At 37.4% G+C, this 461,373-nt stretch carries 394 protein-coding genes, 9 tRNA genes, 3 rRNA genes, 1 pseudogene and 1 riboswitch (2 of these 408 cut by a window edge); of the genes and pseudogenes, 179 read left to right on the top strand and 228 right to left on the bottom strand.

Annotated features, from left to right (window positions below; all coding sequences use genetic code 11):
• Both L2B55_RS07375 and L2B55_RS07370 read right to left on the bottom strand, forming a co-directional pair.
• A protein-coding gene (locus L2B55_RS07375; RefSeq protein ID WP_237849910.1) for a YitT family protein crosses the window boundary here: on the bottom strand, window positions 1-365 show its 5' end (the start). 478 nt of this gene lie to the left of the window's left edge; only the first 365 of its 843 coding nucleotides appear in the window; its start codon is at window positions 363-365; the stop codon falls past the left edge of the window.
• Between the two features lie 527 nt (window positions 366-892).
• A complete protein-coding gene (locus L2B55_RS07370) occupies window positions 893-1,360 on the bottom strand; it encodes a hypothetical protein (protein ID WP_237849909.1) in 468 nt (155 codons plus the stop codon).
• 98 nt (window positions 1,361-1,458) lie between these two features.
• Here L2B55_RS07370 and L2B55_RS07365 point away from each other — a divergent pair, with 98 nt between their 5' ends.
• Window positions 1,459-2,481 (top strand): threonine aldolase family protein, encoded by a 1,023-nt coding sequence (locus tag L2B55_RS07365; RefSeq protein ID WP_237849908.1) that lies wholly within the window; start codon window positions 1,459-1,461, stop codon window positions 2,479-2,481.
• Window positions 2,482-2,532: 51 nt separating this feature from the next.
• On the top strand, window positions 2,533-2,778 hold the full coding sequence (locus L2B55_RS07360; RefSeq protein WP_237849907.1) for a Type 1 glutamine amidotransferase-like domain-containing protein: 246 nt from the start codon (window positions 2,533-2,535) through the stop codon (window positions 2,776-2,778).
• A 102-nt stretch (window positions 2,779-2,880) separates the two neighbouring features.
• Here L2B55_RS07360 and L2B55_RS07355 read toward each other — a convergent pair whose 3' ends face one another.
• From L2B55_RS07355 to L2B55_RS07345, 3 genes are all read right to left on the bottom strand, one after another.
• Entirely contained in the window at window positions 2,881-3,459 is a 579-nt protein-coding gene (locus L2B55_RS07355) for a hypothetical protein (RefSeq protein ID WP_237849906.1), read from the bottom strand.
• A 20-nt stretch (window positions 3,460-3,479) separates the two neighbouring features.
• Entirely contained in the window at window positions 3,480-4,970 is a 1,491-nt protein-coding gene (locus L2B55_RS07350) for an IS1634 family transposase (protein ID WP_237846619.1), read from the bottom strand.
• Between the two features lie 73 nt (window positions 4,971-5,043).
• Complete coding sequence (locus tag L2B55_RS07345; RefSeq protein ID WP_237849905.1) at window positions 5,044-5,847, bottom strand: transposase; 804 nt, start codon at window positions 5,845-5,847, stop codon at window positions 5,044-5,046.
• Window positions 5,848-5,902: 55 nt separating this feature from the next.
• Between L2B55_RS07345 and pepE the strand changes: the two genes are divergently transcribed.
• On the top strand, window positions 5,903-6,565 hold the full coding sequence (gene pepE, locus L2B55_RS07340; protein ID WP_255696568.1) for a dipeptidase PepE: 663 nt from the start codon (window positions 5,903-5,905) through the stop codon (window positions 6,563-6,565).
• A gap of 58 nt (window positions 6,566-6,623) precedes the next feature.
• Here pepE and L2B55_RS07335 read toward each other — a convergent pair whose 3' ends face one another.
• From L2B55_RS07335 to L2B55_RS07325, 3 genes are all read right to left on the bottom strand, one after another.
• Complete coding sequence (locus L2B55_RS07335; RefSeq protein ID WP_237849903.1) at window positions 6,624-10,397, bottom strand: tetratricopeptide repeat protein; 3,774 nt, start codon at window positions 10,395-10,397, stop codon at window positions 6,624-6,626.
• Window positions 10,398-10,570: 173 nt separating this feature from the next.
• Window positions 10,571-10,903: a gliding motility protein GldC gene (gldC, locus tag L2B55_RS07330; protein WP_237849902.1), complete on the bottom strand. Its 333-nt coding sequence runs from the start codon at window positions 10,901-10,903 to the stop codon at window positions 10,571-10,573.
• 79 nt (window positions 10,904-10,982) lie between these two features.
• Window positions 10,983-12,341, bottom strand: coding sequence for a DEAD/DEAH box helicase (locus L2B55_RS07325; RefSeq protein WP_237849901.1), 1,359 nt, complete (start codon window positions 12,339-12,341; stop codon window positions 10,983-10,985).
• 77 nt (window positions 12,342-12,418) lie between these two features.
• Here L2B55_RS07325 and L2B55_RS07320 point away from each other — a divergent pair, with 77 nt between their 5' ends.
• Window positions 12,419-13,759, top strand: coding sequence for a dihydroorotase (locus tag L2B55_RS07320; protein WP_237849900.1), 1,341 nt, complete (start codon window positions 12,419-12,421; stop codon window positions 13,757-13,759).
• 48 nt (window positions 13,760-13,807) lie between these two features.
• Here L2B55_RS07320 and L2B55_RS07315 read toward each other — a convergent pair whose 3' ends face one another.
• The 5 genes from L2B55_RS07315 to L2B55_RS07295 form a co-directional block, all read right to left on the bottom strand.
• Window positions 13,808-14,464 (bottom strand): NAD-dependent epimerase/dehydratase family protein, encoded by a 657-nt coding sequence (locus tag L2B55_RS07315; protein WP_237849899.1) that lies wholly within the window; start codon window positions 14,462-14,464, stop codon window positions 13,808-13,810.
• 120 nt (window positions 14,465-14,584) lie between these two features.
• On the bottom strand, window positions 14,585-14,911 hold the full coding sequence (locus L2B55_RS07310; RefSeq protein ID WP_237849898.1) for a hypothetical protein: 327 nt from the start codon (window positions 14,909-14,911) through the stop codon (window positions 14,585-14,587).
• A gap of 89 nt (window positions 14,912-15,000) precedes the next feature.
• Window positions 15,001-15,675, bottom strand: a complete 675-nt coding sequence (locus L2B55_RS07305; RefSeq protein ID WP_237849897.1) for an MBL fold metallo-hydrolase — start codon at window positions 15,673-15,675, stop codon at window positions 15,001-15,003.
• A 61-nt stretch (window positions 15,676-15,736) separates the two neighbouring features.
• Window positions 15,737-16,348 carry a Crp/Fnr family transcriptional regulator gene (locus L2B55_RS07300; protein ID WP_237849896.1) on the bottom strand — a complete coding sequence of 204 codons (612 nt, stop codon included), beginning with the start codon at window positions 16,346-16,348 and terminating at the stop codon, window positions 15,737-15,739.
• A 129-nt stretch (window positions 16,349-16,477) separates the two neighbouring features.
• Complete coding sequence (locus L2B55_RS07295; protein WP_237849895.1) at window positions 16,478-17,086, bottom strand: hypothetical protein; 609 nt, start codon at window positions 17,084-17,086, stop codon at window positions 16,478-16,480.
• 255 nt (window positions 17,087-17,341) lie between these two features.
• On the opposite strand from L2B55_RS07295, the gene L2B55_RS07290 reads away from it, so the two are divergent.
• Window positions 17,342-18,397 carry a PLP-dependent cysteine synthase family protein gene (locus L2B55_RS07290; RefSeq protein ID WP_237849894.1) on the top strand — a complete coding sequence of 352 codons (1,056 nt, stop codon included), beginning with the start codon at window positions 17,342-17,344 and terminating at the stop codon, window positions 18,395-18,397.
• Window positions 18,398-18,506: 109 nt separating this feature from the next.
• On the opposite strand, the gene L2B55_RS07285 is transcribed toward L2B55_RS07290, so the two are convergent.
• Window positions 18,507-19,670, bottom strand: a complete 1,164-nt coding sequence (locus L2B55_RS07285; protein WP_237849893.1) for a beta-ketoacyl synthase N-terminal-like domain-containing protein — start codon at window positions 19,668-19,670, stop codon at window positions 18,507-18,509.
• A 260-nt stretch (window positions 19,671-19,930) separates the two neighbouring features.
• On the opposite strand from L2B55_RS07285, the gene hscA reads away from it, so the two are divergent.
• Window positions 19,931-21,790 (top strand): Fe-S protein assembly chaperone HscA, encoded by a 1,860-nt coding sequence (hscA, locus tag L2B55_RS07280; protein WP_237849892.1) that lies wholly within the window; start codon window positions 19,931-19,933, stop codon window positions 21,788-21,790.
• A 60-nt stretch (window positions 21,791-21,850) separates the two neighbouring features.
• Here the strand turns inward: hscA and L2B55_RS07275 are convergent, their stop codons facing one another.
• Window positions 21,851-22,429 (bottom strand): TMEM175 family protein, encoded by a 579-nt coding sequence (locus tag L2B55_RS07275; RefSeq protein WP_237849891.1) that lies wholly within the window; start codon window positions 22,427-22,429, stop codon window positions 21,851-21,853.
• Window positions 22,430-22,614: 185 nt separating this feature from the next.
• On the opposite strand from L2B55_RS07275, the gene L2B55_RS07270 reads away from it, so the two are divergent.
• On the top strand, window positions 22,615-23,415 hold the full coding sequence (locus tag L2B55_RS07270) for a carboxylesterase family protein (protein ID WP_237849890.1): 801 nt from the start codon (window positions 22,615-22,617) through the stop codon (window positions 23,413-23,415).
• Window positions 23,416-23,594: 179 nt separating this feature from the next.
• A complete protein-coding gene (locus tag L2B55_RS07265; RefSeq protein ID WP_237849889.1) occupies window positions 23,595-24,044 on the top strand; it encodes an NUDIX domain-containing protein in 450 nt (149 codons plus the stop codon).
• A gap of 60 nt (window positions 24,045-24,104) precedes the next feature.
• Here the strand turns inward: L2B55_RS07265 and L2B55_RS07260 are convergent, their stop codons facing one another.
• From L2B55_RS07260 to accC, 3 genes are all read right to left on the bottom strand, one after another.
• Window positions 24,105-25,325, bottom strand: coding sequence for a serine hydrolase domain-containing protein (locus tag L2B55_RS07260; RefSeq protein ID WP_237849888.1), 1,221 nt, complete (start codon window positions 25,323-25,325; stop codon window positions 24,105-24,107).
• Window positions 25,326-25,468: 143 nt separating this feature from the next.
• A complete protein-coding gene (locus L2B55_RS07255; RefSeq protein ID WP_237849887.1) occupies window positions 25,469-26,053 on the bottom strand; it encodes a riboflavin synthase in 585 nt (194 codons plus the stop codon).
• Between the two features lie 52 nt (window positions 26,054-26,105).
• Window positions 26,106-27,590: an acetyl-CoA carboxylase biotin carboxylase subunit gene (accC, locus tag L2B55_RS07250; protein WP_237849886.1), complete on the bottom strand. Its 1,485-nt coding sequence runs from the start codon at window positions 27,588-27,590 to the stop codon at window positions 26,106-26,108.
• Window positions 27,591-27,826: 236 nt separating this feature from the next.
• On the opposite strand from accC, the gene L2B55_RS07245 reads away from it, so the two are divergent.
• Window positions 27,827-28,333, top strand: a complete 507-nt coding sequence (locus tag L2B55_RS07245; protein WP_237849885.1) for a hypothetical protein — start codon at window positions 27,827-27,829, stop codon at window positions 28,331-28,333.
• Window positions 28,334-28,443: 110 nt separating this feature from the next.
• Window positions 28,444-28,830 carry a DUF5684 domain-containing protein gene (locus L2B55_RS07240; protein ID WP_237849884.1) on the top strand — a complete coding sequence of 129 codons (387 nt, stop codon included), beginning with the start codon at window positions 28,444-28,446 and terminating at the stop codon, window positions 28,828-28,830.
• A gap of 59 nt (window positions 28,831-28,889) precedes the next feature.
• On the opposite strand, the gene arfB is transcribed toward L2B55_RS07240, so the two are convergent.
• Window positions 28,890-29,300: an alternative ribosome rescue aminoacyl-tRNA hydrolase ArfB gene (gene arfB / locus L2B55_RS07235; protein ID WP_237849883.1), complete on the bottom strand. Its 411-nt coding sequence runs from the start codon at window positions 29,298-29,300 to the stop codon at window positions 28,890-28,892.
• A 132-nt stretch (window positions 29,301-29,432) separates the two neighbouring features.
• On the opposite strand from arfB, the gene L2B55_RS07230 reads away from it, so the two are divergent.
• From L2B55_RS07230 to L2B55_RS07175, 12 genes are all read left to right on the top strand, one after another.
• On the top strand, window positions 29,433-29,951 hold the full coding sequence (locus L2B55_RS07230; protein WP_237849882.1) for an RDD family protein: 519 nt from the start codon (window positions 29,433-29,435) through the stop codon (window positions 29,949-29,951).
• Between the two features lie 168 nt (window positions 29,952-30,119).
• Window positions 30,120-30,800 (top strand): (d)CMP kinase, encoded by a 681-nt coding sequence (gene cmk, locus L2B55_RS07225; protein WP_237849881.1) that lies wholly within the window; start codon window positions 30,120-30,122, stop codon window positions 30,798-30,800.
• 151 nt (window positions 30,801-30,951) lie between these two features.
• Window positions 30,952-32,880 carry a 30S ribosomal protein S1 gene (rpsA, locus tag L2B55_RS07220; protein ID WP_237849880.1) on the top strand — a complete coding sequence of 643 codons (1,929 nt, stop codon included), beginning with the start codon at window positions 30,952-30,954 and terminating at the stop codon, window positions 32,878-32,880.
• Between the two features lie 149 nt (window positions 32,881-33,029).
• A complete protein-coding gene (gene pyrR / locus L2B55_RS07215; RefSeq protein ID WP_237849879.1) occupies window positions 33,030-33,572 on the top strand; it encodes a bifunctional pyr operon transcriptional regulator/uracil phosphoribosyltransferase PyrR in 543 nt (180 codons plus the stop codon).
• A gap of 116 nt (window positions 33,573-33,688) precedes the next feature.
• Entirely contained in the window at window positions 33,689-34,621 is a 933-nt protein-coding gene (locus L2B55_RS07210; RefSeq protein WP_237849878.1) for an aspartate carbamoyltransferase catalytic subunit, read from the top strand.
• A gap of 372 nt (window positions 34,622-34,993) precedes the next feature.
• Window positions 34,994-38,029 (top strand): tetratricopeptide repeat protein, encoded by a 3,036-nt coding sequence (locus L2B55_RS07205; RefSeq protein WP_237849877.1) that lies wholly within the window; start codon window positions 34,994-34,996, stop codon window positions 38,027-38,029.
• A gap of 9 nt (window positions 38,030-38,038) precedes the next feature.
• Window positions 38,039-39,694, top strand: a complete 1,656-nt coding sequence (locus L2B55_RS07200) for a porin family protein (RefSeq protein ID WP_237849876.1) — start codon at window positions 38,039-38,041, stop codon at window positions 39,692-39,694.
• Window positions 39,695-39,697: 3 nt separating this feature from the next.
• Window positions 39,698-40,282 (top strand): HU domain-containing protein, encoded by a 585-nt coding sequence (locus L2B55_RS07195; protein WP_237849875.1) that lies wholly within the window; start codon window positions 39,698-39,700, stop codon window positions 40,280-40,282.
• 65 nt (window positions 40,283-40,347) lie between these two features.
• Window positions 40,348-41,052: a MotA/TolQ/ExbB proton channel family protein gene (locus L2B55_RS07190; protein ID WP_237849874.1), complete on the top strand. Its 705-nt coding sequence runs from the start codon at window positions 40,348-40,350 to the stop codon at window positions 41,050-41,052.
• Complete coding sequence (locus L2B55_RS07185) at window positions 41,049-41,447, top strand: ExbD/TolR family protein (protein ID WP_237849873.1); 399 nt, start codon at window positions 41,049-41,051, stop codon at window positions 41,445-41,447. Before L2B55_RS07190 ends, L2B55_RS07185 begins: the two co-directional genes overlap by 4 nt.
• A 6-nt stretch (window positions 41,448-41,453) precedes the next feature.
• Window positions 41,454-42,314 carry an energy transducer TonB gene (locus L2B55_RS07180; RefSeq protein WP_237849872.1) on the top strand — a complete coding sequence of 287 codons (861 nt, stop codon included), beginning with the start codon at window positions 41,454-41,456 and terminating at the stop codon, window positions 42,312-42,314.
• Between the two features lie 84 nt (window positions 42,315-42,398).
• The gene (locus L2B55_RS07175) at window positions 42,399-43,640 is read left to right on the top strand and encodes a bifunctional folylpolyglutamate synthase/dihydrofolate synthase (protein WP_237849871.1); all 1,242 of its coding nucleotides are present in this window, start codon (window positions 42,399-42,401) and stop codon (window positions 43,638-43,640) included.
• Window positions 43,641-43,703: 63 nt separating this feature from the next.
• On the opposite strand, the gene L2B55_RS07170 is transcribed toward L2B55_RS07175, so the two are convergent.
• Both L2B55_RS07170 and L2B55_RS07165 read right to left on the bottom strand, forming a co-directional pair.
• Complete coding sequence (locus tag L2B55_RS07170) at window positions 43,704-43,892, bottom strand: cold-shock protein (RefSeq protein WP_103790263.1); 189 nt, start codon at window positions 43,890-43,892, stop codon at window positions 43,704-43,706.
• Between the two features lie 242 nt (window positions 43,893-44,134).
• The gene (locus tag L2B55_RS07165) at window positions 44,135-45,634 is read right to left on the bottom strand and encodes an APC family permease (protein ID WP_237849870.1); all 1,500 of its coding nucleotides are present in this window, start codon (window positions 45,632-45,634) and stop codon (window positions 44,135-44,137) included.
• Window positions 45,635-45,856: 222 nt separating this feature from the next.
• On the opposite strand from L2B55_RS07165, the gene L2B55_RS07160 reads away from it, so the two are divergent.
• The 20 genes from L2B55_RS07160 (at window position 45,857) to L2B55_RS07065 (ending at window position 65,209) form a co-directional block, all read left to right on the top strand.
• Window positions 45,857-48,097 (top strand): sodium-translocating pyrophosphatase, encoded by a 2,241-nt coding sequence (locus tag L2B55_RS07160; RefSeq protein ID WP_237849869.1) that lies wholly within the window; start codon window positions 45,857-45,859, stop codon window positions 48,095-48,097.
• 266 nt (window positions 48,098-48,363) lie between these two features.
• Window positions 48,364-50,064, top strand: a complete 1,701-nt coding sequence (locus L2B55_RS07155) for an amino acid permease (protein WP_237849868.1) — start codon at window positions 48,364-48,366, stop codon at window positions 50,062-50,064.
• A gap of 136 nt (window positions 50,065-50,200) precedes the next feature.
• A complete protein-coding gene (locus L2B55_RS07150; RefSeq protein ID WP_237849867.1) occupies window positions 50,201-50,350 on the top strand; it encodes a hypothetical protein in 150 nt (49 codons plus the stop codon).
• 196 nt (window positions 50,351-50,546) lie between these two features.
• Window positions 50,547-51,113 (top strand): MarC family protein, encoded by a 567-nt coding sequence (locus L2B55_RS07145; protein ID WP_237849866.1) that lies wholly within the window; start codon window positions 50,547-50,549, stop codon window positions 51,111-51,113.
• A 106-nt stretch (window positions 51,114-51,219) separates the two neighbouring features.
• Window positions 51,220-51,942: a YebC/PmpR family DNA-binding transcriptional regulator gene (locus tag L2B55_RS07140; protein WP_237849865.1), complete on the top strand. Its 723-nt coding sequence runs from the start codon at window positions 51,220-51,222 to the stop codon at window positions 51,940-51,942.
• Between the two features lie 70 nt (window positions 51,943-52,012).
• A complete protein-coding gene (locus L2B55_RS07135; protein WP_237849864.1) occupies window positions 52,013-52,705 on the top strand; it encodes a DUF2490 domain-containing protein in 693 nt (230 codons plus the stop codon).
• Between the two features lie 140 nt (window positions 52,706-52,845).
• The gene (locus L2B55_RS07130; protein ID WP_237849863.1) at window positions 52,846-53,589 is read left to right on the top strand and encodes a tetratricopeptide repeat protein; all 744 of its coding nucleotides are present in this window, start codon (window positions 52,846-52,848) and stop codon (window positions 53,587-53,589) included.
• A gap of 10 nt (window positions 53,590-53,599) precedes the next feature.
• The gene (locus tag L2B55_RS07125) at window positions 53,600-54,805 is read left to right on the top strand and encodes a hypothetical protein (RefSeq protein WP_237849862.1); all 1,206 of its coding nucleotides are present in this window, start codon (window positions 53,600-53,602) and stop codon (window positions 54,803-54,805) included.
• A 72-nt stretch (window positions 54,806-54,877) separates the two neighbouring features.
• On the top strand, window positions 54,878-55,876 hold the full coding sequence (gene ric / locus L2B55_RS07120) for an iron-sulfur cluster repair di-iron protein (protein ID WP_237849861.1): 999 nt from the start codon (window positions 54,878-54,880) through the stop codon (window positions 55,874-55,876).
• A 5-nt stretch (window positions 55,877-55,881) separates the two neighbouring features.
• On the top strand, window positions 55,882-56,412 hold the full coding sequence (locus tag L2B55_RS07115; protein WP_237849860.1) for a DUF2249 domain-containing protein: 531 nt from the start codon (window positions 55,882-55,884) through the stop codon (window positions 56,410-56,412).
• 16 nt (window positions 56,413-56,428) lie between these two features.
• Window positions 56,429-57,694 carry a hypothetical protein gene (locus tag L2B55_RS07110; RefSeq protein WP_237849859.1) on the top strand — a complete coding sequence of 422 codons (1,266 nt, stop codon included), beginning with the start codon at window positions 56,429-56,431 and terminating at the stop codon, window positions 57,692-57,694.
• An 8-nt stretch (window positions 57,695-57,702) separates the two neighbouring features.
• On the top strand, window positions 57,703-58,035 hold the full coding sequence (locus L2B55_RS07105; RefSeq protein ID WP_237849858.1) for a metal-sulfur cluster assembly factor: 333 nt from the start codon (window positions 57,703-57,705) through the stop codon (window positions 58,033-58,035).
• A 5-nt stretch (window positions 58,036-58,040) separates the two neighbouring features.
• Entirely contained in the window at window positions 58,041-58,484 is a 444-nt protein-coding gene (locus L2B55_RS07100) for an RrF2 family transcriptional regulator (RefSeq protein WP_237849857.1), read from the top strand.
• Window positions 58,485-58,639: 155 nt separating this feature from the next.
• On the top strand, window positions 58,640-59,038 hold the full coding sequence (locus L2B55_RS07095; protein WP_237849856.1) for a c-type cytochrome: 399 nt from the start codon (window positions 58,640-58,642) through the stop codon (window positions 59,036-59,038).
• A 61-nt stretch (window positions 59,039-59,099) separates the two neighbouring features.
• Complete coding sequence (gene nosZ / locus L2B55_RS07090) at window positions 59,100-61,094, top strand: Sec-dependent nitrous-oxide reductase (protein ID WP_237849855.1); 1,995 nt, start codon at window positions 59,100-59,102, stop codon at window positions 61,092-61,094.
• Between the two features lie 230 nt (window positions 61,095-61,324).
• Complete coding sequence (locus tag L2B55_RS07085; RefSeq protein WP_237849854.1) at window positions 61,325-61,948, top strand: hypothetical protein; 624 nt, start codon at window positions 61,325-61,327, stop codon at window positions 61,946-61,948.
• Window positions 61,896-62,324: a nitrous oxide reductase accessory protein NosL gene (locus tag L2B55_RS07080; RefSeq protein WP_237849853.1), complete on the top strand. Its 429-nt coding sequence runs from the start codon at window positions 61,896-61,898 to the stop codon at window positions 62,322-62,324. The genes L2B55_RS07085 and L2B55_RS07080 overlap by 53 nt, the downstream gene beginning before the upstream one ends.
• Window positions 62,325-62,503: 179 nt before the next feature.
• The gene (locus tag L2B55_RS07075; protein WP_237849852.1) at window positions 62,504-63,742 is read left to right on the top strand and encodes a nitrous oxide reductase family maturation protein NosD; all 1,239 of its coding nucleotides are present in this window, start codon (window positions 62,504-62,506) and stop codon (window positions 63,740-63,742) included.
• Window positions 63,739-64,458 carry an ABC transporter ATP-binding protein gene (locus L2B55_RS07070; protein ID WP_237849851.1) on the top strand — a complete coding sequence of 240 codons (720 nt, stop codon included), beginning with the start codon at window positions 63,739-63,741 and terminating at the stop codon, window positions 64,456-64,458. Before L2B55_RS07075 ends, L2B55_RS07070 begins: the two co-directional genes overlap by 4 nt.
• A complete protein-coding gene (locus L2B55_RS07065; RefSeq protein WP_237849850.1) occupies window positions 64,442-65,209 on the top strand; it encodes an ABC transporter permease in 768 nt (255 codons plus the stop codon). Before L2B55_RS07070 ends, L2B55_RS07065 begins: the two co-directional genes overlap by 17 nt.
• Window positions 65,210-65,375: 166 nt before the next feature.
• Here the strand turns inward: L2B55_RS07065 and L2B55_RS07060 are convergent, their stop codons facing one another.
• The 7 genes from L2B55_RS07060 to L2B55_RS07030 form a co-directional block, all read right to left on the bottom strand.
• Window positions 65,376-66,278: a metallophosphoesterase family protein gene (locus L2B55_RS07060; protein WP_237849849.1), complete on the bottom strand. Its 903-nt coding sequence runs from the start codon at window positions 66,276-66,278 to the stop codon at window positions 65,376-65,378.
• A gap of 17 nt (window positions 66,279-66,295) precedes the next feature.
• On the bottom strand, window positions 66,296-67,396 hold the full coding sequence (locus L2B55_RS07055) for an alkaline phosphatase family protein (RefSeq protein ID WP_237849848.1): 1,101 nt from the start codon (window positions 67,394-67,396) through the stop codon (window positions 66,296-66,298).
• Window positions 67,397-67,453: 57 nt separating this feature from the next.
• The gene (locus L2B55_RS07050; protein ID WP_237849847.1) at window positions 67,454-69,586 is read right to left on the bottom strand and encodes an alpha-N-acetylglucosaminidase; all 2,133 of its coding nucleotides are present in this window, start codon (window positions 69,584-69,586) and stop codon (window positions 67,454-67,456) included.
• 218 nt (window positions 69,587-69,804) lie between these two features.
• The gene (locus tag L2B55_RS07045) at window positions 69,805-70,977 is read right to left on the bottom strand and encodes an RsmB/NOP family class I SAM-dependent RNA methyltransferase (RefSeq protein ID WP_237849846.1); all 1,173 of its coding nucleotides are present in this window, start codon (window positions 70,975-70,977) and stop codon (window positions 69,805-69,807) included.
• The gene (locus L2B55_RS07040) at window positions 70,977-72,242 is read right to left on the bottom strand and encodes an ABC transporter substrate-binding protein (protein WP_237849845.1); all 1,266 of its coding nucleotides are present in this window, start codon (window positions 72,240-72,242) and stop codon (window positions 70,977-70,979) included. Before L2B55_RS07040 ends, L2B55_RS07045 begins: the two co-directional genes overlap by 1 nt.
• Window positions 72,199-73,728 carry a glutamine-hydrolyzing GMP synthase gene (guaA, locus tag L2B55_RS07035; protein ID WP_237849844.1) on the bottom strand — a complete coding sequence of 510 codons (1,530 nt, stop codon included), beginning with the start codon at window positions 73,726-73,728 and terminating at the stop codon, window positions 72,199-72,201. Before guaA ends, L2B55_RS07040 begins: the two co-directional genes overlap by 44 nt.
• A gap of 134 nt (window positions 73,729-73,862) precedes the next feature.
• Complete coding sequence (locus L2B55_RS07030; protein WP_237850273.1) at window positions 73,863-74,357, bottom strand: deoxycytidylate deaminase; 495 nt, start codon at window positions 74,355-74,357, stop codon at window positions 73,863-73,865.
• Window positions 74,358-74,454: 97 nt separating this feature from the next.
• Between L2B55_RS07030 and L2B55_RS07025 the strand changes: the two genes are divergently transcribed.
• Both L2B55_RS07025 and L2B55_RS07020 read left to right on the top strand, forming a co-directional pair.
• On the top strand, window positions 74,455-75,069 hold the full coding sequence (locus L2B55_RS07025; RefSeq protein WP_237849843.1) for a LysE family translocator: 615 nt from the start codon (window positions 74,455-74,457) through the stop codon (window positions 75,067-75,069).
• Between the two features lie 90 nt (window positions 75,070-75,159).
• Window positions 75,160-75,531 carry a VOC family protein gene (locus tag L2B55_RS07020; RefSeq protein WP_237849842.1) on the top strand — a complete coding sequence of 124 codons (372 nt, stop codon included), beginning with the start codon at window positions 75,160-75,162 and terminating at the stop codon, window positions 75,529-75,531.
• Window positions 75,532-75,613: 82 nt separating this feature from the next.
• Here L2B55_RS07020 and L2B55_RS07015 read toward each other — a convergent pair whose 3' ends face one another.
• The 4 genes from L2B55_RS07015 to L2B55_RS07000 all read right to left on the bottom strand — a co-directional run bounded on the left by L2B55_RS07015 (window position 75,614) and on the right by L2B55_RS07000 (window position 80,905).
• Complete coding sequence (locus L2B55_RS07015; RefSeq protein WP_237849841.1) at window positions 75,614-77,515, bottom strand: amidophosphoribosyltransferase; 1,902 nt, start codon at window positions 77,513-77,515, stop codon at window positions 75,614-75,616.
• Between the two features lie 184 nt (window positions 77,516-77,699).
• A complete protein-coding gene (locus L2B55_RS07010) occupies window positions 77,700-78,713 on the bottom strand; it encodes a bile acid:sodium symporter family protein (protein WP_237849840.1) in 1,014 nt (337 codons plus the stop codon).
• A gap of 101 nt (window positions 78,714-78,814) precedes the next feature.
• Entirely contained in the window at window positions 78,815-79,861 is a 1,047-nt protein-coding gene (locus tag L2B55_RS07005) for an agmatine deiminase family protein (protein ID WP_237849839.1), read from the bottom strand.
• Window positions 79,862-80,008: 147 nt separating this feature from the next.
• Window positions 80,009-80,905, bottom strand: a complete 897-nt coding sequence (locus tag L2B55_RS07000) for a carbon-nitrogen hydrolase (protein ID WP_255696566.1) — start codon at window positions 80,903-80,905, stop codon at window positions 80,009-80,011.
• A gap of 327 nt (window positions 80,906-81,232) precedes the next feature.
• Between L2B55_RS07000 and L2B55_RS06995 the strand changes: the two genes are divergently transcribed.
• Window positions 81,233-81,511 carry a hypothetical protein gene (locus L2B55_RS06995; protein ID WP_237849838.1) on the top strand — a complete coding sequence of 93 codons (279 nt, stop codon included), beginning with the start codon at window positions 81,233-81,235 and terminating at the stop codon, window positions 81,509-81,511.
• Between the two features lie 48 nt (window positions 81,512-81,559).
• Here L2B55_RS06995 and L2B55_RS06990 read toward each other — a convergent pair whose 3' ends face one another.
• From L2B55_RS06990 to L2B55_RS06840, 31 genes are all read right to left on the bottom strand, one after another.
• A complete protein-coding gene (locus L2B55_RS06990; protein ID WP_237849837.1) occupies window positions 81,560-82,702 on the bottom strand; it encodes an NAD(P)/FAD-dependent oxidoreductase in 1,143 nt (380 codons plus the stop codon).
• 79 nt (window positions 82,703-82,781) lie between these two features.
• Entirely contained in the window at window positions 82,782-83,207 is a 426-nt protein-coding gene (locus L2B55_RS06985; protein ID WP_237849836.1) for an SRPBCC family protein, read from the bottom strand.
• A gap of 331 nt (window positions 83,208-83,538) precedes the next feature.
• Window positions 83,539-84,945, bottom strand: a complete 1,407-nt coding sequence (gene ltrA / locus L2B55_RS06980; protein ID WP_237849835.1) for a group II intron reverse transcriptase/maturase — start codon at window positions 84,943-84,945, stop codon at window positions 83,539-83,541.
• 723 nt (window positions 84,946-85,668) lie between these two features.
• Window positions 85,669-86,748 (bottom strand): IS110 family RNA-guided transposase, encoded by a 1,080-nt coding sequence (locus L2B55_RS06975; RefSeq protein ID WP_237845150.1) that lies wholly within the window; start codon window positions 86,746-86,748, stop codon window positions 85,669-85,671.
• 276 nt (window positions 86,749-87,024) lie between these two features.
• Window positions 87,025-89,070, bottom strand: a complete 2,046-nt coding sequence (locus L2B55_RS06970; protein ID WP_237849834.1) for a hypothetical protein — start codon at window positions 89,068-89,070, stop codon at window positions 87,025-87,027.
• A gap of 36 nt (window positions 89,071-89,106) precedes the next feature.
• Window positions 89,107-90,246, bottom strand: a complete 1,140-nt coding sequence (locus L2B55_RS06965) for a glycoside hydrolase family 27 protein (protein WP_237849833.1) — start codon at window positions 90,244-90,246, stop codon at window positions 89,107-89,109.
• Window positions 90,247-90,370: 124 nt separating this feature from the next.
• On the bottom strand, window positions 90,371-91,387 hold the full coding sequence (locus L2B55_RS06960; protein WP_237849832.1) for a GntR family transcriptional regulator: 1,017 nt from the start codon (window positions 91,385-91,387) through the stop codon (window positions 90,371-90,373).
• A gap of 148 nt (window positions 91,388-91,535) precedes the next feature.
• Window positions 91,536-93,167, bottom strand: coding sequence for a RagB/SusD family nutrient uptake outer membrane protein (locus L2B55_RS06955; protein ID WP_237849831.1), 1,632 nt, complete (start codon window positions 93,165-93,167; stop codon window positions 91,536-91,538).
• 24 nt (window positions 93,168-93,191) lie between these two features.
• Window positions 93,192-96,263, bottom strand: coding sequence for a SusC/RagA family TonB-linked outer membrane protein (locus L2B55_RS06950; RefSeq protein WP_237849830.1), 3,072 nt, complete (start codon window positions 96,261-96,263; stop codon window positions 93,192-93,194).
• A 253-nt stretch (window positions 96,264-96,516) separates the two neighbouring features.
• The gene (locus L2B55_RS06945) at window positions 96,517-97,119 is read right to left on the bottom strand and encodes a DUF922 domain-containing protein (RefSeq protein WP_237849829.1); all 603 of its coding nucleotides are present in this window, start codon (window positions 97,117-97,119) and stop codon (window positions 96,517-96,519) included.
• Window positions 97,120-97,125: 6 nt separating this feature from the next.
• Window positions 97,126-98,640 (bottom strand): NADH-quinone oxidoreductase subunit N, encoded by a 1,515-nt coding sequence (locus tag L2B55_RS06940; RefSeq protein WP_237849828.1) that lies wholly within the window; start codon window positions 98,638-98,640, stop codon window positions 97,126-97,128.
• A gap of 2 nt (window positions 98,641-98,642) precedes the next feature.
• Entirely contained in the window at window positions 98,643-100,277 is a 1,635-nt protein-coding gene (locus tag L2B55_RS06935; protein WP_237849827.1) for a complex I subunit 4 family protein, read from the bottom strand.
• Window positions 100,278-100,280: 3 nt separating this feature from the next.
• Window positions 100,281-102,302, bottom strand: coding sequence for an NADH-quinone oxidoreductase subunit L (nuoL, locus tag L2B55_RS06930; RefSeq protein WP_237849826.1), 2,022 nt, complete (start codon window positions 102,300-102,302; stop codon window positions 100,281-100,283).
• A 60-nt stretch (window positions 102,303-102,362) separates the two neighbouring features.
• On the bottom strand, window positions 102,363-102,677 hold the full coding sequence (nuoK, locus tag L2B55_RS06925) for an NADH-quinone oxidoreductase subunit NuoK (protein ID WP_237849825.1): 315 nt from the start codon (window positions 102,675-102,677) through the stop codon (window positions 102,363-102,365).
• Complete coding sequence (locus tag L2B55_RS06920; RefSeq protein WP_237849824.1) at window positions 102,677-103,225, bottom strand: NADH-quinone oxidoreductase subunit J family protein; 549 nt, start codon at window positions 103,223-103,225, stop codon at window positions 102,677-102,679. Before L2B55_RS06920 ends, nuoK begins: the two co-directional genes overlap by 1 nt.
• Before the next feature lie 30 nt (window positions 103,226-103,255).
• A complete protein-coding gene (locus tag L2B55_RS06915; protein WP_237849823.1) occupies window positions 103,256-103,840 on the bottom strand; it encodes a 4Fe-4S binding protein in 585 nt (194 codons plus the stop codon).
• Between the two features lie 82 nt (window positions 103,841-103,922).
• Window positions 103,923-104,978: a complex I subunit 1/NuoH family protein gene (locus L2B55_RS06910; protein ID WP_237849822.1), complete on the bottom strand. Its 1,056-nt coding sequence runs from the start codon at window positions 104,976-104,978 to the stop codon at window positions 103,923-103,925.
• 548 nt (window positions 104,979-105,526) lie between these two features.
• A complete protein-coding gene (locus L2B55_RS06905; protein ID WP_237849821.1) occupies window positions 105,527-106,963 on the bottom strand; it encodes an aminopeptidase P family protein in 1,437 nt (478 codons plus the stop codon).
• 190 nt (window positions 106,964-107,153) lie between these two features.
• Window positions 107,154-107,265 (bottom strand): 5S ribosomal RNA (rrf, locus tag L2B55_RS06900).
• Window positions 107,266-107,338: 73 nt separating this feature from the next.
• Window positions 107,339-110,215 (bottom strand): 23S ribosomal RNA (locus L2B55_RS06895).
• 123 nt (window positions 110,216-110,338) lie between these two features.
• A tRNA-Ala gene (locus tag L2B55_RS06890) sits at window positions 110,339-110,412 on the bottom strand.
• 42 nt (window positions 110,413-110,454) lie between these two features.
• Window positions 110,455-110,532 (bottom strand) — tRNA-Ile (locus tag L2B55_RS06885).
• A 133-nt stretch (window positions 110,533-110,665) separates the two neighbouring features.
• Window positions 110,666-112,185: ribosomal RNA gene (locus L2B55_RS06880) — 16S ribosomal RNA — on the bottom strand.
• The 16S, 23S and 5S rRNA genes sit together here with 2 tRNA genes alongside, the layout of an rRNA operon.
• Before the next feature lie 154 nt (window positions 112,186-112,339).
• Window positions 112,340-112,549, bottom strand: a complete 210-nt coding sequence (locus L2B55_RS06875; protein ID WP_237849156.1) for a hypothetical protein — start codon at window positions 112,547-112,549, stop codon at window positions 112,340-112,342.
• Between the two features lie 431 nt (window positions 112,550-112,980).
• Window positions 112,981-113,682: a twin-arginine translocation signal domain-containing protein gene (locus L2B55_RS06870; protein ID WP_237849820.1), complete on the bottom strand. Its 702-nt coding sequence runs from the start codon at window positions 113,680-113,682 to the stop codon at window positions 112,981-112,983.
• An 18-nt stretch (window positions 113,683-113,700) separates the two neighbouring features.
• Entirely contained in the window at window positions 113,701-114,699 is a 999-nt protein-coding gene (locus L2B55_RS06865; RefSeq protein ID WP_237849819.1) for a c-type cytochrome, read from the bottom strand.
• 257 nt (window positions 114,700-114,956) lie between these two features.
• Entirely contained in the window at window positions 114,957-116,063 is a 1,107-nt protein-coding gene (locus L2B55_RS06860) for a glycoside hydrolase family 18 protein (RefSeq protein WP_237849818.1), read from the bottom strand.
• Window positions 116,064-116,213: 150 nt separating this feature from the next.
• Window positions 116,214-117,323: a DNA polymerase IV gene (dinB, locus tag L2B55_RS06855; protein WP_237849817.1), complete on the bottom strand. Its 1,110-nt coding sequence runs from the start codon at window positions 117,321-117,323 to the stop codon at window positions 116,214-116,216.
• A 139-nt stretch (window positions 117,324-117,462) separates the two neighbouring features.
• Window positions 117,463-117,741, bottom strand: a complete 279-nt coding sequence (locus L2B55_RS06850; RefSeq protein WP_237849816.1) for a hypothetical protein — start codon at window positions 117,739-117,741, stop codon at window positions 117,463-117,465.
• Between the two features lie 22 nt (window positions 117,742-117,763).
• A complete protein-coding gene (locus L2B55_RS06845; RefSeq protein WP_237849815.1) occupies window positions 117,764-118,243 on the bottom strand; it encodes a reverse transcriptase domain-containing protein in 480 nt (159 codons plus the stop codon).
• Between the two features lie 623 nt (window positions 118,244-118,866).
• Window positions 118,867-119,364 carry a DinB family protein gene (locus L2B55_RS06840; RefSeq protein ID WP_237849814.1) on the bottom strand — a complete coding sequence of 166 codons (498 nt, stop codon included), beginning with the start codon at window positions 119,362-119,364 and terminating at the stop codon, window positions 118,867-118,869.
• 198 nt (window positions 119,365-119,562) lie between these two features.
• Here L2B55_RS06840 and L2B55_RS06835 point away from each other — a divergent pair, with 198 nt between their 5' ends.
• Together L2B55_RS06835 and L2B55_RS06830 are read left to right on the top strand one after the other, a co-directional pair.
• On the top strand, window positions 119,563-119,895 hold the full coding sequence (locus tag L2B55_RS06835; protein WP_237849813.1) for an ArsR/SmtB family transcription factor: 333 nt from the start codon (window positions 119,563-119,565) through the stop codon (window positions 119,893-119,895).
• Between the two features lie 6 nt (window positions 119,896-119,901).
• Window positions 119,902-120,354: an SRPBCC family protein gene (locus L2B55_RS06830; RefSeq protein WP_237849812.1), complete on the top strand. Its 453-nt coding sequence runs from the start codon at window positions 119,902-119,904 to the stop codon at window positions 120,352-120,354.
• 158 nt (window positions 120,355-120,512) lie between these two features.
• Here L2B55_RS06830 and L2B55_RS06825 read toward each other — a convergent pair whose 3' ends face one another.
• The 8 genes from L2B55_RS06825 to L2B55_RS06790 form a co-directional block, all read right to left on the bottom strand.
• Window positions 120,513-121,025, bottom strand: a complete 513-nt coding sequence (locus L2B55_RS06825) for a DinB family protein (protein ID WP_237849811.1) — start codon at window positions 121,023-121,025, stop codon at window positions 120,513-120,515.
• Window positions 121,026-121,135: 110 nt separating this feature from the next.
• Window positions 121,136-122,917: an aminopeptidase P family protein gene (locus L2B55_RS06820; protein WP_237849810.1), complete on the bottom strand. Its 1,782-nt coding sequence runs from the start codon at window positions 122,915-122,917 to the stop codon at window positions 121,136-121,138.
• A 99-nt stretch (window positions 122,918-123,016) separates the two neighbouring features.
• Window positions 123,017-123,466, bottom strand: coding sequence for a DUF1569 domain-containing protein (locus L2B55_RS06815; protein ID WP_237849809.1), 450 nt, complete (start codon window positions 123,464-123,466; stop codon window positions 123,017-123,019).
• Window positions 123,467-123,484: 18 nt separating this feature from the next.
• Entirely contained in the window at window positions 123,485-124,033 is a 549-nt protein-coding gene (locus tag L2B55_RS06810) for a hypothetical protein (protein ID WP_237849808.1), read from the bottom strand.
• Between the two features lie 16 nt (window positions 124,034-124,049).
• The gene (locus L2B55_RS06805) at window positions 124,050-124,547 is read right to left on the bottom strand and encodes an RNA polymerase sigma factor (RefSeq protein WP_237849807.1); all 498 of its coding nucleotides are present in this window, start codon (window positions 124,545-124,547) and stop codon (window positions 124,050-124,052) included.
• 12 nt (window positions 124,548-124,559) lie between these two features.
• Window positions 124,560-125,399: an alpha/beta fold hydrolase gene (locus tag L2B55_RS06800; RefSeq protein ID WP_237849806.1), complete on the bottom strand. Its 840-nt coding sequence runs from the start codon at window positions 125,397-125,399 to the stop codon at window positions 124,560-124,562.
• 97 nt (window positions 125,400-125,496) lie between these two features.
• Window positions 125,497-126,354 (bottom strand): class A beta-lactamase, subclass A2, encoded by an 858-nt coding sequence (bla, locus tag L2B55_RS06795; protein ID WP_420854519.1) that lies wholly within the window; start codon window positions 126,352-126,354, stop codon window positions 125,497-125,499.
• Between the two features lie 71 nt (window positions 126,355-126,425).
• Complete coding sequence (locus tag L2B55_RS06790; protein WP_237849804.1) at window positions 126,426-127,097, bottom strand: MCP four helix bundle domain-containing protein; 672 nt, start codon at window positions 127,095-127,097, stop codon at window positions 126,426-126,428.
• Window positions 127,098-127,312: 215 nt separating this feature from the next.
• On the opposite strand from L2B55_RS06790, the gene cfa reads away from it, so the two are divergent.
• Window positions 127,313-128,455: a cyclopropane fatty acyl phospholipid synthase gene (gene cfa / locus L2B55_RS06785; RefSeq protein ID WP_237849803.1), complete on the top strand. Its 1,143-nt coding sequence runs from the start codon at window positions 127,313-127,315 to the stop codon at window positions 128,453-128,455.
• Between the two features lie 60 nt (window positions 128,456-128,515).
• On the opposite strand, the gene L2B55_RS06780 is transcribed toward cfa, so the two are convergent.
• The 12 genes from L2B55_RS06780 to ubiE all read right to left on the bottom strand — a co-directional run bounded on the left by L2B55_RS06780 (window position 128,516) and on the right by ubiE (window position 139,363).
• Window positions 128,516-129,025, bottom strand: a complete 510-nt coding sequence (locus L2B55_RS06780; RefSeq protein WP_237849802.1) for an OmpH/Skp family outer membrane protein — start codon at window positions 129,023-129,025, stop codon at window positions 128,516-128,518.
• 45 nt (window positions 129,026-129,070) lie between these two features.
• Window positions 129,071-129,598 carry an OmpH/Skp family outer membrane protein gene (locus tag L2B55_RS06775; RefSeq protein ID WP_237849801.1) on the bottom strand — a complete coding sequence of 176 codons (528 nt, stop codon included), beginning with the start codon at window positions 129,596-129,598 and terminating at the stop codon, window positions 129,071-129,073.
• Window positions 129,599-129,622: 24 nt separating this feature from the next.
• Window positions 129,623-132,163 carry an outer membrane protein assembly factor BamA gene (bamA, locus tag L2B55_RS06770; RefSeq protein ID WP_237849800.1) on the bottom strand — a complete coding sequence of 847 codons (2,541 nt, stop codon included), beginning with the start codon at window positions 132,161-132,163 and terminating at the stop codon, window positions 129,623-129,625.
• Between the two features lie 22 nt (window positions 132,164-132,185).
• On the bottom strand, window positions 132,186-132,926 hold the full coding sequence (locus tag L2B55_RS06765) for an isoprenyl transferase (RefSeq protein WP_237849799.1): 741 nt from the start codon (window positions 132,924-132,926) through the stop codon (window positions 132,186-132,188).
• 15 nt (window positions 132,927-132,941) lie between these two features.
• The gene (porG, locus tag L2B55_RS06760; RefSeq protein ID WP_237849798.1) at window positions 132,942-133,742 is read right to left on the bottom strand and encodes a type IX secretion system protein PorG; all 801 of its coding nucleotides are present in this window, start codon (window positions 133,740-133,742) and stop codon (window positions 132,942-132,944) included.
• Window positions 133,743-133,758: 16 nt separating this feature from the next.
• A complete protein-coding gene (locus L2B55_RS06755) occupies window positions 133,759-134,640 on the bottom strand; it encodes an NAD kinase (protein ID WP_237849797.1) in 882 nt (293 codons plus the stop codon).
• An 86-nt stretch (window positions 134,641-134,726) separates the two neighbouring features.
• Window positions 134,727-135,389 (bottom strand): CBS domain-containing protein, encoded by a 663-nt coding sequence (locus L2B55_RS06750; RefSeq protein ID WP_237849796.1) that lies wholly within the window; start codon window positions 135,387-135,389, stop codon window positions 134,727-134,729.
• A 165-nt stretch (window positions 135,390-135,554) separates the two neighbouring features.
• Window positions 135,555-136,331: an alpha/beta fold hydrolase gene (locus L2B55_RS06745; RefSeq protein WP_237849795.1), complete on the bottom strand. Its 777-nt coding sequence runs from the start codon at window positions 136,329-136,331 to the stop codon at window positions 135,555-135,557.
• 127 nt (window positions 136,332-136,458) lie between these two features.
• Window positions 136,459-136,908 carry a GatB/YqeY domain-containing protein gene (locus L2B55_RS06740; RefSeq protein WP_237849794.1) on the bottom strand — a complete coding sequence of 150 codons (450 nt, stop codon included), beginning with the start codon at window positions 136,906-136,908 and terminating at the stop codon, window positions 136,459-136,461.
• Window positions 136,909-137,000: 92 nt separating this feature from the next.
• Entirely contained in the window at window positions 137,001-137,765 is a 765-nt protein-coding gene (locus L2B55_RS06735) for an SDR family oxidoreductase (RefSeq protein ID WP_237849793.1), read from the bottom strand.
• Between the two features lie 63 nt (window positions 137,766-137,828).
• Entirely contained in the window at window positions 137,829-138,566 is a 738-nt protein-coding gene (gene porT, locus L2B55_RS06730; protein WP_237849792.1) for a type IX secretion/gliding motility protein PorT/SprT, read from the bottom strand.
• 56 nt (window positions 138,567-138,622) lie between these two features.
• On the bottom strand, window positions 138,623-139,363 hold the full coding sequence (ubiE, locus tag L2B55_RS06725; protein WP_237849791.1) for a bifunctional demethylmenaquinone methyltransferase/2-methoxy-6-polyprenyl-1,4-benzoquinol methylase UbiE: 741 nt from the start codon (window positions 139,361-139,363) through the stop codon (window positions 138,623-138,625).
• 137 nt (window positions 139,364-139,500) lie between these two features.
• On the opposite strand from ubiE, the gene yihA reads away from it, so the two are divergent.
• From yihA to L2B55_RS06705, 4 genes are all read left to right on the top strand, one after another.
• The gene (gene yihA / locus L2B55_RS06720; RefSeq protein ID WP_237849790.1) at window positions 139,501-140,121 is read left to right on the top strand and encodes a ribosome biogenesis GTP-binding protein YihA/YsxC; all 621 of its coding nucleotides are present in this window, start codon (window positions 139,501-139,503) and stop codon (window positions 140,119-140,121) included.
• Between the two features lie 55 nt (window positions 140,122-140,176).
• Window positions 140,177-141,031 carry a UbiA-like polyprenyltransferase gene (locus L2B55_RS06715; RefSeq protein ID WP_237849789.1) on the top strand — a complete coding sequence of 285 codons (855 nt, stop codon included), beginning with the start codon at window positions 140,177-140,179 and terminating at the stop codon, window positions 141,029-141,031.
• 89 nt (window positions 141,032-141,120) lie between these two features.
• Window positions 141,121-142,818, top strand: coding sequence for a M3 family oligoendopeptidase (locus tag L2B55_RS06710; protein ID WP_237849788.1), 1,698 nt, complete (start codon window positions 141,121-141,123; stop codon window positions 142,816-142,818).
• Window positions 142,819-143,462: 644 nt separating this feature from the next.
• Window positions 143,463-144,449, top strand: coding sequence for a zinc metalloprotease (locus L2B55_RS06705; RefSeq protein ID WP_237849787.1), 987 nt, complete (start codon window positions 143,463-143,465; stop codon window positions 144,447-144,449).
• A 44-nt stretch (window positions 144,450-144,493) separates the two neighbouring features.
• Here the strand turns inward: L2B55_RS06705 and L2B55_RS06700 are convergent, their stop codons facing one another.
• Window positions 144,494-144,826 carry a hypothetical protein gene (locus tag L2B55_RS06700; RefSeq protein ID WP_237849786.1) on the bottom strand — a complete coding sequence of 111 codons (333 nt, stop codon included), beginning with the start codon at window positions 144,824-144,826 and terminating at the stop codon, window positions 144,494-144,496.
• Between the two features lie 237 nt (window positions 144,827-145,063).
• On the opposite strand from L2B55_RS06700, the gene L2B55_RS06695 reads away from it, so the two are divergent.
• Window positions 145,064-147,025, top strand: coding sequence for an amino acid permease (locus L2B55_RS06695; RefSeq protein ID WP_237849785.1), 1,962 nt, complete (start codon window positions 145,064-145,066; stop codon window positions 147,023-147,025).
• A gap of 126 nt (window positions 147,026-147,151) precedes the next feature.
• Here the strand turns inward: L2B55_RS06695 and L2B55_RS06690 are convergent, their stop codons facing one another.
• Window positions 147,152-149,158, bottom strand: a complete 2,007-nt coding sequence (locus tag L2B55_RS06690; protein WP_237849784.1) for a KUP/HAK/KT family potassium transporter — start codon at window positions 149,156-149,158, stop codon at window positions 147,152-147,154.
• 209 nt (window positions 149,159-149,367) lie between these two features.
• On the opposite strand from L2B55_RS06690, the gene L2B55_RS06685 reads away from it, so the two are divergent.
• The 12 genes from L2B55_RS06685 to L2B55_RS06630 all read left to right on the top strand — a co-directional run bounded on the left by L2B55_RS06685 (window position 149,368) and on the right by L2B55_RS06630 (window position 159,923).
• Window positions 149,368-149,937, top strand: coding sequence for a T9SS type A sorting domain-containing protein (locus tag L2B55_RS06685; RefSeq protein WP_237849783.1), 570 nt, complete (start codon window positions 149,368-149,370; stop codon window positions 149,935-149,937).
• 200 nt (window positions 149,938-150,137) lie between these two features.
• Window positions 150,138-150,749, top strand: coding sequence for a fumarylacetoacetate hydrolase family protein (locus L2B55_RS06680; RefSeq protein WP_237849782.1), 612 nt, complete (start codon window positions 150,138-150,140; stop codon window positions 150,747-150,749).
• Between the two features lie 11 nt (window positions 150,750-150,760).
• The gene (locus L2B55_RS06675; RefSeq protein ID WP_237849781.1) at window positions 150,761-152,518 is read left to right on the top strand and encodes a M23 family metallopeptidase; all 1,758 of its coding nucleotides are present in this window, start codon (window positions 150,761-150,763) and stop codon (window positions 152,516-152,518) included.
• Window positions 152,519-152,543: 25 nt separating this feature from the next.
• Entirely contained in the window at window positions 152,544-153,005 is a 462-nt protein-coding gene (gene bcp, locus L2B55_RS06670) for a thioredoxin-dependent thiol peroxidase (protein ID WP_237849780.1), read from the top strand.
• A 151-nt stretch (window positions 153,006-153,156) separates the two neighbouring features.
• The gene (locus L2B55_RS06665) at window positions 153,157-154,551 is read left to right on the top strand and encodes an aldehyde dehydrogenase (protein WP_237849779.1); all 1,395 of its coding nucleotides are present in this window, start codon (window positions 153,157-153,159) and stop codon (window positions 154,549-154,551) included.
• Between the two features lie 2 nt (window positions 154,552-154,553).
• Window positions 154,554-155,168, top strand: a complete 615-nt coding sequence (locus L2B55_RS06660; RefSeq protein WP_237849778.1) for an HD domain-containing protein — start codon at window positions 154,554-154,556, stop codon at window positions 155,166-155,168.
• A gap of 87 nt (window positions 155,169-155,255) precedes the next feature.
• Window positions 155,256-155,900, top strand: a complete 645-nt coding sequence (gene trhA, locus L2B55_RS06655) for a PAQR family membrane homeostasis protein TrhA (RefSeq protein WP_237849777.1) — start codon at window positions 155,256-155,258, stop codon at window positions 155,898-155,900.
• A 243-nt stretch (window positions 155,901-156,143) separates the two neighbouring features.
• Complete coding sequence (locus L2B55_RS06650) at window positions 156,144-157,001, top strand: transketolase (RefSeq protein ID WP_237849776.1); 858 nt, start codon at window positions 156,144-156,146, stop codon at window positions 156,999-157,001.
• A 95-nt stretch (window positions 157,002-157,096) separates the two neighbouring features.
• Window positions 157,097-158,050, top strand: a complete 954-nt coding sequence (locus L2B55_RS06645; RefSeq protein WP_237849775.1) for a transketolase family protein — start codon at window positions 157,097-157,099, stop codon at window positions 158,048-158,050.
• Between the two features lie 90 nt (window positions 158,051-158,140).
• Complete coding sequence (locus tag L2B55_RS06640; protein WP_237849774.1) at window positions 158,141-158,695, top strand: RNA polymerase sigma factor; 555 nt, start codon at window positions 158,141-158,143, stop codon at window positions 158,693-158,695.
• An 81-nt stretch (window positions 158,696-158,776) separates the two neighbouring features.
• Window positions 158,777-159,454, top strand: coding sequence for a hypothetical protein (locus L2B55_RS06635; RefSeq protein ID WP_237849773.1), 678 nt, complete (start codon window positions 158,777-158,779; stop codon window positions 159,452-159,454).
• A 4-nt stretch (window positions 159,455-159,458) separates the two neighbouring features.
• On the top strand, window positions 159,459-159,923 hold the full coding sequence (locus L2B55_RS06630) for a hypothetical protein (RefSeq protein ID WP_237849772.1): 465 nt from the start codon (window positions 159,459-159,461) through the stop codon (window positions 159,921-159,923).
• Here the strand turns inward: L2B55_RS06630 and L2B55_RS06625 are convergent.
• On the bottom strand, window positions 159,920-160,819 hold the full coding sequence (locus L2B55_RS06625) for a magnesium transporter CorA family protein (protein ID WP_237849771.1): 900 nt from the start codon (window positions 160,817-160,819) through the stop codon (window positions 159,920-159,922). The genes L2B55_RS06630 and L2B55_RS06625 overlap by 4 nt on opposite strands.
• Before the next feature lie 174 nt (window positions 160,820-160,993).
• Between L2B55_RS06625 and L2B55_RS06620 the strand changes: the two genes are divergently transcribed.
• The 5 genes from L2B55_RS06620 (at window position 160,994) to L2B55_RS06600 (ending at window position 166,692) form a co-directional block, all read left to right on the top strand.
• Window positions 160,994-162,898, top strand: coding sequence for an SPFH domain-containing protein (locus L2B55_RS06620; RefSeq protein WP_237849770.1), 1,905 nt, complete (start codon window positions 160,994-160,996; stop codon window positions 162,896-162,898).
• Between the two features lie 133 nt (window positions 162,899-163,031).
• Window positions 163,032-164,219, top strand: a complete 1,188-nt coding sequence (locus tag L2B55_RS06615; protein WP_237849769.1) for an aspartate aminotransferase family protein — start codon at window positions 163,032-163,034, stop codon at window positions 164,217-164,219.
• A gap of 73 nt (window positions 164,220-164,292) precedes the next feature.
• Window positions 164,293-164,970 carry a response regulator transcription factor gene (locus tag L2B55_RS06610; protein WP_237849768.1) on the top strand — a complete coding sequence of 226 codons (678 nt, stop codon included), beginning with the start codon at window positions 164,293-164,295 and terminating at the stop codon, window positions 164,968-164,970.
• Between the two features lie 37 nt (window positions 164,971-165,007).
• Complete coding sequence (locus L2B55_RS06605) at window positions 165,008-166,330, top strand: sensor histidine kinase (protein WP_237849767.1); 1,323 nt, start codon at window positions 165,008-165,010, stop codon at window positions 166,328-166,330.
• Window positions 166,331-166,419: 89 nt separating this feature from the next.
• Window positions 166,420-166,692, top strand: a complete 273-nt coding sequence (locus tag L2B55_RS06600) for a hypothetical protein (protein ID WP_237849766.1) — start codon at window positions 166,420-166,422, stop codon at window positions 166,690-166,692.
• 47 nt (window positions 166,693-166,739) lie between these two features.
• On the opposite strand, the gene L2B55_RS06595 is transcribed toward L2B55_RS06600, so the two are convergent.
• From L2B55_RS06595 to L2B55_RS06560, 8 genes are all read right to left on the bottom strand, one after another.
• Window positions 166,740-167,642 carry a DUF58 domain-containing protein gene (locus tag L2B55_RS06595; RefSeq protein ID WP_237849765.1) on the bottom strand — a complete coding sequence of 301 codons (903 nt, stop codon included), beginning with the start codon at window positions 167,640-167,642 and terminating at the stop codon, window positions 166,740-166,742.
• Window positions 167,643-167,783: 141 nt separating this feature from the next.
• Window positions 167,784-168,104 (bottom strand): thioredoxin, encoded by a 321-nt coding sequence (trxA, locus tag L2B55_RS06590; protein WP_103787890.1) that lies wholly within the window; start codon window positions 168,102-168,104, stop codon window positions 167,784-167,786.
• A 171-nt stretch (window positions 168,105-168,275) separates the two neighbouring features.
• Complete coding sequence (locus L2B55_RS06585; protein WP_237849764.1) at window positions 168,276-170,645, bottom strand: glycoside hydrolase family 3 N-terminal domain-containing protein; 2,370 nt, start codon at window positions 170,643-170,645, stop codon at window positions 168,276-168,278.
• Between the two features lie 11 nt (window positions 170,646-170,656).
• Complete coding sequence (locus L2B55_RS06580; RefSeq protein ID WP_237849763.1) at window positions 170,657-173,308, bottom strand: glycoside hydrolase family 2 protein; 2,652 nt, start codon at window positions 173,306-173,308, stop codon at window positions 170,657-170,659.
• Between the two features lie 238 nt (window positions 173,309-173,546).
• Window positions 173,547-173,720, bottom strand: a complete 174-nt coding sequence (locus tag L2B55_RS06575; RefSeq protein WP_237849762.1) for a hypothetical protein — start codon at window positions 173,718-173,720, stop codon at window positions 173,547-173,549.
• A 201-nt stretch (window positions 173,721-173,921) separates the two neighbouring features.
• Entirely contained in the window at window positions 173,922-174,584 is a 663-nt protein-coding gene (locus tag L2B55_RS06570) for an autotransporter outer membrane beta-barrel domain-containing protein (protein ID WP_237849761.1), read from the bottom strand.
• Between the two features lie 146 nt (window positions 174,585-174,730).
• Window positions 174,731-178,288, bottom strand: a complete 3,558-nt coding sequence (dnaE, locus tag L2B55_RS06565; protein WP_237849760.1) for a DNA polymerase III subunit alpha — start codon at window positions 178,286-178,288, stop codon at window positions 174,731-174,733.
• Window positions 178,289-178,474: 186 nt separating this feature from the next.
• Entirely contained in the window at window positions 178,475-178,753 is a 279-nt protein-coding gene (locus L2B55_RS06560) for a hypothetical protein (RefSeq protein WP_237849759.1), read from the bottom strand.
• Window positions 178,754-179,117: 364 nt separating this feature from the next.
• Here L2B55_RS06560 and L2B55_RS06555 point away from each other — a divergent pair, with 364 nt between their 5' ends.
• Window positions 179,118-180,614, top strand: coding sequence for a TlpA family protein disulfide reductase (locus L2B55_RS06555; protein ID WP_237849758.1), 1,497 nt, complete (start codon window positions 179,118-179,120; stop codon window positions 180,612-180,614).
• Between the two features lie 254 nt (window positions 180,615-180,868).
• Here L2B55_RS06555 and L2B55_RS06550 read toward each other — a convergent pair whose 3' ends face one another.
• The 9 genes from L2B55_RS06550 to L2B55_RS06510 form a co-directional block, all read right to left on the bottom strand.
• Entirely contained in the window at window positions 180,869-182,260 is a 1,392-nt protein-coding gene (locus L2B55_RS06550) for a TlpA family protein disulfide reductase (protein ID WP_237849757.1), read from the bottom strand.
• A gap of 327 nt (window positions 182,261-182,587) precedes the next feature.
• A complete protein-coding gene (locus L2B55_RS06545) occupies window positions 182,588-183,409 on the bottom strand; it encodes a hypothetical protein (protein ID WP_237849756.1) in 822 nt (273 codons plus the stop codon).
• The gene (locus L2B55_RS06540) at window positions 183,409-184,590 is read right to left on the bottom strand and encodes a CHASE2 domain-containing protein (RefSeq protein WP_237849755.1); all 1,182 of its coding nucleotides are present in this window, start codon (window positions 184,588-184,590) and stop codon (window positions 183,409-183,411) included. The genes L2B55_RS06545 and L2B55_RS06540 overlap by 1 nt, the downstream gene beginning before the upstream one ends.
• Entirely contained in the window at window positions 184,587-186,674 is a 2,088-nt protein-coding gene (locus L2B55_RS06535) for a caspase family protein (protein ID WP_237849754.1), read from the bottom strand. Before L2B55_RS06535 ends, L2B55_RS06540 begins: the two co-directional genes overlap by 4 nt.
• A 12-nt stretch (window positions 186,675-186,686) precedes the next feature.
• Entirely contained in the window at window positions 186,687-188,783 is a 2,097-nt protein-coding gene (locus L2B55_RS06530) for a caspase family protein (RefSeq protein ID WP_237849753.1), read from the bottom strand.
• Between the two features lie 12 nt (window positions 188,784-188,795).
• Window positions 188,796-190,871, bottom strand: a complete 2,076-nt coding sequence (locus L2B55_RS06525) for a caspase family protein (RefSeq protein WP_237849752.1) — start codon at window positions 190,869-190,871, stop codon at window positions 188,796-188,798.
• Between the two features lie 10 nt (window positions 190,872-190,881).
• Complete coding sequence (locus tag L2B55_RS06520; RefSeq protein ID WP_237849751.1) at window positions 190,882-193,035, bottom strand: caspase family protein; 2,154 nt, start codon at window positions 193,033-193,035, stop codon at window positions 190,882-190,884.
• A 22-nt stretch (window positions 193,036-193,057) separates the two neighbouring features.
• Window positions 193,058-194,497, bottom strand: coding sequence for a C1 family peptidase (locus L2B55_RS06515; RefSeq protein ID WP_237849750.1), 1,440 nt, complete (start codon window positions 194,495-194,497; stop codon window positions 193,058-193,060).
• Between the two features lie 224 nt (window positions 194,498-194,721).
• Entirely contained in the window at window positions 194,722-195,174 is a 453-nt protein-coding gene (locus L2B55_RS06510; protein ID WP_237849749.1) for a GNAT family N-acetyltransferase, read from the bottom strand.
• 192 nt (window positions 195,175-195,366) lie between these two features.
• Between L2B55_RS06510 and L2B55_RS06505 the strand changes: the two genes are divergently transcribed.
• The 3 genes from L2B55_RS06505 to L2B55_RS06495 all read left to right on the top strand — a co-directional run bounded on the left by L2B55_RS06505 (window position 195,367) and on the right by L2B55_RS06495 (window position 200,195).
• The gene (locus L2B55_RS06505) at window positions 195,367-196,908 is read left to right on the top strand and encodes a B12-binding domain-containing radical SAM protein (protein WP_237849748.1); all 1,542 of its coding nucleotides are present in this window, start codon (window positions 195,367-195,369) and stop codon (window positions 196,906-196,908) included.
• A 309-nt stretch (window positions 196,909-197,217) separates the two neighbouring features.
• A complete protein-coding gene (locus tag L2B55_RS06500) occupies window positions 197,218-199,881 on the top strand; it encodes a DUF5916 domain-containing protein (protein WP_237849747.1) in 2,664 nt (887 codons plus the stop codon).
• 152 nt (window positions 199,882-200,033) lie between these two features.
• Window positions 200,034-200,195 (top strand): hypothetical protein, encoded by a 162-nt coding sequence (locus L2B55_RS06495; protein ID WP_237849746.1) that lies wholly within the window; start codon window positions 200,034-200,036, stop codon window positions 200,193-200,195.
• 101 nt (window positions 200,196-200,296) lie between these two features.
• On the opposite strand, the gene L2B55_RS06490 is transcribed toward L2B55_RS06495, so the two are convergent.
• From L2B55_RS06490 to purT, 3 genes are all read right to left on the bottom strand, one after another.
• Window positions 200,297-200,731: a carboxymuconolactone decarboxylase family protein gene (locus tag L2B55_RS06490; protein WP_237849745.1), complete on the bottom strand. Its 435-nt coding sequence runs from the start codon at window positions 200,729-200,731 to the stop codon at window positions 200,297-200,299.
• A gap of 79 nt (window positions 200,732-200,810) precedes the next feature.
• Window positions 200,811-201,416 (bottom strand): Crp/Fnr family transcriptional regulator, encoded by a 606-nt coding sequence (locus L2B55_RS06485; protein WP_237849744.1) that lies wholly within the window; start codon window positions 201,414-201,416, stop codon window positions 200,811-200,813.
• A 77-nt stretch (window positions 201,417-201,493) separates the two neighbouring features.
• Window positions 201,494-202,681 carry a formate-dependent phosphoribosylglycinamide formyltransferase gene (gene purT, locus L2B55_RS06480; RefSeq protein ID WP_237849743.1) on the bottom strand — a complete coding sequence of 396 codons (1,188 nt, stop codon included), beginning with the start codon at window positions 202,679-202,681 and terminating at the stop codon, window positions 201,494-201,496.
• Between the two features lie 95 nt (window positions 202,682-202,776).
• Here purT and L2B55_RS06475 point away from each other — a divergent pair, with 95 nt between their 5' ends.
• From L2B55_RS06475 to L2B55_RS06465, 3 genes are all read left to right on the top strand, one after another.
• Window positions 202,777-203,142, top strand: a complete 366-nt coding sequence (locus L2B55_RS06475) for a nuclear transport factor 2 family protein (protein ID WP_237849742.1) — start codon at window positions 202,777-202,779, stop codon at window positions 203,140-203,142.
• A gap of 300 nt (window positions 203,143-203,442) precedes the next feature.
• On the top strand, window positions 203,443-204,291 hold the full coding sequence (locus tag L2B55_RS06470) for an OmpA family protein (RefSeq protein ID WP_237849741.1): 849 nt from the start codon (window positions 203,443-203,445) through the stop codon (window positions 204,289-204,291).
• Window positions 204,292-204,691: 400 nt separating this feature from the next.
• Complete coding sequence (locus tag L2B55_RS06465; RefSeq protein ID WP_237849740.1) at window positions 204,692-205,150, top strand: hypothetical protein; 459 nt, start codon at window positions 204,692-204,694, stop codon at window positions 205,148-205,150.
• Here L2B55_RS06465 and L2B55_RS06460 read toward each other — a convergent pair.
• Window positions 205,147-205,920 carry a M90 family metallopeptidase gene (locus L2B55_RS06460; RefSeq protein ID WP_237849739.1) on the bottom strand — a complete coding sequence of 258 codons (774 nt, stop codon included), beginning with the start codon at window positions 205,918-205,920 and terminating at the stop codon, window positions 205,147-205,149. The two genes, L2B55_RS06465 and L2B55_RS06460, sit on opposite strands and share 4 nt — an antisense overlap.
• 102 nt (window positions 205,921-206,022) lie before the next feature.
• Between L2B55_RS06460 and L2B55_RS06455 the strand changes: the two genes are divergently transcribed.
• The 6 genes from L2B55_RS06455 (at window position 206,023) to L2B55_RS06430 (ending at window position 214,905) form a co-directional block, all read left to right on the top strand.
• Window positions 206,023-206,241: a hypothetical protein gene (locus L2B55_RS06455; protein ID WP_237849738.1), complete on the top strand. Its 219-nt coding sequence runs from the start codon at window positions 206,023-206,025 to the stop codon at window positions 206,239-206,241.
• A 127-nt stretch (window positions 206,242-206,368) separates the two neighbouring features.
• Window positions 206,369-208,978, top strand: a complete 2,610-nt coding sequence (locus L2B55_RS06450; RefSeq protein WP_237849737.1) for an AsmA-like C-terminal region-containing protein — start codon at window positions 206,369-206,371, stop codon at window positions 208,976-208,978.
• A 265-nt stretch (window positions 208,979-209,243) separates the two neighbouring features.
• Window positions 209,244-211,334, top strand: coding sequence for a carboxy terminal-processing peptidase (locus tag L2B55_RS06445; protein ID WP_237849736.1), 2,091 nt, complete (start codon window positions 209,244-209,246; stop codon window positions 211,332-211,334).
• A 335-nt stretch (window positions 211,335-211,669) separates the two neighbouring features.
• On the top strand, window positions 211,670-213,223 hold the full coding sequence (locus L2B55_RS06440) for a DUF6600 domain-containing protein (RefSeq protein ID WP_237849735.1): 1,554 nt from the start codon (window positions 211,670-211,672) through the stop codon (window positions 213,221-213,223).
• A gap of 115 nt (window positions 213,224-213,338) precedes the next feature.
• Window positions 213,339-213,986 carry an NUDIX hydrolase gene (locus tag L2B55_RS06435; protein WP_237849734.1) on the top strand — a complete coding sequence of 216 codons (648 nt, stop codon included), beginning with the start codon at window positions 213,339-213,341 and terminating at the stop codon, window positions 213,984-213,986.
• Between the two features lie 370 nt (window positions 213,987-214,356).
• Complete coding sequence (locus L2B55_RS06430; protein WP_237849733.1) at window positions 214,357-214,905, top strand: hypothetical protein; 549 nt, start codon at window positions 214,357-214,359, stop codon at window positions 214,903-214,905.
• 26 nt (window positions 214,906-214,931) lie between these two features.
• Here the strand turns inward: L2B55_RS06430 and L2B55_RS06425 are convergent, their stop codons facing one another.
• The 3 genes from L2B55_RS06425 to L2B55_RS06415 form a co-directional block, all read right to left on the bottom strand.
• On the bottom strand, window positions 214,932-216,422 hold the full coding sequence (locus L2B55_RS06425) for an IS1634 family transposase (RefSeq protein WP_237845796.1): 1,491 nt from the start codon (window positions 216,420-216,422) through the stop codon (window positions 214,932-214,934).
• 254 nt (window positions 216,423-216,676) lie between these two features.
• Window positions 216,677-217,630, bottom strand: a complete 954-nt coding sequence (gene miaA / locus L2B55_RS06420) for a tRNA (adenosine(37)-N6)-dimethylallyltransferase MiaA (RefSeq protein WP_237849732.1) — start codon at window positions 217,628-217,630, stop codon at window positions 216,677-216,679.
• Between the two features lie 13 nt (window positions 217,631-217,643).
• Window positions 217,644-218,309 (bottom strand): plasmid pRiA4b ORF-3 family protein, encoded by a 666-nt coding sequence (locus L2B55_RS06415; protein ID WP_237849731.1) that lies wholly within the window; start codon window positions 218,307-218,309, stop codon window positions 217,644-217,646.
• 210 nt (window positions 218,310-218,519) lie between these two features.
• Between L2B55_RS06415 and L2B55_RS06410 the strand changes: the two genes are divergently transcribed.
• The 3 genes from L2B55_RS06410 to creD are packed head-to-tail and all read left to right on the top strand — an operon-like array spanning window position 218,520 to window position 220,972.
• Window positions 218,520-219,173: a hypothetical protein gene (locus tag L2B55_RS06410; RefSeq protein WP_237849730.1), complete on the top strand. Its 654-nt coding sequence runs from the start codon at window positions 218,520-218,522 to the stop codon at window positions 219,171-219,173.
• A gap of 18 nt (window positions 219,174-219,191) precedes the next feature.
• Entirely contained in the window at window positions 219,192-219,494 is a 303-nt protein-coding gene (locus L2B55_RS06405) for a winged helix-turn-helix domain-containing protein (RefSeq protein WP_237849729.1), read from the top strand.
• Between the two features lie 53 nt (window positions 219,495-219,547).
• On the top strand, window positions 219,548-220,972 hold the full coding sequence (creD, locus tag L2B55_RS06400; protein ID WP_237849728.1) for a cell envelope integrity protein CreD: 1,425 nt from the start codon (window positions 219,548-219,550) through the stop codon (window positions 220,970-220,972).
• A 59-nt stretch (window positions 220,973-221,031) separates the two neighbouring features.
• On the opposite strand, the gene L2B55_RS06395 is transcribed toward creD, so the two are convergent.
• The 3 genes from L2B55_RS06395 to L2B55_RS06385 all read right to left on the bottom strand — a co-directional run bounded on the left by L2B55_RS06395 (window position 221,032) and on the right by L2B55_RS06385 (window position 224,090).
• Window positions 221,032-222,486, bottom strand: a complete 1,455-nt coding sequence (locus L2B55_RS06395) for a CCA tRNA nucleotidyltransferase (protein WP_237849727.1) — start codon at window positions 222,484-222,486, stop codon at window positions 221,032-221,034.
• A gap of 95 nt (window positions 222,487-222,581) precedes the next feature.
• On the bottom strand, window positions 222,582-223,139 hold the full coding sequence (locus tag L2B55_RS06390) for an L-threonylcarbamoyladenylate synthase (protein WP_237849726.1): 558 nt from the start codon (window positions 223,137-223,139) through the stop codon (window positions 222,582-222,584).
• Window positions 223,140-223,268: 129 nt separating this feature from the next.
• A complete protein-coding gene (locus tag L2B55_RS06385) occupies window positions 223,269-224,090 on the bottom strand; it encodes a 2,3,4,5-tetrahydropyridine-2,6-dicarboxylate N-succinyltransferase (protein WP_237849725.1) in 822 nt (273 codons plus the stop codon).
• A 174-nt stretch (window positions 224,091-224,264) separates the two neighbouring features.
• Here L2B55_RS06385 and L2B55_RS06380 point away from each other — a divergent pair, with 174 nt between their 5' ends.
• Window positions 224,265-224,654: an RNA-binding S4 domain-containing protein gene (locus tag L2B55_RS06380; protein WP_237849724.1), complete on the top strand. Its 390-nt coding sequence runs from the start codon at window positions 224,265-224,267 to the stop codon at window positions 224,652-224,654.
• A gap of 79 nt (window positions 224,655-224,733) precedes the next feature.
• Here L2B55_RS06380 and L2B55_RS06375 read toward each other — a convergent pair whose 3' ends face one another.
• A complete protein-coding gene (locus tag L2B55_RS06375; RefSeq protein WP_237849723.1) occupies window positions 224,734-225,342 on the bottom strand; it encodes an OmpH/Skp family outer membrane protein in 609 nt (202 codons plus the stop codon).
• 119 nt (window positions 225,343-225,461) lie between these two features.
• Window positions 225,462-225,911: a QcrA and Rieske domain-containing protein gene (locus L2B55_RS06370; RefSeq protein WP_237849722.1), complete on the bottom strand. Its 450-nt coding sequence runs from the start codon at window positions 225,909-225,911 to the stop codon at window positions 225,462-225,464.
• A 343-nt stretch (window positions 225,912-226,254) separates the two neighbouring features.
• Here L2B55_RS06370 and gyrB point away from each other — a divergent pair, with 343 nt between their 5' ends.
• Window positions 226,255-228,216 (top strand): DNA topoisomerase (ATP-hydrolyzing) subunit B, encoded by a 1,962-nt coding sequence (gene gyrB / locus L2B55_RS06365; protein ID WP_237849721.1) that lies wholly within the window; start codon window positions 226,255-226,257, stop codon window positions 228,214-228,216.
• A 60-nt stretch (window positions 228,217-228,276) separates the two neighbouring features.
• On the opposite strand, the gene L2B55_RS06360 is transcribed toward gyrB, so the two are convergent.
• On the bottom strand, window positions 228,277-228,735 hold the full coding sequence (locus L2B55_RS06360; RefSeq protein WP_237849720.1) for an aspartyl protease family protein: 459 nt from the start codon (window positions 228,733-228,735) through the stop codon (window positions 228,277-228,279).
• A 145-nt stretch (window positions 228,736-228,880) separates the two neighbouring features.
• Complete coding sequence (gene mdh / locus L2B55_RS06355) at window positions 228,881-229,819, bottom strand: malate dehydrogenase (RefSeq protein WP_237849719.1); 939 nt, start codon at window positions 229,817-229,819, stop codon at window positions 228,881-228,883.
• 164 nt (window positions 229,820-229,983) lie between these two features.
• Here mdh and L2B55_RS06350 point away from each other — a divergent pair, with 164 nt between their 5' ends.
• Entirely contained in the window at window positions 229,984-230,502 is a 519-nt protein-coding gene (locus L2B55_RS06350; protein ID WP_237849718.1) for a lipocalin family protein, read from the top strand.
• A gap of 44 nt (window positions 230,503-230,546) precedes the next feature.
• Here the strand turns inward: L2B55_RS06350 and L2B55_RS06345 are convergent, their stop codons facing one another.
• From L2B55_RS06345 to L2B55_RS06330, 4 genes are all read right to left on the bottom strand, one after another.
• Window positions 230,547-232,067 (bottom strand): PepSY-associated TM helix domain-containing protein, encoded by a 1,521-nt coding sequence (locus L2B55_RS06345; protein ID WP_237849717.1) that lies wholly within the window; start codon window positions 232,065-232,067, stop codon window positions 230,547-230,549.
• An 80-nt stretch (window positions 232,068-232,147) separates the two neighbouring features.
• On the bottom strand, window positions 232,148-234,481 hold the full coding sequence (locus tag L2B55_RS06340; protein ID WP_237849716.1) for a TonB-dependent receptor: 2,334 nt from the start codon (window positions 234,479-234,481) through the stop codon (window positions 232,148-232,150).
• 175 nt (window positions 234,482-234,656) lie between these two features.
• Complete coding sequence (locus L2B55_RS06335) at window positions 234,657-235,028, bottom strand: hypothetical protein (protein ID WP_237849715.1); 372 nt, start codon at window positions 235,026-235,028, stop codon at window positions 234,657-234,659.
• A 120-nt stretch (window positions 235,029-235,148) separates the two neighbouring features.
• A complete protein-coding gene (locus L2B55_RS06330) occupies window positions 235,149-236,324 on the bottom strand; it encodes an alpha/beta hydrolase (protein WP_237849714.1) in 1,176 nt (391 codons plus the stop codon).
• A 447-nt stretch (window positions 236,325-236,771) separates the two neighbouring features.
• On the opposite strand from L2B55_RS06330, the gene L2B55_RS06325 reads away from it, so the two are divergent.
• A complete protein-coding gene (locus tag L2B55_RS06325; RefSeq protein ID WP_237849713.1) occupies window positions 236,772-237,635 on the top strand; it encodes an N-acetylglucosamine kinase in 864 nt (287 codons plus the stop codon).
• Window positions 237,636-237,739: 104 nt separating this feature from the next.
• Here the strand turns inward: L2B55_RS06325 and L2B55_RS06320 are convergent, their stop codons facing one another.
• The gene (locus tag L2B55_RS06320) at window positions 237,740-238,435 is read right to left on the bottom strand and encodes an NUDIX hydrolase (RefSeq protein ID WP_237849712.1); all 696 of its coding nucleotides are present in this window, start codon (window positions 238,433-238,435) and stop codon (window positions 237,740-237,742) included.
• A gap of 142 nt (window positions 238,436-238,577) precedes the next feature.
• Between L2B55_RS06320 and pfkA the strand changes: the two genes are divergently transcribed.
• Window positions 238,578-239,558, top strand: a complete 981-nt coding sequence (gene pfkA, locus L2B55_RS06315; protein WP_237849711.1) for a 6-phosphofructokinase — start codon at window positions 238,578-238,580, stop codon at window positions 239,556-239,558.
• A 38-nt stretch (window positions 239,559-239,596) separates the two neighbouring features.
• Entirely contained in the window at window positions 239,597-240,610 is a 1,014-nt protein-coding gene (gap, locus tag L2B55_RS06310; protein WP_237849710.1) for a type I glyceraldehyde-3-phosphate dehydrogenase, read from the top strand.
• Between the two features lie 284 nt (window positions 240,611-240,894).
• Here gap and L2B55_RS06305 read toward each other — a convergent pair whose 3' ends face one another.
• Both L2B55_RS06305 and L2B55_RS06300 read right to left on the bottom strand, forming a co-directional pair.
• Window positions 240,895-241,521, bottom strand: a complete 627-nt coding sequence (locus L2B55_RS06305) for a DinB family protein (RefSeq protein ID WP_237849709.1) — start codon at window positions 241,519-241,521, stop codon at window positions 240,895-240,897.
• A 261-nt stretch (window positions 241,522-241,782) separates the two neighbouring features.
• Complete coding sequence (locus L2B55_RS06300; protein WP_237849708.1) at window positions 241,783-241,947, bottom strand: hypothetical protein; 165 nt, start codon at window positions 241,945-241,947, stop codon at window positions 241,783-241,785.
• A gap of 553 nt (window positions 241,948-242,500) precedes the next feature.
• Here L2B55_RS06300 and L2B55_RS06295 point away from each other — a divergent pair.
• Entirely contained in the window at window positions 242,501-242,875 is a 375-nt protein-coding gene (locus L2B55_RS06295) for a GreA/GreB family elongation factor (protein ID WP_237849707.1), read from the top strand.
• A 271-nt stretch (window positions 242,876-243,146) separates the two neighbouring features.
• On the opposite strand, the gene L2B55_RS06290 is transcribed toward L2B55_RS06295, so the two are convergent.
• The 15 genes from L2B55_RS06290 to L2B55_RS06220 form a co-directional block, all read right to left on the bottom strand.
• Entirely contained in the window at window positions 243,147-243,494 is a 348-nt protein-coding gene (locus L2B55_RS06290; protein ID WP_237849706.1) for a hypothetical protein, read from the bottom strand.
• A gap of 142 nt (window positions 243,495-243,636) precedes the next feature.
• Window positions 243,637-244,044 (bottom strand): transcriptional regulator, encoded by a 408-nt coding sequence (locus L2B55_RS06285; protein WP_237849705.1) that lies wholly within the window; start codon window positions 244,042-244,044, stop codon window positions 243,637-243,639.
• Between the two features lie 147 nt (window positions 244,045-244,191).
• Complete coding sequence (locus L2B55_RS06280; RefSeq protein WP_237849704.1) at window positions 244,192-244,365, bottom strand: hypothetical protein; 174 nt, start codon at window positions 244,363-244,365, stop codon at window positions 244,192-244,194.
• A gap of 193 nt (window positions 244,366-244,558) precedes the next feature.
• Complete coding sequence (locus L2B55_RS06275; protein ID WP_237849703.1) at window positions 244,559-245,446, bottom strand: dienelactone hydrolase family protein; 888 nt, start codon at window positions 245,444-245,446, stop codon at window positions 244,559-244,561.
• 84 nt (window positions 245,447-245,530) lie between these two features.
• A complete protein-coding gene (locus L2B55_RS06270) occupies window positions 245,531-245,929 on the bottom strand; it encodes a cupin domain-containing protein (RefSeq protein WP_237849702.1) in 399 nt (132 codons plus the stop codon).
• A 34-nt stretch (window positions 245,930-245,963) separates the two neighbouring features.
• Window positions 245,964-246,542, bottom strand: a complete 579-nt coding sequence (locus tag L2B55_RS06265) for a Crp/Fnr family transcriptional regulator (protein ID WP_237849701.1) — start codon at window positions 246,540-246,542, stop codon at window positions 245,964-245,966.
• A 141-nt stretch (window positions 246,543-246,683) separates the two neighbouring features.
• Window positions 246,684-247,280 (bottom strand): hypothetical protein, encoded by a 597-nt coding sequence (locus L2B55_RS06260; protein WP_237849700.1) that lies wholly within the window; start codon window positions 247,278-247,280, stop codon window positions 246,684-246,686.
• 55 nt (window positions 247,281-247,335) lie between these two features.
• The gene (locus L2B55_RS06255; protein WP_237849699.1) at window positions 247,336-247,626 is read right to left on the bottom strand and encodes a hypothetical protein; all 291 of its coding nucleotides are present in this window, start codon (window positions 247,624-247,626) and stop codon (window positions 247,336-247,338) included.
• A gap of 137 nt (window positions 247,627-247,763) precedes the next feature.
• The gene (rlmF, locus tag L2B55_RS06250; RefSeq protein ID WP_237849698.1) at window positions 247,764-248,726 is read right to left on the bottom strand and encodes a 23S rRNA (adenine(1618)-N(6))-methyltransferase RlmF; all 963 of its coding nucleotides are present in this window, start codon (window positions 248,724-248,726) and stop codon (window positions 247,764-247,766) included.
• Window positions 248,727-248,768: 42 nt separating this feature from the next.
• Window positions 248,769-249,260, bottom strand: a complete 492-nt coding sequence (locus L2B55_RS06245) for a nuclear transport factor 2 family protein (RefSeq protein WP_237849697.1) — start codon at window positions 249,258-249,260, stop codon at window positions 248,769-248,771.
• A 2-nt stretch (window positions 249,261-249,262) separates the two neighbouring features.
• Window positions 249,263-251,299, bottom strand: coding sequence for a 1,4-alpha-glucan branching protein GlgB (glgB, locus tag L2B55_RS06240; protein ID WP_237849696.1), 2,037 nt, complete (start codon window positions 251,297-251,299; stop codon window positions 249,263-249,265).
• A gap of 197 nt (window positions 251,300-251,496) precedes the next feature.
• Complete coding sequence (locus L2B55_RS06235) at window positions 251,497-253,467, bottom strand: heavy metal translocating P-type ATPase (protein ID WP_237849695.1); 1,971 nt, start codon at window positions 253,465-253,467, stop codon at window positions 251,497-251,499.
• 193 nt (window positions 253,468-253,660) lie between these two features.
• A complete protein-coding gene (locus tag L2B55_RS06230; protein WP_237849694.1) occupies window positions 253,661-254,872 on the bottom strand; it encodes an efflux RND transporter periplasmic adaptor subunit in 1,212 nt (403 codons plus the stop codon).
• A gap of 3 nt (window positions 254,873-254,875) precedes the next feature.
• Window positions 254,876-259,231, bottom strand: coding sequence for a CusA/CzcA family heavy metal efflux RND transporter (locus tag L2B55_RS06225; RefSeq protein WP_237849693.1), 4,356 nt, complete (start codon window positions 259,229-259,231; stop codon window positions 254,876-254,878).
• A gap of 184 nt (window positions 259,232-259,415) precedes the next feature.
• Window positions 259,416-259,796: a hypothetical protein gene (locus L2B55_RS06220; RefSeq protein ID WP_237849692.1), complete on the bottom strand. Its 381-nt coding sequence runs from the start codon at window positions 259,794-259,796 to the stop codon at window positions 259,416-259,418.
• Between the two features lie 203 nt (window positions 259,797-259,999).
• Between L2B55_RS06220 and L2B55_RS06215 the strand changes: the two genes are divergently transcribed.
• From L2B55_RS06215 to L2B55_RS06205, 3 genes are all read left to right on the top strand, one after another.
• Window positions 260,000-260,317 (top strand): hypothetical protein, encoded by a 318-nt coding sequence (locus L2B55_RS06215; protein ID WP_237849691.1) that lies wholly within the window; start codon window positions 260,000-260,002, stop codon window positions 260,315-260,317.
• A gap of 28 nt (window positions 260,318-260,345) precedes the next feature.
• Window positions 260,346-260,864 carry a flavodoxin family protein gene (locus tag L2B55_RS06210; RefSeq protein WP_237849690.1) on the top strand — a complete coding sequence of 173 codons (519 nt, stop codon included), beginning with the start codon at window positions 260,346-260,348 and terminating at the stop codon, window positions 260,862-260,864.
• 393 nt (window positions 260,865-261,257) lie between these two features.
• Complete coding sequence (locus L2B55_RS06205; RefSeq protein WP_237849689.1) at window positions 261,258-261,509, top strand: VOC family protein; 252 nt, start codon at window positions 261,258-261,260, stop codon at window positions 261,507-261,509.
• 63 nt (window positions 261,510-261,572) lie between these two features.
• Here L2B55_RS06205 and L2B55_RS06200 read toward each other — a convergent pair whose 3' ends face one another.
• From L2B55_RS06200 to L2B55_RS06190, 3 genes are all read right to left on the bottom strand, one after another.
• A complete protein-coding gene (locus L2B55_RS06200; protein WP_237850271.1) occupies window positions 261,573-264,044 on the bottom strand; it encodes a glycoside hydrolase family 31 protein in 2,472 nt (823 codons plus the stop codon).
• Between the two features lie 112 nt (window positions 264,045-264,156).
• Complete coding sequence (pgmB, locus tag L2B55_RS06195; RefSeq protein ID WP_237849688.1) at window positions 264,157-264,819, bottom strand: beta-phosphoglucomutase; 663 nt, start codon at window positions 264,817-264,819, stop codon at window positions 264,157-264,159.
• Between the two features lie 140 nt (window positions 264,820-264,959).
• Window positions 264,960-267,866, bottom strand: coding sequence for a TonB-dependent receptor (locus L2B55_RS06190; RefSeq protein ID WP_237849687.1), 2,907 nt, complete (start codon window positions 267,864-267,866; stop codon window positions 264,960-264,962).
• A gap of 186 nt (window positions 267,867-268,052) precedes the next feature.
• On the opposite strand from L2B55_RS06190, the gene L2B55_RS06185 reads away from it, so the two are divergent.
• From L2B55_RS06185 to L2B55_RS06175, 3 genes are all read left to right on the top strand, one after another.
• Window positions 268,053-270,479, top strand: coding sequence for a penicillin acylase family protein (locus tag L2B55_RS06185; protein WP_237849686.1), 2,427 nt, complete (start codon window positions 268,053-268,055; stop codon window positions 270,477-270,479).
• 4 nt (window positions 270,480-270,483) lie between these two features.
• Window positions 270,484-270,843 (top strand): hypothetical protein, encoded by a 360-nt coding sequence (locus L2B55_RS06180; protein ID WP_237849685.1) that lies wholly within the window; start codon window positions 270,484-270,486, stop codon window positions 270,841-270,843.
• Window positions 270,844-270,928: 85 nt separating this feature from the next.
• On the top strand, window positions 270,929-271,915 hold the full coding sequence (locus tag L2B55_RS06175) for a LuxE/PaaK family acyltransferase (protein WP_237849684.1): 987 nt from the start codon (window positions 270,929-270,931) through the stop codon (window positions 271,913-271,915).
• 569 nt (window positions 271,916-272,484) lie between these two features.
• Here L2B55_RS06175 and L2B55_RS06170 read toward each other — a convergent pair.
• The 23 genes from L2B55_RS06170 to L2B55_RS06060 all read right to left on the bottom strand — a co-directional run bounded on the left by L2B55_RS06170 (window position 272,485) and on the right by L2B55_RS06060 (window position 292,466).
• The gene (locus tag L2B55_RS06170) at window positions 272,485-273,102 is read right to left on the bottom strand and encodes a thioredoxin family protein (protein ID WP_237849683.1); all 618 of its coding nucleotides are present in this window, start codon (window positions 273,100-273,102) and stop codon (window positions 272,485-272,487) included.
• 107 nt (window positions 273,103-273,209) lie between these two features.
• The gene (locus tag L2B55_RS06165; protein WP_237849682.1) at window positions 273,210-273,521 is read right to left on the bottom strand and encodes a DUF3467 domain-containing protein; all 312 of its coding nucleotides are present in this window, start codon (window positions 273,519-273,521) and stop codon (window positions 273,210-273,212) included.
• A 63-nt stretch (window positions 273,522-273,584) separates the two neighbouring features.
• Window positions 273,585-274,538 carry a Smr/MutS family protein gene (locus L2B55_RS06160; protein WP_237849681.1) on the bottom strand — a complete coding sequence of 318 codons (954 nt, stop codon included), beginning with the start codon at window positions 274,536-274,538 and terminating at the stop codon, window positions 273,585-273,587.
• A gap of 97 nt (window positions 274,539-274,635) precedes the next feature.
• Window positions 274,636-278,910 (bottom strand): DNA-directed RNA polymerase subunit beta', encoded by a 4,275-nt coding sequence (rpoC, locus tag L2B55_RS06155; protein ID WP_237849680.1) that lies wholly within the window; start codon window positions 278,908-278,910, stop codon window positions 274,636-274,638.
• 83 nt (window positions 278,911-278,993) lie between these two features.
• Window positions 278,994-282,800 (bottom strand): DNA-directed RNA polymerase subunit beta, encoded by a 3,807-nt coding sequence (gene rpoB / locus L2B55_RS06150; RefSeq protein WP_237849679.1) that lies wholly within the window; start codon window positions 282,798-282,800, stop codon window positions 278,994-278,996.
• Between the two features lie 168 nt (window positions 282,801-282,968).
• Complete coding sequence (gene rplL, locus L2B55_RS06145) at window positions 282,969-283,346, bottom strand: 50S ribosomal protein L7/L12 (protein ID WP_237849678.1); 378 nt, start codon at window positions 283,344-283,346, stop codon at window positions 282,969-282,971.
• Window positions 283,347-283,410: 64 nt separating this feature from the next.
• On the bottom strand, window positions 283,411-283,938 hold the full coding sequence (rplJ, locus tag L2B55_RS06140; RefSeq protein WP_237849677.1) for a 50S ribosomal protein L10: 528 nt from the start codon (window positions 283,936-283,938) through the stop codon (window positions 283,411-283,413).
• Window positions 283,939-283,941: 3 nt separating this feature from the next.
• The gene (rplA, locus tag L2B55_RS06135; protein ID WP_237849676.1) at window positions 283,942-284,640 is read right to left on the bottom strand and encodes a 50S ribosomal protein L1; all 699 of its coding nucleotides are present in this window, start codon (window positions 284,638-284,640) and stop codon (window positions 283,942-283,944) included.
• Window positions 284,641-284,670: 30 nt separating this feature from the next.
• Window positions 284,671-285,108 (bottom strand): 50S ribosomal protein L11, encoded by a 438-nt coding sequence (gene rplK / locus L2B55_RS06130; RefSeq protein ID WP_237849675.1) that lies wholly within the window; start codon window positions 285,106-285,108, stop codon window positions 284,671-284,673.
• A gap of 128 nt (window positions 285,109-285,236) precedes the next feature.
• Window positions 285,237-285,779 carry a transcription termination/antitermination protein NusG gene (gene nusG, locus L2B55_RS06125; RefSeq protein WP_237849674.1) on the bottom strand — a complete coding sequence of 181 codons (543 nt, stop codon included), beginning with the start codon at window positions 285,777-285,779 and terminating at the stop codon, window positions 285,237-285,239.
• Between the two features lie 14 nt (window positions 285,780-285,793).
• Window positions 285,794-285,991, bottom strand: coding sequence for a preprotein translocase subunit SecE (gene secE, locus L2B55_RS06120; RefSeq protein WP_237849673.1), 198 nt, complete (start codon window positions 285,989-285,991; stop codon window positions 285,794-285,796).
• A 103-nt stretch (window positions 285,992-286,094) separates the two neighbouring features.
• Window positions 286,095-286,165: transfer RNA gene (locus L2B55_RS06115), tRNA-Trp, on the bottom strand.
• A gap of 56 nt (window positions 286,166-286,221) precedes the next feature.
• A complete protein-coding gene (gene tuf, locus L2B55_RS06110; RefSeq protein ID WP_103787696.1) occupies window positions 286,222-287,409 on the bottom strand; it encodes an elongation factor Tu in 1,188 nt (395 codons plus the stop codon).
• Window positions 287,410-287,467: 58 nt separating this feature from the next.
• Window positions 287,468-287,539 (bottom strand) — tRNA-Thr (locus L2B55_RS06105).
• A gap of 83 nt (window positions 287,540-287,622) precedes the next feature.
• Window positions 287,623-287,698: transfer RNA gene (locus L2B55_RS06100), tRNA-Gly, on the bottom strand.
• Between the two features lie 70 nt (window positions 287,699-287,768).
• Window positions 287,769-287,849 (bottom strand) — tRNA-Tyr (locus L2B55_RS06095).
• 26 nt (window positions 287,850-287,875) lie between these two features.
• Window positions 287,876-287,948: transfer RNA gene (locus L2B55_RS06090), tRNA-Thr, on the bottom strand.
• Window positions 287,949-288,385: 437 nt separating this feature from the next.
• On the bottom strand, window positions 288,386-288,727 hold the full coding sequence (hpf, locus tag L2B55_RS06085) for a ribosome hibernation-promoting factor, HPF/YfiA family (protein WP_237849672.1): 342 nt from the start codon (window positions 288,725-288,727) through the stop codon (window positions 288,386-288,388).
• A gap of 18 nt (window positions 288,728-288,745) precedes the next feature.
• On the bottom strand, window positions 288,746-289,627 hold the full coding sequence (locus L2B55_RS06080; RefSeq protein WP_237849671.1) for a tyrosine-type recombinase/integrase: 882 nt from the start codon (window positions 289,625-289,627) through the stop codon (window positions 288,746-288,748).
• 63 nt (window positions 289,628-289,690) lie between these two features.
• Window positions 289,691-289,882 (bottom strand): 30S ribosomal protein S21, encoded by a 192-nt coding sequence (rpsU, locus tag L2B55_RS06075; protein ID WP_237849670.1) that lies wholly within the window; start codon window positions 289,880-289,882, stop codon window positions 289,691-289,693.
• A 68-nt stretch (window positions 289,883-289,950) separates the two neighbouring features.
• A complete protein-coding gene (locus L2B55_RS06070) occupies window positions 289,951-290,667 on the bottom strand; it encodes a lysoplasmalogenase (RefSeq protein ID WP_237849669.1) in 717 nt (238 codons plus the stop codon).
• A 77-nt stretch (window positions 290,668-290,744) separates the two neighbouring features.
• Window positions 290,745-291,914, bottom strand: coding sequence for an acyl-CoA dehydrogenase family protein (locus L2B55_RS06065; RefSeq protein ID WP_420854515.1), 1,170 nt, complete (start codon window positions 291,912-291,914; stop codon window positions 290,745-290,747).
• 18 nt (window positions 291,915-291,932) lie between these two features.
• On the bottom strand, window positions 291,933-292,466 hold the full coding sequence (locus L2B55_RS06060) for an adenine phosphoribosyltransferase (protein WP_237849668.1): 534 nt from the start codon (window positions 292,464-292,466) through the stop codon (window positions 291,933-291,935).
• 594 nt (window positions 292,467-293,060) lie between these two features.
• Here L2B55_RS06060 and L2B55_RS06055 point away from each other — a divergent pair.
• Complete coding sequence (locus L2B55_RS06055; RefSeq protein ID WP_237849667.1) at window positions 293,061-294,815, top strand: lysophospholipid acyltransferase family protein; 1,755 nt, start codon at window positions 293,061-293,063, stop codon at window positions 294,813-294,815.
• Between the two features lie 202 nt (window positions 294,816-295,017).
• Window positions 295,018-296,349, top strand: a complete 1,332-nt coding sequence (locus L2B55_RS06050) for a transposase (RefSeq protein ID WP_237849666.1) — start codon at window positions 295,018-295,020, stop codon at window positions 296,347-296,349.
• A 373-nt stretch (window positions 296,350-296,722) separates the two neighbouring features.
• Here L2B55_RS06050 and L2B55_RS06045 read toward each other — a convergent pair whose 3' ends face one another.
• The 8 genes from L2B55_RS06045 to pheT all read right to left on the bottom strand — a co-directional run bounded on the left by L2B55_RS06045 (window position 296,723) and on the right by pheT (window position 308,151).
• Window positions 296,723-297,871 (bottom strand): M57 family metalloprotease, encoded by a 1,149-nt coding sequence (locus tag L2B55_RS06045; RefSeq protein ID WP_237849665.1) that lies wholly within the window; start codon window positions 297,869-297,871, stop codon window positions 296,723-296,725.
• Between the two features lie 231 nt (window positions 297,872-298,102).
• Entirely contained in the window at window positions 298,103-299,485 is a 1,383-nt protein-coding gene (locus tag L2B55_RS06040; RefSeq protein ID WP_237849664.1) for a hypothetical protein, read from the bottom strand.
• 81 nt (window positions 299,486-299,566) lie between these two features.
• Window positions 299,567-302,365, bottom strand: a complete 2,799-nt coding sequence (locus L2B55_RS06035; RefSeq protein WP_237849662.1) for a TonB-dependent receptor — start codon at window positions 302,363-302,365, stop codon at window positions 299,567-299,569.
• 338 nt (window positions 302,366-302,703) lie between these two features.
• Window positions 302,704-303,204 (bottom strand): Mpo1 family 2-hydroxy fatty acid dioxygenase, encoded by a 501-nt coding sequence (locus L2B55_RS06030; protein ID WP_237849661.1) that lies wholly within the window; start codon window positions 303,202-303,204, stop codon window positions 302,704-302,706.
• A gap of 112 nt (window positions 303,205-303,316) precedes the next feature.
• The gene (gene rny, locus L2B55_RS06025) at window positions 303,317-304,870 is read right to left on the bottom strand and encodes a ribonuclease Y (RefSeq protein ID WP_237849659.1); all 1,554 of its coding nucleotides are present in this window, start codon (window positions 304,868-304,870) and stop codon (window positions 303,317-303,319) included.
• A gap of 138 nt (window positions 304,871-305,008) precedes the next feature.
• The gene (locus L2B55_RS06020) at window positions 305,009-305,302 is read right to left on the bottom strand and encodes a cell division protein ZapA (protein WP_237849657.1); all 294 of its coding nucleotides are present in this window, start codon (window positions 305,300-305,302) and stop codon (window positions 305,009-305,011) included.
• Window positions 305,303-305,323: 21 nt separating this feature from the next.
• The gene (locus tag L2B55_RS06015) at window positions 305,324-305,614 is read right to left on the bottom strand and encodes a hypothetical protein (RefSeq protein ID WP_237849655.1); all 291 of its coding nucleotides are present in this window, start codon (window positions 305,612-305,614) and stop codon (window positions 305,324-305,326) included.
• 125 nt (window positions 305,615-305,739) lie between these two features.
• A complete protein-coding gene (gene pheT, locus L2B55_RS06010) occupies window positions 305,740-308,151 on the bottom strand; it encodes a phenylalanine--tRNA ligase subunit beta (RefSeq protein ID WP_237849653.1) in 2,412 nt (803 codons plus the stop codon).
• A 246-nt stretch (window positions 308,152-308,397) separates the two neighbouring features.
• Between pheT and L2B55_RS06005 the strand changes: the two genes are divergently transcribed.
• Entirely contained in the window at window positions 308,398-310,848 is a 2,451-nt protein-coding gene (locus L2B55_RS06005) for a TonB-dependent receptor (RefSeq protein WP_237849651.1), read from the top strand.
• Window positions 310,849-310,912: 64 nt separating this feature from the next.
• Entirely contained in the window at window positions 310,913-312,148 is a 1,236-nt protein-coding gene (locus L2B55_RS06000; protein ID WP_237849649.1) for a PepSY-associated TM helix domain-containing protein, read from the top strand.
• 72 nt (window positions 312,149-312,220) lie between these two features.
• On the opposite strand, the gene radC is transcribed toward L2B55_RS06000, so the two are convergent.
• From radC to L2B55_RS05980, 4 genes are all read right to left on the bottom strand, one after another.
• Window positions 312,221-312,922, bottom strand: coding sequence for a RadC family protein (radC, locus tag L2B55_RS05995; protein ID WP_237849647.1), 702 nt, complete (start codon window positions 312,920-312,922; stop codon window positions 312,221-312,223).
• 92 nt (window positions 312,923-313,014) lie between these two features.
• Entirely contained in the window at window positions 313,015-313,314 is a 300-nt protein-coding gene (locus L2B55_RS05990) for a hypothetical protein (protein WP_237849645.1), read from the bottom strand.
• 151 nt (window positions 313,315-313,465) lie between these two features.
• On the bottom strand, window positions 313,466-314,170 hold the full coding sequence (locus L2B55_RS05985) for an SDR family NAD(P)-dependent oxidoreductase (protein WP_237849644.1): 705 nt from the start codon (window positions 314,168-314,170) through the stop codon (window positions 313,466-313,468).
• 108 nt (window positions 314,171-314,278) lie between these two features.
• Window positions 314,279-316,048: an aromatic amino acid hydroxylase gene (locus L2B55_RS05980; RefSeq protein ID WP_237849642.1), complete on the bottom strand. Its 1,770-nt coding sequence runs from the start codon at window positions 316,046-316,048 to the stop codon at window positions 314,279-314,281.
• Window positions 316,049-316,251: 203 nt separating this feature from the next.
• Between L2B55_RS05980 and L2B55_RS05975 the strand changes: the two genes are divergently transcribed.
• From L2B55_RS05975 to L2B55_RS05960, 4 genes are all read left to right on the top strand, one after another.
• Window positions 316,252-317,157: a DUF4349 domain-containing protein gene (locus L2B55_RS05975; RefSeq protein WP_237849641.1), complete on the top strand. Its 906-nt coding sequence runs from the start codon at window positions 316,252-316,254 to the stop codon at window positions 317,155-317,157.
• A 29-nt stretch (window positions 317,158-317,186) separates the two neighbouring features.
• On the top strand, window positions 317,187-317,762 hold the full coding sequence (locus tag L2B55_RS05970; protein ID WP_237849640.1) for a hypothetical protein: 576 nt from the start codon (window positions 317,187-317,189) through the stop codon (window positions 317,760-317,762).
• 183 nt (window positions 317,763-317,945) lie between these two features.
• Window positions 317,946-318,323 (top strand): BlaI/MecI/CopY family transcriptional regulator, encoded by a 378-nt coding sequence (locus L2B55_RS05965; RefSeq protein WP_237849638.1) that lies wholly within the window; start codon window positions 317,946-317,948, stop codon window positions 318,321-318,323.
• Window positions 318,324-318,325: 2 nt separating this feature from the next.
• Window positions 318,326-320,290 (top strand): M56 family metallopeptidase, encoded by a 1,965-nt coding sequence (locus L2B55_RS05960; RefSeq protein ID WP_237849636.1) that lies wholly within the window; start codon window positions 318,326-318,328, stop codon window positions 320,288-320,290.
• A 121-nt stretch (window positions 320,291-320,411) separates the two neighbouring features.
• On the opposite strand, the gene L2B55_RS05955 is transcribed toward L2B55_RS05960, so the two are convergent.
• Window positions 320,412-323,024, bottom strand: a complete 2,613-nt coding sequence (locus tag L2B55_RS05955; protein ID WP_237849634.1) for a PAS domain-containing sensor histidine kinase — start codon at window positions 323,022-323,024, stop codon at window positions 320,412-320,414.
• 402 nt (window positions 323,025-323,426) lie between these two features.
• A complete protein-coding gene (locus L2B55_RS05950; protein ID WP_237849632.1) occupies window positions 323,427-324,905 on the bottom strand; it encodes a glycine--tRNA ligase in 1,479 nt (492 codons plus the stop codon).
• 198 nt (window positions 324,906-325,103) lie between these two features.
• On the opposite strand from L2B55_RS05950, the gene gldA reads away from it, so the two are divergent.
• The 3 genes from gldA to gldG are packed head-to-tail and all read left to right on the top strand — an operon-like array spanning window position 325,104 to window position 328,483.
• Entirely contained in the window at window positions 325,104-326,018 is a 915-nt protein-coding gene (gldA, locus tag L2B55_RS05945; protein WP_237849630.1) for a gliding motility-associated ABC transporter ATP-binding subunit GldA, read from the top strand.
• Between the two features lie 14 nt (window positions 326,019-326,032).
• The gene (gene gldF, locus L2B55_RS05940) at window positions 326,033-326,761 is read left to right on the top strand and encodes a gliding motility-associated ABC transporter permease subunit GldF (protein ID WP_237849628.1); all 729 of its coding nucleotides are present in this window, start codon (window positions 326,033-326,035) and stop codon (window positions 326,759-326,761) included.
• Window positions 326,762-326,794: 33 nt separating this feature from the next.
• Window positions 326,795-328,483: a gliding motility-associated ABC transporter substrate-binding protein GldG gene (gldG, locus tag L2B55_RS05935; RefSeq protein WP_237849626.1), complete on the top strand. Its 1,689-nt coding sequence runs from the start codon at window positions 326,795-326,797 to the stop codon at window positions 328,481-328,483.
• Window positions 328,484-328,961: 478 nt separating this feature from the next.
• Here the strand turns inward: gldG and L2B55_RS05930 are convergent, their stop codons facing one another.
• The 5 genes from L2B55_RS05930 to L2B55_RS05910 form a co-directional block, all read right to left on the bottom strand.
• Window positions 328,962-330,341 (bottom strand): alpha/beta fold hydrolase, encoded by a 1,380-nt coding sequence (locus L2B55_RS05930; protein ID WP_237849624.1) that lies wholly within the window; start codon window positions 330,339-330,341, stop codon window positions 328,962-328,964.
• A 296-nt stretch (window positions 330,342-330,637) separates the two neighbouring features.
• Window positions 330,638-331,693 (bottom strand): medium chain dehydrogenase/reductase family protein, encoded by a 1,056-nt coding sequence (locus L2B55_RS05925; RefSeq protein WP_237849623.1) that lies wholly within the window; start codon window positions 331,691-331,693, stop codon window positions 330,638-330,640.
• 500 nt (window positions 331,694-332,193) lie between these two features.
• Window positions 332,194-332,709 (bottom strand): hypothetical protein, encoded by a 516-nt coding sequence (locus L2B55_RS05920; RefSeq protein WP_237849621.1) that lies wholly within the window; start codon window positions 332,707-332,709, stop codon window positions 332,194-332,196.
• Window positions 332,710-332,906: 197 nt separating this feature from the next.
• Window positions 332,907-333,866, bottom strand: a complete 960-nt coding sequence (locus L2B55_RS05915; RefSeq protein WP_237849619.1) for a CapA family protein — start codon at window positions 333,864-333,866, stop codon at window positions 332,907-332,909.
• Between the two features lie 60 nt (window positions 333,867-333,926).
• A complete protein-coding gene (locus L2B55_RS05910) occupies window positions 333,927-334,382 on the bottom strand; it encodes a YbhB/YbcL family Raf kinase inhibitor-like protein (protein ID WP_237849617.1) in 456 nt (151 codons plus the stop codon).
• Between the two features lie 231 nt (window positions 334,383-334,613).
• Between L2B55_RS05910 and L2B55_RS05905 the strand changes: the two genes are divergently transcribed.
• The 7 genes from L2B55_RS05905 (at window position 334,614) to L2B55_RS05875 (ending at window position 342,847) form a co-directional block, all read left to right on the top strand.
• Entirely contained in the window at window positions 334,614-335,078 is a 465-nt protein-coding gene (locus tag L2B55_RS05905; protein WP_237849615.1) for a hypothetical protein, read from the top strand.
• 225 nt (window positions 335,079-335,303) lie between these two features.
• Window positions 335,304-336,428: a DNA polymerase III subunit beta gene (gene dnaN / locus L2B55_RS05900; protein ID WP_237849614.1), complete on the top strand. Its 1,125-nt coding sequence runs from the start codon at window positions 335,304-335,306 to the stop codon at window positions 336,426-336,428.
• 165 nt (window positions 336,429-336,593) lie between these two features.
• Window positions 336,594-336,692, top strand: a riboswitch (SAM riboswitch).
• 315 nt (window positions 336,693-337,007) lie between these two features.
• Window positions 337,008-338,033, top strand: a complete 1,026-nt coding sequence (locus tag L2B55_RS05895; protein WP_237849612.1) for a homoserine O-acetyltransferase family protein — start codon at window positions 337,008-337,010, stop codon at window positions 338,031-338,033.
• A 254-nt stretch (window positions 338,034-338,287) separates the two neighbouring features.
• Complete coding sequence (gene rpsT / locus L2B55_RS05890) at window positions 338,288-338,542, top strand: 30S ribosomal protein S20 (RefSeq protein ID WP_237849610.1); 255 nt, start codon at window positions 338,288-338,290, stop codon at window positions 338,540-338,542.
• A gap of 219 nt (window positions 338,543-338,761) precedes the next feature.
• Window positions 338,762-340,081: a M16 family metallopeptidase gene (locus tag L2B55_RS05885; RefSeq protein WP_237849608.1), complete on the top strand. Its 1,320-nt coding sequence runs from the start codon at window positions 338,762-338,764 to the stop codon at window positions 340,079-340,081.
• A 21-nt stretch (window positions 340,082-340,102) separates the two neighbouring features.
• Window positions 340,103-342,175 (top strand): insulinase family protein, encoded by a 2,073-nt coding sequence (locus L2B55_RS05880; RefSeq protein ID WP_237849606.1) that lies wholly within the window; start codon window positions 340,103-340,105, stop codon window positions 342,173-342,175.
• Window positions 342,176-342,604: 429 nt separating this feature from the next.
• A complete protein-coding gene (locus L2B55_RS05875) occupies window positions 342,605-342,847 on the top strand; it encodes an SdpI family protein (protein ID WP_237849604.1) in 243 nt (80 codons plus the stop codon).
• A gap of 161 nt (window positions 342,848-343,008) precedes the next feature.
• On the opposite strand, the gene L2B55_RS05870 is transcribed toward L2B55_RS05875, so the two are convergent.
• Window positions 343,009-343,905: a flavin reductase family protein gene (locus L2B55_RS05870; RefSeq protein WP_237849601.1), complete on the bottom strand. Its 897-nt coding sequence runs from the start codon at window positions 343,903-343,905 to the stop codon at window positions 343,009-343,011.
• A 117-nt stretch (window positions 343,906-344,022) separates the two neighbouring features.
• Window positions 344,023-345,021, bottom strand: a complete 999-nt coding sequence (locus L2B55_RS05865) for a fumarylacetoacetate hydrolase family protein (protein ID WP_237849598.1) — start codon at window positions 345,019-345,021, stop codon at window positions 344,023-344,025.
• A gap of 315 nt (window positions 345,022-345,336) precedes the next feature.
• Between L2B55_RS05865 and L2B55_RS05860 the strand changes: the two genes are divergently transcribed.
• Together L2B55_RS05860 and hppD are read left to right on the top strand one after the other, a co-directional pair.
• Window positions 345,337-346,503: a homogentisate 1,2-dioxygenase gene (locus L2B55_RS05860; protein WP_237849595.1), complete on the top strand. Its 1,167-nt coding sequence runs from the start codon at window positions 345,337-345,339 to the stop codon at window positions 346,501-346,503.
• A 158-nt stretch (window positions 346,504-346,661) separates the two neighbouring features.
• Window positions 346,662-347,813, top strand: a complete 1,152-nt coding sequence (hppD, locus tag L2B55_RS05855; RefSeq protein WP_237849592.1) for a 4-hydroxyphenylpyruvate dioxygenase — start codon at window positions 346,662-346,664, stop codon at window positions 347,811-347,813.
• Window positions 347,814-348,067: 254 nt separating this feature from the next.
• Here the strand turns inward: hppD and L2B55_RS05850 are convergent, their stop codons facing one another.
• Complete coding sequence (locus tag L2B55_RS05850) at window positions 348,068-349,684, bottom strand: IS1634 family transposase (RefSeq protein WP_237849589.1); 1,617 nt, start codon at window positions 349,682-349,684, stop codon at window positions 348,068-348,070.
• A gap of 362 nt (window positions 349,685-350,046) precedes the next feature.
• Window positions 350,047-350,976 carry a hypothetical protein gene (locus L2B55_RS05845; protein WP_237849586.1) on the bottom strand — a complete coding sequence of 310 codons (930 nt, stop codon included), beginning with the start codon at window positions 350,974-350,976 and terminating at the stop codon, window positions 350,047-350,049.
• Window positions 350,977-351,376: 400 nt separating this feature from the next.
• On the opposite strand from L2B55_RS05845, the gene L2B55_RS05840 reads away from it, so the two are divergent.
• The 10 genes from L2B55_RS05840 (at window position 351,377) to rodA (ending at window position 363,143) form a co-directional block, all read left to right on the top strand.
• A complete protein-coding gene (locus L2B55_RS05840; protein WP_237849583.1) occupies window positions 351,377-352,021 on the top strand; it encodes a trimeric intracellular cation channel family protein in 645 nt (214 codons plus the stop codon).
• 155 nt (window positions 352,022-352,176) lie between these two features.
• A complete protein-coding gene (locus L2B55_RS05835) occupies window positions 352,177-352,860 on the top strand; it encodes a GntR family transcriptional regulator (protein WP_237849580.1) in 684 nt (227 codons plus the stop codon).
• A 256-nt stretch (window positions 352,861-353,116) separates the two neighbouring features.
• Window positions 353,117-354,946: a BamA/TamA family outer membrane protein gene (locus tag L2B55_RS05830; RefSeq protein WP_237849576.1), complete on the top strand. Its 1,830-nt coding sequence runs from the start codon at window positions 353,117-353,119 to the stop codon at window positions 354,944-354,946.
• 211 nt (window positions 354,947-355,157) lie between these two features.
• On the top strand, window positions 355,158-355,736 hold the full coding sequence (gene purN / locus L2B55_RS05825; protein WP_237849573.1) for a phosphoribosylglycinamide formyltransferase: 579 nt from the start codon (window positions 355,158-355,160) through the stop codon (window positions 355,734-355,736).
• 60 nt (window positions 355,737-355,796) lie between these two features.
• On the top strand, window positions 355,797-357,323 hold the full coding sequence (gene purH / locus L2B55_RS05820) for a bifunctional phosphoribosylaminoimidazolecarboxamide formyltransferase/IMP cyclohydrolase (RefSeq protein ID WP_237849570.1): 1,527 nt from the start codon (window positions 355,797-355,799) through the stop codon (window positions 357,321-357,323).
• A 92-nt stretch (window positions 357,324-357,415) separates the two neighbouring features.
• Entirely contained in the window at window positions 357,416-358,438 is a 1,023-nt protein-coding gene (locus L2B55_RS05815; RefSeq protein WP_237849568.1) for a rod shape-determining protein, read from the top strand.
• 98 nt (window positions 358,439-358,536) lie between these two features.
• Window positions 358,537-359,379 (top strand): rod shape-determining protein MreC, encoded by an 843-nt coding sequence (gene mreC / locus L2B55_RS05810; protein ID WP_237849565.1) that lies wholly within the window; start codon window positions 358,537-358,539, stop codon window positions 359,377-359,379.
• Entirely contained in the window at window positions 359,372-359,881 is a 510-nt protein-coding gene (locus L2B55_RS05805) for a rod shape-determining protein MreD (RefSeq protein WP_237849563.1), read from the top strand. The genes mreC and L2B55_RS05805 overlap by 8 nt, the downstream gene beginning before the upstream one ends.
• Complete coding sequence (gene mrdA, locus L2B55_RS05800; protein WP_237849560.1) at window positions 359,881-361,872, top strand: penicillin-binding protein 2; 1,992 nt, start codon at window positions 359,881-359,883, stop codon at window positions 361,870-361,872. The genes L2B55_RS05805 and mrdA overlap by 1 nt, the downstream gene beginning before the upstream one ends.
• A gap of 2 nt (window positions 361,873-361,874) precedes the next feature.
• Window positions 361,875-363,143, top strand: a complete 1,269-nt coding sequence (gene rodA, locus L2B55_RS05795; protein ID WP_237849557.1) for a rod shape-determining protein RodA — start codon at window positions 361,875-361,877, stop codon at window positions 363,141-363,143.
• Here the strand turns inward: rodA and L2B55_RS05790 are convergent.
• On the bottom strand, window positions 363,133-363,969 hold the full coding sequence (locus L2B55_RS05790) for a hypothetical protein (protein ID WP_237849554.1): 837 nt from the start codon (window positions 363,967-363,969) through the stop codon (window positions 363,133-363,135). The two genes, rodA and L2B55_RS05790, sit on opposite strands and share 11 nt — an antisense overlap.
• Before the next feature lie 189 nt (window positions 363,970-364,158).
• On the opposite strand from L2B55_RS05790, the gene L2B55_RS05785 reads away from it, so the two are divergent.
• Both L2B55_RS05785 and L2B55_RS05780 read left to right on the top strand, forming a co-directional pair.
• Window positions 364,159-364,734 carry a thymidine kinase gene (locus L2B55_RS05785; protein WP_237849551.1) on the top strand — a complete coding sequence of 192 codons (576 nt, stop codon included), beginning with the start codon at window positions 364,159-364,161 and terminating at the stop codon, window positions 364,732-364,734.
• 95 nt (window positions 364,735-364,829) lie between these two features.
• A complete protein-coding gene (locus L2B55_RS05780; RefSeq protein ID WP_237849549.1) occupies window positions 364,830-365,039 on the top strand; it encodes a hypothetical protein in 210 nt (69 codons plus the stop codon).
• 69 nt (window positions 365,040-365,108) lie between these two features.
• Here the strand turns inward: L2B55_RS05780 and L2B55_RS05775 are convergent.
• Window positions 365,109-365,181, bottom strand: a tRNA-Phe gene (locus tag L2B55_RS05775).
• A 13-nt stretch (window positions 365,182-365,194) separates the two neighbouring features.
• Window positions 365,195-365,267, bottom strand: a tRNA-Phe gene (locus L2B55_RS05770).
• Between the two features lie 318 nt (window positions 365,268-365,585).
• On the opposite strand from L2B55_RS05770, the gene L2B55_RS05765 reads away from it, so the two are divergent.
• Window positions 365,586-366,881 (top strand): 4Fe-4S dicluster domain-containing protein, encoded by a 1,296-nt coding sequence (locus L2B55_RS05765; protein WP_237849546.1) that lies wholly within the window; start codon window positions 365,586-365,588, stop codon window positions 366,879-366,881.
• Between the two features lie 76 nt (window positions 366,882-366,957).
• Window positions 366,958-367,752 (top strand): (Fe-S)-binding protein, encoded by a 795-nt coding sequence (locus L2B55_RS05760; RefSeq protein ID WP_237849544.1) that lies wholly within the window; start codon window positions 366,958-366,960, stop codon window positions 367,750-367,752.
• 292 nt (window positions 367,753-368,044) lie between these two features.
• On the opposite strand, the gene L2B55_RS05755 is transcribed toward L2B55_RS05760, so the two are convergent.
• A complete protein-coding gene (locus L2B55_RS05755; RefSeq protein ID WP_237849541.1) occupies window positions 368,045-369,412 on the bottom strand; it encodes a methyltransferase RsmF C-terminal domain-like protein in 1,368 nt (455 codons plus the stop codon).
• Between the two features lie 144 nt (window positions 369,413-369,556).
• Here L2B55_RS05755 and L2B55_RS05750 point away from each other — a divergent pair, with 144 nt between their 5' ends.
• Entirely contained in the window at window positions 369,557-370,045 is a 489-nt protein-coding gene (locus L2B55_RS05750; RefSeq protein ID WP_237849538.1) for an ABC transporter ATPase, read from the top strand.
• A gap of 244 nt (window positions 370,046-370,289) precedes the next feature.
• Here L2B55_RS05750 and mtgA read toward each other — a convergent pair whose 3' ends face one another.
• The 5 genes from mtgA to rpsF all read right to left on the bottom strand — a co-directional run bounded on the left by mtgA (window position 370,290) and on the right by rpsF (window position 374,495).
• Window positions 370,290-370,976 carry a monofunctional biosynthetic peptidoglycan transglycosylase gene (gene mtgA, locus L2B55_RS05745; protein WP_237849535.1) on the bottom strand — a complete coding sequence of 229 codons (687 nt, stop codon included), beginning with the start codon at window positions 370,974-370,976 and terminating at the stop codon, window positions 370,290-370,292.
• Between the two features lie 59 nt (window positions 370,977-371,035).
• Window positions 371,036-373,282, bottom strand: a complete 2,247-nt coding sequence (locus L2B55_RS05740) for an FUSC family protein (protein ID WP_237849532.1) — start codon at window positions 373,280-373,282, stop codon at window positions 371,036-371,038.
• A gap of 128 nt (window positions 373,283-373,410) precedes the next feature.
• Window positions 373,411-373,854, bottom strand: coding sequence for a 50S ribosomal protein L9 (rplI, locus tag L2B55_RS05735; RefSeq protein WP_237849529.1), 444 nt, complete (start codon window positions 373,852-373,854; stop codon window positions 373,411-373,413).
• Between the two features lie 12 nt (window positions 373,855-373,866).
• Window positions 373,867-374,130 (bottom strand): 30S ribosomal protein S18, encoded by a 264-nt coding sequence (gene rpsR / locus L2B55_RS05730; protein ID WP_237849526.1) that lies wholly within the window; start codon window positions 374,128-374,130, stop codon window positions 373,867-373,869.
• On the bottom strand, window positions 374,130-374,495 hold the full coding sequence (gene rpsF / locus L2B55_RS05725) for a 30S ribosomal protein S6 (RefSeq protein ID WP_237849523.1): 366 nt from the start codon (window positions 374,493-374,495) through the stop codon (window positions 374,130-374,132). Before rpsF ends, rpsR begins: the two co-directional genes overlap by 1 nt.
• A 649-nt stretch (window positions 374,496-375,144) precedes the next feature.
• Between rpsF and L2B55_RS05720 the strand changes: the two genes are divergently transcribed.
• The 3 genes from L2B55_RS05720 (at window position 375,145) to L2B55_RS05710 (ending at window position 379,123) form a co-directional block, all read left to right on the top strand.
• Complete coding sequence (locus tag L2B55_RS05720) at window positions 375,145-375,849, top strand: hypothetical protein (RefSeq protein ID WP_237849520.1); 705 nt, start codon at window positions 375,145-375,147, stop codon at window positions 375,847-375,849.
• Window positions 375,850-376,169: 320 nt separating this feature from the next.
• Window positions 376,170-377,141 (top strand): TrkA C-terminal domain-containing protein, encoded by a 972-nt coding sequence (locus L2B55_RS05715; protein ID WP_237849517.1) that lies wholly within the window; start codon window positions 376,170-376,172, stop codon window positions 377,139-377,141.
• A 179-nt stretch (window positions 377,142-377,320) separates the two neighbouring features.
• A complete protein-coding gene (locus L2B55_RS05710; RefSeq protein ID WP_237849514.1) occupies window positions 377,321-379,123 on the top strand; it encodes a DNA polymerase III subunit gamma/tau in 1,803 nt (600 codons plus the stop codon).
• Window positions 379,124-379,196: 73 nt separating this feature from the next.
• Here the strand turns inward: L2B55_RS05710 and L2B55_RS05705 are convergent, their stop codons facing one another.
• On the bottom strand, window positions 379,197-379,730 hold the full coding sequence (locus L2B55_RS05705; RefSeq protein WP_237849511.1) for a hypothetical protein: 534 nt from the start codon (window positions 379,728-379,730) through the stop codon (window positions 379,197-379,199).
• Window positions 379,731-379,850: 120 nt separating this feature from the next.
• Between L2B55_RS05705 and L2B55_RS05700 the strand changes: the two genes are divergently transcribed.
• On the top strand, window positions 379,851-381,197 hold the full coding sequence (locus tag L2B55_RS05700) for an IS1380 family transposase (RefSeq protein WP_237849508.1): 1,347 nt from the start codon (window positions 379,851-379,853) through the stop codon (window positions 381,195-381,197).
• A gap of 109 nt (window positions 381,198-381,306) precedes the next feature.
• Here the strand turns inward: L2B55_RS05700 and L2B55_RS05695 are convergent, their stop codons facing one another.
• Together L2B55_RS05695 and L2B55_RS05690 are read right to left on the bottom strand one after the other, a co-directional pair.
• A complete protein-coding gene (locus L2B55_RS05695) occupies window positions 381,307-384,447 on the bottom strand; it encodes an AsmA family protein (protein WP_237849505.1) in 3,141 nt (1,046 codons plus the stop codon).
• Window positions 384,448-384,583: 136 nt separating this feature from the next.
• The gene (locus tag L2B55_RS05690; RefSeq protein ID WP_237849503.1) at window positions 384,584-385,777 is read right to left on the bottom strand and encodes an MFS transporter; all 1,194 of its coding nucleotides are present in this window, start codon (window positions 385,775-385,777) and stop codon (window positions 384,584-384,586) included.
• A 191-nt stretch (window positions 385,778-385,968) separates the two neighbouring features.
• Here L2B55_RS05690 and L2B55_RS05685 point away from each other — a divergent pair, with 191 nt between their 5' ends.
• Together L2B55_RS05685 and L2B55_RS05680 are read left to right on the top strand one after the other, a co-directional pair.
• Window positions 385,969-386,679 (top strand): head GIN domain-containing protein, encoded by a 711-nt coding sequence (locus L2B55_RS05685; RefSeq protein WP_237849500.1) that lies wholly within the window; start codon window positions 385,969-385,971, stop codon window positions 386,677-386,679.
• Window positions 386,680-386,758: 79 nt separating this feature from the next.
• A complete protein-coding gene (locus L2B55_RS05680; protein WP_237849497.1) occupies window positions 386,759-387,973 on the top strand; it encodes an IS110 family RNA-guided transposase in 1,215 nt (404 codons plus the stop codon).
• A 290-nt stretch (window positions 387,974-388,263) separates the two neighbouring features.
• On the opposite strand, the gene L2B55_RS05675 is transcribed toward L2B55_RS05680, so the two are convergent.
• Window positions 388,264-389,934: a beta-N-acetylhexosaminidase gene (locus L2B55_RS05675; protein ID WP_237849494.1), complete on the bottom strand. Its 1,671-nt coding sequence runs from the start codon at window positions 389,932-389,934 to the stop codon at window positions 388,264-388,266.
• A gap of 354 nt (window positions 389,935-390,288) precedes the next feature.
• Entirely contained in the window at window positions 390,289-391,713 is a 1,425-nt protein-coding gene (locus L2B55_RS05670; RefSeq protein ID WP_237849491.1) for a S41 family peptidase, read from the bottom strand.
• 250 nt (window positions 391,714-391,963) lie between these two features.
• On the opposite strand from L2B55_RS05670, the gene L2B55_RS05665 reads away from it, so the two are divergent.
• The 4 genes from L2B55_RS05665 (at window position 391,964) to tnpC (ending at window position 395,632) form a co-directional block, all read left to right on the top strand.
• Window positions 391,964-393,205 carry an NADP-dependent isocitrate dehydrogenase gene (locus L2B55_RS05665; protein WP_237849488.1) on the top strand — a complete coding sequence of 414 codons (1,242 nt, stop codon included), beginning with the start codon at window positions 391,964-391,966 and terminating at the stop codon, window positions 393,203-393,205.
• A gap of 247 nt (window positions 393,206-393,452) precedes the next feature.
• Window positions 393,453-393,710 carry an IS66 family insertion sequence element accessory protein TnpA gene (gene tnpA / locus L2B55_RS05660; RefSeq protein ID WP_237849485.1) on the top strand — a complete coding sequence of 86 codons (258 nt, stop codon included), beginning with the start codon at window positions 393,453-393,455 and terminating at the stop codon, window positions 393,708-393,710.
• Window positions 393,710-394,039: an IS66 family insertion sequence element accessory protein TnpB gene (tnpB, locus tag L2B55_RS05655; RefSeq protein WP_255696433.1), complete on the top strand. Its 330-nt coding sequence runs from the start codon at window positions 393,710-393,712 to the stop codon at window positions 394,037-394,039. Before tnpA ends, tnpB begins: the two co-directional genes overlap by 1 nt.
• A gap of 51 nt (window positions 394,040-394,090) precedes the next feature.
• Complete coding sequence (tnpC, locus tag L2B55_RS05650; RefSeq protein WP_237848581.1) at window positions 394,091-395,632, top strand: IS66 family transposase; 1,542 nt, start codon at window positions 394,091-394,093, stop codon at window positions 395,630-395,632.
• Here the strand turns inward: tnpC and L2B55_RS05645 are convergent.
• From L2B55_RS05645 to L2B55_RS05635, 3 genes are all read right to left on the bottom strand, one after another.
• Window positions 395,610-396,089 (bottom strand): PKD domain-containing protein, encoded by a 480-nt coding sequence (locus tag L2B55_RS05645; RefSeq protein ID WP_237849482.1) that lies wholly within the window; start codon window positions 396,087-396,089, stop codon window positions 395,610-395,612. The two genes, tnpC and L2B55_RS05645, sit on opposite strands and share 23 nt — an antisense overlap.
• Window positions 396,090-396,211: 122 nt before the next feature.
• Window positions 396,212-396,931 carry a PKD domain-containing protein gene (locus tag L2B55_RS05640; RefSeq protein WP_237849480.1) on the bottom strand — a complete coding sequence of 240 codons (720 nt, stop codon included), beginning with the start codon at window positions 396,929-396,931 and terminating at the stop codon, window positions 396,212-396,214.
• A 174-nt stretch (window positions 396,932-397,105) separates the two neighbouring features.
• On the bottom strand, window positions 397,106-398,275 hold the full coding sequence (locus tag L2B55_RS05635; RefSeq protein ID WP_237849477.1) for an aminotransferase class V-fold PLP-dependent enzyme: 1,170 nt from the start codon (window positions 398,273-398,275) through the stop codon (window positions 397,106-397,108).
• Window positions 398,276-398,503: 228 nt separating this feature from the next.
• Here L2B55_RS05635 and L2B55_RS05630 point away from each other — a divergent pair, with 228 nt between their 5' ends.
• The 3 genes from L2B55_RS05630 (at window position 398,504) to L2B55_RS05620 (ending at window position 400,361) form a co-directional block, all read left to right on the top strand.
• On the top strand, window positions 398,504-398,812 hold the full coding sequence (locus tag L2B55_RS05630; protein ID WP_237849475.1) for an FtsB family cell division protein: 309 nt from the start codon (window positions 398,504-398,506) through the stop codon (window positions 398,810-398,812).
• Window positions 398,813-399,051: 239 nt separating this feature from the next.
• Window positions 399,052-399,861, top strand: a complete 810-nt coding sequence (locus L2B55_RS05625; protein WP_237849472.1) for a universal stress protein — start codon at window positions 399,052-399,054, stop codon at window positions 399,859-399,861.
• 146 nt (window positions 399,862-400,007) lie between these two features.
• The gene (locus L2B55_RS05620; protein WP_237849469.1) at window positions 400,008-400,361 is read left to right on the top strand and encodes an arsenate reductase family protein; all 354 of its coding nucleotides are present in this window, start codon (window positions 400,008-400,010) and stop codon (window positions 400,359-400,361) included.
• 118 nt (window positions 400,362-400,479) lie between these two features.
• On the opposite strand, the gene carA is transcribed toward L2B55_RS05620, so the two are convergent.
• Entirely contained in the window at window positions 400,480-401,577 is a 1,098-nt protein-coding gene (gene carA / locus L2B55_RS05615; RefSeq protein WP_237849467.1) for a glutamine-hydrolyzing carbamoyl-phosphate synthase small subunit, read from the bottom strand.
• A gap of 62 nt (window positions 401,578-401,639) precedes the next feature.
• Between carA and panB the strand changes: the two genes are divergently transcribed.
• Together panB and L2B55_RS05605 are read left to right on the top strand one after the other, a co-directional pair.
• Window positions 401,640-402,455 (top strand): 3-methyl-2-oxobutanoate hydroxymethyltransferase, encoded by an 816-nt coding sequence (panB, locus tag L2B55_RS05610; protein ID WP_237849464.1) that lies wholly within the window; start codon window positions 401,640-401,642, stop codon window positions 402,453-402,455.
• A 183-nt stretch (window positions 402,456-402,638) separates the two neighbouring features.
• Window positions 402,639-403,355 (top strand): RluA family pseudouridine synthase, encoded by a 717-nt coding sequence (locus L2B55_RS05605; RefSeq protein ID WP_237849462.1) that lies wholly within the window; start codon window positions 402,639-402,641, stop codon window positions 403,353-403,355.
• A 43-nt stretch (window positions 403,356-403,398) separates the two neighbouring features.
• Here L2B55_RS05605 and L2B55_RS05600 read toward each other — a convergent pair whose 3' ends face one another.
• Window positions 403,399-403,566 carry a hypothetical protein gene (locus L2B55_RS05600; RefSeq protein WP_237849459.1) on the bottom strand — a complete coding sequence of 56 codons (168 nt, stop codon included), beginning with the start codon at window positions 403,564-403,566 and terminating at the stop codon, window positions 403,399-403,401.
• Window positions 403,567-403,754: 188 nt separating this feature from the next.
• Between L2B55_RS05600 and L2B55_RS05595 the strand changes: the two genes are divergently transcribed.
• Window positions 403,755-405,050, top strand: coding sequence for an NCS2 family permease (locus L2B55_RS05595; protein ID WP_237849457.1), 1,296 nt, complete (start codon window positions 403,755-403,757; stop codon window positions 405,048-405,050).
• A gap of 4 nt (window positions 405,051-405,054) precedes the next feature.
• Here the strand turns inward: L2B55_RS05595 and L2B55_RS05590 are convergent, their stop codons facing one another.
• The 5 genes from L2B55_RS05590 to L2B55_RS05570 all read right to left on the bottom strand — a co-directional run bounded on the left by L2B55_RS05590 (window position 405,055) and on the right by L2B55_RS05570 (window position 413,822).
• On the bottom strand, window positions 405,055-407,073 hold the full coding sequence (locus L2B55_RS05590) for a DUF3857 domain-containing protein (protein WP_237849454.1): 2,019 nt from the start codon (window positions 407,071-407,073) through the stop codon (window positions 405,055-405,057).
• A gap of 195 nt (window positions 407,074-407,268) precedes the next feature.
• Window positions 407,269-408,564 carry a phosphopyruvate hydratase gene (gene eno / locus L2B55_RS05585; RefSeq protein ID WP_237849452.1) on the bottom strand — a complete coding sequence of 432 codons (1,296 nt, stop codon included), beginning with the start codon at window positions 408,562-408,564 and terminating at the stop codon, window positions 407,269-407,271.
• Window positions 408,565-408,785: 221 nt separating this feature from the next.
• Window positions 408,786-410,726, bottom strand: a complete 1,941-nt coding sequence (locus L2B55_RS05580) for a glycosyltransferase family 2 protein (protein ID WP_237849449.1) — start codon at window positions 410,724-410,726, stop codon at window positions 408,786-408,788.
• Window positions 410,727-411,037: 311 nt separating this feature from the next.
• Window positions 411,038-411,655, bottom strand: a complete 618-nt coding sequence (locus L2B55_RS05575) for a trimeric intracellular cation channel family protein (RefSeq protein WP_237849447.1) — start codon at window positions 411,653-411,655, stop codon at window positions 411,038-411,040.
• Window positions 411,656-411,740: 85 nt separating this feature from the next.
• Entirely contained in the window at window positions 411,741-413,822 is a 2,082-nt protein-coding gene (locus tag L2B55_RS05570; protein ID WP_237849444.1) for a hypothetical protein, read from the bottom strand.
• A 459-nt stretch (window positions 413,823-414,281) separates the two neighbouring features.
• Here L2B55_RS05570 and L2B55_RS05565 point away from each other — a divergent pair, with 459 nt between their 5' ends.
• Window positions 414,282-415,457 carry a BamA/TamA family outer membrane protein gene (locus L2B55_RS05565; protein WP_237849441.1) on the top strand — a complete coding sequence of 392 codons (1,176 nt, stop codon included), beginning with the start codon at window positions 414,282-414,284 and terminating at the stop codon, window positions 415,455-415,457.
• Window positions 415,458-415,661: 204 nt separating this feature from the next.
• Window positions 415,662-416,093, top strand: a complete 432-nt coding sequence (locus L2B55_RS05560; protein ID WP_237849438.1) for a nuclear transport factor 2 family protein — start codon at window positions 415,662-415,664, stop codon at window positions 416,091-416,093.
• Window positions 416,094-416,194: 101 nt separating this feature from the next.
• On the opposite strand, the gene fabG is transcribed toward L2B55_RS05560, so the two are convergent.
• The 5 genes from fabG to truA all read right to left on the bottom strand — a co-directional run bounded on the left by fabG (window position 416,195) and on the right by truA (window position 421,671).
• Entirely contained in the window at window positions 416,195-416,941 is a 747-nt protein-coding gene (fabG, locus tag L2B55_RS05555) for a 3-oxoacyl-[acyl-carrier-protein] reductase (RefSeq protein ID WP_237849435.1), read from the bottom strand.
• Window positions 416,942-417,099: 158 nt separating this feature from the next.
• Window positions 417,100-417,984 (bottom strand): succinate--CoA ligase subunit alpha, encoded by an 885-nt coding sequence (sucD, locus tag L2B55_RS05550; protein ID WP_237849432.1) that lies wholly within the window; start codon window positions 417,982-417,984, stop codon window positions 417,100-417,102.
• Window positions 417,985-418,263: 279 nt separating this feature from the next.
• Window positions 418,264-418,848 carry a DUF1579 domain-containing protein gene (locus tag L2B55_RS05545; protein ID WP_237849429.1) on the bottom strand — a complete coding sequence of 195 codons (585 nt, stop codon included), beginning with the start codon at window positions 418,846-418,848 and terminating at the stop codon, window positions 418,264-418,266.
• A 148-nt stretch (window positions 418,849-418,996) separates the two neighbouring features.
• Window positions 418,997-420,757: an ABC transporter ATP-binding protein gene (locus L2B55_RS05540; RefSeq protein WP_237849426.1), complete on the bottom strand. Its 1,761-nt coding sequence runs from the start codon at window positions 420,755-420,757 to the stop codon at window positions 418,997-418,999.
• 80 nt (window positions 420,758-420,837) lie between these two features.
• On the bottom strand, window positions 420,838-421,671 hold the full coding sequence (truA, locus tag L2B55_RS05535; protein ID WP_237849423.1) for a tRNA pseudouridine(38-40) synthase TruA: 834 nt from the start codon (window positions 421,669-421,671) through the stop codon (window positions 420,838-420,840).
• Between the two features lie 110 nt (window positions 421,672-421,781).
• Between truA and L2B55_RS05530 the strand changes: the two genes are divergently transcribed.
• Entirely contained in the window at window positions 421,782-422,267 is a 486-nt protein-coding gene (locus L2B55_RS05530; RefSeq protein ID WP_237849420.1) for a DUF4293 domain-containing protein, read from the top strand.
• Between the two features lie 349 nt (window positions 422,268-422,616).
• A complete protein-coding gene (locus L2B55_RS05525; RefSeq protein ID WP_237849417.1) occupies window positions 422,617-424,455 on the top strand; it encodes a DEAD/DEAH box helicase in 1,839 nt (612 codons plus the stop codon).
• Between the two features lie 132 nt (window positions 424,456-424,587).
• On the opposite strand, the gene L2B55_RS05520 is transcribed toward L2B55_RS05525, so the two are convergent.
• From L2B55_RS05520 to L2B55_RS05510, 3 genes are all read right to left on the bottom strand, one after another.
• Window positions 424,588-425,595 (bottom strand): NAD(P)H-dependent glycerol-3-phosphate dehydrogenase, encoded by a 1,008-nt coding sequence (locus L2B55_RS05520; RefSeq protein ID WP_237849414.1) that lies wholly within the window; start codon window positions 425,593-425,595, stop codon window positions 424,588-424,590.
• Window positions 425,596-425,832: 237 nt separating this feature from the next.
• Window positions 425,833-427,197: an efflux RND transporter periplasmic adaptor subunit gene (locus L2B55_RS05515; RefSeq protein WP_237849411.1), complete on the bottom strand. Its 1,365-nt coding sequence runs from the start codon at window positions 427,195-427,197 to the stop codon at window positions 425,833-425,835.
• Window positions 427,198-427,235: 38 nt separating this feature from the next.
• Entirely contained in the window at window positions 427,236-428,600 is a 1,365-nt protein-coding gene (locus tag L2B55_RS05510) for a TolC family protein (protein ID WP_237849408.1), read from the bottom strand.
• 238 nt (window positions 428,601-428,838) lie between these two features.
• On the opposite strand from L2B55_RS05510, the pseudogene L2B55_RS19030 reads away from it, so the two are divergent.
• Window positions 428,839-429,105, top strand: a pseudogene (locus tag L2B55_RS19030) (ATP-binding protein); the annotation flags it as partial.
• Window positions 429,106-429,130: 25 nt separating this feature from the next.
• Window positions 429,131-429,739 carry a polysaccharide deacetylase family protein gene (locus tag L2B55_RS05505; RefSeq protein ID WP_237849405.1) on the top strand — a complete coding sequence of 203 codons (609 nt, stop codon included), beginning with the start codon at window positions 429,131-429,133 and terminating at the stop codon, window positions 429,737-429,739.
• On the opposite strand, the gene L2B55_RS05500 is transcribed toward L2B55_RS05505, so the two are convergent.
• Window positions 429,740-430,480, bottom strand: a complete 741-nt coding sequence (locus tag L2B55_RS05500) for a carboxypeptidase-like regulatory domain-containing protein (protein ID WP_237849402.1) — start codon at window positions 430,478-430,480, stop codon at window positions 429,740-429,742. It abuts the gene before it with no gap.
• 202 nt (window positions 430,481-430,682) lie between these two features.
• Here L2B55_RS05500 and L2B55_RS05495 point away from each other — a divergent pair, with 202 nt between their 5' ends.
• From L2B55_RS05495 to L2B55_RS05475, 5 genes are all read left to right on the top strand, one after another.
• Window positions 430,683-431,339 carry a DUF4136 domain-containing protein gene (locus L2B55_RS05495; RefSeq protein WP_237849400.1) on the top strand — a complete coding sequence of 219 codons (657 nt, stop codon included), beginning with the start codon at window positions 430,683-430,685 and terminating at the stop codon, window positions 431,337-431,339.
• A gap of 17 nt (window positions 431,340-431,356) precedes the next feature.
• The gene (locus L2B55_RS05490; protein ID WP_237849397.1) at window positions 431,357-431,968 is read left to right on the top strand and encodes an outer membrane beta-barrel protein; all 612 of its coding nucleotides are present in this window, start codon (window positions 431,357-431,359) and stop codon (window positions 431,966-431,968) included.
• Window positions 431,969-432,039: 71 nt separating this feature from the next.
• A complete protein-coding gene (locus tag L2B55_RS05485; RefSeq protein ID WP_237849394.1) occupies window positions 432,040-432,369 on the top strand; it encodes a tRNA-binding protein in 330 nt (109 codons plus the stop codon).
• Window positions 432,370-432,535: 166 nt separating this feature from the next.
• The gene (locus L2B55_RS05480; protein WP_237849391.1) at window positions 432,536-433,189 is read left to right on the top strand and encodes a hypothetical protein; all 654 of its coding nucleotides are present in this window, start codon (window positions 432,536-432,538) and stop codon (window positions 433,187-433,189) included.
• A gap of 141 nt (window positions 433,190-433,330) precedes the next feature.
• Window positions 433,331-433,963, top strand: coding sequence for a peroxiredoxin (locus tag L2B55_RS05475; RefSeq protein WP_237849388.1), 633 nt, complete (start codon window positions 433,331-433,333; stop codon window positions 433,961-433,963).
• 75 nt (window positions 433,964-434,038) lie between these two features.
• Here L2B55_RS05475 and L2B55_RS05470 read toward each other — a convergent pair whose 3' ends face one another.
• Both L2B55_RS05470 and L2B55_RS05465 read right to left on the bottom strand, forming a co-directional pair.
• Window positions 434,039-434,281 (bottom strand): DUF6952 family protein, encoded by a 243-nt coding sequence (locus L2B55_RS05470; protein WP_237849385.1) that lies wholly within the window; start codon window positions 434,279-434,281, stop codon window positions 434,039-434,041.
• Window positions 434,281-434,604: a thioredoxin family protein gene (locus L2B55_RS05465; protein WP_237849382.1), complete on the bottom strand. Its 324-nt coding sequence runs from the start codon at window positions 434,602-434,604 to the stop codon at window positions 434,281-434,283. Before L2B55_RS05465 ends, L2B55_RS05470 begins: the two co-directional genes overlap by 1 nt.
• Before the next feature lie 183 nt (window positions 434,605-434,787).
• Between L2B55_RS05465 and L2B55_RS05460 the strand changes: the two genes are divergently transcribed.
• Window positions 434,788-435,198, top strand: coding sequence for a hypothetical protein (locus L2B55_RS05460; protein ID WP_237849380.1), 411 nt, complete (start codon window positions 434,788-434,790; stop codon window positions 435,196-435,198).
• A 30-nt stretch (window positions 435,199-435,228) separates the two neighbouring features.
• On the top strand, window positions 435,229-435,678 hold the full coding sequence (locus tag L2B55_RS05455; protein WP_237849377.1) for a hypothetical protein: 450 nt from the start codon (window positions 435,229-435,231) through the stop codon (window positions 435,676-435,678).
• Window positions 435,679-435,788: 110 nt separating this feature from the next.
• Here the strand turns inward: L2B55_RS05455 and L2B55_RS05450 are convergent, their stop codons facing one another.
• From L2B55_RS05450 to L2B55_RS05440, 3 genes are all read right to left on the bottom strand, one after another.
• Window positions 435,789-437,282 carry a calcineurin-like phosphoesterase C-terminal domain-containing protein gene (locus L2B55_RS05450; protein WP_237849374.1) on the bottom strand — a complete coding sequence of 498 codons (1,494 nt, stop codon included), beginning with the start codon at window positions 437,280-437,282 and terminating at the stop codon, window positions 435,789-435,791.
• Between the two features lie 97 nt (window positions 437,283-437,379).
• Window positions 437,380-438,855, bottom strand: a complete 1,476-nt coding sequence (locus L2B55_RS05445; protein WP_237849371.1) for a SusD/RagB family nutrient-binding outer membrane lipoprotein — start codon at window positions 438,853-438,855, stop codon at window positions 437,380-437,382.
• An 18-nt stretch (window positions 438,856-438,873) separates the two neighbouring features.
• Window positions 438,874-442,026 (bottom strand): SusC/RagA family TonB-linked outer membrane protein, encoded by a 3,153-nt coding sequence (locus L2B55_RS05440; protein WP_237849368.1) that lies wholly within the window; start codon window positions 442,024-442,026, stop codon window positions 438,874-438,876.
• 378 nt (window positions 442,027-442,404) lie between these two features.
• Between L2B55_RS05440 and L2B55_RS05435 the strand changes: the two genes are divergently transcribed.
• Window positions 442,405-442,629, top strand: a complete 225-nt coding sequence (locus L2B55_RS05435; RefSeq protein WP_237849365.1) for a hypothetical protein — start codon at window positions 442,405-442,407, stop codon at window positions 442,627-442,629.
• 80 nt (window positions 442,630-442,709) lie between these two features.
• Here L2B55_RS05435 and ppk2 read toward each other — a convergent pair whose 3' ends face one another.
• Complete coding sequence (ppk2, locus tag L2B55_RS05430; protein ID WP_237849362.1) at window positions 442,710-443,543, bottom strand: polyphosphate kinase 2; 834 nt, start codon at window positions 443,541-443,543, stop codon at window positions 442,710-442,712.
• 47 nt (window positions 443,544-443,590) lie between these two features.
• Entirely contained in the window at window positions 443,591-445,270 is a 1,680-nt protein-coding gene (locus tag L2B55_RS05425; protein WP_237849359.1) for a SulP family inorganic anion transporter, read from the bottom strand.
• A 183-nt stretch (window positions 445,271-445,453) separates the two neighbouring features.
• On the opposite strand from L2B55_RS05425, the gene nth reads away from it, so the two are divergent.
• The 15 genes from nth to L2B55_RS05350 all read left to right on the top strand — a co-directional run.
• Complete coding sequence (gene nth, locus L2B55_RS05420) at window positions 445,454-446,131, top strand: endonuclease III (protein WP_237849357.1); 678 nt, start codon at window positions 445,454-445,456, stop codon at window positions 446,129-446,131.
• 75 nt (window positions 446,132-446,206) lie between these two features.
• Entirely contained in the window at window positions 446,207-447,226 is a 1,020-nt protein-coding gene (recA, locus tag L2B55_RS05415; RefSeq protein WP_237849354.1) for a recombinase RecA, read from the top strand.
• A gap of 191 nt (window positions 447,227-447,417) precedes the next feature.
• Complete coding sequence (locus L2B55_RS05410) at window positions 447,418-450,054, top strand: outer membrane beta-barrel protein (protein ID WP_237849352.1); 2,637 nt, start codon at window positions 447,418-447,420, stop codon at window positions 450,052-450,054.
• A gap of 113 nt (window positions 450,055-450,167) precedes the next feature.
• Window positions 450,168-450,917, top strand: coding sequence for a LytR/AlgR family response regulator transcription factor (locus tag L2B55_RS05405; RefSeq protein ID WP_237849349.1), 750 nt, complete (start codon window positions 450,168-450,170; stop codon window positions 450,915-450,917).
• Window positions 450,917-452,845, top strand: a complete 1,929-nt coding sequence (locus L2B55_RS05400) for a histidine kinase (RefSeq protein ID WP_237849346.1) — start codon at window positions 450,917-450,919, stop codon at window positions 452,843-452,845. Before L2B55_RS05405 ends, L2B55_RS05400 begins: the two co-directional genes overlap by 1 nt.
• Window positions 452,846-452,971: 126 nt before the next feature.
• Complete coding sequence (locus tag L2B55_RS05395) at window positions 452,972-453,733, top strand: hypothetical protein (RefSeq protein ID WP_237849344.1); 762 nt, start codon at window positions 452,972-452,974, stop codon at window positions 453,731-453,733.
• Window positions 453,734-453,751: 18 nt separating this feature from the next.
• Window positions 453,752-454,729, top strand: a complete 978-nt coding sequence (locus tag L2B55_RS05390) for a hypothetical protein (protein WP_237849341.1) — start codon at window positions 453,752-453,754, stop codon at window positions 454,727-454,729.
• Window positions 454,686-455,435 (top strand): WG repeat-containing protein, encoded by a 750-nt coding sequence (locus L2B55_RS05385; protein ID WP_237849338.1) that lies wholly within the window; start codon window positions 454,686-454,688, stop codon window positions 455,433-455,435. The genes L2B55_RS05390 and L2B55_RS05385 overlap by 44 nt, the downstream gene beginning before the upstream one ends.
• 53 nt (window positions 455,436-455,488) lie before the next feature.
• Window positions 455,489-456,712, top strand: a complete 1,224-nt coding sequence (locus tag L2B55_RS05380; protein ID WP_237849335.1) for a hypothetical protein — start codon at window positions 455,489-455,491, stop codon at window positions 456,710-456,712.
• 15 nt (window positions 456,713-456,727) lie between these two features.
• Complete coding sequence (locus L2B55_RS05375) at window positions 456,728-456,892, top strand: hypothetical protein (protein WP_237849331.1); 165 nt, start codon at window positions 456,728-456,730, stop codon at window positions 456,890-456,892.
• A 108-nt stretch (window positions 456,893-457,000) separates the two neighbouring features.
• Window positions 457,001-457,756: an ankyrin repeat domain-containing protein gene (locus tag L2B55_RS05370; RefSeq protein ID WP_237849329.1), complete on the top strand. Its 756-nt coding sequence runs from the start codon at window positions 457,001-457,003 to the stop codon at window positions 457,754-457,756.
• Window positions 457,757-457,760: 4 nt separating this feature from the next.
• Complete coding sequence (locus tag L2B55_RS05365) at window positions 457,761-458,630, top strand: hypothetical protein (RefSeq protein ID WP_237849326.1); 870 nt, start codon at window positions 457,761-457,763, stop codon at window positions 458,628-458,630.
• A 52-nt stretch (window positions 458,631-458,682) separates the two neighbouring features.
• Window positions 458,683-459,660 (top strand): hypothetical protein, encoded by a 978-nt coding sequence (locus tag L2B55_RS05360; RefSeq protein WP_237849323.1) that lies wholly within the window; start codon window positions 458,683-458,685, stop codon window positions 459,658-459,660.
• Between the two features lie 39 nt (window positions 459,661-459,699).
• Window positions 459,700-461,133, top strand: coding sequence for a tetratricopeptide repeat protein (locus L2B55_RS05355; RefSeq protein WP_237849320.1), 1,434 nt, complete (start codon window positions 459,700-459,702; stop codon window positions 461,131-461,133).
• A gap of 19 nt (window positions 461,134-461,152) precedes the next feature.
• Window positions 461,153-461,373, top strand: the 5' portion of a protein-coding gene (locus L2B55_RS05350) for a hypothetical protein (RefSeq protein ID WP_237849317.1). 337 nt of this gene lie beyond the right edge of the window; the window shows 221 of its 558 coding nt (coding positions 1-221); its start codon is at window positions 461,153-461,155; its stop codon lies beyond the right edge, outside the window.

Genomic DNA, 461,373 nt, shown 5'->3' with positions numbered 1-461,373 from the left:
AAAACCAAACCTAAACCAATACCAACCAAAAGGCCGGCAAAAATGGCAATCAGCAAAGTGTCATCAGAAAACTTGTGCGTTATATTTTGGGTTAGAAATAAAAATATGGAAGCGCTAATGATTCCAAAGATGGTATAAACTATGGTTCGTTTATCGAGCAATTTGTATCCGGCCACCATTAAAGCCAGATTTATAAGAAAATTAGTTATCCCTGGCGACCAACCAAAATAATAATACAATAAAATAGTTATACCTATTACTCCTCCTTCAGAAAGCTCAGCAGGCAAGGCGAAAAGGTTGATTCCAAGAGCAAAAATAAACCCACCAACAAGAATAAGTGCTAAATTTTGAACGTGTTTACTCATTTATAAGAAATAGATACGCAAGGTACTGGCATTAAATTAAATTAACATCTTAAAATGTTAATCAAAAAAGCCATAAAAAATTGGAAAGGTAGTCGATTTAAAATCTCAAAGGAAAAAGAACAAAGCGCACCGTGTATCAACGATAGTTAAAGCTAAACCAAATACATTTTTTGCAACCTACACAGTTGGCGCAAATGTTCTTTATTTTAACACTTTGGTAAGGCTGTATAAAAAAACAATCCACGTTAAACCAAACAACCGGACTTACCTCATGTTTTTAGCAGGGCTAATCTTAAAAATCACTCAACAAAAACATCGCCTGCTAACAATTACAATCTCACAACCAAACTACAACTAAAACTAACCACTTTGCTCTGCCTAACCGCTACTTGATTGTAATTGAACACTGCAAATATCCAAGTAAGTGCGCATATAAAAATTGATTTTCATCAATTTTTATTGAAAAAATATTTCATAAAAGACTGATTTAAAGATAGGTGACAAAAAAAATAAATTCAGTAATTAACCTAGTAAAACAACCCCCAATTGTCTCTAATATCATTACTCTTATCAAATCCATTTACCCATTCAATAAACAACATCCTGAATTGATTGATTTCATCCCTTAGCAGCTGCAGATAATGCTCATCAGCCAATTCATCTATTTTGCACAACGAGGTTTGTGCCAGCAGCTCCCGAGCATGAATTTTAATTATCACAGCATTTTCCATACGAAGAGTATATAAATCTCCTCCTTCTGCACCGGCAACTTTTGCACTTAGCATATAAGCATTCGATAACATTGCATCTCTCATTTCCAACTGATCTTTTTCAGGATCAATGGAATCACAAATCGCTTTAGTTATTTCTGCTAATTCAACCGCTTTCTTGAAAACAGGCAAACTGTGAATTCGTGCCTGCTCCCGATTATATGCCTCTGGATCGAAGCTACCATCATCAAATCCGAAATCATCCTCATTATCAAACATCTGCATTGTAAATTGGTGGTATACAATGATAACCAACTTAAACTAAAATTGAGCATTGCTTAAATGAATTTATTTGAAGTATTTTGAAATCGATATCTTTCATTATGATTATTGACTTACGAAGCGATACCTTAACTAAACCAACACCGCAAATGCTTGAGGCCATGATGAGTGCCCAAGTTGGTGATGATGTTTATGGTGAAGACCCTACTGTTAAAGCATTGGAAGCAAAAGCAGCCGCACTTTTTGACAAAGAAGCAGCCTTATTTTGCACGTCGGGCACCATGACTAATCAAATTGCCATAAAATGTTTTACCAATCCCCTGGAAGAAGTTATTTGTGATGAAGGTGCTCATGTTTACTATTATGAAGGAGGAGGCATTGCTTTTAACTCGGCAGCATCAACACGTACTATTCAAGGGGAAAGAGGAATTTTCACTGCAAAACAAGTACTGGCAAACATCAATAAGACAGATATTCATCAACCCAAAAGTAGCCTGGTGGTCATTGAAAATACGGCCAACCGTGGTGGTGGAAAATGTTGGGAGCTTAGCGAAATGCAAACAATTGCCGAGGTATGTAAGGAAAAAGGATTGCATTTGCACTTAGATGGAGCCAGGGTTTTTAATGCGATAGTTGCCAAAGGATATTCAGCAAAAGATATAGGTAGTTGTTTCGATGGAATTTCAATTTGCCTATCCAAAGGACTTGGAGCGCCCGTTGGTTCTGTTTTATTAGGCACACAATCTTTCATCGAGAAAGCAAGGCGTATACGCAAAGTAATGGGCGGTGGCTGGCGACAAGCAGGGTATCTGGCTGCAGCAGGAATTTATGCCTTAGACAACCATATTGAACGCATTGCGGAAGACCATCGCAGGGCCAAGGAACTTGAAAAATACTTAACCGGTTGTGATTTTGTTCAATCGGTAATGCCTGTTGAAACCAATATTGTCATTTTTGAATTAAAGCATGAAATTTCAGAGACTACTTTTATTGAAAAGATGAAAGAAAACGGCATTTTATGTGCATCAACAGGCAAACAACACATTCGCTTTGTAACACATTTAGATTTTACCGAAGCCATGCTTCAAAAGCTGGAATACACGCTTAACTTTCTTGATGTGTAGCTCAAAGGATTGGAAAAAACCAAGCTTAAAACATTTTAAAACCCTAATACAATGAATCTTCTCCTACTTAGCAACTCAACCAATGCCGGAGAGAAATACTTAGAATACCCGAAGCAATATATTTCTTCTTTTTTACAGAAGCATAATGTAAGCGAGGTTCTTTTCATTCCTTTTGCTGCCGTTACATTGGGACTCTTGGGAAATTCCGAAGAAAGCGGCAATCCAAATAAAATTTGGGTTGCCGCTTTCTTTCTTTGTGGCAGTTTGAGTAGGCCAGCACGACCAACTTGTGGATAACTGGGCAGGATTTGTGGAAAAGGGTCGAAATTTTGAAAAAAACGATGCAACAGGGCACACTTTGCCCTTGCGGGATTGCTTGGGCAGCTGTGGCAGGAGGTTTTAGGCGGCTAAATCGGGAGCTTGGGCCTTCTCCCGCTTAGTGACCATGCGCACGGCGTTGGCGGTCATCACCCCAAAGAACATCCAAAGGGTTTCATTAGCCTGGTTACGTGCCTTGATGCGCCGCAGATCGTAGTGATTCTTTTCCGTTCCAAAGCTACCCTCCAGCCGGGTGGAACGTTCTTTATTCAACAGGGCTCTCAGGGTTTTCTTTTCCGGCGTATCGCCTCTGCCTTTTTGCACAAAGCCGGTAGCAATCTTCCGCTCGCTCAGGTATTTTCGATTGGCATTGGTGGCATAAATCCGGTCGCCTGCAAATTGATGACAGGTACCGAACAGGCGCCCATGTAGGGCTAGCGAAGCTTCTACTCGCTTACATTCATTATAAGCCGCATAGCTGTAATGTTCAATGATATTGATCCCATCCACCTGCAGCATGTGCACTTTGGCCCCAAATTCACAGGGTTTGTTTTCCTTGCCCCGTACAATGGAACGCACAAAAGGCTTGTACAGGGACAATACCCTGTCGGGTAGTTTCTTACCGGGATTTTCCAACAAGAACCGCTGCTCCTTTAACACTTGCTCCTGACTTGTTCAAATTAGGTCAGCAAATTTAGTTTCTCAATTAGTGTTATAATTTTGGAGTTTGAATTAGCTCTCATCGTGATTTCCTTTCCTGTAATTTTGTTCTTTAACCGAGCGTCCGTTATCTTTTTACATTCGTGAATAAAGCTTTTAATAGATGTTTCAGTTTTTAGTTCAATATTTTTCGATATGATCAAAGCCATGAAGCATATTAATAAATGAAGCTTTATCGGCTCCTCCTTATAATGGAATATTGGCCTTGTCTGCAAGTCGCTTTTAGATATCCTAAAAGCCTGCTCAATCCTGTAAAGCTCGTGATATCGATCTATGATGTTTTGATTATTAGCCGCTGATTCTGGAAGATTCGTATAATAACCTTTAATTCCCAGCAGTTTATGGGTTTTATCGATAAGCTTCTGGTTGAGCTCCATTTTTTGTCCTAATGATTTGGTAAACTTGAGCTTCTTGTTTTTAGATGGGTTATCAATCAAATATTTTGCCTTTTCCATCTGTTTCTCCATTTCATATTTATCTTTTCGATAGCGCAAGGATGAATAGCTGCAGATTAGATCCCCGTTAGACGTTTTTATCCGGATATTTTGTCCATCTTTTCTAGTGATGTTGCCATTAATTTCAGCCAGTAAATCACTAGATATATTTCCCAACCGCGCACCTACAATATAGTTGATGCCATTTTCGTTTAAAGCCATACTGTTTTCAGTACTTATCATTGCAGCATCCGCAACCACGGTAAGGATTTCTACATTGTGTTTCTTGATAAAGCTTTGTATTACCGGAATAAAGGTATGGCCTTCGAAAGTATTGCCTGGAAATACTTCATACCCGATAGGTAATCCTTCCTTGCTTACCATCAATGCGATGAGAATCTGTGGCTGTTGTGATTTGTTATCTTTAGAAAACCCATTTTTACGCAGATCATCTGACTCAAAGGTCTCAAAGTAAAGTGTGGTTACATCATAAAAAACAAGGTTATAGTCAAAGTTATAGTGTTCCTGAGCAAACTTAACAGCAATGTTCTCGGCCTTTGTTTTTAGGTCCAACCATTGTGGAGCAGAGTCATAATACTTTTGCCTACGATGTTTTATGCCAAAATATTCTTCCAACAAACCAATAGAACGAAGTTTTGATCCAGGTTCAATCATTCTCATAATTACCAGATCCAGAAGAAAGTTGTTTTTCAACTTATCAAATCCAATGTAAATAATCAGCTTGGAGATCAATTCATGAAAGAATGAATAATATACGCCTATAAACTCGGTCTGTTTGATGTTTATAATATTGTCAGACTGAGCGTCATTGAATAGGAATAGTTGCTTAGTAACTGTTTTGATATAATCGTTAGCAAGTGTGAGTAAACCTGCAAGTTCATCGGGAGAGCGAGCAGTGCCTATATGCCTTAAAATAACTCTTTTACGATTTTCAATCTTATAAATTTGAACTGAAGTCGATCCTGCTGCGTACTGGATTTGCCTAATTTTATACACTTTTTAACTTTAGGTCAGCAAAACGCCAAAATAATGAAAATAAACACAACAATATCAAGTACTTATATTTTAATCATAAGTACCCCGGACAAGTCAGGAAGAACCGCTGCTCCTTTAACACTTGCTCCACCAAGTCAAAGCGTTCCCGGAGCCGCCCGGCCAGTTGCAGCCTGTCGCCCATTAAGCGAAAAACATCCTTAATCAGGCCATTCAAGCGGGTGAGTAACTTGATTAACTGCTGGCAGCGACGACGTGACTTGCGCTGGCTTTTCTTACGGAGTAAATTGAAAGTCGATTGTTTGAGTTGTTGTTCATTAAAAGCGTTTTTAGCCCGCTTTAGCTTACAGGATTTCAACAAATCTTCGTATAACTCATGACTGAACAGGCAGCAATCCCACAGCAGTTTCACGCTGGTAGGGTATTTCATGTCGCTTTCATACACGGTGGCATCGCAGAGCAAAACCTGCGTTTCCTTCAGCTGCGGCTTCCAAGAACGAATCAGTTCTTCCTGAAACAGCTGCAGATCCAGGTGTTTGGCCACATAACTGCGGATTCTGGAGACCAGGGTGACATCCTTGATTTGTTCATTATCGGCCAGGCGCATGCCGCAAAACAACTGCATTTGCCAATTCCCGTTCAGGTGTTCAATCAACTGCTCATCACTCAGACCAGTATAGGACTTCAAAAACAACAAGGCCAACATGCCCTCTGGAGCCAGCCAGGCTTTAGCGCCACGTGCACTGCCCTTAGCCGGTAAGAGGGCTGCCAAGCGGTCCAGTGGAAGTACCTGGCGGAGTTTGCCCAAGCTGGTCGTCTGAAAAATAATTTCGCGGGGACTTTGCAGTTCGTTGACAGGAAATAAGTAGTTTTGCAGCATATTATTTTGTTGTTTCGCAAAACCAAAATAATGAAAAACCCCGATTTGGCCTCATTTGAGACTTTTTCGGGGTTATTTTTTTGAATTCAACACAATTAATAGCTGTGTTTCAGGGAATTGTAATTTTCAAAGACTCCCTACATTTTCATATGATGAATACCGGGAAAAAGTGCAGGAAGCCTTTTCTGAATTTGACGTGCAGGTAAACTCCATCCATACTTTTAAAGATCCTATAAAAGCGATCCATGATGCATCATCCATTGTTGTTGGAGGTGGAAATACGTTTCACCTATTAAAAAGTATGCAAGAATTAGATCTCATTGAAGCAATAAAGCAAAAAGTAACCAATGGTACTCCTTATATTGGATGGAGCGCCGGAACAAATGTAACCTGTCCGACCATTTGCACCACTAATGATATGCCGATTGTACAACCTCGGTCATTTAATGCTTTAAACTTAATTCCTTTTCAAATTAATCCTCACTATTTGGATAGCCACCCCGATAATCATGCCGGCGAAACCAGAGAACAGCGAATCCTAGAATATGTTACGGCTAATCCGAACAGATTTGTAGCGGGATTAAGAGAAGGATGCATGTTTTTCATTGAAAACAATACAATTCGCCTGGAAGGGAAAAAATCGGTTCGCATTTTCAAAAACGCCGAACCAATCAAAGAGATTGGCAAACAAGACGACTTATCATTCTTACTTTACTAAGTAGTAAAAAATTAATAAAAAATGCCAGCAGAAAATATCCTACTGGCATTTTTATAGCTTAAGCGCCTGGCTTAATTTTTATGGCGAGTTGCTTATTATCTGAAGCAATTACTTTCCTGTAAAATTCATTGAATGTTGCTATGTCTGCAAGTGGAATTACTTGTTGCTTCAATTTAAACATTCGGGTACAAACAAGCTTGTTGCCTGCCAACTTATAGCTCATTGAATACTCACCAACACTACCTGTCAAACTAACAGAGGCTGGCACATCTACAATAGTCTTTTTATCAGGGATGGTCAATGTAATTGTTTCGGTGTCAATATCTGCATAAAACACTTCGCTTACATCTATTGGATACTTACGATCTTGAGTAAACACAAAATCTTTAGCTGCTGTTTTAGATGACCATGGAAGGGTAAAAATTGACATTCCACCAACCTCATTCATCACATCATTAAGACTGTAAGATAAACTACATTTTGTGGTATCAGCTCCTGTTTCCAAGCCTTGGAACTTAACGGAATTTACAAGAACATTTGGATATGAATGACTAATTGCCTGAGTAATTAGTTTCTTTTGCTCCTGTTCGCTTTTTTCACCATAGTAGCTTTTTATATAAGCGCCAGGGCCACCGGTTTGACAAGTATTCTCCTGTATATTTAGTGAATTATCAACTAGTAAAACATTCGTTTTACGATTAATTACGTTTAACAACCTTGTTGCCGGATTTAAATTTGACAGGGCTGCAGTTTTCCCCGGTTGGGTAATATCCAAAATTTGTGAATTTACTGAATTTGAGTAATTAGCCCCAAAAGGTAAAAAGTTTGAGGTGAGTTCAAAATAGTATTCCTTACCTCCAAATGAAGCCTTTGCAATGCAATGATTAAAATCAATCGATGGTAATACCAATCCATTCAGTCCATTATCCCGGGTATTCACCAACACCAGGTTGGCAGCTACTCCAACCTCTTTACATAAGGTAACAAACAATGTTGATACATCTTTACAATCACCTATGCGAGTATTGATTACTGTGGCCGGGCGTTGAGGAATCAATCCGCTTTGGCGAAAACTTACTGAACTGTAAGTAATATTCTTAATAATATAATTATAGATTATTTTTACTTTTTGTTGATCGGTAAGGTTTCTCTTATCTTTAAATAAATCATTGACAACCTCTTTCACTTCATAATCTGCTTTCGCTTTATAAGAAGCAAGGTCATTATACCACTTTGAAACAAAGTCCCAATCAGGAATTGAAGAAACAAACAACATGGTTCCCACATCAGCCAATACCGGCATTTTATCTTCATATCGAATAGCTGGCTGCTCACTTATTTCCCATTCATACAGTGTAAATTCATCTTTAGGGGTAACATTTGGCGCTACCTTGCCATTGACCACCTGATGCTGAAACTTAATATCATTAGCTACCAGCAATGAGTACTTTAAACGCAATGATGGGAATGAACGACTAAAATAAAACTTATCCCAAAAATAGCCTCTCAATTTTCCGGGGTTATGATTTTCTACTTTATAAATAAACTGTATTGCATCACCTACTTCCAAATTGGTAAATACAATGGTTGATTCATCTGACTCTGCCTGTACTTTAGTTCCATTGGCCTTAATCACCTCCGCCTTTTCAAGGGTTGAGTTTTGATCTCCGTATACGGCAATACTGACTTTCTTCCAATACTCAAGACCTTCATTAGTAAGAATTTTAGCTACGACAATATTCTTTTCTTCTGATGCTCCGCCTGGATAAACGACCTTCTGTTTCTCCATATTTACAATAATGCTGTTATCGTCAGGGTATTTAGCAGCAGCACCCGCTTTACGAATCATATCATAGTTATCAGTATCTACGAAATAAGAAAATACATCCTTTTTGTCTTCGAGTTTTCGAAGGTCATGAATAGCTGAGAAATTTGCTGAGTTAAAAGAAATTGCCTTTTTATAAGCATCAACCGCTTTCTGGTTTTGACCAAGTTGACGATAAACTAGCCCCAGGTCACTCCAACTATCACTTGATTGAGGGGACACAGCAAGGGCTTTCTTAATCATTTCCTCAGTTTTAGCGTAATTCTGATTTTTATAATAAATCCTCGCCTGCTTGTTATAAAGGTCTACGCCTATTGGATCTGCCTTTGCATCCTGCTCATATAATTGAATGGCTTTTTCCGCAGAACCTTGATCAATATAGAAATCAGCCAATGTCTTTAAAGCAGTATAATGATCGTTATTTTTAATAAAAGTAAGCAAGACAGCCTCAGCACTTTTATTATTATTTTTTATATTTTTTTCGACAGCAAATTTAGCAGCAACAAAATCATAGTTATTGGGATATAGCTTATAGGCATTCTCTGCAGTTGCCACTAACTCTTCCATTCTTTTGTTAGCTGCTAAAAGCTCCATGTTTTTAGCGATCACATTAGGATCATTATCACCAAAAATAATTTTCAGCTTAGTTAATAATCGCTCACATTCTTTGTAATCCTCTTTCCCATAAGCTTCACTATAAAAAAGATTAATAGAAATTGGATTTTCAGGATCCTGTTCCTTTAAATGTTCTTGCTCAGCCGTTAACCAGGTTCTATTATCACTTTTTGAGTACAGTTCGATAAGCTGACTTGTTACATAACTACAATTAGGAACTTTCTTCTGAACGTCTGTCAATATCTTTTGAGCTTCAAAAGTTCTATCATTTCGTAAATACAGATTAGCCAGCATCAGATGGTTCACCAAATAATCAGGATGATTTTTGATTTGATCTTTGAAATATTTTTCAGCAAACAAGCTTACAATTTGCGCTTTAAATACTGTTTCTTTCTGATAAGGTTGCACGTTCTTTAAATAACTCAGACCTTTTATTGGAGTTCCATTCTCATCTGTAAAACGTAGCAAGAAATTCAGCCTGTCAGCGTAACTCTCCCCCACCTGAACTAATAAACGATTGTAACCTTTATTTAATTTTACTTTCGTAATGTACGAGTCAATATCATTATTCCTTTCTTCTGATTCAGAAACAACAGGACTATCATTTATCCATATCTTCAAAGAGCCCGAAACTCCCGAACGAAGATACACCTCCTGATCCGCGGGACTATTTACAAAATTTTGTGCATAGGTTACTGAATTATGATTATCCCAGAAATAATAAGTCATATCAATCCAACGATCTCTACGAATTGCAGGAATATCAAACCATTTAACACTTGCACCGTTTTTGTTAATGAATGTTTTATCCTCAGAAACAACCGTTACTGGCTCATAAACTTTATCAAATCCACTAGTGGAAATATTTTCGAACTCACCGACTAATTTCCAGCTATCTATTGAACCTATCCGATCACTAACCTCTTTCTCTCCAGGCTGTTTAGTTTGTACTAAATGCTTTGCAATAGCTGCATTCGAAAGGGCCACCACCGAGCCGTCAATATTAGTTGAAGCAGCGATTTTTTTGAAGAAAGCAAGTTCAGCTTCCGTTTTACGATTAAGTCCTGAATTTACCAGTTCTGTACTCCACGATGCATATAAAAACGGCGCAGGGTTAGGGTGTTTATCATAAAATTTTACAAAGTTGGCAAATGCTACCGATTGTGGTTTATCAATACTGGCAAGCATAGCAAGGCCTAAATATGCTTCGGCAGCAGAGGTGGGATCCACACTTGCTTCATTAAACAATGCATAAGCCTCTGTACGTTTGTTTTCATAAAACAACGTCCAAGCTTTAGTTAAAGAAGCTGATTGGGCAAATGTTAAATTAATTGAAGAAAACCAAAGAATAGTAATTAACGCAGATAATCGTCGATCTTTTAAAAATAACATAGAACTTAGAGATGTGTCAAAATATGAGGATGCAAAGTACCAATACTTTAATTATGACACAATAAGAGTTATAAACAGCTTGTTTATTATTTACTTATAAAACTTAAAAAGGCTTCTCAATCAAAGATTTAACTCTGATTAAAAAGCCTTTTATTATACAAGATTTGCACTTGTTATTTCTGAGTAATTTCCATTTTCTCAGCGAAATGAGCGCAGTAGTCTCTTAAATCTTCAACAATCGCTGTTTCACCGGTAGCACGTTGAAATGTATCTCCCATGGTCATTAACGTTTCATAGAAGAAACGCTTCATTTCATCAATAGGCATTTCTTTAGTCCATAAATCAATTTTTAAGGTATTTTGATAATTATGATCCCAAATAGCTAACATAAAAGCTTTTGCCGGAACAGCCTCTTTATTTGCAGAATCAGTAGATTCCCAAGTTATATTGTCAGGGATATTTTGATCGTCTAATTCAATTTTTAATTTAATTTCTGCCTTTTTCATTATTTATGATTGCGCTTTTTTTTGAGAAATTAACCAATTCGTGAATGGCTGTACTCTCTTCTATTTATTTATTTTCTAATTATCGTTTCTTTCTGGCTTTGGTTTTAGGTCCAAATCGGGCTTCTTTACTTTTAGGATCTACATAATTACGTTTTTGATCCTTTTTTGTTTTTTCAACTTTCTTAGCAAATGGATTTTTTTTCTCATGGAAAGCTCCTTTAAAATCTGGGTCGGCTTTTCGCTTTTGTTCATCAATTTCACGAGCCATGGCCTGATGCTCCTCATAAGCGGTTTCTTCCACAAAAACTCCAGCAGGAATCTCACACACCGGAATTTGCTGCCTAATCAGTTTTTGAATTTTTTCAATATGATACCTTTCAGCCTCATTACAAAAAGTTATGGCATCACCGGTTTTATTGGCCCTGCCCGTGCGTCCAATTCGATGCACGTAGTCTTCATAAATGAGTGGAACATCAAAATTAATAACATGGCTCACGTCAGAAACATCCAACCCGCGTGCAGCTACATCTGTAGCAACTAGAATCCGTATGTCATCATTCTTAAATTGATTGATGGCGTTGATCCTTGAATTTTGCCCCTTATTAGCATGTATTACCCGTACCTGATCCTCCCCAAACTGCCGAGTCAAATACTTGGAAATATTATCAGCAGTAGTTTTGGTTTTGGTAAAAATAATCAGCTTACGAACATCCTCCTGATTTTTCAACAAATGCATCATCAGGTTAATTTTTGAGCGCAAGTTAGGGACATAATACAAGGCCTGCGAAACGGTTTCGGCAGGTGTAGCCTGTTGAGTAACCTCAACCTTAACCGGAAATTTCAAGAAATCACCGGCTAAACTCTCAATCCTTGCGTGCATGGTTGCTGAGAAAAGTAAATTCTGTCTCTTACGAGGTATTACTTCCAAAATTTTATGAATTTGAGGCAAAAAGCCCATATCCATCATTTTGTCTGCCTCATCAATCACAAAATAGTTCAGCTGCTTTACAAGCAAATCGCCTTTCAGATAGATTTCCATAAATCGACCCGGAGTTGCAATAATCACATCAACGCCGGCTTTTATAGTTTCTATTTGTGTTTTTGGCCCTATCCCGCCAAAAATTGCTGTAATACGCAAGTCAGTATATTTCGATAAAGCTTGTGTGGCATCCAACACTTGCAAAGCAAGCTCCCGGGTAGGCACCAGAATTAATGCACGCGGATTTTGCCCTTGTGCATATTTAAGCTTCATCACCATTGGTAACACATATGCAGCCGTTTTTCCGGTTCCTGTTTGTGCAATACCCATTAAATCATTACCTGATAAAATAGGAGTAATGGCTTTTTGCTGAATTAAAGTTGGGGTTGTATATCCCGCCTCTTCTATTGCGTTTAGAATTTGGCGGTTGAACTGAAAATCCTCAAATGTTTTGGACATGGGGCAAAATTAGCATTAATTTAATAATTGCTGGTTACAAGTTAGCTGGTTACGTATTTTCAAATTACTTTTGCACCATGAGCACCATCCTAATCAAAAACGCCACAGTTGTAAATGAAGGCAAACAATTCAATGCAGATATTTTTATAAAGAATGGTTTTATTGAAAAAATAGGACCAGGTATAAATATTGCCGCTAACATAGAAATTAATGCAGAAGGAAAACACCTATTACCAGGCTGTATTGATGATCAGGTACATTTCCGCGAACCAGGATTAACCCACAAAGCAAACATTGCTTCAGAATCAGCTGCAGCTGTTGCCGGTGGCATTACATCCTATATGGAAATGCCCAATACAGTTCCCAATACGTTAACACAACAACTTCTGGAAGAAAAGTACCAGATTGGAGCACGTAATTCATTTGCCAATTATTCATTTTTTATGGGTGCGGGAAATGATAATCTGGAAGAAGTACTTAAAACAGATACTAAAAAAGTATGCGGCGTAAAAGTGTTTATGGGCTCATCAACCGGAAATATGCTGGTTGATAACGAAAAAACACTGGAAGGTATTTTTTCAAAGGTACCAATGCTTATTGCAACTCACTGTGAAGACGAAGCAACAATTCGTCATAACCTTGAGGTTTTTAAAGAAAAATATGGAGAAGATGGACTGAAACCAGAAATGCACCCAATTATCCGAAGTGCTGAGGCTTGCTATCTTTCGTCGAGCAAAGCAGTTGAACTGGCTAAGAAATTCGATACCCGCTTGCATATTCTGCATATTTCCACAGGTATTGAAACCAAATTGTTCGACAACTCTGTTTCTTTAAAAGATAAAAAAATTACAGCTGAAGCCTGTGTACATCATTTATGGTTCAGTGATGCGGATTATGCAACCAAAGGTAACTTCATAAAATGGAACCCGGCCGTAAAAACTGCAACTGATCGTTCTCAAATTTTTGATGCCGTTTTGAATGATCATATTGATGTAATTGCTACCGACCATGCTCCTCATACCATTGAAGAAAAAGAACTGCCTTACAGCAAGGCTCCATCAGGCGGACCATTGGTGCAGCATGCATTAACTGCCATGCTTGAGTTTTATCATCAGGGTAAAATTTCTCTCGAAAAAATAGTTGAAAAGATGGCACATAACGTAGCCGTTTGTTTTCAGATAGAAAAAAGAGGTTTTATTAGAGAAGGTTACTGGGCCGATTTGGTTTTAGTGGATTTAAATTCAGACTGGACCGTTTCTAAAGAAAATATTTTGTACAAATGTGGTTGGTCACCATTTGAAGGTCAAGAATTTAAGTCAAAAGTTACCCACACAATTGTAAGCGGCAACTTAGTTTATAACGAAGGAGTTCTTGATCATCATCAAAAAGGCCAGCGCTTATTGTTCGATAGAAATTAAATATAACAACCTCACTCTTGTGCACAACGTGCCCAGAGTGAGGTCTTTTTATCTATGGGCCAGTTCTTTAATATCTACAATTTCTAAGATGGATTTATCATATCCTTCAGTTGTAACATAAATCATCGCACGGCCTACTTCCTGCATAGTTAAAATGCTCTTTGGAGTAAAAACTTTGATCACTTTAACGATTGCTTTATAAATCGATTTCCAATTTTTCTGCCCATTAAAAGGAAACATTGCTCCAGGCCTGAAATTATAAACGCCCTTGAACGGAAGTTTCATCAAATCGTTTTCCGTTTTTCCTTTTACACGTGCCCACATGCTATTTCCTTTTTCAGAACTATCTGTATGCATGCCCGACACGTACGTAAAAACCATATTATGATTCACCTCTGATAAAACCTTTGCAAAAGCCAATGTAGTATCGTACGTAAGATAAGTATACTTATCTTCTTTCATACCTACAGAACTGACTCCAGCACAAAAAAAGCAGGCATCATAGCCTCTTAACAGGTCAATATGATTTGTTAGCTGAAAGAAGTCCGGAACAATTAATTCTTTGAATTTGGGATGCTTTAATTCATAAGATCTCCGGGAAACACTTAATATTTCTGCAACTGCAGGATTTTCCAGACATTCAAATAAAACACCTTCGCCAACCATCCCTGTAGTGCCTGTAATTATTACTTTTATCTTATTCATTAAATGATCAACTAATGATTTAACATTAGTGGTTAATTTAAAGAACTATTTTGTTTTTAAGACAGAACAGGCAGAATAGGCTTATTTAAGTTTTTATTAGACGAAACAAAGTTAAAAACGTTAATCTTCAAACTTATCAAGACGATCACGCGCCATTCCCGAAGTCCGTAACTGTCTCACAAAGTCATCACTCCAATAAATATCCAAATCCCTTTTAAGTGAAAGCCAGTTCAATAATTCTGCGGGAGAATTAATTACGGCTGTATGCCTGGATGCCATGGCATCTTCCAACGATTTGTAGGCCCATAATTTGGCAGCATGCTCTTTCACCGATAATTCAGTTTCATGAACAAATCCTTTAGGATATTCATAGTCAAAAGCGAATGCCGAATACCCTAACTCTTTTAACAGCTCAAGCTGTATGGCGTTAACACGAGCAGAATCCATAAATCAACTTTTTATTGATTGAAGTTACGGAAATTACTTCTAATCAAACTAATTAACAACTGAATATCAGACAATTAATTCAAAGATAATTAACAACCCATCCTTTCCACTAACTTCTCCAGCTGCCCTTTGTCATTATGTAAAACCGGACCATGACCGAAGCAAATAACTGAAGGATTGAGTTTATTTAACTTGCATACAGATTCTTTCATTTGATATGTATCCGTTGTAAACAGAGCTGGTGGCGTATTTAAACCAACCAGGGTTGTCAACAAATTCATGTTCACCAGTGCATCACCCGCAATCAGCACTCTATCCGATTCGCGAAAGAAGGAAATATGCCCAATAGAGTGACCGGGGGTTTCAATAACCGTAAAACTTCCTACTTCATCACCTTCCTTTAATGTTTGTGAAACTTTAACACCTTTGCCTGCCCAGTTTAATTGCTGAAAGCGAGCCACAAAATGCCTGGGATTAGGGTAATCGTCAACCACCCTCCCCGACTCTGCATTGTTTTTTTCCTTTTCGGATGTCCATAATGGAATACTTAATCGCTCGCAGATCAATGAACTGCTACCCTGATGATCGGCATGAGCATGAGTTAACAGATGTGCATTAATTTTATGCGATTTTATGGATTTAAGAATCTTACTAGCAGAAGCCCTTATGCCGGCGTCAATCAGCAAATCATCAACAACATAGCAGTTAATGCTGTTTCTGGGCAGTAACGGTAATTGGTAAACGTTTTTTGCAATTTCGATCATTTGTTAAATATTTAATTTCTGCAAAATTTCGAAATTGAATCCTTCTTCCCTTTGACAAATGTTAAGAATTACCATTTCGGATTCGGCTCAACGACTCGGGAGTAATTCCCAAATAAGATGCAATATGAATCAAGGGAGTCCGTTGAACAATTTTTAAAGGAGTAGTTACCAGAAAATTTGCATATTTTTCTTTGGCAGGTATGCCTTGTAGTTTCAGCACTCGATCAGCTATGCATATATAGTTGTATTCAGCCAATAACCTGCCTATGATTTGCCAGTTAGGAACAGCCTTATAAAGCTCTTGCATGTTTTTGTATGAAATAGAAAGAACTTCCGTTTGCTCAATTGCCTGCATCATTTCAACTGATGCCGATTGCGTAATAAAACTAGTATAAGCAGAAATAAACTGGTCATCACAAGCCAAATAAGTGGTTACTTCTTTACCATCTCTAACATAATAGGTTCGTACCAACCCTTTCGTAACAAAATAAATGGCAGTGCAAATCTTATCCTGCGGCAATAAAAACTCTTTACCCTTAAAGGTATTTGATGTGAATTTGGAAAGTATCAATTTCAATTCTTCATCGCTAAAGCTAGAATAAGAAAGTATCTTTTGTTTGAGGCTTTCGTAAGGCATTTGTTTAAAAATAGAAGTAAAGCGTTTGATTTGCATCAAACTTAGTTAAAGCTAAAAATTCTTTTTATTTATAAGCTTAGCTCTTCAAAACTTCGCTTATCACGGTAGACTCTGCTAACAGCTCTCCCAATAAGGCATTTTCATAAAACGTTCAGCACAAGCAAATTAATATTTAGCCAACCTAATACCCACTGTAAACAAATAACCTTTGGTTGAAGCATAAGAATTAAAATTCATATAGGATCCGACCTTAAAATAAACAGGCGCCTTTGCATGAGGCCGAAATAGTAATGAAGCATTTATTGTTCCATTAAAGTAGCTATCCTTAAACGCATCGGGGTCATCTTCACCACCATCTTTATCAAAAATATAATAAGTATCTAAAAACAAATTAGCAACATTGGTATTCATAATTGATACGCCCACCCCCAAATCAGCAGAAAGCATCGATACTATGGGTATTTCTTTACCACCATGTAATCCTAAGAACCACTGTTCAATTTGTTCATTACTATTTAAATTATTTACAGGAGGAACTGGAGTATATTCGTTTCCCTGAAAGTGAAGGCCAGCATAAATGCCGGATGCATCCATATAAGTAATTGCATAATTTGTTGAGACACCTGTTAAATTACCCTTTTTATACCCAACACTAGAACCCGGGCCTAAACCAAATTCCATATATAATGCATTGTGAAATGGGGACCTGCGTTGAGCCTGAACGGCGGATGATAAGCCTGCCAATATCAATAATAAGTAGAATGCCTTTTGCATAAAATAGTATGGTAATTTATTTAACAGACGTGTTCTTAAACCTGCAGGTTGCTTTGTAATTTTTTTAGTGCAAAACTTTTTTTTCTAAAGGCATTAATTGAATAAATGTGTGTTTTCAACTTCATTTTGCAGCAATTAGCAATCAAGTCACCTCAACATATCTCACTAACAAACAATTCATTACATTATAAAACTTGTAAATAAATGATTATCATTGCGATTCAAAATAAAATTTGCCTCTAATTGAACTTGATTATGATTGCTGAAGAAACTGAATCTATCTTTCCCTTTAGCTTGGAAAAAAAATTCCGTGAGCTATGGCGAATGATTGGTAATACTCCAATGCTTGAAATTGCTTATTCCTACAAAGGGGAAACAAGGAAGCTGTATGTTAAATGTGAGCATTATAACTTAACCGGAAGTATAAAAGACCGTATGTCTCTTTATATTTTGGAACAAGCTTATCGCTCAGGAAACATTAAAAAAGGTGACCGTATTGTAGAGGCGACCAGCGGAAATACTGGCATTGCATTTTCTGCAGTAGGGAAAGCTCTAGGCCATGATGTAACCATTATTATGCCTAACTGGCTGAGTAAAGAACGAATGGATATCATTCGCAGTTTAGGCGCCGATATAAAATTAATTAGTAAAGAAGAAGGTGGCTTTTTAGGAAGTATTTCGGTATCAGAACAAATGGCCGCCATCGATCCTAATATTTTCCTTCCTTGCCAATTCACAAATGAAGGAAATTCTCTGGCACACGAAAAAACAACTGGAGTTGAAATATGGAATCAATTAAAAAACATTGGTATTACTCCAGATGCTTTTGTTGCAGGTGTGGGAACAGGAGGAACTGTAATGGGCGTAGGTAATTACCTCCGTAAAATGAACCCAAACATTAAAATTCACCCATTGGAACCTGCTGAATCTCCTACTCTAACAACGGGTTACAAGGTGGGAGCGCATCGTATTCAGGGTATTTCAGATGAATTTATACCGGCTATTGTAAAGTTGGATGAATTAGATGAAGTTGTTCAGGCAGCCGATGGTGATTCAATTTTAATGGCACAAAAGCTGGCTAAGCAGTTAGGGTTGGCTGTTGGTATTTCTTCGGGAGCCAATATAATCGGAGCTATTAAACTTCAAAACCAAATGGGTGTTAATGCCAGTGTGGTAACCGTATTTGCCGACAGTAATAAAAAATACCTAAGTACCGACTTAATGAAAGAAGAGCCTGTAAAAGAAGGTTACCTTTCGCCTGAGGTTAAATTCATTGACTATCAACCAATAGATCGTTGCAACTGCATTTAATTATTATCATTCATAAATTATGCTTCCGCCTTTTCTTAATTGTAAAGGCGGTTTTTTTTCTGTCATTGACCTACCCCCCAAGCATCTCTGCAGTATTTCGAATAAATGATTAGATACTTTCAATTAAAATACTGACAGCATTTCCCCCAAAACCCACCGCGTTAATCAAGATTTTTCTCAAAGGTTTCCCGACCTCTTGATATGGCAAATAAGGCGTTTGGATAAATTGATTATGCTGAAGCATTAAAAGAGCCATCTCTAAACTTAAAGCCCCTGAAGCCCCAAAAGTATGACCGATCTTCCATTTATTGGAAGTAAGTAAAGGCATATACGTTCCAAAAACCGCTTTTATGGCATTCATTTCAGATTTATCACCTTTTATTGTACCCGGCGAATGCAATACAATTGCATCGATAGATTCAGGATCATGCCCCTTAATGGCCATCCGCATTGCCTGTTGTTGGCAAACAGCTTCATCAGAAATAGATGCTCCATGTTTAATTTGTTCTGTACCATAACCAATGCCGGATATATAGGCAAGAGCTTTATCCAAATTTCTTTCCAGACTAAATACGGCAGCTCCTTCTCCTAAAATCATTGTATTTCGCTTTTTATTCAAATTCATTGACTGGCACGGGTAGTTATCAGTCGAGTTTGAATACACCTTTAATGCTTTCATTTGAGCCAAGGTAAAAGGCGTGAGCGGAACCTCTGAACCGCCGGCTAAAAACTTATCTGAAAGCCCCGATTTAAGCCAGGCAACAGCATTTAAAATTGCATGCAAAGCCGTTGAACAAGTAATGGAGTGGGAAATATGAGGACCATGAACACCTAAATCAACTCCTACCCAACTTGCAATATTGCCTAAAGTGGTAGTCGGTGAGGATAAAATATCTGTATTCTGAAATCCCGAGTTTAGAAATTGTGAATGGAATTTTTCGAATGCCACAGTGGCGCCACGTGATGACCCTATATTCACACCAACTTCAACACCATTTTGCCAGCCGGCTTGTTCCCATGCGATGCGTGAAGCAGCAATGGCAAACCAAGCTGTTGGATCCAGCTGCTGATATTTTAAATTTTCATTCGAAATTTTTGCAACTAATTCCGCGGACTCTTCTTCAAGTACCGAAACCCATTCAGTACCCATTGGAAAGTCCTTATGGGTAAAACAGTGTTTACTTTTTAAATAATTTTCCCAGATACCTTGTTTATTCGTGCCCAGAGCAGAAATTGAGCCCCACCCAACTATAGCAATCTTAATATGATCCATCTTACTTAACAGGCCGCTAAATTACTAAAACCTGTATGGATTACTGATAAACAATTTTGACAAGACTATATCAACAGCTATGAAATACCGCTTTCAAGCTTGTTTTAAGGAAAACAAGCTTGAATCAATAAGGAAAGAAAACTAATCCTTATCTTTGCGGTTCTTTTAAAAGTAATAAGTTATTGGCAATTCGTTATTAACTACTCAAAGAGAGTAATCTCCTCAATAATTATTGACCAACAACTAATAACCAAGAAAAAATGGCTAAAATTTCCATCAACCTGGCAACAGGTTCATTGCAGAAAGAAGATATAATTGTAGGTATTGATTTAGGAACCACAAACTCACTGGTAGCATTCATTAACCCAGAAAACCACCCCCAAGTAATAAATGATGCGGGTAAAGGTGTTTTGGTACCTTCTATTATCCACCTTAATCCTCAAAACGGTGAATCCATTGTTGGAAATGATGCCAAAGCTCATTTAATTGAAGACCCTGAACATACAATTTTTTCTGTAAAGCGACTTTTAGGCCGTTCGTATAAGGACATTGAACATTACCAAAATTTCTTTTCATACAAGATTGTTGACGACGATAATGAGACATTGGTAAAAGTTAAGATAGAAGATAAATATTACTCGCCGATTGAGCTTTCAGCTATGATTTTAAAGGAGTTGAAAGCACGGGCAGAACATGCGTTAAAAACTCCTGTAAATCGTGCCGTAATTACTGTTCCAGCTTATTTTAATGATTCGCAACGTCAAGCAACACGTGATGCAGGTAAATTGGCCGGATTGGATGTGCTTCGAATTGTTAACGAACCTACTTCAGCCAGTTTGGCATATGGTATCGGCTTAAATCCTGAAGAAGAAAGAACCATTGCAGTGTATGATTTGGGTGGAGGAACATTCGATATTTCGATTTTAAAAATACAAAATGGCATTTTCGAAGTATTAGCCACCAACGGTGATACCTTTTTGGGTGGGGATGATTTTGACCGAGCCATTATTGAATTCTGGATCAAACGTAGCGGATTAACGGCTGAAGAACTGAAACAATACAAAGAAATTCGTCAAGTATTAAGATTAAAAGCTGAGGAAGCAAAAAAACACCTGAGCTTTAACGAACAATATAATAATGATGTTCAGGGAATTGATTGCAGTATTGACAAATCAACCTTTGAAGAACTGATTAAACCTAAAGTTGATCAAACGCTTTCGTGTTGTAAAAATGCCTTGGCAGATGCAGGTTTAAAACCAGAAAATATTGACTCTATAATTATGGTAGGCGGATCGACTCGCACGCCACTAGTTAAAAATTCAGTTTCAACCTTCTTTGGCAAATCTGTAAATGACTCTTTGAACCCTGATGAGGTTGTCGCTCTTGGTGCTGCCATTCAGGCCGATATTTTAGCCGGTAACCGTAAAGACATATTACTACTGGATGTCACACCGCTTTCATTAGGTGTTGAAACCATGGGTGGATTAATGGATGTGATTATTCCTCGAAATTCAAAGGTACCAACCAAAGCGGGTCGCCAATACACCACAGCTGTCGATGGACAGGTAAATATGAAAATTTCTGTTTATCAGGGCGAACGCGATTTAGTAAAAGATAACCGTAAGCTAGCCGAATTTGACCTAAAAGGTATTCCGGCTATGCCTGCTGGCTTACCCAAAGTAGATATTAACTTTTTATTGAATGCTGATGGAATCTTAACCGTTCAAGCGGTAGAGCTACGCTCTGGAGTTAAACAACAAGTTGAAGTAAAACCAACTTATGGGTTAACAGATGCCGAGGTTGAGCAAATGCTGTTGGATTCTGTTTCTCATGCGAAAGATGATGTAGCACAGCGTATGGTTATTGAAGCACGTACTGAAGGAGAGCAAATGCTTTATACTGCTGAACGCTTCATCAAAAATAACGCTCAGTTTTTGTCAGAAGAAGAACAGATCCATACAATAAAATTAATGGAAGAACTTAAATCCATTCTGCCTGAAGGCTCGAAAGATGAAATACTTTCTAAAATTGACGCATTGAACGAGTATACCCGTCCATTTGCTGAGCGTGTAATGGATGTGGCCATTTCAAAAGCGATGAAAGGTAAATCAATAGAATAAAAAATATTGATGATGAATTGTTGGCTATTCAACAATTCATCATCTGTGTAGGTTTAGTACTTAATCTTTATCGACCAATCTTTCTATCCTAGTGTCGGGTATTAACCACATTATAGCTACTCCAATATATATCAGCCCTGAAAACCACTCAACATATAATGCAATAATAATGGCTGACAAATAAAGCCCTATCGAGAGTTTTCCTTTCAGATCATACCCCACGGCCTTTGAAAGTAATGAATCCCTGCCATTGTGCGCTATTATCAAATTTTGCAATATTGAATAGGCAAAACCTGCCATTAAAAGCACAACACCATAAAACAACATTGGTATACTGGCAAAGTGATTTTCACCTATCCAACTTGTAACAAATGGAACAAGAGACAACCAAAACAATAAATGCAAATTGGCCCATAATATTTTTCCATTTATTTTTCCGGCTGTATGAAGTAAGTGATGATGATTATTCCAATAGATTCCTATATAAATAAAACTCAGAACATAGCTTAAAAAAACAGGTATAAGAGGTCTCAACCCCGAAAGATCAGCTGTATGAGGCACTTTCAATTCCAGTACCATAATTGTGATTATTATTGCCAATACTCCATCGCTAAACGCTTCTAAACGTCCTTTTGTCATGTTTACTATAAAAAGTTTTTTTTGAAGTTAACGACTTAGAAACTCAAAATCAAAGTTTGAAAGATGGTTATATGTCAACAATTTAGTAAGTATCTGAAATAATTAATTTTATACAGAAATTTTATGAATTTGAAATACTATTTCATTCACCTACATTAGAGTTAAACCCGAAAACATACCATTATATGACTAGAAAAAACTTATTACTTAGTATATTAAACTTAGCTCTCTTCATATTTCCGTCTATTCCCTTGCAAGCACAAAACTTGGATTTATTCCTCAAAAAGGAATTCATCCTAAAAAATGACACCTTAAAATACCGGATTTTATTACCTGAAAATTTTGATGCAGCAAAAAAATACCCTTTGATTTTGTTTTTACACGGAGCCGGCGAGCGTGGCAGCGACAACGAAAAACAATTGGTGCATGGCTCCAAACTTTTTTTGAGCGACAGTATCAGGAAACAATTTCCAGCTATTGTTATTTTCCCACAATGCCCAGAGAATCAATTTTGGTCAAACGTAAAAATCAAAATAACACCTGATCATCGAGAATTTACATTTCAAGCTAACGGAGAACCAACCACACCACTGGCACTGGTTCAGAAGTTTATGAAAAACTTCATTGCACAGGGTAATGTTGACAACAAGCGAATTTACATTATGGGACTTTCGATGGGAGGCATGGGTACTTTTGAGTTATTATGGCGTAATCCGAAATTATTTGCCGCCGCCATACCTATTTGCGGCGGAGCACATCCGGCGACCGTAAAACAATATGCGAAGCATACTGCTGTTTGGATTTTTCACGGAGCCGACGACCCGGTTGTTCCTGTTGATTTTTCAAGGCAAATGTTCGAAGCACTGAAACAAGCGAAAGCTGAAGCAAAATACACCGAATATCCAGGGATTGGACACAACAGCTGGGATAATACTTTTGCTGAGCCGCAATTACTATCGTGGTTATTTACACAATCGCATAAATAATGATGTTGATCTATAAATATCTCTGCTCTGCTTTACACATATTGCCCGCCATGGCCTTGGTTCAGCACTCATAGCATGTAAGTTTATAGTTTCAAATTAGGTTGCATGACCAATAGATTTTATCTTTACCATTTGCAGTTTGAATAATCATCTAATCAAACCAAAACAAATTACACTAAATGAAACATAAAATCCGACCGTCGGTGGTCCTGCTAAACAATGATTCAGTATTATTGATGAAATACATTTACGGAGGAACCGAGGTTTATGGCCTTCCAGGGGGGAATCCGGAAATTGGAGAAAGCTTACAAGAAGCTGTTATTAGAGAATTGAAAGAAGAGCTAGGCTTAACAATCGATATTGAGGAACTGTTATTTGTTGCCGAAACACATCGTACTGAAATACAGGAAGTAGTTGTTCACACAATTTTTTCGGGAAAAATTATTGAAGGCACCCCTGAATTAAATAACGATCATACTTCTGCCTTATCAGTAGAGTGGATTAATGTTGAAGATATTGACGGGAAAAACCTATATCCAAATATTGGCGCTGAAATTAAATTATTATTTGGCATAGGCTCAACCGACCGCACAACATATTTAGGAAATATTAACCAGCAATGGTTTTAGATCCAATTAAAAAAGTAAGAAGTTTGTAAAACTTCTTACTTTTTTAATTGGATGATTTAACTACTCTGTCGTTAAATCATCATCCAACATACCGGCTTCAGCATCTTCTTCCATAATTTGCAATATGCTTTTAACCCGGTAAACAGTTCCATTTTTGCGATTTCCAAGGATGACAACAACATAGTCTTCTTTAGGATTGAACCAAAATAAAGTACTGTATCCTTTCCACCAACCATTATGATATACATATTTAGGCTTCTTACTGTCTACGTCCTTTAACATCATTCTGAATCCGAAGCCATAATTTTTTATACCTTTTCTTTCGAAACTACGTGGCTCCCATGCTTCCTTTACAGTTTTTTTACTTAAGAAACAATCCGAATTTAGAGCCCTATACCATTTATACAAGTCATCGACAGTAGAATAGATTCCTTTATCTCCTACCACTTTGTCATAATAATCGGTTAAAACTTTCCGATGACCTTCATAACCATAAGTTCTGTTTATATTGATTGAATCATTAGATGTTGTGGCCAAAAATGTATTCTTCATCCCCAATGGATCGAATATATTTTTCTTCAAATATTGATCAAATGGCAAACGTGTCACTCGTTCAACAATGGAAGCCAGCACCATATAATTACTATTATTATAGGCAAACGAGCGGTTGGGATAGTTATATGGCTTAGGTCTTGATTGAGCAAACCATTTCAAAATCTGATTATTATCCGGAGGTATTCTTACTTTTCTTACACTATCATCAAAAGCGTAGGCATAATAAGGTAAGCCACTACGGTGAGATAAAAGCATTTTAACGTCTATACCGTGATACGGAAAATCGGGAATGAACTTTTGAACGCTGTCATCTAACTTCAACTTTCCTTCCTCATATAACTTTAATACAGCCATAGCCGTAAAAGTTTTAGACATGGATGCTAATTGAAATTTAGAATCAAAATGCAGGCTATCCTTCATTTTACGATCAAATGAAGCCATACCAAATACCTTGCGGTAAATAACCACTCCTTTTTGGGCGACAAGTACGTTCCCGTTAAAACCTTCCCGCTTTACTTTCTTTTGAAAAACAGTATCCAATTGCCAAGCCTTTTGATCAGCATGGATCTTTTCCCTGATTTTAGTAATGTCTTTAGCATCCGGTTCAAGCTTCTCAAAACAGGAGCGAGTATCAGCAACTGTTTTAGGCTTAGATGGTTTGGAAGTGCATGCAATAAGGCTTCCTAATGATATAAATGCAATGGTTTGGTAAATCGTTCCCCTCATTTATCGGTCTAATAAATTTAATTGTGGTGATGCAAAAATGACAAATTCTATCACATTGAAAAATGTTATTTCGCCTTAAAATAAAAAAAATTGGCTACCCGACAAATGCAAGTAGCCAATTCATTTTAATTATTTCTTTATTACTATTTATTCATTAAGCGAGCTACATACTTTCCAATGATATCAAACTCAAGGTTTACTGTTGTGCCTACCTGAATTTGATGAAAATTAGTCTGCTCATAGGTATACGGGATAATTGCAACTGAGAACTCATCATTTTTTGAATCAACAACTGTTAAACTGGTGCCATTAATTGTAATTGAACCTTTTTCAACAGTTACATTGCCTTGAGCACCATCGTATTTAAAAGTAAATTCCCAACTACCGTCCTTGGATTCAGCTTTTGTACAAACTGCCGTTTGATCAACGTGACCTTGAACAATATGCCCATCAAGACGACCGTTCATTTGCATGCAACGTTCAATATTTACTTTAGAGCCTACCTCCCATTCTCCTAAATTGGTCTTTTTTAATGTTTCCTCAATGGCAGTTACGGTATGTGTATTATCGGCCAATGCTACTACCGTTAAACAAACACCATTATGCGCTACACTTTGATCAATTTTTAACTCATTAGAAAGTGATGATTCAATAGTAAAATGAATATTAGAGCCGTCTTTCTCTCTATTTTTTACAACGCCGAGCGTTTCAATAATTCCAGTAAACACAATATAATTTTAGAAATGTGATAATTTGAAAATGCCTACATTGGTGAAGCATCTACAGCCTACTTCTCATTCTCCAGCTGCTATACCCCGATTGGCCAACAACTTTATGTTCTATTTGTTTTTTATTTTTTTCAATTGCAGAAATTGCCAAAAGTGCCGCAACCTCTGCTTCCTCTTCTACAAACTCTTCTTCAACTTTTCCGTTAAAGTATTTTTTCACAAAATGCGTATCAAAATTGCCCGACGTAAAAGCTTCATGTTGCATAACAAACCGGCCAAATCCAAGAGTAGTTTCAATACCCAAAATGTGGTAATCTTTTATAGCTCTAATCATTTTGTCAATGGCTTCCTTACGGTTTTCGCCATGAGTAATCAACTTGGCAATCATTGGGTCATAAAAGATTGGAATATCCATACCCTCTTCAAAACCGTCATCCACCCTTACACCTGTTCCTTGAGGAATTTTATACTTTTTCAGCTTACCAATGTCAGGCAAGAAATCATTATTCGGATCTTCAGCATAAACACGCAATTCAATCGCATGACCACTAATGCTTAAATCTTCTTGCTTAAAGCTTAAAGCCTCCCCCTTAGCTACCTTAATTTGTTCTTTTACAAGGTCAATTCCTGTAACCATTTCAGTAACAGGATGTTCAACCTGCAAGCGAGTGTTCATTTCCAAGAAATAGAAGTTCAGCTTTTCATCAAGAATGAACTCTACAGTCCCGGCTCCGATATAATTGCAGGCCTTAGCCACATCAACGGCACATTGACCCATTTTTGCTCGTATTTCAGGCGTTAAAACAGCTGAAGGAGCTTCTTCTATTACTTTTTGATGGCGACGCTGCACTGAACATTCACGCTCAAACAAGTGAACAATATTGCCGTGAGTATCTCCTAAAATCTGAAACTCAATGTGACGTGGAGATGCAACATAACGCTCAATGAATACCGAACCATCTCCAAAGGCCGATTTTGCCTCACTGATAGCTCTGTGCATTTGTTCTTCCAAATCCTCGGCTTTCTCCACCACACGCATTCCTTTACCACCACCACCTGCCGAAGCTTTTATTAATATTGGGAAACCAATTTCCTGAGCAATACGTTTTGCCTCCTGTTCGTCAGCAATAGCGCCCTCACTTCCAGGCACCAATGGAATGTTATATTTTTTAGCAGCAGCTTTTGCAGAAAGCTTATCCCCCATTATCTCCATTGATTCAGGAGAAGGACCGATTAATTTAATACCAGCTTGTTTTACCTTTCGTGCAAAGTCGGCGTTTTCAGATAAAAAGCCATAACCGGGGTGTATTGCATCAGCACCAGTTTTTACAGCCGCATTTATTATTTTCTCAATAACTAGGTATGATTGGTTGGATGCCGACGGACCAATATGTACTGCTTCATCTGCATACCGGACATGTAAGGCCTGACGATCTGCATCTGAATAAACAGCGACAGTTTTTATACCCATTTCGCGGGCTGACCGCATAATACGCAGCGCAATTTCTCCCCTATTTGCAATTAATATTTTGTTCATCAACAACTTCGATTTTGATTGGCAGGATAATATATTTTCTTTCCAAAACTTAGCGTTATTACTTAGAGGCATAGCTTTGGCAGTACTTTTTGAACGGCTAAAATTAAACTATTTTTTTTATGGAAGTTTATCTGTTTTTAAATGTCCATAAATGAACCACGACCTTATATAATTTTATATTACCTGAACAGGCATTTAATTGTGCTGTTCTATTGTTTCATATAAATTCGGATATCATGTTAAAACATATTAGCACACTAATTATACTATTAGTTACTGGCCCAACTTTATTTGGACAAACACTAGAGCACGCACAGGAAAATCTAAACACACTCATTGAGGAACGTAGTTCACTATTTCAGGAATGGAAACGTAACAGCGAAGAACGAAATGCTTTCTTTGGCGGTCAATCTAAAAGTGACCTTAAGCAAGTTATAGCCACTCAACAAAAAATAATTGAGGTTGACAATCGTATAATGGATGCCATAGAAAAACTCAATATGGCCAGAAATACTCGTGTAACTGAGAAAAAGGACTCATTATCAGCTCAAACATTTCGATTTGATAGTGAACAACAAAGACTTGGCAATCTTATTAAACAAAAAGAGTCTAAAATTAAAGTGCTTAATGATGAGGTGAAGTACCATGAACGCAATGGACTAATTCTTAAAATTGCGTTTGTGGTAAGTTTAGCCGGCCTAATAGGCTTAGGACTGTTGTTATGGTCAAAAAGAACTGCTTAACCAATAAGCCCGACTACAAGATACAACAATTTGATTTTAAAATATTTAAACACTTTAATAGTATATTTACTTAATCAACTGATTAATTAACAACTACTTATCTTTTGTTTATGGAAAATCAATTTGCAGTTACTGAGGATTACACTCTTAGCCCGAGTGTAATTTTGATCTACCTGGCAGTAATAGCCGTTACTATTCTAATCTATTGGAAAATTTTCACCAAAGCCGGAAAGCCCGGTTGGGCAGCCTTAATTCCAATTTATAACCTGATTGTTTTGCTAGAAATTATTGGACGCCCAGCTTGGTGGGTTATTTTATTACTAATTCCTTTTGTGAATTTTATTATTCTGATTATTGTTTCCATTGACTTGGCAAAGAGTTTCGGAAAGTCGACATTATTTGGAATAGGGTTAGCTTTTTTTACCATTATTTTCGGAGCTATCCTTGCCTTTGGAGATGCTGCTTATCAAGGCCCCTCTGTACTTGCCAATAATTGATTTATTTATCAATGACACTTGAGTTCCAATTAAGACTATTTCAATAATTGGAACTCATTTTAATACCAGTTTTTACGGTCTCTGTTTATTTTCTTTAAAGATTTTCTCAGCTTATCATTCAGTCTTTTTTCAATTGATGCCTTACTTGGTTTTGTTGCCTTGCGAGGCTTTTCAATCTTAAGTGCATTTTCTAGCAACCGAGCCATTTTTTCGATAACCCGCTGTTTATTCAACAGCTGACTTCGTTCTTCCTCCGAGCTAGTTTTTAGCAATCCTTCCTTGGTTATTCTATGGATTAATTTACTATACAATTGCTGTTTTTCCTCATCAGTAAACAAATTAGAATCCATAATAGAAAACCCAACCTCGACTTTTGTTGAAACTTTATTTACATTTTGCCCACCTTTACCGCTGCTCCGCGACATTTGGTATTGAAGCTCTCCCGCAAGCGCATTCCTATCTAGATTCATCTTGTTAATTTTTTAAGCAAAAAACTTAAGGCTAAATTTTCATCAAAGATCTATAATTAAAAAATTATCATTTCATTTATTAAATAAAAATATAATTTAGGCACACTAACAATCAACTAAAAACTAACTTTTATGGAAACAGGATCAGCAACAAATTATCAAACTTTCACAGAAGCACAATTAAAAACCTCTTCGTATGCTGGCTTTGGCAGCAGATTAGTAGCATGCATAATCGACGGATTTATTTTGGCTATTTTAACCGGAACTTTATTCACATTTATGGTTTTTTTCGGAATAGTTAGTTTTTCGCTTGCTGATATTGGTACTGCAGAAGATAACCCTGCAGCTGCATTTGCGATTATAGGAGCTGTATTCTCATTATTTTTAATTATGATCGCCGGTTCATGGCTATATCATTCATTATTAACGTCATCTGAAAAACAGGGAACCATCGGCAAGCAAGTTATGGGTATTAAAGTAACAGATTTGAACGGTAATAGATTATCTTTCGGTAGAGCTACCGGAAGATATTTTTCAACTATCATAACTGGCATGATACCACTGTTTATTGGATACCTATTGGCTGCCATCACTGAAAAAAAGCAAGCCTTGCATGATATGATTGCAAGCACTATTGTTTTAAACAAATAAATTTCATTACTTAGCAATCCACTCTAATCCAATATCTAAGAAGAAACAGGCGATTGTCAAAGATCGCCTTGTTTATTTTTATAGGTTTTCAACCTGTCGCAGTCTTTAACAAGCACTCAAAATCTCAATTGGTTTTTCATAGATTTGCGCGGATCTTAACTAATCAGCATGCCCAAAAATTTTATTATTGCCATTGACGGTTATTCATCTTGTGGAAAAAGTACAATAGCGAAAGCATTAGCCAAGCATTTAAACTTTATTTATGTTGATTCAGGTGCAATGTACCGGGCTGCTACCTTATATTTTCTTCGCAATAATATTGACTGGCATGACCATGATGTTGTTATTGAGGCTTTAAAAGATATTCATGTAGAATTACATTTAGAGAACGACTATACCCAAGTGTTACTTAATGATGAAGATGTTTCTGAAGAAATCAGAAAAATGCCGGTCTCGAATAATGTAAGTAAGGTAAGTACGATAAAAGAAATTCGTAAGGCAATGGTAAAGCTGCAGCAAAAGATGGGAAAAACAAAAAACATTGTAATGGATGGCAGAGACATTGGTACAACGGTATTTCCTGATGCACAATTAAAAGTGTTTATGACCGCTCAACCTCTTATTAGAGCCGAACGACGTTACAAAGAACTGAAAGCCAAAGGAGAAGAATTAACAGTACGAGAAGTTTTAGATAATCTTAAAGAACGTGATCACGAAGACACTACTCGTGAAGAGAGCCCGCTACGCAAAGCAGATGATGCTATTATACTGGATAATTCGCACATGACCCCCGATCAGCAATTAGAATTTGTGGTCAATCTATACAAAAACCTACAGGATAGAAATTGATGATTAAACAATTAGCATTTTAACTAGATCAAAAAGCACCTCCAAACATTACAACCCTCATTTTCAGGCAAATAATTTTTCATTTATTTCAAGGATTATGTGTACTTTTGCGTTCCGCCAAAGGGCGGAAAAAGGAGACATGAAAAAATAAATGGCAAAAAAAGACAAAGAACAAGACGTTCTAGCAGCTGAATTAAAGACTGCAAATGTTGAGGGTGTAGAGAAAACTTCTCACCGCGAACAAGTTGAATCTGAAGCAGATTCATTGTCTATTGAACAGATCAAATCATCAAGCCTGACCCAAAACACAGGTGATTTTGACTGGGATGGAAACAAAAAAGGTTTTGGAAACTACTCTAAAGCTGAACGTGAAAAATTAGAGGCTCTTTACGAAGGTACTTTAAGTTCAGTTACCAAAGGTGAGATCGTTACCGGTAAAGTGGTATTGATCAACAACAAAGACGTGGTATTAAACATCGGTTTTAAATCTGATGGTTTAGTATCATTATCAGAATTCCGTGATACTCCTGATTTAAAAGTTGGAGACGAAGTTGATGTATTCGTTGAAAGCCAGGAAGACTCAAACGGACAATTAATCCTTTCTCGCAAACGCGCTAAAACCCAAAAATCTTGGGAAACTATCAATAAAGCGCTCGAAAACGACGAAATCATTAATGGTTTTGTTAAGAGCCGCACTAAGGGTGGTTTGATCGTAGATATCCAAGGTGTAGAAGCTTTCTTACCTGGTTCTCAAATCGATATCAAACCTATCCGCGACTACGATGTGTACGTTGGTAAAACAATGGAATTCAAAGTTGTTAAAATTAACCACGAATTCAAGAACGTTGTTGTATCTCACAAAGTACTTATCGAAGACGATCTTGAAAATCAAAAAATCGACATCATCTCTAAACTTGAAAAAGGTCAGGTACTTGAAGGTACTGTTAAAAACATCACTGCATTCGGTGTGTTCATCGACCTTGGCGGCGTAGATGGTCTATTACACATTACCGATATTTCATGGGGTCGTATCGATCACCCAGAAGAGGTATTGAAATTAGATCAGAAAATCAACGTTGTAGTACTTGATTTCGATGATGATAAGAAACGTATCGCTTTAGGCTTAAAACAATTACAAGCTCATCCTTGGGAATCTTTAGCTACTGACATCCAAGTTGGTTCTAAAGTAAAAGGTAAGATCGTTACTGTAGCTGACTACGGAGCGTTCTTAGAAATCATCCCAGGTGTTGAAGGCTTGATTCACGTTTCAGAAATGTCATGGTCACAACACTTACGCAATCCTCAAGAATTCATGAAAGTGAGTGATGAGGTTGAAGCAGTTGTATTGACTTTAGACCGCGAAGAACGCAAAATGTCATTAGGTGTTAAACAACTTACTCCAGATCCTTGGGTAGGTGTTGCTGAGAAATACCCTGTTGGCAGCAAGCACAAAGCTACCGTTAAAAACATGACTAACTTCGGCGTATTCGTTGAGTTAGAAGACGGTATCGACGGTTTAGTTCACATTTCTGACCTTTCATGGTCTAAGAAAATCAACCACCCTCACGAATTCACTAAAGTTGGTGAAACTTTAGAAGTTGTAGTATTAGAGGTTGATGCAGAAAACCGCAAATTAAGCTTAGGTCACAAGCAATTAGAAGAAAACCCTTGGGATACTTTCGAAACTATCTTCACGTTAGATTCAGTTCACCAAGGTACTATCATCAAAATGGCCGATAAAGGTGCTATCGTAGCTTTACCTTACGGTGTTGAAGGCTTCGCTCCTACTAAACACTTGGTTAAAGAAGACGGTAAATCTTTAGGTACTGATGATACTGCAGACTTCATCGTTATTGAGTTCAACAAAGACTCTAAACGTATTTTAGTTTCTCACTCACGTATTTGGGAAGAAGAAAAAGCTCAAGAACGTGCTACTGAAAGAGATTCTAAGAAAAAAGAAGCTGGTGCTCAAGCTAAAGCTGTGAAAAAAGTAAAAGAATCAGTTGAGAAAACCACTTTAGGTGATCTTGATGTTCTTGCTGCTTTGAAAGAGCAAATGGAAAACGAAAAGAAAAAGTAATCTTTAACTTTTCTGTTTAACATATTGAAAGCCCTCCGTTTCTGGAGGGCTTTTCTTTTTAATAATAATATTGAATCCCCCTCCTATTCGATATTTAACATACAACCTTCCCTCTTTTTTTTTATCTTTGTCAAATTTTAAATCATTCAATGCTACACAAACCGTTGCTTAGCAGTACGAAATTTGACCTTACTATAAAACGTCTTTGCTATCAATTGATAGAAAATCACAATAATTTTTCAAATACAGTTATCATTGGCCTGCAACCAAGAGGTACCTTTTTAGCCAATCGTATTAAAGAAGAATTATCAAAGATTTTACCTAAAACAAATATTGATTGCGGCAATCTTGATATTACTTTTTTCAGAGATGATTTTCGTCGTCGTGAATCACCGTTGGTTCCCAACACTACCAATATCAATTTTATTATTGAGGGCAAAAAAGTGATTTTAATTGATGATGTTTTATTCACTGGCCGAACCATCAGAGCCGGAATGGACGCTATGTTAGCTTACGGAAGACCTAAAAAAGTGGAATTATTGGTATTGGTTGACCGTCGATTCTCTAGAGAAATTCCAATTGAACCGGATTATATCGGCATTCAGGTTGACTCCATTGCTTCACAAAATGTACGTGTATCGTGGAAGGAAACTGACGGAGCTGATATTGTGGAATTAATTAGCGGAAAGTAACTGATATGATTTCTGAGCCTTTAAATTATCGCAGAGACGCGAAGGCCCAGAAAAATTAAGCGTCTCTGCATTATTGCGGTAAAATTTTCAAACGCCATTCAATAGTTAATACAAACATGCAACAGCTCAGCACCCGACACTTACTTGGAATTAAAGACTTAACCGAAAATGATATCCAATTAATTCTCGAGACTGCCGACAATTTCAAAGAAGTAATTAATCGTCCAATTAAAAAGGTTCCATCGTTACGAGATGTAACCATAGCGAATATTTTCTTTGAAAACTCCACCCGTACAAAGCTATCTTTTGAACTGGCCCAAAAACGTCTCTCAGCCGATATTATTAACTTTGCGGCCTCGTCATCGTCGGTAAGTAAAGGCGAAACGTTAATTGATACGGTAAATAATATTTTGGCGATGAAGGTTGATATGATTGTTATGCGCCATCCTTACGCCGGAGCTGGAATTTTCCTTTCAAAACATATAAACGCCCAAATCGTAAATGCCGGAGACGGAGCTCATGAGCACCCAACGCAAGCCTTACTCGATGCCTTTTCAATTCGCCAAAAATACGGTGATGTTGCAGGTAAAAAAGTAGTAATTGTTGGTGATATTTTGCATTCACGTGTTGCATTATCAAACATACTTTGCTTACAAAAACTAGGCGCTGAAGTAATGGTTTGCGGCCCTACAACACTTATGCCTCGTTACATCAAAGATTTAGGAGTAAAAGTTGAACACAATCTAATAAAAGCTCTTAACTGGTGTGATGTGGCCAACATGCTCCGAATTCAATTGGAACGTTTTGATATCAAATATTTCCCATCAATTAGAGAGTATTCAATGATGTATGGACTAAACAAACAAATCCTCGATTCATTGGATAAAGAAATCATCGTGATGCACCCGGGGCCAATCAACCGCGGTGTGGAAATCACCTCAGACGTTGCCGATTCAAAACAATCGATCATACTTGAGCAGGTGGAAAATGGAGTTGCTGTTCGTATGGCCGTTATGTACCTGCTTGCAAGTCAAAATCCGTTGGCATAGGTTATTCCTGCTATCTATTCTTAATTGTTGTATTAATACCTGCATTTGGGGACCTGAATGCTCATTTTTATTGCTAGCTGATCTTAACATGTTTGGGTTTGGCGCAGGCAACGAAAATACAGCTAAAACCATGTGTAACAATGCACTTACACACTATCAATTTATCCACACCTGTGAATAATTCGAAAAGGTTTTAAGTCTTAATTACAATAATTTTAGATTTTGAATAGTTTAAGTAAAAACTATTCGTTTCAAAACGGTTTATATGGATATTTTATATCTGCTATAAGCCGACAAAACGCATGATAATATGCAGGGCAACAATTTCCCTGCAGCAACAAATCTAAACTTTTACAAAAAGTTCAATTGAAAATGATTAAAAAGTCAGCATTATTTACGCTATTTTCTTTATTACTTTATTCCGTTTCGTTGCAAGCACAGGTTACTGCCGAATATACTGTAAATGAAACCTATCGTAAGGCCCTTGAATTGTTTGACAGTCAGAAATACGCTGCAGCCAATGAACTTTTCCGTCAAGTTTATAGTGAACAAAACTCAACTACAAACAGCAATTACGATCCGAGTGTAAATACTACCACAAAAGTAAATGCGGAATATTATGCTGCAATTTGTGCACTCGAGTTAAATAATAAAAATGCTGAAAGCGAACTTTTATCATTCATTAAGTCGTACCCAAGCAACCCTAAATCAAAAACTGCCAAATTTCAAATCGGTAAAGTATATTTCAAAAACGAAAATTATAAAGAAGCATTAAAATGGTTTTCAGAAGTTGAAGAAATTGATTTAAATGCAACCGATCAGGTCGAGTACAACTTTAAAACGGCATATTGCTACTTTGCAACGAAAGATTACACTAAAGCAAAAGCCAATTTTGCCAAGGTAAAAGATGGAAATAATCGTTTTAGTGAAGATGCCACTTACTATTATGCGCATATAGCATACATTAACAAAGATTATACAACGGCTTTATCTCACTTAAACAAAGTAAAGAACTCGTCCAAATACGCTGAAATTTATCAGTTCTATACAGCTCAGATCTTTTTAATCAATGGTAAATATGATGATGTAATTGCTTTTACAGAACCAATCCTCAATAAAGGTAACTCTAAATATAAAGCACAATTACACAAAATATTAGGATCGGCTTATTTCAATAAGAAAAACTATCCAATGGCTCAGCGTCAATTTGATAGTTACCTTGAGAGTAAATCCGCAGCTGCAGACCAGACCAGCCAGGACACCTATCAAATTGGATATACTTTCTATCAGAACAAAGAATATGATAAAGCCATCTCTCAGTTAGAACGATTAATAGACGTTGACGATGTGTATGCTCAATACGCTATGCAGACTTTGGGAAATAGCTTTTTAGCTAAGCAAAACAAACTTAACGCACGTGCCGCTTTCCAAAGAGGTTCAAAACTAACTTATGATGAAGGAGTAAGAGAGGATTGCTTATTGAACTACGCTAAGCTGGCTTACGAAACTAACTTTTCACAACAAGGTTTGCTTGCGACCAAAGAATTTGTTAGCAAATATCCTCGTTCAAAAAACATTGATGAAGCCAAAACTCTTTTGGGAGAAATTTTGCTGTCATCAAAAAACTATAAGGAAGCACTAGAAACCCTTGAAAGTGTTAAAAAACGTAAAGAGAACACTGATTTATTATACCAAAAAGTAGCTTACTACCGCGGTGTTGAGGTTTTCAATGCGCGTGATTTTTCATACGCCGAAGAGCTGTTTGAGAAATCATTAAACAATCCGATAAATGGCAAAATTGAAATGCAGGCCTTGTTCTGGAAAGCCGAATCATTATTCGAGCTTCAACGTTATGACGAGGCTATCAATACTTACGATGACTTTTTAAGCTATCCGGGTGTAGCAGGGTTGCCTGTATATAAATTTGCTAACTATAATATGGGGTATGCATATTTCCAACGTGAAAACTACCCCAAATCTGCCGAATATTTTGAACGCTATATTAATAGCAATGGAGCTGACAAAAAAATGGTGATGGACGCCACCTTACGTGTGGGAGACTGCTTTTTTGTTGCCAAAAACTACGAAAAAGCCTTAACGCAATATAACAAAGTAATTATTGCAGGCGCTACCGGTGCTGATTATGCAATTTTCCAAAAAGCAATGATACAAGGCGTGCAAAACAAAATGAATGATAAGATTTATTCATTGAAATCATTGCAGGAATTATATCCAAACTCATCATACATTGATGATGGATTATACGAAATGGCTTATGGTTACTTTATGATGAACAATTTTGAACAAGCTAAAAGTGGTTTTAACGAACTCATTAAAAGATTCCCTAACAGCAGCTATGTTCCTAAAGCAATTTTAAATCTTGGCTTGGTTTATTATAATACTGAAGATGATCAAAACGCATTACAAGCTTACAAGTTAGTGGTGAACAAGTATCCGGGAACTCCGGAAGCAAAAGAAGCAGTATTGGCTATTAAAAATATTTATGTAGATAAGGGTAATGCAAGTGAGTTTTTGAATTATGCAAAAAATACTCCTGGAGCAGCAATCAGTGCCAGTGCGCAAGATTCGATCAGCTTTGAGGCAGCCAATAATTTGTACCTGAAAGGAAAATGCGATGAAAGTATACCTGCTTTAACAACTTATATTGAAGAGTTTGGTAATGGTTATTTTATTAACGATGCTCGTTTTTACCGTGCTGAGTGTTTGACTAAACAAAAACGTACTAATGAAGCATTAGCCGATTATCAGTTTATTGCATCACGAACCAACAATAAATACACCGAAAAAGCACTATTCAATACTTCAAAAATCTATTTAGATAATGGAGATTTAGAATTAGCGAAACCCTATTTGAAACGTTTGGAAAGTGCTGATTTCAGGGCTAATTACGGTTATGCAATTGTTGGGCTAATGAAGATTAGTAATGCAGAAGAGAACAATGACTCAACTTTATATTACGCTAATAAAGTAATTGGGTTTGATAAAATGCCTGCTGATGAAATAAGTGCAGCTCATTTATTTTCAGCTAAAGCATACATGGCTAAAACCGATACGATTACAGCCGTTAAATCTTTAGGCAATGTATCGGCAGCAACAAAATCAGTTTATGCAGCCGAAGCAAAATACCTTACAGCTTTAATTCAATACAATAAAGGACAATTTAAACAATCACAGAAAAATTGCTTTGAGGTAATTGACAACTTGGCTAACCATGATTATTGGGTTGCAAAGAGCTTTTTATTATTGGCCGATAATTACTTTGCACAAGGCGATACTTTCCAAGCAAAAAGTACGCTTCAAAGTATAATTGACAATTATGAAGGCAGTGATGATATTCTCCCTTCGGCAAAAGAAAAACTAGCTAAAATTAATCGTGTAGGTAAATAATTGAAACTAATGAAACTCAAACATAACATATATTTTTTACTGGCCGCTTCTTTTTTACTAGCATCACAAAGCAGTTTTGCACAGAAAAAACTGGAAGAAGAAATTGATGTAGTACGACCATACAAGCCTGTTTTGGGTGATGCAATTAAGATTCGTCGTAACCCTGACTTTAATGATGACAATACTGCCAAACCAGTTCTGCAATACACGCAATTCGACAGGCAGTTTACCCAAAACGGCAATGTTTCTAAAGTAAATCCACAACAATTACCTGCCGAAGGAAAGGCCGTTCTTCCGTTGTTTCATGCCAAGCTTGGAGGAGGAAACCTTTCTGGTGCTTTGGGAGAGTTCTTTTTTAACAGTGCCCAATCTCCAACTGAACAGTACGGGTTTTACTATCAAGCCTACTCTGCTAAAGGTGATATTCAAAATCAAAATTATTCCAAAAACAATGTTGGTCTATTTGGAAAATTCATAAACCAATCAATCACAACAACCGCAAGCTTAAACTACAGGCAGAACAATAACTATTTCTACGGATACGATCACTCTCTGATTCAGTTAGACAAGAAGGATATTCTGCACAAACTGAATAATTTCAACGGAGAAGTAGAACTGGCTAGCAATATCGATCCTAATAAGACACTTTCTTATGCAGTGAAACTTGGTGGCTATGCTTTTTCAGACAATTATTCTGCAAAAGAAAGTAATGTGTTTTTAAATACTTTTCTGGGAAATGAGTTTGATACATTTGGAGGTCATTTAGCTTTAAATCTTGATCTAAACAATTATAAAGACGTCATTCAACAGAAAAATCACTTCTTCCGATTGAACCCTTATGTTACTTTGGGAAAAGAGCGCTTACAAAGTAGACTTGGATTAAACATAGTTACCAACTTTGGTGATAGAAGTTCTTTTAAAATCTATCCTAATGTGTCCACCGAATTTCAAGCTATTGACAAATACTTAACCTTCTTTGGAGGGTTAACCGGTGACATTCAAAAAAATACCCTGCGCGACCTTTCAACCCGAAATCCATTCATGGACGCGAACATTGCATTGCAAAACTCCAATGAGCGAATGAAGGTTTATGCAGGATTAAAAGGCACAATTGTTACCGGTTTAGGCTTTAAATTACAGTTTTCGCATAGCTCTATTGACAGCCTGCCATTTTATGTTAACAATTATCCCAACCCTGCAAATGGGCCTGATATTTCTTCAAATAAATATTATGTTGTTTATTCAGGTAAAAAAAGCCAACGTTCATCAATTTCCGGCAATTTAGAATATGCCGCTTCAGAACGTCTAAGATTAGGTTTTGAAGCCGTTTACAATAACTTTGATTTAAACGACATAGCTCAGCCATGGTTAACTCCAAAGTACAGGATTAATATTTCCGGAACTTATCATCCAATCAACAATCTTACGTTTACAGCTGATTTGTTTAATGTGGGAGAACAAAACGCCTTGGTTGATGCGCAAACAAACGAATACAAAACATTGTCAGGATATACCGATTTAAACATCGGATTTAACTATCGATTCCATAAAAATTTTGGTGCATTTGCCAATGCTAATAACATTTTGGGTAAAAAGTACGATCAGTTTCTTAATTATCAGAGTTTCGGATTTAACTTTATAGCCGGAATTAGCGTAACGTTTTAATAAATGATAGACGTAAACAAATATATTATTAAGCTTCTCGAACGAAATAACGAGGTTACTTTACCTGGCGTTGGGGGGTTATATCTGAGTCGTACCCAAACGAAACTTCATCACGATAATGATACCCTTTACCCTGCTACCGTTTCTGTAACTTTTAATCCATTTCGTTTGTCGGACGATGGTGAACTAAGAGATGAAATTGCACGCGAAGAAGATTTGGTTAAGCATTTAGCTGAATACGAAGTTCAAAAGTTCATTATCAGAATAAAACAAGGTTTAAGCAGATATCAGCAATTTGAACTTCCGGGTATTGGAGTACTGATGAGCGACTCAATGTCTAATATCCGTTTTAAAACTGCCTCGGATTTTATCCTTAATAAAGCCAATTTCGGTTTAGCCGAATTAATTGCCAAGCCAAGCGAGCCTCATAAGGACTCTCTAGCGCAAGAGAAGAAAATAATTTACCGAGAGTCAGAAAAAGGTGAAAAAAGCGTTTGGAAATGGTTGTTAGTTTCATTGTTCATTATTATAATTATTTCGCTATTAATTTTACTTGGAGTACAGTATTTTTTACAAAAAGTACAATAACCATATAAGGGGTTTTCAACAGATAGATCATTTACAACAATTTGACAATAAAAATATTTTAAGACATGTTTTTTCTACAAACCGGAGATACAGTACAAAGAGTAGCCGACTCATTAAGCAACTTACCAATAAATACCAAGGCACCACAGGAAAGCTTAAACTTAATCGACCTTATGTATAAAGGTGGATGGGTAATGATTCCATTGGCAATTTTGTTCTTTTTAGCGTTATTCATCTTTTTTGAGCGCTATTTTACTATCAGAAAAGCAAATCAATCTGAATCATCTTTGATGATGCAAATCAGACAGTATATCATTACCGGTAATCTCGATTCTGCAGTTAGTGTTAGTCGTAACAGCAACACCCCAATTGGTCGAATGTTGCAGAAAGGACTAGCCCGTATCGGTAAACCGATTAAAGAAATTGAAGGCGCTATTGAAAACGTCGGAAAATTGGAAGTATCAAAACTTGAAAAGAACATCAATATCCTTGGAATTATTGCTGGTATTGCTCCAATGTTAGGGTTTGTGGGAACTATATCAGGTGTTATACGTATTTTCTATAACATTTCGCTCGCCGGTGAAATTAATATCGGATTAGTTTCGGGAGGCTTATATGAGAAGATGATCACTTCGGCTACCGGCTTGATTATTGGTATTTTTGCCTATATCGGCCATCATATTTTGACAATGATGGTTGACCGTGTTATCCTTAAAATGGAAACTGATGCAATTGACTTTATTGACTTGTTAGAAGAACCAACACGATGAATTTAAGACGAAGACATAAGATAGGAGCAGAAGTGAACACCTCATCGTTAAACGATATCATGTTCTTTCTTCTTCTTTTCTTTTTGATTGCCTCAACGCTAGTGGCCCCTCATGTAATAAAAGTTACTTTACCAAAAGCTGCTACAGGGCAAACTGTTCCCAAAAAGAACCTCAATGTTTCTGTTACGAAAGAAGGGCAATACTTTGTAGATAAAAACCCTGTAAATGAAACTCAATTAGAAGAGGTGCTAAAAAGTTACGGAGCAAACAAGTCTGAAGAGGTAACTGTTATTATCAGCGCAGATTCAGCTGCTCAAGTGCAACCTTTTGTAAATGTTATGGACATTGCCAGTCGCTATAAACTTAAGTTGGTAGTAGCTGCACAGAAGAAATAATTTGAAATGGCGTACGCTCAGCATAAAGAAGAAAACAATTCCGGTAAAGCCTTTATGGTTACTACAACTATTTATGTAGTACTGGTTGGCATTTGTTTTTGGGTTCATATTACAAATCCTTACACTCCTTTACAGGAGCAGGGTGAAGGCGGAATAGTAGTAAACTATGGCACTTCAGATGTTGGAATGGGCACTGACTACACCAGCATGGAGGAACCTTCAATTTCGCCTAATGCCAATAATAAAATACCGGAAGAAAAGGTTGAAAATATAGCTCCAACCAAACCTAGTGAGGCCACTAAGCAGGAAGATGCTTTAATAACTCAGGATAACGAAGATGCTCCGGCAATAAAAACGGCACCTGATAAAGTTGTTAAAACTGAACCCAAGCAACCGGTTACAACAACTAAAACTTCAACTGAAACAGCTAAGGAACAATTACCCAAGGTAAACCCCAATGCCTTATATAAAGGTAAAAAGACCCAAAGTGGAATTGGCGGAGGAGATGGAACAGGCAATGAACCTGGCAACCAGGGTAAAATTACCGGTGATCCTAATTCAACTAATTATAATGGTACCGGTACAGGAAACGGTGGTGTGGCCCTTACCCTTGAAGGAAGGAAGTTTTTAAGCCGTCCGAGCATTGAAGACGATGGGCAACAGGCAGGCAAGGTCGCGGTAAAAATTACGGTTGACCGTGATGGTAATATTACCGCTGCTAATGCGGGTGCCCGTGGAACCACTATTTCAAACACCGCTCTTTGGAAAAAGTGCGAGCGCGCAGTTTTGCAATGCAAGCTAAACCCTATTAACTCTGGACCAGAAACACAAATTGGAATGGTGGTAATTACTTTCAGAGTTGAATAAGTAGTATCACCTTAAAATCATCCGTTATTATTCGTGTCTGCAACATATCAACAAACATTAGACTATCTGTTTAGCCATTTACCCATGTTTCACCGAATTGGTGAAAAAGCGTTTAAGGCAGATTTACATAACATTAAAGCTTTATCTGAAAACTTAGGAAATCCACATAACCAACTAACCTGTATTCATATTGCAGGTACAAATGGTAAAGGATCTACCTCACACATGCTGGCGGCAATTTTGCAACAAGCCGGTTATAAAACAGGATTGTACACCTCCCCTCACCTGAAAGATTTCAGAGAGCGTATCAGAATCAATGGAGAAATGATTCCGAAACAGGAAGTTATTGATTTTGTAGAGCAAAATAAGTCCGTTTTTAAAGAGATAGAACCTTCATTCTTTGAAATGGGTGTGGCAATGGCATTTAATTTCTTTGCCAAAGAAAAGGTTGATATTGCTGTAATTGAAACCGGCTTAGGTGGCCGTTTAGATTCAACTAATATTATTACTCCTATTCTTTCAGTTATTACCAACATTAGCTTTGATCATACAGCCATTCTGGGCAATACTATCGAATCAATCGCTACTGAGAAAGCTGGAATTATTAAGCCAAATGTACCTGTTGTTATTGGCCAGTTTCAACAAGGAGCGGCTGAAGTGTTTTTGAACAAAGCAACAGAAAATGCCTCTCCAATTTATTTTGCATCCGAAGAGTGGACCATAAATGCTAAAAGCAGAACAGCTTCACTGTGGACGCTCGATTTAAAAAACAATCTTGGTAAAGCATTCCCTCATCTTCAATTAGATTTAACAGGGAATTATCAGTTAAAAAACATTAAAACCGTTTTAGAAGCAGCTGAACAACTCAAATTACAAGGATTTAAAATCGATGACGCTCATATTTACGATGCATTAAAAGAGGTAAAAAAACTAACCGGACTACTGGGCCGCTGGCATACATTAAGCGAGAATCCACTTATCATTTGTGACACTGGCCATAATGTTGATGGAATAACCCAGGTAGTGGAACAAATAAATGAAACTCCATACGAAAATCTTCATGTTGTATTTGGCATGGTGAAAGACAAGGACATTACCCAGGTACTTGAACTAATGCCTAAAGAAGCTCTATATTATTTTTGTAAGGCTGACATCCCGCGAGGGATGGATGCAGGAGAACTTCAACAACTCGCTTCAGAATATCACTTAAATGGAGCTGTTTACAATTCCGTTAATGAGGCTTTAACTACGGCAAAAACAAATGCTCGTTTTAACGATTTAATTTTTGTAGGCGGAAGCACATTTGTTGTGGCCGAAGTGGTTTAATGCTTTTGATATGAACAAAAAAGCCGGCATATAACCGGCTTTTTCAAAAAGTATTAAAATATCTTAAGCAATCTTTACATTCACTGCATTTAATCCTTTTTTACCTTGAGCAACTTCGAAGGTTACGTTATCATTCTCACGTACTTTATCGATAAGACCAGTAACGTGAACGAAGATTTCTTGACCTTCATTTGTTTTAATGAATCCAAAGCCTTTTGACTCATTAAAAAATTTAACTTTTCCTGTTTTCATTATAATTATTAAAAAATTGAGCATTCAAAAGAATGAGAGAAAAGACATTAATCTTAATCGGTCATTCAAAGAAACCTAAGTTAAGCTTATTTTTCAATTGAGCAAAACTAATTATCACATAGTTCTGTCAATTTACTCCTATCCTTATTTATAGAGAATCAGAGTTATCAAAAGCCTCTCTGAAAGGTTCCTATATTGTGTTATTGTATCAATTAACCCAGTGCTAAGAAATATAAAAAATTCTACGCTGTGAGGTTTTTCTTATTTAAAATATAGTAAACAGGGATACCCAGTAATACTATGCCTAAGCCAATTATACTCGGGCCGGTTTTTACAATTAACAAGTCAATACAAATGGTCGCTGCTAATACTATGTACAAAGCTGGTATGAATGGATATCCAAAAGCTTTATAAGGACGTTCAGCGTTAGGATCCTTCTTACGCAAAATGAAAATACCGCCGATAGTTAATGAATAGAAAATTAGTACTGCAAAAATTACATAGTCCAACAATTCATTATATTTCCCTGAAAAACATAGAATTGAGGCCCATATACCTTGAATTATCAATCCGAATGCAGGTACACCTTTATTGTTAAGGTTTTCGGCTTTTTTCAGAAACAATCCATCTTTTGCCATCGCATAGTACAAGCGAGCTCCTGCCATAATTAAACCATTATTACAACCGAAAGTAGAAACCATGATAAGCACAGCCATTATCAAAACGGCAACACTTCCAAAAATTATTTCAGCACCTGCGGTAGCCACACGGTCATTGCTTGCAAACATAATTCCACGAGACAAAACATCAGCACCAGTAGGACTTCCATTTACCGGTAATAATGATAAGTAAGCAACATTGGCCAATATGTACAGTATTGTTACTATCAATGTACCAAAAAATAAGCTTAATGGAATATTGCGTTTCGGATCTTTCACCTCTCCTGCTGTATATGTTATATTGTTCCAGGCATCAGAAGAAAACAAAGAGCCAACCAACGCGCCTCCAATAGCTCCTATTAACGACAATCCTGAAAGTTTTACAACATCTAAAGCATTGGTCTTGGCATCAGCAACTGTTTTAAAAGGTTCTGCAAAGAAATTGGAAAAATTCTGATGAAAAGCATCAGAGTTCATTCCAAAGTAAATTCCCAGTACAATTAAACCCAAAAGTGAAATAATTTTGGCTACGGTAAATACGCCTTGAATAATTTTGGCATTTTTTACTCCGTACAGATTTATGATTGTTAACAGCGCAATTAAAGCTACACCCAAGAACTGTTGACTTGAGAACGCCAATGGCCCAATACTAAATAGCGAGGTGGTATTGATAAATTCAGGTAATAAAACACCTGTGTATTTAGCAAAAGCAATAGCTACAGCGGCTATGGTCCCTGTTTGAATCACCATAAAGGTTGTCCAGCCGAATAGAAATCCTGTAAATTTATTATAAGCTTCACGCAGATACACGTACTGCCCTCCTGCTTTCGGCATCATACCAGCTAATTCGCCATAACTTAATGCTGCCATAAGGGTAATGGCTCCGGTAAGAAGCCAAACAAACAGTATCCAAAATGGCGAGCCCAACAAACGGGCAATATCGCTGGTTACAATAAATATACCCGAACCAATCATTGACCCTACTACAATCATAGTTGAATCAAAGAGACCCAGTTCTCGTTTAAGCTCAGTATGTTCCGTATTCAAGTCGTTTTTGTTTTGTTGAATAATTGTTTGATCCATTCTGTTTTGATTTAAGTTGATTGTTAAGGTAGTTTTTTCCTTTGAATTATAAAATGTTTAAAGGGTTGTAAATCTTTTCAAAATATTGCCTTGTAACGTTTATTTCTGTTGCGAATAAATAATTTTTTATTCTAAAAACATTGCAATTCGTAAAATTTTATTTGACTATTCAATTTCACAAAAGTATTTTAGGCAAACCGAATAACTCTAACCTAATTATTTATGACCTTTTTACAAGAAAATCTTATTTACATTATCCCTTTATTTGGGGTGGTAGCCCTGTTAGTTACCGCTATAAAGGCTGCCTGGGTAACCAAGCAAGATGCCGGCGAAAAGAACATGGTGGAACTTGCCGGCTATATAGCTGATGGTGCCATGGCATTCTTAAAAGCAGAATGGCGGGTTTTAAGCTACTACGTAATCATTGCGGCCTTGTTATTAGGCTGGTCGGGGACATTGCCCAATGTGCACTCTCATTGGTTAATTGCCGTAGCATTTATTATTGGTGCGGTATTTTCGGCAACAGCAGGTTTCATCGGTATGCGTATAGCAACTAAGGCTAATGTTCGGACCACCCAAGCCGCACGGAGCAGCTTAGCTGGCGCTTTAAAAGTGTCATTTACTGGAGGAAGCGTTATGGGGCTTGGCGTTACCGGTTTGGCAGTTTTAGGTTTAGGAAGCTTATTTATCATATTCTATAAAACTTTTGTTCCAGCCGGCGCTTCTATCACTGGTTTGGAAATGCGAACTGTCATTGAAGTGCTAACAGGGTTCTCATTAGGTTCTGAGTCAATCGCATTATTTGCTCGTGTAGGAGGTGGAATTTACACTAAAGCAGCCGATGTGGGTGCTGACCTGGTAGGTAAAGTTGAAGCTGGTATTCCGGAGGACGATGTTCGTAACCCTGCTACTATTGCCGATAACGTGGGAGATAACGTTGGTGACGTTGCAGGTATGGGTGCTGACTTGTTTGGATCATTTGTAGCTACAATCCTTGCCACCATGGTATTGGGACAGGAAATAGATTCGAAAGACAATTTTAACGGCTTGGCCCCAATCCTATTACCGATGTTAATTGCTGGTATAGGAATCATATTTTCAATCATCAGTATGAAATTTGTTCGTATTAAAGATGAGCATCAAAGCGTGCAGGGTGCTTTAAATATGGGCAACTGGTCATCAATAATTCTAACGGCCGTCGCGTCTTTCTTTGCTGTCAAATATTTATTACCCGAAACCATGTCGCTTCGCGGTATAGAATTCACAGCTACGAATGTCTATATGGCCATTGTAGTAGGTTTGATTGTAGGGGCACTAATGAGTCTCATTACCGAATATTATACAGCTATGGGTCGCCGACCTGTAAATACCATTGTTCAGCAATCGTCAACAGGTCATGCCACAAACATTATTGGCGGTTTAGCCGTAGGAATGCAATCTACTTTATTACCAATTTTAGTTTTGGCATCCGGAATATTCGGTTCGTACCATTTTGCGGGATTATATGGTGTAGCCATTGCTGCCGCGGGGATGATGGCCACCACTGCCATGCAACTAGCTATTGATGCATTCGGACCAATTGCTGATAACGCTGGTGGGATTGCCGAAATGAGTGGGTTGCCCAAAGAAGTTCGTGAGCGTACTGATATTTTAGACGCAGTGGGCAATACTACAGCGGCTACAGGTAAGGGGTTTGCCATAGCATCGGCTGCGTTAACGTCCTTAGCATTATTTGCAGCTTTTGTGGGTGTAGCAGGCATCAGTAGTATTGATATTTATAAGGCTGATGTATTAGCCGGATTATTTATTGGCGGAATGATACCGTTTGTTTTCTCTTCACTGGCCATTTCGGCAGTAGGACGCGCAGCCATGTCGATGGTACAGGAAGTGCGTCGTCAGTTTAGAGAAATTCCAGGCATTATGGAATATAAAGCCAAACCCGAATATGAAAAATGTGTAGCTATTTCTACTCAAGCCTCCATTCGTGAAATGATTTTACCAGGAGCAATCGCTTTAATTGTTCCTTTAATTATAGGCTTTGCATTCGGCCCTGAAGTGTTGGGTGGAACCTTAGCAGGTGTAACCGTTTCAGGTGTATTGATGGGTATGTTCCAATCAAATGCAGGAGGAGCTTGGGATAATGCCAAAAAATCGTTTGAAAAAGGAGTAAATATTAATGGAGAAATGTTCTACAAAGGTTCAGAGCCACACAAAGCATCTGTAACGGGTGATACCGTAGGTGATCCATTTAAAGATACTTCTGGACCATCAATGAACATTCTTATCAAATTGATGTCTATTGTTTCTTTAGTAATTGCTCCACACATTGCACAAAAATTGCATGATCACACAGGTGCAGTAAATCATGAAAAAAAGCAATGCTGCATGGAGCAGGGCAAAACAGCACAAGCCGGAGCTACTGCGACATCAGTTGAAATGAAGGCCTGCTGCAAAAAGAATTAACAAATTAACTATCAATTAAATAAAAAAGAGCAGAAAAATAAATTCTGCTCTTTTTATTTATAATCAACACTTCTTAGATCTATCTATTAACATTACTATAAGTCATCCGCCTGCTTTAAATTAAGTTAACAAATAAAAATTGGCAATGAATTAATACTGCATATATTTAAAACACATTCACATTATTTAATAAAATTTAATTAGGTTTGACCAAATTAACCTAAGAATAGTTTATATAGAGAATCTTATACGGACACAATTTAATCATGAATTTCAGAAAACCATTAGAGTCACTCATTAAAGAATCTGAAGCGGTTGGAGAACACTCACTTAAGAGAACTTTAACAAGCTATCATCTTGTTGCTTTGGGAATTGGAGCCATTATTGGAGCAGGCTTATTTTCAATTACAGGAGGAGCTGCAGCTAATAATGCAGGTCCGGCAATTACTATTTCGTTCATTATTGCTGCAGTTGGTTGTGCATTTGCTGGCTTGTGCTATGCTGAATTTGCTTCCATGATTCCGGTTGCAGGTAGTGCCTATACTTATTCATATGCCACTTTAGGCGAGTTTATTGCTTGGGTTATCGGCTGGGATTTGGTATTAGAGTATGCTGTTGGGGCCGCTACCGTATCTATCAGCTGGAGCAGATACCTGGTAAAATTCCTCGATTATTATAACATTCATTTACCGGCACAAATGACCATGTCACCATTTGATACAGCAACATTGGCTGATGGGTCAGTAATTTCAGGGGTTGTAAACTTACCGGCAGTATTCATCATTGTGTTAATGTCGTTGGTGTTAATTAAAGGAACAAAAGAATCTGCTTTTGTTAACGGTATTATCGTTGCCTTAAAAGTGGCGGTAGTTTTAATTTTTATAGCTTTAGGTTGGGCTTACATCAGAACCGAAAACTATGTTCCTTATGTTCCTCAAAATACAGGAACTTTTGGAGCCTTTGGTTTTAGCGGTATCGTTCGCGCTGCAGCTATTGTATTCTTTGCTTACATTGGTTTTGACGCGGTTTCAACTGCTGCCCAGGAAGCTAAAAATCCAAGAAAGGATATGCCTATTGGTATCCTGGTTTCGTTATTAATCTGTACCGTTCTTTATATTTTATTTGCACATGTTATGACTGGGGTAACCAATTTTACCTCATTTAAAGGACAGGATGGAATTGCCCCGGTAGCAGTTGCTATTGACCATATGGGTACAGCAGGTCCGGATGGAACTATTTCTCCGGCTTTCCCTTGGTTAAATAAAGCCATTATCGTTGCTATTCTTGCAGGATATGCTTCTGTAATTCTAGTAATGTTAATGGGACAGTCTCGTGTATTCTTCTCAATGAGTAAAGACGGTTTATTACCAAAAGTATTTTCTGAAGTAAATACCAAATTCCGAACTCCTGCAAAAAGTAATTTACTGTTTATGTTGTTTGTAAGTTTATTTGCAGCTTTTGTTCCAGCACGTGTAGTAGGTGAAATGACCAGTATCGGAACTTTATTCGCATTCATACTTGTATGTATTGGTATTATTGTAATGCGTGTTAAAATGCCTGATGCTCCAAGAGCATTTAAAACACCATTGGTTCCTTTAGTTCCAATTTTAGGTGTTGCCACCTGCTTGTTTATGATGGTGTTCCTTCCATTAGATACCTGGATCCGTTTAATTGTGTGGATGATTATTGGTTTTACAGTTTATCTGACATATGGAATGAAAAACAGCTTGTTATCAGACAATAAAAAAGAAACGTTATTTAACAGTAATAAAACTATTTCTCTAATAGGAATTGTTTTATGTATTCTTTTAATTATAGTAGCGGTTGCTCATCACTTAACTGCCGAAACTCCTGATACAGTAATCTATATGTTTTCGCTGATCTTTGCAGCAGTCAACATTTTATTCTATTTGTACAGGGCGTTCAGTTTTAAACCAACTCCTAAGCAAATTGAAGTACATTCATAGTGAGTGATACATATAAACATAAAATTTAAAGGCCTCTCCGAGGCCTTTTTTAATTTAAAATCGAAGCGTTAATTTTCCTGGTCGGGACCTTCCGATCTAAATTTTATAATTTTGTATTTTAATCCAATAAAGTGTAATGGCAATAACTATCAAATCAATTCCGGTCTTAAAAGATAAAGCAGCTGCTTCTTTTACCAAAAAGATAGAGTTAAATACTGCCAATAAATATTCTGTGAATTTTTCTCAGCAGACATCTATCTCTGCTATGGCTAAAGCAAAAATTTAGACTTTGATTATATACTTGACAAGTGTACTTTACAAGTATATAATCAAGCTTTTGTTAATTCATGTCTCCAGTCATCACCTCATTAATCAGAACGCACTTGCGGACCGAATGATTAGTATGATTCACCTAGTTTAGGTTGTTGAATTAATCAGAACCAGTATTCACCTTATCTAATTTTTTTATCTTTGCCGACTGTATGCACTTATCTTTCAACGAAATTATTTCAGTAACAATGATCCTGTTTGCGATCATTGATATTTTAGGTTCAATTCCTATAGTACTTGAATTACGAAACCGAGTTGGTCATATTCAATCTGAAAAGGCCACCTTGGTAGCTATGATACTAATGATTCTCTTTTTATTTGTGGGAGAAAAACTATTAAGTATAATTGGAATCGATGTAAAATCATTTGCCATTGCAGGTTCGTTGGTGATCTTCTTTGTTGCCATGGAAATGGTTTTAGGTATTCATTTTTTTCGCGATCAGATGCCTGAAACTGCATCAATTGTACCCTTAGCTTTTCCATTAATTGCAGGAGCGGGAACTATGACCACATTGCTATCATTAAAAGCAGAATACCAAACCATCAACATCGTTTTAGGTATTATTATCAACTTACTTTTTGTTTATTTTGTACTGAAAAATGTAAGTATGCTTGAGCGCTTACTTGGGAAATCGGGAGTTGAAATTTTACGTAAGGCTTTTGGAGTGATCTTATTGGCCATTGCGATTAAATTGTTTAGAAACAATACTGGCCTTTAGAATTAAGTATAAAAGATTATTAAATATATAACAATACAAATGACAGGTTGGACTATAGCTTGTTGATAAAAACACTATAAACATTCAGCCAAGAACTATTAATAACATGGGAAGAGCATTTGAAGCTAGAAAGCAGAGTAAAATGAAACGCTGGGGTAAAATGGCTAAGCTGTTTACCCGTATCGGTAAAGATATTGTAATTGCAGTAAAAGCAGGTGGTCCTAACCCTGAATCGAATGCACGCTTACGCGTAATTATGCAAAACGCCAAAGGTGCTAACATGCCTAAAGACCGGATTGAAGCTGCTATTAAGCGCGCAACCGATAAGGATACCTCTAGCTACGAAGAAATTGTTTATGAAGGTTATGGCCCTTATAAGGTAGCTATTCTGGTGGAAACCTCTACCGATAACATAAACCGTACCGTAGGCAATGTACGTAGCTATATTACTCGCTCGGGTGGAACTTTAGGTACTTCAGGATTATTGAACTTCATTTTTGAACGCAAAGCTGTTTTCCGTGTAGCCGCAGAGGGTGTAAACGTCGAGGAGTTGGAGTTTGATTTAATTGACTTTGGAGCTGAAGAAGTTTTCCAGGATGAAAACGAAATTACCATTACCACCGAATTTGAAGACTTTGGAAGAATGCAAAAAGCCCTGGAAGATAAAGGATTAAATATCATCAGCTCTGAATTTGAACGTTTCTGTACTACTTACAAAGAAGTTTCAGCCGAACAGGAAGCTGAGGTTCAAAAACTAATTGACAAACTGGAAGAAGATGATGACGTGAATGCTGTGTATCACAACATGGCTCCGCGTGAAGAAGCATAAATAATTAACTGAGCAACAGTCTTCTAATTGGAAGACTGTTGCTTTTTATAACGAACGCTGCCCTACATACTTGAAACTGCTGAAACTCATTTTAACCGCTTTAGCTTTCATTCTTTATACTAATAGCTCATCAGCTCAACAAAAACAAATCTGGACCGATGGAAACATACAGTATAAATTCAATAAAAATTGGATCTTATTTTCTGACTTTAGCTCGAGGATAACCGTTGAAGGCTATAAGCAGAATATCTTTACATTAAGGAGTTCGATAGGCTATAAACTAGCTCCGAAATTAGTTGCATCGGCAGGTTTGGCTTGGTTTTATACGGATGAACCAGGCTCTGTCAATACCAATGAGATAAGAATTTTTGAGGGTATCCGAAATGAATTTACGGTCCTAAAACGTGTTTCTCTAAGCCAGTTTTTACGTTTGGAGCAACGCTTTTTCAATGGATTGGTAGATCAATATAGTTTACGTTTACGTTTACAATTGGGTGCATTAGTCCCATTAAATCATCCACAGTTACAAGCCAAAACTTGGTTCCTTAATTTTATGGCTGAACCCTTTACTAACCTAAAAGGCACATCAAGCAATTTATTCGTTAACAGATACCGGTTTACTGCTGGTACAGGCTATCAATTCACTTCCAGCTTAAGATCTGAGTTTAGTTACAATTCACAACCGTTTAGAACCGCGAACAATCCTGAACTAAGGACGGGTGAGCAATTTGTTAGGCTCCGTTTTTTTTATAATTTCAATTAGTTAATTGGCCGCAACAGGAACTTACTGGAAAGTAGCTATTACTAAAAAACTTCTTCCTAACAAGTCCTAAAAAACATAGGACCGAATTAAGAAAATGTTTTCGAATAATATAATTTCGAAATGCATTAAATTAGTCGCTTATGAAAAAATTAGTCCTTACCATAGCAATGGTTATAGTTTCTACTTGCGCTATGCTAGCCCAAACCATTTCAAAAGCGGACAGTCTTTATCAAATTGCTTTAAAACATTATGATAATAAAGAAGCTGAAAAGGCCATTAAGGGATTTGAAGAAGTTCTGCAAATAAATCCTAAACACATTGATGCCCTATTTAACCTGGCGGCTTTACAATACGAAGCAGGAAACAAACAGAAAGCAATAGACCTTTTTCAGCGTTCAGCAGCTTTAGGAGACAGCCAATCAAAAGAAATTTTGAAAAAGCAATTAAACGTTCGTTTAAATTATGCTGACACTATGGATGTTGCTGATGTTGACCAATTTCCTGTGCTTTTGATTGGGGATAAACCTGAAGATTTGTTTTTCAACAATAACATTAACACCAAATTATTAAAGACTATTGGTGAAAAAGTGATACAATCCGCTGAAATAAAAAAACGCATTTTTGAGGTGGAAGCGGCTAATAAAAATATTCAGGTTGCTGAAATTTCTCAAGTGAAATTGACAGCCGGATTGTTGTTTGGAAAAGATGGTAGTATTACTGTTATTCCTGCAGATGAAAACTTTGCAGATCGAAAACTAATTATTGATCTTATGACCGTTTCCGGACAATTGGGTAAGGTAAAACCAGCACAATATGATGGAAAACCGGTTTGTGCACGTTATTATTCTATTCCATTGATGTTCTATAAAGAAGAGAAAAAATAACTGCTAAAAAATGCCATTGCTCAATCTTAAAAAGTATTTCCGTTTAGCACTTTTCAACTTCTTTATTCTTTCAATAGTTGGATTGTTGTTGCGATGGCTCATGATTAACCCGATTAATGGGTTGAACTATCAATATATTTTACATGCTCACAGCCATTTTGCCTTTAGTGGTTGGGCATTTATGGCTTTAGTATTGATACTTAGCCACAGCTTCCTTCCATCCGAATTATTCGAAAAAAGGAGTTTTAAAAACCTCATTCGTCTTACTGCTTTTACCGCGTATGGAATGTTGCTTTCCTTTCCATTTAAAGGTTATTTCGTAGTTTCCATAGCATTCTCAACGTTATTTATTGGGGTGAATATCTGGTTTATTGTATTGTTTTTCAAAGCAACACATTATAGCCACAAAGTGCTTTCACTTAAAACAGCTCGCTTGGCGCTAATCTTTTTAGGATTATCATGCTTAGGGCCGTTTGCCTTAGGACCCATTATAGCAACCGGCTTATCGGGTACGCCAGTTTATTATAATACCATTTATTTTTATCTACATTTTCAATACAATGGCTGGTTATGCCTGGGTATTTTATCGTTACTAATAAATCTAAGCGAAAAACAAGGCTTTACTTCTTCCCTAATCAATTCAAAACTTATTTACTCCCTTTTGCTCATTTCGGTTTTGCTAACCTACTCCCTTTCGCTTCTGTGGAACAAACCGCCAACAGTGTTTTATTTTCTTGGAGGAGTTGGAGCCATTCTGCAATGCCTTGCTTTATTACTCCTGTTCAAAAAATTAAATTGGAGGACATTGCTTTCCTTACCACGACTTCAAAAAACGCTGTTATTTTTAAGTGTATTGGCTTTTGGGTTAAAAGCCGGCATGCAACTACTCTCGGCACTTCCCTATTCTGCCAACCTTGTATATCAAATACGTCATCTGATTATCGGTTATCTGCACATGGTATTTTTGGGATGCTTTAGTTGTTTCGTTTTGTTTTACAGTATTCATACAGGGCTACTTACCATTTCCAAACAACTTTCTATTTCAGCTTACTTGTTTATTGCAGGCATTGTTACTACTGAACTATTGCTTTTCGGTGAAAGCTTATTTATGATTAATAAAGCTTCTATTCCTCATTTTCAGAATGTTTTAACACTTGCCACAGCGGGCTTACCTCCTGTCCTTTTTGGTCTTTGGTTGTTCTCAAAAAAAGAATAAAAAATAAAAAGACCTTTTTATCTTTTATTTAAAATATCTTTTTATCTTTGATTCATAAAACGAAGATAAAATATGAACAACATGGAAATATTGGACGTAACCGTTCTGGAACCTAAACAAAAGCACCCCACAATTTTTAACCTATTTGATAAATTACAACCAGGAGAAGGCTTTATTATTCATAATGATCATGATCCAAAGCCACTTTATTATCAGTTATTAGCCGAACGAGGGGCTATATTCAGCTGGGAATATTTATTGGAAGGTCCTGAATGGTGGAAAGTTCGAATAAGTAAAAATGCAGTTGGTGAAAATGACAGAACTGTAGGAGAATTAGTGGCAAAAGATTTCCGCAAGGCTGAAGTATTTAAAAAATTCGGAATTGACTTTTGCTGTGGTGGTAAAAAGTCGGTAAAGCAGGTATGTGCTGAAAAAGGCGTAAACTATGACGAATTGGAAACTGCACTGAATGCTACAGCAAACCTAGATACAAAAGCTGAAAACTATGATCAATGGTCAGTAGAGTTTTTAGTTGATTATATTGTAAATAAACATCACACCTATGTAAAAGAATCGTTGCCGATAATGCTTGAGTTTGCACAAAAGGTAGCGCGGGTTCATGGTGATAATCATCCTGAAAACATTGAAATCGCTGAAAAAGTTCATGCGCTAGCAGCCGAACTCAACATGCACCTGATGAAAGAAGAGCGGGTACTTTTCCCTTATATTCAACAACTTGGTAAACTAAAAAGAGAAAACAAATCTGCGGGTACTCCAACTTTCGGAACAGTGAAAAACCCTGTGAATATGATGGAAATGGAGCATGATTCGGCTGGAGAGCTGATGCAAGCCATTAGCAAACTATCTAATAATTATACTCCCCCTGCCGATGCATGTACCACCTACAGGGTACTGTATGCCAAGCTACAAGAGTTTGAAAACGATTTACACAATCATATTCATTTAGAGAACAATATTTTGTTCCCCAAAGCTATTGAACTTGAAACAGAGCTGATGGGTAAAGATGAGCCGCTTGAATCGGCTGAAAATTCATGTTCAGTAAAACCTTAGTAACCATGGAAACAGAAAATATGGTACTGCTGGATGTAAGGCCCCTTCTCGCGCAAAAGCAGGACCCATTTAAGCAAATTATGGAGATGGTAAACACACTCCAATCTAGCTGGGGCCTACTCTTGATTACTCCGTTTGAACCTGTTCCACTTTACACAGTGATGCAGTCAAAAGGTTTTGTTTACCGGACAGAGCGTAAAAGTAATAACGAGATACATTCCTACTTTGAACCCGATCCGTTATCAGTGAAAAACCTGGCAAAAGAACCGGAATGCAATTTCAACTATAACGATGAAACATTTGTAAGCCTGCTGAATACCTTTAAGGGCAAACTGCATGAAGTTGATGTAAGAGAACTGGAAATGCCGCAGCCCATGCTTACTATTTTGGAAGCGCTTGAGCATTTACCAGAGGAGCATGCCCTACTGGTTCACCATAAAAAAATACCACTTTTTCTGCTTCCCGAATTAAAGGCACGCAATTTTGAATACCTGATTTATAACAAAGAAAAGGTAGAGATTCTCATCTTCAGATAAATTTAATTTTACAACCATGAGCCACGCTATATCAATTAAAACTGTTTCTGCCAAAATGATTTCTGCGCATTATATGGCCGGAAGCATCGCTTATTTGATAGTGTGTGTGCTGATGTTAATGTCCGGCAATGCATTTGCCGGACATTTTTTCCATCCTCAATTGCTTGCCATGGTACATTTAGCTGCTTTAGGATGGATCAGCATGATCATCATAGGTACAACCTACCTTTTGGTTCCGGTTATTCTCGATGTTGATTTGTACAGCAACAAATTAGCCCATTTCAGCTTTTTCAGCCTGATAGCAGGCGTAAGCGGTCTGGCATGTTCGTTTTACCACTTCAAAACAGGCCCTTTAATGCAGGTTGCAGCATTGGTGCTGTTATCAAGTATTAGCTCATATTGTTTTAATCTTTGGAGAACTACAACGAAACATAAAACGGAAAATATTCATGCTGATTTTATTCAAACGGCCTTACTCTGGCTGCTGGCAACTGCAACTTTAGGAACACTACTGGTTTTCAATTTAAGCTACGCCTTTTTACCCGAGGACCATTTGCACTACCTCAAGTTGCATGCACATTTAGGCTTTGCAGGGTGGTTTTTACTACTGGTTATGGGTGTGCTTTCAAAATTGATGCCCATGTTTTTACTCAGCAAAACAACCAATAATAAACAACTAAAGCTGAGCTGGTATTTGGTAAATGCAGCTATTTGTGGCTTTCTTATCGATATGTGTTTCAATCAGGGACGGTTAAACATAGTTTGCTGGCTGTTGGCCGCCGCTGGCATAGGCTGCTACGCCAAATTTCTTCACTCTGTTTGGAAATACAGGATGAAGCGTAAAGTTGACTTGCCTATGAATGCAACTTACAAATCGTTGCCTGTCGGTCTTGCTTCAGTTATCATCGCTGCTATATTATTGTTTTTGAATAACAACGAAATTGTACTGCAATTGGCCAAAACGTATGGTGTACTGTTTTTAGGTGGATTTCTCACGGGCTTGATTTTAGCCCAAACATTTAAAATTTTACCTTACATCGTTTGGCTCGAAAAATTTAAAGAAATGGCAGGTGCCGACAGTATTCCTCAACCAGCAGATATGTACAATAAAAAATGGCTCAGCTTGCAGTTTATATTTTATATACCGGGATTAGTCCTGGTAATAGCAGGCATCGCAATAAAAAGCACAGTGGTAATTACATTTGGAGCATTGTTAATGCTTATCAGTGCAATTTTCTATACCACCAACATAATTAAACTCATCAGAATGAACGTTAATTGAATAATGTCATGGAAATCGATATTCTGAAAAATAAACCTTTTTTTATCGCAGAATTATATGAAAATTTACGCAGTGTTATCGACCCGGAACTGGGTATAAACATTGTTGACCTTGGTTTAGTTTATAACATTGAGGTATGGGAACATTCGAAAGAAATCAATGTCACCATGACACTCTCAACCAAAGGCTGTCCCGCCGGTGAATTCATCATAAACTGTATCTGGGAACGACTGAAACAACGGCATCCGGATTGGCAGGTTGAGGTGCAACTTGTATGGGAACCAGAATGGACGGTAGATAACATTAGTGAAGAAGGTAAAACTCAACTTGGATTAAATTAACGAATATGCTTTCGAAAACCTGTGAATATGCAATCAGAGCTCTTGTTTATATTGTTTATAAGAGTGGAAACGGCAATAAGCTGGGAATAAAGGATATTGCCAAAGAAATTGGTTCGCCTGAGCATTTTACAGCCAAAATACTGCAAACACTTTCGCGGCAAGGGATAATTTCTTCTACCAAGGGCCCTAACGGTGGTTTTTATATTGAAAAAGACAGCAATCCGATACCCATCATCAATGTAATAAAAGCCATTGACGGCTCCAAACCGCTTGGAACCTGTGTGCTTGGGTTAAAGGAATGCAACGATCTGCAACCCTGCCCGCTACATGACAATTACAAGCTTATCAAGCTTTCATTAATAACCCTTTTCACTACCAAAACCATTCAGGATTTAGCTGCCGATGTGGCTAAAGGAAAGGTATTAAACATCGTTTTAGAAACTAAATAATAATACTTTTAAAATTATATATTATGAAAACCAATGTTTTATTTAAAAAAAGGATAAAAAGATCCTTATTTCCCTTTTTAGCAATTACTATCGTATCTTTATTTTTAACCTCATGCGGGGGCAATTCTTCACAAACTTCCGAAACATCAGAAACAATGGCTTCATCTGATGAAAGTCAGCAAACTGAAGCCACCGCCACAATAGACACAAAAGTGCACAGCGACAGCAAAGGTATAGGAAAATTTACCGATGTAAAAGTTGATGGACTTAACGCCGACCACGCCACTAAAGGAAAAACCGTTTTCGATTCGAAATGTTCAGCCTGTCATAGAGTGGATGAGACTAAAGTTGTTGGCCCTGGCTTAAAAGGTGTCACCAAACGACGTACACCTGAGTGGATTATGAACATGATCACCAACCCAGCTGAAATGACCCAAAAAGACCCGGTGGCCAAAGCACTACTGGCAGAACACCTTACCCAAATGACCTTCCAAAACGTATCTGACGATGAAACCAGACAAATTTTGGAGTTCTTACGTAAAAATGACCTGTAAATTAATTTTACACTAAAACAAGATTAAAAGATCTTATTTTCTTAATAAAACCAAAAATACAATGAGTTTATCAACTCCATATTCAAAACTGGTGTTGGCCACAGCAGTGGCTGCTGTAACCTTCACTACCGCTTGTAAACCTAAAAAAGCAGAAACAGTGATTTCGGGTGATGCTGCACAGAAAGTGTACGTTGCTCCCGGCAAATTAGACGAGGTGTATCTGTTCGCTTCAGGCGGCTTTAGTGGCCAGGTTGCCGCATATGGCTTACCTTCGGGCCGACTACTTAAAGTGATTCCGGTATTTTCGCAAAACCCTGAAAACGGATGGGGTTATTCTGAAGAAACCAAGGCCATGCTTAATACCTCACACGGCTTTATTCCTTGGGATGATGCCCACCACCCTCAGATTTCCAAAACCGATGGTTCTGACGACGGGCGTTGGTTGTTTATCAACGGAAATAATACACCCCGTATAGCACGCATTAACCTCGCAACATTTAAAACCGAGGAAATTCTTGAGATTCCCAATTCTGGCGGTAACCACTCTTCGCCTTACTGTACCGAAAACACCGAATACGTAGTGGCTGGTACTCGGTTTAGTGTTCCAATTGAAGGCAACACTGATGTTCCTATCAATACGTATAAAGAAAACTTCCGCGGGGCCCTTTCTTTCGTAAAAGTAGACCCGAAAGAAGGTCACATGAATATTGCCTTCCAGCTTTTGGTTCCGGGCGTAAACTATGACTTGGCCCGAAGTGGCAAAGGAGCTTCACATGGCTGGATGTTCTTCACTTGCTATAACTCTGAACAGGCCAACACTTTGTTGGAAGTAAATGCCAGTCAGCGCGACAAGGACTTTATTATGGCCGTAAACTGGAAAAAAGCAGAAGAGTATTTGAAACAGGGAAAAGGCAAAAAAACACCAACCACCTATTATCACAACAATTACGATGAGCGAACACATTCAGCAAGTTCTAAAGTTGAAAAAGAGGTGTTAACACTCGATACACGGGTACTAAAGGACATTGTTTACTTTATCCCTTGTCCTAAGTCGCCACACGGTGCCGATGTAAGTCCGGATGGAGAAAGCATAGTTGCCAGCGGTAAATTGGCAGCCGTTATTCCGGTGTTTTCATTTAAAAAGATGACTGATGCCATTGCCAAAAAAACGTTCGAAAGCGAGTTTGACAAAGTACCAGTTATTAAATATGAAGCCGCTTTAGCCGGTGAGGTACAAAAACCTGGTTTAGGCCCTCTGCATACCGAATTTGATGACAAAGGTTATGCTTATACTTCAATGTTCGTATCATCAGAAATTGTAAAATGGAAAGTGGATACCCGCGAAGTAGTTGACCGTATTCCTACCTATTACTCAATCGGCCACTTATGTGTAGTAGGGGGCGATAACAAAAAACCATATGGTAAATATGCAATTGCACTGAATAAAATTACTAAAGATCGCTACCTGCCTACAGGACCTGAGTTAACTCAATCGGCGCAGTTGTTTGATATTACGGGAGAGAAGATGAATCTCTTGTTAGACTTCCCTACCATTGGAGAGCCTCACTATGCCCAAGCCTGCCCTGCCGATGTAATCTTGAAGAATCAGAAAAAGATTTTCGAACTAAGCAAAAATGAACACCCTTATGCTGTTAAGAATGAAAAAGAAACCAAAATAGTTCGTAACGGTAAACGGGTGGATGTATGGATGACTGCCATTCGCTCACACCTTGCACCTGATAATATTGAAGGTATAAAATTGGGCGATGAAGTATATTTCCACATAACTAACTTAGAACAAGATTGGGACGTACCGCATGGTTTTGCAGTAAAAGGCGCCGAAAACGCTGAGTTACTAATTATGCCGGGAGAAACTCAAACCATAAAATGGACACCTAAATCAACTGGGATATTTCCATTCTATTGTACTGACTTCTGCTCGGCCCTGCATCAGGAAATGCAAGGATATGCTCGCGTTTCTCCAGCTAATTCAACCGTTGCTTTAAAATCCGGAATCGGTGAAACAGCTCCTAAAAACGAACTTGCTAAAAATTAAAAACGAGAACTGAAAAATTAATTTATAACCGAAACCAAGTGCAGGGCAGCAACGCACTGCCAGGTTTCGGTTATTTCCTTATACATCATAATACAGCTGTCAAAGTAATTACAATACTTTAGGCCCCTACTCTGACAATAAAATGTTAGTCCAGGAGATATGATTAACTATTCAATATGTTGATCAAAATTAATTCACAGCACTTAGACAGCCTTTTAAAACGCAAACAGATGAAAAAGTCTTCCCGAATACTTGTAATTGTTAGTGCAGTGTTAATGCTCGGTGCTTACTTCTTCCCTATCTGGAAAATTTCATTAGAAGCCCCTCAATATCCTGAGGGGTTGGAAATGAATATCTTAATAAACAACATTACCGGTGATGTAGCTAAAATTAACGGACTGAACCATTACATCGGCATGAAACACATTCATGCTGAAGATTTTATTGAACTAAAACTACTCCCCTATGCTGTTGGCCTGTTAGCAGCTTTTGGTTTGCTTACCTATTGGCGCAACAATCAAAAACTGCTTTACACCTGGGCTGTACTATTAATCATTTTCGGGGTGGTCGGTGCAGTTGATTTTTATCTGTGGGAATACGATTACGGCCACGACCTCGATCCGATGGCGGCCATAAAAGTTCCTGGCATGTCGTACCAGCCTCCACTGTTTGGCTACAAACAACTGCTTAATTTTTTGGCAGGTTCGTTCCCTGCACTTGGCGGTTGGATGGTAATAGGGGCAATTAGTACCGTTATAGGAATTTCGATAATTGAGTTACGGACTAAGAAAAATAATAAACATGAAAAATCAAATGTTAATACTATTGGCCATAGTAATGTTGGCCTGCAATAAAAAAGGTGCTGTTCCTATTCAGTATGGAACCGATGCCTGTGACATGTGCAAAATGAATATAATGGACGATAAGTTTGGGGCAGAAATTGTAAATAAAAACGGCAAGGTATTCAAGTTTGACTCGGCAGAATGCATGATCGACTATCTACACACCGGAGGAGAGCAGCAAGAACAGTTTTTTGTCACCAACCATTCGCAACCCGGCATATTGATTAATGCCCAAGAAGCCGTTTTTCTTTACGGAGAAAATATAAAAAGTCCGATGGGAGGCAATCTTGCAGCTTTTAATTCTGAAAAGGATGCTATGAAAATGAAACAGGAATTAAGTGGTGAAACTTTAACTTGGGAGCAGGTAAAAAAAGTGAGAGGACATTAAAGAGTTGATTTTCGGTTCATAACAAAGGAGGGTAGTCGGATAATGATTACCCTCCTTTGTTACTCAAAAACTAAAATGTGCCGGATTTATTATAATAGAGGTGAAAAGTAAAAAATAAAAGATAAAAAGGTCTTTTATTAATTTATTTAGACTTATCTTTGTTCTATAAGAATTACACCATGATTAGACACCTTATACTTTTATTAACCCTCATTTGTTGTCACCATCTGGCCTTTGCTCAAAAAAAGCTATTCGTAGGCCCCAATGAGCAGTTTAAACGTATTGAATCAGCGTTGGCCACCGCCCAAAATGGCGACGAGATTGTGGTTAAAAAATCAATTTACCCAGCTAAGAACATCATCATCAGTAAAAGCATAAAACTTACCGGACAAAATTACCCTGTGCTCGATGGTCAGGGGAAAGATGAAATACTGACCATTTTAGCTAATAACGTTACCGTTAACGGTTTTGAGATAAAAAACACTAACAGTGGTTCAGCAAAAGATTATGCAGGCATTCGTGTATTTAAAGCTAGCAATATTAAGCTGGTAAACAACCGGCTGCGAAACACATTTTTTGGAATTTATCTATCTGATGCATTGAACGTTACCGTAAAAAACAATGACCTAAACGGTACAGGCCACCCTACCCGCTCAGGAAACGGCATACACCTATGGCAATGCAAATACATTCACATAGAAAACAACAAAATCAGCCGGCATCGCGATGGTATTTACTTTGAATTTGCCAAACACAGCCTCATAAAAAACAACAGAAGCGAACAAAACATTCGTTACGGTTTACATTTTATGTTTTCTGATGATGATGCATACATTGGCAACACATTTACCAATAACGGCTCGGGCGTAGCAGTAATGTACACTAAACGCATAAAGATGCTGAACAATGTGTTCGAAAATAATCGTGGTTCTTCCTCATACGGACTATTGCTGAAAGATATTAGTGACAGCCGAATTGAGAACAATCGTTTCATTAACAACACAATAGGCATCTATCTGGAAGGCTCGAGCCGTATCAAAATTTTAAGCAATGATTTTTCTCAAAACGGTTGGGCAGTGCGTCTGCTGGCCAATTGCGAGAACGATCATTTTGAGAATAACAACTTTATCGCAAACACCTTCGATTTGGCCACCAACGGCACGCATTTTCAAAATTCCTTCAAAAAAAATTACTGGGATAAATACGATGGATATGACATGGATAAAAACAAAGCAGGCGATGTGCCTTACCGGCCGGTGAGTCTTTACTCGCAAATAATGGAGAAAATGCCATACTCGGTAATGCTGATGCGAAGTTTCATCGTCAATCTTTTAGATAAAGCCGAAAAAGCAATCCCTTCTATTACTCCTGAAACTATTAAAGACGAACAACCACTCATGCAATCTATAACACGATGATAGAAATTAAGCACTTAAAAAAATCCTTCGGTAAGCTGGACGTGCTGAAAGGCATCTCTACAACTTTTGAATCAGGACAGATCATTTCTGTATTAGGACCCAATGCATCAGGAAAAACCACGCTGATTAAATCAATTTTAGGAATGGTGATTCCTGACTCGGGAGCCATTTTGTTTGAAGGAAAAAACATCACTTCCGACCCCTATTACAAAAAGCAAATCGGTTACATGCCGCAAATTGGTCGTTATCCTGATAATATGAAAATAGGCCATCTATTTGAAATGATGAAAGATATACGCAACGAAAAGGCTGTTGACGAAGAATTGTTATTCCAGTTTGATCTGCCTTCAATGTTTCATAAACCGATGCGATCCCTCTCGGGCGGAACACGACAAAAGGTGAGTGCAGCACTGGCCTGCCTGTTTAATCCTTTGGTATTAATTTTAGACGAACCCACTGCCGGCCTCGATCCCTTTGCTGCCGAGATCTTAAAGGCCAAAATTCAAAAAGAAAAGAAAAAGGGCAAGCTTATTCTCATCTCTTCTCACATTATGAGCGAAGTGGATGAACTGTCAGACCGAATTTTTTACCTGATGGAAGGCCATGTTAAATTCGATTATTCAGTTGACGATTTGAAATCTATAACCGGCGAATACAAACTCGGAAAAGCAATTATGAATTACCTTAAAATTGATAGCTATGCTGAAAGTTACTAAATATGTTTTACACGATATTATCCGGAACAAAGTACTTATAGGTTATACCGCATTCCTGTTAATCCTCTCCTGCTGCATGTTTTACCTGGAAGAAAACCCAGATAAAGCTGTGAGCAGTTTGTTAACCGTTGTCAACATCATTATACCATTGATGTCCATGATTTTTACAACAACCTATTTCTATAATTCATATGAGTTTATTGAATTGCTGGTTGCACAACCCATTAAACGAAATCGAATTTTATTGGGTGAATATATAGGTATTGCAGGTTCTTTGTCAGCCGCCCTACTGATAGGTTTAGGCATCCCGATAGGCATATACGCTTTTTCTTCGCTTGGCCTAATGTTATTTTTCACAGGTTTCATGCTGTCCTTAATCTTTGCGTCATTGGCGTTTCTATGCTCGGTAATAACACGTGATAAGGCCAAAGGAATTGGCTTGTCCCTATTAATCTGGTTTTTCTTTTCCGTTATTTATGATGGGTTGCTGCTTGGTATTATGTATAGTTTCAGCGACTATCCGCTTGAGAAAACCATTCTGATGTTAACTGCACTAAACCCTATTGATCTGGGACGGATAATCGTAATGCTAAAAATGGATGTTTCAGCATTAATGGGTTACACAGGAGCCTTGTACAAATCCATATTGGGCAGCAACCAAGGAATGGTCATTTCATTCATCACGATGTTGGTGTGGTTTATAGTTCCGCTATTAGTTTCGGTAAAAATTTTCAGGAAGAAAAATTTGTAAACAATTTCAATATAAGATGAAAAGTAAAAGGCCCTACAATATAAAACTGTGGGGCCTAACAAACTATATTAATTATTCAAATTAAGATTGTTCCTCAATTCGTTTTGCGGAATGGCAAACAGGTAATATTCGCTAATTTTTGTTTTGCAAACCCTACTTCTTTCACCTAATAGCTATGAGCAATGTATTGATTACTAACTGTTCCGTCGTCAAACAAATCAATAATGGCATATCCAGGCGGAGTCTGCTTATAGAATGATTTTCCTGCCGAATCCTTATCTCCTTCCTCCCACCAAAAACCACTTAAAGCACCATTGCAAAAAAATTGAACCCCATTATATTCTGCTTCATCTTGCAAATGAATGTGACCACTCAAACAAGTAATCCTTTTATCCTTATGCTTATAAAACAGGTCGGTAATATATTTCGAGTCAGTATGATTACCTCCATCCAAAATAGTGCAAACTGCCAAAATTGGATAATGACTTAAGCACATTATGGGTGTTCCATTTGTCAATTTGGCCAAGTCCTCTTCCAGCCACCTACACTGTTCATCATCCAGCGAGCCTGCATTTTTATTATTACTATCAAGAATAATGAAATGCCATCCATTTTTGTCAAAGCTATAATAACGATTGGGAATACCCAATTGCTTAACTACGTGATCCTTCCCGTGCATTGGATCATGCTTATCTGGGCTGGCCCACCACATATCATGATTACCCAAACAACTATGCATTTCGTAAGAACTAAGCTCATTACGTAATTCATTCCAAATCGTCCATTGCTCATTTACTCGCTCACGCGTTATATGATTGTAATCGGCGGCATAAATAGTGTCACCTCCGTTTAAGAAAAAATCAATTTTATGCTTCTTAATCTCTTCCATACACTTTCGAAAGCGGTTAGGGGCATCATACTCCGGACGAATGTGCACGTCGGTTATATGTGCTATACGCAACACTCGCTTTCTTTTTAACTTTGGTTCTCCGGCAATGGCCACCCCACCGCTAAGCGCTATACTACCTGCAGCAAGTCCAATATTTTTTAAAAGTTCTCTTCTTTTCATTGTATTTAAAGAGTTTTTTATTTCCCAATAACCGTTTTAATTGATTCGCCAACCGGATGATTGGCTGTAAAGTGAAAGCCCAGTAAATTGGCAATTGTTTGAGCAAACTGATTCTGATAGATTTGACCAGTAGTCTTTACTTCTCCTAATGGTTTCGAATCAGGACCAATAACCATTAAATATGTTTCATTTGAATGTGGAGCACTGGAACCATGATCGGTCCATTTGCTTCCGTAGCCTCGCCCATGGTCTGTACAAACAAATAGCGTGGTTTGATCTTTATAAAATGGGTCGTTTTGCAAAGACTCCCACAGATCTTTGAACATCCGATCCGTTTTATGAGCAGCATCTAAATATTGATCATAGTCACCTTCATGCGCATAACAATCCAGATCACCAAAGTCCATATAAAATAAACGTGGATGCTGGGCCATCAAATAAGCTTTAGACATAGCATAGGTACTAACATCTAACCGCTCTCCTTCTCCCCAAGTATCGGGCATCATATGCTGAAATGCATTAGCTTCCTTTTGCATTTTTGTAAGATTTGCCCCTTTTACATCTTCGCTCCAAATATTCACAAACATACCATTGCGATTACGGTTCAGTATCCATGCTACCACATCCCACGAAGCAAACGCAGCCACTTTGCCTTCAAAGCCCTTTTGTCTATTGATGAACTCCATCACGTTTTCATTAGGGTTATCAATTTTATTATTAGAATTAATTGCTTTGTCAAAGTAACCAGTCCATGTTTCACTCCTCCCCGGATATGAAAACCAATATGTATTTTTTAAGTCGACGTTGTTTCCAAGAGAACGGTTGCCATAAATCTGACCTTTTCTAGAGATAAAACTCCAAGTGAAAGGCATTAATTTTTCTCGACGTTCTGTTGGTGTAGACGCCCAATATTTTTTCACTGTCCAAGCCGAATCACCCGTGTATTTTTTATTGAATAGTAAAGCTGAATCAGCGCCTTGAAAAAGCTCTTTCCAACGATAGCCATCTAATGATATAACAATTACATTTTTTGTCTTTCCAGCAACCTTGGTACCTTGTTGTGCAAATGCATTACATGCAATAAAGAGTAATAAATAAAATATCCTCTTAGCTTTCATTGGTTTTGTATTTAGTTTAGAATTTGATTTTACTTTTAAAATCACCACGATTTTGTCTTAATTCAGAGCAACTTTAACAATTGACATTATATCTCCACTTTCTGTTTTTTTTGGTGAAAAGGGTTGCTCAGTCCATTCCTTTTCCCATGCATAAAAATCTACAGGCTGAGGATTCTCACCTTTCAAATCCTTCTCCAAATAATCAAAATACAATTTCCAACGAGGGAGGTAAAAAGAAGCCAACATACCGGCCCATTCCTTATGGGCATACTCATGTAAATCTGTTTCAGGATTATCAGGGCCCCAATAAGTAATTTGTTGCTTGGCATTAAGAACAAACAGGGCTCTATCTGCCGAAGTTTGCCCCATGTTATAGGCTTGCTGAAGCCACCATTCTAAATTAAAATGATCATTAGTACCCAGTAAGGCTTCTTGAGTTGTAATCAACTGAAGAAATTCAGCGGTAGCCTGCTTAAAATTTTCGATATTTTTGGATTGATAGGCAATAATTATTCTCTTGTAAACTGTGTCGCCTTGATTGGCAAGCACCTGACGAACAAAGTCGATTAAATCAGTTTGATAAGTTTCGCTGTTTTTAAAATCAGGAGCAGCTTTTGCAAACTCTTTAACAGCTAGTTTAAACCTGTTAACATCATAATTACGCTTACGTGTTCCCCAGGATGATACCGTTTTTACATTCAAAGATGGCCGCGCACAAAAGATAGATTCACTCGGACCTTCCTGATAAATGGAAAAGCTACTATAAACAGTTTGAAGTAACTCCTGCCACGCCGTTGATATATGACTATTCTGTTTGCCATAGCGTGAATAAGTAAAACCTTTAATCCACTCCGATACATCTACTTTATCCTTTTGCCAGCCCAGATTTAACATAAGTTCATACACTACAGGGTTATTATGAATTCCTTCGGGCATAATTCCAATGCCTTTCATCAACTGACGGTATGAGCTGTTTTCGGCTCTGTGCACTTCATTGGCAAAACGTTGCAATTTGCCATACAGTCCCACTTTTTCGCCGAAATTATTTACTGAGCACCAAATAAAAGGTGTCATCTCATAGCCCGTCCGAGTTTCCCAGTTATTAGTATTTTCTCCAAATAACTCTTGAACCATTACGTGCTTTTTATCCAACCTAGAAAGCAATTCTTTTTTAGGGTTAACCTGCCAACCTTGCAAAACCCATGTAGAATTGGGAAAATACTGTAGCATTTGCTGCTGAATAGTTGTTGCCGATTGAGAAACATCTATTCCATTGGTCTTTCCCCCTTCGTGAAAAGGATCTCCACCAAAAAACTTGATATCCTTTCCATATAATTTTTGCATTTCTTCATAATAGGTCCCCGCAATCTTAGCAAAGGATGGGTCTGTCGTGACAAGAAAATCAGGGCGCTGAAAACCTCCGGCCCATTTCCCTTGCTCCAAAACATTTATCTTCATTATATTTTTCAATGAAGTGGGAATCATTCCATAGAACCCCTGCATAACAGGCTTAATTCCTAAAACCTTCATGCGTTGCAAAATTTGCAGCTGTAACTTTGATTGTTGATCTATATAGGTTTGAGATACTGGCCCACCCCATCCTTCCAGATTTCCCATTAACCACCATGCATTAAAGCCTGGCCCTGGAATAAAATCCAAAATCTCCTTTTCGTTAAAGTTCAACCGACGTAATGTATTTTGCCATACCGCTTCAGTTCCGGTAATAGCCAACATCATGTTCACCCCATTCAAGGCCATCCAATCAAGCTCCCGTTCCCATTCTTTCCATGTGTAAAAGCTCATGGTGTAGTTATGAGTACAATAATTCAAGGCATAGCGATACTCAAATGGAGATTCCACTTTAACAGGAATCTTAACTAATGGTAATGGGTTAACTGGAGTTAAGTTGTCTCCCATGTGCGACATTGAACGATGACAAAAATCAGCCAAGTATCTATTTAACCCAACTGCAGCACTATTAGCATTTGACGCTTTGATCAGTACTTTGTTATTAGATGAACTAATCTCGTAAACATCTTTCTCAGCTTTTATTTTCTCAAAAACAATATGGGAAGACAGCCATTTAACACGACGATTCACCAAAGCTTCAACACCTGGAAAATCGCCTGCTAAAACGATTGAGGGAATCAATAAACAAAATAATAGTACACGTACCATTGCCTTAAACATTGTTTATAATTATTAAACAACAAAACAAACATATTAAACTGATTAATCAAGCAAAAAAAAATAACTGTAGATGAAAACCTCTTTTAAAAGCCCACACACACGTTTGCGTAAATCAAAGATTTAATGCTAGAAAGCTGTCAAAAAAACTTCAACAGCTTAACGAAGAAATTTCAGTAGAATTTGAAAGGATGCCTATAAACAGGGAAATGAGAGAGAGATTATTTCTTTTTTATTAATCTGGCAACGAACATAGTATCAGCAGCATTTTCGTAACCTTTTAACACTTCGAAACGCTCACATTCAAAGCCTAATTCAGTGCAAATAAAGTTCATAACCTCTTCGTTCTCTTTTTGAAAAGCTGAACAAGTTATATAAATAAGAGGTTTGCCTGGTTTAAGCCATTTCACAACATTTGTTGCAATGCGTTTTTGCAAAGAGCTGAACCATTCAATTTTATTTGGATCAAAGGTCGAAATCATTTCAGGCGTACGACCCCAGGTTCCAGAACCACTGCAAGGAGCATCCAGGATAATCCCATCAAATTCCCTGTTCAGTAAATATGGATCAAGGTTTTTAGTTAAATCAAGTTCTTTTTTATGATAACCCCTAATACCTGCAGCTGTAAATCGTTCATCAAGGTTAGCTAGAATACTCTCCCTGATATCAGAAACCAAAAGTTTAACACCAGGCTCCTGCTCATGAAGCATTAAGGATTTCCCTCCGGATGCGGCACAACAATCCCACCAGTTTTCCCCATTTAATGGCTTAAAGTAAACCGCAGTATGTTGGGAGCTGTAATCTTGTATTTCAAATGGACGGGGAATTACTCCTTCAAACAGATGGTCGAGCTTAGTAGTATTTTTAAATGAAAGACAAGTTTCAGAAAGTGGTTCAAAAGAAATTTCAAGTTCCTGCAATTTACTTTTCACCATTTCACTTTTTCCCTCCCTAACACGAATGAACAACCTGGGTTGATTAAGGTGAGAAAGGCAAAATTCCTCTTTATTAATCCTTTCTGACAATTTATCTTGAAATGGAAAAATCAGATTCGCATTAAACTCAGGATAAAGCTCTTTTAAATATTCAAACTTCTCGTTTAACGAAAGTTCAATTTTTTGGTTGAATACTGGCTGTAGTTGATCGAGTAATGGGGTAAACGACGACTTGCAAAGAAATTGAGCTACCAAAATCCGCTCGTCAATAGAACGGTTAGCCAATGATTGTCCTAATCTGAAATATGAATAAACAAGGTCAGAGGCCATTTTACGGTCTTTGGAACCCATTTGTTTATTCTTGCGAAAAAAATTTGCTAAAAAACGAGAAAGCGGCATCTCAAAAGCATATTCTTCTATGATTGATGCCGCAATACGTAACTGGTTGTCGAACCTCATTATTTCTGTTCTACAAACTTCGAGTTTTCAACCTTTAATACCTTCAGGCTTTCGTTCAAAAAGCCATTTTCGGTTTTAACAAATTGAAAATTGTTATGAATTCCGTTATAAAACTTGTTGATGTATTTATCGTAATCAGTAATATGCGATGAAAGCAGCTTTGCAAAGAAAAAGCCTATATCGAATCCTTTAATAGCATACTCGCTAGGTTCAACCGCATATGCTTGCTTATACCGTGTAAAAAAAGCGGCAGTTCCTGGTTCATTACGATCAATATGGTATGAAGATGTAAAATATAGATTGTACTTCTCCAAATTTTTCAACCCCAATGAAGTTGCCAAACGTTCAGAACCCGGATAAGCAAACACAGTGAAACTGTATTCCTTAGAATTTTTATCCAGAAACTTTAATAAAGCTTGCCAAAATGCTTTATTAGCTGATGAAACCAACAGGATATTGTTCTGCCCTTTTACCAGCTTACTCACCATCGGATCAAACGTATTAGAAGTAGTTCGATACTCACTTATTGCTGTTCCAATACTTTGTTCTTCAAATGCAGCCTTAAATGGCTTAACAAAGTTCTCTTCGTCAGAGTCAGGTCCTTTTAAAATCATTAGTCGGTTTGTTTCAAACTTTTTGATGATAAACTCTGCAGCCTTGCGGGCATGAATCTCCATCGGACAAACCGGAACAATGAAATATGGATTGCCTTTTACAACCACACGCGGCGACAAAGGAGACACAAAGTACTGCTGATTTTGAACAGCAATAGGATTAAACGAGCGGATTTCTGACGGATACAATGGGCCGATCACTAAATTACTATTGATGATAGCTTGCTTTCGAGCAAGGTTACGCACCTCAACGGTATCGTCTTTACTATCAAAAACCATTAATTTAATTTTCTTGCCATTTTGAGTAGCCGAATCCAAACCCAAGCGGAAGCCTTGATAAAAATCAAGGGCCACAGCAGAAGGTTCAAGATCTTTTTTGGTACTTGCTGTCGATAAATCAATTTTATCAACATTGAATGGCAACACCAATGAAATTACCGGCTCTTTATTGGCATTTCTTGAAAATACGGCAGGTTCCTTAGCTCTTTTATCATCATCTTTAACCGTTTTCTCAGCCGACGGACCGGTTGGCATTTGAGGTTGTATTGTTTTCGTTGAACAAGAAGCAACTGTAAATGCCGCCGCTAAAATCAGCGCACTGAAAAAATTATTCCCACTCAATAGTTGCAGGCGGTTTAGAACTGATGTCATATACAACGCGGTTAATTCCTTTTACGTTATTGATGATTTCGTTTGAAATTTTTGCTAATAACTCATATGGTAAATGACACCAATCGGCGGTCATACCATCAACTGATTCAACTGCACGTAAAGCGATTACGTTTTCATAGGTACGCTCATCGCCCATCACACCCACTGATTGCACTGGTAAAAAGATTGCACCAGCCTGCCACACCTTATCATACAAACCTGATGAACGAAGGTTATCGATATAAATAGCATCAGCTTGTTGCAATATATGTACTTTCTCTGGTGTAATATCCCCTAAAATACGAATTGCTAAACCTGGCCCAGGGAAAGGATGACGTCCCAATAACTCATCTGCAATTCCTAAGTTTTTTCCAACCCTGCGCACCTCATCTTTAAATAATGAACGTAATGGTTCTACCACCTTTAGTTTCATAAAATCAGGCAAACCACCTACGTTATGATGTGATTTAATGGTAGCTGAAGGTCCTTTCACTGAAACTGATTCGATAACATCAGGATAAATGGTACCCTGACCTAGCCATTTAACATTTTCAATTTGATGAGCTTCATCATCAAATACTTCAATAAATACACGACCAATAGCTTTACGTTTAGCCTCCGGATCTTTTAAGCCTGCTAAAGCATCATAAAAACGTTGTTTAGCATCAACCCCCTTCACGTTTAAGCCCATTCCTTCGTATTGTTTTAATACGCTTTCAAACTCATTTTTACGCAACAGGCCGTTATCAACAAAAATACAATACAGGTTTTTACCAATTGCTTTGTTCAATAATACAGCTGCTACAGTTGAGTCCACTCCCCCTGAAAGACCTAATACTACTTTATCATCACCTAACTTATTTTGTAAATCTGAAATAGTAGTTTCAATGAATGAGTTAGGAGTCCAGTTTTGAGATAATCCACAAACCTGTACCAAGAAATTATCTAATAACAATTTCCCTTCCAAAGAGTGTGTAACCTCTGGATGAAACTGAATTCCGTAGGTTTGAGTATTTTTAATATGATAGGCAGCAACTCGAACTGAATCCGTGCTTGCAATAACTTCAAAATTTTCCGGTACTTCAGAAATAGTATCACCGTGCGACATCCATACCTGGGAATTGTCGGTTAATCCCTTTAAAAGCTCATGATCATTGTTGATGGTGCTCAAATTTGCACGACCATATTCGCGAATTTTTGAGGGTAATACATTCCCGCCCATACTTTGTGCTATAAACTGTGCACCGTAACAAACTCCTAACACGGGATATTTATTATGGAATAGCGACAAATCAACACTAGGGGCATTTTCTTCTCGAACTGAGTGTGGAGAACCTGAAAAGATTATACCTTTAACACTTTCGTCAAATTCAGGAAGGTGGTTATAAGGATGAATTTCACAGTAAACATTGAGTTCTCTAACTCTACGGGCAATTAATTGAGTAAACTGAGAACCGAAATCAAGAATGATAATTTTTTCCAGCATGCGCAAAGATAGGCTTTTGAATTTAGATTTCAGAAGCAGATTTTGAATTAGAGAAAATGATTAGCCTTTCCAAATTCACTATGCCACAAAGGTGATGATGCTATTTTAAGGGACTTCCCCCAATTGCCCTTAATTTAAACAGTAACGGCGGATGGAATCAACTCTTTTTCATCCACAGATAAGTATTTGGATACTTCAACCCCAAACCGTCGTAAAAAATCAACTCCTTCATCACTAGGCAGGCCTTTATACTCGGCATATGATTTTAAGAAGATAACTTTTTTAATACCCGATGTAAAAATTAAACGTGCACAAGGTAAGCAAGGTGATAACGTAACGTACAGGGTAGAGCCTTCCAGCGAAGCTCCATTTTTTACGGCGTATAAGATGGCATTTTCTTCAGCATGTAATGCCAGGGAACAACTTCCTTTTGAATCACGAGGGCAACCGTGTTCAGGCCAATCTTCATCACAATTATGAGTCCCGGCAGGAGGGCCATTATAACCGATAGAAATAATACGGGTATCTTTTGTCAACACTGCTCCAACATGGGCTTTTACACAATGTGAACGGCCTGCCAACTCCGTGGCCAAATTCATAAATATATCATCAAATTCCGGACGCTTCATTCCTGCTAAGTTCAATTCGGTGCCAAAATAAACACAAATAATTTGGGTTTTTATCTTATAAGTGAGATTTTTACCGAAACCTTTTGGAAACCCACGAATGCTATTGGCCATTTTTTCAGGAATTATTGTCGGATTAGTGCTTTCATTGCTTACTGGCCCTACATTCTTTTCATTACTAAAAATAAGTATCAGCAGAGGCTTTAAATCAGGCGTTTACTTTTCTGCTGGTGTATTTTTAAGTGATGTTATTTATATAGTTTTAGCTGTAGTTTTCAGCTTACTTATCGGTTTTGAAGAGCAATACCGGCAAATAATCTACATTATTGGAGGCACGTTTTTAGTGGGCATAGGAAGCTATTATATTTTCAAAAAGGTAAAAATTTCCAATGAACCTACTAAAGCATTAAAAAATACAGCCTACTTTTTCAAGGGTTTTTTAATGTGTATGTTAAACCCAATGATGCTCTTTTATTGGATTACCATTTCAACCAAATTTACTGAGTCATACACCCACCCTGAACTTCTTGGTTTCTTAGCTGCCACATCTCTAACAATTCTGAGTTCTGATATTGGGAAATCATATTTTGTAAGCAAATACCGCAGTTATATCAATACACGACATATCATGTGGCTCAATAAAACTGCTGGAGTGGTGATAGTTGGGTATGCTGTATTCAGATTGCTGATCCCTGTGATCTTAAAACATGTTTAAATAGTTAGACAAAATTCACCTCTCCTAAATTTCCCCACACTCCTATTAACTAATTTTAAGTAAATTAGTGTCTGTCTAAATTACTACGCTATGTCTAAACACGCCATTAATTGGTTCGAAATTCCGGTGGAGGATTTTGAACGTGCTAAAAAGTTCTACTCGCACATACTCAATTTTGAAATGGTTGAAATGCTTATGGGATCAGATCGGATGGGCTTTTTCCCAAGTGAAGCAGGAAGTGTAAGCGGAGCCATCGTTTCAGGAAAAAATCACCACCCTGGAGATACTGGCGTTTATATTTATCTTAATTGCGGCGATAATATGATGGAAGTTCTCAATAAAGTACAGGAAGTTGGAGGTTCTATTTTAGTACCCAAAACCATCATTAGTCCCGAATACGGATATTTTGCTTTTATTAAAGACACTGAAGGAAACAAAATAGGTTTACATTCACATCACTAGAAGCTTTTACAAAAATGAAATATAAAAAAAGGACGTATACACAACCGTATACGTCCTTTTTTATAACTATTTATTAAAAGCCTTATGCGTATGCACGCTGATTGCGGCCTTCCATAAAGTTGATAAATGCCCTATTCACTACTTTATTCCCCCCTGGTGTCGGATAGTTTCCTGAGAAATACCAATCTCCCAAGTCGTTTGGACAAGCTATATGCAAGTTATCCAATGATTGGAAAATCACCTCTACTTCAGCATTTATGCCTTCAGGAGTAACAATGCGTGAAACTTCAGCCGAGATTTCTTCATCGGTAAACGGCGCATAAATTTCTTTCACGTAATTTTTAACATCTTCTTTAGGCAGGCCCTCCTGAGCTTTACATTTTTCGTAAACTTCTTTAATAAGCTGCTCTTTACCTGACTTTTTCAGTAAGGAAATTGCAGCCTGGAATGCCACAAACTCACCCATTCGACTCATATCAATACCATAACAATCTGGATAGCGAATTTGAGGAGCGGATGAAACAATTACGATTTTTTTAGGCCCCAAACGATCCAGAATACGGATAATACTTTGTTTTAAAGTAGTACCACGTACTATTGAATCATCAATGGCCACCAAATTGTCCACGCCTTTTTTGACAACCCCATACGTTACGTCATACACATGATTAACCAAATCATTACGATCTGAATCTTGGGTAATGAAAGTGCGTAACTTAGCATCTTTAATAGCCAATTTTTCAACGCGAGGTTTCAAGTTCAAAATTTGATCAATTCGCTCGTCGGTAAGATTATCGCTTTCTTTTAGCAAGTCTTTCTGACGGCAGCGAATGTGCTCATGTACACCTTCAACCATTCCATAAAATGCAACCTCGGCGGTATTCGGAATAAATGAAAATACTGTATTTTGAATATCGTGATTTATGGAATTAACAATTGCAGGCACCAATAGTTTACCTAATTTTTTGCGCTCTTGGTAAATACTGGTATCACTTCCTCTTGAAAAATAAATACGCTCGAACGAACATGATTTACGTTCCAACGGATCGCGGAACATTTCTTCAGAAATACTGCCATCCTTTTTAATAATTAAAGCATGACCTGGCTGTACTTCAGAAATAGCTTCAACAGGGATATTAAAAGCAGTTTGAATTGCAGGGCGCTCTGATGCAACCACAACAACTTCATCATCGATATATTTAAATGCCGGACGAATACCTGAAGGGTCACGCATAACAAAAGCATCTCCGTGCCCCATTAATCCACAAATGGCATATCCCCCATCCCAGGTTTTAGCTGAGCGAGTTAAAATTTTATTAACATCTATGTGCGAAGCAATTAGTTTAGAGATCTCGACATTTGAATATCCTTGCTTCTTAAACTTATCGAACAATTTTTGATTCTCGTCATCCAAGAAATGACCAATTTTTTCCAACACTGTTACCGTATCAGCTTTTTCTTTAGGATGCTGGCCTAATTCATATAATTGAGCCAAAAGTTCATCCACATTGGTCATGTTAAAATTACCGGCTACCACCAAATTGCGGGTTTGCCAGTTATTTTGACGCAAAAATGGGTGACAGTTTTCAATGCTGTTTTGCCCATGAGTACCATAACGCAAGTGGCCAAGTAACACTTCGCCCATAAAAGGCACATGCTCCTTTAACCATTGTACATCATTAAGTAGTTCAGGATTTTTACGTTGAAGATCGGCATATTTGCCTAAAACGTATTCGAAGATTTCGGTTACAGCTCTAGAAGAAGTTGAGCGCTGACGGCTTATATATCGATTTCCGGGTTCGATATCTAACTTGATGGTTGCAATTCCGGCACCGTCTTGTCCACGGTTAACCTGTTTTTCCATCATTAAGTACAGTTTGTTTAAACCGTACAATGCCGTTCCGTACTTCTCGTGATAATAACTTAAAGGCTTACGTAATCGGATTAGTGCTATTCCGCACTCGTGTTTAATCGCGTCACTCATGAAATTATTCTATCCCTCTGGAAAGCTCCAAAATTAAGGTCGCAAAAATACTAATTATTTATTGAAGAAACACGAGTTATGCTGATTAGTTTTTGAGAAAATACAGTGCTATTGTAAAATAATTAATTCAAATCAACTAACTGACTATCAATAGTTAACATTATTAAACTCTATTCAAAACTTATTAGTGCTTTTCGCGCATCATCTTTTGAGCAATAAAGCTGCAAATAACCAACTGCATGGCGTGGTAAATCATTAAAGGCAACAAAATTACTCCCAGCGATCCGCCGTTTGAAAAAATTACTTTCGACATAACTGTTCCGTGCACTAGCGATTTCTTCGAACCACAAAAAACTGCTGTTATTCTATCAGCCCTGTTAAACTTCAACAGATTAGCACTGGCAGAAATCAGATAAAAACCTACAAAAAACAGGGCTATCATCAAGCCACCTAACATCATCAACTCCAATATTGAATAGCCATCAAAAACACGGCTGGCAAATGACTCACTAAATGAAGTATAAACAATGAGTAAAATGACCGATTGATCAAAATAACGCAATTGCATTCTGTATTTATCAGCTAATTTACCCAGGTGAGGATTCAACCACAAACCCAACATCACTGGAATCAATACCTGAAAAATCAGTTTTAAAACAACATCTGTAAAATCAAAAGTACCGGATGATGCGGAAAGAAATATTTCCATCCAGAAAGGCGTTAAAAAAACACCCACTAAACTTGAAATACTAGCATTAAAAATTGCAGCAGGTATGTTTCCACCTGCAATAGACACCATAACCACTGATGATGATACTGTAGATGGTATGGCCGATAAAAACAATGCCCCTGTCCAGAGCAAAGAAGTACTGTTTATGCCAAAAAATTTAAATGCAGTGAAAACTACAAGTGGAAATATCAAATAAGTAGAAAGCTGCACCATCAAATGCAATCGCCAGTTACTTAAGCCATTAATCAGTTTTTCTCTATTGAGCTTTAACCCATAAAAGAAAAAGATTAATGAAGCTCCATAAGTAGCAAAAGATTTTAAAGAAAATACACCTTCATACACTCCCGGTCCTGGCAATAATTTTCCTAATAGAATTACCAAAATAATCCCGAGTATAAATCCGTCTAACCCAAACTGTGCTAATCGGGTTAAAATACGTTGTATAAGTGTTGGTTCTTTATGTAGCATTAATCATTAAAGTCCATGATCCATAGTCTACAGACCATAGCAATTTTTGAATAACAATTATTTAAACTATGATCCATAGACTATCAACTATGGACTTTAATTTACACTGATGGTTCCTGCTGGCTTAAACAGTGAAAACTGCCCAGTCCCCAAATTATATCAGTAGAATCCAGACCGATAACTTTTCTATCAGGAAAACATTGAGTCAAAATATCTAAAGCAGCCTGGTCTTGCTTACAACGATAGGTTGGCACCACCACTGCGGCATTTGAAATATAGAAGTTAGCATATGATGCCGGCAAACGTGTATCTTCATAAATCACGGCATCTGGCATAGGTAACTCCACTATATTAAGTTGTTTACCATTAAGTAAACGCATTTTCTTCAATTCATCCAAATTCTCTTTTAAAGGCTGGTAGTTTTCGTCGTTCTTATTCTGTTCAACAACTGTAACTACTGTATCCTCATTTACGAATCGGGTAATGTCATCTATGTGTCCGTCAGTATCATCCCCAACAATACCATCGCCAAGCCATAATATTTGTTCTGCACCATAGTATTTGTGCAGGTATTCTTCTATTTGCCCCTGATTTAAATGTGGGTTACGGTTTTGATTTAACAAACAAGCTGTTGTTGTTAAAATTGTTCCTGCGCCATTAAAATCTACTGAGCCCCCTTCCATTACAATACCAGGATAGAAAACCGGAATATCGTAATGTTTTGCTATACGGGTAGGGATTACGTCATCCAGATCATAAGGAGGATACTTCTCACCCCAAGCATTGTACCCCCAATCAACAATGATTTTTTTCTTTTCAACAGGATTAATCAAAAACGCAGGACCATGATCACGACACCAGGCATCATTGGTAGGATGAATGAAAAACGAAACTTTTGACAAATCAACACCCTGTATTTCTAGCTGGGTAATGGCAAATGATTTCATTTGCTCATCGTTTACATTAATGCAAACCTGCTCGCCTTCGGCAACAGCTTTAATAAACTGCGCATAGATGGGATAAATAGTATCAATTTTACCAGGCCATGATGCCTCTTTATGAGGCCAGCTAAGCCATGTTGCTGTATGTTTAGCCCATTCGGCAGGAAAATGATAGCCTGAAGGGATAGAAGTATTTATATTTTGCATATGAATTAGTTCATGTTGCATTTAGTTAGACAAAGGTATTTATATAAACTTGTCATCCTGACTAAGGATACTTCTGCAACAGAAGCTTCACTCTTCAGCATGACAAGCTTATCTTTTCTATTTCAAATATGAATTTCTAGCTCTTAACTATTCCTCATCAATAAACCGCTTGGTAATTGGCTGATAACTTTCAATTCGTCGATCACGAAGGAATGGCCAATGAGTACGATAACTGTCACTTTTTTTAAGATCAACTTCAACCACTGCAACTTCTTCTTCCTCATGAGACGCTTTGTAAAGTAGTGAGCCAAATGGATTACTTACAAAAGATCCTCCCCAGAATTTCATTAAACCCTCTTGTTCAAATCCTACACGGTTTACACTTACTACGTGCACTCCATTTGCAACTGCATGGGAGCGTTGAATGGTTTGCCAAGCATTATATTGTTCTGTATTGGTAGCTTCATCCTGAGAAGTTGCCCATCCAATAGCAGTTGGATAAAACAAAATCTCAGCCCCCATTAATGAAGTAATACGGGCCGCTTCTGGGTACCATTGATCCCAGCAAATTAATACTCCAAGAGTAGCAAACTTCGTTTTAAATGTTTTATAACCTAAGTCGCCTGGAGTAAAATAAAACTTCTCATAATATGCAGGATCATCAGGAATGTGCATTTTACGGTATTTACCCAAATAGGCCCCATCTGCATCAATTACAGCAGTAGTATTATGATATAATCCTTGTGCGCGCTTTTCAAACAGCGAAGCAATAATAACAACTCCTAATTCAGCCGCGATCTTTTGCAAAGCATCTGTAGAAGGGCCAGGAATTGGTTCGGCTAGTTTAAAGTTTTCGTAGTCTTCAACATCGCAAAAATACAATGAAGTAAAAAGCTCTTGCAAACAAACAATTTGAGCCCCCTTTGCTGCGGCCTCGCGAATTTTAGCAATTGCTTTTTCGAGGTTTATTGCCGGCTCTTTAGCGCACGACATTTGAACTAATCCTACTTTTACCACTTTTTTAAAGTTTAAATTTTCGCGCAAAAGTACGAAATTTTAATTTGACAGGGTACGACAACTGTAATCCCCTTCTATGCACTTAGCCGCTAGGCTGTAATAAACAGTAGTTCTTCAACTAAAACCTTTTCTCGTGCATTTTGTTCACCTAAAATTAAAAAACAATGAAAGCAATTTGTTTCAATCATTTCGGCGAACCAGATTGTACTATGGCAATTTCCTGACCCAATTTATTCATAACACTTTTGGCTTTCCAATGACGAAAGGCTTATTAAACTATAATACAACTCTTACAACTACTTTGGCTCTATGAAAAATTAAAGCATCTTTGTACTCTATTCTATAAAATGAACAATGGAAGAAGTAATAGAAAATATAGAAATTGTATTTAAGCTTTGCCGAAAAACAGATGCTGAGTTAATTGCTGAACGTGAAAACATCTTATTGTTTCAATATGATGGCAAAAAAACTGCGCGATTTGTATTAAATGAGCGTAAAAAGGATTATTTAATTGAAATTTCATGTCTTAAAGCCGAAACTCCATTTTTTGCCAACGAGTTTGTGCCTAAATGGAAAAGCATAATTGACAGCGACCTGCAAATAGGAAATGTTTACGGAAACTTGGATTCATAAAAATATAAAAGCCGACTCGTTCGGCTTTTTTTGTGAACAATGGCACCTTTATACTAATAACAAGTCGGTTAAGCGTTCGGCAACCTTGCTTCCCAATGCTACACCCATGCCGTTAAATCGAAATCCTGCGACAATACGATCGCTGGCTTTTTTCACTTCAGGCGTAATTTCTTTTCCAAAAGCCATGATTCCACTCCACCGGTAGTCAATGGTAAATTTTTTTTCAGGTAGAATCATTTCACGCAGGTAATATTCAAGTTGCTGTTGAATAATTTCCGTTAAAGCAAATTCCTCGGTAGTTTCCCGATCGTAATCAATATTACGGGCACCACCAAATAAGATTCGATTATTAATGTTACGGAAATAATAATACCCTTCGGTAAAATTAAAAGTTCCTTTAATTTTGAGATTTGGGATTTCTGAGGTACAAACAACTTGTCCTCGTCCAGGCTCTAAATCAGCATCAGGAAAAAAGCGTTTACTAAATGCGTTGGTGCAAATAGCTACTTTTTCAGCTTTAAAGTTAATTACTTCTTTTTCTCCCAATACTTGATTTTTAACCATTACTTCAACCGATTGTGAAGTTTCGTTGATTTCAAGTACTTCGGCTCCTGATATCACTTTCACTCCCAAATGATGAGTATATTGAAGTAATGAACTCATCATTTTTCCTGTATCAAGTTGCCCCTCCAATGAGTTAAAGATCATTGTTTTCACCAGATTCTTATTGAACCCAAATCGTTCACACCCTTGCTTATCTTCAGCAAAAACATCCGTTTTAAAATACGGCTTAAAAAGGCTATTTACTTGTTTAATGCCTGCAAGGTAATCGTATGTATCAGTGTGAAGAATTAATTCATATCCGCCATTTTGCTGAAAATCAATCATTTTATCCCCTAGGCGCTTGCGTAACAAGCCCAATCCTTCCCAACGATCAATTGAAAGCTTTAACAACTTTTCTTCCGTTAGATGTCGCAAGTCATCAGTAATTTCACCAACATTTCCAAAACAAGCAAAACCGGCATTTTTGGTACTGGCTCCGGTAGGAAATATTCCTCTTTCTAATACTAAAACTGAAGCACTGGGTTTACGCTCTTTAAGACAACAAGCGGTTGACAAACCCGCAATACCACTTCCAACTACAATAAAATCATAATGAATAAATGAAGTATGTTCCCAATAACTCAACATGCTTAAAAATAGGAATTATTGGAAGAGAAAGAAATTAAAATACGTCCCCCCTTTTCAAGAGAAGACGTATTTGAGGTATCTACAAAGACTCTGTATACCTTTTAAAGTTGTCTATAATAGCCTGCCAACCAGCTTGTTGTAACTCTGGAGAATTCTCAGTTTCTGCATCAAATGTTTCGGTAACAGTTGTAACACCTTCATCGCTCTTGAAGGCAATCTTTACTTTACGGCCATCACCCATTACATATTCAATCAGCTCGTTAGTTTTTACATTTTCATAAGTTCCTTCAAAGTCGAAGCCCATACTTCCATCTTTAGCTTCCATGCGCGAAACAAATTTTCCACCTACTCTTAAATCATTTGTAGCTGACGGAGTATGCCAATCATCATTTGCACTATTCCATTTAGTTATATGTTCAGGAGAAGTCCAAACTGACCACACTTTTTCTACAGGAGCATTTACTGTTGACTGAACGGTAATTGTTGTTTTTGCTGATGTTTCCATATTTATTTTTCAGAAATAATGAGTGAATAGATATTTTATTGTTATGACAAACCTACGCTAAAATATTTACCAAAAACAGGTTCAAAACGACATTTAAATGGGCTCGATACGACAAAATATTTTAGGTTAGTGAGTATTCAAAACCATATAAACAATTTATCTTCAATAAATTAATATTGTTTAATTAACTTGTTATTATATTGTTAATTCTCCCTAATCAGAATCCTTCTTTAGTCAAATCGAGTAGGAGGAAAATAAAATAGGTTTTCCTCCTATTTCATTTTCCGACCTCTCACACCACCGTACGTACCGTTCGGTATACGGCGGTTTCTTAATTTACACAACGCAATTTTTGATAGTAGTCAGTAAAGAACAGGTAACCCGACTGCTTAAGGCGTTCATTGGTGATACTTCTGCTAAGGATTGGACTATTAGCTATGTGCCAGTAGCTTTTCCTTGTGTTGCCGTATTCCTTTGCCTTGTTTTTCGGGATATCCAGTTTTATCAGATTCCTAATTCGGGTTTTGATACTTTTCCATTGTTTCCATATCAATGACCTGATTCTTCTTCGATACCATTCATCTATGCGTTCCAACAATCCTTTCATGTCTGCCAGCTGAAAATAGTTAAGCCAGCCTGTGATGTACTGTCTTATTGCTTCCTTTCGGCGTTCATTGCCCCATCCGTTGCTCCGTGAGGTCAGTTCTCGGATTTTCTCTTTCATCTTTTCAACACTTTTCTTATGGGCGCGCATTTTGCAACCATTTTTGTTGAAGTAAAATCCATACCCCAAGAACTTAACGTCCTTGATGTGTGCAACTGTGGTTTTCTCTCTATTTACTTTCAGATAAAGCTTTTGTTCGATGTAGTTGGTAAGGCTGACAAGCACCCTCTGGGCGGCTCGGCGGCTTTTACAGAATACCATACAGTCGTCAGCGTATCTGACAAAACGATGTCCTCTTTCCTTTAGTTCCTTGTCCAGTTCGTTGAGCATTACATTGCTCAACAGCGGACTTAGGTTTCCTCCTTGCGGAACTCCCATCGATGTCTCTTGAAATTTTCCCTGTACCATTACGCCTGCTTTTAGGTATTTATGTATCAATGATACTACCCTGCCATCTTCAATGGTTCGGGATAAAATCTCTATCAGCCTGCTTTGGTTAACAATATCAAAGAATTTCTCCAAATCCATGTCCACAACGTAACGATAACCTTCGTTTGCGTTGGTTTGGCACTGCTTTATGGCCTGATGAGCACTGCGTTTTGGACGAAAACCGTAACTGTTGGACGAGAACTGTTTTTCGTAAATAGGTGTTAATTGTTGGGTGATTGCCTGCTGAATGACTCTATCCACTACCGTAGGGATGCCTAAAGCTCGCTTTTTGTCGTTCTCTTTGGGTATTTCAACCCGGCGAACAGCTTGAGGCTTGTACCTCCCATTTTGTAGTGAATGAAGCAATACTTCTCGATGGGATTGTAAGTAGGGTAAGAGCTTTTCCACACTCATCCCATCAACCCCGCCTGATCCATCGTTACGCTTAACTTGTTTGTAGGCCGCATTAAGGTTGGATGGTGAGAGTATATACTCCAAAAGTTGGGCTTGTTGCCCTTGCGTTGTGTTGGTGTTTCCTTTTTCAGTCATCCATAGATATGTCTGCCCTCCAGAGCTTGATTCGGTTGCCGACCTAGTTCCGCTCTGCCAGGTGTCTTGCTCCGTTTTCTGCTTTCTACCATTCATACAGTAACCTTCATTTGATGCTCACCTCTTAAGATTCGACCCTTCCCCTGCTAGCTCGTAGCAGCGTACTTTGATCTCTGCTGACTTCTGACAGCAATTGTTAGCCGTGTTTCATACTGCTTGTTTCCGCACGTCTGTCAGACCTCCCGTGGTAAACCTATACACTTTCTCCCCATGTAACCGCCTTATTTACACTCCAGTATCCGGGTAGTTATTGGACTTCGATTTGTGTTGCAATCTCATCCTGCTGGATATGCCTGATAGGGTTCGTGTGCCTCGGTTCAGGGATTTGCCTCAAGCTTCCTTCTATGTTGTAAAGCAAGAGATCTGGAAGTTTTTTTAATGATTACCTTTGTGATATAAATCCGAAGAGGAAGTGGGCGCTGCTGGAGAGCAACTCACCAGCAATAGGATTTATGACGGTGAATATAGCTTTGAAGCCCCACAATGACAGGGGCTTTTTTGCTGTATTCATTGTCCTAAATGGCTAAAGAAAACTCTCTTGCCCTGAATCTTCAGACACACCTGTCTTTTCAATGAACTAAAAGCCTATAAAAACATCCTTCTATTAGCAGAACCGGTAAATCGGGCTGCAATGCCGTGTTTAATTTTTTATAGATAGTGAGCTGTAGCCTTCAGATAGCAGATACAGAATGACCAGCACTGCAGGAAGCGTGTTATCAGTCTCAGATTAAAAGGATGTTTTTATATGGCGTTTTAGTTTTATTTAACCACTGCACACTCATATTCTTGTTTGTTTATTAATACATACCTGATTCTGTTGAGTAATTTCCGGGCTATTCTTACGATGGCCTTATTCGGTTCCATTCGCCGGCAATACTCATGAAAACTTTTAGTCAGTGCCGGATCCAGGCGTGCGGCTACCCATGCACTTTCAATCAGGGCGCTGCGCAGCACGCTATGCCCCCGTCGGGTGATAGTACCGGCTAGTTCTTTTTCCCCACTTGAATGCGTCGAGGGGATGAGTCCTATAAAACTGCAGAGTTGATCCGTGTTTTTAAACCGGTTAATCGTCTCCAGCTCGGTTAATAAGGTCATGGCCGTTAATAATCCGATGCCAGGGATACTTCGCAGTAAAGCGATGGCTTCCTGGTAAGTACCTGTTTTTGATAGCTCTAGTAAATGCCGGGTGAGTTGCAATACAGAGGCTCTCAAATGTTTCGCTTCTAAAATCATGGCCTGCAGGGCCGTTTTACTACTCTGCTCAGCCATAGCGATGCTTTCCAGCCAATCAACAAAAGGTTTCGACCAGTGGGACTGTTTTTTGGTGAAGGGCGCAGGTAGTTCAATGCCATGAAAGTACAGGAACGATTTTACCCGGTTTTTATACCGGGCAAGGTCCTTGGTCAGTATGGACCGGGTGCGAACTAAACAACGGTCCTCTAGGGTTTTACTGGAAGGAACATAAATCGGGATTAAGGCGCCACTTCTTAATGAGTGTGCGATTTTACGGCTATCCCTGGAATCCTCTTTTTGCACTTTTTCTTTATCGGTGGTGGGAATATCGGCAGGATTGACCACGATGGAGTGAATGCCCAGAGCCTCCAAGCGGTTATGGATCCAGTAGCCGCAGAAGCCTGCTTCGTAGGCGGAATGATAGGTGCCGCCGGGGAAATTCTGCCGGAGATACTGGTGTAATACTTCGGGTTTAGGTGGCTGCGAAAAGGTTTTATGGGTGAGCAGTTCAGTCATAACGGTAACCTGCCAGCTTTTTAAGTGCACGTCAAAACCAACATAAATGTTTTGACCGCTAAAATCTAATTGATTAACTTGTGGTTGCATAAGTTCCAGTGTTATAAAATTTTAGGGGTTCTTTCTTAAATTTACATAACTTCCTGGAACTTATTCCTTTACAAACATACGGCCTTCAGATTCCGCTTCGCAACGGACACCCTTGCTCTTGGCTAATGGTTGGTAACTACCGACCCCCATAGAGGACTTGCACCTCCTAGTTTATAGATATGCACGGCACACAACAAAAAACAGTGCAGTAAAATACTACACCGTTTTTCTGATTTGTTAACAAGATAATTAAACAAAATATAAGGTCAATTACTTTTAAAGATTAATTGTTATACCCTCACCTTCTTTTAATGAATAACTTTTTTCCCTGCCCTTTTGTACTACCACCACAATATTCCTATCCTTTTCACGCTTAACTGTTAAGTCAAATACGGTATTAAATGCATGGATATTTTTCAATGTCATATATGGCCAATTCGATGGTAATCGAGGAGTCATTTCAAACTGCCTTAAACCGGTTGCACGAATTCCAAACAAACCTTCGGTGTAAATTCTACAATATAACCCACTCTCCGCTGAAAGATGTCGCTGGTTTCCTTCCGGGAACGCTTCAACCGGGTAAGGCACATGCTCACCTAATAAACGACGTTGAGAGTAATACTTTAAATAAGCCATTGATTTTTCTATTTCTCCTGCGGCTAGCATGCCCCGCAAGGCATAAAGTGTAGATCGGTCCCAAAAGGTTTTGTCTCCAGCCTGAGTTGCCAGCCCGTCTTCCGTCCATAATCTTTCAGACAGCAACGCTTCAATTGTACCTTTCTTTCTATCATAAATAGTAACCGTTAATGGTATACATATCCACGAGCGTAACACATCATTTTCTTTGAAATACCGGTAGGTTTCAAACCCTTCAACTGTAGCTCCAAAATATTTTTCAATAGCAGCGCATAGTGCCTTTGCCTTAGTTTGATAATCAATGGCAATATTTTTATCCATCTGCAAAGATGCGCTCAACAATGCCGCAGACCGCAATGCATCATAATATAAAGCACTGGTACATAAATTAGCTTTTCCTGCAGGAAATCTCCCTTCTAGTTCATCGCTATCAGAAGTGATTACTCCCTCAGCGTTTTTCTTTCGATCGCAATAAGTCAGACACCACTCAATTAAAGGCCATAACTGTTTTGCCGTTTCTGATTTGCCATAAGCTAAAGCAAAGCGTACTGCGCCATAAGCAATCATTGCCTGATCTCCCCTATCACCTGCCCCATTCCAAAAACCATCGCCTTCGGCAATAATTGAACTTGGTATTGGTTTATACTCTGGGTTGATGTAACTGGCAAACAACTTATAAGCATTTATTGCAGATCCACATGCTATAGAATCACCAAGAAAAGCAAAAAACGGGTTCACATATTCAGCTTGGTCATTTGCCCAAATTGCTGCATAATATGATAGTCCTCCGGGAGCATGCATGAGCCCTCCTTTGGTAGCAAAAATACTTTCCGCTGCTCTAAACTTGGCAAAAGAAAAAGCTGTATTCAGTAGTTCATCCGGTGTTTGCAATTGTAATAGACTTGCCACGCTTTTTACCCTTGCTTCTCTGGCTAATTTTTCTGCCTGGGGAACTACTTTTAGTTCTTTCATTCCATTTTTTACAGCCTGATAACCTACTGAAAAAGTTACAGAATCGCCTGGTTGAACCCATTCAACCCCATTATTTAATGTTTTACTGATTAGTGAATGAGGGCCATTGATACTTCGTGAAGTATCTGTCTTCAATTCTCGAAATGCATATTCCATCTCCAGTTTCACTGGTTTACTATCATTATTAATAAAAACGAAAGTTTCGATAACAAGAGGTTTATCCACAGAAGGGTATAAATACCTTTTTAGCTGCAACGTTCCGTCCCTTTTCAGCTTACTATCCACCTGCATGATTCCATTATGATGAATACCTGTAATTTTTTGCGGAAAAGAGTTATAACGGCGTCCGTTTATTATGTCATCTGTTAATGGTTTGTTATCAATAAAAAAACGAGGTAAATCGCTATCATTAAAAGAATACATAAAACTGGCATGGGTATCATTCGGTTTCATTCTGAATGATGGAAATACCAAAGTACGGGTTAGCTTTAATTGCTGAGCTGTATCCACTGTGTAATTTAACCATAATGAAACCTGCTGCCCGCTCATTTCGATATGATCGGTATGTGGCAATGATGAACCCGCAATTTTCCAATAAATACTTCCATCCGGCTCTATTTGCCAGCGATTAACATTTGTTTGAGCATAGCCAACTGAAAAACAACAGATGTAAAATGAGATGAAAAACAGGGCATTTCTGAGAATTTGAAGCATTTTGTAAATGATTATTTTACCATAAATTTAAGATCGTTACTTCTTAGTTAACTTTAACATAAGTACATCATGTGCAGGAATAATACCCGTGATATTCTCTTTGGTTGTTCCGATATCCTTATGTTTCCAAAGATCTCTCACCACATATGAATCATCAACTTTTAATTTCTTGATAGTGGTTTTTAAGTCTTGGTTGATGGCTATAGATTGGTTACTTCTGTTTATTAAACAAAATGCGTAATTATTATCACTTAAGGGTTTAAACCATATTTCTAAATCCCCATATTTCATCCATCGTGTAGCCGAAATTCCCAGTATATCTTGATCAATATCCAGTACTTCTTTATTGGTTAGTAATTTAAGTGTTTCGGCCGAAATATTCCTGATATCATTTCCTGCCATCAAAGGGGCTGAAAACATTGCCCACATGCTTAAATGCAGTCGTTCTTCGGCAGGGGTTAAAACACCATTCCCAATTTCGAGCATATCAGGATCGTTCCAGTGATCAGGACCTGAATAGTCGCCAATCTCAGTATGAAGATCAATAATTTGTAATACACCAAGGCCTCCCCAGTTATTCTTACAATCAAAGCAGTTGATGATATCTTCAGTGGTTCTCCATAGATGACCTACACTTTTCCCCCATTCCCAAGGTTTGGTAGTGCCCCATTCGCAAATGCTTAAAACCATAGGTCTGCCGGCCTTATATAGGGCATCTCTCATTATGGAATACGAAGCTTCTGAATTTTGTTTACCATGGAAACACCAATCATACTTCAGGTAATCCACCTCCCATTTCGCATAGGCCCTTGCATCCTGAAATTCGTAGCCTCTACTCCCAGGCCTTCCTTGGCATGTTGCCGTTCCGGCATCTGAATAAATGCCAAATTTTAATCCTTTCGAGTGGACATAATCTACCAGACTTTTCATCCCTGAGGGAAAACGTTCAGGATCTGCCACAATATTTCCTACACTGTCCCTGCCTATTTGCCAACAGTCATCAACAACGATATACTCGTAACCGGCAGCCTTCATTCCATTACTAGCCATTGCATCTGCAACTTCTTTTATAATCTTTTCATTGATCTGGCATCCGAACTTATTCCAACTATTCCAGCCCATTGGAGGTTTAGGAGCCAAGCCCTCAAATTTCTGAGCCTTTATAGTCAAAACCATTAGGCTGAGCGTTAATGCCAATATTATTTTTTTATTCAGATTTAACATATTCTATTATATTCTATTCTATATTATTAAAACACAAAGCTATTTTTTTTATTTTTCTACTATTATTCCCCTCTCCTTAAAGAGAATTCCGACGAATTAATATGGTAGGAATTACATCCCTAACTTTTTCTTGAGTTAATACAAAACGGGCAGCTTTTTGAGCCATCAACGAAAAATCTGTTGAATACGTAGTAATGCCATCGCAAATGAGCTCTTTAATAGGGTCATCATCTTGCGAAAGAACGCCAACGTCTTTACCTAAAACAAGATTCTGTTTTTTGCAATCTTTTAACAGCATCCATGTTTGAGTATCGTTTGTTAAGAAATAGACTTTACCCTTTTCAACACTTCCTGACAGGTATTTTGATTTTATTGAGTGATTTACCTGCATACCAGTAACATATTTTTTAAACGAGGCTAATATTTCTTTTGGAGCATCAGAATCAGGCCGAGAAAAGAAAACAAACTCATCAAATTGCTTTATGGTATCGTTCAGTTTGATCAGTGCATTGTAGGTAGATTGCTCAAACTCCTGAACAACATAAGAAAAATCACCTTCCATTTGTTCAAAACGGTCAATCATCAAGAACTTATTTATCGGTAATACTTTAAGTATTTCAGCAGTTTTCGGATTGGGAAGAGGAGCAACAACATACATTCCATAACGCCCGGCAACTTTATTTACCAATGTTTCAAATATTTCAATGTTATTGTTGTGAAAATAGATATCGATATGAACATCAGCCCCTAGCGCAGCTCTAAAAGTATTATAAAAAGTTTCCTGAACTGAATCAAATGCATACAGAATGAGGGCAATTGTAAGTTTTTGATTTGTATTTTCGTTAGCAACAAAATAGCCCATTCTGTTTTTGGCTTCAACAATCCCCCTTTCAATTAGTTCTTTATATCCTTTTACAATGGTTTCACGAGCAAAACCGGTTTCCTTAATCATGTTATTAACAGAAGGAAGCATATCCCCTTGTCGCAACAATTTCTCATCAATTGCATTAATAAAGCCCTGCACAAGGCGCTCATGCTTAGAAAAACCAGGTATTTCTTCTAAAGACTGAATCTTATCAAACACTTTTTGCATAAGTGAATACTATTCTATTTTATACTACGTCAGTTTCACAAACTTAGAAACATTTTACCAGCTCCAAAGAAACGTATCAGAAAACTCAATAAAAACATAATTGTAAAAAGCAGGATGGTATTAATTCATCCTGCTTTAATGAACTCAATTAATACAACGGATTTTGTGTTAACAATTTATTTTTCTCTCGCTCATATTGTGGTATTGGAAACAAGTAGTTAGCCTCCTTAAACTTACGTTCCTGTAAAGTATAGTAAGTATAATTAAAGGATCCATCAAGGTTCTTCGTAATATTAACAGCTCTTAATGGTTTATTTTCTGTTTGCGAAGCCGTTTTCCACCTTCTTACATCAAAGAAACGGTGACCTTCAAAACAGAGCTCAATTTTTCGTTCCAATTGAATTGCGTTTTTCAGTAATTCACCAGAGGTAACAACAGCTGGCATCTTTACGCTATTTCTACTGCGAACTAAATTAAGATACTGAAGGGCTGTGGCTTCATTTCCCAATTCAAATTGGGCTTCGGCATAATTAAGATATATTTCGGCTAGACGAAAGATAATCCAGTTCTGTGTACTGCCGTTTGTATTCAAATCATTTGACTCATCAGCATATTTTCTCCAATTGTAACCTGTAAGTGTGGCATTCCAGTTTTCCACAGGACTCTGAGGGCTGTCCATTCCACCATCAAAATATTCAACAGTCCTCCCTTTAAAGGTAGCACCGTTATAAAGAATACTTGCATAAAAACGAGGATCTCTATTTTCATACGGTTTGGTAGAATTATAACCCGAAGCAGGATCAGTAATGGACTTGCCGTTAGCCATTTGAAAAGCATCAACCAGGTTTTGCGAAGGAGCATAAACTGACCAACCATGATAACTATTAGGACTAATGAAAATATCTAACAATGATTCCCAATTGATGCCATTCATACCGTAAGACAAAATGATCTCGGAATTAAACTTTTGAAGGAAAATCTGCTTGTAATCAGCTCCCTGATATAATGAATATTGGCCCTGATTAGCAAAATCAATAACTGCTTTAGCGGCATCGGACGCAGCCTGCCACTTGTTTTTATCATTTGAAGGATTGTTTAAAGGACTGGCCGCATATAACAAAGCTCGGGATTTAAGTGCCATTGCTGCTCCTTTTGAAATTCTACCAAGATCAGAGCTATTATAATTGGCGGGTAATAAATTAACAGCATCATCAAGCTCTGCACTTATAAAATTCATACACTCAGCATAGGTGTTCCTCTTAACCATAAATGCCGTATCCGATAAGGTGTAAGCTTTAGTAATAAGGGGTACTCCTCCATAGCGTGAAATCAAATCAAAATAACACCAGGCCCTAATCACCTTCATCTCACCTTTTAGACGTTTCTTTAAACTTTCTTCACCTCTTACTCCATCTATCTTCTCAAAAAATATATTACAGTCTCTGATATATCCGTAGTCGGTACTCCAACTATCCATCGAAAGATTATCAGCGGTAATACTTCCGTCATTCCAACGAAATACACTTTCGTAATTGAATTTGGAATACCCTTCGTCAGACGCTGCCGACAAACCTGTTCCACTTGCCACATCCCAATTGTACACATGGGGCAAGGCTCTATATTTAGAATTAACATAGGTTTGCACCAAATTTAAATCTGTCCACACATCCAACTCGGAGTACGTGTCTAATGGCTTTCTGTCAAGAAAATCCTTTTCGCAGGCACTTAAACCGGTTAATAGACCAAAAGCTAAAGTAATTATGTATAATTTATTTTTCATTTTTATCAGATTTTGAGCTTACAACTAGAGTGAAATATTTACGCCTGCACTTATAATTCGAGTTTGAGGGTAATAACTGCCGGTTACATTATTCAATTCTGGGTCGTAATCTTTAATATCACTAAATGTTAACAGGTTAAACCCATTTACGAATACACGGGCATTTTGCAAATGCAATGATTGGGTTAGACTTTTAGGAAGTGTGTAAGAAAGCTCAACATTTTTTAAACGTATGAATGCTGCGTTACGCAACCAAAAATCAGAGTAACGATTATTAACAGCATCATTCCGGTCAAAAGAGGCAGGATATGAACCGTTTGGATTACTTGTCGTCCATCTGTCTTCAAACAACCATTTGGGCGGAGTGATAGCATTTCCTTGTTGAGGCAAAATCAATTGCTGAGCATTTGTCTGCCCTTGCCATAACATGTTCAAACCAATACCCTTATAATTTAGACCCAAGGTTATGCCATAAATACCTCTTGGAGTAGGGCCTTCGTAAACTCGTATTCTGTCATTAGAAGTAATTTGCTTATCACCGTTTATGTCAACATAACGCAAATCACCCAAACGGGTATTTGGTAAATGCACAGAATTATCAATCTCGGCTTGTGTACGATAAATGCCATCTGTTTTATAGACCAACCACGAATCCATAGGAAATCCTTGTCTCTTTTGCCATTCCGGAACGTTAGCTGGTTCATCCATAAACTTCACCTCATTTTTGGTATACGTGTAGTTGGCTCCAATGTTATAGGAGAAGTTTTCGTTGATAGCTCGTTGGTGAGAAATTTCTAACTCAATGCCACTGTTGTTTACCCGACCAATATTTTCGGCAGGTAACTTACCGTTTAAACCCGTACTGCTTGGTACTGAAGCGTTGCGAGCAACTAAAATATTATTACGGTTGGAAATGAAATAATCAGCATTTAAGGTTAACAAACCATTCCAAAAAGTTGATTCAAATCCGAAATTGCTTGTTCTTGCAACTTCCCAGGTAATATTAGGGTTTGGAGTAACTCCAGCCGACAATCCTTGTACAAGAGCGCCTTCAGATCCAAAATAATAGCCTCCGTCCAAGTAGTATTGCTGAATATTTTGATATGGCAACACTTTATCATTTCCTAATTCAGCCCATGATGCTTTTAGCTTAAACTGATCAACGAAATGTACATTATTTTTGAAAAATGCTTCTTCTGAAACTCGCCAGGCGGCAGAAACACCAGGAAATGTCCCCCAACGTTTATCTTTAGGGAAGATGTAAGACCCATCATGGCGCAAAACTAAATCGATCAGATATTTTTGCTTATAACCATAGCTTAAACGTCCAAATAGGTTTTGCCTTGCTGTTTGCGCAGCATTTCCACCGTTGTCCTTATCCTTGTCTGCACCAATGAAAATCTGGTCAATTTTATTACTTAAATAGCCTGTTCTATAGGCAAAAATGCCTTCATTATAACTGTCACTTTGCTCATAAGCTACAAAAGCACCTATGTCATGATTACCTACAACCCGGTTATAACCTAACTTAATGTTATAGGTTTTCATTTGATAATTTCTGTAATCAGATCTTAAATTGATAGGGCCAATAGAATTGCGTAGATTTTCATATTCATTAGTATTCCTATTATAGCGATATGCATCCCAGTTGTCCTTGAAAATCTTTTCATTTCTGAATCTAAAATCATATGCAGCCAATCCAGCAACATACAACCCTTCGGTGATGAATGGAAGTTTAATATCAAATGATAAGTCTGACAACAGGTTATAATCATTGGTGTAGTTATATCCTGTAGCTCCAGAAGCCATTAACACAGGGTTTCTCCCTCCTGACAATCCAGGTCCGGGCAGTCCATTGGGATAATAAGCTGGCAAAGTTGGATAAGCAGATAATACTTCCGCGAAAATATTATTACTTGAGTAATTGGAATAGTCCCTGTCTTCCAAACGGCCAGAAAGATTAAACGCCACTTTTAAAATTGGCAAAATCTGAGTATTTACATTGGTACGCAGGTTGTATTGCTTATAATCGGTTGACGAGTTTCGGTAAATACCATCCTGGTTTAAATATTCTCCGGAAAGAAAGAAATCTGTTTTTTCATTTCCCCCTGAGACAGATAATGCATGACGACTTTGCAGCGAATTGTCTTTAATTACCGCATCGTACCAGTTAGTATTGGGGTAATTTACAGGGTCACTGCCATTGTAATACTTTTGAATATCTGCCTCGGTATACTGGTGAGGTTTACCATAACGATCATTTACCTCGTTTATATAGGTTGCATACTGACCCGCGTTTACAGAATTAGGCAATTGAGTTGGTTGTGTTGTGCCATAGCTTCCACTGTAGGCAATTACAGGTTTACCCGATTTTCCTTTTTTTGTTGTAACCAAAATAACTCCGTTTGCTGCTTGAGCTCCATAGATGGCTGCTGATGCATCTTTTAGCACTGATATACTTTCTACATCATCAGGATTTAAGCGTTCAAAAGAGCCTCTGTTGGCTACACCATCAATTACAATTAATGGGCTGTTATCATTCAAAGTTCCTTTTCCACGTATCAATAGCGTAGAAAAATCATTGCCTGGCTCCCCAGATCGGTTGGAGGCAATAACCCCGGGAGCTCTACCTGCCAATGAATTTGAAATATTTGCAGAAGGGCTTTGCTTAATGTCACCCCCCTTAACGGTAGCAACAGATCCTGTTACCGTTACTTTTTTCTTTGTTCCATAGCCAACAACGACTATTTCTTCCAATGCTTTTGAGTCAGATTTTAGTTGTACATTAATTACAGCATTATTACCAATCGTTACTTCACGGGTAACAAAACCAGTAAATGAAAAGCTCAAAGTGTTGCCTGCTGAAGCAGCAATAGTATAGCTTCCGGAAACATCAGTGGTAGTACCTTTGCTTGTTCCTTTAATTAATACTGTAGCGCCGGGTAATTCCTCACCCTTTTCATCGGTAACCTTTCCTTTTACTGTCAGCTCAGTTTGCTTTACTGATTGGCCGTATAACTGATTTATCGAACCAATCTGGACTCCACAAACAGACACCAACAGTACTAGCAGTTTTAGTGTAGTTTTTGTTCTCATATAAATTAAATTGGGTTTATTCTATTCTATACTATACCACTAACATAAAGTAAACTTTTTGATTTTCAAAATCATAACCACTTGAATTTTATAAGAAGAAATTTTTAGACAGGGGAAAAGAAATCACTTTTCAGGATAAAAGAAGTATACTAATAGTATTCATTGGACAAATAAGCGTCACTATTCTCAGTTAATGAGCCTAAGAAAGAAGCTGGCAAATAAACATATGTAGTTAAAATAAGCGAAGTATTGGTTAAAATTTGATTAACTCAAGATCCTTCTTTACCTTTTCGTTCCATATCAATTGTTCAGGTTTTCTCAAACCATGATTAGTTTGTTCATCGTATTGATTTTGAGCGATCAAAAGCTTATTGTAATGGCGCTTATAAAGTTGACGTATGGTTTGTGTAAAATTACCATCCACTTTAAGATTGTTTAATTCCTTAATAAAACCGTTGGCAATTTGTCTGGTAATGTCAAAATGAAGTTGCTCATGAGCCAGTTCGTAAGCAGTTTTAGCCTCTTGCTTTACCCATGATTTGCTCTTAATAAAATAAACTGAGGTATAAATTGTAATCGTTGTAGAACTATCATCGGAAACGGAAGACCATTGGTACCCAAATCCACTGTTTGTCATGGCAACAAAAGGCAATGTACCGTTCGGCGTTGCTGTGAAATCATTCCAAGTCAGTTTATAATCTGAGGAGTGGTAAATTGTATCACGATTAGAACTGTATGGCTTGTAGATTTCCTTTACAACTATCTTATACTGATATGTATTAGGAGATTGAACTTTTATCAAACCAAAGCCTAAAAACCATAATATTGATAAGCAACTGTAATATATTTTCAGCATGATAACTTACCAATTCATCATCCCCATAAGCTTATTTGGGAATATACCTAAGAATACTGTCAAAACTGCAAGCATAATGATTAAAACAGAGTAAAACAGATTTCCCTTATCTAATGAAATTTCGGTTTTAGATTTACGTAGATATAAATTTAGAGGTATTTTCAGGTAATAAAATAATGCAACAACTGTATTTACCACTCCGAAAATTACCATTATAAGGAGTAGCTTATTGCCACCTAAAAGATAAGCTTCTACTGCGGCGGAAAAAATAAAGAACTTACCCACAAAGCCTGCAGTTGGAGGTAATCCGGTTAAACTTATCAAAAAAACAACCATTGCCGCAGACACCAGCGGATACTTTATCCCCATTCCTTTATAATCATCCAATTCTTCTGAATGAAAAACGTTCGAAAAATATCCTATAGATAAAAAAGCTCCAATATTAGCTATCGCATAAACAAACAGGAAAAACAAAATAGCCTTTTGACCGGTCATGGAATAAGCTGCTACACCCATTAAAATAAAACCGGAGTGTCCAATCGCTGAGTAAGCCATTAGTCTTTTTACATTATTTTGCCACAAAGCCGAAAAATTACCAAGCGACATGGTGATGATTGCTATAACGGCTAAAAAGTTCTCCGCTGAAAGGTGGAATATCGAACCTGATGCAGGACTACTGTTGAGTGATATCACAAAAGTAATTAATAGAGCTATTCCTGCTACTTTAGGAGCCACTGATAAAAATGCAGTAACAGGTGTAGGCGCACCTTCATACACATCCGGAACCCAAACTTGCATTGGATAAGCAGAAATTTTAAAAAATAAACCTGCTACCGTTAGGAGAATTGCTATTAATGCACTAGCAAAATGAACAGAAGACAAGCCTGAATAAAATGAGGAGTCATAAATGCTTAATGTTCCTGTAAAGCCGTACAACAATGACATTCCATATAGCATAATAGCTGAAGCTACAGCCCCAAACAAGGCATACTTCATCCCTGCTTCTTCTGAACGTTTGTTTCCCGTTAAATATGCAGCAAGTACATATGAACAAACTGAAACAAATTCAACGGAGAGGTAAATCATCAACAGGTTTTGGGCCATAACCATGAAGTTAAGCCCAAGGGTAACCACCAGCATTAAACTAAAGTATTCGCTACCGCCTTTTTCAGTATTTCTCAACTGAAAATCACGTAGTGAAAATAACATTAATAAAAGACCGGAAAGTTGAATCAACAGTTTATACCAAATAGCTGCAGGATCAAGCTTTATCATACCTGAGAACAACTGAACAGGAAAAGACCTAATGAGTAAAAACTGGTCAAGAGTTTCCAATATGACAATGGAAAGCCCAGAAATAGCTACAATTGCCACGATGTTCTTGGTCTTTTTTGACCAAAACAAATCCACAAAAATCATGATAATGAAAACTAAGGCCAACGAAATTTCCGGCAAAAGAAATATCCAGCTGCCCATAATATCATTAACTGAAGCCTGAATAATATCAACGAAGTTTTTCATCCCTAGTTTAATAATTTACTCAAGGTTTCTAATTGTTGATTTCCACTTTTCAATGTAATATTCACTAATTCAAGCATAGCGGAATTACTCATATCAAAAAACAAGAAAGGCAAAATCCCGAGAACTAAGGCTGTTACAGCCATCGGACTCAGCGCAACTACTTCTCTAAAATTAAGATCGGTTAATTGTTTGCTCCATTCTTCTCCGCCTTTAAAGCGAGCCTTACCGAAAAACATTCTTTGCAAAGTCCATAGAAAATACGAGGCTCCCAATAATATACCTATCGCACCGACAACAGCCATCCAACGTGGCAGCAATTGATTGATAGAAGCTGAATTAAACGCTCCAATCAATGAAAATGCTTCGGCAATAAATGCAGAAAATCCAGGTAAACCCAAAGAGGCAAAAAAAGCTATGAATACAAATACAGAGAAAACAGGCATCTGGTTATATAACCCGCGGAAGTTAGCAATTTCTCGATCATGAACCCGATTATAAATAACACCCACTAAAAAGAATAGCATACTTGAAAGTACACCATGACTGATCATTTGGAACATTGCACCGCTCAAACCCTCAACGGTCATTGATGCAATACCTAATAAAACAAACCCCATGTGCGACACTGAAGAGTAAGCAATCAATCTTTTCAGATCTGTTGCAGCTAATGCGCTCATTGCACCATAAATTATTGATACAATGCCTATCAGGCCTATTATCCAACTGAAATAAATGGCACCATCAGGGAAAATTCCAATACAAACCCGAAAAATTCCATATCCACCTATTTTCAATAAAACCCCTGCCAGGATGATTGAAATTGGAGTTGGAGCCTCAACGTGGGCATCAGGTAACCATGTATGTAATGGTACAATCGGCACCTTAATGGCAAAGGCAATAAATAAAACGGCAAAAGCAATTAAGCGTGGTGAAAAACCAAACAATAATGTTTTACTATTAATATCAAAAATTGAACCCGGAACATAATTAGCAGGATTCATCATTGAAAGCATATTAAAACTATGTGCTCCTGTTGATGGATCCTTTACCGAAAAATACAATCCGATTATCACCAGCAGCATAAATACTGAGCCCAATAAGGTATAAAGGAAAAACTTAATGGAGGCATATTCTCTTCTTGTTCCACCCCAAATTCCAATCAGGAAATAAAGTGGCAACAGCATCAATTCATAAAATATATAGAAAAGGAAGAAATCAAGGGCACAGAACACTCCCATTATAGCTGCATTTAATAACAAAAACAGACAGAAGTAGCCTTTTTCATTTGATTTTATTTCCCATGATGCTAGTGCGGCTATAGCCATTACAAAAGCTGATAGTATTAACAATCCCACACTAACGCCGTCAATTCCTAGAAAATACTGAATTTGAAGTTTTCCAAGTGAGCCTAGGTTAAGATTTATCCATGAATACTTCTCAACAAACTGAAATGTTTTTTCATTAAACACACCGGCCAGTGACTGATCATAATGTAAATACAAGAAACCGGCAATAATCAATTGAATAATTGAAACACCAAGAGTTATGTATTTAAAAGTATGTTTTAGTGATGATGGCAAAACAACCACCAAAATCATAAATACAATAGGAAGAAAAATGAGTATACTAAGGGTCATCTATCAAAAAATATAACTCAAAACAACAATCAAAATTAAACCCAGAACCCCAAGGGCCATATAATTCTGAACCCTTCCGGTTTGGAAACCTCTAAAGAAATTACCGATTTTACCTACCAACAATGCCAATCCATTAACAAAACCATCGATGATATTTCTATCTATCCAATCAATGATAGCAGAAAAACCTAGTACTAAATTTGCAGCTCCATTAACAATTCCATCAACCACCTTAACATCAAACCATTTCACAAATCCGGCAAAACGCATCAACGGTTGGACAAACAGCACTGCATATAGCTGGTCGAAATACCATGCATTAAAAGAGAATTTATAGAAAAAATTATGCTCAGAAAGAAAAGTTGCTTTTTGTTGAACATATGCCCTAAAGGCAAGGTAAATCATCGCTAATGAAAAAAGTACAGTTGTAATCGGAACCCACAATTCTGCTGTTTCTAAAGCAACACTTGGCGAATTTAAGGGATTCACCGGTGTTTTTAATCCTTCAATCACCCAGGAATGGGTACCATGCATTGGATTAAATGAAAAGATTATGAAGGTTGAACATACAGCCAAAACTATCATTGTTCCTGTCATTAGGCTTCCTGATTCATGCGGTTTTACATTTAAATCCGGGTATAGGCCGGCCAATTTATTTTCACTCCAAAAGACTTTGAAAATCAATCTGAAAATATAAAACGATGTAAATACCGTTGTAAGGGTTAAGAGCACCGGCACTAAAATTAGCTTAGACGACCAAGCCTCTATTAGAATTAAGTCCTTTGAAAGGTACCCTGAAAACAATGGCAATCCTGATAGTGCTAAACCAGCAACCAAAAACACAGCATAAGTAATTGGCATATCTTTTTTCAATCCTCCCATTAACCGCATGTCTTGAGGGTCGAAATCGAGATGATGCTTATGCTGTACATGATGCAACTGGTGGATAACTGAGCCGGCCCCTAAGAACAATAAACATTTAAAGAATGCATGTGTTACCAAATGAAACAAAGCCATAGGCCACGCCCCAATACCCATAGCCGCCATCATTATTCCCAACTGTGAAATGGTTGAATAAGCTAAAACCTTTTTAAGGTCATTTTGAGTTAAGGCAATGCTAGCTGCCATAAAAGACGTTAATGCTCCGATAATGGCTATTACATTTAAGGCCTCCGGACTAAACAACGGAAACACCCGTGCGGTTAAATATACACCAGCAGCAACCATGGTAGCAGCATGAATTAGTGAAGAAACCGAGGTAGGTCCTTCCATGGCGTCCGGTAACCAAACATGTAATGGAAATTGAGCTGATTTTGCTACAGCTCCAGCAAATATGCACAAGCCGGCAATTGTGTTGATATGGGTGCTTGAATGTTGTACAATTCCACCGCTGCCTTCAACACCAAACAAAATGTTCAGATCAAGAGTTCTGAACTGGGTTAATAAAATCATTATACCAACAAAAAAAGCAATGTCACCAATACGGTTAACAATAAAAGCCTTTTTATTAGCTGCTGCTGCAGTATCTCTATCAAACCAGAATCCAATTAAAAGATAGGATGAAAAGCCTACCAATTCCCAAAATATATAGATAAGCAATAATGAATCTGCCAGTACAACCCCCAACATGGAGAATAAAAAAAGACTCAGGTGTGAAAAGTAGCGATGATAATAACGCTCCCCTTTCATATATTCCATTGAATAAATAAGGACTAATGTGGTAATAAAAGTAACCAACACTAACATCAACGCCGCCAGATTATCAATTGAAATGCCAGCACTTAACTTGATGATTCCCGTATTAAGCCAATTGATTGAGAAATGATGAACCTTTTGATTCCAGGTATTGATAAAACAATAGGACGATGCAACAAAACTGATAAAAGTAAATGACACAGCAATCCAATCTCCTTTACGAGGAAGTTGGTTACCCCAAAAACCAATAATCAAAAACGATAATAAAGGAAGCACAAGTGCCAATAAAGCAGCTCCGGTTATCATTGTTAGTTGTACTGTTTCAATCAAATTTTTAATAATTAAATGATTACTAGCCCAATTTAGCCTTTCTTAAAACTCGAAATTAATTTAGTATTTCATCTCTTCAATTTTAGATGGATCAATAGTTTTGAACTGGCGATACACATTTAAAATAATTGCGAGCGAAACTGCAACACCAGCAGCTGCCAATACTATTGCAAAAAGAGCAAAAACTTGTCCTTCATTTTTATGCTTATCAAATGCGCCAAAAGTCACCAAATTTAAAATAGCTGCATTTAGCATCATCTCAATACCAATAAGTACCATTATGGCATTTTTCTTAGTTAACACAGCAAATAAACCTGCACAAAAGAGTACTGCGCTTATAATTACAAAATGTTCAAGAGGTATATCGTTCAACATTATCTTACACGTTTTCTGCGCGCCAAATAGGCAGCGCCAATTAATACAGCCAATAAATACACCGAAATTGTTTCGAATGGCAACAAGTAGGATGTCATAAAGTTAACACCTAAACTGTTAGCAGAATTTTCATCACCCTGATAGGCTATATTGGATGCTATGTTGCTTTTTATCCAAGCAAGCTCACCTAGGTTACTAAGCCATATTATATTTAATAGTCCGGCAAATACTAAAAGTGATAAAGCTATCCCTCCTAAAACACTTATTGGAAATAGCTTGGTTTCAGCTTTGGTTTCGGTTAAAACTTCAAACAGTTTTCGGTTTGAAAGCATAATACCAAACAACATCAGAATCACAATACCTCCAACATATACCATTATTTGTGTAATCGCGACAAAGTCGGCAAAGGCAAAAACATAAATACCGGCCAAGCAAAAAAGAGTAGCAAAAAAAACAAATACAGCCCTTGCCAAATTGCGGCAGGTTACTGTATAAATTGCAGATGCAACGGTAATAAAACTTAGAATGTAAAAAACTGTCTTTAGCAATTGTTTAATGTTCTTGTTAAACCTTGGTCCTTATCCTTTTTTCAAAGCTGCAGCTTTAGCAGCAGCTCGCTCAGTATTGTATTTATCGAGCATCATTTTCTTTTCGTCAGCTTCAGTTTCAGTCATCACGGAAAACTTGCGATCCATTTCTTTTATATCGAAAACACTGACATCATATTCACTGGTCATTGTTATGCATTCAGTAGGACAAACCGTTGTACATAATCCGCAGTACATGCATTTAGCGTGATCTATAAAAAATTTCGATGCGTGTAAGCGTTTGGTTGTACCATCTGAAGTCTTACCTATGTCTTCAACTGCTTTAATAGATTCAATGGTAATACAATCAACAGGACAAATTTTTGCACAAAGATCACATACTACACAATCATCGATTTCAACATGCAATTGATAACGACCTACTTCTGGAACAGGAATTTGCTGATGAGGATACTGAATGGTAACCACCCCTTCCTGCTGCTCAAAATACTTATCGTTAGCAATACCGCCATGTTTTCGGCCATTTCGGGCCGCCCAAATGTGCTGTATTGTTAAGGACATCCCCTTCAGCACCGACCTTATTCCACTTATGATATTTGAACTGTTCTTTTTCAATTTCAATACCTTAAAATTCTCTAAAGGTTTTCCTTTAATTCGATATAAAGTTTATCAGCTATAATGAACTCAATAGTTTACTTTAAGGGTTCATTACCACCAATCTCCAAATTCCAGAAATAAATAAGCATGCAAAAGCTAATGGAGTTAACAATTTCCAATTAAAGCTCATCAGCTTATCTACACGGAAACGAGGAAGGGTCCACCGAATCCACATTTGCACCATCACTAACAATATCGACTTACTTATAACCCAAAATATACCCCAAAAAGTCCCAGTAGTCCAGTTGGCCAATTTAAGTGGGCCAATATTTGGTAAAATCGAATTCCAACCTCCCAAAAACAATACCACTGCCACCATTGAAACCAATAGCATCATTCCATATTCAGCTAGAAACACTAAAGCAAAACGGATACCTGTATATTCTATATGAAAACCGGCAACCAGTTCTGATTCTGCCTCCGGAATATCGAAAGGAGTCCTATTGGATTCAGCCAAGGAAGCAATAAAATAAATACCAAAGGCAATCAATAAATGAGGTGCTTGAAAAATATTCCATGCCAAAATACCACCAATATCATTTACTTGCCATATACCCAAAAATTTAATTGACTCTGCAGCTAAAATGCCTTGATTGATTGTGATAGCCTGCAAACTCAAACTTTGGGTAAGCATAACTGCAGAAATAACTGCAATACCAGCAGGAATTTCGTATGATACAATTTGGGCAACTGATCGTGTGGCTCCATAAAGAGCATACTTATTGTTAGACCCCCAGCCTACCATTAGAAAACCAACTACCTCTACTGAAATGATTGCCAGAACATAAAAAACACCCAAATTTGAATCGCTTCCAATAATATCAGGAGCGACAGGAATAGTGGCAAAACCCATATAAACAGAAACGAAAATAATAACCGGAGCAATTACAAATAACCATTTATCAGCAGCTTTAGGAATAATACTTTCTTTCTGAAGCATTTTCATTATATCTGCAATTGTTTGCAGCCAGCCAAACTTTCCAGTTTCCATAGGCCCCAACCTGTCTTGAATAAAGGCGGAAACTTTCCGTTCGGCCCAAACAGCACCTAACGTATAAAAAACTACAAATAAAAGTATACTGATTGCAATTATCATCCAGCTTTGCTATTGGCTCTAGCTACAAAGAAACTAAATTATTTGCTGTATTAAGGAATTATTTGGAAAAAGTCTACAAACTCTGTAGTCTATCATAAAACCTATCAGTTTCTTCATATTAAGTAAAATAGAATAACATTTAATCAAAAATCTGAAGTTCAGTTTATTATACTACTAAATTCCCTGCCTAACAAGAACAGCTGAGATACGCGAACTGATTTAATAAGGAAATATAAACCCGAATACTAACATTGGGAAGCGGCTAAAAAACCGTAATACCATACCCTCTCCCAAAAACAGCCAAAATATGCCGAAGAACTCGGCAGATACATTGTTCGACATTTTCATATAGTAGATAAATTCAGAATTCGAAGTATTTGATCATTTAAAGCATAAAATAAGCCATGATTTACTTAACAATTATGACCACTTATATTCCTAATATAATAGTTAAAATCCACATTAAAAAACTTTAAAGAGGGGTATCCATGAATCAAAAAAGCCGAAAGTTTTATCCTCCGGCTTAAATCCAAATTGATTACAAAAGGCTAATTAAGAATTTTCTTCGAGGCTAAAATACTATCCAAACTCTCACCTGCCTTATATCGCTCTATATCCTCAGTTGTTTTTGGCACAAATCCACCAAATACTCTATATCCATCCTCTGTAATTAATACATCGTCTTCATTTCTAAGTCCGCCAAAACCTATATATTCTTCAACTTTGTCATAATTAATAAACTCGATGAACCGCTTTTCTTCTTTCCACATTTTTATCAACTCAGGTATAAAATAAATACCTGGCTCAATTGTAACGACCATTCCCGGCTTTAATACTTTTCCCAACCGTAAAGATTTCAATCCAAACAATAATAACTCTTTAGGTTCTTCAGCGGTATAACCAACAAACTGCTCACCTAAATCTTCCATATCATGGGTATCAAGTCCCATCATATGTCCTGTTCCACATTGGAAGAATAAAGCATGAGCACCAGCTTCGACAGCAGCCTTTATATCACCTTTCATTAAACCAATCTGCTTAAGCCCCTCTGCTATAGAGGTAGCTGCAGTAAAATGCACATCTTTGAATTTAACACCAGGGCCGCATTTTTGTAAAGCAGCCTCATGCGCAGTAAGACAAATATCATAGATGATTTTTTGTTGTGCCGTAAACGTTCCACTTACAGGAGTAGTTCGAGACATATCCCCGGCATAGTGCATTTTACTTTCGGCCCCAGCATCAAGTAAAAACAATTGTCCCTCTTTAAGAATATTTTTATGATGATGATTATGCAAAACTTCACCCCTAATAGTGGCAATAATTGGGAAGGCAATATTACAATCAGCAGCTAAAGGAATTTGATGCACTGCCGCAGCAATTTCTGCTTCAGTAATACCTGGTTTTGCCATTTTCATCGCGGTCAAATGCATTTGATTGGTGATTCCTACAGCCTTTTCAATTTCAATAATTTCTTCTTCAGATTTAATTTCTCGCTGCTCAATAATTGCTTTAATCAAATTAACCGAAATTATATCCTTAATTTCATCGAGCTTCACATCCAATAGTTCAACCAACTTTATCTTATTCTCAGGTCTATATGGAGGCAAGAAATGAACACGTCGCTTTTTTTCTTTAATAGTACTTATATACTTATTTAATTCAGCCTTTGTGTGAAAATTTTTTATACCTGAATAATTTAATGCTTGTTGTTGCAAAGTATCCTGAGGCCCCATCCAAACTATGTCATCTATTGATAATTCAGTACCATAAATTGCTTCGAAGTCGTTTTCTATATCAATAATAGCAGCCAGTCCAGGAATATCTAACCCAAAAAAATAAAGAAAAGAACTGTCTTGCCTAAAATGATACGTATTATCAGCATAATTCATACTGCTTTCGTCATTACCTAAAAGCAATATAACACCAGAAGATACTTGTTCTTTTAGTTTATTACGTCTTTTGATATAAGTTTCTTTATTAAACATGTTATGAGTAACTAGGTAAATGCTCAAATCTAGATTAAATTAATGACCTATACTATTTAAATATAGCTTTCGTCAAATAGCGACCAAGTATTGTTAATTTAGTATTAGCTGGTGGTAACCGGAAAAGCAGGCAGAATAAAAAGGCTATAAACAAGCAAAGGGAACCTTTTTGGGGTTCCCTTCGTATAAAAATCGGCACCGACCTACTCTCCCACCTGTTACGGCAGTACCATCGGCTCTGGCGGGCTTAACTTCTCTGTTCGGAATGGGAAGAGGTGGACACCGCCGATATAGGCACCTGAATATCTTTTCAGTTCTGTTTCGACATATTGTTGAAAGAAGTTACTGCTGCTTTTTGGTAAACGAGGCTTTCTTTTCAGAAAGTTTTGGAGAATTAGTACTACTCGACTGTGATGTTACCACCTTTACATCTGTAGCCTATCAACGTGGTCATCTTCCACGATCCTGTATGGATATCTCATCTTGTGGTGAGTTTCGCACTTAGATGCTTTCAGCGCTTATCTCGACCGAACGTAGCTACTCAGCAGTACAGCTGGCGCCATAACTGATTCACTAGCGGTTCGTCCAACCCGGTCCTCTCGTACTAAGGTCAGGTCCACTCAAATATCCTACGCCCACAACAGATAGGGACCGAACTGTCTCGCGACGTTCTGAACCCAGCTCGCGTGCCACTTTAATCGGCGAACAGCCGAACCCTTGGGACCTTCTCCAGCCCCAGGATGTGACGAGCCGACATCGAGGTGCCAAACCTCCCCGTCGATATGAGCTCTTGGGGGAGATCAGCCTGTTATCCCCAGCGTACCTTTTATCCTTTGAGCGATGGCCCTTCCATGCAGAACCACCGGATCACTATATCCTACTTTCGTACCTGATCGGCTTGTCGGCCTCACAGTCAAGCATGCTTTTGCTATTGCACTCCACGTACGGTTACCAAGCGTACTGAGCATACCTTTGAAAGCCTCCGTTACTCTTTTGGAGGCGACCACCCCAGTCAAACTACCCACCACACAATGTCCCCCACGTCCGCGGGGTTAGACACCGAATACAGAAAGGGTGGTATTTCAACGTTGACTCCACGAATCCTAGCGAACCCGCTTCATAGTCTCCCACCTATCCTACACATCCTGTACCCAATGTCAATGTGAAGTTGTAGTGAAGGTGCATGGGGTCTTTCCGTCCCGTTGCGGGTAACCGGCGTCTTCACCGATACCACAATTTCACCGAGCTCATGGCTGAGACAGCGTCCAGATCGTTACACCATTCGTGCAGGTCGGAACTTACCCGACAAGGAATTTCGCTACCTTAGGACCGTTATAGTTACGGCCGCCGTTTACTGGGGCTTCGATTCAATGCTTCGCCCTTTCGGACTAACATCCCCTCTTAACCTTCCAGCACCGGGCAGGTGTCAGGCCTTATACCTCATCTTTCGATTTTGCAAAGCCATGTGTTTTTGTTAAACAGTCGCCTGGACCTTTTCACTGCGGCCCCCGTTAAGGGGCGCCCCTTCTCCCGAAGTTACAGGGCCATTTTGCCGAGTTCCTTAGCCATGATTCACTCGAGCACCTTAGGATTCTCTCCTCGACTACCTGTGTCGGTTTGCGGTACGGGTATCTATAATCTGAAGTTTAGAGGATTTTCTCGGCAGCCTTTAGGATCACTATCCGCGCCCCCGTAGGTTTGCGGTACTTTCAGCTTTCTCCATCACTCACGGATTTGCCTATGAATGATATAGGTACGGCCTTTAACGAACTATTCCGTCAGTTCGCGGATCTTTCACCACTGCGTCTCCCCGTCACAATTATAGATAGTATGGGAATATTAACCCATTGTCCATCGGCTTCGCCCTTCGGCTACACCTTAGGCCCCGACTAACCCTGATCCGATTAGCGTTGATCAGGAAACCTTAGTCTTTCGGTGTGCAGGTTTCTCGCCTGCATTATCGTTACTTATGCCTACATTTGCTTTTCTAACCGCTCCAGCATTTCTGACGAAATACCTTCACCGCTGTTAGAATGCTCTCCTACCATAATACAGAGTATTATCCATAGCTTCGGTAATATACTTGATGCCCGATTATTATCCATGCCCGATCGCTCGACTAGTGAGCTGTTACGCACTCTTTAAATGAATGGCTGCTTCCAAGCCAACATCCTAGCTGTCTATGCAATCGGACCCCGTTAGTTCAACTTAGTATATATTTGGGGACCTTAGCTGATGGTCTGGGTTCTTTCCCTCTCGGCCTTGGACCTTAGCACCCAAAGCCTCACTCCAGCGTATATGTGTCTAGCATTCGGAGTTTATCTGGATTTGGTAGGATTTGACTCCCCCGCATCCAATTAGTAGCTCTACCTCTAGCACACTCAACCGCCAGGCTGTTCCTAAAAACATTTCGGAGAGTACGAGCTATTTCCCAGTTTGATTAGCCTTTCACCCCTACCCTCAAGTCATCCGAATACTTTTCAACGTAAACCGGTTCGGACCTCCATTACATGTTACTGCAACTTCATCCTGCTCAAGGGTAGATCACAAGGTTTCGCGTCTACTCCCACTGACTATGCGCCCTATTCAGACTCGCTTTCGCTTCGGCTCCGGATCTGAAATCCTTAACCTTGCCAGTGAGAAGTAACTCGTAGGCTCATTATGCAAAAGGCACGCCGTCACAGCTTTCGCTGCTCCGACCGCTTGTAAGCGCACGGTTTCAGGTTCTATTGCACTCCCCTGTTCGGGGTTCTTTTCACCTTTCCTTCACAGTACTTGTTCACTATCGGTCTCTCAGTAGTATTTAGCCTTACCAGATGGTGCTGGCAGATTCCCACAAGGCGTCTCCGACCTCGCGGTACTCAGGATACAGTTAGGTATAACAATCTTACCAATACACGGCTGTCACGTTCTATGGCTGCTCTTCCCAAAGCATTCTTGTTCTTTTGTTAAGTCCACGGCACTGTCCTACAACCCCCATATTGCCGTAACAATATAGGTTTGGGCTCTTTCGCGTTCGCTCGCCACTACTTACGAAATCACTATTGTTTTCTCTTCCTCTGCTTACTTAGATGTTTCAGTTCGGCAGGTTAGCGTATTTATACAATCAGTCTTCAACTGATTAGGTTTCCCCATTCGGAAATCATCGGATCAATTCGTATTTGCCAATCCCCGATGCTTATCGCAGCTTATCACGTCCTTCATCGCCTCTGAGAGCCAAGGCATCCCCCGTGCGCCCTTAGTAACTTTCTTTTATTACTAAGACTTGCGTCTTAATGCTTACATTATAGAAATTAATCTATCTGTTGCTCGTTTACCTTTTCAGGTAACTTCTTTCAATATGTCAAAGAACTTCATGAACCCTTTGGTTCAGTGTGGAGAATAACGGATTCGAACCGTTGACCCCCTGCGTGCAAGGCAGGTGCTCTAGCCAGCTGAGCTAATTCCCCAAGTTAAGTGCGCTTGTTTCCGCTTTATCGTTTCCTGCGCTTTGGTAGTCCCGAGCAGACTTGAACTGCTGACCCCTACATTATCAGTGTAGTGCTCTAACCAAACTGAGCTACGGGACTTTGGATTGTTCCTGCAGGCAGTAGGCTTGTTCATTCATCTACCCTTCCTACCGGTACTTGGGTTTTCTCTTGTTGAAGTCTGAAATGAGATTGTATAGCGCAGCAGCTAGTGATAACTGCTATCCTTCTCTAGAAAGGAGGTATTCCAGCCGCACCTTCCGGTACGGCTACCTTGTTACGACTTAGCCCTAATTACCAGTTTTGCCCTAAACCGCTCCTTGCGGCTACAGTCTTTAGGCACCCCCAGCTTTCATGGCTTGACGGGCGGTGTGTACAAGGCCCGGGAACGTATTCACCGCGTCATTGCTGATACGCGATTACTAGCGAATCCAACTTCATGAGGTCGAGTTGCAGACCTCAATCCGAACTGTGAATGGCTTTTTGAGATTGGCTTCATATTGCTATGTCGCAGCCCTCTGTACCATCCATTGTAGCACGTGTGTAGCCCCGGACGTAAGGGCCATGATGACTTGACGTCGTCCCCTCCTTCCTCTCTACTTGCGTAGGCAGTCTGTTTAGAGTCCCCATCTTAATGCTGGCAACTAAACATAGGGGTTGCGCTCGTTGCGGGACTTAACCCAACACCTCACGGCACGAGCTGACGACAGCCATGCAGCACCTAGTTTCGTGTGATTGCTCACTAATCTATTTCTAGATTATTCACTAACTTTCAAGCCCGGGTAAGGTTCCTCGCGTATCATCGAATTAAACCACATGCTCCTCCGCTTGTGCGGGCCCCCGTCAATTCCTTTGAGTTTCAATCTTGCGACCGTACTCCCCAGGTGGATTACTTAACGCTTTCGCTTAGCCGCCGACTGTATATCGCCGACAGCGAGTAATCATCGTTTAGGGCGTGGACTACCAGGGTATCTAATCCTGTTTGATCCCCACGCTTTCGTGCCTCAGCGTCAGTTACACTTTAGTGAGCTGCCTTCGCAATCGGTGTTCTGTGACATATCTATGCATTTCACCGCTACTTGTCACATTCCGCCCACTTCATCTGTACTCAAGCGAACCAGTATCAAAGGCAGTTCTACAGTTGAGCTGCAGGCTTTCACCTCTGACTTAATTCGCCGCCTACGCACCCTTTAAACCCAATAAATCCGGATAACGCTTGGATCCTCCGTATTACCGCGGCTGCTGGCACGGAGTTAGCCGATCCTTATTCTTCGGGTACCTTCAACTCACTACACGTAATGAGGTTTATTCCCCGACAAAAGCAGTTTACAACCCGTAGGGCCGTCATCCTGCACGCGGCATGGCTGGTTCAGACTTGCGTCCATTGACCAATATTCCTTACTGCTGCCTCCCGTAGGAGTCTGGTCCGTGTCTCAGTACCAGTGTGGGGGACCATCCTCTCAGATCCCCTATGCATCGTAGCCTTGGTAAGCCGTTACCTTACCAACTAGCTAATGCAACGCATGCCCATCTCTAATCACCTTAGTTTTAACAGTTAAATGATGCCATTCTGCTGTTTTATGCGGTATTAATCTCCCTTTCGGAAGGCTATCCCCCAATTAGAGGTAGGTTGCATACGTGTTACGCACCCGTGCGCCACTTTCATAGGGACCGAAGCCCCTAATCTCGTTCGACTTGCATGTATTAGGCCTGCCGCTAGCGTTCATCCTGAGCCAGGATCAAACTCTCCGTTGTATACTTTAAGTTTGTTCCTTGTATCCTTGCGGATACAGGTGGTTCCGAAGAACCATTGTCTCTTGGATTGACAGTTATTGTATGCTAGCTTATTGTATTGCTACAATTTGCTGCGCTATTCTCATCTCTTCAAAGAACGTTCGGTTAACCGCTGTTAACCTGTCGTGGATAGTACCGGAGTCGAACCGATTCGTCTTGCAACTTCCCTGTATCCTTCGTCGTTTTTTCTTTCTTCTTTTTCGCTGCCGACCTTCCGTCTCAGCGGGGCTGCAAAGGTAAGCATCTTTTTGACTTCTGCAAGAACTTTTTTAACTTTTTTTTCTCGCTTTTCTGCTTTCGATTCCTCTTCAGGCCAGTTTTTCAATTTCTTCCGCTGTTGACTTCCTCATCAGCGTCCCCGTCGTTTCGGGAGTGCAAAGGTGAAACTTTTTTTCTCTTCTGCCAAATTTATTTTAAAATAATTTTGACCGCTTTTTTCGTTTCGCGCAACCTACAAAAAGACCCCTTCGATCTTCTTTTTACTTGCTCCTTTTCAGCTTTTCAACCTGCCGCCTTCCTTCCGATTGCGGAGCGCAAAAGTACGACTCTTTTCCGTTCCTCCAAATCCTTTTCCTCCCTTTTTCCTCCACCCGAACCTAACCCACTGGAGCTCTGCAAGAAAAATTTGAAAAAGAATTTATAATTCGTTTTTCATCTTCCTTTCTTCAGCAATTGATAAGAAATTTATGACGCACAACTCCCCTCACAACCTTCCGATTTGTCTTAATCATCACTATTTACAGTCAACAGTTAAACTTATCCCGCGAAACAATAACCACAACCACGCTCCTGAGCTCGTCCCACTGCCCAAACACCTGATGGAACGATCTGAATACCTGGCAATACCCCAGCAACCCATTCTTTTTTCACATCAGCCGGTGCCATGTTCATTTTTTGTGCAACAACAGCACTATAAACAGTTAATGCCATATCACAAACGCAAAACATAACCCCACTGGCTTGTAGTTCATTTATGCCTATATTCACATTGCCAATTCCCGGAACTTGAAAATCGCCTTCTTTAGGTTGCCAGAAAGGATTACGAACAGATGCTGCATTAGTTTTAGGATCGTCAGCGTGAAATACTTCACCAAATTTGTATTTTAGCCACAAGTCATCCTTCATCGCATATGGAATGGCTTCATGGCGAAGTACAACAACTGCATTACATTCTTTAGCAGGAGTCCCGGTTTTTTCGTTTGTCAATAAAAATATCTTAGGCCACGCAAAAGGGAAAACACCATTGGGTTCTGTAACATCAAATACAATTTTATGCTTTCCTTTAATTTGGTTAAACCAGGTGTCGGCATCATTGATCATGGCCTCGTCAATCGTAATGCCTGCCTGAGCCTGAAATGGATTAAATAGAGATCCAACTCCGGCTGTGGCTGCACCAATAGCCAGATTACCTAAAAACTTCCTCCTAGAGGTAGGTTGATTTAAATTAAGCGTATCCATAATTATTGGTTTTAGATTTTACTTACGTGTTCCTGATGAATTTTTTGTTTTATTTTCGTCTTGAATAGGTTGAAATGGGCCGTATTTATGCTGACGCTCGGTAAAATTATCATGATACGGACCAAAGGGATGATCAAATGGCTTTAAAGAACTGTCGGGCCAATCATGAGGATAACTTTTTATAGGACGCTGCTTACTGTTTACAAATGCGGCAATATCCCAAGCTTCCTCATCTGTTAAATTAGGGTTATTGGAATTCGTATCATATGGCATATTAGCTTTAACAAATCCTGCAAACCGACTTAAACGATATAATCCGGCCCCAATATTATAACTATTAGATCCCCAAAGTGGAGGATACAAATACCCTTTCTTGTCTGTTGAACGCCATCCCTCTCCATTATTGCCATGACACTTTGCGCACTTACTTATATAAACCAACTGTCCTTTCGCAGAATCTGCCGGACGATTTAAAAATGGAACATCAATCAATCCCGCACCTAAAGGAGTCTTTCCTTTTTCAACACCTTGACCCAACCATTTCATATAAGCAACAATTGCTCTCATTTCTGTACTGGAACTATCCAGTGACTTCCCATTTAAACTACGCTCAAGGCAATCATTTATCCTTTTTTCAATAGATTCAATTGTTCCGGAACGAGCTCTAAACTTCGGAAAGGTTGATGCTACGGCACTATAATTATTTCCAAAGGGTTTTGTTCCAGCATTTAAATGACAGTTCTGGCAGTTCATCCCATTTGAAATCTGCATTACAGAGCCATTAGGCCCTAGATACTTAGAAGTATAGCGAATTAAATCACGGCCATAACTAATTAGCCTTCCAGAATCGTTTTGTGGGATAAGTGTTGTATCTGGGGCATTCCAAATACTTGACTTATCTATATGGCTTGAACTTTCGGAAGGATTCTTTGTTTTATCTGATTTAGCTTGTTTGGAGTTACAGGAATAAAATAAGCATATCGGAATGTAGATACAATATAAAACGAACGTATTCATTTTATAAAAAACCGGTGAAGCTTTTACAGAAGAATGATAGCTACAAGAAACATTGAGATCCACTCCTAATTGGTTTAAATAGACTGCGACCAACCTGTAAGCGGCATAAATTTACGGAAAATTACCCATTACACATTTACGACAAACTGATTTAAAGATATTTAAACCATATCAACTACCTGACTTATTTTAATTTAAACGCAAAAAGCGAGAGTTACTGTTAATAACCCTCGCTTTTGTACAACTTACACTTAATTTTATTTTGAAGCCTTTCTCTTTACGTCATCAATCTTATCAAGTAGGCCATCCGTTTTAGCATCATTACAAATTTCCCAAAACATTATTCCACCCAACTTTTTATCCATTACATACTTAGTTTTTAATTCAATCGATTTTTTATCATCGTAAGTCAAGAACAACTTTTTATCTGCGCTATAGTAGAAAGGAGCCTTGGCAATCTCATCCCAATAGTATACAAAGTCTGTTTGTTTTGGTATTTCCTCGACAATTTTACCATAATCTAAACCATACTTGAATTTACCCGATTGATACAAGCCATTGTTTACATTTGGAACGTTTTCCCAAACACGGCCATAAAACGCTGCGCCTATAACAATTTGAGAAGAAGGAACTCCTTGTTTCAGCAAGTATGAAACAGCATTATCAGTTGACTCTTTTTGACTTTGTGTTGAGTACAAGGCTGTATGGTGACCTGTTACAAACGAATCCCCATTTACCAAATCATAGCTCATCAAATTAATATAATCGACCTTTGATATAACTCCTTTCCAGTCAATTGATTCTTCAAGGCACTTTTGAAAACCTCCAGTGGCAAAAGTGATAAGTTGCTTTTTACCTAATTTTTTACGGAGTTCTGCAACTAAGGCCGTAAAATTAGCTTTATCTTCCGGTTTATATTTATGCCCAGGATATCCTTCAATTGCCGGATATTCCCAATCCAAATCAATACCATCCGTTTTAAAATAATCGTTCAGATGTTTTACCGATTTTGCAAACTCACCTCTACCTTCATTAGTTGAAAACACATTAGAACAAGTTTCGCATCCTCCCCAGCCGCCAAGCGAAAGCAGCACTTTTAATTTAGGATTTATTTTTTTCAAAGCCACCAATTGTTGAATTGTAGCTGTATCAGCAGCTTTATCTACATTTAGCTTGTTTCCTTTCAAATGACAAAAACTAAAAATCACATGAGTTAGCTTATTTGCCGGAACTGTTTTGGCTTGCTCTGTTCCACCAAAAAAATAAGCAATCACCTGAAATTTGTTTGCCTGGGCATTTACCTTAAATGTTAATGCCGTTAACACAGTTATTAAAACTATTGATTTAAATTTAAACAATGACATAGATTCAACAGATAATATTTTATCAATTAAACATCACAAACATTGTAAATATAATTGTTTAGACATCTTTTATCGATGTCCATTTGTAACAAAAACACAGCTTACTTTTTAACTTAACACAATTGATCCCGATCCATCATTCTTCTCTTATCAAAACAACTCCAACTGCGATGGATTAAATAATTTTGTCATAGAAGCTTGTGTCTCATAGAAATTTGAGAGAGAAATGCCCAACAGTCTAATTTTATGCTCTTGAGGTGCAGTTTTTAATAACAACTCCTTTGCTGTTAATGCAATGGTAGCCCAATCGTTAATACCTTGAGCAAAAGAATGATTTCGAGTTATTTGTTTGAAGTCGTGATATTTGATTTTGAGAGTAACAGTCCGACACTTTAATTGATAACGTTGTAAACGATTATAAACTACCTGCGCTATTTTATCCAACTCTGCGTTCATTTCATCAATATCAGTCAGGTCATATGCAAAAGTATCCTCAGCACCGACTGATTTTGTTTCTCTATTGGGCTGAACCGGGCGATCATCAATTCCCCTAACAATTTTATAAAAAAAACGGCCTATCTTTCCAAAATGGAGAGTTAACTGTTCTTCGCTAAGCTTTTTTAAATCGGCTCCAGTAAAAATATTCATCCGCTTCATTTTATCGGCCGTCACTTTACCTACTCCAAAGAATTTTTCCACCGGCAGTTTTTCCATAAAACTCTCAACTGTCGAAGGACCAACAAACGTTAAACCATCAGGTTTATTGAAGTCTGAAGCTATTTTGGCTACAAATTTATTTATTGATACACCCGCCGATGCCGTTAAATCTAATTCATCTTTTATTGCTTTACGTATCAACTTGGCAATTTCAATTGCCGAACCGATACCTTCCTTATCATATGTAACGTCTAAAAAAGCTTCATCTAACGAGAGAGGCTCTATCAAATCAGTATACCTTTCAAAAATTTCACGAATCTTAGCAGAAACCTCTTTGTAAACTGCAAAGCGGGGACGAATAAAAATAGCTTCCGGGCATAAATGCAAGGCTCTTTTAGAGGACATTGCCGACCGAATTCCAAACTTCCGGGCTTCATAGCTAGCAGTAGCAACTACCCCTCCCCTACCTTCTGGCAAACCACCCACAACTAACGGCTTTCCTCTGTAATCAGGATTATCCCGTTGTTCAACTGACGCATAAAATGCATCCATATCAATATGAATAATCTTACGCAGGTAATTCGATGAATGCTCTTCTGCCATGATTTTACAAATTTAAACCTTCTATCATACTTAAATAATGAGAGAGAGTTCATTGTTCTATCGAGTAGGAAGATAGGGATTATTTCCCTATCTGTCCTCTCACACCACCGTACGTACGGTTCTCGTATACGGCGGTTTGTTAAAATAACGACGGTTGCCCATCGGCTTGCCATTGACAATAATAATGCTGAAAACCCCAATAGCCTTTCTTTTTCCAGTAGCTGATATTCAGCGTTCTAAGTAAAATGGGGCTGTGTGCAACTCTGGCTGCACCTTTACTTGTGTTGCCCCACTGATAGGCCAATGATTTTCCTACTTCGAGTTTTATTAGGTTGGAGACTTTGGTTCGTATCCGTTTCCATCTCCTCCAGGTGTTGATTCGCAATCGGGTTCTTAACCATTCATCAAGTTTCTCCATTTTACTTCTCGCATTGGCGATTTTAAAGTAGTTTACCCAGCCTCTGATGACCCAGTAGTTGCTGGTGGTTTACCTTGTCGAAGAATTTCTCCAAATCCAGCTCTATTATCCATTCCCGGCCTGTGTTAAGGTACTTTTGGGCAGTCATTACTGCCTTATGGGCATTCTTACCAGGCCTGAAACCAAAGCTGTTTTCGTTAAATTCCTGTTCGTACTGTGGAATTAGCCATTGGGAGACCGCTTGTTGCAGCATCCTGTCCACTACACAAGGAATTCCTAGCATCCTTTTGCCGCCCTGTGGTTTGCGTATTTCTACTTTCCGCACGGGTTGTGGCTCATAAGTGCCTTGGAGTATACTTTTCAGTAGGGCTTGATAGTGGGCATTTACATAGGGGCGAAGTTCATCGCTCTGCAGATGGTCAATACCCGCTGCCCCTTGGTTGCGTTCTACGGCAACAAGGGCTCTTTCAAGGTTCCTTCTGTCGAATATTCTCTCTAGCATTACTTTAACCGATAGCGCATTCGGGCAATTCCGTCAGTTTCTTTCATTTTCTGCTAAGCTCCTTCTGCAGTCTACTTTCGGTTTCCGACCTTTCCTCATGCAGACAGTTCTCTTACGTGTTTCGGCTTTTTTTTTTTTCGCTTCAAATGATTTAGCTGTTTCCTTGCCAATTTTAACATTCAGCCCTTTTCCCAACATTACTTGGAATACTATGGCTTCTGCTGACTTCTGATAACACCAGTGCTTGCATCCCTGCAAGCTGTTTCCGCTTTAGGTTGCGCTTCTCCCGCTGCCAGATTGTTATCAGATCTCTCAGGGTAAGTCTAATCGCTTTCCTCTCATGTAGCCTCTGCATATACATTCATGGCATCTGTGTAGTGTGGGACTTTGATTTCTTTAGCAATCTTATCCTGCCATGACTGCCTCTTATACAGTTTCTGTTCGTAGGCTCGAGAGTTTGCCTTGGGCTTCCTTCAGATTCCTTCTCGCGAAGGACACCCTTGCCGTCGGCTAACACTTCCCACTACAAAGCGAGTTCGGGACTTGCACCCTAGAGCTATTAAACATGCCTGACGCACTAATATTAATCCCCTTTAAGATTTTAAAGGGGATTAAAAAAGATGTTAAAAACTCATATCATCAGCACTCGGGCCATAACTACCAGGAATTGGAATATTTAACAATCTCAGATAAACTCCCAATTGAGCACGGTGATGTACAATTTGACAAAATGTCATTCTGATAACTTCTTCCTTACTTGAAGTTGAATAAATCTCCTCGCCATTGCGTAATGTCCAGTTTTGCTCTAGCAAAGCCTCATTAGCCTTTTCCAAATGCTCCTTACCATTTGTTAATGATTTTTCAAAATAAGCTAGTAAATCAGTGGTTTTGGTAATGTTTTCAGGTTGATATGGGTTCGCTGCAAAATCAAGTTCATCAGTTGTCAATGTCATGGTTACCCACAATGGTAGTTCAGCAATGTGGGTAGCAAGTTGCTTAATGGTCATGCTTTTTTCATGAGGTTTCCAATCGTATTTGTCATCAGGAACTCTGCTTAACATCTTACGAGTAGTTTGAGCTTCCTGTTCCATTTCTTTCAATAACTTTTGAATAGTGTTCATAGTGGTATATTTTTTATATGTTGATTCAAAATAACCAAGGGCAAATGACAACCCTATGTCAGCAGGAATAACTGAAAAATAAAATAGTTATCAATTTGCATGCCTCCATCGATTACATATATTATTACAGTATTCATTTGCGTAACCAATCGGTTTTATTTAATCTTGAAACCATTCGGTTACTCAAATAGTAATACAATGAGAAGAAATGTATTTCAGGCTATTTCTGATCCAACACGTAGAGAAATTATCAGTCTGGTATCAAAGCAACCATTGAACCTTAATGCCGTAGCCGAAAACTTTTCGGTGAGCCGACCTGCAATTTCAAAGCATATAAAAATTCTAGCACAATGCGGCTTGCTTACTGTAAAGCAACAAGGTCGAGAGCGCTTTTGCAAAGCCAATTTACAGCCACTTAGTGAGGTCGCCGATTGGATTGAACAATACCGCAAATTCTGGACAGATAAACTTGATGCTTTAAATGATTTTTTAAAATCAGATCAATCAACAAATAACACCTCCTTAAAATAAGTAGTTATGAAAAATGAACCTTTTGTTATTGAACGAAGCTTTAACGTACCCGTTCAACGTGTTTGGGATGCGATAACCAACAAGAAAAAAATGATGCAATGGTACTTTGACATACCTGATTTTGAACCAATTGTTGGATGTAAATTTAGTTTTACCGGAGAAAGCGAAGGAACCATTTATGTTCATCTTTGCGAAGTAAAAGAAGTTGAATTCCCCAAAAAGTTGACTTATAGCTGGCGTTATGAAGGATTTGAAGGTGACTCATTAGTAACTTTTGAATTGTTTGAAGAAGGTGCCTCTACCAAACTCAAACTTACCCATGCAGGACTTGAAACCTTCCCAGCAAACAATCCGCATTTTGCAAAAGGAAACTTTGTAGAAGGTTGGACTTATATTATTGGAACCAGCTTGGCTGATTATGTTAAACGAAATGAATCAATTTCAGAAAAAGTAGATTAGCATTTTAAAAACATAAACTTTATTCACTAACCCGGGTGAGGGTTAGAACATAAGAAGTCAGGAAAAGACATTCACTGGTTTCTTATTTTATACCGAATCCAAAGTTTAGATTGGAGCCGTGATTAAAAACATTTACGCACCTAATAGTTATGAAGTAATTATAATAAGCGATTTAGTTCTGTGATTTTTGCCAGGTGATGATCATCGTGCTCCGCCACAAATAAAAACAAATCCATCACTCTCATCGGTGTTTTTAATCGCGGATGGAGTGATGATTTATAGATTTCATTCTCGTCAAGAGGTTCAATCATTTTTAATGTTTGCTCGCGCAACTGAGCAAATTCACCTATCAATTCAGTGTAGCTTTTGTTATTGTGAGGCGCTTGCTCTGTTTTTGTATTCTGAAGATCAGCCGCAGTCATAAATTCCTTTCCTGCCAAAATCTCTTGAAGGCGAATTTGCCATAAGGGTTCTAAATCAGACAAATGACCAATGTGCTCCAATATTGACCACTCATTATCGAGTTTTATTGTTTGCTTAGCTAATGGAATTTTCGACAATTTATCCTCCAATCTAAGCGTCGTTCCTAATAAACGTTCAACAATAGAAGGAAAGATATTTTCCTCATAATTAAAATCAAATTTCCGATCAAACCATCTTACTTGTTTCATAGCGCGTCTAATTTTTTATTCAAACTAACAATACAAGCATATCAAAAGTAAATAAAAACGACCTTTAAAATACATTAAAGGTCGTTTAAATAATAGGGTTATAGCTTTTATTATAAAGCAGCTGTTTTTTCTTTTAGCCAGCTTTGCTCTTCTGCAGTTAAATGTGGTGAAAGTTTATCAAACACAAACAGATGATAATTATTCAACCAACTCAATTGCGTGTCACTTAACAGTTCTTTTTGAATCAATGATTTATCAATCGGACAAATAGTAACTGTTTCGAAATTCAAAAACTGACCAAATTCAGTTTTCACATCTTCCTGACAAATAACTAAATTTTCTATACGAATACCATGTTTTTCAGGACGATAAATACCCGGTTCATTTGAGTTTAGCATACCCGGTTGAAATGCCACATTAATTCCACCAGCAATGCTAATGCTCTGAGGGCCTTCGTGTACATTTAAAAAGAAACCAACTCCATGTCCAGTACCATGTCCGAAGTTGTATCCTTCTTTCCATAACCACTGACGCGAGAACGCATCCATTTGATAACCTTTAGTACCTTCAGGAAAACGAATCATGCTCAAATCAATCATTCCTTTTAATACCAGGGTATAATCTTTCTTCTCTTCAAATGAAGGATTACCCAAAGATATGGTACGAGTTATATCGGTGGTACCTGTATGATATTGCCCCCCCGAATCAATTAAATAAATACCCTCCGGTTTCAACTCCACATTACTTTCAGGAGTAGATTTGTAGTGTGGCAATGCTGCATGACCTTTATAGGCCGAGATTGCTCCAAAGCTTTCTCCCACAAATCCGACTTGTTCTGCGCGAAACCCGAGTAATTTTTCAGCAGCTGAAATCTCGTCAATTTTAATTTTTCCTATATTTTCTTCTAGCCATTTCAAAAACTTTACCATAGCCACACCGTCTTTCACCATAGTATGACGAATGTGTTCTTGCTCGACAGAGTTTTTAATTGCCTTGAATAAAGTAGTTGGATTTGTTCCCTCTATAATATTCACACCTACAGGAATTGACTCGTAAGCTCGCTGGCAAAGTTTTTTAGGGTCAATCAATACAGCTTTACCAGCAGGTATCTGTGCAATGTCAGCAGTGAAAGCCTCATATGGTTTAATTGAAACCCCAGCATTAGCTAAAGTAGTTTTGTCGAACGATTCAATACGGCTGTCATTTACAAACCAAACCACCTCTTGTGCCGAAACCATTATATGACTTAATACTAATGGATTGCATTCTACATCGCTACCACGAACATTTAATAACCAGGCAATATCATCCATCGATGAAATCAAATGAAAATCAACCTGATTTTTATGCATTGCACTTCTTAATCGGGCGATTTTACTTTCTGTAGATTCACCGGTGGTTGACTCAGGCAGTAGAAACGTTGGATTATTTAAAAAAGCTGGACGATTTTCCCAAATTGGCGAAAGAAAATCTGCATCGCTTTTCAGTTTAAAATTAAATCGGTTAAAACCTGAGCGCATAACTTTTACTAACTCAGCCGAAGCCAGCCATCCGTCAAATGCAACGGTTGCTCCTTTCAAAAGTTGTTCAGTTAACCATTCGATATATTCAGGCGTATGTTGAATTTTTAGTTTAACAAGCTCAAATCCAGAATCTTTCAATTGATCATCTGCCTGAACAAAATAACGGGCATCAGTCCATAGGCCTGCAAAGTTTTGAGTTATTACCAATGTACCTGCAGAACCTGTAAAGCCTGAGGTCCATTCTAAACATTTATAATGATCAGGTAAATATTCGCTAATATGCGGATCGGAAGAAGGAATTATATAGGCATCAACACCATTCTGCTGCATTTGCATCCGAATAGCACTTAGTTTTTCAGTATACTTCATCTGTGTAAAAATATTTTTCGGCGTAAATATACCTTATCTGTTTGTGAGGAAGAATTGATTTTCTGTTTTTATCACACTCGTTACGCTTCAAGTAATTTATTATACACCAAACTGCTGCAAATGATGATCGAGATGCTTCCAGAGAAGCATCCCCCATTCGTCAGCTGTCATGTTACCAAAAAATGGATGTACTGACTGTATTATCGAGGATGACCCTTGATCGGCAAAACTTGTAAGCATTTCAATGATCTTTGCTTTTTCTTTAGTAAAATCTCGTTCATCGGCGACAATAAATGTTTTATCAGTAGGCAAATTCTTTCTAAAAGGTTTATCACCTAAAAATTGCCTTTTGGCCCAACCGCCTAACAAAAACCCTACAAAACTTTGTTTAACAGACTTGGTTTCTAGGGCCACGCGCATAGGTGCCTGACAATGTGCTAGCATTTGAGCCACATTCATTATTCCCCAAAGTGGTTTAGTTACTGCTGTTAATTGATTTATTCTCTCTATAATTTCGTTATTATCGGCCTTGTTTAAAACAGTTTTCATTTTCAATTCAGTTAAAAATTAAGCTCCTTCAATAAGCTGACTACTCACCCGCTCTAATTGAATTATCATTTCGTTGACCTTCTCTTGTTGTTTCTTAATTTGCCTTGGACGAAAATAAAACCAATTAACAGCAATCCATGCAAAAGTTATAGAATAAACTAATAAAGCATATGCCCATTGCATCCTAACTGTATATTCAATCATATAAAGGCCAATACCTAAAGATAAAAGTGCAAAATAAATACTCATGGTTTGGCGCTGAAAATTGGCCAGCCTATTCCGGTATAAAATAAGATTCTGAAGATACTGCTGACTACTTTCTTCAGAAGAATTAAATTTAAATAACATTTTTATCATTTTGTTTTGCCCGGTAATAACCATAACCATAGCTATAACTGCAAGTAGAACCCCGATTTTTGTGGTTAAATATTCAGGTTTAAAATAAATTAAAATACCCAAAACTACAGCTATCGTAATAGACAATACTATATTTAGCCTTAATACCGAAAACCTTGCTTTTGCATTAAAACTTCGAGCTTTTTCGATAATCTCTTTTACATCAGGCAAATCAACGGGTGGCTGCTTATGCCAAAGTTGTTTTATATCGTTGAAGCTGTTCATGTTGTTGAAATTTTTTAAGGATTTTTTCTTTAATACGATGAATTTTCACTCTAATATTCCCTTCTGAAATGCCTATAATTTCAGCGATTTGAGCCTGAGGTAACTCCTCCAATTCAAGGGAAATGATTAAACGATCGGTTTCCTCCAATTCAGCAATAAACTTAAACAAAAGTTTTTCCTGTACATTTGAACCTTCCTGAATTACGTCTTCTAATTCTGTCGGCAATTCTGCTTTCATTACCCACTTCTCTTTTTCCAATTGCCGTAAACAGTTATTTGCAGCAATTCTAAAAATCCAAGTACCTATAGCTGAATCATTCCTGAACTTAGATAAATTTTGCCAAACCGATATAAACGATTCTTGGGTAAGATCTTTGGCTAAATCACTATCGTTAACGTACCCCATGCATAACCTGTACACTTTCGGTGAATAGGCTTGATAGATTTCTTCAAAGGTCATTAAAAATAGTTTTTAGTTGAGAAAATTAGCCAATTGGTTTAAATACCATTCTTTATCATCATACATAATAAAATGTAAGGCTTTATCAGAGTAAGCGATTTTTGATCCGTTCAGTTTTGCAAATTGAACCTTCATAACAGAGTCAAATTGTTTAAAAGGAGCTTCAAGCAAAATCAACGATGGACAACTAATTGAAGCGATACGGTCACGCAAATCAACATTTGATAGATCGCATAACAACTTACCATAAGTTTTGCGGTCAGTATCAATACCCCATTTCGTAATTAAGTTATATTTTGAAGTATCAGCAACCAAGCGCTTAATGCCTGCCAATTGATTTTGGGCAAACTTAGCATCATCCATTTGAGTATAGGTAGTTATCATTTGAGAACAATCAGGATTTTCTGTGCACTTAAATGTAGGATTAAACATAGCTGGAAGGCAAGGAATAGCATCAACAACCACTATTTTACCAACTTTATCCGGGTAATCGGAAGCTAACATCATTGCTAAAGTTCCACCCATGCTATGACCGATAACAATTGGCTTTACAAGCTTTTGTTCGTCAATAAATTTGGCGATATCCTCCTCCCAATTTTTTAAAGCTGGATTCTCTTGTGCCTTTGAACCTGCGAAACCAGCCATTGTTAGTTTATAGCATTTAAACTTTTGTTTTAAATGAACAATGGTTTCATTCCAAACATCTCCGGAGCAAGTAAAACCAGGAATAAGGATAACGGTCTGTTTTCCATCTCCGGCAATTTCCACATTAAATGATTTTTCAGTAGCAAACACGTTTATGCATAAAAGGACAAAGCCTAAAAGAATCAGTAGAAATTTTATCTTTTTCATTTTTAGTATGTTTTAAAATTTGTCATTTAGATACGACAAGCTTTAAAATGTTACAGGTCGAAAAAGATTTTTCAAAAAATAATTTTACTTGGACAATCTATTTTTTTGCAAGTTCCGAATCCCAAACCGCCTTTGCAATATTTGCTATTACTTCTTCTTGAACCTTATCATTGGCTAAAGAATTAGAAATAAAAACTACGATTGCCAAATGTTGTCCGTTAGGCAGCACAATTATACCGGCATCGTTTATGGCTCCAGTTATTCCATCCTTTGCCCCCGATGTACCTGTTTTGTGAGCTACAACAGTTTTATCAGGCAACTGCCCTCTCAGACGTTGCATGCCAGTAGGACTTTTGGCCATTTCGTCCCAAAGAAATTTAGTGCTTGAATCCGATAAAACTTTACTATTATAAAATAATTTGAATAATTGCAGCATTGCAGTTGGTTTACTCCAATTGGTATACTGAACATCCCAGGCCTGATGCATTTCTTCTTCAGTAGCAACTATCGCAATTTCTTTAACTCCCAGTGCATGCACATATTCCTCAACTTTTTTAGGTCCACCCATCAATCTGAATAAAATATCACAACCGTTATTATCACTTAAAGAAACTGTATAATGTAATAGTTCTTTAATTGTAACATTCACATTTGCTGCAGGATATTTATCTCTTAATGGGCTCCAAGTATTGGGCAAAAGATCTCTTTTGGTTAAATAGATTTTCTGGCTTAGGTTTAACACTCCTTTGTCTACGGCATGTAAAACTGCCATGGCTAATGGAAACTTATAGACACTCTGCATAGGAAAATGATAATTTCCATTAAATGTTATTGAGTCTCCGCTTTCAAGGTTCAGAACTGCTATTCCAACATTGCCTCTGGCCTTTTGTGAAATTTGTTCAATTTGATTACGTAACGATTGGGCGTACACAGCAGTAAATGACATAAAAGTCATAAATGCTAAACTTAAAAAATGTTTCAAAGTAGAAATAGGTTTTATGATAAATACTTAAAATATCCTGAAAATCAATTCAGGCTTGGATGACGAGGAGGCTGTTTAGCAACTATTTCTCCAGAGGTAAAAATAAGAACTTGTATAATTAACCCAATGATAATTAATATGCCAAGTTCCAATTGAGTTAAAATTTTAGAACCTGAAACAATCTTTTTAGAATCATCATTCAACAATTTGCCTTCTGTAATCTGAATTTGCGAAAGTTGGTTCAACTTGAGCAATGCTAAATTCAACTGTTTATTCATCTGATTAACAGCTACAGCCGTTTCACCTGGGCGCAAAGAACTATTCAGATAAGTTTCTTCATTTCTTTTTAGTTCAGTTACTGCTTTTTTAAACTCATTATAATAAACAGCTTCATTCTTGGTTAATGTAGTTTTATCATAAAATGCAGTAATGCTATCAATACTTCTATTATGAAAAGCTATTTTATCTTTTAAACCCTGACTCACTGTTGTAATCTCATTGTTTTTAAACATTAATTTTTTCTGATATAGATGTTCTGCAAAGTGATAAATGTAACTTTCAGCCAGCAATCTATCTTCATAAACTACAGAAAAGGATTCTCCTAACTCCAAAACATTATTACGATCTATAATATTCTTAGCCAAGACAATAACAAATACAAGGACAAGCAACGAGGCTGCTTTAATCTTTTGCTTAATAGTAAATGCCCATTTCATCATTATTTATTAATTGGTCGTCAAAACTTTAAGTAATCAGGTTTAATTGTTGTTTAATCTCCCAAGGTAATTATTATCCTATAGAAATAAAATAACATAACATGTAACAGTCTCCAAGGTTTATCCTATAAAATTCCCACGAATTTCATTGAGTTTTGCTCATAATTTGGTAAATTTTATCAATTACATAACTACTATTTAAAACTTACGCTTATATGAAATCAATTGCATTGGCAACACCGGCAACCTCATTTTATGAAAGAAAAGTTAAAGCTATAATTGAACGAACCGGGATAATCGTTAATGGTACAAATACATTCGATATAGTAGTAAATAATCCACATTTTTACCAAAGAGTATTGGCTAATGGCTCTCTAGGTTTGGGGGATTCTTATGTTGATGGTTGGTGGGACTGTACCAGAATTGATGAGTTTTTCACTAAGCTACTTGAGAGTGGAGTGGAACAAAAAGCAAAACTTGACTGGAGTACCCGGCTTGCTGGTTTAGAAGCAAAAGTGTTAAACTTTCAGAACATAAGGGAAGCAGCACGAAATGCATCATTTCATTACAATTTAGGAAATGAGTTATTTACCCAAATGCTGGATAAGCGCCTTACTTACACCTGTGCCTACTGGAAATCTGCAACAACATTGGATGATGCTCAAGAAGCTAAACTTGAGTTGACCTGTAAAAAATTACATCTACAACCAGGCATGCATGTTTTAGATATTGGATGTGGCTGGGGAAGTTTTGCCAAATACGCTGCTGAAAAATATCAAGTTAAGGTAACCGGAATAAATGTATCAACCGAGCAGCTGGCACTGGGAAGGAAACTTTGTAAGGGTCTGCCTATAGAACTAATTCAAACCGATTACCGTAAAGTAAATAAGCAATTTGATCGAATTGTTTCACTGGGGATGTTTGAGCATGTAGGATTAAAGAATTACAGAACTTATTTTGAACTAATAAACCGATGCTTGAAGCCTGATGGTCTTTCCCTTTTACATACTATTGGAGCCAATTTCTCTGCCATACACTCAGACCCATGGATCTCTAAATATATTTTCCCAAATTGTTTAATCCCCAGCTTAAAGCAAATTAGCCAAGCACTTGAAAACTTAATGGTAATAGAAGATGTCCATAATTTTGGCCCTGATTATGATAAAACATTAATGGCATGGCATAAAAATTTCGTTACCAATTGGCCTAAGTTGAAAGATAAGTATGATGAACGATTTTATCGTATGTGGACGTACTATTTACTGTGTTGTGCAGGTTCGTTTAGAGCAAGGTACACACAATTATGGCAATTAGTTCTTTCAAAAGGAAACCAAAGTGTATATGAATCTATAAGATAGAACTGAGCATAAAAAAAGCGAACCGTTTTTCGATTCGCTTTTTTTCATTCAACATTTTGATTATTGAATACCTAATTTCTTTTTAACCAATGGTAAAATGTTATCTCCTTCAGGGAATTGAATTAACACACCTTTGCTCGAATCGAAAACATAGGCAATGTTGTTTTCTTTTGCAACGGTTTTAATAGCTTCTTCAGCCTTTTTTAATACCGGTGCATAAACCTCTTCTTGTTTCTTACCCAACTGCTGTCTGGCATTTTCTTGAAACTCTCCAATTCTTTTCTCTAGATCCTGAATCTCTTTAATCTTAGTTTCTTTAATGGCTTCTGTCATAGTTTTCTCTTTTGACTGGAAGTCAGCAACCTTAGTCTGATATTCAGTACCCATGGTTTTCAACTGTGAATCTAAAGTAGCGCCAAAATCCTGAACAGCTTTATCAGCAACTTTAATGTCAGGCATTGCAGCAATCAGCTCATTTACGTTAATGTGGCCAAATTTGGCTTGCGCATTAGCATTACCGGCAAAAATCAACAGCACTACTGCCGCAACTAAAACTTTAATTGTTTTCATTTTTAATCTTCAGTTTTCTTAAAATTTTCTCTTGGTTAATATTTTTTACTTGGCAAATTCTCCTGGCTTTAACCCTAGTTTGGCAAGCACATCGTTACTTTTATCATAACGCGGGCTCGAATATAGCATTCCATTTGACTTATCAAAAATAATAGCATACATTCCGTCTTCAGCAATTTGTTCAATTACCTTATAAACTTTATCCTGAATGGGTTTAACCAATGATTTTTGCTTTGCAAATAACTCACCTTCAGGACCAAACTTTTGCTTTTGAAAATCTTTGGCTTCTTTTTCTTTTTTTACAATTTCTTCTTCACGCTTTTTACGCATAGCATCTGTTAAAAGCATTTGCTCAGATTGATATGCTTTATAAAGAGCATCTACCTCATTAAACTTCTGGTCAACTTCTTTTTGCCATTGTTCTGACAATGCATTGATTTGTTTTTGAGCAGATGTATATTCAGGCATGTGCTTTAACACATATTCCGTATCAACGTAACCAATTTTCTGAGCTTTTAAAGCCAAAGTTCCAAAAGAGGTAATAAGCATTAATGTTAAAAGAATTCTTTTCATTTGAATTATTTTAAAGCTATTTAATTAGAACCCTGCTCCTAACTGTTGTGCAATAGAGAAGTGGAACTGGCCTTTATTTGCTTTTCCACCACCTGGAATTGGTGCTACACTATCAAAGCCGTAACCGTAATCTAAACCTAACATACCAAAAATTGGCAAAAAGATACGAACGCCTGCACCTACTGAGCGCTTAACATTAAACGGTTGAAACGTATAGAAATTATTCCAAGTGTTACCTGCCTCAGCAAAAGCCAATGCAAAGATAGTTGCCTGTTGATTAAGTGTAATTGGATGGCGTAGCTCAAACAAATAACGTGCATAAATAGGACTACCTGAATAATAGTTCTGAGGATATCCCTCCGGAACAATTGAGTTATCGGCATAACCGCGCAAAGGAATGATCTCAACACCTTGAATATAATCATACCCTTGCAAACCGCTACCTCCTACTTTCCAACGATCAAACTGGGTTGTACCAATATCTTTATTATAGTATCCTAAGAAACCTAAGTGCATTCCCATGTGAAATACAAACTTGCTTGATGAAGCAGCCTTAGTATACCATCCGGCATCAAATTTCCAACGGTGAAACTCTGTAAATTTATACTTGGTTTGAGGAGCCAAATTTGGATCAGAGTAATCACGTCCGTTAATTAATGAATACGGAGGAGTCAACTCAACACTAAGCTGTACGTTTGAACCTGAAGTTGGATAAATAGGCGCATCAATTGAGTTGCGGCCAAGTGTCTCTGTCAAACTTAACGTATACGAAGTACCTGTAGGGAATTGATAAAAGCCCTGGTAGTTTGTGAAATTATACCTATTAAATGCAGCAGATGTATTTAGTGTAAAATAGTCATCAGGCCATTTCAAGCGTTGTCCTAAACCTAAAGAAACACCTGTTAACTGTAAGCCAGAATAGTTCGGATTAGAACGATCATAACCATAAAGATTTTGATTAGTATGGGTAAAGCTAACTGTAAAATAGCGAGGCTTATCTCCTCCTAACCAAGGCTCTGAGAAAGAAAAACTATAGGCCTGATAATACTTACCATTTGATTGTACACGTAACGAAAGCTTTTGTCCATCACCTGCTGGTAAGATCCCCCCCCAGTCTTTGGTAAACAACTTACGTAGTGAGAAGTTATTGAATGTTAAACCAAGTGTACCAATGATACGTCCTCCGCCGAAACCTCCTGAAAGCTCTAATTGATCTGAAGGCTTTTCAGTTACATTGTAGGCTAGATCAACCGTGCCATCTTGTTGGTTAGGTTTTACATCTGGACTTGTTTTTTGCTCGTCAAAATAACCAAGTTGATTTAATTCACGTACGGTACGAATTAATAAGGACTTATTGAACTTATCACCTGGTTTAGTTCTTATTTCGCGCAATACGACTTTATCATTAGTACGATCATTACCATTTACTAAAACCTTGTTAATAGTAGCCTGCTCACCTTCGAAAATTTGCATTTCAAGGTTAATCGTATCGTTCTTAACGCTGGTTTGTACAGGGTTAACATTAAAAAATAAATAACCGTTATTTAAATACATTGATGATACATCATCTTCCGAAGGGCTGTTGCGCAAACGTTTTTCAAGCTTTTCTTCGTCATATACATCGCCTTTCTTTATAGCCAATAGTTTTTCTAAAACATCAGCTTTATAAATAGCGTTGCCAACCCACTTAATATCACCAAAATAATATTTACGGCCTTCTGAAATTTTAACATTAATGTCGACCGAAGCCATATCATGACTATAAACAGTATCCATCACAATAGCTGCATCACGAAAACCACGTTGGTTGTATTTTTTAATAACCTCTTTCTTATCCTCTTCGTACTTGGCTTCAAGGTATTTTTTGGATCCAAAGATTTTATATGCTTTACGCTCTTTGGTGTTCTTCATGTACTTTTTAAGCTTTGCGTTTGAAAGCGCAGTATTACCTTCAAAAGTAATCGTGTTTACTTTTACTTTGGTGTGCTTATCAACAGTTAATACCAATGCGGTTCGTCCGGATAGTGAGTCAGGACGTTGCGTGGCCATAACCTCAGTATTATAATATCCCTTATCAACAAAGTAATTTTTAACAATAAGAGTTGTGGTTTGAACAAGATTTTCATTTACTACCTTACCAGTAATATCTTTCAGTTTTTTCTCATTTAAATCATCAACCTCTGATTTTTTTAATCCTCTAAAAATTACTTTTGATAAACGTGGCCGTTCCAATAAGTATAATTCAAGGAAAATTGAATCTTGACGGATATCAGTAATATTAATTTGAACATCGTCAAACAGTCCCTGAGCCCAAAGGTCTTTAATAGAATTAGCTATTTTTTCTCCGGGAACTTTTATACGTTCACCAACTTTTAATTTTGAGATAGTAATCAGGACATCATTATCTAATGACTGTGTACCACTTACGGTGATACCGCCAATAATGTATTCCTTAGGTGAGTTAGGGTCAACTTGAGGCCTGGCTTGTGGCTTATAAATAATTTGGGCATGGGTTAAGTTGAACAGCAATAAAGTTAAAAGCGCTGTTAAAAGGGTCCTCTTCATTAAGTCAGTTCGAATCGATATATTAGATAACTTGTTCACTTGTTTTGCCGAAACGTCGTTCACGGCCTTGATAATTTGCAATAGCTTCATACAGTTGCTCCCGCCTGAAATCAGGCCAAAAGATATCTGTAAAATATAACTCAGAATATGCAATTTGCCACAACAAGAAATTGCTGACACGATACTCTCCACTAGTACGAATCAACAATTCAGGATCAGGCATACCTGCTGTACACAATAACGAAGAAACAACGTCTTCTGATATGTCGGTAGATGCTAATTCTTTATTTTCTACCTGTTGAGCCAGCTTTTGTGCCATTTGGATCAATTCCCAACGCGCACTGTAGCTTAGCGCCAAGTTTAATGTTAAACCTTTATTGTTACGGGTTTTGTCTATTGCCTCCATTAATTCTTTATAACATTTTGAAGGCAATGATTTCAAATCACCAAAAGCATTAAGACGGACATTGTTTTCCATCAATGTTTTGGTTTCTTTATTAATGGTGGCAACCAATAGCTCCATAAGTGCAGTCACCTCTAAAGCAGGCCGATTCCAATTCTCGGTTGAAAAAGCATACAAAGTAAGATATTCAACTCCAAGTTCGGCAGCGGCTTCAACTGTATCTCTAACAGCTTTTACTCCGTTTTGATGCCCGAAAACCCGTAATTTCCCTTTCTCTTTCGCCCATCGGCCGTTACCATCCATAATGACGGCAATGTGACGTGGCAAACGATTTATATCAATCTTTTCCTTAAAACTCATTATTTCCCTGCTATACTAAAAAGTTGGACAGCGCGAAGATACAAAACTAAAAGCAATGCCAACAACGGCAAACATGTATGTATCATTTTTCCGCAAATCCCCTCGCTGATTACCTGGTATGTTAGCAGGATAACCTGCTTCAGGCGAACGATCAGCATATAATTTTGTTAATGTTGACGGAGCAGAATTCAAATTGACATAATACCCGCTAACATCATCAATATAATCTGTAAATGTAAATCGATAGCCTAATTCACTAAACAAGTTCCAACGATCATTCATTCTAAATTTCAATCCAAATCCTAACGGAACAGCAAACTCGGTCAAATGATAAGGAGATGGATTTCCATTAAGTCCCTGTCCTTCCGTGCCTAATGGTTGCAATGCTTGTCCATCTTCTGCTTTCGGATCAAAGTTAAACACCGAAATACCCGCAGTCAAATATGGGGAAAAACGTTCGTCTTCTTTATATGGGTTTAAACTAAAGAAATTAAATTCATACTGAACAGTTAACTCATTAATTATGGATTCAAAGCGAAGATTTCTATAAATCTGATCAGGAATATCCGAAGTTGCATCGTTCGCCTGTACTTTCCCATGGGTTAAAGCAACTTTTAATGTATTACGCGGATTAAAGTTCTTCCGAAACATTAAACCAAACGCAGGATCCGTAAACCGGAAGTAATTAAACTGACTTAAATCCCCTTTGTACCCAGCAGCACCTGCAAACAAACCCAACTCGTATTTTTGAGCACTGGCATTTGTGGTAATAACTGAAAATAAAACAGTAAATACGGCAACTATCTTTTTTAACATTTATTTCAGTATCTGATTAATTTCTTGAATCCAGTCCCCACATTAACTTGTTTCTTAACGTGGTTAAATAACTTTCATTGTAGAGGCGTATCAGATTTATTGAGAAATTTTCTTTCTTGGCAGTTAATACAACATTCTTTTCCACTGTTTCAGTTCTTGAGTCCAAGGTAACTAAAAACTGGGTAGCTCTTGCTTCTATTTTAAATGTAAGCACACTACTATCGGATATAACGATTGGACGAACACTTAAATTATGCGGACAAATTGGTGTTATTACAAAATTCCCTGATTGAGGAAAAACGATAGGGCCGCCGCAACTTAAAGAATATGCTGTGGAACCAGTTGGCGTAGAGATAATCAATCCATCGGCCCAGTAAGAGTTCAAAAATTCACCATTAATATAGGTATGAATAATGATCATTGGTGATGCATCTTTCTTATGAATGGTGATTTCGTTTAATGCATAATTCACCTCTCCAAATATATCAGCATCTGAGGATTCCAGATTTATCAACACACGTGTATCAAGCGTGTACTCCCCCTTTACTACGCTATCAATGGCTGTTTTGATCTCTGTTTTATTGATACTGGCCAGAAATCCTAACCGCCCCAAATTTATACCAAGTACCGGCAAGCCTGAATCACGGATAAGGGATAGGGTATCTAACAATGTTCCATCTCCCCCTAAGCTTAGCATACACTTTACATGACCAGTTAGCTGAGAATAATGATTAAAGCTTTCAGCCTGGTATGTATTAATTTTTTTTGTTTCAAGAAAGTTTTTAAAATCTTCATAGATCAAAACTTCTACCTCATGACCAACCAGGTTATCAATAATTTCTTGAACAAAGGGCAGGGAATTGTTGCTAAACTGTCGTCCGTAAAGGGCAATTTTCATTTATTTTATGCTTGCTTAAAGCCAGTTATAATTTAACCGGAATTGTTTTCAGGGTTGAAAGATATAAATTTTCTGCAAACCTATTACTACATATTTAGGTAATTCATAAAGGAATCGAACCGATCCATTGTGTCGTCTGAACGGGAAACTTGAGAAAATGATGCTTTAATATGATAATTAAACCGTTGAAAAGAAGCCAAAATTGCGGTTAAATCCGTCTTATTTACTTTAACGGTAAGTTCAAGCTTAGTTGAATCATTAAAGGTTTTTACATATGAGCTCAAAATCATTGCTCCTTCCGATTCAATTATCCGGGCAATTTCAGAAAGTGAAAAATCACGGATTCCCAATTCGAGAATAATGATTCCCCCCGGACTTTCGATAGCAGTAATTACAGCAAAATACTCTGCAAGCGTGGTGAGGGTAATAAGACCAAGGTAATTATTCTTATTATCTATAACCGGAACCACAGTAAGCTGTTGCTCGTGAATAAGACGAATTACATCAAACAAGTGTTGATCTTCATTTACGGTTTGATAGATAGTTGACAGGCCTGAACTGCCGATAGGTTCGTTTAAGTCTGTAAGTTCAGCAATATCGCGGTCAGAAATTAATCCTAAAAACTCTTTTTCATTTACTATAGGCAAATGACTCACGCGAAATTCAGCCATCCGATCAAGGGCCTTCTGGGCTGAATCAGATGTTCTCAAGGGAGGAATATAATCGCTGGATAATTGTGAGGCTATCATAGTACTATGATTATTTACCTTAATGTAAAAAATAAGCCTGAGAATTCAAATTTTATAAGCAGAGATTTAACTTACTTCAGACTTGTAGGGAGGAAATATGACAAAATAAAAATATCGGTTTCAGATTTACTTATATTAAATCTGAAACCGATGAGTATTTATTACTTAAACAACCTTACCGTTCGAATAAACTTTTCTCAAAAATAAATCAAGATGTTGATTGAACTCTTCAGGCTGTTCCATCATTGGAGCATGTCCACATTTATCAATCCAATTCAATTCTGAATCAGGTAACAAACGATGAAACTCTTCAGCAACATCAGGAGGTGTGATTTTATCATTTTTACCCCATATCAAAGACACAGGAACACTGATCTTATCCAAGTCCTTTTCCATATTATGACGAATCGCTGATTTAGCCATTGCCAAAATACGAATTACTCGATTTCGATCATTTACTGTTGCAAAAACCTCGTCAACAAGCTCCTTAGTAGCCATGGCAGGATCATAAAAAGTGTACGCCACTTTCTCCTTAATGTAATCATAACTTTCGCGACGAGGGAAAGATGCTCCCATTGCATTTTCATACAGCCCCGAACTTCCCGTTAATACTAAAGATTTAATGTGCTCAGGATGATTTAAAGCATAAATCAATGCAACGTGTCCACCCAATGAATTACCCATCAGCGTAAATCTGTTTAACTTCAAGTGCTCAACAAACTTGTGCAAAAACTTCGAAAGGGTTTTCACCCCTGTTGTTAGCAGAGGCATTTCATAAAGTGGTAATACCGGAATAATTACACGATAGTTACCTGAAAAACGGTTAACTACAGGCTCCCAATTGCTTAATGCACCCATTAATCCATGCAATAAAACCAATACTTCTCCCGTACCTTCATCAATGTATCTGTATCCGTCTTCTTCTCGTAACTGATAACTCATAATTATTCTAAATATCGACCAAATATATAGCTAAAATTAAAAACGGTCGACTAAAATCAAAAAATTAACCGTGTTAAATTCATTAAAATTTATGTCAGTTAAAATTAAGTAACTCTGTTTAAAAATGTTAAGCCAACAATTTTTTCACCAATGCTGATACGATTTTACCGTCAGCCTGTCCAGCCAATTGCTTTGTGGCAGCTCCCATAACTTTACCCATATCTTTCATCCCAGAGGCACCTGTTTCGGCAATAAGTTGCTTAATGATACCCTCTACCTCTTCTTCTGACAACTGCTTAGGAAGGTAGCTTTCGATAACAGCAAGCTCTTCCTGCTCAATTTGCGCTAAATCAGGACGATTTTGTGCCAAATAAATATCTGCAGACTCTTTACGCTGTTTGGCTTGTTTTTGCAATACCTTTATTTCAGTATCTTCTGATAAAGTTTCGGCAGCTCCTTTCTCTGTTTTGGCAAGCAACAATGCTGATTTTATAGACCTTAAACCACGCAAAGTCGCCTCTTCTTTGGCCAACATTGCCTTTTTTATATCCTGATCAATTTTTTCTAATAACGACATGTATTTAATTATTATGTGGAACAATTGGAATCGATAAATTCCAACTAGAAATTACGATTTTAATTGATTTTTAGCCTCATTTCTCTGTTAGGTTACGAATTTGACTTATTCCAATAAACGGTATTAGCCTGAGCTGTTGGCATAATGGTTAAATCATTGATATTAACATGAGGAGGCAATGATGCGACATAGTAAATTGTGTCAGCAATGTCTTGAGCTGTTAACGGATCAAAACCTTTATAAACATTTTTGGCTCGCTCTTCATCACCTTTAAATCGTACAATGGAAAACTCCGTTTCAACTGCACCAGGATTAATTGCTGTAACCTTAATATTATGAGGCAGCAAATCGATACGCATAGCTTTGCTTAGTGAATCAACAGCATGTTTGGTTGCACAATAGACGTTTCCGTTGGCATATGTCTCTTTCCCTGCAATCGAGCCCAAGTTAATAATATGACCTTTCTTATGCTTAATCATTAGTGGAGAAACCAAACGAGTTACATAAAGCAGTCCTTTAATATTAGTATCTATCATGACGTCCCAATCAGCAAAAGATCCCTCCTGAATAGGCTCTAATCCAGCAGATAATCCTGCATTATTCACAAGAATATCTATTGCCTGCCAGTTTTCATCCAAACCCTCAATAGCTTTTTGTACTTCGTATAGTTTTCGTACATCAAAAACTAATGGTAGCACATTAATAGAATAAGTGGCCTTTAAATTATCGGCAAGTTGGGTCAACCGGTCTTCTCGCCTACCGGTAATTATCAGGTCAAAATTATTCTTTGCAAAGATATGTGCTGATGCTTCTCCAATACCGGCAGTAGCTCCGGTAATCAAGGCAATTTTATTCATACTATAAAAACTGATTGATCTGAATCAAAGAGTAAAATACAACTTAAATTATTGAGTTAAGTGTTACTCAAAATACATGGTAAAGTGTAGAGCCTCCGCAAATAAGCCTGCAAGCGGACGAGTTACAATGTTATCATCTCCTTTCTGCATCACATTGTTAATACTATGTGACAATTTAAATTCAGGAGAGAATTTGAAATATTCCAAGTAAATATCGGCTCCTATCCCTGCTTCTAAAGCCATAAAGCTATTATCAATCTTAACTAGTTTACGGTCATCATCAGGGTTAAATTCCGCATCGTCGGCTTTTTTCTTTTTAGAACGTATATCGGTCACAAACTTAAAGCCGCCAATAACATATAAACGAACATCTTTCTGTCGGTCTGACTTAAATTTCAACAATAACGGCAACTCTAAAAATGTTGACTCAATTTGTTTTAGCAAAATTTTATTGTCAGACTGCTTATTATACTGATACTCCAATTGTCGATCAACGAAGGAAAATTTGGGAGTAAAACGCAAATCAAAATTTTTATCGAGTTTAAGATTTGCCAATAACCCTAAACTAAAGCCCATATTTCCCATTGGTCGAATGGCTTGTAATGTATCCGATGTATATGGATTTGACCCAGGAATACTGTAATTCTTTTGCTTGGCTACAGTGAAAGAAGCTTTATCAACTCCTAACAAAAAGCCAAAATTCCACCGTTCATGATCTATATCACCTGCCGTATTCAAGAACTGAGCGTTGGCTGATAATCCTAAGAACGAAAAGAGAACGAACAGTAAAAAGTTTTTCATTTATCTTATAGTTTGCTAATGTTTTACCCAACAAAGTCCTATTCTCTTATCACTACTTATCTCGCGGGCTTAATTCCTGTATAAATAGAACTAATACCTAACGTTAATTTCTTAATTTTAGTTTCTTTAAAACCGGAACGCTGTAAAATATCGGTAAATTTTTCTCCATCCGGAAACGCATGAACCGATTCTGGCAAATAAGTATACGCACTATTATCCTTTGAGAACATCTTACCAATAAACGGCAATAAATTGAAAAAGTAGAAATTATACAACTGTTTAAAAGGAAACATTGTAGGTTTAGAAAATTCAAGCACAACTGCCTTACCACCGGGCTTTAAAACTCGTTGAATATTTACCAATCCTTTTTCCAGATTTTCGAAGTTCCGCACTCCAAAACTTACAATAACTGCATCAAATGTGTTATCTTCAAAGGGAAGATTTTCTGAGTCACCAACATTAACAGAAAACACGTTTTGTAAGTTACGCTCTGCAATTTTCTTTTCAGCAAAAGACAACATACCTTCAGAAATATCAACTCCAATCACCTTTTCCGGTTTTAAGGTTTCAATTGCCTGAAACGCCAAATCCCCCGTTCCGGTAGCAACGTCCAAAATATACTTTGGATTAATTGATTTTAGCTCGGCAATGGCTTTTTTTCTCCACCATATATCAATTCCCAATGAAAGAAAATGATTGAGAAAATCATACTTGCCTGCAATTTTATCGAACATTTGAGCAACTTGCTCTTTTTTGGTTGAATCGAGTTCTTTGTAAGGTTTTATTGTTTCTGCCATGTCGGGGGCAAATATAGTTAGATTGAGCTGAAATTGAATCGAAAAATTCTGGTTATGAGTATTGGTTACGATTTTGCAAATTAATCCTTACCAGGTAAAACGCAATCAATAAATCAATATTTCCTACCTTTGCCAACATGATAATAAAATCAGCAGAATTTGTTTGCAGCAATACCCAGATAAGCAAGTTACCGGATCCTACTTTACCCGAATACGCATTCATCGGCCGGTCGAACGTAGGTAAATCGTCATTAATTAACATGCTGACAGGCATAAAGGGTTTGGCTAAAACATCTCAAACACCTGGCAAAACTCAATTAATTAATCATTTTGTGATTAATAACAATTGGTTTTTGGTTGATTTACCTGGTTATGGCTTTGCTCGCGTTTCTAAAACACTGGCTGAAAAATGGGAGAAATTTATTCGCCAATATTTGTCCAAGCGTGAAAATTTGCAATGTGTTATGGTATTGGTTGACTCAAGACTGGAGCCGCAAAAATTAGATCTTCAATTCATTGACTCTTTAGGCGAGATGGGATTGCCGTTTGTTATTGTATTTACTAAATCAGACAAGCAATCTAAGGGTAAAACCGCACAAAACGTACAGTTATTTAAGAATGAACTTTTAAAAACTTGGGAAGAAATTCCTCAAATATTTGTTACTTCATCAGAAGATAAAAGCGGAAGAGAAGAGCTGTTAGAGTTCATTAATGGAGTAAATCAAAGTTTCCGTTTAGAAGATATACAAAAAGACTAATCAATTCATCACATTAAGCCTTCCGCTAGTAAGCCAATTACTATTAACCAATAGAATGAAGAATTATTTATCACTTATAAAATTCAGCCACACCATATTTGCCATGCCATTTGCCGTTATTGGGTTTGTATTGGCAGTTTCATCTACCGGTGCCGCATTTGAATTAAAGAAATTTATACTAATGATTGCCTGCATGGTATTTGCACGGAGTGCCGCTATGGCATTTAACCGCTTTATTGACAGGGAATTTGATGCTAAAAACCCTAGAACCAAAGTACGTGAGATCCCGGCAGGAATAATAAGCCCTCAAAAGGCAATGCTATTTACACTATTTAACTGTGCAGCATTCATCACTACCACATATTTTATTAATAGCATTTGTTTCTACTTATCACCAATTGCTCTTCTAGTTGTTTTAGGGTACAGTTATACCAAGCGTTTTACTTCATTTTGTCATTTGGTATTGGGGTTAGGCTTATCTTTAGCACCAATTGGTGCTTATTTGGTGGTTACAGGTGAATTTGCTCTATTACCCATTTTATTTTCACTAGCTGTTATTACTTGGGTCAGTGGTTTTGATATTATTTATGCCTTACAAGATGAAGATTTTGACCGTTCTCAGCAACTTCATTCTATCCCTGAATGGTTAGGAACCCGAAAAGCACTAAACTTTTCATCAATTCTACATTTATTATCAGCCTTGTTTGTAATTGCTGCGGGCTGGCTGGGCCTATTTGGTTTATTTTATTGGATTGGCGTGGCTGGATACATTGGAATGCTCATCTATCAGCATTCTATTGTAAAACCAAATGACCTAAGCCGTGTTAATTTAGCATTTATGACCGCCAATGGCATTGCAAGCGTTTGCTTTGCAGTATTTTTTTTGGCAGACACTTACATTAAATTTTAATAAAAAAACCTCGTCCGAAAGCAGGAAATATAAACATCTTTCCTTAGAATAATTTAACGCTTGCTAATGGATGAAAACATCAATAAAAAATGTTAAAAAACAGAACTTTCCTTCCTCAATCCTTCGAAATCACATTCGAAAGTATTGAACCTTTTTATAAACAACTGTTAGAACGTTCAATTCAATCCAAAGAAGAACTTGAACAATGGTTACGTGACCGCAGCGAACTTGAAGCAACTTTAGAAGAGGATTTTGCATGGCGATATATAAAAATGACCTGTGACACAACTGATGAAAAGCTGCTGGCGGATTTCCAGTATTTCGCTACTGAAATTGAACCCAAAATTGCTCCGTATACCAATGATCTAAACAAAAAGTTCATCGCTTCACCTTATTTATCCAAACTTGATCAACAAAAATACTTTGTATTAATAAGAGGCATAAAAAAACAACTGGAACTGTTTCGGGATGAAAACATTCCTTTAATGAGCCAATTACAAGTTGAACAACAAAAATTCGGAGCCATTTCCGGTGCAATGAGTGTTACCATTAACGACAAAGAATATACACTTGAGCAAGCTTCTAATTTTTTAAAAGATGTTGACAGAGAGGTTCGGGAAAAAGCCTACGAAAAAATAAGCACTCGTCGTTTACAGGATAAAAATCCATTGAATGATCTATACACAACCTTAATTGGCCTACGTCAACAAGTAGCCCATAATGCAGGCTTTGAAAATTTTAGGGATTACGCTTTTGCTGCATTAGGTCGTTTTGATTATACTGTACAGGATTGCTTTGCATTTCATGAGGCAATAGAGAAAGAAGTTGTTCCAATATTAAAGACCCAAGCCGAAAAACGGAAGGCCGTCTTAAATTTGGCTACTTTAAAACCCTGGGACACGGAAGTTGACGTAACCGGCAAACCAATGCTAAAGCCTTTCAACAACGGCCAAGAACTTATTGATAAGTCCATTGCCTGTTTTGAAAAACTTGACCCCTATTTGGGTAAATGCTTAGGCACAATGAAAACCGAAGGACTATTCGATGTTGAATCACGTAAGGGTAAAGCCCCTGGCGGTTATAACTACCCTTTGGCTGAAACGGGTATGCCTTTTATTTTCATGAATTCAGCTAACTCAATGCGCGATTTAAGTACTATGGTGCACGAAGGAGGTCATGCGGTTCATACTTTTATTTCGGCTGATTTGGAACTGAATGATTTCAAACACCTTACTTCAGAAATTGCAGAACTGGCTTCAATGTCCATGGAATTGATTTCTATGGATCACTGGGATGATTTTTTTGATAACGAAGAAGATTTAATTCGTGCTAAAAAAGATCAGCTTAAAGACGTTTTAAAAACATTGCCTTGGGTAGCTGTAATTGATGCTTTTCAACATTGGATTTATACACATCCTAACCATACAGTTGAAGAAAGAACCAAGGCGTGGATTGAAATTTACGATCGGTTTGGGGCAGGTTTTGTTGATTGGACCGGGCTTGACCAAGCCAAAGCCAATTTATGGCAAAAACAATTGCACCTATTTGAAGTTCCTTTTTACTACATAGAATATGCTATTGCCCAATTAGGAGCCATTGCAGTTTGGAGAAACTACAAACAAAATCCAGAAAAAGGTTTAAAAAATTATTTAAATGCATTAAAACTGGGATATACCAAGCCAATTGGGAAAATTTATGAAACCGCAGGCATTGAATTCAATTTTTCAAAAGAATATGTACATGAATTAATGCAGTTCGTAAAAAATGAATTAGAAAAATTAGATTAAAGAAAAAAATATACCTAAAAAGAGGAGTTGGAATAATAACCAACTCCTCTTTTTTATTTTAATCCATTGGCTACAGTAAGAAAAAACCAAATAATAACCATGAAAAAACAAAGTATTTAAAATTTTATTTCATAATTATCATTTTTACAAATAATTTAAGCTTAAAACCAAAATAAATTAATGGTTAAAAAATTTCTACCTCAATTTTAACAAGCTCGCATTTTTAACTAAAAAGCATTAACTATTTAATAATCAAAAAAATAGTCAAAACCCACCTTTTCACTAGAACTACTTGTTTAAACATTATTAATTCAATTTTATTGCCGTATCATTGCCGTTACAATAAACCAGCATAAATGTAACAGACCAATTACATAAACTTAATTTTAAACGGATTCATCAATAAGAGTAACTAATTTGAACACTATATAGATTGACAATTTGTAATGGAATCAATAATTACCCAATCTCTTTTATTTACAACCTTCTCTGCTAGTGACTTATTAATTGTCGGCAATAATGCTGACAAATAAGCTCCTTTCTCTCAATTGTTTTTTCATCAGATCCAGTCTTCTCTGCTTTTGCATAAAGCATTAAAACTATTCGAATAACAATAACAATAAATAAATTTTAATTTAAAAACTATGAAGAAGGAAAACTTAAAAATTGGCTTATTAATAGCCGCAGCATTTATGACATTTAGCTGTACCAAAATGGATTCAGCTAAAAATGAGCGCATCGATGTTGAAGAAAATGCAGTACTTAAACGTGAATGTGGATCAATGGAGGTATTAAATCAGCAACTTAGTCAAGACCCTAGCTTGCAACAGCGCATGAATGCCATTGAAGCCTTTACACAGCGTTTGGCTTCAAACGAAAAAGAGTTGAACTCTTTGTTGCCGGATGGAACCATTGAAATTCCGGTTGTAGTAAACGTATTGTACAGAACAACCGATGAAAACATTTCTGATGCACAAATCCAATCTCAAATTGATGTTTTAAATGAAGACTTTAGCGGAACTAATGCAGATTACGGAAATGTTCCAGCTTTGTTTTCGGATTCAAAAGCAGCAATTGGTGTTAAATTCAAACTGGTTAATATATTTCGTAAATCTACTAAAAAAAGAAGCTGGGGTACGGATGATGCTATGAAGAGCACTGCTCGTGGCGGTATTGATCCTACCAATCCAACCACCACTTTAAACTTATGGTCTTGCACTTTAGGCAACAGCTTATTAGGCTATGCCCAGTTCCCTGGAGGTGCACCAGCAACTGATGGAGTGGTAATTTTAAACACCGCTTTCGGTAGAGTAGGAACTGCCAGAGCTCCATTTAATAAAGGAAGAACTGCTACACACGAAGTGGGCCACTGGATGAATCTTCGCCATATCTGGGGTGATGCTACATGCGGAAACGATCAAGTTAACGATACTCCTCAGCATAATGCAGCCAACTACGGTTGTCCTTCATACCCTCATTTAAGTACTTGCACAGGCACTCCTGTTGAAATGACCATGAACTATATGGATTATACTGATGATGCTTGTATGTATATGTTTACTGCAGGTCAAAAAGCAAGAGCTTTAGCTGTATTTGCAGCAGGAGGCCCTCGCGCTGCATTTGCAAATTAATTTTTCCATTTTTAAAAGTAAGGGCTGAGTGATTATTCAGCCCTTTATTTTTCTACTTTCTTGATACTCTTTATGTCGATATAATTAACCTTGAAATCTGGCAAAGGAGCATCTGTCGGGGAAGTCTTATACACAATGCCTTTTTTGCTTAACACTACATAGGAAATCTCAATTTTCAATCCCTCCTCCTTATATTCATCGCTAAGGGATTTGGGCAGATACAAATGTTCACCTATTTTTATCAGGTACTGATAGCTTCCTCTTGAGATAACATTCATTTTAATTTCTGCTGACTCCATTTTGGGTGATATCTGGGCCGAAGCACAACTTAAGCTAAGAAATGCAACAACTATAAGAATAAACTTTAAATATTTCATTGTAAGTCGATATCTGTTAATGTAGATTATATCAAAACAAGATCAAGATAAATATAATAATTCAACCATGTTATAATCAAACCTATTCAATCGTAATTATGGTAAAAGCGCCCTAAGTAAAAACGAGAATAAGCCACTAAAACAGCAATAATAGTTTTATTAAGCATTAATTTTATAAGATGATATACAATAAACTTTATATCTTTCAAGCTAAAATAATTATTCAACCGAAAACGTATGTGGAAAGATCTTTTTAGAAAGAAATCTGTTGACACCATTTTAAAAGAAGCCAATATGGGCATGAGTGATAGTACGCATGATAGCGAGCATTCACTACAGCGAACCCTAAGTGTTAGAGACTTAACATCTTTTGGTATTGCAGCAATCATCGGCGCAGGGATTTTCAGTACTATTGGAAAAGCCTCATTTGATGGAGGACCGGCGGTAATTTTCTTATTTGTATTTACTGCTATAGCCTGCAGCTTTGCCGCCTTTGCTTATGCCGAATTTGCCTCAATGGTTCCTGTTTCCGGCAGTGCCTACACCTACTCTTATGTAGCCTTTGGTGAACTTACGGCCTGGATTATAGGATGGGCATTGATTATGGAATACGCCATAGGAAACATTACTGTAGCGATTTCATGGTCTGATTATTTCACCGGTTTCTTAGAGCATATCCATATCAAAGCTCTAAACATCAATGGTATCCATATACCCGATTGGATGTCAACTGATTATTTGACAATATCCAAAGGACACAAAGATGCTGTAGCGCTTATGCAAAGCGGCAAAACCTTCGAAAATCTAGACCCTCATTTACAGATGGCCTTCAACGCCTGGAATGCCGCTCCGCAACTTGGTGGGTTACATTTAATACTGGATATTCCAGCCCTGATAATTATTATTTTAATCACATGGTTGGTATATAGAGGAATGAAAGAATCAAGAAACGCGGGAAATGCCATGGTAATAGTCAAACTAGCTGTTATACTACTCGTATTATCAGTGGGCATTTTTTATATTGATACAAACAATTGGAACCCTTTTTCGCCAAATGGGATCTCAGGTGTTCTTAAGGGTGTTTCTGCAGTATTCTTTGCCTATATTGGATTTGATGCGATTTCAACTACAGCTGAAGAATGCAAGAATCCACAGCGTGATTTGCCAAGAGGCATGATGTGGGCAATCATTATTTGTACCATTTTATATGTTGCCATAGCCTTAGTATTAACCGGAATGGTGTCTTATAAATCCTTAAATGTTGGGGATCCGTTAGCATTTGTTTTTGGCAAACTTGACTTACAATGGCTATCTGTTATAATAGCAATAAGCGCTGTTATTGCTATGGCCAGTGTTTTATTGGTATTTCAAATGGGGCAACCACGCATTTGGATGAGCATGAGTCGTGATGGATTAATGCCAAAGAAATTTTCAACCATTCATCCTAAATACAAAACTCCAAGTTTTGCAACAATTGTAACTGGTTTTGTTGTATCTATTCCTGCACTCTTCATGAACTTAACCATCGTAACTGATTTGTGCAGTATTGGAACTTTATTTGCCTTTGTATTGGTTTGCGCCGGAGTTTTAAAATTACAGAATACCCCTAATGCTCCACAAGGTAAGTTTAAAACACCATACATTAACGCAAAATATGTTTTACCAGTGTTGTTAATCATAGGCTTAATAGTTGCATTGACAGTCAATAAGCAAAAAACTATGTCTTTTGTAAACAATACACCTCAAATGTACACGCCTGCAGATTTTGTAACTTCATTAAACAATAATGAGCTTAGTACAGTAAAACAATTTGCAACAACTAAAGGACATGCTCATGATGACACAGAGGCTTTTTTAAGTGGATTAAGTGAAGAAAAATACAAGGCGTTTATTGAGGAGGTGAATGTACCGTATGAACGCAAATACGAAAGTGGTTGGGCTTTATTCAAGCACAAAATACCTATGTGGATTTTCGTGCTTATTACCTTATACACAACATTTTTGTGCGTTAAGAAGAATTTGTCATTAATACCCGTTTTAGGTTTTCTATCATGTTTGTATATGATGAGCGAGCTTGGGATTACTAACTGGATTGGTTTTGGAATTTGGTTATTGGTGGGTTTAATTATCTACTTTGCTTACGGACAGAAAAATAGCAAACTAGCTAATACTGCTTCTACAGAAGTTTCAATAAGCTAAACGCTTTTAATCCTAAAAAAAAGGTACTGTTTTAATACACAAGTAAAAGACAAAAAAGCGCGATTGGAGTCCAATCGCGCTTTTTTTAACCTCATTGTATTTTGAGATGATATCATTTCAAAAGAATTAACTTACACTAGTATGCTGGTGTGGATTTGCATGAAAATGATGATCAATGCCATTACCTGAGTCGTAACTTACTCTGTTTATTTCAACATTTTCAGTAGTTGCCAAAACCAAAGGCACCTTTTCTACAGCTACAGAACTTAAATCCAATCCAAACCCTTTTTCTTCAGAAAGACTTAGTTTTTTCAGTACAAAGTAATAATACATTACAATTCGTTCAATGAATGACAAAGCACGCGGATCTGAAAGAATTTTTTCAAGCACAACAAATCGAAAATCGCCTACCAAATTATGCTTACGTAATGATTTATATTGACTAGTAATGTTAACTTCTTTACTTTTCACCATTTCCTCTACCACTTTTCTGAATAAAATATTGATGCGTTGTCCTTCTCTGAATCCTAAGCGGAAATCAACACGGTAAAGAATTCCTGGAACCATCTCCATTACTCGATATTCCTTTTTATAAGGTTCATCCAGTACATCTACGTGAACAAGCCAGTACACATCGGCTCGTTTTGGCTGTTTTTGCAGTATAGAATAAATAATCTTCGACTCAATCTCAGAATCGAAATTGGCACTGGTTAAATAAACCAATTGCGAAGAATATTTTGAAACAGTTTCGTCTTTGCTTAAATCTTCAATAATTTCAAAATAGTCTTCTATCTCAACAAACTTAACATAACGATTCTTGATTTTACGAGCTCTGAACCAAGTCCACATTACCGAAAAGATCAATCCACCCAAAATAACGGTAAAATAACCTCCATGCATAAACTTCGACAGATTACCTAATAAAAATGCTCCTTCAACAAAAACATATATACCCACAAAAACCAGCACCACAGGTAGCACAACCTTTTTGGCTGCAAGGTAAATACACATCAACACAGTGGTCATCAACATGGCAATGGTAATTGACAACCCGTAGGCAGCTTCCATTTGGCCTGATTCTTCAAAATGGATAACCACGAAACAGCATCCAAACCACAATAACCAGTTTACACTTGGAACATACAATTGTCCTTTTGATTCTGAAGGATAGTTGATTCTTACCTTAGGCCACAAATTCATTCTTACGGCCTCACTGATCAGGGTAAACGACCCACTGATAAGAGCCTGACTGGCAACAACTGCAGCCGCAGTCGCCATTGCAATACCAAATAATCGAAAATCATTTGGCATCATTCCATAAAATGGATTATCAGATATTTTCTGTCCCACAAAATTGTTCAGCAACCATGCTCCTTGACCTAAATAATTAAGCACCAACATGGTTTTAACAAACATCCAACTAACTCTTATGTTATGCTTTCCACAGTGCCCCAAATCAGAATACAATGCTTCAGCACCTGTAGTACACAGGAACACTGCTCCTAAAATCAGAAACCCTTCAGGATTTTCAAACAAAATTTTATATGCCCAATATGGATTTAATGCTTTTAATACCTTTGGATTATGCACTAATTGCATGATCCCTAAAACTCCAAGCATTGAGAACCATAAAAGCATAATAGGGCCAAATGCCTTACCTACAATGTTAGTTCCGAATTGTTGAATGAAAAACAACACTGAAATAATGACAAGAACAACCGGAATAACTGGCACATGTTCTAAACTTGGCACCAATTTTAAACCCTCAATGGCAGAAGTTACAGTAATCGGGGGAGTAATTATACCATCAGCTAAAAGGGCACAACCACCAATCATAGCCGGAATCACCAACCATTTTGCTTTCCTTCTAACCAGGGAAAAAAGTGAGAAAATTCCACCCTCCCCTTTGTTGTCTGCTTGTAGTGTTATTACCACATACTTCAAAGTAGTTTGCAGGGTTAATGTCCAAAAGACGCAAGAAATGCCGCCCAAAACCAATCCTTCATTAACTATTCTATCAGCGATAATCGCCTTAAAAACGTAAAGTGGCGATGTTCCTATATCGCCATAAATAATACCTAAACTGATTAATAAACCAGCGGCACTCAACCGAGTAAGTTTGTGACTGCTCAAAATAAATGTAAAAGAAATGTGTGCAAATATACTTTTTGACTAAATATCACCCAATTAAAAACATTTCATTTTTTTGGACTAATAATTGTATTAAAGTTTTTATTAAATTTTCAATTAAACCTTTTAAGATTTTAGAAGTATAATTAGTAAATTTAGATAATCTACTTGCTCTCAAAAAGATTTTATGTTATATATTTGTAGCAGATACGATGAAATACTTTTACAATAAACATACCTTACTCCTGTTGATAGCCTTATCCGCTTCAATAGCTGCCATTGCGCACGGCTTTGAAGAGTTGCGTCCGGGCTTCTACCCAGACGGAGGCTTAGCGGATACCTTAAGCTCATTCAGCAAATCTGTTTTATCTGAAAAACGTAATAACTACGTGTTAAAAAACACAGCACCAAAACCGTATTCTGTTTCAAAGCTGTTATATAACGCCAAAAACATTTTAACACCGGCAACTGCTGCTCCAAGCCGTTCAATTATGTTTGCTGATGCAAGTGAAGAAAAGTTGATTAGCGATGTTAAGGTTTATCCTAACCCTGTTAATGACGAATTTACTATCAGTTATAATCTGAAAAGAGATAATACGGTAACCATTAAATTGATGGATTTACTTGGCAATGAAATATCTACGCTGGTGTCGCAGCAACGTGCCACTGCAGGAACACAAGAGATAAAATTCAATGTTAGAAACTCATTGCAAAAAGGCTTTTACTTTGTAAGGGTAACAGTAGGAAATGAATCTGTTTCCAAACGTATTTCAATTCTATAAAACTACTCACGTTTGATAACAAAAACAGCTTTGCAAAATTTGCAAAGCTGTTTTTGTTTTATTAGGACAAAACTTTACGAAACAAAACTTTTTCAGATAAAAATTGCCTAAACCGCTTTTTTCAGGGATATTCGCAGTATAAGCTTTGGGCTTTATTTCGACTTATAATCCCACTTCACTTAATAAAATCATAATTTACTATGAAGATTATTGCAATAGGCAGAAACTACATTGCTCACGCAAAAGAATTGAACAACCCGGTTCCTGGCTCGCCGGTTATTTTCATGAAACCTGACACTGCTTTGCTTAAGCATAATCAACCATTTTACCATCCAGATTTTTCCACTGACATCCATCACGAAATTGAGATCGTGCTAAAAATTGCCAAAGAAGGAAAGCATATCGACCAAAAATTTGCAGGAAACTATTTTGAAGAAATTGGGTTGGGAGTTGACTTTACAGCAAGAGATATTCAACAAAACTTGAAAGAAAAAGGATTGCCATGGGAATTGGCTAAAGGCTTCGATAACTCTGCTCCTGTAAGTGAATTTATTGCTAAAACCGAATTTTCTGATTTAAAGAATATCAACTTCAATTTGCAAATTAACAATAGAGAGGTTCAAAGGGGGAACACTAAAGACATGATTTTCCCATTCGAGAGCCTTATCAGCTATATTTCAAAGTTTATAACCCTAAAAAAAGGTGACTTGATTTTCACCGGAACTCCTGAAGGTGTTGGTAAAGTAAATCTCGGAGATCGACTAATCGGTTATATTGAAGGTAAGAAGTTATTAGATTTTGAAATAAAGTAATCGTGTCAAGTATGGGTTTATTTAAAGGGATTCTGTTCACTACCGCAAGTATTACAGCATTTTTAAGTTATCTTCTTGCCAAACCAGAAATAGCGTCAGTTAAAGACACATCCACTTTACAGGAAAAAATTTATCCTGAAGGTTATTTTCGCTTGCCCATGGATATCCCTGTTGTCATTTCAGGAACATTTGGAGAGCTTAGGCCCAATCACTTTCATACTGGACTAGATTTTAAAACTCAGCAACGGGAGGGCTACCCTATTTATGCCGTTGCAGATGGCCATATATCTCGTATAAGAGTTCAAGTATGGGGATTTGGCAACGCAGCATACATTGATCACCCTAATGGCTATACCTCTGTTTATGCACATTTACAGCGTTATGCTCCAAGACTAGAAAGGGTGTTACGTAACACCCAATCACATCTTCAGTCATTTGAGGTTGACTTCAATTTACTTCCGATCGAAATTCCTGTAAAAAAAGGTGAACTTATTGGTTACTCAGGTAATACTGGGAGTTCAGGTGGACCTCATTTACATTTCGAAATAAGAGATACTAAAACGGAAGAGCCAATTAACCCTTTGCTTTTTGGCCTGCCTGTTAGCGATAGTAAAAAGCCTTTCATTAAAGGTTTATATGTGTATCCGATGAATGAGAACAGCTCCGTAAATGGGAATAATGTTCGTTCAGGGTTTCCAATTGTATCACAAGGCAGTGGCAATTATGTGGTGGGGAAAGCATCCAAAATTAACGTAAACGGGCAAATCGGCTTTGGCATAATAACCGACGACATGCAAGACGGTGCAGGAAACCAAAACGGCATTTATTCTATTGAGTTAAAACGAAATGACGAAACAATATATAAAGCAGTGTTTGATCACTTAGACTTTAGCTTGCAACGTTCCATTAATTCATACATTGATTTTAACTCATTTCTGCTGAACCATAATTTCATACAAAGGTCATTTATTGATCCAGGCAACAAACTTCCTATTTACAAAACTGCTCCAAATGGCGGAATCCAAAGCTTTGAAGGTGATGAAGAATACCAAATGGAATACATTGTAAAGGATGTTGTGGGTAATACTTCAACCCTAAGTTTTAAAGTAACTGGAACAAGTGAAGGTAAAACGTTTAATCGCCCAATAAAACCAGGAACAGTGCCATTTGAATGGAATAAACAAAATCAATATACTAATCAAAATATAATTGCGACCTTTCCAATTGGCTGCTTTTTTAACAACTTCAACTTTGAGTATCACCTAGGAGGAAAGATTTATGGAGCATATTCTAACCTGCACACCATTCACAATAAGTACATTCCGTTAAGTCAACCTTATATATTGCAAATAAAACCGGACGAACAGCTTACAAAACCACTGAAAGCTATTATTGTAAATGAAAATAAAGTTTATCAAGGTGGAGAGTTTGAAAATGGTTACGTAAAAGCACAAATAAAAAACTTTGGTACATATTATATTACGGTTGATACTGTTGCCCCTCGTATTACGCCAATCAATATAATAAATGAAAAAAATATGGCCGGGATTCCATCAATCACATTCCGCATAAGCGACTCATTATCGGGGATTAAAGAATGGAAAGGGTTGATAGACGGCGATTGGGTTCTTTTTGAGCTCGATGGGAAAAGCAGTTTACTTAAACATACATTTACTGACCAAACGACTTCTGGCAAACATACATTACAATTAGTTGTTACTGATATGAAAAACAATTCTACTCTGTACGAAGCTGATTTCTATAAATAACCAAGTTAAACAGTACGAATTCACTATGGCAAAATTAAAAGTTGGAGATAAAGCACCTGGCTTTTCAGGATCAGACCGAAATGGCAAACCTGTTGTACTAGAAGACTATAAAGGAAAAACTATTGTCTTATATTTTTATCCCAAAGATAGCACTCCCGGCTGTACAGCAGAGTCATGCAACTTTAGAGATAACTATGCTACATTGACAAACAAGGGGTTTGAAGTAATTGGAGTAAGTGTTGACAGTGAAAAGTCACATGACAAATTTGCAGATAAGTATAACCTCCCCTTTACCCTTATTGCTGATACCCACAAGAAAATGGTTGAAGACTATGGTGTTTGGACTGAAAAAAGTATGTTTGGTAAGGCATATATGGGAATTGCCAGAACTACATTTATAATTGACGGCAATGGCATGATTACACATATTATTGATAAAGTTGATACCAAAAACTCCACCCAACAAGTATTGGATGTAATAGGATAGATTTTGAAGGTTTTAACAACGCCCTGAATACCAATGTTCAGGGCGTTGTTTTTGCTTTTGCAAGCAACTATAATGCTTGCATAGTTTTTATTGAAACATTTATAGTTCTCTGGTTATTTTTTGCTTAATTTACCTAATTCAATAAACTGTTATGATTGCGGAGATCGAAAGTTCGTCATTATCAACCTTAATAAGCAGTCAACGTGGCTTTTATAATTCTAAAGCAACATTAACTTATAGATTTAGAATTGAACAACTAAAAAAACTTAAGCAAGTTATCAGGATCCACGAGAAAGCCATTTTTGATGCATTGGAGAAGGATTTAAACAAGCATGAGTTTGAAGCTTATGGCACTGAAGTTGGGATTGTGTACGAAGAACTTAATCTGGCTATTAAAAGTTTAAAAAAATGGATGAAGCCGGAAAGAGTAAGCTCACCAATAGCCCTATTTCCCTCAAGAAGCTACATTCACAAGGACCCATTAGGTTGCGTATTAATTGTAGGTCCCTGGAATTACCCTTTTCAACTGGTTATTAATCCACTAATTGGTGCAATTGCAGGAGGAAATTGTGCTATTATAAAACCTTCAGAGCTGGCTCCAGCAACAGCTCAAATAATCGAAAAAATCATTAAGGAAACATTTCAGCCAGAATACATTGTTGCTGTAACGGGTGATGGAGCTCAGCTAATTCCTGAAATGATGAACAAAAATCGCTTCGACTTAGTGTTTTTTACAGGCAGCATTCCAGTTGGCTACGCTATTGCCGAAATGGCTGCAAAAAAACTCACCCCTGTAATTTTAGAGCTCGGAGGAAAAAGTCCTTGTGTGGTAGATAAAGATGTCGATCTTCACCATGCAGCCAAACGTATTGTTTGGGGTAAATTTACCAATGCCGGTCAAACCTGTGTTGCCCCTGATTACTTATTGGTTCACAATTCGAGAAAAGATGAATTACTATCCTTAATTAAAAAATATATTCTTCAATTCTATTCCGAGCACCCCATTAAGGCTGATTATGGACGAATTATAAACAAACGTCGTCATGAAACATTGAAAAAATATTTGAGTCAGGGAGACATTCTGCTGGGAGGTCGCACTGATGACGATGAATTATTCATTGAGCCTACCTTAATGATAAACGTCCCATTAAGTGCACCCTTGATGCATGATGAAATCTTCGGCCCAATACTTCCAGTATTTGGATTCGATAACTATGAAGAAACCTTCGCTATCATCAACCGAAATCCAAATCCGCTTTCGTTTTATTTATTTACGAAGAATAATGAGGTTGAACAACTCTACATTCAAAACCTTGCATTTGGGGGCGGTTGCATAAACAACACACTGGTCCATTTGGGAAATCCTTGTATACCGTTTGGGGGAGTTGGGAATAGCGGATTAGGACATTATCACGGTAAATACAGCTTTGATTCCTTTACGCGTTTAAAATCGATGGTAAAAACAGGAACTTGGTTTGACAGTGACCTTTACTATGCACCATTTAAAAATAAAATTAAAATGGCCCGCATGTTTTTGAGATTCTAATTATGCACCAACTCATTAATGATTTGCAGGTTAACGGTCGACTTGCTCAACAACTTAACTTTATCCTCGAGACCGACAAACTTAAACAAGTAATCCGTAGAAACTTTATTGCAGATGGTAGCCGAAGAGAAAATACTGCCGAACACTCGTGGCAAATTATTCTAATCACCCTACTTTTTGCTGATTATGCTAAGGAACGAGACATTGATTTACTTAAAGTTATCAAAATGCTTACCCTACATGATCTTGTAGAAATTTATTCTGGCGATGTCTTTCTTTTTGATGAAAAAGCTAACATAGGCAAATTTGAAAACGAAAAGATTTCAGCAGAACAATTATTCGGGCTATTACCTTCAGAACAAAAGGAAGAATTTAGTGCTCTATGGCTTGAATTTGAGGCTGGGAATACCAAAGAATCGGTTTTTGCCAATACAATTGATCGCATCACACCATTCCTGCTAAATTCAGTAAACGGTGGCCAAAGCTGGACAGAAGCCGGAGTGAAAGCTGAGCAGGCAATGCGCAAATTAAACATCATTGAGCAAGGATCAACAGAACTTTGGGACCTTTTTTTACAGTTGGTTGAACGTGCCAAAAACAATCAATTATTGCGATAAAAACTTAGGCTAAATCAATTAAAAATAGATTAACCACTTTTTCTTATGGCCTGTTTTTTGTAAATTAAACTAACAAAAACGCGGCTTATGAATCTTTTTACCTACCCCTCTTACGAAGAAAGACATGAGCGATTAAATACGCTCACACATGTTTATGGTGCCATTTTTTTTGCAATTGGAGGAATCTATTTGCTATGGGAATGTAAGTTCTTAAAGGCACATCTGTTTATGCCAATTAGCTTTTATGTAATGGCGCTCATTACAATGTTTATCGTTTCAAGCATTTATCATGCTACACGACAGCCTGAAAGAAAGCGTATTTGGCAAATTGTGGACCATTGTTGCATCTTTTTATTAATTGGCGGCACCTATGTTCCTGTAATTATGCGATACATAAAAAACGACACAGGTAGTGTGTTTCTAACCTCAATGTGGACAATCATTATTACAGGCATTTTTCTTAAAATATTCTTTACGGGTAAGTACACTCTCCTATCCACAATAGTTTATGTTTGCTTGGGATGGATGGGATTATTCATTATTCAACCTTTGATTGAAACTGTTCCAAACCCTACTCTATCCTTATTTGGCTTAGGAGGAGTCTTGTATACCATCGGTGTTTATTTCTACCGAAACGAAAAAATAACCTATAATCATACCATTTGGCACTTTTTTGTATTGGGAGGAGCCGCAGCTCATTATGGAGCCATGTTACAACTCATTAGTTATTAAGAACGCATTATTCAACATTAATGGCATTTATATTTATAATTGAAGAGGACTTCTTTTGCCTTAGAAAAAGCTGTTAACATCGCCTCACTCAGAATTTCTATTCAGGAAAAGAAATAAACGCCAAATAAGGGTTCATAATTCGATTATTTACTTTTCATCATTTTAAAGCCCAGATAATTATTTAATTTTGCGCCTTTAAATAATTCGTTCATATTCTTCAATATAACTATTAAAACCCAAGAAATGCCAACTACAGAAAAGTTAAAAAAGGTTGCTTTGCAAGTGCGAAGAGACATTGTACGTATGGTTCACGCCGTAAACTCCGGACACCCTGGAGGTTCATTAGGTTGTACAGATTACCTTGTTGCTTTATACTTCGAAGTAATGAACCATAACCCTGAATTTAACATGGATGCTATTGGCGAAGATGTGTTTTTCCTTTCAAACGGACACATTTCTCCAGTATTCTACAGTGTTTTAGCACGTTCGGGATACTTTCCTGTAAAAGAGCTGAGCACGTTCCGTAAATTGAACAGCCGCTTACAAGGTCACCCTACAACACATGAAGGCTTGCCAGGTGTACGCATGGCTTCAGGATCCTTAGGTCAAGGACTTTCGGTTGCTCTGGGAGCTGCTCAAACAAAAAAACTAAACAACGATAAAAGCTTAGTATTTAGTTTGCACGGTGATGGGGAGTTACAAGAAGGCCAAATTTGGGAAGCGGCCATGTATGCATCTCACAACAAAGTAGATAACATTATTGCAACTATTGATGTCAACGGTCAGCAAATTGACGGTTCTACTGATCAGGTTCTTTCATTGGGCAACTTGCGTGCTAAATGGGAAGCATTTGGCTGGGAAGTAATTGACATGGATGGCAACAAAATGGACGAGGTTATTAAAACCTTAAACTACGCTAAAACTCAAACCGGAAAAGGTAAGCCAGTGGTAATTTTGATGAAAACAGAAATGGGCTTTGGCGTTGATTTCATGATGGGTTCACATAAATGGCATGGAGTTGCTCCTAACGATGAACAGTTAGCTCAAGCTTTATCGCAATTAGAAGAGCCTATTGGTTACAATTATTGCGGCGACTATTAAGATTGGAGAATTTTATAATTTGAAGATTTGAAAAATGATGCTTGCAAAAACAACTGTGTAAAGGTAAAGCATCAACTAAAATTAAGACCCAACTAATGAAAAAATACACTTTCACTGAAAAAAAAGATACTCGCTCAGGTTTTGGTGCCGGTTTGGCCGAACTTGGTAAAATTAACCCTAATGTTGTTGCCCTTTGTGCTGATTTGATCGGCTCATTGAAAATGGATGCGTTCAAAAAAGAATTCCCTGAGCGTTTCTTCCAGGTTGGCATTGCAGAAGCTAATATGATCGGTTTAGCTGCGGGTATGACTGTAGGGGGCAAAATTCCTTTCACCGGAACTTTTGCAAATTTCTCAACTGGTCGTGTTTATGATCAAATCCGTCAGTCTGTAGCTTATTCTGATAAAAATGTTAAAATCTGTGCTTCACACGCAGGCTTAACTTTAGGTGAAGATGGTGCTACTCACCAGATTTTAGAAGATATCGGTTTGATGAAAATGTTACCGGGTATGACTGTCATCAACCCTTGTGACTATAACCAAACCAAAGCAGCCACAATTGCAATTGCTGACCATCACGGTCCGGTTTATTTGCGTTTTGGCCGTCCAACTGTCCCTAACTTCACTCCAGCTGACCAAAAATTTGAGATTGGTAAGGCTATTATGTTAAACGAAGGTACGGATGTAACCATCTTTGCAACAGGACACTTGGTATGGCCGGCTATTGAAGCTGGCGAAATGTTGGCAGAGATGGGTATCAATGCTGAAATTATAAATATCCACACCATTAAACCTTTAGACGATGCAGCAATCTTAGCATCAGTAGCCAAAACCGGCTGCGTAGTAAGTTGCGAAGAGCATAATCGTTTAGGTGGATTAGGGGACAGCATTGCTCAACTCTTGGTTAAAAACAAACCAGTTCCAATGGAGTACATCGCTGTGAACGATTCATTTGGCGAAAGTGGTACTCCTGATCAGTTAATGACAAAATACGGATTGGATAAAAACAACATTGTTGAAGCTGTAAAAAGAGCTATCAGCCGTAAATAATTTTGCTTTTAAATCAAGTTTCGAAACGCTGGCTTACTACGTAAATTTTATTATTTTAGGCAGGGCACAAGCAAACGACTCTTGAACTTCATGAAAGAAGAAATAAGTGACAAAGACTTATTAACAAGGTTTCGCAGTGAATCCACGCGAAACCTTGCTTTTAGTCTGCTAATTGAAAAATATCAAAAACGCCTGTATTGGCATATCCGTCGATTGGTAATTGATCATGATGATGCCGATGATGTTATTCAGGAAGTCTTTATAAAGGTTTGGAAAAATCTCGACAACTTTAGAGAAGATTCACTGCTTTATACCTGGCTGTACCGCATTGCTACCAACGAATCTATCACCTTTTTAAACCGACAAAAGATGAGAGCCTCAGAAAACTTTGAGGACCATGCCGGTTATTTGGTTGACAAACTTACCGATAGCATCTATGTAGATGGCAATCATATCCAGATGAAACTGCAAAGGGCAATTTTAACCCTACCTGAAAAACAACGCATTGTTTTCAATATAAAATATTTTGATGAAATGAAATATGAGGACATGTCGGAAATTTTAGGCACGAGTGTTGGTGCTCTAAAAGCTTCGTACCATCATGCTGTAAAAAAAATTGAAGAATACTTTAAGCAAAATGAATAACACAATCATTATTAAGTTTTTTTAATTTAAATATTAAACCTTTTACTACTTAATCATTCTATCATATTAAAAGGATTTGAGGTGGAGAATAACGATCTAGAAAATATTATCCCTAAACCAGAGCAGTCATCGCCATATACAGTACCAGAGAATTACTTTAATTCTTTACAAGGACGTATTATGGAAAGAATTCGGCTTGAGGAAGAACCCTCACTTTCAATTCCGGGTCTTGATAATAAAAACCCTTTTATAACACCTGATAACTACTTCAGTTCTCTTTCTAAAAAAATACATACTCAATTAGGAGCAGAAGAAGATTCAATAGATTTATCCATCCCTTCTCCAAATAATCATCTTCCATTTACTATTCCAGAAGGGTACTTTGATACATTATCTACTACAGTAGAAGAAAAAATCTTCTCCGATATTGCACTTAATGAACTCAAAAATGCAAACAACACGTTTATTAAGCGATTTTATCGTTTAACCATGGCAGCTTGCTTTGCATTATTATGTACCTGGTTTGGATATAACGTTTATCAAACCAGCCGCATTGACAGGCAAATGAATAGCTCTGTCAATGTTGTAAAAATTGACAATCATAACTTCGATCTAAACTATTTTGACGAATCAATGCTGATTGAAGAAGTGATAAACAAGCCTAAACCGAATGAAGTTTCCGAACCTGAAAAAACGGGTAAACTCGAAAACTATATTTTAAATAATATTGACGAAGAACTTTTATTGCAAGAATTATAATCAGATGAAGAAAACTTTTGGTGTATCTATTTTATCTCTCGTTTTTTTACTTTCTATACCTTCGATATTAAGAGCACAAAACTTTAACCAACGCAAAGCTGATATTGAAGCGCTTAAGGTTTCCATAATTACTACAAAAGTGGGGTTAACAGTGGAAGAGGGCAAGCTTTTTTGGCCGGTTTACAACGAATATGATGCAGAAAAGCAAAGACTTTTAAAAGAGCGTCGTCAAAAAATGGTTGTTGCTCGCATGCAAGCTGAAACTCTTTCCGACAAAGAAATTGAGGACTTAATTCTCAATGATTTTTCCATTAAACAGAAAGAACTTGATGTTGAACGAAAATATTACGATCGCTTTAAGAAAGTTATTCCGTTAAAAAAAGTCGCACTTTTATATATGGCTCAAGAGCAATTTAAACGTGAATTACTAAAACGATTACGTAGTGAGCAAACACCTGGTCAAGACTAAAGCCACCGCTTTCGTTTAAACCAAAAGAAAACGACTATGGATACCGCTATCATTACCAACCAAATTAAAAGGTAACCATATCGTGCTTTAAGCTCAGGCATAAACTCGAAATTCATACCATATACACCTACAATAAAGGTAAGCGGCATAAAAAACACTGAAAAAATAGTTAACACACGCATAACCTCATTTGTGCGTTGAGAAGATAACGAGATGTAAACGTTCATTAAATTGTTGGCTGAATCAATCTGCTGATCGAGATTAGTTTCTATTTCAACATAAGTATCCTTTAAATCCTGCATAATTGGCCCTTTAAGGTTCTCTGAAAGTTTATAAAGAATATCTTTGGACAAAAAAATAGTTCGTTTTAAGACATTTGCTTTTCGTTTTAACTGATAAAAGTGCTGCAAGAGTTTAGGCAACTTGGTTTTCAAGAACATTCTCTCCTCATAAAAATCCATTAATTCACCAATTCTCCTAATTGGACTTTCATATGATAGGAGGACTTCATCCATAATCAGGGCAAGCAATTGAAATCTTCCGGGGGCCTTTTTCATCTTAATACATTTCTTTTGCAAACTAATTAAAAATGGCTGTGGAGAACGATGTATGGTAATAACAAGACCATCAGCTGAGAAAATGGCCACCTTACGAGTTAACCAATTAATACTCAATTCATTATCATTTGCATTGTCATCAAAAACCCTAGCAATAATAAATACTACCTCGTCAATCTGCTCATACTTTGGCAAATGTTCAGGATCAAGGCAATCTTGTACGGAACTAGAATGTAAATTATATTTTAAGGCTATATCGTTTAATTCTTCGGCAGTTGGGTTTTCTACATCGATCCAAGTAAATCCAGCTGTTTCTTTCTCTTGTAAAGTAGTAATCATATTGCAAAATAATCAATTGAAAAATGGCCCTCAATTCCTAACACAATGTTAACAAATTTCAATTGCCATTATTGTTCAATTGCTTAAAATTGCTCAGAAATTATTGCAATCGAAAATGTAGTCAACTACCTCCTCATCACCTCAATTTTAACTTAATCATCTTATACTTTAAACATGAGCAATTTATTAAGCTTTTGGTGGGTGCTTATTCCCATCGTTATGATCGTTTTTTATAAAATGATCTTCAGAGTTTTCTTCGGAATTGTATTTGTTCCGGAAGACAAAATTGGATTAGTAACTAAGAAATTTGTTCTTTTCGGACCAAATAAAAATTTACCAGAAGGAAGAATTATAGCCACAAAAGGTGAAGCTGGATTCCAGGCTAAACCTTTACCGCCGGGAATTCATTTCGGCTACTGGCTATGGCAATATGAAATAAAACTTGAAGGCCTTACCGTAATTCCTCAGGGAAAAATCGGGCTGATCAATGCTAAGGACGGTGCCGAACTTGAAAGCGGTCGTATCCTTGGACGAAAAGTGGACTGTGATTCCTTTCAGGATGCAGAGAAGTTCCTTGTCAATGGTGGAAGAAAAGGCCGTCAATCACAATTCATTACAACAGGTATTTATCGTATAAACACCAACCTCTTCGAAATTCAGTTTACAGACATGACGGTTATCAACGAAAACATGGTTGGTATTGTAACTACACTAGATGGTGAATCATTAACTCCGGGAAATATAGCCGGTAAAGAAATTAATGGGCATAACATGTTCCAAAATGCTGATGCATTTTTAGAAGCTGGGGGAAATAAAGGCTTACAGCCTCAGGTAATGTTGGCGGGTTCTTATTATTTGAATCCATGGTTTGCACAAGTCGAAGAAACTAAAATGACCGAAATCCCGATCGGACATGTAGGTGTAGTTATTTCTTATGTGGGACAAGATGGAGAAGATTTAAGCGGAAGCGAGTTTAAACATGGAAACATTGTTGCAAAAGGCTATAAAGGGGTTTGGGCCGAAGCTTACGGACCAGGAAAATATCCGATTAATAATTACATCATGCGTGTTGAATTGGTACCTACTACCAACCTTGTATTAAATTGGGCAAGTGCAAGAAGCGAATCGCACCAATTAGATAAAAACCTGTCAACCATAACGGTTCGTTCAAAAGATGGCTTCCCTTTCAATTTGGACGTTTCACAAATCATCCATATCCCAACAAACGAAGCACCAAAAGTAATTGCACGATTTGGTAACATGACTAACCTTGTTAGTCAGGTTTTAGAACCTACAATTGGTAACTATTTCCGTAATTCGGCACAAGATTCAGATGTAATTGCTTTTCTGGGGACTCGTAAAGAGCGTCAGCAATCAGCGAAAGAACACATCAGGCAAGTTTTGGATCAATATAACGTAAACGGTGTTGATACATTGATCGGTGATATTGTTCCTCCAGAATCATTAATGAAAACCTTAACCGATCGTAAAATTGCTGAAGAACAAAAAGTAACTTTTGAAACACAGAAACAAGCGCAAGAAACTCGCCAGCTTTTGGAGAAAGAAACTGCATTGGCAGAGATTCAAAAGGACATTGTGAAGGCAGATCAAGGTGTATTGATTGCAAAACGCGTCGCTGATGCTTCTGTTGAAAAAGCAACTGGCGAGGCAGCAAGTGTAAAACTACAATCTACCGCTGAGGCAGAACGGGTAAAAGTGTTGGCAAGTGCTGAAGCGGAAAAAACAAAGATGCTTGCATCCGCCGAAGCGGAAAAGATCTCAAAAACCGGTAATGCAGAGGCAGAGAAAATTTTGGCAATCGGCAAGTCATCAGCCGAATCATACAAACTGGCTGTAAGCGCAATGGGTGGCGATAACTTTACACAATATAAGATCGCTGAAACAATTGGCAAAGACCGCATCAAAATTATTCCTGATATATTGATTTCTGGAGGTGTTGATAATACTAATAGTTCAATTAGTGGATTATTGGGATTGAAACTAATGGATGAATTGGCCCGAAAAGGAGGTAGTGAGGCTAAGCCTGAAATAAAGTTTAAAACAGATAAGCGTGATTAACTCATAATACTTTATCGAGCCGGGACTAAAATCCAGGCTCGTTTTTTTTGAATTATGAATTCAATTCATTCGTTTTTATTTAATATTACATAAACCAAGTGCGTGGCTGTAAAAAATTCCCCAATTTTGCAACATGATTCCATTACGACAGTTATTTCTTCAATATAACGCACAAACTACCAATTTCCCCTTAATGCTAGAATTTACGCGAGCAGAAGGGATTTACCTATACGATAAGGATAATAAACCTTCAATCGATTTAATCTCCGGCATTGGAGTTAGCAATATTGGACATTGTCATCCTGAAGTAGTTGAGGCCATTAAAAAACAAGCCGAAACATACATGCATCAAATGGTATATGGTGAGTATATTCAAGCCCCACAAACATTGTTTGCTGAAAAACTTGCAACTCACCTACCCGAGCAATTACAATCAGTTTATTTTGTTAACTCAGGCGCTGAAGCGACCGAAGGTGCATTAAAACTGGCCAAACGCTTTACGGGCCGCACTGAAATTATTGCCTGTAAAAATTCTTACCATGGTAGTACCAACGGAGCATTGAGTGTAATGGGCAATGAAGACTATAAGTATGCGTTCAGACCATTATTGCCGGACATTCGCTTCGTTAACTTCAACCACTTACCCGACTTAGCTTTAATCACTCCAAAAACAGCATGTGTAATAATTGAAACTATTCAGGGAGAAGCCGGTGTGCGTGTTCCTTCTAAAGAATATATGCTAGCTTTACGAAAACGCTGTACCGAAACGGGCACGTTACTTATTTTAGACGAGATACAAGCCGGAATGGGTCGAACGGGCAAACTGTTTGCCTTTGAACATTTTGGAATTATTCCTGATGTATTGTTATTGGCCAAAGCTTTAGGAGCAGGAATGCCAATTGGGGCTTTTGTTTCATCATCAGAGATTATGTCGAGCTTAAAAACTGATCCAATCCTTGGCCATGTTACAACTTTTGGCGGGCATCCGGTAAGCTGTGCCGCTGGCTTAGCCGGTTTTGAAGCTTTATTAAAAAGCGAATTGATTGAACAAGTGGAAGCCAAACATCAGTTATTTAAAAGTCTTCTAAAGCATCCTGCAATCCTAGACTTCAGAGGGATGGGTTTAATGTTTACCATTGAATTTGAAAACTTCGAAATCAACAAAAAAATAATTGATAAATGTATTGAGAATGGGGTACTTACCGACTGGTTTTTACATTGCAGCAACTCAATGCGCATAGCCCCTCCCCTTATCATAACTGAAGAACAAATTAAGGAGGCTTGCCGCATTATTTTGGAAAGTATAGAATTTTCGATCTAACAACAAACACTGCAAAAACCTTAAAGATAAAATCATTTAGTACTTATTACTTCAAAATCTTAATTTGGTTCTTATGAATGTTTTGATTCTTGAAGACCGTTATAGCTTATCAGATGAAATAGCCAAATTTCTGAAGCAAGAAGGCTTTTTGTGCGATTTGGCATATACTAAAAAAGAGGCAGTTCAAAAGTTGTTTGTTAACACTTATGACTTTATTTTACTCGATTTGGGACTGCCTGATGGAGACGGTTTGGAACTATTAAAAGAATTCCGACAATTACCTAATCGCGAAGACGCGGTGATTGTGTTAACTGCCAGAGGGGCAACTGAAGATAAAATAAAAGGCCTTGACTTAGGTGCAGATGATTACCTAAGTAAACCGTTTGACCTTTCAGAGTTACATTCTCGTATGTATGCCATCCTACGACGCAAACATCGGCTTGTGAAAAACGAGGTGGATTTGCACGGTTTCGTCATTGATATTCAAAACAGAGAAGTAAGCTTTAATAATATAAAACTAAACCTTACCAAAAAAGAATTTGACATTCTTAATTTCCTAATGCTGAACAAAAACAGAGTAATTTCTCGCTTACAGCTTACCGAACATGTTTGGGGTGATATTTTGGAAATCAACAGCGATTCGAACTTCGTGGATGTACATGTTAAAAACCTTAGAAAGAAATTACAAGCGCATTCACCTATAGATTGGTTCGAAACTGTAAGAAGTATAGGATATAAAATCAAGCAATAAAATTGGCAAGTCATTACTTTAAAATCTACCCTTAAAAATGCGATTACAAGCCAAATTTGCGCTCTATAATGTATTGACTAAAATAGCCATTATACTTTCATTGGCTTTATTATTTAATTTCAGTACAGAACAGGTTGCTTATAGTCACTTAGATGCCCGAATACTGCAGAAAAAAGAGCAGTTCATTAAAAACTTATCAGGAAAGGAAATCTCCGAATATATTTCGGAGCAAGACACCGACTTTACCAGCTATAATATTTTTAAAGAAGAATATATTTTATTAAAAACAATTTCTTCTGGAAATCAAAAAGACGGAACAGGAATATTTTCTACGGAGTCACGCATTATCGAAAACCAAACTAACGACTACAGAATATTAACTTACAATTTCGACTTTGAAAGGCGTCATTATCAATTAGAAATTGGCGAGAGCCTTGCAAGCATTAAACAATTTAAGCAAACCCTCCGTACTTATACACTTGTGGTATTATTAGTTGCTATTTTACTTACCCTGATTACCGATTTTTTATTTACCGGTTTTCTGCTTAAACCGCTTGCTGCAATAATAAACAAACGATTACAAGATGTTAATGATCCTTCTCATTTCAATTTCGAACCAATAGCTACTTCAACCTCCGACTTTAAACATCTTGACAAGCAGCTTAAAGAAATGCTTACAAGTATTTCACAGTCGTTTCATACGCAAAAAGAATTTATCGGCAATGTATCACATGAATTATTAACACCAATTTCAATACTTAAAAGTCGCTTTGAAAATTTATTAAATGAGAACAGTATAAGCGATGAAGTTCAAAACAAGATTTACGCCTCTTTAAATACATTATACCAATTAAAAAACATTGTTAACAGCCTGTTGCTTATTTCAAAAATTGAGAATGAACAATTTAAGCCTAATGAAAGTATCGTTGTTAATAAATTAATTCAGGAAATAAGTGAAGAATTAAAAGATCGATTGGATGACAAATCATTACACTTCAACGCAGATCTAAAGTATAACTACCATTTCATCGGCAGCAAGTCACTTATCAGAACGATGCTATTCAACGTAATAACTAATGCAATTAAATACAATGCTGAACAGGGAACAATTACTATATCGGATAGTATTGTGGATGAAAAATATCAGTTAAGCATTGCAGATACAGGCAAGGGTATTGATGAGGAAAGGTTACCTTATATATTCGACCGGTTTGAAAAACTTAATACAAACGAAGAAGAAAGCCATGGACTAGGACTCGCTATAGTAAAAAGCATAGCCAACTTTCATAAAATAGACATCAACGTTTATTCGCAAATTAACAAGGGAACAAGGATCACCTTCACCTTTCCAAGGCTTTAAAACAATTAAATCAATTTAAAAAACCTTAGTTTCTTCATTAAATCTTCATTTGGTAAATGGATCTTGAATCCACTAAAACAATAAAGAAAATGAAAAAATTAATGTTAATGGTTGCAATTGCAGCCTTCTCAACCGGAGTATTTGCTCAAACCGCTCCTGTAAAATCAGAAAAAGCAACGACTTCTAAAGAAAAAGTAGCAGCTCCAAAACCTCACAGTGAGAAAAAAGAAGTAAAAAAAGCAAAGTCAGCTGAAACTAAGAAACCTGACGCAACTCAGAATAAGAAATCTGACGCAACTCAGACTAAGAAATCTGACGCAACTCAGAATAAAAAAACTGACGCAACTCAGAAAAAACAATAAATTTTTGGTAGACGGTTAAAGTCAAAAATCCTGGAAAGTCAGGATTTTTACATCATTCTGTTTCGCTTAACCAAATAAGCATTTAGTACAGGATAAAATCCTTCGTTAATATCAGCATCTATATAATCTATCCGATATTGCGCACATTTGAGCATCAAGGTCTGTTTAAAATCAGCCATAGCTTTTAGATAGGATTCTTTTACCTGGCTAGGCTGCACCTTTACTTCCTCTCCACTTTCTGTATCAACAAAAACATAAGGTCGGTTATCAAATTTAAACTCCTGTTCGAGGCGTTTATCTGTTACATTAAATAAAATCACTTCATGCTTATTATGTTTCAAGTGTTGTAAAGCAGAGAAAACAGCATCTTCATTTTCTGCGCTTTCCATCATATCACTAAATATTACCACCATGGAACGTTTGTGAATATTTTCAGCAATTTCATGAAGTGCATTTACTAACGCCGTAGTTTTTTTTACAGGTTTGGCATTCAACAATTTTTCTAATTCGAAATAAATAAAGCGTTGATGAGGTGTGGTAGATTTTGCCTGGGTTGACAATAGTACCTGTTCAGCAAAAACACTTAATCCGAATGCATCGCGCTGACGCTTTAACAAATTGATTAATGAGGCTGCACAATAAACAGAGAATTGAAGCTTATTAACTGAACCATCCGGATAGTACATCGATGAGGAGGCATCTATTACTAACTGACAGCGCAAATTGGTTTCTTCTTCAAATCGCTTGGTAAATAACCGATCAGTGCGACCGAATAACTTCCAATCAATATTTTTAACCGATTCACCTTTATTGTATAAGCGATGCTCGGCAAACTCAACTGAAAAGCCATGAAACGGACTCTTGTGCAAACCGGTAATAAATCCTTCTACCACCTGATTAGCTAATAATTCAAGATTGAGTTGCTGTAATTCTTCTTTATTTTCGAGCATAACTATGAATCTGAGATTTAAAAATTGAGAGATTTTCAGACTACCTCATCAAATCAAATATACTTTTATCAACTTATTATCTAAAAATAAAAATGGCCTAGGAAATTCCAAGGCCATTTTGAAACTATTGTATTAATATGCTTATCCTAATTGTGCTTCCAATTTACCGGCTAAGACTGATTTTGGAACGGCACCAATTTGTTTATCAACGATTTCACCGTTTTTAAAGAACAATAAAGCTGGGATATTACGAATACCAAATTTCATTGATACTTCAGGATTGTTATCAACATCTACTTTTCCGATAACAGCTTTGCCTTCGTATTCGCTAGCCAGTTCTTCAACAACAGGACCCACCATGCGGCATGGACCACACCACTCAGCCCAGAAATCAACTAATACAGGTTTATCTGATTTCAATACAACTTCTTCGAAGTTTGCGTCGGTTATTACTAAAGCCATATTTTAAAAATTTACGTTTGCAAATATAACAGATTGAGTCAATAATTGTTCCAACTCCAACTTTATGATTTTATTCTGACAGAATTACTTGTCGGTTTATACTACTTAAGTTACTGACAATTCAAAAATCAACTGACAAACTGCCAAATCTTCATTCCTTTCCAAATTTATTTACCAGGCAATTTCTTTGGAAACAGTAATTACTTCCTGGAGCTTAATATCTTTTGATGAAGAACCCACCATTAGTGTGAACTGGCCTGGCTCTACGACTTTTCTCATTGTTTGATCAAAAAGAGCTAAATCCTCACCTACTAGGGATAACTTCACCACTTTTTCTTCTCCAGCTTTTAAGTGAACTCGTTTAAATCTCTTCAATTGTTTAACAGCTGTAACTACAGAGCTTACATTATCTCTTATGTACAACTGAACCACCTCGTCTCCATCAAATTTACCCGTATTGGTAAGCTTAAATTCTGTCTCAACATTTATATCAGACCCCGTTTCCGAAACTTTAACCTTCAAGTCCTGATAAGCAAATGAAGTATAACTCAAACCAAACCCAAAAGGATACAATGGTTTCTCATCTATTTCGACATAGCCATGAGGAGAAGGTTTCTTATGATTGTAATACACTGGGAGCTGTCCTACCGATTTCGGCACCGAAACAGTCAAGCGACCTGCTGGGTTAAAATCACCAAATAATACATCTGCGATAGCATTTCCACCTTCTTGCCCAGGGTACCATGCATCTACTATAGCCGGAACATTTGCCGCAGGCCAGTTAAGATTAAGAGGACGGCCTTTAATAAGTACCAACACCACAGGTGTCCCGGTTTTTACCACTTCTTGTAAAAGTTTCAACTGATATCCCATCAAATCAAGTGTTGAGCGATCAAACCCTTCCCCACTTTCCATATCACTAATGGTTTTCTCAGAAACAAGAGCAGCTCCGGTATTTTGATACTCTGTTTTAAAATCGCGCGCGCTTGACCCTCCTAGCACTAATATGGCTACTTCTGATTTTTTGGCCACCTCTACGGCTTGAGCAATTGATTGTTCTGTTGTATCACGAATATTGCACCCCTTTATGTAATTAACCTCCATACCTTTCCCTACCTTATTCTTTATTCCTTCAAGAACAGTAACGATTCGTTCATCTGGTTGAGGAGCCGTATAATCGCCTAACTGATTGTAAATATTATCAGCATTAGGACCAATAACTGCTATTTTCTTTAGGTTTTTGCTAAGGGGCAAAAGTTGTTTTTCATTCTTAAGTAAGATAATCGATTTCTTAGCTACCAGGTTAGCCAACTGGGTATTTTGAGTTGACCCTACCAATTTTGAAGCATTGTTTTGATCAACAAATGGTTGTTCAAATAAACCCATTTCAAATTTCAGTCGAAGGACCCGGGAAACAGCCGAATCAAGTACGACCTGAGACACTTTTCCTTGTTTAAATGCTTTAAGTAAAGCCTCACCATATCCGTAACCACCCAAATCCGAATCCAAACCTGAGTTTATTGCCAGTGTTGCGGCATCTTCTTTTGAGGCTACCACAGCATGATTGCTATAAAGACCTGATATGCTACCAAGATCCGAAACCGTAAAACCTTTAAACCCCCAATGATCTCGAAGAATTGATTTAAGCAGATATGCATCTCCTGTACATGGTATTCCATCCACAGAATTATATGCCGTCATAACCGACCTAGCTCCTGTCTTAACTGCAGCCTCAAAAGGAGGTAAATAAAACTGAAACAGTTCACGCTGCCCTACTGCGTTGCTACCTCCATTATGGCCACCATCCGGATTGCCATAGGCAACAAAATGCTTAAGTGTCGAGGCAATATTTTTCCCACTCTTAAGATTATTTCCCTGAAACCCTTTTACCATTGCTTTGCCCATTACTGAATTCAGGTAAGTATCTTCCCCATAAGTCTCTTCCAATCTTGACCAACGAGGCTCCCTCGCAAGATCCAAAATAGGCCCATACCCTATGTGTGCACCTTGAGACCTTGCTTCGGAAGCAATAACAGCGGCCATTTGTTCAATTAATTCAGGGTCCCAAGTACTTGCCTGACCAATAGCCGTTGGAAAAACTGTTGTTCCTATGGCCATATGCCCATGCGGGCACTCTTCAGCAAGTAACAATGGAATTCCTAACCGGGTATTATTGATCACGTACCGTTGTAATTCACTAGTAGCCCTGGCCGCCAGTGTAGGATTCAATCCTGATAACAATGTTTTCTTCGTCCAAGGATCGGCCCTTAATGTAGCCCAAAGCATTCCGATATGTTGTTCGGCTACAGATTTCTTAAACAAATCACTGACTACAACCTGTTTCCCATTTTTTAAATACATATCCCAACCTAACAACGTTGATAATTGCCCCACCTTTTCTTCGGTAGTCATTCTACCAAGTAGGTCGCTTATCCGGCTATTAATCGGAGCGCTGGCATCTTTATACAAAGGATTCTGAGCATAGGTCAGAGTGGCAAAACACAAAACCAACAGTAAAAGAAAAGTACTTCTAAAATTCATATAAAGTCTTATTACTCAATTGCAACATTTTTTTCTGCAACATTCCATCCTTGCAGTTTAATTAGAGGAGCCGCTTGATTTGGGTTCGGTTCAAATTCTATAACCACTTTCTTTTCAGCACCCGGCAAAACCGACAGGTAGTTATCTGAGTAAAACACAGGAAGGATTCTTTTTGATGTTTGTTTATCAACTACAGACAATCTGTTAAAGAATGCTATCCTTCCCCCTTCTGGATTCTTCAAAGTTACCTCCACTGTACCCGGAGATAATTTCCGAACTTTTAATTGAAGATCTGCACTTTTCATTTCTTGCAAACCCGAATACTTCCCTTGAGAATCAGGCAGCCAGTAAAAATTATCACTCAGTACTTTTTTATTTTCATCAAGTAACCTTAATGATAAAAATGCTCCTTTATCTTTTGCTACCACATCAACTTCTTTTTTTATTGAAAGATATTTCTTTACACTTGATGCATCAATATTTGAAAACACCTGCGTAAGAAGCTTCTCTTTTCCCTCCATGTCAATTACCTTAACCTCTAGCATCAGATTCCGCTGTGCTTCGACACCATTATTAACCACCATCACCATTCCATCCACCGGATTACACATGATGTGCAAAAGCTCACTTCCTGACCTTAAACCGTATAAACAGGCATTGGGATCAAGATAATAATCGTACATCTGCCCTCTCATGGCAGTCCATGGATTTTGGGTTTTCCAAATAATAACTCCGGTATACCAATCCCACATCTTTGAACTAAAGCCTTCAATTAACCCCCTATACTGATCATAATTTACCAGTTGTGCTTTTAGGGCAAAATCTTCAATGTCTTTCGGCTTACCATAGGGCTCTATAAATTGGCCGTACCCCACCCCTGAATATTTATGATAAGTCCATACAGAATCTGTCAATTCAGCTGGTTTCATTCCTGGCTGTAAAAAAGGCACAATCATATTTTCCTTGGGAATAAATCGTTCAAGAGATTCGTAATCACCTATTCCCACTGACCCAACTTCACTATTGAAAGGATAAGTTTGCTGCTCCCAAAAAGTACTGATCTTTTGAATTCCATACGGGCCATCGCCATTTCCGCCTATTGAATTGTACGACATCTCATCGGCATTGGAATATTCAACAAACCATCGGGTACCATCCAAAGCCGGCAAAATAGAGTCCCTTAACGCAACTAAGATATCTTCGGGTGGAGTCATTTCATTTCCTCCACACCACATGGCAAGCGATGGATGATTGCGCACCATTTTAATCATATCAGCAGCTGACTCAAGAAACAACTTATGATCGTCCGGATATTTCCTTCGTGTCCACTGATCCTCCAATTTCATAGGGTCTATCCATCTTCCGTTACAATCTCCTGAAATCCAGAAATCCTGAAATACCAGCAACCCGTATTTATCACAAGCTTCGTAGAACTCCGGTCGTTCCACCAGTGCTCCTCCCCATATCCTGATCAGGTTTAAATTCATGTCTCTGTGAAAACGCACTTCAGCATCATACCGTTCTTTAGAAAATCTCAGCATTGCGTCAGATATAATCCAGTTTCCACCTTTAATAAATATCTTCTGTCCATTAACCAATACCTGCTTACTTCTAGTTCTTTCATTCCATTCAGTCTGTATTTCCCTAATCCCAAACGAAACAGTTTCTGCATCTGTAACAACAGTTCCATTTTCCACAAATTCAAGGTTAATTTTGTAAAGAGGTTGATCTCCATAACCTGCTGGCCACCATAAACGAGGAGTATTGATTGTCAGCACTGGTAAATTTACCGTTAAAACAGAATTGGCCTTTAGTAATACTGCTTTAGATATAGTCTTACCGTCAAAATTATAGCGTAAAACACCCTGTATTGCTTTATTAGTGGCATTGTGTAAATCAGCCGATACTTTAAGCTGTGCAGGAGCCTGCCTCCCGGTGGTTTTTCTTTTTCCAGGAACCAATGTTACCACATGCGGATCATTGACATTAACAGCTCCAGTTTGTTCGATATAAACCTTATCCCAAATACCTGTATTTCGATCGCGTATAGGTTGTATCCAGTCCCAGCCGGCAACATATTGATGAGATACATTTCGGGCTATGGTCCCATCCCCACCCTGTCCACCATTGGGATTACCTACTGGATCAGGAGGATACACAATTACCACCAAACGGTTATTTCCGGATTTTGATAAGAGAGAAGTAATATTAAAGGACTTTCTGAGGAACATTCCCGCAAAAGGTGAAGCATTTACTTTTTTCCCATTTAAGAAAATATCACAGCTGTAGTTAATACCTCTAAATGTAAGCCATACTTGACTATTTCCTGATGGAATAATTTCCTTGAAATCTTTAGCGAACCAATATGTGTAATAATCTCTTCCAGTTTGATAAATATCAGGTATCTTCTTATTATTCATCCCCCAAAAAGGATCTGGGATTTCTTTGTTTGCCAGCATTGTGGTTAAAACGGTACCTGGAACAACTGCAGGTTTCCATGATTGTAAGGAATATGGAAGCGATGAAATAACCGTCCCGGCATCCTTAACTAAAGTCTTTGGTGCGCAAACCCAACCCGAATTCAGTTCGTACCTATTTTGAGCTGTTAACCTGGGAGTAATGGAGAGTAAAACTACAATTAATAAGCCTAATCTTTTCTTCATGTTTATGCTTGTAAAAGGTTTGGACGAATAATTATGTTGTACCATTAAGTTCATTACAATTATTCGTAAACCATTATAGATTTTACGCTAAAAATACAATTTTACTAAAACGATTTAGCAAGTATTGTAAATATTACAACAATACATTCAATCTAATAACATTCTCCCGGGTTAAAATACCAAAAATAAAGGCTACCCCTTTATGAGACAGCCTTCGATAAATTAATCAATTTGTTAATTATTTCTTTACCCCACCAAAATGAAAACCAACACCAATACTGAATTTATCCAGGAAATTAGAATTAAATCCTCTACCATAAGAAGATAGGTTACCATTAACAATTTCAGTTGCTTGAGAGATCTTGTACTCTACCGGCTTTATATAAGAATAACCTACATCAAATAAATTCAAACGAATCTTAAAGCGGCTTGTTGGAAAAAAACCAGATTTCCAGCTATTTTGGCTGCAAATACATTACTCTTTGATGTTGTATTAGTTGTTATTGTTGAATAAATACGGGAGTAATTAAGCATTCCTTCTGCAGTAGCTAGTTCAAACTAAAGTTTACGTTTTAAACTTTAAGCAATAACTGAAGAAATTTAATTAACATAATTACTTCTTGAAACCAAAGTGGTATCGAAGGGTAAACATTATATTATCAAGTGATTTTGCAAAAGAGAAATCAAATAAAGAAACTGAACTGTCAGAATCTAACTCATCATTTGAATTAAAAGATTTATTTTTTGAATATCCTATATTTACAGCCCCAATTCCGGCCTCACAGCTTAATCGTTTAAATGGAAAGAATGCTATACCACCTTGCAAACCAAGACCAACATTAAAATATTTATAATTACTTAGGAGCAGTGATGCATTAGCATCGTAATTATGACTTTTAGCAATCGTTGTTGATAAGTTTGCGGCCCCAAATGCACCAAATTTATTTCCGAACATAAAGTATTGCTTACCAAAGACACCTGCGGTATAATTCTTACTATTTTGATCGGTGCCATTACTTGAATTATCGTACCTAGCATCATTCTTACCAAAACCTGCAAATAGTCCCAATGAAACCTTATCTTTTATAAAATAAGCATAGTCAATGTTAACTGAAAAATTACTTTGATCACTCGTGTATACATTAACTCCACTTACAGTGTAATTACTATTCCTAGAACTAAAACTAAGCCCAATCGATTGATTCCCTTTATTAATTTGTGCATTAGCCGCAATAGATGTTGCAACTAGGACAACAATAGCAAATAGATGTTTCATTTTTGATTACGTTATTTAATAATTAATTATCAAATATTCATTTAAGTAATTAATTCAAAGTAAAGATTTAGTAACAAAAAAGATGTAAACATCAAAAAAGCCTCAATATTTTAATACTGAGGCCATTATTTTTAAAATTCAAAAGACTAATTCAAACTAAAGTTTACATTCTTAAACTTTCCAATCTCACTCATGAAATTGTTATTTGGATCTACTTTTATCGATTTTGAAGGAAGATCTAACACAATCCGTTCAAGTGCATCAATCACATTCAACTTTAGTTTACAATTACCCGGATTAGCTTTACATAATGCTTCCAGATTATCAATAAATTCTAACGTAAGTTCATGCAGTGGAAACGATAGAGTAACATTCTTTGCCATTTTCTCCCGTATTTCCGACAGTAATTGTATGCTTTCCACCTTGAACTCTAAATTATCAGCCTGACCGAAACGAGGTTTAAACGAGCCTCGAACAAATACCAATAGTCCCGACTGGAAGAAGTGTTTATTTTTTAGATAATCCTCTGAAAACATAATCATCCGATGACTACCCGAATAATCTTCGAAAGTGAATCCGCCAAATGGTTTTCCATGTTTGGTTAAACGCTCTTCAGCCGAAGTAATAATACCTGCCACTACCAATGTTCCTGGTTTTGGAGTTGCTAAATCAATTATCTGAGAATTACAGAAATTCTCAATTTCCAGCTTATAATCATCCAAAGGATGGCCGGAAATGTACATTCCAACAACCTCTTTCTCGAAACTCAACTTCTGCAACAAACTCCACTCTTCCGAATCCGGAAGTGGTGGTTCCGGCACATGGGCATCCGCCGTCCCTCCAAACAATGAGTTCTGAGCGCTGTTTTGGTTGGCAACGAAATCGTTTCCGTATTTCACCAGGCGTTCAATACCATTTAATCGATCCGAAATGTTTACACCAAAGTATTGTGCACGATGGTACTCTCCATAGCAATCGAAAGCTCCTGAATACACTAAATTCTCCCATGATTTCTTATTAACCGCACGTAAATTCACTCTTCTGGCAAAATCATAAACCGATTCATAAGGACCATTCTCTTTACGTTCGGTCACCAAACTCTCAATGGCCGCTTCACCCAAACCTTTAATACCCGACAAACCGAAACGAATCTGCCCTTTCTTAGTTGCAGTAAAGTGAAGCGCACTTTCATTCACATCAGGACCCAAAACTGGCACACCGATACGTTTACACTCTTCCATGAAGAAAGTGATCTTATCAATCTGTCCTTTGGTATGAGTTAATACCGAAGCCATATATTCAGCCGGATAATGCGCTTTTAAGTAAGCAGTTTGATAGGCAACGAATGCATAGCAGGTGGAGTGCGATTTATTGAACGCGTAAGATGCAAAGGCCTCCCAGTCAGTCCAAACTTTTTCTAACACTTTGGCATCATGCCCTTTTTCTTTGGCATTATCAATAAACTGCGGTTTCAGTTTATCCAACGTTTTACGGTCTTTTTTACCCATCGCTTTACGCAGCACGTCGGCATCACCTTTGGTAAAGTTGGCAAGTTTCTGCGAAAGCAACATCACCTGCTCCTGATAAACGGTAATCCCATAGGTATCGAAGAGGTATTCCTCCATGTCGGCCAAGTCATATTCTACCGCTTTACGTCCATGTTTACGCTCAATAAAGTCGGGAATGTACTCGATCGGTCCCGGACGATACAGGGCGTTCATGGCAATCAAGTCTTCGAACTTATCGGGCACCAGATCTTTCAGGTATTTCTGCATACCCGGACTCTCAAACTGGAACGTACCATTGGTTTCGCCACGTTGGTAAAGCTCAAAGGTCTTCTGATCATCCAACGGGATATAATCAATATCGAATTCTACTCCATGATTTTCCTTGATCATACGCAACGCATCACGGATAATGGTAAGGGTCTTCAAACCCAAAAAGTCCATCTTGATTACGCCGGCATCTTCAATTACCTTTCCCTCGTACTGCGTAACCAACAGATCAGAATCTTTGGCTACTGCTACGGGAACGATATTCGTTAAATCTTCTGGGGCAATGATGATACCCGCTGCGTGGATACCTGTTCCGCGGATAGAACCCTCCAAAATCAGGGCTTCCTTAATTACTTTAGAACGAAGATCAGATCCTTCACGAATTTCGCGAAGCTGCTTCACGTTCTCTATATCTTCAGGACCAAGTCCCTCTTTATCTTTCAGTGATTTATCCCCATCGATAGGGGCGTTCATCACCCTATCCAAAGAAATACCAGGCTTATCAGGTACGAGTTTGGCCATGGCATTCGAATCGGGCAAAGGTAAATCCAAGGCACGAGCCACGTCTTTGATACTCATCTTGGCGGCCATGGAGCCGTAGGTAATGATTTGTGCTACCTGTGTCTTGCCATATTTATCAACCACATAATCAATCACGCGCTGACGGCCCTCGTCGTCGAAGTCCGTATCAATATCGGGCATTGACTTACGATCGGGATTCAGGAAACGCTCAAACAGGAGATTGTATTTAATCGGGTCAATATTGGTGATACCGATACAATAAGCCACGGCTGAACCCGCAGCTGAACCACGGCCCGGACCAATGAATACGCCCATATCGCGTCCGGCCTTAATGAAATCGGATACGATAAGGAAGTAACCGGCAAATCCCATTGTACGAATGGTATGCAGCTCAAAATTGATACGTTCTTCCTTATCCGGTGTCAGGTCATCTCCATACCGTGCCCTTGCTCCTTCCCAGGTAATATGCTCCAGATATTGCATCTGATCGACAAAGCCCGGTGGAATTGGGAAGTTCGGAAGCAAAATGTCTTGCTTTAGTTTCAGCAGGTCAACCTTATCGACAATCTCATTGGTATTATCAATTGCTTCCGGAATGTCATGAAACAAGGCATTCATCTCTGCCTGAGTTTTGAAGAAGAACTGGTCGTTAGGGAAACCAAAACGATAACCTTTACCACCTTCCTCATCCGTTGCAATTGGAGTCGACTGAATATCACCGGTGTTAATACACAGCAAAATATCATGGGCATTGGCATCTGCCTGATCCACATAGTGCGAATCATTGGATGCAATCACCTTTACATTGTATTTTTTAGCAAAGCGAAGAAGCACTTCGTTCACTTTTACTTGTTCGGGCAGATTATGGCGCTGCAGTTCGATATAATAATCTTCACCGAAAATATCCAACCACCATTTAAATTCCTTTTCTGCTGCTTCTTCGCCCTCATTTAAAATGGCCTGCGGAACCGAAGCCCCAATACAACAGGTAGTAGCAATAAGGTCTTCATGATATTTTAAAATCAATTCCTTATCAATACGAGGCCACTTACTGTATAACCCCTCCATGTATCCATACGAACAAAGCTTGGTAAGATTCTTATAGCCATTGGCGTTTTTGGCAAGGAACAACTGGTGATAGCGCTTATCTTTTTTCTCTTTGGAAAACTTCTTTTCATGACGATCGGCCACTACATAGAACTCACAACCAACAATCGGTTTTACCTTGTTATCATGCTTACCGGCTTCGGCAACGAACTTGAACACGCCGAACATGTTACCATGGTCGGTAATGGCAAGAGCGCGCATGCCGTCATTGGCCGCCTTTTTAAAAAGCTTGGAGATATCCGCAGCTCCATCGAGCAGGGAAAACTGAGTATGTACGTGCAGGTGACTGAATTCAGGCATTTCTTTGAGAGTCCTTGATCAATAATTAAAAGCCTAAAACCTAGACTATCAACCTATTGAAAATTAACAATATCTAAAATAAAGGAATTTCAAAGGTAATGAAAAGCCGGAATTGTTAAGAGGTTGTTGAAAACCTGTTTCAGTTAGCGGGCATCAACCGCTCGCCCATATGTTATCCGTTCCTTCTTATTTGCCTTCCGACTTAGGAGTTGTAGGATGATATTCAATTTCAAACCTGTTTCGTTTCATTTCGAACTCGATTTGAACTTCCGTTATATGATCAACCAAGTTTGCGGCTTCTGTATGCACATCGATTAACTTGTCGTCAAGCTCTTTGTCGCTCAAAGTCATATTATCGATATCCATCTTCGCAATTTTTTGAACCACGGCCGCCTCACTATTTTTCAAATCCTCCATTTCCCGAAGGATTTTATCCATCAGTTCTAATTTTTGAATCGCTTCCATAATCCTCGTTTTTAGTGTTTATCCAGATTTCAGGGATAAGGACTGACTTTCATTACCAACAAACCTGTGCGAGTAATTGTTTCTTAGGCCGGACAAAGAGTTGAAGTCATAAATCTGTATTTTAACTAATTATTATTAATTATTACTTAAATAATTTTGCATTTAACCTGTGGTTAATTATATTCATTCCACATCAATTTCAAAAGGAAAACATTTTTTAACATCTAATCTCAATCGTATGAATAAATAACGAAAATTTCTTATAGATAGAGGAAAAAATTAGCGCTTCAATAAATACCAAACATCTTTATTTTCTGATACTTACAATTTACAGGATACATTTATTTATAACCTAATATTTTTTATGAGACAACTCCTACTGAGTTTTATATTGTTTACCTGTGCGTATACAGTAGCACATGCGCAAATCGCAACAATTGAATTGAATGTCAGAAATGCTAAAAACGATGATGTAACTATAAGCATACCTATTAATCATAATTATTTTGCGGGCAACGAAAGACATGCAAAAATCTCAAATTCGGGAACCTTATCAATTCCACTTAAAGAAGATGAAACCGGCCCGATAACAATAAAGGTATTGGACAAAAAAGCCTTCTTGTATGTACAAAAAGGCAACTCAATAAAAATAAGTTTGGATACCGCTAATAAAACCAATCCTTGGCAATTCGAAGGCAGTAACGCCACCGGACAACATTTTTTAACAGAGAACTTCTTGCCTAAAGGAAGGTACGTATCTCCCATAATGTATGAAGGCTATCAATACTTGACTGATAGCGCTGCTGTTGATGTGGAAGAAAAAATCAATCGCAGACGTTTAAGCACCTTTGCTGAGGAAGAAAAACTATTTAATCAATTTCAAATAGATACCACTTTTTTTAACTATTTAAAAATATCAACTAATTATTACTTTGCTGGGATTACCGCTTATGCAATAGTACATCAATTTAGAAAACAGGAATTACCTAAAAACCATAAGCTTTATCAAAGTTCCTTACCTTCTGATTTTGAAGCTTTGTGGCACAAAACCTATCAACTATACCCACCAAACAGCTTTAGCGCCACTCAAATGCTTTGGGTGTTTGATTATTATTATACCTATCTGGTAAAATATAAGCATTATCTAATTAAAAAATCAGGTCAGAACCCGCCTAGTGAACGTGAAAATGACGATTTAAAAAGAATCGGAAACACTATTAATTCTGAATTTAAAGACCACGCTGCAGAGTATGCTCTAGCCAATATAATTTATTCAGATGCCAATAGCAAACTTTACCAATCGGCATTAATTGAATTATTTAACGATTTCAAAAGACAATTCCCCTACAGCAAATACGCTCCTTTAATTCAACCATTAATAGAGGATGTTATTGCTTTTCAAATCAAAGCAAAAGCCAAATATGCAAGCGGCGAGAAAATTGGATCAAAGTATAGCCAAATAAACACACTAAAAGAGCTTACTGATCAATTTAAAGGCAAAACTATTTTAATTGACACCTGGGCCACATGGTGTGGACCATGCAAAGCTGAATTCCAATACACTAAAGAATTGAAGAAATTCCTGAATGAAAAGGATGTTACCATGCTGTATATTTCCATTGATGAAGACAAATACGATACGCGATGGAAAGAAATGATTAAATACTATGAGTTAGAGGGCACTCATGTTAGAGCGAATAAAGAGTTACAAAATGATATCAATAAGCTTATTTGGGATGGCAATGGTTACAGTGTACCCACTTATATAATTATAGATAAACAAGGGAATATTGCCGAAAAAAAAGCCTATCGACCTAGCCAAAAAGAATTATTGTTTGAACAAATTTCAAAGCATTTATAACATTCATTCCACTACTAGTTTGAAGTCTCATCTCAGTGAGGCGTCAAACTATAAATTAATTCAGGCCTCCAACCGGCATATTATACTAAACCTTACAAATTCACAACTCACCCACCTCCTGCTCGAGCGGAGCTCAGACTCTGGAAAAGGTGCATAAACAAACAGTCCTTGCCAATAATTAACAAGGACTGTTTTTAGTGTTGAAAAACTATCAACTTATTTTAGGACGCCTCAAATAAAAATCTACCAAAAATTTAATTCTTAAGGGCTTTATCTATCATCGTCGTCAACTGCTCTTCAGAGCTTGGGCGAGGTGCTTCATTTGAGATAATCTCTCCGCCTTTTCCAATCAAATAGTACCGGGGTATACCATTCACCATGTATTTCTTAGGAACATCACTGAAAAATCCATTGCTAATTAAATGAACGCCCTCAATCTTATTTTCCTCAATACCTTTTTTCCAAGCATCTTCCTTTTCATCTATAGAAACATAAAGAAATACAACATCCTTATTGTCCTTATATTTTTCTTTGATTCTTTTAGCATAAGGCATTTCCCCTCTGCATGGCCCACACCAGCTTGCCCAAAAATCAAGGTATATAACTTTATCTTTAAAATCGCTTAATGAAACTTCCTTGCCATTCAAGTTTTTCAAAATAAATGCTGGTGCATTTTTGCCGGGAGCAAGGTTGAACAACAATTTTTTTGTTTCGGCAATTTTTTCATCAAATGATTTTTGATTATCAGATGCTGGGAATCGTTGACTTAAATCCTTGATAAGTTTGTCAGCAATTAGGAAATCTCCATTTTCAATTAGTCGATTAATTACACTAACAGATTCCTTTTCTGCTAATACAGGTGGAAGCACTTTATTAATAACATTATACTGCCTAACATTATAATCTTCTTGCTCCAATGCAAATCTCAAATGTAATCCATTGTTATAAAGAAGGTAAAATCCAAAGTTATTAAGTTTGGCATCTTTAAAGGGAAGGTCCTTAATGAACTCAACAACATATTCTGGAGCCTTTCCGCTATAAATCTGGTTAATATTTTCCCTGTCTTTTGTTATTAATTGCAACTTGGTGAGATAAGTAAAATAATAAAGCTCTTCTTTCAAATGAGTAATGGCGGCAGAAGAAAGCACTTTTGAATACTTAGTATTTAATCCTTCCTGGGCTTGTTTTCCCAATTCGTCGATTTTTGTAAAAGCTTTACTAAAATCTTTGGATTTACTTATGGTAGTATCAGAATAAAAAATAGCTTCTAAAAATTGGCAACCTACTGCTCCTCTACCATTAATTTTGTATAATTTGTCCTTATCTTTAGATTTTGAATCAAATGACATTGTTGCATTAGCGCCTGGCTCTAACAGTAAAGTATTACCCCAATCTCCATATTCAAATTGCACAAATACTAGTTCGGAAAGGTTTTCTTCAATTTTAAAATTTCCTTTCTCATCTACTTTGTAAATTTTCGCATCCGCATTCTTCCGAAAATTTCGAAAATCATAAAGGTATTTGAATTTTATTTCAGAAATCCCAGCTTGTGGGTTGGTAATTTTCCCTGTAATAACAGATTTTTGCTGACCCAGGGATGCAAAACTAATAAGCACAAAAAAGGTTAAAAAGATGTTTTTTTTCATTGATATTTATTTTATAGATAAGTGTTAAATTTACACTAATTACCAATAAGTAATAAAATAAAATATAAAGAATTAATCATAATAATCTGTATTGTTTTATATTTTCTGGCAACTTCAGTGCTAGGTACCCCTATTATAAAAAGTGCATAGCTTGTTATTATAAGGGCTTCGGCAATTTTTAGCCTTCCTCCCGATACACATGCCTGGCACGCTATAAAAGACAAAAGGATTTGTAATTCAAATCCTTTTGTTGCTATTGCAAATTTTTATATGCATTCTCCACCCTAATCTGCATCATTTATTGGTTTCAATCCAAAGGCAGAATAATTATTTACTGTGCATCAAATCTTCAAATAAATTTTGATTTATTGTACCATAATTTGCAGCAAGATGAGCATATAGCTCCGTCTTTACTGCTTTTTCATTATTAGGATAAAGGTTTTGTAAATTATTACGAAGCACTGCTAATTCAGCGAGTATTTCAGCTTTATCAACTATAACAGGGATAAACTTTGCTACAGTTTTTGACTTAGGGACTCCGTTGGTGCTCTCTTGAAAACAAAGCATAGTGTTAACGTAATTATCGGAATTTAATATACCCCCACTTTCATCAACAAAAAGACTCTTGTTAAAAGCAATAGCATTCTCTTGTTTTGGTAATTTCTTCAATACAGTTTTTCCATTGATTGTATATTGAAGAAAGAAAAAATTCCCACCCTTAGTTGAGTATATATCATTTACAGGAATCCACTCGTTTTCGACAATTAAAAAACGATCATCAGTACCGGTTTTAAAATAGGCTTCCGGATCCACATTCTGATCGGATAAAGAGCGTGTACTTAAATGATAGGTTCCGGTGGCTGGAATAAGGCTTGAGCGTAAAACAGCTAATAACTCTCCTTTGCTGCCTGCCTTAGCAGATAGAGCACTAATATCAAATCTACCTTTTGATGGGCTTATGCAAGAAATCTTTGCGTTTTTATCACTAAACACAAGCTTATCTTCTGGTTCTAGCGCATCTCCAATTTTAACCTGTTTTTTTGTGCGCTCTAAAAGAACAGTCCCCTTTATAAACGTGACATAATATTTTTCAGCTGGCAAAAAAGCCATTAAAATCCATAATAAAATTGCAAGTAAGTTTCCCATCATTATTTAAAATTAAAATAAGTTTCACGTAGAGCTAATGCCCATTCTTTTAACTGATCCTTACTCCACTCAACTTGATTAAGTCGAATGATGTATCGGAGAAGAGTAATATATAAAGTTAATATCAAGACTTGAAGATGAATATTAAACATTAAATAAGAGGCTACAGAAAGAACAGAAAGATAAGTTGCGCTTCCTAAAAGTGGGCCGATCCAGTTTATTTTTTTGATTTTTTCTGAATCATTTTCGGGAAAAAGCATTAATCTTGAGAAAATGGTATATGCCATAAGCATAAAAACAACCCACCAGTAAGTTACAAAGTGATATCCCGCCTTAAGTGTCAAATAAACATTGAGAAGTATGAGCGTGCCCGGTGTAGAACCAAAAATTGTTTCATGTACATCATTGTTAAAATCTCCAATCAATACAATTCGGTTCTTTAAAAATTCATTCACAATTACATCTTCCGGAAGCATAAGAAGTTCTGAAAGGTTAACCACCGGATATTCACCTTGCTCAAATAGTTCATGACTGCGTATTTGATAATCAATTATAGTAGAATTTAAACTCAATTTTCCGTTGTCGAAATAGAGTCCGTTTTGATGATCAATTTTACGGCCTTTGGTTTTTTCATATAAATAAACCGGAATGGTGGAAAGATTATCGTCCTGAAAAAGCTTGAATTTCAGGAATCCTCCGCTTGCCATTCTATAATCAGCAATAGCATGAGGAACATTCAAATCAAGTTCTTCAGGCTTTCCATCCTCGCCGTGATGCGTTGGAAAAACAATATTCTTGATTCCAGAAATACTACTTTGAAGCAAGCTATCACTTTCTGATTTTCCTTTAAGAAATACATCACAGACTGTAAATTTAACCGACTTCTGATTCCGTTTAAGAATTTCAAAAAACTGTGCAAGCTTTACCCTGTCAGTAATTACTTCATTCCCCAGTCCTTCTTCTCTTGGAATTAATGCCTTTTCATAAGCCAAATTGATAAATAAATAATCTTCTTTAGGAGGGTCTTCATCTATATTGAAGACCACTCGTTTAAGAATAGATGACCATTTTACAAGTAATTGCTCATCGCCATAACTAAAGTCTGTATTTAGCCAAAAAGCAGTAAGTACAAGCAAGACAATTGCATGCCCAAAACTAATCAGCCATTTTATCCAATTTCTCATTTCTTCGTAAAAATAAAATCTCCACCCACATGTCCGGCAGCTTCAAGCGTTCCATAACGAGGTTCTGTTTTCGTTTCGGTCATGACCGCTTCAATAATTTGAGTGATGAACATTTTCTGCGCGGTGAGGTATTTATCTTTATTTTCAGACAAGGCTTTAACCAGGTATTTCATGAATACTGATTGATCAGGCACCTCCGTATCATTACCCGAGGTAATGGCAACACGACTGATCCTTTGGCTCATTTCCCGCACAGCTGCTGGTGCATCGGCTCCAATGCTCCGTGTTTTGAATACTGAACCAGAGAAACATGCATCGGTAATCAACAATGTATGGCGTGAAGGAAGTCCGGCAATCATATTTAAAACCTCCTTGTTAGGTAGCCACGTATTTACATCATTTCGAGTGGCGTCTGTCAACAACCAATATCCTTTCTTTTCTTTATCTACCCAAATACCATGACCGGCATAGAAAATGATCAGGTTGTCTTCAGGCTGAATGATCTCAGATAGCAGTAAAAACTGTTTCTTAAAGTCAGAGCGGCCCGGATTAAACAGGGTGATGATATTCTCGTCAATAAAATTATAACTGTTTTTGAGGATCAATTTCAATTTTACAGCATCAGCAATAGGGTTTTCCAAAGATGGAATTGAACTGTCGTCATAATTTTGACTGGCAATTAAAACCGCGAAATTTCTTCCTTCTTTTTCTTTTACAGGGACAATATCATTAACCGCTACCGGAGTTATTGGCTTTTCAATATCAAAAGTATAATCAGCTGTATTGCCGGCCATATCCGTTGCAGCAATCACGATTTTGGAAGATCCTTCTTTTAAAGCAACATTCCCCCAAAAATTTCCAGCTTCCTGTGAATACGCAGCTTGTCCGTTAATGGTTACCGCTTTTAAACCCGAAGGATCTATAGCGGTACCCTTTACCATGATATCATTTCCGGAAGCAGTCACTTTTAATCCTCGGTTTACAGAAGGTTCAGTCACTGTAATTACGGGAGGATTTTTATCTGCTTTACGATCTTGCACCATCCTTCCTTCTAATTTTGCAATTCCATTTAAAGCAGGCTCGTAATCCGGATTATACGTTAATGCAGCTTCATAGTCCTTTCTTGCCTGGATTAAATCACCAAGCCCTTCATAAGCTTCTGCTCTTTTAGTATAGTGCTTATATTTCCCCACTGGTTCGACTCTTAAATACAGAACCATATAACCTTTAATAGCTTTGTTAAACCGATCGATCGCTTCTTGGTATTTTTTTTGATTTAAGGCAATTAACCCATAATGATAATTATAGTAGTCCTCACCAACTAAAACACTTGACGTTGATTGTTTTATTGCTTCCAGCGCTTTTTCATTTTCTCCCATTTGAGTATAAACAACTGGCAATAAACTTTTTGCCACCATTTTAGAGAACATAAACCCACCACCTTTTTCTAAAACGTTCTCGATTTTTTCAAGTGCCTTTGTATAGTCTTTTCGAACCAAGTTCAAATAAACAAAGCTTAAGAACTCACCATATTCTCCGTTTTTTACTCCCGAAGCTTTCTCATGTAATTTTACCAGAGCTTTTTCATCATCAAGGGCAAATGCTGTCTCACAAGCATTATAATAAATACTCTGAAAGTATGTTCGTTCAGATTCCGTAACCTTTTCACCCATAGACTCAACAAACTCCAAAGCAGTTGATAATCCGACCTCCGGATTACCCTTTTTAAAGTTGTTATCTATTTTCTCATAATAGTATAGATTTAAAGTCGTTCTGGAAAATTGGGGTTTCCCTTTAACGTATTCAGTTTGATCTTTAATGAGGATATCATAAACCGAATTGGCCCCCTTTACATCACCGATTTCGAATTTCTTTTTTGCTAATGTCCATAAATACGACACGTTTCCGGTATTTGAATAAGCCTTTCTATAATGCTTTTCAGCTTCAACATAATCTCCATTTTTCCAAAGTTTTTCAGCTTGATTATAGGTTTGGGTATCAAAACCAGGATTTGAGAAAATCGACTGTGAATAGACAATCGAAACAGATATTGAAAGTATTAGAGTTAGTAGTATTTTTCTCATAATTATTGCAGTTTACTTCTTTGTAAAAATAAAATCTCCGCCCACATGTCCGGCTGCCTCTAAAGTGCCATAACGAGGTTCGGTTTTCGTTTCGGTCATGACTGCTTCAATAATTTGAGTAATGAACATTTTCTGCGCGGTGAGGTATTTATCTTTATTTTCAGACAAGGCTTTAACCAGGTATTTCATGAATACTGATTGATCAGGCACTTCCGTATCATTACCCGAAGTAATGGCAACACGGCTAATCCTTTGGCTCATTTCCCTTACAGCTGCAGGTGCATCGGCTCCAATGCTCCGTGTTTTGAATACTGAGCCAGAAAAACATGCATCGGTAATCAACAATGTATGGCGTGAGGGAAGGCCGGCAATCATATTTAAAACCTCCTTGTTAGGTAGCCACGTATTTACATCACTTCGCTGTGCGTCCGTCAATAACCAATATCCTTTCTTTTCTTTATCCACCCAAATACCGTGACCGGCATAGAAAATGATCAAATTGTCTTCAGGCTGAATGATTTCAGATAGCAGTAAAAACTGTTTCTTAAAGTCAGCTCGGCCCGGATTAAACAGGGTGATGATATTCTCGTCAATAAAATTATAACTGTTTTTGAGGATCAATTTCAATTTTACAGCATCAGCAATAGGGTTTTCCAAAGATGGAATTGAACTGTCGTCATAATTTTGACTGGCAATTAAAACCGCGAAATTTCTTCCTTCTTTTTCTTTTACGGGGACAATGTCATTAACCGCTACCGGAGATATTGGCTTTTCGATATCAAAAGTATACTCTGCTGTATTGCCGGCCATATCCGTTGCAGCAATCACGATTTTGGATGATCCTTCTTTTAAAGCAACATTCCCCCAAAAATTTCCAGCTTCTTGTGAATATGCAGCTTGTCCGTTAATGGTTACCGCTTTTAAACCCGAAGGATCTATAGCGGTACCCTTTACCATGATATCATTTCCGGAAGCGGTCACTTTTAATCCTCGGTTTACAGAAGGTTCAGTCACTGTAATTACAGGAGGATTTTTATCTGCTTTACGATCTTGCACCATCCTTCCTTCTAATTTTGCAATTCCATTTAAAGCCGGTTCGTAATCCGGATTATACGTTAATGCAGCTTCATAGTCCTTTCTTGCTTGTATCAAATCACCAAGCCCTTCATAAGCTTCTGCTCTTTTAGTATAATGTTTAAATTTTCCTGCAGGCTCTATCCTGTGAACTAAAAACATGCGACCTTTTATCGCCTTTGTGAATCGATCAATCGCTTCCTTATAATCTTTTTTATTGAGCGCGATTAACCCATAAACATAGTGAAAGTAATCTTCTCCTAATAGTATACTTTCTTTCGCTCTGTCTATGGCAGCCAAAGCCTTCTCATTTTCTCCCATATGAGCATAAAGAGTTGGCAATAAGCTTCTGGCAACTAATTTAGAGTTCGTAAAACCGCCACCATTCGTTTGTACGTCTTCAATTCTTTTGAGAACCTTTTCGTAATCTTTATTCAATATATTGAGATATACAAAACTTAAAAATTCACCGTATTCGCCATTTTTTACACTTGCAGCTTTCTCATGCAATTTTTTGAGGGCTTCTTTATTATCCAGAGCAAAGGCAGTCTCAGTTGCCGAGGTATATACAACTACAAAGAAATTACTTTCAGTAAATCCAATCCTATCCCCCATTGTTTCAACAAACTCAAGAGACGAGGCCAAACCCACCTCCGGATCACCTTTTTTAAAGTTGTTATCTATCTTTTCAAAATAAAACGGATTTAAATGATTCGTTCGGAAAATTTGAGGCTTCCCCTTTACGTATTCAGTTTTATCTTTAATGATGATGTCATAAACCGAATTGCCACCCTTTACATCACCGATTTCGAATTTATTTTTTGCTAATGTCCATAAGTACGAAACATTCCCACTATTGGTATAAGCTTTTTTATAAAACTTTTCAGCTTCAACATAATCTCCATTTTTCCAGAGTTTTTGGGCTTGACTATATGATTTATAATCCTGATTAGTTGAGTAAGGTGAGAGAATCGACTGTGAATAGACAATCGAAACTGAAATTAAAAGTAATAGAGTAAGCAGTATTTTTCTCATAATTATTACAGTTTACCTCTTCATAAAAATAAAATCTCCACCAACATGGCCGGCTGCTTCAAGCGTTCCATAACGAGGTTCTGTTTTGGTTTCGGTCATCACCGCTTCAATGATTTGAGTGATGAACATTTTCTGCGCAGTGAGGTATTTATCTTTATTTTCAGACAAAGCTTTAACCAGGTATTTCATAAATACCGATTCATCTGGCACTTCTGTATCATTGCCCGAAGTAATGGCCACACGGCTGATCTTTTGACTCATTTCCTTTACTGCTGCAGGCGCATCGGCTCCAATACTCCGTGTTTTGAATACTGATCCCGAGAAACATGCATCGGTAATCAATAATGTATGGCGGGAAGAGAGTCCGGAAATCATATTTAAAACCTCCTTGTTCGGCAGCCATGTGTTTACATCATTTCGTTTGGCATCTGTCAGCAACCAATACCCCTTCTTCTCTTTATCCACCCAAATACCGTGGCCGGCATAAAAAATGATCAGGTTATCTTCCGGTTGAATCATCTCCGTTAAGTGCAAAAACTGTTTTTTAAAATCAGATCGTTCAGGGTTAAATAGAGTGATGATATTCTCGTCAGTAAAATTATAACTGTTTTTAAGGATCAGTTTCAATTTCACCGCATCCGAAATAGGGTTTTCCAAAGATGGAATTGAACTGTCGTCATAATTTTGACTAGCAATTAAAACAGCGAAATTTCTGCCTTCTTTTTCTGCTATAGGTACAATGTCATTAACTGCAACTGGATTTATTGGTTTTTCGATATCAAAAGTAAACTCAGCTGTATTGCCAGCCATATCAGTCGCGGCAATCACAATTTTGGATGCACCAGCTTTTAAAGCAGCATTGCCCCAAAAACTTCCAGCCTCCTGTGAATACACTGCTTGCCCGTTAATGGTTACCGCTTTTAAACCTGAAGGATCCATAGCGGTTCCTTTTACCATGATATCATTTCCGGAAGCAGTCACCTTTAACCCTCTATTTACCGAAGGCTCAGTAACAGCAATAACAGGAGGTGTTTTATCTGCTTTACGATCCTGCACCATTCTTCCTTCTAATTTTGCAATTCCATTTAAAGCAGGTTCATAATCGGGGTTGTATACCAATGCAGCCTCATAATCTTTTCTTGCTTGAATAAAATCACCGAGGCCAAGATAGGCTTCGGCTCTTTTGCTATAATGCTTGTATTTTCCTACAGGCTCTATGCGAACTATAAACGTATAACCCTTTATGGCCTTAGAGAAACGATCAATCGCTTCCTTATAATCTTTTTTATTAAGCGCTATTAATCCATAAACATAATGAAAGTAATCCTCTCCTATTAGAATACTTCCTTTCGCCCTGTCAATAGCTGCCAGCGCCTTCTCATTTTCTCCCATATGGGCAAAAACAGTTGGCAATAAACTATTAGCAACCGTTTTTGAGGACATAAAACCGCCGTTCACTTGTACATCTTCAACCCTTTTAAGTACCTTTTCATAGTCCTTATTCAACAGATTGAGATATACGAAACTTAAAAACTCGCCGTAATCAGCATTTTTTATACTTGCAGCCTTATCATGAAGCTTTATGAGGGCTTCTTTATTTTCAAGGGCAAAGGCAGTTTCAGCAGCCGAAGTATATATAGGTAGAAAAAGATTACGTTCTGATAGTCCGATCTTATCGCCCAACGATTCCATAAACTCAAGAGTCGAAGCTAGCCCAACCTCCGGATCTCCTTTTTTAAAGTTGTTATCTATCTTTTCATAATAGTACAAATTCAAAGTCGTTCGAAAAATTTGAGATTTCTCTTTCTCAGCTTTAATGATAATATCATAAACTGAATTGGCACCCTTTGCATCTCCAATTTCAAATTTCTTTTTTCCTAATTCAGCTAAATAGCTAGTATTACCACTATTTGTATAAGCTTTTCTATAAAACTTTTCAGCTTCAACATAATCTCCATTTTTCCAGAGTTTTTTAGCTTGATTATAGGATTTATAATCCTGATTAGTTGCGTAAGGTGCGAGAATCGACTGTGAATAGACAGTCAAAAAGGAAATTAAAAAAAATAGAGTAAGTAGTATTTTTCTCATAATTTGCAGTTTACTTCTTCATAAAAATATAATCCCCACCCACATGGCCGGCTGCTTCTAAGGTACCGTAACGAGGCTCAGTTTTTGTTTCAGTCATCACCGCTTCAATGATCTGATTAATGAACATTTTCTGAGCTGTTAAATACTTTTCTTTATTTTCAGAAAGTGCCTTAACCAAGTATTTCATAAACACAGATTGATCCGGCACTTCGGTGTCATTGCCCGAAGTGATCGCCACACGGCTGATCTTTTCGCTCATTTCCCGAATCGCAGCAGGTGCACCAGCTCCTATGCTTCGGGTTTTGAACACAGAGCCCGAAAAACAGGCATCTGTAATTAAAAGCGTGTGACGTGAAGGGATTTTGGAGATCATCTCCAACACCAGTTTATTGGAAAGCCATGTGTTAATATCATTTCGTTTAGCATCGGTAAGCAACCAATATCCCTTTTTCTCCTTCTCTACCCAAATGCCATGGCCTGCATAGAATATAATAAGGTTATCATCCGGCCGGATAACTTCCAGCATCTCGGCAAATTTTTTCTTAAAATCATTCACCCCTGGATTAAAAAGCGTATAAATGTTATCATCGGCAAAACTGTAATTGTTCTTAATGATTAGTTTTAGTTTTATGGCATCCGAAACCGGATTTTCGAGTGAAGGAATAGATGAATCTTCGTAATTCTGTGCAGCAATGATTAGAGCATAATTTTTTGCTTCAACCGTTGCAACTGGCAAAATTTCATCATTAACTGCAACCGGTGTATTTTGCTTTTCAATTTCAAAAATCTGTTCGGCAATATTGCCTGCAATATCAATGGCTTTCACTGTTACCTTGTTAATTCCATCTTTTAAGGAGACACTACCCCAAAAATCTCCCTGCTCTTTTGAAAATACCGGTTGACCATTAATGCTTACACTTTTTATGCCTGATAAATCGCTAGCAACGCCTTTTACCATCATATCATTACTTGATGCAGTGATTTTCAGACCGCGAGCATTAGAAGGTTCGGTCAGTTTTATAGTAGGAGGAGTTTTATCAGTTTTACGAACTGCAATAGCACGTCCCTCCAAATTAGCCAAACCTAATATGGCCGGTTCATAGCTAGGATGATATAACAAAGCTGTTTCATAATCACTTTTTGCCTTTATGTAGTCTTTCAGACCGATGTGTGCTTCTGCTCTTCGAGTATAAAATCTATGCTTTCCCCAAGCGCCTTTATGATTGATCTCTTTAGTAAATGCATCCGCTGCTTTTACATAATCCTTTGCTAACAAAGCTACAAGGCCAGTAGTGTATTGAACATTAACGGTATTTTTTCCAAATACAGGATGTTTCAAAGCATGTTCAAGAGCTTTTTGAGCATTTTCCAAATCACCTAAACCTGCGTATGCTTCGGCTTTCATCATTCGGGCAAACCCTTTCCAGGTTGTATTGAGCCCCTTATCTTCATTATCTAGCCGCTCGGCCAAAGGAAGCGCTTTAGCGTACTCCCCCATAGCAAGTAATAAAAATGCTTCAGTATAAACGGGCTGCAACTGGGCATCCATTAACTTTCTTTTACCGTTGGCGTAAACCTTTTTTAAAGTATCAACACTTCTTCTTGCTGTTTCAAAATCACCGGCTTGTGTTGCATAAACTGCCAAAAAGTTATAATTCTCTGTATTTAAGCCAATGGAGCTCTCTACAGTTAAATAATCCTTTACTGTTTGGTTGATATCGCCATGAGTGGCATTGGCGTAGGCCCTGTCCAAGTAAATTGATTTTATCTTTTCAGAACTGGGAACGTAATCATAATCCGAACCTTTAGCAATATTAAAGGTTGAAAATAAAGGAGGATTATATACTAATATTTGATCGTGTTTTTTATAAATCGCAATAGCCTTTTCCCACAAGAGGTTTGCTCCTTTTATATCTCCAATGTTCACTTTAGCATTTATAAAGTCATCGTAAACAATAGCCCAAACAGGATAAATGTCCAACGATTGCAAAAACAGTTTCTCTGCCAGAATAAAATCTTTATCCACTACGGCTTTCTCCATGGGTTTTGCGGATATTAAAGCACTTTTATAAGATGCTAAATCTTTTAACTTTTTAGATTGGGCATAAAGAACACTTGTTGAACAAGTGTAAAGAATAAGCATTAGGAGAAATAACTTTTTCATTTTACTTGAATAATTTTTAGAATTATTTATGTTCCAATTCAACCATCATGGCAACAACACTTTTCCCTTTACTAAAACCCTGAAATGCTATCTTTTCCTTGGAAAATTGTATATTTTTAGGATCCACCATTTTATCTCCCATCACTTTAAAGATTTTTTCACTAAAACTTCCTTGCTGAGTGCCTATCTTCTGAATCAAATCATTAATATTCAACTCTACCCTACTGTACAAAACGCATAAAAAATCAGTCCCAGGCCGATTGTCAAATTCAATAAAATGATCTTCATCAGGGATGGCCACGTCATTGCGTTTGTCGGTTAATGCTGCGCTAATATTATCCTCATAAGGAAAAATTTTGGTTATTTCATTGCTTAGATCAGTACTGAAAGCGTATACAAATGCGGGCTCATTGTTGGATATGAAAATTCTGAAACGGGTACCAGAAATATATGATTCTGAAGTGCGATAAAGCGTTAACGGCCCAGCTGCAGGTTTTGCAGGCACAACGGTTAAGCCCCGGGTAGATATATGAAGATTTGCAGGCATTTCCTGGCCCGATGCCAAGACAAATTTTATATTTCCGGAAAGATCAGCAACCTCCGGCTTTGGCTCAGGCAAATCCACCAATTCATAAGCATATTTGGTGTATTTAGCGAAGTCTTGATATTTGATCCATATATAGCCTTCATTAGCCCAGGTTTTACCCCAGCTGTTTTGAACTTCTACCGCGCCACCAAACTTTTCATCGTCATAACCTACTACACACATTGCATGGCCACCATATTTAGTCCAATCCACCTCTTCTGTTGGATTCCATACTTCGCTTCCATAGTGAAACGAAGGAGGGCAAAGCATTCCGATTATTACGGGCTTCTTTTCAGTGATTGATTTTTTTACAGCCTGAATTTTTTGTTGCTCAGTAGCATTCACATCAAATAATGTTAAATAGTCATTTATTCTTGTGTGAAATGCAGTTGTTAATTGACTTTCGGTAACAGCAGGGACACAGTCTGCTGAAATCTCACTATATGGCACTGTACCTTTTTCTTTCAATAGTAATAAAGCATTGGAAAGATTTGCACCACCTTTACATTGATCATCTTCCGGTTTCAACAATCGAAATAAAAAGGCAGGAGAAAAGGCATGACTGGTGATTTCTTCCTTTTGTGTCCAGTTGTTTTTTATGGCTTCTACAATTGTTTTAGCACAATAGGCCGATGCCCATGCCGCGCAGGTTCCATAGCTACCCTGATGACCTGGGTAAGGCGAATAGATTTTAAGGGATGCCGAAGAAGGCACAACCTCCAGACCACGAGTTAACTTAGCTTTCCGGGGAGTTTTAGAATAAGAAACGTCATCAAAATCCAATCCTGTCGGAAAGTTGTTCTGCGAAAATGCCTTTAAATGAATAAGAGAAATAATTAACAGGAAAAAAATAAAACGCAAACGGAATCTGGACATACTTTTTTGGGTAAATATATCCCAACCTTATTGAGAAAACAATACCCACAATTAGGTAATTTTATACATAGTAAATATTTAACGAAAAACTTATCCATTAGTATAAATATTTAAAAAATAGCAACTTATACTATTTATGAATTTTAAGAATAATATTCGGAAGTAAATTCAAACTCACTAATCTTCATTAATCAGTTCTTATAATGTTTCTTTTCCGAAAAAAATTACAGTAAATTCTTATATGCATTTATAACCCTAATCTGCATATACTTGTCTGCATCATTTAACGGTTCGAAGCCAAATTGCGAGTACAAGCCTTGCGCATCACGGGTTACCAGCACCACTCTGCGTAATCCCTGCAAATCGGGGTGAGCCATAATGGATTGCATTAACCATTTCGATAATCCTTTACCTCGATACTGCTCGTCAACAAACACATCCGCCAAATAGGCAAAAGTAGCACCATCAGTTACCATGCGAGCAAAACCAATTTGCTTGGCCTCGTCAAACACACCAAAACATAAAGACCCTTCTATCGATTTTTGTACTGTTTCAAACGGTATATTTTGGGCCCAATACGATTCGACACTTAAATAATGATGAATGTAGTTGACATCTAACTTTTGTTTATCTGTAGATATCATAAAATCACCTTGCTTAACTTCTTGTAACTGCATATCCAAATATATGAAATGGTATTTTCCAGCTCAGCTAACTTTCACAATTAGCAAAATTCACTCTATAATAATCCATTAAAAAATATTATCTTAAGTTTATCATTCTTATCAACTAAAGCAGTACCCTTTTTATATCTTTTACTCACATTCTAATCAAGCAATCTTTTGAAAACCAACTCTTAATCTACAAAAATGCAAAAGCTTAAAATTGGAGTTATTGATTTGGTTAGTAAAGGGCCAACATTTACGGTGTGGGCCAAAATTATGCATGCAAATATGGCGAGCATAATGCCACAGGTAGTGGCAACATGGTGCGAGAAGGATGGACATGATGTAAAACTGATTTGTTATACCGGTGTGGAGGATTTACGCAAAGAACTACCTGAGGGGATGAACCTCGTGTTTATCTGTGCTTTTACTCAGTCGGCAATGCTGGCTTATGCACTCAGCAACTATCTTCGCAGTCAAAATATTGTAACGGTACTGGGTGGGCCACATGCCCGTTGTTACCCCGATGATTCCGTTAAGTACTTCGACTATGTGGTGGGTTTCACTCATCAATCAACCATTGCTCAAATTACAAACAACTGCACACCGCAACGCCCAATAGGCAAACACCTAGCGGAGGCAGCACAGCCGCCAAATTTACCGGGTGTCGTTGAGCGCTGGCGGTTTATTGAAGAAACGTTAAAAAAGGCTCCTTTTCTTAAAATAGTTCCGATGATTGGCAGTGTGGGCTGCCCTTACACATGTCCTTTCTGCATTGATGCCACTGTCCCGTATCAGGCATTAGATTTTGAGACGATGAAGAACGATTTACGATTCCTTCTTACCAAATTTAAAAAACCATTAATTGTTTGGCACGACCCTAATTTCGGTGTACGATTTGAACATTACATGGATGCTATAGCAATAGTGGCACCGCCCAAAAGCTTTCAATTTATTGCGGAAAGTAGTTTGTCAATTCTAACTGAAGATCATCTTAAAGTTTTTCAGAAAAATGGCTTTATTGCCATGCTACCAGGTATTGAATCTTGGTACGAGCTGGGTAATAAATCACGCACTTCGCATAATACAGGCCTAGAGAAATTAAAGAAGGTATCAGAGCATGTGAATATGGTGTTCAAGTACATCCCTTACCTTCAAGCCAACTTTGTACTAGGGCTGGATACCGATGAAGGAGATGAACCGTTTGAACTGACCAAACGATTCGTAGATCTTTCGCCGGGAGCTTTTCCTGGTTATTCATTACTTTCTGCATTTGGAGAAGCTGCACCCCTCAATCTTGAATATCAAAAAGATAACAGGGTGCTACCATTTCCTTTTCACTTCCTCAACAATCACCTGGCCATGAATGTAAAACCCAAAAATTATGACTGGGTAGACTTTTATGACAAGGTGATCGACCTTACAGAATACTCCTTTTCACAAAGAGCCATTTACAGGCGCTTTGCTGCAACAACAACATTCACTTCTAAATGGATGAACCTCATGAGAGCTATTTCATCTGAGGGCTGGGGACGTCTGAGTTTTTACCGCCAGGTACGCAAAAAACTGATTGAGGATAAAGCTTTTAGACAATATTTCGAAGGAGAAACAAGGCAACTACCTCCGTTCTACCTCAACATTATCAAAAGAGATTTAGGAAAATGGTGGCAGTGGCTTCCCCAAGGAGCCATTGAGCATGACCCTAATGTTTATTTGCATAAAACTTCTCAAAAAATTCTGAGTTGATTAGGGTTTATTAGAAACAATAACCTCCTTCCCCCTCTAAGGTAATCTAATGAAAGCTGAATATTATTTATCTCAGAATCCCCACCTTTTAAATTACCTGCTCTTCACTGATCTATAATTTTAAAGGCCTCACTCATAAGCATGATTGCGTTCCGAAAATTTATTCAACCATAAATGCAACATTAAAAAATAACATGTTGTCTTTAAGCGGAATTCAATGTGTTAAAATAGTATTGACTAACATCAATTAATCATCACTTTGTTACAAGCCGAAACTATAGGAATATTGAACAATTATTAAATTGACGCATGAAGAAAGCTTTGTTACCACTATTCTCTTTACTCCTCTCTTTTCTAAATACTTATAGCCAATCTGCTGACCCAGAGATTACCAAAAAGAAATATTTCACCACGCAACTAAATGGCAATATACTCCTAGATGGCATTCCAAATGAGGAAGCATGGAATAGTGTTGACTGGGGAGGCAATTTTACGCAGTGGCAGCCACATGAAGGAAAATCTCCTTCGCAACAAACCAACTTTAAAATCCTTTACGATAATCAATTTCTTTATATAGCCTATCGCTGTCATGATGTAGCACCCGATTCCATTATTAAGTTTATGGGCCGCAGGGATGAATTTCCAGGCGATTGGGTAGAAATCAATATTGATAGTTATCACGATTTGCGTTCGGCATTTTCTTTTACTTTGTCCGTTTCAGGAGTGCGTAACGATGAGTTTATTTCTGACAACGGAAATAACTGGGACCCCAGCTGGAATCCGATTTGGTTTGCAAAGACCAATGTGGATGATAAGGGTTGGACTGCCGAAATAAAAATCCCACTTAGTCAGTTGCGTTACGGCAATGAGCCAAACAAAGTTTGGGGCATACAAGTTATGCGTCGTCTATTCAGACAAGAAGAACGTTCAACATGGCAGTACATTCCGCAAAATTCGGGAGTATGGGTAAGTAGTTTTGGAGAGTTGCATGGCTTAAATAATATCCCGACCCATAAACAGATAGAAATTGCACCATATGTTGTAGCCCAAACAGAAAAATATCCAAGTCAGCCCAATAATCCGTTTGCCACTGGTACTACCTCGAAATTAACTGCGGGATTAGACGGCAAATATGCTGTAACAAATGATCTTATACTCGACTTCACCATCAACCCTGATTTTGGTCAAGTAGAAGCTGATCCATCCCAAGTACGTATTGATGGATTTCAGAACTTCTTCGAGGAAAGAAGACCATTTTTTATTGAAAGCAGAAACATTTTCAATTATCAGTTAACTGGCTCAGAAGCCGGGGGGGATTATGATTCCGATCTTCTTTTTTACTCAAGACGTATTGGTTCCTCTCCACATGGCTACCCAACTCTAACCAGCAATGAATTTGCCGATGCACCATTAAACACTTCCATTATCGGAGCTGCCAAATTCAGTGGAAAAACCAAAAAAGGATGGAGCATTGGTATTTTGGAAAGCTTAACCCAACGAGAAATGGCAACCATTGATAACGTTGGGGTACAGCGTAGTGAAATGGTGGAACCACTCACCAATTATTTTGTTGGAAGGTTACAGAAAGACGTTAATGGTGGTAATACTGTTTTAGGGGGAATTTTTACAGGAGTGATGCGTGAAAACGGGTTAAAAACACTTTTGCATCAAAATGCATTTTCTGGAGGATTAGATTACCTTCATTTCTGGAATAATCGCACCTGGTACATAAAAGGCAATATGGTATTTAGCCATGTAAATGGCAGTAAAGAAGCTGTTTTAGTAACACAAACAGCATTTGAGCACCTTTTTCAACGGGCTAATGCAGCAGAAGTATCTGTTGACAGTAATCGAACCTCACTTACAGGTTTGGGAGGAACTTTCCGTTTAGGAAAAACGGGCGGCCGTTCAGGTAAAAATGGTGAAGTATTTAAATTTGAAACCGGAGTAACGTTCCGCTCACCAGAACTTGAATTGAATGATATTGGCTTTCTGTTAACCGCCAATGAAATTAACCACTTTACTTGGGCTGGGCTGCATTTTCAGAAATCATTCTCAATTTTCCGTTCGGCACGATTAAATTATAATCATTGGTCAAGATGGGATTATAGTGGGCGCTTCATTTATCAAGCTTTCAATTTTAATTCGCACGCCACTTTCAACAACAACTGGCAGGCGGGAATGGGTCTCACCTGGAATCCATACGACATTTCAAACAACGCGCTACGAGGTGCTTCATCAATTCGTCGTCCGGCTGGCATCGGTCAGAACCTATACATCAACAGCGATCAAAGAAAAAAGGTATTCTCAAGATTTTACACCTCAAACTTCTGGGGATTTGACAATACATTAATAGGAAACGACCTCGGGATTGCATTTATCTTTCAACCACTGAATGCTTTAAAAATTAGCACGGGAATAGATTACTCTTATTATTGGCGCCGACAGGACCAGTTTGTAAGCAATGTTGATTATAATAATGTAACCAGAACCATTGTTGGAGAAGTTGATCAAAACACATTACGTTTTACCGGAAGGTTGAATTTTAATATCACTCCAGACTTAACACTTCAATACTACGGGCAACCATTTATAACGAGACCGCTGTACAATAACTTCGCTTATGTTTCAAACCCACTTGCCAAAAACTATGATGATCGTTTTACACCATACAATGTTAGTCAAATAAAACTGGAGGGAGGAAGGTATAACATTGATGAAAATGGTGATGGAACCACAGACTACAGTTTTGGAAAACCAGACTTTAATTTCGTGCAGTTTCGTTCAAACCTAGTAGCGAGATGGGAGTATCGTCCGGGTTCTGAACTCTACCTTGTATGGTCACAAGGTAACACTTCAAACTCAACCTATGAACTGGATAGCCCAATTATTAACAACTTATTTGACTATGCTTTTGCCAACCAATCTAGAAATATCTTTTTAATTAAATGGACCTATAGGTTTACGCGGTAATGTGATATCCATCGATAAACCATGCACTAATTTGGCAAGGTCAATAAACTTTTGCATAATAAAGACGTGCTTTATTTTAAAGAAAAAGGTTATATGATTTATGATTTTGGAACTTACCTGGATGAAGAAAAGTTCCACTGCATTACAAAGACATGCTGTACTTTAAAGAGAAAGACTTCGACATTTATGATTTTGGAACTTATATGGATGGGGCTGAATTTCAAGGATTGAATAAATTCGAACTATCCTTTGGAGGAGAAAAACTCAGGTCCTCTAATTACTTTAGTCCAACATGCATGCATTATATTCCGTAAGATTGCCAGCATTTTGAGAAAAGGGTCTAGTAAACATAAATACACTTGAACTAAAAATTTCAAGGCCGTAATCAAGAAAACAGCCTTGATATAATCTAAAATTATTCCGGCATCAACCCTGTTGTAACACCGATTCGGTTCCAGGCATTAATAATAATAATGGCCATTAGCACCTGTGCCAACTTCTTTTCACCTAGTACACGTGTCGCTTTTGTATAAGTTTCATCAGAAACATGCTGATGAATTAACGTTACTTCTTCCGTTAAAGCCAGAATGGCTTGCTCTTCCTCTGAAAAGAAAGGAGTTTCTCTCCAGGCACTAATTGTATAAATACGCTGTTCTGTTTCACCAAACTGACGGGCGTCTTTAGCATGCATATCCAAACAATATGAACAACCATTTATTTGTGATGCTCTAATTTTGATTAGTTCGCCATGAATGGGATTGATATCGGTTGTCTTTAAATAGCTATCAAATGATAACATGGCCTTATATGCTGCCGGCTCTACCTGATTAATTTTAATTCTGTTACTCATGACTTATATTTTATTACTACAATCCAAAAGTCGCGAGTACATTACTTAAAAAAATTAATCTAGTTTAAGAAAATGAAAACTATTGCTTTTTGGCTCTTATTTTACTCAAAAACTCTGGAGTAATACCTAAATAAGAGGCTAACATATACTGCGGAACCCGCTGAACAAATGCAGGAAACGATTCCACAAAGTTTCGATAGCGCTGTTCGGATGAAATAGTATTAATCCATAAAAGTCGACGTTGTGCTGCAATAAGATTCTTTTGTAAAATAATTCGAAAATAACGTTCAACCTTAGGAACAAGATTAAAAAGCTCTTCAAGAGAATTTTTATCAATCACAATTATTTCAGAATCTTCTGTTGCCTGAATAAAAAACTGTGATGGACTCTGATTTTCAAAACTGTCGTAATCAGTAACCCACCAGTTTTCAATTGCAAATTGAGTTATTTGCTCCAAGCCAGACTCTGTGATGAGGTAAACTCTTAAACAGCCCCTAATAACAAAGTAAATACAAGTGCATAATTGCCCTTCTGTTAACAGGTATTCTTTTTTCTTAACTATCTTAAAACTAACAGACGAAAGAATTTGATCTTTTTCTGTTTCCTCAACCGCAACAAAACGCTGCAAATGTTCAATAAGCTCTATACGTTTTTCGAAAGGTACTTCATGGAATTGATGGTTCATTTAAACAGATTTTCTGAAAGCAAACCTTGGATTTATTGCACTTAAAAAACGGAGATAGTCTCTCCGTTTTATTTTATTTAAACACTTGGAGATACCTCCCCATTTACTGTAATTTTTGAGGCAACTTCTTTCGCTTTAGCCCTTACTTGATCTGTAGAACCGTTTTTATTGGTATAGGCTAATGCAACAGCCATTCGACGATATTGCTTTGTATATGGTTTACCAAATATTTTGAAATCAGTTTCAGGAAAAGAAGCAGCCTCTCTCAATCCTTCATAAATCGGCTGAGCGGAATTTTCGCTAGCTGCAAGAATTACATAGCTTGCTCCTGCACGCTCAAGGGTTATTTCAGGAATTGGCAATCCTAAAACCGCACGTGCATGCAACTCGAACTCTGAAAAATTTTGCGTCCCGGCTAAAGTAACCATACCTGTATCATGTGGACGAGGCGATAACTCAGAGAAATAAACACCTGTATCGGTTAAAAAGAACTCAACACCCCAAATCCCTGCCCCGGTTAATGCTTCGGTGATCTTTGCAGCCATTCCTTGGGCAGCATTCACATCCTCATTGCTAATCTGAGCTGGCTGCCAGCTTTCCATGTAATCACCACGCTCTTGTCTGTGACCAATTGATGGGCAAAATAGCGTTGGGCCATTTTGCTGGGTAACAGTTAACAATGTAATTTCTGAATTAAATCGGATAAACTCTTCAATAATTACTTCCTGCACTTTACCTCGCCCTTGGGTCATTGCTGCATCCCATGCTTTTTGAATATCATCTTCCGTGCGAACAATCGATTGGCCTTTTCCAGATGAGGACATAATTGGCTTTACAACACAAGGTAATCCAATTGTATTTACAGCCGATTTAAATTCTTCAAACGTTGTTGCATATAAATAATTTGCTGTACGCAAGCCTAACTCTTTAGCTGCCAAATCCCGAATCTGTTTTCTGTTCATGGTGAAATTAGCCGCTTTAGCACTTGGCACTATCTGAATTCCTTCCTGTTCATAGTCATAAAAGCGTTCTGTACGTATGGCTTCAATTTCAGGAATAACAATATCAGGTTGATGCTTTGCAATAATTCTATCCAATTCAGCACCATCCAGCATATTTACTATTTCACACTCATCAGCCACCTGCATGGCCGGTGCATTTTTATAAGAATCTACGGCAATAACATATTGGCCAAGGCGTTTTAAAGCAATTACAAGTTCTTTACCTAATTCACCTGAACCCAGTAAAACTATTTTTTTGTACATGATTGGTAATTTATAGAAGTTCAAAGATAGTTGAATAAGCAAAATGCTGTGTAAATTGCAAGGCATTATTACCAATTAATTTAACTATAAACCGAATGATGAAACACGAACAAAATGAAGCTATCGCCATAGAATGGTTTGCTGCTTTTAATGAACATGATTTAGAAAAACTTTTGTCACTTTATGATGAAAATGCTGCCCATTTTAGTCCGAAGTTAAAAATAAGACAGCCAGAAACCAATGGACTTGTAAAGGGAAAAGCTGCATTACGAGCCTGGTGGCAGGATGCTTTTGATCGTTTACCCACACTTCATTACCAGGTAACAACTTTAACGACTAACAATGATCGTGTATTTATGGAATATGTAAGATCGGTTGCCAATGAGGCCGACATGCTAGTTGCTGAAGTTTTGGAGATTAAAAATGGCAAAATTGTAGCCTCAAGGGTGTATCATGGGTAACTAACTATTTTCAATAAGGTTAACAACAAAATATCAAACCTAAACAGCCTTTTAATTCTTGTCAAAAACAAACTGCTTACAATTTTAAATCTATATCTAACGTTAATACCCTAATACCTTTTACCCCAACCAAACTGGTATTAAGGTTGATCTCATTTAACATGCTTTTACAAAGCTGTTTCTTCTGAAGGCATTTTTGTTTTTTCGGTTATTACCCCATTATTATGGAAAATGTAGATTTACATTCATTGCCGATTATAAACATCTGCTTAGGGAGTTTGATTATCAAATTGATTAGTTATGAAAAAGTTAACTTTAATCACTGCAGTAGTCTGCACCACATTCTTAATTTCATGTGTAAGCAACAAAAAATTAAAGTTTGTTAAAGCAGAAAAGGATGATCTTGCGGCCTCTTATCAGCAATTGCAGGTAAAACAACAAGACTGTGAAGGCCAATTAACTAAGGCACAAACCCAAATTGAAAATTTGAATCAACAGGTAGCTTTTCTAAAAGAAAATAATACAGCAGCTTTAAAGCAATTGCAGGATATGTCGGTAATTTCTGCTTCGCAGGCAGAGAGCATTAAAAAATCAATGGAGAACATTGGGGCCAAAGATGCTTACATTCAGGATTTACAAAAATCAATTGCTCGAAAAGACTCATTGAACATGGCCCTGGTTATGAATTTAAAAAGTGCCATTGGAGATTTAAATGACAAAGACATTAACATCAAAGTAGATAAAGGTGTTGTTTACATTGATATTTCAGATAAACTCCTATTCCAAAGTGGTAGTTATAATATTACAAACCAGGCAAGAGTGGTTTTAGGAAAAGTTGCCAAAGTATTACTCAATCAACCCAATATTGAATTTATGGTTGAGGGGCATACAGACACAAACCCAATTAAAAATAATTGCATAGAAGACAACTGGGATTTAAGCGTAAAACGAGCAACTTCTGTTGTAAGAGTATTACAAAAAGATTATGGAATACCTCCTGAACGCATGGCTGCAGCAGGCCGAGGAGAATACATTCCGATTGAAGACAACTCAACCATAAATGGAAGAGCAATTAATAGAAGAACCCGTATCGTAATCCTTCCTCAGCTTGATCAGTTCTTTAAATTATTGGAAACACCAAAAAAATAAGCTAAAACAAAGTAGAGTGTATAATAACTACTGCTGTGTTTTTTATTGTTATAACATTCAACTAAATTATTTTTAAGCTCTAATAAACATGAAATCAACTTCTTAAAATTATTTTTCACATTAAAATCTTTTACGCTACAGATTTTAAAAGTAATATTTTCATTTCTTTCAAAAAGCTTAAAACTAACAGCTGTAATTTTGCGTAAATTAAATCTAAATACAATCTCGAACCATTATGGCCTTATAGTTGCACAATCCTTTAGTGCAGGATTCAGCTATCAATACACATAAGCACTATAGAATAATAGGGAAAGTTTATTTTCTCAAACAATTATATCGCTTTGCCTGTTTTAAATTGCTAAAAGGTATAAGGAGCCATTAAATCCTACGTAAGTTAAATATGATTACAGAGAATGATATTCAACGCCGTAACAAACGGGTTGTGGATTTTTTTACACGTTCAGGTTTCTCAATTAAACTATTAGGCGATCCAAATTGCCCAGCCATTATATACAATGATCTTTTTTGTCTTTCATGTTATGTAAAAAACTTCGACTTGATATTTACAGATAAACCTAAAGCCGGAAGTGAAATTTTCAGGATCAAACTTGAATCAGAAAGCCGTATGGAACGACCAGAGTTGATGGATGTTTTAGACAGAGCTGAGCACAGACGAGTGTTTAAAGTAAAGATTTCAAATGCCGAACTTTTCCTTTCTGGATATAATTTTCTTGATAAAGGTCGCCCCGAAACACGTTACCCTGTTTTTGCTAAACACGGAGCCAAAATTTATTTCGACGAAGAATACGCTAAACAAATTTGCTATGATTATAATGAATATAATCTGGTTGTTGTTTAAGGACGACTTTCAATATTAAATACCATTTGCATCATCTCATAAAGTTGAGGATGCCGCTCCTGAAAACGTTGTGGCTGTTCAAAGAAATATTCGGCAGCCACAGCGAAAAACTCGCCTTCATTTGTTGCCCCATACGGATCAATATCCGAACCGCCGTGTTTAATTTCTTTAATTTCCTGATGCATCAGTTTTAACCATGGAATTGTGTACCGGTGGTTAAGTAAATTTTCGGGAATTCCATCGACTTCCCCATCTGATTTATCCAGCAAGTGCACAAACTCATGAATGCCCGTATTTGAATCGTCTTTATAATTCTTAAATCCTTGTCGTAATTCTCGTTGAGATAAGATCATTTGGCCGTTCATAAACCCTGTACCCACCATACCACCGATATTCCTACATCCACCTTCAAACTGAAATTGTTCGTTAAATGAATTGGGGTACAATAAGACATTGGTTAGGTTCTTATATCTCCAATTATCAAAATAAAAAACCGGAATTACCGCGCTGGAAGCTATCAACACCCTGTCAAGATCTGTAATCTGTACCCCTACCCCTTCAATTGAAACTGAGGAAAGGAACTGGACTATTTTTTGTTCAAACACAATACGCTTTTCAGGTGATAATCGTTGATAGAATACGACCTCATCTTCAAGAATTGTTTTTAAATTTACAATAGCAGGATTTATTGTTCTTTTATTCAGTCCAAGATAATTCCGAACAAGCCATATTAACACCGCAACTGCAAGAAACCCTATAATTACACCCATAACTCAGCAATAATTCCTCTATATTAAAAGATTAACGTTTTATTCAAACAAATTAGTTTGGTAAAAATGATGAATATACTTTAATCATTAAACTTTAATAAAATGAGATCATTAGGTTTAACATTGCTAACCCTTGGCGTGGCCATATTAGCATTTAGTTCATTCAGCATGATATTTAGGGAAAAAGCCATAAAGATTGGCAAAGTAGAAATGGCAGACCCAAATTATAAAGAGGTAAGCTGGATACCAATAATAGGTGGAGTGATTTTTATAGCCGGAACTGTTATTACATTGGTTTACAGAAATCAGGAAAAAGTATAAACTAATTTACCTGAATATTAAAAACAAAATATTGCCTATAAATTATTCATTTTTATAACTCTTCTGGTTTTTATTCGTTTAAACACAAAAACATTAATCTCATTAAACAAAAACCATATTACCAAACATGCTAAAAAAAGTTTTTATTACCCTCGCAATACTCATTGCAGTTTTGCTGGGCGTGGCTTTATGCGTTCCGCTATTATTTAAAGACAAAATTGTTTCTACGGTAAAAACCTCTGTTAACGAAAGTGTAAATGCCAAAATTGATTTTAAAGAAATTGACCTGACTCTTATCAGTTCATTTCCTAATTTGGGCATTGAACTTCAAGATCTTACTGTAATTGGAGTTGATAGCTTTGCAACCGATACACTCGCCAACATCAAAGAACTTCAAATTGATGTTAACCTGATGAGCGTTATTAATGGTGGAACTTATGAAATCCGTTCAATTTCATTAGACAACCCATCTATTTATGCCAAAAAACTTAAAAGTGGTAAAACCAATTGGGATATTGCCAAACCTGACACTTCAGCCCCTTCCACCTCTGAACCAACTGCTTTTAAAGCAGCATTGAAAAAGTACAGCATCAATAATGCTAAAATTATTTATGATGATGCCTCATTAGGATTTTTCATGGAGTTGGATAACTTTAATCACAGCGGTAAAGGCGATTTCACACAAGACTTATTTGTCCTCGAAACTCAATCTGACATTGAAAAGCTGACCGTTAAATATGGAGGTATTCCTTACTTAAATCAGGTGAACCTTGCTGCAACTTTACCCATTGAAATGGACATGAAGCAAATGAAATTCACCTTGAAAGAAAATGAAATAAAGTTGAATGAACTTTTGCTTTCATTTGTTGGTAGCTTAGGTATGCCTGCAAATGGAGACATGGTTTTAGACTTTAAGTTTGATGCTCAAAAATCAGATTTAAAGAACTTCCTTTCATTAATACCAGCCATTTATGCAGCTAACTTTAAAGACCTGCAAGCCTCAGGAAAATTTGGAATGAGTGGTTGGACCAGAGGTGTTTATAATGAAAAAACATTACCTGCTTTCAACATTAACTTATTGGTTGAAAACGGTAAGATTAAGTATCCTGCTTTGCCTTCGGCAATTAATAATATACAGGTAAAAACCATTATAAGCAATCCGGATGGTGTTATTGACCACACTGAAGTAAATGTCCCGGCATTTCACCTCGAATTTGGCAATGCTCCCATCGACGGACGTTTGTTAGTAAGAACCCCTGTTTCTGATCCTTTTGTTGATCTGGCCTTAAAGGGCAAACTTGACCTAAAACAGATGACCACTATCTTCCCGATGAAAGATATGAACTTAAGCGGCATTTTAAATGCTGATGTTAAAGCCTCGGGACGTAAATCGTCAATCGATAAAGGACGTTATAATGAGTTTAAAGCGGCAGGACAAATGGTTGTTTCAGCCTTTAACTATTCAGGCGCTAATGTGCCTAAGCCAGTTAATATTTCATCGGCCAGCATGACCTTTAACCCTAAAAACATTTCACTAAGTAATTTATCAGCACAGGTTGGAGCAAGTGATTTTCAGGCAAACGGAACTATCAACAATTATTTAGCTTACGTATTCAAAAAAGGGCAGCCATTACAAGGGACTTTCAATGTTTCATCAAAACTTGTTAATGTAAATGAGTTGATGGGCCCCGCAAAAGTGGAAACCAAGAACGATACATCTAAGTTGACCGTTATTGAAGTTCCGGCTAACATTGATTTTACCATGACAGCTAAAGCTGGTAGAGTACTATATGACAACATGGACATTCAAAACGCTCGCGGTGCATTGCTTATTAAAAATCAAACCATCTACTTCAAAGACATGTCGTTAAACATGCTGGATGGAAACGTGACCATGAATGGTTCGTATGCTACTACTGATCCTAAAAAACCAAAAGTTGATATTGACTTTGGTATCGATAAAATGAATATTCAAAAGGCATTTGAAACATTTAATACCGTTAAATTGCTTGCCCCAATTGCCAAGTACACCAACGGTTCATTTTCCACCAATCTTAAATTCAACACTGACCTTAATCAAAACATGATGCCGGTTTATTCTTCAATTAATGCCGAAGGATTTACTAATATCATTCAGGCAATAGTGCAAGGATTTGAGCCGATGAACAAACTATCAATGGCTCTTAATACCGATAAGTTAAAAAAACTGGAAGTTAGTAATCTACTGGCAAAATTCCGTATTGAGGAAGGACGCTTGAAAGTCTCTCCTTTTGATATTAAAAAAGGTGATTTCTCTATGAACGTACAAGGATCAAATGGTTTAGATCAATCAATGGACTACAAACTTGCCTTAAACGTACCACGCAGCATGTTAGGGTCTCAGGCCAATGCAACCGTAAACTCTTTAATCTCACAGTTTAATAGTAAAACCGGCACAAACGTCTCTGTTGGCGAGACTGTAAAAGTAAATGCTTTATTAGGTGGAAGCATTCTGAAACCAACCGTTAAACTTCAATTGGCTAATGATAATAAAGCCGCAGCGCAATCAGTTTTAGCGCAAGCTGTTGATCAAAAGAAAGCCGAAGTTGAAACCAGAGCTAAAGAAGAGGTTACTAAATTAAAAGAGCAAGCTACTGAACAGGTAAAACAAAAAGTTGATACAGTTAAAAAACAGGCCACCGAAAAGGTTAAAAGCGAATTAAAAAATAAATTGAAAGGCTTCCTTGGCGGCAGGTAAATCTCACACCACACTAAAGAAAAAGTGTCATCCTCAAACTTCAAGGATGACACTTTTATTTAACAACCTTCTCCATTTTTCAAAAAGTTTTTGCCGTTAAAAACACTCCCAAAAGAAGATAACATCACTGATTCACTGACAATTATACACCTACTTGTTATATTTTAACCTAAAATATTTACCTTTAGGGCCTTTCGTAAGAGGGAGTCTATTTAGATCTTGATTTCGACCCTTTACGTTGTTAGTTATAAACCTAAACCAAGTTATGAATTTTAAATTTAGTCGTGTTTTGCTTGGCATTGGCCTCGCAGGAAGCTTGATGGCCTTTGATACGCCCGAAAAAAATGAATTCCCCCAAAATGATAAACTGATTGTCTCTCTGTTGACCAGAATGATAAAATTTATGCATTATGATCCTCAGAAGATTAATGATGATTTTTCCAAAAAATTATTTTGGAGCTATATTGAAAAATTGGATGTTGAAAAGAAATATTTTTTGCAACAGGATATCAATTACTTGAAAAAATATGAACTTCAGCTCGATGACGAGATCAATAATGAACAGTCGCTAAGCTTTCTGAAAGCTTCAGACTCATTGTTAGATCTCAGGATTGCTCAAGTGTCAAAATTTTATCCAACAATCTTTGATAAACCCTTCACTTTTTCGGAAAATGAAACCATGCAGCTCGATTACAGTAAATTGAATTATGCTGCCAATGTTGCTGAACTTGAAAAATACTGGACCAAGTCTGCTAAGTACAGTACACTGATGAAGGTGACAGAGAACATCAATTCAGATGCTGAACCTTCGGCAGAGTTGGAAGCAGAAGCCAGGGCAAAAGTGAAAAAGCGTTATGACAAATTGTTTAATAACCTTAGCAATACCTCAAATAAAATGACACGCTTTGAGGTATATGCAAATGCTATTGCTGCCACTATGGATCCGCATTCTGCTTACATGTCGCCAATGGGCCAACGAGGTTGGAACGAAAGGTTAACAGGATCCTATTATGGAATAGGTGTAGTTTTACGCGAGCAGGATGACTATGTAAAGATTGAAAACATAATTACTGGTGGGCCAGCATGGAAGCAAGGTGATTTGAAGGCGGGTGATTTAATTTTGAAAGTGGGCGAAGCTGGTAAGGAGATGGTAGACGTGTCTGGGTATTCCATCAATGAAATAAGAAAATATACCAGAGGTGCTAAAGGAACGGCTGTGACCTTGATGGTCAAACAACTTGACAATTCAATCAAAACAGTCACCGTTGTACGGGATGAAATGAAGCAGGACAATATTTTTGCTCGCTCTTTTGTAGTGAATGGCAATCATAAAATCGGATTCATTGTGTTGCCTGAATTTTATTTGAATCCAAAAGATCCTCAAGGTCCTGGAAGCAGTGCTTATGATATGGCCAAAGAGATTCAAAAATTAAAAGAAGAAAAGGTAGAGGGCATTATAATAGACCTGCGTTCTAACGGGGGGGGCTCCATGAGTGATGTGATTAATATTGCCGGACTGTTTATTCCACAGGGTCCAATTGTACAGGTTCGCTCACGAGATGGTATAGCTAAGAATCTTGTTGATAACAATCCTGAAGTGGCTTATGACGGTCCTCTTGCTATTATGGTTAATGAACAGAGTGCATCAGCTTCTGAGATTTTAGCGGGCTGTATGCAAGACTATAAACGAGCCGTGATTATTGGCAGTCCTAACACCTTTGGTAAAGGCACCGTTCAAAGAGTATTCGATTTAAAAGGTGCACTTCCTCCTCAGAATACACAAGAAAATTCCAGTGATTTGGGGGCAGCAAAATTAACCATACAGAAGTTTTATCGGGTTAATGGAAGCTCCACTCAACAGAGAGGGGTAACTCCTGATATCATTTTAAAAGACCAGTATTTTGATTCTGCCGAGAAAAACCAACCTTGTGTAATGAATTGGGATGAGATACCCTCTACGACTTATTCTACATGGAGTAATCCGGTTAATTTAGAACTGTTGAAAGAAAAAAGTAAAAGAAGAGTAGAGGCAAACCCTGCATTCAGTATTATCGAACGTAATATTGATATGCTTAAGAAAAGGAACAAGGATAAAACAATTCCGTTAAATCTTAAATCTTATTTAGCGATGAAAAAGGCCAGTGGAGCAGAAATGGATAAGCTAAATAAATTAAAAGACCTAAATCTTTCGTTAAATATTGTAAACCCGAAAACAGACCTTTCTGCAATGCAAAATAATACAGTCTGGTCAGACACCAATAAAGGCATGTTGAAAGTGTATAAAGGTGATTATTACCTTTCAGAAACAATTAATGTGCTTTATGATATGATTGATGCGCAGAATCAAAAGCACTAAAGTCAATAATTTACATTATTTAAGCACTTACAGATTGTTATGGCTCTGTAAGTGCTTATTATTTTAAACTAACTCAAGATTGAAGGTCTAAATTTAAAGGAGGAATCAATTAAGAATACTCTTGCTGCTCTTAACCCTATGATATGTAACGTTTTCACTACCTAAACACTAACACAACCTCACAAAACACTGAAATAAAACACGTTACATAATAAGTAATTTATCTTTTAAAAATTCTTTAATTTTTCATCTTCTTTTCAGACAACTATCATTCCTTTATATCGTCATAGTATTAAAGACACTGCCCTCGGGCTTAAATAAAGAAAGGAAAGATTATGCAAACGATAAAATGTACACTGGTAGCTGCGTTAGTGATGATGGGGTTTACTGCGTGCGCAAGCACAAATAATGCGTCAGTAAATGGTTTCGAAAAGCAGCAGTATTATGATGATGATCGAGATGTCAGCTACCAAACTTTTTACGATGAACTCAGTCCTTACGGCGATTGGATTTACGATAATCAATATGGTTATGTTTGGCGTCCTAACCTCGGCCCTGATTTTATGCCCTACCGTTCCAACGGAAGATGGATTACAACTGAATTAGGCTGGACCTGGGCATCAGACTATCGTTGGGGATGGGCTCCATTCCATTACGGACGCTGGCAGTTCGATTCGTATTTAGGATGGTATTGGGTGCCTGGTTATGAGTGGGCTCCGGCTTGGGTTGTTTGGAGTTCAAATAATGATTATTACGGTTGGGCCCCAATGGCTCCTGGATGGAATGTTAACGTTTCTATAAATATTGGCAATATTCCAAGCAATTATTGGGTATTTGCTCCCCCTCGCTACCTAACCAATGTCCGAATGTATGATTATTGTGTTCCGGCTTATCATAATGTAACCATTGTACGAAATGTAACTGTAATTGATAATTACAACTATTACAATCGTACGCGTTACGTATACGGCCCGCGTGTTTATGATTACAACCGTCATCCAGGCTGTAATACTCGACCGGTTCCTATCAGAGAGTGTAATACGCCTCGTTTAGGAAGATATGATAATCATTCTGTGTATGTTTACCGCCCACGTGTAACCGAAAGAGTAAGCTCTCGTCCGCAGGTGATCAGAAGCAGGGAATATTATACCGACAGAGGAGACAATCGTCAATGGAATCGTCACGATGATAACCGTTGGGAACGTGACAGAGATAATCGCAATCACGGCGATGATGATAATCGTCAGCGTCCGCATAATTCCTATCCTGGTAATGATAATAGAAGACCCAACGAAGGTTGGAACAATGACCGTAACCGTCCTTCAAATCCTAATCAGGACAATGATAACAGAAGGCCGAATGATGGTTGGAACAATGACCGTAACCGCCCTTCAAATCCTAATCAGGACAATGATAACAGAAGGCCGAATGATGGTTGGAACAATGGCCGTAACCGTCCTTCAAATCCTAATCAGGACAATGATAACAGAAGGCCGAATGATGGTTGGAGCAATGATCGTAACCGTCCATCCAATCCTAATCAAAACTCTGATAACCGAGGTCCAAGTGAAGGCTGGAACAACGGGCGAAACCGTCCATCCAATCCTAATCAAAATAATGACAACAGAAGGCCTGACAACAACTCGAATCAAGAACGTCAACGCCCACAAAGAGATTATAACATAGTAAGGCAAGAGCAACAGGAACGAAATCAACAGCAAGTAAGTCGTCCTGAAAAACAACAGCCTCAATATCGTCAGGTGGCAGAACAACGTCAGCCGGAAAGACGTGAAAGAAATGATGCACAGGTGTCTCACTCACGTAACGAACGTGCAGGAGGTAGTGAAGGGAGAGGTGAAGGGGGAAGACCGAGAAGCTCAAGAGATTAGCGTTCAAACAATATCTGGTTTAGTTTGTAATGGCCCGGGGGCGTGTGTCCTCGGGCTTTTTTTCTTAAAAAACACGCTATGGATTAAACAATATTCTATCTTTAAGCATTTAGTCATGAATGTTCCTTTCGACTCATTTATATCGCAATTAACCGAACAACTTAAGCAACCACTGCCGGGCAAAGAAGCCCATTTGCCAATGATTGCCCCTGCCCGCTTGGCGACTTATGAGAGGGGGTATAATTTGGAGGAGGCACGGCACAGCAGCGTTTTACTCTTACTTTATCCATCGGCTGCTTCAGTCCTTATTCCATTTATACAACGCCCCGTTTACGATGGAACTCATAGTGGGCAAATAAGTTTACCCGGCGGTAAGATGGAACCCGAAGACCGTTCACCAGAAGAAACCGCATTAAGGGAAGCCAATGAAGAAATTGGGATTTATCCTGCTGATGTTAAACTCATTGGCAAACTGAGTCAGGTTTATATACCTCCTAGTAAGTTTCTAGTAAACGTGATGATAGGCTATCAACTTCAAGCTCCTCAATTAAAAAGAGACGAAAAAGAAGTAGATGAGATCATTCAGGTGAGTATTGATGATCTGTTAAAGGAAACAAATGTTACTTCTATTGCTGTAACCAATTCACAAGGATTACAATTTGATGCCCCTTGCTTTTTCCTTGAAAACAAAGTTATATGGGGAGCAACGGCAATGATGCTCAATGAATTTAAATGGATATTAAGGGAAATGATGAATAATTAAATTGTTTCTTTAAAGTTCTTACAATTGTTTCTTTTCATTCTTTTATCAACTGTATACAAAGTGTATTGCATCACCAAGTATACACCTATGACTAAAATCACAACATATCTGGGTGCCAAATACTTAACATTTGTTTAAGGTTTTGAAGTGGTTCAATTTTTGAAATTGAACTTCCACTAACCTTTCAACATCTGTTATGAAGAAGAATCTAATTTTTATGCACTCTATTGCATTACTTACAATAATTTCACTGAGCTGTAATAAAGAACTTGACTCTACACCTGAATACTTATTGGAAAAAGTCACAGTAATATCAGATAGTAATCTTTATACGTATAATTTTTCCTATGATAATAAACGTAGACTTACCATGATTAAGGGTAAGGATTCTCGAATAGAACTGTACTACGATGATCAGGATAGATTGATAAGAGATGTTTTTTACAATAAAAGTGGTCTGAAAGAATTTACACGTACATATATAGGAAATACCATTCAAACAAGAGATAGAATTTATTTCCTAAACGATAAAAAACAAGTTATCGATATTAAGTCCGCAAATAATACTTATTTAAGTAAAATTGCTTTTGAATCAAATGGAAACATTGTTTCATATCGTGAGTATTATTTAGGTAAATTAAAGAGTTCTACAGATTACTCATACGATAACAAAAACCATCCAATGCTAAATGTTTTAGGCAGGGAATATTTATTCTTTGTGATGGAGGATAGCGGCTATAATCTTGGATACATATTGGATTGTAATACATTAGTAAATAATGTAGTAGAGCAGCAGGATGATAAGGGAACTAAACAACAATGGATTACAAAATTGAATTATCGATACAATGAATCTAGTTTTCCTACCTATAGGACAGATGAATTGGAAGAAATCCACTATTCGTATATTCAAAAGTAGTTTATGGGGCTCCTGACTTGTCCCTTTTAGTGCGGCAGTTTTAGATTTTGCACCAATTTTTCGATTAACGGCGTTATTTTGGCCCTAATGCGTATTTCCTTCCCTGTAATTCCATTCACCATCCTGGCGTCCGTGATCTTTTTCAATTCGGTTACGAACTTTTTTATAGATACTTCGGTTGACAATTCAATATGTTTGGATACTACTAGCGACATGAAGCAGACCAATAAGTGAAGGTTTATAGGCTCTTCTTTGTAATGGAAAATTGGTCTGGTCTGAAGATCGCTTTTAGATATCCTAAAAGCCTGTTCAATCCTGTACAGTTCGTGATAATGCCCTATTATCGTATTGTTGTCAGCAACACTTTCTTCCAGATTAGTGTAATACCCTTTTATTCCCAACAATTTTTTCGTTTTTTGGATCAGCGTACGGTTGAGTTCTAATACTTCGCCTCTCGATTTGGTAAACTTTGTCTTCTTACCCTTTGAGGGAGTCTGGATAATCGTTTCTGCTTTCTGTATCTGCTTTTCCATTTCGTACTTATCTTTTTTGTATCGTACTGCCGAATAACTGCATATCAGATATCCATTATCGGTTTTTATCCTGATGCTATGGCCGTCTTCTCTCTTGAGAGAGCGATCGATTTGTTCGATCAAGGGACTCGAAAGATTCCCCAGTCTTGCACCTACGATATAATTGATATTACTTTCGACCAATGCCTGGACATTGACCGAACTTATCATGGCCGCATCTGCGACGATGGTAAAATTGGCAACGCCATGCTTGCGGATGAACTTCTGTACGACGGGAAGGATCGTGTGCCCCTCAAATGTGCTGCCGGAGAACACCTCATAGGATACAGGGAAGCCTTCTTTGGTCACCATCAAAGCAACCAATATCTGGGGTTGTTGTGATTTATTGTCTTTAGAGAAGCCATTCTCCCTGAGCTCGTCTTCCTCAAAAGTCTCGAAATACAAGGTGGTTACATCATAGAACAACAGCTCGAAATTGAACGCGTAGCTGCTCTTTGCGAAGGCAACAACGATCTGTTCGACATCCTGCTTCAGCTCCAGCCAATCCCTGGCTGACTTATAAAAGCTCTGCCTTCGATGACGAATGCCAAAATAGGTATCCATCAGCTCTATAGATCGCAATTTTGAAGCAGGCTCTAAGATCCGCATAATGACAAGATCCAACAATAGTGGTTTCTTGATATAGGATAGACCGACCTTGTTGACGACTTTCGAAAGTACTTCATATAAAAAGGTATAATGTACACCTAAAAACTGCGCTCTGTCCAGGAAAATCAAATTGTCAAACTTTGTTTCCTCCTTGAACGGCAAGCTCGGTGTGTAATTGTCGATGAAATCCTGCGCGACCAACATAAGAGATTCGACTTCCGCCTCTGACCTTCCTGAACCGATATGCTTGTAGACTACCCTTTTTCGCTTATAATAATAAATTACCTGAACAGCCTTTGCTCCTGAGGCAGTCGTAACAGTTCGAATTCGTAGCATAATTTAAGCTTAGTGCGACAAATTACGGTTTTCAAAACTGTAAAATACTGATATTCAAAAGTGAATTAGTTTTAGTGCGACAAGGGAGGACAAGTCAGGAATAATGTAGTAGAGCAGCAGGATGATAAGGGAACTAAACAACAATGGATTACAAAATTGAATTATCGATACAATGAATCTAGTTTTCCTACCTATAGGACAGATGAATTGGAAGAAATCCACTATTCGTATATTCAAAAGTAGTTTATGGGGCTTTAACTTGTAACCGAATTAACCACCTTCACTATCTTATCTACCTCATCAGGTTTGAACCAATAGGTATTTTTATCCCTATTAAACCAGGTAATCTGACGTTTGGCAAATCTACGGGTATTTTGTTTTATTAATTCAATGGCTCTATCTAATGAATGTTTACCTTCAAAATAATCGAACAATTCGGTATAACCAACTGTTTGTAGTGCGTAAATGTCCTTATGTTCATGCATTTCACGAGCCTCTTCAACTAATCCGTTAGTAATCATTAAATCCACACGATGATTAATTCGTTGATAGAGTTCTTCACGAGGCAAATTCAGCCCTATTTTTATTACCTCAAACGGACGTTGCTTCCCTTCTTTTTTCCTAAACGATGAGAATGGCAAACCAGTCATCAGGCACACTTCTAACGCACGCATCAATCGCTGCGGATTGTTTTGGTCTACCTGTCCAAAATACACAGGATCTAAACGTTCTACTTCTGTTTGCAGGTAAATAATCCCCTCTGATTCGTATCGTTCTACAATACTTCTGCGTAATTCTTCATTGGCAAGAGGTAACTCATCCAAACCTTCCACCAGCGCATTAATATAGAGACCTGAACCGCCAACCATTATCAATTTATCATGTTGTTGAAATAACTCTTCCAACAGTTCCAGTGCTTCTGCTTCAAACCGACCGGCATTTATTTCATCAAAAATTGAATGGGAGTTAATAAAATAATGTTTGACTTCGGCTAATTCTGCTCCATCAGGTTTGGCTGTACCTATGCTTATTTCTTTAAAAAACTGACGGGAATCAGCTGAAAGCACCTCGGTACCATAATGTTTGGCCAGCTCGATGGCTAAACGGGTTTTGCCAACTGCAGTTGGGCCAACAATAACGATTAATATTTTGGGGGGGGTCAACACTTTCAATATAAATAAGTCTATGGTCCATAGTCCATGGACCATGGACTTATTTTATCTAGTAATCATCACGATTATCGTAGTCATCAGAGCCACTTCCATAGCCAAGTTCGCCGAACTCATCGTCTTCTTCACCCTCTTCCGACTCACTATGTTCTTCATCTTCTTCACCTTCAGATTTTGTATTTGATGAAGAGAAATCTTCTACATCAATACCAAATTCGTCGAGTTCCTCAGGTTCTTCAATATCAAATTCATCCTCTAAGGATTCAAGCGGATCTTTATTGGTTGCAGCAGCAGCAGCAGCCGAAACTCGAAACTGTTTTGGAGAATCACCCGATGATTTCACACAAACTGGATACTCCACACCGTCTTCAGGCTCTAAAAAGATCTTTACAAGCTCAATGTGAAAGTCAAATGGACGATCAAAATTTGATATATAGTAGAATTTCTGATGAGGATCATCAATAAACTTACTCAATTTAAAATCCTTCATTAGCTTAACACCCTGAGATACTTTACGTTCATTGGGTAAATAAGCCAACTCCTCTCCTTTTATCCATTGATCATTACTTACATAGAATGATGATGGATGCTGAGGATCATAATTTATTGCCTTATGAATGGCATGGTGAAAATCTTCGAAAGTCTGATTCGATTTAATGTCGATTTCTCTAACCGCGTCGTAATCTTCAAAAGCAACTCTGAACCGATAAATAGCCATTGGGGTTATTTTTTGACAAAAATAGGAAACTCAAGGCAATCAGTAAAACAACAAACGCAAAAAAGCACTATTCAATTGATGTTCAACAGGTTTAATCAACAGGACCCAATTATCAACTGCAATTTTGTATTACCTTATGAATTCAAATTACACTTGTTATTTGTTTTTTTCAATTCCATTTTTAACTTTGCATTACAAAGTTCTTTTTAAATGGACACAAATATCAACAAGCATCTCGAATCGCTGACTGAGATCCGAAGCTTAATGGAGAAATCTTCAAAATTCATTTCGCTAAGTGGTCTTTCAGGTATTTTTGCTGGCATATATGCATTAATTGGAGCAGCAGCAGCTTTTTGGGCTAATGCTCACTTTAACACTAATCATACACCTATTAATCAATACTCACCTGATTTTTCATGGCAAGACAAACTGTTGTTATTTTGTTTGCTTGATGCTGCTTTAGTTCTAATCTTTTCAATTCTTACAGCTTTATTATTATCAAAACAAAAAGCAAAAAAATCTAACCAGCTACTTTGGGACAAATCCTCTCAGCGATTATTAGCTAACCTCGCTATACCGTTGGCCACAGGTGGTGTATTTGCCTTTGCTCTTTTACTCGATGGAAATTATAAGTTGATAGCACCAAGCATGCTTATTTTTTACGGGTTAGCACTAATCAATGCAAGTAAATACACCATTGGAGATATTCGCTATTTAGGTTTAATTGAAGTAGCCTTGGGTCTGATAAACCTTTTTGTTGTTGGATACGGTTTTTGGCTTTGGTGCCTTGGATTTGGAGTAATGCATATTATTTACGGTGCATTAATGTATCGCAAGTATGATATGGTGTCATCAAAAGTTTAAAGCAAAAGCGTTAAGTCGATGGTAGCAAATCTTTTCCAAAATTTCAATAAAGCCTTCGAGAGTAAGGTACGATTAGGCATTATGTCGGTTTTGATGGTAAACGAAACTATCGACTTTACTACTTTAAAGGAATTACTTCAAGTTACCGACGGTAACTTGGCTAGCCATTCAAAAGCATTGGAGGAACTACAGTATATTGAAATAACTAAACAATTTATTGGAAAAAAGCCCAACACAACCTATGCGGCCACACATCATGGCAAAAAAGCTTTTATTGATCATTTAAACAGTCTGGAGCAATTACTAAAATCGAATAAATAATTTTTTTTGACCAAAAACTTTGAAACACAAAGTACTTTTAAAAATAAAAAAACATGGAAACGATTGATTCAACAACCTATTCAGAACCAACTTTTTGGGAACGCAATGCAATTTTATTTAAACTGATAACTGTAGGGTTTTTAACCCTGCTATTGCTTATCCCATCCAGTATGATTCAAGACCTGATTCAGGAACGTTCTTCAACACGGAACCTGGCCGTGAAAGACATTTATTCGAAGTGGGGAAACTCACAAACGCTGGCCGGTCCAATTTTGAACATCCCCTACCGTACTGTAAAAAAGAACACGGATGGAAAAGATGAAATAAGTGTTGACTATCTTCACTTTCTACCGGATGTGTTAAAAATCAATGGAAATGTAAAGCCGGAAGTACGAAAAAGAGGAATCTACGAAGCCATACTTTACAACGGAAAACTTTCGTTTAGTGGTTCATTTGCCGCTCCGGACCTTAGCAGCCTAAAGGTTGTACCAGAAAGCATTTTATGGAATGAGGCGTTTATTACAATTGGCATAAGTGATTTAAGAGGAATTAAGGAAACCATAGTTTTAAATATCAATAACCAAAATGTTAGGGTAAATCCCGGGATTGAGCGAGGAGGAGTATTTAATTCGGGCTTAAGTGCACCATTATCATTTGAAGCATTAAATCAAACCGCTTTAAAATTTAATTTCAACATTGATTTAAACGGAAGTAGCCAACTTAGTTTCTGGCCATTAGGCAAAGAAACGCAGGTTTCACTCCAATCACCATGGACTGCCCCAAGCTTTTCAGGAGCCTTTTTACCAGAATCAAGAACGGTAAATAACCAAGGATTTACCGCCACCTGGAAAGTGTTAGAGCTTAACCGAAATTTTCCACAGCAATGGGCAGGAGATCGTTATAACTTCGCTGATGAACCTAATGATGCAGAGCAACTCGGGAATGAAGCTGCAAAAGCCTCTGATAAGGCAGAACCAACAACCGACAACTTCGCTTTCGGCGTTGATCTATTAATGCCTGTTGATTTCTATTTAAAAGTGTACCGCTCGGCCAAATATGCACTTATGTTTATTGGCCTCACTTTCACCACTTTCTTTTTTATTGAATTAGTTAACAAAAAACGTATACATCCGATACAATATATCCTGGTTGGTATGGCTTTAACTATCTTTTATACGTTACTGTTATCGTTCACAGAACATATGCCATTTGGTTGGGCCTATTTATTAGCATCGTCTGCCACAGTTTTACTAATTACCTGGTTCTCAAGCAGTGTATTAAAAAGTCGTGGGTTATCAATTCTGATGAGTTCATTATTGTCGGCGCTATATCTATTCTTATTCATTTTATTGCAAATGGAAGATTACGCACTTATGATTGGCAGCATTGGTTTATTTGTAATTCTAGGTTTGGTAATGTATATCTCAAGAAAAGTAGACTGGTACGATTTTAGAAAAGTTGAAATTAAAACTAACTAAAACCTGCATATACGTCATTAAAAAGGCGCAATTTCATTAAAATTGCGCCTTTTGTGGCGTTAAGCCTCCTTTTTATTTTCTTCATCAACAGGTGCAGGAGCCCTGTCGTAAACAATAAACCCCATTTCTACACCTTTTTGAACGATAAAATTAAGCGCCTCTTCCCGGTCATTTTTAATTTCTCCTTCTAAAATTGCCTCTCTCACCAAATTCTTTAATATACCCACTTCCCTACCTGCAGGTAATTGAAACATGGTCATAATATCCGTTCCGGTAACAGGGGGTTGCCAGTTTCGCATTTTATCACGCTCTTCAACATCTTTCAGCTTTTGTTGAACCAATTCAAAATTCCGTTTGTATTTCTTGATTTTGAACTCATTTTTAGTGGTAACATCGGCATGGCAAAGCTTCATCAAAGAGTCAATATCTTCTCCCGCATCAAACAACAGGCGTCGAACTGCAGAATCGGTTACAATTTCTTGTGCAATAACAATAGGTCGTAAATGCAATAACACCATCTTTTCCACAAACTTCATTTTTTCATTTAAAGGAAGTTTTAATTGGCGGAAAATTTTGGGCACCATGCGCGCACCTTTGTCTTCATGACCATGAAACGTCCAGCCGTGTTGCTGATCATAACGTTTGGTTGCAGGCTTTGCAATATCATGTAAAATTGCAGCCCAACGTAACCATAAATCATCAGTTGACCTGCAAATATTATCCAGCACCTCCAGCGTATGATAGAAATTATCTTTATGGGATCTACCATTAATTGTTTCAACTCCTTGCAGTGCTACCATTTGTGGAAATATTAATTCTAACAAACCGGTATCAAACAACAAATTAAAGCCAATAGAAGGCTTTTTTGAAAGTATGATTTTATTCAACTCATCCGTAATGCGTTCAGATGAAACGATTTTGATTCGCTCCTTATTCTGAATGATGGCATTAAGCGATTTTTCCTCTATAGTGAAGTTTAACTGTGTAGCAAATCGTATGGCCCGCATCATTCGCAGGGGATCATCCGAATACGTAATATCGGGATCAAGCGGAGTCCGAATAGTTTTGTATTCAAGGTCGATAATACCATTAAACGGATCAACCAATTCTCCAAAGGTACTGCCGTCGTTCAGACGAATAGCCATAGCATTGATGGTAAAATCGCGACGATTTTGATCATCCTGCAAAGTCCCTTCTTCTACAATCGGTTTTCGGGAATTAGAACGGTATGATTCTTTACGGGCCCCTACAAACTCCACCTCCAAATCGTCGAGTTTAAGCATCGCTGTTCCAAAGTTTTTGAAAACAGCCAATCTTTTCTCCAAGCCGACACGCTTAGCTACAGCAGTGGCAAAATCAACTCCATTGCCCAGTACTAAAATATCAACATCCTTAGAAGGGCGTTTTAAAAAAATATCACGAACAAATCCTCCAATCACAAAAGACTCAATGTTCAACTTTTGCGCTTCTTCAGATATCGTTTTAAATATTGGATGATTGAGATGTTTTTTCATTTAAAGCCCCTCCAACTCACCCATGGAAAGGGAGAGTAATATCTTTCTGATTAAATTACAATGAATCACAAAACCTAATTTTCGTGATTTAAGAACTACTTCCTAAGTACTTTTACAACACCGCCACTACTTAGTTTTATAATTGAAGAGGGCGAAGCTGACTTTTTGCTTCGCTCATAATCAACCACATAGTCAACGCCTTGTTTAATTTCTTCTGCAACCTCCTCATAACACATCGCTGATGGTTGACCACTAATATTTGCTGAGGTAGATACAATCGGCTTCCTGAACTTCTTAATCAATTGCTCACAAAAAGGATGTTTTACAATCCGAATGCCGACACTACCATCTTCATTTAAAACATTGGGGGCTAATCCTTTACCAGCCTCAAACACAACTGTCAACGGTTTATCTGCCAATTCAATTAAATCATATGCAATTTCAGGTACATCCTTTACATATCGAAATAAATCATTAAGGTTATCCAGCAATACAATAAAGCTTTTGCCTTCACGTTTTTTCAGCTGAATAATTTTCTCAACCGCCTCAGCATTTGTGGCATCACACCCCAACCCCCAAATGGTATCGGTAGGGTATAAAATGATTCCGCCAGCCTTTAAAACCTCCAATGATTTTTCAATTTCTTTTTGCATTAGTTTTTTTAGATTTCAGAAATAACTACAAAACTAACCATTTAAGGTTAAATGCCCGTTTAATCCTTATTTTAAAATAAAAAAGGTATGCTGACAACAACATACCTTTTTTGGAAGATTATATATCAGTTAAACTGCCACGTTATAATCCCGTAAAGCATTGTTTAACGACGTTTTCAAATCAGTACTTTCTTTACGCTTACCAATAATTAGAGCACAAGGAACTTGATAATTTCCGGCAGCAAATTCTTTGGTGTAACTACCCGGAATAACTACTGAACGTGAAGGCACAACACCTTTGTATTCTTTAGGTTTTAAGCCTGTTACATCAATAATTTTAGTAGAAGCAGTTAACACCACATTGGCTCCTAAAACGGCTTCTTTTTCAACACGTACACCTTCAACAACAATAGCACGTGAACCGAGGAAGCAACCATCCTCGATAATTACTGGAGCAGCCTGAACAGGCTCTAATACGCCACCAATTCCAACACCACCACTTAAATGCACGTCTTTACCAATTTGAGCACACGAACCAACTGTTGCCCACGTATCAACCATAGTACCTGAATCAACATAAGCACCAATGTTTACGTATGAAGGCATCATAATCACACCTTTAGCTAGGAATGATCCGTAACGAGCCAAACCATGAGGAACAACGCGAACGCCAGACTCTTTAAAATCAGTTTTTAGCTTAATTTTATCATGGAATACAAACGGCCCTGCCTTAATTTCTTCCATTTCGCGAGTAGGGAAATACAAAATTACTGCTTTCTTAACCCACTCATTTACATGCCAACCACCCATAACTGGCTCAGCAACACGTAACTTACCTTTATCTAATAATTCGATAACTTCTTCAATAGCTAAAATTATGTCGCTGTAATTTAGCAGGGAGCGGTCTTCCCAGGCTTTTTCAACTTTGTCTTTTAGTGCACTTAAAGGCATTTGTAAAGGAATTTTAAAGATGAACTATTTAGTTTGAATATATATTGGATTTAAGGTTAAATCCATTGCAAATAACGCAATTTTTCACCAAAAACATGAACAGCAATGTCATTTAACTGTTAATTCTATACGAGGTTACACCATAAATTTGTACGTTAATTGTTAATTTGCATTATGAACGAGAGTGAAAAATTAAGAATTGATAAATATCTGTGGGCCATTCGTATCTATAAAACGCGCAGTCTTGCTACCGAAGCCTGTAAAGGTGGGAAAGTAAAACTTGAAGGCAACAATCTTAAACCGGCACATGTGGTTAAAGTTGATGAAGTTTATCATATTCAAAAAGGCATTGAAAAGAAAATTATAAAAGTGACGGGTTTGCTCGAAAACCGGGTAGAGGCAAAAAAAGCTGTATTATACTACGAAGACTTAAGTCCTATCAATACAGAACCTCGTCACATGTCGGTATTTACAGCTCCTGTCTTTACACGCGACCGAGGTACAGGTCGCCCAACCAAACGCGAAAGAAGAGACCTTGACGAGCTTCTGGAAAGTTTTGATTAGTATTTATAAGTCCATAAAATAAACGAAACGCGTCGGAGAATTCCGACGCGTTTCGTTTACAAAGCCTATGGCTCAAAAATTATTTTTTGGAAACCTGATATTCTTCGTTCAAACCTTTCAATACATCACCGGTAACATCTAAACTTTCATCAGCATATAAGATTGCACTATTACCTTTTGAATACGAAATCACCATTTTATATCCGTGATCCTGAGCATACTTCTTCAAGTAATCAGTTATTTTGGAATATAATTTCTCTGTTTCTTCTTGCTCTTCTTTTGCAGCTTGTCCGGCTAGGTTTTGTTGCAACATACCTAAGTCTTGCTGTTTTTTCTGCAAGCTTAAGCTTAATTGCTGTTGCTGCTCTTGAGTCATTCCTTGAGCTGCACGCTGAGCATTAGCCACTTCATTCTGAAAAGCTTTGCCTTTGCTTTCAAACTGCTGCTGACGGAATGTATTCTTTTCGTCAAGTTTCTTTTTTACATCAACAAAGTATTGATAGTGTTTTTGTAACGAATCAGAGTTTATGTAAACAATAACTTCAGATTTGGCTACATCAACTTTAGTTGCGGTTGAATCAGCTTTTTTTATTGATTTATTGCCGGCATTATCAGAACATGCCGCCATAATCCCTACCAGGGCAATACCACAAATTGGTAAAAGAGCAAATGATTTATTAAAGTTCATATTCAAAAATGAGTTTGCGGCAAATATAATTATTCAATCCATTTACAAAATTTTTTAATAAATAGATTTTCAATTGCCGCAAACTACCAAGCACACTGACACCAAAAAAGTTTTAGTTTTTACGAAGTAATGGTTAACGTATTCTCAGTTAAAGTGATATTATACAAATGCAATGCCCTAGTAGATCCACTTGCCCCAACCGGACCATTAATTACTGAGCCACTTAACGAATAACGACTGCTGTGTAAACTGCATTCGAGTCTATTATTAGTTTGATCATAAAATATTGTGCCGTGTTCATGAGGGCAAACAGCTTCAAGAGCCACAAATGAACTTGCCGCTAATGCGGTTGCAGTTCTAACTACAATAATACCTTGCCTAGTTTTGGAGCTGCCAACATTTGGCAGGTCGGCATCAACATTTAGATTAAAATTTACTGCCGAGGTATTCCCTCCGCCTGATGACGGAGCAGGATCATCACCACCGCCACCACAAGCCTCCATTAAGCTCCCGGTACAAACCAAAGCCGCTCCAATACCTAACTTTGCTAAAAATTCATTTCTTTTCATTTGTATAGATAATTAGTTTTATAGACAATGGAACATGACGAAAAAAACACATTCATTCTTCAGGTCGCATTTCATTTGTAAACTGGTTTAACAAATAGAATTACGCAACAGCTATTATCAAGGTTGCCTCCGGATAAATCTTTATTTTCTACACTATGTTTTTTGTTTCTCCTTGGTTTCTTCTAATCAAAACTTTAACAGATTAAAAATGTTAAAAAATAAGCAACCAGAACACTTTAATTATCGTCAATAAATTACTAATATCGAGCTATTAGGAGACGTTTTCCATTTCGGGAAGCGGCCTAAAAATCGTATATTTGAACTTTTGTAACAAAAGGATAACATGAGCGAAACAGCAGAAACTAAAACTGCGAATTATTCAGCGGATAATATTCAGGTTCTTGAAGGATTAGAAGCCGTACGTAAACGCCCGGCCATGTATATTGGAGATGTGGGCGTTAAGGGTCTACATCACTTGGTTTATGAAGTTGTTGACAACTCAATTGACGAAGCCTTAGCCGGCTTTTGTAATGATATTTACGTTACAATTCACAACGACAATTCAATTACTGTAAAAGATAACGGCCGTGGTATTCCTACCGGAATGCACACCAAAGAGAAAAAATCAGCTTTAGAGGTGGTTATGACGGTTTTACACGCAGGCGGTAAGTTCGACAAAGACACTTATAAAGTTTCTGGTGGTTTGCATGGTGTGGGGGTTTCCTGTGTTAACGCTTTATCAACCCACTTGAAAGCCGAGGTTCATCGTGAAGGAAAAATCTGGGTTCAGGAATATGAACGAGGGAAACCGCAATACGATGTTAAAACAGTAGGTGATACTAACATTACCGGTACTGTTGTTACCTTCTCTCCAGATTCGGAGATCTTCACCTTAACTACAGTATATAACTACGACACCTTAGCGGCACGTTTACGTGAATTATCGTATTTAAATAAAGGAATTCGCCTTACTTTAACTGATGAGCGCGAAACCAACGATGATGGATCATTTGTTTCTGACAGCTATTATTCTGAAGGTGGCTTAAAGGAATTTGTAACTTACCTTGACGGTAATCGTGAACCTTTAATTCCTGAACCAATTTACATTGACGGCAACAAAGGTGGAGTACCAGTGGAACTTGCCTTGCAGTACAACAGTACTTATACTGAAAACGTGCACTCTTATGTAAACAATATTAACACTATTGAAGGTGGTACGCACGTAGCAGGTTTCCGCAGAGGTTTAACCCGTACACTAAAAAGCTATGCTGATAAAAGCGGGTTGTTAAAAAATCTAAAGGTTGAAATCACCGGAGATGACTTCCGAGAAGGTCTAACTGCTGTTATTTCCGTAAAAGTTGCAGAACCGCAGTTCGAAGGTCAAACTAAGACCAAACTGGGCAATAACGAAGTAATCGGAGCAGTTGATCAAGCAGTGGGTGAAATTTTAAGTATTTACTTAGAAGAACATCCCAAAGAAGCCAAATTGATTGTTCAGAAAGTAGTTTTGGCAGCTACCGCACGTGCTGCAGCTCGTAAGGCACGCGAAATGGTACAGCGCAAAACAGTTATGACCGGTTCAGGTTTGCCTGGCAAGCTTTCTGATTGCTCAAATAACGATCCTGAAGTATGTGAATTGTATCTTGTGGAGGGTGATTCGGCAGGTGGAACAGCCAAACAAGGCCGGAATCGTAACTTCCAGGCAATTCTTCCTCTTAAGGGTAAAATCCTTAACGTAGAAAAAGCCATGGAGCACAAAATTTACGAAAACGATGAGATTAAGAATATTTTCACTGCAATGGGAGTCAGCATTGGCACTCCTGAAGATGACAAAGCACTTAACCTCACTAAACTTCGCTATCACAAGATTATCATCATGACGGATGCCGACGTGGACGGGTCGCACATTACAACGCTTATTCTAACCTTCTTCTTCCGTTACATGAAAGAGTTAATTGAGTTTGGTTATGTTTACATTGCCACTCCTCCATTATACATGGTTAAAAAAGGTAAGGATTTTGAGTACGCGTGGACTGAAGAACAACGTCTGGCAGCTATTGAACGATTAAAAGGGACAGGCAAGGAAGACAGTGTAAATACTCAACGTTACAAAGGTTTGGGAGAAATGAACGCTGAGCAGCTTTGGGAAACTACAATGAACCCGGATACCCGTACTTTACGCCAGGTGACCATTGAAAACGCTGCAGAATGCGACCATACATTTTCTGTATTAATGGGTGATGAAGTTGCACCTCGCAGAGAATTCATTGAGCGCCATGCCAAATACGCTAAAATTGATGCATAATAGCAGAATTGCAAAACGAATAAACTAAATAAAACGGTTATCGGTAACGATAGCCGTTTTTTATGCTTTTAAGGTAAGCAGTTTAGTATTATAGTCAATAATTGCTTTATACTTTACCAATACATCGCTCCCTAGGACTCCTATTACCTTTTCAAAACCCAGTTTTTCGTAAGCAATATTGATATGAGAAAGATCAAGTACGGCTGCATCATATGACTTAATAATTAAATTACCTAAGCCCATGTCAATTGTTGCCTTGTAGCATTGCATTGAATTGGTTCCCAATCCAGTTGATAATTTTTCATCCAAATGAAACACCTGATCACCGGCAATTTCCTGCAATAAGTCATGATCAAAAGCAGTTTTTGAAGCGCCAGTATCTAAAATAACTTTCTTTTTTACCCCATTAATGGTTATTTCAATTTTAGGATGATAACCCTCTCCATCCAAACTAAATACATCCATAGGTAAGGTATAAGTTTTGAGCCCGAATATTAATGTTGAAAGATTGAAATACATTTTATAGAGTTTACAGAAAACCAATCGAATAAAGTAATAAAATTAACAACGTCAAATCAACGGAATCGTTTTACCCAATCAGTTATAAAACAATAAAGCCTGCCGTTAATAATCAGCAGGCCTTGTAGTCGATTAAACCGGTTAATTAAACCAGTTTCATGTCGCTGAGTACATTGTTCATTGCACGTACAGCGTCAGCGCTTTTTGCAAAGGCTGTTTTTTCTTCTTCGTTCAGTTCAAAATCAATGATTTTTTCCCATCCGTTTCTACCAACAACAACAGGAACACCTAAACAAATATCAGATTGACCATATTCACCTTCTAAATAAATTGAAGAAGCGAACACACGTTTTTCATCACGAACAATAGCCTCAACCATAGCAGCACCAGCAGCTCCAGGAGCATACCATGCTGAAGTTCCTAACAAACCTGTTAATGTAGCTCCGCCAACCATGGTATCAGCTGCTACTTTTTTCAATGTTTCTGCTTCTAAAAACTTAGAAACAGGTACACCATTATAGGTAGCCAAACGAGTTAATGGAATCATGGTAGTATCTCCATGACCACCAATTACAGTACCATGAATTTCGTTTGATGAGCAATTCATAGCCTGACCTAAATAGTATTTAAAGCGAGATGAATCTAATGCACCACCCATACCAATCACACGGTTTTTAGGTAACCCTAAAGCCTTATAGGTAAGATAGGTCATTGTATCCATTGGGTTTGAAATAATAAGGAAGATGGCATTTGGGGAATGTTTTAAGATGTTTTCAGCAACACCTTTAACAATACCTGCATTGATACCAATTAACTCTTCACGAGTCATTCCTGGTTTACGAGGCAAACCTGACGTAATTACAACTACATCAGAACCTGCAGTTTTGGCATAGTCGTTAGTTGAACCAACAATCTTGGTATCAAAACCTAACAGCATAGCCGTTTGCATCATATCCATGGCTTTACCTTCGGCAAAACCTTCTTTGATGTCTAATAAAACTAGTTCAGAAGCAAGCTCTTTACGAGCGATGTTGTCGGCACAGGTTGCACCAACGGCACCAGCACCTACTACAGTTATTTTCATATTAAAAGTATTTATTGGGTTATAAAAGTGCCACGAATATAGGACTTTCGGGATGAATTTTTCATGAATTAACGCAACAAATGCATGGAAAATCTTCGTAAATTTCAGTGTAACTCAATCCTTTTGTTACTTATCATTCCAATCAATACCTGTAAGGCTTTCTCATGGAACAGCAACAAAATTTCTATCATCCATCGACGAGCAGTAAGAACAGCATACCGGCTAAAATGGCTTTATTTGAGGGCAAATGGTATGTTATTGCCTGCATTGATAAATCATTGAGAAAAAACCAAATAGAACTAACTAAAACTTTCAAAATCAAGTCAAACAATTTCATTGAAATACAAACTGGATTTAGAATATCAAACTCACCCATCTTTCAAATTAAAAATACAGTCGGAAGGATTATTACCAATGCCCCACTAACGTGGAAAGAACACTCCATTTGGCCATTCAAAATCACATATACTTTTGAAAATGTTACTCATGACAACTGCGCCATAATTAGTGATGCTAAAAAGAAAAGACTATTTATTATCGCCAGGGATTCATTTATAAAGACGAATATTTATGAGGATATATTAAAATACTCCCAAACGAAAGGCTACAACACAGGCCTACTGCAACTACAGGAACATACGGCCTCCAATTCCCATCAGATGATTGACCCAACTTTATCATAATCAAAATACGGTTCCTTTTTACATAGGAACTGTACATTTTTATATTATGCCTTTACTCTAGAGACCTTTTCTTTCTTTCTTTTATACCAAATCAACAGCAGAATAATCCCCGCTAAAGCGGCCATTAAATTACCTAATGCTGCAATAACAGTAAGCACATCTCGCGTGGTTTTACCTATGCCATCGGCAAAGTGGAATTTATGGAGCATTGAAAAGCTTAGCCCCTCACGCAAATCCATATCATTGATTTTAGCAGCCATTTTTCCGGATGAAGTTTCTACATACCAACGTTCATTATAGTTAGTGGCAAACTGAACCTTATAAACAGGCAGCCTTTTATTTACAAATCCATATTCCCCTTTAAACTCGTTTATAGAGGTTGCTGATACAATCTTTTCATCAGAATTTTTACTAAATGTTGTCGCCATAAAGCGGGCATATTGCTCTTCACCATTGGGCAACTCTTTTAAATCAGGAATACTTAAATACCGAATCTCCTCAGAATCTGCCTTTCCCTTCTCCCCAAATTTTGCAGCAGCCATATTCATTTTCTCACAGCATTCACCTTTATTCGTCACTGAGGATGAGCAGGTTAATCTTACATAGGAAGTATTATTCATTTGAACAAGTGAGACATTTTTCACCTGATATTTAGTGGCAATAGAGTCGAAGCACAAGCCTAAATTCTTGGCTTTAAATTCATATTCAACAAAATAGTTTTGGCGGTTATCGGGCTCAAACTTTTTAAATGCATGATAAGCTCCGCTAAATGTAAACATAAGCGTAGTTACAGAAACGACAATTGCAATTTGGCGATGTACGCGACGATACCTTACCGTTCCACTTCTTTTTTTTGATTTACTGATAAAAGCGATATAAATCCCCATTACAGCAGTGATAAAGGCTAAACCAGACAGAACTACCAGCACTGCCGTTTGAAATGAACCTAACGATTTTAAGAATTCCCAACTATGAAAATTTCTAAAAAAAGAAGTAAAGGCGGCTCTATTATCATCCATAGCCAAACCTAAACGATCACTAACAGGGTCAACATAGAGGCGTACGCCATCCTTTCGATCAAAATTCACCTTATAAACCGGCAATAGTCTGTTAATTTCCAAGTATTCATCATCAAAACTTTTCACCAATGATATACTCGTAATTCTTGTGGTAGAATCACCCAAAAATTGCAAGGCAAGTTTTTGTGCATATTGTACAGGAGCATCAGCATTTACCTGACCTGTCGAGGCATCAATAAAGATGAGCTGGTTATTACTTTTCTGACTGATTTGATAATATAACTTATCCTTTAGCTCAATAACCCTGAAATTGGAAATTGAGGTTATATTATTTTTCAGCAAAGCTGAATCCAGTGTAATCTTAATCCGTGATAAATCAATAGTATTCGTTTTCAAAAACTGATTTTTCACTTTCGGCTTGAAAGACGTCATAATTGGATGCATTATTCCACTCAACGTCCACATAATTACCGGAATGGCAATAAGAATGCTTGACAAACGATGCCATTTATAGATATTGCGCTTGATGTATGAAAATAGATTCATGGGATTTTAATTTTTCATGCAAAGACACGAATACACATAATCAAACCTTTCAGTTCCGTTGCCCTTGCCTGTCATAACCATTATTTTTTAGCCAATTGATATGTTATCCCAAACACCCAGGTTCGAGGTGCCGCAGCAGTATAAGTTGTACGATCGGTAATGTTATTACCCCTTGATGCGTTGCTTGCATATAATTCATCAGTAAGATTCATCAAATTAGAGTATACTTCAATTCCTCTCCATTGGTAACCCACTCTGGCATTTAGCAAATCATATCCAGAATAACTAACCATATTGATTTGATTTTGATACCAGCCCGAAACATGCTGCCACTCCATTGAAGTACGGAAGTTTTTAAACCATTGAGGATAATAGCTCAATTCCGCATTCCAAACCCATCGCGGTGATGAAGGCATGTCATAGCCGTTCAGATTTTTAAGCTGATCAGTTGATTTATTACTCACCTGAAAATCTTCAAATCGATGGATAGCACAGGTTCCTCCCAAGCGGAAATTCAGTTCTTTTACAGGTTTTATCGTTGCGCTAAATTCAATCCCTTTATGCAGGGTTTTTCCGGCTGACTGGTAATCATAAGAATTATCAGGTTGACGAATATTCAGTAATTCATTACGACCATCCATTCGATATAAAGCCACATCAATATAAATTTTATTTTGAAGGAAGGCCGCCCAGGCGCCTACTTCATAATTTTGAAACAGAGCCGATTTTAGGTTATAGTAAAACTCTGCAGGATTAGTATTGTTTTTTTTGCGAAAAATAGCTGTTAGTGCCGGCGGAGCAAACCCTTGAGAATAGTTGGCATAGAAACCTTTGTCATGACCCAAATCATACGTCAAACCAACTTTAGGCGTAATGTGCTTATATTCTTTACTGCCTGATGAGGCATCCAAATAATTATCATACGTAAACGACATCAAATCGTATCGTAAGCCTGTTGAAAAACGCAAATTCTTCAATGGCTCAAAGTCATATTGTAAATAAGCTGCAGCATTTCTGATTTTAGCTGCATAATCCGACAGTTTAATATCCAGACGTTCCTTGATAATAGTGTATTTTTCTACCGACTTACCATCAGGACGTAATTGAGCATTTAAATCGATTTGATATGCAGAATAAACATTTGGTGAATAATCAAACAGACCACCAGCAATAAGTTTTGAATTTAAAAAATCAAAACGCTGGCTGTGTTGCCCAACTATACCATAACTGGTAAAATCATTTGAATTGATTTCGCCGGTTGCAGTTGTTTGTCCTGATTTCCATTTAATACTATAAGAAGGATTTTGTCCATGCTCGTTAAAACGATTAAACAGTGTAACAAAACTCTTCGAACCGTTGGACCAATCGTGTTCTAATGTAATACGTGAGCGACTAGCCTTTGATTTTCGATAGGTAAAATCATTAGTGCTTGTATAGTTTCTATTAAAAAAAGCAATACTATCAACACTGCCACTGGTTTGCGAGTAATAGTCGCCGTACATAAATGTACCTACTAATCTGGTTTTAGCAGTCAACTGATATTCTAAGCGAGTATTCACTGAAGCTTTGTCGTAATCGGAATACGACATCCAAGAGTTTTTTTGCTGACTGCTCAACCCTCCAACATATACTCCGAACTTTCCTATTTGCGCACCGGCACCAAATTGCAAACGCTTATAGCCCCATTGATCAAACTGAATACCTACACGGGCCGATGGGACGGCCGTTGGCCGCTGAGTGATAAAATTAACAGCTCCTCCTACCGCTTCAGGACCATAAATTGATGACACGGGTCCTTTTACCACTTCTATCGAACTAATGGCATATTGGTTAACTTCCAGCAAAGCATTATGATTAAAAACACCCATTGGCCTGATACCGATACCGTCTTCCATATAAAGATAATAACCCGAAGTAGTCATCGGCTGGCGAATTGACATGCTATGTTGCTCATTGTTCAAATTCACCATCAGCACACCTGATACTTTGTTCATCACTTCATAAACAGCCGTAGGCTTGGTTTCTTCTAACAACTTGGCCGAAACCTTACTAATGGCAATTGGTGCCTGACTGCGTAACTGCGTTTCGCGGCTAGCTGTTACAACTACCTCTTGCATATTGGACGCTACCGGACTCAATGCAATAGATAATTCTTTATCACCCACTTCCATAATTCGGGTTTCGTAACCCAAAAACGAAACTGTGATCTTAATAACTTTTTCTCCTGTAGAAAATTTAAAAATGCCTTGGGCATTTGTTTGGGCCCCTATGGTTGTATTCGGAGCAAATACGCTCACTCCTGATAAAGGTTCGTGCGTTACAGCATCATACACCTTTCCTTTAATAATTTGTTGGGCAAAGGCATTAATATATGCCAATGCCAAAAGAATAGTAAAAATTACTTTCAATTTCATGGTTTATTAATAGTACTGATAAGCAAGGCCTACCCGATAGTTAATATTGAGTATATTAATTCTGGAAGAAGAATGATCACAATCTTAAAGACACGTAAAGCCATGAACAGCAAAAAACTGCTCCATTAGCGCAATAAAGATTCTATCATCATCTATAAGAAAATGAAATTGAAGTTTAAACTTGGGGAGGGTGGAAAATAGGAAAGGAAGTACTGTAAGGTTCTTTCTGCAAAAAGAAATGAATATGTTTTAATTCTATATAGCTATTATCGATAAAATTATCTTGAACAATCTGAATGAATTGATTCATTTCAAATTTTTCACGAAGCGAATTATTGGCCTGTTGTTCCTCCTCTTGCGCAGCTTTTTTTAGCTTTTTCATCAGGTAACACTGCCCGTTACAATGTAGCTTGGGTTTGTCTTTGTTTTCGCAAAGGTAGGTTGAGATGAAACCTTTATTTACTTCATAGCTGGAAACAATTACCAAATTGCTGAATGTTTGCAGCAAAATGGCCATCATTAATACTATCGATAAAAGTTTCTTCATTCTTTCACACAAATAACGGCTTAATTCACCGATATTTAGATACAGGCAAAGGTAGAAAAGAAAAACGAATCATATATGAGCAATGTCATCTATATATTGAAATGAATTAATATTTAATTTTTACCATTTACCAAGCAATTTTCTAACAATTGTTATGTTTTGTGGCTCGGGAAATAACCAATTGATGGCATCAGAAAATTCACGTCGCCAAAACCACTCAGCATGCCGTCCGTCAGGCTTAATAGCCACTTTAAGTTCCTCATCATTTAATCCTTTATTGTGCATGATAGTTTCCATCCGTTTAACTTCTGCCACTAATGAATCACTTTCATTTTCTCCGGCCAATATGTAAAAACGCTGCTTGCGTTCAGGTTTCCATTTTTTAGCGTAATCATAAATTAACGATTGAAACCAAAACGATGGCGAAAACACTCCAATTTTTCCAAACACTTTATCATATCGCAACCCTCCGTAAAAAGAAATCAGCCCCCCCATTGAGCTTCCCATCATTCCGGTATTTTGTTCATCCTTAAGCGTTCTGTAATGCGAGTTTATATACGGACGAAGGGTATTGACAATAAAAGCAAGGTATCTATTACCTTTTCCACCACCATATTTTAAGTTCGGATAAGGGGAATAATCATTTAGTCGTTCCATTCCACCATGATCCACTGCTACAATGATGAGCTCTTTCCCCAGGCTGTCTAATGTTTCATCTACATTCCACTCCCCATAAGGGGCAAAATAATCATCAAATAGATTTTGACCGTCCTGCATATACAAAACCGGGTATTTCTTTTTTCGTTCTGATTTTTCATAATAATTTTTAGGCAGGTAGATCCAAACCCGACGATGTGTTTCTAACTGTGGAATATAAAAAACCGAGTCAATCAAATAAACATTCGATGATGCCGTATGCACCATTTGTTTTTTGTAAGTGTCGGACCAGCCGTCAATATCAATATTAATTATATCATCAGTTTTGATTTCTATCCTTCGATTTTCAATTTGATTACCCGAACTGTCGACTTCGACCTTTTCCCAACTACCTCTGGTAACTTTAAATTCATAAGCTCCAAAATCCAACATTGTAATTAATGAATAGGAACCATTTGCAGAACGTTTAAATGTAAAGTTTTCATCTGCAGGGTTCCAGTTATTAAAGCTTCCGGCTAAGTAAAGCTTTTCAACCGATGAGGTATTTATCGGAACAGAATGAATACGAAAGACAACCTGAGCGTTGCAAAAAACGCCAAAAAACAGCAATAGAGTCAAGAAAATCCATCTTTTCGGCATACTCTAAAATAAAAAACGGAAAGCGCTTTTCAAGCTTTCATATATCATTTTATCTATTTTGCAACTACACCCCCATTTACAAAACGATTATTCCTATTTACCAGCAGATAAGATTTTACAGGTTATGTATCTTTAAGGTATTTTGTAAATAAGTCCTAGTTCAAAATTTGACTAGTTTCAACTCTAAATCTATCGAGCGAAGCAACACAAAGCTTAGTGTACAGGTTACAAAAAGATTTTTTTGAAAACCTCCGAAAATCATTCTAAATCAGCGCATTACATCAATTTCATTTAAATTTAATTTTAGAGCACAAAACACCGGTACTAGATGCTTGCATTTTTTCTCATAATGACATCAAAAAATTGATTTTTTTGCTATTTTTGAAAAAATTCTAATGAATCGTTAGACAAAATATAGATAGGGATTAAAATTAACGACCAAACATTATGATAATTATTGCCGATGGCGGTTCTACAAAAACTAACTGGTGCCTGTTAAACAAAGAGAACAAAAAGGTTTATTTCAACACAGAAGGATATAATCCTTATTTTATTGACTCGCCTGGAATTATCCAGTCTTTGAAAACCAACCTTCCCGACAACCTTGACATTAACAGCATTGAACATGTTAGTTTTTATGGTGCTGGATGTTCTAACGAAGAGAAGAATGAAGTGGTTGCATCGGCCTTACGCACGGTGTTTACCAAAGCTAAAGTTTTTGTAAGCCATGACTTACTAGCTGCTGCTAGGGCTTTATTGGGCAACCAACCAGGCTTTGCAGCTATTTTGGGAACTGGCACCAATACCTGCTATTATAATGGCAAAGAAATTACACTTAATATAGATTCATTAGGATACATGTTGGGTGATGAAGGCAGTGGTTCATACATCGGTCGTAGGTTACTACGTGATTATATGCGTGGTGCAATGCCCCAGGAACTAATGAATGCTTTCGATCGTGCTTACGGTTATTCTCACGATGAGATTTTAGATCGTATTTACAAGAAACCTTTACCTAACCGTTTCTTAGCAAGCTTCAGTAAGTTTTTATACGACAATAATAATGTACAGCCATATTCTCGTACTGTTATTAAAGAATCATTCACTGCATTTTTCCGTGATTTGGTAAGCCATTACCCTGATTATCAAAAACACACCTTTAACTGCATTGGTTCAGTAAGCTACAACTTCCGTGATGTGCTAACTGAGGTTTGTAATGAGTTTGGAATGCAAGTAGGCAAAATTGTTCGCTCCCCTATTGATGATTTGGTTCAATACCATATCAATGAATTAAAATTATCTTCAGTTTAGATTTTTATATTTCAATCTGAAACACCAAATAAAATAGTTTTAAAAAAATAATAAAAAAGCGGGCTACAAACACCCGCTTTTTTATTAAAAAGCCAACTTTAATTTTATAATTCAAAAGAAAAACCCATTTTCTTTAAATTATTATAACGGGATTTATTGAATTTATACAGTTTAGCCGCACGGTGCGAAACGTTTTTCTGTTTTTCGTCCAGTTCAATTAACAATCCAAAGCTTAAAATTTTCTTACGAAAGTTCCGTTTATCAATTGGCTTCTCCAAAATCACTTCATACAATTGCTGCAACTGGCTTAGTGTAAACTTCTCCGGTAATAATTCAAATCCAATTGGTTGGTAACGAATACCGCTTTGCAAACGCTTATAGGCCTTATCCAAAATTTTACTATGATCGAACGCTAATTTTGGGATATCAGAAATTGAAACCCATTGGGCTTTGCGTGCGTATGATGATAAAGGATTCAGTGTTTGTTTTTTAATCTTAATTAATGAAAAATAAGCTACTGTAATAACCCTGCCTTGTGGATGTCGGTTTACATCTCCAAAGGTGTAGAGCTGCTCCATATACACATCATGCAGACCTGTTAACTCGCTTAATACTCGATCGGCTGCCTGATCAATATCCTCATTATCATTCACTAAATTACCAGGCAATGCCAGATAGTCTTTAAAGGGCTCCTCGGCACGCTCAATTAATATTATTTTAAGCTCTCCCTTATCAAAACCAAAAACCACACAGTCGACCGAAAAATCAGAATGTAATTTAGGTAAGTTGTTAGTTTCCATTAATAGCAAGATATTGTATAAATAACACTAAGCTTATAAAACTCAGCGGCAATATTACTATTTTTGTGTTAGACACAAAAACCACATCCAGATATTAAAATTACTTAATGTTTTGGATTAATTTTTGTAATTTTATCGCTTTATGACTAAAAAGATTGAAAGAATTGCAGTATTAACCTCTGGTGGTGATGCCCCAGGCATGAATGCTTGTATACGTGCAGTAGTAAGAACAGGCATTTATCATGGTGTTCAAATGTTTGGAGTTTTACAGGGCTACCAGGGACTTATAAGCAATGATATCATTCCCCTGAACTCAAAATCTGTCAGCAATATTGTACAACGTGGCGGCACTATTTTGAAAACAGCCCGTTGTTTAGAATTTAAGACTTCTGAAGGAAGAAAAGCCGCGTATGAAAACTTGGTTAAACACAACATTGATGGCTTAGTAGTTATTGGTGGTGATGGAAGTTTCACCGGTGCAGAAATTCTTTCAAGAGAATATGATATTAAAGTAATTGGTGTACCAGGAACAATTGACAACGACCTATTTGGCACTGATTATACTATTGGCTTTGATACAGCAAACAATACTGTCATTGATGCCATTGACAAAATAAGAGACACTGCAGCCTCCCATGATCGTTTGTTTTTTGTTGAAGTAATGGGTCGTGATGCAGGGTACATTGCATTATGGTCTGCAATTGGTGGTGGAGCTGAAGCTGTATTAATTCCTGAAAAAGAAACCTCTGTTGACGACTTAGTTGACAAATTAATGATTGACTTGGGCAATCAAAAAACCTCTAGCATTGTTGTAGTAGCAGAAGGTGAGCATGGCGGTGGTGCAATGGCCATTGCCGAAAAAGTTAAAGAACGCTTTAACTACGACACCAAAGTGAGTATTCTAGGCCATTTCCAACGTGGCGGAAGCCCGACCAGCTTCGATCGTGTGCTTGCTAGCCGTTTAGGACAAGCAGCTGTTGAAGCCCTGCTAAAAGGTTATAACCGCAAAATGACCGGTATGATTAGTAACAAAGTAGCTCTTACCAGTATCGATTTAGCTATTAAAAATAAAACAGAAATGGATGAATCACTCATTGAATTGGTAAACATTTTAGCCATTTAAAACAAACGCAAATTCACAAACTATAATAAAAATTGATTATGAAAATTGGAATTAATGGATTCGGCCGTATCGGAAGGTTAGCTTTCCGCGCAGCCATTAACAGACCAGGAGTTGAAGTAGTTGGTATCAACGATTTGATCGAAGTTGACTACATGGCCTATATGCTTAAATATGACTCTACACATGGTCGTTTTGACGGCACTGTTGAGGTTAAAGATGGGCACTTAATTGTTAATGGCAAAACCATTCGCGTTAGTGCTGAAAAAGATCCAGCTAACCTAAAATGGGATGAAATTGGAGCTGAATACATTATCGAATCTACTGGTTTATTCCTTACTCAAGAAACTGCAGTTAAGCATATTCAGGCAGGTGCCAAAAAAGTAGTTATGTCGGCCCCTGCTAAAGATGATACTCCCACTTTCGTAATGGGTGTAAATCACAAAACTATGACAGCAGAACAGAATATAGTATCAAACGCTTCATGTACCACTAACTGTTTGGCTCCTATTGCTAAAGTCTTAAATGACAACTTTGGAATTCTTGAGGGTTTAATGTCAACTGTACACGCTGCAACTGCCACTCAGAAAACAGTTGATGGACCATCGGCAAAAGATTGGAGAGGCGGCCGTGGTGCATACCAAAATATCATCCCTTCATCAACCGGCGCTGCTAAAGCCGTAGGATTGGTAATTCCTGAGGTTAAAGGTAAATTAACTGGTATGGCATTCCGTGTACCTACTGCGGATGTTTCTGTTGTTGACCTTACTGTTCGTTTAGAAAAATCTGCAACTTACGATCAAATTAAAAAGGCAATGAAAGATGCATCTGAAGGTGAATTGAAAGGCATCTTAGGTTACACTGAAGACGAAGTTGTTTCCACCGATTTCATTGGCGATGCCCGTACTTCTATTTTTGATGCTAAAGCAGGTATTGCACTAAATGACAACTTTGTTAAAGTAGTTTCTTGGTATGATAACGAGTGGGGCTATTCAAACAAAATTGTTGACCTTGTTCAACACATGGCAACAATCAAAGAACCTGTTATTGCTTAATTTGAATCATTAAAAAACACTCATAAAAATGCCCCCAATAAGTGTCTAACTTTTTGGGGGCATTCTAATTTTGTGCAAGGCGTTTTTTATTCTCTATGAATAAACAAGTACGCTAAAACATGAAACAATAAAAAAGGCGACTCAATGCCGAAGTCGACACTATATTTCCAATCGTATGTAAGAACGAACTGACCTTTGCTAATGCAAAGCAACAGTAGCATTGTTTTCAATTTGATTATCACAAACCGATAAATTTCCCATACCCCCTTACACTACTATACACTTTATTTCTTAGGATAACCAGCGGTCATTTCAACCTCCATTATTTGTTTGGTATGCCGAGCGCTATGAGCCGTTAGAAAAACTAACCATTGATAAGCGTCCATCATGCCAAAAGGCGCAGCTCCAACATGACCATGCATATCAGCATCGGTATGCTTAACAAAATCAATAGTTTTCTGACGAGCAGCATCAAAAGCTTTAATAGCATCGTCAGGAGTAGAGTAAGCATTAGTTGGCATTAACATTTCCGAAGTCTTAAACTTTTTAGAGCGATCCTCAATCATTTTGGCAATATCTTCGGTCTTAACTTTTATTTCAGCTTTATTTGCAGGATCAACCGGTTTTGTTAAAATAGAATCGGTAACATAACCGCGTAACATTCCTTCTGCTTTAATAATATGTTCAGAGCACTCCGCAGGTGACCATCGACTTGAATCACTTTTAAAAGTCCACTGAGCAGTACTTAGCCCTTTAATGGATTTTACAAAGTTTTCTTTAGTTTGATGAAGGTAATTGAGCAAGTACTCCTTTTCGGATTTACTCATTTGCTGAGCGGAACTACCTTTGGGAATCACCGATATCAATATCAAAAACCAAAGGATTAAATAGTTAAAACTGCGTTTTTTCATTATAAATAACATGTTGATTTTCAATCAATTTAAACATATTTATTTAAAAAATTCATTATTCTATCATTTTAAACCGTAAGCTTTTAAAACTTGTCAAAAAACAAAACCCCGATTATTTCCGGGGTCTCTTGTTTTTTGCAGTTAAAATATATACTCAGGAGGTATTATTTTAATACAACGTAAGTATATAATAGCTTGCCCTCTATGATGAGAGCTATGGTCCAATATCGCAAATACTCCATTTATCTGAGCTTCAGAAAGCTAATCGAACCCAGAAACCGTTTTTTCTACATCGGCATAAGCCTTTACTAACAATTTAATAACATCTGATTTCTTATTCTTCAAAGCCGGTGGCTCCCACCCTACCTCAACACTCTTCAAATAATCCACATCCATCCATTGGATGCAATAAGCAATATGATTCATAAGTTCTTTAAAACTCCATACCTCATTTAAAGCTATCTCAATAAAGTTGTTATATTTGTTACATGCGCACACAACTAAGCATAATAAACCGTATTAACTTCCCGCAACTTAATGTTCAAAACGGGTCGAAATTCGTGTGTGTCAACAAAACTTTAATTGTCTCCCGTAAAGCGTTCATCAACAAGCTTCCATTCTTTTCAAATAATAAAGACTTTAATAATTAACCCCGAATCCACTAAAAGCTAATATAAAGCCGGATTCGGGGTTACTTCCGATTTGTCATTTATTGTCTTATTTATCATCATCCCGTATTCATGGAGAAAAAACGTCCACTACGTAATGGGCTCAGTTTTCTCATAATTGTTTTTGGCATTAACCTGTGCATTCTTATCGTTACAGTTATTCGCGGAAATCAATTATTCGCTGCCGCCTCTATAATACTGTCGCTTATACTCTTAACGCTTTATTACCAAAAGCGAAAAGTCTAACTAGTCCTGTTTTATTCACTACACAGATTATAAATCTTATAACCGTAATTAATGCTTTTAGAATTATGAAAAAGACCATTTCGTTAACAGAGAAAGATCGAAAGTTACTTCAAGATGCTCTTAAGAGAAGTACCATGCCTGAGCATAACCGCCTTAAACTGGAAGATGAGTTAAATAGCGCTCAACTTTTTACAGATGACAAACTACCGGCAGATGTAATTTGTCTTAATTCGACAATTGAGCTGAAAGACACTGAAAAGAATAATACAATGGAAATCACATTAGTATTGCCCGGGGAAGCCAATATGAAACATCAAAAAGTATCAGTCTTTGCTCCAATTGGCATTGCTCTCATTGGTTACAAAACCGGAGATATGGTAGAATGGGAAATGCCTGCAGGAATTAAACAGTTTGAAATTTTGAAAGTAATAAACTTATAAGCAAGCATAATTACTAATCCATCTCTGAAAAAGCTACAGGGATGGGTTAGTGTTGCTCCAGTACTTGCAAGGTACTGACTGTACAATACCAATTTTAAAATTCAATTAATACAAACCTTTTTGGGGTAATAGTTTTATACTTTTGATTAAAATAAATACCTTTTAGTTTGATCAATTTACTCTTATGTAATCACCGAACCCTTCTCTGCAGCGTGAATTATTTGAGTAAGCTCCCTGTGTAATAGCATGCAGAGCCGTTGATCAATCACACTCATATTGCCTCCTGTTTTTTGCTACCTAAATCATAGGCAATTTGCATATATAACTTTAGCTCATCATTAATATCGTCTTCAAACATAATTCTGCAATGATGATTAAAAGTGCCTGATCCTGGAATTTGCCCGATTTTCCTGAACACCAAATTTTCATCGTATAATTTATCCAAATGAAAAACCACATCAATAAAGTTTTTCCCAAATGCGACAATCGAACAAAACCGGATTTTAGCCGCCAAACCAATTTTAGATTTAGCGGGATGTAATACAAAATTCCCTATAGTTTTATATTGATCAATAAAAACGTTGAATAACCGAATGGTATGCTCCGATTTTCCCTCCAAAAAACTTTCAACGGTTCTATCATTACAAGAATGCGTTTGGTTTAATCGGATAAATTTCTGGTTACAAAGAGGACAAATCCACATAAATAGTCTTAGGCAATTTCTATAAGGTAAATAATAGATTGATAGCTGAAGTTAAGAATTAATCCTTCAACCTAACCATGCACTTTACATCTTTATTATTAATATACCATTCAACACAATAACCTTGTGGACCAATTTCAGGATTGGTTAATAATTCTTCGAATGCTTTACCTATTTGAGGAATATTTTTCATGTAGTCATTTATAGTTAGGTTAACATACCTACCTTTTTTCAAAATCAAAGTATCACATCCGAAAGCTTCCGCATCACCTCGCTTAAGTTCTTCTGCTGCGGCTCGATATACAATTGACCCATTTTCAGGTCGGGCAATACCGAAATATTTTCTTTCAGTGGAATAAGGAATTAAGGAGTGCAACTTTTGATGAGCCTCAAGTATACCTTCAGGAAAGGATTTTGCCTCAATATAAAACACCTTAATGTCATCTATTAAATTAATTACATTCATGATCAATAGATTTAAACATTTAATAAAGATAGGTTATCAAGAGTTCATAAGAAGAGGCCTGGCACGACATAGAAACAGATATTTGCGACTAACTACGTCGAAACAACCCTCAATAGTTTTCCTATCAAGAAGCCTCAGTCCTTACTGTTAATGCATAGATGCATTAATCTGTTGTTGTATAAACTGCTTTTCAATAGGCGTTTTTGCTAAAGAAAATGCTTTATTTAAGTACTGCATCCTTTTTTGATGATCGAAACCCTTGTATAGTTCTCCAATCATGGCATTGTGGCCTTTTTCGTAGAAATTTAAACGTGATTCCATTTTTATTGATCTTAATATTGTTCGATAATTTTAATTACACCCCAATAATGATCGAGATCAATGAAATTGGACATCAAATGAAAAATATTTTAAAAAAGTAGAAAATGAATTTTGCAAGACATCATCGTAAGTTTATTCATTAAAATCTTTTCGCACCAACAAGGAATACGTGAGAAGAGAACTGGTTCGATCTTTACATCAATTTCTTATTGAAAAAATCAATAGTACGTTGCCAGGCGAGTTCTGCTGCAGCTTTGTCATAACGAGGTGTTGTATCATTATGAAAGCCGTGATTTGCATTAGCATACATATAGGCCATGTATTCTTTATTATATTCTTTTAATGCCTGTTCGTAAGCCGGCCATCCTTCATTGACCCGTGTATCTAGTTCAGCATAATGCAATAAAAGAGGAGCCTTTATTTTAGGCACATCTTCAACAGGAGGCTGTCCTCCGTAAAACGGAACAGATACCGACAAATCAGGTACGCGAACGGCCATCATATTGGCAATCCATCCGCCAAAGCAAAAACCAACAACACCAACTTTACCATTACAATCCTGGTGATTCTTTAAATAATCAAATGCAGCAATAAAATCTTCTAATATCTCATTTCTATCACGTTTACTTTGCAACTCCCTACCTTTATCGTCATTGCCTGGGTAGCCGCCTAAGGGAGTTAAGGCATCCGGAGCTATTGAAATAAACCCTGCCAGAGCAGCCCTCCTGGCCACATCTTCAATATAAGGATTCAAGCCGCGATTTTCATGAACAACGATGATCCCTCCAAGTTTCTTTTTTGCATCCACAGGTTTCGAAAGCAGTGCTTTCATTGTCCCTGCGCCCTTAGGCGATGAATAAGTAATATAATCAGATATTAAGCGGGGATCGTCTGATTTGATTTGGATAGCGCCATTGTAATCGGGCAACATAAAACTCATCAAAGATGCTACTGTAATACCTCCCACTGCATAGGCGGAAAGCTTTTGTATGAATTCGCGCCTGTTAACTCGATTGTGCGCATAATCATCATAAAGATCAAACACTTCCTGTTTAATGTCTTCTTTCTTGATTTCCTTCATATAGTTAGTCTGCGATTTATCTTAAATGTAAACATTTACGATCATCAACCAACTAGTTAACCCTGAAACAATTGTGCTAAATTATCAGTTGATTAGTTTGATGTTTTCTTCATCAGTTTCTTTAAGATAGAATGCTACAAATCTTAAAGGTTTCTCTTTGGATGCGTTGTCAAAATGCAGTATTTTTTTATTCTTTGGTTCATAGAATGCATCTCCTTCGTTTAAGACAACTTTTTCTTCTCCTTCTACTTGGAAGATAACCGTACCCGACTTTACATATCCAACCACCGGACATGGATGTAAATGTTTCGGGGCAACTTGACCACTCTCCATCGAGATTTCTTTAATATCAACCATTGTTATTTTTTGATTGATTACAGCATTAAGTAATTCTTTCCTCAAAACCTTTTTTTGCTGTCCCATGGAAGTGGTGTAACTAAAGGCTAACAATACTATTGTCCCAATTTTAAAAAGTGCTTTCATATATTAAGTTTGCGACAAAAGTACTTTCACTCTTTCAGCGTTTGTGTTGATGTAGGTCAAGACTTTTCATTCTCGACAAAGTTTCAGGCCGGATTTTAAGATAGGATGCAATTATATATTGAGGAAACTGCTGTTCAATGTTTGGATTATTATCTATCAGTTGCTGGTATCTCTCATTGGCTGAATACTTAATCAAAGAAGTTTCTTTGGTACACTTCCTCAGAAATAATGTTTCACTTATAGACCGAAAAAATTGCGACCAACTTAACGAAGTTTGCAATGATGTGTACTTACAGTAAGAAATCGCATAGATTTTAACGTCTTTAATAGCCTGAATAGAGCCAATTGAAGGGGTTTGTGTTAAAAAGCTCCTATATGATGAGACCAATGACTGTGTTGAGTACAATTCATTAACCAAAACATCTGCATTTTCAGTTTCAAGGTAAGCGATTAGATTTCCATCCTCAACAATTCCAATATATTGACAAACTTCTCCTTCCTTTACAAAAAAACCTTTTCTTTTCAGATTAATAATTTCTGCGTGTTGTAAAAACTCATTTAGAAAATCTGTTGGAAGATTAAGTTTATTAAAAAGCTGTTTAATATTTTCCATAGGTTAACAATTGTCGCTCGAGACGAAATTAAGCTGTTTTGAAATAAGGACCAAGCTAAGGTTCCACAAAGGACTGAACACAAAAAAAACCAAGTCTTCATCTAGAAAACTTGGGATTACATATCTACCCTATATATCAATCTATTTGCTAACCTTCTTTTTTCCCCAAACTTCAAGAGGGATCACATCAGCACAAGGGCATTTTTCTTTGTTAATTAAAATCAACTTTACCGAGTCCCGCGCACTCTTAGCATATTTTTCAAAATCTTCTTTACTATAGGTAGCTCTTGCATACGCTGCAGCAGCACAAAACGCCCACGATTGCGCATCCTTGCTATCTATTCTCATTTGATCTTTATAAAAATTAGCTCTTTCTATGTATTTGCTATATTCTTCCTTGTTTGCATAACCAATTTCACTTTTATCTTTTGAGTAAAGGACAATGGTACGGTTAGTTGGTGTTTGTGGTTTAAAAAATGCAAGGGTAGCCTCATCAACCACCTCAATTCGATAAGCAATACCATTTACCGGATTGGTATAGGCATATATATTATTACCAACGGATTTAAAATCTGAAACTTTATTAGGCTCGGTAACAATAATGGCATTTGCCATCCAGCTAATTTTTATACTGTAATTACCATCAGATGTAGTGTACACACCGAAAGCAGGTATTTTTTGTGCAAAAGCTGATAGCGTAAATGCAGACAGAATCGATATAAAAAGTAGTTTTTTCATGTTGAAATTGAATAAAAAAGCCCGATTGCTCGGGCTCCGATTTTTGAATAATTGTTTATTTACAAGCATTGTATCCACGAGCAGCATCCTCGTAGTTATCCATGTCATTGCAGCCAACTGTTCTTGCGTAGTATTCCCAAGCCCTTTTACAACTTGAAGATAAACGATTAGGAATTTGAATTGAGTTTGTTCTTCCGGTCGGACAAGTGTACTTGTAAGTATAGGTTGAATTGTCTGTTGAAGTTTCTTCCTCTTCTTCTTCCTCCATATCTAACAATTCGCACCCGGCAAAAGTCATATTGGCTAGCACCAACATGAAGATGATTTTTGTAAATTTCTTGTACATAGATAACAATTAAAGCAGGTTTTCAATAATGCATCTGAGTGATGCAAAACAATGTCTGCAAGTTATCCTATGACCTCCCATTAGAAAATACCTACTTTTAGGTATTTTTATAATATTCAAATTACCAGAATTGCCTATTAATTATTTTTCTTAAACCAGTTTTTATATTCGCTTCGAGGAGTGAATGTCCAGGCCAATATCCTGCTAATTTTATTACCCTGCGCCATATTAATGGTTTTCACTTCAAGTGCTTCTGCACGTTCCAGTAGCTTGTAAAAACCTTTCAAATGCTCACTTTTAGAAACAAGTGAGGTGAACCAAAGACAGCTTTCGGAAAGTTGAGCACTTTCATTAATCATCCGCTTCACAAACTCAAATTCCCCACCCTCACACCATAGCTCGTTATGCTTGCCTCCAAAGTTTAACACAGGAACACGATGTTCTCCCTTACCCAAATTTGTCAGCTTTCGCCTTGTTCCTGCAGAAGCTTCAATTTCCGAAGTATGAAAAGGCGGATTACAAACCGACAAATGAAATCGTTCATTAGATTGAACAATGCCTTTAAAAATTGACAGAGGATTGCTTTGCAATCTACATTCAATTTTATTCTCAAGAGTTGGATTTGAAGCCACAATTTCCCTGGCACATTGTATGGCCTTTTTATCAATATCTGCACCAACAAAGTGCCAGTCATATTCTATTACACCAATTATAGGATAAATGCAATTGGCCCCCACACCAATATCCAATACACTAACATTCTTCCCTGTAGGAATTACACCATTATTTACAGAAGAAAGCAGATCGGCTACGTAATGAATGTAATCTGCACGACCGGGAATTGGTGGACACAAATAATTACGAGGGATATCCCAGTTGAATACACCATAAAAATGTTTGAGTAATGCTTTATTAAGGGTTTTGACTGCGGACGGATTGGCAAAGTCTATCGACTCGTCACCAAACTTATTTACAGCTACAAAAGCCTTAAGCTCCGGACAGGATTCAACTAATTCACGAAAATTATAACGAGATCGGTGTTTATTTCTCTGATGCAGATTATTCTTTTCTGTTGATGCGGAGCTTTGCGTTGACTTCATGCCTGCAAATTTCGTTCAAATCTGCTTATTAAAAAAGATTCATTATTGTGCCGGACGGTGATCGTAACTTAACACCCTTGAAATTTTCCAAACTCCGTCCGTTAACAACCATAAATGAGTATATCTGGCAATCCCAACTCGTTTTTCTTCTCCTCCTTTATAAACCTCATAAAAATAATGCTCACCAGTTTGCACAGCTCCATAATTGCCCATTGGAAACACCTGCATGGTTCCTGGCACTGGCATACGTTTTAAACCAACCTCACGTTTCGGATCGCAAAAATTACGCCTCAAGGATTCAATAAAAACAGTTAATGTTTTGGTTATTCCACCCTTATCATGATAAAACTCTAAGTCATCAGTAAAATACATTGCCGTTTGCTCGGGCTTACACTTATAAGCAATGGAAAATAAACTACTGTCTAAGGTGGAAATCGTTTGATACAACTCCTTTTCACTAGCTGGAAATTTGGCTATTTGAGCCTTTGAGGTAAGCGTAATAACAAAAAACAGACTTAGAAGCTTGAATTTCATATTTAAACTTCTTTGCTTTTCGGCTTCTTTTCGGTTTTCACTTTCTTAATTGTAGTCTGCTTAGGAACCACCTTTTCCTTTGCTACTTTTATAGCTGATGCTGCAGTAAACGCCGGATGTGATTTAAGTTTCCAAACGCTGATACCTAATGGCGGCAAACTGACTGAAACAGACTGAGCCTTGCCTTGCCAATTTTCCATTTCAGCTTCTAATGGATACGGATTTATAATTCCACTGCCCCAATACTCATGCCGATCAGAATTAAATATCTCCATCCAAATACCATTATGAGGTAAACCGATACGATAATCATGACGAACGACCGGTGTCAGATTAGCCACAACAACCAGATATTCTTGCCAACTGTGTCCTTTACGACAATAAACCAATACACTGTTTTCCGAGTCAGATTGATCGATCCATTCAAAACCATAACTGGCAAAACTAAATTCGAATAAAGCAGGTTCATTCCTATATAAATTATTCAAATCACGCATCAGGTTTTCCATTCCTTTATGTGGATCGTATTGGGTCAGATGCCAATCGAGTGAGTAGTCATGATTCCATTCTGCTGTTTGTCCGAACTCTCCACCCATAAACAATAATTTTGTTCCTGGATGTGTAAACATATAAGCAAATAGCAAGCGTAAGTTGGCAAAGCGCTGCCACTCATCTCCAGGCATTTTACTTACTAATGAACCTTTACCATGCACTACCTCATCATGTGATAATGGCAACATGAAATTTTCTGTAAAGGCATAAACAGTACTAAAAGTAAGTTCCTGTTGATGATATTTACGGTGAACCGGTTCTTTTGCAAAATATCGAAGTGAATCATTCATCCATCCCATCATCCATTTCATACCAAAGCCTAATCCTCCTTGCCATGTTGGATGCGACACTCCTGGCCAGGAAGTGGATTCTTCAGCAATCATTTGAATATCGCCATAATTGCCATAGACAACTTCATTTAATTCCTTCATAAAAGAAACGGCATCCAAATTTTCCCTTCCACCATGTTGATTAGGAATCCATTCACCTTCTTTCCGTGAATAATCTAAGTACAGCATTGAAGCAACCGCGTCGACCCGTAACCCATCTGCATGATAACGATCCAACCAGAATAAGGCATTGCTAATAAGGAAGGAACGAACTTCATTTCTTCCATAATTAAAAATATAGCTATTCCAGTCAGGATGATAACCCAAACGTGGATCGCCATGTTCGTAAAGGTGCGAACCATCATAATTATACAAACCATGCTCATCACCCGGAAAATGCGAAGGAACCCAATCCAGATAAACGCCAATACCTGCTTTGTGCAAACTTTCAATTAGGAACATAAAATCCTGTGGTGTTCCAAATCGTGCCGTAGGTGCAAAGTAGCCAGTAACTTGGTAACCCCATGAACCCGAGAAAGGATGTTCCATCACTGGCATAAACTCTACATGAGTAAATCCCATGTAACTAACGTATTCTACTAAATCGTGCGCCAGTTCCCGATAGGAAAGAAAACGATTGGGGTTTGATGGATCGCGGCGCCATGAACCCAAATGCAACTCATAAACTGAAATAGGCTTATCCAATGCATTCTTCTGATAACGACGGCTCATCCATTCCTGGTCATTCCATTCGTACCAAGTATCCCACACAACTGATGCGGTTCGAGGCGGCTCTTCCCAAAACAAGGCATAAGGGTCTCCCCGTTCAAAATATTCACCCGAAGTAGAGCGTATGAAATACTTATATATCTCTCCTCTGCCTATGTTCGGAATAAAACCTTCCCAAATACCCGAACCATCCCACCTCACATTCAAATAATGCAATTCATTGTTCCATCCATTAAAATTACCTATCACCGAAACGGCTACAGCATTAGGGGCCCAAATGGCAAAATAGGTTCCGGTTACACCATTATGTTCAACAACATGAGAACCTAACTTATCATATAATCTGAAGTGCTTACCTGCTTTAAAAAGATTAATATCAAAGTCTGAAAACCGACTGTAAGACTGAACGGATGAACTTATTTCTTGCATGCTAAGGTATTAATGCTTTAATGTTCTAAATATATAAAATTATTCAAGGGAACAAACAAGAATGAACATTTCAATACCTAAAAACTCAATTTCTTAACCAAAAGAAAACAACACGTTTATAAAGTAAATACGACTGAGAGTAAAAGGGTTCCTTTAATAACTGCTCGGTTCTAGAATAGTTTTCTTAAGCAATTATATTAAAACTTCATCCGCTGGATCCGAACAGCATTGAGGATAGCCAACAAAGCAACACCTACATCAGCAAAAACAGCTTCCCACATGGTTGCTACACCACCGGCTCCTAAAACGAGTACAATTACTTTAATACCCATTGCCAAACTGATATTTTGCCAAACAATTCTCCGGGTCGCATGGCCGATTTTAATCGCCATGACAATTTTAGATGGTTGATCGGTTTGAATAACCACATCTGCAGTTTCAATAGCTGCGTCGCTACCCAAACCTCCCATCGCAATCCCCACATCGCTTAATGCTAAAACAGGGGCATCATTAATCCCGTCTCCTACAAAAGCTACCACCTTAGACTTATCGCATTTTATCTCCTCAAACTTTTGCACCTTGCCTTCAGGCAATAAATCGCCAAAACCTTTTTGGATGCCTAACATGTTAGTAACCTTTTGCACCACACTTGACTTATCTCCCGAAAGCATGACCAGATCTTTAACCCCCTCATTATATAATTCTTTCACCAACATTAAAGCATCTTCCTTTAACTCATCAGCAATGATAAAATAACCTGCATAGTTTCTGTCAATCGCTACTAACACAACCGTATCTACAATAGTATTAATTTCGTGGGGAAAGATGATGTCGAATTTTTGCAGAAGTTTAATATTACCAGCTAAAACTGTTTTACCATTTATTACTCCTTTTAAGCCATGTCCGGCAATTTCTTCAATATTTTCAGCAGTAGAATTATTGTTTAAGTGTTTCCCCTGAGCATAATTTACAATGGCTTTTGCTACCGGGTGCGTTGAGTGACCTTCAAGTACTGCTGTATAATTAACCAAATCATTTTCAGAAACACCAACTGCCTTTACCTCTTGAACGTTAAAAACACCTTTGGTTAGTGTTCCTGTTTTGTCCATCACGACGGTGGTAAGCTTAGCAAGCTGGTCAAGATAGTTGGAACCTTTGAACAAAATACCATTGCGAGAACCAGCACCTATACCTCCAAAGTAACCCAAGGGAATGGAAATCACCAATGCACAAGGGCAGGAAATTACAAGAAAGATCAATCCACGATACAACCATTCATCAAATACATAGGTATCAACAAAAAAATAAGGAAGAAAAATTACTCCCAAAGCCATATAAACAACGATAGGCGTGTAAATTTTAGCAAATTTGCGAATGAACAATTCCGTAGGAGCTTTGTGAGCTGAGGCGTTCTGTACCATTTCCAAAATGCGGGCAAGTGAACTTTCGGAATATTTTTTTGTCACTTTTACATCTACTACACGGTCAATATTAATCATACCGGCCAAAACTTGCTCAGTTGCCATGATGGTTAAAGGTTTAGTTTCACCGGTTAAAGCAGCCGTATTAAAAGAACTGTAACCATCAACCAAAATACCATCCACAGACGCACGCTCTCCGGGTTTCAACCTGATTAAATCTCCCACCTTAACACCCTCAGGTCGAATAATATTTTCGCTACCATTGTGCAGAACGGTTGCCGTATTAGGTCGAACATCTAACAGGGCCTTTATATTCCCCTTTGCTCTTCTTACAGCTGCTGCCTGAAACAATTCTCCAATAGCGTAAAATAACATTACTGCGACACCCTCGGGATATTCGCCGATAGCAAAAGCGCCAATGGTAGCAATGCTCATTAAGAAGAACTCAGTAAACATTTCGCCTTTACCTATTAGCTTAAGACCTTTAAAAATGACAGGCCATGCCACAGGAAAATAAGCTATCAGGTACCAAATCAACCGAACAGCCCCTTTAAAAAAATCAGGTTTTATATAATTATCAAGTACTAAACCTACAGCAAGCAGCATAAAACTGATTACCTCAATCCCATATTGCTTAATAAAACTTGTTTCGGGTTGCTCAACTGCAGTACTAGGACTTTGTGAAACCTGTTCAACGGTTGCACAGGTTTCACATTCAGAGTGAAAGTATTTATTATTGAATTGCATTTATTAAACGTTTGGAACAGTATCCGCTCAAGATTTCTCTATGCCGAAAACTACAAGGCATACATCTATCTAGTTACCAAAAGAAGCTTTTTAACTCCCTATGAATATTAATATATTAAAACTTCTTTTTTATCTTTATTTAAAGATACGCTTTACCTCACTTTTAATTAACTGCAATCATATTTCTGCTTCATTAATGCGCGTGTCCTTCTTCTTCACCACTGTTCATTTTGGCTAATAAGTCATATGCTCCTTTTATAACTATATTTCCTTTCTTACTTTCAAAACCTCCAGGTAACAACACCTCTGTAAAACCTTTTTCAGAAACACCGGTTTGTACTTCCAGCGGGATAAAGACATGCTTTATTTCATTGCCTTCTTTCTTGGTTCCTTCAGATAGGAAGATTATCTTTTTATCACCATTCAGAACTACTGCTTCGTCGGGTAAGGCTGAAACAGCATTTAATCCGGTTTCAACCACAGCGCTTAAAAAAGTTCCTGGAATCAAGGTAGTTTCTTCTTTATCTAAATGGCAATGTACATTAATAGTACGCTCCTTGCTAATTTCCCTTCCAATTAAATGAACTTTCGCAGTACGCTCTTGGTTATCATTTGAAAGATTAAAACGTACACGCTGACCAATTTTTAGTTTAGGAATATCCTTTTCAAAAATGGTAAGCTCTGCATGCAAATGTTCAGTATCTACAATTCGAAACAATACGTCAGTGGGATTGGCAAAAGAGCCAATGTTTACATTCACCTGCGTTACATATCCGTTAATTGGTGAGTAGATAGCAATGGAGTTTTTCAGATTACCATTTTCAATGGATGCCGGAGAAATATTAAGCAACTGTAATTTTGATCTTAAACCTTGTACTCTTGCTTTCATTGCCATAAAATCGGCTTTGGCTTTTTGAAAAGTCTTTTTTGCGTTTACATTGGCGGTCATCAGTTCTTCCTGACGTTTGTATTCTGATTCCAAAAACTCCAAATGGCTTTTACTTTCCAAGTAATCCTGTTGAATTTGAATATATTCTGGATTTTCAATTACAGCTATTTGCTGTCCTTTATTTACAAAGCTGCCTTGCAACAAATTAGTTGACTTTAGAAAACCACCAAAAGGAACAGAAATACTGACCAAGTTTTGAGGCGGTACATCTAGCAAGCCGCTTGCCTTTACAGTTCCGCTTAACTGTTTTTGTTCAACAGCCCCTAAAACAACACCAACAGTATTGTATTGATTATCGGTAAGCTCTACCCCTGTTACTGCATCCTGTTTTTCTTTCGTTTCTGCATCATGATTGTGAGCTCCAGCTTTGTCATTGCCATCACTTTTACTTCCACATGAAGAAGCTAAAAACAGTAGAATGATAGCAGGTAATATATTTTTAAAAACATTATTCATGGTTTATTTTCCGGTTAAATATTCTAGAATGATAATACTTTGATTTAATTGATTTAGGGCTTGTAAATACCCTTCCTTGATACCTAATCCCTGGCGCATGTTCAACAAATATTCGGCATAGCCGATTTCGCCCAACCTGAATGCCTCTTGTGATTGTTTTATGATCAATTCGGCATTAGGTAGTGCACTTTGACGGTAATAATCAACACTTTTCCTGTTTTTTACATATTCACGATATGTTTGTTGAAACGATCCGGTCAAGTTTTTCTGATAAAGACTGTAATCACTTTGGGCAATCTGTTTCTGAACATCCGCAGCCTTTATGCGAGCACCATAAGGCTTAAACCAAATTGGCAAGGCTATACCAACCTGGAAACCCTGAAATCTATCAGACGGACCAAAGTATTGCGCTTGTCCGTTTACATCATGATACCCAATTAACGACTGGTTAAAATAACCGAACGACAAATCAGGAAACAGCTTATTCTTTTCTGTTTTCTTTAGCTTATCGGCAACCTCTATCTCTTGTTTGTAGTATGCTAAATCAGGATTGTAGGTAACTGACGTTGTATCGGATTGCAAGTTCCAAGAACGCTCTTCATTTGAGTTATGAAGCATAGTAAACCCGGTTCCATTCAACAATACATTAAGCCGGCTTTGCTCAATAGCAATCTCTTCTTCATTTTGATTAAGAAGATTATTGATCTCGTTACGTTGTGTTTCAGCAGCCGATTTCTCAAGCAAGCTGCTTTCTCCGGTTTTGTAACGGAGATTAGCGGCTTTTAAAAACAATGCATAGATACTATCCTGCTGACCCAGCAACTGCTTTTTATCATTCAAATATTGAAGATTGTAATACACCTGCTTTACTTGCAAAGTTAAGGCATTAACTGTTGCAGCCTTTTTAAACTCGCTGCTTTTCACACGCGCTGTAGCAAGCGAGGCATTGGCAGCAAATACTGTTGGAAATGGGATGGTCTGAGAAATGGTAATATTTTTATCCCGCTTATTTGAGTTGATTTGCCCATTCAATAAACTGATATCCGTTTTACCAATTTCCGAGGAAACTCCTTTCAGATACTTTTGATAATCGACTGTTAAACTTGCGCTATTCACTCCCTGGTTTCTCACAACAGCGGTTTTTATTGCCGAATCCAGAGACAAAGGCTTTTGTTGCGCAGTGCCAACTGCAGGAATAGAAAGCAACAACGCCAGCACTGAAATCTCTACTGCGTAATTAGATATTTTGCTTTTAATTTTCTCAAAATACGTATACAAAACCGGCAGTACCACCAGCGTTAGCAAAGTTGCCGTAATCAAACCACCTATTACCACCGTTGCCAACGGACGCTGCACTTCAGCCCCTTCCGAACCCGACAAAGCCATTGGCAAAAAACCCAATGAAGCTACCGCTGCCGTCATAATTACAGGACGCAATCTATTATAAGTGCCTTGTAATATAATTTCCTTTAAGTTCGTCTGTCCTGCTTTTTTGAGATGATTAAATTCGGAAATGAGTACAATACCATTTAATACGGCTACTCCAAAAAGGGCAATAAAACCAACTCCAGCTGAAATACTGAATGGCATGTTACGTACCCAAAGGGCAAATACTCCACCAATTGCCGAAAGCGGAATTGCTGTGAAGATTAACAAACTGTATTTTACCGACCTAAAGGTGAAATACAGCAAAACAAAAATTAAAAAGAGTGCAGCAGGAACGGCAATACTCAAGCGTTTCTGCGCTTCTTCAAGATTTTTGAAAGTGCCTCCATAAGTAACATAATACCCGGGACCCAGTTTGACATTACTTTCAATCTTTCCCTTTACTTCGTTTACAATACTTTCAACATCTCGCCCCCTAACGTTAAAACCTACAGTGATACGTCGCTTGGCATCGTCGCGTTGTATTTGGTTAGGTCCAACAATCATCTCCACATCGGCCAGTTGATTCAATGGAACCTGATTGCCATTAGGTGCAGAAACATACAGATTGGCCACATCTTCAATACTCTGACGATTTTGGCGATCAAGTCGCAGGACTAAATCAAAGCGTTTTTCACCTTCAAACACCATTCCCGCCACTTGTCCTGCAAATGCTGTATTGATGGTTTGGTTTACATCTTCAATATTTAGCCCGTATTGAGCCATACGGTCGCGGTTGTACTTCACAACAATTTGCGGTAAACCACTTACCTTCTCAACATAAAGGTCCTTAGCACCTTCAATACCCGGAATCAGTTTACCTATTTGTTTTGCATAGTCAGCTAACTTGGTTAAATCCTCACCGTAAATTTTAAGCACCACATCTTGTCGAGCCCCTGTCATTAATTCATTAAAACGCATTTGAATTGGTTGCTGGAAGCCGTAAGATACTCCCGGAATATTTTCTTCAAGTGTCTTCTGCATCTTTTCGGCTAATTCGTCCCTATCGTTCGCACTTATCCATTCTGATTTATCCTTCAAAATCACCATTAGGTCACATGCCTCAACCGGCATTGGGTCGGTAGGAATTTCACTCGAACCAACTTTACCCACAACTACTTTTATCTCAGGAAAATTGGCCAATAACACTTTTGCTGATTTTTGTGCAGCTTCTACCGTTTGCGAAATGCTACTTCCGGTCATAACACGAGTTTCAACTGCAAAATCTCCTTCATCTAAAGTTGGGATAAACTCTCCTCCTAAACGATTAAATACAAATAGAGTCACAGCGAAAAGCACCAAAGCAACACCAACCACCACAGCTTTTTTACTTAAAGCCCAGTTTATTATTGGTTGATAAATTTTATGACATACGTCCATAATTCGGTCAGAAATGGTGCGTTTCTTTATTATCTTTTTACTGAGAAACAGAGCACTCATCATGGGAATATAGGTGAGGGACAAAATAAAAGCTCCCAAAATGGCAAATGATATAGTTTGTGCCATCGGCTTAAACATTTTACCCTCTATCCCTACCAAGGCAAGTATCGGTAAGTAAACGATTAGGATAATGATTTCGCCAAAGGCTGCACTGTTACGTATTTTTCGTGCTGATCGGTACACCTCCTCATCCATTTCGTACTGTGTCAGTTGCCGATCGACATTGCGTAAGCCTAAATGATGCATAGTAGCCTCCACAATAATTACGGCTCCGTCAACTATCAATCCGAAATCAATAGCGCCTAAGCTCATAAGGTTACCTGAAACGCCAAACATATTCATCATGAAAACGGCAAAAAGCATAGCCAGTGGTATTACCGAAGCTACAATCAATCCTGCACGCATATTGCCCAGCAAGAGCACCAGCACAAAGATTACAATCAGGGCCCCTTCGGCTAGGTTTTTAGTTACTGTTCCAATAGCCTTATCTACCAGTTTGGTTCTATCAAGGTAAGGCTCAATGGTCACCCCTTCGGGTAAGTTTTTTTCAATTTGTTCAACCCGGGCTTTTACGCTTGCAATTACCTTTGACGAGTTGGCTCCTTTAAGCATCATCACAATACCACCCACTACTTCACCATTGGCATTGCGGGTCATAGCACCATAACGCACTGGCGAACCAAAACGAACTTCGGCAATATCGCCAATCAACACCGGCAATCCATTGCTGACATTACGAACTACAATCTTTTTTATATCATCAGTAGAATTGATTAAACCTTCAGATCGAATAAAATAGGCATTAGGTTTACGATCAATATAAGCTCCACCCGTATTTTGGTTATTTTTTTCAAGAGCTGTAAATAATTCATTAATGCTGATATTTAAGCTTCTTAGCTTATCAGAGTTAATAGCGATTTCATATTGCTTGACATTACCGCCGAAACTGCTTACATCAGCAACTCCTTCGGTTCCTAACAGCTGCCGGCGAACAATCCAATCCTGAATGGTTCGCAGTTCCATAGCATCATACTTGTTTTCATAACCTTTTTTAGGATGCAGAACATACTGATAAATTTCGCCTAAGCCGGTAGTTACCGGAGCCATTTCCGGAGAACCAACACCTGCTGGAATTAGCTCTTTGGCCTGCACCAAACGTTCGTTTACCTGCTGACGCGCCCAGTACACCTCAATATCTTCTTTAAATACCACCGTTACCACAGAAAGTCCGAAACGTGAAAATGAACGTATCTCTTCTATACCCGGAATGGTTGCCATGGTTTGTTCAACTGGAAAGGTAACCAGTCGTTCTATATCGGGGGCCGACTGCGATGGGGCATTGGTAATTATTTGTACCTGATTATTGGTAATATCAGGCACAGCATCAATTGGCAACTTACTCAACGAATAAATACCTACAGCAATAAGTGCCAAGGTAAATAATCCGATGATCAGCTTATTATTTATTGAAAAATGAATAATCTTATCTAACATATTTTGGGTTATTAGGTTATTGGTAAATGATCATTAGCTAATGCTGAAAGCGTTCGAATTAAAAAATCCGGACAAGTTTAAGGCATTGACTAATTACCGAATTTACCTTTCTTGTAAATCGCTAATACATAATTATAAACTCTGAGCAGGCTCAGCGTATCGACAAAAAATAAGGATTAGTGATTTAAACCCGAGGGGGCTGAAAGATGTATTTGGAGAATAATGAAGAATAATTCGATTGATAGCCTAACTCCGTTTTTTCAATAGGGCTTACGCGGCAAGAAATAGCATGAGAGTTAAACTCATTAATAATCAGAATATGTACTTGAGTACAAAAACTGCACTTTAACGCTTCTTGATTGCATGCTTTTCCGGTATGTTCCTTATCGGTATTGATATGATCAACATACTCCACCAATGACATTCCCTGATCTTGGTGATGGTTTAGGAAATCCTGAATGGTTTTAATATAGGTTGGAATAAAGCAACAAAGATCAAACCCTGGAGAAATGGCGCCCAGGAAAATGACAAATGAAAGCAGCGGTATGATTACTTTTTTTCTCATATGTTGCGTTTCAAATGTAATTATTAGAATTGAATTGAAGAAAATGCTTTTAAAACGTTACAAAATTGCATTACATCTATTAATTTAATTCAAAAAGATAATTAACTAAATTAAGGTTCTGATAGTCGGCCGTTAGCTTAGATACTTATTCTTGACAAAAAGTATCTAAGGAAGCAATGTAAATGAACTTTAAAAACAAAACAATGATTGCAAGAATTTGGCATGGTAAGACAAGCATAGCAAACTTTGAACGTTACACGTACTTTTTGAAACGGGTTGCTATTCCTGACTACCAAAACACTAAAGGCTTTAAAGGATTATCTTTTTTAAGAAATATTAAGGATAATGAAGGACATTTTCAACTCATAACTTATTGGAAAAATCTTGATGTGATTAGAAACTTTGCGGGGGACGATATTGAAAAAGCAAAGTATTATCCGGAAGATGCCGACTTTCTTTTAGAATTTGAAGAAAAAGTGCAGCATTTTGAAGTATTTGCTGGGATTCCAGACATAAGCTAATAACCAATTAATTTCAACAAAACTTATATTGAAAAAGCTAATTATACTCGGAAGTTCAAGAAAAAACGGTAATACCCAAAAAGCAGTAGATATATTAAATTCACTATCCGGCTTTGACATTCTAGACTTAGGTGATTTTAACATTAGTCAATATGACTATGAACATAAAAACAATAAGGATGATTATTTAAAACTAATGCATAGGATCATAGACAATTATGACACTTTAGTTTTTGCAACACCCGTTTATTGGTATTCTATGAGTGGAGTAATGAAAGTATTTTTTGATCGATTTACAGACTTACTTGATAATGAGAAAGAGTTGGGCAGAAAATTAAGAAATAAAAACATGGCTGTTTTGAGTTCCTCCATTGGCGACCACTTAGGAGAAAACTTTTGGCTTCCGTTTATTGAGACTGCGAAATATTTAGGTATGAATTATATTGGAAACGTTCATACGATTACGGACCAAGATCCTACAGAGGAGTTAATGAAATTTGTAGACTTAATTAATAAAAAAAGCATTGTAACGAATGAAGCTGTATAGAAAAATTTAATAATAAAATTGAAAGCTTAAAAAATGAACTTTTTCAATCGTAAAACCACTTGGACCAATACTGAGTTAATTCCGTTAAAGCTTTGCATTGCAAGTGCTTACCTCCTAATTGGTAGTTATTTTTCGAGTTTTGTCCGTAACTATCATCTTGCATTTTTTATATTATTTGGGATCACCGTTATTGTATCCGTATCCATGTGGATCTCAAAGATGAGAAACGAAAATCCCAAAAGCCGAAAGTAGATACTCGAAGAAGGTCAAAACGCCTATCACATGAACACCGAACTCCTAAAAATAATTCCGGTATTACCTTCCGCTAATATTGATAGAGACATTGCCTAGTATAAAGAAAAGACTGGTTTTGAAACCTATTACGCAGATACTATGTATGCCGTACTTTACAGAGAACAGCTTGTTTTGCATTTGCAATGGCATGCTGATACGGATGATGATCCTTTATTTGGTGGTTCTGTAATTAGAATTCATACTGAAAATATTGAACCATTATTTAACGAATTTGTACAACGCGGAACCGTTACTCCCGAACTGCTGAGGCGTAATACACCTTGGCAAACCCATGAATTTGGCTTTTTCGATCTAAACAAGAATGCAATTTTTGTTATGGAAGATTGTTAGTTCTTGCTCGAATCGAATAAAAAAGCCGATGAACTTTATCCATCGGCTTATATTGAAGCTTGTTTATGCCAAAATCTCGATCTTTTTAAACTTTTTAGAACTTGAAAATTCCAATACATTTCTTGTATCTAAACTATATTTTTTCTGCTCCTTACCATCTATCAAAACTTTACTTACTTTAAATGGCAATCCGTATATGATATGTCTGTATTTTTCGTAACGTGGAGTATACAAGCCGTCCATTACTTGTTCTATTATTAAAGAGCCATTACTTCCAAACACATTGAATGTTTTTTCAAGAAAAATATCCTGTTGATAAGCAAACGTATCCCCATGATCTTCGTACAAAACTGATTTAACTGGATGCACAGAAAACCAGGTTTTCAGGAAGAGCTCCTCGAGCTCAAACTCGTCAGTGTATTGCATCACTTCCATTTCAGGTATAACAGCGCCAGCCTTTACAAAAATCGGCATACTGTCAAGTGGGGTACTTATAACAAATTCCTTTCCACCTGAATATTTTTGATTCGTCCAGTAATCATACCAGGCACCTTGGGGTAAATAAACCTTCCGGTTGTGTATTGAAGGTTGCAAAACAGGGCAAACTAAAATATTATCTCCAAATGAAAACTCGTCCTCCCGATAGTGATTAATATGTTCATGAGATTCTAACATTACAATCGGACGAACAACGGGAAGCTGATATTTATAATGTTGCCAAAATGCCGAATACAAATAAGGCATCAATTTATAACGTAGCTCTATAAACTTACGACAGATACCTTCAAATGGCTCACCAAACGACCATGGTTCCCGCTCGCGGGTATCTCCTGCCGAGTGCGCTCTCATTAACGGTGTAAATACGCCTAACTGAATCCACCGAGTGAATAATTCACCATCTGGCTCACCAGTAAATCCTCCAATATCTGTTCCACAAAAGGATATTCCGGAAATACTTAAACGTTGACACATAATATTAGCCAGCTTCAGATGCTCCCAAGTAGCCACGTTATCACCGGTCCAAACAGATGAATAGCGTTGCACACCTGAATAACCGGCACGAGTTATGGTAAAGGGTCGTTTATTTTTCTGAAGCTTTTTCAAACCTTCGTAAGTCGCCCGTACCATTTGCATTCCGTAAACATTATGGGCCTTACGATGAGAGCCCCGATGATGGTCAAAATTATGACGAACATCATCAGGAAATGTACCCGATCCAAATACCGCAGGCTCATTCATGTCATTCCAAATTCCGTCAACACCAGTTTCTAGCAATTCTTTGAATAACCAACCCCACCAATCACGAACTTTCGGGTTGGTAAAATCAGGAAACTGACAGCGGCCCGGCCACACATTCCCCTCCATAAAATAGTCATCACTCCGGCGACAGAAATAATTGTTCGACTTGCCTTCCTTAAATACCCAGTAGTTATCATCCACCTTTATTCCCGGATCAATAATTACTACTGTTTTAAAACCGATGTCCTTCAAATCACCCAGCAACTTTTTAGGTTCAGGAAAATAACGTTGGTTCCAGGTAAAACAGCGGTAACCATTCATGTAATCAATATCAAGATAAATTGCGTCACACGGAATTTTCTTATCCCTAAACGTTTGTGCAATCTCTTTCACCTTACTATCGGGATAATAACTCCAGCGACACTGATGAAAGCCTAATGCCCACATAGGCGGCATTTGATGCGTACCGGTTAGCTGAGAATATCGTTTTACAACATCCATCATTTCGGGACCGTGGATATAGTAGTAATTTAACTCTCCTCCATCAGACCAAAAGCTGCTGCGATCTTTCAGTTCAACGGCAAAGTCAAAATGAGTTTTAAAAGTGTTATCAAAAAAAATACCATAACTCTTTCCTTCATTAAGGCCAATATAAAACGGAATACTGCGATATAAAGGATCCTGATTTTTGGCAAATGCATATGTATCAGTATTCCATAGTACCAGTCGCTTGCCTCTAAGGTTAAACTCTGTTGGTTTATCTCCTAAAGCATAAAAATCCTCCGTATTGGTACAAACCTTACTGCAATACACGTAGTAACCTCCAAATTGCACATTTTCTTCAAAGTGCATTGCTTTGGCATCAGCATTCATCATGTGGTTATTGCTATCAGTAAAGCTTATCAGAAAATCAGCCTTGGTTATTATGCAATTAACTTTGGGAGTTGAAATCTTATAGATATTTTCATCTTCAGCAAACTTTACCAGAGTAATTTTATGCGGATATCCATTTATGGCATAAGAAAAATCGGCCAAGAAAGTACCTTGGGGCGCCATACGTACCCTAATAATTTCGTCACTAATTACTGAAATCTGAACTTTAGATACCCCATCAGAAAACACAAAGCGATTACCATCTGTAACATAGCTTTTAACAGATCTCAGGTATTGCTTGGTAACAGGACCAACTGTAACAATAGGGTTGTTTAAAAACTTTTCCCCTTCTTCTGTATGCTGATTCTCTTTCAATTTTAAATCCGGGTCAATAAGGTTATTGATGTTTGTTAGGTTTTCCATCATTACAATTATCAATCTTGATAAAGTCAATAAGTGTAAATATAACACTTTGAAAATTAATCGAATTTTAAATCAATATAGATTTAAAACTGATACCAAAAACACAGCTGTTTTACGCAAAATTTTGCAGTGCAAGCAACTCATCCATACTCATTGCTCCTAAAGTAGGAACAACCAAATGAGCATTCTTAAGTATTTTCTCATCGCCAACACCTACCGAACGCATTCCGGCATTATGAGCAGCTTGAATTCCCGAAATCGCGTCTTCAAACACAATGCAATTTACCGGAGCAACTCCCAGTTCTCTGGCAGAACGGAGAAAAATTTCCGGATTAGGTTTAGCTTTAGAAACCACATTTCCATCAACCAGTACCTCGTACCGATCCATCAAGCCAACCTTTTCTAAAATTTTACCTGCATTTTTACTAGCTGAAGCAATTGCAATCCTGATTCCGGCTTGTTTAACATAATCCATAAACTCAACAACCCCTGGCAGCACCTCATTTGGGGTCATGGTTTGAACATGCTCCAGATACCATAGGTTCTTTTTTTCAGCCAACTCATAAAGCTGATCGGCTGATGTTGAGACACCTCCAATGCTTAAAATTATACGCAAACATTCCATGCGACTAATACCTTTAAGCTGCTCATTATCTTCGCGGGTAATATCGAAGCCCAGCTCATTGGCTAAACGCCTCCATGATAAATAATGATAAATTGAAGTATCAACAATAACCCCGTCAAGGTCAAAAATACAGGCTTTGATGGGTGACATAATCATATACATTTTAAGCTTTATTGAATATCGGCAAGAAATCTCTGATTTACAAACGGTTTCATTCCTGAAACGCTAAAAAACAGATGGCATTACCAATTTCTTAGTAATGCCATCCTCAACTTTTCTATAAGTAAATATTATAAATTATAACCTATTGAAATATAACCAGTAGTTCCTACTAATGGGTTACCCCAAGCCTGTCTGTATGATTTATTCAACAAGTTAGAGCTACCCAATTTAATAGTAGTCTTAGCTTTCGGGAATGCTTTGGTAACTTGAGCATCTAAACTGCCATATGAAGGAATTAAGGCTCCATTTGCTGCTTGTAAGTTTACACCAACAAAAGTTGATTGCCAGATAAATTCATCCTGCCATCTGTAAGTAACATTAAATCCAAAGTTTGAATTTGCAATATTACGGTTACCAGCATAAACGTTGAAACGGTATTCAGGAGTGTTATACTCAGCATATAATCCACCTAAATCTTTTTCATTAGTAAGCTTATTAAATGAAACATTACCTCCAACTACAAAATTAGAAGGTAATGAATAATCTAATCCTAATGCCCAGCCCCAAGTGTTTATTGTTTTAGTGTTATTAACCGGGAAAGAGAAAACATTTTGTTGTGTTGAACTTACTGGTTGAATTACAACTTGCGTACCGATAAAGTTTTTATAATCACTTTTGTATACATAAGCATCAACCAACAGTTTTCTGTTTACCAATGCCTTGTATCCTAACTCATAAGAAACGACTTTCTCTGGGTTGAAGTCTCTAAACTGGTATTGTTTAGGTGATCCGGCCTGAACTGACTCGAGTGAATATAATGGACCGCTATTTAAACCATAACGCTCACGTAAAAACGGCAAACCTCCAATTAAACGCGCCTGAGGAGTTAATAAATCAATGTATTGATTTTGAGTAGTTGGAATGCGGAAACCTGTTTGGTATGAAGCTCTGATATTATGATCTTTCGCAACAGTCAAAACAGCAGAAAGACGAGGAGAGAATTGACCCTTAAAGTTCATATTCTTATCGTAACGCAATGAACCTGAAAGTTTCAATTGATCATCCAATACTTTTTTACCTAACTGAAGGTAAGCACCCCATTCTTTAATATCAAACTCTTGGCCGTTCTCATCTAAAGCAAATAAGGTTTTCTCAGAGTTCAAATCATAAATTCTGTAGTTACCGCCAACTAACATTTCCATAAACTTAATTTCGTTCATGAAATTGTACATACCTTCCACTTGGTAAAGGTTAGTTCTGTCTGCAAAGCGAGCTCCTACCCCACTTGCATCACCAGGGATAGCTTTCTCGCGAACAGTTTTAGCAGCAGCATCAAACGCAGCAGTACCAGGAATTAATCTTCCGTTATCAGCAGCATTACGTGCCTGTGTACTATAGGTCGGATATCCTCCTTTTGAAGCAATTGTTGCAGCCTGAACAGCCTCAGCAAATGCCACGGGTTGAGGTTTACCGCCTAACATCCCTTCCTGATATTTAGCTTGAAATGTAGAAGAATATGTTGTTAATGCACCTAAGGCATAAGCTCCAAAATATTGCTGGAACCATGATTGACTTGGTTTCCAAGCTTCATTAATACCTGCTCCTAAAGTTCCTGAGGCATAGCTATCTCCAGCGCGCTCCTGAGTTGTATATGCACGAACATAGAAGTTACTTCCTTTTATCTCTGCCTTATATTGACCCATGCTGAAGTTTTTAATTGAGTAACGGTCGGCACCAGTATAAACGGTTGTTCCATATCCATAACTTCCTTGAACAAAAGCTTCTATATTCTCATTAATGCGATAATGTAATGCACCATTAACCTTAATATTTTTAGTATCGTAATCGGTCAGATCTCTTTCATTATAACCTGTACGAGATACGTAAGAATTATTTCTTGATGGCATCATTCCATCAAAAATAGCTTGAGGAGTAAGGACACCGCCAGTAGCATTAGACAATTGCTTAATATTATCACCCAGTGGATTTCCAGTAGTTAATGCTGCTGGCAATAGACGATCATACATATTGAAATTAAGTTCGTCACCATAAGTATTCACTCCGTTATACGCAGGATTTGCAAATTGAGCTCCATTTTCAAGTGTGAAGCCATTCAATAAACTTTGGTCACGCATATCACTAGCTTGCCAATCGTCTGCATTTAGCATTGCAAAGTTCACTTTGAAAGCGAATTTATTATTGAAAGCTTTTGCGTAACGTAAAGCAACATCATAGTATGGAGTGTTGGTTTTGCTACGGTTTGACTCACTTAACATGCCACCTTTAAGTAAAGCACTAAATCCTTGATAATTAAATGGACTCTTGCTATTTAAAAGAACAATACCATTAATCGCGTTTGGACCGTATAATGCAGATGAAGCACCTGGCAGTAATTCGGCGTTTTCAAGATCAAGCTCGGTAATTCCAACAATATTACCAACTGAGAAGTTTAAGCCTGGAGCTTGGTTATCCATACCGTCAATTAATTGAACCATACGTGTATTACCATTGGCATTAAAACCTCTAGTGTTAACAGATTTAAAAGTTAACGACTGAGCACTCATCTCAACCCCTTTTAAGTTTGCCAGGGCATCGTAAAAAGAAGGAGCTGGAGCATTCTTAATAGCTTGAACTCCCATCTTTTCAATTGAAACAGGTGATTCAAGTATTTTCTCTTCAACACGAGATGCAGCGACAACAACTTCTTGTCCTAAAATTGTTTGGGTTTCTAATTCAATTATTAAGCTGTTGGTTGCCCCCGAAACAGTCATCTCCTGACTTTTGAAACCTATTGAGTTTACTATTAATACAAATGGAGGCGGGGTATTTGTTTTTAGGGTGAAGTTACCTTTGTTATCAGTTGATGTACCCGTGTTTTTACCTTTCAGGGTAATACTTACTGCAGGCAAGGTTTCTCTGGTGGCCTTATCCTTCACTGTTCCGCTCACTGTTATTACATTTTGGGCAAAGGCCACAGTTTGCAATAGCAGAAAAAAGGCTGTTAAAAGCCAAAATCTCTGGTAATTGTGTTTCATAAATTATTTAGATAAGTTGGTTACAAATTGGTCTTGGGGCCCTAAATTATCAAAAAAAGAGAAAAAGCAAATTTTTTTTATGCTTGCAGAAGAATTATTTTATTAACATCTAAACAAATTCAATATATTGTTTTGAGTATCAAAATAAGTTTATGATATTATTTCCTTAAACCAATTATTTAACAAATGAAGATTTTTAAGGCAATTACCCTTTTGGTAGTGTCTGGCGCTGTGTTTTTTGTATTTAATAACAAAACAGGCCCATTGCCGCCACTAGGTAGTTTTTCAAGTCCGTATACTGGTTTTTGGCAAAATGCCGAGAATAGACAAATTGAAAAGGACCTATCTTTATCCTTACCTGGCTTAAAGGATGAGGTTAGTATTTTGTACGATGAAAATCGTGTCCCTCATATTTTCGCTAAGAACGATTACGACGCTTATTTTACTCAAGGCTATGTAACTGCTAAAGACCGGTTATGGCAAATGGACTTCCAAACACGCTTCGCAGCAGGAAGAATATCAGAAGTAGTGGGAGAAAGAGCTCTTGAACTTGATCGGTATAAACGTCGAACCGGTATGCTTTTGGGAGCTGAACAATCCTTAAAGGGTATGATGGCAAATCCAAAAAGTAAAATGGTGGTTGAAGCTTATACTGCTGGTATCAATGCTTACATTGCCTCCTTAAAACCTAAAGACTTCCCTATTGAATTTAAAATATTGGATTACAAACCAGAGCAGTGGACTTTGTTGAAATGTGCTTTGCTGTTAAAGCAAATGACTTCAACCTTGGCCGGCGGTTCGGATGATTTTTACATGACCAATATTTTAAAAACTTACGGCCCATCTGTAGTTAAAGATCTGTTTCGTGATTATCCTTTCCGTGAAGACCCAATTATTCCGGCAGGCACAAAATGGACCTTTACCCCACTAAAGGTTCCTCCTACTCCATCAAGCTTTATCGCGATGATGACTGATTCTATTCGTCCTCAAGAAAAAATTGAAGGCATAGGCAGTAATAATTGGGCTGTTGCTGGGAATAAAACAGCGACTGGAATGCCAATACTTGCAAACGATCCACACCTTGACCTTACCTTACCATCAATCTGGTATCAAATTCAGTTGATTACACCAACTATGAATGTTTATGGTGTTTCATTACCAGGAGCCCCTCATGTAATCATTGGATTTAACAAAAATGTAAGTTGGGGTGTAACCAATGTTGACGCGGATGTATTAGACTGGTATCAAATTAAATTTAAAGACAATAAGAAGGAGGAATACTGGTGGAACAACAAATGGAACAAGGTGACTAAACGCATTGAAACCATTTCTATAAGAGGTGGTAAAACCTTAGTTGATACGATACTATTTACGCACCACGGTCCTATTGTTTATATTGATGAACAAAAACCATTTAAGGATAACGTTCCGGTGGGAACAGCAATGCGCTGGATTGCACATGATCAGTCTGATGAACTTGCAACCTTTTACAAATTAAATCGTGCAAAAAATTATGAAGACTACCGGGAGGCCTTAAAAGCTTATACCGCTCCGGCCCAAAACTTTGTTTTTGCCGATAATCATAACAATATAGCTATTACTCCAAATGGTAAATACCCATTAAAATGGAAAGAACAAGGCAAGTTTGTGTTGGATGGTTCTGATCCGAATAACGACTGGCAAGGTTGGATTCCAGCTGAACAAAACCCAACTATCAAAAATCCCGAACGTGGTTTCGTAAGCTCGGCTAATCAATCAAGTACAGACCCAACTTACCCATATTACCTCAATTGGGAATTTGCTCCTTATGAGCGTGCTGCCCGAATAAATCGTAGGTTAACACAAATGAATCATATCACTGTTGATTCACTTCGTAATCTTCAAAATGACAACTTCAGCGTTCAAGCTGAAAACTTAAGAACAACTATGCTTTCTCTAGTTGACCAAGGCCAATTAAAGAAAAAAGAGGAAATAGAAGGCTTCCGCATAATGAACCAATGGAACAACTTTTATAATGCCAAAGAAATAGCCGCATCTATATTTGATTTGTGGTATAATCAACTAAACAATTCTATCTGGGCAGATGATTTTACCGACAAGGGCAGTATTATGCGCTTTCCGTCACGCGACAGAACCACCCAGATCATTCTATTTGAACAAAATTCAAAATGGGTTGATAACTTATCTACTCCACAAAAAGAAACACTAGCTGATCTGGCAACAATAAGTTTCATTTCTACAATTGATAGCCTCACCAAAAAACAAGGCCCATTGGGAGAAAAATGGCAATGGGGATATGTAAAAGACACTCAGATTGCTCACTTAGCCAAAATACCAGGATTTAATAGTAAACACCTCTTTAGCGGCGGTAGTAAAGGTTCGGTAAATGCACTAAACCACAATAATGGCCCATCATGGCGTATGGTGGTACAGTTAGGACAAAAAGTGAAAGCCTTTGGTGTTTATCCGGGTGGACAGTCTGGTAACCCTGGAAGCTGGTATTATGACAACATGATTGATACCTGGAGTGATGGAAAATTAAATGAGTTGGTCTACTTGCTAAATCCAACCCCTGACAAGCGCATTATTTCAACAGTTAAACTAAAAAAATAGAACCATGTTATTTATCTTAATATTGATCATTTGCACGATACTACAATTCTTTACTCCATGGTGGGTAGTAATGTTGGTTCCCTTTCTATTAGCTTTATGGAAAAGTGAAAAGGCTGGAAGAACATTTCTAGAGGCTTTTGGTGCCATCTTTTTATGTTGGTTGGTCTATTCTTTTTTCATCCATTTCAAAACAGCGGGCATTCTCACAAGTAAAGTTGCCGAAATGCTAATGGTAAAATCATCAATGGTTTTAATCGCCGTTACAGCAATAATCGGAGGACTATCAGCAGGCTTAGCCGCCCTGACCGGATATTTTTGTAAGAAAGCTTTTTTGAGTAATTCGGCCGAAGCTAAACAAGCTTAGCCTATCAATTCATAAAACAAAGCCTCTGTGATTAACCGCAGGGGCTTAATTTTTGAGAACCGTGCCTGTTGCTTACCTTTGCCTTGTGAATAAACCTACAAACTCTGAGATTTTCTCTATTTCCACTAACCAAAACTTTGAAGAGCTTAGCTTACGTATTTTCCGATACCAAGCTGCGACCAGCCCAGTTTATAATGAGTATTTAAGACTTTTAAAGATTAATATTGAAGCAATAAATTCGATTAATACCATTCCGTTTTTGCCAATCGGTTTTTTCAAAACTCACGACGTAATTACTGAACAGCAGAAGCCAGAAGTTATATTTTCTAGTTCGGGAACTACCGGTATGATACAGAGTAAGCATTTGGTGAGTCAGGTGTCGGTTTACAAAGAGAGCTTTGTAAAAGCATTTGAGCATTTCTATGGCTTGCCAAAAGATTATTGTTTTTTAGCCCTGTTGCCTTCTTATTTGGAGCGCGAAGGTTCATCATTAATACTGATGGTAGAAGATTTAATTAGTTTATCTAATCATCCGGAAAGTGGATTTTTTCTTCACAATCATGATGAGCTATATGCTAAATTGCTTCAATTAGAGTCAACCGGTCAAAAAACAATTCTTATCGGAGTTACATATGCCTTGCTTGATTTTATTGAAAAGTATTCCATCGAACTAAAGCACACCATTGTTATGGAAACCGGTGGAATGAAGGGCAAACGAAAAGAAATGGTTAGAGCTGAACTTCACGATCAACTGAAAAGAGGCTTTGGTGTTGATCACATTCATTCAGAGTATGGAATGACAGAACTTCTATCACAAGCATACTCAACTGGAAAGGGAGTTTTCCAATGTCCTCCATGGATGAGAGTTCTAACCAGAGATGCAAATGATCCTTTAAGCATTGTTGAGAATAACCATACAGGCGGAGTAAACATTATTGATCTGGCTAATATCAATTCATGTTCATTTATTGCCACACAGGATTTAGGTAGAACATATTATGATGGATCGTTTGAGATTTTAGGTCGATTTGACAACAGCGACATAAGAGGCTGCAACTTATTGGTTCAGTAAAATGCAGGTTTTATGCTGCATTTTAAAATGATACCAATAAAGTTAAAACGGAAACCTTTTGAGCAATTAACTTAATACAATACCTTAACAGAAGGCCTATCACTTAGATCAGTGCCATAGTAACTGATAACTAAACTGTTGTATAAATACATCCCTGCCCCTTCCGGTCTACTTTCAACAAAATAATCATAAATTATCGATGCATTGTATTCAAGCGAAGCTTGTTTTACTTCGATCCACTGTTGATTATTATGTCGTTGAATGTACTTAATTTAGGGTTAATGTAGTTACATTTTCAAAATGATAGGTAGCGGGTCCAGAAACAACAGTCCACTTAATGGACCGAATTGTGGTCGAATAATAAGGATAGTTAAGTTAATGGATACGATTAAAGATGGAATGGTTAGAGTAGTTGCATTCTAACTCTCATCGATATATACAAGTTACCAATACTATTATTATTGGTAACCGAACAAAAAAAGTGCTTCAATCAATTGAATAAGACAACCCCAATTTAAATCATATTATGTGATTTAAATTGGGGTTGTTTTGATGATTGGTATTGGAAATTAATAGATCTTCACCGATGGCTCAAGCATTGATTTAAATTCCTGTTCCAATGCAGCTCCTTTATTTTTGGCGTACCATAAATGAATTTCAATTGCCATTTCTTCCTTTGGCATGCCAATTTCATTCTTCAAGTGCACCACTTTCTCTTGCAATTGAACAGGGCGCGGCCCCCAGGTACCCAGTTCCTCAAATGTTTCCGCATCTATACGAATCAACTTCGGAATACTTCTTCCTCCATTTGTAAGATATTGATCCATCAAATCCAAGTGTTGATCTCTTAACAAAAAGCGGATTTCTATATTCTCATTTAAATCAGCAATTTTCTTAATTAGCGGAATATTCTGAGCAGCATCACCACACCATCCTTCAGCTAATACCAACCAAATTTCTTTGCGTTTGTATTCCTTAGCCAAAGCAACAAGCTCATCGGAAGGCTCATAGCTTTTATCCCACCTGTTCATTCGTTGCACATTCATTCGAGCGTACTCAAGCATATCCGGCGAATTATTATCACCGGTAGTTAAGTTTTGCTGAAGTAAATCATCGATTAACTTGCGGTAATCATTGTAACTAATAGACTGCGAGTATTCAGATCTTAAGAGTTCTTTATTTTCCATAATTTGATTTTTACTAACTGCCACAAGGTCGTTGTTACATCACCAAACAAAAATGACACAAATCATAATTTGTGTCATTTTATATAATAATCATAACCAATTGATTATTAAGCCTGTGCAGTTGGCCCGCCAAAATTCATTGGTAAAGCATGTTGCCCTTCATGGGTTTTTATTTTACCGTGGACACTTTCATATTTCTGAATATTATCTTCGAGCGCATGCATTAAACGCTTAGCATGTTCGGGAGTAAGCACAACACGTGATTTTACTTTAGCCTTTGGCACACCAGGCATAATACGAACAAAATCAACAACAAACTCTGTTGACGAATGAGTTATAATAGCAAGATTAGAATAAATACCTTCTGCAATTTCTTCTGATAATTCGATATTTAATTGATTTTCGTTATTTTCTTCCATGATAGTAATCTTTAACGATCAAATATAAGTATATGTCCCATTGAAACTACCAGCGTTTAGACTTTATTTCAGAATTACTTTGGTGGCTCCATAGCCATATTTATCCCTTCCGGCATCCATAAATGTTTTTACTTGCGGATGCTTACTTAAAACTTTGTACAATTCATGCTTTAATGTACCGTTCCCAATTCCGTGAATAAAAACAATGGCGGGTAATCGATCAACTATTGCAGCGTCTAAACTCTTATGAAAACGTTCAAGCTGGATATTCAAAATTTCAGCATTCTTCAGAAAATGAAAATCATCACGTAGCTTTTCAATATGCAAATCAACTTCTGACGAAGCTTTCTCTATTTTAGGCTTCTCCTCTGAAGCTTTAAAAAAGCTCTCTTTCAATTTAACTGCATCAATAACTAACTCAGGGTCATCGATCTGAAATAACCATCCATTAACATTATTTAATGACAAGATTGCCTTTTTTGTACCACTAAAATCTTTGGCTTTAAACTTGAACTCTTTATTTATTGGTAACTCAGGTTTAAAATTAGTTGAGGTATGCAAAATAACCTGAACAATCAGTTTGGGCCATGAATCAAGCTCTGTCAGAGAAAGAGAACAAATTTTATCAATTGAATTCGAATCAATCATCCCTGAAAAAACACCTCTAAACTGTTGTTTTTGTTCACCAACAACACTTATCAAAAGCTGGTAAGAAGTATCATTTATAATGTGTAAATGGACAACCGATTTTGCTTTTGCATCATCCACTATGGCCCAGTAAATCCCACGCTTTACAAAGTCTTTTATTGCAATCGGTTCAGCAATAAAAGTTGATGCAGGCTTTTCCTCGTCATCTAAGTGAGTACCATGTACTGGGGTAATTTTCGTTACCAAAACTGGTATTTCGAAATCATCATCGCCTGTTACACCTACCGTTTGACCGTCAATAATTTTAGTAATATATCCTTCTCTTCGTTCATCAACAAAACGAACAAAGTCACCGAGTTTAAATTTCATTAGTTTGAATATTGAAATGCAAAGGTAATCAGTTGCTAAAAACAAAGCGCGACTTCTTTCGAAATCGCGCTTTATATTATCAATTACTTGTTAAAGACTAGTCTTCATCTTCTTTAGAAGCAAGTAATTTTTCGTATTCCTCACGAGAACCTACAATCATACGGTCGTAATCACGCATACCTGTACCTGAAGGAATTAAGTGACCAACGATCACGTTTTCTTTCAAGCCTAACATGTAGTCAGTCTTACCTGCAATGGCTGCTTCGTTTAGTACTTTAGTAGTTTCCTGGAAGGAAGCCGCTGAAATCCAGCTCTTAGTACCTAATGAAGAGCGAGTGATACCTTGAAGCACAGGGCTTGATGTAGCCGCAACTGCATCGCGAGCTTCAACTAACTTCATATCACGACGTTTCAAGATCGAGTTCTCATCACGCAGTTTACGAACAGTAATGATCTGGCCTTTTTTCACTGAAGTTGATTCTCCCGGATCAACAACCACTTTCTTATCGAACATGCTATCATTCTCGTCCATAAAGTCAAGTTTATCAACAGCTTCTTTCTCTAAGAAACGAGTATCTCCCGGATCTTCAATGAACACCTTCTGCATCATTTGGTGAACGATAACCTCAAAGTGCTTATCGTTGATTTTCACACCCTGTAAGCGGTAAACCTCCTGAACACCATTTACAAGGTATTCTTGTACAGCACCAGGACCTTTGATTGCAAGGATATCGGTAGGACTGATCGACCCGTCTGACAATGGCATACCCGCTTTAATAAAGTCATTATCCTGAACAAGGATGTGCTTAGATAATGATACCAGGTATTTCTTAATTTCACCGTCTTTAGATTCGATAATAATCTCACGGTTACCACGTTTAACACCTCCCAACGTAACCACACCGTCAATTTCAGTAACGATAGCAGGGTTAGAAGGGTTACGAGCCTCAAACAATTCAGTAACACGAGGAAGACCACCGGTAATATCTCGGGTTTTACCTGCTGAACGAGGAATCTTAACAAGAACTTGTCCCGAAGATACTTTATCACCCTCTTCAACCGCAATGTGAGCACCCACTGGGATACTGTAACCTTTTTCACCATCTTTTCCTACAATGCGGATAACAGGGTTTTTGGTTTTATCACGGCTATCAATGATAACTTTCTCTTTGTGACCAGTTTGCTCGTCTGACTCTTCACGGAAGGTAACACCTTCAACGATTGCTTCGAACTCAACCTTACCAGTATATTCAGAAACGATTACTGCGTTATAAGGGTCCCAGCTACAGATTACACTACCTTTTTCTACCTTTTGGCCATCTTGAACAAACAAGTGAGCACCATAAGGAATGTTATTGGTCATAATCACTTTGCCAGAGTGTTCTTCAACTAAACGAACCTCACCTGAACGGCCTAATACTACTTCAATTTCGCCATCATCAGATTTTAAGGTAACAGTACGAATGTTTTCGAACTCCAATTTACCTGGGAACTTAGCAGTAATTTGTGATTCAGCAGCAATGTTAGAAGCAGTACCACCCACGTGGAAGGTACGAAGTGTAAGCTGTGTACCAGGCTCGCCGATTGATTGAGCAGCAATTACACCTACAGCCTCACCAATTTGAACCAGTTTACCGGTTGCCAGATTTCGGCCGTAACACTTAGCACATGTTCCGCGCTTAGATTCACATGTAAGTACTGAACGAATCTCAACAGCATCAACAGCTGAGTCTTCAATACGTTGAGAAACATCTTCAGTGAGTTCTTCACCAGCATATGCCAAAGTTTCCCCTGACATTGGATCAATAACATCATTCAGAGATACACGACCCAAAATACGGTCATATAATGGCTCCACTACTTCTTCATTATCTTTCAATGCAGAAGTAAGTACACCACGTAAAGTACCACAATCAGGCTCTGAAACAACCATGTCTTGAGCTACGTCATGTAAACGACGAGTCAAATAACCAGCATCGGCAGTTTTTAACGCCGTATCGGCCAAACCTTTACGAGCACCGTGGGTAGAGATAAAGTATTCCAATACCGACAAACCTTCTTTAAAGTTTGAAAGAATTGGGTTTTCGATAATCTCACCACCTGAACCCGATTTTTGTGGTTTTGCCATCAGACCCCTCATACCACACAACTGACGAATCTGCTCTTTAGAACCACGGGCTCCTGAGTCCAACATCATGTAAACAGAGTTGAAACCTTGGTTATCCGCAGCTAATTGCTTCATCAAGTGATCAGTTAAGCGCGAGTTGATACGGGTCCAAATATCGATGATCTGGTTATAACGTTCATTGTTGGTAATGAAACCCATGTTATAGTTGTTCATTACCTCATCTACCTCTTCTTGTGCCTGATTCAACAAAATAGCTTTTTCTTCAGGAATGGTTACATCTTTCAAATTAAACGATAAACCACCTTTAAATGCCATTTGGAATCCTAGTTCCTTAATATCATCAAGGAATTTAGCAGCACGAGCCATACCGGTAACTTTTACGATATTACCAATGATATCACGAAGTGATTTTTTGGTTAATAACTCGTTAATGAATCCTGTCTCTTCAGGAGTAAATTCATTAACAATTACACGGCCTACAGTAGTTTCAAGAAGCCCGTTAACGATCTCGCCATTTTCATCCTTATGATTAACTTTTACCTTAATCCAAGCATGCAAATCAATACGATTTTCGTTTAATGCAATACGAACTTCTTCTGGGCTATAGAATATCGAACCTTCACCACGAACTTTACGATCAGGTGTAGATCTTCTTCCTTTTGTAATATAGTACAGACCCAACACCATGTCCTGCGAAGGTACCGTAATAGGAGTACCGTTTGCAGGGTTCAAAATGTTGTGTGCCGCCAGCATCAAAATTTGGGCTTCCAAAATTGCCGCATTACCTAATGGTAAGTGCACGGCCATCTGGTCACCGTCAAAGTCGGCGTTGAATGCGGTACACACTAATGGGTGTAACTGAATTGCTTTACCTTCTACTAATTTTGGTTGGAATGCCTGAATACCCAAACGGTGAAGTGTAGGAGCACGGTTTAGTAATACAGGGTGACCCTTCAATACATTCTCAAGGATATCCCACACCAATGGATCTTTACGGTCAACAATTTTCTTGGCTGATTTTACTGTTTTTACCACACCACGCTCAATCATTTTACGAATGATAAATGGTTTGAATAGCTCAGCAGCCATGTCTTTAGGTAAACCACATTCGTGTAATTTCAAGGTCGGACCTACAACAATTACTGAACGAGCAGAATAGTCAACACGTTTACCTAATAAGTTCTGACGGAAACGACCTTGCTTACCTTTCAAAATATCTGAAAGAGATTTTAAAGCACGATTACCTTCAGTTTTAACAGCGTTCACTTTACGTGAGTTATCGAATAACGAGTCAACAGCTTCCTGCAACATACGTTTTTCGTTACGTAAAATCACCTCAGGAGCTTTAATCTCGATCAAACGTTTCAAACGGTTGTTACGAATGATTACACGACGATATAAATCGTTCAAGTCTGAAGTTGCAAAACGACCACCATCCAATGGAACCAATGGACGTAATTCAGGAGGAATTACAGGAACAATCTTAACGATCATCCATTCCGGACGGTTCTCAATGTTAGCTTGTGCTCCACGGAACGCTTCAACAACTTGAAGACGTTTTAACGCTTCATTTTTACGTTGCTGAGAAGTTTCGTTTGCCGCCTGGTGACGCAAATCATATGATAATTGATCCAATTGTAAACGGCCCAATAAGTCCTGAAGAGCTTCAGCACCCATTTTAGCGACAAATTTATTCGGATCTTTATCGTCTAAATATTGATTTTCTTTCGGAAGAGTATCTAAAATATCTAAATATTCTTCTTCAGTTAAGAAATCAAGATATTGAATACCATCTTGAGCTTTAATACCTGGTTGAATTACCACGTAACGCTCATAGTAAATAATTAAATCAAGTTTTTTGGTAGGAAGACCTAACAAATAACCGATTTTATTTGGCAATGAGCGGAAGTACCAAATGTGAGCTACAGGCACAACCAAATTGATATGGCCCATGCGCTCGCGACGTACTTTCTTCTCGGTAACTTCAACCCCACAACGGTCACACACAATACCTTTATAACGGATACGCTTATACTTTCCGCAGGCACACTCATAATCCTTCACAGGACCGAAAATGCGTTCGCAGAACAAACCATCACGTTCAGGTTTGTATGTACGGTAGTTGATCGTTTCCGGCTTTAATACCTCACCACTTGAACGTTCTAAGATGTTCTCAGGCGAAGCAAGGCTGATCGTAATTTTGGTAAAATTACTTTTGATCTTATTTTCTTTTTTGTACGACATATTCTTTTTTTGAATGAGAGAATGATAGAATTAGAGAATGATAGAATGAGAATTAACCCATTCTATCATTCATTCATTCAATATTATTCAAGTGTTACGTCTAGACCTAAGCCGCGTAACTCATGTACCAATACATTAAATGACTCAGGCACACCTGGCGTTGGAAGGTTTTCACCTTTAACAATGGCTTCGTAAGTTTTAGCACGGCCAATAACATCATCAGACTTAACGGTAAGGATCTCTTGAAGAATGTTTGCTGCACCGAATGCTTCAAGTGCCCAAACCTCCATCTCACCGAAACGCTGACCACCAAACTGCGCTTTACCACCCAATGGTTGTTGAGTAATAAGTGAGTAAGGACCGATAGAACGAGCGTGCATCTTATCGTCAACCATGTGACCCAATTTCAGCATGTAGATAATACCTACTGTAGTTGGTTGGTGGAAACGATCACCTGTTAAACCATCGTACAAGTAAGTTCTACCTGATTCTGGAATGCCAGCTTTCTTAATCCAATCTTCAACTTCTGAATGAGTTGCACCGTCGAAAATTGGGGTGGCAAACTTAATGCCCAACTCTTTACCAGCCCATCCTAAGATGGTTTCATAAATCTGACCCAAGTTCATACGAGAAGGTACACCAAGTGGGTTCAACACTATGTCAACCGGAGTTCCATCCTCAAGGAATGGCATATCTTCATCACGAACAATACGGGCAACGATACCCTTGTTACCGTGACGACCTGCCATCTTATCTCCTACTTTCAATTTACGTTTCTTAGCCACGTAAACCTTAGCCATTTGAACAATACCTGAAGGTAACTCATCACCAACGCTGATAGCGAATTTCTGACGACGGTAATCTCCAAGCTCTTCGTTCACTTTAATACCGTAGTTATGAAGCAACAACTTGATCTGGTCATTTTTATCCTTATCAGTTGTCCACTTGTTAGGGTTGATATTCTCATAGTTAAGCTCAACCAACATTTTCTGAGTGAATTTCACTCCTTTAGCAATTAACAACTCTTTGTAATTGTCGTAAACGCCTTGTGATGTTTTGCCGTTAACTAATTCAAATAATTTCTCTACTAACGTATCTTTTAACTTCGCGTTGTTATTATTATGACGTGCATCTAATTTCTCTAACTGTGCTTTCTCATCATTTTTAGATGTTTTTTTAGCACGAGAGAATAGTTTAGTATCGATAACAACACCGCTGATAGAAGGGGATGCTTTCAATGAAGCGTCTTTCACATCGCCGGCTTTATCACCAAAGATTGCACGTAATAATTTTTCTTCTGGGGAAGGATCAGACTCACCTTTTGGAGTGATTTTACCAATAAGGATATCGCCTTCTTTAACTTCAGCACCAATTCGGATGATACCGTTTTCATCAAGGTCTTTAGTAGCCTCTTCTGAAACGTTAGGAATATCCGGAGTTAATTCTTCTTCACCACGTTTTGTATCACGAACTTCTAATTCGAATTCTTCAATGTGTAATGAAGTAAAGATGTCTTCGCGAGCAATACGCTCAGAAATTACAATCGCATCCTCGAAGTTGAAACCTTGCCAAGGCATGAACGCTACTTTTAAGTTGCGTCCTAATGCTAACTCACCATTTTGAGTTGCATAACCTTCAGTAAGTACCTGTCCTTTTTTAACTTTCTGACCTTTTTTAACAATTGGTTTCAAGTTGATACAAGTACTCTGGTTGGTTTTCTTGAATTTGGTCAACGAATAAGTTTTTTCGTCACCATCAAAAGAAACCAAACGGTCATCTTCAGTACGATCATAACGAATGGTAATTTTGTTTGCATCAACGTAAACAACTTCACCGTCACCTTCAGCATTCATCAAAGTACGAGAGTCTGAAGCAACGCGTCCCTCAAGACCAGTACCTACAATTGGAGATTCAGGACGTAACAATGGAACGGCCTGACGTTGCATGTTCGATCCCATCAATGCACGGTTGGCGTCATCATGCTCAAGGAATGGAATTAACGAAGCAGCAATTGAGGTGATCTGGTTAGGTGCAATATCAATAAGGTCAATTTTCTCCGGCTCGATTACAGGGAAGTCACCTTCAAAACGTGATTTCACTTTAGGAGTTAAGAAATTACCTTTATCATCATACTGTGCATTAGCCTGTGCAATGGTTTTACCATCCTCATCTTCAGCACTCATGTAAACAACAGGTTCATCAACAACCACTTTACCTTCAACTACTTTACGGTAAGGAGTTTCGATGAAACCTAAGTTATTGATCTTTGCGTGAACACAAAGAGACGAGATAAGACCGATGTTCGGACCCTCAGGAGTCTCAATAGTACATAAACGACCGTAGTGTGTATAGTGAACGTCACGAACCTCGAAACCAGCGCGCTCACGAGAAAGACCACCAGGACCTAAAGCTGACAAACGACGCTTATGCGTAATTTCAGCCAAAGGATTGGTTTGATCCATGAACTGTGATAACTGATTAGTTCCGAAGAATGAGTTGATCACTGACGAAAGGGTACGAGCATTGATCAAATCGGTAGGCGTAAACACCTCATTATCACGAATGTTCATACGCTCACGAATGGTACGGGCCATACGAGCTAAACCAACACCAAATTGTGCGTACAATTGCTCTCCAACAGTACGAACACGACGATTTGACAAGTGGTCGATATCATCAACCTCAGCTTTAGCATTGATCAGACGAATCAGATATTTAACAATTTCGATGATATCCACCTTCGTTAATACTTTGGTTTCTTCATCTGTTGTTAAACCTAATTTACGGTTAATACGGTAACGACCTACATCACCTAAATCATAACGCTTATCTGAGAAGAATAAACGCTCAATAATACCACGAGCAGTTTCTTCATCAGGTGGTTCGGCGTTACGTAATGCACGATAAATGTGCTCAACAGCTTCTTTTTCAGAGTTTGAAGTATCTTTTTGAAGCGTATTGTATATAATAGCATGATCAGCAGTTGTAACGTCGTCTTTAGTCAAAATAATTGACTTAACGCCAGCATCTATGATCAAGTCGATATGATCTTCTTCAAGAATAGTTTCACGTTCTAGAATTACTTCGTTACGATCAATCGATACCACTTCACCGGTATCTTCGTCTACGAAATCTTCTACCCATTTACGTAAAACCCTAGCCGCTAAACGACGGCCAACATATTTTTTCAAACCTGATTTGCTAACCTTAACTTCATCAGCAAGGTCGAACAATTCAAGAATGTCTTTATCTGAATCATATCCAATGGCACGTAGCAACGTGGTTACCGGAAACTTCTTCTTACGGTCAATGTAAGCATACATTACGTTGTTTACGTCGGTAGCAAACTCAATCCATGAACCCTTAAATGGAATTACACGGGCTGAATATAATTTAGTACCGTTGGTATGGCGACTTTGACCAAAGAAAACACCCGGTGAACGGTGAAGCTGAGATACAATAACACGCTCAGCACCATTGATCACAAATGTACCTTTTGGCGTCATGTACGGTATGGTACCTAAATACACATCCTGTACAATTGTTTCAAAATCCTCATGCTCCGGATCGGTACAATATAACCTCAGCTTGGCCTTTAATGGTACGCTGTAAGTCAAGCCACGCTCAATACACTCTTGTATATCGTAACGAGGCGGATCAATGAAATAATCCAAAAACTCAAGAACAAAGATGCCTCGAGAATCGGAAATTGGGAAGTTTTCGCTAAATACTTTAAACAAGCCTTCTGTATGACGATCATCGGCTGTGGTATCTAACTGGAAAAACTGTTGGAATGATTCCAATTGTACATCCAGAAAATCAGGATAATCCAATACGTGCTTACTTGTAGCGAAACTTACTCTTTGCGAATTATTAGTGTTGTTTGCCAAGGGAATAAATTTTGAGAGTGAAAACTATTAAAGGTTTCAAACATCGTTTAAGCATTGATAACGTACTCATTATCAATGAGTTTGCGTAAATTTAATAAAACTAATAAAAACAGGAATAGACTCTTCCTTTTGGGAAGAGTCTTATCCTATAATATGTGAACTAAGTTATTACTTAATTTCAACTTTAGCTCCAGCTTCTTCTAATTGCTTTTTCAAAGCTTCAGCTTCGTCTTTAGCAACACCTTCTTTTAAAGGTTTTGGAGCGCCGTCTACTAAGTCTTTAGCTTCTTTCAAACCAAGACCAGTAAGATCTTTAACTAACTTAACAACTGCTAATTTTTGACCTCCTGCGTCAGCAAGAATTACATCAAAAGAAGTTTTTTCTTCTTCAACAGCAGCAGCAGCACCAGCAGCACCAGCTACCATTACAGGAGCAGCAGCAGCAGGCTCAATACCGTACTCGTCTTTTAAAATTTGAGCTAACTCGTTAACTTCTTTAACTGTTAAGTTTACTAATTGTTCAGCAAACGCTTTCAAATCTGCCATTTTTATAAAAATTTGATAGTTTAAATACTAATTAAAATTACTCTGTAAGCACTAAACAGGTAGCTTACTCACCTTTCTCTGATAATGTTTTAAGAATACCAGCTAACTTGCCACCGCTAGATTGTAATGCAGAAACCACATTTTTAGCAGGTGATTGTAATAAGCCGATAATATCACCGATAAGCTCTTGCTTAGATTTAATAGCAGTAAGCGTATCTAACTGATTGTCACCAACGAAGAAAGCTTGTTCAATTGAAGCACCTTTCAAGATTGGTTTCTCAGCACCCTTTTCGCTACGCAATTCTTTGATCAGTTTTGCTGGAACGTTTCCTGTATTAGAAAACATAACACCAGAAGTACCTTTCAATGCTGCGAATAAAGGACTGTAATCAACTCCGGTAGCTTCCATTGCCTTTTGAATCAAGGTATTTTTAGCTACTTGGAATGTGATGCCTCTCTCGAAACATTTTCTTCTGATCGCGTTAATCTTAGCAACAGTTAGATTTGAAGTATCGGTAATGTAAAAACTACCGTACGCCTCCATCTTTTCCTTAAGATCGAGAACGATTACATTTTTTTCTTCTCTGTTCATGTCTTAGATTCCCGCTACAGATTTAGTTTCAACATGAATGCCTGCACTCATTGTGCTCGACATGTGAATACTCTTAAAGTAAGTACCTTTTGCTGCCGATGGTTTTAAACGAGCAATGGTTTGAATTACTTCTAACGCATTTTCGTAGATTTTTTCAGGAGAAAACGAAGCTTTACCAACTGAAGTGTGGATAATACCTGTTTTATCTACTTTGAAATCAATTTTACCACCTTTAACATCAGTTACTGCTTTACCAACTTCGTTAGTTACAGTACCTGATTTAGGATTTGGCATCAAGTTACGTGGACCTAAAACACGGCCTAACTTACCTACTTTAGCCATACAAGCAGGAGTGGTAATGATGATATCTACATCAGTCCAACCTTGCTCAATCTTAGTAATATAATCATCCAAGCCAACATAGTCAGCACCAGCATCTTTAGCTTCCTGTTCTTTGTCTGGGGTACAAAGTACCAATACACGAACAGTTTTACCGGTACCGTGTGGTAACACGGCGATACCTCTTACCATTTGATTAGCTTTACGAGGGTCAACACCCAAACGAATATCTAAATCAACCGAAGCATCGAACTTGGTAGTGGTGATCTGTTTTACTAAGGCAGAGGCTTCCTGTAAAGAGTAAGCTTTATCCTTCTCAATCAGGGATAATACTTTTTTACGATTTTTTGTTAATCTTGCCACTGTTTTACCCTTAATAATTTAATAATTTAATTAAAATGGACGCTCACCTGATACGGTGATACCCATACTGCGTGCTGTACCAGCAACCATTGACATTGCTGATTCAATAGTAAACGCGTTCAAGTCAGGCATTTTATCCTCTGCGATAGCACGAACCTGATCCCAGGTAACGTTAGCTACTTTTTTACGGTTAGGCTCAGCCGATCCGCTTTTAAGTTTAGTCGCATCCAATAACTGAATAGCTACTGGAGGAGTTTTAATGATAAAATCAAACGACTTGTCGGCATAAACTGTAATTACAACAGGAAGTACTTTGCCCGGTTTATCTTGGGTTCTAGCATTGAATTGCTTACAGAACTCCATGATATTCACCCCTTTAGCACCTAAAGCAGGTCCTACTGGAGGTGAAGGGTTGGCTGCACCACCTTTGATTTGCAATTTAACAAGCGCACTAACTTCTTTTGCCATGTCTCGTTTGTTAGTTAATAAATGTTAAACAATTGTGGAAGCAATAAGTAACATTTGTATTTTCATTAATGTAAAAATTAATGAGGCGCAAAAGTAATTCTTTTGCGCCACATTATCAAATATTTACATTATTCTTTTTCTACTTGCATGTAATTAAGCTCAAGAGGCGTTCTTCTGCCGAAGATTTTAACCATTACCTTAAGTTTTTTCTTCTCTTCGTTAACCTCTTCAATAACACCGGTAAAGCCATTAAACGGTCCGTCCATCACTTTCACATTTTCACCAACATAATACGGAACACCAGTTGTTTCACCCTGTGTAGTAATTTCGTCAACAGTACCTAAGATACGGTTCACTTCAGACTGACGCAAAGGAATAGCAGTTCCATCTTTGTCACCCAAGAAGCCAATTACACTGTTAATATTTTTAATAACGTGTTCTAATTCACCATCAAGCTGAGCTTCAATTAACACATAGCCTGGGAAAAAATTACGTTCTTTAGCAATTTTTTTGCCATTACGCATCTGGTACACCTTCTCCATAGGAATAAGTACCTGCGGAACTAGGTGATTAATGCCTAAGCGGTTAATTTCAGATTCAATGTACTGCTTTACTTTTTTCTCTTTACCGCTGACAGCTCTTACGACGTACCATTTTAATTGATCACTCATTCCAACCCTCCGAATTAAGAGAATAAATCATAAAACGAACCAAGTACCAATTGGCCAAAAGCTTCATCCATAGCAAATACTACGGCTGCCATAATTCCTGAAGCAACAAGAACAACCATTGCACTGTTAAACAGCTCACTGGTAGTAGGCCATGTTACATGATTTACTAACTCGTTTTTAGATTCTTTGATGTATTCTATTACTTTGCTCATGCTAACTACATTAATATAGATACAATGAATGGTTAATAGCAATTTACCGGTTTCTTAACAAAGTTAAAGAAACCAATACAAAAACTATTAACCTTACATCTTGCACGAGTGGAGAGATTCGAACTCCCATCAACGGTTTTGGAGACCGCTATTCTACCCTTGAACTACACTCGTTAAAATAACAGCAGCGACTAGCGAGCCAATCGCTGCTGATTAATATATTTTGTTAATTACTTAACAATTTCAGTTACCTGACCAGCACCTACGGTACGACCACCTTCGCGGATAGCGAAACGAAGACCTTTTTCCATAGCGATTGCGCTGATTAGTTTTACGTTGATAGTAACGTTATCACCTGGCATTACCATTTCTACTCCTGGCTCAAGTGTAATCTCACCTGTTACGTCAGTTGTACGGAAATAGAACTGAGGACGGTATTTGTTAAAGAATGGAGTGTGACGACCACCTTCAGCTTTGCTCAATACGTAGATCTCAGCTTTAAAGTCAGCGTGAGGAGTTACTGAGTTAGGTTTCACGATAACCATACCACGACGGATATCAGTTTTCTCAATACCACGTAATAACAAACCTACGTTATCACCAGCTTCACCATAATCTAAGATCTTACGGAACATCTCAACACCAGTTACAGTTGATTTCAAATCTTCTGCACCCATACCAATGATTTGTACTGGATCACCTGAGTTGATTACACCGCGCTCGATACGACCAGTTGCAACAGTACCACGACCAGTGATCGAGAATACGTCTTCAACAGGCATCAAGAAAGGAAGATCTTTCAAACGTGGTGGAACAGGAATGAAAGTATCAACAGCATTCATCAATTCCATGATAGTAGCAACCCATTTAGCGTCACCGTTCAAACCACCAAGAGCTGAACCGCGGATAACTGGGGTATTATCACCGTCGAATTCGTAGAATGATAATAATTCACGAATTTCCATTTCAACTAGGTCTAACAATTCTGGATCGTCAACCATGTCTACTTTGTTCATGAATACAACAATTTTAGGTACACCTACCTGACGAGCAAGAAGGATGTGCTCACGAGTTTGTGGCATAGGACCATCAGTAGCAGCTACTACCAAGATAGCTCCGTCCATCTGAGCAGCACCAGTAACCATGTTTTTCACATAGTCAGCGTGACCTGGACAGTCAACGTGTGCATAGTGACGAGTAGCAGTAGAGTACTCAACGTGAGCAGTGTTAATGGTAATACCACGCTCTTTTTCTTCAGGAGCAGAGTCGATAGAATCGAATGAACGAGCTTCTGACAAACCTGCATCTGCTAATACTTTAGTGATAGCGGCAGTCAAGGTAGTTTTACCGTGGTCAACGTGACCAATTGTTCCAATGTTCAAGTGTTCCTTGGAACGGTCAAATTTTTCTTTTGCCATTTTATTTTTACTTAATGTAGTTTTATAAATTGATTAAAAATTAGCTGAACTAATTCTGAGCCTTTGATGGGATTTGAACCCATGACCTCATCCTTACCAAGGATGTACTCTACCCCTGAGCTACAAAGGCTTCATCTAACAATCAAAGGTTAACCGCTAGGAGTATCTTTCTTTACACAAAGAACGTCTAACTGTTAACTCTCTGGATTACAATGGAGCGGGAGACGAGGCTCGAACCCGCGACCTACAGCTTGGAAGGCTGTCGCTCTACCAACTGAGCTACTCCCGCTTGTAATTTGTTTTTAGAAATTAAATGGTCAACCTTGTTTTCTAAAATCAACCATTTAACATTGTTAGTGTGGGGAGGGAAGGATTCGAACCTTCGAAGCCGAAGCAACGGATTTACAGTCCGTCCCATTTGACCGCTCTGGAACCTCCCCAGACCGACAGTTTTCACCGTCTATTGAGCCTCCTATCGGAATCGAACCAATGACCTACTGATTACAAGTCAGTTGCTCTACCAGCTGAGCTAAGGAGGCTTTATTTTATTATTTTAAAGAACTTTTCTCTTTTTCTTTTCCCTTTCACTTTCTGTTTTGTTAAGGGATTGCAAATGTACAAATTTTTATTCTCTATCAAAATTTATTTTAAAATATTTTTTGTTTGAGTGCAGACCATAAAAATCGGCGTTAAAACACCTTATAATCTACTTTTTGTACCTTCAAAGAACATTGCCGAAGCGGCTGCAAAAGTAATACTTTAACCTAAATAGCAAGAATATTTTCATCTTTTTTTCAATCAAATTTCGTTTGCATTTGATAGTCAGGGAGAAAAAAATGCACGGAACTTTTTGAGTGTTGATCAATCCGCTCACTTTTGCCCCAAATAGACAAAGTTTAAAATCTAAAAAACTTCAAAAAAGAAGGTCGGCAACTAAGGTTACCGACCTCTTTTTATTTCATTTTGTAACCCAAAATTAAAATTCAGGCTCTAATTCTACCGGAGAATCTGCCTTCCCCGAATGTGTTTTTAGTTTTTCTTTATGTTTTTTTAATTGTTTTGCCAATGATTCTACCGCAATGTCTGTTGCTTCTTCAAATGTTTGTCGCTGTTCTTTAACAAATAGATCTTTCCCAGGAATATTAATTTTAATCTCTACAATCTTGTTCGCATCATCTTCAGCCTTATCAAGCCTCAGAAAAACATCTCCGTCTATCACATGATCAAAAAACGAATCGAGTTTATCCAATTTGCGTTGAATAAAGTCAATTAATTTGATGTCGGCAGTGAAACGAATGGATTGCACACGAATTTTCATAAATCCTCCTTTTTTTTGTTAGGCCCTGGGATGGGCTTGTTTATAAATAGATTTTAATCGTTCAGTGGTATTATGTGTATATACCTGCGTTGCGGCCAGACTTGCATGGCCTAAAAGTTCTTTAATTGCGTTTAAATTGGCTCCTTTGTTTAATAAATGGGTTGCAAATGAATGTCGCAGAATATGCGGACTTTTTTTCTCTATTGTTGCTACTTTGCTTAGGCTGTTGTTAATTAAGTTGTAAACAAACTTAGGATATAGACATTCTCCTTTATTGGTAACGAACAAATATCCTTCATTGTTATTCATCCCTGCTGTTTTTTTAACAATTACGTAATCTGAAATTAAACTTCCAAATGCTTTTGTAATTGGAATAAGGCGTTCTTTGTTTCGTTTTCCTAACACCTTAACTGTGAGGTCAAAAAAATTAATGTCTTTTTCTTTCAAATTAATTAACTCTGATAAGCGTATTCCTGTTTGATAAAACATTTCAACAATCAGCTTATCACGAGCACCTTCAAAGCCTTCCCCAAAGTCAATATTATTCAATAAATGCTCAATGGCTATTTGCTCAACTACAACTGGTAATCGTTTTTCTTTTTTAGGTGGTTGAACTTTATGTACAGGATTTGTTAGGATAATACTCTCTTTATGTAGAAAACGAAAGTATGTTCGTAACGTTGACAACTTTCTATTAATGGTTGCTGCTGAATTTTGATCTTCAAACAACTCAACTAACCAGTTTCTTATAATAGAATGAGTAATATGTTGCGGCGAAGCAATATCAAATTGGGTAAGAAAAGCACAAAACATACTCATATCATTTCGGTAGGATATTAACGTGTGTGCAGAATAACGTTTTTCAAACTCAAGATATTGAAAGAATGACTCTAAATGCATCAAAAAAAATGGTCGTATATTACAGATGAATATACGACCATTGTTATGTAATTGCAAAAAGAATTACAGATTCTCTTGCTGTAGTGATTGCTTGTAAATAGCTTTCTTAACAACGTTACGACGTGCTACAGAATGCTTTTCAAAGGCTTGGCGGCTTCTAAGTTCGCGTAATACACCAGTCTTCTCAAATTTCTTTTTAAAACGCTTAAGCGCCTTATCAATTGCTTCGTTTTCTTTTACGTTAATGATAATCATACCCTTGATATACCTCCTTTCAGTGGGACGACAAAGTTAAAACAAATAAGCTGATTATCAAACAATTTTTAAATTACTTTCTCAACAGCCTTTGGCCTGCTGTTTAAACTTACTACCCCCTGCATAATGTAATACTGTGCCGAGCCATAAGTTAACATTACAACTATACCAAGAAGCGGACTTGATGACACAAATTGATTCACAGCTAACGTTGTATCAGAAACTAAAAACAATATTGCTCCAAAGTAAATTGCTATAAAGCTTTGCTTTGTCAATACTCCATACAAAGCAATAGCCGCCATTGCCATTGTTGAAATAATTATGGCATATACCACAACAGGAATAGTCATTGAACCTAAAGATGGCAAAATTTTAAAAATCAAAATACCTACAACAAGAGCTACAGGAGTTGCCAACATCAATTTGAGAGTATTAAAGCCACTTGAACCAAACTGCGCAGCAATCTTCCTGAACACAACAATATAACATACATGAGCTGTTAAAAAACTAACCAATCCGGCAATGAAAAAATAAAAGCCAGGTGCCTTTGTTGTATCATCTGCAAACATAAGAGCTATATCACCCACCCATGAAAACATAAATGCCAACAAAACCCATATTTTTTTTGATTGAGTAAGATTATTTACAGACATCGAAAATAACCAGGCTAGAAATACCATAATTAAAGGTTTAGCCAAAAAGCGTAACTCAGGTAATTGGTAGTAATTACCCACAATGGTTGATGCCACTGATAAAAAGAATAAAAACGTAAGCAGTTTCTTCATTAGTTTTAGATTAGTAGGCCTAAAATAAACTAAAAAGCCGGACTATTCAGTCCGGCCCTATTTTCAAAGTGAAATTACTAGTCTTTCAAAATTTCTCTGGCTATTACTATTTTCTGAATTTCAGAAGTCCCCTCGCCTATCGTACACAACTTCGCGTCGCGATAGAATTTTTCAGCAGGAAAATCTTTAGTATAACCGTAGCCACCAAAAATCTGAACTGCTTCATTGGCAGTTTTTACTGCTACTTCAGATGCATAGTACTTTGCTATTGCAGATTGTTTAGTTACCTTCTCGCCCCTATTCTTTAAATCAGCTGCTTGATGAATCAGTAATTCAGCTGCCTCAATTTCAGTTGCCATATCAGCCAGCTTAAAAGCTATAGCTTGAAAGTCACAAATGGGCTTCCCAAACTGCCGGCGTTGTTTTGAGTATTCTTTTGCAGCCTCAAAAGCACCTTTAGCTATTCCTAAAGATAATGCTGCAATCGAAATTCGTCCGCCATCCAGTACCTTCATTGCTTGCTTAAAACCGTCTCCTTCAGAACCAAGCAGGTTATCTTTATGAACACGTACGTTATCCAAAATCAATTCCGTTGTTTCTGAAGCACGCATGCCCAACTTATTTTCTTTTTTACCATGCGAAAAACCCTCAGTTCCTTTTTCTATGACAAAAGCTGAAACCCCATTTGAATCACCCTGTTCACCTGTACGAACCATTACTACCGCAACACTGCTCGATTTGCCATGAGTAATCCAGTTTTTACTACCGTTGATTATATAGTAGTCCCCATCCTTAACAGCTGTGGTATGCATTCGCAATGCATCAGAACCAGTATTAGCTTCCGTTAAGCCCCAAGCGCCAATCCATTCGGCCGTTGCAAGCTTAGGCAGCCACCGTTGTTTTTGCTCTTCATTACCGAATTGTAAAATATGTCCCGTACATAATGAATTATGTGCAGCCACAGAAAGACCGATGGATCCGCAAACTTTAGCAATTTCTTCAATGATGGCCACATACTCAAAATAGCCAAAACCAGCACCTCCATACTGCTCAGGAACCAAAACACCCATCATCCCCAATTCTCCAAGTTTTTTAAAAACCTCAATTGGAAAATATTGGCTTTCATCCCATTCCATAACATGTGGACGAATGTACTTTTCAGCAAAATCACGGGCCATTTCATGCACCATCCGCAGGTTTTCGGAAGGAGAATTCATGGTTGAATCAAAAATTAAATTGGTCATCATAAGGTTATTTATAAAAGGTTATTGATAATTCACAAGAGAAATAATCTTACTTGAATGTGGCACCAATCGTTCCCTTCCCTTCAGAAAATCCAGTTCAACTAAAAAGGAAATAGCTCCTACCTTAGCACCCAGTTTTTCTACCAATTTAGCTGCAGCATCAATGGTTCCACCTGTAGCCAATAAATCATCATGAATTAGTACTGTCTTGCCTGCATCAATTGCATCAGCATGTACTTCTAAAACAGCTTCACCGTATTCCAAATTGTAAGATTGCTCAATGGTATTGTATGGCAACTTACCTTTCTTTCTAATTGGCACAAACGGCACATGTAACTTATGCGCTATCATCATGCCAAATAAAAAACCACGACTTTCAATTGCTACAACTTCATCAATTTTAATTCCATTTAAAAGCTTAACGTATTCATCAACGATAGCATTGCATAGCACAGGATCTTTTAAAACAGGAGTTATGTCTTTAAAAACAATACCCGGTTTTGGAAAATCTTTTACATCTCTGATTAATGCTTTGATACGTTGTTCAATTGTCATGATTTTGGTTTTTATAAAGATTTAGTTTTGGACACCCTAAATTTCAAGTAGTACATTGATTGCGAAAGTTACAAAATGCAATTTATCTGACAGAAGGGTAAGGAGTGATTTTTATTAAAGTGATTTTATCGAGCATTCGTACTAAGCTCAAATCCTCAAGCCCCATCTGCTTACGATAATAAAGAAACGCATTAATTTGTTTTACGACCAAATCGTTTTAATTCACTCCCTCCTGCTCGATTCTTCATAGCTTAACTTAGTATGAATCCCTGTTAAGGTCTTTTAATAGGTTCAAACGCATCAATTTCTTTCTTGAACACTGAAAAATCAATAGCGGGTTCATCTAATAAATCATTCATGAAATACGTTAGAGTTAAAAACACTGAACAAATAATTATTAAAACCAATAGCCCATTTTACCCCATTTTTAAAAAGACAGCAAAAGATTGTAGATGATTTTCATAGTGAAAAATTAAATTATAATTCACAAAAATCAAACTTGCAGAATGTCACAAATAAGTATATTTAACCGCTCTCCATAATTAACAACACAAAATCTTATTTTTGCAAATTGACAAACCTTAGACTGAACAAATGAAGTTAATCACGAAAAATGAGTTTGCAAAGGCAACAAAGCTGGATAAGTTGAAAATGCCGGGCCTTGCTGAACTTTTGATGGAGCTGACCAAGATTAACAAAATAAACAGGGTTTTTGCCGATAACTATGATAAACAAGGCCTTGATTTTATAGATGGCGTTTTAGAAGATACAGGAATAACTGTTGAATTTGACGAGGACGATTTAAAAAACATTCCGAAAAGTGGTGGGTTTGTAGCGATTGCCAACCATCCTTATGGTGGTGTTGAAGGCTTGATTTTAGTAAAATTACTTTGCAGTGTTAGGCCGGAAGCAAAAGTAATGGCCAATTTCCTGTTAAAAAAAATCACCAATATTTCTGATTATTTTATTGGCGTTAACCCTTTTGAAAATGTTAAGAGCGTTTCAAGCCTGGCAGGCATGAAACTAACAATGGAACAGTTACAAAAAGGGGTTCCGGTAGGTATTTTTCCGGCAGGAGAGGTTTCTACTTACAATGCCGAAGCTCAAACTGTTACTGACAAAAAATGGTCTCCAATTGTAGGCAAACTAATTACAAAAGCTCAGCTACCGGTAGTTCCTATTTACTTTCACGGTAATAATGGGATACTGTTTCATCTTTTAGGCCTAATACATCCTTCATTACGCACAGCAAAACTCCCGTCTGAATTATTCAACAAAAAGGGAAACACCATAAAACTGCGTATTGGCAAACCAATAATGCCGGCTGAGTACAATCGGTTTTCAAACCCTGAAAAAGCTTTAAAATACCTTAGAGCCCGTACGTATGCCTTAAGCTCGGGTTTTGATACAGATGTAAGCCGTTTCTTTGTAAAGGATATTTTTAAAGTATTAAGCAAACCTGAAGAAGTTGTAGAGGCAACTTCGCAACAACTTTTAATGCAGGATGTTGCTCAGATTCGGGAAGAGGCGTTAGTGTATACCGAAAAAAATTATGAAGTATATATTGCTAAAACCCAGAGCATCCCTAACATTATCCGTGAAATTGGCCGTTTACGAGAAATCACTTTCCGCGAAGTAGGCGAAGGAACGAATAAGAAAATTGACCTTGATGAATTTGACTTATATTATCGTCATTTATTTATTTGGGATAAAGAAGCCTATAAAATTGTAGGGGCTTATCGTATTGGTCGCGGTAGTGACATTTTTTACGCATACGGCAAGAAAGGCTTTTACATTAACACGTTGTTTAACATCAAAGATCAGATGAACAACGTGCTGAAGCACTCATTGGAATTAGGACGCTCGTTTATTGTTAAAGAATACCAACAAAAACCACTGCCATTATTTTTACTATGGAAAGGCATCAGTGCTTATGTTCTCAAGCATCCCGAGTTTAAATACCTAATCGGACCGGTAAGTATTAGCAATAATTTCTCAAACCTATCACAGTCGCTAATTATTGATTTCATTACCAAAAACTTTTATGATCACGAATTAGCGAAACACGTTACTCCTAAAACCAAGTTTAAAGTAACGCACACTAATGTTGATACAGATTTATTAATTGAGCAATTCAACTCGCTAAAATCATTAGACGCACTAATTTCTGAAATTGAGATTAGCAACAGTAAAATGCCGGTTTTATTACGGCAATACATTCAATTGAATGCTAAAATTATCTGTTTCAATATTGATCCGAAGTTTGAAAATTCATTGGATGGTTTTTTGGTATTAAATCTGAAAGATATTCCTGAAGATAAAATGGATAAACTATCACAGGGTGTTTAGAGGATATGTGAGATTTTAGAAATAAAACAAGATTTAAGAAAGCAGTCGTTACTCGACTGCTTTCGGGAGTCTTTGAAAATTACAATTCCCTGAAACACAGCTATTAATTGTGTTGAATTCAAAAAAATAACCCCGAAAAAGTCTCAAATGAGGCCAAATCGGGGTTTTTCATTATTTTGGTTTTGCGAAACAACAAAATAATATGCTGCAAAACTACTTATTTCCTGTCAACGAACTGCAAAGTCCCCGCGAAATTATTTTTCAGACGACCAGCTTGGGCAAACTCCGCCAGGTACTTCCACTGGACCGCTTGGCAGCCCTCTTACCGGCTAAGGGCAGTGCACGTGGCGCTAAAGCCTGGCTGGCTCCAGAGGGCATGTTGGCCTTGTTGTTTTTGAAGTCCTATACTGGTCTGAGTGATGAGCAGTTGATTGAACACCTGAACGGGAATTGGCAAATGCAGTTGTTTTGCGGCATGCGCCTGGCCGATAATGAACAAATCAAGGATGTCACCCTGGTCTCCAGAATCCGCAGTTATGTGGCCAAACACCTGGATCTGCAGCTGTTTCAGGAAGAACTGATTCGTTATTGGAAGCCGCAGCTGAAGGAAACGCAGGTTTTGCTCTGCGATGCCACCGTGTATGAAAGCGACATGAAATACCCTACCAGCGTGAAACTGCTGTGGGATTGCTGCCTGTTCAGTCATGAGTTATACGAAGATTTGTTGAAATCCTGTAAGCTAAAGCGGGCTAAAAACGCTTTTAATGAACAACAACTCAAACAATCGACTTTCAATTTACTCCGTAAGAAAAGCCAGCGCAAGTCACGTCGTCGCTGCCAGCAGTTAATCAAGTTACTCACCCGCTTGAATGGCCTGATTAAGGATGTTTTTCGCTTAATGGGCGACAGGCTGCAACTGGCCGGGCGGCTCCGGGAACGCTTTGACTTGGTGGAGCAAGTGTTAAAGGAGCAGCGGTTCTTGTTGGAAAATCCCGGTAAGAAACTACCCGACAGGGTATTGTCCCTGTACAAGCCTTTTGTGCGTTCCATTGTACGGGGCAAGGAAAACAAACCCTGTGAATTTGGGGCCAAAGTGCACATGCTGCAGGTGGATGGGATCAATATCATTGAACATTACAGCTATGCGGCTTATAATGAATGTAAGCGAGTAGAAGCTTCGCTAGCCCTACATGGGCGCCTGTTCGGTACCTGTCATCAATTTGCAGGCGACCGGATTTATGCCACCAATGCCAATCGAAAATACCTGAACGAGCGGAAGATTGCTACCGGCTTTGTGCAAAAAGGCAGAGGCGATACGCCGGAAAAGAAAACCCTGAGAGCCCTGTTGAATAAAGAACGTTCCACCCGGCTGGAGGGTAGCTTTGGAACGGAAAAGAATCACTACGATCTGCGGCGCATCAAGGCACGTAACCAGGCTAATGAAACCCTTTGGATGTTCTTTGGGGTGATGACCGCGGTCGTGCGCATGGTCACTAAGCGGGAGAAGGCCCAAGCTCCCGATTTAGCCGCCTAAAACCTCCTGCCACAGCTGCCCAAGCAATCCCGCAAGGGCAAAGTGTGCCCTGTTGCATCGTTTTTTTCAAAATTTCGACCCTTTTCCACAAATCCTGCCCAGTTATCCACAAGTTGGTCGTGCTGGCCTACTCAAACTGCCGCTTTCTTCGGAATTTCCCAAGAGTCCCGCTTTCTTATTATAAATCAATCAATATTACCTATCTAAAATCTGCTATCACAGGCTTTTGGACTTCATCTTTAAAGCTATTAGGAATAATATCGAAGCATAAGCCATCCTTTCACCGCAATAGGTTCGGCTTTACACCCAAAAGCCTCTACGAGAGAGCTAAACGAGGCTATTCTCATTTTCAGAGGAAAATAATTGTCTTTGCTTAATTTACAACTATTGTTTTCTCAGCAACCTTTGTTGGGTATTTCCCGCCTGATATTGTACATCTTATTTTGTAATTACCCATCGGCAAACTTATTTCCGCACCAGGATAAGGATCATAATCATTTTGATAAAAGTTAGTTCCATTTATGCCTATTACTTCCCAATAATAATTAATTCCTGTTTCAACTGATCTATAACTGCATGTGTATGTCCATTGTGAAGATCTTGCAATTTGGGATTGGCCGTTAATTAAAGCATTTAGTGTACTGTTAGGCACTAAGGGAAACAGATAATTTATGGCTATTTGATCATAATTAGAGAAGCAAGTAGCATTTGGGCAAGAATACGAGGCCGTTCCACCATTCATTACGGAACTTCCATCGTTATTATTTGGAGTTCCGGGGATAAGGATAAAATTATTAGGATTCACTGTACCATCTACCGTTATCCAATTTGTATGCTGAAGGCCTAAAGTATGACCAATTTCATGAATCATATTCCACGTAGCTTGCGAAACGCTAAGCAGACTAGAACCACCACCTGGCTTAAAATCATCATTAGCTATGATAATTGTCCCTACAGTACTACCCATTGGCACTGCTCCAACGGCGGCAACATTGGAAGCCAACTTTTCACTAGCTGACAAGTTTCGATCTGTTTTAACAATTATATTTGCACTTTGAGGACTATCATAGGAAAGATGAAGTTTCACATCGCTATTATAGAATGAATTCCATGTTTCAACGGCACTTAGCAGGCCGGCATTCCATGTATAATTCCCCCAGATTGTTTCATCAACATATAAAGTAAAATTATGCTGGGTAGAATTGGTAATGCTAGCAGGACTTTTATGCTGTTCAACTATAGTTAATTGTTTAAATCGTGAAATATTAGATTCCAATTCTTTCTTAGAGACTAATACATCTCCTTCCACTAAATAATAATTACCATAATCAAAAACGTTTGAATCCGCAAATCCTAATCTTTTCAACTCATTTATTTGATCTGATGAAAGTTTTACAATCTGCCTATTCCCCTCATTTTGAACTTCTGTATCAATGTTTTTTTTGCAACACATGGTTGACAACAGCGAGATAGATAAAATCAAAAATTTAACTGGTTTAATCACAAGTTTTGTTTTTTTCATAAAATATAATGTTTCAGTATTTTTAGTTATACGACAGATGTATAAGGAAAATATTAAGAAAACAAGAACTTTTCCTTTATTTATATGAAAGAGTTAGGTGTTAATAGCCAAAACTAGAATTATCTTAAAAAGAAGAAGCCCAGTAATTACACTAGGCCCTTCATATTTGATAAAAAAGTGAAAATTAATAGTTGATTATGAAACAAACTGTATTCATCTCATTTATTATAATTATTTACCCCAAGCAGCCCAACCTGCAGTCCAGTCTGCAGCAGTAGTTAATGCACCTACATAAGCAGGTTTATCAAAACCAGTTGCAAAAACTCCTTCAAATTTAGTTCCCATAGTTAAAGCTTGAGAATCTGCTTTAGGAGCAACATTTGGCTTAGCAAAGTTGAATGGATCAGTTAACTTCACATCATCAGCTGTTGCAGCATATGAAGTTGTTAAAGCTAACTCTTGTACTTTAGCAGCATTAAAGCCAACTACAGTTGTCACATCAGAACCTACGCGATATGGAGCCGATGCCAAGGTATTTAAAATATTGTTTTTGAATGAACTTACGCCATCATTGAATGATTGAGCTGCTTCATTGGATTCAATAGAAACACCATTCAACTTAACACCAATAATAATTGAGTTAGCTACATTGAAAGTAGAACCTCTTCTCCAACGAGCACCATACCCGTAGTTATTCCATACTGGAGAATTAGGAGTATTTCCCGGACCAACTAAAGTTGCATTAGCAATATTAATCTTCGTTACAGGAGTTGTAGCATAGGGAGCTGTTTTACCATCCGTATTATCACACTCAATATTATTTGAAACATCTCCAGTTGTACCTTTAGCATCAGTAACATTTGGATCTTTGATAGAGATGATATATTGCAGATTACCTCGGAAACCATCATCAAAATCGAAGTCATCATCACCATTTCCATATGCAATCAGATACTTGGCATTGAATGTACCTCCAAAGAATTCGAACGCATCATCAAGTCCCCTTGTAATTTGAATATGATCAAATGTTGTTCCATTACCTACACCATATAAACTTAAGCCGTTTAGCTCAACTTCTGGAGCTACTGCTTTTCCAGCATATTCAATCCGAACATATTGCAATACACCTGAATTATCTGAATCACTGGTTTGAGATTTGGTCACCTCAGTAGCACCCCAAATAGCTGAATATTGAGGATCAAGCCCCCCTTCCATAGTTTTATGGTTACCATTTACGGTTGCTTTCCCCGAAATAACAACTCCTCCAAAGTCACCTGCCGCTGGAGCAGCTTCACCAGAAGTGAATACAATTGGAGCCGAAGCAGTTCCTGCGGCATTGATTTTACTACCTGGAGTTATAACAAGTATACCTGCAGAATCCTTCTTGCTGATAATTTTTGTACCGGCCTCAATTGTTATTGTAGCTCCAGCAGTTACATAAACAGGCCCGCGAAGAGTCCATATTTTGTCTTTAGTAAGGGTGATATTCTTGCTGATCACTCCACGAATGTTTGTTTCTACATTAACAGGAGTAGGTTTTGTATCATCTTCTTTGCTACAGCTTGCAAGTAATGTTGCAGTAAATAAAACTGAAAGACCTAATAATTTTTTCATTTTTGATTTTGCTTAAATTTTATGTTGCAAATATTTAATTCAAATGTTAAGTAATTGAAAACTAAGCGTTATCAAATTAACCTATTTATTATATGGAAGATTATAAGAAAAGCTTAATGAGAATGTACGGCCTGGCTGAATACTGTTGATTACTCTATCTTCATTTGATTGGTAACCTGTGCTTCCTCCGAAGTTATAGTAGTATTTAGTCTTTTGAGCTAATAAATCGCCAGCTGTAAAGCGCAATTCTGCGTTATCCTTTAGAAGCTTATGGCTAATTTGGAAATCAATTACATTACGAGGAGCTTCATAAATATCGGCCCCACCGCTGGTTCCTACATAAAGCATGCGCTGTCCAACACGATTAAACATTGCATTTACCCCTAGTTTGCCATTGTTGTATTGTAAACCAGTATTGATTAGGTACGGAGATTGTCCTTGTAGTGGTCTTTGACGAGATGAACCATCTAAAACCACATCCGATTTGATGTATGATGCATTAGTATAGAATGTTGTGTTATTCCAGAAGGCGGCATCACCAAAGAAATTAAGCTTCTTACGCAACTCAACCTCTACACCATAATCATTGGCACTTTCAGCGTTTTTGAATGTAAAAACACGACTTCCATTATTTATTTGCTCAATCGGGTTCTTAAACTTCTTATAAAATGCACTAAAGGATATAATCTCTCCTGCTGCCGGATAAAACTCATAACGTAAATCGGCATTAGTTACTTTGGCAATTTTCAGGTTTTTTTCTCCTACAATGTTAAAATCAGTTTCGAAGTCAAAATATTGGTAAGCCGCAATCTCTCTAAATTCTGGTCGGTTAACTGTTTGAGAAGCAGAAGCTCTTAAATTTGATTTTGTATTCAAACTATAGATAAGATTGGCTGATGGAAGGATATCCGTTTGCTTATAAGTTTGCTTTAAGTATGCCTTTCCAGCCGGAGTAAGATCCATATTGAAAGCTTCAAGTCTTGCTCCCCAAACTATTCTTAAGGCTTCGCTAAACTTTGTATCCAACATTACATAACCAGAATGTGTTTGCGCTTTTCCCTCATAATCAAGTGAATTAGTTGAGATAACACTTAACATTAAATTGTTAGATTGCATTGATTGTGTAGAGAAAATATTATCGAAGTTCACTCCATTGGCCAGATCAATTTTCACCGGCGCATAAGAAGCTGAGGCGTAACCTAATGCATCAATTCTGAAATCCCTAAACCTGTTTACGGTTGATCCTCCAAATTTTAACTTTTGGCTTTGCTTAAACAGCTTAAATGGAATCGAAAGATTCAGATTACTGTTAAAAACATTTTCATTCAACTTACTATAAACCCTACCTGCATTTTGAACAGCCGGACTATTGTAGTTAGAAAGTGTTACATAATAAGGATCTGTGCTATCAACAGGTTTAATTGCTTCAACAATTTTTTGATCAGGTTGATCTTTGAATGTATTTGAAAAACCTGCATTCCAATCAATATTTATATTTGCTTTTGGTAAAGCATGTTGTCCTTCTAAAACTGAGTTGAATAACGAGTTTTGATAAACATCATTAAACGAACCAATGTTATTTAGGTTATTTGAGTTTGACTCATCTGAAATTTTTCCTACACGGTCTACGTAGCTATTTTTAAAGGTGTTGTTATAGAAGTTTTTTAAAGCAAACTTGTTATTCCCTTTTGAGTAGGCAAAATTTAACAAACCACCTAAGTTATTTGAGTAGTTAAATAACTTATCGTCATTTCTAATCACCTCTATTTTCTGCAGATTATAGTCAGAACGTTCGCGCATCAAAATATCACGCTGTGTTCTGTAACTAAACGAAGCGATATATCCAAAGCGACTACCTGATTCGTAGGTTTTATTATTACCAATTGACAACTGCATGTTAGCATTTGGCAATGTAGTACCTGTTTTAGCAGCCCCGTAAGTATTAGGAAATGCATAAGAAATCTGTTGGCTCTCTGCTATTGGCAGTGAAGGATACTGATTACGAGTTGACTCATAAGCCGAGGGAAGCGCCCTTGATTGATCAAGAAATCCTAAGAAATCAAGTTTTCCTGTATTAGCTGAACGATAATCTTTGAAGGTACTTTGTGTATTAACACCGCTACCTATTGTGAATACAAAAACTGGTTCGGCAGGAAAATCTCTTGTTGTAATTTGAACCGCGCCACCTGAAAAATCACCAGGTAAATCAGGAGAAGCAGTTTTATTAACAACTATATTATCAATTAAATTAGAAGGAATAATATCAAAATTAAATGCGCGTTTATCGCTTTCTGTACTTGGAAGCGAAGCATTATTCATTAATGATGTGTTATAACGGTCCGCCAACCCCCTAACAATAACAAACTTATTATCCTGGATACTTGCGCCACTTACCCGTTTTAATACTTCACTAGTATTTTTATCAGGAGAGCGCTTTATAATTTCCGCCGAAATGCCATCCGAAACGCGAATATTGCTCTTCTGCAAAGAATACAAAGCGTTAACTGTCTCTTTTTTATAAGTAGAAGTTACCACAACCTCACCTAATTCGGTGGCGGCATCATCCATTACTACGTTTAATTCGGTAACCTTTCCGGCACGAACTACTACTTCGGAAACTGTTTTTGTTTTAAAACTGATATATTTAAACTCCAAGGTATAAGTACCTGGAGCAAGGTTTAATTCGTAACGACCGTCAATATTAGATGGAGTAACCTTAGATGTTCCTTTTACCAAAACTGGCAGGCCTACAATTGGCTCGTTAAAGGCTTTATCGGTTATTTTACCAACAATTTTACCGTTTTGCGCCCAAGCAGAACTTACCATGAGCAGCATTACAGTCAACGAAAAGAAAACCTTTGAAATGGAGAAATTTTTCACTTTTACCTTAATTTTTGTTTAGGGCAAAAGTAGACTGAGTAGATTAAGCGTATATTAACAATCAATTAACCTTAGTTTATCTATCGGTTATTAATTTGTTAAGCGACAAGTCTGAAAACAAAACAAAAGACTAAATATCAATAACTTAATTAATATAAACTTCAAAAGTTAATATTAATACAAAAAGCATTACATGGATTAACACTACATTTTAAGTTAACGTTTGAGTAAAATAAAACCGCTAGTTGAGTTATCATTGTTGTATCTCGAGCAATAAAAAAGGCATAAAGTCGCCGATTTTTTTTGGCGTCTTTATGCCTCAACATAGTTTTTACTACTTAGTAGCTTATTCCTAATTTTTTAAAAAGAAAATGCAATAACCATATAGGCCCAATCAATAAAAACTTAACATCATCTAAAAAAGATGGCTTTTTGCCCTCAATTTTATGTCCAATAAACTGAAACACCCACGATATTACAAACACAACAGCACATAAAATAGCCAATCCTGATAAACCAATTTGCTGTTCAATTAATACATAAATGGCAGAAAAGAGTCCTATAATAATCAACATTACAAGTGCCAAAGGTTGAGATAAACGCCAATAATAATACAAGGAAAAAGCAATGCCAAAACTGGCCCAGTTCAAAAACTGATAACTCCAGGGAACCGGAATACTCCACATCAGACCAATCAAACTAAACACAATAGCAGGTACGCAAATCCAATGTATAAGTTTATTCGTTTTATTTTGATGACTTTCGGCGTATTTGGCAAAATACTGATCAACCAATTTAGGGGCCTTAGCTGTTGTTTTTGATTTTGAAACGGCACTCATGGTTAAAGGTTTATTTTAATTGAAAAATTCTAATTTAAAACAAAAACATAAATATGAAAAAGGCCCAACAGTTGTCGAGCCTTCTTTATTCTTTCTATTTTATATTCAGCTTCTATTTTGCGTAAGCTACCGAACGGCTTTCCCTGATTACAGTAACTTTAATTTGTCCAGGATATGTCATTTCTGTTTGAATACGGGTTGAGAGATCAAATGCTAAAGTTTCAGCCTGTTGATCTGAGATTTTATCACAATCAACTACAACACGTAACTCACGACCAGCCTGGATAGCAAACGTCTTTTCAACGCCAGGATATGAAAGTGCTAAATTTTCTAAGTCTTGCAAACGCTTAATATAACTTTCAACCACCTCACGACGGGCTCCAGGGCGCGCGCCTGAAATAGCATCACATACCTGAATAATTGGTGATAACAAGCTGGTCATCTCAATTTCATCATGGTGAGCTCCAATTGCATTGCATACTTCAGGATGCTCTTTATATTTTTCAGCCAATTGCATACCCAATAAAGCGTGTGGTACTTCAGGGTTATCATCTGGCACTTTACCAATATCGTGTAATAATCCGGCGCGTTTAGCCAATTTTACATTCAACCCTAACTCAGAAGCCATCGTAGCACATAAATTCGCTACCTCACGCGAGTGTTGCAACAGGTTTTGACCATATGACGAACGGTAACGCATACGTCCAACCATACGAATCAATTCCGGGTGCAGACCATGAATACCTAGATCAATTACTGTCCGTTCACCAATTTCAACAATTTCATCTTCAAGTTGCTTTTTAGTTTTGGAAACCACCTCCTCAATACGGGCAGGGTGAATTCGTCCATCAGTAACCAAACGATGTAACGACAAACGGGCAATTTCACGACGAACAGGATCAAAACATGAAAGAATAATCGCTTCCGGAGTATCGTCCACAATAATTTCAACACCGGTAGCAGCCTCTAAAGCACGAATATTTCTACCCTCGCGACCAATAATTCTACCTTTAATTTCATCACTTTCGATATTAAAAATAGATACTGTATTCTCAATTGCAGCTTCAGTAGCCGTACGCTGAATGGTTTGAACGACAATTTTCTTAGCTTCCTTAGTGGCAGTCAATTTCGCATCCTCTATTACATCTTTAATTGATGCCATAGCTTGCGATTTAGCTTCCTCTTTCAACTGTTCAACCAGCTGATCTTTAGCTTCTGCAGCAGTTAAACCGGCAATTTTTTCCAATTGGCCAACATGCTCGTTTTTAAGCTCGTCAACCTCTTTTTTCTTGCTTTCAACTATCTCCAGTTGCTTGTTTAGATTTTGTTTAACCGCCTCAAGTTCCTGATCTTTACGGTTAACGTTTTCAATCTTTTGGTTTAGCGATTGCTCTTTCTGCTTTAATGAATTATCGCGTTGAGCTGCTACCTGATTTTTTTGATTGATTTCTTTCTCGTGCTCAGCCTTCATTTGAAGAAACTTCTCTTTGGCTTCGAGCAATTTATCCTTTTTTAGGATTTCGGCTTGCGATTCGGCGTCTTTCAGGAATTGCTTTGCCTTGTTTTTAGCCATAACTTCCTGGCTTTTAAACAAGCGACGCAACAAATAACGGTCAATTCCGATACCTGCTCCCAACGCAACCACTACATATAAAATAATATCCATTCTAATTTTTAAAAAATAAAAAACCGCAACTAAAACTTATATATACCACTTTGCAGGAGTTGGCAACCAACCAAGTAAACAATGTGACTTATATAAAATTTAACTGCGGTTAAATTTGTTTTTGCTCTCAATAATTAATTACTGACTAGCTAGAAACTGGCTCAACTGTTGATCAAGTTCAGCTATCTTATCGGAGATGCCATCATCTTCAATTAAACGTTTACCATCGAATTTGAGAGCAGCTGTTGCATAATGCAATACGCACATTGATAGTAAATCTTGTTTATCCTTAACCTCATAATTTTGCATCAGCATCTTTATCCGGTCATTAATTTCCTTGGCGGCTTTCCTTACAGTTTCCTCTTCAGAAGCGTTAATACGCAACGGATACACCCTGTCGGCAATATTTATTTTAATGGAAATTTCTCCCATTTGAGCATTTAAATCACGAGTTTATTTAGTCAGAAGCACAATGCACCTGTCTATTTCTTTCGCAAATTCGTTAATTTTTTGCTGGATGTCAAGTGCCTTTTCATTACCAGCTGATAACGATGACGCAATTCTGACAACTTTTACCTTGTCTTCCAACTCCAAAATTTTGGCTTTTCGGTTTTCTGACTCTGTTTTAACCTGCTCCAATTCATGCAAAAGAGCCACGTGTTGCTGTTGCAACTTGCTATGCATCAACATTAGTTTCTGCATCTTTTGTTGGAGCTGTTCGAGAGTCCGTACCAGTTCAGCCATTTAGTTATTAGTAATTTGTAAATAAATCTAATTTTTAAACCGATTAATACTATTTATTCACTTGTTCAAGATAATTTATTTATTCGAACTTCCAATCCGACTACTAATAACAACAATAAAACAACTTATTTTCTAATTTCAGCACCCAGTTTTTCAAATCCGGTTACCAACTTTTGCATAATAGCGTCAATTTGCTTATCAGTAAGGGTTTTCTCCTCATCTTGAATAACAAAACTCAACGCATATGATTTCTTGCCCTGTGGCAATTTATCACCTTCGTATTTATCAAAAATATTAACCTCTTTCAGCAAGTTCTTTTCAGCCTGAAATGCAAGATCTTTCAGCTGAGAAAAGTTTAACGAGCTATCAACCAACATCGACAAATCTCGACGAACAGCAGGGAACTTAGCCACTTCTGTATATTCTGTCTTATTATTCAGCTGTACTTTTAACAAATATTCCCAATTAATGTCAGCAAAAAAGACAGGTTTGTCGATATCCATCTTTTTAAGGATGGCTTTGTTAATTTGACCTAACTGAACAATTACATTTTTACCTTTTTTATAGGTAAGTCCCTCGCTAATCAAATCATTTTTAACTACCTCTGATGATACAACAGATACTTTCAACTTTGTTAAAAGCGCATCAACAAAACCTTTCAGCGAGAAATAATCAACCTGGTCATTTGTAGCATTCCATTGCTCCTGTTCTTTACGACCGGTAACAAAAAGAGCTAAACGAGGTTCTTCAAAATAGCCATTTTCAGTCTTTTTGTAGATTTTGCCGAATTCATACAGTTTTAAATCAGCGTTTTTCCTATTTTGATTGTAGGCTATTGCTTCTAATCCCGAAAACAATAAAGTTTGACGCAACACGTCTAAATCACTGCTCAATGGATTTAAAATCTCAACGTTTTCCTCAGAACTAATTGTTGCAGTTAACTGACTATAGGCTGATTTGGTTAATGAATTAGACATGATTTCATTAAAGCCATTAGCCGTATAGAAATCAGAAACTGCATTTTGCAACTTTTCTCTGTCGGGCTTCACAGCGAATGACAAAGATGAGTTAAGTATTGTTGGAATTTCGATGTTATTGTATCCGTAAATACGCAAAATCTCCTCAATAACATCAACTTCGCGTGTAACATCCACTTTATTGGTGGGTACTCCTACATGTAATCCATCGATATTTTCGGCTAAAATATCAAAGTTCAACGCAGCGAGTATTGATTTGATCTCTTCAGCAGGGATTTGTTTACCGATTAAACGATGCACATTTTTATAAGTGATCTCCACTTCAGCTTTTTTAACTTCCGTAGGATAGATATCAACAACCTCCGAAGAAATTGAACCTCCTGCCACTTCTTTAATCAGCAAAGCAGCACGTTTTAATGCGAAAACAGTTGCATTAGCATCGGTACCACGCTCAAATCGGAATGATGAATCCGTTTTGAGATTATGACGTTTACCGGTTTTACGAACTAAAACAGGGTTGAAATATGCAGATTCAAGGAATATAGATTTGGTTTCGTTCTTCACCCCTGATTGTAATCCTCCAAAAACTCCGGCAATACACATTTCTTCATCAGCATTGCAGATCATCAGGTCTTCAGCAGAATGGATGCGTTCAACGCCATCCAAAGTTACAAACTTCGTACCTTCAGCAGCTTTGCGAACGATTACTTTATTGCCTTTGATCTCTGCAGCGTCAAAAGCATGTAATGGTTGGCCAGTTTCATGCAAAACGAAATTGGTCACATCCACTATATTATTGATCGGTCTGATGTGAATGGCACGTAGTTTATTTTGCAACCATTCAGGAGAATCTTTAACGGTTACGTTCGAAATGGTTACTCCTGAGTAACGAGGGCAGGCTTCAGCATCAACCACCTCAACTCCAATCGTTAAGTCATGGTTATCAACCTTAAACCCATCAACCGAAGGAAGGATCACTTGACTTTTCAGAAAGGCTGCAATATCACCAGCCACTCCAATATGCGAGGCTGCATCTATGCGGTTTGGTGTTAGGCCTATTTCAAAACAGTAATCATCTTCTATTTTGAAATACTCCTTTGCCGGCATACCAATAGGTGCGTCTTCCGGCAATACCATAATTCCTGCGTGCGACTCACCCAAACCAATTTCATCTTCGGCACAGATCATTCCTTCTGAAACCTCACCACGTATTTTGGCTTTCTTAATTTCAAATGGCTCACCCGAACTTGGATAAACCGTACAACCAACCGTAGCCACCACCACCTTTTGTCCGGAAGTCACATTTGGAGCACCACACACAATATCCAACTCACGCTCTCCCCCAACATTTACTTTTGTAACGCTTAACTTATCAGCATTGGGATGTTTTTCACGGAAAGTAACATGGCCAATCACGAGCCCTTCTAGTCCTCCAGGAACGGTCTGAATTTTCTCCAGACTTTCAACTTCTAATCCTGTGTTAGTAAGAATTTTTGAGATCTCCTCAGGACTTAATTCTGTATTAATATATTGTTTTAACCAGCTATAAGAAATCTTCATGTGTTTAACGCTTTTAGGCGAAGCGCAAAAATAGGAAAAAATTTGACGCTACATCTTTAGAACGCCAACTAAGACCAAAAAACGATGGTAGTTTAATCTAACTCCATACTCTAAAAGCAAGCAGTTTCAACACAAATAGATCTCACTCAAAGTTATTTAGATTAATTACAAATAATATTTGCCAACTTCAATTCGATTTATACCTTTGTGCCTAATTTAGATTTAATACAAATAACACTTACTAAAATGTATAATAACAACTACAAATCTACCTCTCTTTCCTATATAGTAGGTTTTATAATGCTCTTTTTTAGTTTTGGTGCAAAAGCTCAGACTAAAAATGGAAGCATTTCAGGAACTGTTAAAACCAGCGATGGCAATCCAGCGGCAACGGTAAACATTATCCTTAAAGAGGTTAACAAAGGAACAATCGCCAATGATTCAGGTTCTTTTTTGTTGAAAGGTATAAAAGAGGGTTCCTACACACTATTAGTAACTTTTGTTGGTCTTAATCCACAGGAAAAAACAGTAAATGTAATTGCAGGGCAAACGGCATCCGTCGAGATCACTCTAACTGAATCTTCAAGCAAATTAGCAGAAGTAGTGGTGACTGGTTCAAGAGGAGCAAATAAAAAACTTGTATCGGTTGGTAAAACTGACATTGCACCAATGGATTTACCTCAGGCAGTAGCCATTGTTGACAGTAAGGTTATCGAAGAGCAACAGGTAAATAAATTAAGCGATGCCATTAAAAATGTGAATGGGGTATCATTGGGCTCAACTAGAGGTACAACTTCGGAAACATTTTTCGCTCGCGGGTATAATTTAGGCGCAAATAATATTATGAAAAATGGTGCTCGCTCAAATTCAAGCGTAATTCCTGAAGCAAGTATCTTAGAGCGAGTTGAAGTTTTAAAAGGTAGTGCAGCGCTTTTATATGGAAATGTAACTTCAGGAGCTGTAATAAACATGGTTACAAAACAACCGAAATTCAATTTTGGGGGTGAAGTTTCAATGCGTACTGGTAGCTACGATTTCTACAAACCTATACTAGATGTATATGGCCCAATCAGCAATAAAGTGGCTTTCCGGGTAATTGGCACTTATGAAAACGCCAAAAGCTTCAGAAATTCAGTTGAATCAAAACGTATTTATGTTAACCCTTCGGTATTATATAAAATCAATACTAAAACAGAGTTATTAATACAAGGAGATTATTTGAATGCTGATTTAACCCCTGATTTTGGAGTTGGTACATTAAGTGATACAAAAACAAGTAGCATACCCACTACTATTGATCGCGCCAGTTCATTTAATACCCCCTGGGCATACAACAAAGCAAAACAAGGTACTGCAAATGCAATCCTAAATCATAACTTTAATAATAACTGGAAATTAAACTCACAGGTATCTTTTCAAAACTTTGACCGGAATTATTTCTCAACCGAACGTATTCAGGCTGATTCAGCGGGAAATTGGGGACGTAAGTTAACACGAACAAAAACGAATGAAAATTATTACACTGGACAGCTAAACCTAACTGGAGATTTCAGCACAGGTAAATTAGGCCATAAAGTGTTAATTGGAGCAGATGCTGAACGTTATTTTAACATTACCAACGGTTTCTCAATTGCTTCACTTTCTAAAGATGGCGTTTATGATTCAATTAACGTTCTCAATCCTTCAAAATTCATCGTTCGTATTGATGAGCCCTTAGCAACAAATACAACAAGAACGGAAGCTCCAACCAACCGTTTCGGAGTATTCGTTCAGGATTTGATTAGCGTTTCGGAACAAATTAAAGTATTGGCAGGTTTAAGATGGTCATATATCAGCAATCCAGTACCACAGGTATACGATTTGGTAAAAGGAACTAATGCTCGTACAACAACACCTTATAAATATGACAACGCATTTTCACCTCGTTTAGGTCTTGTGTATCAACCTACTAAAAACTCGTCATTATTTGCAAGCTATTCAAACAATTTCGTTCCTAACTCTGGCACAGATATTTATTTCAACAATTTAGATGCCTCTATCATAGATCAATTTGAAGTAGGTGTAAAAAATGATTTCTTCCAAGGCCGACTCTCAGTAAATCTTTCAGTGTACAAAATCATTAATAGCAATCAAACAAAAACAGCAGAGTTTGACAAAGATGGTAAACAAAACTCTAATACTAATTTAAAAGAGTTTAGTGGACAAACAACCAGTAATGGATTTGAAGTGGATGTAAATGGAACGATAGCTAAAGGATTAAACTTCATAGCTGGTTATAGCTATAACGATATGCGTTATACCAAATCCATTGGCACTAAAAATAGTAGTATTGAAGGAGAACGTTTAGTTAGCATGCCTGCTAATACAGCCAATGGCACAGTTTTCTACACATTCTCCAATCCATCATTAAACGGTTTAAGAATTGGTTTCTCAGGTTTTTACACTGGTGAACGTAACGCCGGTTGGAATAACACAGTTGGTTATGTGCCGTCCAAAGGTCAGCCTCAAAACCGTTTATTCGCAGTGAGCGGCTTTACTACCTTTGATCTATCGTTAGGTTATACCTATAAAAAATTCTCAATTTTAGGTAAAGTATCAAACATTACGAATGAGTTGAATTATATTGTTCACGAGAATTACAGTGTGAATCCAATTCCTCCACGTCAATTTACTACAACTTTGGCATACAAATTCTAATTAAGTTCATTTAGATATTTACAACCGGATCATTAAAAATGATCCGGTTTCTTTGTAAAAAACCATGAAAGTATTTTTCCGAAATATTCACCTCTATTTAAGCCTTGCAGCCGGATTAATCATTTTTACATCCTGCCTTACCGGAACTATTCTGGTTTTTGAAGAAGAGATTGAACAAGCTTTAAATCACGACCGTTATTTTGTAGCAACCCAAAATAAACGTTTACCATTAACCGAACTGGCACAAACAGCTGTTAAAAGCACTCCTAAGTCTAAATTATCATCAATTAAGGTTTACAGTGATTCAAACCGTTCGGTGGAAGTAAGCATTACTGTTGCTGAAAAAAAAGATAAAAAGGACCAATCGGATAAAACCAAAATCGATCAAAAAAATAATGCAAAAGGAACCGAAAAGTCTGGTTTGAAGCAGAACGATAAAAAGAATGACAAGAAAAAACCTACCACTACTGTTTATATTGACCCTTATAGCGGAAAAGTATTAGACGTAGTTAATCCAAAGAAATCATTCTTTTCCACTGTTGAATCTGTACACAGATGGTTATTGGGAGGCAAAGACAGCGTTGGCAATTTTCTAATAGGGTTCTCAACTTTCTTTTTCCTGTTCATACTAATCACTGGCCTAATCTTGTGGTGGCCTAAAACTAAAAAAATCCTTTACCAGCGATTAAAAATTAAATTTGATGGCGGTTGGAAACGCATAGTGCACGATTTGCACATGGTAACAGGATTCTACACATCCATTTTCTTAATTATTATAGTTTTAAGTGGATTGGTGATGGCTTTCAACTGGGTAAATAAAGGAATTTTCACAATTACAGGAACAAAAATTGAAAACCCTGAACCTCCATCGGTAGTTTACCAAGAGAACATCAAGCAATTAACCATTGATGATGCATATCATACGGCACAAAATGAAGTGAATAAAGCCAAACTATATGTGATTCGGGTTCCAAAAGATTCCATCAGTACGTTCAGTGTTAATGTACTGCCATTAAATACAATTGAAACAGCAGGCGACACCTATTTCATCGACCCTTATACCGGAAAGATTATAGGAGCTCAAAAGTTTGCCGATAAAAACAAAGGACAAAAAATAAGGGCTATGGTGAAGCCTCTGCATACGGGTTCCATTTATGGTTTGCCATCAAAAATCATAAGCTTTATAATTTGTTTATTATCGCTTATTTTTCCAGTTACGGGTGTAATCATGTGGCTAAACCGCATAAAGATCAACAAGAAAAAAGGGAAACAAGCAGTGCAAGCAACTGAAGCAAGTTAATTTGATTAAATTCATTTTAAAAAGCGTTAAGCTTCCAAAATGGAGGCTTAGCGCTTTTTTATTATAGACCTTTTATAGTGCTCCTTCATCGGCAAAGCTATAGTAACCGTGCTCTGTAATGATTAAATGATCTAACACGGTAATATCGAGCAAATTTCCCGCCTGCTTAAACTTTGCAGTAAGTTGAATGTCTTGTTGGCTGGGTTTTAAGTTACCTGAAGGATGATTGTGTAACAACACCAATGAGCTTGCACTGTGTTCAAGTGCAAGTTTATAGATAATTTTAGGATCGGCCACAGTTCCTGCCATTCCTCCTTTGCTGATATTATATGTTCCTAATACTTTATTTGATCTGCTTAACAGAATTACCCAAAATTCTTCGTGTTGCAAATCGACAAGGAAGGGTGATGCTATTTGATATACATCCTTACTACAAGTAATTCTTTGAACTTTTACCGGAGCTTCTTCCTTTTTCCTCCGGCCCAATTCCAAGGCGGCTAAAATTGTAATGGCTTTAGCTTCCCCAATTCCGTTAAACTTTGTTAATTCCTTAATTGAAAGTTTTGCAAGTGCATTGAGATCATTATGTAAGGCATTTAAAATCTGTTTACTCAAATCTACCGCACTTAATTTAGGTGTTCCCGTACCAATTAGGATTGCTATTAATTCGGCATCACTTAAACTTTGCCTGCCTTTGAGCATCATTTTCTCTCGAGGACGATCATCTTCTGCCCATGCTGTAATGGGCAATTTCTTTTCATAAGTAGAATCCATTAGGTATCAGGCCGATGATTTGAGTTTATAAATTGACAGTTAGTAATAATTAATTATCATAATTTTAAATTACACTACAAAACTTACAAACGCTATAATTTTTTATTATCCTGTCCTTTTAATGCCTTATAGCGCTTTTCATTATTGCTCCACATAAACCAACCTGCGAGCAAGCCAATTAGGATGCAAACCGGCAGGCCCATATAAATTCTTATCCACAGGTATTGATCTATATTGTCGATCCCTTTCAAAAAGTCGTAAACTGTAACGAGGATCATAATGGGTAAAGTATACTGAATAATTCCTATTCTGAATGAAAAACGCCATTTATTTTCTTTGCGTTCCTTTTCCCATTTACGTAAAAAAGCGAAGTCATTTTTAGGCTGAGTCATAGCAGAGAGCTTTAGATTTCGAACCTAAAAATTAGTAAACATTTTGAATAATTGGAAGTTAAATATTTACCAAATAAAAAAATATTCCGACTTGGAACGTTTTCAATATTATCTTCATTGACACCTTAAACAACACAGTTGCTTGCCATTATCAAGGCGTTGTGGTTGCTACCGGAATAATTTTTCCGTTGAAAAACTTATGGCCAGTTAATGCAAAATCGGCAATGTACTTACCCATTTCAAAAGCCATAACAGGTGCTTCATAACCAGGGAAAGCCTTTTCTAACATTTCTGTTTGGGCAGAACCTAAGGCGAGGCAGTTTACTTTTATTTTTTGATCTTTTAACTCCTCTGCTAAACACTCAGTTAAATTATGCAAAGCCGCTTTACTCGCGGAATAAGATATTAAACCCGGAAATTTCACACTCCCTTGAAAACCTCCCATGCTTCCAATGTTTACAATATGAGCATTTTCTGAAAAATGAGGCAACATACTCTGAATCATCTTAACATGGCTGAACAAATTATTCTGCATCATTTGTTCAAAATCTGTTTGATTCAATTCAACAAATGGCTTATTAATTAACTGACCAGCATTATTAATTAGAACATCCACTTTGCCAAACACCTGCGTTACGAATGGAATTAATCCGTTTCGATAATCACCTGAGTAGATATCAAAAGCAATAGGATATAATTTAGATCCGGGATTCAGTTGTTCATTTATGCTTGCCAGACGAGCTAGCTTATCTTCTGATCGTGCCAGCGCAATAACCTGATTTTTAGGATCCGCTAATAGATCAAACACCGCTTCAAAACCAACACCACTGCTGGCTCCAGTTATTATTATATTCATGGAAGAAAAATTTAAGCAAAAGGTCCATAGTTGATAAACCATGGACCAATATTCTTGAACAAAGATAAACAGACAACAGACTATTGACCATTGTCTATCAACTTTATTTTAATGTACCAAATCAATTACCGGATTGGCAATTAATTTAAAGCCATCATTAATCAACTTAGTTAAAGCTGGTAAACTAGAAGCTTTGTTAGTAAGGTATAAACGTATTTCCTCAACCAATTCTGGATGAAGACCGGCATGATCAAAAATTTCTAAAATCTCCATTGAACATAGCCAGTCATTAGTGTGTTCAGTTTTGAGCGAATCCCAAACCGAAGGTAATAACGCCACATCTGCACGTTGTTCCCGAACATTACGTACTATTCGGTATAGTTCGTGTAAACGTACCGTTTTATTGTCATATTGGGTTTGATAAGTTTTAGTCTCTGAAACTAATGCAATTGATTCATATGCATCTTTATCAGCCGCCCCGCAAAACACCGAATCAATTTTTGAACCTACGGCCATGTCGTATACACCCCATTGTGGCTCAAAATAAATTTTGTTGCTGTTTTTATCGTAAACTTTGCAATTTATAAAGCTAAGTAATACTAGTTTTTCTCCTTCCTGAATTACTGATTTCAGGGTACCGGTAACCATAATTCCGCTTTCAAATTCCAGGACAGCAGATTCTCCTAATTCAATCCCAATATTCTTGAAATCATTAATATGAAAATCTTCTAAAGGCATGTCTAAGCCTTTCAATTTTCCAACTGGCGAACTAAAACCATCTGCATGATAGTTTTTATCATGTCCTTCAAGCTGCTTATCATTAAAGCACAAAGCAGATGGGCCTGACGTTTTAATATAAATCAGCTGATCATTACTATCTAATACAACATCTGTAAAAGTGCCCGTTACCTGTAATCCTGAACTGAATACTGCAGTACAAGTATTACGACATTCAATTGCCTTTAATAACCCGTAAGTTCCACCTCTTCTAAATGACATAGTTGAAGCAAATTCTTCCAACACATTGATTAACGTTTCAAAATCAGGTGTTACAAACAGTTGTGGCTGAGGTTTTGTGATATCATATGAATAATTCAACGTTTTAATTGAATAGGGTAATTTAGCTACTTCAGGACGCATACAAGAAGCACTTTCGCCAATAGACGATAACAAACCGGCTCCGTAAATTTTAGGATCGTCCAAAGTTCCAATCAAACCGTACTCCACTGTCCACCAGTGCAAGCGACTCAACAATGCCATTTCCGACGGCTCACCTAAATTTTGCTGTTTAAATTCAAGGTCTTTTTCCGCTTTGACAATTTCAGCAGGGTCAGCATCAGGCATTTCCTTTAAAATTGATAGTTGGCGAATAGCTTCATATAATTCAAAATCTTTATATGAATACATCGCCTTTGAACCGATGTATCCAAAATAACTTAAGTAGTCAGCATAACGAGGTTCCCCAATGATTGGAGCGTGACCAGCCGACTCATGAATAATATCGGGAGCTGGGGTATATTCGATATGATCTATCTGTCGGATATCTGCGGCAATAACCAAAACTTTATAGGCCTGAAACTCCATGAATGCTGCCGGAGGAATAAATCCATCAACCGTCACAGCTCCCCATCCGATTTGGCCTAAAGCATCATTCATTTCCTGCAAACTTGGAATTTTTTCAATTGTCAAGCCGGCTTTTTTCAGCCCCGGTATATATGGATAAAAAGCTACATCTTTTAAATAACTGTAATTTTGACGCATTACATAACGCCAAATGGCATGATCCACAGGCGTATAATGCTCATAATGCTGCTCTACAATATACTGCTTTAAATGGTTAGGCAAGGCAATTACTTGCTTGTTATTAAAGGTATTCATCAACTTATTAATTGGTTGAGTAAAATTAAAAATCAACGGGTTACTTTCTCAACTTTTGGAGAATTAATTATAAATAATTTACCCGAAATAGCGGCTGTAATTAACTTCAAATTTCGGCAATTTCCGCTGTTTAAACATTATTTAGTAAATATTCTATAACAATCACTTATCACCTAAAATCTCTAAAAATAACCTCAGCTATCATGAAAAAATTTCAACAGCTAATACTATCAACCGTGCTCACGTGCCTTATAGCTGGTTGCGGTCAAGGTCATAAAGAAGAATCTCTTGCAGTTAGCGCTGATTCAACTAGTACCGTCTCTCCTACGGCCACCGAATCTTTAAATAGTACTAAACGTCAATTCATACGATCTTCGGAATTAAAATTTAAAGTGAAAGATGTTGCGAAAGCAACTTATAGAATAGAGGAAATCACAACTCAAAATGGTGGATTTGTAACACTTTCTAACTTAAGTAGTGATGTTGATTATTCCACAGTTACAAAAGTTAGCGCTGATTCATCGGTAGAAATTAAACATTTTACAGTTTCCAATCATTTGATTATTCGGGTTCCAAACACTAAAATGGATACTACGTTACGAGAAATTGCCAAATTGGTTGATTTTCTTGATTACCGCATCATTAAAGCTGATGACGTTAACTTGCAATTGCTTTCCAATAACCTGACTCAACAACGGATCAATAAAAGTGAAAATCGCTTAACCAATGCTATTGATAACAAAGGGCAGAAGTTAGGCGAAACAACATCTGCAGAGGAAACGCTGCTTAACAGACAATATGAAGCTGATAATGCTAAACTTTCTAACCTAAGCTTTAAAGATCAAATCAATTACAGCACTATTAATATTTCTGTTTACCAACCCCTACTAGTAAGTAAAGTTCTCATTGCTAATACGGACAATATCGACCAGTACAAGCCTAGCTTCAGCTACCGCATTAAAGAATCTTTCATAAGCGGCTTTGAGCTTTTGGCTGACCTTACCGTGTTTATTATGAAACTTTGGGGCGTGATTCTACTTGGATTGATAGCTTATCTGCTTTATAGAAAGTATGGCTATAGACTAAAAAAAGAAAAAGTGAATGGTTAAATACGACTTTAAACTAATTTTTTTTAAGCATGAAAATGTTGTTAAAAAATATTTCTAAAATACTTTATGGTTTGTTAATGGTTACTTTCTTTTTACCTGCGATCAAATCATGTACAGTAATGGAGTCTAGAAAAGTTGAAAATAGTCAGAATAGAATTACTATTGATTCTACAAAAATCATTGATACAGCTATTGATTCAACAGGCTATGCAGTTGATACAACATCGACTAAGCCTTACAAGCCAAAAGAGGTTCAGCCTGATTCAGCTAAAACTGCAAGAGATTATTTAAAATTGATTTTGACGCCCGATGGTAAAAACGATTCAATAATTGGATACACCTATCGATATTTCAATAAATCCAGCATAGCCATTTACTTTTTCCTTAGTATTATTTCATTCGCTTTAGTGTTAAAAAACAAAAACCTTAAAACATTATTTAAGCTCTCAATAATAACAACTGCTCTTTTAGGTTTATTTCTATATTGGGGGGATAATGTAGTATGGGGATTTTGGGTTATCTTATTCTTAAACCTCATTATACTACTCGTTAACTCGCTAAGTATTATAATTCACTCAAAAGAAACTTCTATTAGTGCTATATAAAACAACTAGTTTATTTATGCTGAAATCAAGTGTTCGAGAGTGCACCACACCGATATCACACTGATTATCAACCACACAACACTTTTGTTACGAAACATTTCGTAGTAAACGCTTTTAAATACGAAACTCTTCGTATATTTAATATACGAAATAATTCGTACTTCAATTTAACGTTTAATGCATATGAAGATTTCGAAACCTACCGACGCAGAATTAGAAATATTGCAAGTGCTGTGGCAACATGGTTCTAATACGGTTCGCTTTGTCAATGAACAGCTGAACGAAAAAAAAGAAACTGGTTATACCACCACTCTTAAACTTATGCAAATAATGCATGGTAAAGAGATGCTTACCAGGAATGATAGCAACCGGACCCATATTTACGATGCGGCAGTTAGCGAACATGACATTCAGAAAGAGTTAGTTGATAAGTTTTTAGATACTGCATTTAGAGGTTCAGCATCAAAACTGGTAATGCATGCATTAGGAAGTTCACAAACCTCAAAGGAAGAGCTCGACCAAATTCGTCAACTTTTAGACCAATTAGAAGGAGGTAAATAACTATGAATACCTTTGAAACTATTTTGAACGGGAAAGTAGCTCAAACACTTGGTTGGACACTCATTCATTCCATTTGGCAAATAGCTTTAGCTAGTTTATTATTAGCAGCATTAATGGTTGTACTGAAAGACAAGAGTTCTCGACTCCGTTATTTGACTGCCACTTCAATCTTAGCTGGAACATTCTTGATCTCTGTAATCACTTTCTTTAGCATTTGGGAAAACTTGCCTTCCTCAACAAACTTTTCTCCAAATCAGCTAACGCAATTGAATTATAGTCAATTATTTTTTGAGTCGTCAGTACAATCTGGTAATATTTCAACTTGGCTCAGTACAGTTTCTTCCTTTTTAGAACAACATCTCTCATTGATTTTAGCATCTTGGATAATTGGCGTTGTTCTCTTATCAATAAGACTGATTGGAGGATTATCCTATATTTTCCGCTTACGCAAACGCAAACTCTATAATGTTACTGAACATTGGACCAATAAATTGCAAAAACTTGAGAAACGCTTTGGACTAAAACGCAAGGTGCAGTTATTTGAATCTGCTTTAGTACAAATACCAACAGTAGTAGGATATTTAAAACCATATATTCTGGTCCCAATTGGCACCTTTGCAGCAATACCTGCCAATCAAATTGAGGCTATTTTGTCTCATGAGCTAGCTCACATCAAACGCAATGATTACCTAATCAATCTCTTTCAGTCAATCCTTGAAATTATTTACTTCTTCCATCCTGGTATTTGGTGGATCAGTAATACTATCCGAAAAGAACGTGAACTCTGCTGTGATGATTTGGCTGTTGCATCTGGATGCGACGCTATTTCACTGGCAAGAGCATTAACCAGCGTTGAAGAATTGTTTAACATACAACCTAAAAATTCACTTGCAATGGCACTCAACGGAAAAGGTTCGTTACTAAATCGAATTAAAAGATTAATTGGCCACAATGAGGAACATACAAGCACATTAAACAATGTTTCAGGAGTGGCAATTGTGCTTATCACAGCCTTAATTACCTTTACAATGAACAGTACTGATGTATTTTCATCAGACAAGAAACTAAATCTTCAAAACAAACTGCTTAATTTTACTACTTCCACTCCGGTAGCTAAGGCTTCATTAACAAATATTACTTCGGGAAAATTAAAGCTCGACAGTATCAAAATAAACAAAGACGTTAGTATTGATGACCGAGATGCTGTGGTGATCATAAAAAATGACAAAGGTGAAGTGAAAGAAATCCGAGTTAATGGCAAAACCATTCCAAAAGAGAATTGGAATGAAAAAGATCTTCAAAAAGCCCTGAACGCTCGATCATTTAGATATACCGTCCCCCCAACTCCACCAGTTCCACCCACTCCTCCTTCTTGGGGCAATATTGAACTTCCGCCGGTACCTCTTGTTCCTGCAATTCCTCCAATGGATTTTGTGATGCCGGATTGTAAGTTTGATTTTGAAATGAATGATTTCAATGAAAATATAAGCCCTGAAGAGCGAAAACAATTTGAAAAGAAAATGCAAAAGTTTCAAAAAGACATGGAAGAATGGGGCAAAGCTTGGGAGAAAAAATATGGTAAGGAATGGCGAGAAAAAATGAAAAAAGAGTGGGAACCTAAAATGAAAGCTTATGAAATGAACATGAACGAATGGGCTAAGCTAGCTGAACCGCAATTGGCTGCAATGACCGCTCACTTAGCTGATTTAGATAAAATAGATTTCCCTGCTTTTAATTTTCAATTTGAAACAAATGATAGCTTCTCAAACGGTTTGGAGCAAGCATTAATTTCTGATGGGCTAATTAAAAAAGGAGAAAATTATCAATTCAGTATTTCAGGCAAAAGCAAAGAATTAATAATAAATGGCAAAAAGCAATCGAAAACGTTGTTTGAGAAATATGAAAAACTTGTAAAAAAATCTTCGGGTATTGATGGTGATGATTATTCATTCAGTATTTCCAAATAATCAGATTTAATTTATACTAAAAAGAGCGCTACTTAAGACGGTAGCGCTCTTTTTTATACTATAAAAGGTTCGATTCTATTCGTCAGCTGTTTAATTAAATAGTTTTTTCTGCTTAACTGGTCTACTTCGGAAACTCTAAAAGAAACGTAGTCCCAACATTGGGTTCACTTTCAACGTATATTTTACCACCCAGAATTTCTACTTGCGTTTTTACCATGAATAGGCCCATTCCCTTTCCCTCTGTATTAAGATGAAATCGATTATACAATCCGAATAACTGTTGGCTATATTTTTCGAGGTCAATCCCTACACCCTCATCCCTGAATTTAAGCTCAATTTTATCTTTATAATTTTCACTACTGATTTCTATTAGTTGTTTTTTATGAGGCTTTTTAAATTTAATACTATTGGAAATCAGATTATAAAAAATGCTGTATAAGTAACTTCGAAAAGTAGTGAGTTTGCCGATCTGAGAAAAATTAGTTCTAATTTCAATATCTCCATTTTGAAGCAAATTTTGAATGGTAGATTTAATATCTTCTACTAAACTAGCCAGGTAAACCCTTTCTTTTTTCTCGGTAATCCCTCGTTTTACCTGTACAACCTGATTTAGGTCTTTAATAATTTCGTCAAGTTTCTGCACAGAGCTAAACAGAAATTGTTCCAGCTGGTCCTTTTCTTCTTTCGTAACATAAGGGCTGTGCAGAATCTCTGATATACCCAGCATGCTGGCCACCGGTCCACGTAGATTATGAGAAACTATGTATGCGAATTGTTCAAGGTCTTTATTCCTCTGAAGTAAATCGTCGGTTATATGTTGACGATCGAGTTCAGCCTTTTTCCTTTTGGTGATATCTGTCAGGCCCAGTACAACGCCGAATATTTTATTATTCTGGTTTGAAATAGGAAACATTTGAACTTCATAGCAATGAATCGAACCATCCGCTTGCGGATATTCTGATTCATAGTTAATTCTTTTACCTTGCAAAACATCATTCAAAAGCTTTGCGCTTTCAACTTGTCGGTCTTTCAAAAAATAATCGATAAGATTGTCTCCAACCTTGATCTCCTTGTCTCGTTCCAATTTAACAAATTTGACAGCACTGTGATTATACGAAATAACCTTGAAAGCTTTATCCACCAAAATATAACCTGTATAAGTGGCATCTAAAATGGCATGAAGATTAGCTTCTGATTTTTGAAGTGCTTCTTCTGCTTTTTTACGTTCAGTGATGTCTCTTATTATTGACTGAAACCTTCCATCATCCAATAATTTTGAATTAATTTCTACCGGTACTTCTGTGCCGTCTTTCCTTTTAAGTTTTAGTTCGCTCAAAAAAGATTTTTGTTCCAGTAATAAATCGAATTGCAAAGGATTTCCCCGAAGCTCTTCTGCATAATAAATATCAGAAATTTTCATCCACAATAATTCCTCCCTTGCATATCCTAATAACTGACAAGCGCTGCTATTTACATCAATAAGGTTGTTTTTTTTATCTACTAATAATATAGCATCCGCAGCTTGCTCAATCAATGCACGGTATTTGCGTTCGCTTTCTTTCAAGGCAACTTCTGCATTCTTCCTGGTGGTCATATCAATACCTAAGCCAAGCATATAAGGCTTACCATCGTACTCAATAAGTCGACCGGTAAAATAATAAGGTATTTTGAATTGATTCTTAGTTAAAGCTTGGGCTTCCACATCTGCATATCCTTCGGCAAACACCTTTTCAATGGTTTTATTTACCATTCCTCTGTCTTCAGGAGCTATAAGTTCACCCGCTTTATGGTTTGCAATTTCGTTAGCATCATAGCCCGAAACAATTTCAAGATTTTTATTCCACCATAAATATTTTCCATTCCTATCAAACATGTAAAACACACCAGGCAGGCTATTAATAATAGAGTCTGAAAATTTCTTTTCATTAATAATTTGCTCTTGAGCCCGTTTACGGACGGTAATATCAATTAATGATCCGATAATGGCGGGTTTGCCTTCACATAGAGTTCTGCTACCGAAAATTTCAACATGTATGATTTGTCCATCTTTCTTCCTCCCTCGTGCTTCATAGTGAATACTAACTTTTTCACCCTTCAGTCGATCACTGATATTATTCAAAACAATTTTTCTATCCTCCTCTGCAACTACAACTTCAACCGGATAAGAATCAATTAGTTCGTCCTGTTCATAACCAAATATCTCAGCAAACCTTGGGTTAACATACCGGAATTTTCCATCCTGAATAATATAAACACCCACAATGGAGGTTTCAACCAAACCTCTAAATTTTGCCTCTGCTTCACGAATGGCCAATTCAGCTTCGAATTTTTTTGTAAAATCAGTGATATAGACAGATATGCCGGTTACTGCTCCGGCAACAATTACGGGATTGAATGAAGCCCTTAGCAATACCTGTCGCCCATTTAATTCGTAACGGCCTTCGGTGGTTTCTTTATTTCCTTGTAAAACCCGATTAAGGATTTCCTCCTGCCACTGCCTTTCATTTGGAGGTAAATAGGCATAAAACTCTTCTCCTACTTTGGGTTCAACATTGGTTATCAATTTATAACCTTCCGCAAATTTATGATTGAAGATTACCAGGCGTTTTTGATTATCAAGCAAACAAGTAAACCCTTCTACGTTCTCAAAAAAAGCTCGCAACCTGCTTTCGCTTTCAACAATTCTTTGCTGAGCTTTTTGATTGTTCTTTTCCTTTGCAGCAATACTTTTCATAACAATGAATGCATTTATCTCTTTCGTAGGATGCTGTAATTTAAAGATACACAATCAAAAGGGAGATGAAGCCCTGTTAAGCCCACAAATATCATTTTCATAAAGGAGGTGCTGAATATCAATTCGACACCCATTGATTTAGGTTATGAAAGAAAGATCTTTTTCTATTGTTGGAAAAGCTTATAAGAAAGGGGGGCGCCCATTCATTCTGTGTCAAGCCTTCAAAAAACACAAAAAATTTCAGCTCTATACCCTTTTCTCCTGAGTGGAGTCAAAGGTTTACATCTCCCCTTCTTTAGGGAAAGTAACGTGAATAAAAAAGGATAGCATACCCTCCTTTTTATTTTAAACTAAAAAGGGACTCTCTTACGAAAGTCCCTTTAAAAATAAGTTATCTGGATTTTAACTTAATAAGTTACTCCAACTTACCATTTTACCGATAATAGTTTCCAACTGATCAATTGCAACACGCTCCTGCTCCATTGAGTCGCGGTGACGGATAGTTACAGTATTATCTTCCAATGATTGATGATCAACTGTAATACAGAAAGGTGTACCAATTGCGTCCTGACGACGGTAACGCTTACCAATTGAGTCTTTCTCGTCATATTGCATGCTGAAATCAAGTTTAAGCTTATCCATTATTTCACGAGCCTTTTCAGGTAATCCATCCTTTTTGGTTAAAGGCAATACAGCTGCTTTAATCGGAGCTAAGGCCGGGTGGAATTTCAACACCACACGAGAATCTTTCTTATCTCCTTCACTTAAATCCTGCTCTTCAAAGGCGTTACACATGGTAAGCAGGAACATACGATCTAAACCGATAGAAGTTTCAATAACATATGGAACATAATTTCCGTATGGCCTGCCTTCTTCATTTAAATCATTATCAAAATACTGTAATTTCTTTTTAGAATATTCCTGATGCTGAATTAAGTCGAAATCGGTACGCGAGTGAATACCCTCCACTTCCTTAAATCCGAATGGGAACTCAAACTCAATATCTACTGCAGCATTGGCATAGTGAGCAAGCTTAGTATGGTCATGGAAACGGTACTTTTCTGAATTATTCCCCAAAGCATTATGCCATTTCAGGCGGGCTTCTTTCCAGTAATTGTACCACTCCATTTCGGTACCTGGGCGAACAAAGAATTGCATCTCCATTTGTTCAAACTCGCGCATACGCATAATGAACTGACGAGCAATTACCTCGTTACGGAATGCCTTACCAATTTGAGCAATACCAAAAGGCACTTTCATACGACCGGTTTTCTGAACGTTCAAGAAGTTAACAAAGATACCTTGAGCAGTTTCCGGACGTAGATAAACGACATCAGCCTCATCAGCCATTGCTCCCATCTGGGTTGAGAACATCAGGTTAAACTGACGAACATCGGTCCAATTGCGTGTACCTGAAACCGGACAAGCTATCTCATGCTCTATGATCAATTCTTTTAATCCTGGCAAATCTTCAGCTTTGAGATATTCATCCATTTTAAACTGAAGTTCCTCCGCTTTTTGAGTTTTACCGTCTTTCTCGTATCTGGCAATTTTATCTTCCAGTAACTGATCGGCACGGTAACGCTTTTTTGAGTCTTTATTGTCAATCATCGGATCACTAAAGCCATCAACGTGACCAGAAGCTTTCCATACTTTAGGGTGCATAAAAATTGCGGCATCAATACCCACAATATTTTCATGCATTTGTACCATGGCTTTCCACCAGTAGGTTTTAATATTATTCTTTAGTTCAGCACCTAACTGCCCATAATCATAAACAGCGCTTAAACCATCGTAAATTTCGCTTGAAGGGAATACAAATCCGTACTCTTTAGAGTGAGAGATAACGTTTTTAAAAAGTTCGTCGTTGTTTTTGCTCATAGTAGGCAAAGATATTTTTTATCAGTTAAAAACATAAGAGAAACTTAATAAATAGATTAAGTATTGATTGAATATCAACCAAAGAGATTAATCAGTTTATTATTTGGGATTAAGTTCCTTTTCTTACTTTCGCAAATGCTTTTTTGAATGATTTATTTTTAAGCTTTGACAACTATCATTCACTCATTAATTACGCATATGTCGGTAATAGTTGAACAATTAACCAAACAATACCAAAAACAAACGGCCGTTAACAATATTTCATTTGAAGCAAATCCTGGCAAAATTCTTGGCTTTTTAGGGCCAAATGGAGCAGGAAAATCTACCACAATGAAAATGCTTACTGGCTACATCCCTCCAACTTCAGGCAAAGCTTCGGTTTGTGGCTTCGATATTACTACTCAATCACTGGATGTTCGCAAAAACATTGGTTACCTGCCAGAACACAATCCTTTGTATTTAGAGATGTATGTAAAAGAGTTTTTGGCTTTTACTGCCTCATTACACAAACTTAACTCACCCACCAAGCGTATTGCGGAAGTAATTGAACTAACTGGACTCGGTATTGAACAACACAAGAAAATCAGTCAGCTATCAAAAGGCTACCGTCAACGTGTTGGTTTGGCTCAAGCAATAATGCATAATCCACAAGTGCTTATTTTAGATGAACCTACTACTGGTTTAGATCCTAATCAATTAGCCGAAATCAGAGGTTTGATAAAAAACATCGGCAAAGAAAAAACTGTAATTTTCTCCACGCATATCATGCAAGAAGTGGAGGCTATTTGTGATCAGGTAATCATTATAAACAAAGGTCAAATTGTTGCAAATGATAAAACCTCTAATCTAAAAAATCTGATTTCAGGCGGCTTTACATTTTATGTAGAGTTTGATCAAGCTGTTTCAGTAGAACAACTCGAGCAAATTCATGAAGTTACTCAAATTGAACGACTCAGTGCAAAGGAGTGGAAACTATGCAGTCACACTGATATACGGAAGCAAATTTTTGATTTCGCCAAAGAAAATAACCTCGCATTGCTAAGTTCAAAGCAAGAAGAAAACTCATTGGAAGACATTTTCATAAACCTGACAAAATCTACTAATACCTTATAACCCGACAATTATTAATGTTCACTATACTCAAAAAAGAAATTTCAGAATTTTTAAGTTCGATGGTAGCCTATGTTACCATTATCTTTTTTTTAGTAATAACAGGTCTGTTTTTATGGGTATTCCCAGATTCCAGCATTTTGGATTATGGGTATGCAGGCCTCGATAGTCTTTTCTACATTGCCCCCTATGTGTTTATGTTCCTGATTCCGGCAATTACCATGCGTTCATTTGCAGAAGAGAAAAAGGAAGGAACTTTTGAACTACTGACTACTAGTCCAGTTACCGATTGGCAAATCATCCTGGGTAAATTTAGTGCCGGATTATTACTAGTAATTTTTGCATTAATACCTACTCTGGTATATTATTTTTCGGTTCATGAATTGGGAGCCATTCCTGGCAATATCGACTCCGGTGCTGTATTAGGATCATATATTGGACTATTGCTATTAGGATGTGCCTTTACTGCCATTGGCATTTTCAGTTCATCCATCACCAACAATCAAATTGTAGCATTTATAATTGCAGTATTTATCTGCTTTATTGCCTTTAATGGTTTCGAATCTTTGAGCTCGATCACTTCATTAGGTTCTTTTTCAACCATACTCATTAACCTTGGCATTAACGCACACTATCAATCAATTAGTAGAGGAGTGCTTGACACACGTGATTTATTCTACTTTTTAAGTTTTACAGCCGTTTTTCTGGCAGCCACTAAAACAGTTCTGTCGGCCAGAAAATGGTAGTTAATAACTTGTAATTAATAGTTGATTAATTAAATGAAAAATTTAAAACAAAAACATATACTCGAGCTGGCAGCATTTATCGCTGTTGTAATAATTATCAACTGGCTCACTTCATTATATTTCACCCGAATAGATTTTACCAAGGAGAAACGATATACCTTATCAGAAACTACCAAAAACATACTTGCTAAGCTCGAAAACGAAGTGGTAGTAAATGTTTACCTGGACGGGGAATTGCCTGCCAATTTCAAACGTTTAAGAAAATCGACATTGGAAATGCTTGATGAGTTTAAGGCCTATTCAAAGGGTAAACTCTATTTCAACTTTATTGATCCAATAGCTTCAACCAATGTGGAACAACAGAATGCAATGATTGATTCGTTGGCAAAACAGGGTTTACATCCTACCAACCTGATGATGAAAACCGACAAGGGCAATACACAAAAAATCATCATTCCGGGAGCATTAGTTCACTATGAAGGCCGTCAATTACCTTTAAATTTATTACAAAACAGTAGCCGGGCAGGTGCCGGCACTCAGGAAGAAGCAATTAACTCCTCCATAGAAAACATTGAGTACCAACTAGCCTCCTCTATTAAGAAACTTTCAGAAAAAAATAAATCCTTAATAGGGTTTACCATTGGACATAATGAACTCGATTATCAGCATTTATCAGACATAGGTCGCACCCTGGCCCAATCCTACGAATTGCGCAGTATTGATTTAAATCAGGTAAAACTTGTGGACTTAATAAAGTTTAAGACTCTTGTTATTGCTAAGCCTACTAAAGCTTTTGCCGAAACCGAAAAATACAAGCTCGATCAGTTTTTAGTAAATGGTGGACGATTATTCTTACTGCTCGACCAGGTTAATGCCGAAACGGACAGCATCAGAACCCGAGGCATGTCATTGGCTTACCCTTTGAGTTTGAATTTGGATGACCAGCTATTCCGTTACGGTGTTCGTATTAACTATGATTTAGTGGAAGATGTGTATTGCGCACGCATCCCGGTTATTTTAGGAGAAGGCAATCAGGCTCAACAAGAACTTTTACCCTGGATTTATTACCCATTATTGATTTCGACATCTAGTCATCCAATCGTTCGCAATTTAGACGCTGTTCGTTGTCAGTTCACCAATTCTATTGACACAATCGGTAATAAAAACATTCGAAAGACCATTTTATTAACTACCTCGCCGTATACGCGCAAGGCAAAGGTACCGGCCATGCTTTCACTGGCCAGTGTACAGGAAGAACCGGATCCTAACCAATTTAAAGCCGGCGTTCAAAATGCCGCCGTTTTGTTGGAAGGTAAATTCAGTTCGACCTTCAATAACCGGAACATTGAAGGTGCCGATTTAAGTACTCCCTTTAAAGCTGAAAATAAAGAAAGTAAGATCATTATTGTAGCCGATGGTGATGTGATTAGAAATGATGTATCAGCCTTGGACAAACAAATTTTCCCTTTAGGTTTTGATAAATACACCAACCAAACCTTTGCCAACAAGGTGTTTGTTGAAAACAGCATTGATTATTTAAGTGATGACTCTGGTTTATTGACACTTCGTACCAAAGAAATTAAAATCAGGTTGTTGGACAAAGAAAAGATTCGTGCCCAACGCCTACAATGGCAGTTAATCAATACTATTGTTCCGGTGGGTTTGGTATTGCTGTTTGCTATCGGGCATTCGTTTTATAGGAGAAGGAAATATGCGGTGTAGTTAAATGGAAAAGATGTATTGCAGGAATAGGTCGCTGGCTGGTAGTATTAACTAACAAGTCTTCCGAGTTAAAAGTGAAGTCAGCCCCACTAAAAGTGAGGTCAACTCCGTTGAATGAACACAATTTCGCTCAATGCGAAGTTAATTCCACTCCAGCGAGGTTAACTCCGCTCCGAGTGAACACAAAGCTTTTAACCACTTTGTTGGTTGTAAATTAAAGTCAAGCGAAAAAGTCTAAGGATGCGTTTGGTTGTCGAAAGGTCTGCCGAAAAAAGCACAAAAATTGCCGATTAAAAGTGGCGTGTAACGGATTGCGCTTGCCCGAAGGCGAGATGAATACACCTGCGTCCTCCTCCGCCGTGGTGTAAAGTTATTAATTAGGTAATAGGTAATAAGTTCAGAATTGCACGTCGCCCACTCTGGTTATTTATGTTGTAGCAAGGTCAAAAAATAGTTTTCCATTTCTAATAGAGTTCAGTCACTTTAATGTTTCTTCACCATTATTATGGTTTAAAAATTTCCTTATAGTTTTGAGAGCCCAGTCTGTATTCAGTGTAATCATGTGATGCCCCATGTTTGCGGCTTTTATGTGAATAGTTTGTGGCGGTAGTTTTGGAATTGTATATTTTTCCTGGTAGGCAGGCCCAAGAATACTGCATTCGCCACTCATCAACAACAAATCACCATGGTAGGCTGCAATTCCATTAGTGAAATCATACCTCATAGAATTAGGGTTATCCATTACAGGCTTTAAAATAGTGTTATATGCATCGTATCCTATCCGCTTAAATATATTCGTCGGTAAGTCCTGTCCTGGGCAATTGTAGGGCGGGCCAGGCTTATTCTTACCAGCTATTTTGGTTCCGACATACTCATAGCCCTCCTGTCCATCTTCTTTACTGACAAAGGGGTAATAAATGACGCTTGAACCAATTTCCCAAAAAGACACCATAGAACCCATATTTTTAAATTTTACCACCCATTCTTTTACCGGAGCACCGGGATAGAGAATAAAAGGCTCGACAATTACTGCTTGAGAAACCATTTCGGGATGTTTTGATAAATATCCAACCACCAGCGTTGCACCCCAGGAGTGGCCAATGAGTTTTACTTTTTTACCATTGGAAAAATGCTGCACAATCGAATGCAGGTCATCTAAGTTTTGTTCTATCGTAAGAAGTTTTTTATCTACCCGTGGAGACAAACCGGTGCCTCTCTGGTCATAAAAAATAACTCGATAATCATTCGACAGTTCCTTTAAAGGTTTCAAATATTCGTAATCAAGCCCCGGCCCGCCGTGTACCACAATAAGCGGCGTAGAGTCTGCAGAACCAAAGATTTCCATATGGTACTTATAACCGTTAATTTCTACTGAGGGAAGCGAAGAATCAAATTGTACTGTTCTTGGCACATGTATGTGAATGGTCAATAACAGTACTTGAAAAACAGAGAGCAACAATAAGCAAAAGACAACAGCATACCTAATTTTTGAAGTGCCGGTATCGCTTTCTTTTCTGCCGTAGGCTTTGAATGTCAAAAAAATTCCAATGGCAAAAAGAATCCCCAGTCCTACATATGTTGCAGTATTTTGTGGTGCTTGGGGTGCCTCCGGAACAAACATTTTGTACAGGCCACCAAGAATACAAAACCAGCCCGTAAGCGTAACCAACACGGGCCAACCTCTCCAATGGTTGTGCACACGGATGATGGAAAGTCCTGCAACAAATAATAAAGTTCCATTGAGATAAATAACAGGAGCGATATTGACAGTCCAGATATGAAAACTCGACATTTCGGATATAGTGAGTGCAATACTAATCGGACCAACCAATCCGGCGATTTTCTTTGAATTGATCATTTTAATATTTCATTTATAGGTAAGAACTACACAGCAAGAAAAGAACTTTATCAATTAAAAAAATGATGTTAATCAGTAAAAGAGATGATGCGAACGAGCGAGTAAAATTTATTTTCAAATTACGGACTGTTGTCTAAATATGACGCCCAATGGGTTTGCCGAAGGCACGATGAAAGCACATGTGTCTTAGTCGCCGTGACGTAAAGTTATTATTAGGTTGTAAGAACAAAGTTGCCCCGCTTTTTCTGCAGGGTTCAACCCTCACCTTCTATTAATCAGCCAACGTTCGCAGTTCCTTATTCAATTGATGCCCCGTTGCACATAAGCACAATCTTACCCATCACTCCCCCTTTTCCGAGTAGTTCATGTGCTTTTCTGGCATCAGCAAGTGGAAATCGCTGTGCGATGAGCGGTTTGATTTTTTGCTGCTTTAGGAGGTCAAACAATGCCATCAAATCCTGTCGAAAAAACTCCGGTTTCAGTCGCATGAGCCACTGGATGCTATAGGGGACCACTCGTTTGCGACCGGGGAGTATCCAACTGAGGGCGATGTACAATCCGAAGTTGGAGATCGCACGGTAGCGTTGACGACTACCCTGACGACCTAAAGTCGATCGTCCCCCCTGCAGCGAGCCGGTAAGCCCAAAAGCTACCACTTTCCCGCCACGCCGTAGGGTCTTGCGCGAAAGCCAGATATGGGAGCCACCGATGCTTTCAAAGACAGCGTCAACACCGTCGCCGGTAAGGCGTTGAATTTCTTTTACAAAATCCTGGTGCTCGTAATCAATGGGAATACAGCCCATATCGGAAACGGCCCCTGCATCTTTTGATTTACATGTACCGTACATATCCAACCCGGCGAGGCGTCCAAGTTGCAGGAGGGCTGTACCCACGCCGCCTGCAGCTCCGTGAATCAAGACCTTTTGCCCTTTTTTGACTTTCGCGGTACGGTGCAGCATTTGATATGCGGTGACGTAGTTCAAAATGAGACTAACGGCTTCAGCGGCATTTAGCCCGGGTGGCACATGAACCAGGTTACTTTGTGGCAAGCAGACATATTCTGTATATGCGCCAAAGATGGGGAGCGCAGCAACTATCTGACCTGTTTGAATTCCTGAAACATCGTCGCCAAGACGGTCTACCGCACCAACCAAATCCCAACCTGGTGTGAAGGGTAGCCTGGGCGTTTCAGGATGAATACCCTCCCGCATCATAACGTCGGGCAAAGAAACGCCTGCAGCCAGTACTCTTACTCTCACTTCACCTTTCTTTGGCTCAGGACATTCTTCTTCAACTATGCGGAGTTCATCAGGTCCGCCGTAGTGAGTGATGAAAATGCGCTTATATTTCATGAGTCATTCCCCCAATAGTGCCATGCATGCGGGTTTATATACTCGGCTTTTTGATGTTTGTAAAGAAAGGGTTTAATGATCTATCAACTTTTTGAAGATAGTTTAAAAAAAACTGAAAATTTCTGACGAAGATCAACTGTGGGAATGACAAACATCATTCATCTGAAGCTGTACATATGTGCTCCTTCTCAAGGTTAATTCCAAGCGAGATTAACTCCACTAAAAGAGAGGTCAACTCCGCTCCGAGTGAACACAAAGCTTTTAACCGCTTTGCTGGTTGTAAATTAAAGTCAAGCGAAAAAGTCTAAGGATTTATGCGTTTGGTTGTCGAAAGGTCTGCCGCAAAAAGCACAAAAATTGCCTATTAAAAGTGGCGTGTAACGTTTTCGGACGTTGCGTTCGGGCGGGTTTCGGAGCACAAAACTGTCAATAAGCACTGAACTTGAATAGTAGCACAAAGCTCCAAGCTTGCACGTCAGCCCGCCTGACGTAAAATCGTGTTAGCTGTGCGTTGTTTTCTCGTTTCGGGATATAATATATTTTGTCAATAGTGTCAGTAATGCGATTATTAATGTTACAAAATAAATTGCCGTCAATGTGCTTTTCAAAATTGAAAAGATGTTTGTCAGTTGCGTCATTATCGTGGAATTGTCGGGATAACTTTTCAACATTGTAATTATTCCGATGTTTTCCAAATAGTCAAAGATGCCCGCAAAAACAGGTACAAAACAGAGATAGAATAAAAAGCTGTCTTCTTTGTTAATTTTCTTTATGATAAATGCAAAAACCAAACAATAAGTCACTCCAAATAAACAAGGATAAATTAAATCTAACGGGATTTGCTGAAATAAATAAGCGTTTCTACCGTCTGAACCCAAGGCATTTAAAAGAGAATTAACGTAATCTTCATTGTAGCCTGTCGGCAACATATCTAACAACTTCATTCCATCTGCAAAGTTCATTACTTTCGGAATAGTTACTGTAATCATAATTGCATACACGATGTTTGTCAGCATGAACAGAATTAGTATTTTCTTTCCGTTTAAATTTCGTTTAATTAAATTTTTCAATATCGTTGGTTTGGCTGTCCGTTACAATGACTGAGAACTCAAATTTAGGTGCACCAGGGGAATAAACAGGTAAAAGCTTTATGCCTTGTATTTCATCAATAAGTGGACATTAAGCACTATTATCAATTATTCAATATCCCTTTTTAATGTAAAACTTCACCATTCTCCATCACCTCTGTGTCAAATTGGGAACAGAGAATTTGCATATGCGAAATAGCCCATTTGTAGTCTGCTCCTGTGGCCAGATTAACCTGGCAATTCGAAATCAAAACCGGAAACAGCTTTAAACCCTTAATTTCTTTTTTATCCACTTCACAAACAAAGAAAAAGGAAAGGTCGTTTCTGAACGCCGGAGTAACCTTGTAATCATCTACAAAATCCCCTGTATCATACATAATAAGTTTTCCGTTATACCATTCTATCCCTTGAAAGATATGAGCACTATGACCATAAATAATATCTACCCCACCATCAATCATAAAGTGTGCAAAATCAACAAATCGGGTGTTTGGCCGTTCACGCATATTAGGTCCCCAATGAATACTAACGATTAATAAATCAACCATTTCCCTGACCGATTCTATATCTTTTTTTATCTTTTCAGTATCTCCCACGGAAACATAATTAATACCGGGAGTATCAGCTGTTGCTTGCCATCCGGGTTCATTGTCCGTAAATCCCAATAAGCCAATCCGAATGTTACATTTGGTAAATATTGCGGGCCGGGCTGCAGCAGCAGAGTTTTCGCCGGCGCCAGCATATTTAACTCCTGCCATTTGAAGCATTTTAATTGTATCCCACAATCCGGCTACACCATAATCAAGCACATGGTTATTTGCCAGGTTCACGGCATCAATTCGGGCTTTGGTTAATACGGAGATATGCTCAGGATCAGCTTTGAAGTTAAAGGTCTTTAAGGCCAGATCATGACTGCGGGTTAAAGCTGTTTCAAGGTTGATAATGTTCAAATCTGTGCTTTGCAACAGTGGCAAAACATTTCCCCACACATAGCTATGATTGCTATTTTTAATTTGGCTATTAACCAGCCTTCCTATCATTACATCGCCGGTAAAACCAATAAATAGTCGATCCTCCTTATTCACACGATTCTTTTAACAGGAAGAAATAATTCTATTGCCGCTACATATGTAGTTTTAATATGATCATTGTCTTTTATATGTCCCCATCAGCTCACCATAAGCAACAATATGATTTTCCATTGCTTCTAACAGGCTTTCCTTTCGTGAATCGGCTTTTAATTTTAACAGTTTATTCAAGGCGTACACTTTAAAGAAATATCGGTGAGTGCCTGATGGAGGACAAGGCCCTCCGTAATGATGTTGTCGAAAATCGTTTATCCCTTCTATACCCGGAATTGAGTTTTCTTTGATTTCTTCATCCGTATCGATATTCCAAACAAGCCAGTGATTCCAGGTGCCCATAGGAGCATCGGGATCATCCACAATTAAAACCAGGCATTGTGCATTTTCAGGTATTTCTTTAATTGTCAAGGGAGGATTCACATTTATTCCCTCGCAGGTATATTTTTCAGGAATCATTCCGCCTTGCTTGATAACACGACTCGAAACAGCTAAGGCCATTTTTACTGCTACGTTCATTGGTAATCGTATTAATAATGAACATTTGGAAATAAAACACAATGTTAAAATTACCAAACAAAACACTGACAATCAAACCTGACACCACCTCAAAAACTAAACACAGAAACTTCAAAAATGCTCTTTTTACATAATTTACCTCCCGAAAAAACTTCTCAAATCTTAGTAGTTTATCACCTTGTTTTTCGTAAATTATAGAAATCATTTTTCCATCAGCGCTCTTAAGAAATCATGCAATTATTGGAGTATATAAGCTTTTTGCTGCTTTCATCGGTTAAGTTTTTCTTTTTTTACCCTGTTTTCATCACCAAAGAAGATTATAATTTCCTGGAAGCTATGACCTTTGGCTTAACAGCTGGTTTTATTGGTTCTTCAACATTTATCTTTTTCGGTGATGTTATGTATCAATTCTTTCACCGGCTTGCATTAAAAAAGGCCATCACTCATCCACCTAAAGAAAAAAAGCAACGCAGTATAAAACATCGCCGTTTAATAGTTAAACTGAGAGACGATTATGGTCTATGGGGTATCGCATTTTTAGCTCCGATACTGATCACTATTCCGCTCGCTTGCATTTTGGCAACCCGTTTTTACCACAATAAAGGAAAAATACTAGGTCATTTTATGATCGCGATAGCTTTTTGGTCAGCGTTGATTTACATCTTCAAGTCCTCATTAATTCATTTAATTTCTTAACAGTTGGGCCAATTTTAACATTTCCGCCCGTTTTGTTTAAAACTTTAGCACTTCAGTTACTTGGTTTATTAACCAAACGTTGATACTTTCAACTTTTTATTGTTAAAAGTTAGACCTATTTTAGGCCCCAGAATAGCACAGATACGAAACAAGCCTTTAAGCCATTTGTATTAACTTTTCTTTTGTATAAATGCTTTAGGGCGATAAAAAACTAATCATACGCACATGAAATTTATTGTTTCAACAAGTACCTTATTAAAACAATTACAAGCAATCAGCGGAGCGCTGAGCAGTAATACAGTTTTACCAATTTTGGAGAACTTTTTATTTGAAATTAACGATGGTACTCTTACTGTTTCGGCTACCGATTTACAAACTTCAATGACCACTAGCTTACCAGTTGAAGCAAAAGAAAACGGTAAAATCGCCATTCCTTCGCGTATTTTACTAGACACGCTGAAAACCTTGCCTGAACAACCGGTAACTTTCACTATCGATAATAACTCGTTTGCCGTTGAAATTAACGCCGGTGATGGTAAATATAAATTGGCAGGTGAAAACGGAGATGATTTTCCTAAAATTCCTGTGGTTGAAAATGCTAACACTATTTCAATTACCGCCTCTGTACTTGCCGAAGCAATTAGCAAAACTTTGTTTGCTGTATCAAATGATGAGTTACGCCCGGCGATGACTGGGGTTTACTGTCAATTAACGCCGTCCAACATTACCTTTGTTGCTACGGATGCACACAAATTGGTTCGCTACCGTCGCTCAGATACACAAGCCGAATCAGCATCATCTTTTATTTTGCCTAAAAAGGCCTTGAACTTATTGAAAAGTTCATTACCGGCAGAAGATGTGGCTGTACAAATTGACTACAACAACAGCAGTGCATTTTTCCGTTTTAATAGCATCAGCTTAATTTGTCGCTTAATTGACGAGCGCTACCCTGATTACGAAGCGGTTATACCTCAAAACAACCCAAATAAGTTAACCATTGAGCGCGCTCAGTTTTTAAGTTCATTGAAACGCGTGGTAATCTATGCGAACAAAACTACCCACCAGGTACGTTTAAAAATTTCAGGGAGCGAACTAAACATTTCTTCAGAAGACTTAGACTTTTCAAACGAAGCTTACGAGCGCTTAACCTGTCAGTACAATGGTGAAGATTTAGAAATTGGCTTTAACGCTCGCTTTTTAATTGAGATGTTAAACAACCTTGACTGCCAGGAGGTAATTCTCGAAATGTCAACTCCTAACCGTGCAGGCATCCTCTTCCCTACTAACCAGGAAGAAAATGAGGATGTATTAATGCTGGTTATGCCAGTTATGTTAAATACTTATGCATAAATTAAAGAATTTTAATACTACAAAAAGCGGCTGTTTCATTTGATCTGAAACAGCCGCTTTTTGTTTTCCACAATAAATTCAATCCAAAATAAATTTGGAATTCTGAAAACCATAAACTTATCTTTGACCTTCGAATTACTTCTTTGCTTTTCTGAGCAACTGGAATTCTTATACAGAAGAGGCGAGAGAACAGGCTCTGTGACCCTCTGGCAACCCCCAAACTGGAAAGGTGCCACTTCCTGCCCCTTTGGGGAGATATAAAAGTTACAGCAAATGAAACAAACACTTCAACTTTTATTAGTTCGCATTAACAAAGCCATTATTTCGCTAGAAATAACGCATTTTTCGTTAACCAGTAACTACAATGATTATCATTCTTCAAATTATTGAGGGTTTATCATTTAAAATTACAGGTAGAAAATATTGGTAATGTAAAAACGATGATAACATCATCCTGTAACTAATAGAGCAAATAGAATTGAACAAAGAGCTTTTTTGAGAATAGATAATTAAGTTAAATTAATCAAGCATCCGAGGTTTCTAATTTCAGATACTTGTTTTTAGTGAAGAATAGCATTGATGATTCAGAAATTTACGTATAACAACCCATTTGAATTAGAATCTGGGGCTGTATTATCCCAAATAGACATTACTTATTTCAGTACAGGAAAATTAAACCGAGAAAAAGACAATGTTATTTGGATATGCCATGCATTAACTGCTAATGCCGATGTAAGTGATTGGTGGAGTGGAGTGGTTGGTCCTGGAAAAGTTTTCGATCCTGAACAGCATTATATTATTTGTGCAAATATTTTAGGCTCTTGTTACGGCACAACAGGCCCTTTATCAATTAATCCTGAAACCGGAACAGCTTATTATCATACCTTTCCGCAGGTAACAACCCGGGACATGGCACGAGCTCATGATATTTTAAGGAAGCATCTTGAAATTGATCAAATTCATACTGTAATCGGTGGTTCAGTGGGTGGCCAACAAGCTATGGAATGGGCTATAGAACAACCTGATTTAATTAAGAACCTATTTTTAATTGCTACCAATGCATTCCATTCTCCGTGGGGCATAGCGTTCAATGAAAGTCAGCGTTTAGCCATTACAGCCGACTCAACATGGAAAAACAACAGTCCTGATGCTGGATTGGCGGGCATGAAAGCAGCGCGTTCTATGGCCCTATTAAGCTATCGCCATTATGATGCATACAAGATCACTCAAAAAGAGGCTGACATTAATAAAATTGATGATTATAAAGCAAGTTCTTACCAGGCTTACCAGGGTGATAAACTAGTGAAACGCTTCAACGCATTTTCCTATTGGCACCTAAGTAAAGCTATGGACTCACACAATGTTGGACGCTGCCGTGGAGGAGTTGAATTGGCACTATCAAAAATCAAGGCTAAGACACTTAGCGTTGGAATAAGTTCTGATTTATTATTCCCACCAGGTGAGCAAAAGTTTCTGGCTCAACATATAAACAACGCCAAGTATGTCGAAATTGATTCCTTCTTTGGGCACGATGGGTTCTTAATAGAATGGGAACAACTAGATAAAATTATTTCTAATTTCTACTCGTCCGTAGTAAATATTTAGTCGTTTAAAATCCCCTTTCGTGCGGTTTTTAATTAAAATAACCTATCAAAAACCGCATGAATTTAATGAAGAAACATCAGATAAATCCATAAAAAATTAATATCAGGTTTTATGCCTAAAGGATCACAGTTTTTATATCTTTGCATCGGCGGAATAGAACTAAAACACAATAGCTTAATTTTTAAAATGTAGTTTGCATTTTAAATTAATACCTCTATATTTGCAGTCCTTTTAGAAAAGAGTTTAATAATATCATGGCAAATCATAAATCAGCGATAAAAAGAATTCGTGCTAACGCAACTAAACGTTTAAGAAACCGTTACCAGGCTAAAACTACTCGTAACGCTATCAAAAAATTACGTGGAATGAACAGTAAAGCAGAAGCTACTGAACTTTACAGAAAAGTTTCTTCTATGTTAGATCGTTTAGCTAAGAAAAACGTTATTCACAAAAACAAAGCTGCTAACAACAAATCTAAGTTAGCTAAGTTTGTAAGCAAATTAAGCTAGTCAATAATTTTGACTTACGATATACATAAAAGCTTAATCCTTTAGGATTGAGCTTTTTGTGTTCCAATATTCTCCTGACATCCTCTTCCCTTTCAAAATCACCTTTACATTTATTTTAGTGTAATATTTTACATACCGTCAAGGTTTTGTATACATTCTTTATATGAATTTCTAAATTAGCGGCATAATTTAACCTTCAATTTAATCTATTTAATTTATATGAAAAAAAGGCTAATTGGAGCTATTGCTCTCTTTTGGGGCTTCAGCTCATCTATTTATGCCCAAAAAGTTGAGTTCACAGAGTATGATCTTGACAATGGCTTACATGTAATTTTACATAAAGACAATTCTGCGCCAGTTGTTACAGTTTCAGTAATGTACCATGTAGGTTCAAAGAACGAAGTTGTTGGCCGCACCGGGTTTGCCCATTTCTTTGAACACTTGTTATTTGAAGGCTCAGATAACATTAAGCGGGGTGAGTTCATGAAAATTGTTTCACAGGCTGGTGGACAAAACAATGCTAACACAACCCAAGATCGTACCTATTATTATGAAGTGTTACCTTCAAATGAGCTGGAAACAGGCTTATGGCTCGAATCAGAGCGCATGTTTCACCCGGTAATTAATGATATAGGGGTTAAAACACAAAACGAAGTTGTAAAAGAGGAAAAGCGCCTGCGAGTTGACAACCAGCCATATGGACGCTTTGCAGAGGAAGTATTTAAACGTTTATTTACTAATCATCCTTACCATTGGCAAACTATCGGATCAATGGCAGATCTAGACGCAGCCAAACTGGATGAGTTCAAAGCTTTCTTCAAAAAGTTTTATGCCCCTAACAATGCCTGCTTGATAATTGCGGGAGACTTTGAAACAGAAAAAACCAAGAAACTTATTAATGCATATTTTTCGGCAGTTCCCAAAGGTACAGCTATAATGCAACCACAAGTTACTGAAGCCCCAATCTCTAAACCTATTATTGACAGCGTCTATGATGCTAACATTCAATTGCCGGCTATTATTACTGCGTATCGTGTTCCTGGTATGAAAACCAGAGACTCCTATGTTTTAAATATGATTTCGACTATTTTATCAGAAGGAGGAAGCTCTCGCTTGTATAAAAAAATGGTTGACGACAAGAAAAATGCCTTACAAGTTGGTGCATTTAATTACTCATTAGAAGATTATGGTGCATATATTACTTATGCCCTGCCTAATAACAATACGAGTCTTAATGATTTGTTAAAGGATATAGATGAGGAAGTTAAAAAGATACAAAACGAATTAGTTTCGGAAAGGGATTTTGAAAAGCTGCGCAACATTATGGAAAACAATTTTGTTAGTGCCAACAAAGGAGTAGAAGGCATTGCCAACAACCTTGCTGACGCATACACTTTCCACAAAAACACCAACTTGATCAATACTGAAATTGATATTTATCGTTCTATTACACGCGAAGAAATTAGGGATGTGGCTAAAAAATACTTAAGCCCTAATCAACGCGTATTATTGTATTATTTACCAAAAAGCACCCAATAATTATTTAGAACTGACAAAATCATGAAAAAGATATTTTTGAGTACAGCTGTAATTGCTTTAATCTGTACCTCAGTTATTGCACAAACAATTGATCGTAGCAGAAAACCAGCTGCAGGGCCTGCTCCGGTAATAAATTTAGGTAAACCTCAAACATTTACTTTACCAAACGGAATAAAAGTATTATTGGTAGAAGATCATAAATTGCCTAAAGTTTCTGTAACACTTTCTTTTAACCGCATACCTAAAGTTGAAGGCGCTAAAGCAGGAGTCTCTGGTTTAATGAGTTCAATGTTAAATGAAGGTACACTTACTCGCACAAAGGCTCAATTTGATGAAGAAGTTGACTTTATGGGAGCTAGCGTTGGAGCTTCAGCCAGCGGCGCATCCGCTTCTGCTTTAACCAAATATTTTGATAAAGCATTTGAATTGATGGCTGATGCTGCTCTAAACCCTTCATTTCCGAAGGAGTCTTTCGACAAAATTAAGTCACAGGCCGTTACCGGATTAAAATCTAATGAAAAGAGCGCCAAGGCAATTTCGGAAAGGGTTGTTCCTGCTTTAACTTTCGGCACAGATCACCCATTTGGAGAATTCGAAACAGAAGAAAAACTAAACGGAATTACACTTGACGATGTAAAAGCAGCTTACAAAGAAAATTTCATCCCCAATAAATCATACCTAATTTTTATTGGAGACATTAAGCTTGATGCTGCTAAAAAGCTAGCCACCAAATATTTTGGCAACTGGAAGCCTGGTACTCTAAATGAACCTGCATTAAAAAAACCTGTAAATGTTGCCACTACGGAAGTGGATCTGGTTGATGTTCCTAATGCGGTGCAATCGGAAATAACAATAACCAATATTGTCGAAAACACGAAAAACAATCCTGATTACTTTGCTCTGATTATTGCTAATCAAATTTTAGGAGGCGGTTCAAATGGCTATTTATTCTTAAACCTACGTGAAAAGCATGGATATACTTATGGCTCCTATTCTTCAGTAGGGTCAAATCGCTTTGGAGCGCGCTTTGGTGCCACTGCAAGCGTTCGTAATGCAGTAGCAGATAGCGCCGTTTATCAGATTCTTTATGAAATGAATCGTTTAGCTAACGAGAAAGCGGCTCCTGAAGCTATCCAATTAGTAATGAATATGTACAATGGTAGTTTTGCCATGAGTCTTGAAGACAAAGCAACTATTGCCAAAAATGCCTTAAGCATTGAAACAGAAGGTTTACCTCAGAACTTCTACGAAACTTTCTTGCAAAAAATCAACGCTGTTTCTGCTGATGATATTCAACGTGTGGCCAAAAAGTATTTCTTAACCAACCAAGCACGAATTGTAGTAGTAGGGAAAGCTGCCGAAGTTGGACCGAAATTGGAAAAACTTGGCTATAAAGTAAACTATTTCGATAAATACGCTAATTCAGTTGATAAAAGTAAAAAGAAAAGCACAACAAACATCACCCCACAAATGCTAATTGATAAATATATTCAAGCAATTGGTGGGGCTGAAAAAGTAAAAAGTATTCAATCTGTTTTAGTTAATGCAGAAGCTTCAGTGCAAGGAATGACTTTAAATGCAACCATGAAACAAATGGCTCCTAATAAAGAAGCCAATATCATGAGCATGAACGGAATGATATTAATGAAGTCAGTCTTCGATGGATCGAATGGATATAATGAAAGGCAAGGACAAAAAATGCCATTAAAAGCTGATGAAATTGCAAAAAAGAAAGAAGAACGCACACCTTTCCCTGAGTTATTTTACGCTGCTGACAAATTTATTCTGGCGATTGAAGGAACTGATAAAGTAAACGATAAAGAAGTTTACAAGGTGAAGATAACCTCTCCATCAGGCAATGTGAGCTTTAAGTATTTTGATGTAAACTCCGGCCTTTTACTCAAACAAGAAATAAGCGTTAAATTACCTAATGGACAAGAGATGACTCAGTCATCTGAATTCTCAGATTACAAACTGGTAAATGGTGTGTTAATTCCACATGCCATATCCATCTCTGCTGGGCAACAGCAAATTGACATGAAGGTAAATGAAGTAAAAGTAAACCAAGGTATTTCTGAAGCTGATTTTAAATAGCTTTTCAGATCCTTATTAACCATAGCAAGGGCTGCCTAGTGTATACATAGGTAGCCCCTGCTTTTTTTGATATTTATGTTATGGATTAACAATTATCAAACAGAACACCTATAAAACTACAATTAACATAAATTATTAAACATAAAACATTATCAATCAACAAACTGGAACCAAAATTGATCTAATTGAATACACTTTAAAAAGAAGCTGCTTTTAGTGAATTTAATTCATTAAAATGTAAGAATTTCAAAGAGTTGAACTCAAATGAATACAAAAGTTTTGATACTGTTTAAGACAAGTTCGTAGTCAAGGCTTAAAGTCTCTTTATAAAGAAAACGGAAAATTTCATAGGAAATACATAAAGCTTGTGTTCTAAATATTACCGATGAGCATAAAATAAAGGCATGAATTACCCTAAAAATATTTGCTATGAATCCATTATTAGCCGGCCCCTTTTTTATAATCGCAGGAATAATCAAGAAAGTTTATCCACCTAAAACCATAAACAGTATCTATGGATACAGAACAACTTCTTCCATGTTAAATCATGATACATGGACAGTTGCCAATAACTATTCAGCACAGTTTCTGCAAATATCAGGGATAATACAATTATCAATCGGAATGGCCTTATTCTACTTATTCAGTTTTAGGGAAAACAGTTTTTTTTAGGTTTAAGCACAGTTCTCGTATCGACAATATCACATATTATCTTAACAGAGAAGCATTTAAAAAATTTTTCACAAGTTCAGGAGAACGCAGAAAGCTAATAAAAAACAAAGACGAGCAAAAGCTGAATTCTTTGGCCCGTCTCGATTAATTTTTTAGCTGATTTAATTTAGAGAAAGTAGTACTTTCCAGGCTTCCAGAACCTCGCCCTTGTCTAACAATTCCTTAGCTTTTTTATGAAGGTGGATTTCAAGCGTATTCTTATCTCCAATAAATGAGTCAAAAATATCTTTAATTTCCGGAATAAGCTTAACTGCCTCAATTTCCTCTTCGGTTGGCAAATGTTCAACATTACCTAACTGACCTAAATTATTACCAGTTAACACGTTACTATTTCTAATTGATGAAGGAATTTTATCAACTCCAATTCCTAAGGTTGTAAGAGGCTTAGCCACGTGAAATAATGATTCTGGAGTAACTCGGCAGTACCAATCGCCACCTAAACGAGCTACATGATCTACCTTGCGTTGATCAATTCCCGATCCATCCTCTTTCATAATATGTTCACTGATATGCATTTTCACCACTTCAGCCAACACCAAATTACCGGCACCACCCTCAGTTCCCAGTGCAATCACTTCACGCACTTTACACTCTAATTGAACTGGTGATTCAGCCACACGCATTGGGGTCACTAAATCTGATTTTAACATGGTAAAGCCAGCCTTCTCAAACTCATTCACCCCTTTTGGGTATTCAGTACTTGCAAGTGAAGTTTGCTGTACCATATTGTACGAAACAATATTAATTACCACTTCAGGTACTTGCTTCACGTTTTCCAAAGTGTGCTTTGTTGTATTATCACGCACCCTACGCGCTGGTGAAAACACACAAATTGGAGGATTGGAACTAAATAAATTGAAGAAACTGAAAGGACTCAGGTTAGGGTTACCTTCTGCATCAACTGTAGAAGCAAAACAAATTGGACGAGGAGCAATAGCATGCTGCAAATAGTTTTGTACTTCAGCAGGTTTAAGCGATTTTATGTCGAGAGAAATCATGATTATACAAAATGAGAGAATAATAAATGAAGACTGCAGGAAAAAACTTTGCGTCTTTACTCCTTACGAGATATTCTCCCGAAGTTGTAAAGACGCAATAGTCCATTTAAATTAGATTTATTTCTTTTTCAACCCTAAGATTGAAAAGTCAGTATCAGCAGCTTTAATTGTATTGCTTAAAACACCCAAGCCGGTAATTTCCATTTCCACAACATCACCATCTTGTAACCATTGTTCTTGATAATTCGGGTCGTTTAATTTACCTGTACCGTTTAGTTCAAGAAAACATCCAGTACCAACTGTTCCCGAACCGATAACATCACCCGGTAAAATATCCACACCGTAAGCACAACGCTCAATAATTTCAGCAAAAGTCCAATCCATATCAGCAACTGATCCATCCGACACTAGTTTGCCGTTTACCCAGCATTTCATTTTTAAATCGTAGCTAGCTCCAATATGACCAGGTTTTGCAGGCACCCTGAACGATTCAAGTTCATCAGGAGTAACCAACCACGGACCAATCACTGTTGAGAAATCTTTACCTTTTGCTGGACCTAAATTCAACAACATTTCTTCCATTTGCAGTGTACGAGCGCTCATATCGTTCATGATCATGTAGCCCGCAATATATTCATCAGCATCAACAGCCTTAATGTTGCGTCCCTTTTTCCCAATTACCACAGCAACCTCCAACTCGAAATCAAGTTTTTGGAAATGATCTGCCATACAATCAATTTCTCCAGGTCCTTGAACGGCATTATGATTGGTAAAATAGAAAATAGGGTATTGATCAAACTCCGGAATCATTTGCACTCCGCGATTACGACGAGCTGCAGCCACATGTTGACGGAAAGCATATCCATCACGACACGAGGTTGGATTAGGAACCGGAGCCAATAATTCAAAGAAAATCTCTTCCTTCGCCTCTAATTTACCGTCTTTAATATCGGCGTCAATTTGCTTAGCTCTCTCCATCAACTCATCTCCACCTTGTAAAAAGGCGATGATATTATCAGGAATGGCTTTATTTAATGAATGCAAATTGTAAATATGACCATTGATGAACACTCCAAGATGTTCACGGTCTTCTGTTTTATAGCTAACTAACTTCATTGAGTAGGTTTTTATGGTGGTCAAAGCTATAAATTTTTATGCGAACTGCCTATTGACGTTTTAATCAGAATAATTTCTATATTAGCCCAACTTTATTTCAGGACATAGGAAAATGATTTTAAATGCAACACAACAACTTTTACTTTCGGGAAGCCGCTGGATTACAGCGTTATTCCGTAAGGAGTTAGTTGCTAAAATTGTTTTCGCTCAATATTCTTTCTAAACTTTCCCCTATATTCTTTGTAAATTTAATTCAGTGTAATTCACTGACAATCAATAACCAGTTTATTTAACCTCGTTAAATTTTATTTTCATATGCCTATATATCATAGTTTGGGCACTGTTCCGGCAAAACGCCACACAGTTTTCCGTAAACCTGATGGAAAGTTGTACGCTGAGGAATTGGTATCAACTGAAGGTTTTTCTAACCTCTACTCATTAGTATACCATTGTCATCCGCCAACAATTGTAAAAGCAACTGAAGAACCTTTTTCAGTTGAACCCAAAATTGCACGTAAAAAACATTTGCGACATACGAGCTTAAAAGGCTTTAAGATTAAACCTGAAGATGATTACTTAAAAAGTCGCAAGCCGATTTTGGTAAATGACGATTTACATATCTCCTTGGCAGCGCCGCGTAAATCAATGACTGACTATTTTTACAAAAACAGTCAGGCTGATGAGATGATCTTCATCCACGTTGGTTCAGGAACATTGAAAACCGGTTACGGTAAAATCCCGTTTGGATATGGTGATTACCTGATCATCCCACGCGGAACTATTTATCAACTTGAATTCAATGATGAAAACAATCGTTTGTTCATTGTTGAATCATTTAGCCCGATTCGCACTCCTAAACGCTATCGTAATGAGTTTGGACAGCTATTGGAGCATTCACCTTTCTGTGAGCGTGATATTCGCCGCCCACAGGATTTGGAAACTTTTGATGAATACGGAGATTATAAAGTATTGATTAAGAAGCAAGGCTTGATCTATCCTTATGTCTATGGCACTCACCCATTTGATTTTGCCGGTTGGGATGGCTATCATTATCCTTATGCATTCTCAATACATAACTTTGAGCCAATCACCGGTCGCGTACACCAACCACCTCCAGTACACCAAACATTTGAAGCACATAATTTTGTAGTGTGCTCTTTCTGTCCTCGTAAATACGATTATCACCCTGAAGCTATTCCGGCTCCTTACAACCACAGTAATGTGGACTCGGATGAGGTGTTGTATTACGTTGATGGTGATTTCATGAGCCGTAAAAGTGTAGAAAAAGGGCAGATTACCTTACATCCGGGAGGTATCCCTCATGGACCACATCCTGGCACAGTAGAAAAAAGTATTGGAAAAGATGCTACAGAAGAACTTGCTGTGATGGTTGACCCGTTCCGTCCGCTAATGATTACAGAAGAGGCCGTTGAAATTGAAGATCCAGATTACTTTAAATCTTGGCAGGAAAATATTGAATAAGTATTAAGTGATTACAGAAATAACCAAAACATGCAGTTATTAGCCGTTTTAAGTGAACATTTAGCCATGTGGTAATGCAAAAGGAGGAATCTTCTCCTAAAAAATATACGCTCTGGGCAAAACCAATAACTAGTTATCAACTTAAAAATTTTAAAATCATGGCAACAGCTGAAACAGTGAATAAATTACAAGAATTACATAAAGACCATAACCCGGCAACAGATTTCTTACCTTTATTAGGTACCGATCACGTAGAGTTTTACGTAGGTAACGCAAAACAGTCGGCGTACTTTTACCAAATAGCTTTCGGTTATAAATTAATAGCTTATGCCGGACCAGAAACAGGTGTTCGCGACAGAGCTTCTTATGTTTTGCAGCAAGAGAAAATCCGTTTGGTGTTAACTACTTCATTTGATCCAAACAGCTATATATCAGAGCACGTTCGAGTACACGGAGACGGAGTAAAAGTATTGGCTTTATGGGTTGATGATGCTGAAAAGTCTTTCCAAGAAACTGTAAAACGCGGTGCAGAACCTGAGTTTGAAACCAAAACTTTAACTGATGAGTTTGGTGAGGTAAAAATCTCAGCTATTAAAACCTATGGCGAAACAATTCACACTTTTGTTGAGCGTAAAAACTACAAAGGAGCATTTTTACCAGGTTTCGTAGAGGTTAAAAACCCTCCAGTTCAAACAACTCCAGTTGGTTTAAAATACATCGATCACTGTGTTGGAAACGTTGGATGGGGTGAAATGAACAAGTGGGTTAAGTTTTATGAAGAAGTTTTAGGTTTCAAATTGTTAATCACTTTTGATGACCACGACATTTCGACCGAGTTCACTTCATTAATGTCGAAAGTAGTTTCTAACGGTTCCGGTTTTGTAAAATTTCCTATTAATGAACCTGCCGAAGGTAAAAAGAAATCGCAAATTGAAGAGTATATCGATTATTATCATGGGGCAGGAGTTCAACACTTGGCCTTGGCAACTGACGATATCATCCATACCGTTTCAGAGCTTCGCCGTCGCGGAATTGAGTTCCTTGTTGTTCCAGACACTTACTACGAAAACCTTTTTGAACGTGTAGGTCAAATTGATGAAGATATTCAGGCTATTAAAGACTTAAATATTTTAGTGGACCGTGACGAGGAAGGTTACTTGTTACAAATCTTTACTAAACCGGTCGAAGATCGCCCTACTGTATTCTACGAAATCATTCAACGTAAAGGTGCCACTTCATTTGGTAAAGGAAACTTCAAAGCTTTGTTCGAAGCAATTGAATTGGAGCAAGCTCGTCGTGGTAACCTATAATTTGAACCTTTTATAATTTGTTTAAATAAAGCAAAGGCCGGATGACCCGGCCTTTGCTTTTAAACTTAGCTATTCTTTATAACCATTAAAGTTAAAGTCTTAATTAATTATTAATTTTTCACCCATACAGTCCTGCATATCACCTTCAACGACTTCTTTATTCTTGAGTTTGACAGCAAAATAACATAAAATATTTATAACCAAATAGATACGAAAAATCAGGCACACTACAAGAAATAGCTAAGTGGTTGATTTTAAAGATATTGATTCAAGGAGGCTACATTCAATACTGAAGGGAGCGATTTTAGGCCAAGTTTCTGCTGAAAGTCAGTTTCTTCCTCAGAGGCTGCAGATCGTAGGAAATAGTTTTTGTCCTGTTGCTCCACTAAACTCACCTGCATTTTATCGAGAAGTTTCCGCAGTTTTCCTTCGGTCGTCTTGAACCCGGCTTTTTCCAGTTTTAGCAAGGTGAAGTTCAGTAAGGTATAGGACAGGTAACAAAGGCAGATATGACCTTCTATCCGCTTATCTGTCCAATGAGACATTGGACGGGTTTCCAGATGGGATTTAAATGTGCGGAAGGTATGTTCAATTTTGTAAAGGTGTTTATACTGCTCCAGCGTTTCACTTACCGAGAGACTCTTATTGTTAGTGGCAATAGCCAGAAAGCCGTCAAAACGTTCATCGCGTTTTATTTTTTCCTGGTCCAGCTGATAGGTTTGTGAACCTTGTTTTTTCAAATAGAAACGACCCGCCTTTTTACTGAGGAGTTCGGGGCGGGATAATAAAGTTTCGGCTGTCTGCAGCTTTTCTGCCCGGTCGTGGGCATCTTTTTTTGCCCTTTTAGCCGAATAGGTCCCAATAATCACCCTTCCCTGATATTCGATCGTTGCATAGCGAACCATAACAAGCTGATCTTCATGATCGCTATAGCTCCATTCTCCATGGTAGTTCTTCAAGTCCAGCAGGAAATCCTGGAGGGAACCGGGAAGCTTCTTTAACCTTTCGCCTACAATAAATTCATACCCGCTTTCGGTGGTAACATCAAGATTGTTTTTGGAAAGCATCCCCCGGTCTGCCACTACAATCACCTGATTGATCTGATAGTCTTTCTTCAGGTCTTTTACCGCTTTTTCAAACGTATGACCTTCGAACGTGTCGCCTTTGAATACCTGATACCCTATAGGCTGTTTATCCCGGTCAATCAGCAGGCAAAACAAGATCTGGGTAGTACCAATCTTACCATCTTTACTAAAGCCCTTTTGTCGTAAAGCCCCCTCTTGTTCTAGTTCACTTTCAAAATAAAGTGTGGTGACATCATAGAAAACAACATCCAGTTGCTGATTGAATAAATCCCGGCCCGTTTGATAGATCTGCTTTTGGATCGCTTTGTTATAATCGGCCAGCTTATCTAAAGAACGGTAAAGATGTTGCAGCTCTACTTTCTCAATGCCCAGGTATTCGTTTTGGTTGAAATAGGAGCTTCGTTTGCTGCAGGGATCCTGCAAGCGCTCAAGAATCATTAACAGCACAGCATTCTGCAGGTCAAAGCCAAGTTTATGCTTGCTGCCGATCTGCCCGAATAAACGGGGGAGTTTATAATGGGACAGGGCTTTGGAGAAAACCTGAAAGTAACCATAATTGAAACGGGCTTTTTCGCCCGTGGTAATTTCCAGAAGATCTTTCAGGTCGCCTCCGCCAAGTTCGTAAAGTTTTGAGCCGATACGTTTTAGCTCTTCTGGTGTATAGTCTTCCAGTTTACCAAGGGTATATAAAATACGATGACGGCTTATTCCGCTCTCATCGCGATAGCTTTCAACGATGCGTAAATATTTTCCTGACTTCTTGTTTTCTACCCTTAGAAAGGCCATGGGCCAAATCTAAAGTCCCTATAGGGAAAAAACAAAAAGTTGGCACACTACACTTTTTTGAAAAATCAATCCAAAAATGGGCCCTGCATACCTAAAAATGAGGTTTTAGAAAATAGTGCTGTCAAACTCAAGAGGCCGGATGACCCGGCCTTTGCTTTTAAACTTAGCTATTCTTTATAACCATTAAAGTTAAAGTCTTAATTAATTATTAATTTTTCACCCATACAGTCCTGCATATCACCTTCAACGACTTCTTTATTTATACCGTCTTTAGTGCTGAAGATACTGACCATCTGAAAAATAAAACCATTGATCAGCCCTTAAGGGTATTCGTTTCCAGAAGAATTTTCTATTAAATAATTTTATTGTTTAACTAAAAATGCTTCCTGGGCTCCCCACTCCACCATTACCTCACGATTTATCCCATCCTTTGTCTTATAAACCTTTTGCCCGTCGAAAAAATAAAACCATCGGTTACTATAACTAAATCCAGTAATATTTTTATCGTCAATGCTCTTTAACCAAGCTATATGAGTTTTGTTGTTTATATCATAATAAAATATGGTACCAGAAGCTTTACCACCCTCACATTTGTAGTATAACAACCTATTACTGTCTAACCAAACAGATGAATTCTGCATTTGAGATATTCCAAAATGTTCATTATTGGTAAACTGTCCCTGATCAATTATCGAGACCTTTTTGGAAACTAAATTATACAAACAAAATTGTTGTTCCTGCAGCGACTCATCATCATGATTAATTGTATGAATGAATGAAATAGTGTTTTCATCAGCTGATATACTCAGATTGGCAAAATTCACCCAATCAGGTACAGAAATCTGCTCTCTCTTTCCAGTAGTTGTATTAATTCGTAACAACTTCTGCCCTTTTGCATATCGGCTACTAAGCGCATCCAAGGATTGATCTGGATGACTGACAATATAAATATGCTTATCAGTGGCAACTAATTGTGTTACTCTAAAAAGTTTATCTATAACTAACTGATTTCTGCCTAACTCGAAATCATATTTATAAATAGCAAAACCATTTGTCCAATAAATTGCACCTGAAGGGGATGAAGTCCATTGGGACATGGAAGTAAAACTATTGTGGGTTGAGTACTGAACTACATTTAAAGGACAATAACTAAACTGCACTACTCCATCAACATATTTACCAAAACGTTCGGTGGTGGCCCCATTTGCTGATCTTTCCTTAAACAAAATACGCTGTGCGCAAACTGATTGGTGCATGAAAGCAATAAAACCCAATAAAATAACACATTTCATAGATATTAAAATTCGGCAGATTGGTTAGCTTATCACCTCCAATCAAAATGTTTTGGGTCAGTAGGGGTAACTTTGGAGAGCTAAGAATGATTGATTTTTGAATACAAGCTACCTACAAAACAACCTTAGCGCAAGTACTCATAAATCATACCTTCTTTACAACTTTCAGTCTAAAACAGCTATTTATTTAACAATCAGCTGTTTGAAAGTTTTTCAAGAATATAATTATAAATTATTATGAATTCATTTCAATACAATAATGTATAATTAATTATACTATTTTTTAATTTTTAGTAAACAAATAAAGGCATTCGGGTTGATGTAAATGAAGGGGCTTCAGAAATTAAAACCCTCAAAAAGATAAAAGATGTATCTTACGACCTAAGAATCTGAAATAATTATGGATGAAATTACGCTTCAAGGAACCTACCAATTACCTATTTTATTTGACCTGCTTGCCACATTTCTATTTGCTTTTTCTGGTTCGGTTAAGGCAATAAATATGAAGTATGATTTTATTGGTGTATTTATACTCGCTATGGTAACCAGCACCGGAGGGGCCGTAATACGCGACATCTTACTGCAACATGGCCCTCCTGCTATATTGCTTGATTACCGGTATATAGTAATGGTATTATTGGCAGGTACAGCTGGGATGTATTTTTATAAGTTTAACAACAAAATGGAGTTTACTACTTCTGTTGTTGATGCGATCTCACTGGGAATGTATGCTGTTTTTGGGACGCAAAAAGCCATAGCTATGGATTTGGGTCTTTTTGCTGCATTTATCATTGGCTTTATCAATGCTGTTGGCGGTGGATTAATTCGTGATTTGCTCACCAAAGAAGAACCTAAATTATTCAAACCTGGACATTATTATTCGGTTGCATCAATTGTTGCCATCATCATTTTTCTAATTTTGGGAGCTGGCTTTAAGATTAATGCACAAATTGCTGCCATTGTTGCTATTGGAGCATCTTTTTTATTCCGCTTCTCTGCTCTTAAATTTAACTGGACAACCAAAGCCATACATAAACAAATGTAAAATTGTAATTACAAGCAAGTCCTTTTTCAATAAAATATGATACACCCCGAAACCGCTATTGATTATCTTATTTTTCTTCCTTTATTTCGAAAAAATTCTACCTAAACCTCCAAATCTATAATATTAAAACACAGTTAAACCAAAGTATTGCCACAATGAAAAATCAAACCAAAAAGAGCATTGGAAAAACACTTTCTATAAAAGTTGCTGATAAAATACGACAAGAAATTATTTTTGGTCATTATAAAGAAGGAGAACGCATCATTGAGCAAAGTATATCCGAAGAGTTTGGTGTAAGCCGTATTCCAGTAAGGGAGGCCATTCGATTGTTAGAATCTGAGGGCTTCATTGAACTTTCGCCTTATAAAGGCTCCATAGTAAGAGAAATTACCCCTGAAGCCTTTAAAGAAACGCATCTTATTCGCTTAACTATTGTCCCTGTATTGTTACAATATGCCATTCCAAATTATTCTTCAAAAACTATAAAACAAGCGGAAGACTTGATTAATAAAACGGAAAGCAAACTTTCCGAAACCGCTTTGCTCCAGTTTATTGTAAAAATGCATGATATTATGTACGGCCCATGCAACATGCCGTATATACTAAACTTATCAGAAGTATCGCTAAAAAGGCATTTAACTGTTTTAAATATTTATTTCAATTCATTTGATTTGAGCGAAATAACTTTAGATAGATTCAGAAACTTTTTTGAACTCTGTAAGCAGAAAAAGTATCAGGAGGCACGTGACTACTGGATAAAGACCCTTACGGAACAATATCAACTTATTACTGAAGAGTTTAACAAATGGCATGATTTGCAAAAAATATCTGTATCTTAATATTCATATCAACGGATAGATTATATTCTGCCTTAATTGAGCATATATTCTTGGGCTGAACCACAATATCTTCGAAATATTTACGTAAAAAAAATACTTGTGCGAACTGACAAAAGCATGCACAATCAGTTAATTAAACTAAAACACAAATTATGTAGTTTTGGAAGCAAGAATAGTTTAAGCATTAATGAGTTACATGTATATAAGATTTTTTGTGCGGTTATGTTTTATACATTTTCTCCTTATTACCTGCTTATTGCTATCTCTTTCATCCATCTCGCCATGCTTAGCCTCTCCATTAATTAATCATACTGCTGATTCTATTATTAAAAGGCGACCGTTTAAAATAGATACTCTTTGGCATAAATCTTTTATAGACTCCCTTACTCGTCGTTTTCTTTACAAAAAGAAGAACAAAAAGGAAGAGTATGATCAAATTCAATTAGAAAGCATTAAAGAATATGTAAAATATGAAGGCAAGATTATAAAATCGATTTCATTTGCTCATGCTCCTGTTTTTAATGGCTTGTCTACAACTACACACGATGGCAAACAAAACTTAAAGGAGCGATTAAATAACTGGCACACCAATACACAACAATCGGTAATTGAAAAATCGCTTTTCTTCAAAAAGAATGAAAAGTTGAGTAGCTATACCCTGGCTGATAATGCACGCTACATAAGAAGTTTACCTTTTTTACGTGATGCAAAAATTTATGTAAGCCCATGTGATGAAAAAGGCGATTCTGTAGAAGTATTAGTACTTACTCAGGATGTATTTGGGCCTGGCTTTGCCATTTATCCTGTTACCCACTTATCAGGTGTTCGAACCAAGTTCTACCACACCAATATAAACGGAATGGGACAAGCTGTAGAAGCTGGCATTGAGGTAAATGGCGAAAGAACTCCTTTGACCGGCACATCGCTTTCATATACTAAATACAACCTATTAGGCACATTTACTGATTTCAATTTCGGCTATTCTCAGCTAAACACACAAGGCGCTATTGATACAGGAGTTTATGAAGGTTCATTTTTTGTTAAACTAAACAGACCATTATACTCATCAAATTCCCATTTTGCAGGAGGGCTATCTTTCCAATACAACAAGTCCATAAACGTAGAAAATCAGCATGATTCAATTTTCCGCAATTACCATTATCGCATGTTTGATACCTGGATGGCCTATTCTTTTAACTTCAGAAAGTTTAGCAAACGAGGGGCAGAAAACCGTAGCCGAAGAGCAATATCTGCCCGCTATTACCAGCAACATTTCTTAGAACCCCCAGACCAACCCTACTTAGCCAACGACCCGACTTACAATAATTGGCGCTATGGGTTGTTCCAATTTATTGCGTTCAGACAAGAGATTTACAACACACGCTTTCTATTCGGATTTGGAAGAACTGAAGACGTTCCAACCGGTTATTATTCTACCTTCACAATTGGAAGAGAAAATCGGTTAGACAAAACGAGAACTTACGCCGGTACTGAATATGAGCGACAAAAAGCTTTAGGCAAAGGCTTTTCTTCGGCCTACATAGGACTAGGAGGATTTTACGACAAAGAATTCGAAGACATTGTACTTAGCATTAAAGGCTCCTTCTACAGCAGACTAATGACCTTTAAGAAATTACATTTCAGGCACTTAATTGAACTTGGATACATTAACTGTTTTAATCCTACTTTATACAAACCGGTAAGCATTAACAATGGCAGTGGATTATCAGGCTTTAGTGACGATTATTTAAATGGAGATCAACGCATAACCCTTAAAAGTGAACTGGATCTTTATAATATTGTGGAAGTGCTTGGATTTCGGTTCAATGCTTTCACATCGCTTCAATTGGCTCAGTTAGGTTCCACCAACGATTTCATCTTAGCCCAACGTTTATACCCTGGCATTGGTGGAGGTTTTAGAATCAGGAATGAAAATTTAGTTTTTAATACTGTTAAAATTGCCGGGTATTATTATCCAGGAGCTCCTCAAACTTCATCCAATTTCAACTTTAGCATTAGCACTGTGATTGATTTACGATTCAATGTGAGTCCTATTAAAGCACCATCCTTTGTAAGCTATAAGTAGACATCAAAAGGAAAACCTAAATTCAAACTATCTCATCGTTATTGATAACAATCATAACTCCAAACCAGGTTTGTTTTTGAATTCAAACTTTAGCATTAGCTTAAATCTGTATAAATTATTTTTTTATTAAAGCCGATTTTACCTTACAGTTTTTAGCAAAATTTGTAATATTACAATCAAAATTTATTAAAAATTATCAGGATCGATAAACGTGAAGAGAATTGCCATATTTGCCTCAGGATCAGGTTCAAACGCTCAAAAAATAATTGAGTATTTTCATAAAAACAAAGAAATTGAAGTTTCGCTAGTTTTATCCAACCGTCCGGATGCTTATGTATTGCAAAGGGCCGACAACTTTGAAATTCCAACTCATGTTTTCGATCGAGATGAATTCTACCATAGCAATGAGGTTGTCAAACTATTACAAAACCTGAATATTGATCTAATTGTGCTGGCTGGTTTTTTATGGCTAGTTCCGGAAGGTCTAATTAAAGCATTTCCAAAACGAATTATCAATATTCATCCTGCATTACTGCCCAAGTTTGGAGGTAAAGGAATGTATGGTAACAAAGTGCACAAAGCTGTTATTGAAGCAGGCGAACAAGAATCTGGAATTACCATTCATTATGTAAATGAGCACTTTGATGAGGGTGAAATCATCCATCAGTCGAAGTACAAAATTGACAAAGGTGACAATGTGGATATGATTGCATATAAAGGTCAACAGCTGGAACATCATTATTATCCAAAGGTGATTGAAAATCTATTAAAAAAATATCGAAATAATTAATTAACAGACAATTAAAGCGGAATTTTTTTTATAATTTTGCGCCTTGATTTTTTTGAAAAGATGAACCACCCTTTAAAAGTTAAAAACGCCTTAATTTCAGTTTATTACAAAGACAATCTAGAACCGATTATTAAAGAATTAAATCGGTTAGGAGTTACCATTTTCTCTACTGGAGGAACTGAAGCTTTCATTCGTGAACTTGGTGTACCTGTTACACCGGTTGAAGATATGACCAGCTATCCTTCCATTTTAGGCGGTCGTGTTAAAACACTTCACCCTAAAATTTTTGGCGGCATTCTCGCTCGCAGAGCAAATGAGTCAGATCAAGAGCAGTTGACTGAATACACAATTCCTGAAATTGACCTTGTAATAGTTGACCTTTATCCGTTTGAAGAAACTTTGGCTTCTGGCGCATCTGAACAAGACATTATTGAAAAAATTGATATCGGTGGAATCTCACTAATTCGTGCAGCCGCTAAAAATCATAAAGACGTACTGATTGTTGCTTCAAAAAATGACTACGGATTCGTAGAACAAATTTTGAAAGAACAAGACGGCATTTCAAGCATTGAGCAACGTAAAGAACTTGCTAAACGTGCCTTTAATGTTTCATCTCATTACGACACAGCAATTTTCAACTGGTTCAATAATGTTGAACCTTTAACCGTGTTCAAACAAAGCGTTCAAACTGCATCAGTTCTACGTTACGGAGAAAACCCTCATCAAAAAGGTATTTTCTACGGAAACCTTGATGCGATGTTTGATAAACTAAACGGCAAAGAGCTATCTTACAACAACTTGGTTGACGTAGATGCTGCCGTTTTGTTAATTGAAGAGTTTACAGAACCAACTTTCGCAATTTTAAAACATAATAATGCTTGTGGTGTAGCTACACGTTCTGTTTTAAAAGATGCTTGGGACGCTGCTTTAGCGTGCGATCCTGTTTCAGCTTTTGGAGGTGTATTAATCACTAATCGCAAAGTTGATGCTGCAACAGCAAGCGAAATCAATAAGTTATTCTTTGAAGTGTTAATTGCTCCTGAATATGATACTGATGCATTGAGTATTTTAACCGAAAAGAAAAACCGTATTATTTTACGTCAAAAACCGGTAGCGTTACCTGCCAAACAATTTAAAACTTTATTAAATGGTGTAATCGAGCAAGACAAAGACCTTTCAATGGAAGGCCCGGCTCAAATGCAAACCGTTACAACCAAAGCTCCTACAGAGGCCGAGCTGAAAGATTTATTTTTCGCAAATAAATTAGTAAAACATACTAAATCGAACACAATTGTGTTAGTAAAGGGTGATGTTTTATTGGCAAGTGGCGTTGGACAAACCTCTCGTGTAGATGCCCTAAAACAGGCCATTTTAAAAGCTGAAACTTTCGGATTTGATTTAAAAGGCGCAGTAATGGCTTCTGATGCATTCTTCCCATTCCCTGATTGTGTTGAAATTGCCCACCAGGCAGGTATTACTGCAGTATTACAACCAGGTGGTTCAATTAAAGACAAAGACTCGATTGAGTATTGCAATAATAATAATGTTGCGATGGTATTTACAGGAGTGCGTCATTTTAAACATTAATTTTTATATTTAACAGCTAGTTAATCTAAAAATCAGGCATGTTTCGTAAACAAGTAAGTAAGAATTAATAATTATAACCGAACGACAACCGAATGGGACTGTTTAACTTTTTTACCCAGGAAATCGCAATTGATTTAGGTACTGCCAATACCCTAATTATCCATAACGATAAAGTAGTAGTTGATGAGCCGTCAATAGTGGCCCTTGACCGCAAAAGTGGCAAGATGATCGCCATTGGCCGACAGGCAATGCAAATGGATGGTAAAACGCATGAGAATATTAAAACAGTTCGACCATTAAAAGACGGTGTAATTGCCGACTTTGACGCTGCCGAACACATGATCCGTGGGTTTATCAAAATGATCAATGGTGGTAAAGGATGGTTATTCCCTTCTCTCCGTATGGTTATTTGTATCCCTTCGGGTATTACTGAAGTTGAGAAACGTGCCGTACGTGACTCAGCAGAAATTGCCGGAGCAAAAGAAGTATACTTAATCCATGAACCTATGGCTGCTGCAATCGGTATTGGTATTGATGTGGAAGAGCCAATGGGCAACATGATTATTGATATTGGTGGTGGAACTACCGAAATTGCCGTTATTGCCTTAGGAGGTATCGTTTGCGATCAATCGATTCGCGTAGCCGGTGATAACTTCGATTCGGATATTGTAAACTATATGCGTCGTCAGCACAATATTTTAATTGGAGACCGTACTGCGGAAAAAATTAAAATCGAGGTTGGTTCAGCTTTGGCTGAATTACAAGAACCTCCTGCTGATTTCGCCGTTCAAGGTCGCGATTTGATGACTGGTGTTCCTAAGCAAATCATGGTTTCGTATACCGAAATTGCACACTGCTTAGATAAATCGATTTCAAAAATTGAAGAAGCAATTTTGAAAGCCTTGGAGATTACTCCTCCTGAACTTTCTGCCGATATTTTCCAAACTGGTATCTACTTAACTGGTGGAGGTGCTTTATTACGTGGTTTAGATAAGCGTATTGCTGCTAAAACCAAACTGCCTGTGCATGTTGCAGAAGACCCACTTCGTGCAGTTGTTCGCGGTACTGGTATCGCACTTAAAAATATTGAGAATTTCAGATTTTTGATGCCGTAAACAATACGATGAAAGAATGACGGAATGATAGAATGGGCGAATAATTCAAACACTCTATCATTCTTTCGTTTAATCATTCACACCATTAAACTAAACCAATGCGTAACCTTTGGCTATTCATACTTCGTTTCCACGCATTCTTTCTGTTTGTTATTTTTGAGGTTATCGCAATTATTCTGCTTATTCAAAATAACGACTACCAAAAAACTACATTTATTAATTCATCCAACCACTTCATAGGAAATCTTTATTCAGCTTCAAACGACTTTAAAAGCTACCTTCAACTGGGTCGTGTTAATGATAGTTTAGTTGCTGAAAACGCCAAACTTCGGAACATGCTTCCTTCGGTTTTCTATAATGATTCCGTTAAAAAAGCTACTATTGTTGATACTCTGAAGCAAGATTCCATGAAAATTCAGCAGTACTCATATATAGAAGCCAAGGTTGTTAACAACACAGTTAATTATCAGAGCAACTTCCTTACCTTAAACAGAGGTGCTCGTCATGGAATAAAACCGGGCATGGGAGTTATTGCAGACCAAGGTGTTGTGGGTATTGTAAGAGATGTATCGGATCACTTTTGTACTGTGATGTCTTTATTACACAAAGACAGTAAAATCAGTGTTAAGTTGGCTTCAACAAACGTAATCGGATCTTTAGTATGGCAAGGCACTAATCCGCGTATTGCTGTCTTAAAAGAAATCCCGAATCACGTAACGGTAAAAAAAGGAGAAAAAGTTGTTACAACCGGATACTCATTATTTCCTGAAAATGTATCATTAGGAAAAGTGATAGACGCTCCTAAGCAAACTGGCGAAAGCTTACTTAATGTTGAAGTGTTACTTTCAACTGATTTTCAACGTTTACAATACGTTTACGTTGTTCAAGATAAATTCATTCAAGAAAAGCAGAAACTCGAATCCAATTTGAGCCATGATTAGACTTATTGCTGCTAACATATTCCGATTCATATTCCTGGTTATATTTCAGGTATTTTTCTTAACTAATCTTTCGCTGTATAACATTGCAGTTCCATATTTATACATCCTATTCATTATTCTGTTACCGGTTTCAATGCCTACGTTTTGGGTATTTTTGCTTTCATTTGCATTAGGATTTTCTGTTGATGTATTTTCAAACACAATTGGACTACATGCTTCAGCATGTGTTTTAACAGCATTCTGCAGAATTGGACTTTTGACAGTGATGATACCCAAAGGAGGTGAATTTTTACCTGAACCAACTATAAGAAACTACAGCTTTAAGTGGTTTTTTACTTATAGTGCCATTATGGTGATCATTCACCACGTATTTTTATTGAACATTGAGTACTTCCGCATTAGCGAATTTATTTCAGCTACAACCAAAGCACTTATAAGTTCGATATATACCTTAACTTTGATTATTATTAGTCAGTATTTATTCGGTAGCAAAAGACGTTAATGAACAGTTTTTTTCAGCGGAAATTTATAATTCAGTCGATTATCCTTACGGCTGTTTTTTTGCTTATTGCTCGCCTGTTTTATATTCAAATAATCGACGACCGATATCTGGATTTTGCCAACAATAATGTATTAAGACGTTTGGTTGTCTACCCTCCAAGAGGAGTAATTTATGACCGAAACAACACTATTTTGGTTCAAAATGAACCTGTTTACGACTTAATGGTGGTTCCCAAAAGCATTAAGCAGTTTGACACGCTATTACTTTGTCAGCTAATCGAGGTAGAAAAAGAAAAGTTCATAGGTAAATTAAAAAAGGCCCGGGAGTTTTCCCCTGTAAAGGCCTCTTTGCTTGAAAAGCAACTTTCATCTGAAACTTATGCCCGGTTACAAGAGCATCTGTTTCAATTCCCTGGGTTCTTCGTACAAAATCGAACGCTCAGAAAATATCCAGAACCAATTGCAGCTCACGTCTTAGGATATATCGGGGAGGTCAATGATAGAATTATTGAACTTTCTAAAGGTGATTATCGTCAGGGAGATTACATAGGAATAAGTGGTATCGAACGATCTTACGAACAATTGTTACGTGGTCAACGTGGTATTAAGCGTGTAATGGTGGATGTATTCAATCGGGAGCAGGGAAGTTTTGACGAAGGAAAATACGATACTGCTGCTGTTCCAGGCGACAGAATGATTACTTCATTAGATGCCAAGCTTCAAAAGTACGGCGAAGACCTAATGAAAAATAAATTAGGTAGTATTGTTGCCATTGAGCCTTCAACTGGTGAAATTTTAGCATTTGTAAGTGCACCTAATTACGACCCCAACCTTTTGGTAGGCCGTGTGCGGGGAAACAATTACATGAAATTATTGAAGGATCCGCTAAAACCATTATTTATCCGACCTATTCAAGCTCAATATCCACCAGGATCAACTTTTAAGGCTATTCAAGCGCTCATTGGCCAACAAATGGGGCTTATCACCCCAGAGCAGCGCTTCCCATGTGGCGGGGGTTATCGTGCAGGGGGGCATTTTGTAAAATGCGAACACAATCACTCGCCTCAAAACATGGTTGAATCGATCCAGAACTCATGTAATGCTTATTATTGCTGGGCTTTTAAAACAATGATTGATAATCACCCTGGAATGACCTCTGAGGATGCATATACCGCTTGGAGAGATGCGATTGCGAAATTTGGAATTGGAACCAAATTGGAGATTGATTTACCAAATGAACTAAAGGGATTATTACCAACCCATAAGTATTACGATAAGATTTATGGAGCTAACCATTGGAAGTCATCAACGGTGATTTCTTTAGCAATTGGCCAGGGGGAATTGGGCATTACACCTTTACAAATGGCAAACGTTATGGCGGCTATAGCCAATCGTGGTTATTATTATCGCCCTCACTTGGTAAAAGCCATTGGTGATAAAAAACATATTCGCCCTGAGTTTTCAGAAAAAAATTATGTTGGCATTGATCAGAGATACTTTCCTCCGGTAATAGATGGAATGGAAAGGGTAATTCTGGCAGGTACAGCAACCAATGCCCGAATTGCTGATATTTCAATTTGTGGAAAAACAGGAACAGCCCAAAATCCACATGGTAAAAACCACTCTGTGTTTATGGGTTTTGCTCCAAAAGACAACCCAAAGATTGCGATAGCGGTTATGGTAGAAAATGCAGGTTATGGTGCTACATGGGCGGCTCCAATTGCCAGTTTGATGATTGAAAAATACGTCCGAGACTCGATAACACGACCTAAATATTATGAGGATCGTATCTTAAATGCTAGTTTATTGCCTGGTGACGAATTTAATGCCAGCGGTAATATCAAAAAGAAAGAAGATACTCCAAAGGGGGCGACCATTAAAACCAAGGATGGTAAACCAACCACTTCTGACACAAAGAAAACTGGAATAACAGCGCAGCCAAGCAAAGAAGAGAAGCTCGAAACAATTAAAAAAGAGAAAGCACAGCGTTAACAATGAACCAGAAACAACAAACCAGCCCTTTTTATAACGTTGATTGGATCACGATCATTATTTATTTGTGCTTAGTATTAATTGGATGGCTTAACATTTATGCTGCAGTTTATGATGCTGATCATTCGAGCATTTTTGACATGAGTCGTAATTATGGTAAACAACTAATCTGGATTTTAACTTCAGTAATTATAATTACCGCCATATTGCTCATTGACTCCAAGTTTTTTAACTTCTCTGCTTATGCTTTTTACGGTATAACGCTTATACTGTTAGTAGCCGTTCTCTTTGTGGGTAAGCTGGTTGGCGGTAATAGAGCTTGGTTTGAAATTGGAAGTTTCCGACTGCAACCTGCTGAGTTTGCAAAAGTAGCTTCCAGTCTTGCTTTGGCCAGATTTTTAGGTTCTAATACTTTAAAGCTGGGTGATTTTAGTGATCAGCTCAAATGCTTTTCTTTAGTTTTCACCCCAGTTTTACTTATTTTATTACAACCAGATGCAGGCTCTGCAATGGTTTTTATGTCATTCTTTTTAGTATTGTATCGAGAAGGACTTCCTCCATTCTACCTTGTTTTTGGCTTAATTTCCGTAATACTTTTTGTTCTTTCCCTGCTAATACCTCAATCGTACATTATCATTACCTTGCTAGTAATTGTTGGATTTCTACTATGGAAAGATAGAAGGGTTAGGAGACATTACACCCTCATCATCGGAAGTGCTGTTTTAGCTATTACATTGGTTACAGCCGTTAACTATACTTTTAACAATGTGCTTAAACCTCACCAGCGTGACCGTATTGATCTATTGTTGGGAAAGAAAGTTGACCCTAAAGGAATTGGATATAATGTTAACCAATCGAAAATAGCAATTGGTTCCGGCCAATTATTAGGAAAAGGATTTTTAAAAGGGACACAAACCAAGTATGACTTTGTACCAGAGCAAAGCACAGACTTTATCTTCTGTACTGTAGGAGAAGAATGGGGATTTTTGGGAAGTTTGGTAGTACTTGGCCTCTACTCAGTGTTGTTGATGAGGATAATTGCCTTAGCAGAACGACAGCGTTCCACATTTTCAAGGGTATATGGCTATGGGGTGGCATCCATCATCTTCTTCCACTTATTCATCAATATTGGTATGACCATTGGAATTATGCCTGTAATAGGTATTCCGTTACCTTTTATCAGCTATGGAGGATCTTCATTATGGAGCTTTACCATCCTTTTATTTATTCTGATAAAGCTCGATACCAACCGAAACGGAATTATACGTTAAAGCGTTTTTTTACAAGAGCATTAAATTGTTCTAGCAGCTCAGGCTTTAAAGACCAGCTAAACTTTGGAGCCAAATGATCTTCTATTATTCGATTGGCTTCTTCATAATTATGACATGCATTTAAATCAGCTATTGCGTGCTCAAAAGCTTCTACACTATTATTGAACAGCCCTTTTATAAATGCGAACTTATCATTTAAACCGATAGCTTTTCTCAAATCCGTAACCGGAACATTAAATGAAGTGTTTACCTCCACTTTATCTTTATTAATTGACGAGATTTTATCATTTACACTCGGCACTTTTGTCTGAAATCGTTTATTTAACTCTGCCCAAGCCTCTTCTTCTCTTTTGAGTTTTTCTTCAAGAGTCAACTCAGGCTGTTCATCAATGGTTGCATTAAGCTCTTCAGCCTTTTCCTCAACCTTAAGCATGACTTCCTCTATTGAAGCTGAGGGTGCAGATACAAAAGTCTCCTTTTCTTTATCTTGTGGAATCTGTTCTTCAAACTTTGACTCAACGATTGGCGGCTCAGATTTCACTTCTTGAACTTTTGTTTCCATGTCACCAATCTTAGCAATCAATTCATTAACTGATACTACTTTATTATCCTCACTCTCAAAGCTTGGGCTAGTCGCTGGAACTATATTCTCTTGTTCAACAATTCTTTTCAAAATCGCTATATGCTCTTTTAAAAACTTGGCATTGGCTTCAAATAATTCCAAATCAATAGCTGTTACATGATGTTGTACATATAAACTACGGCACTCAGTTTTGAGTTCCTCCAAAATAGCTCCAATTCGGCCTAAAATATCTTCGCGAGTCATGGTTTTCAGTTTAAGAAGTAACGTAACTATGGTTCAATTTGTATCAAAAATAAAAAATTATGCACAGAACTTAACAGACAATTTATGTTTATAAAATGAGAAACAAGAACTTATCTACTTATCAACAGCAATATTTTTTAGCATTTTATTACGCATATTCGTTTTTGAAGAACCTAAATTTGATTGTGGATGATAAACGAGGGAATTGAACGACCAAAAATATTTCAACGTGGCAGTATCGAAATTATTTGCGGCCCTATGTTTTCTGGAAAAACCGAAGAGTTATTAAGACGTTTGCGACGGGCACAAATTGCAAGGCTAAAAGTGGAAATATTTAAACCTACCATTGATATCCGTTATGATGCTAGTGCCGTTGTTTCACACGATTTAAATTCAATTCAATCAACCCCTGTAGAAAACGCCTCTTCAATACTGTTATTAGGCAGTACTACCCAGGTAGTAGGTATTGATGAAGCGCAGTTTTTTGACGATGAACTACCTAATGTGTGTGAATCATTGGCTAACAAAGGTGTTAGAGTAATTGTTGCAGGTTTAGACATGGATTATACTGGTAAACCGTTTGGCCCCATCCCTAAATTAATGGCAATAGCTGAGTTTGTTACCAAAATCACTGCAGTTTGCGTTCGCTGTGGAGTTCCTGCAAGCCGTTCCTACCGGCTCACTGAAAATGAAACTACAATACTATTGGGCGAAAAAGGAAGTTATGAACCACGTTGTCGGGTTTGTTTCAATCTTGACAGATAAACATAGCTAATAGGAAAATAATTTAACAAAAAATTTTATTTTTGGTTAAATTATTTTCCTATTTTAGGAGACAATCAAACCCAAACACCAAAAATATGTTGCTACTTTCAGATTTATCATCAAAAGTAAGCGCTCTCCTTGTTAAAATCGGTTTTTCAGAAGAAACCTTAAATGCCCTTTACAACGTTGATTCCTATTTTGTATTTAAATGGTTATCGTTTTTGGTCATTCCAACTCTGGTTATGATCGTTTTTGTACAAAAAAGAAAGCTTTATGGATACAAACGCAGGTTCGGGCGTATTTAATATTCTACTTGCTGGAGATTATTAACGAAAAGACATTAAAGAAAAAAAGCCCCAATGGGGCTTTTTCTGTGGTGATGGCCGGGATCGAACCAGCGACACAAGGATTTTCAGTCCTTTGCTCTACCAACTGAGCTACATCACCTTTCGGTGTTTTGTGGTGATGGCCGGGATCGAACCAGCGACACAAGGATTTTCAGTCCTTTGCTCTACCAACTGAGCTACATCACCTCCTTTAACAAACCTCTTTAAGAGAATCTTTTTGGGTTTGTTTTGGGACTGCAAATGTAGTATCTTTTTGTTCAAATCAAAAAGGTTTTTCGCATTTTTAATACAGTTTACCCTTAAGTATCAGATTATCTGCACAAATAATTTTACCAAAACTGGTATATTTAAATTAAAAAGTAATCCAAACAAAAGAATATTTAATAATCACATTAAGACAAACCAGCAATTTATATCGATTCTAAGTAGAAAATAGACCGTTTTAAAAATTGGTTTATTTTTATGAATTATTATTTTAGCGACATACTCTGATCAAAAAACCTTATGCTTGAACAGCTATTATTCGTACTCATTGCAATAGCCGCTATTTGGCTTTTTGCACGTAATGTAAAAACAATCCGAAGGAATATTTTACTAGGAAAAGACATTGATCGTTCCGACAACCCTTCCGAACGCTGGAGAACAATGGCGATGGTAGCCTTAGGACAGTCGAAAATGATGACTAGACCTATTGCCGGATTCTTCCATATCCTGATTTATGCAGGATTTATTATCATTAACATTGAAGTCTTGGAAATTATTATTGATGGAATATTCGGCACACACCGTATTTTATCCTTTGCCGGAGGGCTCTATAATTTCCTTATTGGTTCATTTGAATTTCTGGCCGTAGGCGTATTATTAGCCTGCATAATCTTTCTAATTCGACGAAACATAATTCATTTAAAACGCTTTTCTGGAGTTGAGATGAAAGGTTGGCCAGTAAGTGATGCCAATTATATCCTTATTGCCGAAATACTACTAATGACTGCTTTTTTGTTGATGAATGCAACCGACAACAAACTTCAACAACTAGAAGCCGCGCATTACCATACAGCAGGATCTTTTCCCGTTACTTCAGCTTTAGCATCCCTATTACCAAATAATGAATCAACATTAGTGCTTATCGAGCGTACATGTTGGTGGTTTCATATTGTAGGAATTTTCGCTTTTCTGAATTATATCCCTTACTCAAAGCACTTCCATATTGTACTTGCATTTCCGAACACATGGTATTCCAACCTAAATAATAAAGGCAAATTCAACAACATGACTTCAGTTACCAATGAAGTAAAGGCAATGCTTGACCCAAGCTTTACTCCCCCTGCAGATGCCACACCTGGTCGCTTTGGAGCAAAGGATGTAACAGATTTGACATGGGTTAACTTACTTAATGCTTATTCATGTACTGAATGTGGGCGCTGTACTTCTAACTGTCCTGCTAACATGACTGGCAAATTACTTTCTCCACGCAAAATCATGATGGATACTCGCGACAGATTAGAAGAAGTGGGCAACAATATTGATAAACATGGCAAAGATTATCAGGACGGCAAAGCTTTATTAGGTGACTATATAACACCTGAAGAACTATGGGCTTGTACAACTTGTAATGCATGTACTGAGGCTTGCCCGGTGAACATTGATCCACTTTCTATTATTGTTGAATTACGTCGCTATTTAGTAATGGAAGAATCAAATGCTCCGTCCAGCATTAATAATATGTTTGGAAATATTGAAAACAACCAAGCTCCTTGGAAATATTCTCCAGCTGACCGTACAAATTGGATTAACAATTAAACCGTGTATAAGACTTGACAGTTGAAATAAAATGAGCAAAAATCTATTCTTATACTCATCTATTAAGAGATAACTAATGAACGAATTACATATAAAAACCATGGCCGATTATATGGCCGCAGGGGAAGAGCCTGAAATATTATTTTGGGTTGGTTGTGCAGGAAGTTTTGATGAACGCGCGCAAAAAATCACAAAAGCAGTTGCCACAATTTTAAATAACATAGGAATCAAATTTGCCATTTTAGGGACAGAAGAAAGCTGCACCGGCGACCCTGCAAAACGTGCCGGCAATGAGTTTCTGTTTCAAATGATGGCGATGACAAATATCGAGTTGTTAAATGCCTATAATATCAAAAAAATAGTAACGGCTTGCCCACATTGCTTCAACACACTTAAAAACGAATATCCAGGCTTAGGAGGCAATTACGAAGTAATTCACCACTCTCAACTCATTCAACAGTTCATTAATGAGGGGCGTCTTAAAATTGAAAATGGAGAGACGTTTAAAGGAAAAAAGATCACCTATCATGACCCTTGTTATTTAGGCAGAGCAAACGGCGTTTATGAAGCTCCGCGTGCTGTGATTGAACAGTTGGACGCAGAACTAACAGAAATGAAGCGCTGCAGAAGCAACGGTTTATGCTGTGGAGCCGGCGGCGCACAAATGTTTAAGGAACCTGAAAAAGGCAATAAAGACATTAATATTGAACGTACAGAAGAAGCATTAGCATTAAAGCCTGATGTTATTGCTGTATCATGCCCATTTTGCATGACTATGATCAGAGATGGGGTAAAACTAGCAGAAAAGGAAGAGATAGTGCAAGTATTGGATATTGCAGAAATTGCTACCAAGGCAAACGGCTGGACCTAATTTAAACTACTATTTGGCATCACAAAAGAGCTCATGGTGAATACATGAGCTCTTTTCTTTATTAGCTTTAGAGAAAGTATTTAAAAAAAAGCTGTTTAAAAAAACTAAACAGCCTTAAAATGTTTTTGAATAGGTACTCAAACCTGAGTAACTGGTAGTTTCGCTAACAGCATCCGAAGATTTGGTGAGGTCGCAATAAACTGGCGGTAAAAATACATTTTGTAAAATAGGGGCACAATACCTACTTTTAGGTATTTTTTTACTCATTGATAATTTAAAGTGAACTCTAAAATCATTGCAGTTTATCCATTGCTAAACGAATACGCCATTCTTTAGGGTAATAATTATTAAAACGGTGTCCCACTTTTTTAACCCATCCTAATCCTAATCCATTATACAAAATTCTATTCCATCCGTCTTGTGCATTACTAAACACCAGATCATCCTTACGTAAGAATTTTAATGCATCTTCTTTAGTTACAGATATCTCAGGAAAATACTTATCATTTAAACCAATAAATAATGCCAGTGCATGATCTGGCCGTAACTCTTTCTTTGTAACTTGACCTATTGACACCCCTGCATAATTAACATCAAGAGCATCAAAAAGATACTCGATCTCTCTAGTTTTTAAAGCAGGAAACGCCATAACTTCTTCACCTTTGGCATACAACTTCCATTGATCAAAGTTATTTAAGATCTCATTAAACATGCCTGACTTATCATCCATTGGAATTAACGTGGTTTTACCTCGTTTTTTGGGAAACTTAAATTCATTCTGAGTCCCGCCTTTTTTTCTTACCACCGCTAAGAAGAAACCTTCACCTTCTGCTTTATGTGGATAAAAACGATATCCGATACATTTTGAGTATTCCGTTTCCTTCACACACCAGTCCGGATTTAAATTAAGCTTTACATTTTCAGCATCATACTGATCGCAAACCCATGCAAGATTATGTTCGTTTTCCTCCAAACTATATGTGCAAGTACTGTAAACCAAAATGCCTCCAGGTTTTAAAGCAGGCCAAATATCAGCCAAAATCCTTTTTTGACGCTGAGCGCACAATTGTACATTTTCTTCTGACCACTCTCCTATTGCGTTCTGATTCTTACGAAACATGCCTTCTCCTGAACAAGGTGCATCAACAACAATACAATCAAAAAAAGATTTGACTTCTTTAAAGTCCTTTGGATCGTTATTGGTAACAACAACATTCCCGGTGCCCCACTTTTGAATATTCTCAGCCAAAATGGTAACCCTGCTTTTGATAACTTCATTTGACACTAACAATCCGTTGGAAAATAGCGAGGCCAAATGAGTTGACTTCCCTCCAGGTGCTGCACATAAATCAAGAACATTTAAGCCTTCGCGCTCTGGCAAGGCTTGTAAAATTGCCTGCTCAAGAAACATAGAACTTGCCTCTTGTACATAATATCCTCCACCATGCAATAAGGGATCTGCAGTAAACAAGGGCCGAGCGGGCAAATAATATCCTGTTTGTGTCCAGGGTATTGATTTGAAAGCAATATCAAAAGGGTATTTATATTGATTAATGCGAATGCTAACGGGCGACTCTGAACTCAAAGCCTCAATAAATTGATCGAGTTCCGGGCCCAAAAATTCAGTCATGCGTAATTTAAATGGAGGAGGTAGTTTCATAGCCAAATATAACTTAATAAAACCTTGTTGAGGGAAAAATGAGGGCAAAATAAAACCCTTGGCTACTTTTTTCTGTTACCATTAACGATAAGCATATTTTCAGGTAAAAGCAATATCAATTATCTCTATCATTATCTTTGCATTATGAATATATTTAATGACTCTTCAAGAGTTTGGATTTATCAGTCTAACCGTGAATTAACGGCTGGTGAAACTCTAGAATTAGAACAAAAGCTTAATCAGTTTACAATTGAGTGGACAGCTCATGATAATCTTTTGAAAGCTCATAGCGAAGTAAAGTATAACCGATTTATTATTTTGATGGTTGACGAAGCTCAACATAATGCAAGCGGCTGTTCTATTGACAAATCAGTAAGATTGATGAAAGAGATTGAGCAATTGTTTAAGATCAATCTTTTTGACAGATTTAACATTGCATTCCGCAGCGAACACAAAGTGGAATCTGTTTCGAGGGAAGAGTTTGAAGAATTACTAAAAAACAAAACTGTTGGTTTGGAAACAATAGTATTTAACAATCTTGTTTCTACTAAAAAGGAATTTGAAACTAAATGGGAAATAGCTTTAAAAGATAGCTGGCATAATCAAGTTTTTGCGAGTGCACTAGAGCTTTAATTTTCACCTCAACAAGTAAAGCAAAAACGCTTGTAAAGCAACAAAAAAAACACTGAAAATGATATAATAAACTTTTGGTTGGTAATTATTCCTTTTGATCTTCATAAATTATAATGAACCGACCAAGTTTATAACAAATTGAACTAGTAAAAAATACCAACTTCTTGGTATTTTTTACATAAAAAAGCAGCTCATGAGTTAACGTTCATGAGCTGCTTTTTTATATTATAAACACTTGTAAATGTTATTCAAATTCAATTGGCCCCAAAATTCTCATAAACCGCATAATTCGTTTAATTTTTCTTTTTACCTGTGAAGAGGGCTTTATTGGAGACCATTTTAACGGACTAGGTAAAATTGCAGCAATAGAAGCGGCCTCTCGTTTTGACAAATCAATAGCGGATTTATTATAATATTCCCTGGAGGCAGCTTCTGCACCATATATCCCATCTCCCATCTCAATAACATTTAAATACACTTCCATTATCCTTTTCTTCGACCAAAATATCTCAATCAAGAAAGTAAAATATGCTTCAAACCCTTTACGAATGTAGGAACGACCTGACCATAGGAATACATTTTTTGCAACTTGTTGCGAAATTGTGCTTCCTCCCTTTACTTTTTTACCCTTCTTTTTAGCATTATACACCCATGCCTTTTGTATTGCATCCCAATCAAAACCCATGTGCTCCATGAACAACTGATCCTCTGAAGCCACTACAGCACGTTTAAGATTCGATGAGATTTGATTGAATGCAACCCAGTCTTTCTCCAATTTCATTTCTTTACCATCAGTTTTTTGTTCAAAACAACGCTGAATCTGCAAGAAAGTAATCGGCACAGGAATAAAACGGTATACAATAACCCATAAAATAGTTACAGCGAAAAACCAAAGTGCTGACTTCCCTAAAAAACGAAAGACTTTTGACATAATGAGGCAAAAATAAGAATTGAGATGAGGCTGCAAATCATTAATTAAAAATAGGGGGATTAAACAACTGCATGTGTTTCTATTGCTTGCAATTCTATCTTCCCAGAAATATTACACATTGCCGCTATTTCTGTTGTAATTTTTTCCAACTGAGAACGGATTAAATCAAGATCTGTAAGTTGATACTCAATCTCTTTTTGCTTTTTTGGATCGTTTTCAGGATTGCTTTCCTTTACCCTAACTACTTTCTGTTCAATTTCAAGAAAAAACCTGGTAAATGTATGTCGCACGCAAATTAACTGATCCTGTTCAATTGCCTCTGCCAAATCATTTAGAAGACTTCCTGATTCTTCAATTAAACTAAATGTAATTGGGTATTCAAACTGCTTTCTAATTCCCGGTAAAATTGCTCCAAAAGAAGTAATCTCTCGAGTTAGCTTCGCATTATAATAAGCTAACTCTTCTCCTAACTTCAAATTCACTTTACTAGCTCCAGGCTCGTATTTAATTCGTTTCAAAGCTTCTGCCATATTCAAATTGGCCACTTCTGCTTTTCGCCTTAAAGCAATTAAACGAGCATGAAAACCTGTTTTTTCTTTAAACTCATGCCCTACTTGCAATAGATAAGCCTTATTGGCAATAAGTGCTTTTGCCAAGTATTGATTAAGCCTTATATGTTCCCATTTGGGCCAAAGCAAATAAGCCGATGCAACGGCAATAACTCCGCCCAAAACAGTGTTCATCACCCGGTAAAACCCAATATGCCAATCATAAGGTAGAGTTAAATCTATAAGAGCAACAAGCTCAATTGTTAAAAAGAAAACTGCAAGAGCATAATTACGCGACACGAAATAAAGGTATAGAAACAAACAAATGGCAATTATTATAAAAACAATGTAATGAAACTGAACAAAGTGAATTATTAAACTGCCGACCATGACACCGCCTAAAGTTCCTAACAAACGATCCCAAGCTTTTAAACGGGTAGAACTATAGTCGGGTTGCAGCACTACCATTATTGTTAGAGATATCCAATATCCTCTGGGAATATCAAAAAAATAAAATAAGAAAATACCCAGAACTGCAATTACCGCCAAGCGCAAACTATGCCTAAACAATTCAGAATCTGCCGTAAACTCTGAAATCGTATTTCTCCATTGTGTGCGAATAGATATTGCCGGCTGAAAATGGGTAATAAATGAAAGTTGCTTTCTTTTTTCATCAATACGTTCCGCCCATGATAATGCAGTATGCAGATAACGAACTGAAAGTTCAAACATGTTTATTACTTTAAGAACTTCCACCTTATCATACAAAGGTAAACCTGCGGCATCAAGTCGCTTACGAATGATAACAATCATATTCTCTACTCGCTGGATGCGTATTTTTAACAATTCCTCATCCTCAGCTGATCTAGATAATAAATAATGAGAAACCGTTGAACCTGCAAGCTCTAATGATTGAAAAGTATTATTTAAAGTAGGTAAGATGAACCGCAAGCGCTCATGCTTATTGATCTCATTCATCTCATAAAAAAGGGCCATAGCCGTAGAGCCAAATCTTGAGCCTGCCCTTACCACTTTCAACAACTCTCGCCTAACTGAAACGAGCTTAGAGTCTCCTTTGCGCAAATAAGGTAGTAAGCCATTTATTGCCAGTCTTAGGTTTACTTCTTCATCATTAAGCCTAGATTCTGCCTCCCGTTCATCAATGGTTGCCAGATTCGGTATCATTCCCATCATACCGGCACCAACTGTCCATGGTTTAGAGATGGCTACATCATAAGGTAGCATAGGCTTAAGAAACCAAAGAATGAGTACTCTTAATATAATTGCCAATAAACCGCCCAGTGAAACAGCAAAAGCTCTATGCAAGGCCGATTCGATGGTATTGGGACCATTCAACGAAAGTAAAAACAATACAACCGCAAGAGTTCCTAAAGTAAGTCCATGGTCTCCCAACCCACGGGCCATCCCCGACAAGAATGCAACAATCAACAGGAATGCCATAGCGGTTGCCATATTTCCTCCTGCAATGGTTCCTAAAAATGCGGCGATGGATACGGCCAAAGATCCTAAAATAATCACCCATAAACGTTGAGCAAAAGACCCCGTTACACGCGCCCAGGAAATCAGTTCAGCAGCAAGTCCTCCAAATACGGCCAAATGTATATATCCGATCCTTTCAGCAACAATAAGAAAGGATACTAACGAAATCATGGAAATCAGTGCGCGGGTGATATCCGGATTTTGCTGTTCTCGTTGAATAAACGTGCGGGGGTTGGATATATATGTTTTTAAAAGCACTTAGATAGCAATTTATGATGTGTTATAATCGACCTTAAATTATATAGAAGGAAGGAAAAATAAAAGGTCACAAAAAAGAAAAGGTGCCTGAATCAATCAGGCACCTTTTCAAGTAAAGAGTTTCAAAGTTATTCAGCAACAACTTCAAAAGGCACCTGAACTTTAACTTCTTTGTGCAGGTTTACGTTAGCAACGTACTCTCCAATGAATTTAACGTCAGTTTCGAAAGTGATCTTACGACGATCAACTTCAAAGCCTAATTTTTTAATAGCCTCAGCTACTTGTAATGCGTTTACAGCACCAAAGATTTTACCGCTTTCACCGGCTTTAGCACCGATTGTAAGCTTCACATCTTTTAAGCCTGTAGCAATAGCTTCAGCATCTTTTTTCAATTTATCTTGTTTGAACGCAATTTGGCGTAAGTTTTCAGCCAAAATTTTGCGATTACTTTCGTTCGCGATAACTGCAAAACCTTGAGGAATTAAATAGTTACGTGCGTAACCAGGTTTCACATTTACGATATCGTCTTTTTCGCCTAGCGCTTTAACGTCTTGTTTTAAAATTACTTCCATTGTAGCGCCTCCTTATTTTAAACCATCGGTTACGTAAGGCAAAATAGCGATATGACGGGCACGTTTAACGGCCTGAGCTACTTTGCGTTGGAATTTTAACGAAGTACCTGTTAAACGACGAGGTAATACTTTACCTTGCTCATTAACAAATTTTAACAGGAAGTTAGCATCTTTGTAGTCGATGTACTTGATACCATTTTTCTTGAAACGGCAGTACTTTTTGCGGTTATCCTCAACTTTTGGAGGAGTAACGTATGAAATGTTTTGATTAGCCATTATGCAACCTCCCCTTCAGTTTTTTTAGCTTTAGGAGCAAACTCGCCTTTACGTTTACGCTCAGCATAAGCAACAGAGTGTTTGTCTAACGCAATGGTTAGGAAACGCATAACACGCTCATCACGTTTGTACTCCACTTCTAATTTGTTAATTAACTCGCCTGAAGCCTTAAACTCAGTTACAGTGTAGTAACCAGTAGTTTTTTTCTGGATTGGGTAAGCCAGTTTTTTCAAACCCCAATTGTCTTCGTGGACAATCTCGGCTCCGTTATCAGTCAGGATTTTCCTGAATTTGGCAACAACTTCTTTCGAAGCTTCTTCTGATAACAACGGGGTAAGAACGATTACGGTTTCGTAATTCTTCATTTGTTGTTTAAATATTTTAGTTATTTCCCATTTACGGGGCTGCAAATGTAGCTATTTAATTTTGATTTTCAAGCATCTCACCAAAAAACTAACAGCTATCCACCCTTCAAGAACGGGCTATTATATATAAGGCGTAAACTTACTTTTTCAAAGGCCCTAAAAGGCTAATCAATTACGCTAGAATATAACCAGTTATAAAACCTTACCACTGATCAATTGTTCTAAATAAGGTTGATGGGGTATTAATCAGAATTGACATAATTAGACTCCTCGCTTTTAAACTTCTTTCGCATCACTCTCACTCAAATCATCAACCTATAAAAATATTACAGATAACCTGTAACAAAAATTCATTAGCACAGACTAATTGAATATAAAAATGGTAGCAGTATGGGCAATTTACAACATTGGCAAAATGAGCCGGTTTTTTATCGCCCTAAAACACAAAAAAGAATTTTGCCCAACCCTATCAAAACAGAATTATAATCAACTGAAAAACACAATAATATGACACAAATTCCAGTAATACCGACGTTACAACAACACAATAGTCATGTTACAAAAAAAATGCAATCGGGTGCAACCTATTGATGTAAATTTGGGTCATAGTACTAAACGAATTATTTGAAAACTAACAACTTAACACGATATGAAAACGCTATTTAAAACCGTAACTGTTGTAAGTATCGCAACGTTAACTGCCATAGGAACAACTAAATTAAATATCAATACCTATAGTGGTACTACAAAAAAACAAGAAAACACCAGTGCTCTGAATATTTACATTCCTAAAGAATCAAAAATTAAAGTAATGGCAACTGAAGCAGCCGCAATTACTTCAGCTGAAAGAAAAATAATTGCCGACAATATGAAGGTTGCTTCTGATTTAGAGACAACAAACTTACTTACCCCGGCACAAACCAAAACAAAAGCAGGGTTTTATTTTACTCCTGCTTCAGAAATTGAAGTAGCTCTAGAACCTGTTTCTGCTGAAGATCAAAAATTTAATGAGTTAATAAAATTTAAACCTGCTGATATTGATGTTAATGAAGCAGTATTAAATAGTGTAATAGCATTTGTTCCAAGTGAAATTGCAGTTGAAGAAATTGTTGAACCTGTAAGCTTTGAGCAATTAATTAAGTTCAGTCCTTCTGCAAATGATTATGATGAGATTATTGAGCCAGCTTCTTCATTCAAAGAATTGATCAAATTCAAGCCTTCAAATGTAATAATCTCTGAAATTGAAGAGCCTGTTGATTTCACAGAGATGATTAAATTCAAACCCATTGTGGATGAAAACCAATTAGTAGTAGAACCTACAGATAATTGTAACTCAACATTGGTAACTAAATAAATCAAGAACAAGAGTTAAGTAACTCCCATTTTACAAAGAGGTAAAGCAAATGCTTTACCTCTTTGTTTTTTAAGCACTTATCAAACTCTCTATTTAGTTATAACCTCCTCAAGCTTTAAGAAAGCGTCAAACTTTACTTTAAGGATAGTATATTTAGGTGAACAGCTTAAATTAAGTACTATAATAAGAGTTAATGATTCACTTACCTCATTTAATTACAGACTTAGCTCTCATCCTGGCTTCTGCGGGTGTAACAATTCTTGTTTTTAAAAACTCAAACAGCCTTGTGGTACTGGCTTTGATTGCTGAGCCGGTTTATAATGCTATCGATCAAATTTTACCACCCAAAGTTCGCGATTCGCTTGCCAGGTATAGTTCAGGTGCTCAAAGTATCTCCCAAACCAATAATTGGAAAGAATTTCTTAAAAGATACCTTACCACAATTATTAGCAATTCCATTATCATTACAGGAATACTTTTCTCTGTCAAATATTTGGCACCAAAAAATAAGCACTGAAATTACAGACAGAGGCTACGGACAATTAGCCATTATTATTGCAATAGCATTAATGGCATCTTTTCTATGGGCCCTGTCTGTAAAAAGAATACACAGTACCGCCTACAAACAGCTTTGGATGGACACTAAATATAATCGAAGGTCACTGATTACCCTTGAAATAATAAGAATATTGTTAGCAATAATTTTCATTGGAACATTAATTGATCAATTCTATTCAACAAATGCCGCAATAATTTCAGCTGTGACCGTTTTCGGTATTAGTGCAATGATTTTCTCAAAGAGACTACAATCTTTTTACTCCAAAATAGAATCTCGTTTCCTGGCCAATTTGAATGACCGTGAGATTTGTGAGGCTGCCAAACGTTCAGACGACCTTATGCCTAGGGATTCACATCTTGCATTTTTCACTGTAAATCCGGAATCTGCTGCAGTTGGAAAAACTTTAATTGATCTGGCATTAAGAGAACAATTTGGAGTAAACGTTGCAATGATTGAACGTGGGACAAAAAAAATTAAGATTCCTGAAAAAATTGAGCGTATTTTCCCATACGACCGCATTGCAGTTATTGGCACTGATGATCAACTCAAGGGCTTCGAGAAATTTATCGAAACTATTCCACTAAGCAAGGAGTTTGAAAACACTGAAAATGAGCAGGAAATATCACTGCAACAAATAACAATCAGCAATCATTCTCCGCTTTTAGGAAAAACTATTAAAAGTTCAGGCATCAAAGAAAATGCTCGGAGTCTAATCGTTGGTATTGAACGATAAAACGAACGAATTCTTAATCCTGAAAGTTCATTTCAGTTCGAAAAAGGAGATATTATTTGGATTGTTGGTGATAAAAAACTCATCAAGGCAGTAACCAAACCTGGCAATACTGTAGTAAATTAACACCTATCAAAAACTAGACTTGCAGTTAGCTCAAACTATTTCTATTTTCGTTGCGGATGGAAAACTTCATTGTATCGGCTCGTAAGTACAGACCCGACAAGTTTAATAGTGTTGTAGGTCAGGCGCATATTACCAATACGCTAAAAAACGCAATTAAAACAGGCCAACTAGCTCAGGCCTTTTTATTCTGTGGACCTCGAGGTGTTGGTAAAACTACCTGTGCCCGTGTACTGGCGAAAACCATCAATTGCCAATCGCCTACTGCCGATTATGAAGCTTGTGGTGAATGCGAATCATGCCTTTCATTTAAGCATGGAAGCTCCATGAACATTCACGAGCTTGACGCTGCATCTAACAATTCAGTAGAAGACATCAGAAGCCTGGTTGAACAAGTGCGTTATGCACCGCAAGCAGGAAAGTACAAGATCTACATCATCGACGAGGTGCATATGCTTTCAACCAGCGCATTCAACGCCTTTCTGAAAACATTGGAAGAACCTCCCTCGTATGCAATCTTTATTTTGGCAACAACTGAAAAGCACAAAATTCTTCCTACAATTTTGTCGCGTTGTCAAATTTTTGACTTTAATAGAATTAAGGTTGAAGACATTGCTCACCACCTTGAATACATAGCTAAGACCGAGAATATTAGTTACGAGCCTGATGCTCTACACATTATTGCCCAAAAAGCAGATGGAGCATTACGTGATGCATGTTCAATGTTCGATCAAATCACTTCGTTTTCACAGGGGAATATCACATATAAAGCCGCTATTGATAACCTTAACATCCTTGATTATGATTATTATTTCAGGGTAACAGATGCTCTTTTAGCGGAAGATATCACCAAAAGTTTATTGATTTTTGATGAGATTTTAGACAAAGGTTTTGATGGCAACAACTTTATTAATGGTTTATGCAATCATTTCCGTGATTTATTGGTTTGCAAAGATTCTGCTACCATTAAACTGTTAGAAGTAAGCGAAGGGATTAAGCAAAAATATTTGGAGCAATCACAAAAAGCTCCGGTGTCATTTTTATTATCAGGTTTAAACATCGGCAATCAGGCCGACTTAAACTATAAAGGAAGTAAAAATCAACGTTTACAGGTTGAGCTTGCCTTAATGAAAATGTGTCATATACGAGCTGCCCTTAACTTATCAAATGGACAACTTCCGCAAGCGGAGGTAAAAAAAAAACCTGATACCGTAACAACAAACATTGATACTCAAAGTAGTTCTACTGTTTCAAATCCCAATCCAGCACCTAAGGCTGACAATAAAGTTAATGATCAAGCACCTATTGTTGCAGCTTCTAAAGAATCAAAACAACCGGCTGCTTCTGTTGCCAAAACTCCAATATCAACAGGAATTCCATCTTTGAAAATTCCTTCCATAAAGAATTTGAGTAGCAATACACCAAGTTCCATAGAGGAAGAAGTGGTAATTCCGAGTCCAACCGAATACCAAGAGGTAAAAGGTAATCAGCCGTTTACACAAGAACAATTACTTCGCTACTGGAATGAGTATGCAGAACAAGCTCAAAACGAGTCAAAAATTGGTTTGCATACAATAATGACGGTAAACAAGCCGAAGCTTCGTCCAGATTATTCTATTGAAGTAACTGTAATCGATAAATACCAGACTGATATTATTCAGTCTGAACAAGTGCACATGTTGCGGTTTTTAAAGAACAAATTACAGAATAGTGGAATTAAGATTGATGCTGTTATAGGTCAAGGAGAGGAACAAGTAAAGAAAACACTTTATACTTCTACTGATAAGTTTAAATACCTTGCAGATAAAAATCCAAACTTGCTTGAACTTAGAAGACGTTTGGATCTAGAAATTGACTTTTAGGATTTAAAAAGATCTATAAATAAAAATGGGGCAAGAATTTAGCCCCATTTTTTTTATTCTGTATTTCAGAAAATCATGCATTTAACCTACTTAGTTCTTCTTCAGTAAATTGTCGGAAAGAAAAGCGATATCCTTGATAAACTGCAATTGCATAAAATAACAAATCAATAACGCCAAAGGTTTCGGTGAGCACATCAACAATTATACTCATATTTGTATTTACTAAAATTTGAATGTAACTGACATTTTCCTGGTTGGCAAAAACCGCAACAGCACTAAAAAAGTTTCCCATCAAACATCCAATCAAGGCAAAAACAGCCCCAATTATACCAAAAATCACGTCAATACCTCTACCTACAACCCTATTGGCGTATCCAATCAGAAATCCCACTCCTACAGCCATGTATCCAATTTGATAATTGGTAAGGACCGTAATTGCAGCCCAAATAATAGCACCAACAAAAGCTGCTACAACACATCCCATAATTCCACCAAACAAGTTTTGTTCAGCTTTTTTACGCTCCGTAAAATCGGTAATTCTTTCATCTGAAAGCGATGCACTTTGCAATACTACAGGTTGCCCTATCTCTACGTTTTCATTCTCCATAGTTAATAATTTTAAGTTGTAATTAACCCAAAAAAGTCATTAGCCTCAATTTCTAATGACCGCCATTAGAAATTAAGAGTGTTAACTTGTTGATAACTATTGGTTTTATACCAATGTAAATTGGAGGAAATTGCAGTAAGTAAAACTTATTTGAACTTGGACCTGAAAATTGACTTTACAGACAAAGAAATAACTCCTTGGTCGGGTATTATTTTGATGAAAAAAATGTTGGACAGGATGGATTTTGAAGCTGCATTGGATCAGTTGCCATTGCCAGCCCCAGGGTCAAACCGGGGGTATTCTCCGCATCAACTCATCCAACAGTTTATGACCAGTATATGGTGTGGGGCCAACAAGTTTGAACATTGCGAGGTAACGCGCCATGATGCGGCCATGAAACAATGCTGGGGTTTCAAACAAATGGCAGGCAGTAAAGCCATCCAGCGCTTTTTCAACAAACATACCCTGGCCACCAACCAGCAGATCTTCACCCCTTTATACCAATGGTTTTTTGGCAATCTGCAGTATGATAATTACACGCTGGATGTCGACTCCACCATCCTTACCCGATACGGCGGGCAACAGGGTAGTAAAAAAGGATACAACCCCCTTAAGCCCGGCCGCAACAGTCATCATCCTTTAATCGCCTTTATAGAGGAAACAAAAATGGTCGCCAACTTTTGGCTGCGAAGCGGCGACAGCTATACGAGCAATAATTTTCAGGGCTTTTTAGCCGATACGATCGAAAAACTAAACGGTAAAAAAATAGGCTTATTCAGGGCCGACAGTGGATTTTACGGTAAAGAAGTATTTGAGTATCTGGAGCAAAGTCCACAAGTGGGCAACTACATCATTGCCGCCCGGCAGTACAAACCGATCCAACAAAAACTCGCCGCACAACACCTGTGGGTAAAAGTTACTGCTGGTATCGAAGTGGCCGAAAGCACTTATCAAAGTCCCCTGTGGGATCAACCCAGAAGGCTGGTCATGGTCCGCCAGCAAGTCAGTGAACGCCCCTGTGCAACGGGCAAAACGCTGAAACTATTTGAAGACGAGGGCATTTATAAAAATTACCGCTACAGTTGTTTTGTCACCGATTTAACCCTGCCGGCACTTCAGGTGTGGAATCTGTACCGGCAAAGGGCCAATTGCGAAAACCGGATCAAAGAACTGAAATACGATTTTGGGGCAGACAGCTTCAATCTTAAAAACTTTGATGCCACCGAAGCGGCCCTGAACTGGGTGATGATGGCCTATAACTTCATCAGCCTTTTCAGGCAGGTCGTGCTTAATACCCAAGTAGAACAACGCCTGAAAACATTACGCTACAAGGTGTTTGCCATTGGCGGGTATATGGTAAAAAACGGCAGCCAGAAAATCCTAAAACTGTCGCTGGCCATGAAACGAAGAGAATGGTTTACCGGCCTTTGGAATTGTAATAAAACATTTGACTTGACAAAAACTTAAATCCCTAATGACTTTTTTGGGATTAAATTAATAAACCTAAAATAAAAACACAATAAAGCTTAGTAACTAAATGTTTTCCACAGTTGGTTAACAAAACAAGAAACAATTATCACTTATTCTTTTTAACGGTGTCCTGTATCCCTTCCTCTTTATACTCTGTTTCCAATTCTTTTTCATCTTTTGTTTCTTTTCCCAATTTAACTCTGGGGTCATCACGGGTACCTGTAACAGTCATAGGTATTCCTAACAAACCAAACGGAGGCAAGCCCAATCTAAATTTAAGATTCAACTTTCCATCAAAGGTTGTCTGCCCTTCAATTTTAGGTCTGAACCCGGCTATTTTGAACTTTGTCGGCGAAACATGAATTACATTATTTTTAATAGATGTCTTTACTTCTACCTTCTTCAAGTTCGGATTATTGATATCTTCTCTCCCGGTACTTTTACTAACCGCGGTAAACATTTTTAAACCAGCAACTTTTACATCCTTGATTGATAATACACCGCTACCCTCCAAAGATGGATAAATTGGCATCATCTCTGCATTTAAACGCCCTTTCAACTGGTAATTCAACGAAATTATCCCCTGAGCCTTGGCTGCAGCCGGTGCTAAATCATGAAAAATCTTAATTTCTCGATAAGCTCTTTGAACATCAAAATCCTTGGCATCTATACTATACTCAAAAAAGGCACGTTTGGGGCTAAGGCTGCTATAAGAAGTATTCATAACAACCTTGCAGCCTATCAAATTAAAACCAGTCTCCTTCAAAAATAATTGCCCGTTATTTATAATCATTTGACCTTTGCAGCTATCTAAACTAAGCTCATTGAATTTAACTTTATTGACCAGTGCATTAAATGTCATGTTTAAGTTTTTAGGAACAATAACCACTCCGCTCTCCCCACTTGGAGCAGCAACAGTATCTCCTGAAAATGCCATAAATTCATCTACCAATAAATATTTAGATTTTAAATCAAAGGTTCCTACCAACAATTCATCTTTGAGTGTGTAATTAATGACGTTACTCATATAACCATTCAATGTAATATCAGATTGCCCGAACTGAGATTCAAATTGTTCAAACCATATTTTATCATCCTTAAACCTAAAAACACCAGTTTTAATCTCAAATGGCTTCGGAAAAATCTCAAAAATCAAGTTAATATTAGATAACTTTAATATTCCTGAATTATGTAAGCGGCTATAATTACCCTTTTGTGCATCACTTTGGCGGCCGCTCAAAGCAAAATTAGCATCGACCCTACCGCTAACATTTAAACCTTTTCTTGAAAAAACCTTATAAATTCTACCGAGGTCAATTTGCCCTTGCGCTTTTATACTGTAATCCAGGTCATCAAAATTTACCAAATTGGCACTAAGAGTAAATGGCTTTCCTTCAAATAAAAACGTTAAAGGCTGAATTACAACTTTCATATCACGCAAGGAACCACTGTTATTAGTTACTACTGATTGCACCTGGATATTTTCAATAGGATTCGGATAGTATTTGGTTTTTACCGATCCATCCTTTAATGAAATTTTGGCCTGAGTTTTAGGGTACTGTCTTTTTTGAGGATCATACTTCCCTTGAGTTGACACATCGAATTTGATCAATCCCTTTAAATCAATACTATCAAGTGGATAAACTTGCTTTAGGTCTGCCAGATTAAAATCAGCTTTTAAATTAGCCTCCATTGGAAAACCTTTAGCCCCATTGATTTTCAAAAACCCATTGATGAAGTTTTTACGAATATTGGCGTTCAGGTTCAAAATAGAGAATTTGGCATTTTGGATGTTATGATCCGGACAGCTGCCATTTAGATCAAAACTGATGTTATTAATTGATTGCGGCAATGAAGCATATTTAAAATAGCCGTATTTGAGCGAAGACTTAAGTGTAAACTTCGGCACACTCAATATTGCAGTATCCTTACGCATGCTATTGGGATCACGACCAATAAGGTACTGTCCATCTGCAAATAAATGCAAGCTATAACGTCCTCTGACAAGAAACTCACTGAAACCATAAGCCTTTTGCCACTTTTCCAAGTCAATTTCGGTATTAATATCTGCATAGATATAAGGATTTTCAAGTCCTTTTAACCTAATAATTGAACTGAAATAATCTTTATCAATGTTAAAAAACAATGAATCAATTTGCAGAAATGCATTATCGGGGTTAAGCATCGGCAAACGCACATCCATGTTCAAAAAAAGATTTTTAACAGGAGAAGGAACTTTCTGATTAGCAATCAGTCCGTTTCTAACCTTCATATTCAGATTAAAATCAGGCATCAACTTGGCATCTGAATTATACTTTCCTTTCAAACTTGCAACCACGTCAGTAATTCCATCCACCTGAGTTTTATCCAACCATTTTAGATACTCGGGAGGAAGTGCTGTGAATAAATCATAAAGATTCGCTCCCTTGGTCGTTAGGTTAAAATCCATATCATAACCCTCTTCCAAAAACTCAAACCTACCATTAAACTGAACCGGCAACTTATTTATTTTCAAATCATTCTTTTGAAACAACAGGGCTAAAGAAACAGTATTAATACGTGTTACCAAGTTAGCATTCACCTCCTTTCTCAAAAAGTAAGGAACACCGTCAAAGTAAAAATCCAACGAATCAACTTTTGCATTCGTATACAAATCAAACAAGTCCTTGCTTAAATCTCCTTTACCAACATATTTAAATCCTTTTGCATTGATAATCAATGGCAATGACTTATCGTTGTATACTAAATGGCTATTTTCAATTAAAATCTGCTCAATTTTCAACGACATGCTGGCGCTATCAGCTTTATTTGTTTTGGAAGTATCCTCACTTGCAACATAAACGTTATAGTTGGCTTCTCCGGCTTCATTAACTAAAATATTTATCTTGGCATTAGAAAGGTACACTTCATCGACCTGTAGGCTTTCCGCAAAAACGCTTTCAAGGTCGATTCCTAAGGCAATTTCTTTAGCTCCCACCAAAGTTTCGTTTGAATAAGGACGAGAACCATTTAAATTAAAATCATATAGAGTAAGTGTTAGTGCGGGAAAGTGGTTAAAAAAAGAAAGGCTGACATCAGAATAATTTAGCTCTCCCTTTAAGTTTTTATTTGCCCATTTTTTTATTTTTCCAGATACTGTATCCTTAAAAAAGAACGGCAAAATAAATAACAGCAAAAAGAAAGAAAGAAGTCCTATCCCGGTAAACTTTAATGTTTTAAACAAGATGCGGCGCAAATTTAAACTCATAAGGAAGAAAATATCTTAATAAGAAGAAAAACTTCAGCGACAAACAACAATGATTATACCATTAAATAAATTTACCTAAATAAAATTCATTTACACGGAATTAACTGGTAAAACCCTGTAAAACAAACCCAATACTCTAGTTTATTTTCAATGACTTTGCCGCGTTATTTTTAACCGGATAGGTAGCGATATAAATTATCATTGCAGCAATTGCAAACAAAACGCCAACAAGGCATACAGAGGCCCATTGATTCCAATTCCAAACCCACAACCCGATTGCCGATCCCAGCGCAGTACCAATAAAACTACCGGTCATGAACACAGTATTTAACCTATTGCGGGCTTCAGGAATTAAAGCATAAATACGCGTTTGGTTTGAAACATGAATGCTTTGCATGCCCAGATCAAGCACTACAATTCCAACTATTAACCCCAAAACACTTATTCTAAATAAATAAAACAATACAAACGACAATAACATGCATACTATACCAATCCCAATGGTTATTCGAGGATTACTTTTATCTGCTATCTTGCCTACCAAAGGAGCCATTAAAGCTCCGGCTCCAGCAGCCAAACCAAATAATCCGATGGTATTAGCATTGAAATGAAACGGTTCAGCTGAAAGCAACAGCACCATAGTTGTCCAAAACATACCAAAGCATGCAAATGCTAGAGAATTAATTGCGGTGGCTTCGCGCAAAACTCGTTGTTCTTTTACCAATTGAAACAATGAGCCCATAAGTTCAGCATATGACCCTCTAAACGTAGGAATACTTACAGGAAAAGCAAAAATCATAACAAAAGCCAATGCCAAACAGATTCCTGCCGCAATAAAAAACATTGCTCTCCAACCCCAAAATGCTCCAACAAAGCCACTTAAGGTTCTAGAGAGCAAAATACCGACCAACAGCCCGCTCATAATAACGCCAATAATTTTACCCCTTTGTTCAGGAGATGCCAAATTGGCGGCCATTGGAATTATTAATTGAGGAACCATTGAGGTAAATCCGATTAATAAGCCTGCTATTTTAAGAACCATTATATTTTGGGTGATAGCAGCTCCAACCAATGCAATAACAGAAGTGAGCGTCATCACAATAATTTGCTTTTTCCGCTCAATTTTATCACCCAAAGGAGTACAAAAGAACAGTCCCAATGCATACCCTAATTGTGTATAAAAATTAATTTGCCCGGCGTTACTTTCTGTAACATTAAACTCTCTACTAATTAAAACTACTAACGGCTGGCTATAGTAAATATTTGCCACAATAAGACCAGTAGCAGAAGCCATAAGCAACACCTGCCCTTTGTTTAAATGTTGAATCATTAACTTAATGGGAATGGATTAAAATCAATGTGGGACTACAAAGATAGAGTCATCTTACTCAAACCCGTAAATTGTAACAGGGTAATTGCTATATTGTTTTTAAATTAATTTAGAAGCACATGCAACACTCAGCATAAAAGTAGCGTCATAAAGCTAACTATCAACCCAATACAAATTCATTAAAACCTGCTATGAAACAATTGAAAAACTTCACACTTGCTTTACTATTAGGAGTCGGTATTACCAATATTGCATTTAGTCAAGATGCCCCAGGCATTAGCCCTAGCGTACGCGATTTTAATTCAATTGCTCTAGGAGGGCCGTTCAATGTAGTTGTTAAAATGGGCAATGAAGAATCAGTTAGAGTTGAGGCAACAAGCGAAGACGTAAAAGACATTATTGTTGAAGTAAAAGACCATACACTCCGTCTTAAGCTTAAAAACTCTTATCAAACCTGGAAAAAAAATTATCAAAAGATAAACATTTTTGTAACTGCCAAGCAGTTGAAAAACATTACAGTTGGAGGCTCTGGCTCACTAAAGGTTGAAAACGAAATAAAATCGGACGATATTGAGTTGACGGTGAGTGGCTCAGGTAGTATTCAAATATCTGTTAACACTTCATCGATTGAAAGTACTGTAAGTGGATCGGGAAGTATTCAAATTGCCGGAACCTCTGACCAATCGGATATTACAGTTAGCGGTTCAGGGACGTTTAAAGGGCAACAATTAAAAACATCAAAAGCTTCTGTGGTTATAAGTGGCTCAGGATCGGCAAGCATTCATACTGATGAGGAATTGAATGCTACAATTAGTGGTTCTGGTAGCGTAATATATTCTGGGTCTCCAACCAATGTTAATACGCATACCAGTGGTTCTGGGAAGGTTAGAAAAGCAGAATAAAATCATAAGAAAATAAAACATACATGAATTGGGAATTCACCAACGGCCATGAAAATTGTTACTACCTAAAACACTTCTCATGGAACAAGTTGTTGAATTTCCTCTTCAAATCGAACGTTGCTGTGGCTTAGACGTTCATCAAAAAACGGTTGTAGCAACCGTCAGGGGCACCGGTATTACAGAATGCACCCGTACGTTTCTCACCTTCACGCCGGATTTGGAATCCCTTTGTTACTGGCTTGAATCCTTAGGCGTTACCGATGTGGCCATGGAGAGTACCGGGATTTACTGGAAACCGATTTTTACGATTCTGGACACCCATTTCAGGGTCATCCTGGTCAATGCCCGGCATGTTAAAAATGTCCCTGGGCATAAAACCGACAAGAAGGATAGTGCCTGGATTGCCAAACTGCTGGCCAGTGGCTTACTAAAACCCAGTTTTATCCCCCAGCAATCTATTCGCGAACTCCGAGAATTGGTGCGCTACAAGAAAAAGCTCATTAATCAACGCGTAGGGCATGTGAACCGGCTTCATAAAGTTTTGCAGGATGGCAACATCAAGCTGGCCAGTGTGGTCAGCAATGTACGGGGAGTAAGTGCCACGGCGATGATAGAGGCCATTATTCAAGGCCTTACCGACCCCGAACAATTATACCAACTGGCCAAAGGAATGCTTAAAAACAAAAAAACAGAACTACTCAAAGCCCTGTCGGGACGCTTGACTGACCATCATCGGTTTATGCTATTCGCCATTAAAACTGCCATCAAGGAGGTCGACAATCAAATTGAAGTCATCCAAACTCGTATCGACCTGTACAAACAAGAGCATCGGGCAGTGGTGAACCGGTTAAAAACGGTACCGGGGATAAGCGAGGCCATCGCCATGAACCTTTTGGGAGAAATCGGACCGAATGTGCAGACGTTTCCCGATGAGCATCACCTGGCCTCCTGGGCCGGGGTCTGTCCGGGCAACAATGAAAGCGCCGGTAAAAAGAAAAGTGAGCGCACCGTAAAAGGCAACAAGCTCTTAAAAACCACATTGGTGGAGGCTGCTTGGTCAGCTGTGCATACCAAAAACACTTTTTATCAACGCAAGTATCATGCGCTGGTTGTCCGAAGGGGGCCGAAAAAAGCAATTGTGGCCATTGCGCATAAAATCATTAAAGCCGTCTATTTTATCTTAAAAGATCAGGTAGAATACAGGGAAGTGGACCTGCAACGCTGGGAAGCCAGAAAAAGGCAAACGCTTGAGGCATATTACCACAAGCGTTTGAACGAGCTCAGCCATCAATAAGGCTGTCTCAAAGTAATATAAAGATCGGGCTTTTATTGGTGATTATCAATCCTGTAAATAAAACTGATTTAATTCATTAAGAACCAACGGTTGTTGCCCTGAGCACGAAGAAAAAAATATAATTCTATAACAATGTTGGTGACTTATACTTGTAGGCTAAGGCTGAAAGGGTGAAATACAGCCCATTCAGCAAGGAACACGAGTATTTCAGGCCGCAAACACATATCTAATTTTCAGAAAAAAAACCAGGAAGTTTCCTGGTTTTTTTTATTTTCTTAACACATTACGTATTACTTAGAAGTTGTGTCCTCTAATTTAGTTAATGCATGTCTTGCATAGTTCACTTTCAATTGATCTAAACGCAATGCTTGTTTTTGTAAACGAAGTAAAAAATCTGCATAGTTTTTACTCGCTTTTTGAGACCAAACAACTTCAGACAAAGCCAATGCACGAGGAAACACCATATACTCAACATGATCACTTGTTTTAATATATTCAGTCCATACGTTTGCCTGAGCACCTTTAATATACTTGGCTTGATCCGCTGATAATTCAGTTGGAATCGGCTCAAAAGAATATACTTTTTCCACATTGGTGAATCCACCAATTGCTAATGGTTCACTTTTATCTTTTGATTGATAATGATCGAAATAACAGAAGCCTCCAGGAGTCATAATCACATCGTGTTGCTGCTTGGCTGCCGCAATTCCACCCTCTATACCTCGCCACGACATAACTGTTGCATTTGGAGCCAGTCCTCCTTCTAAAATTTCATCCCAACCAATAATTTGACGACCTTTTCCATTCAGGAACTTTTCAATGCGCTGAATAAAATAACTTTGCAATTCATGCTCATCCTTAAATCCTTTTTCTTTGATCATTGTTTGGCAATGATAACATGTTTTCCAACGTTCTTTAGGGCACTCATCACCACCGATGTGAATGTACTTGCTTGGGAAAAGATCCATCACCTCTGTTAACACATTTTCCAGGAATTTGAAAGTAGTGTCGCGAGGGCAAAACACGTCATTAAATACGCCCCAGTGGGTTGCCACATCATAAGGACCATGGGTACATCCAAGAATAGGATATGCAGAAAGGGCTGCTAATGCATGGCCAGGCATCTCAATCTCAGGAATAACATTGATAAATCTGTCTTGAGCATATTTTACTACCTCACGAACTTCGTCTTGTGTATAAAAACCCTTGTAAGGAGTACAGTCATATTTACGGTCAATAATAGAGGTTCCTGTTGTAGTTTTACCTACTGCAGTTTCCTCTCGATAAGAACCAATGGTTGTTAGCTTAGGATATTTTTTAATTTCAATACGCCAGCCCTGATCCTCTGTTAAGTGCCAATGGAAGTTATTGTATTTAAATAAGGCTAACAAATCGATATACTTTTTGATAAACTCTACCGGGAACATGTGACGACCTACGTCTAAATGTATACCACGGTATTCAAAGCGAGGAGCGTCTTCAATAATAGCACAAGGAACTGACCATTTAGCTACATTTGCAGCTTGCTTTTGCTCAACTTCTACAGGCATTAACTGACGCAAAGTTTGAATAGCTCTAAATGCTCCTGCCGCAGTTTTAGAACGAACATTAATATTTTTAGTTGTAATAGCAATACGGTAAGCTTCAGCATTTTCCAATGTTGGATCCAATGTAAAAGCGATTACATTTTTACCAGAACCCTTGTTAGAGCCTAATTTAATCCCAGTTGAAGGCTCTAGTAGGTCAACTAAAAAGCTTACAGCCTTCTGAAGATTTGCATCTTTTGAATTAACATTAATTTTAGTTCCCTTATCGATAACAAATTCACCCTTCTGAGCAATTAACTGTTTGGGTTTCGGGATAATAGGATAACGGTCTGCATTTGTTTGTGCTTTAACGGAAAACGCCGTAATTATCACACAAAAAACAAACCCAATCACCTTCTTTGTAGTTTTCATCATTAAATTTGGTTTTAAAAAATGAACGGTTTAAGGATTAAAATTATTTAATATTAGTTTGATAACAATTCTTTATGCCCTGCTAACAGAAAAACGATTTAGCTTTTTACCACTCCCAAAGAAAAAACTGTAGCCAACAGCATCATAATCCAATGAATTGAATTGTCAATAAAGATAAACTTAACATTGTAATATTTTAACAAAAATTGGTAAATTATTAGCCACTTTACAACAAAACCATTAAATAATCCATCAATCAGCAAAGTATTTTACTTGGAATTAAAAAAAGAAAAAAGGCCATCCTCCGATTAGCATCAGTGGATGGCCTTTAAATATAGGTTATAGAAAAAGCCCTGATTAATTATCAAGCTTTTTTAACTTAGGATAATCATCCAACAAAAATTTATATGCCATTGATTTTCTGTCTATTGAAGATGTTATATCTTTCATAAAGAGTTTTGTAGCTTCTCTATCGGCTTCTGTGGCTCTGGCACTTGCAACTACACCTCCGGTAATTTGAACCAAAGCTTTATTTAACATCGACTCATTAATATCACCCAATTGTTTTAACGATATGCTGTTGTCGAAATCAAGTATATCAGGAGCAAAACCATTTGTATAATCAGACTTTCCTAAAGAGTTAAATGATTTGGTTACAATTGGCTGAATCCCCCATTTAATTTTACCAGTTTCATCAGCTATTGTAATTGATCCAACATTTTTACCGTAAGTCGTATCTCCAACTAATACTACCGGCATATACGGCCTCAAGCCATTTATTAACAGCTCACTTGCAGATGCAGTTCTACTACTGGTAAGTACGTATAATTTTTGAAGTGAACTACCAATATTATTAGCTTGTTCTGAGAATTTTGTAACTAGAAAGGCTTCACCATATTTAGGATCGTTTAACAGCGCTTGCTGTAATTGCTTGTTGTACTCCCGCCTATAAAACACCTTTTGTGCATCAAAATCTTTTACAATTAAGCTACCTAACAAAAGCGTTGACCGTGAGTCTCCTCCTGTATTATAGCGCAAATCCATCACCAATTCATTAACTCCCTGCGCTTTAAACTTCCCAAAAACAGCATTCAACTTAGTATTATATACAAGCGAATTTTCACTTGGCCCAGGTACAAACTGATTATAAACTAAATAACCGATCTTTTTACCGTTAATTGAATAAACAGAATCAAGAAAAACGGGATCCTCCTGAATTTCAATTGCTGTAAGACTTTTCGTTTCCTTGTCTGAAAATGTACCATTACTGAAATTGACGAAGGTGATACTGAAACTATCTAAACCAAATAGTAAATTATTATAATTCAGCATAGTTAGCTGTTGACCATTAACTTTCGTAAATATATCCCCTCGCTTAATTCCTGCTTTTGAAGCCGGAGAGTTTGATAACACATAAAGTACTTGCCCCACTAGATCTGCATTATTTCCCGTTCTGTATAGTTTTATTTCATAACCAAAAGATTTAGAAATACCGTTTAAATTATTTTGAAGCTCTTCAGCACTCTCCTGAATCCATGAGAATCTATCCTCAGTTTTATAAATTAATGAACTAAAAAATGATTTAGGACTTAAACTCCTATCCGGACCACCTGGCAACTTATCATTCCAATAATAATAAGTTTGCATGTTTTCATAAACCCAATCATTAATTAATTGATTATTGTTTGGTGATGGATTATCTTTTTTACACGAATAAGTAAAAACAGTAGCAATCAATAATGGCAAAATCAATTTAATTGATTTTGTATTTTTTTTCTTCATAAGCAAGTTTAGAAAACAGCGGTTAAAATTTCTTTCTTCGACTCCAAAAATAGAAAATTTATTATGCAAACAATCCCTTCCTCTTTAATCAAAAACTAACTGATAGTGAACACAATTAACCTGTATCATATTTATCACATTTCACCAAGGTAAAGTCATATATTTTTTCAAATTCTCTAATTTCTCCCCCCTCACATCCGCATATTTTTATAAATTTGGGGTCGATTTGAAAAACTATCATAAATAGATTATGTCAATAGAAAAAATTAAAGTTGCCAACCCTGTAGTAGAGTTGGATGGCGACGAAATGACCCGCATTATTTGGAAATTCATCAAGGACAAGCTTATTCTCCCATACTTGGATCTTGATATTAAATATTATGACCTTGGTATTGAGCACCGTGATGCAACCAACGATCAGGTTACTATTGATGCAGCTGAAGCTATCAAAAAATATAACGTAGGTATCAAGTGTGCCACCATCACTCCGGATGAGCAACGCGTTGAAGAATTCAAATTAAAACAAATGTGGAAATCACCTAACGGAACCATCCGTAACATTTTGGATGGTACTGTTTTCCGTGAGCCGATTGTTTGTAACAACGTTCCTCGTTTGGTTCCAAACTGGACTGCTCCTATTTGTGTTGGTCGTCATGCTTTTGGTGACCAATATCGTGCTACCGATTTCGTGACTAAAGGAAAAGGTAAGTTAACTATCAAATTTGAAGGTGAAAACGGTGAAGTGATCGAGCACGAAGTATATAACTACAAAGGAGATGGTGTTGCGTTGGCAATGTACAACACTGATGAATCGATCCGTGGTTTTGCACGTTCATGTTTTAACCAGGCTATCATGAAAAAATGGCCATTGTACCTTTCTACAAAAAACACCATTTTGAAGAAATACGACGGTCGCTTCAAAGATATTTTCGAAGAAATCTATCAAAACGAATTTAAGGCTGAGATGGATAAATTAGGTATAACTTATGAACATCGTTTGATCGATGACATGGTTGCATCGGCCTTAAAATGGCACGGCAACTTTGTTTGGGCTTGTAAAAACTACGATGGCGACGTTCAGTCTGATACTGTCGCCCAAGGTTTTGGGTCATTAGGTTTGATGACTTCAACATTAGTTACTCCTGATGGCAAAACGATGGAGGCAGAAGCAGCTCACGGTACAGTTACCCGTCACTACCGCGAACACCAAAAAGGTAAACGCACTTCAACCAACCCAATTGCTTCAATTTTCGCATGGACTCGTGGTTTAGAGTTCCGTGGTAAATTAGATGGCAACCAGGCATTAATTGATTTCTGCCAAACTTTAGAACAAGTTTGTGTTGAAACTGTAGAGTCAGGTAAAATGACCAAAGACTTAGCAGTTTGTATCTATGGCAACAGCGTTACTCCAGATCAATACTTATACACTGAAGATTTCTTAGCAGCAATTGACGAAAATTTAAAAGCAAAATTAGTTCAAGTTTCTGCATAAGAAATAAAATTCATTAATAACAAAAAATGCCCTTCGGAGAACGAAGGGCATTTTTTGTTATACCAGGTTAAAATAACTAATAAAAAACTTTAACATCAGTATCATTATCGATATCAATGTCAGAGTATAAAACTAAATTGCCTTTATCATCAATATAATAGCTAGACAAATGTAAGCACCCGACCAACCCCATCTTTACAGTTTCCTCCTGGTATCTTTTCTTTGTTGGATGAAAAAAATAGAGCAAATGCGCCTAGCCGTGCAGCAATGGAAAGAAAGCGGGTTAACCCAGCAAGCTTATTGTGAAATGATCGGGGTAAAGCGAACTACGTTTGCCAACTGGGTGGCACGATGTAAAGCAAGGACTGAAACAGGTTTTATTGCCATCACTCCCCCAACTGAAGCGGTCTCAGCAACCCTTGAGATCATCTATCCTAATGGCGTACGGCTTAACGCAAGTTTCGCTCCTGTGCATCTCCTTGCTGAACTGATCCGCCTCTACTGATGTTTAGCCTGAACTCTTCTCATCGGTATTTGCTGTACCAGGGACACTGCGATATGCGCAAATCATTCGACGGCTTGTGTGGCTTGGTTGCTTCGGAGCTCAAGGGGAATGCTACCAGTGGGGACGTCTTCGTCTTTCTAAACCGGCAGCGCACCCATATCAAGCTGCTGCATTGGGAACACGGAGGCTTTGTGTTGTACTATAAGCGCCTGGAAGAGGGGACCTTCCCGGCATCGTCCAAAGGGCAGCTGAGCTGGGCGGATCTGGTGCTGATGATCGAAGGGGTCGAGGTGCAAAAGAGTCGACAGTTACGCCGCTACCAAGTATAAAAAAGTGCCTTTTTATTTGCCTAAACGCGGTTTTTTGCTTATTTTCACGTCATGGATATGGCACTGGAAAACCTCTCAAAAGAGAACCTGATTGCTCTTTTGAAGGAGAAAGATACCTCCATTGAAAGGAGAGATGCCGCCATTGAATCCTACCAAAAAATCAACTCTTCCCTTCAGGAAGAGGTCGACTACCTTAAACAGCAGGTTGAGCTTTTCAAGCGAATGCAATTCGGTCAGAAGCGTGAACGCTTCGAAGGCGATCCCGCACAAGGTGTGTTGCCATTTGAAGCTCCGGCAGAAGCAGTGGCCCTTCAGGAAGAAACCATCAAAGAACAGATTACCTATACCCGTAAAAGCCAGTCTGCCCATAAAGGCCGCGCCGCCCTTCCGGCTCATTTACCGGTAGAGGAAGTGGAGATCTATCCCCAGGGTGATCTGTCGGAAATGGTATGCATCGGCAAAGAAGTTACTGAAGAGCTGGAGTGTGAACCTGCCCGGTTCTTCATCCGCCGTTATATCCGCTATAAATATGCTGCCAAAAGCGGTGAAGGGGTCACCACCGGAGAGCTTCCCGAACGAGTAATCGACAAGGGCATTCCGGGCGCAGGCCTGCTGGCCATGATCCTGACCGATAAATATGTGGATCACTTGCCGCTGTACCGACAAAAGCAGCGGTTTGCCCGGGAAAACATCCCCATTGCCTCCTCTACGCTCGAAGGCTGGGTCAAACAAGGGCTGGAACGACTCGAACCGCTCTTTGAGCAACTCAAGTTCGACATCAAAGCCAAGGGTTATTTGCAGGTCGATGAAACGACCATCAAGGTGCTAGAAAGTGATAAGAAAGGAGCTTGTCACCTGGGCTGGTATTGGGTGTATCATGCTCCACTGGACGGACTGGTCCTGATGGACTATCAGCCTACTCGCGGTGCAGTAGCTACCAAAGAAATGCTGGCGCACTTTAAGGGGTATCTCCAAAGTGATGGCTACGGCGTATACGAAAAAATAGGCCAGCGGCCCGAGGTCATCCCGGTAGCCTGCTGGGCGCATGCCCGAAGGGAATTTGAACGGGCACTGGAAAACGATAAGGTCAGGGCCGCTAAAGCACTCGAGTTGATCCAGCAGCTCTACGCGGTGGAGCGCAAAGCTAAAGAAGCACAGCTGCCGGCCGATCAACGCAAGCAATTACGTCTGGATGAAGCACTTCCGGTACTCAACGAGCTCGGTAAATGGATCTTCGCCGAGGTAAAAAACACCTTGCCCAAAAGCCAGATTGGAAAGGCGATGCGCTATGCCATGGCACGATGGGATAAGCTCAGCGTGTATCTCCAGGATGGCAGCCTGCAGATCGACAATAATGCCATCGAGAATGCCATACGCCCCATCGCTTTGGGACGCAAAAACTTTTTGTTTGCAGGAACGCATGAGGCTGCTGCGCGGGCGGGGATGATCTATTCGTTCTTTGCCATCTGCAAGAAAAATGAGGTCAATCCTTTCGGGTGGTTAAAATACGCACTGGAAAACATCATGACCATCAACCACAAGAATATCCGGGACCTCTATCCCCAGAACTTTAAGAAATTAACTGAACTTTAAAAGACGGGGTTCGTCGGGCGGATACAGACAAATCATCCCAAACTGTTAACTTTATCAAATGCCAAACTGAATTATAGCTAATAAATACCATAAGCGAATCGCCTTGCTTGTATTGTGGTAATTGCTCAAAAAAATTATTTATAGAGGCTGAACACCCCCAAGGACAGCTCCAATGAACCTTATCAAATAATACTTGATGTTGAAAAGAGGATACATCAATTATATTAACTTTAACGAAAGCACTATTGCTTAAACCACCACTGTCTTCTGCCTTAAACTCAAATATATAGTTACCAGTTTTCAAATTGGTTATCTGGATTGAATGAGTTGTAGAGTCATCAATTTTAGCAGTAGATGGCCCTGAAACTTGTCGCCACAAATAAGTTCCCTTTTGTGATTCTCCATCTTGAAAATTACCAACAAGTTTAAGCGGTTCTGTGGGAAGCAAAATTTCCATATCGCCACTTGCGGAAACTATCGGAGGGTAATTAACCTTGGTTTTTCGTGAAGAATCTAGCGGCATATCAAAAGTTTGCGGTTCAAAAAACTAAAAAAAACCAAACCATAAATACCGATATTTCAATAAAATACTATCACATTGCCTTCAGAAGAATTATCGACCATTATATATAAATCTCCATTGTCGTTGATCATATAAAGCATACTCGTTGGCTTTGAAAAGTTTGCCCAGTAGAAATACTCGTTTTTAAGCTCTTGCCAATTAGATTTAATACTAACAAACACAAGAATTGGTTGATTTTGCGGTATAGTTTCATAAATATTAGTGATTATACCGACACAGTAGCTGGAACCACCACCAGGTCTGTCATTGCAATCAAAACTAATTTTATTAAAAACCACTTTATTCTTGAACAGTGATTCTTCAATTACATTTACTGTTACTGTATCTTTCCCCGTCAGGCCGCTACTGTCTTTGCCTTCAAATTCAAATTTGTAAATACCACTTACCAAATTAGTGATGGTAACTGCTATTTCGTCAGGTTTTTCAATCGTAGCAGCAGATGGCCCCTCCAATTGAGTCCATCGATATTGTCCCCGCTTTTCCTGTTCATCATAAAAAGTTCCTTCTAAGGTAACTGTATCATCTGGCAGAACTGTTATTAAATCATCACCTGCTGAAACAGTAGGCGGGTAATTAACATTAACCTTGGTTTTTCGTGAAGAATCTAGCGGCGGAATATCAAAAGTTTGCGACATATCTGTATCATCACTACATGAGCCAAAGGCCATACTTACAACTATTGCAAGTAAGTACCATTTAAAAAAGCTTTCATTCAAATAGATGTTAGGTAAAAATGAAAGTTAATTAACTCACAAAGTTACTCTATATACATCTTATTTACAGCACTTTAACTCAACTTAACCACAACACACACACACAATAAAACCAAAGAAACGAAAGCGCCTCCTTTAATGAAGGTGGCTCTTTTACTTAATAAAGCTCGTACCTACTTACATTTTTTTCAACTTCTCCAATAATACATCCAGTTCTTCCTTGGTGTTATAATAATGAACTGAAGCCCTGTTAACTCTCTCTAAGTTACGCTTCTCCATATCGAGCAATGCACTTTGTTTACCAGGCGAATTAATATTAATTCCTTGCTGATGAAGTAGTTTCTGCACTACCAAAGGTTCAATTCGGTTGTGAGTAAATGTAACCATCCCGCATTTTTCATTACCTATATCTTGGAGTTTAATTGAGTCAATACTGGCCAAACCTTCCCTTAAGTAGGCAGAAAGTTCTTTTATCCGTTGCCACCCGTTTTCCACGCCAATAGCTAAAGCATACCTAATTGCTTCTCCTAAGCCTAACTGTCCAGCAATGTTGCGTTCAAAAGTTTCAAATCTTTTGGCTGTTGGGTTTATTATAAATTCATCAGAAGACGTCCATGAAGCTGAATAACTATCCAAATAAACAGGATTCAGCTTAGGTAAAACATTCTTATCCACAAACAAAAAACCTGTACCGCGCGGACCTCTCAAGTATTTCCGCCCTGTTGCAGTTAAAAAACTGCATTGTATTTTTTTTACATCAATAGGTAACTGACCTACCGACTGACAGCTGTCTAACAAGTATAAAATGCCATATTTCGCAGCAATTGCACCAATTTCTTCAGCAGGGTTTATTAATCCACTATTAGAGGGAATATGAGTAATGGCAATCAATTTAACCTTGTTCGTTATCATTTGCTCAAGCTTGAGACAGTCCACCATTCCATATTCATCCTGTGGAATTAAAACAATGTCAACTTGCTTCTCCTTTTTCAGCTTTAAAAAATTAATAAAGTTCGATACGTATTCAACATCAGATGTTAGAATTAAATCACCCTTTTCAAAAGGAATTGAATAAAATGCTAGATTCCAGGACAGCGATGCATTTTGAGTAAAAGCAATTTCATCTCCACTACAATTAATCAACTTGGCTGCAAGTTCATAAGTTTCGTTCAAGGCAGCTGCGGATTTATCGGCTGTTTCATATCCTCCATATAACATTTCTTCATTTATATAGCTGATCATTGTTTCCCGCACCTTATCAACAGGAAGAGATGCTCCCGCATTATTCAAATGAATTTGATTAGCAACTCCGGCAGTATCCTTACGAACTTTTACAATATCCAACATAAACACTATTAATTAATTAACTTGCAAATTGATTATTTAAACAAACTAATTAAAATTTAGTTTAATTATTTGTTAATAAATTAACACTAACCACAATCCCATCTGTATTAACAGATTAAAAAAGAAAAAGTTACACCTAATCTCTCTTGTTCTTTTACTTCTAATCATTAAATTTGAAGGAAGTAATTTGCATCAAAAGCAAAAAACATTACATTGAGGATCAGGACTATGCAAAAAATCGTATCTATCATCAAAAACAAATACTACCTAACACTGGTGTTGTTTTTCGTATGGATGCTATTTTTAGACCGCAATGACTTTATTTCTCAGTATGAATACCGCCAAAAACTTCACCAAATACGTAAAGACCAGGATTATTATAAAGAAGAAATCATTAAGGTAAAAAAAGACTTAAAAGAGCTCTCTACCGACCCTCAACAGCTCGAAAAATTTGCCCGAGAGAAATACCTTATGAAAAAAGATGGTGAAGATATTTTTGTCATTGTATCCGAAAATGAAGAAATGAAAAACAAATGATGTAGTAATAACATCAAACCTTCAACTCTGTTCATTATACTTTCATCCCATTTAAAGAATCAATGAATCTAGTTAGATTCTGCACTCATTCGTAAATCATTAATTAATTTTTCAACTATTATAGGTAAATTGTTATTACGCAAAAGTATTATCAATGCCTGTACCGAGGATTAAACTGACATAAATCATAATTTTAGTTAAATTGATAATATATCTTTATAAATAACAAAATGCTTAAAATGAAAACCATATTACTTCCAACTGACTTTTCTAAATCTGCCTCAAATGCGCTTGAGTTTGCGAAGCAATTAGCGATTACTCATGATTATAAAATCAAGTTACTGCATATTGTGCAAACTATGGTTGATCCTAATATGCCCCCTGAAATAATTGACGATGTACTCACCACTCAGGAAAAAGAAGCCAGAGAGCATAACGAGCAATTGAAGCGAGAACTTGAAAGTGCCGGCATTGAAGTAGAAAGCATTACCCGTCGCGGTTTTTTGATTGAAAGTGAAATTTTGGAAGAACTTACCCAGGATAATATTAACCTGATTATTATGGGAACTAAAGGTGCGAATGACCTGGTTGAAAAATTATTGGGCAGCAATGCTTCTTCAATCATTGAGCGTGCAACCTGTCCGGTACTTGTTGTTCCCACAGCTGCAAATCCAGGTAAGTCAATAAAGAAGATTGTTTATGCTACACAATTTCATGGAGAGGAACTCCCGTTTGTTGAACGAATCATTGAATTTGGCAATGCTATTAATGCAGAAACAACGGTATTAAAAATAAACACTAATGAAAAGCAAGAAGAGTCGTTGATTAACAAGCTTAAACTTGTGTCTTCAACTCACAAATGTCGTATTGAAACTTATACTGCAGTATCTGAATCAACAGGAATAATAGAATATGCACAAAAATATGGTGCCGATTTACTGGTAATGGTAACACACAAACGCACCTTACTTGAAAAGTTCTTTACTCCTAGCCTTACCAAAAAACTGGCTGAACATTCTGACATTCCTTTACTAGCCTACCACGGTTAAGATAACTCCAACAACATAAATTCGGTACACTTCTTAAATGTTTTAGATTTAAGAAGTGTACCTTATTAAAAGAGTGGCATGCAAAATTAAATCCAATAAAAAAACCTGTAAATACTTAATTTCCCAGCAAACATTTTAGCATTAAGATGAACAAGATATATCACCTTTCAACCTGTAGTACATGCAGTAAGATTATTAAAAACGCCGAATACGCAGGTGTTAAGTTTGAAAAGCAAGACATTAAAACCCAGCCCATAAGTACCGACCAATTAGAAGCAATGATGAAATTAGCAGGATCTTACGAAGCTTTGTTTAGCCGCCGGTCACAAAAATTCAGGCCTATGGGCTTACATGAAAAGACCCTGACAGAAAACGATTACCGTGATTTAATTTTACAAGAGTACACGTTTTTAAAACGCCCGGTTGTAGTTTCAGGAGATAAAATCTTTGTAGGCAACAGTCCAAAAGTTGTAGAGGAAATGATAGGTAAATTAAAGTAAGTTATAATTATTCCAATAAACAAAAGCGGGCTGTTATTTACAACAGCCCGCTTTTGTTATTCAGAAGTTAACACAAGCCAAATCCTCGCTCTTGCATCTTACTTCTTAGATATATCTTTTAGCTCAGCATAGCTACAAAATCATCAAACAAATAACGTGAATCATGCGGACCTGGAGACGATTCTGGATGGTATTGCACCGAAAATGCTTTTTTACCTTTTACGCGAATACCTTCAATGGTACCGTCGTTAAGGTTAAGGTGAGTAATCTCCACTTTATCCGAGGCTTTCACTTCATCAGGGTTTACAGCAAAGCCGTGGTTTTGAGAAGTTACTTCACAGTGATTTTTAATTATGTTCTTAACCGGGTGGTTTAATCCGCGGTGACCATTTTTCATCTTATAAGTTGATATACCGTTTGCCTGTGCTAACATTTGGTGACCTAAACAAATACCGAACATAGGTTTGTTAGCGGCTAAAATTTTAGTTACAGTTTCAACCCCGTAAGGCATAGCACCAGGATCACCAGGACCATTTGAAATAAAATAACCGTGTGGTTTCCATTGCTCCATTTCTTCAAAAGAAGTTTTAGCCGGGAATACCTTGCAGTAAACATCACGATCATCAAAATTTCGAAGGATATTTTTCTTCACCCCTAAATCCAACACCGCAACACGGTAAGCAGCTTCTGAATTTCCGTAGAAATAAGGCTCAGTTGTACTTACTTCTGACGATAGTTCTAAACCTTCCATAGAAGGAACTTCAGCTAACTTTTTCTTTAACTCTTCAATATCAAGAATCTCAGAAGAAATAATACCGTTCATAGCGCCTTTATCACGAATGTGGCGCACCAACTGACGGGTGTCAACATTACTAATGGCAACTACATTTTCATTCAAGTAATATTCCTGAATTGATTCGTCGGCCATTTTACGCGAATAATTTGACGTAAAATTTTTACAAACCAACCCAGCAATTTTTACTGAATCTGATTCAACTTCCTCATCAGAAATACCATAGTTACCAATATGTGCATTGGTAGTAACCATGATTTGCCGATAATAAGAAGGGTCAGTGAAAATTTCTTGATAACCGGTCATTCCGGTATTAAAACATATTTCGCCGGTGGTGGTTCCTATTTTACCGGCAGCTTTTCCGTGGAATACTGTACCATCCTCAAGCAACAGTACAGCAGGGATTTTCTCGAACGTGCTCATTAAGTTGCAAAGGTAGAAAAAATCAGGTACTTTCGCTTGCTTTTACACAAAAATTCCACAAAATGTCAGTCAATACCGAAATCAGACGCATTACCACCAATACCGTTCAGGAAATGAAGATGAACGGAGAAAAAATTTCAATGCTTACCGCTTATGATTATTCCACCGCAGTAATCCTCGACAACGCCGGCATTGACGTTCTTTTAGTGGGCGACTCTGCATCAAATGTAATGGCAGGCCATGAAACCACGCTCCCTATTACGCTCGACCAAATGATTTACCATGCATCGTCTGTAGTAAGGGGGGCCAAGCGCGCGTTGGTGGTAGTTGATTTACCTTTCGGTTCGTATCAAGGTAATTCAAAAGAGGCTCTTGCCTCTGCCATTCGCATCATGAAAGAATCGGGTGCGCATGCAGTAAAACTTGAAGGAGGAGCAGAAGTAAAGGAATCAATTGAGCGGATTATTTCAGCTGGAATTCCTGTTATGGGACATTTAGGCTTAACACCACAGTCTATTTATAAATTTGGTACTTATACAGTAAGAGCAAAAGAAGAAGCTGAAGCTAAAAAACTACTGGACGATATTCAATTGCTACAACAATCGGGGTGCTTTGCAGCTGTTTTAGAGAAAATACCCGCAAAACTGGCCAAAGAAGCGACCTCTTTAGTAAAAATCCCAATCATTGGAATTGGAGCAGGACCAGATGTTGATGGTCAGGTATTGGTTATAAATGACATGTTGGGTATAACAAAAGGATTCCGTCCTCGTTTTTTACGTCAATACTTAAACTTATTTGAGGAAATTGGAGGGGCTGTAAAGAAATACATTGCCGACGTAAAAAGTCAGGATTTTCCTAATAAAAAAGAACAATATTAAACAGTATAGGTTTACTATTAACCTAACTTTACATTTACAAATTAAACCTATTTGAATTTCTATGACCATAAATCCGTAATAAAATTACGGGAATAAGGGAATTGATATGTGATTTTGGATTTACGTTTTCCAATTGAGACACCTCTTGTAATTCTGAAATCTAAAATCTAAAATGATAACGGAATGGGAAAAGGCCTAGCAAATACCTATACATACAAAGACATTGAAGTACTTTACGAAGACAATCACTTACTAGCCATTAATAAGCCTGCAGGTATTGCTGTGCAAGCTGACGAATCAGGAGACAAACCATTAATTGACTTTGTAAAAGACTATATAAAATACACTTATAACAAGCCGGGAGCGGCCTTTGCTGGATTAATTCATCGTTTGGATCGACCTGTCAGTGGTGTTATTTTATTTGCCAAAACAAGTAAGGCGTTGGAGCGCTTCAATAAACTTTTCAAAGAGCGTGATATTCAGAAAACTTATTGGGCTATTGTTAAAAATCAGCCTCCCAAACTCGAAGCTACACTTGTTAATTATTTGAGAAAAAATCCACAAACGAATACCTCGAAAGCATATAATACTGAATCAGAAGTGGAAGGCGCTTTACGTTGTGAATTAAGCTATAAAGTAATTGCCAAATCGGACACTTACTATTTGCTCGAAGTTAAGCCCGTAACCGGACGTCATCACCAAATCAGGGTTCAGTTATCTCATATGGGATGTCCTATACGAGGAGACCGCAAGTATGGTTTCCAACGATCTAACCCCGATTGGAGCATTAACCTCCATGCACGCAAAATCACTTTCGAACATCCAGTGAAAAAAGAGCTAATGGAGATAGTTGCTCCTTTACCTAAAGATCCGGTATGGCATAACTTTGGAATAAAATAATACACGAACTTCAATGAAGTAAAGATCTAGGTGTATTTACATATTACTTGTTTTTTAGACTATTTATTGAAGATTTAAGCTTCAAAACAATTGGCTCATTTTGCTTTTTAATCATTAAACCGAACTGTCCTTTTATGGCTTCATAATATTCCATTGGATAAATCTCCTGATCAAGCTTTAACAAACCTTGAATGTTTAATATTGATAACAACGATACTGATTTTTTTAAACTATAATCAATAGGAAATGATCGCAAATTCTGATTAAACGGATTCTTTGTGTTTCTATCGAAAAATAGGAATTTAAATAAATTATACTTAATGGTTTATCACTGTCAAAATTTAAATCCAACTTTCTTCTTCTTTTTTTCTTAAATTCAGTATTACTATCCTACATGTTATGTTTGAAAAACTATTTCAACTTTCTGCTCATAACACAACTGTAAAAACTGAAGTATTAGCTGGAATAACCACATTTATGACAATGGCCTATATTTTGGCTGTTAACCCTTCCATTTTAGGCACGACCGGCATGGACAAAGCAGCATTGTTTACAACCACTGCCTTGTCTACCATTATTGCCACACTAACAATGGCTTTTTTGGCAAACTTACCTATTGCCGCAGCTCCGGGCATGGGCCTTAATGCTTTTTTTGCTTTTACCGTGGTACAAATCATGGGGTATTCATGGCAAATGGCCATAACAGCTGTATTTATTGAGGGCCTGATATTTTTAGTTTTAACCTTCTTTAATGTTCGTGAGTTAATTATTAACAGTATACCCCAAACCTTAAAAGATGCCATACCTGTCGGCATCGGTTTATTTATAACATTCATTGGACTTCAACATACTGGAATGGTTACTGGCAATACTGAAACCCTGGTAACACTTGGAAAAATGACTGACTCAAAAGTTTGGATTGGGTTAGTTGGTTTACTAATTACAGGAGTTTTAGTATCCTTAAATATCAAATCGGCCATTTTAATAGGAATCATTGCAGGAACAATAATTGGTATTCCATTAGGTATAACAATAATACCTAAAGAACATCTAATTAGTATTCCGCCTTCAATATCTCCTATTTTCGCAAAGTTTGTTTGGAATGACTTATTCTCCACCGACATGCTTATGGTTGTCCTAACGTTTCTGTTTGTTAACCTATTTGATACGGTAGGAACCCTTTTAGGCCTTGCAGCCAAGGCGGGACTGATTGACAAAAACGGCAGTTTTCCTAAAGTTAAACAAGCCTTATTTGCCGATGCATTTGGAACTACAATTGGAGCTATTTTAGGAACAAGTACCATAACGGCTTATGTAGAAAGTGCATCAGGAGTTGCTGCAGGTGGCCGAACAGGGCTGACAGCTTTAAGTACTGCTTGTATGTTTTTTATAGCCATGTTCTTTGCGCCGTTATTCCTCATGATCCCCTCGGCAGCAACCGCACCCGCCCTCATAATTGTGGGTCTATTTATGGTTTCTTCTATCTTAACTATAAACTTCGACGACCTTACAGAGGCCATTCCTGCATTTATGACAATGGTAATGATGCCTTTTACCTATAGTATTGCACAAGGCATTGTTTTTGGAATGCTTTCCTTCGTTTTCATCAAACTGTTTACGGGCAGGGCTTCCCAAATTAGCATTACAGTATATGTAACTGCCATCTTGTTTATACTAAAGTTGTTTTGGGCGTAATTACTTATTTTGATTTAGTTGATCCGCTTTGTCTTTTACGAAGTATAATTGTTTCGTTTTGTTCTTTTATTATCTGCCCAAAGAGCTCTTTAAAATATTGATAATACTCTCGCTCGTATACATCATTACCGAGCTTTAGAACACTTTGAATTACAACAATGTTATCATCAATTTTATAGTCAGCTGAATAAGAGGCATTTCTTTCCGGAAGAACAATTTTCTTATTCTGAGGAACATATTCTACCTCATATCCATCAGGAATACTAATGGCTATGGTTGCACCCAAACGCTTTTTTGTTCCAAACTCTATTGGATATGAACGCAAATGCTGTTTAAAGGGATTTGCCGATAGCTTATCAAACAGATAAGGATTTACATAGATTTTATCGACTACAGTTGATTCTTCATTTTCCATCTCGAAAGAAAACATTGTATTTAACGTTTCAGATAAACTATCAACATTTTCAATTTTAAAGTCACTTATCTTTACTGGAGTAAGTTTTTTCTGATATGCTTTAACATAATCATCCAGTGTCGAAAATCTAGCAATTTCTTTTCGATCATTTAATGCCTGATAATAGAGCTTACTCATCTGACAGGTCCCTTGTACCGACCCATTGGGCTTTACAGCCATATTAATAATAGATTGACTCATATCATAAAAATTTGGAACGAGCTTTATCCATCCTGATTTTTTCAGCACAATTAGTCGACCTTCATTATTGATACAACGCAATGGTAAAAGGCCAAACGGCAGCATCTTTTCAGTAATATCTAATAAATACTCTTTATTGTTGATCATTACTCTTGCCACAACATAATTGAAATCAGTTAATACCGGGTACAGGTTATTAACATATCCATTTTCTCGAGTGGAGAGAATTACGGGTTCGGCCTTCAATCCAGCAGCTTTTAACATTCCAATCAAAAACAAATTGATTTCAGCTACTGAACCTTCTTTTTTACTCCAAATATCTTTAGGTTCATTTTCTGCCAAAACACCATGCTTACCATTCCATGAAAGTTCTTTTTTCAAGAAATCTACAATTACAGTTGCTCTTTTCAACGAATCAGTTATTGTTAAGAACTCAGGCTTTAGCAATTGCTGATAAAACTTTTGATTTTTCTGAAATATCGGACCAAACTTAGGATCTGACAATAACTGTCGTTCCACGTCTTCCCATGTATTAGTAAACTTTTTTCTACTGCCATTAGTATACTGAAATTCTTCAATTTCAAACTCCACTCGAGAAAGGTAATTTCTTAAAGTGGTCATGAATTCTTCAGCTTTTAATGCCGGGACCGAATCCATTGCAACTTGCAAGAATAAACAATCAGCAGCCAGTCGCCCTGGAGGGTTGAAGCATTCTTTTTGCACGGTTGAGGAATTCTTGGTTAATTTCTCCAAACCTTTAAGAGTAATTTTATAGGTAAAATACCCTGGAATTTTCGCCCAATATTCACTTCGAACTTTAGGTATTGCCGCCTGAAAATGCCATTCTTTAAAATTATAAAAGTAATACGGAGTCTTTAGCGTGTATTTATATTCTAGAACTGAGCCTGGTTTTACCATCGGAAAGGTGAACTTTAGAACATTGTATTTGTCGTTTTGCTTTTCCATGACAAAGTCCTTATAGGCCAGTTTCGCTTTTATTATTTTACCATTCTCCAGATTGTATGTCCAAGCCTGGATAGCATCAACCTTTTCTTCCCCAAATCCTCCTACATATAACGGAATTACAATTGTGGACTCAGGCTGACCTTTTTGATTAAAAATTTTCAATTTACCATAATAGTCAACTATTAACATACTGGGATCCTGATCATCAATATAAGATTCTCCAAATTCATCCAGCACGATCGCATTCGCTGATGTATCCTTATCATACTTCTCTAGAAGCAGTTCATTCATTGAAACATTGCCGAATTTATAGGGTATTTCTTTGACAAAAGAGAGGTTTTCTTGGGCAAAAGCGCCAACAAAGCTAAAAACTGCAATAAATAGCAGCCTAATTTTTTTCATAAAGTAGTTTGTTCAGAATATTTAAGGTAGAGTGTAAATATTTATTCAAATGTAAAGAAATGATTGAAAAGCTATTGTATTCGTAAAATAAAATAAAAGTATTCGATACAATTACCGGACACTTTTAAAGCAATAAAACAAAAACGGATTCAGCAAGTACCGAATCCGTTTTCAATAAATATATCTGTCGAACAACTATTTCTTAGCGAACTTGAAGTTTTTGCCAAGGAAACGAGCTGTTGAACCCAATTCTTCTTCAATACGAAGCAATTGGTTATATTTTGCAATCCGGTCTGAACGAGAAGCTGAACCAGTTTTAATTTGACCACAGTTTAATGCAACTGCTAAATCAGCAATGGTGTAATCTTCAGTTTCACCTGAACGGTGACTCATTACTGAAGTATAACCATTATTTTGAGCCAAAGTAACCGCATTAATAGTTTCAGTTAACGATCCAATTTGGTTTACTTTAACCAAAATTGAGTTTGCCACGCCCATATCAATACCTTTTTGAAGGAATTTAGAGTTTGTCACAAACAAATCGTCGCCTACTAATTGGATTTTATCACCTAACTTCTCTGTTAATTTTTTCCAGCCATCCCAATCATTTTCAGCTAAACCATCTTCAATTGAAATAATAGGATATTTAGCCGCCCAATCAGCCCAATAAGCTACTAATTCATCACTGGTAAACTTACGATCAGGATTTGATTTATAAAAACTGTATAATCCAGTTTTCTCATCATACATTTCAGAGCTTGCAGCATCCATGGCAATATAAACATCGCTACCTGCTTTGTAACCTGCTGATTCAATTGCTTGCAATACCGTTTCAATTGCTTCTTCATTTGAACCGATATTTGGAGCAAAACCACCCTCATCACCTACGTTAGTTGAGTAACCTTTTTTCTTCAACACATTTTTTAAGTGATGAAAAACTTCAGTACCCATACGCAAAGCATGTGAGAAAGACTCTGCACCAACAGGCATTACCATAAACTCTTGATAATCGATTTTGTTATCAGCGTGAGCACCACCGTTAATGATATTCATCATTGGAATTGGTAATGTATTGGCATTTACACCGCCAATATAACGGTATAATGACTGATGAGATTCTTGAGCTGCCGCTTTAGCGACCGCTAATGAAACACCTAAAACAGCATTGGCACCTAAGTTGCCTTTGTTCTCGGTACCATCAATTTGAAGCATTAGTTTATCGATAACGTTTTGCTCAAACACATCGATACCTCGTAACTCGTCGGCAAGTTTATCATTTACATTGGCAACAGCTTTAGTTACACCTTTACCCATGTATACGCTCTTATCATTATCGCGAAGCTCCACTGCTTCGTGCATACCGGTTGAAGCACCTGATGGTACTGCAGCACGACCAACAACTCCATTTTCAGTAATAACATCTACTTCTACAGTAGGGTTACCTCTTGAATCTAGAATTTGTCTTGCTTTAACATCTAAGATTAAACTCATAGTTGATTTTTTGTTATTGTGATGTATTTTCTTCTACTCAAAAGAAGCAGCCGAAAGTAGTTAAAAATACTCACATCATCAACTAAGACAGATACTCAGTTTAATATTTATCAACGATAACTTTGAATAATTGCATAATTAACACCTAAAACACAATTTAGTTACACATTATTCAATTTTATAAGGAATTTAAAGTTACCGATTAAGGATTGAACAACATGCTAAAAAGTTTGCTTTATACCCAAGCCTATCGATGTTCGATCAAAGTTAGAGTAATCAAATTTTTCGATATAAGATCCAATCAGGTAAATAGGCCCGTATCCTAAACTTATAAATCCGGTTTTGTGCAAGTAACTATTAACCCCGGCACCACCACTAATATTCCATTTATTCTTTCGGTAATAAGCCCTAAGCATGCCACTAAAATCACCTAAACGCCCAATTTCCTGCCGTAAGCTCAAGTTTACTCTGGTATTATCTCCAAAATACTGCTCAATTTCAGCTCCTGGAATAAATATGTTCTTACTATCATAAAATTGGTAAATATGCTGATAAGTGATATTTATTGCATGTGGAAATGATCGCGAAACACGTAAACTGTAATTGCCGTACGCCGCCATATCATTATCACGATAGCGAGCCCATGCATAACCCTTCTTGAAATAAGTGCCTACAGTAAAACGTTCATCAGTTATTAAACTCAATTCTGTCCAGTAGTTTTTATACCCTGCATAAACATTCACATTAGACAAGCTTTTCGAAAAATCATGGTAATTATGTGATAGGTAATTAAACGCTGTACTTACAATCCAATCCTTCTTACCTAAAATGCTTTTTACTTTTGGTTTATCCGCAATTGTTGTATCTGTTGACGAACCAAGCATATTTTCCTTTTCTCCTACAAGCATCCTTCCGGTAAGAGTCTTATCCTGGGCACTACTATTTATACTGACTAATAGTAATCCCAAAACCAAACTTAGAATTTTTATGGTTTGAAAAACCGGGTTCCATTCTTGAGCGACAAATCGCTTGTGCAAATAATAAACAAATGCAACTAAACGCAATATCATTTGATAAACTGAATAAACAGGATAGAGTAAAAGAATAATACCAGGAGAAACATTGAGCTTCATTTTATTAAAAATGGTAGAGAAAAGTATTACTTCAAATACAGTATAAGTGCAGTACAGCATAGTCAATTGCTCCCACTCACGCCAAAACAACAAACAGCAAAAGGAGATAAATTTAAGAGGATCAAGCACTAATGATACGGATTCATAAGCCATTTCGTAGCGAAGATAGAGTGGCGAGTTCCGGTTAAGCATTACCTTAAATAAAAGAGGAAAGCAATGAAACAAACCTCCCCACCAACCTATAACCCGCTGGCGTGTAAGGGATTTAAAAGTTTCAGGCACATCGGTATAAACAACACTTTCAGAGAAAATAATATTTCCGTCATTAATCAAGTCAATAAGCGTTCGCTGTAGATCTTCACCACTAAACACACCGCTATGCACTTCAGTTAAATACTTAAGTCGCTCTGTCTTAAAAACTCCGGCAGCTCCACTAATACAGGATACAGATTGTGTTCGGTTTTTACTAGCCCTGCCAATAAGCATTGATTTAGCATATTCATACTTCTGCAAGTTCACAGCCAGCCTACTAAAAAAGCCTCTACCAATATTATAAGGTTCAATATTAAAGGCTATACCAGTTACTTCATGAGACTCGAACCGATCAACAGGAATATGAAAATTATTTTGCAGGTAAATATCAGCATCAACAATCATCAAGTACCTGGTAGTAACTCGTTTCATTAACCACTCAAGCTGATTGGCCTTTCCGGCATTTTGACGTTTGAATAAGTTCACTTGATCATAACCAGCAGACTTTATTACACCATAGGTATTATCGGTACTACCGTCATCAACTATGTATAACTGATTTTGTGAAAATCCATTTCTCAAAAACGATTCAATGGTCCGTACAATATGTCGCTCTTCATTAAAAGCCGACATAATTACCGTAATATCCTTAAAGGAGTTTTCTTTGATAGGAATGCATGAGCGTCGGGTTGCTTCTACCAGCATTTTAAGACCATCTACAAGAACAATAATGAGGAGAGAAATAAAATAGACTTCAACAGGAAAAGCAAAAATCATTAATAATCAAACTTTTAAATAGCAAAAAGGCCGCAAAAGTATAATTATTAATTTAATCTTGTGAGCGTTCTACACAATTGAGAGCAAAGCCCAACCTTCAATTAATTCATGAAGTTTTGCCAAAATTTTCACTAAAAGAAAGAGTTGTTTTTTAAAGTAGCGGAATGTTTTTATAGGTAAAACAGGAAAAAACTGTCGTTTATTTTTATCCTAAGTTATTTAACTAAATATTTAGTATTTTTTTTAAAAAAAAGCCACTCAATTAATCTGGCAAGCATCAAAAACAGACTTTCACTGGTTAAAGTTTCCATTTATACTTGATCCCGATCATATATTTTGGGAAGATATAAATGATAACGAATTGCAACTATTCGAACTACAACAACAGCAACAGCAGCAGCCACCTCTGCATAATGACGCTCAACATTAAGACTGAGCAATAGAAAGAAAACGACCCCTCCGATAATACACGCTGTGGCATATATTTCCTTTCTAAAAACGTGCGGAATTTCATTGATCAATATATCACGTATTACCCCTCCAAAAGCACCTGTCATAGTGCCTAAAGCCACGCATAATCCCGGATGAAGTCCAAAAGCCATACCTTGCGCAATACCTGTAATTGTAAAGGCCCCTAATCCAAATGAGTCGAAATAGAATAGTGGTTTCTTCAGGTGCTTCAAATACGGTTTAGCAAACAAAACCACTAGGTATGAACCCAATATAACTGTAATTGTAGTATAATTTCGCATCCAGGCTACCGGAGTGTATCCAATTAATACATCACGTAAAGTACCTCCTCCAACAGCGGTTACAAAAGCCAAGATCAAAACCCCAAATATATCAAGCCGTTTATTCATTGCGGCCAGCGCTCCTGAAATGGCAAATGCAATGGTACCCAAAATATCAAAAACGGTTAAAATTGACATACTTTCTTTCATAAGCCTACGGTCATTCCATAGACAATTAATTCATTAAAAAAATTAACAACTTATTTTACGACTCTGAAACTTCCTAATAATCACCGTTTCGTTTCCGAACAAACCATTCAATGCTCAACAATGCTAAAATCAGCCCAAATAACCATTTCAAGTTAATTAACTCGCTAAGCTGTTTGTCTTCATAAGTAATCGTTTTAATGGTTTCTTTCTTTGTTATAATTGAAGCCAATTGGGCAATATTATTAGCAGTTACCATTTCACCGCCGTTATTCTTAGCTAAATTATACAGCAACTGATGATTAGCTGTGGTTTGCAACTCTTCAATATTTAAAGCATTAATGATAAAAACGCCTGTAAATTGATGATCCTTATCCCCTAACCTAGTTTTAGCAGTGTAACTGTATTCGCCAACAGGCAAAACTCCTGCATTTAGGAAGTATGCTTTTTCAGATTTACTAAATGAGAAATTATAGTTCTTTCCGTCTTTATTTTTCAAAATGATGGTTACTTCCGGATCATTTACCGGCTCATAACTATTATTATACAATTCGGCATTAAAAATAATTGACTCATTCTCATCAAAAACCTTCTTAAGTTGTGTAACTCTAAACTTTCGTTTATCATCACGAGCAGTAATGTACTGAACAGTTTTTGTAAGAAACTCATTAAATGCTTCATGATTTCCAGTTTGCTGAAAATTAGCCAATCGCCAACGCCACAAACCTTCACCAAACAAATAACCATTTTTCACGCCGTTATTATCCGTAAAGCTTAACAAAGGCTCTTCCGTTTTTACAGAGCCAATTTGCTGAGTAAGTAAAGTTCCTGTTTGATTTTTCAATTCAATTTTGGCAAAAGGGGAGCTTAACGGCGGGTAATCCGTAAATTGCTTTTGCGCCGCTTCGGAAAAAGTAAACTGAAAAAAATCACCTTGAAGGACTGGCTGCGTTTCATTATAACTGTTTCTGAAATTAGTTATAACGACATTATTTTGGGTTTTATTAAACAGATCAATATAGGTTTGATTACCAATTATATACCAAACTGGAATGCCCGATGCAACAACTTTTGAAACTATACCAGTATTATTGGCATCGGCAGAAGGTAATTGGTGTAAAATAATTAAACTATAATCACCTAATTTTAAACCCGCCCCTTTCTCAGCCAACTCAATTTCCACTTCATAGTTTTTGTTGTTTTCAAGTGTTTGTTTGATGGCTCCCAAATCCGGGTGTGGAGCATCTGCCAAGACTAAAATTTTTTGGCGAGAGTCAAGAACATCAATAAAGATGCTTTGGGCATTATTCTTTGTCGTAATTTCTCCAGAAAGCGGTTGAACATTTACTACATATTGCTGCGTACCTGCTTTATCGGCCTCCAAATCAATCGTAAAAGATTGTCTGTAATCAGCAGAATTAATAATCACATCCTTTACAAAGCTTACTTTACCTGCGTGTGTAACACTTAGTCTCGTTTTTTGCCCCTGATAACCAATTGCTGCTACTGTTGCATTGATACGAAAACTATTTCCCAAGTAAGCTATTTTATTATACTCAACCGAGGAAACCAAAACATCGCGTTTAGGAGTAGTATCACCTAAAGCAATTGTAAATACAGTAGTATTAAAATTCAACTTCTGGTAAACTGGATTTTGCCCTCTGTTATACAAACCGTCACTGGCAATAATAACAGCTCCTACATTCCTATTCGTATATCTGCTATTGAGTTCATCAAATAACTGACTAAAATCTGTCCTTTTAGCCGAAAAATCTGTTTTTAGGCCATCTTCTAACTTATCTCCAAAGGAAAATATTTTAACCTCATAATCATTAGTCAACTTTTCTACTAGTTCTTTTAAAGCTAAAGGAAGAGCTGTTGTATAACTTGCTTTATCTTTAAAAAGCAATACAGAAGATGAGTTATCTTTTGCAATAATGATAAGTGGCTTTTCTACAGAACGCGAGATCGTTTTTATGAGTGGGGCAAGCAGCAAAAAAGCAATTATTGATACAGTGATTGCACGTATTGCAAATAATACTTTACGTGAAAGCTGCGTAAACGAGTTAGATTTATGATAAAGCAGCCAGGCGTAAGCCAAACCGAGAAACAAACAAGGAATAATCCAAAACGGCGAAACACTACTAAAGATAATCACTGAAAATTCTTTTAATGATAAATGTATGCACGATATCACACTCAAATTTTACCGAGAGTCATATTTGCTAACAGGGTTTTAAAATATTAAAAAAACCTGCATTCTGGAAACTCACTTACAAAATAGCCATCATTTTACAAACCTAAGTACCAATGAAGTTACTTATCGGTTATTCAACAGTGTCAATCCAATTGGTTGCAACAAGTTTATTTATCTTCTTTATACTTCTGGATGGCTTGCGTTACGCTTTTATAACGAACCGGTTCGCAACTGGTTAAAGAAATTAACAAGTAAAACTCAACAGCAAAAAGATAAAGCGCTAACAGCTGGTTAAACATGTCGCAAAAAATCAAAGTCAGTTATTAATAGACTGACTTTAATTTCCTTCCATAGCTACTTTGAAGTTTATTGATTAATAAGTATTTTACTTTAAGGAAAATATATTTCCTAATACGCTCTATGAAAAAAAGATTAAAGCAATACAGCAGCTTTCTTTTTATAGTAATCCTTATTTCAGTCATTTTTTTTATCCTTCCATTTTATTCTTCTGCCCAGAAAAAGAAAATATCATTAAAAGATTCGTTAGACCACACTTTTGATGTGAGTGATTGGTTGATTGACGCACATGGATTTATACCCGTTCCCAATATTATTACCGAGCCCTCATTGGGCAACTTCGGACTTGCGATAGTTCCCATTTTTTTAAAGCCCAGGACACCCTATATCGACTCTATCGGAGATAAAAGAAAAATTAATCCTGTATCTCCTGACATTACCGGAGCTGCACTTTTTTATACTGCCAATAACACTTTTGGTGCAATTGCTTTTCGTGCTGGAACCTGGAAAAAACAGCGTGTTAAATATCGGCTCGCAACCGGCTATGCTGACATTAACATGGATTTTTATAGAACCTTAGCAATTGTTGGCGAACAAGCATTTGAATTCAATTTTAAAACATTTCTATTTTATGGCTATGGATTAAAACAACTGAAAAACCCTAAATGGCGCATCGGCCTCCAGGATTTATTATTATTTACAAAAGTGGGTTATGGCGGCCAGTTACCCGACTTTGTTCAGCCTAAAGACATTAAAAGCACTGTTTCTTCCCTCGGCCCGGTAATTGAATTTGACAACAGAGACAATGTTTTCACACCTAACAAAGGGTTGAAGGCTCGGATTGATACCTATTGGTCGAATGATGTTATTGGCAGCGATTATAACTATTACCGTATTAATTATTTCATAAATGCTTATAAACCGTTACTACCTAACCTGACCGGAGGGATCCGACTTGATGGTCAACAAGCTTTTGACGACACTCCATTTTACCTACTACCCTATATAGACATGCGAGGAATCCCAATAAACCGCTATCAGGGGCAAGCTGATATTTTAACTGAAGCAGAATTACGTTGGGATTTCAAGAAACGCTGGAGCATAATGGCTTACGGTGGAACAGGAAAAGCTTTTGACAATTGGAATGACTTCGGATCAGCAGACTGGGCTTATAGCTATGGTACTGGCTTCAGGTATTTGATGGCCAGAAAATTTGGTTTACGCATGGGAGTAGACATTGCCAGAGGCCCCGAGCAATGGGCCTACTACATCATTTTCGGTAATTCGTGGTTTAAGTAGATGAAAAAAATTAAGCCGGTTGAAAGCTTACCCTCCCAACCTACTTAATTTTAATATTTTGATTCCATTTCACCCTGCTCAAAAAACGAGGCGGAGCTAAAAATTAATCCTTACCTTAGAAACTTCTTCAAAATTCGAAAGCACTTTTGAAAGTGAAGAAGTTTCTTTAAGTAAACACAACATCAAAAACCATATCTTTTAACTATGACAACAGAAAGAGAACAGCTTATAGAACTAAGCAACAAATTGTTTATTTATACTGATTACAAGGAATGGCAGAAACTTTTAGATGAGGTCTTCAGCGAAACTGTGCATTTCGACATGTCAACCTTGGGAGCCGGAAAGGCTACCGATATTTTAGCCAAGGACTTATGCGAACTTTGGAATAGGGGTTTTGAAGGTATCGATGCAGTTCATCATCAATCTGGTAATTTTTTAGTAACTATAACCGGAGACCAAGCAGAAATTTATTGCTATGCAATTGCCACCCATTTTAAGGAGGCTGCCAAAGAAGGAAAAGTTCGCGAATTTATAGGAAGTTATAACCTTGGGGCTATTAAATCACCTAAAGGCTGGCGATTAAATAGCTTTAGATATAATTTAAAATACATCAATGGAAACATTGAGCTTGTATAGTACCATGCAAAGCAATCTGCAACACCTGGATAAAAGGGAGGGTCGAAATTCATTTGAACTTCGACCCTCCCTTTTATTTTAAAATACTATTTTACAGCAAACTATGATTCCATACCACCACAAACAGCGATTGACTGTCCGGTGATGTAAGCACTCATATCAGAGCCCAAGAACACCGCTAAATTAGCCACGTCCTCAGTTTCGCCCATACGTTTTAAAGGAATAGATTCGGCCCATTTAGCTACCTGATCAGCCGGCAATACATCAGTCATCTCTGTTTTAATAAAACCAGGACAAACTACGTTTGCGCGGATATTACGTGACCCTAACTCTTTAGCAATTGATTTGGTAAAACCAATAATACCAGCTTTTGAAGCGGCATAATTAGCCTGACCAGCGTTACCTTGCAAACCAACGATTGAACTCATGTTTACAAATACACCAGAACGCTGTTTCATCATTGGTTTTGAAGCAGCTTTAGTTAAGTTAAAGATTGATTTTAAATTAACACGTAACACTTCATCCCATTGTTCTTCTGTCATACGCATTAACAAGCCATCTTTGGTGATGCCGGCGTTGTTTACAACAATATCAATTCTACCAAACTCAGCAACAATATCATTAATCAATTGTTCAGCAGCTGTATAGTCAGATGCATCTGAACGATAGCCCTTTACTTTAGTGCCAAATTGTTGTAATTCTTGCTCTAAAGCCTGTCCTTTTTCAACTGATGATAAGTAAGTAAACGCCACTTGTGCACCATTCTTTGCATACAATTCGGCAATTTTTCTACCGATACCTTTAGATGCACCAGTAATTAGCGCTACTTTTCCGTCAAGAAGTTTCATACTGTTTAGATTTGAGAATGGAGATTTGAGGTGAGAGACTGACTTCCAAAAATATTGGAAATGGTATGAGAAATCATCAACAAACAATGTTCTCCAATACAATAAAAAAAGATATGCGATGTGTCTCATATCTCACATCGCATATCTCCTATTTGATTTTAGATTTTTCCAGCTTTCTTAAGTTCATCAGCCATGGCTTCGCCAATTTCGGCTGGAGACTCAACTACACGAATACCGCACTCTCGCATAATTTTCATTTTTGCAGCAGCAGTATCATCAGCTCCACCTACAATAGCTCCGGCATGACCCATACGGCGGCCCGGAGGCGCTGTTTGGCCTGCAATAAAACCTACTACAGGTTTACTTCCATTTTCTTTAATCCAACGAGCAGCCTCAGCTTCCATTCCGCCTCCAATTTCACCAATCATGATGATACCGTCAGTTTCAGGATCGTTCATTAATAATTCAACAGCTTCTTTTGTTGTAGTACCAATAATTGGGTCACCACCAATACCAATTGCAGTTGATTGGCCTAAGCCTTGTTTTGTAATTTGATCTACCGCCTCATAGGTTAATGTTCCTGATTTAGAAACAATACCAACGCGACCCGAAGCGAAGATAAAGCCCGGCATGATACCTACTTTTGCTTCACCGGCAGTCATAACGCCTGGGCAATTAGGACCGATTAAGCGGCAATCTTTGTCTTTTAAATATTCTTTAACCTGAATCATATCCTTGGTTGGAATACCTTCAGTAATACAAATAATCACTTTAATACCAGCAGCAGCAGCTTCCATAATAGCGTCAGCAGCAAATGCAGGTGGAACAAAAATAATTGACACATCGGCACCGGTTTCTTTTACCGCATCTGTCACAGTGTTAAATACAGGCAATTCAAGGTGAAATTGTCCGCCTTTTCCAGGCGTTACGCCACCCACTACGTTTGTTCCGTATTCAATCATTTGCGAAGCATGAAAAGTACCTTCGCTACCGGTGAACCCCTGAACAATAACTTTTGAGTTTTTATTAACAAGTACGCTCATTTTAAGCTTATTTATGAAGTGTTTTGTTGATTCGTTACTTACTGCTTGGAAAATCTATTCTTAAGAATTTCAAATGGCAAACCACTTTTACAGGCAGGATTAAAAGTCCGGTGCAAAGCTAAGTTTATTTTACCAATGTGCAAGTGAGAATGAGTAGATGTACAGGTAATTTTCCTTTTTTAGTTTAACCGTATTCCTAATAATCTCTAATAAATAAAAAGTGCGCAGACAACCTCTACAAATAGGTTATCTACGCACTTTTTAATATTCACTTAAGCCTTACTTTCTTTTCGCCTTAAGTTCCATTGTTTTCACTTCCTTGCCATCATCCGTTATCATGTACATCTCCATCAACTGGGTATTAGGATCAGGCCATTTCATTACAGATTTTGACTTACAATCTTTGCCTTTAGCAGGATCATAACCTGACCCCATGCAAGTTAGCGTCTTGGAAGCCTCATCCCATTGACCTTCCGACCACATAATGCCTGTTCCCATATTGTCAATCCAGGTACTGTAGAAGGTTTTTTTGGCATTATCATACGCTGTAGTTGCAATACCTTCAAATGGTTGCCCCATGAACGTTCCTTTGTAGGTTGATTGCTGATAACGTCCACCTAAGATCATTTTGTTAACACATGTACCAGTACTTTTGGTAGGAGGAGCATCGGGAGACATCCAGGCGGTCATTTCATAGGTCCATTCACCATTGTCTTTAGCTAGCATCTTATGAACCTCCCCTGGAGTCATGTAGGCTTGCCAGGCTTTCATTGCAGCATCCTTTTCAGTAGTGTCTTGTGCTTGCACTTTATAACAAACTGATAACAGTATTGCTAATGCAATTAATAATGCAGACTTTTTCATATTTAGTAAAGTTGGTTAGCTTAAATTTACAAAATCACCACAAACAAACACAAACAATTTTCTGATAATCAACCACATGAAAAAAAACATTTATAAACAAAAGGGAGCCACTTTAGGCTCCCTTTTGTTTATCTTCAAGAATAGCACTTTATACTTTTATGCCTACTGAATTAAATTGTAAGTCATACAATCGCTTATAAAAGCCATTCAATTTCAACAACTCCTGATGATTTCCCATCTCTTTAATTTCTCCTTTATCTAGCACAATAATTTTATCAGCATTTTGAATCGTCGACAATCTATGCGCTATAACAATGGTAGTTCTACCTTGCATTAATTTTAAAATAGCGCTTTGAATAAGCTCTTCGGTTTCAGTATCAACCGAAGATGTAGCCTCATCTAGAACCAAAATTTTAGGATCATAAACCAATGCACGAATAAACGATATTAATTGAGCCTGTCCTGCCGAAAGAGTAGCACCTCGCTCCATCACATTATAATCAAATCCACCGGGCAAACGTTTAATAAATTCTTCTGCTCCTACAGCCCTGGCAGCCTCCTCAATTTGTGATCGGGTAATTTCATCATTATTTAAACTGATGTTTTTGTATATGGAATCAGAAAACAAGAAAACATCTTGTAAAACGGTAGCAATGCACGAACGAAGGTAGTTCAAGTCATACTCACGTATATCCACCCCATCAAGCCTCACAGAACCTTTTCCAATCTCATAAAAACGATTTAAAATATTTATTGTTGATGATTTTCCAGCCCCTGTAGCTCCTACCAATGCAAGCGTTTCTCCAGGCTTAATATCAAACGAAATATCTTTTAAAACCCACTGTTCATCGTTATAAGCAAACCACACGTTCTCAAATGATACCGCTCCATTCAAATGATCAGGCTTCAACGTTCCGGTATTGGGAGTTACTTCATCAGTATCAATTACTTTAAAAACCCGCTCAGCACTCACCATCCCCATTTGCAGGGTATTAAATTTATCAGCAAGTTCTCTTATTGGTCGATAAAGCATGTTGATATACATTATAAAAGACACCACTACTCCTGGCGAAATTTCATTATCTATAATTTCTTTGGCCCCCCACCATACCAACAAGCCAACCGACATGGCTGAAATTAACTCCACCACCGGAAAAAAAATAGAATAATACCAATTAGAACGAATATGAGCTTTGCGGTGCACACGATTAATGCTTTTAAACTTGTTAAACTCCTGTTCTTCCCGTCCGAACAGCTGAGTAACGAACATTCCTGTTATGTGCTCCTGCAAAAAGGTATTTAAACGAGTAACCTGCTGCCTAACCTCCTGAAAAGCTGACTTTATAGCTTCTTTAAAAATGTATGTTGCCACAATAAGCAGAGGCATTGGTGCCAATACAACTAATGTTAATGTTGCATCGGTATAAAGCATAAAGGCTATTATAGTTACTATTTGCAAAATATCACCAATAATAGAGATTAGACCTTCCGAAAACACATCGGCAATGGTTTCCAAATCAGAAACAGTACGAGTAATCAGTGTACCAATAGGCGTGTTATCAAAATACTTAAGACGAAGGTTCATTATATGATTGAACGTGTCTCTGCGTATGTCTTTAATCACCGACTGACCTAGCCAGTTTGTGCAAAATGTATGATTATATTGCAGAATGGTTTGAATTAAAATGACTCCGATCATCAATCCGGTCATTTTCATCAAACCATTCATATCATTATTAAGAATAAAATGATCAACAGTATATTCAACCAAATAGGGTCGTAATGGAGCAACAAGAGCCAAACCAATAGTTAAAATTACCGCCCAATAAAAAATCCCTTTATAGGGTTTTGCATAATTAAATACTCTGCTGGTAAGTTTTAAATCAAGAGCATTGCCCGTTACAGCCATAAATAGTTTTCAAATTAGATTTTTAAAAATAAGAAATGATAACCGGTTAATTGTTAAGTAGCAAAACTGTTAAATTGTTTTTAGTTATTGATATATGGGTAGGTAATGGTGGTTAGAAACAATCCTTCTGCAGGCACTGATTCTCCTGCTTGGGATCTACTTTTACTTTCCAAAACTTGCTTTACTTCATCCATCGACAATTCTCCCCTGCCAACCTGAAGTAAAGTACCTACAATTGCTCTTACCATATTTCTTAAAAACCTATCAGCGGTAATATGAAACACCAGCCCGCCATCTACTTTGACCCATTCAGCCTTGGTAATTTTGCAGTTGTTAGTAAAAGTTTGAGTATTGCTTTTACTAAAGCAGCTAAAATCAGTGTATGTCATGATTAGTTCCGCAGCTTTATTCATAGCAACAATGTTTGGATTATAATTCAACAAAAAGCCAAACTCCTTTTTAAACGGATTCTTATCAAAGTAAACATGATACTCATACGAACGGCTTATGGCATCAAAGCGAGCATGTGCCTCAGGTGCCACCGAAATAAATCTCTTAACAGCAATATCGTACCCTACCAGAGCATTTACCGCCTTCACCAGGCGCAAACTATCAATTACCTTTCGAGTTTCATCACTGGACAGTCCACTCTCTTCCTTCTTACTTCTGACATCTAATAACTGTCCTTTGACTTCTGTCGCAGTATCAAAATGAGCAAAAAAATTAGTGGCATGCACGCCAGTGTCAGTCCGTCCGCAACCGACAGTTTCAATTTCTTCACGCAACACAGTTGTAAGTGCTTTGTTCAACACTTCCTGAACACTAACTGCATTGGGTTGAATTTGCCATCCATGAAAATGAGTGCCTTTATAGGCTAATTCTATAAAATATCGGTACTTCGTTTGTTCTTCCATTGATCCCGCAAAGATAGAGAAATCACATCTTCCACTAATCAATCAAATTTCACGAATTGAATTTGTTCAAATCTGTCCAAATTCTCTAATTCGTTTTTATATTTGACATCATGATACAACGTATTCAATCAATTTACCTAGCCATTGCTTTTGTGGCCGCATCAGCTTTATTTTTTGTACCTGTAGTAAGCTTTGTCGACATGGATAATAACGGACAAGGTAGTATTAAAGAATTGGTAGAAATTAAAACCTCTGGCAAATACATTATGTCAATGGCCGGACCAAACCAGGTGGAAACCTATATTATTGGAATTGTCCTAACCATTGCAATAGCTGCCATGGCCTTAGCCACCATTTTTTTATATAAGAACAGAAAACTTCAAATTAGCTTATGCTGGATTAATGCATTTATTGCTTTAGGGTTATCTGTTTTCATGATGATGAAAGCTCAACCTGAAAGCATTGGCAACGTTTCTAATTGGAGTGCCAAAATTGGCTCTTATCTATTTACTGTAATTATCATTACCTTGATGCTTGCCTTACGTAGCATCAGAAAAGACGAAAATCTAATACGATCGGCTGATCGCTTGCGTTAATAAGCATTAAAATTTCAAATACGCGAGAAATAAATTAACTTCAGAAAATGAGGATTATCAACGATTTGATAATCCTCATTTTCTGTTTTTAAGCCTTTCAAACAGCTTTTTAAAACCCAAACAAGCTACCCTAGCTTTAATTAAAACCAAATTAAATACTGAAAATCAAACAACTACACTAAAAACAAATTTCGTTTTTAAAATAAAATAACCTTACATTTGCACCTGTTTAAAAAACACCCGATGTTTATCGGGATAGGTAGAGAGGTATTTTGATCTGGCGATCATTCCCTTTTTAAATCCCAAGCTACCCTCCTGTTAACCATTCGGTTAAAACTTAAAAAACTTGATGAATTTATTTGAACAATTGGGCATTGGCCCCAAAACTGTCCAAGCTATTACTGAGCTGGGATTCGAAGCGCCTACTCCTATTCAGGAACAAGCAATCCCGGAACTTTTAAAAGGCAATCGCGACTTTGTTGGACTTGCACAAACCGGAACCGGTAAAACTGCAGCATTTGGCTTGCCAATGCTGGAGCTTATCAACCTTGATTTGCGTCAGCCACAAGCGTTGGTATTATGTCCAACCCGCGAACTTTGCTTACAAATTACTAACGACTTAGTAAATTTCAGTAAATACCTAGGCCAAGTTAATGTTGTAGCTGTTTATGGCGGCGCCAGCATTATTAACCAAATGCGCGACCTGAAACGAGGAGCTCATATCATTGTAGCTACCCCAGGCCGTATGTTGGATATTATCAACCGCAATGTTATCAACTTTGATAATGTTAAAATCTCTGTATTAGACGAAGCTGATGAGATGTTGAACATGGGTTTCCAGGAAGACATCAATGCTATTCTTTCTCACACTCCTGACACTAAAAACACTTGGTTATTCTCGGCAACTATGCCAAATGAGGTACGTCGTATTTCACAAAATTACATGACCGACCCATTTGAATTAACCGTAGGTAATCGTAACGAAGGTAACGCCAATATTGAGCACGAATATTACGTTGCTAAAGCACGTGATAAATATGCTGCTTTTAAACGTTTAGTTGACTTTAACCCTGAGATTTTCGGTATTGTTTTCTGTCGTACCAAAATTGAAACCCAGGAAATTGCTGAAGCTTTAATCCGTGATGGATACAATGCTGATGCTTTACATGGTGACTTATCACAACAACAACGCGATAAAGTAATGAAACGCTACCGCGATCGTTCTTTACAGTTATTGATTGCTACTGATGTTGCTGCCCGTGGTATTGATGTTAACGATGTAACTCACGTAATCAACTATTCACTTCCTGATGATGTAGAAAGCTACACTCACAGAAGTGGACGTACTGCTCGTGCTGGTAAAACTGGCGTTTCTATGGCTATTGTTAATAGCAAAGAAATGGGTAAAATCCGTCAGATCGAGCGTATCATCAAAAAGAAATTCACTAAATGTGATATTCCTAACGGATTTGATGTTTGTGAAAAACAATTATTTGCCCTTATTCACAAAGTACACAACGTACAAGTGAACGACCAGATCGATCAGTACCTGGAACGCATAAATGCCGAATTTGCTGATGTTAGCAAAGAGGATATCATCAAACGTTTTGCATCCTTAGAGTTCAACCGTTTCCTTGATTACTATAAAAACGCTCCTGATTTGAACGCCCGTGTAGACGAGCGCGAAGGTCGTGAACGTGGTGAACGTGGTGAAAGAGGTGATCGCCATTCAATGCGCGGTGGAGCCGGTAAGTTTACTCGTTTATTCGTTAACTTGGGTTCTCTTGATGACTTTACACGTGGTGACATGTTACGTTACATTTGCGACAATGCACATGTAAGCGGTAGCAAAATTGGCCGTATTGATGTTAAAGGCGTATACTCTTTCTTCGAGATTGAAAGCGATAATGTTGACAAAATCTTTGAAGGCTTTAAATCAAAAGACTTCAATGGTCGTCAGGTTCGTATTGAGATTTCCCAAGATGGCGACCGGAAACGCGAAGAACGTCGTTCGGGCTTTGGCGGAGGCCGTCGCAGTGAAGGTGGAGGTGAGCGCCGAGGAGGCTTTAGTGGCAACCGTGATCGTGGCGATCGAAATGACAGAGGCGAACGCAGAAGTTTCAACGGAGGCAATCGTGAACGTCGTCCTTCAAACAGCAATAGCGACGAAAGAAAAGGTCGTTGGTAATCTAATTAGAATATCTTTCCAAATCATACAGACTCCGGGAATCCCCCGGAGTTTTTTATTTTCTAAGCTCAAACAAAAGGCGAAAAGTAAAACTTCCCGCCTTTTAATTCCTGTATTATTTATTCCAAATCGTTAGCTCAATTTCTCCGCCAACAACCTAATTTCCATTCGAGGCGAGATGTTTTCATACAAAATAGCATAAACAGCTCGACTAATTGGCATATAAACCTTGTGAACCCGGTTAATCTCATGTAAACATTTTACGGCATAATATCCTTCAGCCACCATATTCATTTCCAGCTGGGCTGATTTCACTGAGTAGCCCTTCCCTATCATGTTTCCAAAAGTTCTGTTCCTGCTGAATTGAGAATAGGCAGTTACCAACAAATCCCCCAAATAAGCTGAGTCCTTAATATCTCTATCAATAGGATGCACCGCATCTACAAACCGTTTTATCTCCTGTAAACCGTTTGCAATCAATACAGCTTGGAAGTTATCTCCATAACCTAAGCCATGACAAATACCACTAGCCACAGCAAAAATATTCTTCAGAACTGCAGCATATTCGGTTCCGTAAATATCATCTGAAATGGTCGTCTTAATATACCTGTTAGATAAAGCAAGCGCAATAAGCTCGGCTACTTCATGATTTTGAGAAGCAATTGTTAAATATGATAATTTTTCAAGGGCAACCTCCTCCGCATGACAAGGCCCTGTAATTACCGCTATACAACTCAATGGAATATTATAACGCGTATTTAAGTACTCTCCGATAATCAAATTATCTGAAGGCTCAAACCCCTTAATGGCTGAGACTATTATCTTGTCTTTAAAATCTTCCTCTGTGAGCTCAGCAATAGCACTTTTCAAAAAAGCGGCTGGTACGGCCATAATAATCACATCTGCAATTGCAACCGATCCTTTTAAATCGTCTGTAATATTTTCAGGCTGAATGTTTATCTCAACAGAACTTAAGTACCTGGGATTATGCCTGTACTTTTTTAAATGCTCGATATCTTCAGGATTTCGCATCCACCAATAAACAGCATGTTTCCTGCTATTATCTGTTAACATTTTCACAATTGCGGTAGCCCAACTTCCTCCGCCAATAACTAGTATTTTCTTCTCTTCTGTTGACATTATTTAAACCGAATTATTTAAGATAGAAAAAATTAGATGTCCTTCTTCAACTTAAATGCTTCTATTAATTTACAAACTAAACTGAAATAAAAACCTACATAAACTTAAATGATGCAACACAAATGCAACTAAGCCGATGTAGGTATTCCCCGATAACTTTCGGAAAAAGCAAATTGCACAAATAAAAATGGCCCAATTTTACATCAAATTAGGCCATTTTAAACTAAAAATTAAAAACTATTTTTTCTTATCGCTAGCAAAAAGCTTGTCTTTTTCTACTTTTTTAACCTTGTCTCCGTTTTTAAGTGTCTTAGAAACTGCTAGATAAGGTGCCGATATCACTTCATCTCCATCTTTCAAACCTGATATAATTTCAATATAAGAATCATCCTGAATACCAGTAGAAACATTAACTGATTGAGCCGCTCCATTACGCATGACAAAAACTAAAGCTTGTACCTTTTCATTTTTATCAGCTTTCTTTTTATCATCTCCGGCTGCTTGTTGAGGCATTTCATCCTTACTCTCAGTCTTTTTCTCTGCTTCACGAGTAGTTACCGACTGAATTGGAACTGCCAACACTTTAGTTACCTTGTTAGTTTGAATATCAACTGTTGTAGACAACCCCGGACGGAATGGTGATTCCTGCCCTACCTTTAATGATGCTTCATATGATGAAGGCAACAAACGAACTTTAACCTGGAAGTTAGTAACCTGATCAGTAGTTGCCGTTGAACTGGCTGTAGAAGCGGAATTAGCAATTGACGTAACGATTCCTTTAAATTTCTTACCTAAGAATGCATCTACTTCTACATCTGCCGTGTCATTAATAGAAACACGGTTAATATCGTTCTCATTTACGTCTACAACAGCTTCCATGCTTTTCAGATCTGCGATACGCATAATTTCAGTACCCTGCATCTGGGCGGTTCCTAAAACACGTTCGCCTTTTTTAACGCTTAATAAAGAAATAATACCATCAATTGGTGAGTAGATTGTAGTTTTAGCCAAATTCACTCCTGATTGCTGTAAGGAGGCCTGAGTTGACGCCACACTATACTTAGCAGCCTGAACGCTTTGTTTTGCAGCGGCAACGCTTTCTTTAGACTGTTCATATTGCGCTAAGACTGCATCATATTCTGATTGTGAAATAACTTTTTCTTTAAATAATTGCAGGTTTCTTTTGTATGAAGCCTCAGCATTTTTAAAACTGGCCTCAGCTGAAGCCAACTGGGCTTGACTATTAGCTAAGTTAGCTTTCACCTCATTCACCATCGCTTCGGAACGACTGTAATCGGAAGCATAAAAGTCAGGTCGAATTTTACATAGGAGCTGACCTTTTTTAACACGTTCGCCTTCCTTTACATAAATTTCAATCAACTCTCCTGAAACCTCCGGGCTTAATTTTACTTCGACTTCTGGCTGTATTTTACCACTGGCAGAAACGGTTTCAGTAATTGTACGACGAGTTACCTGATCAACACCAACCTCTATTTCATTTTTGCCTCCAATCCAGCCTTTCTTCTTACCAACAAAAGCAACAGTAATTAACAGCGCTATAGCACCTAACAAGTACCATAGAATTTTATTCTTCTTCTTCATTTAGTTTCTAGTTATTGCTACACCTATATATATATTTCTTATAAAGTTAAGGGCTTTCCTAAATAATAATCAATTACTTTGCTTTTAAAAACCATATCGTATTTTGCCTGCAAAGCCTCCGATTCAGCTTTACTGTAATTGGTTTTTGCAATATTTAAGTCCAAGCTATTAATCAAACCAACGTCAAAACGCTTTTGACTAAATTCATAGGCTTTTTTAAGCGATTCAAAAGAAATTTGAGCCGATGCATACTTTTTCTCTGCAGCTTTTAAATCAGCCACTGATTGCGCAATAGTTTTGTTTAACTGATTCTTGGCAAGTACTTCAGAAGCTTTAGTGTTTTCATAACTTATTTTTGCCTTCTTAACCGAATTTCTAGATTGAAGTCCGTTAAAAATTGGAATGTTTAAACTCAAGTTAATTGACTTACCTAAAAAGGTGTTATACTGATCTTTGAAGGTTGGTCTATAATCAGGACCATTAGGATTAGCCGGATCAACTGGCAAATAATAGTTCCAAGAGTAATAAGAACCCACATTGGCACTCAGGTTCAATGATGGATAAAATGCTCCTTTGGCAACACTTACAGCTCTTTCTGAAGCCAAGGATTGATATTCTGCCACCTTAATACTTGGGTTTATTTTCAAAGCTTCATTGTATACATAAACTGCCTCGTAAGCACTTTTAGAAGCCTCTACCATTGCAGCATCGCTTGGCCGAATTATTCCGAATGTTTGTTGCGGTTCTAAATTGAGCAATTGTTTCAATTCTAATGAGGCAATCTCTAATTGATTTTGAGCACTGGTTAGGTTGGTTTCATCGTTTGCCACCTGTGCTTTAAATTGCAGGTAATCTGCTTCAGTAATAGTACCAACGTCAGCCTTTTTCTTTGCGATTGCCAATTGCTCCTGACTAACTTTAAGCTGATTAGTCAAGTTATTAACCTGTTCCTCCCCAAACATTGTTAACAAAAACTGATTTACAACATTTAAAGAAACATCCTGTTTAATTTTCTCAACATAAGTCTGGTCAGCCATCAAAGTAAACTTTGTTTGTTTAAGCTGATTTAGTCTTTGTAATCCACCAAAAATTTCCCAATTGGCACCAGCTCCGTAATTCAAGTTATTAGTTGTATTGTTTGAATAAGCATACGTAACTTGATTTACACTTCTTCCAAAGTTATTATACTGAGAAATATTAGCATTAACAGTAGGAGCCAGATTCAACTTCGACTGTGAATAATTCACTTCAGATATTGCTTGGGTATACTTTGCTTGTTTGATATTGAGATTATGCTCCAAAGCATAGCTCACACATTGCTCCAGTGTAAATTTATCTTGAGCATAAACCTTATTAAATAGTAAAAAAATCGAGGCTACAAATAGGATAATTGGCTTCTTCAAGGTATTCTAATTTTATGTGGCTGAATTTATTATAATTTTTCTTTATTGATAGTTAAAACTAATTACTCTGTAGTAATTTTTTGGTTACAGCCTGTTAAAATTTGCCGAAACCTACCGCAGCTTGAGCAAAATCAATTAAAGATCCAGCACTCAATCTTGAAATTGACATTGCATTAATTGAGCAGGTGTTAATCAATCTTATTTTAAATGCTTCCGAGCTGTAAAAGAATGTGAACATCCTAAAATAAAATTGGTCTCATTCTTAAACAAAGAGAATCACCCTATAATTGAGGTAATTGACAACGGCATTGGAATACCTGCTGAGATTAAAGACCAAATCTTCATTCCCTTTTTCACAACTCGCAAAAATGGCTCGGGTATTGGATTAAGCTTATCTCGTCAAATTATGCAATTAAACAAAGGCTCCATCGTTGTCGACTCAAAAGAAAATGAAGGCAGTGTGCTTAGGCTGATGTTTAATTGCCCCCCCGTCTTTAGCTCGTAATGATTAAAGTTCTACCTTTGCAGGCATGTACCCGGTTAAAACACCCTACTTAATAAAAAAACTTTATCCTTCACTTACCTGGAACTTAAACCGGGCAGAAAAAACGTTGTATATCACCTTTGATGATGGCCCTATCCCTGAAGTAACTCCTTTTGTTTTAGAAGAATTAAAAAAATATAATGCAAAGGCTACTTTTTTTTGCATAGGCGATAACATTCGTAAACATCCAGAGGTGTTTAATCAAGTTGTAGAAGGCGGGCATTCAATTGGCAATCACACTTATAACCATTTAAATGGTTGGCAAACACCTACAGCCGAATACGTGAAGAATATAGAAAAGTGTAATTCCTTGATCAATGCTCAACTATTTAGGCCTCCCTATGGCAAAATTCGTCCAACACAAATCCACAATTTGAAAAAAAACTACAAAATTATCATGTGGGATGTTCTAAGTGGAGATTTCGACATAAACCTGTCTCCGCAAAGTTGTTATGAAAACGTAATTAAGCATGCTGAGAATGGCTCCATTATTGTATTTCATGATAGCTTAAAAGCAGCCCCCCGTTTACGCTATGTTTTGCCCAAGGCATTAGAGCATTGGAGTAGTAAAGGTTTTAACTTTAAAGCCTTATAACTATTGTTTAACCCCTAAAGAGTCGATCTTAACAACATCTGCTTTAAACTTCTTATAACGGGTATTTATGTAATAATATAAATCGTACTGATTTGCTGACTTTAAGAAATCGTACTGAGGCCGGCTGTATTTAACAAATGCGTCCAATTCCTTTTCATCAGTAATTTTAGAAATGCGCCCAACCAGTTCAGCATTGTAATAATTATCAACAAACTTTTCCTGTTCGTAGCTTTTAAGTCGATTTTGAAAACTGCGAATATTTTTTCGCTTATTTCCGCTGTATAAATATTCAATAAAAGTAAGCGGATGAAAAATAGCCGTTCCAACTAAATTTCCGAACGACTTATCTTTATAGTTATATACCCTTGCGAAATCCTGCCTTTGCTCCAAAGAATCTGCCTTGTACGATTTTTTACCTGAGACCATCACTTCAGGCAAGTACAAGTAGCGAGCCTGCATGTAAATATTCTTATTTAGAAAATTCACAGATTTGTCGATAATGAGTTTCTGGGTTTCAAAGCCTAATGCTGAAAACAGAATTGTATCCCCGAGATTCACATAAACACGGTAATTTCCTTCTTTATCAGCCGTAATTTGATAGTTAGCCGTCTTGTTAAAAATTTGTGCAAACTCCAAGGGTTTGGCCTTATCACGATCGTAAATCTTACCCGACAAAAGACTTTGAGCATAAGTCGCCCAACTAATTGTAAGCAGAAAAATAACTATAAGCCCTTTTTTCATTTTTGACTCCAACTACATTCCATAAACTCTAAACATTCAAATATAGTATTCATCAAACAAACTATTTCAAAGGCAGCAAGATCAATAACATTTATAAACTTTTATTTAGATACAATAAGCGATGGTTTTATTTCCATACTATAACATTCAATGATTTTTAATCTACAAAACAGTTTTTTAAATTCAATAAAAACGCTCTCATATGAATAAAACATTTCCACTTAAAAAACTGGGATTAGGTATCTATGCGTTCATAGGTACGCTTATCTTAAACTCATGCTACCCAGACAGCGATGTTTATGTTGAAGATTTAGATGTTGTAGCAACCATTCCTAGAAAGGATTACAACTTTAAGCAGCATAAAACCTATACGCTCCCTACGCGTATCCCAATTATTAAAGGAGAAGCGCCATTGCCAGGGGACACCCTGCTTGCTGCAGTAGCACAGCCTATTTTGGCCGAGATCAGAACTCAGATGGCCAATTATGGTTATACAGAAATTAAGCCTAATAACCCCACAAAACCTGATGTTGCACTTACAACTGCTGTTTTTGAAACCACTTATGTTGGCGGATATTATAATTATTGGTGGGATTACTGGGGCTGGTGGTACTGGGGATACTGGGGATACCCTTGGGGGCCGGGCTGGTATCCTGGCGGTGTTTACTATTACACTTTTGACACCGGAACGTTGGTAATGAACATTAGTTCTCCAGAAGCAACAGCCGATCATACCACAAAAACCATATGGCTTGGTGCAGTAAAAGGAGTTTTAAACGGGACTACCTCTAACCTTCCACGAGCAATTGATGGTATAGGGCAGGCTTATGCTCAATCTCCTTATTTAAAAGTTAATTAACCCCACATCAAAACAACATGAAACATTTAATATATACACTTTTAATTGCGGTTGGCATGATTAGTATTATGGCCAGCCCCTGTAAGGCACAGCAGTATTATTTCGGTTTTTCATGGAATACAGCTTTGCCCATGGGTTCAACCAGTGATTATATTGGAAAATATAGTGTAAGAGGCGCAGGCATTGAATGGGGTGGATTTGTGAAGCCTCAAGTTAGCTTAGGCCTAAACATTGGATGGAATGTATTTTACGAAGCAAAAGATCGCAATACTTACAACTTTGAGGGAGGAACAGCGATTACCGGTACGCCATATAATTACATCAATGCAATTCCTATAATAGCTAAAGCGCACTATTACTTTAAAGAGCCTAAGGGAGAAGTAATGGTGCCCTATTTGAGCCTTGGTTTGGGCACCACATGGCAAAAGGAAAATACCTACTTCGGCATCAATGGATTTTATAGAGACGGCTGGATGTTTGGATTGTTTCCTGAACTAGGATTAGTTTATAAAATAAATCCACTTTCTGGCATAAATTTTAATGTTAGATACAATTATAATTTTGAAACAGATCAGGTAAATGAACTTAGCTATCTGGGATTTAACATTGGCTTTGTTTATCGATATTAAAATTTTGTTTTTCCTTTTCTTTATATAACTAATTAACTTGGCCCGTCGGGAGACACGCCAAGTTATTTTTTATGATTACATACCATGATTTTGAGAAGATTGACATTAGAGTTGGAACTATTCTTGAAATTGATGAATTTCCGAAGGCTAAAAACCCATCTTATCAGCTAACGATTGATTTCGGACCATTAGGTATAAAACGATCATCTGCACAAATCACCAAGCTTTATTCTTTGGAGGAGCTAAAAGGCAAGCAGGTTATTGCTGTTGTTAACTTTCCAATTAAACAGATTGCTAACTTTTTCTCAGAATGTTTAGTACTTGGTATTGTTGGAAACGACAAAACCGTTACCTTACTTCAGCCTGAGCGTAAAGTTGAAAACGGTCAACGAATTACCTAATTCAACCTCAGAGGATAATCATCTATCATTCATTAAACAATACAAAAGCATTCTTTATTTGTATACAATTAAAAACTATCAATCTCAAAAACCAAATTGATTGAACAGTTTCAATGTTATTTTACTACGGAATAGTTTCTGCAAGTACAGTAGAAACTCTGTAATTGTGCGCTATTTTATATTCCCTCTAACAAAGCTTACTGCATTATTAGCCTTTCTCATCTTAATTCAGTACGCTTGTGGCAATAGTCAGGTTAAGCCTGGCCATATTGTACACCGTGTGCAACATGCCATTGATAACGCAAGCGAGGTATTAACCTTTTCAATAGCCGATGATTTATACCTGGCTATTGATACGGTTCAGTGCGGATTGTATAAGATTTGGCAAGGAGGATTTTCTCCTTCAGACTCAATAATTACAGCTAGTGGTGATATTTTCTTTGAAAATTATTTAATTAGCAGCGACATAAAATTAATTGACAGCAGCGGTTATGGATATAGCCCCATCGTAAAATTTAAAGGATATAAAACCGAGAAAAGCAACCTTACGCTTACTTATGAGGTAAATGAAAACGGCCATAATTTTTTAATTAAAGAGCAAATTAGTGGGGAATTACAAGACTCCGACTTTAAATTAACTAGAAGATTTTTACCATTTAACACCAATAGCAGCAGTCATATAGGCATCTATATACCCAACTCATCTTTAAAAAAGCCAATAAGCATTGAATACCATAATGGCATTTTAGCTTCGGGAGTTGACAACCTGTTACTTCCTGAAAAAAACGGTTCATGGTTTATCCTGTCATTTTCAAAATAATACAAACCCTTGCCTTTTTGCAATATTGTAAATCATCCGTCATATTAAAGGTATTAGAAGATTTTTAGCAGTTAATTCCTATCTTTGCCCATAATTTAAAAACAGCTTAATTAGCTAAAAATCAATAAAAACAGATAAAACATGGCAGTATTAGTTGGAAAAAAGGCTCCTAAATTTATTGCTCCTGCTGTTATAAACGGCGAGGAGATTGTTGAAGATTTTTCATTAGAACAATACATTGGTAAGAAACACGTTTTGTTTTTCTTTTACCCTAAAGATTTCACATTCGTTTGTCCTACAGAACTACACGCATTCCAAGAGAAATTGGCAGAATTTGAGAAACGTAATGTTGCAGTTGTTGCTTGCTCAACTGACACTGAGCAATCACACTGGGGATGGTTACAGGTTCCTAAAAAACAAGGCGGTATCGAAGGTATCACCTATCCGTTAGTTGCTGATACCACCAAAGCAATCTCTACTAATTTTGGTGTTTTAGCTGGCGAATACGAATATACAGAAGAAGGTTATTTAACTGCTAACGGCCCAATGATTGCCTATCGTGGTTTATTCTTAATTGACAAAGAAGGCGTTGTTCGTCACCAAATTGTAAACGACTTACCATTAGGCCGTAATGTTGACGAAGCAATTCGTATGGTAGATGCGTTACAATACTTTGAAGAAAAAGGTGAAGTTTGTCCTGCAAACTGGAAGCAAGGTGAAAAAGCAATGAACGCTACATTCAGCGGTGTTGCTTCATACTTCTCAGAAAACTAAGAGTCGTAATTGACACATAGAAAAACAAAAAGGAGCTAATGGCTCCTTTTTGTTTTTCTAAACTTTATAATCAATTTAACTTATAGAAGTACGAACTCTGGAAGTGTAAGCACGCAGAGCCTGTGGGAATGCATCACCTGTTTTTTCCATTTCCTGTTTAATCCAGATAGCGGCTAATATATGGGTTAGCTGTTCGCCTTCATCATCTCCTTCCACTTCAATCGAAGGTATTTGCTCCTCCATTAATGCCTCTTCAGTCAATTGTAGGGTAGCTAAATCGTAAGCCTCAACTAACTTTTTTATTGCAGGTATTTTCATTATTGAGCAATTAGGTTTTCAATCATTTTTACAACAACTTCTTCTTTTGAACTTGCCGAACTCTCTACCAATTCTCCATTATTAAAAGTAGCAAAGAATGGTAAATTATCCACACCCGCAAGTTTGCGAGCTGTTTCATTTTCCTCGGCGTTAACATCCAAAAAGGTTATTTCAGAAAAGCGCTCATCATTAGATAAACGTTTAAATTTAGGCGAAAACAATTTGCATGAGCCACACCAATCGGCATAATACTTTACTATAACTTTACCATTGGAGGTTAACGTATCTTTAAAATCTTGGTCGGTACTTACAACTACTGCCATAATTATCATTTTGTATTTGAATTGCAAAAGTACGGATTACATTAACTTAGTAAAAACGACAAGACTGGTTTAATAGGCATTAATAGAACAGTCAAACAATAATTTAAAATTATTTCCTTTTTCCTGTAGCACACCTCCAATGGCATTCGTATAGGTTGATAAATAATTTGAAAATATAAGCCCATGAGACTTTTATCCTTTTTATTAACAGCAAGTGTAATCACCTTATCTTCATGTTTGGGAGAGGGAGACATTCCGGAGCCTGTTATTTACAATGATTTAACCATAGATCAAACCCTTACCCCAACTGAAACAACAGTAGGAGAAACCTTTGCTTCAAAAGTAAAAGTAACATTACCTAACCCATGTTATAAGTTTTCTGGTTTTGAGGTAAGAAATGTAGGCTCAAATAACCTGGAAATTAGGGCAAAAGGCCAAAACATAGCAAAGGCAGGAGAAGCCTGTGCTGAAATGTTAGTAACAATTGACACTACGCTTCAACTTAAATCAGTTTTAATGGGTAAATATTTCTTGAAATTCTACAACAAAGACAATTTGCTAAAAACCGATACGATTGAAGTAAAAGAAAAATAATTTTTGTAAGCCAACACTACTAACACACTTATGAAAACAATAAAACAAGCATTATTGATCTTTTTTTGTTCATTCTTATTTTCATGTGAAGACAAAGAAATTGAAGCTTCAGTAGAAAAAATGTTAACCGGCACATGGGAATGGGAAAGTACCGATGGAGGTATTGCTTTTAATATCCATCAATCGCCTACAACAACAGATAAAAATGTGCTACTGATTTTTAAACCGAAGCGACATTACTCAATATTTGTAAACAACAAATTGGTCGAAGAAGGTTCATTCACTTTTACAAAGCAAAAATGCATACACAACCATTCTGAAAAACCTGTTATCCAACTTAACAAAACAATCAATACAGAACCGGGTGTCAACATTCCCGCCGTAATAAAAATGATTGAAAACCTGGATGAAAATACCCTCACTTTTTCAGATGAGAATTATGATGGAATTGGAAGCTCCTTCAAACGAATAAACAAATAATCTCATACCGAAGTTGCAATTCCGACCCTATTGTTCTAGTTAACAAACATTTGTTCAAATGATAAAAGGCTGCTCATTGCAGCCTTTTTTATCGTTAACCAATTTATATATTAAACCTGAGCGGTTTGCTCATATACATTTCCAAAACGATCGGTTGCCCTAACGGTTATGCTTTTTGCACCAGAAGAAGGTGTTGCTATAAACAAATGATCTGTTTTAATTGGTTCCACCCATTTATGATAAGCCGGTATTGCTGGCCCTTGATACAACTCAACAGTTAGTGGATCATAACCTGTAATGCGCTGCATTTCACCTTTTAAAACGCCATCTTCCAACCATTCAATTTTCCATTTAGGATCCCAATTCCAAACATTAGCCATAATACTATCGGCATATTCTTTATAAGCACCTTTTGCGTGAACCATTAGCTGGTAATCTTTTGATTTACCGGTCGACTTATAATACCATTTAACATTATCACCGTCAACCTCATAAACACCATAACCGTTTGGCGTTCCATCCCCACAGAACGGACCGCTCCACCAGGCTCCACAAACAGTACCGTGATTATGCTCCATCAATTTATCATTAACAATCACATGCTCATTCCAGTGGGTATGGCCCGATAAGATATGAACATTATATGGTTCAAGAATATTATATAGCTGTTGGCGATTAACCACAACCCCACCCATGCTTTCTTCCATTAATCCATTACGTCGTTTATCACCCGAATCAGTTGGAATATGAAGGGCAACCATAACGGTTGAACCATGTGGGACATTTTTTAAATCTTGTTCTAACCAGCTTAGCTGATTTTCAGTAATATAACCGATATATTTTTTCTTGGCCCCAACAAAAAACACATCATCTAAAACCACGTAATGAATTTTACCCCGGTTAAATGAATAATACGTTGGACCAAACTGCTGTTTAAATGTTGCAGACGACTGTTCATCACTCCTAACCCCTTCTAAATCCATATCATGATTACCTAACACTTGAAAGAAAGGAATACCCGAAATAGCTACTGCTTTTTTATAATCAGCAAATAGTTCAAAACGATCAAAAACTAGGTCTCCACAACCAATACCATGAAACAAAGCATCTTCTCCATAATTTTTAACCAGCTCTCTCAAGTCGGGTGCCGAAGTGTTCAATAATTGATCGGCATCTGACCGGGACTGAATTTGCGGATCAGCCCAAACAACAAACTGATGTTTATGATCAGACTTTGTCAGTTTGGTAAGATTAAAATCGGCATTAAAAACAGCTCCACTTTTTTCAATCGGCTTGTAAAAACTAGCAACCCAATCAATATGTTCAATTTTATAGCCTGATGGCGTTGATATATAAACAAATTGCGCAGTTTTATTGCTTAGCAATTGGTAGTTGCCTTTGGTATCAGTTAGGACAATATTAATTCCGTCGGTAACTGCAACTCCACCAACTCCCTTGCCTTGTTCAAGCACTCGACCTTTTAATGTAATAGCAGCAATATCATTTAAGCTTCCTTTGGTAGTAGCAGCATTTACAAGAACAGTTGGTAAACTGGCAACAGCACCCAACAAACCCATATTTTTAAGAAAATCTCTTCTAAACATTTTATCTTATTTAATTGATAATTAATGAGCACATATCAGAACCTTTTGATCAAAAAACAGAAAGCAACCCCGCATGCGCTCAGTGAAGTTTTACAGCTCAATTTAGTATCGGACTATTATTTTTTTCCCACCAAACTTTGGTATTGATATCATCTCCACCCATTGATTCAACCGCTTTCTTATAGTTCTCGTAGTTGCTCGATTGTACAGTTGAAGGATATTTAAATCGAACAGGCATTACTTTATTATTAACCATACCATCGGCTATCGGCAATTTTGGCAAACCAGTACGACGATACTCAAACCATTGCTGATAATCATTAAAGTACAATGAATAATACTTTTGAAGCATAATGCGCTCAAGAGTTCCATCATAAGCTGTATAGATTAATGTTTCGGCGTTGGTAAAATAATCAGCAGGCATTACAGCTCCCCACTGCTCAATAGCTGCCTTCACCCCTTTTTCGTAATGACTTTTAGCATCACCGGAAGTTTTTCCTTGCTGCGCCAATTCAGCCTTAATAAACTCTACTTCTGCATAGCTCATAATAACCGAAATCATTGGAGCCGTAACCAAAGCAATATTTAAGTTTGATGGTTGATATTTAAACTGCGATTCATTCCCCGCATACCCGCTCGGAATGCCCTTGTAACCGATAGTGGTTTTACCATCAGTACTTTTGGCCTGTGTATTTAACTTGACTAAACGCGGATCTTTAAAATTATTAAGGTTATCTATAAAGAAAGCTCCAGCCGAAACGGAAGTAGTAAAATCAATTGCGCGACCCCAAGGGGAAACATTAGGGGTTACACCCGTAATTTTCAAAATTGCAGCATCATCGTTTTTAGTAAAAACCGGATACTTTGCGGCATCATTAATAATGGCTGCCATTTTGATGAATGAGTTCATTTCGGCACGCTTTGAAACACGCAGTAACAAACGTAAACGCAACGAATTACAGAACTTTTGCCATTTCAACACATCATTTGCATACAAAATATCAACCCCATAGCTCATTTTTTTTGACACATCGAACAAACCGTTTGCAGTTTCCAAATCAGTTAAAATCTTTGTGTAGATTTCTTGCTGCTTGTTAAACTTAGGTTGAAAAATTAGCTCATCACCTCGAGCAGCTTCGTCCATAGGCACATCGCCAAAACAATCTGTCAGCAATGAATAAATCCATGAATTCAGTGTTAAGGCAATGGCTTTGTAGTTATTATCCTGAGACGACTCAGCCGCAGCCAACATCTCTTTGGTATTCACCAACCATTGATAGTAAGTTTTCCAGGTTGAATTGCCTGCCGCTTCTGAAACATTGTAGCGATGTACGCCTCCTGAAGCACTCGGGTAAGGCAAAGCTACTTGCATTAATTCAAAGGTAAAGTCATCGCTTCGGGCAGTATTAAAGCTTGCCAAATTGTAAATAATCGGGTTAAGTAAAGTTCCCGGACTAATTTTATCAATGCGGTTAGGATCTTTATTCAATTCTTCAAAATCAGAGGTACATGATGCGCTAATTGTACTTAACGCAATCATTAATACAGCTATTTTCTTTATAGTTGATTTCATCAGTTCTTGTTTTAGTAATTAGAATTTCAATGTAAGGTTCATACCAAACGTACGCGGAGTGGGTAATTGTCCCATTTCAACACCTGGCAAAATTGTTGAACCGTTTAATGCGGCAGTTTCGGGATCGAACATTGGGAAGTTTGTGGCCATGGCTAAATCACGACCATAAAGTGCAACACTAGCCTGGTTTACAAACACTTTGTTTAACCATTTTTTGGGCAGATTATATTCTAACCTTACTTCTCTTAATTTCAAGAATGAAGCGTCAAATGAGTTAGCTTCAACGTTTGCTCGACGATAATAATCAGCATAGTAGTAACCAACGGCGACTTTGGTAGTGTTAGGAGCATAGGCTCCATCAGCATTCTTCACAACTCCATCTCCAATAATATAACCCTCTTCACGACCCACCAAAGTATGCTTTAATTTACCTTGCTCACTCATTTTATGGTGAGTTTGGGAGTAAATCAATCCGCCATACTGACCATCAACCAAAATACTTAAACGGAAGTTTTTGTAGGCGAATTCGTTGGAGAATCCACCTTTCCAATCGGCGTAAGCATTACCGATGTATTGTATTTCGTCAGGACGGGCAGGCAATCCATCTGTACCATAAATAACTTTACCTTCTGGAGAACGTAAAAAACCAAAGCCATAGATATCTCCTGTTGAGCCACCAACCTTAGCAATCAACGTAGCATTTCCTCCATAACCTATTACCTGTTGATCAATCATTCCTTCTGCCAGCTCAAGCACTTTATTTTTATTTTTCGCCCAAGTTATTGTACTAGACCATTTAAATGCTTTATCAAAAGGTTTTACATTCAACATTAACTCAACACCCTGATTTCTAACTTTTCCAGCGTTTAGAACCGCCGCAAAGTAACCGGTCGATGGCTCCAAAGGCACATCAAGAATTTGATTTTGAGTGTAGTTATTATACACTGTTGCATCTATCCCTAGTTGGCCACCAAACATCCGAACATCTAAACCTGCTTCATAACTTGTTGTTAGTTCTGGCTTAAAGTTGACATTGTATAAGGTAGTTGAAACTGAACCGGAACCAGGAAACTCACTTGCTCCATAATATTTACTAGTTTTATACGGATTAGTATCATTTCCTACTTGAGCAGCAGACACTCGCAACTTAGCAAATGAAACTTCCATCGGAAGCTTAAAAAGCTCGTTCAGAATAAAGCTTGAACTTACTGAAGGATAGAAGAATGAGTTATTCTGTATTGGTAACGCACTGGACCAATCATTGCGTCCGGTAAAATCTAAGTATATCTTACCCTTATACCCCAACGATGCCATACCATACAAACTGTTAACCATTTTATTTTGAATATTGGTTGACATAGTTGGTGAGTTAATACCATTAGAAAGTTTGTATATTCCTGGAATTACTAATCCATCAACATAACCATTAACACCATTATATTTACGACTCATTGTGTTGCCCCCTACAGATGCTGTTAGATCAACTATTGACAAGAATTTATCTTTATAGGTTAACAAGCCGTCAGTATTCACCTCATAATTTGAGATATTCTGCTGTTTGAAGTATCCATTTTGGAAGTTTGCCGTACTAAACGGACGTTGCTGAGCACGGGTTTCATTATTCATATCAATACCCGAACGCACCATTAAGTTTAACTTAGGAGAAAACTCATACGTTGCCGACACATTACCAACTACCTGATTATTATTCATTTTGTTGGTCATCTCGTACGCAATTACATAAGGGTTATCAATAAACGTACTGAACGGGTGGATTTGATCAACTTCATATTTTCCATTTTTCCAACGAGGTGCATACCATGACAAATCAACATTTGGGTTTTGGAAAATCATGAAATACGAAATAGACTGATTGTTGTAACCTGTTGCCGGTAAGTTATCACTCTGCTTATTGGTATAGTTCACCTTTGAAGCTATTTTCAACTTCTCTGAAACATTATAGTTCAAACTCACAGCAGCCGTAATACGCTTAAAACCGGTATTTGGCATTATCCAGTTATTTTTGGTATGCGTTAATGAAGCTCGTGCCGATCCCTTTTCATTTCCTCCTTCTAAAGAAATGCTATTGGTAATTGTTGATCCGGTTCTCCAAAAGTCGCTTATATTATTTTTATAAGGTTGCCATAGGACGCGATCCACACCTCCGGCTTGTGTTGCTGGATTATACTGAAAATAAGACTGCCCATTAAATTTCGGACCAAAAGCACTACTTGTTCCTCCGGTACTTGCTCCATCAGCTGTTGCTCCATAGGAATAATATAAATCTTTAGCCGGGGTAAGTGTTTTTCCTACTCCCTGACCATATTCATGTTGGTAATCAGGCCATTTTAACACATCGTTAAAACTGGTATTTGAGCTTACTGTAACACCTAAGCCTTTATTTTTACGAGCACCCGACTTGGTTGTAATAATCAAGGCCCCATTAGCTGCCCTGCTTCCATAAAGTGCAGTAGCACTAGCTCCTTTTAGCACTGTTATAGCTTCAATATCATCTGGATTGATATCTGAAACACCATTCCCAAAGTCAATTGGAACATCATTACCAGAGCCCGCGCCATAAGCGTTGGTTACCCCAGCACTTGTCATACTGCTACTCATGGGCACCCCATCCAATACGATCAGTGCATTATTTCCATTAGGGTTTAGCGAGTTGTCGCCACGTAAAGTGATACGTGTTGAATTTAATGGACCAGAACCGGTTGAGATCAAATTTAACCCTGCTACCTTACCAGATAACGAACTTACCCAGTTATTTGAACGGGCCTCAGTCACCTGTTTTGAGTTAATAGATTGGGCTGCATAACCTAATGCCTTGTCCTCGCGCTTGATTCCTAATGCAGTAACAACAACTTCACCTAGTATCTTTTCTTCTTCATTCATTACCACACTAATTGTGGTATCCCCATTTAATGGTTTTTCAATTGTATTGTAACCAATACTTTTAAACTCAATAGTTGAGTTCAACTGACTTAACCCGGCAGTAAGTTTTAATGAATACGAACCGTTTATATCAGTCGCTGTTCCCACTTTCGATCCTTTAATTGAAACAGTAACACCCGGCAATGGGCCATTCTTGTCGGTAACAGTACCTGAGATGGTTGCAACCTGCGCCTTAACATTACTTATAAATCCTATTAAGAATAGAATCATTGTTAAAACAGTCGCACGGTTTTGCTTAGTAAAATTTAGTTCCACTTTTTATTATAGCTTGATTTTGCCGCGAAACTATTCTCACAGTATTAAGTAATGACTAATACTATATTAACATTTAACAACCATTAGGTATATTGATCGTTACAATAGGTTACTTTTCTTAACTTTTTTATATCAATAAAAATCAAAGAAAGCTATAACGATACCTGAGTCATTTTTTTCAAAGTAAACAATAACATTAAATAACGGATCGTTAAGTTAAACAAAGGACAAAACGAACCGCTTAAGTTATTTTTTATTATTTTTTAAGGTAGACACAAAATAAACATACACCCATATCGTTATCTTAATACTCACGCTAACAAATGATTATATATGGTAGAAACTTTTACTCAACAAAATTCCAAATCAAAATTGCGCACTCAAGAAAAAATCGAAGAAGCTGAAATGATGGAGCAATCCCTGGCAGCGGAAGAGGCTATTACTGAAGGATTTGAAAATCTGGCAAGTATTAAAGAAGCCTTGAACCAAGTTATGGTAGAACCTAGCCGGCAATCGGTTGAGTTCATATTAAGTTACTCGAATTCAACCCGCAAGTAATTCAGCTTTTCACAGTATCCGTAGAAGGTTTAAGTCATTTAAGAATGGCTTAAACCTTTTTTAATTGAACAACTATATACCTAAAATCGTTCCTTTATGTATTTAAATGGATAATCAGGTTCTTTGTAACCTTCGGCGGATTGGCGTTTAGGCAATTTTATTTTCATATGCGGAAGGCTTTCATAAGGAATATGGCTCAGTAAATGAGAGATTATATTTAAACGCACTTTCTTCTTATCGTCGGAGCGGGCAACATACCAAGGTGCAAAACCAGTATCCGTAGCTAAAAACATCTCATCTCTCGCCCGTGAATAATCATACCATCGATTATACGATTTAAGATCCATTGGAGAAAGCTTCCATATCTTCCGGCCATCGCCAATTCTAGACTCAAGTCGGCGAGTTTGCTCTTCCTGGCTAACCTCTAACCAATATTTAATTAGTATTATTCCCGAATCAACAATGGCTTTTTCAACCAGAGGCACAGCCTTCAGGAATTTCTTAGCCATTTCTTCCGTACAGAAACCCATCACACGCTCAACCCCTGCCCTATTATACCAGCTTCTGTCAAATATCACAACCTCTCCCGCCGCAGGCAGGTAGGGAAGATAACGCTGAATGTACATTTGGCTTTTCTCTCTATCAGAAGGAGCTGTTAAGGCCACTACTCTAAAAACACGTGGACTAACACGATCTGTTATAGCCTTTATGGTCCCACCTTTTCCAGCACCATCACGTCCTTCAAATACAATACATACCTTTAGACCTTCTTGTTTGACCCACTCTTGAAGTTTAACCAATTCTACATGAAGCTTCTCCAATTCATCCTCATAATCTTTACCCTTCATTTTCACATTCTGTTCAGGTTTATTCTCAGATTTCTCTTTCTTTTTTTTAGCATCCTTATTTTTCATAACCAACTAATTTATTTAAACTTAAAACAACCTTAAACTATCAACCATTAATTACCTTTTTCCTCATTAAACTTTTTAACTGCAAGTTCAAGACTAAAATGCATTCGACTTAACCCAAGCGTTTCACTAAGCGATGAACGATTAACCATTTCCAACACTGTTGGATTAAGCCCAACCAGCCACACCGAAATACCGGCATTACTTAGCCTTTTCTCTGCTTCGATAAGCATCTTTAAAGCCGTATACTCAAGATCAAATACCCCACTAAAATCAATTGCAATTACCCGAGGCTTATACTTACTAAGCAAGGCATTAATCTTTTCTCCTACCCTTGAAGCATTTAAAAAGAATATACGACCTTCCGGCCGGAGGATTAATAATCCTGGATAGGTTTCATCTTCAGGATGCTCCACTGATAATGGCCGAAAAACATTGCTTCCGGGCTTACGTCCCAGCACTCTTAAAGGAGGATCGGCTACTTGTTGAGCAAGAGCTATTAACGAAACAATAATGGCAACAACGATTCCTTTGAGTGTGCCAAACAAAACCACCCCAATCAATGCAACTAAGGCCCAAATGAATTCTGTTCTTCTTATTTTTAATATTTCCCTAAAATCCCTGGTTTTGATCAAGCCTATAGAATAGACAATTACAACTGCGGCCAGAGTAGCCTGAGGCATACTCCCTAACAGTGGAGCAATAAAAAGCATGGTTAACAATGCAATTCCAGCTGTGACCAATGCAGAAACCTGTGTTTTAGATCCTGCAATACGATTTATAGCAGTTTGAGAAGTTCCTCCACCAGAGGGCATGGCCCCAAATATTGCACTACCTGTATTTGCCAACCCTGTTGCCAACAATTCCCGATTAGCTTTAATTGGAGGTTCATCACCTTTTGAAAAGGCCCTGCCCGCGGCAATAGTTTCTGTAAAACTCATCAGAGCTATGCCTAACGCTCCACCCCAAAGCTGACTTACCAAGGATACATCTGGCCAAACTATTGAAGGCAATCCTTTGGGAATGTATCCCACCTGCTCTATTCCAAAGCTTTGCAAATGAAGAACCTTCATAATCGTTATACCAAGTGCTACAGCAATCAGAGGGGCTGGCACCTTGGGAAAGAAGTGTTCTAATCCCATTAGCAAAATAATCATAATCACCCCTAACGCTAATGTTGGAATGGATGACTCTGGCAATAGTTGTATTATGGATGACAGATTATGAATAAAAGAGCCTTTTGAAAAGTGAATCCCAAGCAACTTTGAAATCTGATCAAGAATGATAACCATCCCAATTCCTGCCTTAAACCCTATAAGTACCGGTTCAGATATAAAATTGGCAATAAACCCCAAACGCATTACAGCGGACAGCAAGAGTATTATCCCAACCAAACATGTTAAGGTAACTAAAGCAGTAATTAATAAGTTGGGATTATGAATCGTATTCAAATCTTCTAGTTCTGTTGCAGTAAGCACGGCAATAGTTGTGGTAGTACTTACACTTAGAGCCCTAGAAGTTCCACTAAGTGCATAAATTACCATGGGGATTAGAACTGTATACAACCCTACCTGAACAGGCAACCCAGCAATAGTTGCATATGCCATAGCCTTGGGAATAACCACAGCTGCTGCTACTGACCCAGCTATTACATCAAATCTCAACCACGACTTTTCATAATTAGAAAGCCAACTGGGTAATAAACCAAACTTATTCGCTTTATCAGGCATAGGCAAGATCAATCAGACCCTATGGGTATCTTTTCTACTATCAGCTATCCAAAACAACAAACTGAAGTACAAAGAGGTAGTTAGAAATTTAACAAATTAGCGGCAATAATCAAATTATGAGACATCATTAATTATGCCTGATTTATTTTCTTCTAAGGAATAAAAAGAACCATATCTTTGAACATGCTCAAAAAAGATCGTTATACAGCTTTTATAGATTATTTCTCCGAACATCAACCCAATGCCGAAACTGAATTAAACTATTCCAACCCGTATGAATTATTAGTAGCGGTAATTCTTTCTGCACAGTGTACTGATAAAAGAGTAAATATGGTAACGCCTGCGCTTTTTGAACGTTATCCAAATGCCCAATCATTAGCAGCCACCACTTCTGACGAAGTATTTACTTATATTAAAAGCATTAGCTACCCTAACAACAAAGCCAAACATCTAGTTGGTATGGCCAAAATACTTGTTGAACAGTTTAATAACCAGGTGCCATCGAGTGTCGAACAACTACAAAAAATGCCAGGGGTTGGCAGAAAAACCGCAAACGTTATTGCTTCCGTAATTTATAACATGCCGGCCATGGCCGTTGATACTCATGTTTTTAGAGTTGCTGCCCGCATAGGTTTAACAAGCAATGCAAAAACACCATTGGCTGCTGAAAAACAATTGATAAAATACATTCCAAAGGAAAAAGTGCATGTGGCTCATCATTGGCTCATTCTTCATGGACGCTATACATGCTTAGCACGAACCCCGAAATGCGACACTTGCCAACTCACCTTCTTTTGCAAATATTTTGAGCAAAACTTCTTAAAAACGCCTAAACAAAATAGCAAAACCTTAACTTTTTGAAAAAAAATTTAGCATTTTTAAAAAATATTATTCTATTTTTATCTCACTATTTTTATTACCTGAAACTACTTGATAATGAGCGACAATAAACTTGAAAAACTAAAAGCTTTACAGCTTACCCTAGATAAGCTTGAAAAATCATACGGTAAAGGAACCATTATGAAATTGGGCGATACAGCTATTGAGCCTATCGAAGCAATCTCTACTGGTTCTTTAGGACTGGACATTGCCTTAGGCATTGGCGGATTACCGAAAGGTCGTATCATTGAAATTTACGGTCCAGAGTCATCGGGTAAAACCACTTTAGCTATACACGCCATTGCCGAATCGCAGAAAAAAGGCGGCATTGCAGCTATTATTGATGCGGAGCACGCTTTTGATAAATTTTATGCCAAAAAATTAGGTGTTGATGTTGACAACTTATTGATCTCACAACCCGACAACGGTGAACAAGCACTAGAAATTGCTGACAACTTGATACGTTCAGGCGCCATTGATATAATCGTGATAGACTCTGTTGCCGCATTGGTTCCAAAGGGGGAAATTGAAGGGGAAATGGGTGATTCTAAAATGGGATTGCAAGCTCGTTTAATGTCGCAAGCATTACGTAAACTTACTGGTACCATCAATAAAACAGGTTGTTGTTGTATTTTTATTAACCAATTGCGTGAAAAAATTGGCGTAATGTTCGGCAACCCTGAGACTACTACGGGAGGTAATGCCTTGAAATTTTACGCATCTATTCGTTTAGATATTCGTCGTACCGGTCAAATTAAAGACGGAGAAGAGGTATCAGGTAACCGTGTAAAAGTTAAAATTGTAAAAAATAAAGTAGCTCCTCCTTTCCGTTTAGCTGAATTCGACATCATGTATGGTGAAGGAATTTCTAAAGCGGGTGAAATCATTGACCTTGGAGTTGAATATGAAATCATTAAAAAATCAGGCTCATGGTTTAGTTATGGTGACAGCAAATTAGGTCAGGGCCGCGATGCTGTAAAACAGTTAATTTTAGACAACCCTGAATTGATGGAAGAATTAGAAACTAAGATCCGTGAAGCAGTTACTGGTGAAAGCCTGGCCGCTAACGAAGCTTAATTCCACCCATAACGTTATTTTTACAAAACCTCCGGAGCAAACATGTCGGGGGTTTTTTATTATTCTATCCGCATTATTACCGTTTTCAATACCTAAGCAAAACCACTTCATTAAAGTTGCCTTTCTTTTTTCTAAATCAAGTTTAATATTTTTATCCAGCCAGTACACATTGGCAACCAAACCTAAACTAAATGAGACTTTTACTTTCCTTATTCGTGCTAGTTAGTACGTGTATTCTTTCTACGTATGAAACACATGCTCAACATCGTGGAGTAATTAGTGGAATAGTTAAGGAAGCCAAAACCCAACAAGTTGTTGAAAGTGCTGCTGTTTCTATAATGAACACTCAAGACTCAACCGTTCGTGGTACTTTTTCTGACAAAGACGGTCTCTATACAATCAAAAACCTTCCTTTAGGAAACTATAAGTTATACTGCAATTTTTTTGGATATAAAACTATGAGTCGCAGTTTTTCGATCACCAAAGAAAAACTAGAACACAAGCAAGACCTTCTTCTCGACTCAGCCATTATTAGTCTAAATGAAATAACAGTTGTTGCAGAAGCCCCTCCGGTGGTATTAAAAAAGGATACCGTTGAGTACAACGCCAGTTCTTTTAAAACAAAAGACTATGCGCCTGTGGAAGAGTTAATTAAACAGTTGCCTGGAGTAGATGTGGGAAAAGATGGCAGTATTACAACTCAGGGGCAAAAAGTGACTGCTGTACTGGTAGATGGAAAACCTTTCTTTATAAGGGATCCAAAAATTGCAACTCAGAGCTTGCCAGCCAACATCATCAATAAAGTTCAGGTAATAACGGTCGATCCTGAAAAATCTGAAAATGGACAATCCGGTTTAATCATTAATCTTACGGTAAAAAAGGATAAAAAGAAAGGAACATTTGGCAACCTATCTGCAGGAGCAGGCAGTAATAACCAATACAAAGGTAACTTAAGTCTACACCGATTTAATAATGAGCAGCAGTTCTCCTTGCTATCAACTGCTAACAATGTTAGTTCAGAAGGAGGCATTTCTAACACTTACTCAGTGGGATTAAATATCAACACCCCTCTTAGTTCAAAGACATCATTATCTCTTGGCTACTTATATAATTCAATGGATAATAATAGATCGAGTCAACTTTATAGAAGCACCCTACTGTCAAGCGGTTCTTTATTCTATTCAGATCGGTCTACCAATAATTCCAGCAACCAAAATCATTCGATTAATTTAAATTTCGAGTACCAGATAAATACATTTAGCAAAATAAACATTGCGCCTAGTATTAGTTTTAGGAAAAGCAATTCTCTTTCAAGCAGTTTATTCGAATCATCAAACACTGAGGGTAAAATAAACGATGGAAATCGTTCCATAAACTCAGGCATGAAAACACCTGATTTTAGTAATAATATAAACTATTCTACAAGGTTTAAAAATAAGCGAAGACGGCTGAACTTAAATATTAGAAACAGTTACAACTCAAACGAACAAACCGGTCTCAATTATTCGCTAAGCAATTATTACTCTAGTGGATCATTGAAACAAACGCTTATCAACCAAAAAAATGCAGATAATAGCAGTTCAACAAACCATTCGATTAATATGTTGTACACTGAACCTATCTCTCAAAATCATTCATTGAAATTTGCCTATGATTTTAATAACAGCATAGAAAACAGTTCGCGAAATACATACGATTACAATGAATTAAACAACGAATTCGATTTAACCAACGGTTTAATGAGCAATGAGTACCGAAATCGAACCAATTACAACCGAGTGGGAATAAGTTTTAATAGCACTAGAAACTCTTTGAACAATCCTATGGAATATTCAGCAGGTGTTTCTATTCAAAAAACAGATTTAAAGGGGAAGTCATTAACAAAGGACAGCACATATACTCAAAACAGGATAAGTATCTTTCCTCAAGCCAGTTTAAATTATAAAATTTCAAAAAACGAAAGTATAGGATCTGACTATAGGGGTGATATTCGCCAACCGTCTATTTCAGAATTACAGCCTACGCCCGATAATAGCAACCCATTGTATATACGAATGGGAAACCCTAATCTTCAGCCTGAGTTTAACAACATGCTTTCTATAAATTATAGAAACTTTGATCCTACATCAAACCAAAGCCTCTTTGCTAACCTTTCGTTTTCAACCATCTTTAATAAGATTACCTACAACAGTCTATTGGATATAAATACTGGTAAGCAGCTGAGTAAGCCTGAAAATGTTTCGGGCAATTATAATTTTAATTTCAATGTTAACATGGGAGTTCCCATTAAAAACCTGAAAACCAAACCAGGAATTAATGCGCAACTTAACAGAAATACAACCTATATAAATGGGTCCAAAACAACAACTTTAAAATCAGGCTTCGGAATACTTTACAACATTAACTACCGCTACAAAGACTATTTAGACCTGAACATGAACTGTAATGCAAATTATAGCAATTTACAGTATGATCAACCGGGGTTAAAAGATGCGAATTACATTAATTTCTCATCAAGCGTTAATGTCTCATACTACTTGCCAATGAATTTTGCTTTAAATACTGATTTAACTTATTCAAAAAATGCCAATCAAATTCAAACAGCAAAAAAGAGCGTAACCTTATTGAATGCAGGAATTTACAAAGAGTTCTTAAAAGGTAAACAGGCAAAACTAAGCATAGATGCTTATGATTTATTAAAACAAAATACTAGCATAAACCGAACAATCACCAACAATCAGATTGAAGACAGGCAATCCAATAACTTACAACAATACTTTATGTTAAGTTTTACTTACAGGCTTAATAAATTTAAACAGTCTCAATAGAGATTCTTTCCGGCATTAAGATCAATTAGCCTATCATAATATATTTAACGAATAATTAAATTCAATAAACATCCATTACTAAAGCTTAAATTTGACGATCAATACTTTCCTTAATGCATCAACTTAAAACATTGATTATTGAAGATGAGCCTGCCGTTAGAAAAGAATTAGAATGGCTTGTTTCTCAAGAAAAGAATTTAATTCTCGAAGCGACGGCAAATTCGGTGGAGAAGGCTTTACAAATCATTAAAGAGATAAAGCCTGATTTAGTATTAATGGATATCCAGTTAAAAGATGGCACCGCATTCGATATTCTTAATCAGCTAGAAGAACCTGCTTTTCACATTATTTTTATCACAGCGTATAATCACTTTGCAATTAAAGCCATTAAGTTTGGCGCATTGGATTACCTTCTAAAACCGATTGACAACGAAGAATTTTCAGCCGCAATTCAAAAGCTGCACAAAACGAAAAAAGCTGATTATATAAATCAAATCAGTATCCTAAAAGAGCAGGACCAAACAAAGCTCATCGACATGGATACCAGAGTCTGTATTACTTCTATAGACTGTTTACAGATGATAAAGCTCAATGAAATCATCTATCTTTCGGGCGAAGGCTCATATACACAAATACATTTGGAGAACCATAAAAAGGTAACTGCTTCTAAGCCTTTAAAATATTACGAAGAACTTTTGCCAACGGAATTCTTTATACGAACCCATCAATCCTACATCGTGAACAAAAACTTTATCGACAAATACCTAAAAACAGGCGTAATGGTGATGAAAGACCTTTCTGAAATTCCCGTAGCTACGCGCAGAAAAGACTTTATTTTGGACCAGTTAAGCCTCTTGAAATAATGAACAGGGCGTTTGTGATTATTTTTCTGCTTCTGTTAGCTTCCTGCCAATCAAAACCTAAAAAAGAGAATGTTGCTCCTCAGGATTTATTAAAAAAACTGGAAAGCATAAACGATAGCATAGAGCAAAACCAACAAATCGACAAGCTCGGCCTATGGACAAATCAGCTCAAACAGAAGGAATTTTCAGAAAGCAGTCCGTGCCTGGCTTTTATTAATTATAATATTGCTAAAAACCTGGCAAAGGTTTCAACCGATAGTGCCAAATACCATATCAATATTGCGCTGGAGTTGATTGAACGTGAAAAGGAATTTAATGCACTAAAATTCACCATTTTTAATGGAGCTGGCATGATTGCCGAATCTGAAGGCAAATTTTATCAGGCTGTTTATTATTTCAATAAATCTGCGGCCATCATAATGAATGATGATTTGCTTCAAAGCAAGCCACTGGCGAAAGTAATTTGCCTGCTAAATGCAGCCCAAGGCAACAACAGAATTCACCAATACCAGAAGGCTGTACAACAAAACCAACTTGCGCTGAAGTTTTTAAAAAAGCTCCCAAACAATCATTACAAATACTACTTCAGAGCTTACTCTCAGCTTTTTACTTCCTATGTTGAAAGCAGAAGTTACAATGCTGATTCTTTACGGTTGTATTTGAAAGAATTGAGAACTATTTCAAGTAAAACCCACGACTCTATACAGCTAAGATTTACTAATGAACATACCGGGAATTACTATTCATTGCTTAATCAATATGGTACAGCCATTCCTTATTATAAGCTGGTAAAAGGTTATGACAAGCAAAGTTTATTGGCCAATCCACAAAAAACAAGTGCGGCAAAAAACACTTACACCACCATTGCTAATCTTATTGATTTATATGTTCAGACTAAACAGTTTTCAGAAGCTGCACAGCTAATAAATGAGGCTGATGAACTTGAAAAGCAATATGCTGATTGGTTCTCCTTTTATGAAAAGGCTCTGAATAAGCAGGCGAAAGCACATTATTATTTCGCTATTGGCAATGTTGACGAAGCTCGAAAAACAACAGATAAACTTTCGGAATTAAAAGATAACAACCTGAAAAACTCAGGCATACAAGCTACTGAAGAAATGGCAACCATTTACCAATTGCAGGCAAAAGATCGTTCTATCAACACTCTCAACCGTACAATAGATTACACCACTCAACGTCTTGAAAAGAACAAACTATTACTTTTCATTATTGGGCTATTAGCATTATTGGCAGTTTCCTGGGCATTGCTGCTATATTTCATTCAAAAACAGAGAAAACAAAAACAGGAAAGGGAGAAAATTTTACTGCAACAGCAATTGTTAAGAACCCAGATGGAGCCGCATTTCATCTTTAATACCTTATCTGCATTGCAAAGTTTTATTCGCTTTGATGATAAGGAAAAATCGATAAAATACCTCAGCCAGTTTAGCAAATTACTCAGAAGTAGCCTTGAACTCAGCCGTCAAAACTACGTACCACTTAACGAAGAACTGGAGGCTATAGAAAATTACCTGAGCTTACAGCAAATGCGATTCGAATACACCTTTGATTATGAAATTACCAAACCCGAAACAGATACTTCTACGATATTGATTCCACCCATGCTGATTCAGCCGTTTGTAGAAAATGCCATTATACATGGCATTGGGCACCGCCCAAATGATGGAAAGATATCGCTAGAAATTCGTCCAAATGAAAACCAACTATTGGTAAAAATTACTGACAACGGAAATGGCTTTGGAAAAACAGTTAATGAAAAAGTAAGTCATCAGTCTTTATCAGGAACAATTGCAAAGGAGCGACTGGAAATTTTAGCAAAAGAAAGTAAGATGAACGCTAATGTTGATATCGTTTCAAATAATCAGGGAACGTGTGTTTTATTAATTCTCCCGATAAAAAACCTTTAGGACTTAAAACAGATTTAAAGTAATTCTTAACGAATAGCCGGTAATCCCTTGCGAATTTATATCAACTTAAATACGCAAGGGATTTTTGTTGAGGTTTGTGCTAACAAGCTAAACTTTAACCCAAAAATGCATTCAAAAAATTGCCACGTATATTTTTCACTAAGCTTCTTGTTTGGCATCTATTCCTGCAGCAATGGAAATCTTTCGAACTCTTCCTCCCAAAAACAATCTTCAAACTCTTCAACACAATACGCATCAAAACAATCGGCCTCACATCTACCTAAAGAAGCTGACTCTGGAAAATTCAATTTAACCCATTTTTTACAAGAGAATAACTATAGCATACAGTATGAAAGCAAAGGTTTCCTAAATCAAGATCAGTTCAAAGACAAAGTATTGGTTTTGCAAGAAAACAGCCAAGAAGGCAACTACCTCCCAAGGTTGACAATCATACTATTGGGACAAAAGCAAGGTTTCAAATTATACAAAAGAAGTGAAACCGTTATGCCTGCCGAATACACTACTGAAGATTATAAAATCTTCGACACAGAAGACGTGAGTATTGAAAAAGGGAAAATTGCATTTGATTTATATGCCCTTGGGCCCAACGGACATATCTATTTCGATTATATCTGGAAAGAAGATCAATTAATATTGAATGAATTAACGGCCTACTTTATGGGTGCAGGCTCTCATTCCGAATATTCTTATCTGGCTAAAAATGAAACGGAAGGCACCTTAACAGAAACTGAAGTCAATACAATGGAAGAAAGCATGCCTTCAAGCACGCATACTAGCGCTATTAAATTAAAATCACCGACCAGTTTTGAAAACTTCAACTATAGCAAGTTACTGGAAGACATTATGCAACAAACTGGCAATAATTAAAAGATCAGCTATGACAAAATGAAAAGAAGCTTACACATCTTATTATTAGTATTAATGGTATCCTTTAACGCATGTGCTCAAAAAAATAAAGCTTATGTAGGGTATTACCATGGCTCGGGAGATCATTTACTTTTAATGAAAGACAATGCCTATTACATAGTTGCCTATGCTACAATAATTTGGGGATCATGGAAAGTAGAAAAAGACCATATGGGAAGGGACCTAATTGTATTGAGGCCGAAAAACCCTGAGTATTTTTTTGATTTATACGGAAGATATAATCCTAATATAAAAGCAGGCTATAAGGTAAAATTTAATGGTTTTGAGAAAAAGGAAACCTTCATTGGCATGGCTAATACTGATACGATGCAACGCGTATTTAATATAGATCCTAATTGTTTTAACCATCCTTACATTCATCTATTCTCAGAAAAACCCACTACTATTTCTTTGGTTGATGCAGTGTTAGAAAACAGCTTTGAGAAACAATACAGCCCAAGGGACACTTATACATTTTCTTTAGGTAGGAACAATGATTTTATTGCCGTTTATCACAATCCAAAAGATTACCATGAGGAAATGCATTTATTCATAGAAAAAAAAACCAAAAAAATTGAATTGAATGGTTCTTCCCACGGATTTAAAAACTTGCCGATGGATAAAAAACTAAAAAAGGAGATTAATGAGATTATTCAGTTTGCTGCAAAATTTAAAAACACAAAAACGCTCTACTGCAATCCCTCTTATAATGATTTTGAGGATTCATCAATCAACATTGAAAAGGATTATTCATTTAATGAGGCTAAAAACGCCTATATCTCTAAATATAATTATGAAAAAGATGAAGATATATACCCACAAAAAAAGGAGGACGCTTACCATTCAAGAGGAGTTTTGTTTAAATATGATAAAATAACCCCAAGCAACATCACTTTTAAACCCTTTAAAATAAATGAAAAAAGCCTTTTTACAGCTAAATGTGACAATGAGAAATAAAACAATAATCGTAAAGTATCTTTTCCTGCTACTGAGTATTGCAGCAATTTCTTGTACTCAAAAAAATAAAAGTGTGCAAACAAAGCCTTTCGAACGTGAAAAGCTAAAAGGATATTTAAATAAGGCGGAAGATAGGTGGATTTGCGAAGATTCCACCTATGAAGCTGATTCTTTTAGCGACAGTCTCTCGCAGTATGCATCTGTTATGAAAATGGATTCTGATAGAAATCCTTTAGGAATGGGGCTTATAAATAGACAAGGAGAAATCATGGTCCCCATTATTTACGACGGTTTAGGTGTAGGATTTGTAGATAGCCTATGCCAAGTGAATAAAGCGGATAAACTAGGGTTGGTTAATTTTGAAGGAAAAGAAATTGTAGCACCTACCTATGAATACATTTCTTATGCCGAAGATGGACTTATGCGAGTGGGCAAGAATGATCTGTACGGAATGATTAACCTGAAAGGCGAAATAGTGATCCCCCTAATGTACAAGGACGCCAGAATTGCAAACGAGGGAATGATCGCCGTAATGATTGATCCTCAAAAATGGGGATATATAAATCACAAAAACGAAATGATTGTAAAGCCTGAATTTACTTTCATAGATAAGTTTGAAAACGGGAAAGTGATTTTGCAAAAAGCTGACGGAGAGGACTACATTGTTTACAAGGACGGGCGAGTTGAGAAGAAATCGAACCCTTAAGTCATTCACGTGCCAAAATGAGAAGAATTACTTGTATAATATCATGCCTCTTAATGCTAACGGCCTGTTCTAAAAAAACACTTCTTACGTATAACCCCGAACCAGATGCAGAGCTGTATGCCATTAATAACAAGGAACAAGTTTCGTTAGTATTTTTTACTGTCGAAAATGCCGACGAGTTAGCGGATCATGTAGCTGTTTATAAACGATTTGCTGAAGCTTTTAAAGATACAGAAGAGGTACTTGTATTGAATATCAACAAAAACAATGTCATCGAATTTAAAAATTATGGCTATTACTATTTTCACAATAAAGGCCCTAAACCAAAATGCGGAATGATATTGTCAAATGGTGTAGACAATCCAATTATCGAAACCAATCCCCAGAAATACATCAAAACATACGAAGTCTATTTCAAAGTACCATTTAATGACAAAGTGTATTATGGACAAAAGCGTAAAACCGAAATTGCAGAACGTCAAAAAAAATCAGAGCAAACACTAAAGTCAAAATTTAAGGTAGATCAAAACTATGCAACTCAGTTTATAAAGCACTCCAACTCTTCGTTTTACCCTAAGAGCTCTCAAAACTTAAACTGTCTCAACGGAAAAGTAACTATTAAAACTTTCCTGGATAGCGCCAAAACCAAGAAAGGTGCAGTGCAAATTGAAACCTTATATGATAGAAACGGGCTAATGAAATGTTACTCGACATTCATTAATGGAGAGTTGTTTTCAGAAGACATTTATTATAGAAATGCCTACAACTTACTTGATAGCATTGTTAAGATTGACAATAAAGGTTCACGATCAAAAAGTGTTTTTAAATACGAAAAGCACAGATATTCTATCATTACAGTAGATGAGAGAACCAAGATGCACTCCAATATTTTTTACTTGAACAACCAATTTCAATGCTTTAAGAAAGAGACTTTAAATGACAATGGAGATGTGCTAACAGTTGCTCTTCTTACTTATGATAATTGGGGGCGCATTATTGAAGAGACAACTGAAAGTCAAAAGATTAAATACGAATATAATCAACAAGAAGACTTTTACTCTTCAATGAAGTTATACAGCACAAAGAGTGGTGCATTATTAACCGAAAACACACGGAAGGAAGAAAAATGCATGGTAGTTTATATATCAAAAAACAATGAGAAGCTTTTATCAAAAACTATTTCATTAAACAACTCTAATGGCTGTACCCAAACCGTATATAATTATAACGGTGACAATAAAATAAGCGAAGTGTACGAATATTTTTATGAGAATTAATTCTGGTAAACTATTATGAAAAAGCTAATCTGGGCACTGCTTTCTTGTCTATCAATGGAACTTTCGGGGCAAAATATTGCACCAAAGGACAACTTCTATCGCTTACAAATCTTTTTTGGTGAACCCAACGGAGCCATGATACTTCAACAAGTATTGACTTCAATCTATCTACCGGTTTAAGAATGATCAGGCTATTACCTAAACTGCAAGATTTTCATCCTCATGATAATGATCTGTATTGATTGCACCACAATTAAAGCAAGAAATGTTTAACTCAACTTCAAACCAATGAACAAAATAAAACTAGTCCTCTCTTTTTTATTGATCATAATTGGTCATTTAGCTATAGCACAGAAAAGCTCTGTTCCTTCAGAAAAAGCTATAGAAGAGTTTTACGACGCCATTTTTGCTGATAACAATGAGAAAGTAAAACAATTACTTGTCAACAAATATTTCCCTGCATCTTATGAGCCTCGGAGCAAAACCTCACCGTTACGTGCGGCTATTTGGCAAAAAAACATTACTGTAATAAAATGGCTTGTAGAAGGTGGGGCTAATATTAATAGTAAAGAACAATCAGCTGTTATAGAAGCGGCAGAGCGAGGTGAGTTAAAGATTCTGGAGTATTTGATTAGCAAAGGCGGTGACATTAAGAACACCGAAGCCTTTAGTAAAGCTGGGGCGAATAATAATTATGATTGCGCCAGGCTCTTATTACTTAAAGGCGCCAACCAGGAACTAGGCTCAATAGATGGTAAATTAAAGGTACTTGAAACAGCTACAAGACGATCAGATTACGAAGTTTTGAATGTCCTAAGACTAAACAAGGAGGAGATAAACGCTAACAATTGTGAGGGTGAAACCTCACTGATAATAGCGGTAAAAATGAACAATGTTTCAATGGTAAAATACCTTTTGAGATTAGGGGCTGATAAAAACAAACCCGAGACTTATGATTGCGGTGACGACATTTACTATGGCGAAAAACCAATTAAAATAGCAAAGAAGTTAAAACACGTAGAAATAGTTAAGCTACTTAGTTAATACAATGAACTATCAGCATCCGTCATTTCGTTATTTAACTATTTTGTATTCTGCACTTCTAATTTTGGGTTGTGACAATGCCAAAACAACTGTCAAATCTCAGAATAGCGCCCTTGTTACAGACACTGTTAAAATAACTCCAAGTGTATATAAAAAGGCTGAAATTGATTCAAATCATTTAAATAATACTGAATTCGATTTAGCTAAACTTACAAGTCAGGATTTAAACATGGTCTCTTTTTTACAGGAGGGTGAAAAGCTTGAACACTATAAAGATGGAAAACCTCTCAAGCAATACCTAGAGCTAGAAGTAATTGACCAATCGCTTTTTGAAGCAAAGAAAGTCTCAAGTGTAGATTTCTTACTTGCCGACACCTTAGCCCTCACCAAAAACGACGGTGTAATTGAACTTATATGCAAGAAGAATACCGTGCAATATGTCGATAAGCCGGATGCAGAAGAGGACCGTCAGGTTTACAATTATGTAGGGCAAATAGAGTTCCTGAATAAGTATGTTATTTCTGGTTCTTACTGGGAGGATTCGGATTATAAACTTATCGACAAAACAAGCGGTGAGTCAGAAACCTTCGGAGACTACCCCTTTATTTCAGCTGATAAAAAGAGCATTGTTTGTATTAAGCCCAACCCATACGAAACTACAGGAGACCTCGAATTATACTCTATCAACAACGGAAAGATGAAGTTCATTATGGGAGCAAGCTTTACCAATTGGATGCCTGCTACTGAAGAAGACGTTGCCTTCTGGAGCACTGATGGTTATTTCTATTTTGTAGCCTTTCATTCAAAGGAATTTTGGCACCAAGATGGAAAATTAAATGCTCAGTACCAATATCTAAGACTGAAGGTTCTGTAGGCACATATTACCTTTACCATCCTCTTACTAAAAATCAACCAATTAACCAAAAATGAGACCATTATTCATTGTTATATTTTTGCTTGCTACGAAAATAGTTTTTGCACAAGAACTCTCTGTTCTCAGGTACAACGGAGAGTTAGTTTATGTATCCCCAGTGGCCAATAATCTTAAAGGAAAATTCTTATACAACAATGAGGTACCCACTCCTTGTCTCTACCAATATTTAGATAGTTCAGGAATAGAGTATTTTCCTAATATGGTGGTAATTAACGTTGAATATGAAGGCAAGAAAAATGAGACGGGCGGTTATATTGTTAACAACAACTATTTTATAAGCAATGAGAAGGATGCGAAGGTAAAGAATAGAAATTTTCAGGATAAAATGCAGACAGATGATTCTTACTACAAGAATGCTAAGTTTGATAATATGTCTCGTTATTTCTATCATGATAAGGAGGCTAATGCAACGTTCAACATCTATACCATTGCAGCAGAAACGCAAACAAACTTCGATGAAATCAATTCAAAGCTTTTTAGCATTTATCAACCAACTTGTTTAGAGCCCAACTGGAAAGACAATGAGTTGATTTGCCTTATACAAATGACCCAAGATAACATTGAAGAAGCAGTAACAATGACTCAATTGGTCTCTAATCAAAGTATGCCCGCTCAGGAAATTTGGATGCACAAAGAAGATGAAAAAGCAGCTGTAATACCTGAATATAATCCGCAATTCAGCAACATTAACAAGCCCGAAATTTGCATCAAGGCATCAACAATAAGTGCAAATGACGAGAGAACAGAAATATTGTGGAACCATTTGATTACTTCATTTTGTGGATACTACGAACGCTTTGCAAACGGAAATGATACTAAATCTGCAAGGGTATTTGAACAACTCAAGAACGAATACACCAATGGAATGAAAACACATTACTACAGCAAAAAACAAATCGACGAGTTAGAATCACTTTGTTCAAAATATCAATCCATGTTTTTGAAAGTGGCGAATAAGCATGCTGAATAAAAGATCGAGAAAAAACTTTCCATATACCAAAAAACATTAATGATGAAACATTTACTTACTGCACTACTTACACTAATGTCTTTAGTCAGTTTAGGGCAAAATAAAATTCAAAAAGAAATCAACTATGTACGTAGCTTCCGAAAGGAAACTAATAAAATTATAGTAGAACTGGGCAATAGCCCCAGACTTTGCTTCCTGCAAATGAAGAACAACCCCAATTTCGCAAAGTACGCGGCACTAATAAAACCGTATGGGCAAAAAGATTATTTCAAAAGCAGAAAATTATTTGAGATAGGAATTGAGGAGAAAACAAACAACATAAAATTTCTTAGAGTTTTAGGGAAAATTGAGGAAGAAAAATACAAACAACTTCAACCTGAATTTGACATTGCTGTAGCAAGGGCTACGGCAACAGGAGAAGATGAAAAATTTTATGATGAGGCATTAAAACTATTCAACAAAGGGAAATATGATGCCGCAATAGACACCATTAACAAAGCAATTGTAATAAACACACTTCACCCTGACTTTCATGAACTCAAAGCGCTTTGTTTGGGTAATTTGAAACGCTACCAACAATCAACAGACGAAGCAACGTTTGCACTTGAAATGGACCGCTCAAAGCCAGAATTATTCGAAATTATAGCCAACAATTTTTATTTATTGAATGACAACGAAAATGCAATTAAGAACTATGATAAAGCAATCGAATACGAAAGAGAAAACAATCCCAGAATTTACCACAATTATATAAAATGCCTGATCGATGTACCCAATCCCCAAAGAGCAATCGAGGTTTACAAACTATACCTATATCGCATAAATGAACTAACCGCTCCCGTAGGTTATGAAGATAATTTCCCCAGCGATTTAGAGTTTTACGCCGGACAAGCCTATCAACAAGTCGGAGACTTAAATACGGCTCTCAAAATTTATAACAGACTAATTGTAATTCTTCCTAATGTTTATGGTTACTATGCTCAACGCGGAAGGCTTTATCAGCAAAAGAAGGATTGGTTAGAAGCTATCCGAGACTTTGAAGTTGCCATGAAGTTAGATACCACTGAAACCATTTTATTAACCAACATGGCTCAGGTGTACCAGGAACTTCATGATTACAAAAAAGCAGAAGGAGCTTATCTAAAATACATCAATCATAATCCAGATGATGCAATACAAATCAGTAACTATGGTTACCTTTTGCTTGATGCAGAACGCTACAAAGAGGCTCAAAAAACATTTGAACAATCATTTAAAATAGACCCTCAGAGTATTGACACTCATGTTGGCCTGATACTATCAGCCTATTTGCTGGGTGACACAAAGAAAAAAAAGGAATATATCGAGAATGCCAAACTACAATTTCCAGAAATCCCGATCAATACTTCCACTTTAAACAGTTTGATAAAAACCGGCAACTACTACTATTCTGAGAAAATAATTAGTGCTTGGGAAGAAGCAATTGATCAATAATCCACAACAACTTTATAAAATGCAAAAGAGTAGGTACTTATTCAACTGCTTATTTATGCTTATTACACTTACGAGCACCTGTTTTGCCGGGGGGCTTTCTGCATGGGAAGAGTGTACTCCTAATGGCAACAAACTTTACCATGATGGAGAAGCAGGTGGACTAATAGAACTAACAGTAAAGGATTCAAGCATTTGGTTTAAGCACTTTTACTTTTACAAAAGACATATCATTGCAGAAAT

Origin of the sequence: Solitalea lacus (assembly GCF_022014595.1) — a bacterium.
Classification (GTDB): Bacteria; Bacteroidota; Bacteroidia; order Sphingobacteriales; family Sphingobacteriaceae; genus Solitalea; species Solitalea lacus.
Note: the sequence above shows the minus strand (reverse complement) of the source record. Positions and strands in the feature narration are given on the sequence as shown.

Excerpts from the sequence above, each read along its gene's own strand:
- L2B55_RS06005 (WP_237849651.1), top strand. The coding sequence starts at position 308,398 with ATGTATAATAACAACTACAAATCTACCTCTCTTTCCTATATAGTAGGT.
- pgmB (WP_237849688.1), bottom strand. The coding sequence starts at position 264,819 with ATGTCACCCATCAAAGCCTGTATTTTTGACCTTGACGGGGTTATTGTT.
- L2B55_RS06600 (WP_237849766.1), top strand. The coding sequence starts at position 166,420 with ATGAAAAAATTAATGTTAATGGTTGCAATTGCAGCCTTCTCAACCGGA.
- L2B55_RS06345 (WP_237849717.1), bottom strand. The coding sequence starts at position 232,067 with ATGAATCTATTTTCATACATCAAGCGCAATATCTATAAATGGCATCGT.
- L2B55_RS05925 (WP_237849623.1), bottom strand. The coding sequence starts at position 331,693 with ATGAAATATAAGCGCATTTTCATCACTCACTACGGCGGACCTGATGAA.
- tuf (WP_103787696.1), bottom strand. The coding sequence starts at position 287,409 with ATGGCAAAAGAAAAATTTGACCGTTCCAAGGAACACTTGAACATTGGA.
- L2B55_RS07095 (WP_237849856.1), top strand. The coding sequence starts at position 58,640 with ATGGCTTCATCTGATGAAAGTCAGCAAACTGAAGCCACCGCCACAATA.
- L2B55_RS06300 (WP_237849708.1), bottom strand. The coding sequence starts at position 241,947 with ATGAATCATATTGCTTATTGCATCCAATGGATGGATGTGGATTATTTG.
- L2B55_RS07170 (WP_103790263.1), bottom strand. The coding sequence starts at position 43,892 with ATGAAAACAGGAAAAGTTAAATTTTTTAATGAGTCAAAAGGCTTTGGA.
- dnaN (WP_237849614.1), top strand. The coding sequence starts at position 335,304 with ATGAAATTTATTGTTTCAACAAGTACCTTATTAAAACAATTACAAGCA.
- L2B55_RS05685 (WP_237849500.1), top strand. The coding sequence starts at position 385,969 with ATGAAACAATTGAAAAACTTCACACTTGCTTTACTATTAGGAGTCGGT.
- L2B55_RS06460 (WP_237849739.1), bottom strand. The coding sequence starts at position 205,920 with ATGGGTGTAATTATAGGGTTTCTTGCAGTTGCGGTGTTAATATGGCTT.
- L2B55_RS05760 (WP_237849544.1), top strand. The coding sequence starts at position 366,958 with ATGAACGAATTACATATAAAAACCATGGCCGATTATATGGCCGCAGGG.
- rpsF (WP_237849523.1), bottom strand. The coding sequence starts at position 374,495 with ATGAAGAATTACGAAACCGTAATCGTTCTTACCCCGTTGTTATCAGAA.
- L2B55_RS06985 (WP_237849836.1), bottom strand. The coding sequence starts at position 83,207 with ATGGAAACATCAGCAAAAACAACAATTACCGTTCAGTCAACAGTAAAT.
- L2B55_RS06455 (WP_237849738.1), top strand. The coding sequence starts at position 206,023 with ATGAGATCATTAGGTTTAACATTGCTAACCCTTGGCGTGGCCATATTA.
- secE (WP_237849673.1), bottom strand. The coding sequence starts at position 285,991 with ATGAGCAAAGTAATAGAATACATCAAAGAATCTAAAAACGAGTTAGTA.
- L2B55_RS06675 (WP_237849781.1), top strand. The coding sequence starts at position 150,761 with ATGGGTTTATTTAAAGGGATTCTGTTCACTACCGCAAGTATTACAGCA.
- L2B55_RS07050 (WP_237849847.1), bottom strand. The coding sequence starts at position 69,586 with ATGTTTAAGGCAATGGTACGTGTACTATTATTTTGTTTATTGATTCCC.
- L2B55_RS06045 (WP_237849665.1), bottom strand. The coding sequence starts at position 297,871 with ATGAAAAAAACAAAACTTGTGATTAAACCAGTTAAATTTTTGATTTTA.
- L2B55_RS06080 (WP_237849671.1), bottom strand. The coding sequence starts at position 289,627 with ATGCATTTAGAGTCATTCTTTCAATATCTTGAGTTTGAAAAACGTTAT.
- ric (WP_237849861.1), top strand. The coding sequence starts at position 54,878 with ATGAACAACATGGAAATATTGGACGTAACCGTTCTGGAACCTAAACAA.
- tnpB (WP_255696433.1), top strand. The coding sequence starts at position 393,710 with ATGTTTAGCCTGAACTCTTCTCATCGGTATTTGCTGTACCAGGGACAC.
- L2B55_RS05440 (WP_237849368.1), bottom strand. The coding sequence starts at position 442,026 with ATGATTCTATTCTTAATAGGATTTATAAGTAATGTTAAGGCGCAGGTT.
- L2B55_RS06935 (WP_237849827.1), bottom strand. The coding sequence starts at position 100,277 with ATGACCCTTAGTATACTCATTTTTCTTCCTATTGTATTTATGATTTTG.
- L2B55_RS05605 (WP_237849462.1), top strand. The coding sequence starts at position 402,639 with ATGGGAAAAGGCCTAGCAAATACCTATACATACAAAGACATTGAAGTA.
- mreC (WP_237849565.1), top strand. The coding sequence starts at position 358,537 with ATGCGTAACCTTTGGCTATTCATACTTCGTTTCCACGCATTCTTTCTG.
- L2B55_RS06570 (WP_237849761.1), bottom strand. The coding sequence starts at position 174,584 with ATGAAACATCTATTTGCTATTGTTGTCCTAGTTGCAACATCTATTGCG.
- L2B55_RS06325 (WP_237849713.1), top strand. The coding sequence starts at position 236,772 with ATGATAATTATTGCCGATGGCGGTTCTACAAAAACTAACTGGTGCCTG.
- tnpC (WP_237848581.1), top strand. The coding sequence starts at position 394,091 with ATGGATATGGCACTGGAAAACCTCTCAAAAGAGAACCTGATTGCTCTT.
- L2B55_RS05765 (WP_237849546.1), top strand. The coding sequence starts at position 365,586 with ATGCTTGAACAGCTATTATTCGTACTCATTGCAATAGCCGCTATTTGG.
- L2B55_RS06030 (WP_237849661.1), bottom strand. The coding sequence starts at position 303,204 with ATGAGTGCCGTTTCAAAATCAAAAACAACAGCTAAGGCCCCTAAATTG.
- L2B55_RS07265 (WP_237849889.1), top strand. The coding sequence starts at position 23,595 with ATGAAACATAAAATCCGACCGTCGGTGGTCCTGCTAAACAATGATTCA.
- radC (WP_237849647.1), bottom strand. The coding sequence starts at position 312,922 with ATGGATTCTACTTATGAAAAGAAATTGCCCATTACAGCATGGGCAGAA.
- L2B55_RS06620 (WP_237849770.1), top strand. The coding sequence starts at position 160,994 with ATGAGCAATTTATTAAGCTTTTGGTGGGTGCTTATTCCCATCGTTATG.
- L2B55_RS05955 (WP_237849634.1), bottom strand. The coding sequence starts at position 323,024 with ATGAAAAGTATTGCTGCAAAGGAAAAGAACAATCAAAAAGCTCAGCAA.
- L2B55_RS06625 (WP_237849771.1), bottom strand. The coding sequence starts at position 160,819 with ATGATTACTACTTTACAAGAGAAAGAAACAGCTGGATTTACTTGGATC.
- L2B55_RS05505 (WP_237849405.1), top strand. The coding sequence starts at position 429,131 with ATGTACCCGGTTAAAACACCCTACTTAATAAAAAAACTTTATCCTTCA.
- miaA (WP_237849732.1), bottom strand. The coding sequence starts at position 217,630 with ATGGTCCATGGACTATGGACCATAGACTTATTTATATTGAAAGTGTTG.
- L2B55_RS06945 (WP_237849829.1), bottom strand. The coding sequence starts at position 97,119 with ATGCTGAAAATATATTACAGTTGCTTATCAATATTATGGTTTTTAGGC.
- L2B55_RS06515 (WP_237849750.1), bottom strand. The coding sequence starts at position 194,497 with ATGTCCAGATTCCGTTTGCGTTTTATTTTTTTCCTGTTAATTATTTCT.
- rpsU (WP_237849670.1), bottom strand. The coding sequence starts at position 289,882 with ATGATTATCATTAACGTAAAAGAAAACGAAGCAATTGATAAGGCGCTT.
- L2B55_RS06700 (WP_237849786.1), bottom strand. The coding sequence starts at position 144,826 with ATGAAATATTTAAAGTTTATTCTTATAGTTGTTGCATTTCTTAGCTTA.
- L2B55_RS05905 (WP_237849615.1), top strand. The coding sequence starts at position 334,614 with ATGCAATTATTGGAGTATATAAGCTTTTTGCTGCTTTCATCGGTTAAG.
- L2B55_RS06530 (WP_237849753.1), bottom strand. The coding sequence starts at position 188,783 with ATGAGAAAAATACTGCTTACTCTATTACTTTTAATTTCAGTTTCGATT.
- L2B55_RS06870 (WP_237849820.1), bottom strand. The coding sequence starts at position 113,682 with ATGGATACGCTTAATTTAAATCAACCTACCTCTAGGAGGAAGTTTTTA.
- L2B55_RS06170 (WP_237849683.1), bottom strand. The coding sequence starts at position 273,102 with ATGGAAAATAAAGAACTCTTAAGATCTGAATACTCGCAGTCTATTAGT.
- L2B55_RS07130 (WP_237849863.1), top strand. The coding sequence starts at position 52,846 with ATGAAAAAATTAGTCCTTACCATAGCAATGGTTATAGTTTCTACTTGC.
- L2B55_RS06640 (WP_237849774.1), top strand. The coding sequence starts at position 158,141 with ATGAAAGAAGAAATAAGTGACAAAGACTTATTAACAAGGTTTCGCAGT.
- L2B55_RS07060 (WP_237849849.1), bottom strand. The coding sequence starts at position 66,278 with ATGAAAAGAAGAGAACTTTTAAAAAATATTGGACTTGCTGCAGGTAGT.
- L2B55_RS05845 (WP_237849586.1), bottom strand. The coding sequence starts at position 350,976 with ATGAAATGTGTTATTTTATTGGGTTTTATTGCTTTCATGCACCAATCA.
- L2B55_RS06015 (WP_237849655.1), bottom strand. The coding sequence starts at position 305,614 with ATGGCTGAACTGGTACGGACTCTCGAACAGCTCCAACAAAAGATGCAG.
- L2B55_RS07295 (WP_237849895.1), bottom strand. The coding sequence starts at position 17,086 with ATGCAAAAGGCATTCTACTTATTATTGATATTGGCAGGCTTATCATCC.
- L2B55_RS06475 (WP_237849742.1), top strand. The coding sequence starts at position 202,777 with ATGATGAAACACGAACAAAATGAAGCTATCGCCATAGAATGGTTTGCT.
- L2B55_RS06595 (WP_237849765.1), bottom strand. The coding sequence starts at position 167,642 with ATGCTCGAAAATAAAGAAGAATTACAGCAACTCAATCTTGAATTATTA.
- L2B55_RS07150 (WP_237849867.1), top strand. The coding sequence starts at position 50,201 with ATGGCAATAACTATCAAATCAATTCCGGTCTTAAAAGATAAAGCAGCT.
- L2B55_RS06755 (WP_237849797.1), bottom strand. The coding sequence starts at position 134,640 with ATGAAAATTGCCCTTTACGGACGACAGTTTAGCAACAATTCCCTGCCC.
- L2B55_RS06645 (WP_237849775.1), top strand. The coding sequence starts at position 157,097 with ATGAAAAAATACACTTTCACTGAAAAAAAAGATACTCGCTCAGGTTTT.
- L2B55_RS05395 (WP_237849344.1), top strand. The coding sequence starts at position 452,972 with ATGCATTCAAAAAATTGCCACGTATATTTTTCACTAAGCTTCTTGTTT.
- mrdA (WP_237849560.1), top strand. The coding sequence starts at position 359,881 with ATGAACAGTTTTTTTCAGCGGAAATTTATAATTCAGTCGATTATCCTT.
- purH (WP_237849570.1), top strand. The coding sequence starts at position 355,797 with ATGAACCACCCTTTAAAAGTTAAAAACGCCTTAATTTCAGTTTATTAC.
- L2B55_RS06260 (WP_237849700.1), bottom strand. The coding sequence starts at position 247,280 with ATGAAAAAACTACTTTTTATATCGATTCTGTCTGCATTTACGCTATCA.
- L2B55_RS05930 (WP_237849624.1), bottom strand. The coding sequence starts at position 330,341 with ATGATCAATTCAAAGAAAATCGCCGGATTGGTTGGTCCGATTAGTATT.
- L2B55_RS06865 (WP_237849819.1), bottom strand. The coding sequence starts at position 114,699 with ATGAATACGTTCGTTTTATATTGTATCTACATTCCGATATGCTTATTT.
- L2B55_RS07125 (WP_237849862.1), top strand. The coding sequence starts at position 53,600 with ATGCCATTGCTCAATCTTAAAAAGTATTTCCGTTTAGCACTTTTCAAC.
- L2B55_RS05670 (WP_237849491.1), bottom strand. The coding sequence starts at position 391,713 with ATGAAGAAAAAAAATACAAAATCAATTAAATTGATTTTGCCATTATTG.
- L2B55_RS05365 (WP_237849326.1), top strand. The coding sequence starts at position 457,761 with ATGAACTATCAGCATCCGTCATTTCGTTATTTAACTATTTTGTATTCT.
- L2B55_RS05435 (WP_237849365.1), top strand. The coding sequence starts at position 442,405 with ATGGTAGAAACTTTTACTCAACAAAATTCCAAATCAAAATTGCGCACT.
- L2B55_RS06630 (WP_237849772.1), top strand. The coding sequence starts at position 159,459 with ATGAAGAAAACTTTTGGTGTATCTATTTTATCTCTCGTTTTTTTACTT.
- pyrR (WP_237849879.1), top strand. The coding sequence starts at position 33,030 with ATGCTACACAAACCGTTGCTTAGCAGTACGAAATTTGACCTTACTATA.
- gap (WP_237849710.1), top strand. The coding sequence starts at position 239,597 with ATGAAAATTGGAATTAATGGATTCGGCCGTATCGGAAGGTTAGCTTTC.
- L2B55_RS06330 (WP_237849714.1), bottom strand. The coding sequence starts at position 236,324 with ATGCCGAAAAGATGGATTTTCTTGACTCTATTGCTGTTTTTTGGCGTT.
- arfB (WP_237849883.1), bottom strand. The coding sequence starts at position 29,300 with ATGAATCTAGATAGGAATGCGCTTGCGGGAGAGCTTCAATACCAAATG.
- rpsT (WP_237849610.1), top strand. The coding sequence starts at position 338,288 with ATGGCAAATCATAAATCAGCGATAAAAAGAATTCGTGCTAACGCAACT.
- L2B55_RS05880 (WP_237849606.1), top strand. The coding sequence starts at position 340,103 with ATGAAAAAGATATTTTTGAGTACAGCTGTAATTGCTTTAATCTGTACC.
- dnaE (WP_237849760.1), bottom strand. The coding sequence starts at position 178,288 with ATGCCTGAATTCAGTCACCTGCACGTACATACTCAGTTTTCCCTGCTC.
- L2B55_RS06535 (WP_237849754.1), bottom strand. The coding sequence starts at position 186,674 with ATGAGAAAAATACTACTAACTCTAATACTTTCAATATCTGTTTCGATT.
- rplJ (WP_237849677.1), bottom strand. The coding sequence starts at position 283,938 with ATGAACAGAGAAGAAAAAAATGTAATCGTTCTCGATCTTAAGGAAAAG.
- ltrA (WP_237849835.1), bottom strand. The coding sequence starts at position 84,945 with ATGAATGGTAGAAAGCAGAAAACGGAGCAAGACACCTGGCAGAGCGGA.
- L2B55_RS06615 (WP_237849769.1), top strand. The coding sequence starts at position 163,032 with ATGATTCCATTACGACAGTTATTTCTTCAATATAACGCACAAACTACC.
- L2B55_RS06805 (WP_237849807.1), bottom strand. The coding sequence starts at position 124,547 with ATGACCTTTGAAGAAATCTATCAAGCCTATTCACCGAAAGTGTACAGG.
- L2B55_RS07005 (WP_237849839.1), bottom strand. The coding sequence starts at position 79,861 with ATGCAAAATATAAATACTTCTATCCCTTCAGGCTATCATTTTCCTGCC.
- L2B55_RS06225 (WP_237849693.1), bottom strand. The coding sequence starts at position 259,231 with ATGTTAGATAAGATTATTCATTTTTCAATAAATAATAAGCTGATCATC.
- L2B55_RS06430 (WP_237849733.1), top strand. The coding sequence starts at position 214,357 with ATGATTAAGGGTAAGGATTCTCGAATAGAACTGTACTACGATGATCAG.
- L2B55_RS07065 (WP_237849850.1), top strand. The coding sequence starts at position 64,442 with ATGCTGAAAGTTACTAAATATGTTTTACACGATATTATCCGGAACAAA.
- L2B55_RS06440 (WP_237849735.1), top strand. The coding sequence starts at position 211,670 with ATGCAAACGATAAAATGTACACTGGTAGCTGCGTTAGTGATGATGGGG.
- rplK (WP_237849675.1), bottom strand. The coding sequence starts at position 285,108 with ATGGCAAAAGAAGTTAGTGCGCTTGTTAAATTGCAAATCAAAGGTGGT.
- L2B55_RS06800 (WP_237849806.1), bottom strand. The coding sequence starts at position 125,399 with ATGAAAAAGATAAAATTTCTACTGATTCTTTTAGGCTTTGTCCTTTTA.
- L2B55_RS06990 (WP_237849837.1), bottom strand. The coding sequence starts at position 82,702 with ATGTTGAGTTATTGGGAACATACTTCATTTATTCATTATGATTTTATT.
- L2B55_RS05780 (WP_237849549.1), top strand. The coding sequence starts at position 364,830 with ATGTTGCTACTTTCAGATTTATCATCAAAAGTAAGCGCTCTCCTTGTT.
- L2B55_RS06825 (WP_237849811.1), bottom strand. The coding sequence starts at position 121,025 with ATGAAACAAGTAAGATGGTTTGATCGGAAATTTGATTTTAATTATGAG.
- L2B55_RS05355 (WP_237849320.1), top strand. The coding sequence starts at position 459,700 with ATGATGAAACATTTACTTACTGCACTACTTACACTAATGTCTTTAGTC.
- L2B55_RS07195 (WP_237849875.1), top strand. The coding sequence starts at position 39,698 with ATGATAGACGTAAACAAATATATTATTAAGCTTCTCGAACGAAATAAC.
- L2B55_RS07140 (WP_237849865.1), top strand. The coding sequence starts at position 51,220 with ATGGGAAGAGCATTTGAAGCTAGAAAGCAGAGTAAAATGAAACGCTGG.
- L2B55_RS06040 (WP_237849664.1), bottom strand. The coding sequence starts at position 299,485 with ATGAAAAAATTATTAGGTCTTTCAGTTTTATTTACTGCAACATTACTT.
- L2B55_RS05445 (WP_237849371.1), bottom strand. The coding sequence starts at position 438,855 with ATGAAATCAACTATAAAGAAAATAGCTGTATTAATGATTGCGTTAAGT.
- L2B55_RS06790 (WP_237849804.1), bottom strand. The coding sequence starts at position 127,097 with ATGAAATGGGCATTTACTATTAAGCAAAAGATTAAAGCAGCCTCGTTG.
- L2B55_RS06585 (WP_237849764.1), bottom strand. The coding sequence starts at position 170,645 with ATGAATTTTAGAAGTACTTTTCTTTTACTGTTGGTTTTGTGTTTTGCC.
- L2B55_RS05960 (WP_237849636.1), top strand. The coding sequence starts at position 318,326 with ATGAATACCTTTGAAACTATTTTGAACGGGAAAGTAGCTCAAACACTT.
- rpsA (WP_237849880.1), top strand. The coding sequence starts at position 30,952 with ATGGCAAAAAAAGACAAAGAACAAGACGTTCTAGCAGCTGAATTAAAG.
- L2B55_RS06665 (WP_237849779.1), top strand. The coding sequence starts at position 153,157 with ATGATTGCGGAGATCGAAAGTTCGTCATTATCAACCTTAATAAGCAGT.
- L2B55_RS07325 (WP_237849901.1), bottom strand. The coding sequence starts at position 12,341 with ATGTCCAAAACATTTGAGGATTTTCAGTTCAACCGCCAAATTCTAAAC.
- L2B55_RS07015 (WP_237849841.1), bottom strand. The coding sequence starts at position 77,515 with ATGAGTGACGCGATTAAACACGAGTGCGGAATAGCACTAATCCGATTA.
- L2B55_RS07040 (WP_237849845.1), bottom strand. The coding sequence starts at position 72,242 with ATGACATCAGTTCTAAACCGCCTGCAACTATTGAGTGGGAATAATTTT.
- L2B55_RS06845 (WP_237849815.1), bottom strand. The coding sequence starts at position 118,243 with ATGCTAGAGAGAATATTCGACAGAAGGAACCTTGAAAGAGCCCTTGTT.
- L2B55_RS06685 (WP_237849783.1), top strand. The coding sequence starts at position 149,368 with ATGAAATACTTTTACAATAAACATACCTTACTCCTGTTGATAGCCTTA.
- L2B55_RS06840 (WP_237849814.1), bottom strand. The coding sequence starts at position 119,364 with ATGAACACTATTCAAAAGTTATTGAAAGAAATGGAACAGGAAGCTCAA.
- L2B55_RS06710 (WP_237849788.1), top strand. The coding sequence starts at position 141,121 with ATGTTAAAAAACAGAACTTTCCTTCCTCAATCCTTCGAAATCACATTC.
- L2B55_RS06370 (WP_237849722.1), bottom strand. The coding sequence starts at position 225,911 with ATGAAAAGAAATGAATTTTTAGCAAAGTTAGGTATTGGAGCGGCTTTG.
- L2B55_RS07045 (WP_237849846.1), bottom strand. The coding sequence starts at position 70,977 with ATGAGGTTCGACAACCAGTTACGTATTGCGGCATCAATCATAGAAGAA.
- L2B55_RS07155 (WP_237849868.1), top strand. The coding sequence starts at position 48,364 with ATGAATTTCAGAAAACCATTAGAGTCACTCATTAAAGAATCTGAAGCG.
- L2B55_RS05530 (WP_237849420.1), top strand. The coding sequence starts at position 421,782 with ATGATACAACGTATTCAATCAATTTACCTAGCCATTGCTTTTGTGGCC.
- L2B55_RS06285 (WP_237849705.1), bottom strand. The coding sequence starts at position 244,044 with ATGAATGTAATTAATTTAATAGATGACATTAAGGTGTTTTATATTGAG.
- L2B55_RS07335 (WP_237849903.1), bottom strand. The coding sequence starts at position 10,397 with ATGTTATTTTTAAAAGATCGACGATTATCTGCGTTAATTACTATTCTT.
- porG (WP_237849798.1), bottom strand. The coding sequence starts at position 133,742 with ATGTTAAAAAAGATAGTTGCCGTATTTACTGTTTTATTTTCAGTTATT.
- L2B55_RS07275 (WP_237849891.1), bottom strand. The coding sequence starts at position 22,429 with ATGACAAAAGGACGTTTAGAAGCGTTTAGCGATGGAGTATTGGCAATA.
- L2B55_RS07145 (WP_237849866.1), top strand. The coding sequence starts at position 50,547 with ATGCACTTATCTTTCAACGAAATTATTTCAGTAACAATGATCCTGTTT.
- L2B55_RS06305 (WP_237849709.1), bottom strand. The coding sequence starts at position 241,521 with ATGAAAAAACGCAGTTTTAACTATTTAATCCTTTGGTTTTTGATATTG.
- L2B55_RS07320 (WP_237849900.1), top strand. The coding sequence starts at position 12,419 with ATGAGCACCATCCTAATCAAAAACGCCACAGTTGTAAATGAAGGCAAA.
- nth (WP_237849357.1), top strand. The coding sequence starts at position 445,454 with ATGCTCAAAAAAGATCGTTATACAGCTTTTATAGATTATTTCTCCGAA.
- L2B55_RS07200 (WP_237849876.1), top strand. The coding sequence starts at position 38,039 with ATGAAACTCAAACATAACATATATTTTTTACTGGCCGCTTCTTTTTTA.
- L2B55_RS06295 (WP_237849707.1), top strand. The coding sequence starts at position 242,501 with ATGAAAAAGACCATTTCGTTAACAGAGAAAGATCGAAAGTTACTTCAA.
- L2B55_RS05360 (WP_237849323.1), top strand. The coding sequence starts at position 458,683 with ATGAGACCATTATTCATTGTTATATTTTTGCTTGCTACGAAAATAGTT.
- L2B55_RS06950 (WP_237849830.1), bottom strand. The coding sequence starts at position 96,263 with ATGAGAACAAAAACTACACTAAAACTGCTAGTACTGTTGGTGTCTGTT.
- L2B55_RS06410 (WP_237849730.1), top strand. The coding sequence starts at position 218,520 with ATGGACACAAATATCAACAAGCATCTCGAATCGCTGACTGAGATCCGA.
- L2B55_RS07190 (WP_237849874.1), top strand. The coding sequence starts at position 40,348 with ATGTTTTTTCTACAAACCGGAGATACAGTACAAAGAGTAGCCGACTCA.
- L2B55_RS06200 (WP_237850271.1), bottom strand. The coding sequence starts at position 264,044 with ATGGAAAACCTAACAAACATCAATAACCTTATTGACCCGGATTTAAAA.
- L2B55_RS05400 (WP_237849346.1), top strand. The coding sequence starts at position 450,917 with ATGAACAGGGCGTTTGTGATTATTTTTCTGCTTCTGTTAGCTTCCTGC.
- L2B55_RS06385 (WP_237849725.1), bottom strand. The coding sequence starts at position 224,090 with ATGCCTTTAAGTGCACTAAAAGACAAAGTTGAAAAAGCCTGGGAAGAC.
- sucD (WP_237849432.1), bottom strand. The coding sequence starts at position 417,984 with ATGAGCGTACTTGTTAATAAAAACTCAAAAGTTATTGTTCAGGGGTTC.
- nuoK (WP_237849825.1), bottom strand. The coding sequence starts at position 102,677 with ATGTTGAACGATATACCTCTTGAACATTTTGTAATTATAAGCGCAGTA.
- bcp (WP_237849780.1), top strand. The coding sequence starts at position 152,544 with ATGGCAAAATTAAAAGTTGGAGATAAAGCACCTGGCTTTTCAGGATCA.
- rpoC (WP_237849680.1), bottom strand. The coding sequence starts at position 278,910 with ATGTCGTACAAAAAAGAAAATAAGATCAAAAGTAATTTTACCAAAATT.
- L2B55_RS05485 (WP_237849394.1), top strand. The coding sequence starts at position 432,040 with ATGATTACATACCATGATTTTGAGAAGATTGACATTAGAGTTGGAACT.
- L2B55_RS05475 (WP_237849388.1), top strand. The coding sequence starts at position 433,331 with ATGGCAGTATTAGTTGGAAAAAAGGCTCCTAAATTTATTGCTCCTGCT.
- L2B55_RS06610 (WP_237849768.1), top strand. The coding sequence starts at position 164,293 with ATGAATGTTTTGATTCTTGAAGACCGTTATAGCTTATCAGATGAAATA.
- L2B55_RS06020 (WP_237849657.1), bottom strand. The coding sequence starts at position 305,302 with ATGGGAGAAATTTCCATTAAAATAAATATTGCCGACAGGGTGTATCCG.
- L2B55_RS05405 (WP_237849349.1), top strand. The coding sequence starts at position 450,168 with ATGCATCAACTTAAAACATTGATTATTGAAGATGAGCCTGCCGTTAGA.
- gyrB (WP_237849721.1), top strand. The coding sequence starts at position 226,255 with ATGAGCGAAACAGCAGAAACTAAAACTGCGAATTATTCAGCGGATAAT.
- gldF (WP_237849628.1), top strand. The coding sequence starts at position 326,033 with ATGTTCACTATACTCAAAAAAGAAATTTCAGAATTTTTAAGTTCGATG.
- truA (WP_237849423.1), bottom strand. The coding sequence starts at position 421,671 with ATGGAAGAACAAACGAAGTACCGATATTTTATAGAATTAGCCTATAAA.
- L2B55_RS07370 (WP_237849909.1), bottom strand. The coding sequence starts at position 1,360 with ATGCAGATGTTTGATAATGAGGATGATTTCGGATTTGATGATGGTAGC.
- L2B55_RS05865 (WP_237849598.1), bottom strand. The coding sequence starts at position 345,021 with ATGAAGTTAGTTAGCTATAAAACAGAAGACCGTGAACATCTTGGAGTG.
- L2B55_RS05695 (WP_237849505.1), bottom strand. The coding sequence starts at position 384,447 with ATGAGTTTAAATTTGCGCCGCATCTTGTTTAAAACATTAAAGTTTACC.
- L2B55_RS06775 (WP_237849801.1), bottom strand. The coding sequence starts at position 129,598 with ATGAAAAGAATTCTTTTAACATTAATGCTTATTACCTCTTTTGGAACT.
- L2B55_RS05885 (WP_237849608.1), top strand. The coding sequence starts at position 338,762 with ATGAAAAAAAGGCTAATTGGAGCTATTGCTCTCTTTTGGGGCTTCAGC.
- L2B55_RS05410 (WP_237849352.1), top strand. The coding sequence starts at position 447,418 with ATGAGACTTTTACTTTCCTTATTCGTGCTAGTTAGTACGTGTATTCTT.
- L2B55_RS06435 (WP_237849734.1), top strand. The coding sequence starts at position 213,339 with ATGAATGTTCCTTTCGACTCATTTATATCGCAATTAACCGAACAACTT.
- L2B55_RS05385 (WP_237849338.1), top strand. The coding sequence starts at position 454,686 with ATGAAAAAAGCCTTTTTACAGCTAAATGTGACAATGAGAAATAAAACA.
- L2B55_RS06910 (WP_237849822.1), bottom strand. The coding sequence starts at position 104,978 with ATGATAATTGCAATCAGTATACTTTTATTTGTAGTTTTTTATACGTTA.
- L2B55_RS06320 (WP_237849712.1), bottom strand. The coding sequence starts at position 238,435 with ATGGAAACTAACAACTTACCTAAATTACATTCTGATTTTTCGGTCGAC.
- L2B55_RS06165 (WP_237849682.1), bottom strand. The coding sequence starts at position 273,521 with ATGGAAGAAAATAACGAAAATCAATTAAATATCGAATTATCAGAAGAA.
- eno (WP_237849452.1), bottom strand. The coding sequence starts at position 408,564 with ATGAGTTTAATCTTAGATGTTAAAGCAAGACAAATTCTAGATTCAAGA.
- L2B55_RS06425 (WP_237845796.1), bottom strand. The coding sequence starts at position 216,422 with ATGCTACGAATTCGAACTGTTACGACTGCCTCAGGAGCAAAGGCTGTT.
- L2B55_RS06680 (WP_237849782.1), top strand. The coding sequence starts at position 150,138 with ATGAAGATTATTGCAATAGGCAGAAACTACATTGCTCACGCAAAAGAA.
- L2B55_RS06750 (WP_237849796.1), bottom strand. The coding sequence starts at position 135,389 with ATGATAGCCTCACAATTATCCAGCGATTATATTCCTCCCTTGAGAACA.
- L2B55_RS06055 (WP_237849667.1), top strand. The coding sequence starts at position 293,061 with ATGAAGTTAATCACGAAAAATGAGTTTGCAAAGGCAACAAAGCTGGAT.
- L2B55_RS05710 (WP_237849514.1), top strand. The coding sequence starts at position 377,321 with ATGGAAAACTTCATTGTATCGGCTCGTAAGTACAGACCCGACAAGTTT.
- L2B55_RS06050 (WP_237849666.1), top strand. The coding sequence starts at position 295,018 with ATGCTGCAAAACTACTTATTTCCTGTCAACGAACTGCAAAGTCCCCGC.
- L2B55_RS05970 (WP_237849640.1), top strand. The coding sequence starts at position 317,187 with ATGAAAATGTTGTTAAAAAATATTTCTAAAATACTTTATGGTTTGTTA.
- L2B55_RS06815 (WP_237849809.1), bottom strand. The coding sequence starts at position 123,466 with ATGAAAACTGTTTTAAACAAGGCCGATAATAACGAAATTATAGAGAGA.
- L2B55_RS05860 (WP_237849595.1), top strand. The coding sequence starts at position 345,337 with ATGCCTATATATCATAGTTTGGGCACTGTTCCGGCAAAACGCCACACA.
- L2B55_RS06500 (WP_237849747.1), top strand. The coding sequence starts at position 197,218 with ATGAAGAAAGCTTTGTTACCACTATTCTCTTTACTCCTCTCTTTTCTA.
- hpf (WP_237849672.1), bottom strand. The coding sequence starts at position 288,727 with ATGAAAATTCGTGTGCAATCCATTCGTTTCACTGCCGACATCAAATTA.
- nusG (WP_237849674.1), bottom strand. The coding sequence starts at position 285,779 with ATGAGTGATCAATTAAAATGGTACGTCGTAAGAGCTGTCAGCGGTAAA.
- L2B55_RS05520 (WP_237849414.1), bottom strand. The coding sequence starts at position 425,595 with ATGTCAACAGAAGAGAAGAAAATACTAGTTATTGGCGGAGGAAGTTGG.
- gldG (WP_237849626.1), top strand. The coding sequence starts at position 326,795 with ATGAAAAATTTAAAACAAAAACATATACTCGAGCTGGCAGCATTTATC.
- L2B55_RS06450 (WP_237849737.1), top strand. The coding sequence starts at position 206,369 with ATGCTAAAAAAAGTTTTTATTACCCTCGCAATACTCATTGCAGTTTTG.
- rodA (WP_237849557.1), top strand. The coding sequence starts at position 361,875 with ATGAACCAGAAACAACAAACCAGCCCTTTTTATAACGTTGATTGGATC.
- L2B55_RS06740 (WP_237849794.1), bottom strand. The coding sequence starts at position 136,908 with ATGTCGTTATTAGAAAAAATTGATCAGGATATAAAAAAGGCAATGTTG.
- L2B55_RS06230 (WP_237849694.1), bottom strand. The coding sequence starts at position 254,872 with ATGAATAATGTTTTTAAAAATATATTACCTGCTATCATTCTACTGTTT.
- L2B55_RS05910 (WP_237849617.1), bottom strand. The coding sequence starts at position 334,382 with ATGAACGTAGCAGTAAAAATGGCCTTAGCTGTTTCGAGTCGTGTTATC.
- L2B55_RS07285 (WP_237849893.1), bottom strand. The coding sequence starts at position 19,670 with ATGGATCATATTAAGATTGCTATAGTTGGGTGGGGCTCAATTTCTGCT.
- L2B55_RS06280 (WP_237849704.1), bottom strand. The coding sequence starts at position 244,365 with ATGGAATCACGTTTAAATTTCTACGAAAAAGGCCACAATGCCATGATT.
- L2B55_RS07105 (WP_237849858.1), top strand. The coding sequence starts at position 57,703 with ATGGAAATCGATATTCTGAAAAATAAACCTTTTTTTATCGCAGAATTA.
- L2B55_RS06715 (WP_237849789.1), top strand. The coding sequence starts at position 140,177 with ATGAAGAATTATTTATCACTTATAAAATTCAGCCACACCATATTTGCC.
- L2B55_RS05840 (WP_237849583.1), top strand. The coding sequence starts at position 351,377 with ATGGATGAAATTACGCTTCAAGGAACCTACCAATTACCTATTTTATTT.
- L2B55_RS05690 (WP_237849503.1), bottom strand. The coding sequence starts at position 385,777 with ATGATTCAACATTTAAACAAAGGGCAGGTGTTGCTTATGGCTTCTGCT.
- L2B55_RS05635 (WP_237849477.1), bottom strand. The coding sequence starts at position 398,275 with ATGTTGGATATTGTAAAAGTTCGTAAGGATACTGCCGGAGTTGCTAAT.
- panB (WP_237849464.1), top strand. The coding sequence starts at position 401,640 with ATGTCAGTCAATACCGAAATCAGACGCATTACCACCAATACCGTTCAG.
- L2B55_RS06705 (WP_237849787.1), top strand. The coding sequence starts at position 143,463 with ATGAAGAAGGAAAACTTAAAAATTGGCTTATTAATAGCCGCAGCATTT.
- L2B55_RS06255 (WP_237849699.1), bottom strand. The coding sequence starts at position 247,626 with ATGTACAAGAAATTTACAAAAATCATCTTCATGTTGGTGCTAGCCAAT.
- yihA (WP_237849790.1), top strand. The coding sequence starts at position 139,501 with ATGATAATAAAATCAGCAGAATTTGTTTGCAGCAATACCCAGATAAGC.
- L2B55_RS05990 (WP_237849645.1), bottom strand. The coding sequence starts at position 313,314 with ATGACTCAGCCTAAAAATGACTTCGCTTTTTTACGTAAATGGGAAAAG.
- L2B55_RS06160 (WP_237849681.1), bottom strand. The coding sequence starts at position 274,538 with ATGAAATTTAAACTCGGTGACTTTGTTCGTTTTGTTGATGAACGAAGA.
- L2B55_RS05540 (WP_237849426.1), bottom strand. The coding sequence starts at position 420,757 with ATGGCTGTAACGGGCAATGCTCTTGATTTAAAACTTACCAGCAGAGTA.
- L2B55_RS06205 (WP_237849689.1), top strand. The coding sequence starts at position 261,258 with ATGTATGCCGTACTTTACAGAGAACAGCTTGTTTTGCATTTGCAATGG.
- L2B55_RS06550 (WP_237849757.1), bottom strand. The coding sequence starts at position 182,260 with ATGAAAAAAAACATCTTTTTAACCTTTTTTGTGCTTATTAGTTTTGCA.
- L2B55_RS06465 (WP_237849740.1), top strand. The coding sequence starts at position 204,692 with ATGATTACAGAGAATGATATTCAACGCCGTAACAAACGGGTTGTGGAT.
- L2B55_RS05620 (WP_237849469.1), top strand. The coding sequence starts at position 400,008 with ATGAACAAGATATATCACCTTTCAACCTGTAGTACATGCAGTAAGATT.
- L2B55_RS07180 (WP_237849872.1), top strand. The coding sequence starts at position 41,454 with ATGGCGTACGCTCAGCATAAAGAAGAAAACAATTCCGGTAAAGCCTTT.
- L2B55_RS06340 (WP_237849716.1), bottom strand. The coding sequence starts at position 234,481 with ATGAAATTGAAAGTAATTTTTACTATTCTTTTGGCATTGGCATATATT.
- L2B55_RS05895 (WP_237849612.1), top strand. The coding sequence starts at position 337,008 with ATGATTCAGAAATTTACGTATAACAACCCATTTGAATTAGAATCTGGG.
- L2B55_RS05665 (WP_237849488.1), top strand. The coding sequence starts at position 391,964 with ATGTCAATAGAAAAAATTAAAGTTGCCAACCCTGTAGTAGAGTTGGAT.
- L2B55_RS07160 (WP_237849869.1), top strand. The coding sequence starts at position 45,857 with ATGACCTTTTTACAAGAAAATCTTATTTACATTATCCCTTTATTTGGG.
- L2B55_RS07175 (WP_237849871.1), top strand. The coding sequence starts at position 42,399 with ATGTTTCACCGAATTGGTGAAAAAGCGTTTAAGGCAGATTTACATAAC.
- L2B55_RS07245 (WP_237849885.1), top strand. The coding sequence starts at position 27,827 with ATGTTAAAACATATTAGCACACTAATTATACTATTAGTTACTGGCCCA.
- L2B55_RS06395 (WP_237849727.1), bottom strand. The coding sequence starts at position 222,486 with ATGAAAAAACATCTCAATCATCCAATATTTAAAACGATATCTGAAGAA.
- L2B55_RS05980 (WP_237849642.1), bottom strand. The coding sequence starts at position 316,048 with ATGAATACCTTTAATAACAAGCAAGTAATTGCCTTGCCTAACCATTTA.
- L2B55_RS06245 (WP_237849697.1), bottom strand. The coding sequence starts at position 249,260 with ATGAAATTCAAGCTTCTAAGTCTGTTTTTTGTTATTACGCTTACCTCA.
- L2B55_RS06335 (WP_237849715.1), bottom strand. The coding sequence starts at position 235,028 with ATGAAGAAACTTTTATCGATAGTATTAATGATGGCCATTTTGCTGCAA.
- L2B55_RS07260 (WP_237849888.1), bottom strand. The coding sequence starts at position 25,325 with ATGAGGGGAACGATTTACCAAACCATTGCATTTATATCATTAGGAAGC.
- L2B55_RS06485 (WP_237849744.1), bottom strand. The coding sequence starts at position 201,416 with ATGAACCATCAATTCCATGAAGTACCTTTCGAAAAACGTATAGAGCTT.
- rplL (WP_237849678.1), bottom strand. The coding sequence starts at position 283,346 with ATGGCAGATTTGAAAGCGTTTGCTGAACAATTAGTAAACTTAACAGTT.
- L2B55_RS05785 (WP_237849551.1), top strand. The coding sequence starts at position 364,159 with ATGATAAACGAGGGAATTGAACGACCAAAAATATTTCAACGTGGCAGT.
- L2B55_RS07115 (WP_237849860.1), top strand. The coding sequence starts at position 55,882 with ATGGAAACAGAAAATATGGTACTGCTGGATGTAAGGCCCCTTCTCGCG.
- L2B55_RS07360 (WP_237849907.1), top strand. The coding sequence starts at position 2,533 with ATGAATCTTCTCCTACTTAGCAACTCAACCAATGCCGGAGAGAAATAC.
- L2B55_RS06975 (WP_237845150.1), bottom strand. The coding sequence starts at position 86,748 with ATGCAACCACAAGTTAATCAATTAGATTTTAGCGGTCAAAACATTTAT.
- tnpA (WP_237849485.1), top strand. The coding sequence starts at position 393,453 with ATGCGCCTAGCCGTGCAGCAATGGAAAGAAAGCGGGTTAACCCAGCAA.
- L2B55_RS06835 (WP_237849813.1), top strand. The coding sequence starts at position 119,563 with ATGAGAAGAAATGTATTTCAGGCTATTTCTGATCCAACACGTAGAGAA.
- L2B55_RS07205 (WP_237849877.1), top strand. The coding sequence starts at position 34,994 with ATGATTAAAAAGTCAGCATTATTTACGCTATTTTCTTTATTACTTTAT.
- L2B55_RS07100 (WP_237849857.1), top strand. The coding sequence starts at position 58,041 with ATGCTTTCGAAAACCTGTGAATATGCAATCAGAGCTCTTGTTTATATT.
- L2B55_RS05835 (WP_237849580.1), top strand. The coding sequence starts at position 352,177 with ATGAAAAATCAAACCAAAAAGAGCATTGGAAAAACACTTTCTATAAAA.
- dinB (WP_237849817.1), bottom strand. The coding sequence starts at position 117,323 with ATGGCAGAAGAGCATTCATCGAATTACCTGCGTAAGATTATTCATATT.
- L2B55_RS06560 (WP_237849759.1), bottom strand. The coding sequence starts at position 178,753 with ATGGAAGCGATTCAAAAATTAGAACTGATGGATAAAATCCTTCGGGAA.
- hscA (WP_237849892.1), top strand. The coding sequence starts at position 19,931 with ATGGCTAAAATTTCCATCAACCTGGCAACAGGTTCATTGCAGAAAGAA.
- L2B55_RS06380 (WP_237849724.1), top strand. The coding sequence starts at position 224,265 with ATGAACGAGAGTGAAAAATTAAGAATTGATAAATATCTGTGGGCCATT.
- L2B55_RS07110 (WP_237849859.1), top strand. The coding sequence starts at position 56,429 with ATGAGCCACGCTATATCAATTAAAACTGTTTCTGCCAAAATGATTTCT.
- L2B55_RS05715 (WP_237849517.1), top strand. The coding sequence starts at position 376,170 with ATGCTATCGATCAAATTTTACCACCCAAAGTTCGCGATTCGCTTGCCA.
- L2B55_RS05750 (WP_237849538.1), top strand. The coding sequence starts at position 369,557 with ATGAATATATTTAATGACTCTTCAAGAGTTTGGATTTATCAGTCTAAC.
- carA (WP_237849467.1), bottom strand. The coding sequence starts at position 401,577 with ATGAGCACGTTCGAGAAAATCCCTGCTGTACTGTTGCTTGAGGATGGT.
- L2B55_RS05720 (WP_237849520.1), top strand. The coding sequence starts at position 375,145 with ATGAAAACGCTATTTAAAACCGTAACTGTTGTAAGTATCGCAACGTTA.
- L2B55_RS05950 (WP_237849632.1), bottom strand. The coding sequence starts at position 324,905 with ATGAGCAAAAACAACGACGAACTTTTTAAAAACGTTATCTCTCACTCT.
- L2B55_RS05500 (WP_237849402.1), bottom strand. The coding sequence starts at position 430,480 with ATGAAAAAAGGGCTTATAGTTATTTTTCTGCTTACAATTAGTTGGGCG.
- glgB (WP_237849696.1), bottom strand. The coding sequence starts at position 251,299 with ATGCAAGAAATAAGTTCATCCGTTCAGTCTTACAGTCGGTTTTCAGAC.
- L2B55_RS05495 (WP_237849400.1), top strand. The coding sequence starts at position 430,683 with ATGAATAAAACATTTCCACTTAAAAAACTGGGATTAGGTATCTATGCG.
- L2B55_RS06745 (WP_237849795.1), bottom strand. The coding sequence starts at position 136,331 with ATGAGTTATCAGTTACGAGAAGAAGACGGATACAGATACATTGATGAA.
- gldA (WP_237849630.1), top strand. The coding sequence starts at position 325,104 with ATGTCGGTAATAGTTGAACAATTAACCAAACAATACCAAAAACAAACG.
- L2B55_RS05545 (WP_237849429.1), bottom strand. The coding sequence starts at position 418,848 with ATGAAAAAGTCTGCATTATTAATTGCATTAGCAATACTGTTATCAGTT.
- L2B55_RS05645 (WP_237849482.1), bottom strand. The coding sequence starts at position 396,089 with ATGGAAATTTTGCTTCCCACAGAACCGCTTAAACTTGTTGGTAATTTT.
- L2B55_RS06955 (WP_237849831.1), bottom strand. The coding sequence starts at position 93,167 with ATGAAAAATAAATTATACATAATTACTTTAGCTTTTGGTCTATTAACC.
- bamA (WP_237849800.1), bottom strand. The coding sequence starts at position 132,163 with ATGAAGAGGACCCTTTTAACAGCGCTTTTAACTTTATTGCTGTTCAAC.
- L2B55_RS06275 (WP_237849703.1), bottom strand. The coding sequence starts at position 245,446 with ATGAAGGAAATCAAGAAAGAAGACATTAAACAGGAAGTGTTTGATCTT.
- L2B55_RS06505 (WP_237849748.1), top strand. The coding sequence starts at position 195,367 with ATGCAAAAGCTTAAAATTGGAGTTATTGATTTGGTTAGTAAAGGGCCA.
- accC (WP_237849886.1), bottom strand. The coding sequence starts at position 27,590 with ATGAACAAAATATTAATTGCAAATAGGGGAGAAATTGCGCTGCGTATT.
- L2B55_RS05790 (WP_237849554.1), bottom strand. The coding sequence starts at position 363,969 with ATGACTCGCGAAGATATTTTAGGCCGAATTGGAGCTATTTTGGAGGAA.
- L2B55_RS06060 (WP_237849668.1), bottom strand. The coding sequence starts at position 292,466 with ATGACAATTGAACAACGTATCAAAGCATTAATCAGAGATGTAAAAGAT.
- L2B55_RS06265 (WP_237849701.1), bottom strand. The coding sequence starts at position 246,542 with ATGGAAAATATTAAACAGCTTTTTAATAAACTTAATCTTCCAACAGAT.
- L2B55_RS06180 (WP_237849685.1), top strand. The coding sequence starts at position 270,484 with ATGTTATTTATCTTAATATTGATCATTTGCACGATACTACAATTCTTT.
- L2B55_RS06490 (WP_237849745.1), bottom strand. The coding sequence starts at position 200,731 with ATGAGTAACAGAATTAAAATTAATCAGGTAGAGCCGGCAGCATATAAG.
- L2B55_RS06940 (WP_237849828.1), bottom strand. The coding sequence starts at position 98,640 with ATGAAAAACTTCGTTGATATTATTCAGGCTTCAGTTAATGATATTATG.
- L2B55_RS06850 (WP_237849816.1), bottom strand. The coding sequence starts at position 117,741 with ATGGAGAAACTTGATGAATGGTTAAGAACCCGATTGCGAATCAACACC.
- L2B55_RS05560 (WP_237849438.1), top strand. The coding sequence starts at position 415,662 with ATGACAACAGAAAGAGAACAGCTTATAGAACTAAGCAACAAATTGTTT.
- L2B55_RS06070 (WP_237849669.1), bottom strand. The coding sequence starts at position 290,667 with ATGAAGAAACTGCTTACGTTTTTATTCTTTTTATCAGTGGCATCAACC.
- L2B55_RS06520 (WP_237849751.1), bottom strand. The coding sequence starts at position 193,035 with ATGAAAAAGTTATTTCTCCTAATGCTTATTCTTTACACTTGTTCAACA.
- porT (WP_237849792.1), bottom strand. The coding sequence starts at position 138,566 with ATGAAAAACTTTTTACTGTTCGTTCTCTTTTCGTTCTTAGGATTATCA.
- L2B55_RS06350 (WP_237849718.1), top strand. The coding sequence starts at position 229,984 with ATGGAACAGCAACAAAATTTCTATCATCCATCGACGAGCAGTAAGAAC.
- L2B55_RS07300 (WP_237849896.1), bottom strand. The coding sequence starts at position 16,348 with ATGCAAATCAAACGCTTTACTTCTATTTTTAAACAAATGCCTTACGAA.
- L2B55_RS05805 (WP_237849563.1), top strand. The coding sequence starts at position 359,372 with ATGATTAGACTTATTGCTGCTAACATATTCCGATTCATATTCCTGGTT.
- L2B55_RS06375 (WP_237849723.1), bottom strand. The coding sequence starts at position 225,342 with ATGAACTTTAATAAATCATTTGCTCTTTTACCAATTTGTGGTATTGCC.
- L2B55_RS06860 (WP_237849818.1), bottom strand. The coding sequence starts at position 116,063 with ATGTCATTGTTTAAATTTAAATCAATAGTTTTAATAACTGTGTTAACG.
- L2B55_RS05815 (WP_237849568.1), top strand. The coding sequence starts at position 357,416 with ATGGGACTGTTTAACTTTTTTACCCAGGAAATCGCAATTGATTTAGGT.
- L2B55_RS05450 (WP_237849374.1), bottom strand. The coding sequence starts at position 437,282 with ATGTTTAGAAGAGATTTTCTTAAAAATATGGGTTTGTTGGGTGCTGTT.
- L2B55_RS07070 (WP_237849851.1), top strand. The coding sequence starts at position 63,739 with ATGATAGAAATTAAGCACTTAAAAAAATCCTTCGGTAAGCTGGACGTG.
- L2B55_RS05975 (WP_237849641.1), top strand. The coding sequence starts at position 316,252 with ATGAAAAAATTTCAACAGCTAATACTATCAACCGTGCTCACGTGCCTT.
- L2B55_RS05390 (WP_237849341.1), top strand. The coding sequence starts at position 453,752 with ATGAAAAGAAGCTTACACATCTTATTATTAGTATTAATGGTATCCTTT.
- mdh (WP_237849719.1), bottom strand. The coding sequence starts at position 229,819 with ATGAAAATAACTGTAGTAGGTGCTGGTGCCGTTGGTGCAACCTGTGCC.
- L2B55_RS05705 (WP_237849511.1), bottom strand. The coding sequence starts at position 379,730 with ATGGAGAATGAAAACGTAGAGATAGGGCAACCTGTAGTATTGCAAAGT.
- L2B55_RS05580 (WP_237849449.1), bottom strand. The coding sequence starts at position 410,726 with ATGATTTTTGCTTTTCCTGTTGAAGTCTATTTTATTTCTCTCCTCATT.
- L2B55_RS07025 (WP_237849843.1), top strand. The coding sequence starts at position 74,455 with ATGCTATTGGCCATTTTTTCAGGAATTATTGTCGGATTAGTGCTTTCA.
- L2B55_RS07165 (WP_237849870.1), bottom strand. The coding sequence starts at position 45,634 with ATGGATCAAACAATTATTCAACAAAACAAAAACGACTTGAATACGGAA.
- L2B55_RS07075 (WP_237849852.1), top strand. The coding sequence starts at position 62,504 with ATGATTAGACACCTTATACTTTTATTAACCCTCATTTGTTGTCACCAT.
- L2B55_RS05455 (WP_237849377.1), top strand. The coding sequence starts at position 435,229 with ATGAAAACAATAAAACAAGCATTATTGATCTTTTTTTGTTCATTCTTA.
- L2B55_RS06185 (WP_237849686.1), top strand. The coding sequence starts at position 268,053 with ATGAAGATTTTTAAGGCAATTACCCTTTTGGTAGTGTCTGGCGCTGTG.
- L2B55_RS07080 (WP_237849853.1), top strand. The coding sequence starts at position 61,896 with ATGAAAAATCAAATGTTAATACTATTGGCCATAGTAATGTTGGCCTGC.
- purT (WP_237849743.1), bottom strand. The coding sequence starts at position 202,681 with ATGTACAAAAAAATAGTTTTACTGGGTTCAGGTGAATTAGGTAAAGAA.
- L2B55_RS07230 (WP_237849882.1), top strand. The coding sequence starts at position 29,433 with ATGGAAACAGGATCAGCAACAAATTATCAAACTTTCACAGAAGCACAA.
- L2B55_RS06995 (WP_237849838.1), top strand. The coding sequence starts at position 81,233 with ATGGAAGAAGTAATAGAAAATATAGAAATTGTATTTAAGCTTTGCCGA.
- rlmF (WP_237849698.1), bottom strand. The coding sequence starts at position 248,726 with ATGAAGTCAACGCAAAGCTCCGCATCAACAGAAAAGAATAATCTGCAT.
- mtgA (WP_237849535.1), bottom strand. The coding sequence starts at position 370,976 with ATGTCAAAAGTCTTTCGTTTTTTAGGGAAGTCAGCACTTTGGTTTTTC.
- recA (WP_237849354.1), top strand. The coding sequence starts at position 446,207 with ATGAGCGACAATAAACTTGAAAAACTAAAAGCTTTACAGCTTACCCTA.
- L2B55_RS07365 (WP_237849908.1), top strand. The coding sequence starts at position 1,459 with ATGATTATTGACTTACGAAGCGATACCTTAACTAAACCAACACCGCAA.
- L2B55_RS05675 (WP_237849494.1), bottom strand. The coding sequence starts at position 389,934 with ATGATGAAAACTACAAAGAAGGTGATTGGGTTTGTTTTTTGTGTGATA.
- L2B55_RS06220 (WP_237849692.1), bottom strand. The coding sequence starts at position 259,796 with ATGAGAAAAAAAGTAATCATACCGCTGCTTTCATTTGTCATTTTCCTG.
- L2B55_RS05565 (WP_237849441.1), top strand. The coding sequence starts at position 414,282 with ATGAAAAAAAGATTAAAGCAATACAGCAGCTTTCTTTTTATAGTAATC.
- L2B55_RS05575 (WP_237849447.1), bottom strand. The coding sequence starts at position 411,655 with ATGTCAATTTTAACCGTTTTTGATATTTTGGGTACCATTGCATTTGCC.
- L2B55_RS05370 (WP_237849329.1), top strand. The coding sequence starts at position 457,001 with ATGAACAAAATAAAACTAGTCCTCTCTTTTTTATTGATCATAATTGGT.
- guaA (WP_237849844.1), bottom strand. The coding sequence starts at position 73,728 with ATGCTGGAAAAAATTATCATTCTTGATTTCGGTTCTCAGTTTACTCAA.
- pheT (WP_237849653.1), bottom strand. The coding sequence starts at position 308,151 with ATGAAGATTTCTTATAGCTGGTTAAAACAATATATTAATACAGAATTA.
- creD (WP_237849728.1), top strand. The coding sequence starts at position 219,548 with ATGGAAACGATTGATTCAACAACCTATTCAGAACCAACTTTTTGGGAA.
- L2B55_RS05470 (WP_237849385.1), bottom strand. The coding sequence starts at position 434,281 with ATGAAAATACCTGCAATAAAAAAGTTAGTTGAGGCTTACGATTTAGCT.
- L2B55_RS06905 (WP_237849821.1), bottom strand. The coding sequence starts at position 106,963 with ATGTTTAATAAAGAAACTTATATCAAAAGACGTAATAAACTAAAAGAA.
- rplI (WP_237849529.1), bottom strand. The coding sequence starts at position 373,854 with ATGGAAGTAATTTTAAAACAAGACGTTAAAGCGCTAGGCGAAAAAGAC.
- bla (WP_420854519.1), bottom strand. The coding sequence starts at position 126,354 with ATGACTTTTATGTCATTTACTGCTGTGTACGCCCAATCGTTACGTAAT.
- L2B55_RS06545 (WP_237849756.1), bottom strand. The coding sequence starts at position 183,409 with ATGATGGGAAACTTACTTGCAATTTTATTATGGATTTTAATGGCTTTT.
- L2B55_RS06445 (WP_237849736.1), top strand. The coding sequence starts at position 209,244 with ATGAATTTTAAATTTAGTCGTGTTTTGCTTGGCATTGGCCTCGCAGGA.
- L2B55_RS05850 (WP_237849589.1), bottom strand. The coding sequence starts at position 349,684 with ATGGCCTTTCTAAGGGTAGAAAACAAGAAGTCAGGAAAATATTTACGC.
- L2B55_RS06000 (WP_237849649.1), top strand. The coding sequence starts at position 310,913 with ATGAAAGTATTTTTCCGAAATATTCACCTCTATTTAAGCCTTGCAGCC.
- gldC (WP_237849902.1), bottom strand. The coding sequence starts at position 10,903 with ATGAAAAAGGCAGAAATTAAATTAAAAATTGAATTAGACGATCAAAAT.
- L2B55_RS06270 (WP_237849702.1), bottom strand. The coding sequence starts at position 245,929 with ATGAAAGCACTTTTTAAAATTGGGACAATAGTATTGTTAGCCTTTAGT.
- L2B55_RS06555 (WP_237849758.1), top strand. The coding sequence starts at position 179,118 with ATGAGACAACTCCTACTGAGTTTTATATTGTTTACCTGTGCGTATACA.
- L2B55_RS06830 (WP_237849812.1), top strand. The coding sequence starts at position 119,902 with ATGAAAAATGAACCTTTTGTTATTGAACGAAGCTTTAACGTACCCGTT.
- L2B55_RS07240 (WP_237849884.1), top strand. The coding sequence starts at position 28,444 with ATGGAAAATCAATTTGCAGTTACTGAGGATTACACTCTTAGCCCGAGT.
- L2B55_RS06660 (WP_237849778.1), top strand. The coding sequence starts at position 154,554 with ATGCACCAACTCATTAATGATTTGCAGGTTAACGGTCGACTTGCTCAA.
- L2B55_RS06960 (WP_237849832.1), bottom strand. The coding sequence starts at position 91,387 with ATGCAAAAAGTGTTTGATAAGATTCAGTCTTTAGAAGAAATACCTGGT.
- L2B55_RS06970 (WP_237849834.1), bottom strand. The coding sequence starts at position 89,070 with ATGCTTCAAATTCTCAGAAATGCCCTGTTTTTCATCTCATTTTACATC.
- L2B55_RS06510 (WP_237849749.1), bottom strand. The coding sequence starts at position 195,174 with ATGCAGTTACAAGAAGTTAAGCAAGGTGATTTTATGATATCTACAGAT.
- L2B55_RS05870 (WP_237849601.1), bottom strand. The coding sequence starts at position 343,905 with ATGATTTCTCTCGACATAAAATCGCTTAAACCTGCTGAAGTACAAAAC.
- L2B55_RS06415 (WP_237849731.1), bottom strand. The coding sequence starts at position 218,309 with ATGGCTATTTATCGGTTCAGAGTTGCTTTTGAAGATTACGACGCGGTT.
- hppD (WP_237849592.1), top strand. The coding sequence starts at position 346,662 with ATGGCAACAGCTGAAACAGTGAATAAATTACAAGAATTACATAAAGAC.
- L2B55_RS07030 (WP_237850273.1), bottom strand. The coding sequence starts at position 74,357 with ATGAAGCGTCCGGAATTTGATGATATATTTATGAATTTGGCCACGGAG.
- L2B55_RS06190 (WP_237849687.1), bottom strand. The coding sequence starts at position 267,866 with ATGAAACACAATTACCAGAGATTTTGGCTTTTAACAGCCTTTTTTCTG.
- L2B55_RS06065 (WP_420854515.1), bottom strand. The coding sequence starts at position 291,914 with ATGATGACCAATTTAATTTTTGATTCAACCATGAATTCTCCTTCCGAA.
- L2B55_RS05425 (WP_237849359.1), bottom strand. The coding sequence starts at position 445,270 with ATGCCTGATAAAGCGAATAAGTTTGGTTTATTACCCAGTTGGCTTTCT.
- L2B55_RS05590 (WP_237849454.1), bottom strand. The coding sequence starts at position 407,073 with ATGAAAAAAATTAGGCTGCTATTTATTGCAGTTTTTAGCTTTGTTGGC.
- L2B55_RS05920 (WP_237849621.1), bottom strand. The coding sequence starts at position 332,709 with ATGCTGACAAACATCGTGTATGCAATTATGATTACAGTAACTATTCCG.
- L2B55_RS05875 (WP_237849604.1), top strand. The coding sequence starts at position 342,605 with ATGAATCCATTATTAGCCGGCCCCTTTTTTATAATCGCAGGAATAATC.
- L2B55_RS07310 (WP_237849898.1), bottom strand. The coding sequence starts at position 14,911 with ATGGATTCTGCTCGTGTTAACGCCATACAGCTTGAGCTGTTAAAAGAG.
- L2B55_RS07010 (WP_237849840.1), bottom strand. The coding sequence starts at position 78,713 with ATGCTACATAAAGAACCAACACTTATACAACGTATTTTAACCCGATTA.
- L2B55_RS06605 (WP_237849767.1), top strand. The coding sequence starts at position 165,008 with ATGCGATTACAAGCCAAATTTGCGCTCTATAATGTATTGACTAAAATA.
- cmk (WP_237849881.1), top strand. The coding sequence starts at position 30,120 with ATGCCCAAAAATTTTATTATTGCCATTGACGGTTATTCATCTTGTGGA.
- L2B55_RS05525 (WP_237849417.1), top strand. The coding sequence starts at position 422,617 with ATGAATTTATTTGAACAATTGGGCATTGGCCCCAAAACTGTCCAAGCT.
- L2B55_RS06360 (WP_237849720.1), bottom strand. The coding sequence starts at position 228,735 with ATGTATTTCAATCTTTCAACATTAATATTCGGGCTCAAAACTTATACC.
- L2B55_RS05515 (WP_237849411.1), bottom strand. The coding sequence starts at position 427,197 with ATGAAGAAGAAGAATAAAATTCTATGGTACTTGTTAGGTGCTATAGCG.
- rny (WP_237849659.1), bottom strand. The coding sequence starts at position 304,870 with ATGGATATTATTTTATATGTAGTGGTTGCGTTGGGAGCAGGTATCGGA.
- nosZ (WP_237849855.1), top strand. The coding sequence starts at position 59,100 with ATGAGTTTATCAACTCCATATTCAAAACTGGTGTTGGCCACAGCAGTG.
- L2B55_RS06780 (WP_237849802.1), bottom strand. The coding sequence starts at position 129,025 with ATGAAAACAATTAAAGTTTTAGTTGCGGCAGTAGTGCTGTTGATTTTT.
- fabG (WP_237849435.1), bottom strand. The coding sequence starts at position 416,941 with ATGAAACTTCTTGACGGAAAAGTAGCGCTAATTACTGGTGCATCTAAA.
- L2B55_RS05465 (WP_237849382.1), bottom strand. The coding sequence starts at position 434,604 with ATGGCAGTAGTTGTAAGTACCGACCAAGATTTTAAAGATACGTTAACC.
- L2B55_RS07055 (WP_237849848.1), bottom strand. The coding sequence starts at position 67,396 with ATGAAAGCTAAGAGGATATTTTATTTATTACTCTTTATTGCATGTAAT.
- L2B55_RS05625 (WP_237849472.1), top strand. The coding sequence starts at position 399,052 with ATGAAAACCATATTACTTCCAACTGACTTTTCTAAATCTGCCTCAAAT.
- L2B55_RS05490 (WP_237849397.1), top strand. The coding sequence starts at position 431,357 with ATGAAACATTTAATATATACACTTTTAATTGCGGTTGGCATGATTAGT.
- ppk2 (WP_237849362.1), bottom strand. The coding sequence starts at position 443,543 with ATGAAAAATAAGGATGCTAAAAAAAAGAAAGAGAAATCTGAGAATAAA.
- L2B55_RS07270 (WP_237849890.1), top strand. The coding sequence starts at position 22,615 with ATGACTAGAAAAAACTTATTACTTAGTATATTAAACTTAGCTCTCTTC.
- L2B55_RS07210 (WP_237849878.1), top strand. The coding sequence starts at position 33,689 with ATGCAACAGCTCAGCACCCGACACTTACTTGGAATTAAAGACTTAACC.
- L2B55_RS05680 (WP_237849497.1), top strand. The coding sequence starts at position 386,759 with ATGGAACAAGTTGTTGAATTTCCTCTTCAAATCGAACGTTGCTGTGGC.
- L2B55_RS07020 (WP_237849842.1), top strand. The coding sequence starts at position 75,160 with ATGTCTAAACACGCCATTAATTGGTTCGAAATTCCGGTGGAGGATTTT.
- L2B55_RS05965 (WP_237849638.1), top strand. The coding sequence starts at position 317,946 with ATGAAGATTTCGAAACCTACCGACGCAGAATTAGAAATATTGCAAGTG.
- L2B55_RS06695 (WP_237849785.1), top strand. The coding sequence starts at position 145,064 with ATGTGGAAAGATCTTTTTAGAAAGAAATCTGTTGACACCATTTTAAAA.
- L2B55_RS06215 (WP_237849691.1), top strand. The coding sequence starts at position 260,000 with ATGATTGCAAGAATTTGGCATGGTAAGACAAGCATAGCAAACTTTGAA.
- L2B55_RS06495 (WP_237849746.1), top strand. The coding sequence starts at position 200,034 with ATGCTGTACTTTAAAGAGAAAGACTTCGACATTTATGATTTTGGAACT.
- L2B55_RS07315 (WP_237849899.1), bottom strand. The coding sequence starts at position 14,464 with ATGAATAAGATAAAAGTAATAATTACAGGCACTACAGGGATGGTTGGC.
- L2B55_RS05985 (WP_237849644.1), bottom strand. The coding sequence starts at position 314,170 with ATGAATATAATAATAACTGGAGCCAGCAGTGGTGTTGGTTTTGAAGCG.
- L2B55_RS06235 (WP_237849695.1), bottom strand. The coding sequence starts at position 253,467 with ATGCAATTCAATAATAAATACTTTCACTCTGAATGTGAAACCTGTGCA.
- L2B55_RS07345 (WP_237849905.1), bottom strand. The coding sequence starts at position 5,847 with ATGCTGCAAAACTACTTATTTCCTGTCAACGAACTGCAAAGTCCCCGC.
- L2B55_RS06965 (WP_237849833.1), bottom strand. The coding sequence starts at position 90,246 with ATGGTTTTGACTATAAAGGCTCAGAAATTTGAGGGCTTGGCTCCTAAA.
- L2B55_RS05755 (WP_237849541.1), bottom strand. The coding sequence starts at position 369,412 with ATGAAACTACCTCCTCCATTTAAATTACGCATGACTGAATTTTTGGGC.
- trxA (WP_103787890.1), bottom strand. The coding sequence starts at position 168,104 with ATGGCTTTAGTAATAACCGACGCAAACTTCGAAGAAGTTGTATTGAAA.
- L2B55_RS05630 (WP_237849475.1), top strand. The coding sequence starts at position 398,504 with ATGCAAAAAATCGTATCTATCATCAAAAACAAATACTACCTAACACTG.
- L2B55_RS06580 (WP_237849763.1), bottom strand. The coding sequence starts at position 173,308 with ATGAAGAAAAGATTAGGCTTATTAATTGTAGTTTTACTCTCCATTACT.
- L2B55_RS06650 (WP_237849776.1), top strand. The coding sequence starts at position 156,144 with ATGCCAACTACAGAAAAGTTAAAAAAGGTTGCTTTGCAAGTGCGAAGA.
- L2B55_RS06525 (WP_237849752.1), bottom strand. The coding sequence starts at position 190,871 with ATGAGAAAAATACTACTTACTCTATTTTTTTTAATTTCCTTTTTGACT.
- L2B55_RS07290 (WP_237849894.1), top strand. The coding sequence starts at position 17,342 with ATGATTGCTGAAGAAACTGAATCTATCTTTCCCTTTAGCTTGGAAAAA.
- trhA (WP_237849777.1), top strand. The coding sequence starts at position 155,256 with ATGAATCTTTTTACCTACCCCTCTTACGAAGAAAGACATGAGCGATTA.
- rpsR (WP_237849526.1), bottom strand. The coding sequence starts at position 374,130 with ATGGCTAATCAAAACATTTCATACGTTACTCCTCCAAAAGTTGAGGAT.
- L2B55_RS05380 (WP_237849335.1), top strand. The coding sequence starts at position 455,489 with ATGCTAACGGCCTGTTCTAAAAAAACACTTCTTACGTATAACCCCGAA.
- L2B55_RS05375 (WP_237849331.1), top strand. The coding sequence starts at position 456,728 with ATGAAAAAGCTAATCTGGGCACTGCTTTCTTGTCTATCAATGGAACTT.
- L2B55_RS07085 (WP_237849854.1), top strand. The coding sequence starts at position 61,325 with ATGAAAAAGTCTTCCCGAATACTTGTAATTGTTAGTGCAGTGTTAATG.
- L2B55_RS06765 (WP_237849799.1), bottom strand. The coding sequence starts at position 132,926 with ATGAGTTTTAAGGAAAAGATTGATATAAATCGTTTGCCACGTCACATT.
- cfa (WP_237849803.1), top strand. The coding sequence starts at position 127,313 with ATGAAATCAATTGCATTGGCAACACCGGCAACCTCATTTTATGAAAGA.
- L2B55_RS05595 (WP_237849457.1), top strand. The coding sequence starts at position 403,755 with ATGTTTGAAAAACTATTTCAACTTTCTGCTCATAACACAACTGTAAAA.
- ubiE (WP_237849791.1), bottom strand. The coding sequence starts at position 139,363 with ATGGCAGAAACAATAAAACCTTACAAAGAACTCGATTCAACCAAAAAA.
- L2B55_RS06390 (WP_237849726.1), bottom strand. The coding sequence starts at position 223,139 with ATGCAAAAAGAAATTGAAAAATCATTGGAGGTTTTAAAGGCTGGCGGA.
- L2B55_RS06540 (WP_237849755.1), bottom strand. The coding sequence starts at position 184,590 with ATGAGAAATTGGATAAAATGGCTGATTAGTTTTGGGCATGCAATTGTC.
- L2B55_RS05460 (WP_237849380.1), top strand. The coding sequence starts at position 434,788 with ATGAGACTTTTATCCTTTTTATTAACAGCAAGTGTAATCACCTTATCT.
- L2B55_RS06735 (WP_237849793.1), bottom strand. The coding sequence starts at position 137,765 with ATGAATAAAATTGCCTTGATTACCGGAGCTACTGCCGGTATTGGAGAA.
- L2B55_RS07305 (WP_237849897.1), bottom strand. The coding sequence starts at position 15,675 with ATGATCGAAATTGCAAAAAACGTTTACCAATTACCGTTACTGCCCAGA.
- L2B55_RS06405 (WP_237849729.1), top strand. The coding sequence starts at position 219,192 with ATGGTAGCAAATCTTTTCCAAAATTTCAATAAAGCCTTCGAGAGTAAG.
- L2B55_RS07185 (WP_237849873.1), top strand. The coding sequence starts at position 41,049 with ATGAATTTAAGACGAAGACATAAGATAGGAGCAGAAGTGAACACCTCA.
- pfkA (WP_237849711.1), top strand. The coding sequence starts at position 238,578 with ATGACTAAAAAGATTGAAAGAATTGCAGTATTAACCTCTGGTGGTGAT.
- L2B55_RS06470 (WP_237849741.1), top strand. The coding sequence starts at position 203,443 with ATGAAAAAGTTAACTTTAATCACTGCAGTAGTCTGCACCACATTCTTA.
- L2B55_RS06820 (WP_237849810.1), bottom strand. The coding sequence starts at position 122,917 with ATGAAGTATACTGAAAAACTAAGTGCTATTCGGATGCAAATGCAGCAG.